The following is a 447,686-nucleotide window of genomic DNA, read 5'->3' on the forward strand; positions in this document are numbered from 1 at the left end:
ACCGTGAGTTCATAGTGCGTCACCGTTTGTTGCTGTCTGATATTACGCTCAACTTCACGGCCTGCCAAAGCGCCGCCCACCGCGCCCAGCACGGTCAGGGCCGTCTTGCCGCTGCCGCCGCCGAACTGGTTGCCCACGACGCCGCCGACCACGCCGCCGCCGATGGTGCCGATGAGGTGGTCGCTATTGTCCTTGACGGGGACCTGCACTTGTCGGACCGATTCCACCACGCCGCAGGTGGCGCAGGCTTGCGGCGCGGACGACTGGGGCGCGGGACGCTGGGCGGGAGCTGGCGCCTGCGCCTGAGCCTGCGGACGCGGCGCGGCGGACGCCTGGGCCCCTTGTTGCGCGGGCGCGGGCGGCACGGCGGCCTGCGGCGCAGGCGCCAGGTTGGCGCTTTCCGGCCCGGCCTCGGCCACCGGCTCGTCGGGATGCGGGTTGGCCGAAGGCGAGGGCAACCAGCCCATCACGGCGGCCACGCCCACCGTGCACATGACGATGACGGCGATTGCGGCCGCGGCGACCAGGGGATGGATGGCGCGGCGCGCAGATTCAATTTTGGCGGATGTATTCATGACGATGCTCCATCGTTACTAACCGGCAGTGGTATAGCACCCAGGCACGGTTTCGGCGTGTTGCGATGGTGACGCTTCTTTGCAGGACTTGCGCGGGTGGACAGCATTGCCCATTCGTGGACAATAGCCGGATGGATCCCATTACCCTGCCCCAGCTCGAACAGGCCATCAACTACTGGCGCAATGTTTCGCCGTCGGTGGGCGACGAGTCCCGCCTGTGCCCCGAGGCTGCCGCGCTGGCCACCCCTTACGCGCTGATGATCATGGCGCATCGGCGCGAGATCCCCGCCGCCGAACTGAGCGAGCCGGCCCGCGCCGCGCTGGCCGGTTGGGCCGCCGCCGGCAAGTAGGCCAGGGGCGGGCGCGCCTGCTCAACCCTTGAGCAAGGCTTTGATGTCCTGCGTCAGGGCTTCCACCCCGATGTTGTTGTTGGCCAGCACGCGCGATTCGCCCTTGCCGTCCAGCAGGTAGAACGCGGCCGTGTGGTCCATGGTGTAGCTGCCGTCCTTGGTGGGCGCCTTGGCGTAATAGGCCTTGAAGGACGCGGCGGCCTTCTTCACCTGGTCCGGCGTGCCGGTCAGCCCCAGGAAGCGCGGATCGAAGGCGGTGACATACTGCTTGAGGACTTCAGGCGTGTCGCGCTCGGGATCCACCGAAATCAGCAACACCTGGACGCGGTCGGCGTCCGGACCCAACTTCTTCATGACCTCGGTCAGCTCGGCCAGCGAGGTCGGGCACACGTCCGGACACTGCGTGAAGCCGAAGAACACGACCACCACCTTGCCGGCGAAATCGGACAACTGGCGCGTCTTGCCGTTGTAATCGACCAGCTCCATGCCACGACCCAATTGGGTGCCGCTGATGTCGCTGCCCTTGAAGACGGGCTTGCTGTCGCCGCAGGCGGCCAGAGCGGCGGTGAAAGCGGCGGCTGCGCCCAGGCGCAGGACCAGCCGGCGGCTGGTGGAAAACACGGACATCGACAACCTCCAGGGGATCAGCGCAGCAGGCCGACCCAGTGGTCCACCAGCAGGGCGCCGAACAGCAGCGCCAGGTAGAGTATGGAAAAACGGAACATGCTGCGCGCCAGCTCGTCGCTGTAGGCGCGATACAGCCGCCACGCATAGGAAACGAACATGCCGCCCAGCACCAGCGCGGACGCCAGATAGAGTTCGCCGCTCATGCGGATGGCATAGGGCAGCAGCGTGGTGGCGACCAGCGCCACGCTGTACAAGAGGATGTGCAGGCGCGTGAACTGGTTGCCATGCGTGACCGGCAGCATGGGCAGGCCGGCCTTTTTGTAGTCGTGGTTGCGGTAAAGCGCCAGCGCCCAGAAGTGCGGCGGCGTCCAGATGAAGATGATCAGCACCAGGATCCAGGCCTCGGCCGGCACCGAGTCCGCCACGGTGGCCCAACCGAGCGCGGGCGGCATGGCGCCCGACAGGCCGCCGATGACGATGTTCTGCGGCGTGCGCGGCTTCAGGATGACGGTATAGATGACGGCATAACCCACGAAGGTAGCGAAGGTCAGCCACATGGTCAGCGGATTGACCAGGTGATACAGCACGAACATGCCGGCGCCGCCCAGCAGCCCGGACATGCTCAGCACCTGGAACGCCGAAATCGTGCCGCGCGCCGTGCCGCGGCGCGCGGTGCGCAGCATGCGGGCGTCGATTTCCTGTTCGATCAGGCAATTGATGGCGAAAGCGGCCGCGGCCAGCAGCCAGATGCCCAGCGTGCCGAACAGCACGCGGCGCATGTCGGGAATGCCGGGCGCCGCCAGGAACATGCCGATCACGGCGCAAAACACCGCCAACTGCGTCACACGCGGCTTGGTGAGGACGAAATACTGGCGGAACAATCCGGGCTGGGGAGCAGCAATACTGGTCATAGTGGGCCCTATTTTAAACGCGCACCGAATTGGGGCCGTAGCCCCCGGCGGGCGCACGTCCAGCTGTGGACAAACGCACCATCAACACCACCGCGGCCAGGGTCAGGCCGGCGGCGCCTCCATTGTGCAGCACCGCGATCAACAGCGGCCACTGGAAAAAGATCGTGGTCAGGCCGGTCAGCAGCTGCGCGCCCAGCAGCGCCAGCATCAGCGTGGCCGGGCCGCGCAGGCCGGGCTCGGCGCGCAGGCGCCAGGCCAGTATGCCCAGGTACAGGAACACCACGAAGGCAAAGTTGCGGTGGACCCAGTGGATCGCGGTCAGCGCCGGCTGGGAGATCATCTCGCCCGAGGGCAATTCGCCCAGCGCCCGGATGACCGAATAGCCGCCATGGAAATCCATTTCCGGCACCCAGGCTCCGTGGCACATGGGGAAGTCCATGCAGGCCAGCGCGGCGTAGTTGGTGCTGACCCAACCGCCCAGGGTCACCTGCACCAGCAGCAGGGCAAAGCCCCCGGCCACCCAGGGCTTCCAGCGCGCGGCCGCCGCGGCCACGGCCAGATGCGGACGCTCGCGCGCCGACAGCCAGGTCATCAGCGCCAGCACCGACAGGCCGAACACCAGGTGTGCGGTCACGACGACGGGCATCAGCTTGTGGGTCACGGTCCAGGCGCCGAACGCGCCCTGCACGCAAACCGCGATCAGGGTCACGACGGCCAGCTTGGGCGAACGGCCCAGCTGGCTGCGGTAGCGCCAGGCCATGTAGACGATGCCGATGATCAGCATGCCCAGGATGGTGCCGACATAACGGTGGATCATTTCGATCCAGGCCTTGGACAAGGTGACCGGGCCGAAAGGCATGGCCTGCGACGCTTCGTGGATGTCGCCCATCGCGCCCAGCGGCGTCACGCTGCCGTAGCAGCCGGGCCAATCGGGGCAACCCAGGCCGGAGTCCGTCAACCGCACGAAAGCGCCGAACATGATGAGGTCCAGCGTCAGGAACCAGGTAAAGAAAACAAGCTTGCGATAACGCGCTTTGATGCGTTCGATTTCCATAAACATCCAATCTGCGGCGCCGCGCGCGACGCATTAAAACCATCCTGCCCCAATCCGGGCCGCCATGGAGCCGGCTTTACCGGCCCATGCGCGGCGCCCCCTCGGCGGCCCCCCCCTTGCGGGGGAAGCGCCGCAGGCGCTCCGGGGGTGGTTACCCAATTCTCGAGCTGTACACCAGCTTGCTGATGTCCTTGCGCACCTTCACGCCATCGGCCTCGGCAGGGTACTGCATCATCAGGTTGCCCAGCGGGTCGATCACCCAGATCGGCGCCTCCAGCCTGGGCTGGCCCGCCGCAGTATCGCGCGCCAGCAGGAACCGCGCCAATTGGTCCGGATTCGCGCGCACCATGACCGTGCCCTTGTAGGCTTCCAGCACCTTGTCCGGCACGGGCGCATCGTCCGTGATGAACCAGACACGCGCCAGCCGGTCGACGTTCTTGCCCTGGCTGGCATGGCTGTTGCGCGCGATGAAGAGCTTGCGGGCGCAGCTTTCCGGGCAAGCGCCGCCGTCGGCGGCCACCAGCAGCCACTTGCCCTTCAGGCTCTGCAGGTCGAAAGGCTGGCCATCCAGCGTGGTCAGGCGCAATTCCGCGGCCGCGGGCATGGGCCGCTGCGGATTCAGGAGCGCGCCGTAATTGCTGGACTCATCGGGCCACCACTGCGGATTCATGTAGACCACGACCGCCGCGACGATGGGCGCCAGCGAGCACAGGAACACCAGCAGCATCGGCATCAGGGAGCGCTTGCGTGCGGGCTTGGTAGAGGAAAGGTCGCGAGCCACTTTGTATCCTGTCGTCTTGCGGGTTAAGAATCGGCGTCCCGGTCAGGCGCCGGGCGCGTTCTGCGCGCGCCGCATGCGCCGGATGGCGCCCCCCAGCACCACCAGCCATGCGACGGCGGCAATCGAGGCAAAGGCAAACCACTGTACGGCATAGGACGTGTTCTGCTGGAAGTCCACGGACGGCTGCGGCCAATCGCGCACCAGGCCGTCTTCCGCGCCGCTTGCGGATTGCGACAGCACCGTGGGCAGCAGCGCCAGACCGGTGGACTTGGCGTATGCGTCCAGCGGCAGGTTCTGCACCTGCGGCAAAACGCCGCCAGCCGCGGGCAGCGATGCCGGCAAGGCGGATTGCTCCGTCCCGCCCAGCGACCAGATCTCGAACAGGCGCGGCACGCGCGGCGACAGTTCGCCCGTCACTGTCTGCTGCCCTTCGGGCGTGGCGGGCAGCGGTGGCTGCGCAGGACCCTGGCCCTGGATGCCCATGACGCGCGGAATCCAGCCGCGCAGCACCAGCACGGCGCGGCGCGCATCGGCGTCCAGCAGCAAGGGCGTGGCCAGCCAATAGCCGGGCTTGCCGTCGTGGTTGCGATTGTCCAGCAGTACACTGAATTGCGGCAGCCAGACCCCGCTGGCCTGGGCCGAACGCCAGGCGGTCATCTCGGCGGGATCGGTGGCCGGGGTCAAGGGCAGCGGCGCTTGCTTGCGGCCCGCTTCGATAGCGGCCAGAATGGCGCGTCGCTCATCGCCGCGGCGCAATTGCCATTGCCCCAGCGAAGCCAGGATGACCACGGCGACACCCAGCAACAGCAAGGCGGCTACCGTGTATCGGGTTGAATGCGGTCGGGCCATATTTCTACAATAACTACTCTGATTCGTCCGGAGACCACCATGCGCGTTTTCGTCGTCCTGGCCTTTATCGGGATTCTGGCCAGCCTGGCATCGGCTCTGGTCTACCTGATGCGGGACAAGGGAACCACCAGCCGCACGGTCAACGCGCTGACGGTGCGCATCGGATTGTCGGTGGCTCTGTTCCTGTTTGTGCTGTTCGCCCATTACATGGGCTGGATCGAAAGCACAGGCCTTAGATAGGCATCCGGGCCGCGGGTTCCCGCAAGTGCATCACGATCGCAGATGAGTAAAACGCGCCAGTTCTCACACAAGAACTGGCGCGCTTCATAGTTTCCGCGTAACGCTCAGAACCAGTACACGAACAGGTACAGGCCCAGCCACACCACGTCCACGAAGTGCCAGTACCAGGCGGCGCCTTCGAAACCGAAGTGATGGTCGGCCGTGAAATGCCCGCGGATCAGGCGGATCAGGATGACCGTCAACATGGTGGCGCCCAGCAGCACGTGGAAGCCGTGGAAGCCCGTCAGCATGTAGAACAGCGAACCGTAGGCGCCCGAATTGAACTTCAGGTTCAGCTCGGTATAGGCGTGGTGGTATTCGTAAGCCTGACAGGCCACGAAGACGAAGCCCAGGACCACGGTGGCCAGCAGCCAGAAGATGGTCTTGCCGCGATGGTTTTCGCGCAGCGCATGGTGGGCGATGGTCAACGTGACGCCGGAGCTCAGCAGCAGCGCCGTGTTGATGGTGGGCAGCCAGAAAGGTCCGACGGTCTGGAAGTGCTCGACCACGCCGGCGGGACCGAAGTTCGGCCACACGGCCTGGAAGTCGGGCCACAGCATCAGGCGGTGGTCCATGTCGCCCAGCCACGGCGTGGTGATGGTGCGCGTGTACCAGAGGGCGCCGAAGAACGCCGCGAAGAACATGACTTCCGAGAAGATGAACCAGCTCATGCCCCAACGGTAGGAACCGTCGATGCGCTTGCTGTTCAGGCCGATCTCGGATTCGTGGATGGCGTCGCCGAACCAGTAGTACAGCACCACGATCAAACCGATGAAGCCCGCCAGCAGGGTCCACTTGGCCCAGCTGACGCCGTTGATCCAGGCCGCGGCGCTCAGGCCCATGAACAGCAGCGCCACAGCCGTACGCACGGGATGACCCGAGTCGGCGGGCACGAAGTAGTACGGTGCCTCTTTACCTTGAACCGAGTGGCTTGCACTCATGGCTTTCTCCCTGGTACAGATTTATAGAATTAAGTGATTCAAGTCAGGCTGGAAACGGCCCAACGCACAATTAATACCAGCACAGTAACGAAGATAGCCGCTGCCAGCAGCCCCGCCACGATCACATGGACCGGGTTGAGCTTGGCGACGTCTTCCCGATGGCCCGCCCCCTTGCGCACGCCGAAGAACCCCCACGCCACCGCCTTCATGGTCTGAAGGAAACTCAGCTTGCGCTGGGAGGTTTCACGCAGGTCGTCGCTCATGGCCCGCGCCTAACTGACCGCGACGCCAGACAGCAGGGCCGAGCCGCGCAGCACGGTCCAGGCAAACACGGCAATGACGAAAGCCAGCAGGACCAGACCTGCGATCTTGTTGCGGCGGCGCTGCTCGGGTGTCATTGCTGTGCTACCTGAAACATGAAAGGCTGCCTTACTTCACTTCGGGCGGGGTTTCGAACGTATGGAAGGGAGCAGGCGACGGCACGGTCCATTCCAGGCCTTCGGCGCCTTCCCACGGCTTGGCCGCGGCGGGTTCGCCCTTGCCCATGTAGCAACGCACCATCGCCCACAGGAAGATCAGCTGCGACAGGCCGAACCAGAACGCGCCGATGGTGGCCATCTGGTGGAACGTCGTGAACTGGCCCGCATAGTCGGCGTAGCGGCGCGGCATACCTGCCAGGCCCAGGAAGTGCATCGGGAAGAAGGTGACGTTGAACGAGATCAGCGTCGACCAGAAGTGCAGCTTGCCCAGCTTTTCGCTGTACATGCGGCCGGTCCACTTGGGCACCCAGTAGTAGGCGCCGGCGAACAGGGCGAACAGCGAGCCCGCCACCAGCACGTAGTGGAAGTGCGCAACCACGTAGTAGGTGTCGTGGACCTGGATATCGATCGGCGCCACCGACAGGATCAAGCCGGTGAAGCCGCCCATGGTGAACACGAAGATGAAGCCGATCGAGAACAACATCGGGGTCTCGAACGTCATGGAGCCGCGCCACATGGTGGCGACCCAGTTGAACACCTTCACCCCGGTGGGGATGGAGATGAGCATGGTGGCATACATGAAGTAGAGCTGGCCCGTCACCGGCATGCCGGTGGTGAACATGTGGTGCGCCCACACGATGAAGGACAGCACGGCGATGGAAGCCGTCGCGTAAACCATGGAGGCGTAGCCGAACAGCTTCTTGCGGGCGAACGCGGGCACGATGGCCGACACGATGCCGAACGCCGGCAAGATCATGATGTAGACCTCGGGATGCCCGAAGAACCAGAACACGTGCTGATACAGGACCGGGTCGCCGCCTGCGGCGGCGTTGAAGAAGCCCGTGCCGAAATGGCGGTCGGTCAGCACCATGGTGATGGCGGCGGCCAGCACCGGCATCACGGCCAGCAGCAGGAAGGCGGTGATCAGCCAGGTCCAGCAGAACAGCGGCATCTTCATCAGCGTCAGGCCGGGCGCGCGCATGTTCAGGATGGTGACGATGATGTTGATCGCGCCCATGATGGACGAGGCGCCCATGATGTGCAGCGCGAAGATCGCCAGGTCCATGCCCGGGCCCATCTGCAGTGACAGCGGCGCGTACAGCGTCCAGCCGGCCGCGGTGGCGCCGCCGGGCACGAAGAACGACGCGGTCAGCATGATCGCGGCCACCGGCAGCAGCCAGAAGCTGAAGTTGTTCATGCGGGCGAACGCCATGTCGGAGGCGCCGATCTGCATCGGGATCATCCAGTTGGCGAAACCCACGAAGGCCGGCATGACCGCGCCGAACACCATGACGAGGCCGTGCATGGTGGTGAACTGGTTGAAGAGTTCGGGGCGGAAGAACTGCAGGCCCGGCTCGAAGAGCTCGGTGCGCAGCAATAGCGCCAGCGTGCCGCCTTCCAGCAGCATGACGAACGAGAAGATGAGGTACATCGTCCCGATGTCTTTGTGGTTCGTGGCGAAAAGCCAGCGGCGCCAGCCGGTGGGGATGGCGTGGTGGTGGTCATCGTGACCGTGGCCGTGGCCCGGCGACACGTGGTCTACAGTGACGCTGCTCATGATGGACTCCTTCCTGCTGAGTGCCGGGCCCGATCGACGGGGCCGGCAGGGTATCTCTAACTAAACGGAACCGGTTCTGCGAGGGTGTGGCGAGGCGCGCGCAATCAGCGCGCAGCCTGCACGTCCTTCGGTAGAACCGTCGGGTCCTGCCCCTTGCCTGCATTGCTCCAGGCATGGCGCGTATAGCTGATGACCGCTGCGATTTCGACATCGTTGAGCTGCCCGCCGAATGCCGCCATCGCGGTGCCGGGCTTGCCCTTCAGCACGGTGTTGATCTGTTCGGCCTTCGGGCCCAGAACAACCTTGTCTCCGTCGAGCGGGGGGAAACTGCCCGGGATGCCCTTGCCGTTGGCCTGGTGACAGGCAACGCAATTCGCCGCGAAAACCTTTTCGCCGCGGGCAACCAGTTCGGCTTCCGTCCACTCTTTATTGGGATCGTCGGCGTTTGCCGCCATCTTCTTCTTTTGGTCTTCAACCCACTTATCGTAGTCGGCTTGCGCCATGACTTCCACGACGATGGGCATGAATGCGTGATCCTTGCCGCACAGTTCCGCGCACTGGCCACGGTAGATACCAGGCTTGTCGGCGTTGAACCAGGTGTCGCGCAGGAAGCCGGGTATGGCGTCCTGCTTGACGCCGAAGTCCGGAATCATCCACGAGTGGATGACGTCGGCCGCGGTCAGCACGATGCGGATCTTCTTGTTCACCGGGACGACCAGATGGTTGTCCACTTCCATCAGGTAGAACTCGCCCTTGGGTTCGCGGTTCTCGATCTGAGCGCGCGGGGTCGAGAGCGTGGAAAGGAACTTGATGCCGGTGGCCGAGCCGTCGAGGTACTCGTAGCCCCACTTCCATTGGTAGCCGGTGACCTTCACGGTGAGGTCGGCGCTGGAAGTGTCTTTCATCGCAACCACCGTCTTGGTGGCGGGCAGCGCCATGGCGATGACGATGATGAACGGAATGACGGTCCAGGCGACTTCCACGCCCAGATGCTCATGGAAGGTCGCGGCTTTATGACCACGGGATTTTCGATGCGCCCAGATGGAGTAGAACATCACTCCGAAGACGCCGATGAAGATCACGATACAGATCGTGAGCAGCATCCAATGCAACCACATGATGTCGCGCGAGATTGCCGTCACGCCTTCATGCAGATTGAGCTGATTGACCTTCGGGCCGCCGGGCATATCTTGCACCTGAGCACCTGCCACGCTGCCAATCAGCATCGCACAAGCCCCCAGTATCCCTCTCCACTTCTTCATGCTTACCTCGAAACACGGCGCGAAGGTCCGTTCGCTAGTGGCGGAAGTCACCGGAACCGGGCAACGCGCAATTATTAGATGGTAGGGCGTGACGGGGAGATAGAGCGGCCCCTGTCGTTCCCACTCGAAATCACAAAGAAACTGGCGGATTATAGCGGACGCGCAAATAGATGTAAGTTAGTGCCCTTGAATTCGTCAGGCCCGCCCCCATCTCCGCGCGCCCCTTGACCGCGCGCGATAAACAGGGTGGCATAAAATCGTCGGCAACATCATCACCACGGTTCCACGATGCCCAAGCAGTTGTCCGACTTGTACGCCGACCTGCGCGCCCGCGCGCAAGAGCCCGCCCCGGAAGGCGCGCGCGCTTTATATATAGCGGGGCGTCGCTGCGGCTGGGCCACGCATGCGGCGTGCGACGCATTGCGCGATGCGCCCGGCATCGCAACGGACGGCGCAAGCCTGCGCATCGGCGCGGACCTGCAGCCCGGCGCAGACCTGAACGGCGTGCTCGAACAGGCCGCGCAACTGTTGCGCCAAGCCAACTGCCTACGTGGCTGGCGCGACGAATTGCTGGATGTTCTGGACGGCGACGAGCCGCTGGGCGTGATCGAACGCGCGGCGGTGCGGCCGCTGGGCCTGCTCACCAAGGCCGTGCATCTGAACGCATGGACGCCGGATGGCCGCCTGTGGGTCGCGCGGCGCGCGCTCAGCAAATCGACCGATCCCGGTATGTGGGACACCTTGGTCGGCGGCCTGGCCGGCAGCCGCGAAGACCTGGAACTGGCGCTGGTGCGCGAATGCGGCGAAGAGGCGGGCCTGGACGCGCCCGACCTGACGCGGCGCTCGCCCCTGCGCACCATCCTGCGCATCCACCGCCGACTGCCCGAGGGCTATCAGGTCGAGGATGTCCTGACCAGCACCTGCGTGCTGGCAGCCGATGCCCGTCCTGCCAACCGGGACGGCGAGGTGATGGAGATCGCCACCATCGACGCGACCACGGCCGTGCGCCAGGTTGCGGAAGGCGAATTCACGCTGGAAGCGGCGTTGGTGATCATCGAAGACATCATGCAACGCCGCGCGGCCGGCGAAATCCCGGCCTGAGCCTCGCGGCCCGCGGCTGCGCGGGCAGCCACGACTCCTGAATCAACGCGGAACGATGCCCGGCTCGCCCAGCGCCGGGGTATCGGTGACGTTGCCGGCGAGATTCCCTGGCAGGCCGCTTGCAGGCGGCGCATCCGCCCCCGCGGCTTCGCGCGCCGCTTGGGTATCGGTGCCCGACGCAGCGCCCGCCGCTTCCGCGGCCTCGGCGGCCTGGGCCGGGCTCGGCGCCGAGGCCGGCGCGGGGACCGGGGCGGGCGCGGCATTGGCCTGCGAAAACTGCTTCCACACCTCGATTGCGCGCAGGCGTTGCTTGGCCACGACCTGGATACGTTCACGCAGATGCTCGTCGCGCGCCAGCAGGGCGTGGAAATCGCGCGAGGACAGCATCAGCAGCTTGCTGTAACCCAGCGACGTCACCTCCGGCATCAGCTGCTGTTCGCCCAGCAGGCCGAGTTCGCCGAAGAATTCACCGCTGCCCAGCTCGATCATGGTGTTGTCCGGCAGATGCACGGCCACGGCGCCCGAGGCCACGAAACACATTTCTTCGCCATGGCGGCCCTTGTTCAGCACGCGCTGGTCTGGCAGCGCCAGGCGCGGCTTGAGCAGCTTGCTGATGGCCCGCAGGGAATCGGCGGACAGGCCTTCGAACAGCGGCACGCGCTTGATCAGGTCCGCCGCGCTCATTTCGATGTCCAGCGGCGGGTGCTTGTCGATGTGGGCCCAGCGGCTCTTCAACTGCGCCATCAGGTCGGCGTAGACCTCGCCGCTGATCAGGAACTGCTCAAGCATGTCGCGGTAGCGGATACGCTCCATTTCGCGGGCCACGCGGCCCAGGTAGCTTTCCTGCAACCACTGGGCATAAGACGGATATTGCAGGTTGAGGGCCTGCATGGCGTTTTCGATCAGGTCCAGGCGGCGCTGATGCAGGGACACGATGCGCTGCGTGGCGTCCTCGCCCAGCAGGGGCGTGATCTGTTCGCGCGCGAAGGCGATCAGGCGCTGCGCGACCGACCGCTTGCTCATCAGGTTGGCGAAGCGCTGGCCCAGTTCACGCGCCAGCCAGCCCTGGAAGCCGAACAGATAATGCAGCCGCAAGGCCAGCCGGAAACCGGTGGAATAGCGCACGTCGGCAACGATGGCGCGCTCAAAACCCGGAATGCCGCCCAGCCGGATCGCGTCCTCCAGCCGTTCGGCCCGCGCCAGCAGCGTTTCGGCCATGCGCCAGTCCACGATCTGCGCCTTCAGGATGTCGAAGAACATTTCCTCTTCGCGCTGGGCCACGATGGCCAGCCCCACCGCCACGCGCTGCTCGTCCGTCATCTGGCTGACCTGGCCGTCATGCACGCTGGTCAGGCTGGCGTCGAACACGGCGCGAATGCGGTCGCGGACCTCGGTGCCGATATGCTCGGTCTTGGCGACCTCTTCGGTCTTGCCCTGCAGGTCTTCCAGCGCCACGGCCAGCGCCTGGTTGCGGATGGTGCGCTCCACCGGCGACAACTGGTTAAGGCCCAGCATGCGAATCAGCGGCCGCAGGCTGATGCCGTTGATGAACAAGGTCAGCAGCACATAGCTGGTGGTGGCCACCGCGATGAACTGGCGCGCCTCTTCGGCCACCCCGGTCTGCTCCGTCACGGCCAGCGCCAGCGCCAGCGACACCGCGCCGCGCAGGCCGCCCCACAGCATGACAACCTTGTAGGGCCTGCTGACCTTGGTCCCCAGCCGAGTCAGGCCCAGCAGCGGCAACAGGCCGAAGACGACGATGGCGCGCGCAACCAGCGTCGCCACGAACACCACGGCAACCAGCGCCAGTTCCTGCCAGTCGGCGGCCGCCATCAGCTTGGGGATCAGCATGGCCGCGAACAGGAAGATCAGCGAGTTGGCCCAGAAGCCGAACTGCTCCCAGGCGCTGGACAGGTATTCGAAGGTGGTCGGCGACATGCGCGTGCGGCCGGTGGATCCCACCACCAGGCCCGCGATCACGGTGGCGACCACGCCCGACACGTTCAGGTAGTGCTCGGAAATGAAGAAGGACAGATACGCCAGCGTCAGGGTCAGCGTGATTTCCGCGGTGGGAAAGCCGCGCAGCCAGGCGAACAGGAAGCAGGCCAGCCGGCCCATGGCGAAGCCCGCCAGGCCGCCGCCGATGAAGTGCACGATGAAGTCGTTGAAGATGCCGCTGGCGGTGAGTTCGCCATGGCCGCCCAGCACCGCCAACAGCACGGAGTACAGGGCAATGGAGGCCGCGTCGTTGAACAGGCTTTCGCCTTCGACCAGAGTGGTCAGGCGCTTGGGCGCGCCCACTTCGCGGAAGATGCCCACCACCGCCACGGGGTCGGTGGTGGCGACGATGGCGCCCAGCAGCAGGCAGACCACCAAGCCGTAGGGCGAAATGGCGTCCAGCGTGACGCCGACCACCACGGTACAGACCACCACGGCCACGATGGCCATCATGAGGATGGGTCCGATATCGTCCATCAAGCGCCGCACGTTCATGGACAGCGCGGTCTCGAACAAGAGCACCGGCAGGAACACCATCAGGAAGGTTTCGGACGAAATCTCGAAGCGTTCCAGCGAATCCAGGAAGTCGCCGATCCAGCTGGGCGCCCAGCCGTGGACGTGCACGATGATGCCCAGCAGACAGCCGACGATGGCCAGCAGCACCGAATAGGGCAGCTTGAGGCGGCCGGCCAGGGGCGGCATGAAGCAGACCAGCGTCAACAGACCCGCCAGGCCGAATACGAGAAAACCTACATCCATGTTCTGTGGGTGGAGCTTGTGTGAAGTTCCACAAGAATAGCGGCTTTTTCCTCCCGGACCGGAGCAGGAACTACCAGGAATCGTGGAGAATGCACGTTTCGTTACCCCAATGCGGACAAGCGATACGCGTCGCGCCGTGTTTTTTGGGTAATGTGGAATCGCACAAACTTTGCAGGAGCGGCACTTGGCCCGGATTCATTCCCTGACCCGGCGCGACGACGCGCCCGCCATGCTGGTCCAGCTGACCGACAGCCATCTGTTCGGCGAACCTGAAACCTCGATGCTGGGCGTCAACACGGACGCCAGCCTGCGCGCGGTGCTGCGCCAGATCGAGGCGGACGGCAAGCATCCCGAGCTGCTGCTGGCGACCGGCGACATGTCCCAGGACGGCGAGGCCGCGGCCTATCGCCGGCTGGCGCGCGTCCTGTCCGAGGCGCCGGCGCTGGCGCAGGCCTGCATTCGCTGTCTGCCCGGCAACCATGATCTGCCGGCCGTGATGCGCCAGGAACTGCCGCAATGGTCGGTCCCGGTGACGGACGTGGGCGCCTGGCGCGTGGTCACGCTGGACACCACCGTGCCCGGTTCCAACGCCGGCCATCTGCCCGCGAGCCAGCTCGACCTGCTGGAGGCCGCGCTGGCCGAGGCTCCGGGCCGCCACACGCTGGTCGCCATGCATCACAACCCCATGCAGATCGACAGCCATTGGCACGATTCGATGATGATCGACAACCCGCAGGCCCTGTTCAAGCTGCTGGCGCGCTGGCCGCAGGTCCGCGTGCTGCTGTGGGGCCATGTGCACCATGAGTTCGACCGCCGTCGCCACAACCTGCGCCTGCTGGCCACGCCGTCGACCTGCTTCCAGTTCAGCATCCGCGACGGCAAGCACGTGGTGGACAACATGGCGCCCGGCTACCGCTGGATCAAGCTGTACCAGGACGGTTCGATGGCGACCGGCGTACGGCGCGTGCAGGACGCGCTGTGGCATGGCGCCATGACGGCCTCCGACAACGCCCAGGCGGCCTAGACAAGCCGCGCTTCTTGCTCCGGCTGCGCACGGCGTTGGCCGCTTGAGTCCGGTGCAGGCGCGAACCGGACGCGCATAAAAAACGGGGCACCAGGTATACATGGTGCCCCGCAAGCATCCGTCTCATAGGGGAGGGGAAAGAGGAGAAGCCGAGACGGATGACAAGACTGCTAACCGAAGTTCGCGGTCTACATGAAGTTAGGCGGTGCGATCCTCATTAAGTTTCTCGCGCCGCGCAAAATTTCCGCCCGAATTTGTATCAATATATTCATGCGCGGCCGCGGCGCGCCGGAAAAGCAAAAGGGCCGCTGATCGCGGCCCTTCGCATGGTTCGACAAGCGCCTCAAGAGGCCAGGTTGCCGCGCATCTTCTTCAGGGCGGCCGCTTCGATCTGGCGGATGCGCTCGGCCGAAACGCCGAACTCCTGCGCCAGTTCGTGCAGCGTGGCGCCGCCGTCGTCCTGCAGCCAGCGGGCCTCGACGATGCGGCGCGAACGCGGATCCAGCGCTTGCAGCGCGTCGGTCAGGCCGGCGCTTTGCAGCTGGTCGCGGGCGGCGCGTTCCAGCACCCGGGTGGGTTCCTGGCGGCCCTCGTCGGACAGGTAGGCGATGGGCGCGTAGCTGTCATCGTCATCGTCCTGGTTTTCCAGCGACATGTCGCGGCCGGACAGGCGCACTTCCATTTCGCTCACGTCTTCGCGGCGCACGTTCAGTTCGCGCGCGATGTGGTCGACCTGTTCCGGATCCAGCGTCTGGCCGTCGGGGCGCATGCTGCGCAGGTTGAAGAACAGCTTGCGCTGGGCCTTGGTGGTCGCGACCTTCACCAGCCGCCAGTTGCGGATGATGTACTCGTGGATTTCGGCCTTGATCCAGTGCACGGCGAACGACACCAGGCGCACGCCGCGCTCGGGGTCGAAGCGCTTGACGGCCTTCATCAGACCCACGTTGCCTTCCTGGATGAGGTCGGCATGCGGCAATCCATAGCCCAGGTACTGACGCGCCACCGACACCACCAGGCGCAGGTGCGACAGAATCAGTTCACGCGCGGCGCCCAGGTCTTCCTGGTCGCGCAGGCGGCGGCCTAGCTCGGTTTCACGTTCCGCGGACAAGACCGGCAGGCGGTTGACCGAGGAGATATAAGCGTCGATCGTGCCAAGTGCGCCCGGATTGGCAATGGCCAACGCCAGGGCGTTGCCGGTAGCGGCCAACGAGGTACTGGGTTGCTTCATAGCGGGGGTCTCCGGATGGCGAAGGGATAACGACATGGATTCGATGTTAGCACTCTAGTATTGGGAGTGCTAATTCGACTATTGCGGCGCGTCAAAGTTTCATTCGTCGCATTGCGTCCCCGTTTATTTTTTCGGGGTGGTTTGCCGCCATGGGACAAACGAGCGCTGCCGGCGGATGGCCAGCCCCTGAATCCGGACGCGGTTGCGGCTTGCCCTACCAGCCCAGCCGCTTCAAGCCCTCGGCCGTAGCTTCGCCGTCGGGCCGCACGAACAGCGCCCCGCGCGGATCCATCAACACCTGGTAGCGGGCGCCATCGAACAGCGGCATATACGCAGCGCTGCCAAATTGGACATCGACGAACGGGAACCAGTTCGGGAAATTCTTCTTCAGCGATGCCAGATCCGGCGCCGGCCAGTCGTCCAGCGCGTGGACCGAGCGCGTGGCCGAGGCTTCCCGCGCCGCATCGCTATAGCGGCCGGACAGGCGCTCCAGCCGGTACAGCGGCGGCACGCCGGCCATCAGCGCCGGCAGGCGCCAGCGCACGACCCGCGCATCGATCTGCCACTGATCCCCGTAGAGGACGTACTGCTTGGTGCCGGTGCCAGGCGCGCTGGCGCTGAGCTGGAACTGGCCGTCGGCCACCTGCCGAACTTCAATATGCGCCACCGGCTCATCGGTCGTCAGGCGGAAGAATTGCACCAGCGAAAGGGCCAGCAGGCCCGATACGCATCCCAGCAGCACCAGCATCAGGCCGAACAGGCGGCGCACCGGCCGGAACTGGAACATCCTGCGGCCGCGCTCGTCTCGCGGGCCGCCGCGGCCCAGCAGCATGACGATGCCCGGCAACAGGACGACGACGGCGCCCAGCAGTATCCAGACGAAGGGAGCGATTCCGTTGATCAAATCAGGCGTTCCTATTGAGCACAGACCGCAGGCGGCGCGCCGGGGCGCGCAAGCAGCCTGCCGCGGCAGGCCCGCCAGTATAGAAGCGCGCCCTCAGGGCGCCGGTTTTCCAAGCCGCTCGACGTGAAACCGGATGTGATCCTCGATGAACGTCGAGATGAAGTAGTAGCCATGGTCGTAGCCCGGATGGCGCCGCAGGTCCAGCGGCTGGCCAGCGGCGGCGCAGGCTGCCTCGAATACCTCGGGATACAACTGTTCGGCCAGGAATTGATCCGATTCGCCTTGATCGATCAGGATGCCAGCGGGAAACGGGTTGGTGGCGCCGCGCATCAGCGCGGATGCGTCGTACGCGGCCCAATCCTCGGTCCTGTCGCCCAGGTAGGCGCCGAACGCCTTCTTGCCCCAGGGGCACTGGCTGGGCGCGGCGATGGGCGCAAACGCCGACACCGAGCGGAACTTGCCGGGGTTGCGCAGCGCCAGCACCAGCGCGCCGTGGCCGCCCATGGAATGGCCGAAGATGCCGGTGCGCGACGCGTCGCCGGGCAGGGCCTCGCCCGTGACGATGCCGTGCAGTTCCTGCGTCACGTAGCTGTACATGCGGTAGCGTTCGCGCCAGGCGGGGGTGGTGGCGTCCACGTAGAAGCCCGCGCCGGTGCCCAGGTCCCAGCTTTCGTCCTCGCCGGCCACGTTGGCGCCGCGCGGGCTGGTGTCCGGGGCGACCAGCATGACGCCAAGCTCGGCGGCCAGGCGCTGGGCGCCCGCCTTGATCATGAAGGTCTCTTCCGTGCAGGTCAGGCCCGCCAGGTAGAAGAGCACCGGAACCGGGCCTTGCTCGGCCTGCGGCGGCAGGTAGACGGAGAAGCGCATGGGCAGGCCGATCTCCGCGGACTCGTGGCGGTAATAGCGCTGCCAGCCGCCGAAGCAGCGATGCTGCGAAATGAGTTCCAGGGCGACTGCCATTGCTTTCCTCCGGTCGGAATGATGGGAAAGAACGTCTCGCGGATTAGGGGATATCCACGGTACGACGTTCCGTCGCCGAATGTTAACCTGGGCTTTATGGGGTACGAACGACAGAAAAAAAGCGATTTCCTGCCCTGACCATGATCACGGGACTTGACCAGCGCCCACCGTGGCACTATTTATATACCGTGAGCGAAGACAACCCGTTCTTCCAAATACGCAAGTCCTGACACTATGGCCCGTCTGCCCCGTCTGTACGCCCCTGGGCTGCCCCAACTGGTGCAGGCCAACTTCATCCAGCCGCTGGCGGCGCCGTCGCAGCCCGCGCCGGCCGACATATTGAACCAACTGGCCACGTGGCTGGGCGAATCCGCCCAACGCCACCGAGTCTCGGTTCACGGCTGGCTGCTTGCCAACGACCGCATCCTGCTGCTGGCCACGCCCGCGGACGAGGAAGGCCTGCCGCGCCTGATGCAGACGCTGGGCCGCAACCTTGCGGCGCGCCTGCGCGGCGGCCGGGTCTTCGCCGGCCGCTACCGCTCTGCCTTGCTGGAACCGGGCGCCTGGGTGCTGCCGTCGCTGGTCTGGCTCGAAACCTACCCGGTGCGCAGCGGCGCCTCGCAGGATCCCGATTCCTGGCCCTGGTCGTCCGCTTCCAGCCATACCGGCAACACCACCGCTGCGCCCGCGCAATGGCAGTCGGACCACGCAGACTACTGGGCCTGTGGCAATACCCCGTTCGACCGCCAGGCCAATTACCGCAAGCGCTTGCAGGACGGCCTGTCGCGCGAGGAAACGCAGCGCATCGACCAGGCTGTCTCCGGACAATGGGCGCTGGGCGGTCCCGCCTTCATCGCCAGCCTGGCCCATACCGCCAGCCGCCGGGTCGCACCTGGCCAGCGCGGACGTCCGCGCAAGAAGCCGGCGGCGGCGTCTACCGACGCGGAACCGAGTTCCTCGCCGCCCACCACGACGCCCACGTCGACATCCTCCTGATTACGGACCCGCCTGAACGGCGGGTTCTTTCATTGTGGCGTACCACTACGGCGCAGACCGCCGTGCGCATTGGCGTTTCCGCAACGCCGACGCTAGCCGCAGCTATCAAAACCCCCCTAATAAATGGGGACATATAACAAGAAAAACGGCGCTTTGTCGCATGAGCGAGCACCTTACTGGTGCATACCCTCCTGGCGAGGTCCATTTGGCGCGGCTCTTGATGCGTCACCGAATTAACTATCAATGACAGTCCATATTAAAAATAGGGGACATACCCTATTTATTCCTATTGCACCCTACTCCTGTCGGGGGTATTGTCCGTCTCCTGCACTGCAACATTACGACGCAGGCCCACTGCGGAGCGCGCCATGCCCCAAATTACCCCGATCGACTCCTGTCCCCCGCCCAAGGCGACCCCCATCGATGCCAGCCGCATCGGGCTGCCTTCCGCCCAGGGCCTGTACAACCCCAAGAACGAGCATGACGCCTGCGGCGTCGGTTTCGTCGCCCACATCAAGGGCAAGAAAAGCCACGCCATCATCCAGCAGGGTCTGAAGATCCTGGAAAACCTGGACCACCGCGGCGCGGTCGGCGCTGACAAGCTGATGGGCGACGGCGCCGGCATCCTGATCCAGATTCCCGACGCGCTCTATCGCGACGAGCTCGGCCATCAAGGCATCACGCTGCCGCCTCCCGGCGAGTACGGCGTGGCCATGGTGTTCCTGCCCAAGGAAACGGCCTCGCGCCTGGCCTGCGAACAGGAGCTGGAACGCTCCGTGCGCGCCGAAGGCCAGGTCGTCCTGGGCTGGCGCGACGTGCCGGTGGACGTCGACATGCCCATGTCGCCCGCCGTGCGCGCCTGCGAACCCGTGATCCGCCAGCTGTTCATCGGCCGCGGCGCCGACGTGATGGTGCCGGACGCGCTGGAGCGCAAGCTGTACGTGATCCGCAAGACCGCCAGCCACGCCATCCAGAACATGCATCTGGCGCACGGCAAGGAATACTTCGTGCCCTCGGCCTCGGTGCGCACCGTGGTCTACAAGGGCCTGCTGCTGGCCGACCAGGTCGGCCGCTACTACCGCGACCTGGCCGACCCGCGCACGGTGTCGGCCCTGGCGCTGGTGCACCAGCGCTTCTCGACCAACACGTTCCCCGCCTGGCCGCTGGCCCACCCGTACCGCATGATTGCCCACAACGGCGAAATCAACACGGTCAAGGGCAACTTCAACTGGCTGCGCGCGCGCGAAGGCATGATGCAGTCGGCCGTGCTGGGCGACGACCTGAAGAAGCTGTACCCCATCGTCTACGAAGGCCAGTCGGACACCGCCACGTTCGACAACTGCCTGGAACTGCTGGTGAATTCGGGCTACTCGCTGGCCCACGCCATGATGATGATGATCCCGGAAGCCTGGGAGCAGCACACGCAGATGGATGAAAGCCGCCGCGCTTTCTACGAGTACCACGCCGCCATGATGGAACCGTGGGACGGCCCCGCCGCGGTTGCGTTCACCGATGGCCGCCAGATCGGCGCCACGCTGGATCGCAACGGCCTGCGCCCGGCCCGCTACCTGGTCACCGATGACGACATGGTCATCCTGGCTTCCGAAGCCGGCACCCTGTCCATCCCCGAGAACCGCATCGTCAAGAAGTGGCGCCTGCAACCGGGCAAGATGTTCCTGATCGACCTGGAACAGGGCCGCATCATCGACGACGCCGAGATCAAGCTGCAGCTGGCCAACAGCCGGCCGTACCGCCAGTGGATCGAACGTCTGCAGATCAAGCTGGAATCGCTGCCGGCCCCGCGCCAGGCCGCCGTCGCCACGCAGTCGCAGGTGTCGCTGCTGGACCGCCAGCAGGCCTTCGGCTGGACCCAGGAAGACTACAAGTTCATCCTGGAACCGATGGCCACGACGGGCGAGGAAGTCATCGGATCGATGGGCAACGACGCGCCGCTGGCCGTGCTGTCCGATCGCGCCAAGCCGTTCTACAACTACTTCCGCCAATTGTTCGCGCAGGTCACGAACCCGCCGATCGACCCCATCCGCGAACAGCTGGTGATGTCGCTGGTGTCCTTCATCGGCCCCAAGCCGAACCTGCTGGACATCAACAACGTCAACCCGCCGCTGCGCCTGGAAGTGTCGCAACCGGTGCTGGACTTCGCCGCCATGGCGCAGATCCGCGACATCGAGCAGGTCACGGGCAAGAAGTTCCGCAGCTTCGAGCTGGACATCACCTATCCCGCCGCCTGGGGCCCCGAGGGCATCGAAGCCCGCGTGGCCGCGCTGTGCGCGCGCGCCGTGGACGCGGTGCGCAGCGGCTACAACATCCTGATCGTGTCCGACCGCCTGGTCGACAGCGAGCGCGTGGCCATCCCCGCGCTGCTGGCGACGTCCGCGGTCCACCAGCACCTGATCCGCGCCGGCCTGCGCACCAATACCGGCCTGGTCGTGGAAACCGGCTCGGCGCGCGAAGTGCACCATTTCGCGCTGCTGGGCGGCTACGGCGCGGAAGCCATCCACCCCTACCTGGCGCTGGAATCGCTGGGCAAGATGAACGACCCCGAAAAGGCGGTCAAGAACTTCATCAAGGCCATCGGCAAGGGCCTGAACAAGGTCATGTCCAAGATGGGCATTTCCACCTACATGTCCTATACCGGCGCGCAGATCTTCGAAGCCGTGGGCCTGCAGACCGCGCTGGTGAACAAGTACTTCACCGGCACCGCCTCCAACATCGAAGGCATCGGCATTTTCCAGGTGGCCGAGGAAGCGCTGCGCCAGCACCGCGCCGCCTTCAGCACCGATCCGGTACTGGCCAACGACCTGGACGCGGGCGGCGAATACGCCTATCGCGTACGCGGCGAAGAGCACATGTGGACGCCGGATTCCATCGCCAAGCTGCAGCACGCTTCGCGCGCCAACAACTACCGCACGTACAAGGAGTACGCGCAGATCATCAACGACCAGAGCCGCCGCCACATGACGCTGCGCGGCCTGTTCGAGTTCCGCTTCGATCCGTCGCGCGCGATTCCGCTGGACGACGTCGAATCCGCCAAGGACATCGTCAAGCGTTTCGCCACCGGCGCCATGTCGCTGGGCTCGATCTCCACCGAAGCGCACTCGGTGCTGGCCGTGGCCATGAACCGCATCGGCGGCAAGTCCAACACCGGCGAAGGCGGCGAGGACGAACTGCGCTACCGCGCCGAAATGCGCGAAGGCAAGAGCACCATCAAGGACGGCGACACGCTGGCCTCGGTGCTGGGCTCGGACCGCATCGAAGCGGACGTCGAACTGAAGAAGGGCGATTCGCTGCGTTCGAAGATCAAGCAGGTGGCCTCGGGCCGTTTCGGCGTGACCGCCGAATACCTGTCGTCGGCCGACCAGATCCAGATCAAGATGGCGCAAGGCGCCAAGCCCGGCGAAGGCGGCCAGCTGCCCGGCCACAAGGTGTCGGAATACATCGCCAAGCTGCGCTACTCGGTGCCGGGCGTGGGCCTGATCTCGCCCCCTCCGCACCATGACATCTATTCCATCGAAGACCTGGCCCAGCTGATCCACGACCTGAAGAACGTGAATTCCAAGGCCTCGGTATCGGTCAAGCTGGTGTCGGAAGTCGGCGTGGGCACGGTGGCCGCGGGCGTGGCCAAGGCCAAGGCCGACCATGTCGTGATCGCCGGCCATGACGGCGGCACGGGCGCCTCCCCGGTGTCGTCCATCAAGCACGTGGGCACGCCCTGGGAACTGGGCCTGGCCGAGACGCAGCAGACGCTGGTGCTCAACCGCCTGCGCAGCCGCATCCGCGTGCAGGCCGACGGCCAGATGAAGACCGGCCGCGACGTCGTCATCGGCGCGCTCCTGGGCGCCGACGAGTTCGGCTTCGCGACCGCGCCGCTGGTCGTGGAAGGCTGCATCATGATGCGCAAGTGCCACCTGAACACCTGCCCGGTGGGCGTGGCCACGCAAGACCCGGTCTTGCGCAAGAAATTCCAGGGCAAGCCCGAGCACGTCGTGAACTTCTTCTTCTTCATCGCCGAGGAAGTCCGCGAAATCATGGCCCAGCTGGGCATCCGCAAGTTCGACGACCTGATCGGCCGCGCCGATCTGCTGGACATGCGTTCGGGCGTGGAGCACTGGAAGGCCCAGGGCCTGGACTTCGCCCGCGTGTTCCATCAAACGCAATCCGACGCCGACGTGCGCCAGACCGAAGAGCAGGACCACGGCCTGGCCGGCGCGCTGGACCACCAGTTGATCGAGCGCAGCAAGCCCGCGCTGGAACGCGGCGAGAAGGTCTCGTTCATCGTCCCCGTGCGCAACCGCAACCGCACCATCGGCGCCATGCTGTCGGGCGCGGTGGCCGCGCGCTATGGCCATGACGGCCTGCCGGACGACACCATCCACATCCAGTGCAACGGCACGGCCGGCCAAAGCTTCGGCGCGTTCCTGGCCCACGGCATCACGATGGACCTGGTGGGCGAAGGCAACGACTACGTCGGCAAGGGCCTGTCGGGCGGCCGCATCATCGTGCGCTCGCCCAACGACTTCCGCGGCTTCGGCCCCGACCACATCATCGCCGGCAACACCGTGCTGTACGGCGCGCTGGCGGGCGAGGCGTTCTTCAACGGCGTGGCCGGCGAGCGTTTCGCGGTGCGCAACTCGGGCGCGGCCACCGTCGTGGAAGGCACCGGCGACCACGGCTGCGAATACATGACCGGCGGCACCGTCGTCGTACTGGGTGCCACGGGCCGCAACTTCGCGGCAGGCATGTCGGGCGGCGTGGCCTACGTGTGGGATCCGGAACGCACGCTCAAGCAGCGCGCCAACCTGTCCATGGTCGAACTGGAAAGCATCGTGCCGCACGCGGAACAGCTTGCCCAGAACAACATCGACGTCTGGCACAGCGCGCAGCGCGGCGGTGAACGCGAAACGGACGAAACCATCCTGCGCCGCCTGGTGGAAGACCACTTCCGCTACACCGGCAGCTTCCGCGCCCGCGAAATCCTGGGCGACTGGGAAGCCTCGCGCGGCAAATTCGTGAAAATCATGCCGACGGACTACCGCCGCGCATTGGGTGAAATGTGGCGTGCAGCCAACCCGCAACAACTGGCTGCGTGAGGGATACCATGGGAAAGATTACCGGCTTTATGGAATTTCAGCGTCTGCAGGAGGCCTCCGAGGCCCCGCAGAAGCGGCTGAAGAACTGGCGCGAATTCGTGCTGCACCTGAGCGACGACCAGGCCAAGCAGCAGGCGGCGCGCTGCATGGACTGCGGCATCCCGTTCTGCAACAACGGCTGCCCCGTCAACAACATCATCCCGGACTGGAATGACCTGGTGTACCGGCAGGACTGGAAGCGCGCGCTGGACGTCCTGCACTCCACCAACAACTTCCCCGAGTTCACCGGCCGCATCTGCCCGGCGCCGTGCGAAGCTGCCTGTACCTTGAACATCAACAGCGACGCTGTCGGCATCAAGTCCATCGAGCACGCCATCATCGACAAGGGCTGGGCCGAAGGCTGGGTGTCGCCGCAGGTGCCGGCGCGCAAGACCGGCAAGAAGGTTGCCGTGGTGGGCTCCGGCCCCGCCGGCATGGCGTGCGCGCAGCAACTGGCCCGCGCCGGCCATTCGGTGACGCTGTTCGAAAAGAGCGACCGCATCGGCGGCCTGCTGCGCTACGGCATCCCCGACTTCAAGCTTGAAAAGCACCAGATCGACCGCCGCATCTCGCAGATGGAAGCCGAGGGTGTGGAATTCGCGCCGTCGACCTACATCGGCAATCCCAGCGACCCCGTGGCCGACGGCCTGACGGTGCGCACGCCGGAATCGCTGCTGGCCGAGTTCGACGCGGTAGTGATGAGCGGCGGTTCGGAAACCCCGCGCGACCTGCCGGTGCCCGGCCGCGAGCTGTCGGGCGTGTACTTCGCCATGGACTTCCTGCGCCAGCAGAACAAGGCGGTGGCGGGCGACCGGCTCACCAACCAGACGCTGGCCAAGGGCAAGCACGTGGTGGTGATCGGCGGCGGCGACACGGGTTCCGACTGCGTCGGCACCAGCAACCGCCACGGCGCAGCCTCGGTCACGCAATTCGAGCTGATGCCCCAGCCGCCGGAAAGCGAAAACAAGACCATGACCTGGCCGTACTGGCCGTTGAAAATGCGCACCTCCTCTTCGCACGAAGAGGGCTGCGAGCGCGACTGGTCCGTGACCACCAAGCTGCTCCAGGGCAGCAACGGCAAGGTCGAAAAGCTGATCGGCGCGCGCGTCGAATGGTTCAAGGACGAAGCCACCGGCCAAATGAAGATGCGCGAAGTCGAAGGCTCTGAATTCGAGATCAAGGCCGACCTGGTGCTGCTGGCCATGGGCTTCGTGTCGCCCGTGCAGACGGTGCTGGACGCCTTCGGCGTGGACCGCGATGCGCGCGGCAACGTGCGCGCCAATACCGACGACTACCGCACCAACGTCGAGAAGGTCTTCACCGCCGGCGACATGCGCCGCGGCCAGTCCCTGGTGGTCTGGGCCATCCGCGAAGGCCGCCAGTGCGCGCGCTCGGTGGACGCCTACCTCATGGGCAGCAGCGAACTGCCGCGCTGATCGCCACGATCAGGCTCAACCGGATCGCCGCCGAGCGCATTGCGCCGGCGGCGATTTTTTTTGCCTGCCCTCCGGCCTGTTGCAACATAACCACTTTCCGATTGCGGTCTTTTCACGATTTGACACACATCAAGCGGGCCGGACGCCAGGTTTGAGAACCTGTCGTCTCACCCAATGGAAAGATCGGAGAAGAGAATGTTTTCGCTGAACGGCCGTATCCGCGCCACCGCCATCGCCGGCCTGCTCGCCGCTGGCACGCTCGCCGCCCCCGCGCACGCCCACGAAGCGGGCGACGTGCTGTTCAAGGTCGGCGTGACGCAGGTCCGCCCCTCGTCCAACAACGGCACCGTACTCAATGGCAGCGTCGGACTCGACGTGAGCAACAACGTGCGCCCGAGCTTCACGCTGACCTACATGGCCACGCGCAACATCGGTATCGAACTGCTGGGCGCCTGGCCCTTCCAGCATGACGTCAGCGGCAGCGGCCTGGGCAAGATCGGCTCGACCAAGCAATTGCCGCCGACGCTGAGCCTGCAATGGCACATCCTGCCCGACAGCATGATCCAGCCCTACATCGGCGTGGGCATCAACTACACCCACTTCTTCGACACCCAGGCCGAAGGCGCGCTGAAGGGCTCGGACCTGAAGCTGGGCGACTCCTGGGGCGTGGCCGCGCAGCTGGGCGCGGACTTCAAGATCAACGAGCGCTGGTTCATGAACGCGGACATCCGCTACATCGACATCCGCTCCAAGGTGAAGCTGGACGGCCAGCACATCGGTACCGCGCGCATCGATCCGTGGGTCGCGACGCTGGGCGTCGGCTACCGCTTCTAAGCGCAAAAGGGCCGCGCATCACGCGCGGCATGCCTCAGCCTTGCGGCGAATCGAGCTTGTGCCGCAGGGCCTGCAAGGCCGGCGTGTCGTCATCGGCGCGCCAGACCAGCTGAGTCAGGGCCCTGCCATGCGAGCCGGACAGGGCGCCGATGCGCACTGTGTGCTCCGCCCCCAGCACCGCCAGCACCGAACGCGGCACGATGGCCACGCCCGAACCCGCCGCCACACAGGCGACGATGGCGTGGTACGAGGCGAACTCCATCACCTTGCCCGGCGCGACGCCTTCCTGGTTCAGCCAGGACTCCAGGATGCGCCGATATGAGCATCCCGCCGCGAAGGCGATCACGCTGCGCTCTCCCAGATCCTTGGGGCTGTCGATCGGGTCCCAGGCCAAGGGCGAAATCAGCGCCAGTTCTTCCTTGAACGCATCCATCACCGCCAAGGCCTCGGCGGGAAAGGGCTGCGCCACGAACGCGGCCTCGATCTCGTAGTTGCGCACCTTGGCTGCCAACGCCCCCGACGTGCCGGTCACCAGTTCGATCCGCACTTGCGGCCAGGCCGCGTGATAGGCCGCCAGAATGGGCGGCAGGCGCGCGGCGGCCGTACTTTCCATGGTGCCGATGCGCAGCACGCCCTGCGGGGAACCGTCGCGTACCGCGGCCTGGGCTTCGTCAGCCAGGCGCAGCAGGCGGTCGGCATAGGACAACAACACCCGCCCCTGGTCCGACAGCACCAGCCGGCGATTCTGGCGCCGGAACAGCGGCGCCTCCAGCGAGGCCTCCAGCTGCTTCAGGCGCGTCGACACATTGGACTGCACGCGGTTCAGGTGGGCAGCGGCGCGCGCCACGCCGCCCTGATCGGCAACCGCCTTGAAGATCTGCAGCGCATCGAGGTCCAAGTTTCTCATTTTGAGAACTCGCTATCTTAATAATTCACTATTAATGATATTAGTACAGCCGTAGAGTAAGGGCCATGTCAACGCCCATTTACCCTTCCGCCTCGCGCGGCGCCGCCGCCCTGGCATGGCCCGCAGCGCTGGCCCTGGCCGCCGCCATGGGCATAGGCCGGTTCGCCTTCACGCCGGTCTGGCCCCTGATGGCGCAGGAGGCCGGGCTGTCGCTGGCGCAGGGCGGCTGGCTGGCCTCCGCCAATTACGTGGGCTATCTGCTGGGTGCGCTGGCGGCGGTCGCCTGGCCCATCCGCCGGTTGCGCGGCACGCTGGCGGCCAGCCTGCTTGCGGTGGCGCTGCTGACGCTGGCCATGCCGCTCTGGCACGGCATGGCAATGTGGTGCGCGCTGCGGCTGGCCGCAGGCTACGCCAGCGCCAGCGCCTTCATCTGCGTGGCGGCATGGCGGGCGGTGCCTGCGGGCGATCCGCGCGAAGCGGACGCGTCCGCCGTGACCTACGCAGGCGTGGGCGCGGGCATTGCGCTGACGGGGCTGGCCTGTCTGGCGCTGGCGGCCTGGGGCGCGCGCGCCGACACGGTCTGGATCGCGCTGGGCGGGCTGGCGCTGGCGCTGTCCGCAATCGCCTGGTCAGGGCTGCGCCGCCAAGCCACGCCAATGCCGGCGCGATCGGCCAGCGCGGCTCACGCCGCCCGGCTGCCGCGCGACATCCCTGCGCTGGCGCTGCACTATGGCGCGTTCGGCGTGGGCTACATCGTCCCAGCCACCTTCCTTCCGGCGATGGCCAAGGAAATCATTCCCGACCCGGCCATCTTCGGCTGGGCCTGGCCCCTGTTCGGCCTGGCCGCGGCGGTGTCCTGCCTGCTGGTGCCTCGCCTGGCGCGGGGCCGCGACAGCGTGCAAATCTGGCGCGCCGCCCAGGCTCTCATGGCGCTGGGCATGCTGGCCGTGGCCGTCTGGCACCACATCGCCGCCGTGATCGTGGCCGCTGTGCTGGTGGGCGGCACCTTCATGGTGATCACGCAGGCGGGCATGCTGGCCGCCAGGCGCTCGGCGGGTGCCTCCGCGCCGCGCGCGGCAGCCCTCATGACCGCGGCGTTCGCCGCCGGGCAGATCCTGGGACCGTTGCTGGCGTCCTGGGCCGCGCAGTGGAGCGTCGGCCTGCCGCAGGTGCTGGCGGCCAGCGCCGCGCTGCTGATGCTATCCGCGTGGCGCTTGGGAAAGATCACGACAGATGACAATGCCGCTGGGCATAATGCGATCGGCCCGCGGGCCCGTTCACACTAAAAAAACCAGGAGTCATCTGCATGAAATCGTTGCGTCCCCTTATTGTCGCCCTGGCAGCCGCCACCGCCTTCAGCGGCGCCGCCCAGGCCCAGACCACCGACTGGCCGGCCAAGCCCATCACCATGATCGTGCCCTACGCGCCGGGCGGCTTCGCCGACACCCGCGTGCGCCTCCTGGCCCGCAAGCTGGGCGACTCGCTGGGCCAGCCTATCGTGGTCGAGAACAAGGCGGGCGCGGGCGGCGTGGTCGGCACCAACCTGATCGCGCGCGCCGCGCCCGACGGCTACACCATCGGCACGGGCAACCTGGCACCCATGGCGGTCAATCCGACGCTGATGAAGGACATGCCCTACGATCCGCAGAAGGATCTGGCCCCGATCATCCTGATCGAGAACAGCCCGCTGGTGCTGAGCGTGAACAACGAGCTGCCCGTGAAGACGCTGGCGGACCTGATCGCGCTGGCCAAGAAGCAGCCCGGCAAGCTGTCGTTCGGCTCGTCTGGCGTGGGCGGCGCGCACCACCTGTCCGGCGAAATGTTCCGCGAGCAGGCCAAGATCGACATCGTCCACGTCCCGTACAAGGGCGGCAGCCTGGCGGCGACCGACCTCATGGGCGGGCATATCTCGATGATGTTCGAAATGGGCTATTCCGCGCTGCCCGCGATCCAGGGCGCCAAGATCCACCCCATCGCGGTCACCTCCGCCAAGCGCCTGGCCGTGCTGCCCGACGTGCCGACCATGGCCGAATCCGGTCTGCCGGGCTTCGAGTCCTATAACTGGCAGGGCATCGTCGCCCCCGCCGGCACGCCCGCGCCCATCATCGCCAAGCTCAATGCCGAGTTCAACCGCATCCTGAAGGAACCGGACGTGCAAAAGGCCATCGCCGACACCGGCAGCCAGGCCGGCGGCGGCACGCCCGAGGAATTCGGCGCCTTCATCAAGAGCGAAACCGAGAAGTGGGCCCACGTCATCAAGGCTGGGAACATCCAGCTTCAGTAACCTTCCAGGAGAAATTCCATGGCTACCCGTCTGATTGATCTGCTCAAGCTGCACCATCCCATCGTCCAGGCCCCCATGGCCGGCGGCGCCACGACGGTAGAGCTGGTTTCCGAGGCATCGAAGGCGGGAGTCCTGGGGTCGCTCGGGGCGGCCTACATGAGTCCCGAGCAGATCGAGGCGGCGGCGCGCGACATCCGCGCGCGCACGCCGCTGCCGTTCGCCATCAATCTGTTCGCATCGGTGCCGGAAGAACCCATGCGCGGCGACGCCGACCGCATGCTGGCGCTGATGGCGCGCTACCACCAGCAGCTGGGCCTTCCGGCTCCCGCCGAGCCCGGCCCGCAGGCCGACCCGCTGCCGCAACAGATCGAGGCCATCCTGCGGGTACGGCCGGCCGTCTTCAGCTTCACCTTCGGCCGCATGCCGGCCGCGGCCATCGCGCGCTGCCGCGAGCTGGGCATCCTGACCGTGGGTACCGCCACCACCGTGCGCGAGGCGGTCGCGCTGGAACAGGACGGCGTGGACGCCATCGTGGCGCAGGGCGCCGAGGCCGGCGGCCACCGCGGCACCTTCCTGGGCGGCTTCGAGGAATCGTTGATCGGCACCATGGCGCTGGTGCCACAGGTCGCCGACGCAGTATCCGTCCCTGTTATTGCGTCCGGCGGCATCATGGACGGCCGCGGCATCGCCGCCGCGCTGGCCCTGGGCGCCGATCTGGCACAAATGGGGACGGCCTTTCTGACCACCACGGAATCCGGCATCAATGAAGCCTACAAGGCGCTGCTGCCTGCCTCCCGCGCGGAGCAATCGCGCGTGACCCGGGCGTTCTCGGGACGGCCCGCCCGCGGCATCGAAAACGCCTTCATGCGCGAGGCCGACGCCATCGCGGCCGACATCCTGCCGTACCCCCTGCAGAACGCGCTGACGCGCCCCATGCGCACGGCGGGAGGCAAGGCCGGCAACACCGATGTGCTGTCCCTGTGGGCCGGCCAGGGCGCGCCGCTCGCGCGGCGCGAGAGCACCGCCGACCTGGTCGCGCGGCTGGTCCGGGAGACCGCGGCGGCACAGGCGCGGCGCTAAGCATATTGTTCCCTGAACCGAAAACACTGTTCCACGCGCGGGCTATCGCGTTGTGATTACAAAGCGTCGGGCTACAATGGCGCCTCGCCGCCGGGAGCCCAGGCCTAGTCTCGCCCCCGGCATATGAGTAACAGGGCGCTTCCCGACGCCGCCTGTCTTCGCCGCGCCGGCTATGAATTTTGCCGGTTGCATCGACCGGACAGCAGGGCAAGCTCCGCCGCCGAAACACCCTTTCGTTGCCCATGCCCGCTCAAACCAGCAAGACCCCGGACTTCGCCCTGCGCCTGGAAGGTGTGGCGCTAGGCTATGGTGATTTCACCGTCTTGCGCGACATTTCCATGGACGTACGCGCCGGCCAGGTCGTCGCCATCATGGGCGGCTCCGGTTCGGGCAAGACCACGCTGTTGCGCGCGGCCACCGGCCAGCTCACCGCGCAGCGGGGCCGGGTGCTGGCCTTCGGCCAGGACATGGCCCATGTCAGCCGCACCGAACTGCAATCGCTGCGCAAGCGCATGGGCGTCCTATTTCAGCAGGGCGCGCTTTTCACCGACCTGAACGTGTTCGAGAACGTGGCCTTCCCGCTGCGCGAACACACCAAACTAACGGAACCCGAAGTCACCGAGCGCGTGCTGGATAAGCTCGACGCCGTCGGCCTGCGCGCAGCCGCGCACCTGAAAGTGGCGGAAATCTCCGGCGGCATGGCCCGGCGCGTGGCGCTGGCCCGCGCCGTGGTGCTGGAGCCCGAACTCATTTTGTACGACGAACCGTTTGCGGGGCTGGACCCGATCTCGCTGGGCATCACCGCCCGCCTGATCCGCAACCTGGCCGACCGGCTCGGCTGCGCCTCGGTGCTGATCACGCACGACGTGCATGAATCGTTCGCCATCGCGGACCAGGTGTACCTGGTCGGGCAGGGCAAGCTTGCCGCCGCCGGCACGCCGGAAATGCTGTCGGCCTCGCAAGACCCCTACGTGCAGCAGTTCCTCAAAGGGGAGCCCGACGGCCCCGTCGCGTTCCAGTATCCCGAAACGCCCGCTTTCAAGAAGTGGCTTTCGCAACAGGAGGGCCGCCGCGCATGAGCGGATCCAACAACGCCATCGGCGCGCTGGGCGGCTGGGTACGCACCCGCGTTTCCGGCATCGGCTACTTCACCCGGTTCTTCGGCGCCATGCTGGCGCGCAGCGGCATTGCGCTGTCGCGTCCGCGGCTGGTGTCGCAGCAGGTCCATTTCATCGGCAACTACTCGCTGCTCATCATTGCCGTCTCCGGCATGTTCGTGGGCTTCGTGCTGGGGCTGCAGGGTTATTACACGCTGAACCGCTACGGTTCGGAAGAAGCGCTGGGCCTGCTGGTGGCCCTGTCGCTGGTGCGGGAACTGGGGCCCGTGGTCACGGCGCTGCTGTTCGCCGGCCGCGCGGGCACCTCGCTCACCGCGGAAATCGGCCTGATGAAAGCCGGCGAGCAACTCGCGGCCATGGAAGTCATGGCCGTCGACCCCATACGCCGCGTGCTGGTGCCGCGCCTGTGGGGCGGCATCATCGCCATGCCCATCCTGGCGGCGGTGTTCTCCATGGTGGGCATCCTGGGCGGCTGGGTCGTGGGCGTGCTTCTGATCGGCGTGGACGCCGGCGCGTTCTGGTCGCAGATGCAAAACGGCGTCGACGTCTGGAAAGACGTGGCCAACGGCGTCATCAAGAGCCTGGTCTTCGGCGTCACGGTGACGCTGGTCGCGCTCTACGAGGGTTGGCAGGCCAAGCCCACCCCGGAAGGCGTTGCCCGCGCGACCACTCGCACCGTGGTGGTGGGCTCCCTGGCGGTACTTGGGCTGGACTTCCTGCTCACCGCCTTGATGTTTGGAAATTGATACGGATCGATCATGTCTCGCGAAAAAACCGACTTCTGGGTAGGCCTGTTTGTATTGCTGGGCGCGGTCGCGCTGGCGTTCCTGGCGTTGCGCGCCGGCAACTTGAGCACCTTTTCTTTCGCCCCGACCTATACGCTGACGGCCAACTTCGATAACGTAGGCGGCCTCAAGGTGCGCGCGCCCGTCAAGAGCGCGGGGGTCGTCGTGGGCCGGGTTGCCGGCATCTCGTTCGATGACAAGACCTTCCAGGCGATCGTCTCGGTCAACCTGGAAACGGCCTATCAGTTCCCCAAGGACACTTCGGCGTCCATCCTGACGTCGGGCCTGCTGGGTGAACAATACCTGGGCCTGACCGCGGGCAGCGAAGAGGAAAACTTTGTCGACGGCGGCAAGATCCGCTACACGCAAAGCGCCGTGGTGCTTGAACAACTGATCAGCCAGTTCCTGTACGGGTCGGCCGAGAAGCAAGGCTCGAGCGCGTCGGAACCCGCCGCGAAAACGCCAAATTAAAGACAATGCGACAGACGCGGTAACAGCAGCGCGTCCAAGGTACGCAATATCATAAGAATCGTTGATAGGGATGCCCTGATCATGAACAAGAAAGCTATTTGCAGGATTGCCACCGTCGCCGCCGCGGGCGCGCTGATGGCAGGCTGCGCCGCGCCGCAGAACCCGGATCCCCGCGACCCCTGGGAAGGCTTCAACCGGGGCGTGTACAAATTCAACGACACCGTCGACCGCGCCGTCTTCAAGCCGGTGGCGCAGGCGTATACCTTCGTCACGCCGCAGCCGGTGCGCAGCTGCGTGCACAACATCTTCAGCAACGTCGGCGACCTTTGGTCCGGCGCCAACAGCTTCCTGCAGGGCCGCGGCCACGACTTCGTCAACACGCTGGGCCGCTTCCTGTTCAACACCACCATGGGCGTGGGCGGCTGCTTCGACGTCGCCTCGGCCAATGGCGCGCGCCGCATCCCGAACGACTTCGGCACCACGCTGGGCGTGTGGGGCTTCAGCCAGGGTCCGTACCTGGTGCTGCCGTTCTTCGGCTCGTCGTCGGTACGCGACGGCGCTGGCCTGATCGGCGATTACGCCGGCACCACCTACGGCTACATGGGCGTCGATTCCATCGACAACGTCCGCCTGCGCAACTCGCTGTGGGGCCTGCGCGTGGTCGACACGCGCGCCAGCCTGCTGAGCGCCACCGACACCATCGACCGCGTCGCGCTCGATCCCTACAGCTTCGTGCGCGATGCCTATCTGCAGCGCCGCGCCGCCATGGTGCTGGGCCAGAAGGTGGACGACGAGTCCTCGCTGCCCAACTACGAAGACGACGAGGACGCCGCCGCCCCCGCCGCGCAGCCGGCGGCTCAACCCGCGGCGCAACCTGCGGCCAAGTAAGCCGCGGGGTTGCGCCCCAGTACAAGTAAGGAGTTTTGATGCGAGTTTCTTTTGTTTCCCTGCAGCGTCTGGTTTTCACGGGCCTGCTGGCCCTGGGCCTGACCGCCGGCGCGCAGGCCAAACCCGACCCCAACGGTTCTCCCGACCAGTTCGTGCTCGCCACGGCCAATGAGGCCCTGGACGTGCTGAAGGCCGACGGCTCCGTCAAGGCCGGCAACCCCGCCCGCATCAACCAGGTCGTCAACGAGCACATCCTGCCCTACGTCAACTTCCAGAAGACCACGCGCCTGGCCGCTGGCCGCTACTGGCGCCAGGCCAACGACGTGCAGAAAAAGGAACTGGCCGACGCCTTCCGCGGCACGCTGGTACGCACCTACAGCGGCGCGCTGACCCGCGTCACGTCCAGCACCACGGTGCGCGCGCTGCCGTTCCGCGGCGATCCCAAAGCCGACGACGTGGTCGTACGCACCCTGATCTCCCAGGGCAACGATCAGCCGGTGGGCGTCGACTACCGCCTGGAAAAGACGGCCCAGGGCTGGAAGATCTACGACATGAACGTCGAAGGCATCTGGCTCATCGAAAACTACCGCAACCAGTTCGCCCAGCAGATCAACCGCGACGGCATCGACGGCCTCATCAAGGCGTTGAACCAACGCAACCAATGACCGGCCTTGCGGCTGTCGCGGCCCGGCGCGCCCTAGTGGCCCGCCGGGCCGATTATTTTAGGGACAGACCAGCCGGATACCCAGGGGAATGCCAGGGCTACCGGCCAGGGCAGCGGCGGCGCGCTTATATAATGATCAATTCGCTCTTTCCGGGCCATTTCCCGCCGTCATGTCCGCCGTCAGTCTAGAAAACGTCTCCAAGGTCTATACCCCGCGCCAGCGCGGCTGGCAGAAGCTGCTCGGGCGCGCGCCCGCCGCCGGCTTCCAGGCGCTGGACAATGTCAGCCTGAACATCGAGCACGGCGAGTTCTTCGGCCTGCTCGGGCCCAATGGCGCCGGCAAGACCACGCTGATCTCGATCCTCGCCGGTCTGGCGCACGCCAGTTCGGGCCGCGCCACGGTCTGTGGATACGACGTCGTGGCCGACTACAAGTCGGCGCGGCGGGCGTTGGGCGTGGTGCCGCAAGAGCTCGTCTACGACCCGTTCTTCACGGTGCGCGAGACCCTGCGCATCCAATCCGGCTATTTCGGCCTGCGCAAGAACGACGACTGGATCGACGAAATCCTGTTCAACCTGGGGCTGGCCGACAAGGCCAACTCCAATATGCGGGCGCTGTCCGGCGGCATGAAGCGCCGCGTGCTGGTGGCCCAGGCGCTGGTGCACCGTCCGCCCGTGATCGTGCTGGACGAACCCACCGCCGGCGTGGACGTGGACCTGCGGCGCACGCTGTGGGAATTCATTTCGCGCCTGAACAGGGCCGGCCACACCATCATGCTGACCACCCACTACCTGGAAGAAGCGGAAGCCCTGTGCGGCCGCATCGCCATGCTCAAGCGCGGCCGCATCGTGGCGCTGGACACCACCCAGGCCCTGATGGCCCGCGTCGGCGGGGTCGACCTGGAAGACGCTTTCGTGCGCATCATGCACGAAGGCGACGAGCAACCCGCGACCGCCCTGCAACCCGAAGAGATCTCGTCATGACCCAGCCCGCCGCGACCGCCAGCCAGCCGCTGGTGCAGCCCCGCCTGGATGCGGGCTCCGGCTTCCCGACCTTGCTGCGCAAGGAATTGCTGCGCTTCTGGAAGGTCAGCTTCCAGACCATCGCCGCGCCCGTCATCACCGCGCTGCTATACCTGCTGGTGTTCGCCCACGTGCTGGAAGGGCGCGTCATGGTGTACGGCAGCGTGCCCTACACGGCGTTCCTGATCCCCGGGCTCATGATGATGAGCATGCTGCAGAACGCCTTCGCCAATCCCTCGTCATCGCTGATCCAGAGCCGCATCACCGGCAACCTGGTCTTCATGCTGCTGCCGCCGCTGTCGCACCGCGACATCTTCGCCGCCTACGTGCTGGCGGCCATCGTGCGCGGCCTCGCGGTCGGGCTGTGCGTGTGGGTGGTGGCGCTGTTCTTTGTCTCGCTGGTCCCCGCCCACCCGCTGTGGCTGGCCATCTTCGCCGTGCTGGCCTGCGGCATCATGGGCGTGCTGGGCCTGATCGCGGGCCTCTGGTCCGAGAAATTCGACCAGCTCGCGGCCTTCCAGAACTTCCTCATCATGCCGGCCACATTCCTGTCCGGCGTGTTCTATTCCATCCACACGCTCCCCGCCTTCTGGCAGGGCGTGTCCCACTGGAACCCCATCTTCTACACCATCGACGGCTTCCGCTACGGATTCTTCTCGGTGTCGGACGTCTCCCCCTGGCGCAGCCTGGCGGTGGTGACGGGGGTGTTCCTCGCGCTATCGCTCTATGCGCTGCGGCTACTGGCCAGCGGCTACAAACTCAGGAACTGACGTCCATGCTTCCCACTCCCGCGCAAGTCCGCCAATACATCGCGGACGGCCTGCCCTGTGAACATCTCGACGTGCAAGGCGACGGCTCGCATTTCGACGCGGTCATCGTCAGCGCCGCCTTCGAAGGCAAGCGCCTGATCCAGCGCCATCAGCTGGTCTATGCCGCGCTCGGCGACCGCATGAAGGCCGAGATCCATGCGCTGTCCATGCGCACCCTGACTCCCGCCGAATACCAGCAAGCAGGCAAGTAATGGACAAGCTACGCATCACCGGGGGTTCGCGCCTGCAAGGCGAAATCTCCATCTCCGGCGCCAAGAACTCGGCCTTGCCCATCCTGTGCGCGGGCCTGCTGACCGCCGACGCGCTGACCCTCAGCAACGTGCCGCACCTCAACGACACGGCCACCATGCTGCGCCTGCTGGGCCGCATGGGCGTGCGCGCCGAGCGTGACGCGGACGGCACGGTCACGCTGCAGGCCAACCAGGTCGACAAGCTGGAAGCTCCCTACGACCTGGTCAAGACCATGCGGGCCTCCATCCTGGTGCTGGGCCCGCTGTTGGCGCGCTTCGGCGAAGCCCGCGTCAGCCTGCCCGGCGGCTGCAGCATCGGCCAGCGTCCGGTGGACCAGCACATCAAGGGCCTGGCCGCGCTGGGCGCCGAAATCAGCATCGAACACGGCTTCGTGGTGGCGCGCGCCAAACGCCTGAAGGGCGCCTCGGTGCGCACCGACATGGTCACCGTCACCGGCACCGAAAACCTGCTGATGGCCGCCGTGCTGGCCGAAGGCCGGACCGTGCTGGAAAACGCCGCCTGCGAACCCGAAGTGGTGGACCTGGCGGAACTGCTCATCAAGATGGGCGCGCGCATCCAGGGCCACGGCACCAGCCGCATCGTGATCGACGGCGTGGAGCGCCTGCACGGCGCCGAACACCGCGTCATCTCCGACCGCATCGAGGCCGGCACCTTCCTGTGCGCGGTAGGCGCTGCGGGCGGCGACATCGTCCTGCGCAATACCGATGCGGACATCCTCGGCGCCACTCTGGGCAAGCTGACCGAGGCCGGCCTCACCATCGAGACCGGCCCCGACTGGATCCGCTGCGCCATGTCCTCGCGCCCCCGCGCCGTGGGCTTTCGCACGCTGGAATATCCCGGCTTCGCCACCGACATGCAGGCTCAGGTCATGGCGTTGAACGCCGTGGCCGAAGGCACCTCGGTCGTCGTCGAAACCATCTTCGAAAACCGCTACATGCACGTGCAGGAACTGCGCCGCATGGGCGCGGACATCGACATCGACGGCCACACCGCCGTCGTGCGCGGCGTGCCGCGCCTGTCTGGCGCCACCGTCATGGCCACCGACCTGCGCGCCTCGGCCAGCCTGGTCATCGCCGGCCTTGCGGCCGAAGGCGAAACCCTGGTCGACCGCATCTACCACCTGGATCGCGGCTACGACCAGATGGAAGTCAAACTGCGCGCGCTCGGCGCGAACATCCAACGCGTTACCGGCAAGGAACAGGCATGAACGATGCCCCCACCACCGTCGCCCCCCTGACCCTGGCACTGTCCAAAGGGCGCATCTTCGAAGAGACCATGCCGCTGCTGGCCGAGGCCGGCATCGAAGTCCCCGAGAATCCCGAAAGTTCGCGCAAGCTGATCCTGCCCACCAGCGATCCCGGCCTGCGCCTGATCATCGTGCGCGCCTCGGACGTGCCCACCTACGTGCAGTACGGCGCGGCCGACCTCGGCATCGCGGGCAAGGACGTGCTCATCGAGCACGCCAAGGAACAACCCGGCGGCCTGTACCAGCCGATCGACCTGAACATCGCCAAGTGCCGCCTGGCCGTGGCCGTGCGCAAGGGCTTCGACTACGAAGGCGCGGTCCACCAGGGCGCGCGCCTGCGCGTGGCCACCAAGTACGTGCAGTCAGCCCGTGAACACTTCGCGGCCAAGGGTGTGTACGTGGACATCATCAAGCTGTATGGTTCGATGGAACTGGCGCCGCTGGTGGGCCTGGCCGACTGCATCGTGGACCTCGTGTCCACCGGCGGCACCCTGCGCGCCAACGACCTGGTCGCGGTGGAAGACATCATGCCGATTTCCTCGCGCCTGATCGTCAACCAGGCCGCGCTGAAGACCCGCGGCGCCCGCCTGCAACCGCTGCTGGATGCCTTCGAAAGAGCCGCTGCCCGCAACGCCTGACCCTCGCCCGCCGCGACGCCGCGGCGGCCGTTACCTGCTTGCTCCATGACGCCATGGCCCTGATCAATCGTCTCGACTCCCGCGATCCCGGATTCAAATCCGCCCTGTCCACGCTGCTGGCCTTCGAAGCCACCGAGGACGAATCCATCGACCGCGCCGCGGCCGGCATCCTGGCCGACGTGCGCGTCCGCGGCGACGCCGCGCTGGTGGAATACACGCAGCGCTTTGACCGCATGCCCGGCGCATCGGCCCAGACGCTGGAGATCCCCAAAGCGGACTGGCATGCGGCCCTGGCCGCGCTGCCCGCGGCCCAGCGCAACGCGCTGGAAGCCGCCGCCGACCGCGTGCGCAGCTACCACGAACGCCAGCGCGCCGAGACCTGGACCTATACCGACGCCGACGGCACCATGCTGGGCCAGCAGGTGACCCCGCTGGACCGCGTGGGCCTGTATGTGCCCGGCGGCAAGGCCGCCTATCCGTCCTCGGTGCTGATGAACGCCATCCCGGCCAAGGTCGCGGGCGTGCAGGAACTGGTCATGGTCACGCCCACGCCGGACGGCGTGCGCAATCCCATCGTGCTGGCCGCCGCGGCCATCGCCGGCGTGGACCGCGTCTTCGCCATCGGCGGCGCGCAGGCCGTGGGCGCGCTGGCCTATGGCACCGCCACCGTGCCGGCCGTGGACAAGATCGTCGGCCCGGGCAACGCCTACGTCGCCGCCGCCAAGCGCCGCGTGTTCGGCGTGGTCGGCATCGACATGATCGCCGGCCCCAGCGAAATCCTGGTCATCTGCGACGGCAAGACGCCCGCCGACTGGATCGCCATGGACCTGTTCTCGCAGGCCGAGCACGACGAGCTCGCGCAGTCCATCCTGCTGTGCCCCGACGCCGCCTTCATCGAAGAAGTGCAGGCCTCGATCGAGCGCCTGCTGCCCACCATGCCGCGCGCCGACATCCTGCGCGTCAGCCTGGCCAACCGCGGCGCGCTGATCCTGGTCCAGGATCTCGAAGAAGCCTGCCGGATCGCCAACGACATCGCGCCCGAGCATCTCGAGATCTCCACCGAGCAGCCCGAAAAATGGACCGCGCAGATCCGCCATGCCGGCGCCATCTTCATGGGCCGCTTCAGCTCCGAATCGCTGGGCGACTACTGCGCCGGCCCCAACCACGTGCTGCCGACCTCGCGCACGGCGCGCTTTTCCTCGCCGCTGGGCGTCTATGACTTCCAGAAGCGCTCCAGCCTGATCCAGGTTTCGCACCAAGGCGCCCAGAAACTGGGCCGCATCGCCGCCGAACTGGCGCTGGGCGAGGGCCTGCAGGCGCATGCCGCCAGCGCCCAATACCGGATCGACCAGCCATGAGCGTGCCGGGCCGCATCGCCGGCACCGTCCGGGCGGACATCCGCGAACTGGCCGCCTATCCCGTGGCCCACGCCGAGGGCTGCATCAAGCTCGACGCCATGGAATGTCCCTACGAACTGCCCGAGGCGGTGCGCGAGGACATCGCCCGCGCCGTGCGCGACACGCCGCTCAACCGTTACCCGGCGGCCGACCTGTCGGCGCTGCAAGCGGCCGTGAAAACGGCCTTCGGCGTGCCGGATGCGGCGGACGTGCTGTTCGGCAACGGCTCGGACGAACTCATCCACATTGTGGTGCAGGCCTGCTGCAACCCGGGCGACGCGGTGCTGTCGCCCTGGCCGTCGTTTGTCTATTTCGACATGGCCGCGCGCTTCGACCACGCCCGCTTCGTCGGCGTGCCGCTGACCGCCGACCTGACCCTGGACTTGCCGGCCATGCTGGCCGCCATTCAGGAACACCAGCCCAAGGTGGTGTTCCTGGCCGTGCCCAACAACCCCACCGGCGGCCTCTGGTCCGATGAGGACGTAGCGGCCATCATCGCCGCCGCGCCCGGCCTGGTGGTGCTGGACGAGGCCTACCAGCCCTTCGCCGACCGTACCTGGATGCCGCAGGTGCTGGACGCGCCCAATGTGGTCGTCATGCGCACGGTGTCCAAGATCGGCCTGGCCGGCCTGCGCTTCGGCTACCTGGCCGGCCATCCGGCCTGGATCGCGGAACTGAACAAGGTCCGCCCGCCCTACAACCTGGACGTGCTGACCCAGGCCACGCTGTCGGCCGTGCTGCGCCACAAGCCGGTGCTGGACGAACAGGCCGCCCGCCTGCGCGCGGACCGCGAACCGCTGGCCGCCGCCCTGGCCCAGTTGCCCGGGGTGCGGGTATTCCCTTCCGCCGGCAACTTCGTTCTTGCCCGCTTTTCCGGCAAGCTGGACGGCAACGCCGTGCATCTTGCCCTGAAAACGCGCAAAATATTGATTCGCAACTTCTCCAACGCCCATCCGCTGCTGGCCGACTGCCTGCGCATCTCGGTGGGCGCCCCGGCCGAAAACGCCGCCTTGCTATCCGCCCTGCAAGAGATTTTGAGTGCTTAACATGCGTACCGCTGAGATCACCCGCAACACCAACGAAACCCGCATCCGCGTGGCCGTCAATATCGACGGCACCGGCAAGCAGACGATCGACACCGGCGTGCCGTTCCTGGACCACATGCTGGACCAGATCGCGCGCCACGGCCTGATCGACCTCGACATCAAGGCGGAAGGCGACCTGCACATCGACGCGCACCATACGGTTGAAGACGTGGGCATCACGCTGGGCATGGCCATTGCCAAGGCGGTCGGCACCAAGGCCGGCCTGCGCCGCTACGGCCACGCCTACGTGCCGCTGGACGAAGCGCTGTCGCGCGTGGTGGTGGACTTCTCCGGCCGCCCGGGCCTGGAATACCACATCCCCTTCACGCGCGCCCGCATCGGCGACTTCGACGTGGACCTGACGCGCGAATTCTTCCAGGGCCTGGTCAACCACGCCCTGATCACGCTGCACATCGACAACCTGCGTGGCGTCAATGCCCACCACCAGGCGGAAACGGTCTTCAAGGCCTGTGGCCGCGCCCTGCGCATGGCCATGGAAGTCGATCCCCGCATGGGCGACGTCGTGCCCTCCACCAAGGGCGTGCTGTAACACCTCCGCCATCCACCCGCAGCAGGCAGAAAGAAGTGACCACTATCGCCATCGTCGACTACGGAATGGGCAATTTCCATTCCGTCGCCCGCGCCCTGAAATACGCCGCCCCCGATGCCGACATCCGCATCTGCAGCCAACCCCAGGAAATCGCCGCGGCCGACCGCGTCGTGTTTCCCGGCCAGGGCGCCATGGCGGACTGCATGCGCACCCTGAACGAATCCGGCCTGCGCGAGGCCGTCGTGCGCGCCGCGCGCGAGAAGCCCCTGCTGGGCGTCTGCGTGGGCGAACAGATGCTGTTCGATTCCAGCGAGGAAGGCGGCACCTCCTGCCTGGGGCTGTTCCCCGGCGTGGTGCGCCGCTTCTCGGGCCCCAGCTTTGCCGACCCCGTCAGCGATGACGCGGCCTGCCTGACCGACGCCGGCGCCGCCGGACTGGCCGACACCCGCCCCGAGCGCCTCAAGGTCCCGCACATGGGATGGAACAAAGTGCGCCAGACGCGCTCTCATCCTATCTGGGCCGGCATTCCGGACGAAACGCACTTCTATTTCGTCCATAGTTACTACGCCGACCCGGAAGATCCGGACCTGACTGTTGGTGAAACCGAGTATGGCCTTGCCTTTACCTGCGCGGTGGCGGCAGCTAACATTTTCGCGGTGCAGTTTCACCCCGAAAAGAGCGCCGAGCACGGTTTGCGCCTGTATCGCAATTTTGTAGACTGGCAGCCGTAGGCTCCGAGCCCACGCCCGCCAGCCCTTTCAACCCATATATTTTTTCGCTGCCCACCATGCTGCTGATCCCCGCCATCGATCTCAAAGACGGGCGCTGCGTGCGCCTGCGCCAGGGAGACCTGGACGATGCAACGGTGTTCTCTGAAGACCCCGCCGCCATGGCCACACGTTGGCTCGACCAAGGCGCGCGCCGCCTGCATCTGGTCGACCTGAACGGCGCCGTCGCCGGCAAACCCAAGAACGAAGCCCCCATCAAGGCGATCCTGGACGCTGTCGGCGACGACATCCCCGTGCAGATCGGCGGCGGCATCCGCGACCTCGACACCATCGAACGCTACCTCGACGCCGGCATTTCCTACGTGATCATCGGCACGGCCGCGGTCAAGAACCCCGGCTTCCTGCAGGACGCCTGCGGCGCCTTCCCGGGCCAGATCATCGTCGGCCTGGATGCCCGCGACGGCAAGATCGCCACCGACGGCTGGAGCAAGCTGACCCGCCACGACGTGCTCGACCTGGCCAAGAAGTTCGAGGACTACGGCTGCGAAGCCATCATCTACACCGACATCGGCCGCGACGGCATGCTGTCCGGCGTCAACGTCGAAGCCACGGTCCGCCTGGCCCAGCACGTGCGCATCCCGGTCTACGCATCGGGCGGCATCGCCGGCATCCAGGACATCGAAGCCCTCTGCGCCGTCGAGGAAGACGGCGTCGAAGGCGCCATCCTGGGCCGCAGCATCTACGAAGGCACGCTCGACTTCCAAGCGGCGCAGGCACGCGCCGACGAACTGGCAAAATGACCACCTCCAGCAGCACCCCCGCGGCCGGCGCGCCCGTGCAAAGCGCGCTGACCCGCCGCATCATTCCCTGCCTTGACGTCACCGCGGGCCGAGTCGTCAAGGGCGTGAACTTCGTCAACCTGCTCGACGCGGGCGACCCCGTCGAGATCGCCCGCCGCTACAACGAGCAGGGCGCCGACGAACTCACCTTCCTCGACATCACCGCCACCAGCGACGGCCGCGACCTGATCCTGCCCATCATCGAGCAGGTGGCCTCGCAGGTCTTCATTCCGCTGACCGTGGGCGGCGGCGTGCGCCAGGTGTCCGACATCCAGCGCCTGCTGAATGCCGGCGCCGACAAGATCAGCATCAACAGCGCCGCCGTGGCCAATCCGGAACTGGTCCGCGCCGCTTCGGACTACCACGGCTCGCAATGCGTGGTGGTGGCGATCGATGCGCGCCGCGTCTCGGCCCAGGGCGAGCCCGCCCGCTGGGAAGTCTTCACCCATGGCGGCCGCAAGGCCACCGGGCTGGACGCCGTGGCCTGGGCGCGCCGCATGGCCGCCTACGGCGCGGGTGAAATCCTGCTGACCAGCATGGACCGCGACGGCACCAAGTCCGGATTCGACCTGGAACTCACGCGCGCCGTCTCGGACGCCGTGCCCGTGCCCGTCATCGCCTCCGGCGGCGTGGGCAATCTGCAGCATCTGGCAGATGGCGTCACCACCGGCCGCGCCAGCGCGGTCCTGGCCGCCAGCATCTTCCACTTCGGCCAGCACACCGTGGGCGAGTGCAAGCGCTTCATGGCTGGCCTCGGCATCCCAGTACGGATGTAGCCCCCCGAAGCGCCTGCGGCGCTCCCCCCCAGGGGGGTGCCGCAGCGGACCGGCGGAGCCCGGCTCCGCGCGGCCTCGCTTGAGTGGCGCCTCGAGTTGCATAGGCCGGATTGCTTGGCACGCATTGAAAAACCCAGCTCGCCTGGCCTGAATTGGGGATAGTCTGGATCAGTTTGGGAAGCCCCTCTCAGGCGTGCAACAAGGTATTGCCGTAAGATGATGAGTCCCCACGCGCCAGTGGCGGCCTGCAAGGCGCCGCGCGAGGACAACGGATGAATGAGATGAGCAACGAACCCGCCTGGATGGCCGACGTCGTCTTCGACGAAAACGGCCTGATACCCGCCATCGCGCAGGACGCCGAAAACGGCCAGATCCTGATGGTGGCCTGGATGAACCGCGAATCGCTCGCCGAAACGGCCGCCACCGGGCGCGCCGTTTACTGGTCGCGTTCCCGCCAGCGCCTGTGGCGCAAGGGCGAAGAGTCCGGCCATGCCCAGGAAGTGCACGAACTGCGCCTGGACTGCGACGGCGACGTGATCCTGCTCAAGATCCACCAGCAAGGCGGCATCGCCTGCCATACCGGGCGCGCCAGCTGCTTCTACCGCCGCCTGGAAGGCCAGACCGACCAGGCTTCCTGGATCACGGTGGACCCCGTGCTGAAAGACCCCGAACTGATCTACAAATGACCGCTCAAGCCGCAAGCGCCGCCGAAATCCTCGCGCGCATCGCCGATACCCTGGAAACCCGCCGTCCCGAAAATGGCGGCGATCCCCAAGCCTCCTATTCCGCCAAGCTGCTGGCCAAAGGCCCCGACGCCTTCCTCAAGAAGATCGGCGAAGAAGCCACCGAACTGGTCATGGCCGCCAAGGACGGCGTGCCCGACCGCATCGTCAGCGAAACCGCCGACCTGTGGTTCCATTGCCTGGTGGCCTTGACACATTTCAAGCTTCGGCCCGAAGACGTACTGGCCGAACTGGCTCGCCGCGAGGGCCTGTCCGGCCTAGCGGAAAAGGCGAGCCGCCCGCAAGACTGAACACGGAACCCGGAAAAATGAGCGACAACTGTATTTTCTGCAAGATCGCCGCTGGCGACATCCCGTCCAAGAAAATCTACGAGGACGAGGACTTTGTTGCGTTCCACGACATTAATCCGGCCGCGCCGGTACATTTATTGCTGATCCCTCGACGTCATGTCACATCCATGCAGGATATTAAGGGGGAGGACGCAGAATGGTTGGGTAGAATGATGTCGTTAGCGCCGCGGTTAGCCGCTGAAAACGGTTGCAATCCGGGCCCTGATGGCGGATTTCGCATCATGATCAATTCTGGCGTCGAAGGCGGCCAGGAAGTCCCGCATCTGCATTTCCACATCATCGGCGGCTCGCGACCCTGGAAAGGGCGCGTGGCCCCCAACGCGTAATTCGGAGAAACATCATGGGTAGTTTCAGCATCTGGCATTGGTTGGTTGTCCTGGTCATCGTGGCGCTGATTTTCGGCACCAAGAAGCTGCGCAACATCGGCTCGGACCTGGGCGGCGCGGTCAAGGGCTTCAAGGAAGGCATGAAGGACGCCAACGGCGGCGACAAGCCGGCCGAGCCGATCGCGCAGCAACGCGTCTCCGGCGACACCATCGACGTGCAGGCCAAGGAAAAATCCAACTCCTGAGCGCCTGCTCGGCTCCCGGGCCGTCCTGAACAGGCCGGCCCTTATTGCATCCACTCCCGAGCGGCCGTCGAATGTTTGATGTCAGCTTCACTGAACTGATGGTGATCGGCGTCATCGCCCTGATCGTCATCGGCCCCGAACGCCTGCCCAAGGTTGCCCGCACCGTCGGCCACCTGCTCGGGCGCGCGCAGCGTTACGTCAATGACGTGAAATCCGATATCCAGCGCGAAATCGAGCTCGACGAACTGCGCAAGTTCAAGAGCGAAATGGAAGATGCCGCCCAGGGCGTGCAGAAGTCGCTGAACGAAACCCAGGCCTCGCTGCAGGAACCCGTCCAGCAGTTCCGCGCTGAACTCGACGAGGTCGCGCGCGAAGCCAACATCAAGGCCGAACCGTCCGTGGCCAGCGAAACGCCTGCCGAACCCGAACGCAGCATCGCGCCGCCGCCCAGCCAGAACCACAGCCTGAACCTGGACCTGGATCTGCCGCCGGTGGCTGCGCCCGCGCCCGCCGCGACCCAACAACCCGCGCCCAGCGCGCCCAAGGCCGACGACGCCGCGCCCGCCGCCAAGCCCGTCGCGCCCTCCGGAACCCCGACGTGACCCAGGACGCCTCCCAAGAAGAAGGCCAGCAGGAGACCTTCATCTCCCACCTGGTCGAACTGCGCACCCGCCTGCTGCGCGCCGCCGCCGCCGTGATCGGCATATTCATCGTGCTGTTCATCTACCCCGGCGCGTCGGCCATTTACGACGTGCTGGCCCAGCCCATGCTGGCTTCGCTGCCCGAAGGCACGCGCATGATCGCCACCGGCGTCATCACGCCGTTCATGGTGCCGGTCAAGGTCACGATGATGGCCGCGTTCATCCTGGCGCTGCCCGTGGTGCTGTACCAGGCCTGGGCCTTCGTGGCGCCCGGCCTGTACCGGCACGAGAAGCGCCTGGCGCTGCCGCTTATCGTTTCCAGCACCTTTCTGTTCATCGCGGGCATGGCGTTCTGCTATTTCGTGGTGTTCCGCACGGTGTTCCACTTCATCGCCACGTTCGCGCCGCAGTCCATCACGCCAGCGCCGGACATCGAGGCCTACCTGAGCTTCGTCATGACGATGTTCATGGCCTTCGGCATCACCTTCGAAGTGCCCGTGGCCGTGGTGCTGCTGGTGAAGATGGGCGTGGTCGAACTCTCCAAATTGAAGGCCGCGCGCGGCTACGTGGTGGTGGGCGCCTTCATCATCGCCGCCGTGGTCACGCCGCCCGACGTGGTCAGCCAGTTCATGCTGGCGGTGCCTCTGTGCCTGCTGTATGAGGTCGGGCTGATCTGCGCCCGGCTGGTCACGCCCAAACCAGAAGCAGAGAGCGAGACCGATTCGGACTCGCTGACAGAGCGCCACTGATCCCTTCGAACGGTCCTGCCCACAAAGCAGGACCGTTTCACCTTGTGGGCGGCCCACGGCAACTCTACATTGCCCTCATGTCACTCGCCCAAAGACTGCACACCCTGATGCGCTGGCGCGGCATCAAAAGCCAGAACCAGCTGGCTCGCATTTCTGGCGTGCCGCAATCGTGCATCCATCGGATCCTCATGCGCGAAGACTGCTACTCGCCGTCTCGCGCTACCTTGCTGCGCCTGGCGCGGGCGCTGGACACCAGCGTGCCGTGGCTGACCGACGGCGTGGGGCCGGGCGGGGATGCGCCGCACAACGGCGCGTCCCCGCCGGACGACGGCCCGGACGGCTATTGCACGGAAATATGGGCGCTGCTGCGCAATCAATCCGAAAGCACCAAGAAAGCCATCTTGTCGGCGGTGCGCCTGATGGCCAAGGACCCCGCCGCAACCTGATCGCCCACCCGCGGACCCGGCGCTGTCCTAGCGCGGCTTGCCCGGGCGCGTGCCCACCACCACCGCCAGCTCGGCTGGCTTGCCGCTGCGCAATATGCCCAGCTTGGCGCTCTGGCCCGGAGGCAGCTGCGCGATCTCCGACAGCAGGCTGGCGGTGTCCATCATGCGCTTGCCGTTGACCGACTGCACGATGTCCCCCACCCGCAGGCCGCCGCGCGCCGCCGGCCCGTCGCGCATCACGCCGGCGATGATCACGCCCGCGGTATCGCGATCCAGCCCGAACGCACGCGCCAGCTCCGGCGTTACGTCCTGCGGCTCCACGCCCAGCCAACCGCGCTTGACCGCGCCGGTCTTGACGATCTCGTCCATGACCTTGCGCGCGATCTCGATGGGGGTGGCAAAGCCTATGCCCATCGACCCGCCCGATTCGGAATAGATGGCGGTATTGATGCCCACCAGATTGCCGGCGGCGTCGACCAGCGCGCCCCCGGAATTGCCGGGGTTGATCGCCGCGTCGGTCTGGATGAAGTTCTCGTAGGTGTTCAGTCCCAGCCCGTTGCGGCCCAGCGCCGATACGATGCCCAGCGTGGTGGTCTGCCCCACCCCGAACGGATTGCCGATGGCCAGCACCACGTCGCCCACCCGCAAGCCCCGGTCCGGCGCCAGCGTGGCCGCGGGCAGGGACCGCAAGGTGGCCAGCTTCAGCACGGCCAGATCGGTGTCCGGATCCGCGCCCACCACTTTCGCGGTATCGCGACGGCCGTCGGACAGCGCAACCTCGATCGCTTCCGCGGCCTGCACCACGTGGTAGTTGGTCAGCACGTAGCCGTCCTGGTTCACGATCACGCCGGACCCCAGGCTGGTCGAGGCCTGGCGCCGCGTCACGCCCGGCACCTGGCCAAAGAACTGGCGCAGCACCGGATCGTCGGGCAGCGGAATCAGCGGCACGTTAACGTGCTTGGTGGTGTATACGTTGACCACGGAAGGCGCGGCGCGGGCCACGCCGTCCGCATAGGACGCCGTGGCCTGGGCGCGCGCAACGGGCGGTCTTGCGGCGGCCGCCGCGGACTGAGGTCCCGCCGCCGGCCCCGCCAGCCGCAGCAGGTCGGGCCGCAAGGTCGTCACGACGAATAGAATACCCAGGCAGACCGTGACGGCCTGAGCAAAGATCAGCCAATATCGGCGCATGATTCTGATAGGACTAGCTATGAGTAAAGTGGACTCCCACGTCCTGGCCAACTGGCTGGACGACACCCTGCAAACGGCACGTTTCAAGGACTATTGCCCCAACGGGCTGCAGGTGGAAGGCCGATCCGAAATCGCACACATTATCGCCGGAGTCACGGCCAGCGAAGCCCTGCTGCGCGTGGCGGTCGAACGCGGCGCGGATGCGGTGCTGGTGCATCACGGCTGGCTCTGGCGCAACGAAGACCGCCGCGTCATCGGCACGCGCCGCGCGCGCATGGCCCTGGCCCTGAAAAACGACCTGAACCTGTACGCCTACCATCTGCCGCTGGACGCGCATCCCACGCTGGGCAACAACGCGCAGCTGGCGCGCGTGCTGGGCCTGACGCCCGCGCTGCGCGATGACGGCGCGCCGCAAACCTGCGGCCCAGACAACCTGGTCTGGCTGGGTACGGCGACGGGCGTGGCAACGCTGGGCCAGTTGGGCGAGCGCGTGGCCGAACGCCTGGGCCGCCAGCCGTTGGTGGTGGGCGACCCGGACATGCCCCTGGCGCGCGTGGCCTGGTGCACGGGCGGCGCGCAAGGCATGCTGGGCGATGCGGCGGACGCGGGCGCCAGCGCCTACATCACGGGCGAGGTTTCCGAATCCACCGTGCACCTGGCGCGCGAAACCGGCGTGGGCTTCATCGCCGCGGGCCACCATGCCACCGAGCGCTACGGCGCGCAGGCGCTGGGCCAGGCGGTCGCGGAACGCTTCGGCATCAAGGTCGAATTCGTCGACATCGACAACCCGGCATAACCGGCTCCGCCTCCTCAAGATCGCCCCCGCAAGGGGGCGTTTTCATTGCACGGCTCCCAGCGCGACCGTGCGCGCCGTCCGTGCCGAATCCGCAGGACTCGGCTAGGGGAAAACCAGAGGGCGCGATCAAGGCGGCGCCTGTGCGTCGCATCTGGTCAATCGCGGTTCTCTCCCTGTCAATTCCGCGCGCAGTCCAGCGCCCTAGCATTCCATGCAGCCGCCCGCTGCCGGCCCTTTCCGGCCGGGCCTCCTACACACGGAGCCATTGAATGCTGACCCTCTACGACCACCCGCGCTCCGGCAACTGCTACAAGGTGCGCCTGTTTCTCGCGCTCATCGGCCGGGACTACCAAAGCAGGTTCGTCGACGTGCTGGCCCGCAAGAACCAGACCGCGGAGTTCGAGCGCGTCAGCGCCTTCCAGCAGATCCCCGCGCTGACCGATGGCGACGCGGCCATCTGGGACAGCCACGCCATCCTGCTGCATCTGGCGCATCACTACGCCCCCGAATGGCTGGCGCCGCTGCCTCGCATCGGCGCCATGCACGCCTGGATATCGGTGTCCGCCAACGAGATCGCCAACAGCCTGCAGCCGCTGCGCCTGACGCGCGTGGTCAGCAACGCCGAGGCCGCGCACCACCTGGGCGTGAGCGAGGCCTTGCTCGACGTGCCCGGCATGCAGGCCCGCACCGACCGCGTGCTGCAGCGCCTGGAAAAGCGCCTTGCGGACCACGCCTGGCTGGCGGGCGGCGAAGCGCCGACCGTGGCCGACATCGCCTGCTACGGCTACCTGGCGCTGGCCGAGGAAGCCGCCATCGACATCGCCGCCTATCCCGCCATCGCGGCGTGGCGCAAGCGCATCCAGCAGTTGCCAGGGTACGTGCCGCCAGGACCCTGAGTCCCGCGCACAACGACAAGAACCATTACTACAAGACAAGAGGGAACCACATGGACGCCATCCAGGCCGCGCAGCCTATTGCCCAATCACACAAGAAACCGAACCTGTTCCGGGTCGCCGTTGCCACAGTCATCGGCACCGCCGTGGAAGCCTTCGACTTCCTCGCCTACGGCACCGCCGCGGCGCTGGTGTTCAACAAGATTTTCTTCCCGCAGTTCGACCCCGTCACCGGCACGCTGGCAGCCTTCGGCGCCTTCGCCAGCGGCATGCTGGCGCGGCCCATCGGCGGCATCCTGTTCGGCCATTTCGGCGACCGCATCGGCCGCAAATCCATGCTGACGCTCAGCCTGCTGCTGATGGGGATCTGCACGGTGCTCATCGGGCTGCTGCCGACCTATGAACAGATCGGCATCTCGGCTGCGGTGCTGCTGGTGGTGCTGCGCATCGGCCAGGGGCTGTCGTTCGGCGGCGAGATGGGCGGCGCCATGCTGATGGCGGTAGAACACGCGCCGCCCAAATGGAAGGCGTTCTTCGGCAGCCTGCCGCTGGTGGGCGCGCCCCTGGGCATCCTGCTGTCGGTGGGTTCCTTCGCGCTGGTGACGCGGTTGCCGGAAGCGGACTTCCTGTCCTGGGGCTGGCGCCTGCCGTTCCTGGCCAGCGCAGTGCTGATCGTCGTCGGCCTGTTCATCCGCCACGGCATCGACGAATCGCCTGAATTCGAAGAGGTCAAGCGCGAGAAGGCGCGCAACAGACAGTCCGTGCAAGACAAGATGCCCTTGGGCGAATTGCTGCGCGCGCACGGCAAATCGTTGCTGCTGTGCATAGGCTGCAAGATTGCCGAGGTCACGCTGATCTACACCTTTCTGGTGTTCTCGGTTTCCTACGCGGTGTCCAAGCTCGGCTTCAGCCGCGCCGACGCGCTGCATGCCTTGCTTTACGGCGCTGGCGTGCTGATGTTCACCATTCCGCTGTTCGGCGTGCTGGCCGACCGCATCGGCGCGCGCCGCGTCTGTGGCTGGGGCGGCATGCTGCTTGGACTCATGGCCATTCCGATCTTTCTCGCGGTGGGCAGCGGTTCGCTGATGGCGTACAGCCTGGCCGTCTTCGTCGCCATGGCCTTCAACTACGCGATCATGATCGCGCCGCAATCCAGCCTCTACAGCGCGCAGTTTCCCGCGGAGCTGCGCTATTCCGGATTGTCCATCGGGGTCCAGTTCTCGGCCGCCATCGGCGGCGGGCTGGCGCCGCTGATCTCGGCCACGCTGGTGCAGAAGTTCGACAGCATTCTTCCCGTCGGCGTCTATCTGGCCTTCCTCGGCATCGTGGCGGGTAGCTCCGCGTTTCTCATGAAGCCCACCCCGCAGGACCTGCGCCGGGGCTGACGCGCAGGAACGGCATGAGCAGGCGGCGCGGCGCTAGGCGCCGCCGTTGCCGCTTCTGGCGGTCTTGCGATACAGGGCCGGCGACATGCCGAAGCGTTCATGAAAGCGGCGAATGAAATGGCTCGCGTGCTGAAAGCCGCAAGACGCCGCGATGTCCTTGACCTCGACGTGCGCGCGCCGCGGATCCTCCAGCGCCTCCCGGGCCAGCTGCAGGCGGCGTTCACGCACATAGCTGGTGTATTGCAGCGAGCGCATCTTGAACAGCCGGTGCACCCAGCGCGTGGTCACGCGCAGCACATCCGCCACCGCCTGCACCGACAGTTCCGGATCGGTGATGTGGGCATCGATATAGCTGGCCAGCACCTGCCAGTTGTCGGCGGGCGCGCGCGCATCGCCCGGTATCTTCTCCAACGCCTGGCTGGTGTAGATCGAGGCCAGCAGCGCCAACAGCGCCTGCTCGGCAAATAGCGACGACGTCGGATTCGATTCCGCCTTGTCGAAGAACACATGATGCAGGCAGCGATGGGCGGTCTGCACCATGGGCAGGACCGCCACGCCGCGTTGCGCGGTGAACTGCGACATCGCCAGGCTATGCGCGCCCAGCAGGCGCGACAGCGGCCCCTTGACCACCACGATGCGCGAATCGGTGTACATCCGGATTTCCGATGGCAGGGCGGTCGTGCGGAAGATGATGTCGCCGGGTTCCAGCGGCAGCGTCGCGTCGTTCTGCACGATGACGCCATGGCCCGCAATCACAAAGCTCGCCAGGAACTCCGCATGCTCCAGATCGGCCGCATGCTCCGCGCGGTGGTGCACGCTGATCGGCGTGGACTCCAGGCTCACCACCAGCCCGCCCGCGCGCAGCCTGCAGGCCTGCAATAGCAGCCTGGGCGGTTCCGTCAGCGCCCTGAATTCGCCCGGCAGCACCAGCTTGTCCAGCTCGCGCTCGTAGCCCGCGATCTCCTGCGCATAGAAAGGGCGGAACTGCGGCGCAAAGTTCAGATCCGCCTCGGAACAGGCGGGCCGGGCGGATGGATTCACTGTCTGGCGGGCGCGTGGCATGCTCGGAACACTCTGTCGGGTCGGCCAACACTGGCCGAAAGGCGCCGGTCTTCCTGTCGCATTGAGTCAACCCTCGTTCGTGATCGGTCAATCGCGGGCGGCGGAGGCGGGCGTGTAATGGAGCCATTATCCCAAGGAGACCCCATGCTGGAAAAACAAGCCCATGCCGACGCCTTCTTTGCGCGCTCCGCGAACAAGCTCGACTTCGGGAACTGGAGCGAAGAAGAAAAGGTGGCGCTGAGCTGCCGCATTCTCGCCAGCGAAGGCCATTCGGAAACCCTGGCGGGCCAGATCACCGTGCGCAAGGAAGACGGCACGTTCCTGACGACGCCCTTGGCCCAGGCCTTCGACGAGATCATCCCGGCCTCGGTCATCCGCATCAACGACAACATGGAGGTGCTCGACGGCCCCGGCACGCCCAACCCCGCCGTGCGCTTTCACTTCTGGGTCTATCGCCAGCGTCCCGACGTGCAGTGCATCATCCACACGCACCCGCCCCATGTCTCGACGCTGTCCATGACGGGGCAGCCGCTGGTGGTCGCGCACATGGACGCGACGCCGTTCCACAACGACTGTGCCCATCTGAAGGAATGGCCCGGCCTGCCCATCGCCGACCAGGAAGGCGAGATCATCTCGGCGGCGCTGGGCGGCAAGCGCAGCATCCTGCTGGCCAACCACGGCTTTCTGGCAGCGGGCTCGTGCATCGAGGAAGCGCTGTACCTGTCGGTGCTGATCGAACGCGCCGCCCGCAATCAACTGCAGGCAGCCGCCGCCTATGGCGAGGTGAAACCGGTGAATGACGCGCTGGCCGCCGAATCGCACGATTTCCTGTTGAAACCCAGCATCGTGCGCGCAAGCTTCGCCATGTTCGCGCGGCGCGTCGAACGGCAAATGGCAGCAGAACGGGACTAGGGGAAGGGAACAGGCAGCGGATCGTTCAGCGGGGGCCGGCATGCGCCGGCGGGAACGTCCGCCAGCCGCGGCCCGGATCCGCGTCCATGCGGATCCCGGGCCGGCGGCGGCATCGGATCAGGGCTTCTTGAGCAGATCGCGGATTTCACGCAGCAGCGCCACGTCTTCGGGCGTCGCGGCGGGCGCCGGCGCTTCCTCGGCCTTGGTGCGGGCCTTGTAGATGGCCTTGACCATCCAGAAGATCACGAAGGCCAGCAACACGAAGTTGATGATGATCGTGACGAAGTTGCCCCACGCAAATACGTTGGCACCGGCCTTGGTGAGGTCGGCGTAGGTCATGGGGCCGTTGTAGCCGGCCGGCATCGACAGAACCAGGAACTTGTTCGAAAAATCGACCGAGCCTCCGAGGATGAAGTTGACCAACGGCATGACGATGTCCTTGACCAGCGAATCGACGATCTTGCCGAACGCCGCGCCGATGATGACACCGACCGCCAGGTCCACTGCGTTGCCTTTGACAGCGAAATCTCGGAATTCTTTGACGAAACCAGTCGCTTTGCTCATAAAAGCACTCCCTTCGTGATACGCCCGTGAGTGGGCTGGCGCTATAATACGCGGTTGCTATGTTGTTACAAATTCCCGCGAACCCGATGCCGCAGAAGTGATGCTACTCGTAGAGCGGGCGCATCAACAAGGATAGGAAGATGAGTCAGGATACGCTGGTGCACGATGATGACGGTGCGGTTGATCCCAACCTGCCACCTGATCCTTCGCGACGTTTCTGGGTTACCACCGCCTGTGCTGTGGGTGGCGTAGCAGGTGTCGCAACGGCAGTGCCGCTTGTGAGCACGTTTTCTCCCTCCGAAAAGGCCCGCGCTGCCGGGGCTCCCGTTGAAGTGGACGTCGGCGACATTCCCGTCGGCACCATGAAGACGGTTGAATGGCGCGGAAAACCGGTCTGGATCATCCACCGGTCGCCTGAACAACTCGCTGGTCTCAAGACCCAGGACGCGCTGCTGGCCGATCCTGATTCCAAGCGCCCCGGCTTCACGCCCAAATACGCCGAAAACGAAGGCCGCTCGCGCAAGCCCGAGCTCTTCGTCTGCGTCGGCATCTGTACCCACCTCGGCTGCTCGCCCACGTCCCACTTCGAAAAGGGCGGCAGTCTGGGCGCCGACTGGCAGGGCGGCTTCCTCTGTCCTTGCCACGGCTCCACGTTCGATCTGGCCGGCCGTGTCTACAAGAACAAGCCCGCTCCCGACAACCTCGAAGTCCCGCCGTACCAATATCTCACCGACACCCGCATCATCGTGGGCGTCGATGAAGACAACAAGGCCTGACGCGCGCGTCGCGCTTTTTTCCCGAATTACGTAAGTAAATCCGCATTACGCCACGTGAGAGAAGGAGCCGTTACATGGCTGGCGAGAAAACCGTCGAGACGACAGGCCTGTTGGGCTGGCTGGACCGGCGCTTCCCGGTGACCTCTACCTGGAAAGCCCATCTGTCCGAGTACTACGCACCGAAGAACTTCAACTTCTGGTACTTCTTTGGCTCACTGGCCCTACTGGTGCTGGTGCTGCAGATCGTGACCGGCATCTTCCTGGTCATGCACTACAAGCCGGACGCGGAACGCGCGTTCCAGTCCGTCGAATACATCATGCGCGAAGTCCCGTGGGGCTGGCTGGTGCGCTACATGCACTCCACCGGCGCGTCGATGTTCTTCGTCGTCGTGTACCTGCACATGCTGCGCGGACTGCTTTACGGTTCCTACCGCAAGCCGCGCGAGCTCGTGTGGATCTTCGGCGTCGCGATCTTCCTCTGTCTGATGGCGGAAGCCTTCTTCGGCTACCTGCTGCCCTGGGGCCAGATGTCCTACTGGGGCGCACAGGTGATCGTGAACCTGTTCGCGGCCATTCCCTTCATCGGTCCTGAGCTGTCGATCTGGATCCGCGGCGACTACGTCGTGTCGGACGCCACGCTGAACCGCTTCTTTGCCTTCCACGTCATCGCCATCCCGCTGGTGCTGGTGGGCCTGGTCGCGGCCCACCTGGTGGCGCTGCACGAAGTCGGTTCGAACAACCCGGACGGCATCGAGATCAAGCAAGGCCCGAAGGACAAGTACGGCCGCCCGAAGGACGGCATCCCGTTCCACCCGTTCTACTCGGTGCACGACCTGATGGGCGTCGCCGGCTTCCTGCTCGTGTTCGCGTTCATCGTGTTCTTCGCGCCGGAAATGGGCGGCTACTTCCTCGAGTTCAACAACTTCATCCCCGCTGACTCGCTGAAGACGCCCCCGCACATCGCGCCGGTCTGGTACTTCACGCCGTTCTACTCGATGCTGCGCGCCACCACCGACGAGTTCACCTGGGTGCTGGCGGGCGCTTCCGTGCTGGGCGCCATCGCGCTGCTCGTCAAGAGCAACCTGAAGGGCTTCATGCGCATCGCCGTCCCCGGCATCCTGATCGTCGTGGCCGTGCTGCTGCGCGTGATCGACGCCAAGTTCTGGGGCGTGGTCGCCATGGGCGGCACGGTCGTCATCCTGTTCTTCCTGCCGTGGCTGGACCATTCCCCGGTCAAGTCGATCCGCTACCGCCCGACCTGGCACAAGTGGATCTACGGCATCTTCATGGTCAACTTCCTGGTGCTCGGCTACATCGGTACGCAGCCGCCCAGTCCGCCGTTGAACGTCACCTCGCAGATCGGCACGCTGCTGTACCTGGCATTCTTCTTCCTGATGCCGGTATGGAGCCGCCTGGGCACTTTCAAGAAGGTGCCCGACCGCGTCACGTTCCACGCCCACTGAGCCCACCAGATAACGGATTAACCATGATCAAGAAGCTGATTGGTGCCGTGGCCTTGATGCTCACGTGTACCGCCACCCTCGCCGCCGGAGGCGGCTACCCCCTGGACAAGGCCCCGTACCGCGTCAACGACATGGCGTCGCTGCAGAACGGAGCCAAGCTGTTCGTCAACTACTGCCTGAACTGCCATAGCGCGTCCTCGATGCGCTACAACAAGCTCAAGGACATCGGGCTGACCGACCAGCAGATCAAGGAAAGCCTGCTGTTCACCGGCGAAAAGGTCGGCGACATGATGAACGTCGCCATGACCCCGAAGGACGCCAAGCAGTGGTTCGGCACGACGCCCCCGGACTTGTCCGTGATCGCGCGCGCCAAATCCGTGAACGCCGGCCCCTCGGGCGCCGACTACATCTACACCTACCTGCGCACCTTCTACCGCGACACCGCGCGTCCCACGGGCTGGAACAACCTGGTCTTCCCGTCGGTGGGCATGCCCCACGCGCTCTGGGAAGTGCAGGGTCCGCGCGAACTCACGACGGTCGCCATGCACGAGGTCGAAGGCAAGGAAGGCGCCCCCAAGACCTGGGAACGCGTCACCACGGTGTACGATGCACAGGGTTTTTCCACGGTCAAGGCCGAACCGGTAGCCAACTACCACGGCCATGCCACCTTCGATGCCAAATTCAAGGCCGCTAACCCGGCCCAAGTCGCAACATACGACAACGACGTCGCCGACCTGACTGCGTTCATGTCCTGGATGGCCGAACCCGTCCAGACATTCCGCGTCCGTCTCGGCGTCGGTGTCATGTTGTTCCTGCTGCTGTTCTTCCTGGTTACCTGGCGCCTCAACGCCTCGTACTGGAAACACGTGCGCTAACCGCAACGCCCCGCCAGGTTCTTATCCGTCCCCGATTGCAAATGGGGACGGCATCAGCGGATAGGGCTGTACGCCTATCCCGCCTGGCAATTGGGGCCAGCGCCTGCTAGATTAAGGCGCTGGCCTTTCGTTTTTCAATAAAGGACTTACCGCCATGATGGTGCTCTATTCCGGAACCACGTGTCCGTTTTCGCAACGCTGCCGCTTCGTGTTGTTCGAAAAAGGCATGGATTTCGAGATCCGCGACATCGACCTGTACAACAAGCCCGAAGACATCTCGGTGATGAACCCGTACGGTCAAGTGCCCATTCTGGTCGAACGCGACCTGGTCCTGTACGAGTCGAACATCATCAACGAGTACATCGACGAGCGCTTCCCGCATCCCCAGCTCATGCCCGCCGACCCGGTCATGCGCGCCCGCACCCGCCTGTTCCTCTACAACTTCGAGAAGGAACTGTTCGTCCACGTCTCGACGCTGGAAGACCGCAGCGCCAAGCCCGACGAAAAGAAGCTGGCCAACGCCCGCCAGAACATCCGCGACCGCCTGGCCCAGCTGGCCCCCATGCTGCTGAAGAACAAGTACATGCTGGGCGAGGAATTCTCCATGCTCGACGTGGCCGTGGCTCCGCTGCTGTGGCGCCTGGACCACTACGGCATCGAACTGCCCAAGAACGCGGCTCCGCTGCAAAAGTACGCCGAACGCATCTTCTCGCGTCCGGCCTACATCGAAGCGCTGACGCCTTCGGAAAAAGTGATGCGTCGCTAAGGCTGTTGCGTGATGGGTGAAACTTCGACCAAACCGTACCTGATCCGCGCGCTGCACGAATGGTGCACCGATAACGGCTATACGCCCTACATCACCGTGCAGGTCGACGAGCACACCATGGTGCCCGTCGCCCATGTGCGCGACGGCCAGATCACGTTGAACGTGGGCACGCTGGCCACCAACCGCCTGGTGCTGGGCAACGAATTCATCGAATTCCAGGCCCGCTTCAGCGGCGTGACCGAAAACGTCTACGTTCCCGTGGGTGCCGTCAGCGCCATCTACGCGCGCGAAACCGGCGCCGGCATGGGCTTCGAAGTGCAGCCCTACGAACCGCCGGAAGCGGGCGCCCAGGGCGCGACGGCCGCCGCCGCGCCCGAAGGCTCCGACGCCGACGCCGCCCCCGGCGACGACGGCGGAGACGACGACGAACCCAAACGTCCGCGCCTGACCATCGTCAAATAAGGCATCCCCGCAGGGCCGGCATTTTTTTCATTACAATGCAGCCCTTCGCGTGCCCCCGGGTACGCAGCGCCGGTGTAGCTCAGTTGGTAGAGCAGCTCACTTGTAATGAGAAGGTCGAGGGTTCGATTCCTTTCACCGGCACCAAGAACGAATGAAAAAGGCCGACTCCAGGAGTCGGCCTTTTTTTCTGCGCAGCCGGGATTCAATCCGGCTTGATCCCCGCAGCCTTGATGATCGCCACATTGCGCTCCAGTTCGGTTTCCACCTTGCGGCGGAACGCGGCCGGATCGGCGTACGTGGCGTCGAACCCCAGTTGCTCCAGCTTGGCGCGCGTATCGGGTTCAGCCATGACCGCTTCGATCTCCTTGGACAAGCGGGCGACGATGGGCGCGGGCGTGCCCTTCGGCATCACCACGCCGAACCAGGTTTCAAAGTCGTAGTTCGCCACGCCGCCTTCCGCGACGGTGGGCACGTCAGGCACCAGGGCCGAGCGCGCGTTGCCGGTCAGGGCCACGGCGCGCGCCTTGCCCGCCTTGATCTGCGGCAAGCCCGCGACCAGCGTGTCGATCGACAGCGGGATCTGATTGCCCAGCAGGTCGGCCATGGCGGGCGCGCTGCCGCGATAGGGCACATGCAGCAATTTGGCGCCGGTACGCTGCGCCAGCGATTCACCCGCGATGTGCGGCGTGGAACCGTTGCCGAAGGAACCGAAGCTCAGCGGCTGGGCGGCCGACTTGCTCTTGATGTCGGCAACGGTGGTGATGCCCGTCTGCGGATTCGTGAGGATCACGAAGGGCGTGCTGCCGGCAATCGCGACATACTCGTAGCTCTTGATCGGGTCGTAGTTCAGATTCGGATAGAGCAGCGGGTTGAGCGTGAAAGTGGGCGCTCCGGTGATCATGAACGTATAGCCGTCCGGAGCAGCGCGCGCGACGGCCGCTGCGCCGATGCCGGTATTGGCGCCCGGCTTGTTCTCGACCACGACGGTCTGCCGCAGGCGATCGCCCAGCTTGGCGGCGAACAGGCGGCCAATGACGTCCGTCGAACCGCCCGGCGGGAATGGCACGACCATCGTGATCGGCTTGCTTGGATAGTCCTGCGCCGCCGCCAGAGCCGGCCCGACAGCCAGAGCGCACAAGAATGCGCTCTTGGCGATGTGCTTGATCATGCGTAATTCCCCTTGTGTTGGTTGTGTGGTTCAGTCGGCCAGAGCCGGCGTCCGGCGCCAGCATTGCGTGGCTTGCTCAAACGCGTGGGCAAGCTGCAGCAGGGCGCGCTCCTGGCGGTAGCGCCCGACGATCTGGATGCCTACCGGCAGCCCCTCGGCCGTAAAGCCACAGGGCACCGAAATGGCTGGATGTCCTGTCAGGGACAGGTAATAGCCCGAACGCATCCAGTCGATGTAATTGAGCATCGGCGTACCCTCGATGCTGCCGACGGTTTCCTGCTCGACCGGAAACGGCAGCACCTGGCTGACCGGGCCGATCATGAATTCGTATGTCTGCATGAAGGCGTGCATGCGCGCGAACAGCGCGGCGCGGTCCCGCTCCGCCTGCACGACGGCGGCGGCGGATTGCCGCAGGCCGAGCTCGATGTTCCAGATCACCGTGTCCTTGAGCAGATGCCGGTGCTCAAGCAACGCGGCCTCATAGCCCACGGCAAAGGTCTGTCCGCGCAGGGCCTGGAACGCGGCATCCGCGCCGGAAAAGTCGGGGCAGGCCGGCTCCACGCGCGCGCCCAGATCCGCAAACACAGGCAGCCGCTGCTCCAGGGCCTGCACCACCGCGGGTTCGACGGGCAAATCCCCCCAGGTCGGCGCATAGGCGATGCGCACGCCTTTGAAATCGCGCTCCAGGGCGCCAAGAAAGCAGGCCGGATCCTGTTCAATGGCCAAGGGATCGCGCGAATCGGGACCGGCAGTGGCGGCCAGCAGCAAGGCCACATCGGCCACGGTGCGAGCCATGGGTCCGGCCACGGTCAACGTGTTGTAGGGACTGGCCGCGGGCCATTGCGGCACGCGGCCCGGAGAAGGACGCAGGCCCACGACATTGCAGAACGAGGCCGGATTGCGCAACGAACCGCCCATATCCGTGCCGTCGGCCAGCGGCGCCATGCCGGTAGCCAGCGCGGCGGCGGCGCCGCCGCTGCTTCCGCCGGCGGTCATGCGCGGGTCATAGGGATTACGGGTGGCGCCGAATACGGTATTGAAGGTTTGCGAGCCCGCGCCGAATTCGGGCAGATTGGTCTTGCCCAGGGTGATGGCGCCAGCGGCGCGTTCGCGGCTGACGATCAGGCTGTCCCGCTCCGGCACAAAGTCGCGGTATAGCGGTGAACCATAGGTAGTGCGCATGCCCGCCGTCAGGAACGAGTCCTTGTGCACGATGGGCAGGCCGTGCAACAGACCCAGAACCTGCCCGCCTGCCTGACGCTCGTCGGCCCGGGCCGCGCCGGCCATTGCGGCTTCGGCGTCCAGCGTGACGATGGCATTGATCCGCGGATTCCAGGCCTCGATGCGCCGCAGATGCGCCGCCATGAGTTCCCGGGCGCTCAGATGCCCGGCTGCGATTTCCCCGCGCAGCGCAACGGCGGTCATGTCGCATAGGGTCGATTCGATAGTCATTTGCTGCCTAAAAGTATTGCTATGCAATACAAAGTATTGAATACTTAACTTTATAGTGGGTATTGCCAAGCCGGACAATCCGGGGAAACTAGCGCCTGCCCAGCCCCCGGCTGCCATCGCCGCCTGTCCCGCACTCGAGAAACCTCCATGAAAAAGCGCCAGCCATCCCCTCTCGATATCGCACCGGCAACGTTGCCGCCGGAGCCGGCGGCCGCCGACGATCCGCTGTACGTCGCATCGCTGGAAAAAGGCGTCCGGGTGCTGGAAGCATTCCGCGATGCCGGCGACTCGCTGGGCCTGACCGACATCGCCACGGTGACCGGCCTGGGCAAGAGCGCCGCGCAACGCTTCGTGCATACCTGGGAACGCTTGGGCTATCTGGTCAAGGAAGCCGCCTCGCGACGCTACCGCCTAGGGCCGCGCGTGGTGGAGCTCGGCTACTTTTTCCTGCGCAGCGACCGGCTTGTGTCCATGGCCGCGCCGCACCTGGTCGCGCTGCGGGATCGTTGCGGGTTGGCGGTGCATATGAGCGTGCTGGCGGGCAGCGACATGATCTATCTGTTGCGCCTGCCCAGCCGCCAAATGACCCTGGCGGAAATGCTGCCGGGACGCCGCATGCCGGCATGGTGCAATAGCGCGGGACGCATGCTGCTAGCGCAGCTGGACGACGAAGCCGTGCGACAGGCGCTTCTGCGTTCGCCCCCGCGCGCCTTCACCCCTCGCACCGTGATCGATCCCGAAGCGTTGCTGGCGCTGGTCCGGCAAGCCCGGGATGAGGGCTACGCCCTGACCGAAGACCAGGTCCTGCAGAATCAGGTGGGCGCGGCCGTGCTGCTGCGCGATGCCCGCGCCATGCCGCTGGCCGCCATCAGCGTCAGCGCGCCGCGCCACGACTATTCCACCGACCGCCTGGTGCGCGACATCGTGCCCCAGCTGTTCCGCACGGCGCAGGCGATCCAGAGCGCCTGAACCCGCGCGCGGGGCCGTTTTGCATTCTTCCGTTTTTTTGTGCATAATTCGCCCCCTCTACCTGTTCCCCGATAGCTCAGTCGGTAGAGCGACGGACTGTTAATCCGCAGGTCGCTGGTTCGAGCCCAGCTCGGGGAGCCAAAGAATGCAGTACTGAAGGGCCCGCAACTTGTTGCGGGCCTTTTGCATTTGGACGCGGCGCAAGCGGCCTGTTTGCCGGGCCGCGCGCGGCGTACGATGATGCGCATTCCCCATCACCACATCGCCTGCCTCCATGCGTTCCGCGCGATCCCTGCCTGCCCTGGTTTCCCTGCGCGCCTTTGAAGCGGCCGCGCGGCGCATGAGCTTTTCGCTGGCCGCGCAGGAACTCTTCGTGACGCAAAGCGCCATCAGCCACCATATCCAACGGTTGGAAGCCGAGCTGGGCGTGGCGCTGTTCGAGCGGCTCACCCGCGCCGTGGCGCTGACCGCGGCGGGTCAGGCCTATTACGAGCGCGTGCACGCGGCCTTCGAACTGCTGCGCCAGGGTACCGACGAGATCCGTGCGCCCGAGACTGTGCGGCAGACGCTGCGCGTCGGGCTGCTGGCCTCGTTCGCCACGCGCTGGCTGGCGCCGCGCCTGGCGGCGTTTGCCGCCGCTCATCCCGACATCGATCTCCAATTGCAGCCCGACATCGGTTTGGCGGACGTCGCGGGCGGCGAGGTCGACGTCGCCATCCGCTACGGGCGCGGCGTGTGGCCCGGCGTGCGGGCGCGGTTGATCATGGCGGAGCGGCTGTCGGTGGTCTGCGCGCCCGCGCTGATCGCGGGCAGGAAACGCCCGCGCACGCCGCAGGATCTGCTGCGATTTCCGTTGCTGGCCTCGCATGCCCGCCATCCCTTCGAATGGGACGCCTGGGCCCGGCATCATGGCGTGGACCTGGGCGGCGTGCGGCCCGTGCGTCTGCATGACTACAACATCGTTGTGGAAGCGGCGCTGGCGGGGCAAGGCATGGCGATGGGCCGCCACCGCCTTATCGCCGCCCAGCTCGCCAGCGGCGCGCTGGTGGAGGCCCTGCCTGACGCCGCGCTCGAAGCTCCCCGTATCGGCTGGTGGTTCGTGACGCCGCGCGGCGCGCTTGGCGACGCGGCGCAGCGCTTCCACGCGTGGCTGGCGCAGGTAGCCGCGGAGCAAGACGATACACATTAGTTTTACTCATGTGTACTGCGCGAAAATTGATTGGTCAGGGTTCGCAGCGGCCGATAGCATGAGGCTTGCCCTTAGTTTCCCTATTCAGGAGTCCCTCATGACCCGCTCGATCTCCGGCCGCGTGGCCGAACTTGGCCTGACCCTCGAAGCCGCCGCCGCTCCCGCCGCCAACTACGTGCCCTTCGTGCAGGAAGGCAACCTGCTGTATATCTCGGGCCAGATCTCCCGCAAGGACGGCAAGGCCGCCTATCTGGGCCGCCTGGGCGACCAGGTTTCTGACGCCGATGGCGTGGCAGCGGCGCGCCTGTCGGCGCTGGGCCTGTTGTCGCAGATCTCCGTGGCCACCGACGACAAGCTGGACCGCGTGGCGCGCGTCGTGCGCCTGGGCGTGTTCGTGGCCAGCACGCCGGATTTCAACCGCCAGAGCGCCATCGCCAACGGCGCCTCCGACCTGATGGTCGAAGTGTTCGGCGACGCCGGCCGCCATGCGCGCAGCGCCGTCGGCGTAGCGTCCCTGCCGCAGGGCGTGGCGGTGGAAATCGAAGCCGTTATCGCGCTCACGCAAGCCTGATCCCCGCCGGAGCCGCCATGTCCGCCCCCTTGACTCCCAGCGCCGTGGAGGCGTTGCGCGCCCAGACCCCAGGCGCGCACACCACCGTCCATTTCAATCACGCCGGCGCGTCGCTGCCCTCGGCCGCCACGCTGCACGCCATCCACGCCCACCTGCACCGCGAAGCCACGCAAGGGCCTATGGAAGCGGGTGTGCGGTCGCGGGAGCTGATCGAGCAGGCTCGCACGCTGGCGGCCCGGCTGCTCAACGCGGACGCGGCCGAGATCGCGCTGACCGGCGGCAATTCGCCCGGCTGGGGCGCGGCCTTCGCGGCGATGGCGCCGTGGCGCGCCGGCGACCGCGTCCTGGTGGGCCGCCACGAATGGGGCGGCAACCTGGCCGCCATGCGGCTCAAGGCGCAGCGTGCTGGCGCCACGCTGGAAACCATCCCCTCGGACGACAGCGGCTGCGTCGATCCGCAGGCGCTGGAGGCCATGCTCGATGAGCGGGTGCGCTTGATCGCGCTGACCTGGCTGCCCGCCAACGGTGGCCTGATCAATCCGGCCGCCGCCATCGGCAGCGTGGCGCGCCGTCACGGCATCCCGTACTTCGTGGACGCGGCGCAAGCCGTCGGCCAGTTGCCCGTGGACGTGGCGCAGATCGGCTGCGATGTGTTGAGCGGGGCGGGACGCAAGGCATTGCGCGGCCCGCGCGGCACCGGCCTGCTATATGTGCGGCGCGACTTCCTGGACCAGCTCACGCCCGCCTTCGTCGACACCCATTCCGCGCCCCTGGGCGCCGATGGCGAACCCGTACTGCGCCAGGACGCCGCGCGCCTGGAATCGGCGGAGGCCTCGCTAGCGCTGCGCTGCGGCCTGGCCAACGCCTTGCAGGAAGCCCTGGACATCGGCCTGCCAGCCATCCGCGCGCGCATCGCCGCCACGGCCCAGGCCTTGCGGACCGAACTGGCGGCCATCCCCGGCATCACGGTGCTGGACCAGGGCCGCGAACGCTCGGGCCTGGTGTCCTTCGACCTGGCCGGCCAGGACGCGGTATCCGTGCAGCGCGCCATGGCCGCGCAGGGCATCACCATCGGCAGCAACGGCGTGTCCTACACGCCGCTGGACATGCAGGCGCGCGGCCTGACCCAGATCGCGCGGGCCTCGGTCAGCTATCTGACCAACGACGCGGAAATCGATCGCCTGCTGGAAGGGCTGCGCGCGCTGACCCGCTAGGGCTTGCCCGGCCCTGGGCCAAGCTCAAGCCGCCGCGCCCCGCGCGAACGGCGTCCACTTGGTGAAGACCAGCAGGTTGCCCAGCATCACCAGCGCCAGGCCCAGCAGGGCCGGCGCCGTCCATTGATACCCTTCGGCAAAGGTGGACACGCTCAGGGCCACAACCGGGAACAGCACCGTGCAGTAGGCGGCCCGCGCCGGGCCCATGCGGCCCACCAGCGTCAGATAGGCGGTGAAGCCGATCACGGAGCCCGGGATCGCCAGATAGAGCAGGGCGCCGACGTAGGAAGGCGAGGTATCGAAGTCGAATGGCAGACCCGCCGCCAGGCACCCCGCCAGCAGGATGGCTGCGCCATAAAGCATGCTGTAGGCATTGCCGGTCAAGGGCCGGATGCCGGCGCGCTGCTGCAGCGACGACAGCATGTTGCCCGTCGAAAAGCAGAACGTGCCCAACAGGGCAAAGCCCAGGCCCAGCAAGGTTTCATGGCTGGCCTCCTGCCCCGCCAATTCGGGCCAGAACAACAGCACCAGGCCGGAAAAGCCCAGCGCGCCGGCCACCATCACGCGCGGCGCGACGCGGGTGCCGAACCACAGGCGGGCATTCAGCGCGTTCCACAGCGTCGCCGCCGAAAACACCACCGACACCAGGCCGCTGGGAATCCACTGGGTCGCCGTGTAGAAGCACAGGAAGTTCAGGCAGAACAGGCACAGCCCCTGGCCCACGCAAAGCCAGTGGCCGCGCCGGTCCATTTTCTGCAGCTTGCGGGTCAGGGCCAGGGCCGCGAACAGCACCAGGCCCGCCAGCGCAAACCGGTAGAAGATGGAGACCGGAATGGCCACCACGCCCAACTGCAGCTTGATGGCGATCCAGGTGGTGCCCCAGATGACGACAGTGAGGAAATACAGGAAGAGGTTCACGATGCGATGCTGAAACAGGGACGCGGAAGGGTGGTCCGCAAGACCGTCGGGAAACCAAGTTTGCGCCTCCCCGGCCCGCAAGAATTGCCGGTTCTTGCGGTTTTCTTCCGCGCGCGCACGCGTCGCGCGCGGGATCGCAGTAGCATTCCACCCATATGGCTACCGTCGCCTCGGCCCCGGCCGATTTCTCCGTCTTCCGCACCCTGGCGGGTTCCACCGCAACGCTGGGGCGCGCCGCCGCGCTGGGCGATGGCATCGCCATTTCGCAATGGTCGCGCAGCGCCCACGAAACCATGGGCTACGACAACCCGGGCCATCACACCCTGTCGCTCTATCTGCGCGGAGGCGACAAGTCGTTCCGCCTGGGCCCGGACCGGCTGCACGGCGGCGCCGGCAAGTTCTGCGTGCTGCCCTCGGAGCACTATTCGCGCTGGTGCATGAACGACAGCGTGCAGTTCCTGCACCTGTACATCGCGCCGGAACGCCTGGCCCGCGAAGCCGTCATGCGGCTGGACTGCGAGCCCCGCACACTGGAACTGCGCGACCGCACCTACATCCACGACGACTCGCTGATCGACGTCTGCCGGCAGCTGCTGGAAACCGACTGGAACCAGCCAGCCGACCGGCTGGCCGCCAGCAGCGCCGCCGAAACAGTCCTGCACCATCTGCTGAACCAGGGTGTGGCGCGCAGGCCCGCGGCAACGCTGCGCGGCGGCCTCGCGCCCGTCGTGCGCCGGCGCATCATGGACTACGTGGACGCGCACCTGGCCGAGCCGCTGACGCTGGACGAACTCGCGGGCGTGGCGGCGCTCTCCACCTACCACTTCGCCCGCATGTTCCACACCTCTTTCGGCGAGCCGCCGCACGCCTGGGTGCGGGCGCGGCGGCTGGCGCATGCACGCAAGCTGCTGGCGGCCGGCAAGGGCGACCTGGCCGGCATTGCCCAGGCCTGCGGCTTCGGCAACGCCAGCCATCTGGCGCGGGTCTTCCGCGACACCGTCGGCGTCACGCCCGGACAGTACCGCAGCGCCCGCGCCAGCCACTGACGCGTGGGGGCTGCGGCCCCGTTTCCCGTCCCGCCCGGTCTACAATGGTCCACCGCCCCCAGGGCCTGACCGTACCGCCGCCCGACGCGATGCCGTCTACGACCTCTCGCGATTCCACTTCCACGCCTGCCCCCCTTGGCGCCGGCCCCGTGCGCGCGCACTGGCTGGCGGAGCTGATACGCCTGCGCGAAGCGCATTGGGGGCCCTTGGAAGACGCTGCCGCGGTGCGCCGCGTACGGCAGCAGGACGCCGATCTGCCCACGCGCATCCTCGCCCGCGCCGCGTTGCTGGCGCAGCGCGAGAATCTCATCCCCCTGGTCGACAAATGGCGCCGTAGCGCGCTCGCCATGTTGGCCGCGTTGTTCCTGCTGGCCGCGATGTCCGGGGCCGGCGCCGCGCTGGGCGCGCTGGGAGACGGCTCCCGGCCGGTCAACGTGCTGTGGGCGCTGGGCGCCTTGCTGGGCCTGCATGCGCTCACCTTCCTGCTGTGGCTGGCCAGCTTCCTGCTGCGGGCGTCCTCCGTCACGGGACTGGGACGTCTCTGGCTCTGGGCCACGCGCAAGCTGGCCCGCGGCCCCGACAGCGCGCTGGTACCCCAGGCTTTCCTCAACCTGCTGGCCCGCGCGGGCGCCTTGCGCTGGCTCTTCGGCAGCGTCAGCCACCTGCTGTGGCTGACGGCTCTGTGCGCAGCGCTGGCGGTGCTGCTGGCCGTGTTGTCCACCGCCAGCTACCGCTTCATCTGGGCCACCACCTTGCTGGCGCCCGACACCTTCGTAAGCCTGACGCAGGCGATCGGGTGGCTGCCAGCCCAGCTGGGATTTCCCATGCCGGATGCGGCCATGATCCGCGCCAGCGATGGCGCACAGGCCTTGCCCGCCGAGGCGCAGGCGCAGTGGTCGCTCTGGCTGATCGGCGTGCTGGTGGTCTACGGCATCCTGCCCCGCCTGCTGGCCGGCGTCCTGTGCGTGGCGGGATCGCTACGCACCTTGCGCCGCCTGCGCATCGATCCCTCACTGCCCGGCTTCTCCGCCCTGCGCGACCGCCTGGAGCCGCCCGCCCTGTCCACCGGCATAGACCGCCCCGTCGATCCCCTGCACGAGCCGCGCGTCGGCGCGCCGCCGCTCGCGGGCCTGGGCGGTCAGCCCGTGCTGCTGGGACTGGAGCTGCCGCCGGACCTGGCCTGGCCGCCCGCCGACATGCCCGCGGGCGTCCAGCAGGCCGGCAACCTGGATACCCGCGAAGAGCGCAACCGCGTGCTGGACGCGCTCGCCGGCCAGGCCGCCACGCGCATGCTGATCGCCTGCGATGCGCGCCAGACGCCGGACCGAGGCACGCTGTCGCTGATCGCCGAACTGGCCGCGCACGCGGAACAGACGCGCGTATGGCTGGTCACGCCGCGCGCGGACGCCGAAGCTCCCGCCACCCGCGCCTCTCTATGGCGCGAACGCCTGCTGGCGCTGGGCCTGCCCGCCGACGCCGTGCTGCAGGCGCCCCTGGCCCCGCTTGCGTGGCTGGAGTCCGGCCATGGCTGAGGATCTCATCAAGATCGCGCTGGTCGGCCATACCAACACCGGCAAGACCTCGCTGCTGCGCACGCTGACGCGCGACACCACCTTCGGCGAAGTCGCCGACAGCCCCGGCACCACGCGCCACGTCGAAGGCGCGCGCCTGCGGCTGGAAGGGCGGGCCGTATTGGAATGGTTCGACACGCCGGGCATGGAAGACAGCATCTCGCTGTTGGAATACCTGGAAACGCTCGACGGCCCGCAAGAACGCCTGGACGGGCCGGCGCGCATCCGCCGCTTCCTCGACACGCCCGAGGCGCATGGCCGCTACGAGCAGGAAGCCCGCGTACTGGCCAAGATGCTGGACTGCGACGCCGCGCTGTACGTCATCGACGCGCGCGATCCGGTGCTGGGCAAGCACCGCGACGAACTCGCCATCCTGGCCGCTTGCGGCCGTCCTCTGCTGCCGGTGCTGAACTTCGTCAAGGCGCCCGCGCATCGCGCCGACGAATGGCGCGCCGCCATGGCCCGGCTGGGTCTGCACGCGGTCGTGGAATTCGACACCGTCGCGCCGCCGCTGGATGGCGAACAGCAGCTCTACGCCAAGCTCGGCGTGCTGCTGGACCGCCACGCTGCGGCACTGGCCCGGCTGTCCGCCAACCTGGCCGAGCAGCGCCGCGCGCGCCGCGGCGCCGCCTACGAACTGCTGGCCGACCTGCTGATCGACGTAGCGGCCTTGCACGTCTCCAGCGCCAGCGACGAGGCAGCGCTCGCGGCCGCCTCGGGCAAGCTGCGCGATCTGGTGCGCCAGCGCGAGCAGACCTGCGTCAACGCCCTGCTGGCGCTCTACAACTTCCGCGCGGCCGACTTCACCGATGATGCGCTGCCCTTGCAAGGCGAGCGCTGGGGCATGGACCTGTTCCATCCCCAGGCCTTGAAGGACATGGGCGTGCAGGTGGGCATGGGCGCCGCCGCGGGCGCCATGGCCGGCGCGGCGGTGGATCTGTTCAGCGCGGGCTTGAGCCTGGGCACCGGCATGCTGATCGGCGCCGCCGCCGGCGGCCTGTGGCAAGGCGTCGAGAAGCTGGGCAAGCGCGTGGCGGGCAAGCTGCGCGGCTGGCGCGAGATCAGCGTCGACGACGCGGTGCTGCGTCTTTTGGCCCTGCGGCAGCGACAACTGATCGAAGCGCTGGAGCGCCGCGGCCATGCCGCGCGCGAGCCATTGAGACTAGACCATCCGGAGGACGAAGCCTGGCGCAAAGGGCCCTTGCCCGAAGCGCTGAAAGAGGCCCGCAGCCGACCCGAATGGTCGGCCCTGGGCGAGCACTACGAAGACAGCGACCGCCGCAAGCGCGTGGTGCGCGAATTGGCGAAAACCCTTGCCGACGCGCCGCCGCCCGGCGCCTGAGCCCACAGCCGCCAGCCTTGCCGAACGCACCATTCCACGCCGCCGGCAAGCAAGTACTAACCCCAATCCAAACCGATTGACGCTTAAACGAATGCGTCTATAAGATTCGTCCTACATCGATGCGGGTCCGTCCCCGTCATGATAATCACAAGGGGTTGGGTCTATCGTGAAGTCGAAGTCCTACGCAGTGATACCCGGCAGCGCCATCACCGGCGCGCACGCAGTTCGCGCTGCGTCCCGCCAGACCCCAATCCGTTTTTCGTCGTAAGCAGCAACGCCATGCCCCGGATCCCCATGGGGCCGGGGCCCTGTCACTTCTGTCGCGCTATCCGCGCACCACACGGAGCATGAGGGCTATGCGTACTTTTCCCCACCTGAAGCAAGCTGCGCTCGCCGCTGCCATCGCCGCATCGCTGGCATTCAGCGCCGGCGCGGCCGCCAAGACCTTTCACTGGTCCTACCAAGGCGATGCGACGTCCATGGATCCGATGGCCCTGAACGAAACGTTCACGCTGGGCTTCCAGGGCAACATCTACGAAACGCTTGCCGGCTACGACGGCAATCTGAAACTGACTCCGCTGCTGGCGGAAAGCTGGGAAAACCCCGAACCCACGAAGTGGGTGTTCAAGCTGCGCAAGGGCGTGAAATTCCATGACGGTTCACCGTTCACGGCGGACGACGTCATCTTCTCCTGGAAGCGCAGCCTGACCCCGGGTTCCGACATGAAGGGCTACGGCGCCAAGGCCTCCGACATCAAGAAGGTGGATGACTACACCATCGAAGTCACCACGCCCACGCCCAACCCGATCCTGCCGCGCGAATGGGTGTTCCTGTACATCATGAGCAAGTCGTGGTCGGAAAAGAACAAGACCACCGAAGCCACCAACGTCAAGGGCGACAACCAGGGCAACTACGCCAACCTCAACGCCAACGGCACCGGCCCCTTCATGCTGGCCTCGCGCCAGCCCGACGTGAAGACCGTGCTCAAGCGCTACGACGGCTACTGGAACAAGAACATCAAGACCAACGTCGACGAAGTCATCTTCCAGCCCATCACGCAGGAAGCGACGCGCGTGGCCGCGCTGATCTCCGGGGAAATGGACCTGGTGCAGCCGGTGCCCGTGCAGGACTGGAAACGCCTCGAAGACGCCAAGGGCGTCAAGCCGCTGACCGCGCCCGAAGCGCGCGCCATCTTCATCGGCATGGACCAGGACCGCGACGAGCTGCTGTTCTCGGACGTGAAGGGCAAGAACCCCTTCAAGGATCCGAAGGTACGCGAAGCCGTGGTGCTGGCCGTGGACACCAAGGCCATCAACGAGAAGATCATGCGCGGCGCGGCCAAGCCGCTGGGCTCGCTCATCGCCACCGCCATCAACGGCTATGACGATTCCTTCGGCGCGCCGTACAAGCCGGATCCCGAACGCGCCAAGAAGCTGCTGGCCGAGGCCGGCTATCCCAAGGGCTTCACGGTCACCATGGACTGCCCGAACGACCGCTACGTCAACGACGAGAAGGTCTGCCAGGCCGTCGCCGGCATGCTGGCGCGCGTGGGCATCAAGATCAACCTGCTGGCGCAGACCAAGTCGAAGTACTTCGGCAAGATCCTGCTGCAGGCCGGCAATCAGACCAGCATGTACATGCTGGGCTGGACGCCCAGCTCCACCGACGCGCACAACACGCTGCTGAACCTGACCTCGTGCCGCAATGCCAAGACCGCGGCGGGCCAGTTCAACCTGGGCGGCTATTGCAACAAGAAGGTCGACGAACTCACCGACAAGATCGGCGTCGAAACCGACCAGGCCAAGCGCAACGCCATGATCAAGGAAGCCTTCGAGATCGTGCGCAACGACTATGGCTACCTGCCGCTGCACCAGCAGCCCATGTCCTGGGGCGTGAAGGACAACATCAAGGTCATTCAGCGCGCCGACGACGTGCTCGACCTGCGCGACGTCGTCCTGCCGTAAACCGGCAACGCGAACCCCGGGCGGCGCATGCCGCCCGGGCGCGCCCGGCCCAGCCCCGGCTCCCACTATCCGAGGGAAACGCGGCCCGGCGTCATCTGAATCCGAGGGCTCCCGATAATGCTTTCCTTTATTGCGCAACGGCTTATCCAGTCGGTGCTGGTGATGTTGACGGTGGCGCTGATCGCGTTCGCCATGTTCCGCTATGTGGGCGACCCGATAGCCAGCATGGTGGGCCAGGACACCACCTCTGAACAACGCGCGGAACTGCGTGAACAGCTGGGCCTGGACGATCCCTTCGTGGTGCAGTACGCGCACTTCGTGGCCAACGCCGTGCGCGGCGACTTCGGCATGTCGTACCGCCATCGCCGACCCGTCAGCGAACTGCTCGAAGAGCGCATGCCGGCCACGCTGGAACTGTCCTTCGTATCTGCCGTAATGGCGCTGGCCCTGGGCATACCCATGGGCATCTACACCGCGCTCAAGCGCCACGGCGTGCTGTCCAAGGCCTTCATGGCGATCTCGCTGGCCGGCATCTCGCTGCCCACCTTCCTCATCGGCATCCTGCTCATCCTGTTCTTCGGCGTGCAGCTGCGATGGCTGCCCAGCTTCGGGCGCGGCGACGTGGTCAGCCTGGGATGGTGGACCACCGGTTTTCTGACCAAATCAGGCTGGCTGGCGCTGATCATGCCGGCCATCACGCTGGCGCTGTTCCAGATGACCCTGATCATGCGGCTGGTGCGCGCCGAGATGCTGGAAGTGCTGCGCGCCGACTTCATCAAGTTCGCGCGCGCCCGCGGCCTGCCGGAACGGCTGATCAATTTCCGCCATGCGTTGAAGAACACCATGGTGCCCGTCATCACCATCACGGGCCTGCAGCTCGGCTCCATCATCGCCTTCGCCATCATCACGGAAACCGTGTTCCAGTGGCCGGGCATGGGCCTGCTGTTCATCCAGGCCATCAGCATGGTGGACATCCCCGTCATGGCGGCCTATCTGGTGCTGATCGCCTTCATGTTCGTGGTCATCAACCTGGTCGTGGACCTGCTGTACTTCGCCGTGGACCCGCGTCTGCGCGTGCAGAGCAAGTAAAGGACTCATCATGATTGCTCGCATCGCTCCCTTCTTCGCCCGCGCCGCCGACAGCGACCTCTGGCACAGCTTCAAGCGTTCGCCCGGCGCCATCATCGCCGCGATCGTCACGCTGGCCATCCTGCTGGGCGCGCTGTTCGCCCCCGTGGTCGCGCCGCACAACCCCTTTGACCTGGCGTCCCTGAGCATCATGGACGCCAATACGCCGCCGGCCTGGGAAGAGGGCGGCAGTCCCGACTTCCTGCTGGGCACCGACGACCAGGGCCGCGACATCCTGTCGGCGGTGCTGTATGGCTCGCGCGTGTCGCTGCTGGTGGGCTTCGCCTCGGTGCTGTTCTCGATGGTGCTGGGCGTGACGCTGGGCCTTATCAGCGGCTACGCCGGCGGCCGCATCGACAGCTTCATCATGCGCATCGCCGACGTGCAGCTCTCGTTTCCCGCCATCCTGGTGGCGCTGCTGATCGACGGCGTGGCGCGCGGCCTCCTGCCGCGCGACATGCACGACCAGCTCGCGCTCTACGTGCTGATCTTCGCCATCGGCATCTCCGGCTGGGTGCAATACGCGCGCACCGTGCGCGGCTCCACGCTCGTGGAACGCAACAAGGAATACGTGCAGGCGGCGCGCCTCATCGGCATCGGCCCCTTCACCATCCTGCGCCGCCACATCCTGCCCAACGTGATGGGACCGGTGCTGGTCATCGCCACCATCCACCTGGCCATCGCCATCATCACCGAAGCCACGCTGTCCTTCCTGGGCGTGGGCGTGCCACCCACGGCGCCATCGCTGGGTACGCTGATCCGCATCGGCAACAGCTACCTGTTCTCGGGCATGTGGTGGATCTCCATCTTCCCCGGCATCGCGCTGGTGGCGCTGGTGCTGTCGGTCAACCTGCTGGGCGACTGGCTGCGCGACGCGCTCAACCCCAAGCTGCGCTGAGGACGCCATGGCCCTGTTGAACATCGAAGATATCCGCATCGAATTCCCCAGCCGCCGCGGCACGCTGGTAGCCGTGGACGGCGTCTCGCTGTCCCTGGAGAAAGGCGAAATCCTGGGCGTGGTGGGTGAATCCGGCGCCGGCAAGTCCACCATCGGCAACGCCGTGATCGGCCTGCTGGAGGCTCCTGGCCGCCTGGCGGGCGGCTCCGTGCTGCTGAACGGCGAACGCATCGACACGCTGAACCCGGCGCAACAGCGCAAGGTGCGCGGCCGCCGCATCGGCATGATCTTCCAGGATCCGCTGACCTCGCTGGATCCCCTGCAGACAGTCGAGAGCCAGCTGGTCGAAACCATGCAGGTGCACCTGAACCTGTCGCACGCCGAAGCGCAGAAGCGCGCGGTGCAGTTGTTGGCGCAGGTCGGCATCGACAAGCCGGAACTGCGCGTCAAGCAATACCCGCACCAGTTCTCCGGCGGCATGCGGCAACGCGTGGTGATCGCGCTGGCGCTGTGCTGCGAGCCCGAAGTCATCATCGCCGACGAACCCACCACCGCGCTCGACGTGTCGATCCAGGCGCAGATCCTGGAACTGCTCAAGAAGCTGTGCCGTGAAGAGCAGGTGGGCATGATCATCATCACGCACGACATGGGCGTGATCGCGGACGTGACGGACCGCGTGGCGGTGCTGTACCACGGCAAGCTGGTGGAACAAGGCCCCACATCCAAGATCCTGGGCGACCCCGACCATCCCTACACGCGCAGCCTGATCTCGGCCGTGCCGCGTCCCGACATCAAGCTGCGGCGCTTCCCGCTGGTAACTTACATCGAGGACGTAAAGAAGCCGGCGCAACCGCTGGACCTGGCCACGCACTGGCTGGGCCAGCGCCGCGACTTCGGCGCGCGCACCGGCGGACCGCTGGTGCAGGTCAACGACCTGAGCATGCGTTTCGTATTGAAGAACGCCCTGCTCAAGCGCAACCAGCGCACGCTGGACGCCGTCAAACGCGTCAATTTCTCCATCGGCGAGGGCGAGGTCTTCGGCCTGGTGGGCGAGTCCGGTTCGGGCAAGTCCACGGTGGCGCGGCTGATCTCCGGCCTCTACACGCCGAGCGAAGGCTCGGTCAATTTCGGCGGCACGGACCTGACCGCGCTCAAGGGCGAGAAACAGCTGAACCCATTCCGGCGGCAGATCCAGATGATCTTCCAGGATCCGTTCTCTTCGCTCAATCCGCGCATGCGGGTACTGGACATCGTGGCCGAGCCGATCCGCTTCCACAAGCTGGCGGCCAGCGAAGCGGAAACGCGCCGCATCGTGGCCGACCTGCTGGACGTGGTGGGCCTGGCCGATCGCGCCGCCGAGCGCTTTCCGCACGAGTTCTCGGGCGGCCAACGCCAGCGCATCTGCATCGCGCGCGCGTTGGCCACGCGACCGCGTTTCCTGATCTGCGACGAACCGACCTCGGCATTGGACGTGTCCATCCAGGCGCAGATCCTGAACCTGCTGAAGGACCTGCAGGAAGAACTCGGGCTGACCATGCTGTTCATCAGCCACGACCTGCCGGTGATCCGCCAGATGTGCGACCGCGTGGGCGTGATGCGCTATGGCGAACTGCTGGAAGTGGCCAACACCGAAGACCTCTTCGAACGTCCGCAGCATCCCTACAGCCAACACCTGCTTGGCCTCATGCCCCGCCTGCAATCCATGTCCCGCGAGGGGCTGGACGTGGCGGGGTAGCGCCAGGCGCAACCCGGAGCGAGACATGACGGCGACACGACAGACCCTGTTCATAGGCGGCCAGGTTTTCGACGGCAAGGGCACGCTGCTGCCCAACCACGGCGTGCTGGTCGACGGCCGGCACGTGGCGCGCGTGGCGCCGGCCGGCGAGTTTTCCGGCTATGCCGGCGCGACCGTGCGCACGGACGGCATGACGCTGATGCCCAGCCTGGCCGACTGTCACGTCCATCTGGTCTACACCGGCGGCGCGGATCCCAATGCGCAACTGAGCAAGCAAGGCCCCGCGCAGATCACGCTGACGGCGCTGGAGAACGCCCAGGCCAGCCTGCGCGGCGGCGTCACCGCGCTGCGCGATTGCGGCGGCAAGGACTACCTGGAATTCGGCGTGCGCGACGCCATCGCGCGCGGCGTGTTCCCCGGCCCCACGATCAGGGCTTCGGGCCGCATCATCTGCATGACGGGCGGCCACGGCAACCGCATCGGCCGCGTGGCCGACGGCTGTGAGGACGTGATCAAGGCGGTGCGCGAACAGGTCCACGCCGGCAGCGACCTGGTGAAGATCATGGCCACGGGCGGTGTCATGACGCCAGGCGTCAGCCCCATGGACGCGCACTACAGCTTCGACGAAATGAAGGCCGGCGTGCATGAGGCCAAGCGCTTTCGCAAGAGCACCGCCAGCCATGCGCAGGGCACGCTGGGCATCCTGAATGCGGTGCGCGCCGGCATCGATTCCATCGAGCACGGCATATTCATGGACGACGAATGCCTGCGCGAGATGCTGGACGCCCAGACCTATCTGGTGCCCACCATCGCCGCGGTGCGCAACATCATCGCCAACGCCGACAACGGCATCCCCGCCTACGCGGTCGAGAAGGCGCGCGCGGTGGAGCAACGCCACCGCGAGTCGTTCCAGATGTACTACAAGGCAGGCGGGCGCATCGCGCTGGGCACCGACGCCGGCACCCCGTTCAACCTGCACGGCGAGAACGCCATGGAACTCGCCTACATGGTCGAGTTCGGCATGACGCCCGTGGACGCGCTGATCGCCGGCACCTCGCGCGGACATGACCTGATGGGCATGGACCAGCATGGCGCCATCGCCGAGGGCAACGTGGCCGATCTGCTGCTGGTGCAGGGCGATCCCACCGAGGACATCATGAAGGCGGCCGACAAGCGCTTCCACGTCGCGGTGCTGCGCAACGGCGAAGTGGCTGCCGGCGCCTTGCCGCGCTGAAACGCAACAGCCTCGGCCCGCAATAAAAAAAGGCCGCCGCGCCCTGGGCGCGGCGGCCTTTGTACAGCTCGATGCGAGAGACTGGCCGGCTTAGCGGGCGCCGCCCATCGCGCCGCTCATGACCATCATCAGGAACTGTTCGACCGGCATCTTCTTGCCGTTGAAGTCGACCTGGCCGTCAGCGTAGTTCAGGTAGGTCACGATGTTGTTGTTTTCGACCTTGGCCATGCCCATGGCGGTGGCCATGGTGCCAACCATTTCAGCCTGGCCCTTGGCGGTCTGCTGAGCCTGCTCGGCCGGCACGCCGCGCACCTGGGGTTCGATGGCCATCAGGTCGCTCAGGTTGCCCTTGGACAGCACCAGCTTGGCGTTGAGCTTGCGGATCACCTGCTTCAGCGTGTCGGCGAACTCACCGTCCAGCGAGGCCGGCTTGGCCATGTCCAGGTCCAGGTTGAAGGTCGACGTACCGTTGGCCGTGCGCACTTCCAGCGGCGACACCGCCAGCGTCGGGTTGCCGGCCAGCAGCAGTTCGACGTTGGTCTTGATGACCTGCTTTTCTTCGTCCGTGAACTGGGGCGACTGCTCTTCGCCCTTGCTTTGCATCATGCGGCGCGAAGCGGCTTCATAGACGTCGTTCAACGCCTTGAAGGCCTTCGAATCCAGCTTCTGCGCGTCCAGCACCAGCTTCAGGCCGGCCATGTCCTTTTCTTGCACGTTGATCATGCCGAAATCCATGGCCATCTTCACGCCCATGAGCGAGTTGGCTTCGGTCATGTCGACGGTGATCGCGGTGTCCTTGAGCTGGACCGGCGGCTTTTCCTTGGACGTGATGGTCCAGTTCTTGAGCGCGACCTTCTGGCTGCCGACATACATGTCGTTCGACGCCGGCGTCATGTCGCTGGTCAAGGTCAGGCCGGTCATGGCCATGCTGACGATGTCGCTTTCTTCGGATTCGCCCGCCAGCGTCAGGCTGTCGGCCTTCAGCGCGACCGTGCCGTGCTTGCTGCCGGTGGCGTAGGTCACGTCGCCCTTCATGCCCGAGAACTTCAGGCTGTTGGCATCCTTGGCGAACTCGACCGGAGCCATGTCGAAGTTGCCGCTGATGTTCTTGGCGTAGCTGACGCTATAGGCGCCGGACAGCGGCACCGCGCCCTTGGCGGCGGCGAACCATTCCTTGACCAGGGGCGTTTCTTCCAGCTGGAAGCGGCTGGCCACCATGGCGGGCGCGAAGGAACCCGACTTCAGGTTGGACAGCGGGAAAGGTCCATGGTCCAGGTGCTCGACGAACAGCAGCTCGTGCTCCGTGACCGGCTGGCCCTCGGCGGGCGCCTCGGTGAACTTGATGCGGTAGCGCTCGGTGGACGAGAACACGCCACGGTCGAAGGACACCAGCTCAACCACGGGGGTCACGCCCCACTTTTCGCCGACCTTCTTCAGTTCAAGGTTGGCCTGCTCGATCGATTGCTTGACGAAAGCCTCGGCCTTCTGGCCCGTATACCAAGCCGTGCCGGTCCATACTGCGCCCAGCGCGACGACTACGCCCACAATTGCCGATTTTTTCATTGCGATCCTTTATTCTTCAAATGGATGAAAGCGGACGGATTATAGGGATTGCAGCCTAGGGAAAACACTTATTTCGTGCAAAGGCGCAGCAATGTGTTGCTTATTGATACAGAACTGGCCCGCCCGGGCGGTGCTGCAACGCCACATCAGCTACAATCCGTCGGTGCGTTTTGCCAATCTGCGCACGTCCGCTAGGCCCTTCGCTGCCGAGCTTCGCCCATCAGGGCGCTTCCCTTTTCTCCTTTATTCGTCCGCCTGGATTGGAGTCTCTCAACTTGAGCGACGGGCTGCCGCTGGAGTTGTTTTGACTACCTCTTCCCCTTTTGCCGACCTCGGGCTGGCTGATTCCCTGTTGCGCGCCATTGCCGAAACCGGCTACACCGCGCCCACCCCCATTCAGGCCCAGGCCATTCCCCAGGTCCTCAAGGGTGGCGACCTGCTCGCCGCCGCACAGACGGGCACCGGCAAGACCGCCGGCTTCACGCTGCCCATCCTGCACCTGCTGATGCAGAAAAAACCCGAGCTGCGCAAGCCCGGCCGTCCGCGCTGCCTGATCCTGACCCCGACGCGTGAGTTGACCGCGCAGGTCGAGGAATCGGTGCAGACCTATGGCAAGTACACCCCGCTGTCCTCCATGGTGATGTTCGGCGGCGTCAATATCAACCCCCAGATCTCCGCGCTGAGAAAGCCGCTGGACATCCTGGTCGCCACCCCCGGCCGCCTGCTGGACCACTGCGGCCAGAAGACCGTGGACCTGTCCGGCGTCGAGATCCTGGTGCTGGACGAAGCCGACCGCATGCTGGACATGGGCTTCATCCGCGACATCCGCAAGGTCCTCGCGCTGCTGCCCAAGCAGCGTCAGAACCTGCTGTTCTCGGCCACCTTCTCCGACGAGATCCGCACCCTGGCGCGCGGCGTGCTGAACAATCCGGGCGAAGTCTCCGTCACCCCGCGCAACACCGCCACCGAGCTGGTCACCCAGACGGTGCACATGGTGGAACAGCACCACAAGCGCGACCTCATCAGCCACATCATCCGCGAAAGCGGCTGGCACCAGGTGCTGGTGTTCACCCGCACCAAGCACGGCGCCAACCGCCTGGCCGAAAAGCTGGTCAAGGACGGCCTGACCGCCGCCGCCATCCACGGCAACAAGAGCCAATCGGCCCGTACCCGCGCCCTGGCCGGCTTCAAGGACAGCACCGTGACGGTGCTGGTCGCGACCGACATCGCCGCCCGCGGCCTGGACATCGACCAACTGCCCCAGGTGGTGAACTTCGAACTGCCCAACGTGCCTGAAGACTACGTGCACCGCATTGGCCGCACCGGCCGCGCCGGCGCCACCGGCGCCGCGGTCTCGCTGGTCGACAACAGCGAAATCAAGCTGTTGAAGGACATCGAGCGCCTGATCAAGAAGACCATCGAGCGCAAGCCCGTGGAAGGCTGGACGCCGCCGGCCACGACCGCCGCGGCTTTCGACCGCCAGGAACGCGACGAAGACAACCGCAGCCCGCGCGGCGGCGGCGGCCGCAATGGCGGCCGTAGCGGCAACGGCAATGGCAACGGCGGCCGCTCGCGGCCGGCCCAAGGCCAGGGCCAGTCCCGCGCCGCGGCTGGCGGCCGCGCCCCCGCCCCGGCCCGTGCCGGCGGCGAAGGCCGCGCCAACCATGGCTCGCGCGACGGCAAGCCCGCCGACCGTCCGGCCCACGCTGGCCGCAACGAAGGCCGTCCGCAGCAGAACCACCGCCGTCCGGAAGGCTCCGGCCGTGCCGCAGGCAATGGCGGTTCCGGACGCCCCGCGGGCGCGCCGCGCGCCGCGCTGCTGAGCAAGTAATATCACCGCAACCGCCCCCCACGGACCCGCGCCATGCCCTTATCTACCTGGTTGACGTTCTTCCTGGCCTCCTGGGCCATTTCGTTCTCGCCTGGCGCGGGCGCGATCTCGGCGATGTCCTCCGGCCTGAAATACGGCTTTGCGCGCGGCTACTGGAACACGGCCGGCCTGATCATGGGCATCCTGTTCCAGTTCGTGGTGGTGGCCGTGGGCCTGGGCGCGGTGCTGGCCACGTCCGAGATGGCCTTCAACGTGGTCAAGTACCTGGGTGTGGCCTACCTGATCTACCTGGGCGTGCGCCAGATCCGCACGGATGCGGCGCCTGTCACGGTGGATTCCGGCGACCCCAAGCGCGCCACGATCCGTGAACTGGTGCTGCGCGGTTTCCTGATCAACACCATGAACCCCAAGGGCACGGTGTTCCTGCTGGCCGTGGTGCCGCAGTTCGTGGACACCGCGCTGCCGCTGACGCAGCAATACGCGGCCATCGCCGCCACGCTGGCGTTCACCGACCTGGTGGCCATGGGCGTGTACACGCTGCTGGCGGCGCGCGTGCTGCGCCTGCTGCGCAGCGCCAAGCATATCCGCTGGATGAACCGGACCTTCGGCTCGCTCTTCATCCTGGCCGGCGTGTTCCTGGCTTCGTTCCGCCGCCATTCCTGAACCTCATGCGCGGGGCATGCGCCGGCGACGGTGCATGCCCCGCGCGTTTTCATGCCCGATACCGGACCGCGCCGGGCCCAAAAGCGGCGCCAAGTAAAATCCTTCCGATCATGAACATCCCTCACGAAGTAGCGCGGCGCCGTACGTTCGCCATCATTTCCCACCCCGACGCGGGCAAGACGACACTGACCGAAAAGCTGTTGCTGTTCGCAGGCGCGATCCAGATCGCCGGCAGCGTCAAGGCGCGCAAGGCTTCGCGCCATGCCTCGTCCGACTGGATGGAAATCGAAAAGCAGCGCGGCATTTCCGTGGCGTCCTCGGTGATGCAGATGGAATACCGCGATTGCGTCATCAACCTGCTCGACACCCCGGGCCACGCGGACTTCTCCGAAGACACGTACCGGGTGCTGACGGCGGTGGACGCCGCGCTCATGGTGATCGACGCCGCCAACGGCGTGGAACCGCAAACCATCCGCCTCTTGCAGGTCTGCCGCGCGCGCAACACGCCCATCATCACGTTCATCAACAAGATGGACCGCGAAGTGCGCGAACCTTTGGAACTGCTGTCCGAGATCGAAGGCCACCTGGGCATGGACGCGGTGCCGTTCTCCTGGCCGGTCGGCATGGGCAAGGCTTTCGGCGGCGTGTTCGACATCCGCCAGGACCGCATGCGCGTGTTCCGTCCTGGCCAGGAGCGCCGCTCGGACAAGGACGACTTCATCGAAGGCCTGAGCAATCCCGAAATCGCCCGGCGCTTCGGCTCGGCGTTCGAGCAGGCCAGCGGCGAGATCGAACTCATCAACGAAGCCGCGCCCGCCTTCGACCGCGAGCAGTTCCTGGCCGGCAAGCAGACACCCGTGTTCTTCGGCTCCGCCATCAACAACTTCGGCGTGCAGGAAGTGCTGGACGCGCTGGTCGAACAGGCGCCGCCCCCGGGCCCGCGCGAGTCCATGCAGCGCCTGGTGCAGCCCGTGGAACCCAAGTTCACCGGCGTGGTGTTCAAGGTGCAGGCCAACATGGATCCCGCCCACCGCGACCGCGTCGCGTTCGTGCGCGTGAGCTCCGGCCGCTTCGAGCGCGGCATGCGCCTGAAGGTCGCGCGCACCAACAAGGAAATGCGCCCCAACAACGTGGTGTCCTTCCTATCGCAGCGGCGCGAGCTGCTGGACGAGGCCTATGCCGGCGACGTGATCGGCATTCCCAACCACGGCGTGCTGCAACTGGGCGACGTGCTGACCGAAGGCGAGACGCTGCAGTTCACCGGTCTGCCGTTCTTCGCCCCCGAGCTGTTCCAGGCCGTGGAAGTGAAAGACCCGCTGCGCACCAAACAGTTGCGTACCGGCCTCACCCAGTTGGGCGAGGAAGGGGCCATCCAGGTGTTCCGTCCCGAGGCCGCCGGCGGCTCGCTGCTGCTGGGCGCAGTCGGACAACTGCAGTTCGAAGTGGTCGCGCACCGCCTGAAGACCGAGTACGGCGTGGACGCGCGGATGCTGCCTTCCCGCTACACAATGGCACGTTGGATTACGTCTGAAAACCCCAAGGCGCTGCGCAAGTTCATGGATGCCAATGCCGCCCATATCGCCTATGATGTTGTGGATGCGGCGGCGTTTTTGATCGGTTCTCCCGCGCAGTTGCGCGTGGCCGAGGAACTGTATCCCGATGTGAAATTCCATGCCATGCGGGAGCACGGCGGCAAGGTTTTCGGAGACAAAGCGTAGACCCGTTGGGGTCCCGCACGGCAGATGAGGGTAGCAATGTCTTGGCGTTTCTTATTCGCAACGCTCCTGATCGCGCTTGGCGCGTCGGCCTGGGGCGGTATTCAACTGGGTGATTGGCTGGTGGCGCATGCGCCGGTGGCCGCGCCCGCTCCTGGCCAGGATGCCGCGGCATCCCAGCAACCCGTGCTGGATGCCAACGGCCGTCCTTACGTGGCCCAGCCTCCGCAGCCGCGCATCGACGGCACCTTGGGCGTGCCCGACAAGCCGTCCGACCGCGAGTGGCAGGTCAACACCGTGTCCCTGTTCGACAGCGTCAGCGATCCCGCGGTGAAGATCTCGCGCGAACGCATCAGTCCGGATCAGGCCCGCGAAATCGCGGCGGCTTCGCAAGTGCCGCTACCCTCGGGCGCGTCTGACGTCAGCACACTGGATCTGCAGGCTCCCGGCACGTCCACCGCCATCAATGGCGGCCAGGTCCAGGCCGGTGGCTACGGCACGCCGCAAATGGTCCAGGCGCCCCCGCCGCCCCCGAACACCGCTCAGGCGCCCGGCGCCCTGGGCTGGCAGGACGCGCTCAAGCGCGAACTCGCGCATTGCGCCACGCAAGGCTTCTTCGAGCGCCCCTCGTGCTCCTGGGCCGCGCGCAACAAGTACTGCGGGCCCAACCGCGCCTGGGGCACCATGGCCGAGTGCCCGGCTCGCCCGAATTGACGTATCGGCGCGCGGCATGCGCCGCGTGGCACCGACAAAAAAAATGGAGCCCCACGGGGCTCCATTTTTATGTCCGGAACATTACTCCGGCACGGACATCTGGCTTTGCAGATAGTTCTGGATGCCGACCTTGTCGATCAGGTCGATCTGCGTCTCCAGATAGTCGATGTGCTCTTCGGTGTCGTCCAGGATGTCCTGGAACAGATCGCGCGAGACATAGTCGCGGACCGATTCGCAATGCGCGATCGCTTCCTTCACGGTCGCCTGCGCGCCTTGCTCCAGCTTCAGGTCACAGGCCAACAATTCCGGCACGTCCTCGCCGATCAGCAGCTTGTGCAGGTCCTGCAGGTTGGGCAGGCCGTCCAGCATGAAGATGCGCGCGATCAAGCGATCCGCATGCTTCATTTCGCCGATGGACTCTTCGTACTCGTGCTTGCCCAGCTTGTCGAAGCCCCAATGGTTCAGCATGCGGGCATGCAGGAAATACTGGTTGATGGCCGTCAGTTCGTTGGTCAGTTGCTTGTTCAGGAACTGGATGACGGTTTTGTCGCCTTTCATGATGGACTCCTTGCAGTCAGGCGCGACGCAGATGCATCGCGACAAAGGAGCGCACGATGCCGCGCGTACGCAACCCCGGCAGACTACCATCTGGCGCGGGGCCGCGCCTAGCCTTGCGCTGTATTTGGTAAACCGCTTTAGGACCGCTACAAGAAAGCGACAAGCTAATGAGAATGAGTATGCGTGCCTGATGCCTTGCATACGCGCATCAATGCCTGCGCGGCCTGACGCTGCGCGATGCGGCGGAATCCGTCGTCCGATCGGCACAACCGCATGCGCCGATATGCCATCTGCCTGCACGAAACGCGCCAGCTTGCGGCCGGCGGCGTTTCGTTGCGGATCGGCAACCCCGGCTGCGGCGGCGCGTTACTCGGCGCGCCGCGTCGCCAACCAGATGCCCAACGCGATCGGAACGATGCCCATCAAATCCAGCCACGACACGTGCTCACCCAGCACCAGCCACCCGAACAGCAGGCCCAGCGGCGGCATCAGGAAATGCAGCGCGCTCGCCGCCGTGGCGCTGGCACGGCCCAGGATCATGAACCACAGGTAGTAGCCGCCCATCGACACCGCGACGATCATGTAGGCCATGCTCCAGAACAGGCTGGCGGTCATGCGCGCGTCACCGATGTTCTCGTGCATCAACGCGAAGGGCAGCAAGGCTGCGGCGCCGGCCAGGGACTGTATGCCCGTGGACGTCCACAGGCCCGAGGACGGCTTCAAACGCTTGTAGAGCAGCGTGCCCGCCACCAGCGCCACCAGGCCACCCGTGACCAGCAGCGTGCCATGCAGGTCCTCCTGCATGCCCGACAAGCGCGAACGCAGCACCAAGGCCACGCCCGCCAATCCCAGGCACAGGCCCAGCAGCTTGCGCCAACCCAGCCGCTCGCCCAGCACCGGACCGGCCAGCACGCCGATAAGCAGCGGGTTGGTGCTGATCAGCACCGCAGTGAACGCCGACGACACCGTCGTCATGCCCGACCAGCTCAGGCCCAGGTACAGCGCGTTGTTCAGCGCCCCCAACAGGATCAGCGCGGCCAGGTCACGCGCGCCCGGCATCTTCCAACGGCCGCTCGCTGCCGCCAGGCCCAGCATCAACGCTCCCGCGATCAGGAAGCGGATGGTCAGCAAGGTCAGCGGCGGACAGTCCCGCACGGCGATCTTGGCCGCGGCGAACGCCGAGCTCCACAGAAAGCAAAACGCTGCGATGGGCGCCCAACTGATGCCCGGCGAGGCTTGAGCGGGAAGGGCGGCGGCAGAAAGGGTCGAGGTGGCCTTCATGATGAGTCCGGAAGGTGGCGCTGAGCCGCGGTGGCGGCGGATGGACGAATTCTGCGCGGCCGCCAATCCATTGACAAACTCTTTATTCGGATCGAAAGTATTTAAAAAATGAATGCATGGAGCGGCCGATGCCAGACCTCGATCTTTTGCACAGTTTCGTGTCCGTCGTGGATGCCGGCGGCTTCACGGCGGCGGGCGAACGCGTGCACCGCAGCCAATCCACCGTCAGCCAGCAGATCCGCAAGCTGGAGGAATCCTTGGAATGCGCACTGTTCGTGCGCGAAGGCCGCCAGGTCTCGCTGACCGAGGACGGCGAACGGCTTCTGGGTTACGCGCGGCGGATGCTGGCCCTGTCCACGGAGGTCCGGGAAGCCGTCAGCGGACGCAAGCGCGTGGACGTGATCCGGCTGGGTATCCCGGACGACTTCGCGGCCGACACGCTGACCATCCTGGTATCGGAATTTGCGCGGTCCCGTCCGGGCGTGCGGCTATCGGTCCGCTGCGACCTGACCTCGGCGCTCACCCGCGCACTGGAACGCGGCGACCTGGACGTGGCGCTGCTCAAGCGCGAGCCCGGCGCGGGCGCCGCGTTGGCCGCCTGGCCCGAACAATTGCATTGGATCGGCGCCCCGGGGCTGGACGTCCCGGCAACCGAGCCGGTACCGCTGGTCGCGTTTCCGCAGGGCTGCATCTACCGCAACCGCGCCATCCATGCCCTGGAAGCTGCGGGCCGGCACTGGCGCATCGCCTACGAAAGCCCGAACCTGATGGGCTTGCAAGCGGCATTGACTGGGGGGTTGGGGGTGGCGCTGCTGGAGCGGCGCTGCCTCTTGCCGGACCATCGGATCATCGATGCGGGCCTGCCTGCGGTGCCCTCGACCGAACTGGCGCTATGCCTGGCCGACACGGTGCGCGAGCCTGCGCGTCAGCTGGCAATGGCTATCCGGGAATTCTGCGAGAAAGAAGCGACGCGGCCCGCTGCGTGACGGCAGCGAGCCGGAAAGAAACGACTATCCTCAGGCGATCGCGACCAGGGGAATCGGGAAGCTGCTGTTGGCAGCAGGCGCGCCCGACTCGACCAAAGCGGCCGGAGGATTGACCGGAACGGCAATGGAACGCACGTCGCACACGCTGGAGCAGCGGCCGCCTGGCAGGTATTCGGTGGCGGTAGCCGCGCAGCAGCCGCAGCACGTAGCCACGCCCAGCTCGAATTGCAGGTCGGAAAGCGTCGTCGCGCCCGCGTCCACGCTGGCGCGGACTTGGCGTTCGGTGATGGCATTACATACGCAAATGTACATGAGAATAATTATCGAAAATTATTCTGCTACTGACAAGCCCCGCGTGCAAATAAATTTGCAACCAAAGTGTCACGCAAGTCTTTGAAATTAGGGACGAATTTTCCCAACCCCGTCCCTCATTTCAAGAACCCGCTCAGCGGGCTGCCGCCTGCGCCTTGCGCAACGCCGCCGGGGCGATCCGCAGCGCTTCCCGGTACTTTGCCACCGTCCTTCGGGCGATGACTATCCCCTGATCAGCCAGCTTTTGCATGATCTGGCTGTCGGACAAAGGCTTGGCCCGGTTCTCTTCGGCCACCATCTGGCGGATGAAGGTCTGCACCGCCGTGGCCGAGGTGGCATCCCCGCCATCCGTCGAAACCCCCGTACCAAAGAAGCGCTTGAGCTCCAGCGTGCCAAACGGAGTGAGCATGTACTTCTGTGTTGTGGCCCGTGAAATGGTGGATTCGTGCAAACCGAGCTCACCGGCGATGTCCTTCAGGATGAGAGGCCGCATGGCGGCCGGCCCCTGGCTGAAGAAGGCCGTCTGGTGCTGCACGATGGCTTGGGCCACGCGCAGGATGGTGTCGAAGCGCTGCTCCACGTTGCGGATCATCCAACGGGCCTGCTGCAGCTGCGATTGCAGCCCCGCATGCGCGGATTCCTTCTGGTTGCCCAGCATCTGGGCGTACAGCCCGTTGATCTGCAGCTTGGGCACGGCGGCGCTGTTGAGGGTGACCTGCCAGCCGCCGCGCGTCTTGCGCACGATGACGTCCGGCACCGCGTAGTCGGCCGCGGGCACGGTCCAGGCACGCCCGGGGCGGGGCTCCAGGCGCAGGATGAGGGCGTGGGCCGAGCGGAACGTGGCCTCATCGCAGCCCACGGCCGCGCACAGGCGCGCGGCGTTGCCCGTCGCCAGCAGCGCGAGGTGCTGCGCGCAGATCTGGCGGGCACAAGCCAGGACCGCGGCGTCCGCCGCTTCGGGCAGCCGATCCAGATCCGGGTTGCGTAGCTGCAACAACAGGCATTCCGCCATGTCGCGCGCGCCTATGCCGGGCGGATCGAACGACTGCAACAGCGACAGGGCCGCCTTCAGCTCGTCGATGTCCGGTTCCAGTTCGGGCGGCAACCAGTCCAGGATTTCCTCCAGCGGCGATCCCAGGTAGCCGTTTTCGTCCAGTTCGTCGATCAGGAGGCCGGCCAGCGCAGCGTCGCGCGGCGCGGCGCGCGTCAGCATCAGCTGGCCCAGCAGATGTTCGCGCAGCGTATCCGGCCGGGCGGCCTCGGGGCGGCTGGAATCTTCGTCGGGGTAGACCCCGCCCGAGCCCGGCATTTCGTCCACCGGCGTCTCGCGTTCGACGGCGGGCTCGTCATCCTGCACCGAGGATTCGCGGTCGGACTCGGCCGGCGCCTCGGCCGACGGCGCTTCGTCCTGCCGCTCCAGCAGCGGGTTCTCCGCCAGCACCTGCGAAATCTCGGCTTCGAGGTCGAGTGTGGACAGCTGCAACAATCGGATCGATTGCTGTAGTTGTGGCGTCAGCGTCAAATGCTGACCTGGTCGCAGTTCTAAAATTGGACGGGTCATAGGTACAATATTTTGCATGATGAATCTGACTTCGCCCGCAAGCGTCCGCCAGGACTGCCGCCTCATAGGCCAGACCCTGCTCAAACTGGCGCTTCCCCGACTCATACTGCGTGCGATCGTCATCGCCGTCGCTGTGGTCATCTGGTATCTGGCCGCCAACTGGATACTGAATTTCGGCCGCACCGTGAACTACGAGTTCCTGCACTCCCTGGGGCAACCGACCATGGACATGGTGCAGAAGGTCAACCCCTACATCTGGTGGGTGGTGGCCGGCATCTGGACCCTGATCGTGTTCTTCACGATGCGCGCCTGGCTGTCCGCCAGCCTGGCTTCCGGCAGCGCCACGCCGGTCGAAACCAGCGTGCTGGCCGACCTGGCGCCCAACCTGTCCGACGAGACCCTGGGCGTGCTGCGCTGGACCTGGGGCGATCGCCAGGAGCCCTTCACGGTGGGCGATCTGCGCCGCTCCCTGTCTGAAATTCGCCACAATCGCGCCGGCAAGATCGCCATGGTCGCGGAACAGGCCCGCATTCTGGAGTCGTCCGACCGCCAGCCGCGCGATCCGCGCGACGAAGTCCGCCGCGAAGCGCGCAGCGAACGCTACGTGGAGCCGCGTATCGGCCCGGCCCGCTAAGCCCGTCCTTCCTTCCCTCCAATGCCATAGCAGGCCGCCGACAGGCGGCCTGTTTTTGTTTCGGCCGTACGCTTGGCCAGCCACATAGCGCGCCCATCAGCCCCATCCAACGCATTTTGCTGAATATTCTTCAGCAAAATGCGTTGTCATGCGCCCGTATTCCACCCCATCACAAAAGAGTATTCAGTTGCACTTCTGGCGAAAATATGTTCGACTAGCAACTTATGGCCGCTAACCGCACCCCCTTCGCGATTGCCACCGGACGCTACGACGCTCCGGTTGCCGGCCTGCGCGCTCGTTTCTCCTCCTACGCGCTATCGCTATACCTACCGATCGGTTGCCGGGCCTAGTGTCCCCGTGGTAGCTCGGCAACCACGTTTGCCACACGCGATTTCCCCCTTTTATCTCTGAATCCTGCCGGTCAATCACGGCAACTCCTGGCACAAGACCGCAATCCGGTCGCGTAGCCGCCTAGGGAAGCATTCCCGGGATTCAAAAGAAACCGATCGAGGTGTAGTAATGATGCTTGCCAACCCCGCCACCAAATACGTCCCCTTCGCGCCCTTTACCCGCGACTTTTCCGAACGCACCTGGCCCAGCCGCCGCATCACCAAGGCGCCGATCTGGATGAGCACCGACCTGCGTGACGGCAACCAGGCCCTGATCGAGCCGATGAGCGTCGAGCGCAAGCTCCGCTTCTTCGAACAGCTGGTGAAGATCGGCTTCAAGGAAATCGAAGTAGGCTTCCCGTCCGCTTCGCAGACCGACTTCGATTTCGTGCGCAAGCTCATCGACGAGAAGCGCATTCCCGACGACGTCACCATCATCGTGCTGACCCAGTCGCGCGAAGACCTGATCAGCCGCACGGTGGAATCCGCCGCTGGCGCCAAGCAAGCCATCGTCCACCTGTACAACGCCTGCGCCCCGGCGTTCCGCAAGGTCGTGTTCAACATGAGCAAGGACGAGATCAAGAACATCGCCACCACCGGCACGCGCCTGGTGAAGCAGTACATGGCGCAGCACCCGGAAACGCAATGGCGTTACCAGTACTCGCCCGAAGTCTTCAGCACGACCGAACCCGAGTTCGCATTGGAAGTCTCCAACGCCGTGGCCGACGTATGGCAGCCCACGCCCGAGTGCAAGATGGTGCTGAACCTGCCCGCCACCATCGAGGCCACCAGCCCCAATCTGTACGCCGACCAGATCGAATGGATGCACAAGAACCTGGCGCGCCGCGACAGCATCGTGCTCAGCGTGCACCCGCACAATGACCGCGGCACCGCCGTGGCCGCCGCCGAATTCGCCGTGATGGCCGGCGCCGACCGCATCGAAGGCTGCCTCTTCGGCAGCGGCGAGCGCACCGGCAACGTCGACCTCGTCACGCTCGCATTGAACCTCTACACGCAGGGCGTGCATCCGGGCCTGGACTTCTCGGACATCGACGAAGTGCGCCGCTGCGCCGAGTACTGCAACCAGTTGCCGGTCCACCCGCGCCACCCGTACGCGGGCGACCTGGTCTTCACCGCGTTCTCCGGCTCGCACCAGGACGCCATCAAGAAGGGCTTTGCCCAGCAGCAGGCCGACGCCGTCTGGGAAGTGCCTTACTTGCCGATCGACCCGGCCGACCTCGGCCGCAGCTACGACGCCGTCATCCGCGTGAACAGCCAATCGGGCAAGGGCGGCGTGTCCTACCTGCTCGAACAGGAACACGGCCTGGTGTTGCCGCGCCGCCTGCAGATCGAATTCAGCCGCGCCATCCAGCGCGTCACCGACGAGACCGGCCGCGAAGTCACGGCCGACGATGTGCACACGATCTTCAACCGCGAGTACCTCGAGCAGAAGTCGCCGTGGAAGCTGGTGCGCCACCGCATCGACGGCAATCCATCGGCCGGCGAAGGCCAGCATTTCAGCATCGAAGCCGAATTGGAATACAACGGCGAACGCCGCATCGTGACGGGCAAGGGCGACGGCGCCATCTCGGCCTTCGTGGCCGCGCTGGACGTGCCCGTTCGCATCATGGACTACCACGAGCACGCCATCGGCACCGGCACCGACACGCGCGCCGCTTCGTATGTCGAACTGCGCGTCGGCGAATCCAGCACGGGCTTCGGCGTGGGTATCGACCGCGACATCGTGACGGCTTCGTTCCAGGCCGTGCTGAGCGCCGTCAACCGCCACATCAATGCCGGCGCCGTGACCGCAACCGAGCAAGAAACCGCCGAAACCGCGTGATCCGCAATCCGGCGTAAAAAAAGCCAGCCTTATCGGGCTGGCTTTTTCTTTGCGCGCGCCGCGCTTATCCGCGCGGCCAGATGTCGGCCGCGCCGATATCCGGCGCAGTGGCGGCCAACAGCCGCTGATGAACCCACTGCGCCATCGCCAGCGTGCGATGGTCGCTATAGCGCGCACCGACCAGCTGCAGCCCCACGGGCAAGCCCTGCGGGCCGGTAGCGAAGGGCAGGCTGAGGGTAGGATGGCCGAATACCGTCCACGCGCGCGAGAACTGCGGATCCCCCGTCCCCAGGTCCGCGAACGGCGCCTCGCCGCTGGCGCTGGGCGCGAGCAGCACATCGTATTTGTCGAACCACGCGTCCACGCGCGCGCGCGACTCGGCGACGCGCATCAGGTTCTTCTGATGTTCTTCAGCGGTAATGCGCGAGCCCGCTTCCAGGATGGCCTGGATCTTGGGGCTGAGCTGCGCCGCATGCTCCAGGCGCTCGTAGGCCAACGCCTGCGAAGCTTCAAACGCCATGATGTCCGAATGCAGCTGCACCAGCACGCAATGCTCTGGCGGCAGCGGCAATTCTTCGACCACGGCGCCTGCGCGCGACAGAATGGCCGCGGCCTGCGCGTAGGCTTCTTTGGTTTCGGGCAGCGCATGCCGCCATTGCAGGCTGCGGTACATGCCGATACGCGGCTTGCCGTCATAGGCCAGATCGAGCATGCGCGGATCGCGCATCAGCACGGAAGCAAACAGCGCCACGTCCGGCACCGAGCGCGCGAAACCGCCGATGGTGTCCAGGGACTCCGCCAGGCTTTTGACGCCCGCGCGGGAAATGCTGCCAAAGGTGGGTTTGAAGCCCACGATGCCGCAATAGGAAGCGGGGCGGATGATGGAAGCCGCGGTCTGCGTGCCCAAGGCGAAGGGCACCATGTCGTCGGCCACCGCCGCAGCCGAGCCGCTGGACGAGCCGCCCGGCGAGTAGGCTTCGTTGCGAGGATTGCGCGTGGGGCCTGCCAGATAAGTGGCGAATTCCGTCGTCACGGTCTTGCCGACGACGATCGCGCCCGCGCCCCGGCACAGCGCCACCGAGGCCGCGTCCAGGCCCGGAAGGTGGCGTTCGTAGATGGGCGAGCCGTAGCGCGTGGGCAGGTCGACCGTGTCGAACAGGTCCTTCACGCCCATGGGCAGGCCGTGCAGCACGCCGCGCAGCGCGCCGCGGTCCAGCTCCTGCGCACGCTCCAGCGCAGCCTGCTTTTGCAACGCGGTCCAGGCATGGATGGTGCTTTCGCGTTGTTCAATGCGCGCGAAGCAGGCGCGCACCAATTGCTCTGCGGTCAATTCGCGCCGTTGCAGCTTGCGCGCGGCTTCCAGCGCGCCAAGTCTGTTCAAGGCAGTAGACATGGTCCTTTCCTCTTTACCGGCGCCGCGCTACGCGCGGCGGCTCAACTACGCACCCGGTCCCCTTGACCGAGGATCCGCCATGCCGCGCGGTTTTCTGCCGCGACGTTCAAGTGGACCAATCCCAACCATTGTGCGCCTTGCGTCAATTAGGAAATACCCAAGAAAGTCTGATTTTTCCCTGGAAATTGCGCGCCGCGCCTTGGCTTTGTGTTGTTGCGTCGGCATCAGCATAGCGCAAACCCGTGCAACACAAAGGTCATATTTGTCGAGTAAGATGAAATCGTTTTCACGAATCCCGGCAGCAATCCCGCCATGGCCTCGCGCTCGTCGCCCCGCTTTTCCATCATTGAAGTGGCCCGCAAGGCCGGGGTGTCCCCGGCGACGGTTTCGCGCGCGTTCAACCAGCCCGAGATCGTGCATCCGGACACGCTCGCGCATATCCGCAATGTCGCCAAGCGGGCCGGCTTCCGGCCTAACCGCGTGGGCCGCAGCCTGCGTTCCGGCAGCACGCGCACCATCGGCCTGATACTGCCCACGCTGTCCAACCCAGTCTTCGCCGAATGCTTCGAAGGCGCGGAGCGGCGCGCGCGGGAATCGGGCTACAGCGTCATGCTGACCGCCACCGGCTACGATCCCGCGGTGGAATCCGCCGCGGTCCAGGGCCTGATGGACCATCAGGTCGACGGCCTGATCCTGACGGTCGCCGACGCCGCCAAGAGCGCCACGCTGGACGACCTGGACCATGCCGGCATTCCTTACGTGCTCGTCTACAACGAATCTGGCGCCCATCCCTTCGCATCGGTCGACAATCGCGCCGCCGCCAGCGACATGGTGGCGCATCTGGCCGCGCTGGGCCATCGGCGCATTGCGCTGGTCACGGGCCCCTTGACCGCATCGGACCGCGCCCGCCGCCGGCTGACGGGCGCGCGCGCCTGCGCCAAACGCCTGGGCCTGGACGCCATCCAGCACATCTCCATGAGCTCGCACACGGGCAGCGACCTCGACGCCCTGAAAGCGGCGCTGCGCGGCAAGCAGGCGCCCACCGCCTTGTTCTGTTCCAACGATCTGCTGGCCACCGCCGTGATCGCGGACCTGGTGGGCCTGGGCCTGTCGGTGCCCGCCGACATCTCGGTATGCGGCTTCGACGGCATGCGCTTTGGCGCCTTGCTGACGCCGCCCCTGACCACCGTGGCCCAGCCCAGCGACGGCATCGGCGAAACGGCCTGCTCGAACCTGCTGGCGCAGATCCAGGGCCAAGCGCCGCATTCGGACCGCCTGCCGCATTGCATCGTCGTCGGCGGCACCGCCGCGCCAGTGCGCCGCTGAGGCCTCTCTCTACAACAACCATTCTTCTGCATACGCGTCATGCTCATCGCACAAATCACCGACCTGCACATGCGCACTCCGGGCGACAAGGCCTACGGCATCATCGATCCGGCGGCGTTCCTGGCGCCCGCGGTGCGCGCGCTCAATGCCCTGACCCCGCGCCCCGATTGCGTGCTGATCACGGGCGACCTGACCGACCTGGGCCGCCCGCACGAATATCAAGTGCTGCGCGAACACCTGCAGGCGTTGGAAATTCCGTACTTCCTGCTGCCCGGCAACCACGACGACCGCGCCCAGCTGCGCGCGGCCTTCCCGGACCACGCCTATCTGCAAGGCGAGAGCCCCTTCATCCAGTACGCCATCGAGACCTATCCGCTGCGCATGCTGGCGCTGGACACGGTGGTACCCATGAAAAGCCATGGCGAACTCTGCCAGGACCGCCTGGACTGGCTGGCCACGCGCCTGGCCGAACAGCCCGAGCGGCCCACGCTGGTCCTGATGCACCATCCGCCTTTCCTGACGGGTATCGAGCACATGGACGCCATCGGCCTGCTGGCTGGCGCCCCCGAACTCGAACGCATCGTGGCGCGCTTTCCCAATGTGGAGCGCGTGCTTTGCGGCCACCTGCACCGCACGATCTTCCAGCGTTTCGGCGGCACCATCGCGTCCACCTGTCCGGGCACCGCGCACCAGCTCGCAATGGAGTTGGGGCCGCGGCCAACGCTGCAATACATCATGGAACCGCCGGGCTACCAGCTGCACTGGTGGCAAGGGAAGAACCTGGTCACGCATCACGCAGTCATTGGGGAATACCCCGGCCCATACCCCTTCGGCTGAGGCCGACGCTAGACTACGAAAGTTTGTCCTGCCATACATCCGTCATGTTTGCGCTGCACAATGAAAAGGTTTTCATAACAGGCAACAATGCGGATCTAACTATTAGATCTTCGAGACAGCATGTCATCCATCGTCCTGGATAACCTCACCAAACAGTACGGCAACGCTGCCGCAATCCATGGCGTGAGCTTCACGGTTCCCGCCGGCAGTTTCACGGTCCTGCTGGGGCCGTCCGGCTGCGGCAAGTCCACCACGCTGCGCATGATTGCCGGGCTGGACACGCCGACCTCCGGCACCATCCACATCGGCGACCGCGACGTCACCCAGCTGCCGCCCGCCAAGCGCCGCATCTCGATGGTGTTCCAGTCGTATGCCCTGTTTCCGCACCTGTCCGTGCGCGAGAACATCCTGTTCGGCCTCAAGGTGCGCAAGGAGCCCGCGCGCGACTATGACCGCCGCCTGCAACGCGTGGCGGGCCTGCTGGGCCTGAACCATCTGCTGGACCGCAAGCCCTCGCAATTGTCGGGCGGCCAGCAACAGCGCGTGGCGCTGGGCCGCGCCGTGATTTCCGAAGCGCCGGTGTGCCTGATGGACGAACCGCTGTCCAACCTGGACGCGCAGCTGCGCCATGAAATGCGCCGCGAGATCCGCGCCTTGCAGCAGGACCTGGGCATCACCATGGTCTACGTGACGCACGACCAGACCGAGGCCATGAGCATGGCCGACCAGGTGGTGCTGCTGCGCGGCGGCAAGATTGAACAGCACGACACGCCCGACGGCCTGTACGCGCGTCCCGCCACCGAATTCGCGGCGCGCTTCATCGGCACGCCGCCCATGAACCTGATCGGCCTGACCTCCGCGCAGGGCGCCACCGTCATCGCCGGCACGCAGAGCCGCGCCATCGCCGGCGCCCCCGCGGGCGCCGTGAAGCTGGGCGTGCGTCCCGAACACATCCGCATCGACGCCGACGGCGTTCCCGCCACCGTGGAAAGCGTGGAGTACTTCGGCGCGGATTCCATCGTGGTCTGCCGCGTGGGCGACACCAGCGGCGTGGCCGTGCGCGTGGGCGGCCATCTGCGCGCTGGCGCAGGCGAAACACTGGGCCTGTCCTGGGAGGACGGCCTGCAGCACTTCTTTGCCGCCGATTCGGCGGTCATCAACTCCGCTGGCCGCTAGGGCCCGTACACAGGAAAGGAAAACAACATGCGTCGCATCGTACTGAAAACCCTGGCCGCCAGCCTGGCCGCCGCCTGCCTGTCGCTGCCTGCGCAAGCGCAGAACAAGCCCGTCGAGGTGGAGTTCTATTACCCCGTCGCGGTCGGCGGCCCCATCACCAAGATCGTCGACGACATGGTGGCGGATTTCCAGAAGGAAAATCCCGACATCAAGATCAAGCCGATCTACGCGGGCTCCTACCAGGACTCCATCGCCAAGGCGCTGACCGCGCTCAAGGGCGGCACCCCGCCGCAGCTGGCGGTGTTGCTGTCCACCGACATGTTCACGCTGATCGACGAAGACGCCATTGTGCCGATCGACAGCCTGGCCAAGAGCGACGCCGACAAGAAGTGGCTGGGCGGCTTCTATGACGCCTTCATGCAGAACAGCCGCACCGGCGGCCATACCTGGGGCGTGCCGTTCCAGCGTTCGACCATCGTCATGTACTACAACAAGGACCTGTTCAAGGCCGCGGGCCTGGATCCCGAGCGCGCGCCGGCGACCTGGGCCGAACTGGTCGAGTACGGCAAGAAGCTGACCAAGCAGGACGCCTCCGGCAACACCACGCAGTGGGGCATCGAGATTCCCTCGGGCGGCGCGTTCGCCTACTGGCTGTTCCAGGCGCTGACCACGCCCAATGGCGCGATCCTGATGAACGAGGCCGGCAACGAGGTCTATCTGGACAAGCCTGCGGTGGTGGAAGCCGCGCAGTTCTGGCACGACCTGTCGGCCAAGCACAAGATCATGCCGACCGGCACCATCGACTGGGGCACCACGCCCAAGGACTTCCTGGAAAAGAAGGCCGCCATGGTCTGGACCACGACCGGCAACCTGACCAACATCCGCAAGAACGCCGACTTCCCGTTCGGCGTGGCCATGATGCCGCAGCAAAAGCGCGGCGGCAGCCCGACCGGCGGCGGCAACTTCTACATCTTCAAGAGCGGCACGCCGGCGCAGCAGCAGGCCGCGCTGAAGTTCGCGCAATGGGTCACCACGCCCGAGCGCGCCGCCGACTGGAGCATCGCCACGGGCTACGTGGCCGTGACCCCGGCCGCCTGGCAGACCGAAAAGATGAAGAAGTACGCGCAGGAAGTGCCGGCCGCCGCGGTCGCGCGCGACCAGCTGGAAGTCAGCGTGGCCGAGTTCTCCACGCATGAGAACCAGCGTGTCACCAAGACCCTGAACGACGCCCTGCAAGCCGCCCTGACGGGCTCCAAGACGCCGCAGCAGGCCCTGACCGACGCGCAACGCGAGGCCGACCGCATACTGCGTCCGTACAAGTAAACCGACAAGCACGATGAGCCGCTCTTTAAACGCGCTGTACGGCTGGCTGCTGTTGCTGCCAGCCCTCGTGCTGCTCGCCGCCTTCACGCACTACCCGGCGGTGGCGACGCTATGGCACAGCTTTTTCTCCACCCCCAAGGGCGCGCGCCCCGCGCGCTTCGTGGGGCTGGACAACTACGCCGTCATGCGCGACGACCCGGTGTTCTGGCAGTCGCTGTGGAACAACCTGTGGTTTGCGCTGGGGACCATTCCCACGTCCATCGGCATCGCGCTGGTCATGGCGCTGTGGGTCAACCGCAACCTGAGCGGGCGCGGCTTCCTGCGCATGGCCTACTTCACGCCGACGGTGCTGCCCATGGTGGCGGTGGCCAACATCTGGCTGTTCTTCTACACGCCGCAGTACGGCCTGATCGCCCAGGTGATGCAGCTGTTCGGCGCTACGGGCCCCAACTGGCTGGGCAACCGCGAGACCGCGCTGCCCGCGCTGATGCTGGTGACGGTCTGGAAGGAAGCCGGCTTCTTCATGATCTTCTACCTGGCCGCCCTGCAGACGGTATCGCCGTCGCTGCGCGAGGCCGCGATGCTGGAAGGCGCATCGCGCTGGCAGTACTTCCGCCGCATCCTGTGGCCGCTGCTCATGCCCACCACGCTCTTCGTGCTGATCAATGCCCTGATCAACGCGTTCCGGCTGGTGGACCACGTAGTGGTCATGACGCGCGGCGGGCCGGATAACGCCAGCACGCTGTTGCTGTACTACATCTACCAGGTGGGTTTCAGTTTCTGGGACACGGCTTACGCCGCCACGCTGACCGTCGTGTTGCTGGTGGTGCTGGCGCTGACCGCGCTGGTCAAGTTCCGCTGGCTGGACCGCAGGACGCACTATCAATGAAAGACAAGCTCGATACCTTGGGCGCCTGGGCGCTCGGCCTGCTGTGGATCCTGCCCCTGGCCTATGCCATGTGGGCGGCGTTCCACCCGCCCGCCTACGCGACCCGCTTCGACCTGTTCGCGCCGCTGACGCTGGACAACTTCGTGCACGCCTGGCACGCGGCGCCGTTCCCGCGTTATTTCCTCAACACCTTCCTGCTGGTCACCATGGTGCTGGCGGCGCAACTGGTGCTGTCGACCCTGGCCGGCTACGCCTTCGCGCGCTTCGAGTTCCGCGGCCGCGATTTCGTCTTCATGCTGGTGCTGCTGCAGCTGATGATCATGCCGGACGTGCTGCTGGTGGAGAACTACCGCTCCATGAGCCAGCTGGGCATCCGCGACACGGTGTTCGCCATCGGCCTGCCTTACTTTGCATCCGCATTCGGCATCTTCCTCTTGCGCCAGACCTTCAAGACGGTGCCGCGGGAACTGGAAGAAGCCGCGCGCATGGAAGGCGCCAACGCGCTTCAGGTGCTATGGAAGGTGTATGTGCCGCTGGCCAAGCCGATCTACGTGGCCTACGGGCTGGTGTCGGTCAGCCACCACTGGAACAACTTCCTGTGGCCGCTGATCATCACCAACTCGGTCGAATCCCGGCCGCTGACGGTGGGCCTGCAGGTGTTCTCGTCGACCGACCAGGGCATCGACTGGTCGGTCATCACGGCCGCCACGCTGATGTCGGCGGCGCCGCTCCTGATCGCCTTCCTGCTGTTCCAGCGGCAATTCGTGCAATCGTTCATGCGGGCTGGCATCCGCTAGACCCGCCTGCGGGACCGGCCCAAATGAAAACTGCCCCTATGGGGGCAGTTTTTTCTTGGGGATGAGGCCGGATCGCTCAGTAACCTACCGTCAGCCCCGGTAAGTCCACGGTGATGCGCGGACGCTCCAGCGCCAGCGCCAGGTGCTCCGCGAACTCGCGCGCCTCTTTTTCGTCGGAGGACAGGGTGTCGTAGCCCAGCGCATCGGCCACGCCCAGCACCTTGTCCAGCAGCAGGACCTTGCCGCTGGGACGCAGCGGTTCGCAGCCCAGCGTTTCCCAGGCGCTGTCGAACCAGTCGCGCGCATCGCTCTGGCGCTGCGGCGAGGGCTCGACGCTGGCCGAGAGGTCAAGCGAACGGCGGGAATCGAAAACGATGGTGATGTCGCTGCGCATGTCGGGGTTCCTTGGGGTGGCGTCAGGCGAGTAGGGTAGGCAAAAAACGCCGGGCAGATTGTCCGCCCGGCGACATTGGGCTCGCCAGCTTACCAGCCGCGCGACACCTCCCAGGTGACTTCGGCGTTTGCCGCCAAGGACTGGCGCATCATGTCGAGCAGGGGGAAGGCGCGCTCCTTCAGGCCCACCATGCGGGCCATGGGCGAGGCCGGGGCCTTGTCCTCGTCCTCTTCCTCGGAGCCGTCATGGGCGCTCTGGTATTCCTCGATCGCGCGTTCGATGCCGCTGATGGCCGGCCCCAGCTGCTCGACGGTGAAAACGCCGCGCTCCGGGATCTTGTCCTTGAAGGACTTGCCCGCCGCCAGCAGCAGCGCGCCGGCATGGTCGGTCAGCATCAGAACCTCGGCCACGACCTTGGAATGAAAGGTGATCAGCATATTCCAGTCTCCCACATTGATTACTTACATACACTACCGCAACACCAGGGCACTGCCAACTGGCCTGGGGAAGCAGGTCCGACGACCGGCGCCATGTGTCCCCCCGGACCCTTCCTTGCGGCGTTCCCGCCCAGGGCGCAGGCCGGTTCCATGGCCAAATCAAGCTATGATTCAGGAGATTCCCGTGACAGCGGGACCTGACGCGGCCATGAAGCCGGCGCGCGCGGTCCGCCCGGCTACGCCGCCCCTGTCCGCTCCGCCCGACAGGCCCGGCCTGTGCGGGCGCGTCCGTCACTAACTCAGAACTTCTCCAGACGCCCATGCTCCTCGAGCAACAAAAACAGCTTATCTCCCTGATCCAGGCCGCCGTCGCGCAAAGCCTGCCCGACGCCGTGGCAAATGTGCTGCTGGAGCGCCCCAAGGTCGCCGCCCACGGCGACGTCGCCACCAACGTGGCCATGCAGCTGGCCAAGCCGGCCCGCCGCAACCCGCGCGAACTGGCCCAGGCCATCGTCGACGCCCTGATGGCCCAGCCCGGCGCCGCCAGCCTGATCGAGTCCGCTGAAATCGCCGGCCCCGGCTTCATCAACCTGCGCATCACCGCCGCCGCGCGCCAGGCCGTCATCGCCGCCGTGGCCGAGCAAGGCGCAGCCTTCGGCCGTGCGCCGCGCAACGGCGAGAAGATCCTGGTCGAATTCGTGTCGGCCAACCCCACCGGCCCGCTGCACGTGGGCCATGCCCGCCAGGCCGCGCTGGGCGATGCCATCTGCCGCCTGTACGACGCCATCGGCTGGGACGTCACCCGCGAGTTCTATTACAACGACGCCGGCAACCAGATCCAGAACCTGGCCATCAGCGTGCAGGCGCGCGCCCGCGGCCTGACGACCGATTCCCCCGAGTGGCCCGCCGACGGCTACAAGGGCGACTACATCGCCGACATCGCGCGCGACTTCCAGGCCGGCGCGACCGTTCACTCCGATGGCGTGGACGTCACCGCCACGGGCAACGTCGACAACCTGGACGACATCCGCGTCTTCGCCGTGGCCTACCTGCGCCGCGAACAGGACCTGGACCTGCAGGCCTTCGGCCTGGCGTTCGACAACTACTACCTGGAAAGCTCGCTCTACACCTCCGGCCGGGTCGAAGCGACCGTCAAGGCGCTGATCGCCGGCGGCCACACCTACGAGGAAGGCGGCGCGCTGTGGCTGCGCACCACCGAACTGGGCACGGGCGACGACAAAGACCGCGTCATGCGGAAAAGCGAAGGCGGCTACACCTACTTCGTGCCGGACGTGGCCTACCACAAGGCCAAATGGGAGCGGGGCTTCCATCGCGCCGTGAACATCCAGGGCAGCGACCACCACGGCACCGTGGCGCGCGTGCGCGCCGGCCTGCAGGCGCTGGAAGAGGGCATTCCCAAGGAATACCCGGCCTACGTGCTGCACAAGATGGTCAAGGTCATGCGCGGCGGCGAAGAGGTCAAGATCTCCAAGCGCGCCGGCAGCTACGTGACCATGCGCGACCTGATCGACTGGGTGGGCCGCGACGCGGTGCGCTACTTCCTGATCCAGCGCCGCGCCGACACGGAATTCGTGTTCGACGTGGACCTGGCGCTGTCCAAGAGCGACGAGAACCCGGTCTATTACATCCAGTACGCGCACGCCCGCATCTGCTCGGTCATCAACAACGCCGCCATGCCAGCCGCCGACGTGGCCCAGGCCGACGCGGCGCTGCTGACCGCCCCGACCGAATTCGCGCTGATGCAGCGCCTGGCCGAATTCCCCAACGTGGTGGCGCTGGCGGCCCAGGAACTGTCGCCGCACCATATCGCCTTCTGGCTGCGCGACTGCGCCTCGGATTTCCACGCCTGGTACAACGCCGAGCGCGTGCTGGTCGACGACACGGCCCTGAAGCTGGCCCGCCTGCGCCTGGCCTCGACCACGCGCCAGGTGCTGGCCAACGGGCTGGAGCTGATGGGCGTATCGGCGCCCGAGCGGATGTAACATCGGTTCATGGCAACCAAGCGCAAAACCACCCGCCGTTCCTCCGGCGAAAGCGGCAGCACCCTGTACGGCGCGCTGGCCGGCTTGCTCATCGGCCTGATCGTGGCCGCCGTCGTCGCCTTCTACGTCACCAAGGCGCCAGTGCCCTTCGTCGACCGGGCCAGCCGCCAGGGCGACAACGGCAAGCTGCCGGACCCGCGCCAGGCGCCAGACCCCAACGCCGGCCTGTACGGCCGCGACGGCGGCGCCGGCACTCCGTCCACCGGCCCGACCGCCACGGCGCCCGCGCCGCTGCCCGGGGCCGGTACCGGCCAGGCCACCGGACCCGCCGCCTCCAAGGGCGACGATACCCCCGCCAAGCTGGACGACCTGGGCGCGCTGATTGCCACCCTGCCTACGTCCAAGGCGCCCGCCGTGGCTTCGGCCGCGCCGTCCGCCGCCCCCAGCCAGGCGCCCACGCCTATCTCCAAGGCCGCCCCCGCCGCCGCGCCCGCGCCGGCTCCCAAGCCGGCCGCCACCGCGTCCGCGGCCAACGGCACGTATTACCTGCAGGCTGGCGCCTTCCGGGGCGAGAACGACGCGGAATCCCTCAAGGCCCGCATCATCCTGCTGGGTCTGCCGGTGGCGGTGCAAAAGGCCGAAGTGAACGGCAAGCCCATCAACCGGGTCAGGGTGGGCCCGTTTGCCCGCCTGGACGACATGAACCGGGCGCGCGGCCGCCTGGGCGAAAACAAGATCGAAACCGCGGTGGTGCGCCAGTAATGTGGGCCGCCGCGCGCGCAAGCATTGAACTTATCCGGCCCCGGGCCTGTCTGTAACTTTTTACTCAGGAACCTCTCATCCATGCTGTCCCCCAAGATAATCCGCATCCTGGCCGCGGCCGCGCTGACCGCCACGGCATTCTTCAGCCCGGCTAGCCACGCGCAAGGCACGCAGCAGTCCATCGCCATCAACCCGCCGCTGCCGTCGGACACCCCGGGCAAGATCGAGGTCCTGGAATTCTTCGCCTATACCTGCCCGCACTGCGCCGCCATGGAACCCATGGTTGAGGACTGGGCCAAGACCGCGCCGCCGGACGTGGTGCTCAAGCAGGTTCCGATCGCGTTCAACGCCGGCATGAAGCCGCTGCAGCAGCTCTACTACACGCTGCTGGCGCTGGACCGCCCGGACCTGCACCCCAAGGTCTTTGCCGCCATCCACGGCGAGCACAAGCGCCTGTTCGACAAGAAGGCGATGGGCGAATGGATCGCCACGCAGGGCGTAGACCGCGAGAAGTTCGACTCGGTCTTCGACTCGTTCAGCGTGCAGACGCAGGTGCAGCGCGCCACCCAGTTGGCCGACGCCTACCGCATCGACGGCACCCCGTCGTTCGCCGTCGGCGGCAAGTTCATGACCTCGCCGGTCATGGCGGGCAACAGCTACGAAGGCGCGCTGAAGGAAGTGACCCGCCTGATCCCGCTGGTGCGCAACTGATACGTTCCAGCCGGAATCCACAACGCCCCGAGCCTGCCGGCCGGGGCGTTTTTCTTTGCAGTTCCCGCCTGGGCCCGCGCTACACTTTCCGCACAACAAATCGCCGCAACAGCGGCACACAATGGGTGGAAGACAAATGAAGCAGCGATTCCCGCGCAAACGCGCGATGCTGGGCCTGTGCCTGGCGCTGGCCGCCGGCCTGGCGCAAGCCAACGAAACCGACGGCGTGAAGATCGGCGTACTCACGGACATGGCGGGCGTCACCGCCGACGCCACCGGCCGCGGCTCGGTCGAAGCCGCCCGCCTGGCCATCGAGGAAATGGGCGGCACCCTGCTGGGCAAGCCGATTTCGCTGGTCTCGGGCGACCACCAGCACCGGCCCGACATCGGCAGCGGCATGGCGCGCAAGTGGTACGACACCGACGGCGTGGACGTGATCGTGGACGTGCCCAACTCGTCGGTCGCGCTGGCGGTGCAGGGCATCGCGCGCGACAAGAAGAAGCTGGTGCTGTTCTCCAGTCCTGGCACCACCGCGCTGACCCAGGCGCAGTGCTCGCCCTACGGCGTGCAATGGACCTACACCACGTATGCGCTGTCGCGCGGCACGGCGACCGCGGTGGTCAACGAGGGCAACAAACGCTGGTTCATCCTGGCGTCCGACTATGCTTTCGGCAAGCAGCTGGCGGCGGACACCGAGGCCGTGGTCAAGGCCAACGGCGGCGAGGTCGTCGGCACCGTCTACCACCCGCTGAACGCCTCGGATTTCGCGTCCTTCCTGCTGCAGGCGCAGGCATCCAAGGCGCAGATCATCGCCATCGCCAACGCCGGCGGCGACACCATTTCGGCCATCAAGCAGGCCGCGGAATTCGGCATCGGCGGCGCGCAGCAGCTGGCGGCCATGCTGTTGCTGATCACCGACGTGCACAGCCTGGGCCTGCAAGCCGCGCAGAAAACCTATCTGACCGTGCCGTCCTACTGGGACATGAACGACGGCACGCGCGCTTTCGCCAAGAAGTTCGAGGCCCGCGTGGGGCGTCCCCCCACCTTCCTGCAAGCCGGCGTCTACGGCTCGGTGCGCCATTACCTGCAGGCCGTGAAGGCGGCAGGCACGGTGGACGCCGACGCCGTCATGGCCAAGATGAAATCGCTGCCCATCGACGACCCGTTCAGCCTCAACGCGCGCATCCGCGAAGACGGCCTGGTGGTGCGCGACATGATGCTGGCGCAGGTCAAGACGCCGGCGCAGTCGAAGGCGCCCTGGGACTACTACAACATCGTGCGCAACATCCCCGGCGCGGCGCTGGCCTGGCCCTTGTCGGAAAGCCAATGCCCGCTGGTCAAGCCATGACGCAGGCGGTTCCCCAGGCAGTGGCCCTGGCCGACTTCGGCAGCTTCTACGCGGGCGGGCGGCAGGTGCGCATCGACGGCCTGCCTCGGCGCGATATCGCGTTCACGCAAAGCGCGTCGCTGGCGTATGACCCCAACGGGCTGTATCACTTCGAGCAGGCCTACGTGCAGTACTTCATCCCGGCGCGGCTGGCGCATCCGCTGCCCATCGTGCTGCTGCATGGCGGCGGCATGACGGGCGCGATGTGGGAACAGACGCCGGATGGCAGGCCAGGCTGGATGCAGCATTTCCTGCGGCAGGGACATGCGGTGTACGTCGTGGACAACGTCGAGCGCGGCCGCGCGGGCTGGGCGCCGTTCACGCAGGTCTGGCCCGAGCCGCCCATCATCCGCAATGCCGAGGAAAGCTGGACGCTGTTCCGCTTCGGCCGCGCCGAGGACTATCCGGCACGGCGTGCGTTCGACGGGCAGCGCTTTCCGGTCGCCGCGTTCGACGACTTCATCCGCCATGCGGTGCCGCGCTGGCTGGGCAATAACGATGCGGCATTGCAGGGGTTCTGCGCGGTGCTCGACCGCGTCGGACCGTGCCTGGTGATGGCGCACAGCCACGGCGGCGAAGTCGCCTACCGCGCGCTGCACGCGCGGCCGGACCTGGTGCGCGGGGTCATCGGCATCGAGCCCTCGGGCTACTCGTCCGAGGTGACGGCCCAAGCCGTGGCGGACAAGCCCTTTCTGTTCGTCTATGGCGACTACCTGGACGCGACGCCGCTATGGGAAAAGCTTTGCGCCACCGGCCAGGCCTATGCCGATGAGCTGACGCGCCAAGGCGCCCGCGTGCAAACCTGGCGCCTGGCCGACATGGGCATTGCCGGCAATTCGCACATGCCCATGATGGACGACAACAGCGACGACATCGCCGCGCGCATCGGCGCGTGGATACGCGGCGCGGCCGCCTGAGGCCGCCGCGCCTTGCGCCGCTCAGCCCTGGACGGCGGCGGCCTTTTCCAGCGCCTGGGTCAGGTCGGCAATGATGTCGTCCGGCGACTCCAGGCCGATGTGCAGGCGCACCAGGGCGTTGTCGCCTTCGCCCCAATAGCGGTGCTTGGCCAGGTCCTTGCTCGACACCAGCTGCACCAGGCTTTCATAGCCGCCCCAGGAAAAGCCGATGCCAAAGAGCGTCAGTGAATCCACGAACACGCGCGCGGCCGCCGGCGACAGGCGCAGCTCGACGGAAAGCATGCCATTGGAGCCGGTGCAATCGCGCTGCCACAGGGCGTGGCCGGGATCCTGCGGCCAGGCCGGGTGGAACAGGCGCACGGTCTCGGGACGGCTCTTGAAGAATTCGCATACCTGCAAGGCATGGCGCGCGTGCTGGGCCATGCGGATGGGCATGGTGCGTACGCCGCGCAAAGCCAGCCAGGCGTCGTCCGCGCTGATCGAATAGCCCATGGCGTACTGCGTGCGGTTGAGCTTGCGGGCAATCTGCTCGTCATTGGTGACGACGGCGCCCAGCATCAGGTCGGAGTGTCCGCCCACGTACTTGGTGCCGGCGATGACGGATACCTGCGCGCCCAACGTCAGGGGACGGTAGATGTAGCCCGAACCCCAGGTATTGTCGGTGGCCAGCACCAGCCCGTGGCTCTGCGCGAAAGCGGCCATGGCGCCCATGTCCAGCATCTCGAACAGCAGCGATCCCGGAGATTCGACGTACAGCAGCTTGGTGTTGGGACGCACCAGCGCTTCGAGGTCCTCGCCGGCCGCGAAGTAGGTGATCTCGATGTTCATGCGCTTGAGCACCGCGTCGTCGAGTTCGCGCATTGGACCATAGACGCAGTCCGAGATCAGGGCGTGGTCGCCGGCTGAGCACAGGGCCATCATGACCATGGTCATCGCCGACAGGCCCGAGGACGCCAGGTAGCAATGCGTGCCGCCTTCGAGCTGGGTGAAGACTTCTTCCAGCGCCGCATGCGTGTCCATGCCCATGCGCCCGTAGGTGGAGGCGCGGCCGCCTGCCGCCTTGCTGCGCTGGGCCTTTTCGAGCGCTGCGAGGTTCTCGAAGCGCACCGTGCTGGCCCGCATCGGCGGCAGGGGTACCGGCGCGGTGCCGGTTTCCGGGTTGAACGGGGCGGTGCCTGCGTGCTGCAGAAGCGTATCGATGTGTTTGGTGGGCATCTTCAGTGGACTGCTTGCGTATGGACAGGGACGGAATAAAAGCGATCAGGAAGAACCATATCAGGCCAGGCGCGGCCTGTCCCTATTCGCCGATCCAGGTAACGGTTTCGGATTGCGGCGCGCGGCTGGTGCGATAGCTGTTGGCGGGGTGCTCCGTGTCGGCATAACCGAAGGAAATGCCGCAGACCACGCGGCGATCCGCGGCGATGCCGAGTTCATCGCGCAGCACTTCCGGATACATGGCCAAGGATGCCTGGGCGACGGTCGCCACGCCGTTGGCCTGGGCCGCCAGCAGGAAATTGGCCACATAGCCGCCGCAATCCATCGCGCCGTATTCGCCCAGCGCCTCGTCGGTGGTGACGATGGCCACGTGCGGCGCATCGAACAGCTGGAAATTGCGCATTTCCTGGCGGCGGTATGCCTCGCGGTCGCCACGCGCCACGCCGACCGCGCCATACAGCTGGAAGCCTGATTCGCGCCGGCGGGCCAGGTACTCGCCCTGGTACTCGCGCGGAAACGGAAAATCCGGCGTGAAGCCAGACTGTTCCGCGCGGCGTTGCAGCGCGTCGCGCAGGCGTTCCGTACCCGCGCCTTCGGTGATCGTCACCTGCCAGGGCTGGCAGTTGCACCAGGACGCGGCGCGCTGCGCCAGATCCAGGATGCGTTCGATGGTGCCGCGCGCGACGGGCTGGGGCAGAAAGGCGCGGCAGCTGTGGCGCGCATGCAGCCACGCTTCGAGTGCGGCATCGGGGCGCGCGTCTGCGTCCTGCATGGGTTGCGGGGAATGCGGCATGGCGGTGAAGGGCATGGCGGTCGTCTCTCCTGATCGGGTCGCACACGCCCGCCAGGGACGCATGCGGCATGCATGATGAGCACGTCTTTCCCTTTATGATGCCACTTCCGGCCTTCCAGAGCCGGCCGAACCGTTCCAGGCGACCCCCATGCTGCCCATCGACACCCTGATCGCATTCTTCGGCATTGCCGTCCTGCTGGCCCTGACCCCAGGGCCCGACAACCTGTTCGTGCTGATGCAATCCGCCATCTGGGGCCGCAAGGCCGGCATGTTCGTGGTGCTGGGCCTGTGCACGGGACTGCTGGGACATACGGCCGCCGTGGCCGTCGGGCTGGCGGCCGTGTTCGCGGCCTCGCCCATGGCCTTCACCGTGCTCAAGCTGGCGGGCGCCGCGTACCTGGCCTATCTGGCGTGGCAGATCCTGCGCGCACCGGTCGAAGCCGAGGACGGCAAGCGCCCCGAACCCATGAAGCCCGGCGCGCTCTATCGCCGCGGCATCGTGATGAACCTGACCAATCCCAAGGTGTTGCTGTTCTTCTTCGCCTTCCTGCCGCAGTTCACCTCGCCGGCGCTGGGCCGGGTGGGCCTGCAGACCATGCAGCTGGGCGCGGTGTTCATGGTGTCGACGCTGCTGGTGTTCGGCGCCATCGCCTTCTTCTCGGGCGCGTTCGGGGAATTGCTGCAGCGTTCGGTGACGGCCAAGCGCTGGCTGAACCGGATCGCCGCGCTGGTGTTCGTCGGGCTGGCCGTGCGGCTGGCGACGGCCTCGCGTTGAACGGGCGGGGCAGGCCCTCGCAAATGCGCCCGCTCTGAGAGAGCCACGCGCATTCTTCATGAGCATATGTGGAATTTGACGTTTGCGGACCTGGGCCGGCGGTTCAAGATTGCCGCATCGCCCCAGGAAAGGCATAGGCACGGACACCGATAGCCCCCCTTGCGGCGCAAGGAGCGTGGCCATGAATCTAAGCAAACACTTGCGCAGGAAAGCCCCCACCCAAGCGCTGGCCACGGTTGCCAGGCGGGCCGGATGGGCTGCCGTTGCGCTGGCATGCCTGTCCTTGCGTGCGCACGCCCAAACCGACTATCCGTCCAAGCCCTTGCGCCTGGTCGTGCCTTACCAGGCTGGCGGACAGGTCGACGTCATTGCACGATCGGTAGCCGAAGGCCTGGGCAAGCGGCTCGGCCAGCCCGTGCTCGTGGAGAACAAGCCTGGCGCAGGCGGCATCATCGCCACCAATCACGTCGCCAAATCGGCCCCGGACGGTTACACCCTGCTATTGACCCTTGCCACGCCGATCACCGCCAACCTCGTGCTCTACAAGAAGCTCCCCTACGATCCGCGCACCGAGTTGCGGCCGATCTCCGATATCTCCAAGAGTTCGGGCGTGATCGTGGTCCACGGTTCGTTGCCCGTAAGGAACATGGACGAGCTGATCGCGCACGCAAGAAAAGAACCTGGCGCGCTTCGAATGGGTTCGTGGGGACCGGGCTCCCCGCCGCACGTCATTCAGCGCTACATGAACAAGACTTATGGCATCGACATCCTGAACGTGCCCTATAAGGGTGAACTGCCGATCGTGACGGCATTGCTTGCCGGCCAGATCGACGTGGCCCTGGCTTCCGCGTACACCCTCAGGCAGCACCTCGCCGCCGGCAAGATACGCGCCCTCGCGGTGCTCGGCGGAAAGCGGATCAGCAGCCTGCCAGACGTACCGAGCATTGCCGAGGCAGGCTACGACGATGAGGCGTATCGAACCGTGACGCCGACGACGCTGCTTGCCCCTGCCCAAACGCCCGCCGACATCGTCGAACGCCTGGGTCGCGAGATCAGCGCCACGGTGCAGAGTCCTGAGGTCCGCGAGCGGCTGCTCGCGATGGATCTGGAGCCGATCGGAAACCTGCCCCACGAAGCCGAGGCCGAGTACCAGACCTATCTTCCGATCGTTCTAAAGCTGACCACCGACGCAGGGGTGACGCTGGACTGAGGCCGGATTCAGGCGGCCGAGAACCGCACGATGCCGTCCGCGCCCAGCGCGCGCTTGAGCTTGCCTTCGAAATACAGCGCGTGCAGGTGCGCCAGCGCCTCGCCCATGGCGAAGGTCAGCTGGTGCAGGTCGAGCTTGCGCTTGAACAGCACCGGCACGATGTCCGTGGTCGATTGCGGCTGAACGGCACAAGCTTCCAGCACTTCCGCCAGGCGGTCGCGATGGTGTTCGTGCTGTTGCGCGATGCGCTCGTGCAGGCCCTTGAAAGGCCGGCCATGCGATGGCAGCACCAGCGTGTCTTCGGGCAGGTCGGCGTAGCCATCCAGCGAACGCAAGTACAGGGGCAGGGGATTCGCGTCGGGCTCGTAATCGAACACGCTGACGTTGGTGGAAATGCGCGGCAGCACCATGTCGCCGGAAATCAGCACGCGCAGGTCCGGGGAATACAGCGAGGCATGTTCCGGCGCGTGGCCGTAACCCACGATGACGCGCCAGTCGCGCCCGCCGATGCGCACCTCATCGCCGTGCATGATGCGGGTGTAGCGCGCGGGCACGGCCGGCACCAGGTTGGGGTAGTAGTTGGCGCGCTGGCGGATCTGCTCTTGCGCGTCCGGGTCGGTCAGGCCATGGCGCGCGAAGTGATCCACCGCCGATTGGCCGCCCGGACCGCCGCCGGCCTCGCCGCGGCGCGAGGACCACAGCGACGCCACCATGAAGTCCGTCATCGTCATCCACAGCGGGGCGTTCCAGCGTTCGCACAGCCAGTGCGCCAGGCCGATGTGGTCGGGGTGCATGTGGGTGACGATCACGCGCAGCACCGGCAGGCCTTCGAGCTCGGTCTCGAACACGCGTTCCCACAGCGTCTTCACTTCATCGCGCGTGATGCCACAGTCGACGATGGTCCAGCCGTCGCGCCCGTCGATGTTGTCGCGCAGCAGCCAGAGGTTGATATGATCCAGCGCGAACGGCAGAGGCATCCTGATCCACTTGACCCCATCCGCCACCCCGTGCGAACGGCCGGCTTCGGGCTGGAAATCGGCCCAGGGGTACTGCAGTTTCTGTTCGTTCGGATTCATTGCCTCTCCTCCACGCTTGACGATTGGGTCAAGTCATCATAATTTACGTTTACGTAAACTGCCACAAGCCGCATGTCCCCGTCAACCTGGACTATCTCAGAGCTCTCCCGCGAGTTCGACGTCACGCCCCGCACGATCCGCTTCTACGAAGACCAGGGGATCGTCAGCCCGGCGCGTGAAGGACGCAACCGGGTCTTCGGGCCACGCGACCGCACGCGCCTGAAACTGGCCCTGCGCGGCAAGCGCCTGGGCCTGCAATTGTCCGAGATCCTGACCCTGATCGACATGTACGACGGGCCGGGCGACACCGAGGTCCAGCTGCGCCAGTACCTGAGCGTGCTGGAACAGCACCGCGCCACGCTGGAACAGCAGCGCCGCGACATCGAGGATACCCTGCGCGAGATCGCGCAGCAGGAACAGCAATGCCGCGAGTTGCTCGCGCAAAAGCCCTAGGGGCGCACGCATGGCCGCCCTGCAAACCCTCGCGCTGTTCGTCCTGACGGCGCTGGCCGAGATCATCGGCTGCTATCTGCCTTACCTGTGGCTGCGCAAGGGCCATTCGATCTGGCTGCTGGCGCCTGCCGCGGCCAGCCTGGCGCTGTTCGCCTGGCTGCTCACGCTGCACCCCACGGCCTCGGGCCGCGTGTACGCGGCGTATGGCGGCATCTATATCGGCATGGCGCTGCTATGGCTGTGGGCCGTGGACGGCGTGCGTCCCAGCATGAGCGACTGGCTGGGCGTGGGCCTGTGCCTGGCTGGCATGCTGGTGATCATGTTCGGGCCGCGCAGCGCGTAGGCTGCGACAAACCGCCACAAGAAAGACCCCACTGGGCGCCCGCTGTCTTGGGGCAGGCCGAAAAAAAGCGCGCGTACCCACAGGGTCGCGCGCTTTTTGTTGGGGCAAGGCTTACTCAGCCTTGATGTTGCCTTCCTTGATGACCCGCGCGTTGTTCGCGAATTCCGCCTGCACCTGCTTGGCGAAGGCCTCGCCCGTGGCGGTGCCTGGCTGCAAGTACGACTTGGCCAGCAGATCCTGGAATTCAGCGCTGGCGACTGCCTTGGCCAAAGCCGCCTGCAAGGGCTGGGCGACCGTCGCCGGCAGCTTGGCCGGCGCAAACACGCCGAAGTTCGAGTAGTACTGCGCCTGCGGCATCTTCAGTTCCGCCATGGTGGGCACGTCCGGCCAGGCGGCCAGGCGCTCGGGCGCCATCACGGCCAGCGGCTTGAGCGCGCCGCTGGCGACGTGCGGCAGCACCACGTCGCTATTGACCACCAGCAACTCGACCACGCCGCCCAGGCCGTCGGTCAACGCCTGGCTGTTGCCGCGATAAGGCACGTGCAGCATCTTGGTGCCGGTCTGCGCCGTGACGGCCGACATGCCGATGTGGGCCACGGTGCCCTGGCCCGGCGTGCCGTAGCGCACGCCGTCGGGATGCGACTTGGCGTAGTCGATCAGGCCGGCGAAGTCCTTCACCGGCAGCGCCTTGGTGGCGACGATGGCGACGGGCGCGACCGCCACGCTGGCCACCGGCGTCAGGTCCTTCATCGGGTCGTAGTTGGTCTTGGCCAGATGCGGGAAGATCGTCAGCGGGCTGGTGGAGGCCAGCAGCAAGGTGGTGCCGTCCGGCTGCGCGCGCGCCACGAAGTCGGTGCCGACGGACGCGCCCGCGCCCGGCTTGTTCTCGACGATGACGGTTATGTTGCTTTCCTTGCGCAGGACGTCGCCCAGGCGGCGTCCGATCGCGTCGGCGCTGCCGCCCGCGGTGTAGGGCACGACCAGCGTCACCGGCTTGGCCGGCCAGTTCTGCGCCATCGCGCCGCTGGCCATGATCGCCAAGGCCGCCCCCGCGGCCTTGATCAGCAATGTCTTCTTTTTCATATCGTCCTGGTAATGTTGCGTGGCACTGCGTCAGATAAAACGAAAAGCGTGAAGCACATCAGGCCAGATAGCGTTGCGCCAGGCGTACCCAGTACGACGCGCCAGCCGGAATCAGGGAATCGTTGAAGTCGTAGCTGGCGTTGTGCAGCATGCAGGGACCCAGGCCGTGGCCTGCCATGCGGTGCTCGCCGTCGCCGTTGCCCAGGAACACGTAGCAGCCGGGTTTTTCCTGCAGCAGAAAGGCGAAGTCCTCCGAGGCCATGGCCGGTTCGATCACCATTGCCTTGTCCTCGCCCACGACCTCGCGCATGACTTCCATGCAGAACTCGGTTTCGGCGACGGTGTTCACCAGCGCCGGGTAGCGGCGCTCGAAGAATACGTCGGCTTCGCAGCCGTGCGCGGCGGCGATGTTGCCTGCAATCTCGTTCATGCGGCGTTCGATCAGATCGACCACGTCCGTGCTGTAGGCCCGCACCGAGCCACCCAGCCAGGCGCTATTCGGAATGACGTTAATGACGCTGCCGCCGGCCTGCACCTGCGTGATCGACAGCACGGCCGCATCCAGCGGGCGCTTGCTGCGCGTGAGAATGGTCTGCAGCGACTGGCCGATGGCGAACAGCGCAGGCACCGGATCGCTGCAGTCCTGCGGCGCGGCCGCGTGGCCGCCCTTGCCGCGCACGGTGATCTTGAAGCCGTTGGCGGCCGCCATCATCGGGCCGGAGCAGACGCCGATGGATCCGGCGGGCAGCCCCGGCCAGTTGTGCAGGCCGAACACGGCTTCGCAGGGAAAACGTTCGAACAGACCGTCCTGGATCATGGCGCGGCCGCCCGCGCCGCCTTCCTCGGCCGGCTGGAAGCACAGGTACACGGTGCCGTCGAAGCCGCCTTCGGCCTGCAGGTGGCGCGCGGCGGCCAGCAGCATGGCGGTGTGGCCGTCATGGCCGCAACCGTGCATCTTGCCGTCGTGGCGCGAGCGGTGCTCGAACTGGTTCTCTTCCTGCATGGGCAGGGCGTCCATGTCGGCGCGCAACATGATGGCGCGATCCGACGTGCCGCGCTTGATCACGCCGACCACCCCGGTCTTGGCGATGCCGGTGTGAACCTCGATGCCCCAGCCGCGCAGCGTGTCCGCCACCACCTTGGCCGTGCGGTGCTCTTCGTAGCAGAGCTCCGGATGCATGTGGATGTCGCGCCGCAGCGCCACAATTTCGTCCAGGTTGGATAGTTCGAGCACGGCAGACTCCATCGCAATGATTCAGGATTCAAGGATCGGCTGGCATCTTACTCAGCGCAACTCCCTGGGCAGGCCGGAATTACCTAGGGATAACCCGACTCCAATTTACGTTTACGTAAACGTAATATTTGCGGTGCATCATTGCGCAGCGATGGCCGATCGGCGCATCATGAGCCACGCGCGGCAAGCTGGCGCCGGACACAGGCGCCCACAAAATAGTAAGTACCTACTATCACGGAGACAGCGATGAACCTTCCCGGCCTGAACTTCGACCTGGGCGAAGATCTGGACATGCTGCGCGACGCGGTGCGCAATTTCGCACTGGCCGAGATCGCGCCGCGCGCCGCAGAAGTCGACCGCAGCGACCAGTTCCCCATGGATCTCTGGCGCAAATTCGGCGACCTCGGCGTGCTGGGCATGACGGCCGACGAGGAATACGGCGGTGCAAAAATGGGCTATCTGGCCCACATGGTCGTGATGGAGGAAATCTCCCGTGCCAGCGCCTCCATCGGTCTGTCCTACGGCGCGCACTCCAACCTGTGCGTGAACCAGATCAACCGCAACGGCACCCCCGCCCAGAAAGCCAAATACCTGCCCAAGCTGATTTCGGGCGAACACGTGGGCGCCCTGGCCATGAGCGAGCCGGGCGCGGGTTCCGATGTGGTCAGCATGAAGCTGCGCGCCGACAAAAAGGGCGACCGCTACGTACTGAACGGCACCAAGATGTGGATCACCAACGGCCCCGACGCCGACACCCTGGTGGTCTACGCCAAGACCGACCCCGAAGCTCACCAACGTGGCATCACCGCCTTCCTGGTGGAAAAGGGCTTCAAGGGCTTTTCCGTGGCGCAGAAGCTGGACAAGCTGGGCATGCGCGGCAGCCACACCGGCGAACTGGTGTTCCAGGACTGCGAAATCCCCGAAGAAAACGTGCTGGGCCAGGTCAACGGCGGCGTCAAGGTGCTGATGAGCGGCCTGGACTACGAACGCGCCGTGCTGTCCGGCGGCCCGGTAGGCATCATGCAGGCCGTGATGGACGTGGTCGTCCCCTATATCCATGACCGCAAGCAGTTCGGCCAGGCCATCGGCGAATTCCAGCTGATCCAGGGCAAGGTCGCTGACTTGTACACCACGCTGCAAGCCAGCCGCGCCTTCTGCTACCAGGTCGGCAAGAACCTGGACCGCCTGGGCGCCGAGCACGTGCGCCAGGTGCGCAAGGACTGCGCCGCGCTGATCCTCTACACCGCCGAAAAGGCCACCTGGATGGCGGGCGAGGGCGTGCAGATCCTGGGCGGCAACGGCTACATCAACGAGTACCCGGTGGGCCGCCTGTGGCGCGACGCCAAGCTGTACGAAATCGGCGCCGGCACCAGCGAAATCCGCCGCATGCTGATCGGCCGCGAACTGTTCAACGAAACCGCCTGAGCCACGCCGCCATGATCCGCATGTCCGACGTCCAGCACATCGAGCAGGCGCCCGCTCCGGGCCCATCGCCGCTGGACGTCGCGCGGCTGATCCTGGCGGGCTTCGACCGCCACTACGCACTGTTCCGCTACAGCGCCCAGCGCGCCAAGGCGCTGTTCGAATCCGGCGACTGGCACGGCATCCAGCGCCTGTCGCGCGAGCGCATCGAGTACTACGACATGCGGGTGCGCGAATGCGCCACCCAACTGGAAGGCGTGCTGCGCGGCCGCCCCGAAGGCGCGGTCGGCGCCAACGGCAGCGCGGCGCCCGCCCTGAGCGATGCGCAGACCGCGTTCTGGCAACAGATCAAGCAGGAATTCGTGGGTCTGCTGGGCGACCACCGCCAGCCCGAATGCGCCGAGACGTTCTTCAACTCGGTGTCCTGCCGCATCCTGCATCGCGACTACTTCCACAACGCCTTCCTGTTCGTCCGCCCGGCCATCGCCACCGACTACCTGGACAGCAGCATCCCGTCGTACCGCGTGTATTACCCCGCCACCGACGGGCTGGAAAAAAGCCTGATCCGCATGGTGGCGGATTTCGGCCTGGCGCTGCCCTTCGAAGACCTGCCGCGCGACACCCGGCTGCTGGCGCGCGCCGCGGTCAAGCAGCTGCGCGCGATCCTGCCGCGCCACGTCGGCCGGCGCATCGCCAGCGATTGCCAGATCCACGCGCTGGGCTCGCTGTTCTTCCGCAACAAGGGCGCCTACATCGTCGGCCGCCTGATCAACCAGGGCACGGTGTATCCCTTCGCGGTGGCGCTGATGCGCAACCCGGCGGGTCAGGTCGTGCTGGACGCGCTGCTCCTGGGCGCTGACGACCTGAGCACGCTGTTCAGCTTCACGCGCGCCTATTTCCTGGTGGACATGGAAACGCCGGCCGCGGTGGTGAACTTCCTGTCCAGCCTGCTGCCGCGCAAGCCCAAGGCCGAGCTCTACACCATGATCGGCCTGCAGAAGCAGGGCAAGACGCTGTTCTACCGCGACTTCCTGCACCATCTGGCCCATTCGCGCGACGCTTTCGACATCGCCCCCGGCATCAAGGGCATGGTGATGTGCGTGTTTACGCTGCCGTCCTATCCCTACGTGTTCAAGCTCATCAAGGACCGCATCGACAAGGACGGCATGGACCATGCCACCGTGCGCCGCAAATACCAGATGGTGAAGCTGCACGACCGCGTCGGCCGCATGGCCGACACCTGGGAATATTCACAGGTGGCGCTGCCGCGCGCCCGTTTCGCGCCGGCGCTGCTGGAAGAGTTGCGCCGCCTGGTGCCCAGCCTGATAGAGGAAACCGGCGACACGGTGGTCATCCGCCATGTCTACATCGAACGGCGCATGACCCCGCTGAACATCTATCTGCGCCAGGCGTCGGACGCGCTGCTGGACCCGGCCGTGCGCGAATACGGGGACGCCATCCGCCAACTGGCGGCGGCCAATATCTTCCCCGGGGACATGCTCTACAAGAACTTCGGCGTCACGCGCCTGGGCCGGGTCGTTTTCTACGATTACGACGAAATCCAGCGCATGACCGAAATGAATTTCCGGCGCATTCCGCCCGCCCCCAACGAAGAGGCGGAGCTGGCGTCCGAACCCTGGTATGCCATCGGTCCGAATGATGTCTTCCCCGAAGAATTCGGACGCTTTCTGCTAGGCGACCCGCGCGTGCGCGGCGCCTTCATGCGTCACCATTCCGACCTGCTGGAACCGGAGTGGTGGCAGGCCTGCCGCGCCCATGTGGCGCAGGGCCGGATTGAAGAATTTTTCCCTTACGATACGGACAGACGCCTGCGTCCGGAACGCCCTACGGGCGAACCCGCGGCCTCGTAACCCCAGAGCTGTCCCGACCCTCACAGGAGCTAGCCATGTCAGATCCCATCGTCATCGTTTCCGTCGCCCGCACGCCCATGGGCGGCATGCTGGGCGCCTTGTCCGGCCTGGCCGCGCACGAGCTGGGCTCGATCGCCATCAAGGCCGCCGTCGAACGCGCCGGCATCAAGCCCGAGCAAGTCGAAGAAGTCATCATGGGCAACGTGCTGCAGGCCGGCCAGGGCCAGGCCCCGGCGCGCCAGGCAGCACTGGGCGCCGGCCTGCCGCTGGGCGTGGCTTGCACCACCATCCACAAGGTCTGCGGTTCGGGCCTGAAGGCCGCCATGTTCGGCCATGACCTGCTGGCCGCGGGCAGCGCCAACATCGTCGTCGCTGGCGGCCAGGAAAGCATGAGCAACGCGCCCTACCTGCTGCTCAAGGGCCGCCAGGGCTACCGCTACGGCCACAACACCGTGTATGACCACATGGCGCTGGACGGCCTGGAAGACGCCTACGACAAGGGCAAGGCCATGGGCGTGTTCGCCGAAGATTGCGCCGCCAAGTATTCCTTCACGCGCGAACAGCAGGACGCGTTCTCGCTGGAATCGCTGCGCCGCGCCCGCGCCGCGTCGGAAGACGGCAGCTTCAAGTGGGAAATCGCCCCCGTGACCGTGGCCGGCCGCAAGGGCGACACCGTGATCGACACCGACGAAGCCCCCACCAAGGCCATGCCGGAAAAGATCCCCACCCTCAAGCCCGCCTTCAAGAAGGACGGCACCGTCACCGCCGCCAACTCCTCGTCGATCTCCGACGGCGCCGCCGCCATGGTGCTGATGCGCGCCTCCACCGCCGAGAAGCTCGGCGTGAAGCCGCTGGCCCGCATCGTCGCCCACAGCCAGCATTCGCAAGAGCCGAACTGGTTCACCACCGCCCCCGTGGGCGCGCTGAAGAACCTGTTCGCCAAGACCGGCTGGAAGGCCGAGGACGTGGACCTCTACGAAATCAACGAAGCCTTCGCGGTGGTCACCATGGCTGCCATGGCCGACTTCAAGCTGCCGCATGACAAGGTCAACGTCCACGGCGGCGCCACCGCCCTGGGCCACCCGATCGGCGCGTCCGGCGCCCGCCTGATGGCCACCCTGGTCGGCGCGCTGCGCAAGACCGGCGGCAAGCGCGGCGTGGCCACGCTGTGCATCGGCGGCGGCGAAGCCGTTGCCATGGCGATTGAAATGATCTGACGCAACGCCGGGGGGCTTCGGCCTCCCGGCTTTCGATGGATTCCGCTGCGCCTTTCTTGCATGGCGTCATAGCGCGACGGGTCGGTCGCGCGCCATGCAGGAAAGGCGCAACGAAATCCCTCTTCGGTACCCCTGACCGACAAGAATGCCCGGCCCACCGGGCAGCGAGACAAACCGCTCCACGAGCGCCTTCAAATTTCCAACAAGCAGGACGGGTGGAACCCCATGCCCATCATCGAATCCCGCATCAATCCGCGGTCGCAGGACTACACCGACAATGCGCAGGCCATGCAGGCGCAGCTGGACGATCTGGACCAGCAACTGGCCCATACCGCGCTGGGCGGCAGCGAAGCCGCGCGCGCCAAGCACGTGGCGCGCGGCAAGCTGCTGCCGCGCGACCGCGTTGAACACCTGATCGATCCGGGCACGCCATTCCTGGAACTGTCGCCGATGGCGGCGCACGGCATGTACGGCGGCGAAGCCCCCGGCGCCGGCGTCATCACCGGCATCGGCCGCGTGGCCGGCACCGAATGCGTGATCGTCTGCAACGACGCCACGGTCAAGGGCGGCACCTACTACCCGATGACGGTCAAGAAGCACCTGCGCGCGCAGGAAATCGCCGCGCAGAACCATCTGCCCTGCGTCTACCTGGTGGATTCGGGCGGCGCCAACCTGCCGCAGCAAGACGAGGTCTTCCCCGACCGCGAACACTTTGGCCGCATCTTCTACAACCAGGCGCAGATGTCCTCGCAGGGCATTTCGCAGATCGCCGTGGTGATGGGCTCCTGCACCGCCGGCGGCGCCTACGTGCCCGCCATGAGCGACGAGTCCATCATCGTCAAGAACCAGGGCACCATCTTCCTGGGCGGTCCGCCGCTGGTGAAGGCCGCTACCGGCGAGGAAGTCAGCGCCGAGGACCTGGGCGGCGGCGACGTGCACACGCGCCTGTCCGGCGTGGTCGACCACCTGGCCGCCAACGACATGCACGCGCTGCAACTGGCGCGCAACGCCGTCGCGCGCCTGAACCGCAAGAAGCCGCAGCCGCTGGCCACCATCCCGGTGCGCGAGCCGCGCTACGATCCGAACGAACTCAACGGCATCATCCCGGCCGACACCCGCAAGCCCTACGACGTGCGCGAAGTCATCGCGCGCATCGTGGACGGCTCCGAGTTCGACGAGTTCAAGGCGCGCTTCGGTCCCACGCTGGTCACTGGCTTCGCCCACATCCATGGCATGCCCGTGGGTATCGTGGCCAACAACGGCATCCTGTTCTCGGAGTCCGCGCAGAAGGGCGCGCACTTCATCGAACTGTGCGCACAGCGCAAGATCCCGCTGGTGTTCCTGCAGAACATCACCGGCTTCATGGTCGGACGCAAATACGAAAACGAAGGCATCGCCCGCCACGGCGCCAAGATGGTGACGGCCGTGGCCACCGCCAACGTGCCCAAGTTCACCGTGCTGATCGGCGGCTCGTTCGGCGCCGGCAACTACGGCATGTGCGGCCGCGCCTATTCGCCGCGCATGCTGTTCATGTGGCCCAACGCCCGCATCTCGGTCATGGGCGGCGAACAGGCCGCAAGCGTCCTGGCCACGGTCAAGCGCGACGGCATCGAGGCCCGCGGCGGCCAGTGGTCGGCCGATGAGGAAACCGCCTTCAAGGCGCCGATCCGCGAACAGTACGAACGCGAAGGCCATCCCTATTACGCCACCGCGCGGCTGTGGGACGACGGCATCATCGCGCCGGCCGACACGCGGCGCGTGCTGGGGCTGGCCCTGTCGGCGGCCTTGAACGCGCCCATCGAGGACACCAAGTTCGGCGTGTTCCGCATGTAGGGCGGCTTGGCCGTCCCCATTGCAGCCCAAGAATAATTTCAGCCTGGATGACATCCATGTTCGACACTTTGCTGATTGCCAACCGCGGTGAAATCGCCTGCCGCGTGGCCGCCACCGCCCGCCGCATGGGCATCCGCACCGTCGCGGTGTATTCCGACGCCGACGCCAACGCCCGCCACGTCGCCGCCTGCGACCAGGCCGTGTACATCGGCGGCTCCGAGCCGCGCGCCAGCTACCTGCGCGCCGACGCCATCCTGCAAGCCGCGCGCGATACCGGCGCGGGCGCCATCCACCCCGGCTACGGTTTCCTGTCTGAGAACGAAGCCTTCGCCGAGGCCGCCGAGAAGGCCGGCATCGCCTTCGTCGGGCCGCCGGCCTCCGCCATCGCCGCCATGGGCAGCAAGTCCGCCGCCAAATCGCTGATGGAAAAAGCCGGCGTGCCGCTGGTGCCCGGCTACCACGGCGACAACCAGGACCCGCAATTCCTCAAGACCCAGGCCGACGCCATCGGCTACCCCGTGCTGATCAAGGCCAGCGCCGGCGGCGGCGGCAAGGGCATGCGCGTGGTCGAATCGTCCGGCGCGTTCCTCGATGCGCTGGCCTCATGCCAGCGCGAGGCCGCCTCCAGCTTCGGCGACGACCGCGTGCTGATCGAACGCTATCTGCAGAAGCCGCGCCACATCGAAATCCAGGTATTCGCGGACACGCACGGCAACTGCGTCTACCTGTTCGAACGCGATTGCTCGGTACAGCGCCGCCACCAGAAGGTGATCGAAGAGGCTCCCGCGCCCGGCATGACCGAAGAGCGCCGCCGCGCCATGGGCGAGGCCGCCGTGGCCGCCGCGCGCGCCGTGGGCTACGTGGGCGCAGGCACGGTGGAGTTCATCGCAGAACCCGACGGCCGGTTCTACTTCATGGAAATGAACACGCGCCTGCAGGTCGAGCACCCGGTCACCGAAATGATCACGGGCCACGACCTGGTCGAATGGCAGCTGCGCGTGGCCGCCGGCCAGCCGCTGCCGGCGCGCCAGGAAGACCTGCGCATCCAGGGCCACGCCATCGAGGCCCGCATCTACGCCGAGAACCCCGAGAAGGGCTTCCTGCCGTCCATCGGCACGCTGGCCTACCTGGGCCTGCCGGCGCACACCGCATTCGCCAACGGCGACATCCGGGTCGACGGCGGCGTGCGCATGGGCGACACCATCACGCCGTTCTACGACCCCATGATCGCCAAGCTGATCGTGCACGGCGCCGACCGCGACCAGGCCCGCGCCCGCATGCTGCAGGCCCTGGCCCAGACGCAGGCCGTGGGCGTGCAGACCAACGTGGCTTTCCTGTCGCGCCTGATGCAGGACAGCGCCTTCGCCGCGGCGGACCTGGACACCGGCCTGATCGAACGCCAGCGTGCCACGCTGCTGCCCGAACCCCAGGCGGCCAACGCCGCCACGCTGGCGCTGGCCTGCGCCGCGGTGCTGGTGCGCCAAGGCCTGGCGCAGCCGCAGGCTACGGGTGGCAAGCAGCCCGCCGACCCCTGGGACGCGCGCGACGGCTGGCGCCTGGGCGGCCGCTACCAACGCCAACTGCAATGGGTGGACAACGGCGAGACCCGCCACGTCACCGTCGCCCGCCAGGGCGGCGTCTGGACCCTGGACAGCGGCGCAGGCCCGCAGGCCTTCCTGTGGCGCGCCCACGCCAGCGCCAACCCCAATCTGGCCTACGGCCTGCGCATCACGCTGGACGGCCATGAAAGCGCCGGCACGGTCGTGCTGCACGCCGAAAAGGCCCACGTCTTCGGCGAAGCCGGCGTGCACGTGCTGGACCTGTACGATCCGCTGGCGCATTCGCAGGACACCCAGGGCGAACACGGCGGCGGCCTCACGGCCCCCATGCCCGGCAAGATCATCTCGATCTCGGTCAAGGCCGGCGACACCGTGGAAAAGGGCCAGCCGCTGCTGGTGATGGAAGCCATGAAGATGGAGCACACCATTTCCGCGCCCGCCGACGGCAAGGTCTCGGAAGTGTTCTACGGCGTGGGCGATCAGGTAACGGAAGGCGCCGAGCTGGTCGCCATCGGCGAGTAGCCAGGCGCGCAGTAACAAAATCGTCATCCTCCCCGCCGCCCGCGGGTGCATCATGGGCGCTCCTGCATTTTCACAGGAGTACCCATGATGAGTGCTATGCCCTCCGAATCCGCGGCGCCCCGGCTGTTCCCAACCCTGCGTTGCCGCGATGCGGACGCCATGCTGCGCTGGCTTACTGGCGTACTGGGTTTCACCGAACACGCCGTCTATCGCGACGACGGCGCGGTGCAACATGCGGAACTGGCTTATGGCAGCTCCCTTTTGATGCTGGGTCCTGACCGCGACGACGCCCATGGCAAGCTGGTAGGCGACCTGCAAGGACGCCGCACCGACGCGCTGTATTTGGCGGTGGATGATCCCGACGCCCTGCACGCGCAGGTCCAGGCGTCCGGCGCCACCATCGAAACCCCGCCCTACGACACCGCCTACGGCAGCCGTGAGTTCGCCTGCCGCGATCCGGAGGGCAACCTGTGGAGCTTCGGGACGTATTGGCCGAAGGCATAACGGCAGGCGCGGCCGGGGGCACATGAGCCGCTCTTAGTTTCCCGTCAGCGACTTCTCCCTAGAATGCGGGGGTCCGGCGCCCGTCGCGCGCCCAAAGCGCCATCCCCCAATGCCCGCCCCCGATTCCCCCAGTCCGCTTCAACGTCCCGCCTTCCTGCATTACCTGTTCGCGCGCATCGGCGCGTCGCTCGCCTTCCAGATCGTCTCCGTCGCGGTGGGCTGGCAGATCTATGCATTGAGCGGCAGCGCCCTGGACCTGGGCCTGATCGGCCTGGCGCAATTCCTGCCCATGGCGGCGCTGACCCTGGTGGTGGGCCACGTAGCCGATCGCTACGACCGCCGCAAGATCGTGGCGGTATGCATGGCGCTGGAGGCGCTGGCCACGCTGGTGCTGGCGATCGCGGCCCTGCACGGCGTGGGCGGCAAGACGCTGATCTACGCCACCATCATCATCATGAGTTCGGCCCGCGCCTTTGAAGCGCCGACCCTGGCCACGCTGATCCCGGCGGTGGTGCCGCGCGAATGGCTGCCGCGCGCGACCGCGCTGGCCTCGTCCGGCGGACAGATCGCGCAGATCGCGGGTCCTGCGCTGGGCGGCGTCGGCTACGGGCTGGGAGCAGGGTGGATCTATTGCGTGGCGGCGGCCCTGTACCTGTCCGCCTTCGCCTCCATCGCCACGCTGGTCATCGAACGCGCCCCGCCGCGCAAAGAACCGACCACCTGGCGCACGCTGTTCGCCGGCATCACCTTCATCTTCCAGCGCCGCCTGCTGCTGGGCACCTTGTCGCTGGACCTGTTCGCCGTGCTGCTGGGCGGCGCCACGGCGCTACTGCCGATCTTTGCCAAGGACATCCTGAACGCGGGCCCCTGGGCGCTGGGCGCGCTGCGCGCCGCTCCCGCTTGCGGCGCCGCGCTCATGTCCTTGACGCTGGCCCGCCTGAGCCTGGGCGAACACGTCGGCCGGCTGCTGTTCGGCGCGTTGATCGTGTTCGGGCTGGCGACCACGGTATTTGGCCTGTCGACCTCGATCCCGCTGTCCATCGGCGCGCTGGTGGTGCTGGGCGCGGCGGACGCGGTCAGCGTGGTGGTGCGCTCGTCGCTGGTGCAGCTGAACACGCCCGACCATATGCTGGGACGAGTGAGCGCGGTGAACACGCTATTCATCGGCACCTCAAATCAGCTGGGCGAATTCGAGTCCGGCGTCATGGCTGCGGCCTTCGGCGCGGTGCCCGCGGTGGTGATCGGCGGGGTCGGCACGATTGCCGTGGCGGGGTTGTGGATGCGGTGGTTTCCCGAGCTGAGGAAGCTCAGGAGCTTGCACACGCCCTGAAGCGATAAGGCGCGGCTCCTCCTGGCAGTGCCTGATAATTTTGATACAATAAGAATCATTATCATTTGATCAAGCCATGCCTACGCGCCCAGGTCACAGAACCCGGCGCCGGACATCGACAGGGGCATCATGGGGGAGCGGTTCTTCGGCGTGATCGCCGAGGCGTACAAGGCGTGGAACGTGGAGCTGGTCGGTTTCCTGAACCGCCAGCTCAAGCGTTCGCCCGAGGCTGCCCAGGACCTGGCGCAGGAGACCTTCGCCAAGTGGTTGGCGGCGCATGACGGCGCCACGCCGCCGGAGAAGCCGCGCGCCTATCTGTACGAGATCGCGCGCAACCTGCTGCGCGACCACTGGCGCCGCGAGAGCGTGCGCGACGAGCACGTGGTGGCCAGCCTGGACGACCAGGGCTTCGAACCCACGGCCGTGGGCCTGGCCGCCCCCGCCGGCCAGCAGCCCGAGGCGCGCGCCGACGCCAGCCAACGCCTGCGATTGCTGCAGGCCGCCATCGACGAGATGCCGCCGCGCCAGCGCGAGGCCTTTCTGCTTTATCGGTATGATGAGCTGCGTTGCGAGGACATCGCCGACCACATGGGAATCTCTGTGCGCGCGGTCGAAAAGCATCTGCAACTGGCGCTGGCGCACTGCAAGCGCCGTGTCCACGGCGAAACGCCATGACCCGATCCCTACCTTTGTCCGCTGTCGAAGAGGCCGCGAGCGCATGGTTCATGCGCCGCCGGGAGCGCGCGTCCGATGCCAGCGCCGAACAGGCCTTCCAGTCCTGGTTGCAAGCTTCGGCCGAGCACCGGCGAGAATACGAGCGGCTGGAGCTGGTGTGGGAAGACATGGCGGCGCTGCCGCGGCCGGACTCCGCGCGCACACATTCGCAACCCACCAGCCACGCTCAGATCCCGCCGCGCAGCCGGCCGCAGTCCCGGCCCCGCGCGTGGTCGGCACCGGCCCGCCGCCCGGCCTTCCTGCGCTGGGGCGGCGCCCTGGCCGCGACTCTGCTGATGGCGGCGGCCGCCTACCAATACGTGCCCATCAGCTACGAGACCGTCGCCAACGCATCCACCCAGACCCGCAGCCTGGACCTGCCTGACGGCACCCACCTGCATGCCAACGTCGGCACGCGCGTGAGCGTGCGCTACACGCTCGCCGAGCGCCACATCCGTGTCGACGGCGGCGAGGTCTACATCGACGCCGCGCCCGACCGCCGGCCGCTGATCGTGGCCGCGGGCGATGCGGAGCTGCGCGACATCGGCACCGAGTTCAACGTGCTGCTGCTGCCCGACGTGCTGCAGGTCGGCGTGCGCAGCGGCGAAGTCAGGCTGGACGCCCAAGGCGCCAACGCCCCCGCCGCGCAGACGCTTCAGGCCGGCGACACGGTGCTGCTGTCGCGCGCAGACGCGCGGCTCTTGCGCCGCCAGCAGGTACCCGCCAGCGAGATCGGCGCCTGGCAGGGTGGCGTGGCGGTGATGCACGACACCACCTTGCAGCAGCTGGCCGGCTATCTGGCCCTGTACCGCGACACGCCGCTGCGCTTTGCCGACGAGCGCGCCCGGGGGTTGCGCCTGTCCGGCACGCTGGATCTGCGCCAGCCCGACGCGGTCCTGGACATGCTGCCCGGCCTGCTGCCGGTGACGGTAAGCCGGCGGCCGGATGGCGTCGCGGTGATCGGCAGCCGCTGAAGACAAGAATTAAGAATTATTTTTAATTAGACAGGTTCGGGTTTTGACGGTTGGCGCGTCTTCCCCAGTTGAAGATCCACTTCCAGACTGGGGAAAGTCCATGGCGCAACGCCATTTTCATCGTCGGCTGAGCGCCGGCCGTTACGCGCTGCTGTGCGCGCTGTCCATGACTGCCGCGCTGGCAGTCCAGGCGCTGGCGCCGTCCGCGGCCCATGCGCAGAGCGCCGCCGCGCAAACCTTCGACCTGCCCGCCGGCAGCCTGGCCGACGCACTGGTGGCGCTGGGCCGCCAGGCGCAGCTGCAGGTGCTGTTCAGCCCCGACGTGGTGGCCGGCCTGAGCGCCCCCGCCGTATCCGGCTCCATGACGCCGCAGGCCGCGTTGAACCGCCTGCTGGCGCGCAGCGGTCTGGTGGCCGTGCAGAGCGGCTCCGGTTTCGTGGTGCGGCGGCCGGCCGACGCATCGTCCGCCGATGCCACCACGTTGGCGCCCGTGACGGTCACCGGCCGCGACCTCACCGTCACCGAAGGCACGGGGTCCTACACCGCCCTCGCCGTCACCATCGGCAAGAACGCGCAAAGCCTGCGCGAGATCCCGCAATCGGTCTCGGTGGTGACGCGCCAGCTGCTGGACGACCAGAACCTGACCACGCTGGACGATGCCATGCGCACCGTCACCGGCATCACGGTGGAAGCGGGCAGCATCGGCGGCAACCATGGCAACTTCTACTCGCGCGGCTATGCGCTGGACACGATCCAGGTCGACGGCGTGAACACGCCGGCCAGCACCGGCAACGACCTGTCCTCGGGCTTCGGACTGGCCATCTACGATCACATCGAAGTGCTGCGCGGACCTTCGGGCCTGTACCAGGGCGCGGGCGATCCCGGCGGCACGGTGAACCTGGTGCGCAAGCGCGCGCAGAAGGAATTCGCCTTCAGCGGCCAGGTCATGACGGGATCGTGGGACCGCTATTACACCGAGGCCGACATCACCGGTCCCTTGGACAGCGATGGGCGCCTGCGCGGCCGCCTGGTGGCGTCCTATGACGACCGCAAATCCTTCGTCGACGGCGTGTACACCGAGAAGCCGCTGTTCTACGGCACCCTGAGCTTCGACCTGACGCCCGACACCGTCCTGACCGCCGGCGCCACGTACCAGCAATACAAGGGCCGCCCGTTCTTCGGCCTGCCCGGCTATACCGACGGCCGCTTGCTGGACGTGCGCCGCTCCACCAACCTGGATCCCAGCTGGAACCACATCACCGAGGAAGTCACCGAGTACTTCGCCGACGTGGACCACCGCCTGGCCAACGGCGGCCGCATCAAGGTGAGCGGCATCTACCGCGAACAGGATGAGCCCAGCCGCGAATTCGGCTGGTCCGATTGCGCGGTGGACCCGATCACCGGCGACACCTGCCTCATCAGCTGGAAGTACCGCAGCCACTGGAAGACCTACGGCCTGGACGCCTTCGTGGCCACGCCCTTCGAAGCCTTCGGCCGCCAGCACGAGCTGACCGTGGGCGCCGACTACCGCAACGTCCACAAGAACTTCCGCTACGGCGGCGGCGACAACGCCGACACCAACCTCTACCACCCCAACAACAACATCCCCAAGCCGGACTACCAGTACACCAACGGCAACGACAGCAAGACCGACCAGTACGGCCTGTATGCGCGCACCAATCTGCGCGTGACCGACGCGGCCACCCTCATCGCCGGCGGACGCTTCACCTGGTGGGAAAACCGCACGCAGAACCGCAACGCCTACTTCAACCAGTTCACCAACACCAGCGACAAGATCAACGGCAAGTTCACGCCCTATCTGGGCTTGGTGGTGGACCTGAACGAACAGTTGTCGGCCTACGCCAGCTACACCAGCATCTTCACGCCGCAGACCGTCACCGACGTCAACGGCCAACTGCTGGACCCGCGCACCGGCAAGCAATTCGAGATCGGCCTGAAGGGCGAATTCCTGGACAAGCGCCTGAACGGCCACGCCGCGCTGTTCCGCATGGAAGACGAGAACCGCTCGATGACCGACCCGGACAATCCGCTGTTCTCCATGGCCGCGGGCAAGATGCGCAGCCAGGGCTTCGAGGCGGAAATCAGCGGCAGCCCCGCGCCGGGCTGGGACATCACCGCCGGCTACGCCTACACCACCACCAAGACCCTGAAGGGCACGGAAGAGCAGAAGTCGCAGCAATACGCCTTCATCACGCCGCGCCACACCTTCAACCTGTGGAGCAAGTACACCTTCGCCACCGGCACGCTGGAAGGCCTGTCGCTGGGCGCGGGCGTACGCAGCGTCAGCAGCATGTACCGCCTGAACGGTCCGGTGAAATTCGAGCAGCGCCCGTACACCACCGTCTCCGCGCAAGCCGGCTACCGCTTCAACAAGCACCTGGAAGGCACGCTGACGGTGAACAACCTGTTCGACAAGGTCTATTACCAGCGCGTGTGGGCGGCGTATGGATCGAACTACTACGGCGAGCCGCGCAGCGTGATGCTGAATCTGCGGGCGACGTACTGAGAGAACGCGCCGCGCGAAACCCATCCCCGTGCTGCAACGGGCGATGAGTTTCGCGCGTTGCAGGACAGTTCTGTCCGCCACGTCTTTCTTGCGCCACACCCATCCTCCAATCCCCGAGCAAAACGCCGATTCCGTGGCAGACTAGCCACAGGCGCTCCATGCATTGCAGTCCGACACAATTGGCAAATTGTTGTCCGACGCGGATTGCGACGGGCGATTAGGATGGCGCCGCACAGACAGAGACAGGCGATCACAAGGCTTTCCCGCCTGAGGCCGACAAGAAGATGTCCGACACATGAAAACCATTCAGAAAACCCGCCCCCGTAGCCGTTTGCTCCGCACCGCCATGGCCGGCCTGCTGACGTCCACCTTGGCCGCGCTGTTCAGCCCCGCAGCAACCGCCGCCGAATCCGCCGGCGCCGCCGCGCTGCCGCCCACCGCCCAGGCCGCCGCCATCGCGCCGCCCGATGTGGCTACGGTGATGTATTCCATCTACCAGATCGACGGCAAGGGCGCCGACTCCTACGAAGTCGCCAACGGCAGCATCGCCACCTTCTGGTTCGGCCACGCCTTCGAACTGGGCGGCACGCGCTACTACACCGGCTTCACCTGGGACACACGCGAACGCTACGGCAAGCCCGGCGAAGACGAAGTCGGCCCCGGCGTCCAGGTCAACCTGGCCGAAGCCACGTTCACGCAAACCGGCTCCACACCCGACCGCCCCTGGCAATTCCGCGGCATGAAGCATTCCGTCGGCGAATTCGGCGCCTATGAAAAGCCGGAAGACGTGGACACCCGCCGCAAGCCGGTGGAATACCGCACGCCCTCCGGCAAGCTGCTGCTGGCCGTACCCACCGAAGGCTTCGACAACGGCATCAGCTTCAGCGGCTATGCGCTGCTGGTCTTCAATCCGGCGGGCCCGGACGAAGGCGCGGGTTGGACCTACGTAGGCAGCATCAATACCGGCGAAGACAACAGCGCGGCCTGCGCCGAAGGCGACGTCATGCCCTGCGTGGCCAACTCGGGCGAACTGGTCTTCTCGGCGCACGGCGGCAGCGACATGCCGCGCGTGACCGTCAAGCGCAGCGGCACGGAAATCTCCGGACCGGACAAGACCCGCCAGCTGGGCGCGGGCGATGCCGTCATCTACGCCTACGACACGGCCAGCAAGAAGTACGCGGAGAAGTAAGGCCGGCGTCGATGGCGGCTGGGCACGCAAGCCGGCTTGCCAACGGCTGCGATGCCCGCGCGGTTTGTGCTGCTACGTAAGATTCAAACCGCCATCGGAGAGCAGGATCTCGCCGGTCAGATAGTCCGACGCGGCCAGCATGGCGACCGCCTGCGCGATATCCTCCGGACTGGCCGCGCGGCGCATCGGCGCCTTGTCGCGCCACAATGCCTGGGCCTGCGTCCAATCGGCCGTCATCGGCGTATCCACCAGACCGGGCGCAACCGCATTCACCCTGATATGCGGCGCCAGCGAAAGCGCGAGCAAGCGCGTCACATGATTGAGCGCCGCCTTGGTTGCCGCATAAGGAATGGACGCGCCTTTGGGCCGCACGCCCGCGTGCGAACTCACGTTGACCACGCAAGCAGGCCGGCCATGCGCCGCCGCCGCTTGCAGCGCGGCCTGCGCCTCGGCCACCAGGCGAAACGGCGCCACCACGTTGACCTCATGCAATTCATGCCAGATGTCCGGCGTGGCCGCGGCCAGGTCCGCATGAGGAATGACACAGCTGATTCCGGCGTTGTTGACCAGCAAGTCCAGCCGCCCCCATGCCGCGACGGCCTCCCGAACCAATCGGACCCGGTCGGCATCGTTCGCCAGATCCGCCTGCACGTAGACAGCGTCGCCCAGCTCGCGCGCCAGGGCATGGCCGGCTTCGGCGGAACGGCGTGAATGCACGACCACCGCATAGCCGTCCCGCGACAGGCGGCGGGCAATGGCCTCGCCTATGCCGGAGGTAGAACCCGTAATCAGGGCGACGGGACGCGTGGATTGCAGATTGGACATCGATGAATCTCTTGCTCTGGAATGTGCCGCATGCGGCGGCGAGGCTACAACTTAACACCGTGATGAAAGCCCCAACCTGAGAGGCAAGATTCAGGCTGCCGCGCCGCCGTCCTCGCGCGACGCTTCCAACTCTTCGGACACCCACTCGCAGAACGCGCGCGTCAGCGGATCGTCCTGGCTGTCCCGATGCACCAGCCAGGCCCACTTCGGGCCGCGCACGGTCTGCTCCGTCAACGCCGCCAACGCGCCGTCGCGGCGCGAGCGCTCGGCCAGCAGGCTACTGACCAGCGCCATGCCCAGGCCTTCGCGCGCCGCATCCAGCAACAGGCCGGGGTCGGAAAAATTCATGCCCTGGCCATGCTGGCCCACGTCGGTTCCGCCCTGCGTTTCCCAATGGCTCCAATCCATCTCGCGCTCGCCATGCAGCGTGGCGCGCGTGTCCGCCGCCAGCAGGCGCGGATGGCAGGCTGGGTACATACGGTCCTCGACCAGCACGCGGAACGCGCAATCGGCTTGCGGACCCAGATCGTCGCGCAGCGCGATATCGATGGTCTGCTTGGCCATGTCCGGCGCGGCATCGCTGGTGTACAGCCACAGATCCGCCTCGGGATGCAGGGTGCGGAAGGCTTCCAGCCTGGGCAGCAGCCAGTGCCGCGAAAACGCCGGGCTGGTGTTCACGATCAACTGATTCGGCTTGCGGTACTGGTCCAGCCTGCGTATGCCGGCCGCCAACTGCTGCAACATCGCCTGCGTCGTGCCCAGCAGATCCCAGCCCGCATCGGTCAGCGACACCGCGCGCCCCTGACGGAAGAACAGCGGCTGGCCCAGATAGTCCTCCAGGCTGCGCACCTGCTGGCTGATCGCCGACTGGGTCAGGTGCAGCTCGTCGGCCGCCTTGTGGAAACTGCCGAGGCGGGCGGCCGCCTCGAAGCCGCGCAGCACGTTCAGGGGAGGCCATTGCTTGAGCATATCGATAAGCCCTGCTAATCATAATTCCGCTAAATATATCGCTAGTCCACGCGACCAGGCGGGAAATACACTGCAATTCAAGCGGTGCGCACCGTAGCCTCCAACATAACCGTTTTTTATCGATCATCCCGAATTCCAGGAGCCCGACGTGCCCACCCGCCGCCAACTCATCCAACACACCGCCACGCTCATGGGCGTCCACGCCGCCGCCTCGCTGGGCCTGGGTCTGCTCGCCTCCGGCGCGCGGGCGGCGCAAGCGCCCCGGTGGCACATGCCTGACGAGGGCGCCCCCCAGGCCCGCGCCTTCATCGCCTTCGGCGCCCAGGACGCCATCTGGGAAGACTTCACCGCCGACGTCCAGGCCGCGCTTGGCCGCATCGCCCGCGCCATCGCCGCGCACCAGCCCGTCACCGTGTTCTGCCGCAGCCGCGAACGCAGCCTGGCCGAACGCCATTGCGGCGCGGACAACGTGAGCTTCGTCGAAACCCGCCTGGACGACATCTGGATGCGCGACATCGGCGCCAACTTCGTGCTCGACGGGCGGGGCGCGGTCACCGGCGTGGACTTCAACTTCAACGGTTGGGGCAACAAGCAGCGCCATGCAGCCGACGCCAAGATCGCCGCTGAAACCACCGAGATCACTGACACGGAATACCTGCAAAGCGAACTGGTCGGCGAAGGCGGCGGCATCGAAGTCGACGGCCGCGGCACCGGCATCATGACCGAAAGCAGCTGGATCAACGCCAACCGCAATCCCGGCTGGAGCAAGGCAGAGGTCGAGGAGGAGCTGAAGCGCTGCCTGGGCCTGCGCAAGATCATCTGGCTGCCCGGCATCAAGGGTAAGGACATCACCGATGCCCACGTCGATTTCTACGCCCGCTTCGCGCGGCCAGGCGTCGTCGTCGCCAACCTCGACATGGATCCCGACTCCTACGACTACGCGCTGACCCGCAAGCACCTGGAGATCCTGCGGCGCGCAACGGATGCCGACGGCAAGCCGCTGGAAATCCACACCGTGAGTCCGCCGCTCAATCCGCGGGATAGCAAGTTCCTGCGCGACAACCCCGACTTCGCGGCCGGCTATATCAACTATTTCGTCATCAACAGCGCGGTCATCGCGCCGGAATTCGGCGATGCGGAGGCGGACGCGAAGGCGCGCGATCTTTTGGCCCGGCTGTATCCGGGCCGCAAGGTCGTGCAGTTGGATATCGACGCCATTGCGTCAGGCGGCGGCGGGATTCATTGCGTGACGAATCAGTTGCCGATGGTGTAATTCCCGGGCTCGCGCAAGGGATCGCGCGGCGCCAGAACCTCCACCCGCTTTCCATGCGCAGTTATGCCATGGCCGCCGTGGTAGAGTCGTTCGTCCTTCCTGTCGCACCCCATCACCTCGCCAAGCGTCACACCATTGCGGGCCGCCCAGGCAGCAGGCCGACCCGCAAGGCGCGCATGGCAAACCCTTTGCGGAGCGGAGCATGAACACCCAGACCCTGGCCATCATTCCGGCGCGTACCGCCTTGCTGGTCATGCACTACCAGACCGACATCATGGAACTGTTCCCATCGGTCGCCCCCGCCTTGCTCGGCGACACGCGGCAACTGTGCGACGCCGCGCGGCGCGCCGGCGTCAGCGTCTATTTCGCCAAGATCCATTTCAGCCCTGGCTATCCTGAAGTCAGCCCCTTGAACAAGAACGGGCAGGGCATCAAGCAACTGGGACTTTTCGTCCACGATCGCATCTCGCCAGAGCTCGACCGCCGCGAAGACGAGCCCATCATCCTCGCCCACCGCGCCAGCGTGTTCTTCGGCACCGACCTGCAAGTGCGGCTTTCCGCGCAAGGCATAGACACGCTGATCATGGTCGGCGTCGCCTCCACCGGCGTGATGCTGTCATCGATTGCGCATGCCAGCGATGCGGACTATCGCCTGCTGACGGTCAAGGACTGCTGCTACGACCCGGACCCGATCGTGCATGAACATCTGTTCGCAACCGCCTTTGCATCGCGCACCACCGTGCTGTCGCTGGACGATGCCTTGTCCTTGCTGGCCTAGCGGCCTGCCGGAAGAATGCCTGCCTCCATGATCCCGAAGAGGTCACCCTCGCTGCCCATCATGTCTTTTCGAACGATTCCTGCAGAACCTTACGCGCCGCGCCGCATGGCGTTCATCGAGCAATGGCGCGAAGACGGTCTGGCCATCAAGGCCTACGCGATACAACGCAATCCCGATCCCACGGTTGCGCTGCTCTCCGCTGAAGTAGCCGCAGCCGCCCGCAAGACCGCAATGGCCACGTTGCAAGACGCCGCCCGCGACCCGCGCGCTACGGGCCTGGGCTTCTGCATCGTGCACGTGGGCGAGGAAGCCGTCTGGCTGCTGGCGGACTGGTGGATATCCGGCGGCATCCTGTGCCAGCAGATGTACTCGGCGCCGTTGGAGCGACCTGAGCAATTCGAGCCCGTGCAAGGGCCGTTCATTGCCTGCGTGTGGGAGCTGGAAGTGACCGCGCATGAGCGCGGCGCGTGGATGCGGCATGTATTGCGCAATGAACCAGATACCGTCGCCTATTTGGCAGATGTGCTGCCCACCGGAAGTTATTGAGATAGCCGTCAACGGCGGTAGTCTACGGCCCTCAATGTCCGGCAGCGCGCGACACGCCATGCAGGCGCCGGCGCGAGCGCTTTAGCGCCTCGGCGACGAACACATGACAGCCCGATGCTTGTCGATGTACGCCTGCGCCTGCTTCGACATCCAGTTGTGCGCGTCTACCGACACTTGCGCGATCTCGTCGGACGCCAGATCGCCAAAGTAGTAGGCGATCTTCCGCCCCAACTTCTGCTCATCGTTCAGCGTATGCACGTCGGAATCCTCGACCGGTCCCTTGCGTTGATACGCCTGCAATGCCTGTAGCCCCTGATTCACCCGTTCTTCGAACACATCCTCTGCCATCGCGTCGATTGACTCTTGCGGCACGGCAAACCAGTAGGCCAGCTGCACAGTATTGCCCGCCTTATCCAGCCAGGTAGCCACCTCGTACCATTGCTGGATCTGCTCGTCCTTCAACGGCAACTCCGTCGGCAGTGACTCGAACAATGCCGCCTTGGCAGCATCAACCTGCGCGAAAGCCTTGACCACCGGACCCAGCTGACCAGCCTTGGCCAGCGTCTCCTTCATCGCCAGCAACACCGCCAGATTCAACTGGCCGCTGCTCACGTCCACGGAATTCTCCAGGTACTGACTCAGGATCGTGCCCACATCCCTCACATTGCGTAGCGGCAGCGTATTGGCGCTGGTCAGCCAGCGCAGGGAGCGCTGATATTCCGCCTCGGTCAACTGGTCTGCTGCCCACAGCTTCGTCGTGCTGGCCATCGCGCTGGCTGGGCCCGAATCCTGGAGATAGCGGCGATAAGCCCCGCCCACGGTCTCGGCGTAAGCCCGATAGTTGGGATCCAGCAACCGTTCCCCGCCAGGCTTCGCGCAGCGTGTGTACAAAACCGCACGCTGCAACTTCGGTTCAACGGCAATCAGAACCGCGTACCGTTCGCGCCAGGCGGCGTAGACGGGGCTCGAACTCTCAGCCGCGGCCAGAAGCTGCTGCTGCCGCGGTGTCATGGCGGGTGTCGCGGCTTGTGCCAGCATGGGCCACGCCAACGCCATCACGGTCCCCAAACACCATCTACCGACCCGGAGCTTCATCAGATTCCTCGCGCATTCTGTTTGATCGAAGCGTGAGTTTAGGTGCTGGATGCCCGAACCAATTGGAGGAATTACGGCCATACACATCGACACGGAGCCCGGATGGAGCAAGGCCAGACGGCAATCCCTGCGACTGCATCCAGCTCGTGCACGTGAGCGAAGAAGCCGTCTGGCGGCTGGCAGACTAGTGGATATCCGGCGGCGTCCTGCGCCAACAGATGTACTCCGCGCCGTTGGATCAGCCCGAACAGTTTCAGCCCGTGCAGGGGCCGTTCATTGCATTATTGAGACGGCCTCGAACAGCGCAGCGCTTATTTCCTGAGATAGGACTTCTTGCCGCTATCGGTGTAGCAAAACGTTCCGCCCCGCGGCCCGGTGCAGTATTGGCCATCACGGCAGCTACATGCGCCATTCGAGCCGGAAGCCGAGGGCTTGGAAACAAGGGGCTGTGCGCTGGAATCCGGACTTGAGCACACGCGTTTCGATGCGCTGATCGAACCGTCGCGGCACAGAAACTGTTCTCCGACGCAACGCTCCACGCCGCCCTTCTTTCCTGAGCAGGGATAGTTCGCCGCATGGGCCGTCGCGGCAAACAGCAGGGCCGCCAACAACAGACCAAGACGCATCGTTGTTCCCATTGCAAGTAGGCAAGAACAGCGGCGGGAGCGGACTGCGATCAGCCCGTGCAACGGCCTTCGGCCGCCAGGTTCACTTCGGACTTGGAGATCACCCGCTGACCTTCCTCTTCCGTCACCTGCTCCACGCCGGCGCCGCCCACGAATACGCCCATCTTGATGAATTGGCGCACGAAGTAATTCTTGCCCGCCTCCATCATTACCATGAGGTCGTTCGGCGAAAACTCCGACTCGGTGGAAACTTTGTGCTGCTCGTTGCCGGCGACCTGCGTGTAGAAGAACACGCGGTCGGCGGTTTCACCCAGGCACTTGCCGTTGACGTACACGTCCTTCTTCAACGCCTTACCCACGAAGCTATCCCGGTAGACATACAGGCCGGACTTTCCTTCGTCCGGCGCCGGGAACGATTTGGCCTGCTTGTTTTGTTCCGCTGGCGCCATCGGCACATTGGCGCAACCCGCGATCGTCATCACGCAAGCGGCAGCGGCCGCCAACTTCAACATCTTTTTATTCATGTGATTCATCTTCTTCAGCTTAGTTATCTGCCGCTTCCTGCCCTCCGCAGGGGAACGGGTAAATGTATCCAAGAGATTCTAATAATGTCACATGAATACCAAATAAGCTATCTCGCAGTAGGAAATGCTGCTATTCCGGGATTAGAACTGGCAGACTACGAGTCCCCGGCGACATCGCAGCCTGACATCTCCCTCGCCCATGAATAGAACCGAAGGCGCAACCTTCCTGATGGCCTACGACAAGGGCAGCTCGCACTTCAGCGATCTGCACTTCCACGACTGCACCTTCGACAACTGCGCGCTGTCCATGGTCAAGATCCCACAGCGCATGTCGCGCGTGCAGAACGTGCGCCTCTCGAAATGCCGCGCCGTCAACTCGATGATCCAGCCCTGCATGTTTGAAGACGTGCTGATCGAGGACTTATCCACCAATCCCATCCTGCTGGTGTGGGCCTCGTTCTTTCGCCGGGTCAAACTGGTGAGCAAGATCGGCAAGCTCAATCTCAACCTGACGCCCACCGCGTTCTGCAAGGACGAGCGCCTCCTCGATCAGTTCGCATCCGCGCGCGCCGCCTTCTATGCAGAGACGGATTGGGCCTTGGACATCAGCGAAGCCAAGCTGCTGGGCCTGCGTTGCGAAGGCGTGCCGCTGCACCTGATCCGGCGCGATCCGCAGACGCAGGTCATCGTGGACAAACAGGGGCGCTATCCGGGGTATGAGGCGCTGGGAGCAGATTTCATTCAAGCCTTCCCGGGCATCGCCAGCGTGCTGCAGAGCTTTGACGAATCACCCGACCATTCCAAGCTGCTGACCGCCTCGCTGGCCGCGCCCAAGGCGCGGCGGGAGGAGGAGAAGGGCGCGATCGCGGAACTCAGGACCTTGGGGTTCGTGGAAGAAGGTTCAGCGTAGTTCTGCGCGCAAGCCGGTCAGGGCGTTACCGGAAATACGGCGCAAGCCAAAACCACGCCACAACACTTATCCCCAGCCATAGCGTCACGACCATCACCACGCCTGCCACACTGCGCGGCTTCTTGCCCTGCGACTGCATCCAGCCATCCGCCTGAACCCTGCATTCCTGCAGCACATCGGGCGGCAACAGCTTGATGGCCAGCCAGATCAGGCCGGGCAATAACAGCACGTCATCGACGTAACCCAGCACGGGAATGAAGTCGGGAATCAGGTCGATGGGGCTGAGCGCATAGGCCACCACGAACAGACCCAGCGCCTTGGCGTACCAGGGCGTGCGGGCATGCCTGCCGGCAAACCAGAGCGTCAGGCCGTCGCGTTTGATGCGCTTGGCCCAGGCTTTCAGGCGATCACTGAGGTTCATGCTTGTAGTCTGACATGCCGTGAAGCCGTCAGGGGCCAACCGGAAACAGAAGCCGCGGCATGGGCAGCTATTCCGTCCCCACCGCCCGGATCAGGCTCGGCGCGGCCGCGGATTCCGGCTTGTAGTACCGCGTGGGCGCACGGTACGCCAGGTCGCGCAGCGCCTCATTCAGCTTGGGCAGCTTGAAACTGCCTGCGTCCGGCGCCTGGCGAAAGTCCCCCAGGCTCGCCGGCAGGCGCGTCAACGTGATCGAGTCCATCGTGCGGACCGGATCGAGAACCAAGAAGTCAGACTACACTTCCCCGGGGCGAATCCGCAGCCTGACGCCTTGCTTCGGACGGCTCTGCCTGCCCGGGCTCGGCCCGCGGGACGCACGCCCTCCGGATTGAAGAACACGACAACTGCGAGACGACACATGCGTGCTTTGAAACTGGTTTTCCTGCTGGCAATGCTGCATCTCGGCATCCCAGGCCTGGCGCAGGCCGAACAAGGCTGCCCCGACGGCTTCATGCCCAACGCCGCCGGCACGCCGGGCCAGCAATGCGTGCCGATTCCCGGCCAGACCCGCCCACAGGGCGGCACCGGCGCGCAAACCGCGCCCGACCAGCCACGCTGGACCACCCGCTGGGGCGCAATCGCCTACGACCCGCCGTCCGGCTCCGTCGGCATCGCTGCCGACAAGACCAGCAAGGCCAAGGCCGAACGAGCCGCGCTGGAACATTGCGCGTCCAAAGGCGGCAAAGGTTGCGAGACCAACATCACGTACTACAACCAATGCGTAGCGGTGGTGTATGGCCCTTCGCCCAAAGGCGAGGGCGTGTTGATGAATTCCGCCAGCGCCGAAACCAAGGAACTGGCGCAATCCCTGGCCATCGAGACTTGCGAGAAGGGCACCGGCACGAGCTGCAAGACCTTCTATACCGGCTGCAGCTATCCGGTACGGATTCAGTAACGCACCGGCTGCGAATTCCGAACCATGACGTGACACGGAATATTCGCCACGTCACGCAGCACGACAAGCGGCAGTCATGGCTGACTGCATACGCAATGCCGGAACGCATCGCGCAGGGTAGACTGGCCCCCTGTCCATCCCTATCGAGTCCTACTCCATGCTAGTCAAAGCCCTGCGTGTCGGCCTGGGTCAAATCATCGTGTTGGGCGACGCCCTCACGCGCCCACGCCCGCAACAGCGCTCCGCGCAAGGCCAGGCCGCGGTCAACGCCGAAGCGGCCCAGCTGTCGCTCTACCAATTCCACGCCTGCCCGTTCTGCGTCAAGACGCGGCGCGCCATTCACAAACTGAACGCGCCCATCGCGCTGCGCGACGCCAAAGGCGATCCCGAAGCGCGCGCGCAACTGCAGGCAGGCGGCGGCAAAGTGAAGGTGCCGTGCCTGCGCATCGACGATGCAGCAGGCACGCGCTGGATGTATGAGTCCAGCGACATCATCGCCTACCTCGAACAACGCTTCGCCAACGTGGCCTGACGGGAGCACATAGGCATGACCCGCCTAGCTCGCCTGTTTTTCATCACCATGGCCGCCATGGGTGCGCTGGCCGGCTGCGATTCCTCGTCCTTGAAGCCCGCGCCGCCCGGATCAAAACTCAACGCCGAAACCATCGCCACGCGCGACACGCCGCCGGAGCTGCAGTTCAAGGGCGAGCTGGCAGGGCAGCCCGTGCATCTGCTGGTGCATGAATGCAAGGTGTACAAGGTCGAGCCGGCCGAAGGCGAGAACGTGAAGTGGACGCTGGTGCTTGAAGGCGACTTCTCTCTGCTGCCGACTATCTGCGTCCAGCAGCGGTTGACCGAGAGCAAGGGGGGTGGTGACTGCGTTCTTGGGGCGGCAAGCGTTTGGCGCGGGTGGGTGTTGCACGGGGACGCCGGAGTATCGGTCCAAGGATGGGGTGAATTGGAAGCCGCGTTGAGTGCGGGCTTTGTGCTCGCCAGCGCTGACTACGCCGTACCTCAAAGGAAAGCCGCAGATGGCAAATGACGACCGCAGCCTGATCATTCCCAGAAGAACGCCCGAATCAGCCGCCATGACGGCCAACATCAAACGCGCGATGACGATCACCGCCGCCCTCAACCGCCTGACCTTCAACGACGCCGCCGAAGTCCGCGCCTTGTTCAGCGAACTGATCGGCAAGACGGTCGATGAGAGCTTCCTGTTGATTCCGCCGTTCTATACGACCGGTGGCCCCGATATCAGCGTCGGGCGCAATGTCTTCGTCAATCAGAACTGCACCTTCTATGACTTGGGCGGGTTGAGCATTGCCGATGACGTGATGATCGGGCCGAACGTCAGCCTCATCACGTCTGGCCATCCGATCGAACCTTCACGCCGTCGCGACTTCGTCACCGCGAAACCCATTGTGATCGAGAGGAATGTCTGGATTGCGGCGGGTGCGACCGTTATTGGTGGCGTGACTGTGGGCGAGAACTCGGTGGTTGCGGCGGGTTCGGTCGTCACCAAGGATGTGCCGGCGAATACGCTGGTGGGCGGGAATCCGGCGAGGGTGATTCGGTCGATTGCTGAGTAGGGCGGGCGCTCGAGCGCCGCGCCTCTAGCTGCTAAGTTGGGCTACTGGATCGACGACGGCGCGCCGTACGTGACGTCGCCGAGATCCGCATCAACTCCGCAAAAACGCGCCTGCACCAGCATGGCATCGGTCAAGGTGCCCAGGTGGTCGCACAAGCCTTCTACTCCACCCATCAACGCCGCCACCGTCCAGGCGTCCAATGGCTGCCCGCCGGTTGCGTCAGGTTCGGATGCGCTGTTGCCAACCATGCGGGCTATGGCCTCGATGGCGTGGCGGGCTCGGTCTATGTGGTGGAGATGGGCGAGGGGGACTGGGCCGAGTTCGGGGTCGGATTCGACGGACCAGGGGCTTTGGGTGAGGGGATGGGATTGCATGACAGGCTCCAAAGACAAGTTAGGCCTGCTCCCCACTTCCAAATGGGGTGGGCGGGCACATGGCAAGGTTGGAAGACCGGCATCTTTGGAAACCGGCGTGCGCGAACGCACCCTCGCCAAGGCCCGCCCATAGGGACGTGCAAAGGCGTTCGGACGTGAAAATGCCGCCTGCGCGGCGGCGGTCCGCCAAAGACTTTGCCGGCTTCCAAACCGGGCTACCGGTGGTGCGGTAGTGGGGCGAGTATACGGTAAGGGGGAACGCGAATTGGCCTGGGGGACAAATTCGCTACAGGAACGCGATGCCCATATCACGGTTGAATGCACAACCCATAGCGGTCATTGCTGAGAAGAGCCACGTCGATCACTCTTGTCTCCTGCACGGGTCCCGAGCAGGATAGTGTTCACGAGGTGGGTCAGAATTAGATGCAAATCAAACGTAAAAGTGGGTCAACTCTGCCTGCAAATCAACAATGCTATCGCTGCGTTGAAAAGGCTCTATTTCTAGATCGATAAATGGCTGGACGACGAGTTTTCGAAGGTTTGGTGTGAAAATTATCGATTCAGTCTTAACGTCGGAAATTGGAGGAGCAATAATTCTGGGTGTATATTAATGTCACAAAAATATTGCTAATTAAAACATCGTTAAAAAAAGGTTTCTTAGCCAGAGTGACATAAGGAGGTGCCAGCCGTGCCGAAGTGGATCTATCTTCCTATATTGAAGTGGAAGCAGGGGGAGCGAATTGCGCTTAGCAAATTAACACCAGCTCAGCGGTCAGGATTGCTTCCAGTCCTAGAATTGCCTGCAATAAATTCCGCTCATGATGGAGCGGCTTTGCGCAGCGCACTCCCCGCGTATCTTGCGAAGGTCATCAAGGAGATGAACAACACCTTCACCGGTGAGCAGGTTGTAGGCGTCGATAGTCGATGGCTGGCACCAGGGTACTCTAAGCAGATTGCGTTGCTTGCGATGGTCTGCAAAAGCCTGAGCGGTAAGGTGGCGTGCGGGATTGTTCCTGTTATCAGCGAAACGGCCTTGATGAGCAATGCGGCTGATATTTCAAAATTTGATGATCATGGTGCCTACGTCCTCAGGCTGCAAACCACGTCCATCGAGCCCCTTCAAATTGTCCCGCTGGTCAAGCTTGCTACGGATAATGGATTGAAGAAGAGGAATCTGCATTTAGTGATCGATCAGTTTGCGATCGTAAAGGAGGATTCGGCCGCAAAGCACGCAGCTGTTGTGCCCTACATAGACGCAGCTCTAGCGGCGCAGTGCAGTAGCGTGACTGTTGCCGGCGGGTCATTCCCCATCAACCTGATGGGATACAAGCAAGGAGAATTCGATATCCCGCGGGTCGAATGGAGGGTGTGGGAGCGTCTCAAAGCGGATCCGGCATACAAGAATCTCCGCTTCGGCGACTATACCGTCACGCATCCTGGGCCAATCCCCGATGATGTGGATCCGACGAAGATGAATCCGTCGGTAGCGATTCGCTACGCACGTGATAGGGATTGGAAGCTCTACAAAGCGGGCGGGTTCAAAAAAGGAGCTCCTAATCAGTACAGGGGGCTTTGCAATTTGCTGATTTCAGACCCTACCGCGTATAGTGGACCGGCTTTCAGCGACGGAGATGATCGCTATGAAAAGGCAGCGGTCGGCACAATTGGCAATGGCAACCCCAGCAGCTGGCGTCGAGACGCGACAAGCCACCACTTGGTGTTTACTGCAGATCAATTGCGTTAGCGTGCCGATGTAGAAGGTGCTGAACCACCGAGGCGCGGAGGTCGCGCAAGTTCAAACCTGCGGCCAAGTGCCCTTGGAGTTCAGCACGACTGGCCCTGCTGGCACTTGGTGGCAAACAATTGTTCGCCGCTAGAGTGGCCACCGCCTCTTCTTTCCAGAGCAGCGTTGCCAAGCTTTGAAGCTCTTGCAGAGGATTGGGCGCTGCCCTTCGGATATTGCGGTATGTGAGACGCTTGCGCTGGCTGCGGGCAACGCAAGCGATGCCCCACCAACTGGGCATCAATGTGTGAGCGGCTTCAACGTGCGACGGTCCAAGTACAAGCGTGATTGAGTCAAAAACGCGGTTGTAGGCATGGATTTGATTGCGCAAGCGAAGGAAGCTATCAAGGTCACTCTTGATCTCGAAGGCATCCAAAGTCTTGCTGACTACGACCATGTCGACTCGAGAGGAACCGCCTTCAATGCCGAATTCTTCGATCGCCAATGTTCCGGGCATGTTGATCCGACGAGCGAGCTGTTGTCGCAATCGTTGTCTGATTTCTTGTTCGGTTAAAGGCGACATCGTTGGCAACTCCTTATGCGTATTATACTATGCACATATGCCAAGAATAGCCAGGCCAATCTCTGTCGAAGTTATCGATGTTCGACAGCGTCTCAAGGCGTTCCTAGACCGCGAGGGCCTCGCGGTGAATGCGTTTGCACTTCGAGCCGGGATCGCCCAACCCGTTCTGCACCGGTTCATGTCAGGTCGCACGAAATCTGTTACGCCTTTGATCGAACGCGCACTGAACTATGCTGGTATTGCTCCGATAATTGGCATAACCGAGCAGTATGATGTGGCTGACCACCCAAAGCTCCGGCAGGCATTGCGTTCAGCCTGCGATGGCAGAGCAGAGTCGGTGGAGCTTCTTGCAAGCCTGATCAAAGCTCTAACCCCTGTACTGGCTGCACACCGAAACACTAAGTAGTGCGGGAGAGCCCACATGTCCACGATCACCGCAAAATCTCTTTACTCCACAGTGGCTGAGCTCGGCCTGACCCGCGCTCAGGCCCGCAAGCTGCTGCCCGCTTGGTGGGCCCCCGAAGTCGAGAAGCACGCAGATGGAATTTCTGAGCTCGCCTTGCACCTTAGCCGGCGACTGAGTATCGACTTGCGGGCACTATTGGCGGGAAAAATCCAGCCGAAAGGTGCGGTATCGAGTCTTGCTTTCAAGCACCGAGTCAATGTTCGCGATGATCAATTGTCGGCCGCGACATTCGTCGCGTCATCGTTAGCACAGGCCATTCTGGCCGCGATGACAGACAAGTACGTGCCTCTCCCCGCAGACCCGAACGAGATGCAAGCGGCAGCCCGTGAGTTGGGCTCGGGTGTCCTAGGGTTTGAATCTTTGCTAGCTCTATGTTGGAAGCATGGTATCCCCGTAATTCCTCTGCCGAATTTGCCTGTCGGCATGAGAAAAATGGATGGGGCCGTTCTTCAAGTACAAGATCGGCCAGTCATCGTTATCGCCAAAAAGAAGTCTTCCAAAGCATGGTTGAGCTTCATCTTGGCGCACGAAATGGCTCATACAGCCCTGGGCCATGTGAAGCCTGGTTCAACGATCATAGACGTGTCTCTCCAAGAGACAACTACATACGCCACTGAGTCTTCGTCAGACCGTCAGGAAGCGGAGGCAGATGTCTTTGCACTCGCAGCCATGGGTGGTCAGGTCGTTGCCAACGAGATTAAGTCCTGGCCGACACACCTTGCTCCAGTTGAGATCGCAGTACGCGCCCGTCAAGCGAGTCAACGCAACAAGATCGAAGCTGGGCACTTTGCTCTGAGATACGCGTTTGACACGAAGCGATGGGGTGATGTGCTAACCGCATTCGGGTTTCTTAGAGAAGACTTGGATCCGGAGTCATTGCTTCTGGCTCATTTCAAGAAACACCTGGATCTCGATCTTGTTGCGGACGATCTGCAAGACCTGGTCGAGCAAGTGACCGGTTGGAATCGGACAGCTGCTTAGGTTTTCCATGAAGCTACTGGTGGATGTGGATGCGGTGGCAAAACTTGCTAACTGGCAAGTCCTCCTTGAAAGTCCGAGTGTGTTGGGATGTTCTGTCTCTGACTGCGCAACCGTGACCTCGTTGAGGTTTCGTGCCATGAGCAGTACCAAGAAGGCCGACGGAAAGCTCTTCCAGAACACAGAGGCTGCGACGCTTGCTCTACAAGCGATTGAGAAGATGGGCGCGCTGGCAGAAATTGATGATTCTGCGCTGGTGGAGTTTGAAAACATCAATGGAATCGATCCAGGTGAGGCGCTCCTCTTTTCTGAGGTGATATCACACCCTCACGTATACGTGCTTACCGGTGATAAGCGTGCCTTGCGTTCGTTGTCAGCTCTGCCGGAAAGCACGCGAGTCCAGCTCGCCGGACGTGTGATCTTAATTGAGCAGGTGCTGTTGCGGTTGTTGGACGTTCACGGGCTAGCGTGGCTTCGGGAGCGGGTCTGTCCCGCCAAGCAGCTAGACAAAGCAGTGAACGCAATCATGGGAAGTCGATGTGATGCGGGTGAGCAGTCGGTTCGCGATGGAATGGCATCATACATCCGGGAGATCGCTGTGCTATACGATCCTTCACTTTTGGCACAATTTTCATCTAGTTGACGTCTCGGCGGCTTAGTGAGAATTCTGCGTCGATCTCCGTTCCGGCCAGTACCGACATCAAAAGAAGGTAGCTATCTCAATGCAGGACCATCAGTTGACCGCTTTTGGGCCCAATGAAAAGTGGTTCAAGTTCGCCATCTCCTTTGCTGATTCGGGGGATCGTCTTAAAGTTAGCGTTCTGTACTTGGGGGGGAGCGTCTCCTTAGCATCTGGAACTGAAGTCGCGTCGTGGGCTGCTTCATATGAACCTTCGAGTCATCCTCACGGCAATGATCCCGGCCATGCAGATATTGGCGAAGGGCGACGCGACGTTCTCGAGGAGTTCCGTGGCATAGGCATTGGTTCCTACTTGATGCACTTCCTAATAGGCTGGGTCAAGAATAGGCCAGAGGTGCCTGTTGTCGAGATAGATTTGATACAGCCAGATGCGACCTCAGATAACCGTGATAGGCGGAACCGGTTTTGGGAAAAGCTGGGGTTCACTTTCGACTATAACGATGGCAAGAGTTGGGGGCGTTCGCACGGCTTGATGACCGGCAGTCTTATTCAGCCACCGCGTCAACTGGCCGCTGAATGGCGCCTGCAGGAAGAGTGAACAATGGTCGAAACGTGGAAAGCGGTCGCATGTATATGTCGGAACTCGACCGTAGGCCATCGGCCGTTATCGAACCCCAGCGGACGATAGTCTGGTTGCGGCGCCCCAGGCTGGGCGCACGGGTCTGGTCGTTCGACAGGCAAAACAACGATGAAATAATGGTGCCAGACTATAATTTCGCCACATATAAGCCGGCAAAATTGTAGTCTGACACCATTGTTGATAACTCATAAAATGCGTCAGATTAAAATTTCGCCAGCGTTGTACTGAAAAATGTCGACTGACACCTTTATCTCGTACGCTGCACCCGCGGAGCTGGAAACGCAGGCACAGTCTCCCTACCCACTCCGAGCCAGTCGCCGCATGAGGACTGGCTCGGGTTTTGGAAGACCTTCGGCAAGATATGGATCCTTGCCGTAAAGCGCTATATACAAGAAAGGTTCGATGAAATAGAGGTACTTTTCAGCGACTTCTTGGGGGCTCATTTTTATTGCTTCTGCCCAACGAAAAAGCTCGCCAGGAGGAAGGGCGGAGGCTCCGCGTTCAATCTGACTGACAGTTGTCGGATACGCATAGTCAAGTGCGGCCGCAACGTCCAATTGCGTGAGACCTGCAGTGACACGAACTTCCTTGAGCCACCTGCCGAATCTCTTTCGCATAATCTTGGCCGTGGATGCAATAGGTACAGACATCGTGAAATCTCGAACGGCTTTTGCGCCAACGGTGCATAGTGACAGAGTTTCACCACCAACGCCTCCCCGTCACGTGCCGTACACCATACTAGACTGCTCATTTGCCTTGCTCAACGTGAAATAGTATCTACTGTAAGTGCCGTCTAGCGCTGATCGCGCTCGTCGAACGGAAAAATAATGGTGTCAGACTACAATTTTCCGCCGGCTCTCTGAATACTTGACGCATCGGCGGAGCGATGCGCGCATAGCACTCGCTTGCCCGCATCCAACGTGCTCCGCCGCGGCTACAACCGTTGGGATGCCGTGGTGGCGTATCGGACCAGCCTCACCTCTGATAACAAGCATGTCGGAATGCCGCAATCATCTCTGTTGGCGGCAAAGTACTCGTTTTGGCGTTGATGCGTGAGTGACGAAATCGTGGCAATCGATTTCCTCGAGCGGACGCATTGAGAATCAGCTCAAAATCAGACCAAATCAGCTCATTTCTTGAGCTGATTACTGCTAAATTGAGCTGATTCAACATCTTCAGCTCTTGCCATGACCGTCCGCGAAGACATTCTTCAGTTTCTGCGCGCCCAGCAGCGCGAGAATCTGCCCTGGGTGAGCTCCAGCGAACTGGCCTACCGAACCGGCGTCAGTTGGTCCACGGTGAAGCGCCAATTGGAAAACCTGCGCAAGGCCGGATTGGTGCTGCGCGAGGGACAGGGCCGGGCAACCCGTTACCGGATTACGGACGAAACACCCGCATCGACGCTCCCGACGACCATTGCCACGCGGCTGGCGGAGCCGGCGTCCGAGGCCGTTGGGATGATCTGGTCTGAGCGTGGTCAAGCCCCGCTGGCCCGGCTTCGGCAGCCGTTGTCGGCGCGTGCGCCTGTGGGATACGAACGCGCCTTCGTGGAAAGCTATGTGCCAAACCAGAGCTCCCTGTTGCCGCCTTCGTTAGCTCAAGACTTGGCCGACGAAGGCCGCATGCCAGGTCAGTCTCCAGCCGGGACTTACGCGCGTCGCGTACTGGAGCCGCTGCTGCTCGACCTGTCCTGGTCATCCTCTCGACTGGAAGGCAACCGGTATTCCTTGTTGGCCGCGCAGGAACTCTTCAAGCACGGAATGGCCGGGGAAGATCTGGATGCAGTGATGCTGCTCAACCATAAGAGGGCCATCGAGTTCCTGGTCGATGCGGTCCCCGCATATGGCCTGACGTCCGCCGTGATCGGCAACCTTCACGCGATCCTGCTGGAGGAACTATTGGCCAATACCGACGGCCTGGGCCGCATCCGCCAGATCGTGGTCAACATCGGGGACACGACTTACGTGCCGCTCCAGGCGCCCTTGTTGCTGCAGGAAATGTTCGACCAGATTGTGGAGAAAGCTCGGCTTATCAAGAACCCGGTCGAAGCGGCATTCTTTCTGTGGGTGAACCTTGCATATCTACAGCCTTTCGAGGACGGCAACAAGCGGACCAGCCGCCTGGCGGCCAACATTCCGCTGATGCTTTACAACTGCGCGCCGCTGTCCTTCCTGGACGTAGAGGTACAGGACTACGTCCACGCCATGTTGGGAGTCTATGAATACGGCGACGTGACGCTGGCGGCGGAGTTGTTCGCCTGGGCCTATCGGCGTTCGATCCGCAAGTACGCCGTGCAACTGAACGCTGCGGGCGTGCCGAATCCGGTGCGATTCCGATTCCGGGAAAAGCTGAACGAAGCGATTGGCCGGGTACTACGTGAGCAGCAAACCGCCGACGCCGCAACAGCGGCGCTGGGCTTGTCCGAAGACGATATTCAATTATTCCGCCCGATACTGGCGCAAGAACTGCGCATACTGGATGTGTACAACTGCGCGCGCTATCGCTTGTCGATGGATCTGGTGCAACAATGGGTCGAGGCCGGGCGGCCGCATTGATGCAAACCAGCGGAACAAGAGCCGCAAACATTGCGGCTCTCTAGTCCCGACACCGATGGATGCGCATAAGGGCTTGCACCCCAACCACTCAGGTATTGTCTTTCACTACAGTGCTTGGCCCATTAGCCTTCACAGACGCAATCCCGGCGTCCCGAGCCGCTGCACTCGAGTACATTTCACTGCGTCCAATGGACTGCCCATTCGCCGCGCTCAACGAGAAATAAGGCGAACCGTTGGTAGCCGTCTTGCGCTGATAGCGCTCATCGATCGGTGAATTCTGGCGGACAGACGCGATGCCATCCTGAGCACTAGCTTTAGTGGTGTAGCGCTCGCTCGTAAGAATGACTTCATGATTCCCGGCTTTCAGATTGAACATGTACTGATCGCCGCTGCGCTTCAACTCGTAGTAACCGCTCATGGAAACCTCCAATATCTGGCTAGTTCAACAATGGGTCGATACTGCGATGCACACACATGAATGCCGCTTGATGATAGTCCATGCATTACGTACAGGACATACCAAAGAAAAGGGCCGCTAATCGCGGCCCTCATCGTCACTGCTCAACGTATCGCGTCAATTACGCCTTACGCACCTGAGCAATCAGCCCATCCAACTGCGCCAGCATCGTATCGATTTCCTCAGCCGTCACATTCAACGCAGGCATGAAGCGCAGCAGGTTTCCGCGCGGCGCATTCAGCAGCAGGCCATTAGGCGCCAGATTACGCGCAGCCTCAACGATGGCAGGACCATCATCACGATCCATCACCAGCGCACGCAGCAGACCCATCCCACGCTCGCCCTTCATGCCCCACTTAGCCGACAGAGCCAGCAGGCCTTCGGACAATTGCTTGGCGCGAGCGTTGACCGACTCCATGAAGCCCGGCGCAGCCAACGCATCAAACACTGCAACGCCAACAGCAGCCATCAGCGGATTGCCGTTGTACGTGCCGCCCTGGTCACCATGCGAGAACACGCAAACTTCCTGACGAGCCAACAGCGCAGCCAGCGGCACGCCGCCGCCAATACCCTTGGCCAGCGTCATGATGTCCGGCACAACGTCCGATTGCTGGTAGGCAAACATGGTGCCCGTACGCCCCATGCCCGTCTGCACTTCATCAACGATGAACAGCAGCTTGTGCTCGTCGGCCAGCTTGCGCAGGCCTTGCATGAATTCCTTGGTGGCGGGGATGACGCCGGCTTCGCCTTGCACGGGTTCGAGCATGATGGCGACGGTCTGGTCGTCGATCAGCTTGCGCACGGATTCCAGGTCGTTGATTTCGGCCTTGGGGAAGCCTTCGACCTGCGGGGCGAACATCTTGTCCCAGCCCGGCTTGCCGGACGCGGACATGGTGGCCAGCGTGCGGCCGTGGAAGCCGTGGTTCATGGTGATGATCTTGTAGGCGCCGTTCTTATTGACCTGGCCCCATTTGCGCGCCAGCTTGATGGCGCCTTCGTTGGCTTCGCCGCCGCTGTTGGCGAAGAAGACGCGGTCGAAGACCGAGGCGCCGGTGAGGCGCTCGGCCAGTTCGATGGAGGGCAGGTTGTAGAACGCCGGCGAGGGGTTCATCAGCAGCTTGGACTGGTCCAGCAGGGCCTTTTGCATTTCCGGGGCGCAGTGGCCCAGGGTGTTGACGGCCCAGCCCTGGACGAAGTCCAGGTATCGCTTGCCCGCGTGATCCTCCAGCCAGGATCCCTGGCCGCGCACGAACACGAGGTCCGGGCGGGAGGTGATCTCCATGAGGGCGTTGGTCTTGAACTGGCTGAATTCCATGGCGGTTCCTGCGGAATGAGAGAACAGGGATTAAAAGTAATTGGACGATGCCAATAGGCGAATTTAGCACCGACGGGGGGATGCTATCGTGACGCACCCCCAGCCGATCCGCCCCGGGCCGCCTCAAAAGGGCAGACAACGCGGGCGCTCTATTTTATGCAACAGGCGCGACCCCGCGCGCAGCCCTTTTGTCGCTTTTTACTGACCAATCATGAAACGTATTCTTTCCAGTCTTGCCGCCGGCCTGGCGCTGGCGACGGCCGCGGCGACCGCGCATGCCGATTATCCCGAGCGCCCCATCCGCCTGATCGTGCCGTTCCCGCCCGGGCAGGCGACCGATATCTTTGCGCGCGCGCTGGCCGAAAAGCTGGGCGCGGCCGTCAAGCAGCCCATCGTGGTGGAGAACCGCGCGGGCGCGGGCAGCAACATTGGGATGGAGCAGGCGGCGCGCGCGACGCCGGACGGCTATACGCTGGTGATCGCGGGCTCTGCCGCGGCGGTGAACCAGACGCTGTACAAGACCATCAATTACAGCCTGACCAAGGACTTCGCGCCGGTGTCGGGGGTGTTCTCGGTGCCGCTGATGTTCCTGGCGACGCCGGCTTCGGGGATTACCTCGCTCAAGCAGCTGGTGACGCAGGCGCGCGCCAATCCGGGCGAGCTGGCCTATGCCAGCGCGGGCATCGGCGGCACGCAGCATTTGTCGGCCGAGATGTTCAAGGCGGCGGCGAACATCGACATCCGCCACATTCCGTACAAGGGCAGCGGCCCGGCGCAGGCGGATTTCCTGGGGCACCAGGTGCCGTTGATGGTGGACTCGGTGACCGCCGGCCTGCCGCATGTGCAGAGCAAGAAGGCGGTGGCGCTGGCGGTGACGACGGCCAAGCGGCTGCCGCAGCTGCCTGATGTGCCGACCGTGGCGGAATCGGGTTATCCGGGTTTCGAAGCGATCGGCTGGGCAGCAGTGCTGGCGCCGCGCGATACGCCGGCCGAGGTTACGGGCTATCTGAGCAAGCAGATCGGCCAGGTGCTGAATTCGCCGGACATGCAGAAGTTTTTCCGCGACCGCGGCGCGGAGCCGATGCCGCTGACGCCTGATGCGACCGGCACTTTCATTGCCGGCGAAGTGAAGAAGTGGGGCGAGGCGGTGAAGCAGTCAGGCGCTCAGGTCGACTGACGGACGCGCAAGACGCCATGCCAGCAGCAAACCGCCCCGCATCGCCGGGGCGGTTTGCATGATGGGCTGAGGTAAAGCGATGACGGCTTAAGCCGGATCACCCGGCTGGCCCGGCCGTCCGGGCTCACCCGGTTGCCTGGGTTCTTCCGCAGGTTGCCCCGGATTGCCGGGCACTTCCGGCGGCATGCGGCCCGGATCAATATCATCCGGGCCAGGCTTGCCCGGCACCTGGCCGGGTGCCTGCTTTTCCGGCGTGTCGCCGGGTTCCTGTCCGGGGCGCTGGGACGGGTCGATGCCGGGTTGGTAGGCGGGATCGCCGGGCTTCTGGTTCGTGTTCATGGATGTCTCCTGAAGATTCACGTGTAGCGCTCACGCGCAGCGGCACGCGTATCGTGCAAGCCCACGATAGAAGCCATGTTCGCGCTCGCCCAGATCACGCGGGACGACTTTATCTAGTACTTTCTTCTTATCTCTTGCTCAACCAGGAGCCGGAATGAAGAAGACTGCCACGGCGTTCACCACGGAACGCCGCCATCTGCTGGAAATCATCGACGGCCTGATCGAGGGCATCATCCTGCTGGACCAGGACCGCCGTATCGTCTGGGCCAACGACACGGCGCTGGCCATGCACGGCGTGACGGATCTTGCCGCGCTGGGCGGCACCGCCGTCGGCTACCGCAAGGCATTTGCGCTGCGTTACCGCAACCGTCGCGCCTTGCGCGCGGCGCAGTATCCGCTGGACCGCGCGCTGGCGGGCGAGGCTTTCAAGGACGTGGTGGTGGAAGTGACCAGCCGCCGCGATCCGGATTTAAGCCGCATGCACCAGGTGCGCAACCTGGTGCTGCGCGATGCGCAGGGCGCGGCTGAAGGCATGGTGCTGGTGCTGCTGGATGTGACCGAGCAATACAGCGCGGAAGAGCGCTTTGAACGCACCTTCAACGCCAATCCCGCGCCGGCCGTGATCTGCTCGCTGGCGGATCTGCGGCACATCAAGGTCAATGACGGTTTTCTGGCCATGACGGGCTACACGCGCGAACAAGTGCTGGGCAAGACGCTGCGCCAGCTGGACGTGCTGGGCGACACGCCGCAGCGCGAGGATGCGCTGCACCGGCTGGCCGAAGGGACGACGATTCCGCAGACGGAAACCATCATCGCGGTGCAGGGCGGCAGCGACAAGCTAGTGATCGTGGCGGGCCAGCCCATCGAGGTCGCGGAGCAGCCCTGCATGCTGTTCACCTTCAACGACCTGGAGCCGCGCCGCAAGGCCGAGACGGCGCTGCGCGATAGCGAACAGCGCTTCGCCACGGCGTTCCGTCTTGCGCCCGTGCCCATGACGCTGAGCACCACGGCAGGCAAGCTGCTGGAGGTCAACGATGCCTTCGTCGCGACCACCGGCTACGACGCCAAGACCTTGGCGCGCGATGAAGATGCGCTGGCGCAGCTATGGACGGACCCGCAAGCCTATGACCGCGCCATGGCCTCGCTGGAGCAGGGCGCCAGCGTACGCAGCCAGGAGATGGCGCTGCGCACACGCGACGGCGCATTGCTGGACTGCCTGGTGTCGGCCGCACCGGTGTCGATCCAGGACCAGCCCTGCGTGCTGGCGGCGATCCAGGACATTACCGAACGCAAGCGCAACGAGGTCGAGCTGATGGAGGCGATCGAGACGGTGATGCAGGACACCTCGTGGTTCAGCCGCACCGTCATCGAGAAGCTGGCGCAGATCCGCACGCCCCAGGGCGCCCCGCAGGGGCAGAGCGAATTGGCCGACCTGACGCCGCGCGAGCGCGAGATCCTGGGCCTGATGTGCCAGGGTCACACGGATCCCGAGATTGCGGCCAGCCTGCATCTGTCGCGCAACACGGTGCGCAATCATGTGGCGGCGCTATACAGCAAGCTGGACGTGCACCGGCGCAGCGCCGCCATCATCTGGGCGCGGCAGCGCGGCATCGTGGGATATGAAAAGCCGGCACGCAAACAGGCACAGAAACAGCCCGGCAAGCAGACTACAAGGCAGGTCCACAGGATTCGGTAGAAAAGTACCAGTCGATCTGATGCGCGCGCTTCTTACACGCGCGCCATGCGCTTCCTATAGTGGGTTCGTCCGCAGCCGGAGCCAGGCTTCGCAGGCCTCTCCCGCGCGGTTTCACGCAACCTGGAATTAGGAGCGACAACATGGATAACGACCGCATCAAGGGCGCAGCCAAGGAAGTCAAAGGCTCGATCAAGGAAACGGCAGGCAAGTTGACCGGCAACCGCGAGACCGAGCTTGAAGGGAAGGCGGAAAAAACCGTGGGCAAGGTGCAGCGCAACGTCGGCGAGGCCAAGGATCAGGCACGGGACTTGCTGAACAAGAAATAGCGCGGCTGCCTGTCGGCATGACCCGCTACGCCCATGAACGCCGAAAGGAGAAAAAAATGACGCATCGAATCTGGCTTGCGCTGCTGCTGGCAATCACCGCCATCACGGCCGGTTGCAACACGATGGAAGGCGCCGGCAAGGACATCGAACGTGGCGGGGAGAAGATCCAGCAGAAAGCCCAGTAAGTCCTGAACCGGTAGCCTGCTTTATCGGCCGGCGCGCTAACCGCGCGCCAGCCTTTTTGCGTTTGGGCGCCGCAATTCAGCGCGAGAAGCCGCGCGCCGAAATCTCCCAGATGTCCTGCACCACGCCGTCTTTGAACACGACCAGTCCGTCGTGCAGGTTGAAGGTCGGGTCCACGTGCGCAGGCACCAGGCGCAGCACGCTGCCCAATGCGGGCGCCGTGGCACCGGGTTCGACGCGCACCACGCTGTGCTCGTCGTTGATGGCGGTGCAGGTCAGGCCGGACTCGCCGTAGACGGCGGGCGGGCCGCACTCGGCGGAGGCCGATTTGAGGCCGGCGTCCAGCACTACGCGGTCGGGCGTGGGCGTGCTCATCACGGTGGACAACAGGAACAGGCTGTTCTGGAAATTGAGCGGGCCGCCCCATTCGTTGGCGCCGTAGTCGCCATCCATGAAGGCATAGGACCCGGCCTGCAATTCGGTGTAGACGCCGCTGGCCGCGTCGAACTCCACGCTGCCGGTGCCGCCGCCGGTAATGGTGTCGCAGGCGATGCCGCTTTCACGCAGTAGCTGCGCATAGGACGCGGCGATGCGCGCGGCCTGGCGGGAGACGGTGGCGCGTTCTTCGCGCGTGCGGTAGTGCTGCACCGACCCGTGATAGGCCTGCAGGCCCGCGAAGTTCAAACCGGGCAGCGCGCGCGCCTGCTGCGCCAGCGCCAGGACGGTGGCGTCGTCGGACACGCCGCAGCGGCCCTGGCCCACGTCCACTTCCACCAGCACGTCGATCTCGGCGCCAGCCTGCACCATGGCGGCCGACAACTGCGCCAGGTTCTGGGCGTTGTCCACGCAGACGCTGATCTTGGCGGCGCGCGCCAACTGGCCCAACAGCGTCATCTTGGCCGCGCCGACGACTTCGTTGCTGATGTGGATGTCGCGGATGCCGGCGGCCACGAAGGGCAGGGCTTCGCTCACCTTCTGGCAGCAGATGCCGCGCGCCCCCAATGCCACCTGCCGCAATGCAATCTGCGGGCACTTGTGGGCCTTGGCATGCGGCCGCAGCGCCACTTCGTGGCGATCAGCCCAGGCCTGCATGGCGCGCAGGTTGGCTTCGAAGGCGGTCAGGTCCAGCGCCAGGCTGGGCGTGTCGACGCGGGCTAGGGGATCGCCCGGTTGGGCGGCGGGGGGCAGCGCAATGCCGCGTATGACTTCCTGGGACATCTTGGAAACTCCGTTATCAGCACTGCAGGGATGTAACCGCACACCATAACCAAAGCGGGACCACCCATAACCTTGGGCGATGCGACCCCCTGGAAAACCATAGCCCTGTAATCATTGGCTACAGGGGGTGGGCATGACAGAATTTCATCATAAAGAAAGCCCCCGAGGGGAGGCAGATTTTTGCCGGGGGAATTCGCCCATCGGCAGAAATCACATTACTGATACCCGTCAGCAAGAATTCGGAGAAGCTCGCATGAAACTCAAGACCTGGATCACCGCCCTGACCATCGCGGCAGCCGCCGTCGGCGCCGCCGGTTCGGCGCAGGCCCAACAGTTCTTCCGCATCGGCACCGGCGGCACCGCCGGCACCTACTATCCCGTGGGCGGCATCATCGGCAACGCCGTGTCGCAACCGGGCAAGCTCATCGCCACCGCGGTGGCCTCCAACGGCTCGGTCGCCAACATCAACGGCGTCATGGGCGGCTCGTTCGAAGCGGGCTTCACGCAATCCGACGTGGCCTTCTGGGCCTATAGCGGCACCGGCACCTTCGAAGGCAAGCCCAAGGCCCAGGACCTGCGCCTGATCGCCACGCTGTACCCGGAAAGCATCCACCTGGTGACGCGCAAGGGCTCGGGCATCAAGGGCGTGGCCGACCTGAAGGGCAAGCGCGTGTCCATGGACGAGCCGGGCTCCGGCACGCTGGTGGACGTGCGCCTGATCCTGGGCGCCTATGGCCTGACCGACAAGGACATCAAGGCCGAATACCTCAAGCCCAACCAGGCTGGTGACAAGCTCAAGGACGGCGGCCTGGACGCGTTCTTCTTCGTGGGTGGCGCCCCCGCCGGCGCGATCGCCGAACTGGCCTCCACCGGCAATATCGAACTGGTGTCGCTGGTCGGCCCGGAAATCGACGCGCTGCGCGGCAAGCAGGAATTCTTCACGCCTGACGTGATCGCCGCCAACACGTACCAGAACCTGCCGGAAGTGAAGACCATCTCGGTCAACGCGCAGATGGTCACCTCGGCCAAGATCCCCGACCAGGTGGTGTACGACGTGACCAAGGCGCTGTACAGCGACGCCACGCGCAAGACGCTGGACGCCGGCCACGCCAAGGGCAAGCTGATCACCAAGGAAAACGCCGTCAAGGGCGCGGGCATCCCGTTCCACCCGGGCGCGGAGAAGTTCTACAAGGAAGTCGGCCTGCTCAAGTAAGCGAGCCGGGACTTCTTTCACGGATAGATCACGGCGCAGTCTGACCCGCCGTGTTTGAGCAGGGCCGCCACGAGCGGCCCTGCTTGCTGCATCACCAGAGACTCACCGCGATGGAAATTGACCACGAGAAAACCCAGCAGCTGGCGGAAAAGTACGATTCGGAAATCCGCTTCCGGCCGCTGGACAAGACGGCCACCTGGATCGTGTCGGGCCTGCTCGTCACCTTGTCCCTCTTTCATTACTACACGGCCGGCTTCGGCCTGTTGCGCGAAGCCACGCACCGCGGCGTGCACCTGGCCTTTGTACTCAGCCTGATCTTCCTGGTGTTCGGTTTTTCCAAGTCGCACTACCAGCGCCAGCCCAAGTCCACCTGGTACTCGCCAGGCGGCATTCCGCTGTACGACTGGATCATCGCCATCGCGCTGGCGCTGTCGGTGCTGTACATCCCCTACATCTTCGAGGACCTGGCGTTCCGCGTGGGCAATCCCATGCCGATGGACGTGCTGATGGGGTCCATCCTGCTGATCGGCCTGTTGGAAGCCACGCGCCGCGCCATGGGCTGGCCGCTGCCCATCATCGCCATCGTGTTCATGGCGTATGCCATGTTCGGGCCGTATTTCCCGGGCCTGCTCAAGCATGCCGGCAACACGTGGTCGCAGGTCGTCAACCACATGTACCTGACCAGCCAGGGCGTGTACGGGGTGGCGGTCGGCGTGGTCGCGACCTACGTCTTCCACTTCGTGCTGTTCGGCGTGCTGGCCACCCGCATCGGCCTGGGCCAGCTGTTCCTGGACGTGGCCTCGACGGTCGCCGGACGCTATGCCGGCGGGCCGGCCAAGGTGTCGGTGTTCGGTTCGGCCATGTTCGGCATGCTGTCGGGGTCGTCGGTGGCCAACGCGGTCACGGTCGGCTCGCTGACCATTCCGGCGATGATCCGCATCGGCTATCCGCGGCACTTCGCCGCGGGCGTGGAAGCGGCCAGCAGCACGGGCGGGCAGATCACGCCGCCCATCATGGGCGCGGCCGCCTTCCTGATGATCGAATTCCTGGGCATTCCGTACCAGCAGATCGCCATCGCGGGCATCTTCCCGGCCTTCCTGTACTTCTTCGGCATGTTCATGCAGGTGCACTTCGAGGCCAAGCGCGAAGGGCTGCGCGGCCTGACCGAAGAAGAAATGCCCAAGCTCAAGCAGTCGTTCAAGATGCGCTGGCCGACGCTGATCCCGCTGGTCCTGCTGATCGGCGTGCTGGCCAGCGGCCGCACGCCCTACCTGGCGGCGTTCGCCGGCATCACGGGCTGCATCGTGGTGGGCCTGCTGAATCCGTTCCAGCGGCTGCGCCTGCGCGACCTGTATGAAGCCTTCGAGACCGGCGCCAAGTACGCGCTGGCAGTGGGCGCGGCCGCGGGCACCGTGGGCATCGTGATCGGGGTGGTGACGCTGACCGGCGTGGGCTTCAAGATCTCGTACATCGTGATCTCGGCCTCTCAGGCGCTCGCCGGCGGCGCGGCCATGATCATTCCGGACGCGCTGGCCAACATGCAGACGCTGACGCTGATCGCGGCGCTCATCATGACCGGCATCGTCTGCATCCTGATGGGCTGCGGCGTACCCACCACGGCGAACTACCTGATCATGGTGGCGGTGGCCGCCCCGACGCTGGTGCAGCTGGGCGTGCAGCCGATCGCGGCGCACTTCTTCGTCTTCTATTTCGGCATCCTGGCGGACATTACGCCGCCCGTGGCGCTGGCGGCGTATGCGGCAGCCGGGATGGCGGGCAGCGATCCATTCAAGACCGGCAACACGGCCTTCAGGCTGGGCATCACCAAGCTGATCGTGCCGTTTGTGTTCGTGTTCTCGCCATCCCTGCTGATTTCGGTGCAGGGTTTCACCTGGTACGACTTCTTCGTGACGCTGTTCGGCTGCATGGTCGGCCTGGTGCTGCTGTCGGCGGCGTTCTCGCGGTTCATGCTGGTGGGCATGAAGAGTTGGGAGCGCTGGCTGTGCACCATCGGCGCCTTGCTGACCATCCTGCCGGGCCTGACCAGCGGCCTGATCGGGCTGGCGATCTGCATCCCGGTATTCATGCGCCAGCTGGCGCAGTTGAAGCTGGAAAGCGCCCCCAAGGCCGCCTGACCAGCGGCCCGGATACAAAAAGGGGCGGATCTGCAGGGTCCGCCCCTTTTTGCTCCGAATCATGAATATTGGCAGCTTTTAAGGTGAAAATGTGTGCACATTAGCGCAGGGTGACTCCATACAACATTCCACCCTCCGGCCGGTTGCCCACCCCTATAAATCAGCGTAAAGTAAAATTCATGTTTGCTGGTCTGCCGATATGCGGGCCGACTGTGCAAACAGGCACAAAACTGCGCCATATGTTCGATATCCTGGTTTATCTGTACGAGAATTACTACACGCCGCAAGCCTGTCCTGCGGCCGACGTGCTCGCAAAGCGGCTTGCCGCCGCCGGTTTCGAGCACGAAGACATCGACGACGCCCTCGGCTGGCTCTACGGCCTGGCCGAAACCACCGAACGCTGCGTCGATCTCGCCCAGGCCCCCGCCACCGGCACCCGGATCTACACCGACAACGAATACCAGCAGCTCGGCACCGAATCCATCGGCTTCATCGCCTTCCTGGAATCGGCCGGCGTGCTGCCCGCGCCCTTGCGCGAGATCGTCATCGACCGGGGTCTGGCGTCGCCGGAAACGCCCGTGCCGCTGTCCAAGATCAAGATCATCGCCCTCATGGTTCTCTGGAGCCAGGAAGCCGAGATCGACAATCTGGTCCTGGAAGAGCTGCTGGACGAAGACGGCACGCGCTTGCTGCATTGAACGGTATCCGCGTCGCTTGATGCCGTTACTCCTTACCCGCGCGCCGCACCGCGCGGGCGTCCCATCGTGAATTACGTCGGCCGCTTCGCCCCCAGTCCCAGCGGCCCGCTGCATGCGGGCTCGCTGGTTGCCGCGCTAGCCAGCTGGCTGGACGCGCGCGCCCATGGCGGACGCTGGCTGCTGCGCATCGAAGACGTGGACACGCCGCGCACGGTGCCGGGCGCGGCCGAGGTCATCATGGGCCAGTTAAAGGCGCTGGGCCTGGACTGGGACGGCGACATCATGTGGCAGTCGCGCCGTAATGACGCCTACCAGGCCGCCTTCGACTCGCTGGCCGCGCGCGGCCTGATCTACGGCTGCGGCTGCACCCGGCGCGAAATCGCGGATTCGGCGCTGCGCGGCCAGACCGCGCCCGGGGCCGACGGCGAACGGCCGTATCCCGGCACCTGCCGCCACGGCTTGCCACCAGGCCGCGAGGCCCGCGCCTGGCGCGTGATCATGCCGGATGGCGTGGAACATTTCGTCGACCGCTGGCTGGGGCCGCAGGAACAGGACGTGGCGCAGGCGGTGGGCGACATCGCGCTAAGGCGGGCTGACGGCCTGTGGGCGTACCAACTCGCTGTAGTGGTGGACGACGCCGCGCAAGGCGTGACCGACGTGGTGCGCGGCGCGGACCTGCTCAGTTCCACCGCGCGCCAGCGCGTGCTGGGCCGGCTGCTGGGCCTGCCGCCGGTGCGCTACCTGCACGTGCCGCTGATCCTGAACGCTTCCAGCGGCCTGAAACTGTCCAAGCAGAACGGCGCCCCGCCCATCGACACCGGCGCGCCCCTGGCGGCGCTGATGGCCGCCTGGCGCGCCTTGGGCTTCGACCCCATCGATGCCGCGGACCGCGGTCATTTCCTGCGGGAAGCCACCGCGCGGTGGGCGCGGCGCTTCCCGCTGCCCGCCGCTACAGCGGCTTGAGGTCCTGGTCCAGCATCCGGACGAGCAGGGCCTCGCCGTTTTCCGCCACGCGCAACTCGCCGTACTTGGCGACCTGATAGCGCTCGGCCTGGCCTTCCGGGAAGAAATAGGCGTTGGTCACGATGCGCACGCTGTTGTCGCGGATGCGGTAACGCAGCGGCACTTCGGCATCGGTATGCGGGTGCGTATCGGGCTGGATGCGTAGCGGCTGCCCGACGCCGCGTGCGTCCGTCTGCAGCATGACATAGCCGTCCGGCTCGTAACCCATGACGGAGTCCTCGGCTTCGGGACGCTCGCCGCCTAGCCGCAGGCGCGTGACTTCCCGGCTGGCCGCGAAGTTCAGCGCCATGTAGTCGCCTTGCATCAGCGAACGGGGATCCACCGGAGCCAGTTCCAGGATGACCACCTTGCCCGACGCCAGCAGTTTTTCACGCTGCCAGATGCCGCCGTTGGCGACCGCCAGCACCAGCACCAGGCCGCCCAGGATGGCCAGCGTGCGCCAGCGCAAGGGCGCCGACACCGGCGGCAGGGCCCCGCGTCGGCTGGGCGCGATGGTGCGCATCAGGCGCGGCACCAGCCACACCAGGGCGCGCAACACGAACAGCAGCACCGCGGCGCCGCCCAGCCACAAGGCCTTTTGCAGTAGCGGCACGTCCAATTGGTAGTAATAGACACCCAGATAAGCCAGCAGGCTGATCACCGCGAACACGACCAGGCGGAACTGGTTCAAGCCGAAGCCCAGCAGCAGCCAGGCCAGCGCGAAACCCACGCCTGGACTGGGCAGCCAGAACAGGGACAGGATCAGCAGAGCTATCGGGACACCCCAGGTGACGCCGGCAGTCAGTACATGGCGGCGGGGCCAGAGCACCGCGAAGGCGGCCGCGACGGGCAACAGCGCTCCCGCAATGACCAGCACGGCCGTGTGCGGATTCAGCTGCCACATGGCGGGCAGTTGCTGGGCGGAGATGCCCCCGGCCAGCCATACCATCCCTTGCACCGACAGCAGGAAGGCCCAGGCCAGCGGTTGCAGCGCATGGGCGCGCTTGCCGCCCAGGCGGTGGCTCAGGCTGAAGATGACGGCGGTGGCCCAGGCGCCGGTCACGGCAATGGGCAGCCACACAAAGGTCGCGCGCATGGCGTCGAAGCCCAGCCATGCGTCCAGCAGGTCTTCGCCGCTCAGGTCGGGCGACAGGCCGCGCCAGATCAAGCCCGCCCCCGCCGCGGCAATCAGCAAGCCGCTCAGGAAGCGCAGGATGACGTCGGGTCCGACGGCATAGACCGTAGCCGCCATCAGCAGCACGAACACGCAGGCGCTGGCGAACGAGGTCGAGCTGGATAGCCCGAAGATGATCAGGATTTGCCCTGCGAAGGCCATGGCCGTGCCGCACTGGCGCCAGAACGGGCCAGCATCGCTGCGCAGCACCGCCACACCGGCCGCGCAAAGCACCAGCCCGGCCACCAGCGCGCCGCTTTCAGAGGTAATAAAGCCCGAGAACGCGATGAACACCAGCAGCAGCACAGTCGACAGCCAGGCGCTCAGGCCCAGCAGGCACTGCACGTACCAGGGCGGATCCGCCTGCGGCGCCGGAGCGGGCGCCAGCTGCGCGACCGGCGCGCTGGCGTCGGCCGGGTCCACCGAGTTGCCGGCCGAAGCCGCAGCCGGTTCGGAATCGGCGGCCGCGGCCACCGCCGTCTGCGGGTCGCCGGCAAGCCGGCGCAGCCAGCGCGCGGCCAAGACGGCCTCGGCCATGAGCAGCGCCGCCAGCGGCAGGGCCGCCCAGACGCCGGGTTCCAGGCGCAGCAGCCATTCGCCCGCCACCCGCAGCGACACGCAGATGACGCCGGCGGCCAGCATGGCCAGGATGATCAGGTCGCGCCGGCCCTTCTGATAATAGAAGCCCAGGCCCAGGGTCACCGCGACCCAGGCGATGCCGTTATAGAGGCCCAGGCCGCGGCCCAGGAAGTCGCCAAGCATCTGGGTCAGCACCAGCACGCTGATTGCCAGGGCGGCCAGGACCCGCGGACCGACCAGGGTGCTGGCGCGCCAGCGGCGGGCAGCCAGCTCCCAGCCCAGCAGCAGCACCAGGTTCAGGCCGGCCATCATCAGGCCGGGCACGCCCGGGCCGCCGAATATCAGCACCCAGGAGAACACCCGCTCGCCCAGCCACAAGGCCACCGCCACGTTCAACACCAGTGCCCATAGCAGCCAGACGGCCTGGCTGCCGGCGGCCAGCGCCCAGGGCAGCAGCAGCAGCGCCCACCAGGCGAACAGTTCCCAGGTATCGGCGCCAGTCTGGTAAGTTTGGCCTAGTAATGCGAGCAGCGCGCCCAGGAGGATGCCGGCCAGGGCGAGCAGGGCGCCTGGTATGGTGCGGCGCACGCCAGGACTCGCCCGCAGGCGCAGTCCGGTCCAGGCAGCGGCCAGCGCGCAAACCGCCAGGAGGCCCTGGATACCGGCGAAACGCTGGATTTTGGTCATGTCCTGCCAGTTGGCCGCGACCCAGCAAACCGCCGCGCTGCCCAGCAGCAAAACACCTAGCCAGAGGGTGCTGCGCGCCAGAAATTGACGCCAGGCGTGTAGTTCGGATCCCGCTTGTCTTTCAGTGCCGACTTGCATCTGGCGAATCTCCGATCTTATTATCCGCGCTACTACGGCGGGACTGCCGCCACTGGATACACATGAATAAAACGCTGATTATTGCCGAGAAGCCCTCGGTAGCCCTCGATATATCACGCGCCTTGGGAGGCTTTGCGCGCGAGGGCGACTATTTTGAAAGCGAACGTTACGTCCTCGCGTCCAGCATAGGCCACTTGCTGAGCTTGGTCGCGCCCAACGATCCGGTCAAGGGAAAATGGAGCTTCACGCACCTGCCCGTGATTCCGCCCGAGTTCGAACTGGGCCCCACCGACAAGAAATCGGCCGAACGGCTCAAGCTGCTGGTTCGCCTGGCCAAGCGCAAGGACGTCGACGCCATCATTAACGCCTGTGACGCCGGGCGCGAAGGCGAACTGATCTTCCGCTACATCATTCAGTACGCGGGCGTAAAGAAGCCGATCCAGCGCCTCTGGCTGCAGTCGATGACCCAGGCCGCCATCCGCGAAGCCTTCGCCAACCTGCGCGACGACGTCCAGCTCAAGCCGCTGGAAGCGGCCGCCCGCTCGCGCGCCGAAGCCGACTGGCTGGTGGGCATCAACGGCACCCGCGCAATGACCGCCTTCAACAGCAAGGACGGCGGCTTCTTCAAGACCCCGGTCGGCCGGGTGCAGACGCCCACGCTGGCCATCGTGGCCGAGCGCGAGGAGCGCATCCGCCGCTTCGTGCCGCGCGACTACTGGGAAGTGCGCGCCACCTTCGTGGCGGCCGCCGGCCTGTACGAAGGCCGCTGGATCGACCCGGAATTCAAGAAAGACGACCGCGACCCCGAAAAGCGCGAATCGCGCCTGTGGTCGCAGGCTGCCGCCCAGAGCGTGGTGGCTGCCTGCCGCGAACAGCCCGGCAGCGTCACGGAAGAATCCAAGCCGTCGACCCAGATGTCGCCGGCCCTCTACGACCTGACTTCGCTGCAGCGCGAGGCCAACGGCCGTTTCGGCTTTTCGGCCAAGACCACGCTGGCGCTGGCGCAGACCCTGTACGAACGGCACAAGGCGCTGACCTACCCGCGTACCGATTCGCGCTACCTGCCCGAGGACTACATCAACACCGTCAAGGAGACCATGCGCGCATTGGCGCAGGGCGGCTCCAATGCGGTGGGCGGCCTGGCCCGCCACGCCGGCACGGTGGTCAGCGAAAACTGGGTCAAGCCCAACCGCCGCATCTTCGACAACAAGAAGGTGTCGGACCACTTTGCCATCATCCCCACGCTGCAGATCCCGCACGATCTGAGCGAAGCCGAGGCCAAGCTGTACGACCTGGTGCTCAAGCGCTTCCTGGCCGTGTTCTTCCCCGCCGCGGAATACCGCGTCACCACCCGCATGACCGAAGTGCAGGGGCACCGCTTCCGCACCGACGGCAAGGTGCTGGTCAGCCCGGGATGGCTGGCCGTCTACGGCAAGGAAGCCCAAGGCGAAGACGCCAACCTGGTGCCTGTGGCGGACGGCGAGACCGTGCGCACCGAGGACGTGGAAGCCGTCGGCCTGACCACCAAGCCGCCGGCGCGCTTTAACGAAGGCACGCTGCTGTCGGCCATGGAAGGCGCGGGCAAGCTGGTGGACGACGAGGAACTGCGCGAGGCCATGTCCGAGCGCGGCCTGGGCACGCCGGCCACGCGCGCCGCCATCATCGAAGGCCTGCTCAACGAAAGCTACCTGCGCCGCGAAGGCCGCGACCTGGTGCCCACCGCCAAGGCGCGTCAGCTGATGACGCTCTTGTCCGGCCTGGACGTGACCGAACTGACTTCGCCGGAACTCACCGGCGAATGGGAACACAAGCTCAAGCAGATCGAGCAGGGCGGGCTGGGCCGCGAGGCCTTCATGCGCGAGATCGCGCAGATGACCCAGGTCATCGTCAAGCGCGCCAAGGAATACGAGCGCGACACGGTGCCGGGCGATTACGCCACGCTGCAGACGCCGTGCCCCAAGTGCGGCGCCGTGGTGAAGGAAAACTATCGCCGCTTTGCCTGCACCGCCTGCGACTTCTCCATCGGCAAGCACCCGGGCGGCCGCACCTTCGAGCTGCCCGAAGTGGAAGAGCTGCTGGCCAAGCGCGAGATCGGTCCGCTGCAAGGCTTCATCAGCAAGATGGGCCGTCCGTTCGCCGCCATCCTGCGCATCAGCGACGAGTACAAACTGGAATTCGACTTCGGCCAGAACGACGAGGACGACAGCGAGGCCGTGGACTTCTCCGGCCATACGCCGGTGGGCTCCTGCCCCAAGTGCCAGTCGCGCGTCTTTGAGCATGGCATGAGCTACGTCTGCGAGAAATCCGTCGGCCCCGAAAAGAGCTGCGATTTCCGTTCGGGCAAGGTCATCCTGCAGCAGGAGATCTCGCGCGAACAAATGGAAAAGCTGCTGATCAACGGCCGCACCGACCTGCTCGACGGCTTCGTCTCCAGCCGCACCAATCGCAAGTTCAAGGCCTTCCTCGTCCGCCAGCCGGACGGCAAGATCGGCTTCGAGTTCGAGCCGCGTCCTGAAAAGCCGGGCCGCGCGCCGGCCAAGACGGCTGCCAAGACCGCGACCAAGACTGCCGCGAAAAAGGCGCCGGCCAAGAAGGCCGCGGTGAAGAAGACCGCAACCAAGACGGCCACGAAAACGGCGGTCAAGAAGGCGGTGAAGAAGGCGGCGCCGAAAAAAACCGCCGCGTAAAACGGGCGCGGCGCCTGGCGCGCCGCCTCCCGACCATCGCGCACAACGCCCGGGCAACCGGGCGTTTTCCATTGTTGGACGCCAGTGGCTGGGGTATTGTCTACGCCAAACCGCTGCAACCAGACCTATACCGAGGACGACATGAGCAACAGCCCCGACTTCACCACCCGCCGCCGCGTGCTGGCCGCCGCTGGCGCGCTGGCCGGCATCAGCCTGGTCAATGGCCGCGTCGCATTCGCGCAGCCCAAGCTGGGCCGCGTCGTCTACGGCCAGGGCAGCATCGACCCGTTCTTTGCCGCGGGTTATGTCGCGCTGAAGAAAGGCTACTTCGGCGAGGGCGGGCTGGAAGTCGAATACCTGAACTCGCAGAGCGGTCCGCGCACCAACCAGCTGCTGGCCGCGGGCCAGATCGCGTTCGGCGCCACCGCCGCCACGGCCGCCCCCGCGCTGACGCTGGCCGGCAAGCCCGCCACGCTGGTGTTCGGCTTTGACCGCAAGCTCACCTACGCCAACGTCATCGTGCGCCGCGAAGACTTCGAAAGCGGCAAGATCAAATCGTTAAAGGACCTGGCCGGCAAGCGCGTGGGCGCGACCCAGCCGCAGTCCAGCACCTGGCTGATGGCGCTGTACCTGATGCAGAAGGCCGGCGTGGCCGACAAGGTGGACATCCGCCCGCTGGGCGACCTGGCCACCATGCTGGGCGCGCTCAAGACCGGCTCCGTGTCGGCCAGCATGGCCACCATGTCCATGATGGAACAGGCGCAGCAGGAAGGCTGGGGCGTGCCCATCTTCGACGCCACGACTGAAAGCTCGTGGAACGAATTCATGGGCGGCGACGTGCCCGGCATCGCGGCCCTGACCTTGCAGGACACCATCCAGAAGCGCCCCGAAGTGGTGCAGGCCTTCGTCACGGCGCTGGTCCGCGCGCAGGACTTCATCAGCGCCAACAGCGCCGCGGCCGTCACCGACGCGATCTACGACGATTACCTGAACGCCTTCCCGCGCGCCGCCATCGAGAAGACGCTGGGCGTCTACAAGGAAACGGTGTTCCTGAAGGACAACATCATCACCCAGGACGCCTATGACCGCATGACGGCCATCATGGGCGACGGCCGCCAGTTCTCCAATGACGAGATCAAGACCGTGCCCTACGACCGTTGCGTGAACATGAGCTTCGTGCGCCGCGCGCGGGGCCTCTGATGATCACGCTGGACAAGGTAGGCAAGGCCTACCAGACCCGCCAGGCGACCACGCACGCAGTGGGCGAGGTCAGCCTGACGATCCCGGAAGGCGAGTTCGTCTCCATCGTCGGGCCGTCCGGCTGCGGCAAGAGCACGCTGCTGAACATGATCGCGGGGTTTCTGCGCCCGACCACCGGCACGATCCGCGTGGACGGCCGCGTCGTGGACGGGCAGGTGCCGCCAGCCCTGGGCTACATCTTCCAGAAGGACACGCTGCTGCCCTGGTTCAACGTGAGGAAGAACGTGGCGCTGGGCCTGAAGTTCCAGGGCGTGGCCGCCGACAAGATCGAGCGCCGCGTGGCCGAGCTGCTGGAAATGGGCCACTTGAGCCAGTTCGCCGACGCCTTTCCGCACCAGCTATCGGGCGGCATGCGGCGGCGCGTGGCGCTCTTGATGAGCCTGGCGGTCGAGCCGCGCATCCTGCTCCTGGACGAGCCCTTCGGCGCGCTGGACACGCACACCAAGACCCACCTGCACCGCGAGCTGATCGAGATCTGGCGCAAGCTGGGCCAGACCATCGTCATGGTCACGCACGACCTGGACGAGGCCATCCTGCTGTCGGACCGTGTGGTGGTGCTGTCCGGGCCGCCCAGCCGCGTGCTGCTGGACGAGCGCATCGAGATCCCGCATCCGCGCGATGTGTTCACGCTGCGCGAAACGCCGCAGTTCGTGACCCACGTGCAAAGCCTCTGGAGCGTGCTGGGACAGCAGTTCCGCGCCGCCGCCTGAATCCCTACGCGTCATGACCACCTCTTACTCCGCCGATTCCCTGCAGGACCAGCTGCGGCTGGACCGCCGCGCCAGCATCGCGCGCCGGCTGCGCATCACCATGTGGCAGGTGCTGATCCTTGCCATCATCCTGGGTTCCTGGGAAATACTCACGCGCATCCCCTGGTTCGCCCAGAACACGCTGTTCGATCCCTTCTTCATCAGCCAACCCTCGCGCGTGGCCGTGCGCCTGTGGGAATGGCTGCAGCCCGGCCCGCGTTCGGTCTGGCCGCACCTGTGGCTGACCTTGCAGGCCACCATGGTGGGACTGCTGGTGGGCGTGGGCAGCGGCTTCGTGGTGGGCATGACGCTCAGCCGCAGCCGCTTCCTGGCCGACGTGCTCAACCCCTTCATCGTGGCCTTCAACTCGATGCCGCGCATCGCGTTCGTGCCGCTCATCACCATGTTCTTCGGACTGGGCCTGGCTTCCAAGGTGGTGACGTCCTGGTTCGTGGTGTTCTTCCTGGTGTTCTTCAACACCTACAAGGGCGGACGCAGCGTGGAACGCGAGCTGGTGGACTTCTGCCGCACGCTGGGCGGTTCGCCGCGCCAGATCCTGTGGCGGGTGCGCATCCCGACCGCGGCCGCGTGGACCTTCGCCGCCTTGCCGAATGCCATCAGCTTCGCGCTGATCGGCGTGGTGCTGGCGGAGTTCGTGGGGTCCACGACGGGCATGGGCTATCTGATGATCACCGCGCTGGCGACGCTGAACGCCACCGACATGTTCGCGGCGGTGACGCTGCTGTCCATCGTCGGCATTGCGCTGGTTTATTGTGTGACCTGGCTGGAACGCCGGCTGCTGCATTGGGCGCCGGAGTTCCGGGAATAGGTAGATCCCCCGCAGCGCTGCGCGCTTCCCCCGGGGAGCGCCGCTGCGGACCGGCGGAGCCGGATCCGCGCGGCCCTGATTGAGACCAAGCACTTTGGACGACTGACATGAACACGCTGCCGTATCTGCGCAACTTCGACCTGACGGGACAAGTCGCCCTGGTGACCGGCTCGGCCCGCGGGCTGGGCTTCTGTATCGCACGCGCGCTGGCCGGCTGTGGCGCACGCGTGCTGATCAACGGCCGCAACGCCGAAGCCGTCGCGGCCGCGGCGGCTGAATTGACCGCCGCCGGCCTGGACGCGCATCCGCTGCCGTTCGACATCAGCGACGACGCCGCGATGGAACGCGCTTTCCAGGACATAGACCGCGACCACCGCCGCCTGGACATCCTGGTGAACAACGTCGGCGCGCGCAATCGCAAGACGCTGCGCGATACCAGCCCCGCCGAAATCCGCGAGCTTATCGACACCGACATGGTCGCCGGCATGCTGCTGGCCAAGTTCGCCGCCGAACGCATGGTGCGCCAGGGCAGCGGCCGCATGATCGCGATCACTTCGGTGGTAGGCGAACTGGCGCGCTCGGGCGATGCGGTCTATCCCGCGGCCAAGCAAGGTTTGACGGGCATGGTGCGCGCGCTGGCGGCGGAATTTGGCGGTCACGGCATCACCAGCAACGCCATCGCGCCTGGCACCTTCGCCACCGAGACCAATGCCGCCATGGTGGCCGACCCCGACGTGGGACCGCGCATCGCCACACGCAACCCCATGGGACGTTGGGGCGAACCGGAGGAAATCGCGGGCGCCGCCGTGTTCCTGGCGTCGCCCGCGGCGTCATACGTGAATGGACACGTGCTGGTGGTGGACGGAGGCTTGTCGATCCAGTTCTGATGCAGGGTGCTGGGCTGCGCCGGCAGCCCAGCGGCGGTCAGGTCAGGTCGTCTCGTCCTGATACCAGACGCCTTCGGCCAGCATCATCTTCTGATGCCCGTGCCCCGCAGGCATCATCGGGAAGCAGTTCTCCTGCGCCGTCACGGCCACGTCCAGGAAGTAGGGGCCGTCGTGCGCCAGGCACTCGGCCAGCGCGGCATCCAGCTTTGCCGGATCGTCCACGCGGGCCGCGCCCCAGCCGAAGGCGCGCGCCAGCGCCACAAAGTCGGGCAGCGAGGCGTTGTAGCTGTGGCTGTAGCGCCCGCCGTGGATCAGCTCCTGCCACTGCCGCACCATGCCCATGTAGCCGTTATTGCACAGCACGACCTTGACGGGCGTCTGGTGCTGCATGGCGGTGGACAGTTCCTGGATGTTCATCAGCACCGACGCGTCGCCGCTGACACAGACCACGGTCTTGTCCGGATGGGCGACCTGCGCGCCGATGGCGGCAGGCACGCCGTAGCCCATGGTGCCGGCGCCGCCCGAGGTCAGCCAGCGGTTGGGCCTGTCGAAGCGCAGATACTGCGCGGCCCACATCTGGTGCTGGCCCACGTCGGTGGAGACAATGGCGTCGCGGTCCGCCAGCGCCGCATTCAGGCGCGACATCAGGTGCTGCGGCAGGATCGCGTCGGCGGCCGGGGTATAGCCCAGGCAGTCCTGGGCGCGCCAGGCGTCGATGCGCTTGTACCAGGGCGCCAGCCGCGCTGCGTCCATGGGATCGTCGCCGAGTTCGGCGCGCAGGGCGCGCACCAGCGGCAGGCAATCGCCCACCAGCGCCACGTCCACGCGCACCACCTTGTTGATGGAAGCCGGATCGATGTCGATGTGGATCTTGCGCGCATGCGGGCAGAACTCCGACAGCTTGCCGGTAATGCGGTCGTCGAAGCGGGCGCCGATGCAGACCACCAGGTCCGCGTTATGCATGGCGAGGTTGGCCTCGACCGTGCCGTGCATGCCCAGCATGCCGACGAACTGCGGGTCGGACGCGGGGAATGCGCCCAGGCCCATCAAGGTCAGGGTGCAGGGCGCGCCGGTATGGCGCACCAGATCCGTAAAGGCCTCGCAAGCCTCGGGACCGGCGTTCACCAGCCCGCCGCCGCCGTAGAAGATGGGGCGCTTGGCCTGGGCGATCAAGGCGGCGGCGCGGCGCACGGCCGACTGCGGCAGCTTGGGAGCCAGCTTGCCCGCCTGGCGGCGCGCGCGCAGCGCGGCCAGCTTCTGCTGCGAGGGCACGGCATCGTCGTCCGCGTCGCGCGGCACGGCCAGCTGCACGTCCTTGGGGAAATCCAGCAGCACCGGGCCGGGGCGGCCCTGGCGGGTCAGCTCGAAGGCGCGGGCCGTCACCGCGGCCACGTCGTCCACCGAACGGACCTGCGTATTCCACTTGGTCACGGAGCGCGAGATGCCGATGGCGTCGCATTCCTGGAAGGCGTCCGTGCCGATGGCGGCCGTGGCGACCTGGCCGCTGATGCAGAGCACCGGGATCGAGTCGCACATGGCATCCAGCAGGCCGGACGTGGTGTTGGCCATGCCCGGGCCGGACGTGACGAAGACCACGCCGGTGCGGCCCGTGCTGCGGGCGTAGCCCTCGGCGGCGTGCACGGCAGCCTGCTCGTGGCGCACCAGCACGTGACGCAGGCGCGGCTCGGCGTACAGGGCGTCGTACAACGGCAGCACCGCGCCGCCGGGGTACCCGAAAATGGTATCCACGCCGCACGCGATCAGCGTATCGAGCAGAATTTTCGCCCCGTTATCGGCGGGGCGTTCAGTGGCGGCAAGCGCGGCGGCGGCGGTGGGGTGCAGGCGATCGTTCATGCTATCTATCTTATTCGTAGATCGGAAGAATATTTATCTTCTTTTCCACGGATAACCGATGAACGGAGTAAATTTATCTTTGATTTTAAGGAATCAAAGAAAATGAACCTGGACAAGTTTGATCTCGCCATACTCAAGGTGCTGCAGGACAACGCGCGCGCCAGCCTGAACGACATCGGCGCGGCCGTGGGCCTGTCGTCCACACCGTGCTGGAACCGCATCAAACGCATGGAAAGCGCCGGCGTGATCCGCGGCTATACCGTCGACATCGATCCGGCCAGCCTGGGCTTCATGGACACGGTGATCGTGCACGTCACCCTGGAAAGCCACAGCGAGGAAACGCTGTACGAGTTCGGCCGGGCGCTGGCGCAGATCCCCGAGGTGCTGGAGGCCTTCCTGGTCTCGGGCGACTACGACTATTACATCCGCATCGCGGTGCGCGACACCCGCGACTACGAGCGGCTGCTGCGCGAACAGCTCTACCGCATCCCGGGCATCCGGCACAGCAAATCCTGCTTCGTGCTGCGCCGGCTGAAGGAAACCAAACTGCCGCTGACCGGATTGGCGGAATAGGCGCGCGTTAGCGCAGCACGAAGTCCACCGGCACGGCAGGCTCGGGCAGGGGCCGCACGCCCAGTCCTTCCAAGAGGTCGATCTCGATCACGCGGGCCAGCGCCGACAGCGGCAGGTCGTTTTCGTCGGAGCCGAAAGGATCTTCCAGTTCGTCGCCCACCGCGTCCAGGCCGAAGAAGGTATAGGCCACGATGGTGACGGCCGCCGGCATCATGTATTCCAGCGTCCCCACCAGGCCGAAAGGCAGCAGCAGGCAGAACAACCAGGCCGTGCGATGCAGCAGCAGCGAATAGGCGAAGGGCGACGGCGTGAACTTGATGCGCTCGCAGGCCGCCTGGATGGCGGCGCAGGCAGCCACGCGCTGGGTCAGGGCCTGGTACAGGATGTCGCTCAGCTCGCCGCGCCGCAGACAGGCCGCCAGGTCGCGGTTGATGGCCATGAGCAGGGCGTCGGGCACGTTGCGGCAGCCGTTGAGGGTCTCGGCCTCGTCCTGCTGCACCCAGGGGCGCGCGGCAGAAGCCATGTCTTCCTGCCGCAGCCGCGCCGCCAGCGCGTAGCCGAAGCCGATGCAACGGCGCACGATGCGTTCCTGCACCGGGTTGGCGGTGCTGGCCGCCAGCAGCACCGCGCTTTCGCGCGCCAGGCTGCGCGCCTGCACGATCAGCTCGCCCCATTGCTTGCGCGCTTCCCACCAGCGGTCGTAGCAGACGTTGTTGCGAAAGCCCATGAACACGGACAGGGCCAGTCCGAACAGCGAAAACGGCACCGCCGACAGATGCGCGGGCGAGAACCATTCCTGGTGGTACATCCACACCACGAAGCAGGACAGCGCCGTGATGACGAGGATGCGGCTGAGGATCCGCGGGATGATGGACCCGCGCAAGACAAAGAACAAGGCCAGCGCGGAAGGACGCGGACGGACAATCATGGTGCTAACCGAAGGAACGAGGCGGCGCACACTATACGCCTGTCGAGCTGTCAAAAACGCGCCGATATAATTCTGTTTCGTCTCACCGCCACTTCCACCGAGCAATGACCACCGAAGACACCCCGATCAAGCCCTGGCATGTCGTCCGCCGCTCCAAGCTGCACGGCAACGGCGTCTTCGCCGCGCGCAAAATTCCCGCGGGCACGCGCATCATCGAGTACGGCGGCGAGCGCATCAGCGCCAAGGAAGCCGACCGCCGTCATCCGACCAATCCGGACGATCCCTTCCACACCTTTTTCTTCGCGCTCAGCTCCGGCCGCGTGATCGACGGCGGCGACCAGGGCAACGACGCGCGCTGGATCAACCATTCCTGCCAGCCCAACTGCGAGGCCCAGGAAGGCAAGCACGGCAAGCGCGTCTACATCGTCGCGCTGCAGGACATCCCGCGCGGCACCGAACTCTCGTACGACTACGGCCTGGTGCTGGACGGCCGCATCACCAAGAAGCTGAAGGAAGGCTACCGCTGCCTCTGCGGCACGCCGCCGTGCCGCGGCACCATGCTGGCGCTGCCGGCCAAGAAGAAAAAGAAAGCGGACGCGCCCGAGGCCGCCGAAACCGTCGCCTGAGCATCGGCGGGGTCCGACCCCGCTCACGCCGAAGACCCCAGACGCGGCAAGCGTATTCCAGGCCCCGCTCCGGACAGGCGTACAATCCGTCAGGTCGTTAACACGACATGCAGTACGTCTTCAGGGCGGGGTGCAATTCCCCACCGGCGGTATGCCATGCAATGTGGCGAGCCCGCGAGCGCCCGGCGTCCTTTGTGGACACCGGGGTCAGCAGATCTGGTGAGATGCCAGGGCCGACGGTCATAGTCCGGATGAGAGAAGATGTGCCGGCACAACGGTAGCACCGGGCGCACCCGCGCCCGGACTGCCGTATTGCGTTCGGCTGTCGAGTAGCCCTGAAACGTTTTTCGCCCCTTTCAACTTGCGAGAGCGTTTCAAATGTCCAACGTTACCCTTACCCCGCAGTCCCCCATCCCCAGCCTGGCTTCTCAGCCTTTCGCCGCTCGCCTGCAGCGCGCCCTGCATCATCTGCGCCTGGGCCGACCCGTCATTCTCATGGACGACTTCGACCGCGAGAACGAGGCCGACCTGATCGTGGCCGCCGACAAGCTGACCGTGCCGGTCATGGCGCAGCTGATCCGCGATGGCAGCGGCATCGTTTGCCTGTGCCTGCCCGGCGAAACCCTGGACCGGCTGGAACTGCCGCCCATGGTCCAGCGCAACCAGAGCCGCTTTGCCACCGCCTTCACCGTTTCCATCGAAGCGCGCGAAGGGGTCAGCACCGGCGTATCGGCCGTGGATCGCGTCACCACCATCCGCGCCGCCATCTCGCCGTCGGCGCAGAGCGAAGACATCGTCAGCCCGGGCCATGTGTTCCCGCTGCGCGCCCAGCCGGGCGGCGTGCTGACCCGCCGCGGCCACACCGAAGGCTCGGTGGACCTGGCCGTGCTGGCCGGCCTGCGTCCGGCCGGCGTACTGTGCGAACTGATGAATGCCGACGGCACGATGATGCGCGGCGCCGCGCTTGAGCGCTATGCCGCGCAGCACGGACTGGTGGCGCTGACCATCGCCGAACTGGCAGACCATCTGCAACAACTGAAGGACGGCCAGGCCGAAGCGATCGACGACGAAGTGCTGGAGATGGCCGCGACGGTCTGATCGCTGCACAGGCGGCGCCGGAACCGGCGCCGCCATTTTTTTAGCGCCGCGTCCTGAGCGCCATGGCGACGACCATCGCCGCCAGCGCGCACGCGCCGCCCATCGCATACACCGCGCCATAGCCTTGCTCGCCGGCCAGCCAGCCGGCCGCCGGACTGCTCAGCCCCAAGGCCACGTCCAGGAAGGCCACGTACGCCCCCATGGCAGCGCCCCGGCTGGCCGCCGGCACGCGGCGCACGGCTTCCACGCCGAAGGCGGGGAATGCCAGCGAGTAGCCCGCGCCCGTCAGCAGCGCACCCGCATAGGCCCAGGCCGGCGTGGTGCCGGTCCAGATCAGCCACTGTCCCGCCGCTTCAATCAGCACGCACACCAGCGCCACGCGCGCGCCGCCCAGCTTGTCCGGCAGGCCGGCGAAGAACACGCGCGCCAGAATGAAGCCCGCGCCGAACGCGGTGAACATCCACGCCGCGCCGTCCCAACCGCGCTGCGAAAACAGCAGGCTCACGAACGCGGTGATCACGCCGAATCCAACGCTGGCCAGGGCCAGGCCTGCGCCGGGCAGCAGCACCAGGCCCAGCACTTTGTAGAAAGGCGTGCGCACGCCCCCCGCCGCGCGTACCCCGCGCAGCGGCAGCACCAGCGCCAGGGCCGCCAGCGGAATCAGCGCCGTGGCCCAGGCAATGCCCGCAAAGCCCGTGACGCCGTAGAGCCGCATGCCGGCGGGCGCGCCCAGCGCATAGGCGGCGTAGATCGCCACGCCGACCCAGGCCATCACGCGGCCCGCGTTCTGCGGCCCCACGCGGCCCACGCCCCAGCTCAGCGCGCCAGTGACGATAAGACTTTCGGCGCAGCCCATGAGCGCGCGTCCGGCCAGCAGCGCGGCCAGCGCCGCCTGCGGCCGCGCCGACAGGTCGTCGGCCAACAGATAGAACAGGCCCGCGATGGAGCCCAGCACAAAACCGCCCACCACCGCGCGCTTGGCGCCGCGGCGGTCAGCGAGCGAGCCCGCGTAGGCGCGCGACAGCAAGGCGGCGGCGAACTGCAGGCCGGCCACCACGCCAACCACCAGCGCGCCCAACGCCAGCGTGCCGTCTACATACAGAGGCAGCACCGGCATGGGCAGGCCGATCATGAAGAACCCGACGAATACCGCCAGCGCCAGCGGCAGCACTTGCGCGAAAACGGAGCGCACGGGCCCCTGGGCCGCGGGCATGGCCCCGGCCGTCGATGAATGCGACATTGAATTTCCTTAAGTGAGAGATGCGCAATCCGGAACCAGTTTGAAAACCGCCGATGGCATAATCGCCGTGTGCGGGCGATGAACCGGATTGCCTGCTGGAAATTTTATGAGCCGTTGCTCATATTCGATACTCGCCTTTCACAGTACCCATGACTGCCATCCCACAGCCCCGGAAATCGCCGCGCCAGCTCAGATCCCAGCACACCGTAGAGACAATTTTGCAAGCCACGGCTCGCGTTCTGGCGACCCATGGCTATGCGGGCACCAATACCAATCTGATCGCGGAAACGGCCGGCGTCAGCGTCGGTTCGCTGTATCAGTACTTCCCCAACAAGAACGCCCTGATCGCGGCGCTGCATAACCGCCACGACAACCAGATGCTGGACGTGATAGACGCGGTCCTGGACAGCAATCCCGCGGCCACGCTGCGCGAACGCGTCGCGGCCATTGTCGAAGCGATGCTGCACGCCCACATGCTGGAGCCCGCGCTGCATCGCGTGCTGGAAAGGGAGTTTCCGCTGTTCGACCAGCCGCACGAGCACAGCCGCGCGGATCAGGATATCCACAGGCGCATGCGTCATCTGCTGGAACTGCATCGTGCCGAAATCGCGCAGCAGGACCGGGATCTGGCGACCTATGTGGTGTTGCGCATCATGGAGTCGCTGGTGCATGCCGCAGCGCTGGAGCCGCCCGCGGGATTCTCGACGCGGCAGCTGGAACAGGCGGTGGTCGACGCGGTGATGGGGTATCTGGGCGAGCCGGCCGCGCGTCCCGCGCCGCGCAAGACGGCGAAGACCGCGCGCCGCTAGCCGCGCAATGGTTCGGGGCCGTCAGCGCCCCGGTTCGCGGGCCATCTGCGCCAGGCAGTCGGCCGCGCTGCCCGTGACGATGCGGGCGCTGCACGCCAGCATCAGATTCAGGTTCAGGCCAAAGTCTTCCACGGTGTAGCCGTGCGCATCGACCATGCGCGATGCGCCGTCGTCTGCCGCCGCGCCCACCGCCACCTGATCGATCAGCGAACCGGCCTGGCTGGTATAGCCCCATACCGGCTTGCCGCAGGCGATGGCGTAGCCGACTTCGAAGGCCGTGCCGGAATCGGGTTCGGCGCCGCGGAACGCATTCAGGTTGGCCATCACCATGTCGGCGCGCCGTATCAGCGCGACGTTCTCGCGGTAGATCCATTGCGCCAGCGACGGACCCGATAGATCCTGCGGCGCCTCGTTGTCCAGCGGGAACAGGCCGTCGAACCCATAGGTGGCGCAGAGCGCCTTCAAGCGTTTTCCGTGCGCCGCCGCATCGGGCAGGAACACGTCGAAACCCGCCAGATATACGCTGCGCATGTTGGTTACTCCGGATCGGAAACGTTGAAGGCTTCGCCAGTGGCGAAGAAGGAGCCGCCGGCCACGTAATGCACCGAACGGCGCTCGTCGTCAGGGAAATGCCAGCGGTTGCCGGAAAACACTTCCGGCGCGGCCCACGCGGCCACGACTTCGCCGATGAAGAGGTCGTAGGCCTGCTGATTGTGCGGCTCGGGCACGACGCGGCATTCCAGCCAGCCCAGGCAACCGCTGATGAGCGGCGCGCCGATCTTGCTGGCGGGGAACGTCGTCAGGCCGCTAGCCTGGAACTTGTCCTCGTCGCGCCCGGAATCGGTGCCCACCCGCAGCGTGGCGCGCGCCTGCGCACGCGACGGGATGCACAGCGCGAACTCGCCCGATGCTTCGATCAATCCGCGCGTGTAGGTGTTCTTGTCCACCACCACCAGCATCTTGGGCGGACTGAAATCCAGGGGCATGGCCCAGGCGGCCGCCATGACGTTGCGCGCATCGCCATGAGCGCTGGTCACCAGCACCGTGGGGCCGTGGTTCAGCAGCAGATAGGCGCGGGACAGGTCAACGGGTTCGATGCTGGACATGCGGCGCTTCCTAGAACATGCCGTTCTTGTTGGCGGGGTTCTCGGGGATTTCCTGGCTAACGTCCCAGTGTTCCACGATCTTGCCGTCTTCCACACGGAAGATATCCATCACGGCCTGGCCGCGGTCTTCCGGCGAATCGCGCCACAGGTTGTGGATAAGCACCAGGTCGCCCTCGGCGATCACGCGCTTGATCTCGACGATGGACTGCGGATGCTGCTCGAAATAGGCGGGAAAGAAATCCACCAGGGGACCGACGCCGTCCTGCATATAGGGGTTGTGCTGGACGTAGTTCGGGCTGACGTACAGGCGCACCGCCTCGTCGACGTCGCGGTCCTGGAACATCATGCGGAAGAACGCCACCACAAGGTCCTTGTTGGACTGAGGCGCTGCCGCGCTTGCCGGCGCGGCAGCCACACAGGTTGCGGCGACCAGCAAGCAAACGGCCAACGATTTCAACTTCATACGCATACGGGGCAAACTCAGGTATCGGAACGCCGGCTGGCGGTGCGCCAGTTTACAAACAAAAACATGGATCCCGGGCCTTGGCCCCCAATGAAAAAGGGCCTCTTGCCGAGGCCCTTCGTGGTCCCGCCGACGACCGGGCTCAGTAGCCGACGGTGTAGCGGCGGCGCGAATGCTTGGGCGTCTCGAGTTCATCGACCAGCGCAATGGCATAGTCTTCCATCGAAATCCAGCTCTTGCCTTCGTCGTCGGCCAGCAGGGTGTCGTCGCCCAAACGGAACGTGCCGGTGCGCTCGCCCGGCTCGAACAGCGCCGAAGGCGACAGGAAGGTCCAGTTCAGCACTTTTTCATGGCGCAACGTGTCCAGGAACACCACGCCGGCGCGCGCTTCGGGCTTGTAGGCGTCGGGGAATTCGGGGGTGTCGATCAGCATCTTGCCGGGGGCGACCAGCAGGCTGCCCGCGCCGCCGACCACCAGCAGACGCGGCACGCCCGCGTCCTTCACGGCGCTCAGGAGCGGCTTGGCGTCCGACGACACGAAGCGCGACGCGCTGATCACGGCGTCGTGGCCCTTCAGCAACGAGGTCAGCGCTTCGGGATCGGTGGCGTCGCCCTGCTTGATGGTCAGGCCGAGCTGCGGATTCACGTCGGACAGGTTGCGGGCGATGCCCGTGACCTGGTGGCCGCGCTTGAGCAATTCGTCCGCCACGCGCGAACCCACGCGGCCGGTGATTCCGATCAATGCAACTTTCATGGTCTTGCTCCTTGGGTAGGGGGAGCCAGGGCCGCCGCGACTTGCGGCGCAACACGTTTTGGCTCAGGCAAAGCCATACTATTCGTACAAATCCGATCGAAAAACCCGCAAAACCGGATGAGTTTTTTGCAATTTATGCACCAATACTTGGCAAACCCGCCCGCAACGGACCGAAGAGGCAGCCCTGCCGGCGTTTTCGCCGCCGTCAGACCAGTGTGCTCCCGACGGCCCCGCTTGAACAGGGGGCCGCCGGAGAGCCCGGCGATCAGGCCGCGGCGCGCTGCGCCTGATAGACCTGCAGATGCGCGTAAGCCGTGCGCAGGTAGGTCGCGTCCACGCCCAGGGTGCGGGCGCGCCGCACCATGTCGCCGACGATATGATCGGCCTCGACCGGCAGGCCCTGGCTCAGGTCGCGGAACATCGACGCGGTCACGGGCTGGGTGCGGTCCCCGATCACCTTGCGCGCCGAGGCGTCGGCCTCAGGCCGCACCGCATGGCCCGAGGCGGCGGCAACGGCTTGCGATTCCTGCAGCAGCCCGGTCATGATGTCGATGCCGTCATCAGAAGAGGCAATCTGCCCGATCGTGCCGCGCATCAGGCAGGTGGCGGCGGCCATCGTGGTCAGGAACACGTATTTCTCCCAGATGTCCTGGTAGATGTCGGTGCTCAGGCGGCTGACGTACTCGCCGCCGGCCAGGGCCTGTTCCAGCGCGACGCAGCGTTCGCTGCGGGCGGGGCCGGCGCGCTCGCCGAAGACGATGTTGGCGTACTTGCCCAGATGCACCACTTCGCCCTCGGGACCCAGGGTAGCGTTGATCTGGCACAGTCCGCCCAGCACCCGGTGCGGCTCGAACTCGCGGTCCAGCACGTCGTACTGCAGCACGCCGTTCATGATGGGCAGCACGGCGGTATCGGGTCCGACCGCGGGGCGGATGGCCTCGATGGCGCTGGCCAGGTCATAGGCCTTGCAGCTCAGCACCACCACGTCGTAGCTGCCTTGCAGCGTCTGTTGCGTGACCAGCTGCGGCTGCAGCGTGGCGTCGCCCAACGGGCTCTTGATGCGCAGGCCCTGTTCGCGGATCCGCGCGGCGCGCGGCTCGCGCACCAGGAAGGTCACGTCCGCGCCCGCCTGAGCCGCCCGTCCGCCGAAGTATCCGCCGGTGCCGCCGGCGCCCAAGAACAACATCCGCATGCCTGTCTCTCCTTGTAGGCTGCCCGCCGTCTGCGCGGGCTCATGGCGGCATTATGCGCCTTGCGGGGGGAGCGGGTGCTCGTGCTCCTGCCAGGCTTGATATCCGCCGCGCAGCGCCCAGGTCTTGGGATAACCGGCAGCGCGCAGCCGCGACGCAAGCAATGCCGCCGACACCTCGTTGGGGCAAGCGCAGTACACCACGATGTCGGACTCCAGCGCCTGGGCGTCCAGCCGAGGCAAGGGCGCTTTCAGGTCCACGGCGATGGCGCCGGGGATGCGCTGCTCTTCGCGCAGCGCTTCGGGGCGCACGTCGAACACCAGCGCGTTGCGGCCGTCCTGGCGCCACTGCATCAGCTCATCCACCGACAGCCGCGGAATCACGCGCAGGCTGCGCAGCAGGATCCGGCGCCGCAGGAAACGCGCCAGGATGTACAACGCCAGCACCGCCGCCAGCACGCCCAGCCCCATGGCGCCGTAGGTGCCCAGGATCTCCAGCACGTCGTTGATCACGTTGTGGAACAGGCCGCCCAACAGCAGGGCCGAACCCGACCAGATCAGCGAGCCCACGATGTCGTAGCCCAGGAAACGGCGGTAGGGCGTGCCCGTCAATCCCGCCATAACGGTGGACAGCGCCCCCGCGCCCGGCAGGAACTTGCACACCAGCAACGCACGCACGCCTATGCGCAGGTACAGGCGCTGCGTCTGCCGGATGCAGGAATCCTGCGACAGCGACATCTTGCAGATCACGCCCAAAAGACGCGAGCCGTAGCGCTGGCCAGCGGCATACCAAAGGCTGTCGGCCAGCAGGCAGGCGACCGTAGCCGCCATCCAGGGCACGAGCCACCCGCCCGCGCCGGCCAGCGCGCCGGCGGCGATCAGCATGGGATAGGCGGGTACCGGCAAGCCGGCCTGCTCGACCAGCACGTTGGCAAACACCAGCCACCCGCCGTACTGTTCCAGCAGCAGTTGTATATCTTGCATGGGGTCTTCCAGCTTGCCACGCCACGCGCGCGGCTCATGCCTGGGATTTTAGGCGCGCAGACCGGAGATCGGCGCATCGGCGGCCGCAACGGCCCGTTCCATACGGCCGCTCTGTCCACCCCTTGAAACGCCGCGCACCGTCCTGGTGCCACCAATCCCCGCCAGGGTGCCTATAATCCTGCCCGGCCATCAGGTTTCCCCGACTTGTCGCGGGAATGCCCCATGGCATACAACTTGCTTCGCCAGGGCTGGCAGCGAACCCGACCATTCGGATGGGGCGCGTCGCCTGGCGCTCCCCATCCGATGACCGATCCCACGCCCTCGTTTCCGTACGCTAGTCCCGGCACGTCTGCCGGCGGCCGCCATATGGAATCGGGCCGCGGCCGCGCGCGCTCCAGCAGCGCGCGGATCGGTGCCCAGCGCGCATCGCCACCAATCCCCATCCCTTTCCCTCCCTTCGCAGGAGTCACCCGCATGAAAGCCTTTTCCACCCCGTCCGTCGCCGGCATCGCCCGCCGCGGCCTGCTCAAGCTGGCCGCCGCCGCCGCCGGCGCGCTGCTGTTCTCGGGCGCCGCCCAGGCCCAGGCGCCCGCCAAGACCAAGGTCGCCGCCATCTACACGGTGCCGGTCGAACAGCAATGGGTGTCGCGCATCCACAAGGCGCTGGTCGCGGCCCGCGATCGCGGCGAGATCGAATACACGTTCTCGGAAAACGTCACCAACGCCGATTACGAGCGCGTGATGCGTCAGTACGCGGAACAAGGCAACAAGCTGGTGGTGGGCGAGGCCTTCGCGGTGGAAGCCGCCGCCCGCAAGGTGGCCAAGGACTATCCGCAGACCGCTTTCCTGATGGGTTCTTCGGGCAAGCCGCAGCAACCCAACTTCTCGGTGTTCGACAACCACATCCAGGAACCCGCCTACCTGACCGGCATGATCGCCGGCGGCATGAGCAAGACGGGCAAGATCGGCCTGGTGGGCGGCTACCCCATTCCCGAAGTGAACCGCCTGATGCACGCCTTCATCGAAGGCGCCAAGGAAGTGAACCCGCAGACCGAATTCACCGTGACCTTCATCGGCTCCTGGTTCGATCCCCCGAAGGCCAAGGAAGCCGCCTTCGCCATGATCGACAAGGGCGCGGACGTGCTCTATGCCGAGCGCTTCGGCGTATCGGACGCCGCCAAGGAGCGCGGCAAGCTGGCTATCGGCAACGTGATCGACACGCAGCAGCAGTATCCGGAGACCGTGGTCGCCTCGGCGCTGTGGAGCATGGAACCCACCATCGACGAAGCGCTCAAGCAGGTGCGCGCCGGCACGTTCAAGGCCGATGACTACGGCCAGTATTCGCTGATGAAGCACAAGGGCTCGTCGCTGGCGCCGCTGGGCACCTTCGAAAGCAAGATTCCCGCCGACCTGATGGCCAAGGTCCAGGCCAAGCAGAAGGCCATCCTGGACGGCAGCTTCAGCGTCAAGGTCAACGACAAAGAACCCAAGTCCTCGGCACGATGAACCACGCGCCTCTCGCCCTGCAACTGTCGGGGATCACCAAACGCTTTGGCAGCCTCACGGCCAACGACGACATATCGCTCACGCTGCGCCAGGGCGAAGTGTTGGCCTTGCTGGGCGAGAACGGCGCCGGCAAATCGACCTTGGTGTCGATCCTGTTCGGCCATTACGTGGCCGACGCCGGCAACATCGAAGTCTTCGGCCAGGCCTTGCCCGCCGGCCGGCCCGACGCCGCATTGGCGGCCGGGGTCGGCATGGTGCATCAGCACTTCACGCTGGCCGACAACCTGACCGTGCTGGACAACATCATGGTCGGCACGGAATCGCTGTGGAAGCTGGCGTCCGGCCGCGGCAAGGCCCGCCAGCGCCTGGTCGAACTCGGCCAGCGCTTCGGCCTGGGCGTGGATCCGGACGCGCGCGTCGGCACGCTGTCGGTCGGCGAGAAGCAGCGGGTCGAGATCCTGAAGGCGCTGTATCGCGGCGCGCGCGTCCTGATCCTGGACGAGCCCACCGCCGTGCTCACGCCGCAGGAAGTGCAGGACCTCTTTGCCACCTTGCGCGGCTTCGTCGACGAAGGCCTCGCGGTGATCTTCATTTCGCACAAGCTCGACGAAGTCATGGCGGTATCGGGCCGCGTGGCGGTGCTGCGCCAGGGCAAGCTGGTGGCCGAGCGCGAAACCGCCAGCACCAGTCCGGCCGAATTGGCCGAGCTGATGGTGGGCCGCAAGGTCGTCATGCCGCACGCCGAAGCCGTGGCTGCGGCCGAGCAGGCCGCGCCCGTGGTGACCTTGTCGCAAGTGACGGTGCGCGACGGCCGTGACGGCGCGACGCGCCTGGACAGCCTGGACCTGGTTGTCCACAAGCACGAGATCGTGGCGATCGCGGGCGTGGCCGGCAACGGCCAGCAGGCGCTGGTGTCGGTGCTGACCGGTTTGCGCCAGCCCAGCGACGGCACCATCCGCCTGGGTCCCGAGCATGCGGCGGCGCCCACCACGCCGGCCGGCTGGACCGCGGCCCACGTCGGCCGCATCCCGGAAGACCGCCACGGCGAAGGCGTGATCGGCGACAGTCCCTTGTGGGAAAACGCCATCGTCGAAGACCTGAAGGACCCGCGCTTCGCGCGCTGGGGCCTGGTCCGGGCACGAGCGGGCAAAGCCTATGCCCAGGCCCTGGCCAAGCAGTTCGACGTGCGCGCCGCATCGCTCGACGTGCGCACCCGCAGCCTGTCCGGTGGCAATATGCAGAAGCTGATCTTGGGCCGCACGCTGGCCCGCGAACCGCGCTTCATCGTGGCCGACCAGCCCACCTGGGGCCTGGACATCGGCGCGGTCGCCTATGTGCGTGAGCAGCTGCTGGCGGCGCGCACGCGCGGCGCGGGCGTGCTGCTGGTGTCCGAAGACCTGGAAGAGATCTTCGCCCTGGCCGACCGCATCGCCGTGCTGTGCGGCGGCAAGCTGATCGCCGTGAAGCCGGTGTCCGAATGGACGCCCGCCACGGTGGGCCTGGCCATGACGGGCACGCAGGGGTGAAAGCCCGCCACGTCCCGCGCGTCTCCACTACCTACCGAGCATTACTCGCATGAAACTGATCCTGGAACGCCGCCCGGAGCCCAGCCGCCTGGCGCTGGCCGTGGCGCCCTTCGCGGCCATCGCCTTCACGCTGGCGGTCTGCACCCTGCTGGTGGCCTGGGCCGGCGCCCCCGTGGGCCGCACCTATGCCTTGCTGTTCGAAGGCGCATTCGGCTCGCGCTTCGCGCTATCCGAAACCCTGACCCGCGCGACCCCGTTGATGCTGACCGGCCTGGCCTGTGCGGTGGCATTCCGCGCGCGCTTCTACAACATCGGCGCCGAGGGCCAGCTATACCTGGGCGCTCTGGCCGCGGTGGCAGTCGGCGGCCTGCATGACGGCACCGGCTTCGACCTGCCCGTGCCTGCGCTGTTTGCCGGCATGATGCTGGCGGCGGCGCTGGCTGGCGCCTTGCTGCTGTTGATCCCCGCCATCCTCAAGACCCGGCTGGGCGTGGATGAAGTGGTGACCACGCTGCTGGGCAACTTCATCGTGCTGCTGTTCGTGTCGATGATGCTGGACGGCCCCATGAAGGACCCCATGGCCATGGGCTGGCCGCAGTCCGTGGCGCTCAACGGCGACCTGGAGCTCGGCAAGCTGATCGAGCGCACCCGCGCCCATACCGGCCTCTTGTGGGCTGCCGGCCTGGCGCTGGGGCTGTGGCTGCTGAACCGCTACACCGTATTCGGCTTCCAGATGCGCGCGGTCGGCGCCAACGCGCACGCCTCGCGCTTCCTGGGCTTGCCGGTGAACCGTGTGATGCTGGGCACCGCCATGCTGTCGGGCGCGCTGGCCGGCCTGGCGGGCGCGATCGAAGTGGCGGGCCGCACCGGCTACGTCACGCTCGACATGTCGCCGGGCTATGGCTACACCGGCGTGGTGGTGGCTATGCTGGCCGGCCTGCATCCGCTGGGCGTGATCCTGGCCAGCCTGTTCGTGGCTGGCATGCTGGTGGGCGCGGACAGCATGAGCCGCGCCATCGCGGTGCCGAACTACATCGCCGACGTCATCGTCGCCACTTCGTTGCTCGCCATGCTGGTCGCGACGCTATTTGCGCAGTACCGCCTGCGCCGCAACCGGGCCTGAGGAGCGCGCCATGGAATGGATGGATCTGATGAGCTCGTCGGCGTTCTGGGTGGCGGTGCTGCGCCTGGCGACGCCGCTGATACTCGGCACGCTGGGCGTGCTGCTGTGCGAGCGCGCGGGCGTGTTGAACCTGGGCATCGAAGGCATCATGGCCGCCGGCGCCTTCACCGGCTGGCTGGTGGTGTATCTGGGCGCGCCGCTGTATGTGGGCGTGCTGGCGGCCGCTTTTGCGGGCGCGGTATTCGGCCTGCTGCACGCGGTGCTGACCGTGCCGCTGGGCCTGTCGCAGCACGTGTCCGGCCTGGGCGTGACGCTGCTGGCCACCAGCCTGAGTTACTTCGCCTATCGCGTCACGTTCCCCAGCGTGAACACGCCGCCCACGATCACGCCTTTTGCAGAAATGAAGTTCCTGGACGGCATTCCGCTCATCGGCCCGGTGCTGGCCGGGCAGACGCCCATGACCCTGCTGGCCCTGGCCGCGGTGCCGATACTGGCCTGGGTGCTGAACCGCACGCCGGTCGGCCTGGCGATCCGCATGGTGGGCGAGAACCCGGCCGCGGCCGAAGGGCAAGGCCTGTCGGTCACGCGCCTGCGCATGGGCGCCATCGTGGCCGGCTCCGCGCTGATGGGCGTGGCAGGAAGCTTCCTGACGCTGGCGGCGTTCAATGCCTTCTTCTTCAACATGGTCAACGGCCGCGGCTGGGTCTGCGTGGCGCTGGTCGTGTTCGCGTCGTGGCGGCCCGGCAAGGCGCTGCTGGGCGCACTGATCTTCGCCTTCTTCGACGCGCTGCAATTGCGCATGCAGCAAGGCGGCGCAGCGCTGCCCGGCCTGCCGGAGTTGCCGTACCAGGTCTATCTGATGCTGCCCTACGTCCTGTCCATCCTCGCCCTGGTGGTGATGGCGCGTCGCGCCGCCTACCCGCAGGCGTTGATGAAGCCCTACCGCAAAGGAGAGAGGTAGCGGAGGGGCCCACCCCCGAAGCGCTGCGCGCTTCCCCCTCAAGGGGGCGACGCTACGGACCGGCAAAGCCGGCTCCGTGCGCCCCGGATGGGATGCGCCAGCTCAACGCGAAGAACGGGGGCCGCAGTACCATGAACAACAGAAACCTTCCGCAAGGAATTCCATGCTCGATCTGATTCTTAGACACTGCACGCTGCCCGATGGCCGCCAGAACATCGACATCGGCATCGCCGGCGGCCGCATCGCGGCCTTGGAGCCGGCGCTGAAGACCGAGGCCGCGCAGATCGTGGACGCGGCCGGCCAGCTGGTGGCGCCGCCTTTCGTCGACGCGCACTTCCATATGGACTCCACGCTGTCCTTCGGACTGCCGCGCGTGAACCAATCCGGCACGCTGCTGGAAGGCATCGCGCTGTGGGGCGAGCTCAAGCCGCTGCTGACGCAGGAAGCGCTGGTCGAACGCGCGCTGGCCTATTGCGACTGGGCCGTGGCGCGCGGCCTGCTGGCGATTCGCTCGCATGTGGACGTGTGCGATCCGCGCCTCCTGGCCACGGAAGCGCTGCTGCATGTGCGCGAGAAGGTCAAACCCTACCTGGACCTGCAGCTGGTGGCCTTCCCGCAGGACGGCGTGCTGCGCGCCCCCGGCGCCCTGGACAACCTCAAGCGCGCGCTGGACATGGGCGTGGACGTGGTGGGCGGCATTCCGCACTTCGAACGCACCATGCAGGACGGCGCGGAATCGGTGCGCATCCTGTGCGAACTGGCCGCCGAACGCGGCCTGCGCGTGGACATGCACTGCGACGAAAGCGACGACCCGCTGTCGCGCCACATCGAGACGCTGGCGTACCACACGCAGCGCCTGGGCCTGCAAGGCCGCGTGACGGGTTCGCACCTGACGTCCATGCACTCCATGGATAACTACTACGTCTCCAAGCTGATTCCGCTGATGCGCGAAGCGGGCGTGTCCGCCATCGCCAACCCGCTGATCAACATCACGCTGCAAGGCCGCCACGACACCTATCCGAAGCGCCGCGGCATGACGCGCGTGCCCGAGCTACTGGCCGCCGGCGTGCCGGTGGCTTTCGGCCATGACTGCGTGATGGACCCCTGGTACAGCCTGGGTTCGGGCGACATGCTGGAAGTGGCGCACATGGGCCTGCACGTGGCCCAGATGACGGGCCAGGACGCCATGCGCGCCTGTTTCGAAGCCGTCACCACCACGCCGGCCAAGATCCTGGGCCTGGATGAGACCGGCCTGGCTGTCGGCAAGCGCGCCGACCTGGTGCTGCTGCAGGCGCGCGACGCGGTCGAAGCGCTGCGCCTGCGCGCCACCCGCCTGATGGTGCTGCGCGCGGGCCAGGTGGTGGCGACCACGCCGCCCGCCACCGCCACCCTGAACCTGCCGGGCCGTCCGGCCCAGGTCAGCTTCCAGACGCCGGCGCGCTGAGCACGTCTGGCGCGGCGCACACGCCGCCGCGCCTTACTTCAGCGGCATGCAGATGCGCGTCTGCAATTGCGCCGGCGGCGTGGTGCGCGGATCGTTCAGATACTGCTCGAACATGGGAAAGTCCGCCGGCACCTCGCCGCTGGCCGGCAGCCATTGCGAGAACATCCAGTTGTAGGCCTTGTCCATCTCGTTGTAGGGCCCGGTGTACGTCAGGATGGCGCAACGGCCTTCCGGAATCTCGAAGCGCTCCAGCTCGCCCCCCAGGTCCGCATCCGGCGCCACCGACATGCCGGCCATGGAACGCAGCTGGCTGGCCGGTACCTGCTCCGGGTCGTCGAGGTACACGCCGTAGCCGATGGAATCCGGCTGTGCGATGCCGCGGCTGACGGCCAGCATGAAGGCGCGCGTGAACAGCGGGCCGATTTCCTGATAGCTGCCGCGATGCGGCAGGACCGCCAGCGTCGCGCCCGGAAAGGTTTCGATCTTGATGGGATACATGCCTAGCTCCTGTGGGTCGAAAGGACGGGAGCGGACAGCCCGGTAACGCCCCGGCGATATGCCGAAGGTCGCGCCGAATGCCCGGTTGAACGCCGCGTCCGACTCATAGCCGGCGCGCTGCGCCACCTCGCGCAAGGAAGCCTCGGAATTCCCCAGCGCCACCGCCGCGCGGTGCATGCGGATGCGCTGCACGGTGGCGTTCACCGTCTCTCCCATCATGGCGCGGTAGACGCGATGGAAGTGGTACGGCGACAGGCAGGCCAGCTCGGCCAGCCGGTACAGGTCCGGGTCGGCGTCGGGGTGGCTTGCCAGCCAGCGCAGGACGGGTTCCAGGCGCTGGCCATAGAGGTTCAGGGTTGCGGGCTTCATGCGGTCTCCTTGGAGAGCAATGTAGCGGGCCGGCCTTTGCAGATTTTGCGCTTTTTGGCCGGCCGCGGGCAGGGGGCCGTCAGCGCCCGATCTCCCGGTTCCAGCGCGCGTTGAACGCGGGCCGGGTCTCGTTGATCTGATCCCAGTTCGGTATCTTGGCGTTCGACATATAGCCCTGGAAGCGCTGCAACGCATCCGCGTGGCCCGCTGGCGCCAGCACGTTGCGGTTGGACGGGAAGTGTCCGCCCATCTCCAGCGCCTTCGTCTGCGCCTGCTCGGACAACAGGTACAGCGCCAGCTTCTGCGACAGCTCCGGCTCGCTATTGCCGGCGACCACGCACTCACCCACCATCAGGATCATCGAACCCTCCTTGGGCTGCGCGTATTCCACGTGCACGCCCCGCATCTTCAGGCGGGAGATGGCCGTGGGCGTCCAGGGAAACAGCACCGCCTCGTCGGCCTGCACCATATCGGCCAGGCGCGCGGAATCCGGCAGGTATGCACGCACATTCGGGCCGACCACGGCCGGCCAGTGCGCGAAGCCCGGTCCGTAGTTCCGGTCGTCTCCGCCCAGGATGCGGTTGATCATCAGGAATGCGTGCAGGCCGAAGGTGCTGCTGGAAGCCGACTGCACCACGACCTGGCCCCGGTACTTCGGATCGGCGAGGTCCATCCACGACGTCGGCGGCGCCCAGCCCCGCTCGGCGAACACCTTGGTGTTGTAGCCCAGGCCCGTCATGCCGATGTCGATGCCCGCGGCCATGCGGTCCTTCTTCAGCGCGGTGGGATACAGCTCCTTCAGCACCGGATCGTCGTTGAGCTGCGTGCACAAGCCCATGGAGATCGCGCGCGCCATGATGCCGTCGTCCAGGAACATGAGGTGCAGCCGCGGCTTGCCCTTGTCGGCCTGGGCGCGCGCCAGCACCTCGGTCGACATGCCCGGCACCACCACGATCCTGACGTCGTGGGCGCGTTCGAAATCCGGAAACACATACTGCGAGAACGCGCGTGCCATGTCGCCGCCGTTCATGCCTACGTACAGTGTGGTCTGCTGCGCTGCGGCTCCGGCCGACAACAGCGCCGCCAGGGCCGCGCCGAGCACCGCCCCCACGCGGCGGCGCCCGTTTTGTTTGTTACGCGTCATATTGGTTCCTGCATGGGCTCATGCGACCTCCCGAATCGGCGTGCCAACGAAAAAAGCCTGGCACGCTACCGTATCCAGGCTTTTTCCCATGGGCTGCCGAACCGTTCAGTTCGGGTAGGTTCCGGGCAGCAGGATGCTGCGGTCGCCGGGCTCGATCGAGCGACGGCCGCACAGCGCCATCGTCGTATCCATTTCCTTGTACAGGATCTCCAGCACGCGGGTCACGCCGGCCTGGCCATAGGCGCCCAGGCCGTACAGGAATGCGCGGCCGATCATGGCGCCGCGCGCGCCCAGCGCCACGGCCTTCAGGATGTCCTGGCCGGAACGCACGCCGCCGTCCATCCACACTTCGATCTTCGAGCCCACGGCGTCGGCGATGGAGGGCAGGGCGGCGATGGACGACATGGCGCCGTCCAGCTGGCGCCCGCCGTGGTTGCTGACGATGAGCGCGTCGGCGCCGCTATTGGCGGCCGATTGCGCGTCCTCGACATCCAGGATGCCCTTGATGATGAGCTTGCCGCCCCAGCGCTGCTTGATCCATTCGACGTCGTTCCAGCTCAGGCTCGGGTCGAACTGTTCGGCCGTCCATGCCCCCAGCGAGGACAGGTCGCTCACGCCCTTGGCGTGGCCGACGATGTTGCCGAAGGTGCGGCGCTTGGTGCCCAGCATGCCCATGCACCAGCGCGGCTTGGTGGCCAGGTTGATGAGATTGCGCAGGGTGGGCTTGGGCGGGGTGGACAGGCCGTTCTTGATGTCCTTGTGGCGCTGGCCCAAAATCTGCAGGTCCAGCGTCAGCACCAGCGCCGAACAGCCGGCGGCCTTGGCGCGGTCGATCAGGTTGGCGACGAACTCGCGGTCGCGCATCACGTAGAGCTGGAACCAGAACGGCTTCCTGGTGGCCGCGGCCACATCTTCCAGCGAGCAGATGCTCATGGTGGACAGGGTAAAGGGCACGCCGAAGTCCGCCGCTGCCTTGGCCGCCAGGATTTCGCCGTCCGCGTGCTGCATGCCGGTCAGGCCCGTGGGCGAGATCGCCAGCGGCATGATCACGTCGTGGCCCACCATGGTGGTGCGCAGCGACCGGCCTTCCATATTGACCGCCACGCGCTGGCGCAGCTTGATCTTCTGAAAATCGCTTTCGTTGGCGCGGTAGGTGCCTTCGGTCCAGGCGCCGGAATCCGCGTAGTCGTAGAACATGCGCGGCACGCGCTTCTGCGCAATGGCGCGCAGATCTTCGATGCAGGTGATCGTAGAAAGGTTAGCGGTCATGGAGTGGTCTATGGAGTGTTGGGGCGCCAGCTGCGGCTCGTTATTCTTGGACGCCGGGCCGCCAGCTGCGGGCAGCTCCAGCGATTGCGCGGCCCTCCCAGGCCCCACAACGCCGCCCAGTATACGCGCCGAGGCCGGCAAGCGTCGCTTGCCGGCCTCGTTCGCGCCCCCCCTTTTATCGCAGGGACTCTTGCGGCCCCTGCGCCCCCGTTATCGCGGCCAGACCTTGGACACCGCCCGAATCGTGGCCCAGGCCACCCAGCGCGGGCTGGTCAGCCGCGCGGCGGGCAGACGGCGCATCACGTCCACGGCCAGTCCGCCGCGCTTGTGCCACTGTTTCTTGCGGGTCTGGCTGTCGGTCCAGCGGCCTTCCAGCCACGGGAATTCGCGGCGGCCCGGCTTGTAGACCGGCGGCGTGTTGTAGATCAGGATGTAAGCCAGCCGCGGCGCCTGCGAGGTATTCGGCCCGGTGAAGTGCAGCGTGCGGGCGTCATGCACCGTGATGCCGCCCGGGTCCAGCGGCTCCGGCACCGCCTGGTCGCGCGGAAAATCGCCGCAGCATTCAAGCGGATGCAGGGTCTTGTCGCCGCCCGGCGAACGGTGCTCCAGCACGTCCCATTTGTTGGAACCCGGAATGAACTGCATGCAGCCGTTTTCCGTGGTGGCCGGCTGCAGCGCCAGCCAGATGCTGAGTTCGTTGTAGATGAAGTCCGGCGAGCGGAAAGCCTCGTCCTGATGCCACGGCGTTTCCGGTCCGTGCGGCCCTGGCTTGAGCAGGGCGTGTTCGCCGTACAGGGCCGCCTCGGGGCCCAGCAACTGGCGCGCCAGCTCCAGGGTGCGCTCGTGGTACTCGGTCTTCAAGAGGCCCGGGGCATAATGGCGAGGATCGTGCAAGCTGGGAAACTTGGCAGGTTTGGACGGGTCGTCGCGGCTCACAAAGTCATACTGCGCCCCCTCGTTGTAGCCGGTCTTGTTCGCGAACAGGTCGAGCAGCGTCCTGCGGATGTAACCCACCTCGTCCTGCGGGCACATGTCCTTCAGGGCCAGGTAGCCCTGTTCCCTGTAGCGCGCTGTCTCGGCTTCCGACAACAAACTGGTCTCTTCCATAATGGCTTCTCCAAGCTCTGGTAACGGGTGTTCCCGCTGGCACGTTTTGACATGAGCTCTAACGTATCGCCAGGCGCCCCCCCGGCCTATAGACCATCCGCCGTAGTCACTACCGTCTACGTACATCGCCGAGCGCGGCGCCTCATCCAAGAGAGAATCGATGCAAGACCCTAAAGCCGATACCCATATCGAGACCGTGCACGTCACGGTCACTGGCACCGTGCAAGGCGTGGGCTACCGCCACGCCACGGTCCGGCGCGCCCACATGCTGGGCGCCAAGGGCTGGGTGCAGAACCTGCCGAACGGCACGGTCGAAGCCATGGTGCAGGGCACCGCCGACCAGGTCGACCACATGCTGGAATGGCTGCGGCGCGGCCCCCCGGGCGCCAGCGTGCAGGAGATCACCACCCGCCGGGAGTACACCGATAAGCGTTACATCCGTTTCGAGCAGCTGTGAGGCCGTCGCCTCTGCTCGCCGTTATGGGCTAGTCTGGTCGGCCGATACGGACGCGAAAGGAAAAAAGGCGCCTGCCGAAAGACTCAGCGCGTGCGCAGCCAGCGCCCGCCCAGCTGGTTGAAAAGCAGGCCGGCCAGCACGCAGGCCACGCCCACCCATTGCAGCGTCTCCAGGCGTTCGCCGAAGGCAACGGAAGCGGCCCATAGCCCCACCACGGGCACCAGCAGCGAGAACGGCGCGATCTTGGCGGCGGCGTGGCGCGTGAGCAACTGCGTCCACAGCGTGTAGGCCACCAAGGTGGCCAGCACCGCCAGGTACAACACCGACAGGATCTCTCCCCAGCCTATGTTCATGATCATGCCGACCACCGGCTGCCAGCCGTCGACCAGCACGGCCAGCAGCAGGAAAGGCAGCACCGGCGCGGCGCTGCTCCAGGCGATGAAGGCAAACGGGTCGTAGCCCGGCGACTTGCGGCTGGCCAGGCGCACGATGATGTTGGACACGGCCCACATGAACGCGCCGCCCAGCGTCAGCACGAACCCCGCCATGGTCATCTGGCCCGGCCCTTCGCCGCGGCCGCCGGCGATGACCGCCAGCCCCAGCGCCGCCACGCCCAGCCCGATCCAGTGATGGCGCTGCGCGCGCTCATGCAGGATGGGCGCGGCCAGCAGCAACGTGAAGAACGCCTGCGTCTGGATCACCAGCGACGCCATGCCGGCCGGCATGCCGAACTTCAAGGCGGTAAAGAGCAGCCCGAACTGGCCCAGGCCCTGCACCAGTCCATAGGCCGCGACCCAGCGCCACGGCAGCCTGGGCGCACGCACGAAGAGAATCAGGGGGAAGGCCGCCAGCGCGAATCTCAGGGCGCCCAGCAGCATGGGAGAGAGGCCCCGCATGCCGACCTTCATGGCGACGAAGTTGGTGCCCCAGATGACCACGACCGCCAGTGCGCAGAAATAGTCTTTTCGGGAAAGATGGGTCGTGGTCATGCGGCATTATCGCATCGCGCCACCGCCGCCGAACGGAGCAGATCAGCCTGCGTTCAGCACCGTTTCGAAGGCTTGCACAGCCGCGTCGATGTCGGCATCGCCGATGTGGCGGTGGGTCACGCAGCGCAGCCGCGTGCGGCCCCAGGGGCGCACCAGCAGGCCCGCCGCCTGCAGGGCCGCCACCCACTCCGTGTTGCTCATGCCCGTGCCGGCGGTCTCCACCTGCACGATATTGGTCTGCGGTTCGGTGGCCGAGATGGCCGGTCCCAGGCGGTTGACGCCCGCGCTCAGGCGGCGCGCGCGGACGTGATCCTCCGCCAGCCGCCCGGTCATGGTCTGCACGCCTTCCAGGCCGGCTGCGGCCATGATGCCCGACTGGCGCTGGGTGCCGCCCAGCATGCGGCGCAGCACGCGCGCCCGCGCCATGACGGGCTGGCTGCCGGCCAGCACCGCGCCCACCGGCGCGCTCAGGCCCTTGGACAGGCACAGCGACACGGTGTCGGCATGGCGGGCGATCTCGCCCGCCGCCACGCCCAGGGCCACGGCCGCGTTGTAGAGGCGCGCGCCATCCAGGTGCACCGGCACGCCCGCGACACGCGCCAAGCCATGGACCGCCTGCATGTGATCCAGCGGCAGCACCGCGCCGGCGGCGTTATTGTGCGAGGTCTCCATCGTCACCAGCGCCGTCTTCAACCGGTGGCCGCCGGCCAGCAAGGCGTCCTCCAGGCGGTTCAGGTCCATGGCGCCGTCAGTACCGGGCAGGCCCAGGTAGAACGAGCCGGTGAACGTGGCCGCCCCGCGTTCGGACGTGTACATGTGGGCGGCCGATTCCAACACCACCTGCTCATTGCGCTGCGTCTGCGCCAGCACCGCCAGCAGGTTGGCCATGGTGCAGCTGGGCACGAACAGCCCGGCTTCCTTGCCCAGCTGGCCGGCCACATACGCCTCGAGCTCGCGCACGGTAGGATCGCCGTCCAGGCCGTCATCGCCGATGGGCGCGGTGCGCATGCGTTCGTACATGGCCGCGGTGGGATGGGTGACCGTGTCGCTGCGCAGGTCGACGGGTGCGCGGGCGGCGGCGGGGGAGGTCTGGGTCATGGCTGTCAGTGCTGCAGGATTTTGGAAAGAAACTGGCGCGTGCGCGGCGCACGCTCCTCTACATCGCCGAAGAACTGCTCCTTGTCGCAGTCTTCCACGATCTTGCCGCCGTCCATGAAGATCACACGGTCGGCGACGCGGCGCGCGAATCCCATTTCATGGGTCACCACCATCATCGTCATGCCCTCGGCGGCCAGGTCGGTCATCACGTCCAGCACTTCGTTGACCATCTCAGGGTCCAGCGCCGAGGTCGGCTCGTCGAACAGCATCACCACCGGATCCATCGACAGCGCGCGCGCGATCGCCACGCGCTGCTGCTGACCGCCCGACAGTTCGCCGGGGTGCTTGTCCTTGTGCGCCGACAGGCCCACGCGCTCCAGCAGGGCCAGCGCGCGCTGGCGGGCTTCGTCCTTGCCGCGCTTGAGCACCTTGAGCTGGCCCAGGCACAGGTTCTCCGTCACCGACAGGTGCGGGAACAGCTCGAAATGCTGGAACACCATGCCGGCCACCGCGCGCAGCTTGGGCAGGTTGGTGCGCGGATCGCCCACCGAAATGCCGTTGACCTGGATCTCGCCTTTCTGGAAGGGCTCCAGCGCGTTCACGGTCTTGATCAGCGTGGACTTGCCCGAACCCGACGGTCCGCACACCACCACGACCTCGCCGCGGCCCACGGTGGTGGAGCAATCGTCCAGCACCTGGAAGTCGCCATACCACTTGCTGACCTGCTTGATCGCTATCATGGGGGGCTTGGAAGAGAGTTGCATTGTTGAAACCTGTGGATAACTGGAAGCGCTGCGCTAGCGCAGCACCCGCGTGCGCTTTTCCAGCAGCTTGACCAGGCGGGACGCCGTGAAGCAGATCACGAAATACACCACCGCCACGAACAGATAGAGCTCCACCAGACGGCCGTCGCGCTGGCCGATCTTGGCGGCCGCGCCGAGGAAATCGGTCAGGGACAGCACATACACCAGCGAGGTGTCCTGGAACAGGATGATGATGCGCGTGAAGAGCGCCGGCAGCATGTTGCGGAACGCCTGCGGCAACACCACATAGCGCATGCCCTGCCAGTGGTTCAGCCCCAGCGCCATGCTGGCCGACACCTGGCCGCGCGCGATCGACTGGATGCCCGCGCGCATGATTTCGCAGAAGTACGCGGCCTCGAAAAGGGTGAAGGTGATCACCGCCGAATTGAACGCCCCCACGCGCAACGGCGTGGGCGACCCAACCACCCAGGCGGCGATGTAGGGCATCAGGAAGTAGAACCAGAAGATCACCAGCAAGAGCGGGATCGAGCGCATCACGTTCACGTAGATGCCCGCCGGCACCGACAGGATCTTGAAGCGCGACAGCCGCATCATGGCCAGCAGCGTGCCCAGCGCCAGGCCCATCACGCCGGCCAGCGCGGTCAGGGTCAGCGTGAAGGTCATGCCCGTCTTGAACAGATAGGGCAGCGCCGCCCAGATCACGTCGAAATCGAATTTGCCCATGGCTTCGTCCTAGGGCCTTTTCGCCGAACCGATCAGTCCGGGAACCGCGACATGGCGTTCGAGCAGCCGCATGCCCAGCACCACCATGCCGTTGATGATCAGGTAGATCACCGTGGCCGCGGAAAACGCCTCGAAGATGTGGAAGCTGAATTCCGCCATCGAACGCGCCTGGCCGGTCAGTTCCAACAGCCCGATCGTCAGCGCCACCGACGAATACTTGATGGTGCCCATGAACTCGGAGGTCAGGGGCGGCAGCACGATGCGGAACGCTTCCGGCAGGATGATGTAGCGGTACACCTGCGCCTCGGTCAGGCCCAGCGCGGTGCCCGCCTGGAACTGGCCGCGCGGCAGCGACTGTATGCCCGCGCGCAGCTGCTCGGCCACCCGCGCCGATCCATAGAACCCCAGGCACAGCACCGCGGGTACGAACTGGCCCCAGGGTTGCGGCATCTGCTTCATGGCCAGACCCCAGGCATGCGGCAGCAGTTCGGGCAGCACGAAGTACCAGAGGAACATCTGCACCAGCAGCGGGATGTTGCGGAAGACCTCCACATAGGTCGCGCCCAGCGCGTTCATCAGGCGCGAGCTGGCGGTGCGCATCACGCCCAGCACTGACCCCAGCAACAGCGAGAACACCCACGCGGTCAGGGCCAGCGCCAAGGTCCAGCCCACGCCGATGAAGATCGTCTCCAGAAAGGTATGCACGCCGTCCGGCGACATATCCAGGAAGATGCTCCAGCTCCAGTTGTAATTCATGCCCCGTCCCTTGATGGCGATGCCAACCGCGCCTGGCAGCCGGCTTCCTTGCACGCAAGCCGCGGGACGCCAGGCGTCCCGCGCGCAGCCTGCTTACTCGTACGCCTTGGGATCGCCGGAATCGGTCGGATTGGCCAGCGCGCGCTTGAGCGCATCGCTCATCGGGTACTTCAGGTTGATCTGCTTGGGCGGGATCGGTGCATTGAAGTACTTGTCGTAGATCGCGGCCACCTTGCCCGTCTTGATCAGATCGCGCACGGCATCGTCCACCACCTTCTTGAAGGCCGGATCGTCCTTGGGTTCCATGATGCCGTAGGGCGCCATTTCCAGGCCCTTGGTGCCAATCACGAAGGCGTCGGGATTCTTCGACGACGCCACCGCGCCATAGGCGATGCCGTCATCGTTGGCCGAACCCGCGGCGCGGCCCGATTCCACCATCAGGATGGTTTCGGCGGTGTCCTTGGTGGGCGCCATGGTGATGCCCAGGTTGCCCTTGGCGTTCAGCTGCGAGATCAGCCGGAAGGTCTGGCCGCCGGCCTGCGCCGCGATCGACTTGCCGCGGAAGGACTCCAGGTTGTTGGGATCCACGCCGCCGTCCTTGCGCGCCACCAGCACCACCTGCGCCACAAAGGTCGTGGGCGCGAACGACACCAGCTTGTGGCGTTCGAGGTTGTTGGTGGTGTTGCCGCATTCCAGGTCGATGGTGCCGTTGGCCAGCAGCGGAATGCGCGTGGCGGAAGTCGTCGGGTTGTAGCGCACCTCCAGCTTGGGCAGCTTCAGGGCGGCCTTCACGTATTGGGCGACTTCCTGGCAGATCTCCACCGTGTAGCCGATCGGCTTCTGGTTGCCGTCCAGATAGGCAAACGGGACCGAGGTCTCCGGATGGCCCAGCGTGATCACGCCGGTTTCCTTGATCTTGTCCAGGCGGCTGGGGCCTTCGGCCTGGGCGGTTGCGGCGCTGCCCAGGAAGGCCGCGGCGACGGAGATCGCAGCAAGTGCTTTCATCTGATTCCCTTGGCGCCGTTCGAGCGGCGCATGTTTATGTTCACGATCGACGGCGCCAGCCAGGCTGACAGCCGCCTCGTCCCGCGATGAGCCCCGCGGCTGGCGAAAAGTATCAACTAGCGGTATGGTTTTATCCAGTTCCAATCGAGTATTCCTCTATACGGATTTGACATGGCCATTCCACGGATGGGCTTGAGACACATCGAGGCGTTCCGCGCCGTGATGATGACCGGCTCCATGACCGCCGCCGCACGGCGCGTGCACACCTCGCAGCCGCACGTTAGCCGCTTAATTGCGCAATTGGAAGCCATTACCCAGTTCGCCTTGTTCGACCGCAATGGCAGCCGCCTGACCCCGACGCAGGACGGGTCGCGCTTCTTCCAGGAAGTGGAAAAGACCTTCATCGGCCTGGCCGGCCTGGAATCGGCGGCGGCCAGCATCCGCTCGTTCAGCGCCAGCCGCCTGAGCGTGGCCGCCATGCCGCGGCTGGCAGGCGGCCTGCTGGCGCGCATCGTCGCGGCCTTCAAGACGGAATACCCGGACGTGATGGTGTCCATCCATTCCGGCAACGCCAGCACGGTGCACAACTGGATCAGTTCGGGGTTCTGCGACACGGGCCTGGCCATGCTGTCGGGAGATTCCCCCGGCATCCAGGTCGAGCCGGTGCTGACCATGAGCTGCGTCGCGGTAGTGCCCAAGGGCCATCGCCTGGCCAAGCTGAAGAAACTCAAGCCCGCCGACTTCGCCGGCGAACCGTTCGTGGCCTTCACCAGCGGCACGCCGCTGCGCGAAAAGATCGACACGATATTCAAGACAGCCAAGGTCGAACGCCAGACCGTGGCCGAGGCCGGCCTGGGGTCGTCGATCTGCGCCCTGGTCGGCGCGGGCTTGGGCGTGGCGCTCATCAACCCGCTGGCCGCGCGCGAGGAATACGCGGCCCACAATGTCGAGATCCGCCCCTTCAGCCCCGCCGTGCCGGTGACGGTGGCGCTGCTGTATCCGCCGTACCACACGCGCACGCGACTGGTCAGCGTGTTTTCACGTTATGCGCACCAGCTCATGCAGGAAGAGATGGGGGATCTGAAGGCGCGGCCGGGGCGGTGACGCCGCGCTGGTGCCATCAGCGCTCTGCGGCGCCTTGCTCCAGATACCGCTCGGCCTCGCCCGATTGCTTCATCGCATCCCACTGCGCCAGCGGCAGTTGAGGCATCTGAAAGGCCGCCTGCGGCCGGCAATACCAGCCTGGATTGTGCAGGCGCGCCAGCAGGTCCATCGCCGGACCATCCAGATAGAGATGCTCCCGGTCCGCCACCACGTCGTCACGCACATGCATGGCCGCCACCTGCGCCACGATCAGGCTGCGGCGGTCGATGCGCAGCAGTTCATGCACGCGGCACTCGAACGCCACGGGCGACTGCGCCACCCAGGGCACCTCGATGCGCCGCGACGGCGACAGCTCCAGGCCAGCCTCCAGGGACTCGTCCACGCCCGCCGGAAAATCCACCGCCGTCACGTTCATCCGGCCGGCCTGCGGGGCGGACACCAGGCTCACGGTGAACTCGCCGCGTTCGGCGATGTTGCGCGCGGTGTCCTTGGGCGCATCGCCGCGCACGCCGATGCCGACGCAGATCAGCGGCGGATCGCCCGACATCAGGTTGAAGAACGAGAACGGCGCCACGTTCGTCGTCCCTGCGGCGTCGCGCGACACGATCCAGGCGATGGGCCGCGGCACGATCGCCGCGGTCAGCAGCTTGTAGCGCGCCGGGCCCGCCAGGTCATTCAGATCGATGAACATGGCTTATCCCCAACCCCTCAGTCCCGACCCTGCGACGGCGCGGCGCCTTGCGCGGCCTTCGCATCGGCGAAGGCGCGGTCGCTGCGCTTGCAACGGCAGCGGCCGATCTGGTGCAGCTCGATCAGGTTGCCCACCGGGTCGCGCAGGAACAGCTGCATAAGCTCGGGCGCGGCCACGTTGTCCAGCTTCCAGTAGTCCACCGCCAGACGCTGCAGTTCCGTCTCGGCCGCCGCGATATCGCGCACGGCCAGCGCCACGTGGTTTTCCACAGGATCACAGCCCGGGCCTTGAGAATAGGGCGAGGGGCCGTCGCTGCCCAGCAGGTGGATCTGGCAGTCGTTGCCCATGTCCAGGAAGTACCCGGCGATGCCCGGAATCTCCCAACGGCCGCGGTCCGTGTCCAAACCCAGCACGTCTCCATAGAACGCGCCCATGGCCGCGACCTTGTCCAGCGACATGCGCACCGCGTGATGATGCAACTCCAGAACTTCCAGCGCCATTTGTCTCTCCTCGGTTCTCATACGGCCTGCGCCCACGCGCGGCCACGGCTCGAATGTTGGTCCCGGACGGGACGCCGGGGAATGCCGTCTGGCGCAATCCAGAAGTGCATCAGACACAACCCTGAAACGCCCGCCCGGTTTGCCGGCCGCGCTATGCTTGGTCACATGAAACCGCTAGACCTGAATCTGCTATTGACCCTGGACGTGCTGATCCAGGAAGGCAGCGTCGTCGGCGCGGCGCGCCGGCTGAACCTGAGCACCCCCGCCATGAGCCGCGGCCTGGCGCGCATCCGGGAGGCCGTCGGCGACCCCGTGCTGGTGCGCTCCGGCCGCGGCCTGGCGCCCACGCCCCGGGCGCTGGCCCTGCACGCGCAGGTGCGCCACGTCATCGAACAGGCGCAGGCCGTCTTCACGGCCTTCGGCGAGGACATCAACCTGGCAACCCTGACGCGCGTCTTCACCCTGCGCGCCAACGACGTGTTCGTGGGCGGTTACGGCGGCCGGCTGCGCGAGCACCTGCGCCGTTATGCGCCCCGCGCCGTGCTGCGCTTCGTCTCCGAAGGCAACCACGACGCCGACGCGCTCAGCGGCGATGCCGATCTCTATATCGGTTCTTCCCAGAAGTTCGGCGCCGACATCAAGGTGCAGACCCTGTTCACCACCGCGTTCTGCGGACTGGCGCGCAAGGAACACCCGATCTTCAAGGCGCCCATCACCCCGCAGCGCTTCTGCGCCTACGACCACGTCAGCGTGTCGCGCCGCGGCCGCGCGCAAGGCCCGATCGACGACACCCTGGAAGAACTCGGGCTGGCGCGCCACGTCACGCTGATCACGCCCACCTTCCACGCCGCGATCTTCGCGCTGGCCGATTCCGACCTGGTGCTGCCGTCCATGCCGCAGAACCTGATGTCCGGCGTCGAACGCCTGGGCCTGAAGCTGAGCGCCTTCGAGGTGCCGGTGCCCATGCGTCCGGTCACCGTGGTGCAGGCCTGGCCGCCGCGGCTGGACAGCGACCCCGCGCACCGCTGGCTAAGGCAAACGATCAAGCAGGTTTGCGGCACGCCGCCGGATGCGGCGGCGGGGTTGTAGATAGTTCGCCGTCAACGTAGCAGCTTGCGCGGGAAAACACCCTGAATTCGATCACAAGGCGCTTAAGGATCGATTCAAGGTGCCTTCTCGATCTCCCGCAGATCCAACCACGCCACAAGCAGAAACCCGCCGGCCAACCCCAGATGTTCAAAGAACGAGTTGGCCGCCATGAAGCGTTCCTGCCCCACGGGCATCTCCCAAAAGCGCAACGCAATACCGGTCGCCACCAACGTGAATGCAGCTAGCGCCAGCGCGCCCAGCCATCGCAGCCGGCCCGTCAGGATCATCAGGGAAGCAACCAGTTCCAGCGCAATCACCAGCACCGCGAACAACGGCCCGGGCGACAGCCCGAAATGCGCCATTTCGCGCAGCGCACCGGGAAAATCGAAGAGCTTCACCAGCCCGCCCTGCAGGTAGGCGGCGCACAGCCCCAGATAGGCCAGGAACCGCAGCGCCGAGGCGCCGAACAGCGGGCGGGCCAGGTCGGCCAGGCGACGTTCCCATTGGAAAGCAGCGTTCATGGCCAGCCTCCTCAGACGGCCCAGCAGGAGCAGCCCAGCGCGCCGAAGAAGCCCTGCGGATCCGAGCTGGGCGCATTCGACGTCCATGCGCGGGCATGGTCGTGTCCATGCAGGCCGCAGGAGCTGGCGCACGCGCAGGCCGCCATGTTGCGGTAGCCCAGCGAATTGCGGCCGGCGCCGTCAGGATCGCCCCAGGCGCCATAGCCGCCGAACAGCCGGGTAGGCGACCAGTCGGGCATGGCGGGCGGCAGCGGGTTGTCGTCCAGCGGCGCGAATTCGCCCGCGCCGTAGACCACCCGCCCGCCCACCACGGTCAGGTCCGAGGTCAGGAAGGAGATCTCGTCCTCGGTGCAGCTGAAGTAGTCCTTGTCCGGCACGATGAAGTCGGCCAGCTGGCCGGGTTCGATGCGGCCGCGCTTGCCTTCCTCGTTGGAGAACCAGGCCACATTCTCGGTCCACATGCGCAGCGCCGTCTCGCGGTCCAGGCAGTTGCGCGCAGGGTAGAGGCGGGTGCCGCCCACGGTCTTGCCGGTAACCATCCAGGACAAGGACACCCAGGGGTTGTAGGACGCGACACGGGTCGCATCGGTGCCGGCCGAGACCTTCACGCCGCGCTGCAGGATCTTGGCGACGGGCGGCGTGGCTTCGGCGGCCTTCGCGCCGTAGCGTTCGATGAAGTACTCGCCCTGGTAGGCCATGCGGTGCTGTACGGCAATGCCGCCACCCAGCGCGGCAATGCGGTCGATCGATTTGTCGGAGATGGTCTCGGCGTGGTCGAAGAACCAGTTCAGCCCCGTCAGCGGCGTATCGCGATGCACTTTCTCGAACACGTCCAGCGCGCGCGAGATGGTCTCGTCGTAGGTCGCGTGCAAACGCCACGGCCACTTGTTCTGCACCAGCACGCGCACGACCTCTTCCAGTTCGCCTTCCATTTCGGGCGGCATGTCCGGACGCTCGACGCGGAAGTCCTCGAAGTCGGCCGCCGAGAACACCAGCATTTCGCCCGCGCCGTTGTGGCGGAAGTAGTCGCTGCCCTGCTTGTACTTCACGCTCGACGTCCAGTTGAGGAAATCTTCCTTTTCCTGCTTGGGCTTTTGCGTGAAGAGGTTGTAGGCCAGGCGCACCGTCATCTGGTTCTCGTCGGCGAGCTTCTGGATCACGGCGTAGTCGTCCGGATAGTTCTGGAAGCCGCCGCCCGCATCGATCACGCCGGTCACGCCCAGCCGGTTCAGCTCGCGCATGAAGTGGCGCGTGGAATTGACCTGGTAGTCGAAGGGCAGCTTGGGGCCCTTGGCCAGGGTGGCGTACAGAATGGTCGCGTTAGGTTTGGCCAGCAGCAGCCCCGTGGGATTGCCCTGACCATCGCGCATGATCTCGCCGCCCGGCGGATTGGGCGTGGTCTTGGTATAGCCCACCGCGCGCAGCGCTGCGCCGTTGAGCAGCGCGCGGTCATACAGGTGCAGGATGAACACCGGCGTGTCGGGCGCGATGGCGTTGATCTCCTCGATCGTGGGCAGGCGTTTCTCGGCGAACTGATGCTCGGTAAAGCCGCCCACCACGCGCACCCATTGCGGCGCGGGCGTGATGGCGACCTGGCGTTTCAGCATGGCCATGGCGTCGGCCAGCGAGCGCACGCCGTCCCAGCGCAGCTCCATGTTGTAGTTCAGGCCGCCGCGGACCACGTGGGTGTGGTTGTCGTACAGGCCCGGCAAGGCCGCGCGGCGCTTCAGGTCGACGACCCGCGTGCCGGCGCCGGCCAGCGGCATGACTTCGGCGTCCGAACCGACCGCCACAAAGCGGCCGTTCTTGATCGCGACAGCGCTGGCCTGCGGCTTGCCACGGTCCAGCGTGGTGATGCGGCCATTGTGGAAAATGACGTCCGGCGTGGCGTTGGACATGTTGGAATCTCCTTTTGAACTGGCGATGGCGGGGCGTCCCAACATACCGTTGAGCGCCAGGGCGGAAGCTACACCGATGAGATCGCGGCGGGTAGGCATGCAATATCTCCTTGGATGCGGGAACCGGCTCAGCCGTGTTCCTTGTCTTGAGCCTGGTGGCGGCCAGGCAATTGCCCGAGCACGTGGCTCACGGCCTTTTCCTTGTCACAGGCCGCGACGAAGGCGGTGCCCTTGAGCAGTTGCTTGCCCACGGGAATGACCTGCTCGCCGACCAATATGCCCAGCAGGCCGATCAACGCCACCAGCGGCGGAGCGGGCGAGCGGACCTGCAGAAGGCTGTAGACCACGCCGACCAGCAGTCCGGCGCCCAGGGAAAGTAGATAGATCTTCATGTGCGTCCTCGCGTTGTGTAGGGGTTATGAGCGCGCGCCGCTCATGCGTGCGTATCGGCCAGGAGCACTTCGGCATCGTCCAAGGCCATGAGGCGCACATCGGTTTCGTCGCGGATGGCGGCGCCATCGCCCGAGCCAATCTCCACGCCGTTGACTTGCAATCTGCCCTTGGAGGCGACCAGATAGCCGCGGCGGCGGCCGCGCGCGAAGCGGTAAACGACGGCTTCGCCTGCTTTGAGCGCCACCGCAAGCACGCGCGCGTCGCTGCGGATGGGCAGCGCATCATCGTCGCCGTCGATGCCGCTGGCCAGCGTGATGAAGCGTCCCTTGCAGGCTTCGCGGGTAAAGGACTTCCGGCCCCAACTGGGCGGCGCGCCGCGGCGGTCCGGCTCTATCCAAATCTGGAAGACGTGCGCGGGTCCGCCTTCCATATTGAATTCGGCATGCGTCACCCCACTGCCCGCGCTCACGACCTGCACTTCGCCTGCGCGGGTGCGGCCGCGATTGCCCAGATCGTCTTCATGGGTGAGCGCGCCTTCCCGCACGCAGGTGATGATTTCCACGTCCGAGTGCAACAAGGGCGGAAACCCTGCGCCCGGCGCGATGGTTTCATCGTTCCATGCGCGCAGCGCGCCCCAGTTCATGCGCTCGGGGTCCTGGTAGGCCGCGAAGGAAAAGTGATGCTTGGCATCCAGCCAGCCGCGGCGTTCGTGGCCCAGGCTCGCAAGCGGACGGCGCTCAATCATGATGCGCCTCCGTGGCCGGACTGTCGCCGATCACGGCGGCATGCTTCATGTGGTTCATGGACGTGCTCCCGACGCTGCCCGTCAGCGCTTCAAGGCCAGGAAGTGATGCACTTCGGGCTTTTCCGGCCCCATGTGAAAGCGCAGCGCTTCCGCCTGCAGATCGGCATCGGCGTGCGACACCCGGTGATGCTGGCGCAGGTGTTCGGCCCAGGATTCGACGAAGAACCACTCGACCACCCGCTGCGGGTCACTGGTGTGCTCGACCACGCCCCAGGCATAGGCGCCATCGCGCAGTCGCTCTTGCGACAGGCGCTGCATCGCATCCAGAAAGGCAGGGCGGTCTTCCTGGCGGATGCGGTACTCGACCTGCACCAGCACCGGACCGCGGTCGTGGGCCACCGGTTCAGCGACCAGCGGCTCCGGCCAGTGATTCGACGCCTGCAGATCCGCCTCGCCGACCGGCAGGCTGGCGCGATGAAACAGCAGCGCAACCGCGACCAGTCCGGCGGCGCTGACCGCCAGAGCGTAGGGCACGCCGATCTCGCGCGCCACCAGGCCCCAGCCCAAACTGCCGGCGGCCATCGCGCCGTTGAAGACCATCAGGTACACCGCCAGTCCGCGGCCGCGCACCCAGTTGGGCAGCACGGCCTGGGCCACGCCATTGAACGTGGTGAGCGCGGTAATCCAGCCCATGCCCAGCACCACCAGCATCAGCACGGCCAGCCATTGCGGCGGCGCGAACACCAGCACGGCCATGACCGCCGCGCTGGCCACCGATGCCAGCAGCACCAACCCGTCGGCATTCAGGCGGGCGCCCAGCCTGGGCAGCAGCAGGGCGCCGATGATGGCTCCTGCGCCCACCGCGCCCAGCAGCACGCCGTAAAAGCCCGAGGAGCCGCCCAGCATCTGCCGCGCCACCAGCGGCAGCAAGGCCCAGACCGCGCTGGCGAACAGGAAGAAGACGGCGGCGCGCAGCAACACGCGGTGCAACTCCTTGCTGGCCCGCGTGTAGCGCAGGCCGGCGCGGAACGCGCCGAAGAAGTTCTCCGACAGCGCGCTATCGACGGCCGCGGGACGCTTCCACCACAGCAGTGCGGCAATGACGAACACGTAGCTCAGCACGTCCAGCCCATAGGTGACGGCCGCGCCGAAGCTGGCCAGGATCAGGCCGCCCGCCGCCGGACCGATGGCGCGGGCGATGTTGATGCCCAGCGAATTGAGCGCCACCGCGCCCTTGAGTTCTTCGCGCGGTACGAGTTCGGGGACGATGGATTGCCAGGTCGGTCCCATCAAGGCCGCGCCGATGCCGCCGACGAAGGTCAGGGCGATCAGGTAATCGACCGTCAGCGCGCCGAAATGCGACAGCAGCAGCAGCGTGCCGCTGACCGAGGCAAGCAGCAGCTGCACGAAGATCAGGAAGCGGCGCCGGTCCAGGATGTCGGACAGCACGCCAGCGGGAATCGCCAGCAAAAAGATGGGCAGGGTCGCCGCCGTCTGGATCAGCGCCACCGCGGCCGGGCTGGCCGACAGGTCGGTCACCAGCCACGAACTGGCCACGTCCCGCATGAAGCTGCCCACGTTGCCCAGCACGGTCGCGGCCCACAGCACGGCGAACACGGACTGGCGCAAGGGCGCGAAGGTGCCGCGCGCGGCGGGATTCTTCTGGTCTGGCATGGGACTCTCCTGGATCGCGCCAGGCGGCATTCGGACCCGCAAGTCCCGCCGCCCGCCGTGTTCAAAACGCCGTGTTCAAAAACAAGGCGCCGGACCGGCCAGACGCTGTCTGGACGATCCGGCTTGCGGTTTACTTGGCGGGGTTGGGGCCGATGCGTTCACCGTGCTGCACGCGCTCTGCCAGCTTGTGCACGTGGGTGACGGCGTAGTCGATGCCCATGCCGTAGGCGCCGGAGTGTTCCTTCACGATGCCCGTGACGGCGTCATAGGTCTCCTTGCGGGCCCAGTCGCGCTGCCATTCCAGCATCACCTGCAACCAGGTCATCGGCACGGCGCCAGCCTGCACCATGCGGTCCATGGCGTACTTGTGCGCGTCCACCGAGGTGCCGCCCGAAGCATCAGCCACCATGTAGATTTCGTACTCGCCTTCCAGCATGGCGCACAGCGCGAAGGTGGTGTTGCAGACCTCGGTCCACAGGCCGGCGACGATCACTTTCTTGCGGCCATTGGCGGCCAGCGCGTCGCGCACGTTCTGGTCGTCCCAGGAGTTCATGGAGGTGCGTTCCAGGATCTTGTTCTCGGGGAACACAGCCAGCAGTTCGGGGTAGGTATTGCCGGAGAAGCTGTCGGTTTCGACGGTGGTGATGGTGGTCGGGATATTGAAGGCGCGTGCGGCCTTGGCCAAGCCCACCACATTGTTCTTCAGCGTCTGGCGGTCGATGGACTGCACGCCGAAGGCCATCTGCGGCTGCTGGTCGATGAAGATGATCTGGCTGTTCTGCGGGGTCAGGACTTCGAGGTATTTGTTGGCGGACATGGCGGATCTCTCTTTAAGGAAAACTATCAAGGAAGGCGGCAGCGAAGAATTCGGTGTAGCTGGCAAACCATCCCGGTCTGCACCGTTGCGACGATGGCGGGGTGCCGCTGGAAGGGCCCGTACATCTCGTCTGTCGGTGTATGCATAGTAGGGAGCGGCCGCGTTCCTGAGAACCCGCAGCATGGAATTCCATCCTTTCCATTTCTTGCATGATGACCATGGCGTGACAGTCCTTTGCTGCGCTGCGTTCAACACCATTCTTGTCCATGCCATAGGCAGGGGCTATCATCGGCGCGGGCATTTCCCAGGAACACGAGATGAGCAAGCTGCCGGATTTAGAAGGTTGGGCGATCTTCGCCAAGGTCGCCGAGACCGGATCATTCGCCAAGGCGGCGGCCGAGTTCGCCTTGTCGCAGGCCACGGTTTCCAAGACCATCAGCCGTCTGGAAGCCCGCATGAAGACGACGCTGTTTCATCGGACGTCCCGCAGCATGACCTTGACCGAATCCGGCTACGCGGCGCTGGAACGCGCAGCGCGCATATTGGAAGAGGGCGAGGCGGTCGAATCAGAGGTGACGGAAAAGTCGAGCAGCCTGCGCGGCAAGATCAGGCTGTCCGCGCCCATGTCCTTCGGCGTCACGCATCTGGCGCCGATGCTGCCTCCCTTCATGCAGGCCAATCCCGACGTGGCCCTGGAGATCGAATTCAGCGACAAGCAGGCCGACCTGGTCTCCGAACGCTTCGACCTGGCGCTGCGCATCTCCAACCTCGTGGACTCGACGCTGCTGGCACGCCGCCTGTGCTCGGTGCGCATCCTGCTGGTAGGCGCACCCAGCTACTTCAAGCGCGCGGGACGGCCCAAACATCCAAAGGACCTGGCGCAGCACACGGCGCTGCAATACATGTATGCGCGCAACGGCACGAGCTGGCGTTTCCGTCATGAAAAGCACGGCGAGTTTTCACAGTCGCTGCCCGTGCACCTGAACGTGAACAACGCCGAAGCCCTGACGCCGGCGCTGCAGGCGGGCATGGGGCTGGCACTGCAGCCGGAGTTCCTGGCGTGGAAGGACCTGCAGTCGGGCGCGCTGGAAACCGCGATGGACGACTGGCAGGTGGATCCCATCGCCTTGCATATCGTCACGCCGCCCGGACGCCGCCGCCCGGCCCGGGTGCAGGCCTTCATCGAGTATCTGGCGGAACGGTTGACGGCCGAGCCCTGGGCTAACGACGTACAGGTGTAGACGACGATCCGTCCTGGCGCACCGGGCTCGCGCATGAAATGGCAGGGAGGACGATAAACAACGACTTGTTCGCCGGAGACAAGGTCACCAGAAGCTAGAACCCGAAGGCCTACGGAGCCATCGTTACTGTCCCACCACGGCCAGGAGCTCTGCTTCCAACAACTGAACTATCTCTGAGAAATTGGCTTTTACGCGGTCACGAACCGCGGCTCTCGCTGCGATCGCCTCGTCAGAAAAATACTTCTGTATGACCGATTCTCCGTCTTCGTCATCAGTAGCGATCAACCGGAATGGATCCCCATCAAAAAAGGGTATTGATTGAGCGCTACCGACCTTGAAAGCACATGCTTTAAGCGGGTAAAGGTCCATGATTTCAACAAGTTTTTGGTCAAACGTTAGCAATGCCGGAAAGAAGTACCTCGCTTGCCTTTCCCGGTCGAACGTAATCGACAGCTCTAGCTGCCTAACATGCCACATGTCCCAAGCCATGTTGCTTAGCTGGTTCAAGATGTCCTTCTTTCGCTTTTGGATCTTCCCAAAAAAAGCGAGATTGTGTCCCCGCGTGAAATATTCTCGTGCAACCGCAGCTTCCCGCCCGCTCATCGTGGCTAGCGTCGAATGGCAAAACTCCAGGAAAGCCGCCATCTTCTTGCCAGGGTCTGCGCTCGGTGACTTCAGTTGGATCGTCGCCATCTTGACTAGTGTGGTGTCTCAAAAATAGATAGAACTATTTTGACCGGTGTTGGTCGAATCAGCTTCCTTATAGGAGACTACGCTGATGGCCCACCCTGGACGCCCCGCCACGAAGCTGCAGATCACCGATGCCGAGCGCGCAGAGCTGCATGCGCGACTGCGCGTACGCAAAGCGCCCGAGGACGAGAAGCTGCGCATGCGAATCGTGCTGGGCTGCGCAGATGGGGAGTCGGGCACCATGATTGCCCAACGCTTGGGCACGACGGTGCAAACTGTCTCCAAGTGGCGGCGGCGCTACCGGGCGTATCGTCTGGCGGGTTTGACCGATGCCCCGCGCGCTGGCCGCCCGCGCAGTGTGGGCGACGAGCAGGTTCAGCTCATTGTGGACAAGGTTCGCCAGAGCAAGCCTGACAACGCCACGCACTGGAGCGTGCGCCAGATGAGTCGGCACGCTGGCGTATCGCCCGCGACGGTGCAGCGCATCTGGCATGCCTTTGGGCTGAAGCCGCACCTGCAAGAAACCTTCAAGCTATCGACGGATCCCCATTTCGTGGACAAGGTACGGGATGTGGTGGGGCTGTATATGGCACCACCCGATCGCGCCTTGGTGCTGTGCGTGGACGAGAAGAGCCAGATCCAGGCTCTGGATCGCACCCAACCAGGGTTACCACTGACGTTTGGCAAACCCAGCACGCGCACGCACGATTACAAGCGCCATGGCACAACGTCGCTGTTTGCAGCGCTGGATGTGGCCACTGGCAAAGTCATAGGACAGCTCAAGCGCCGTCACCGCAGTGTGGAATTCCTGCAGTTCCTCAAAGCCATCGATGCAGCGGTGCCTGGCGAACAAGACATCCACCTGATCATGGACAACTACGGCACGCACAAGACGCAGGCAGTGCGGGCCTGGCTAGCAGCCCATCCTCGCTACCACGTTCACTTCACGCCCACCTCAGCGTCCTGGCTCAATCTGGTCGAGCGTTTCTTTAGCCAGATCAGCGAGCAGTGGATCAAGCGCAGCGCCCACACCAGCGTTGCTCAGCTGGAGCAATCCATACGGGAATACATTGATCGTCACAACGAGGATCCCAAGCCGTTCGTGTGGCATAAAAGTGCGGACACCATCTTGGCATCTGTGGCGCGGGCAGCGAGTACCATTATTTGATGATTACTTTTGAGACACCACACTAGAAAGGCATACATGTACCGATGATTGAACAGGAGTTTCCCCATCATCACGGTGTTCCCGACATCAACGTACATTTCGGAAACTTGGCGCTGCGCGCTAATAGCGAGTTCCTGGTCGGAGAGCGTCGAGCGCACTTCACCATTTGACTTCAGCCAGGCAACATCGAGGGTACGAAGAATTTCGTAAGCCTTGAAATTTTCAAAGATTTTTTCAGCCGGCTCACCATTCGCCAGCCGTGGCAGATTTTCAGTGAGATAGGGAAGCGGATCGACGAAAACATCAGGCCGCGCAATGAATTCGAAGACTTCCTGAAAGTCGGCTGGAATGCGTCCGCCACGTTTACCTGCCATATGCGGTACGAGGTAACTCATGGCATTCGTGTCGAGTGAGATAGAGTAATCAATCGGATATGTGCTTGGTCCGGACTCCATCTCCTTGGCGGTCATTGCATCCAACACGAAAACCCGCTCGGTTCGAAACAGACTGCGGACGGCGGCTCCCGCTGAAAAATTGCGGTTGACCGCAAATCCAGGTGATCCGCCCTTATCGGCAGCAAAAACAAACTTGTAATCCCTCAGCAGCGGAGCTGCGAATCGATACAACGCAAATGCCTCGGCAGTACTGTCCGAGTTGCAGATGCGCGCAACAATCCGTTCGATCCCGAACTCACTATGGTTCATAGCGTTTCCTCTTCAGCCTTTAGGCAGGCGGGGCTCCCGTCACTCCCGGGAGGATCGTCGGGAGGCATCGGCCAGCGTCCCATAGCGGTTATGGTGCACGGCGTTGCAAGCTCCAGAAAAAATGGGCCGCGATTGCGGCCCATTTTTCTCTGTCTAGACTTCTTGAAAAAAATCTAATCCAACACCGTCAAGCGTCGATATTCCCCGCCGACAGTGCATGCGTCTCGATGAAGTTGCGGCGCGGTTCCACGTCGTCGCCCATCAGCGTGGTGAAGACTTCGTCGGCCGCGATGGCGTCCTCGATCTGCACGCGCAACAGGCGGCGCACCTTCGGGTCCATGGTGGTTTCCCACAGCTGTTCCGGGTTCATTTCGCCCAGACCCTTGTAGCGCTGCTTGGAGATGCTGCGGTCGGCTTCGCTGCGCAGCCACTGCATGGCTTCGCGGAAGTCGGACACAGTCTGTTCCTTGCGCTTGTCGCCTTCGCCGCGGGCGGCCAGCGAACGCGAGCCGACCTTGCCCAGGAAGCTCTTGGCGGCCTTGGACAGGACCGCGTAGTCCGAACCGTTGACGAAGTCCGCGTCGATGATGCTCACGCGCACGTTGCCGTGGTGCATGCGCTGCACCGACAGGCGATGGCGCTCAGTGGCCTCGTCGAACTCCGGCACGACTTCCACGCCGTTGCCGCTGACCGGGTCGCGCATGGCGTCGGCCAGGCGGCGGGCGGAGTCGGCGGTGGACTCGGCCGACTCCAGGTTGATCTCCACGCCTTCAGCCATGGCCGACAGCGCGCCCACGTCGAACACGCGCGACAGGCGCGCGATCACGGCGTCGGCCGCGACGTACTGGCGGGCCAGGTCGTTGAGTTCGTCGCCGCGGATGATGTTGCCACCCGAGATGATTTCGGCATCCTTCAGCGCCAGTTGCAGCATGAACTGCGCTTCTTCCTGGTCATCCTTCAGATACCGTTCTTCACGGCCGACCTTGACCTTGTACAGCGGCGGCTGGGCGATATACACGTAGCCGCGCTGCACCAGCTCAGGCATCTGGCGATACAGCAGCGTCAGCAGCAGGGTGCGGATGTGCGCGCCGTCCACGTCCGCGTCGGTCATGATGATGAGGCGGTGGTAGCGCAGCTTGTCGACGTTGAAATCAGGACCGATGCTGGTGCCCAGCGCGGTGATCAGCGTGGCGATCTGTTCGCTGGCGATCAGGCGGTCAAAACGCGCCTTCTCGACGTTCAGCACCTTGCCGCGCAGCGGCAGGATGGCCTGGAACTTGCGGTCGCGGCCTTGCTTGGCCGAGCCGCCTGCGGAGTCACCCTCGACGATGTACAGCTCGCACAGCGCGGGATCCTTTTCCTGGCAGTCGGCCAGCTTGCCGGGCAGGCCTGCGCCTTCCAGCACGCTCTTGCGGCGGGTCATTTCGCGCGCCTTGCGCGCGGCTTCGCGGGCGCGGGCGGCTTCGACGATCTTGGCGCACAGCGCCTTGGCGTCGTTCGGGTGTTCCAGCAGCCAGGTTTCCAGCGTACGCGCCACGGCTTCTTCAACGGCCGGACGCACTTCGCTGGAGACCAGCTTGTCCTTGGTCTGGCTGCTGAACTTGGGCTCGGGCACCTTCACCGACAGCACGCAGGCCAGGCCTTCGCGCATGTCGTCGCCGGACGTTTCGACCTTGGCCTTCTTGGCCAGTTCGTTGTCGGTGATGTACTTGTTGATGATGCGGGTCATCGCCGCGCGCAGGCCAGTCAGGTGCGAACCGCCGTCGCGCTGCGGGATGTTGTTGGTGAAGCACAGCACGCTTTCGCTGTAGCTGTCGTTCCACTGCATCGCCACTTCGACGCCGACCGGCACGCCGCCCGCCGAGGACTCGGTCGTGACCGAGAACACGTTCGGGTGCAGCACGGTCTTGCTGCGGTTGATGTATTCGACGAAGCCCTTCACGCCGCCGGAGAAGGCGAAGTTCTCTTCCTTGCCCTGGCGCTGGTCGATCAGGCGGATCTTCACGCCATTGTTCAGGAACGACAGCTCGCGCAGGCGCTTCGAGAGGATCTCGTAGTGGTACTCGATGTTGTTGAAGATGATCGGGTCGGCCAGGAAGCGCACTTCGGTGCCGCGCTTGTCGGTCGTGCCGGTCACCGCCAGGGGCGCGACGCGCTCGCCCTGGCGGAACTCCATCTGGTGCACTTCGCCGTTGCGGCGAATGGTCAGCCGCAGCCATTCGGACAGCGCGTTCACGCAAGACACGCCCACGCCGTGCAGGCCGCCAGACACCTTGTAGGAGTTCTGGTCGAACTTGCCGCCGGCATGCAGCTCGGTCATGACGATTTCGGCCGCGCTGCGGTGGAATTCGTCATCCTTGTGGATGTCGGTGGGAATGCCGCGGCCGTTGTCGGTGACCGAGATCGAGTTGTCGGTGTGGATCGTGACGACGATGTCGTCGCAGTAGCCGGCCAGGGCTTCGTCGATGGCGTTGTCGACGACTTCGAACACCATGTGGTGCAAGCCGGTGCCGTCGGATGTGTCGCCGATGTACATGCCGGGGCGCTTGCGCACGGCCTCCAGCCCCTTGAGCATCTTGATCGAGTCAGCGCCGTAGCCGCTGTTCTCGGGAGTGGTGTTCTGCTGATCTGACATGTCTGTATCGATAACGCTTTAAAGAACGGCCTGGCGGCCGGACCGCCCACGGGCCCTCAGGCCCGCAAGCGGCACAAACCCACGATGGGCGCGGATCAAATCCGCATGGGCATGACGACGTACTTGAACTGGTCGTCTTCGGGCAGGGTGATGAGCGCAGACGCGTTGGCGTCGGGCATGACCGACCACTGGATGTTGTCTACCTTGACGTTGGACAGCACGTCGAGCAGGTAGCCGACGTTGAAGCCCACATCGAGGGCTTCATGGCCGTAGTCGATGTCGATTTCTTCCTGCGCCTCTTCCTGCTCGGCGTTGGAGGACGAGATCTTCATCTGGTTCTGCGCCAGTTGCAGGCGCACGCCCTTGAACTTGTCGGTGGTCAGGATGGCGGCGCGCTGCAGGCTGCCCTGGAGCGCTTCGCGGCCGACCAGGAAATGGCGCGTGTAGTTGGTCGGGATCACGCGCGTGAAGTCCGGGAACTTGCCTTCCACCAGCTTGGAGACGAGTTCCACGTCGCCGAAACGGAAGCGGATCTGGCCCGGCGCCACGTCGATGGAAACGGGCTCGTCGGAGTCTTCCAGCAGGCGCTGCATTTCCAGCACGGTCTTGCGCGGCACGATCACTTCATGGCGTTCGCTGATGCCGTCGGCTTCGGTCGAGCAGTGCGCCAGGCGGTGGCCGTCGGTGGCGACCGCGCGCACGCGGCCCGGCTCAAACACCAGCAGCATGCCGTTCAGGTAGTAGCGGATGTCCTGTTGCGCCATGGCGAAGTGCACCATGTTGAACAGGTGGCGCAGCGTGCGCTGCGGCATGGTCAGCGACACGTCCCACTGCTCGGGCTGGGCCACGGTGGGGAATTCGCTGGCGGCCAGCGTCTGCAGGGCGAAGCGGCTCTTGGCCGACTGCACCGACAGCTTGTTGCTGGCCAGCGCCAGGCGCACGTCGCCGGTGTCCGGCAGAGCCTTCAGGATATCCAGCAGCTTGCGCGCCGCGACCGTGGTGGATTCGTTGTCTTGACCCACGCCGAAGTCGGCATGGGTGGTGATCTGTACTTCCAGGTCGGTCGCAATGAAGGCAACCTTGTTGCCTTCCTTGCGCATCAGGATGTTCGCGAGGATGGGCAGGGTATGGCGTCTTTCGACGATGCCCGCCACAGTCGACAGCGGTTTCAGCAATGCATCGCGTGTGGTTTGTACGAGTTGCATGTTCATCCTTTTAGAGTTTGTTCCAACACGTGCAGGGTATGGTTGAGCTCCGCTTGCTTGGCGCGGGCGTCGGAAATCTTGCGTACGGCATGCAGCACGGTGGTGTGATCACGGCCACCGAACAGATCGCCGATTTCCGGCAGGCTTTTCTGGGTCAGCTCCTTCGCCAGGTACATCGCGACCTGGCGCGGCAAAGCGATATTGGCGGGCCGGCGTTTCGAGTACATGTCGGCCACTTTGATCTTGTAGAAATCCGCCACCGTCTTCTGGATGTTCTCCACGGTGATCTGGCCGTTGGACACGGACAGCAGGTCCTTCAGGGCTTCCTTGCAGACATCCACCGTGAGCACGTCGCGGCCGTGGAAGCGCGCATAGGCCAGCACCTTGCGCAGCGCGCCTTCCAGCTCGCGCACGTTGCTGCGCAGATGCTTGGCGATGAAGAACGCCACTTCCTCGGGCATGGGCACGCCTTCGGATTCCGCCTTGCGCAGCAGGATCGCCACGCGCATTTCCAGTTCCGGCGGCTCGATGGCCACCGTCAGGCCGGAGTCGAAGCGCGAGATCAGGCGGCTGTCGATGCCCGACAGTTCCTTCGGATAGGTATCGCTGGTGATGATGATCTGCTTGCGCTGGGCCACCATCGCTTCGAACGCGTAGAAGAATTCTTCCTGCGTGCGGTTCTTGCCGGAGAAGAACTGGATATCGTCGATCAGCAGCAGGTCGAGCGAATGGTAGTAACGCTTGAAGTCGTCGAACGCCTTGCGCTGGTAGGCCTTCACCACGTCGGACACGTACTGGTCGGCATGCACGTAGCGCACGCGCACGCCGGTGCCCGCCGCCACCATCGCATTGCCGATGGCGTGGATCAGGTGGGTCTTGCCCAGGCCCACGCCGCCGTACAGGAACAGCGGGTTGTAGGACGTGCCAGGGTTCTCTGCCACCTGCAACGCAGCGGCGCGCGCCAGCTGGTTCGCCTTACCCGTCACGAAGTTCTCGAACGTCAGGTCGGTGTTCAGGCGCGAACGCTCGTACACGATGCTTGCCGCGTCCGCGTTCACCGCTTGCGCGGCTTGCGCGGCCGCCGTGGTCGCCGGGGCTGCGGGGGCAGGCGCTACCGGGGCCATCGGTGGCGGCGCGCCGCCTGAAGGGGAAGCAGCGGACGGATACGCGGGCGCCGCGGGTGCGGCGCGTACGGGCGCGACCGGCATGCGCGGCGTGGCGCCTTGCGTCGGCAACTCGAACAGCACCTGCACCGGACGCTCGAACCACTCCGCGGCCAACGCTTCGATCTGGTGGGAAAAGTTCTTCCGTACCCAATCCAGTTTGAACCGGTTGGGAGCGGCAACGCGCAGCACCGCCTGCGTTTCGTCGTACGCAAGCGGGACCAGCGGTCGTATCCACGCGCTGATTTGTTGGGGGGGGAGTTCCTGCTCAAGACGACTGACGCAGGTCTGCCAGAATTCTTTCATGTCGCTCTTATTCAAACCTCGATTCTACCTTGCCTGGGCTGGGGTTATCCACAGGGTAGGGCATAAGCGTCCACGCAGCGCTGCCTTAACTGTTTGACAAGACAGGGAAAACTTGCTGAAATGGTGGGCTTTTCCGAATTCTGTCTGTCAGAAGGTTCCACAGGGAGCTTAGCCGCGCTTGTGGGCAATGGTGTCTAACGATGCCTGCCGCCCACGTAACTGCCTGGTTTTGCTTCTAATGCGTCGCCCGGGGTTTCCCGGTCAGAGCCCCGTCTACGAGCTGTTTTTTTGCACCTGTTGCAAAAATGCTCATTAGATACCCGCTTCCTGAATACGCGACCAGGAACCCTTCCGGGCAGGTCCCTTCTGACTTTTGTTCTTTTTGTGGATCGTCCATGAAACGTACCTACCAACCTTCCGTTACCCGTCGCAAGCGCACCCATGGTTTCCGCGTGCGCATGAAAACCCGCGCTGGCCGCGCCATCCTGAACGCCCGCCGCGCCAAGGGCCGCAAGCGTCTGGCCGTCTAAGTCCTGTTTTTCCGGCTTGTCCGGAAAAGCCTGACGCCTGATTTTGCAGTCCATGCCGCGCTCCACGCTTCCGCCGGAGGCGCGGCTGCATCGCCCCTCCGAGTTCGCCGCCGCCCTCAAAGGCCGGCGTCTTGCCCGAGGGGCGTTCTTCATTGTGAGCGCGGCTCCCAATGATCTGCCTCCCGGCCAGGACGCCTGCGCGCGTCTGGGCCTGGTGATCGCCAAGCGGTTCGCCGCCCACGCCAGTACGCGCAACGCCATCAAGCGGGTCATCCGCGAAGCGTTCCGCCACCGGCGCCTGGGATTGCCGGCCAAAGATTACGTCGTGCGCCTGCATAGCAAGGTTGCGCCCGCCACGCTTACCGCGCTGAAACGCGCGGCCAGAGCCGAAGTGGACGCTCACTTTGAGCGGATAGCGCGATGATCAAGGCTTTACTCATTGCCCCGATCCGGTTCTACAGGTTTTTCCTGAGCCCCTGGATCGGCCGGCAGTGCCGCTTTACCCCGACCTGCTCGGCGTATGCGATCGAAGCGATCGAGCGCCACGGCGCCTGGCGCGGCTTCTGGCTGGCAGTCCGGCGCATCGGCCGCTGCCACCCTTGGTCGCCGGGCGGATTGGACCCGGTTCCGCCGTCCAAGGGAACCAATGGCCCCTCGTGCTGTTCCCACAGCCACCGCACCGAGCACGATTGACGCTAAACTGGCGGGCTTTGCTGGCCCGTATTCACCTCAGTAGGCACCATGGATATCCGACGAACCGTCCTCTGGATGATTTTTTCCTTCTCGCTGTTGCTCCTATGGAACAACTGGCAGATCCATAACGGCAAGCCGTCGCTGTTCGGCCCCACGCCTGCCGCCACCACGAGCGAGCCGCAGGCCGCCGCGAACAACGCAACGCCTTCGGTGCCCAGCACGCCCGCCCCGGCGGCTGCCGCCGCGTCCGCCGTGCCTGGCGCCGCCGCACCTGCCGCCGCGCGCTCGGAAGAGGTCGTCATCACGACCGACGTGCTGCGCCTGACGTTCGACACCATGGGCGCCCAGCTGGTGCGCGCCGAACTGCTGAAGTACCCGGCCACCGGCCAGCCCGACAAGCCCACGGTGCTGCTGGACCGCGCCGCCGGCCTGAACTACGTGGTGCAGACCGGCGTGGTCGGCGCCCCCAACGGCCAGAGCTTCCCCACGCACCAGACGCCTTTCCGCGTCGTGTCCTCGGAGCGCCAGCTGACCGGCGACAACCTGGTGGTCGCCTTCGAAGGCGAATCGGGCGGCGTGAAGGTCACCAAGACGTTTACCCTGCACCGCGGCCGCTATGACATCGACGTGCGCCACGACCTGGCCAACGTCAGCGCCGGCCCCGTGTCGCCCGCCCTGTACCTGCAGCTCGAACGCGACGGCAACGACCCCGCCGACACGTCCAGCTTCTATCACACCTTCACCGGTTTCGCCGTCTACTCGGAACAGGACAAGTTCCAGAAGATCACCTTCAGCGACATCGAAAAGAAGAAGGCCAGCTACATCAAGCAATCGGACAACGGCTGGATCGCCGTGGTCCAGCACTACTTCGCCACCGCCTGGGTGCCCCCGCAGGGCAAGCCGCGCACCAACGAACTGCTGGAAGTGCAGAAGAACCTGTACGCCGCGCGCAGCATCGAGGCCGTGGGCGAGATCGCCCCTGGCGCCGCCACGCGCGTGGATTCGCACCTGTGGGTCGGTCCCCAGGACCAGAAGGCCATGGCCGCCCTGGCCCCCGGCCTGGAACTGGTGGTCGACTATGGCTGGCTGACCATCATCGCCAAGCCGCTGTTCAAGCTGATGACCTGGCTGCATTCCATCCTGGGCAACTGGGGCTGGACGATCGTTGCGCTGACCGTGCTGATCAAGGCCGTGTTCTATCCCCTGGCCGCCGCCAGCTACCGCTCCATGGCCCGCATGAAGCAGGTGGCTCCGCGCCTGCAGGCCCTGAAGGAAAAGTACGGCGACGACAAGCAGAAGCTCAACGCGGCCATGATGGAGATGTACCGCACCGAGAAGATCAACCCGCTGGGCGGCTGCCTGCCCATGGTGGTGCAGATCCCGGTGTTCATCTCGCTGTACTGGGTGCTGTTGGCCAGCGTGGAAATGCGCGGCGCGCCGTGGATCCTGTGGGTGCACGACCTGTCGATCCGCGATCCGTACTTCATTCTGCCCGCCATCATGATGGCCACCATGTTCCTGCAGATCAAACTGAACCCGACGCCCCCGGACCCCGTCCAGGCCAAGGTCATGATGATCATGCCGCTGGTGTTCGGCGGGATGATGTTCTTCTTCCCGGCCGGCCTGGTGCTCTACTGGTGCGTCAACAATACCCTGTCGATCGCCCAGCAGTGGTCCATCACCCGCGCCATGCAGCGCAAGACGGAAGCCGCAGCCAACCGCTGATATCTGCTCCCGCACCAGAAACCGGTCCCTTGCGGACCGGTTTTTTTTCGCCCCACGGCCGCCTTCCGATGCCGATCCCTGGTTTTCTTGATAGTTATTCTTTATCAAGTTTTATAGATCAATCAACTTCACACAGTAAGGCAAGACCCCTATGATGTGTCGGAGATGGCCCCAGGCCGGCAATGCCGGGCTATCCCAGACACGGCGCGGGCCCTTCTGCGGCCCCGCATTCCAGGCATTTCATAGGGAGTGTGCTATGACCGACAAGAAGACGCATCTGACCACCGCCGCTGGCGCGCCGGTGGCCGACAACAACAACACGCTGACGGCCGGCCCGCGCGGCCCGGCGCTGTTGGAAGACTTCTGGCTGATTGAAAAGCTCGCCCACTTCGACCGCGAACGCATCCCCGAACGCGTGGTGCACGCCAAGGGTTCGGGCGCCTACGGCACCTTTACCGTCACCCACGACATCTCGCGCTACACCCGCGCCAACATCTTTTCCCAAGTCGGCAAGCAGACCCCGCTGTTCCTGCGTTTCTCGACCGTGGCCGGCGAGCGCGGCGCGGCCGACGCCGAGCGCGACGTGCGCGGCTTCGCCATCAAGTTCTACACCGAGGAAGGCAACTGGGATCTGGTCGGCAACAACACGCCCGTCTTCTTCATCCGTGATCCGCTGAAATTCCCGGACTTCATCCACACGCAGAAGCGCGACCCCAAGACCAATCTGCGCAGCGCCACCGCCGCCTGGGACTTCTGGTCGCTCAATCCCGAATCGCTGCACCAGGTCACCACCCTGATGAGCGACCGCGGCATTCCGGCCAACCTGCGCCAGCAGCACGGCTTCGGTTCGCACACGTTCAGTTTCATCAACAAGGACGGCGAGCGCTTCTACGTGAAGTTCCATTTCAAGTCGCAGCAAGGCATCGCCTGTCTGAGCGACGAGGAAGCGGCGCAAGTGGTCGCCCATGACCGCGAAAGCTCGCAGCGCGACCTGTTCGAGAACATCGAAAAGGGCAACTTCCCGAAGTGGACGCTGAAGGTGCAGATCATGCCCGAGGCCGAAGCCGCGACGTACCACATCAACCCCTTCGACCTCACCAAGGTCTGGCCGCACGGCGACTATCCGTTGATCGAAGTCGGCGTGCTGGAGCTGAACAAGAACCCCGAGAACTACTTCGCCGAGGTGGAGCAGGCCGCCTTCACGCCGGCCAACGTGGTCCCCGGCATCGGCTTTTCGCCGGACAAGATGCTGCAAGGCCGCCTCTTCTCCTACGGCGACACGCACCGCTACCGCCTCGGCATCAACCACCACCAGATCCCGGTGAACGCGCCGCGCTGCCCGTTCCACAGCTTCCATCGCGACGGCGCCGGCCGTGTCGACGGCAACGTCGGTGCAACGCTGAACTACGAACCCAACAGCGCGGGCGAGTGGAAGGAAACCCCATCGGCAGGCGAGCCGCCGCTGGCGCTGGACGGCCAGGCCGCAGCGCGCTGGAACCACCGCGTGGACGATGACTACTACTCCCAGCCGGGCGCCTTGTTCCGCCTGATGACGCCCGCACAGCAGGAGCTGCTGTTCGGCAACATCGGCCGCCACATGGCTGGCGTGCCGGAAGAAATCCAGCGCCGCCAGCTGGAACACTTCCGCAAGGCCGATCCCGCCTACGCCGCCGGCGTGGCCAAGGCGCTGGGACTGAAGCTGTAATCCGCGACGTACGCAAGTGCAAGGCGGCCCCCTCGGGGCCGCCTTTTTTTGACTGCTGCGCGGCTCTGCGCCAAGGCTATCAGCGCTGCATGCCCCAGCGCCTGACCGTGAAACGCTCCACGGTATCGAACACCAGGTTTTCCACAAGCAGTCCGATGATCACCACCGCCGCCAGCCCCGCGAACACGCGATCTGTGTATAACTCGTTGCGGTTCTGGAAGATGTACCAGCCCAGCCCGCCCTTGCCGCTGGAAGCTCCAAATACCAGTTCCGCGGCGATCAATGTGCGCCACGCAAAGGCCCAGCCTATCCTCAGTCCGGCCAGAATGGCGGGCAAGGCGGCAGGCACCAGAATCTGCAACACGTAGCGCAGGCCGCTCAACCCATAGTTGCGGCCCGCCATGCGCAAGGTATCCGATACCCCCAGAAAACCCGCGTACATGTTCAGCGCCAGCGCCCACAGCACCGAGTGGATCAGCACGAACACCAGGCTGCCTTCGCCCAGGCCGAACCACAGCAACGCCAGTGGCAGCAGCGCGATCGCGGGCAGGGGATTGAACATGGCGGTCAAAGTGGACAGCAGATCGCGCCCGAAACGCGTCGACACCGCCAGCGTGGTCAGCACGAAGGCCAGCAACACACCCGCCGCATATCCCTGCGCCAGCACGCGCAGCGATTGCCCGGCGCGCGCCAACAGCTCGCCGCCGGCGATGCCCTGCACAAAGGCGACCGCCGTTTGCGATGCGCTGGGCAGCAGCAGGTCGTTATCGGTATAGCGCGCCGCCAGCTCCCAGATGCAGGCCAACAGCGCCAGGATCGCCAGCTTGCGCAGGCTGGCGTGCTGCCACAGGCGTTCATGCCAGGGCAGGGGCGCTTCGGCCGCCTGTGCAGGCAAGGGCGGCAGCTCGTACTCCACTTCGGGACGGATGGGCACGGCGCCTGCATATGCGTTGTTCATACGGGAGTCCTTCAGGCCGCGGCCCGTTCAGCGGCAAGTTCAGCGGGCGGTTCCGCCGCCGCCACGTCGAACAGCAGATCATGGACGCGCCGGGCCGCGGACTGGAACGCAGCCGAGCCCTGGCTGTGCAGTCCGAAGGCATGAGCGTTCAGCTCCGCGCGCACGCGGCCCGGATGTGGCGACAGCAGCAGCACGCGGCTGCCCAGCACCAATGCCTCTTCGATCGAATGGGTGACGAACAGCAGCGTAAAGCGCACCTCTTCCCACAATGCCAGCAGCTCTTCCTGCATGCGCCGCCGCGTCAATGCGTCCAGCGCCGCGAAAGGCTCGTCCATCAACAGCACGCGCGGCTGCATCGCCAGGGCGCGCGCGATCGCCACGCGCTGCTTCATACCGCCGGACAGCGTATGCGGATAGGCATCGGCAAACGCGGACAGCCCGACCTTGTCCAGGTAGTGCATGGCCCGCTCGTCGGCCTCGCGTCGGCCGAGCTTGCGCGAAGCCACCAGCGGAAACGCCACGTTCTGCCGCAGCGTCTTCCATGGCGGCAGCTGGTCGAATTCCTGGAACACCACGATACGGTCAGGCCCGGGGCCGCGTACGGCGTTGCCATCGACCGCGATGCGGCCTTCGGTCGGTTCAATGAAGCCCGCGATCGCCTTGAGCAGCGTGGACTTGCCGCAACCGGACGCGCCCAGCAGGATGAAACGCTCGGCATCGTGCACGTCGAAACTGACCTGATGCGTGGCGCGCACGCGCCGTTCGCGCGTCTTGTATTCGATCGACACCTTATCCACAGCCAGCAAAGGCGTGGTCTTTTCGGCGTTATCCACAGGGGACGCAGCGCTCAAGCCCATTTCAGCTGCCTTGGGCCGTGAGGGGATCGTCAAAGAAGTAGTCGCGCCAGCTGGCCGGCGCATTCTTGATCGCGCCCACCTTGTGCATGAACTCGGCCAGCGCGTAGGTGTTCTGCGGTTCCAGCTTGAACTGCACGTCGGGGTTCTTGATCACCTTGATCAGGAAATCGCGGTCCAGCTTGGCGCCCGTGACGCGCAGATAGGTATCCGCGGCCTGTTCCGGATTGGCGGCGGCGAACTGCGCCGCTTCCTTCAACGCGGCCTGGAACGCCTTGTAGGTCTTGGGATTTTCCTTGCGGAACTTCTCGGTGGCAAACAGCACCGTGGACGAACTGGGCCCGCCCAGCACGTCATAGGAATTGAGCACGATGCGCGCCTTGGGATTCTCGGCCAGCTCCTGCTCCTGGAACGGCGGGTTGCCGAAATGCCCTGTGATTTCGGTGCCGCCCGCGATGATGGCGGCGGCCGCGTCGGGATGCGGCAGAGCGACCGAAATCTTGTCCAGCTTGTTGAACTGCGCGTCCCCCCACAGCTTGGCCGACGCCAGCTGCAGCACGCGCGATTGCACCGACACGCCCACCGCTGGCACCGCGATGCGGTCCTTGTCGGTGAAGTCCGCAATCGTCTTCACGTTGGGATTGTTGCTGACCAGGTAATAGGGAAAATTGCCCAGCGAGGCCACGCCCTTCACATTCTGCTTGCCGCGCGTGCGGTCCCAGATCGTCAACAACGGTCCGACGCCCGCCCCCGCGATATCCACAGCCCCGGACAGCAACGCGTCGTTCACGGCGGCGCCTCCGGACAGCTTGGCCCACTCGACCGAGATATCCACACCGTCGGCCTTGCCGTGCTTCTCGATCAGCTGCTGATCGCGCGCCACGTTCAACAGCAGGTACACGATGCCGTACTGTTCGGCGATGCGGATGCGGCCTTCCGCCATGGCCGGCGTGGGCGAAGCCAGCGCCAGCACGGCAAGTATCAGCGCCAGGCCCGCGCCGGTGGCGGCCTGGACCAAACGATCACGTACAGCGGAGGAAAAACCCATGGCGGACCCTGTGGATAAATGGTTTTGCGCGAAATTTAGGAGAGCAGGACGTCAGAACGGCACGTCGCCTTCAATCGTCGTGCGGTACAGCTTGCGGCGCAGGTGGTCCGGCGTACCGCCGGCCAGATGGATCAACGAACGGTTGTCCCAGAACACCAGATCATGCGGCTGCCATTGGTGGCGGTAGATGTGTTCGGGCCGGATGCTGTGGGCAAACAGCTCGTCCAGGATCTGGCGGCTTTCGTCTTCGGGCAGACCCTCGATGTGGGTGGTGAAGCCTTCGCTGACGAACAGCGCGCGCCGACCCGTCTCCGGATGCGTGCGCACGACCGGATGCACCACTTCCTGCACCTGCGCCACCTGTTGCGCGCTGAGGTTGGGACGCCACGAGCCTTCCTTCTGCAGCTGGCCGTACTTGGCCAGGTAGGAATGCACGGCGCGCTTGCCTTCGATGGCGTCGCGCAACGCGGCAGGCAGGGTGTCGTACGCCACATGCATGTCGGCGAACAGCGTGTCGCCACCTTGCGCGGGCAGCTCCTGCGCGTGCAGCAGCGAACCCAGGCTGGGCAGTTCCTTGTACGAGATATCCGAATGCCAGTATTTGCCGGCATCGCCCAGCCCTATAGGCTTGCCGTCTTCAACGATGTTGGAAACGATGAGGATCTCGGGATGCCCAGGCAGATGGAATTGATGCAGCACGTGGATCATCAGGCGTCCAAAACGGCGGCTGAAATCAACGTGCTGCTGCGGCGTGATGCGCTGATCGCGGAACACCAGCAGGTGATGGTCCAGATGGGCGCGATGCACCTGCGTGAAATCGGCCGGGGTCAGCTCGCGCGACAGGTCGATGCCGATGATTTCGGCGCCGGTCACGGCTGCCAGCGGGCGGATCGAAAAGGCTTGCGCCGCGGGTTCGGCATACGCCTCGGACCGGCGCAGCGCGTTGCTCTGGGACATGGATCGCTCCTTGCGCGAATGCCGGCCAGGCCGGCTCAGGAACGATCCATTATGAAAACGCGCGACCCCTACGCAAACGATTTATTCGGCCTTTGTTCAAGCCTGCGCGTCATATGGGGGACGGCTGCCATCGCATTCAAGCCTGTGGATAAGTCTTGGGATAAGCCTGGTGGCAAGCTAGGGAAAAGCGGTGGATTGTCGGGGGATATCCCGGTGGATAGGCGGTGAATAGCAGGTGGACAGCCTGTGTACAACTGGGCCTCGCCACGAAAAAAGGCGCGGGCTGTTAAGAGCCCGCGCCTTTTAAAATCAAAGACTTGCGTGGATCAGGACTTCGGCAGAAACGCCTGAACCAGTTTTACCCAATACGTTGCACCCACCGGCAGCAGGGCGTCGTTGAAGTCGTAATTCGGGTTGTGCAACTGGCACGGCCCCATGCCGTGATAGGTCTCCATGCGGTGGTCGCCATCGCCGTTGCCCAGGAACAGGTAGGTCCCGGGCACCGCCTCCAGGAAGAAGGAAAAGTCCTCCGCCCCCATGAAGGGCGGCATCTCGCGCTGCACGTTTTCGGCGCCGAACGCGTCTTCGGCGACCTGGGCGGCAAAGGCGGTTTCGTTTTCCCAGTTCACCAGAGGGGGATACGCGCGCACGAAATCCAGTTCACCCGTACCGCCGTAGACCTGCGGCAAGGTCGTCGCGATGCGGCGCATGTCGGCCTCGATCTTGTCCAGGGTCTCCACCGAATACGTGCGCACGGTGCCGCGCAACACGGCTTCACCCGGGATCACGTTGTAGGCGTCGCCCGCATGGATCTGCGTGATCGACAGCACAGCCTGTTCCAGCGGGTTCTTGCTGCGCGAGATCACCGTCTGCAGGGCATGCACCATGTCGGCCGCGACTATGATGGGGTCCACCGATGCGTGCGGCTGCGCCGCGTGGCCGCCCACGCCCTTGATGACGATATCCCAGCGGTTGCTGGATGCCATGGTCGGCCCCGCCCGGAAACCGAACTGGTTGACGGGCATGCCAGGCATGTTGTGGATGCCGAACGCCGCGTCGCAAGGGAATTTATCGAACAGGCCGTCCTGCATCATGGCGCGCGCGCCAGCGTTGCCGCCTTCCTCGGCCGGTTGGAAGATGAACACCACCGTGCCATCGAAATCGCGATGTGTGGACAAGTATTGCGCCGCCCCCAGCAGCATCGTGGTGTGTCCGTCGTGGCCACAGCCATGCATGCGTCCGCTGATGGTGGACTTGTGCGCAAAGCGATTGTGCTCGGGCATGGGCAGCGCATCCATGTCGGCGCGCAGGCCGATGGTCTTCTTGCCGCTGCCGCCGCGCAAAACACCCACCACGCCGGTTTTCCCCAGCCCGGTGTGGACTTCCAGGCCCCAGCCGCGCAGACGCTCCGCGACCAGCGCGGACGTGCGCGTTTCCTGGAAGGCGAGCTCAGGATGGGCGTGGATATCCCGTCGCAATGCGGTAAGGTCGCCGTGGGCGCGTTCGATTTCGTCTATGGTTTTCATGGCTGTGGATAAGGCGTAAGGGTTGAATTCACATATCGTTCAGATGACAGGCGCTGAACTGGCCCGGGGCAATTTCGCGCAGCAGCGGCCGCTCGGCCTTGCAGCGCGGCATCGCATGCGGGCAACGCGGGTGGAAGGCGCAGCCCGTCGGCGGGTCCAGCGGCGACGGCAGTTCGCCCTTGATGGGCTGGTACGTGCGTCGCCCCGGCTGCAGCGTCGGCAGTTCCTTCAGCAAGGCCTGCGTGTACGGATGGTTGGCGCGCTGGAAGACCGTGTCGGTAGGCGCCAGCTCCACCACACGGCCCAGGTACATGATGGCCACGCGGTCCGAGATGTGACTGACCACGCTGAGATTGTGGCTGATGAAAAGATAGGTCAGGTCCAGGTCCGCGCGCAACCGTTCGAACAGATTAAGCACCTGCGCCTGGATCGAAACGTCCAGCGCGGCGACCGCCTCGTCGCAGACGATGACCGAGGGTTTAAGCGCGAGCGCCCGCGCAATGCCTACGCGCTGCCTCTGGCCGCCGGAGAATTGATGGGGATAACGCTGTGCAAAAGCCGGATCCAGCCCCACCTGGCGCATCAGCCCGGCCACGTACTCGGCCTTGTCGCGCGCGCGAACCAGGCCGTGTGCCACGGGCGCCTCGCCGATGATCTCGCGTACGCGCATGCGCGGGTTCAGCGAGGCATACGGGTCCTGGAAGATCATCTGCACGCCCAGCTCATAGGCGCGCCGCTCCGGACCCGCCATGGCCTTCACGGCGCGGCCCTTGTAGCTGACTTCGCCCGCGGTCGGCGGCAGAATGCCGGACACGATGCGGCCCAGCGTGGATTTTCCACAGCCGGATTCGCCCACGATACCTATCACTTCGCCCGGCCGCACATCCAGGTCCACGCCCGCCACTGCATGCACGACCTGCGTCTTCAAGCCCGCGCCCAGCAGGTTGGCGATACGGCCGGCCAGGTCCACGGGCTGCACGAAGCGCAACTCGACCTCGCGCAACGACAGGATAGGGACGGCGGGATCTCGTTCTGCGGCATTCATTTGGTATCTGGTCCTCCGGCATGCCAGCAACGCACCCATTGCGCCGGGCGCACCTCCACGGGTTGCGGTTCGACCAGACAGGCGTCGGTGGCGCGCGGGCAGCGCCCGCGAAACGCACAGCCTTGCGGCAGGTTGAGCAGCGACGGCGTCATGCCGGGAATCGGGACCAGCGGCTTGCCGCGGGATTCGGGCGTGGGAATGGAAGCGATCAGGCCATGCGTGTAGGGATGCATGGGATGGCTGATGACGGCCTGCGTGGTACCGGTTTCCACCACTCGTCCCGCATACATGACCGAAACGCGGTCCGCCAGCCCCGCCACCACCGCCAGGTCGTGCGTGATCCAGATCAGGGCGGTGCCGGTCTCGCGGCACAGCTTCTGCACTTCGAACAGGATCTGGCCTTGTATGGTCACATCCAGCGCCGTGGTGGGCTCGTCGGCGATGATCAGGCGCGGCGAATTCAAAAGCGCAATCGCGATCGCCACGCGCTGCCGCATGCCGCCTGACAATTGATGCGGATAGGTGCGCAGGCGCTCCTCGGGCGAGGGAATACCCACCATGGCGAGCGTCTGCAGCGCGCGCTGGCGGGCCTGCTCGCGCGATACCTTGCTGTGCGCCTGCACCGCCTCGATCATCTGCGTATCGACACGCAGCACCGGGTTCAGGGTCATCATCGGATCCTGGAAGATCATCGCGATCTCCTGGCCCCTGAGCTCGCGCCAGCGCGCAGGCGTCGCGCCGCGCAGGTCCTCGCCGTTGAGCCGCAAGGTGCCGTCGACGATGCGGCCCGGCTCGTCCAGCAAACCCATCAGCGAAAAGCCGGTGATGCTCTTGCCCGATCCCGATTCGCCCACCAGCCCCAGGATCTCGCCTTCGGCGAGCATCAGGTCCACGCCATCCACCGCCTTCACCACGCCATTACGCGTGTAGAAGTGCGTCTTCAGGCCATGCACCTCGAGTATGGGCGTCGCCAGGGACTTTTCCACAGGTGTCTGCATTGCGCCCGCCCTCAATTCGCGTGGCGCGGGTTGAGCACATCGCGCAGATGGTCACCCACCAGATTGATGGCGATGATGGCCAGCGCCAACGCGATGCCGGGAAAGAAGGAGATCCAATACTGACCGGACAGCAGGTACTCGAAACCGTTATAGATCAGCATGCCCAGCGACGGCTCCGTCACCGGCACGCCCACGCCCAGGAACGACAGCGTGGCCTCCAGCGCAATCGCATGCGCCAGGTCGATGGTGGCGATCACGATCAAGGGCGGCATGCAGTTGGGCAACACGTGGCGAAACAGCACGCGCCCCCAGGACAGCGACATGCAGCGCGCCGCTTCGACGTATTCCTTGCCGCGCTCGACCAGCGCGGCACCGCGAGCGGCGCGCGCGAAATACGCCCACTGCACCACGATCAGCGCGATGATCACCTTATCCACACCCTTGCCCAGAATCGCCAGCAACATCAGCGCAACCAGGATGGCGGGGAACGACAACTGGATATCCACAACCCGCATCAGCAAAGCATCGATGCGGCCGCCGAAATAGGCCGCGATCAGGCCCACCGTAGCGCCGATGCCGAAGGCAGCGAGCACCGACACGCTGGCCACCAGCAGGCTGGTGCGCATGCCATATAGAATGGCCGAGAACAGGTCGCGCGCCAGGCCATCGGTACCCAGCCAATAGCGCATGCTGCCGTCGCCGCTTTCGCTGCCTGGCTTGAGCTTGGAATCCATGATGTCCAACGTCGCCAGGTCGTAGGGATTCTGCGGCGCGATCCATGGCGCAAGCAGCGCGGCGCCCACGATCAGGACCAGCATGATCAAGCCCAGCGTGGCCAGCTTGCTGGCGAAGAAGTCCGACAGGAAGCGGCGCCACGGTGTTTGCTCCTTGGCCTGAACCGGGGGCGCGGCGGCGGTGGCGGGTGTGTTCATCGGCGGCTATCCAAACGTACGCGGGGGTCCAGCACCGTGTAGATGATGTCCACCACCAGATTCAACATGACCAGGAAGAACACGATCAAGAGCAGATACGCCACCACCACCGGACGGTCCAGATTGATGATGGAATCGATCAGCAGCTTGCCCATGCCCGGCCACGAAAACACGGTTTCCGTGACGACCGCGAAGGCCATCACCTGGCCGAATTCCAGGCCTGCCACCGTCACCACGGGAATCAGGATGTTCTTGAGCAGATGCACGCCCAGCACGCGCTTTTCGGACAGGCCCTTGGCGCGCGCGAACTTGATGTAGTCCATGGGCAGGGCTTCACGCGTGGCGGCGCGCGTCACGCGGATGATCATCGCGCACTTGGCGAAGGCAATCGTGGCCGCGGGCAGCGCCAAACTCAGCCAGCCGTCCAAGGTCAGCACGCTCAACTGCAGCGAGCCAATACTGACGGTCTGGCCGCGTCCGCCCGCCGGCACCCAGCCCAGCATCACCGCGAACACCATGATCAGCATCAGGCCGACCCAGAAGTTGGGCAGCGAGAAACCCAGCACCGAGCCCGTCATGATGGCGCGCGAACCCACGGCCTTGGGCTTGAGCCCCGCCAAGATGCCCAGCGGCACGCCGATCAGCACCGACAGCAGCATGGCCACGCAGGCCAGTTCCACCGTGGCCGGCATGCGCTCGAGGATCAGCCTCATGGCCGGTTCGCCCGTCAGGAAGCTGTTGCCGAAATCGCCGCGCACCGCCTGGCCCATGAAGATCAGGTACTGCCGCCACAGCGGCAGATCCAGGCCCAGCGATGCGCGCACCGCGGCGCGCTGCGCTTCGGTCGCTTCCGGGCTGGCCAGCATCGACACCGGGTCGCCCACCATGTAGATGCCGGCAAAGACCAGCGCCGACATGACCAGCATGACGACGATGGTCTGCAGCAGCCTTCTTACGATCGTTGCAAGCACTAGCGCCTTACTTCTTCAGCGTTGCAAACTGTGCGAGCGTGACTTGGTCTGGGCGGCCTTGATAGCGGATGTCGCTCTTCATTGCCCATACCGACAACTCGAAATGCACAGGGAGCATGGCGTAGTCATCCATGGCGATGTTGCTGGCCTTGGACAAGAGGTCCGCACGCTTGGCATCGTCCATGGTCGACGACGCTTCCTTCACCAGCGCGTCCATCTTGGGATTGGAGTAACGGCTGCGGTTGGTGGTGCCCAGGCCCGCTTCGGGATTGCGCGTCACCAGCAGCGAGGTCAGCGCGTTGGACATTTCGCCACTGGTCACGGACCAGCCCGCCAGATAGGCAGAGAACGCATAGCTGTCGCGGTTCTTGAAGAACACCGGGGGCGCCATCGCATCCACGCTGGTCTTCACGCCGATGCGGGTCCACATCGACGCGATCGCTTGCGCCACCTTCGAATCATTGACGTAGCGGCCCGACGGCGAACCCAGCGTGATGGAGAACCCGTTGGGATAGCCGGCTTCCTTCAGCAAGGCCTTGGCCTTTTCCACGTCGGCCTTGGGAGCCTTGGAATGCTCCTTGCTGGAACCGAACATGGGGTAGGGCAACAGATTGCCCGCGGGCAACGCCACCCCGCCCATCACGCGCTCGACCAGCGCATCGCGGTTGATGGCGAGCGACAACGCTTCGCGCACGCGCTTGTCCTTCATGGGGTTCTTTTCGGTGCCTTGCACGCCTGGCGAGGGCTCGGCGAACTGGTCCAGCGCCACGTAGACGACACGCACCGACGGCGTTTCCTCTACATAGAGTTTCTTGTCGCCCTTGAGCTTGGGCAGGTCGTCGGTCGGGGGATCCTCGATCATGTCGACGTCGCCGGCAAGCAGCGCCGCCACGCGTGCGGCCGCGTTGCTGATGGGACGGTAGACCACGCGGTCCCATTCTGGCTTCTTGCCCCAATAGTTGTCGTTGCGCGCCAGCACGAATTCGGCGCCGCGCTTCCAGGACACGAACTTGTAGGGACCGGTGCCGATCAGGCCGTCGCCGCTATTGAGTTCCGTCGTCGTCTTGCCTTCTGCCGCAGGACCGGACGCCGCCTTCTTTGACATGATGGGCAACTGCGCCAGGTTGACCAGCAGGTTCGGCGCCACGTCCTTGGTGGTGATGCGCACGGTGCTGGCATCGACCGCTTCGGTCTTCTCGACCGAACCCAGATACAGCGTGAACGGGGAAGGGCTGTTGGGCACCTTGGGTACCCGCGCATACGTAAAGACCACATCTTCCGCGGTGAACGGCGTGCCGTCGGAGAACTTCACATTGGGGCGCAGCTTGAAGGTCCACACCTTGCCGTCCACGGTCCAGGACTCGGCCAGCGCGGGCTGCGGCTTGAGCTGCGCGTCGGTGGCAACCAAGGTATCGAATATGGTCTGGGAGATCTGCGTATTGGGCGTGAGCGCGTGATACTGCGGATCCATCGAGGAAGGTTCGGTCTTCAAGGCGATCACCAGATCGCGGGCCATAGCCGAACTGAAGGTGCCGAAGGCCAACATCACCGCGGCTGAGCCGCAGGCCAAGACACGCGAAAACCGAGATGCCATTGTGATCTCCCTGGATTGTTTCGGGTTTTGAACCTCCGGGCCACATTAACCAGCAAACAAGGGACGGCGCAACAGTTATATTCCCTTATTGTTCTCGCCTTGCCTTGCCCGAAATATGTCCGCCTACGCCCCCATCGCCGCCATCGCAACCGCCCCCGGAAGAGGCGGTATCGGCGTCGTCCGCATCTCCGGCACGGACCTGTCCGAACTCGTGCGCCGCCTGTTCCAGCGCGAACTCACACCGCGCCATGCGCACTACCTGCCGTTCAAATCCGGTACGGGCGAATTGCTGGACGAAGGCATCGCCATCTATTTCCGCGCGCCGCATTCCTATACCGGCGAAGACGTGCTGGAACTGCAAGGGCACGGTGGCCCCGCCGTGCTGCGCCGCGTGCTGGAAAGCTGTCTGGCCGCCGGCCGCGACCTCGGCATCCGGCTGGCCGAGCCGGGCGAGTTCACGCGCCGCGCCTTCCTCAACGACCGCATGGACCTGGCTCAGGCCGAAGCCGTAGCCGATTTGATCGAGGCCTCGTCGGTGGCCGCCGCGCGCGGCGCCATGGCGTCGCTGTCGGGCGACTTTTCCGCGCGCGTGAACGACCTGTCGGACCGCATCATCCATTTGCGCATGCTGGTCGAAGCGACGCTGGATTTCCCCGAAGAGGAAATCGACTTCCTCGAAAAGTATCAAGCCCGCCCGACCCTGGAGGCGCTGACCGCGGACCTCGCCAAGCTGATTGCGCAGGCGCGCCAGGGCGTGATTCTGCGCGAAGGCCTGCACGTGGTGCTGGCCGGCCAGCCCAACGTCGGCAAGTCCAGCCTGCTCAATGCGCTGGCCGGCGACGACATCGCCATCGTCACCCCGATCGCAGGCACCACCCGCGACAAGGTGGTGCAGGAAATCCACATCGACGGCGTGCCGCTGCACATCGTCGATACCGCCGGGCTCAGGGAAACCGAGGACACGGTGGAAAGCATAGGCATTGCGCGCACCTGGCAGGAAATCGAGCGTGCCGACGTCATCCTGCATCTGCAGGATGCCACCCAGCCTGGCGACGAGCTGGACGCCCAGATCACGGCGCGCCTGCCGCCGCGCACGCCTGTGCTGAAGGTCTTCAACAAGGTGGATCTGCTAGCCACGCCCTTCGCCGCCGCTCCTCAGGAACTTGGCATCTCGGCCAAGCGCGGCGCGGGCCTCGACGAATTGCGCGCCGAATTGCTGCGCATCGCGGGCTGGAATCCCGGGGGAGAATCTCCGTGGCTCGCGCGCGAACGGCACCTGCACGCCTTGCAAGACGCGGCGGAACACCTGGAGCTTGCCGCTGCGCATGCGGAACAGGACGACCGGGTGCTGGACCTGTTTGCGGAAGAACTGCGGCTGGCGCATGACAGCCTGTCCAGCATCACGGGCAAGTTCACCAGCGACGATCTGCTGGGCGAGATCTTTTCGAGCTTCTGTATCGGAAAATAAGCCTGAGCGGCGGCGTTTTGCAGCGCTGCAGCTCAGGGCTTGCGCGCCGCTTCCACCAGGCATTCCGACAAGCGGTCGAAATGCGACAACGCCGCCTGGCTGAGTTCGACCTGCTTGCGGCGCGCGTCCTCGGTATCGACGAGCAGTACCCAGCCTTTCTCGCGCATCGATTTCAAGCGTGCGTGCAAGGTCGCGGGCGACCCTATGCTGTCCACCGCCATCACATCGCGCACAGACAAGCGGCGTTGTTCCTGCGACGCGCGCGCGATCAGTGTGAGTATGCGTTCTTCCAGGGGATCGAGCGATGGCAGCGCGGGCAGGCCGCGCAGCGCATCGGTCAGGCGCAGAAAGCGCATGTAGATGTCGGCGGGTCTCTTTTTTTCTTTCATGGATAATGGACGCAGCGACTGACAAGCGGCGGAATTCCAAATATGGAGAACATTCTAGATCAGGGTAAGTGGGCTCTGGTGACGATGGCGCTGTTCCTGGGCAGTCTGGTAGTCAATGAATGGGTGTTCACCAACCTTGAGTTTGTGCGGGGCATCAATTGGATCTATCTGCCGGCGGGCGTGCGCCTGATATGCACCTTGCTGTTTGGCCTGCCCGCGGCGCTCGGACTGTTGGCTGGATCGTGGATCGCCTGCTTCTGCTACTACTTTCCGGACGACATGCTCCGCTCTGTCGCGGGGGGCATCATGGCCGCTGCCGCTCCCTACCTGGCGTACCGCTGGGCCCGTTCGGCACTGCGATTGCAGCCCGACCTGGGCAACCTTACCGCCTGGCGCCTACTGATCTGCGCAGTGGTCTATGCGGTAATGAATACGACCATTCACCATCTCTGGTTCTTTCTCCAGGGAGAGAGAGCCGTGCTCGCCGACGGCTTCATCGCGATGCTGACCGGAGACATTGCGGGATCCTTGATCGTGTTGTACACGCTCAAGGTAGTCAGTGCCTTGGGACGCTCGTTGTTGCGCCGACGCGCGGCCTGACTGCCCTAAGGGACCAGCCTCAGGTTTAGCCCGCCACCGCGGCCGGGTTGCCTTCGGATTCGCTGTTTTCCTGTACCGGCGCAGGCGGCGAGGCCGCTTCGGCATTGCCCAAGGCCCGCTGGGCGCGCTCGGCCAGCAGGCGCATTTCCCGCGCTCTTTTGCCATGCAGCACCCGGCCGAATGTGTTGAGGTTGAGCGCCATGGTTCTCAGCTCCGACAACTCACTATCCGACAAGGCGATGCCGCTATCCCTGTGTTGCTCGACCCGGTCCAGCACGCCTGAACAAGCCTCGTGGAACGTTGCATACTCGTTCCACAGATTGTCGGACGCGCTGTTCCCCGGGAAAGACGTACTAGGTGCCATTGACACTCCTTTGCGGGATCACTGAGCCAATTTCTTCAGTGATCGCACATCATCTTCGGGGTATACACGCGAACTATTAGTTATAAATTTTATAACTAATTGGAAAAACAATCTTGCGACCTTGCCGCACGTCCTATATTTCTGGAAAATCCGCCCACACCGGGCGGCGCTCTATCCGGAACTCGCATGCACCCCGACATACGCCTCGCCAGCCTTGACGACCTGCCCGACATCGAGCGGATCGTCGCGCAAGCCTACGGCCACTATGTTGCGCGCATCCGCGCAACACCTGGACCGATGCTCGACGATTACGCCATCCGCGTCGCACAAGGCGTGGTCCATGTGCTGCGGGTGCACGGTACCGTGCAAGCTGTGCTGGTCCTGATTCCGGAACCCGACTGCCTGCTGCTGGACAACATCGCGGTGGATCCGCAAGCGCAGGGAAAAGGCTATGGCCGCGACCTGATGCAATTCGCAGAAAATGCAGCGCGCCAGGCCGGGTATACCTGCATCCGGTTGTACACGCAGGAGAAGATGACCGAGAACATCGCGATCTACACGCGGTACGGATACATGGAAACCCATCGCGCGGAAGAAATCGGGCTGAAGCGCGTTTTCATGAAAAAATCCCTTATATAAGGGCTATTCTTACTTTTTTTATTAACACGAGCATTTGCTCATATTAATAAAAATCCATTCACTCATCGCGGTCCTGGGCAACGACGTGCTGCGCGCGCCGATTGCTGGCCAACGATTTCGCATATACCGAATCCGGCCGTATGCGATGCGCAATCACGTAACCCGTGATGCAGGCCAGCATGAGCGGCAGCATGACTTCATAGCTGAGCGTCATCTCGAAAATCATCAGAATGGACATCAATGGCGCATAGGTGGTGGCAGCCAGCAACGCCCCCATGCCCACCACCGCATAGCTCGATACCGCCGACAGATCCCCCGCGGGAAACAAAGCCTGCAGGCCGGTCCCATACAAGGCGCCCAGCGCCGCCCCCACGAACAACGTCGGCGTGAACACGCCGCCTACCGCGCCCGATCCCACGCTGGCCGCGGTGGCCAGCGTTTTCAAAAGCAGGATGGCGGCCACCGCCTGCCAGGCCCACTGCGTATGCAACATGCTGTTGACCACGCTGTAGCCATTGCCCCAGACCTCGGGATTCACCACCGACAAAGCGCCGACGATCAGTCCGCCCAATGCCATGCGCGCCCACAGCGGCGCGGGCACGCGGCCGAACGCGGCGCGCGCCGTGTCCAGGAAACGCAGGAATTGCGGTGCTGCGAGGCCGGCGATCACCCCCAATCCCAGATAGTTGATGACCTCCCAGCCAGACACGAAAGTGAAGGGCGGCATATGGAAAACCGCGTCGTAATGCAGGATCTGGCGCGTCACGATGTTCGCCACGACCGACGATACGACCAGCGGCACCAAGGTGGCCGAAGCGATCGCGCCGTAAACAATCTCGGATATGAACAAGGCGCCGGCGATGGGCGCGTTGTAGGCGGAAGTAATCCCCGCCGTGGCGCCGCAGGCGACCAGAAGGCGCAGATGCCTGGGCGGAAGCACCAGATAGCGGCCGGTCAGGGATGACAACATCGCCGCCAGCTGCACCATGGGACCTTCGCGGCCGATGGAGGCGCCGGAACCGATGGAAAAAATCGACGACAGGCTGCGCGCGACCGTCTGGCGAAAGCCGATGACCCCGCGGCCGATGGAAATCGCCTCCATATAGTCCGCCGCGCCGCGCCTGGGCAGCCATCTGGCCGCCATTTGCAGTATGGCGCCCGCGATGGCGCCACCTATGGCCGGCATCAGGAAGCGTTGCCAGGAACTCAGCCCGCGCGCCAGGGACACCATGCCATGAGGAGTGTCCTCCCCACCCAGCAACATTTGCGTCCAGGCCAGCATTTCCCGGAAGACCACGGTGGCCAGCGCCCCCAATAGGCCCATCAACGCCGCCGCGCAGAGCGTGGCCGGCAAGTTGTCCGCCAACAAACGGCTACGCAGCCAGATTGCCCAGCCCGCTTTCTTGATTCTGATTTCTGTCGCCATGGCGGAATTCTACGGCGGAACCTGCTCACTTTTTGTTCAGTTCCCAGTCAAGAAGAGCTGCACGTCTCCCCTCGAATGCCTCTTTCCGCGAACGCCTTGGAGAGCCTCTAAACGCCGCCAGAAGGCCGAAAAAGCTGGGTGGCAACCCGACGTTTTTCGGGGTAAAAGTGCCGTTTTTGGAACCCGTCCGGCAGAAACGCCCTGTGGATAACTCCTAAGTAGCCGCCTTGTGCACATTTTGTGGAGGCAAGTTGAACAAGCGGGGGTTTCGGACAGGGTCCAAAATCTTGTCCAACTTCAGCTTTTTTCCCACACAGAGTTCTTGCACAGCCAAAAACGGCTGCAAGCTGATGAAAAAAAAGAGGTTTTCAAGGTTAAGGTAGTTATCCACAGGCCTTATTAATCATTAGTCTTTATATAAAGAGAAATAAAGGAAAAGCCAAACATGCTCTCCCATTCCGCCCAGCCATCTCCCCCCGGACTCCGTCCATGCGCATCCTTCTGATAGAAGACGAAGCCGAACTTGCACGCTGGCTTTCAAGAAGCCTGGCCAGGCACGCTGGTTTCGTCGTTGAGTGGGCTGATGACGGGCTGGTCGCCGAAAGAAGGCTGGCGATGGAAGAATTCGACGCGGTCATCCTCGATCTGGGACTACCGGGCATGGATGGCCATGCTTTGCTCGCGAAGATTCGCGCGCGGGACGACCGTACGCCGGTCCTGGTCTTGACCGCGCGCGATTCGTTGGCCGAAAAAATCGGGACACTCCACCAGGGAGCAGACGATTTCCTGCCAAAACCGTTTGTTGTGGAAGAGTTGGAAGCGCGGTTGATCGCACTCATCCGACGCAGCCGTGGGAGAGAACACCCGCGCCTTACACTGGGAAACCTGGTTTTCGAGACTTCCGCTCAAAAATTCACGGTCAACGGACAGCCCTTGCAGTTATCCCCACGTGAACACTCGGTTCTGCGGGTACTGATCCAAAAAAGCGGCGAACCCATCAACAAGCAGCAAATCCTGGACCGCATCCTGACCGACGATGCGGACATCAACCTGGAAGCCATCGAGGTGGTGGTGCACCGTTTGCGCAAGAAATTGGCCGACACCGGCGTGCAGATCGTGACCATGCGAGGCATGGGCTACTGCCTGGAGAACCTTGTTGACAACTAGAAGTGCGCAAAAAAAAGGGTTTTTCAGTGCAAAAAAGCGCAACCGTACACTGAAGACCCAGCTCCTCTGGTGGCTGATCCCGACCCTGGTCTTCGTGATGATGGGTGCCCTGTGGCTGTCGAACCACCAGCTGCGCAACCAGGTCGACATTGCCTATGACCGTTCGCTTTCTGGCGCGCTGCGCGCGATCGACCACAACATATCCACAGCCAGCGGTGGATTAGCCATGGAGCAGCCATACCTGATGCTGGAATTTTTCGAGCTGACGGCCAATGGCAGCGTGTTCTACCGGGTCGCCACCGAGGACGGGCTGGCCGAAATCGGCAGTCCGGGACTGCCCATGCCTGCCGAACCGCTGATTTCGGGCGAACCGCGCTTTTTCTACGCCGATTACCAGGGCACGCCAGTGCGGGTTGCGGCGCTGGCACGGCCCATGGATCCACCTCTGTACGCAAATAAAGGGGGACGGGTTATCGTGCAGGTAGCCGAAGGCCTGGATACCCGCCAGGCCTTCCTGCACCAGGTGCTGGTACGCTCGGTGGAGCGGGACCTGGCCGTGATCCTGATCAGCGTTCTGGTGATCATCCTGGGGGTTTTCATGGCCCTGCGCCCCCTGGTCAGGCTGCGTCAGGAGGTAGAAGGGCGTTCCGCGGACGATTTAAGCCCCGTGAGCGCGTCGGACATGCCAGGTGAGGTCCTACCCCTAGTCGCGGCCGTAAACCTCCACATGGCCCGTTTTGCGGCCCAGGCGAGGGTCCAGAGCCAGTTCCTGGACGACGCCTCGCACCAGTTGCGCACTCCATTGTCGGTTTTGCGGACCCAGACCGCCTACGCCCTGCGCGAAACAGACCCCCAGGAGGTCCGTACAGCCCTTCTGGCGATGCAGGAGGGCCTGGACAGGGCCGTACGCACCACCAACCAAATGCTCGCCCTGGCGCGCGCTAAAGACGCCTCCCTGGCCGAAGGCGGCTTCAGCCCCGAACCGGTGGATCTGGTGGAGCTGGCTGACGGGGTCATCCGTAGCCTGCTTCCGACCGCCCGAGCCCGCCAGCTCGACATCGGCCTGGAGGCCGAGATCCGCCCGGTGGCGGTCCAGGGGGCGGACTGGCTGCTGAGGGAAGCGGTCAGCAACCTGGTGGACAACGCCATCCGTTACACCTCGCCTGCGGGGGAGGTCACGGTAAGGGTGCAGATCGACGCCGGGCAGGCCCGGCTGGTGGTCGAGGACAGCGGCCCGGGCATGTCGGCGGAGGACATCGCCCGCGCCGGCATCCGCTTTCGCCGGGGAGCTGCTGGCAAGAACAAGCCCGGAGCCGGCTTGGGGCTGGCCATCGTCGGGACGATTGCCGAGATCCTGGGGGCGCGGCTGGTCCTGGAGAACCGGGTGCCCTTGCCAGGCCTTAGGGCGGCATTGGTGTTTACCCTGGAAAAACAGGAAGATGCTGCGGCGCACCAGGAAAACGCCGGAATTTGAAAGCTTTTGGAAAGCTTCGTTTTTGTACGGTTGCGTCCACTGGGGCCGTTATCACGGAAAGAACCGTCTGAGCAGAGCTTCCAGCCATACCTAGACCTATAAATCTCGGAGACGCAAAAAATGCAGACTAGTTTGAAACTGCGCCTGGCCGCCGTCGCGGCGCTGGGCACGATTACCTTGTCCCTGGGCGCCGCCCACGCGGCCGACGAGCCGCGCCGCCCGGAATGCATCGCGCCCGCCCAGCCTGGCGGCGGTTTCGACCTGACCTGCCGCCTGGCCACCGAAGGCTTGAAGCAAAGCGGCGCGCTCAAGAGCACCATGCGCATCGTCTACATGCCTGGCGGCATCGGCGCCGTGGCCTACAACAACATCGTGGCCCAGCACCCGAACGAACCGGGCACCATCGTGGCCTTTTCCGGCGGTTCGCTCCTGAACCTGGCCCAGGGCAAGTTCGGCAAGTACAACGTCGACGACGTGCGCTGGCTGGCCGCCATCGGCACCGACTATGGCGTGGCCGTGGTCCGCAACGATTCTCCATACACCGACCTGAAGAGCCTGATGGACGCCTTCAAGCAGGATCCGACCAAGATCGTGCTGGGCGCCGGCGGCACCGTGGGCAGCCAGGACTGGATGAAGGCCGCGCTGACCGCCAAGGCGGCGGGCGTGGATTTCAAGAAGATGCGCTTCGTGGCGTTTGAAGGCGGCGGCGAAGCCGTGACGGCCTTGCGCGGCGGCCATATCCAGGCCTACATGGGCGATGCGGCGGAAGCCTTCACCATGTTGGAAGGCGGTGCTCCCATCCGCGTGCTGGCGGTGTTCAACGACCAGCGCCTGCCGGGCAAGCTGGGCACCGTGCCCACTGCCAAGGAGCAAGGCTACGACATCGTCTGGCCGATCATCCGCGGCTTCTACGTCGGCCCGAAGGTATCGGACAGCGACTACCAATTCTGGGTCAACGCCTTCAACAAGGCCACGGCCTCGCCCGAGTTCGACAAGCTGCGCCAGCAGCAGGGCCTGTTCCCCTTCAACAAGACGGGTCCCGAGCTGGACGCCTACGTGAAGAACCAGGTCAAGGTCTACGGCGAACTGGCCGACTCGTTCGGCCTGGTCAAGAAGTAAGCCGCAAGGCTCTCCTCCCTATCGCGTTGTTCTAGCTTCCCCGCCGCCGGCATAGCCGCGGCGGCAGGGGAGCGCTGCGCCGCGCGATGCGACTACAACGGAAAAGTGATCATGAACGATCGAATACTGGGTGTGGCGGCGCTGGCGCTGGCCGCCTTCATGACCGCGGCGGGTTGGGGAATCGAAGCCCCCTTCGCCTATGAACCGGTGGGCCCGCGCGCCTTTCCCTTGCTGCTGGCGCTGATCATCGGCGTGTGCGGCCTGTGGCTGGTCTACAAGGGCGGTCATCAGGTCGAGGCCAATCCGCCCGGCGCCAATGCCCGCATCGCGCTGATGATGGCATTCGCGGTGGCGTATGCCTTCCTGTTCCAGTGGCTGGGTTTCGTGATCGCGACCACTTTGATGACGATATTCGTCGGCCGCCTGTTCGGAGGCGGCTGGATCAAGTGCGCCATCGGCGGCGCCGTCATGAGCGTGCTGTTTTTCTTGCTGTTCGACAAGGTGCTGGACGTGGTCCTGCCTACCGGTTTGCTGGAGACCCTGATATGAGCGGCATTCTTGATCACTTGGCGATAGGCTTCGGCGTCGCCTTTTCGCTGACCAACGTGCTGGTGGCCATGATCGGTTCGTTCATCGGGACCATGGTGGGCGTATTGCCCGGCCTGGGACCGGTCAACGGCGTGGCGATGCTGATCCCGATCGCGTTTGCCATGAACTTGCCGCCCGAGACCGCGCTGATTCTGTTGGCTGCCGTCTATGTGGGCGCCGAGTACGGTGGCCGCATCACCGCCATCCTGTTGAACGTGCCGGGCGAGGCCAGCGCCATCATGACGACGCTGGATGGCTATCCGCTGGCGCGGCAGGGCATGGCCAGCGTTGCGCTGTCGCTCTCCGCCTGGTCCGCGTTCTTCGGCGCCATCGTGTCGGTCGTGGGCATCATCCTGCTCGCGCCGTTGCTGGCCAAGTGGGCGTTGGCCTTCGGCCCCGCCGAGTACTTCGTGTTGATGATTTTCGCGTTCTGCTGCCTGACCAGCCTGCTGGGCAAACAGCCCGTCAAGGGCGTGCTGGCGGCGATGATAGGTCTGTCGATTTCGGTGGTCGGCGTGGACGCGAACTCCGGCGTCTATCGCTACACCTTTGAATCGGTGCATCTGGCCGACGGCATCGAGTTCGTGGTGGTGGTGATTGCGCTGTTCGCGGTCAGCGAGATGCTGGAAATGCTGGAAAAGGTCATGTCCGGCCATAGCGTCGAGGTCAAGCCCAGCGGCCGCAAGCTCTTCAACCTGAAGGAAATGGCGCTCACCTGGTGGAGCGTGGTGCGCAGCTCGCTGGTGGGCTTTGGCGTGGGCGTGTTGCCCGGCGCCGGCGCCAGCGTGGCCGCGGCCGTGGCGTACTCGCAGGAAAAGCGCATCATCGAAGCCAAGGATCCGGACGCAAAGTTCGGCAAGGGCGACATGCGCGGCCTGGTCGCGCCGGAAGCCGCCGCCACGGCATCGGCCATCGGCTCGTTCGTGCCGATGCTGACGCTGGGCGTGCCCGGTTCGGGTACCACTGCCGTGATGATGGGTGCGCTGACGCTCTACAACATCACCCCGGGTCCGGTGCTGTTCGACACCAAGCCCGAGCTGGTGTGGGGCTTGATCGCGTCGCTGTTCGTGGCCAACGTGCTGCTGTTCGTCATGAACGTGCCGCTGGTGCGCTTCTTCGCCAAGGTGCTGTCGGTGCCGGGATGGTTGATGGTGCCTGGCATCTTGTGCATCAGCTATATCGGCGTCTACGCCATCAACGCGGGCACCTTCGATTTGCTGCTGGTGGCGGGCATAGGCGCGCTGGGCTACTTCTTGCGCAAGTTCGGTGTGCCGATGGCCCCGCTGGTACTGGGCGTGGTGTTGGGCAACATGATGGAACAGAACCTGCGCCGCGCCCTGTCGATGACCGATGGCGATGTCGGCGTGCTGTTCGCCAGCCCGGTGTCGATTGCGATGTGGGTGGGGGCGGCCGCCGTCGTGGTCGTGCCGCAAATCATGCGCCGCATGCGCAAAGCGAAAGAGCTTGCCGCTGGTCCGGCCTGATTCCATGGCGGCGCGGCTGTTGTAAAGGGCAACAGCCGCGCTGCGGAATCTGGGTCGGGAATTGCATAGGGCGCCTTATGGGCGCCCTTTTTTTTCGTGAATCCGCTTTGAATCGGCTCTATCTTTAATGCGAGCTTTTATTCATGTTTTTCAGTCTGGAACGCTTGTATATAGAGCCAGCGAGAAAATTCAATCCACTGTGGAGTGTTGAGTAGAGGGCGTCAAACCTGCGCCAGACGCTCCAGGGCTGCATCGAGCGTCGCGTCTTTTTTTGCGAAGCAGAAACGCACGATGCGGTGGTTCGATTCGGCGGCATCGGGCTGGCGATAGAACGCCGATACCGGTATCACCGTGACGCCATGGTTTACCGTCAGATCGCGCGCGAAGTCGGCCTCGTTCTGTTTGGAAATCTGGCTGTAGTCCGCCAGCAGGAAAAATGTGCCCGGGCTGGGCAGGGGGCGGAATCGGGTCTTGGCCAGCCCTTGAGCGAGGCGGTCGCGCTTGGCCTGATAGAAGGCGGGCAGGTCGAGGTAAGGCTTGGGATCGCGCATGAACTCGGCCAGCGCGAACTGCATGGGCGAGGGTACGGTGAACACCATGAATTGATGCACCTTGCGCAATTCGGCGCTGAGCTGACGCGGCGCGCAGCAATAGCCGATCTTCCAGCCGGTGGTGTGATAGGTTTTGCCGAAGGACGAGATCACGAAGGCATGCTCGGCCAGCAAAGGGCGGCGCGCCACGCTGGCATGCGGCTTGCCATCGAACACAATGTGCTCGTAGACCTCGTCGGACACCAGCAGCACGCCCGTGTCGCGCACGATGGCTTCCAGCGCGTCCAGGTCGCTGTCATCCAACACCGCGCCGGTCGGGTTGTGCGGAAAGTTCAGCATCAACAGGCGGGTCTTGGACGTGATGGCATCGCGCACACGCTGCCAATCGATGCGGTAGTAGGGATCAGCCTCGGTGGGCGCGCGCAGCGGCACCGGCACGGCAGTGCCGCCTGCCAGCCGGATCGCCGGCAGATAGGAATCGTAGCAAGGTTCGATGACGACGACTTCGTCGCCGCTACCTACGGCGGCCAGCACGGTTGCCATCAACGCTTCGGTCGCGCCGCTGGTGACGGTGATCTCGGTTTCCGGATCGTAGGCATGGCCATAGAGTTCGCGCGTCTTGGCAGCGATGGCTTCGCGCAAGGGCGCCACGCCTGGCATGTAGGGATACTGGTTGTGGCCGTCGGCCATGGCCTTGGACACGAGGGCGCACAAGGCGGGATCGGGGTCGAAGTCGGGAAAGCCCTGGCCCAGGTTGATGGCTTTGTGGTCGATGGCCAGGCGGCTCATCACGGTGAAGATGGTGGTGCCAACGTCGGGAAGTTTGGATCGGATCATGGTGGACGCGAGAGTGAACGTTGCTAGCAGAGAGAGTTTTCGTAAGTATCCCACTAACTCATAATTCGGTTTTCACATGAGCTTAAGGTGCGGCGGTATCGTGGGTCAGAACATATTGTGGAGGGTGTTGGGCGGTTTGGCGCTGGCATTGGCTGGCGCATTATTGGCGTTATGGGCGCACATCCCGCTGCCGTGGATGCTGGGCGCGTTGCTGGTGACCGCAGCTACGCGCATTGCGGGTTTGGGCACCGCGTGTCCGAGGCCGGCGCGCAATGCGGGCCAGTGGGTCATCGGTACTTCCTTGGGCCTTTACTTCACGCCGCAGGTGATTGGCCACATAGGCAGCAACGCCGGACCTATCATCGTCGGGATGTTGTTCGCGTTGGGCCTGGCCTTCATGGGCACGGCGATCCTGCGCCGCTACACCGATGTAGATTTCAAGACGGCCTGGTTTTCTTCCGCCATCGGCGGAGCGAGCGAAATGGCGAACCTGGCCGAGCGCCACGGAGCGCGCATAGATCGGGTGGCGACGGCGCATAGCGTGCGCGTGCTGATGGTGGTGGTCGCCGTGCCCTTCATCTTCCAGTGGTGGGGCGTGGCAGGGCTGGATCCCACGATTCCTGGACCCAAAGTGGTCCATGCTTGGGGGCTGGCGGCACTGGTTACGCTGACCTGCGTCGGCGGCGCTGCCTTCATGAAGCTGCGGCTGCCGAATCCCTGGGTGCTGGGCCCGATGTCGGTCGCAATGATCCTGACGGCTAATGGCATCGAGCTGTCGGCCTTGCCAGACTACGTGCCGAAGATTGGCCAGTTGCTGATAGGCTGGTCGTTGGGCGATCGCTATCGGCCGGATTTCTTTCGGGCCGCGCCGCGTTTCATTGGGGCTGTGGCCGGCTTTACGGTGGCTGCGCTGGCGCTTGCGTTTGGTCTGGGTGCCTTGCTGTCGCTATGGTCCGCCGCTCCCATTCCCACGTTGATTCTCGGTACTACGCCGGGTGGCATTGCCGAGATGGCGATCACGGCCAAAGTGCTGCAGCTAGGGGTTCCTGTGGTCACCGCCTTCCACGTTACGCGCATGGTTTTTGTGGTGATTGTGACTGGTCCGATCTACGCATTCATGGCGCGCCGGCAGAGTCGTAAACCCTAGCGGAACGAGACCCAGTATTAAAAATACGACATTGGGGTAAACAACTATATGAGTCTGTAATGCGTGCTGAGTATGCTGATTACGCAGTTGATTCAAGCAGCGCGCGGACTCGTTCTGCAGCTAGGCGGCAAGCGGGAACGCAGCAGCAACGCAGGTACTACTACCGGTCGTTCAGTTCTCACGGCGTCCTTGATTCATTGCATTTCGAGTTAATTACAGGACGCTAGAAAAAATGGCTCAGAAGGGCAAAGTTAAGTGGTTCAACGCTGACAAGGGTTACGGTTTCATCACGCCGGACGTTGGTGGTACCGATGTTTTCGCACACTTTTCCGCCATCCAGGGCCGCGGCTATCGCAGCCTGAACGAAGGCCAGGAAGTCGAATTCGAAGTCAAGGATGGTCCGAAAGGACCTCAAGCGGCCGAAATTCGCCCGCTCTAAATCGGGAAATCCCAATTTCCCGTCCGCCAGGCTCGGCCTGGCTACAACGCCCCAAGACCGGAAGGTCTGGGGCGTTGTTTCATTTGGGGCCTGCGCCTGCTCTGCTTGCTCCACTCGGGTAGTTAGTATTCACTAACATATTCTCTGCCCGTGGATAAGTTTGTGGATAATTATTTTCGGGTATGAGTATTTTCTTGCTCAGCAATGAAGCAATTGCATCTCGGTACCCGGGTTTTGCACAGTTATCCCGTCTTTCTTGGAACGCTGTCGCGGAGTGGCTGCGCTGCTTTGGTTTAGTTGGCTTAGCCGTGATAGCTACGCTTCAACATGGCCTTTCCCTAGGAAATACAGGCATTTAAGGCGATATTGAAGTGAATCTCAGGCGGCATCGGGGCGGCGGCGCCATATTGTTCTGAGGCCGCTCTGGCCCGTTTTTGCTCGGATGGTGGGCGGTTGTTCACAAAGATATCCCCATCCCGGTTATGCACAGAATTACACCCTTTGGTGCCCTGAGGCGGCTTAAGTGCCTGTGGATAGAAATGGGGATAGGGTCCGAAAGATAGGGCGGGGTGAAGATATCCAGAGCTCTGTGCGCGACTTGGGACTGCGTGGGCGGAACCGGATCGAGGGCACTGCGGTCAATACATGGGTGAGTCTGAATTCCCGCTCGGCGAGTTTTCCACAGGGTTTCACATGAAAGGCCGGGTCTCACCCATAAGGATGATGGCGCGGGTTACCGCGGACGGGCAAGATGGTTGTCCGGTCAATGAATCCGTGCGGCGTGGTCGACGGTGTACGCGTAGTGGGAGGCCGCAGGGTTCAAATCTGTGGATAGCTTTGTGAATAATCCGCTTCCACCATTTTGTGCGGTATTTGGACCTGAATACGGCGGTAGAGTTCCTGGCCACATTCAAGGGCGAATGTCGTCATGGTGGGTTTTCGAAAATTCGTTGTGGCAGTGACGACGATCTTATCCACATAGTTTTCCACGGTTTTTTGCGCCACTATTGCACTGGTTTGATCGTCACTTTTCCCAAGCTTGGCAAGCATCCAAAATAGAAATAATCGATTGCTGCCATAGAGAAGACAGTTGGGCATTTGTGCTTTTTCATGCTTCTTGGCACTTTGCCGAGCTCGTCAGCCATAGCCGTTTTGCGGCCCGCGACGCACTGGCCTGCAATGACTTATCCCCAGAGTTGTTCCACGTGAAACCGCGAATGTCGGTAGCTATCGGATCTGCTAGCTGTTGATAACACTGTGCAGTATCCGAGGGACTCTGCCGCGAGTTTTTTCCACCCGATTTGTGGCTTCCGAGTTATCCCGAGCTGTCGCCTTGAGCGAAAGATATCGCCTCAGGCTGAGATAGGACGTGTACAACCCGCGCTTTGCCAATGGGCGGAGCCGGGCATTTCAGGTACTAGCCAGTTTTGATGCTGGGATGGATAAGCGCAAATCCGACAGGACGATTTCTTATCAAGGGACTGACGTCGTAGTAGAAGTCGTGCGCATGGATTCCACTACCGATAAGTGGCGCGCTTTCGATACCTGTCAGCGCTTTAGTTTCACGTGAAACACGAAAAAGTGTCTTTGATTTGGGTAAGGGGTAGGGTAGGGGTTGGAAAATTGCTTTCTTTTGAATGAACCTTTGGAAGATTGAAATTTGAGGATTTCGTGAGCCGAATGATTGGTAGGAAGTTGGGTTAGGTTCGTATGACGAGGTTCGAACGTCTGCCTGTATTTCTATCCACGCGGGTCCTGCCCTTGTGTTTCACGTGGAACATTCTCGAGTGTGGAACAGACCTCTTGCCGCTATTCGCCCACTTAACGATGAACGTTTCACGTGAAACGTTCATCGCCAGCGGTGCAGAGAAGCAATGTTTCACGTGAAACATCGGAGGTGTAGGGAATAGGAATGTACGTGTGAGATGCTCAAAAAGCAGGCATGACTCATCCAACCGATGAGCTGTACGATGCCCGGCCGTCGCTGGCCTGTGATGGGAAAGCATGAACTCTTTGTTTGAAGGAGAGGGCGACTGCGGTACCTGGCGCGGCACCGCGCAAAGGGTATCTGTTTCACGTGGAACATTCGCCGGTCCAGCACTTTGATAAGAAATGACCAAGTACTCGAGGCAGTGGGCAGGGTGCATTCATACAGGAACCATGCTGGGAGTTCTGACATGTTTCACGTGGAACATGTCCGCTCATCCTCTATCCCCTTATGGCGAATTTCATCCAATACAGAGGTACATGGATGGGAGAGATTCTGATGCCGACGATTTGGTGGCACGCCCGGGTAGGAGGTGATCAGCTTCGAAAAGTACGACGTTTCACGTGAAACACAATGGGCAAAGCAGTGGCAAATGCCGACATATTCACCCCTCACGGGCTTCTGAAGTTGCCTTTTGCCGACGGCGCCTCGGCCCTAACCAGGTTCAAGCTGCGCCGAAGCATGTTTCACGTGAAACATGCAATCCCTGCCTCTATAATGAGCACCGAACGCTCTCTTACCTTCCCCCCATCATGGACTATCCCCGCGAATTCGATGTCATCGTCGTCGGTGGCGGCCACGCCGGCACCGAAGCTGCGCTGGCTGCCGCCCGTGCCGGCGCCCAGACGCTGCTGCTGACGCACAACATCGAAACCCTAGGCCAAATGTCTTGCAATCCCTCCATTGGCGGGATCGGCAAGGGCCACCTTGTCAAAGAAGTCGACGCCCTGGGTGGCGCGATGGCCTTGGCGACGGATGAATCGGGGATTCAATTCCGCATCCTCAATGGATCGAAGGGGCCAGCAGTTCGCGCTACGCGCGCTCAGGCTGATCGGGTGCTGTACCGCAAGGCTATCCGTGGCCGCCTGGAAAACCAGCCAAACCTCTGGTTGTTCCAACAGGCGGTCGAAGACCTGATGGTGGAGGGCGATCGCGTGGTCGGTGCCGTTACCCAGATCGGTCTGAAGTTCCGCGCCAAGTCCGTGGTGCTGACTGCGGGTACGTTCCTGAATGGCCTGATTCACGTGGGCCTGCAGAACTATTCGGGCGGCCGTGCCGGCGATCCTCCCGCTATCTCCCTGGGGCAGCGCCTGAAGGAACTGGCCTTGCCGCAAGGGCGCTTGAAGACCGGCACGCCGCCGCGCATCGATGGCCGCTCGATCAACTACAGCATCCTGGAAGAGCAGCCTGGCGATCTGAATCCGATTCCCGTGTTTTCCTACATGGGCAGCGTGGCCATGCACCCGCGCCAGCTGCCTTGCTGGATCACGCATACCAACGCCCGTACCCATGACATCATCCGCGGCGGCCTGGACCGCTCGCCGATGTACAGCGGAGTGATCGAGGGGGTGGGGCCGCGTTACTGCCCGTCCATCGAAGACAAGATCCATCGCTTTGCCGACAAGGAGTCGCACCAGGTCTTTCTGGAGCCCGAAGGGTTGGATACGCACGAGGTCTATCCGAACGGCGTGTCGACCAGCCTGCCGTTCGACGTGCAGTTGGCCCTGATCCATTCTTTGCCTGGCCTGGAAAATGCGCACATCCTGCGCCCCGGCTACGCCATCGAGTACGACTACTTCGATCCACGTGGATTGAAGAGCACCCTGGAAACCAAGGCGATCACGGGCCTGTACTTCGCAGGACAGATCAACGGCACGACCGGCTACGAAGAAGCGGCCGCCCAAGGGCTGCTCGCTGGCGTCAACGCCGCGCTGTACGCGCTGGAGCGGGAGCAATGGACTCCGCGCCGCGATGAGGCTTATCTGGGCGTGTTGGTCGACGACCTGGTCACGCGCGGCGTGACTGAGCCGTACCGCATGTTTACGTCCCGGGCCGAATACCGGTTGAGCCTGCGCGAAGACAACGCCGATCTGCGTCTGACCGAAATCGGCCGTCGCCTCGGGATTGTGGATGACGCGCGCTGGGATGCCTTCAATCGCAAGCGCGACGCCGTGTCCGCGGAAGTCGAACGTTTGAAATCCTCTTGGGTGAATCCGCGTATACTTCCCGCCGAAGTTGCGGAACCTCTGCTGGGCAAGGCGATTGAACGTGAGTACTCACTTTCAGACCTGCTGAAACGGCCCAATGTTTCCTATGAAGCGTTGATGGCGGCCCGCAATACCGACGGCTCGCTCCTGGCCGGCCCCGGCGTGGTGGAAGACGAAGTGCTGGCCGAGCAAGTCGAGATCCAGGTCAAGTACGCCGGCTACATCGATCGCCAGCAGGTCGAAGTCCAGAAACAGATCGCGCATGAACAACAGGCCATCCCCGTTGATGTCGACTACGATGCCGTGACCAGCCTGTCGTTCGAAGTGCGCCAGAAGCTCAAGTCGCATCGCCCGGAGACCATCGGCCAGGCCGCGCGTATCTCCGGCGTCACTCCCGCTGCAATTTCTTTGCTGCTGATCCATCTGAAGCGCCTGCATTACGGCTCGCGCAAGCAAGCGGCATGAGCGCGTACGCCGATACGGCCGGCGCGGACATGGCCGGCCGCCTGTCTCGCGCATGCGAGCAACTGGGGCTGGACGCCGACGCCGCCACGATGGCCAAGCTGCTGAACTATCTGTCGCAGATGCAGCGCTGGAACCGGACCTATAACCTCACCGCCATCCGCGATCCGCAGCAGATGCTGATCCAGCACCTGTTCGACAGCCTGGCCGCCGTGGGACCGTTCAGCGAGGCGCTGGGCGCTTCGGACACGCCGGCCAAGGTCTACGACGTCGGATCGGGCGGCGGCTTGCCAGGCGTCGTTCTGGCGATCATGCGACCCCATTGGTCTGTGACCTGCGTGGACGCAGTCGAAAAGAAGACGGCATTCGTGCGCCAGATGAGCGGCGTGCTGGCCTTGCCCAATCTGCAGGCCAGCCACGCGCGTATCGAAACCTTGCCGCCCGCCGAGTGCAATGTGGTGACGTCACGCGCCTTTGCTTCCTTGGACGATTTTGCGCAACTCGCAGGTCGCCATGTACGCAACGATGGTACCCTCGTCGCCATGAAGGGCAAGGTCCCCGAGGACGAAATACAGGCGCTGCATGCGCGCGGAGAATGGCAAGTCGATCACATCCAGCCGTTGCGCGTGCCTGAGTTGCAGGCCGAACGCTGCCTGATCTGGATGCGCCGTAGTCAAGGAACCCTATGAAGAACATACCCCCCAGCACCTCCGCCCGCATTTTCTGCATTGCCAACCAGAAGGGCGGTGTGGGCAAGACGACGACCGCCATCAATCTGGCGGCGGGCCTTGCCACGCACAACCAACGTGTGCTGCTGGTGGACCTGGACCCGCAAGGCAATGCCACGATGGGCAGCGGCATCGACAAGAACTCGCTCGAGTCGAACCTGTACCAGGTGCTCATCGGCGAATCCAACATCGAGCAGGCCCGCGTGAAGTCCGAGTCGGGCGGCTACGACGTGCTGCCCGCCAACCGCGAACTATCTGGCGCCGAGATCGACCTGGTGCAGATGGAACAACGCGAGCGCCAGTTGAAGGCCGCGATCGACACGGTCGCCACGCAGTACGACTTCGTGCTGATCGATTGCCCGCCCACGCTGTCGCTGTTGACCTTGAACGGCCTGGCCGCCGCCCATGGCGTCATCATTCCGATGCAGTGCGAGTACTTCGCGCTGGAAGGCCTGTCCGACCTGGTCAACACGATCAAGCGCGTGCACCGGAATATCAACGACGACCTGCGCGTCATCGGATTGCTGCGCGTCATGTTCGATCCGCGCATGACCCTGCAACAGCAGGTCTCCGCGCAGCTCGAGGCGCATTTCGGCGACAAGGTTTTCAAGACTGTGGTGCCGCGCAACGTGCGCCTGGCCGAAGCCCCCAGCTACGGCATGCCCGGCGTGGTGTACGACCGCGGCTCGCGTGGTGCGCAAGCCTATATCTCGTTTGGCGCTGAAATGATCGAGCGCGTGAAGAAGGATCTGAAGTAGACCGCAACCATGTCCGCCGTTCCGCTCTTTTCCCAGACCGAAATGTCAGTCTCCAGTACGCCGCGCATCGACGCGCGCGACGGCCTGCGCACGCGTCTGGAAGAGGCCGCGCTGAACGCGACGGCGGTCGGTGCGCAGGTGCTTTTCGATGGCTGGCTGGTGCGGTTCGCGCCTTCGTCGGCCAAGCGCGCACGCAGTATCAATGTGCTGGGGTTATCCACACGTCCGTTGGACGAGCGGCTGGCGTATTGTTCATCGTTGTATGCGCGCCATGGCTTGCCCATGGTGCTGCGCATTACCTCCATCGGTCCCGATTTTTCCCTCGACGCCGAACTGGAGTCCCGCGGTTATACCTTTACCGACGAGACCCGAGTCATGTGCATGCCGCTCGCTCCCAGGCCCAGCGTCCGGGGCGATCTGCTTTTCAATATTGTCGATACCGGACGCTTCGCGGCGGCGGTCGGGGCAATGCGCAACTCGGAATCCGCGCACATCGCCGAACATCGGACGCGCTTGCAAGGACTGGCTGTGGATATCTCGCCGGTGCTGGCAACCGACGCGGCGGGGCAGTGCGTTGCCGCGGGCCTGGCCGTCCGCGACGGCGACTTGCTGGGCCTGTTCGATATCGTCACCGACCCGGGGCAGCGGCGCAAAGGCTACGCCGCCGCCCTGATTGAACACTTGTTGGCAACAGGCGCCGCCGGCGGCGCCACGACAGCCTATTTGCAGGTTGAGCCGGAGAATACAGCCGCGCGCGCCTTGTATGGCCGCTACGGTTTCAAAGACTGTTACGCGTATTGGTACCGCCTGCCCGCCGAGCAGACGGACGCCTGAGCCACGCTCGGGATACAAAAACAGAAGGAAAGAGGATTTAATTATGGCCACCAAGAAACCCAAGGGATTGGGCCGCGGACTGGACGCCTTGCTCGGCGCCGACGCGCCTGCCATCGAGAACATCGGCAAGGCTGCTGCCGCCGCCAAGCCCGAGGGTCCGCCGTCCACCTTGCCCGTCTCGAAGATGCGCGCCGGCAAGTATCAGCCGCGCACGCGCATGGACGAGGGCGCGTTGGGCGAACTGGCCGAATCGATCCGCACACAAGGCATCATGCAACCCATTCTTGTGCGCGCACTGGGCGAAGCTGCGCCCGGCCACTATGAAATCATTGCCGGCGAACGGCGCTTCCGCGCTGCGCAGATTGCCGGCCTGAAGGAAGTGCCGGTGCTGGTGCGTGAAGTGGCCGACGAGAACGCGGCCGTCATGGCGCTGATCGAAAACATCCAGCGCGAAGACCTGAATCCGCTGGAAGAAGCGCAGGGCGTGCGTCGGTTGCTCGACGAATTCGGCCTGACGCATGAACAGGCCGCGCAAGCGATCGGCCGTTCGCGTTCGGCCACCAGCAACCTGCTGCGCCTCCTGAACCTGGCGGCGGCCGTGCAGACCATGCTGCTGGCGGGCGACGTGGACATGGGCCATGCGCGCGCGCTGCTCGCCGTGGACGCGGCTACGCAGATCCAGCTGGCCAACCAGATCATCGCGCGCCGCCTGTCGGTGCGTGAAGCCGAAAAGCTGGTCGCCAAGACCGCCAAGGAAGCCGAGTCGTCCACCGCGCCCAAGAAGAAGGCCAACGGCGCATCGCGCGACCTGACCCGCCTGGAAGAGGCGCTATCCGACCATCTGGGTACGCGCGTCGCGCTGAAAGTGGGCGCCAAGGAAAAGGGCCAGATCGTCATCGACTTCCATGGCTGGGAACACCTGAATTCCCTGCTTGAGCGCCAAGGCCTGTCCGGAGTGGTGGATGCCTGAGCGCGCGCTGCCTGTCATCGCAGTACTGGCGACGGGCGGCACGATCGCTGGCGCCCAGGCTGACGCGACCGCCGCCGGCTACAAGGCCGGCTCGTTCTCCGTCAACGATCTGTTGGCTGCCGTGCCGCAACTGGCGGGCATCGCCGAGATCCGTGCCGAGCAGGTTGCCAACGTCGGCAGCCAGAACATGACGCACGCCGTCTGGCGCGCGCTGGCCGAACGCGTGGATGCGCTGAGCCGCGATGCCTCGGTGGCGGGCATCGTCATCACGCACGGTACCGACACGCTGGAAGAAACGGCGTACTTCCTGAGCCTGGTGATACGCCACGACAAGCCCGTGGTGCTGGTGGGCGCCATGCGTCCGGCCACCGCCCTGGGCGCCGAAGGCCCGGCCAATCTGTACAACGCGGTGGCGCTCGCGCGCCATCCCGAGGCGCGCGCCCGCGGGCCGCTCGTCGTCATGAACGAAGACGTGCACTACGCCCGCGAGATCCAGAAGATCGCCAGCGCCGGCCTCTGCGCGTTCGCTTCGCCTAATCGCGGCCGCGCCGGCGTCATGCACGGCGGGGTTCCATTCTTCTATTCGCGCAACACCACGACGCACACCGTAGAAAGCGAGTTTTCACTCGCATTGCTGGAAAAGGCCGGTTGGCCCCGCGTGGATGTTGTCTATGCCCATGCCGACCTGCAGGGCGATCTGATCGATTTCCTGGCCGATGCCGCCGACGGCATCGTGCTGGCCGGCGTTGGCGATGGTAACGCCACCGATATGGCCATTGAAGGCCTGAGCCGCGCCGCGGCCAACGGCGTGGCGGTCGTGCGCTCCAGCCGCACGGGCAGCGGCTTCGTGGCGCGCGACGTCGAACTCGATGACGCGCGCCTGGGGTTTGTTGCCGCGCGCGACCTGAATCCACAGAAAGCCCGCATCCTGCTGATGCTGGGTCTTTCCGTCACGCGCGATCCGGCAGCCCTGCAGGATCTGTTCGACCGCTATTGAGGCGCGGCGGCTGGGCCGCCGCATCGTCCTGCTGCGCCAGCCGCAGGCTGGTCTTGAGCATCTCGTAGACCTGCCGCGTCAGCGGATTGATCAGGTCAGGCCTTATCCACAGGAAGTACGTCACGTCGGGCAAGGGCGGCAATCCTTCCTTTTCGCCCAATACGCGCATTTCGGGCCCCAGCAGTTCCACGCTGCGCGCGGTGACGCCTAAACCGGCGCGCAGCGCCGCCTTGATCCCCACCAGCGTCGGCGCCACGTAGTTGGTGTGCCAGCGCACGCGCGCCTGTTCCAGAGCCGTGAGCGCCAGCCGGCGGAAGATGCTGGGTTCATCGGCCAGTACCAGCGGCACCGGCGCATGCATGTCATGCACGTAGTCGGCCGAGGCCAGCCACACCGTGGGCGAAGTGCGCAGCGCCACGCCCTCGAAGTCCTGGTCGAAGCGCGTGGATATCGTCAGGTCGAGTTCGCCCGCGCGCAGGGCATCCATCAGGAAGGGGCTGCGGTCCGTGCGGATTTCCAGTTTCACGCGCGGCGCCGAACGCGCGATGTGCGTCAACAGCGTGGGCAGGATCGAATCCGCCACGTCCAGCGGCGCGCCCAGCTTCAGGTCGCCTTCCAGCGGTCCGTCTTGCAGGGCGCGCAGCGCCTCATCGTTGATGGCCAGCATATGGCGGGCGTATTCCACCAGGCGGCGTCCATGCGAAGAGAGCACCTTGTTGCGGCCTTGTTTCTCGAACAAGGGCTGGCCGATGAGAGATTCCAGCCGCTGCATCTGCTGCGTCACGGCAGACTGCGTCTTGTGCAGCCGGTTGGCGGCTTCCGAGAAAGTGTCGTGCCGGGCGATGGCGGTCAGCGTGCGGAGCAGGTCCAGATCCAGATTGCGCATGGTGCTCTACGAAGTATTAGGGATGCTAATGGAATCTTAAGGCAATTTAAATTGTTCCGCGTGAGGAGGGGGGATACATTCAATGCCATAACTCATGAAAATAGGGAAAACACAAAGTGAGCAACGCACACCCTCATCAGGCCGGCATCACCAGTGCCATCGAAAATATTAAAAAAACTGTAGGAAATAAGGGGCTGAACCGCGACAGCCTGCAAACCGTGCTGGATGAATTGATCGGCCTGGCCGGCCACTCCGACTGGTGGGCCACCGATCGCTATCCCGCTCCGGAAGACGGCGAACGCCAGGCCCGCTACCTGATCGCCGAAGACGCCGACAAGAGCTACGCGCTTTATCTGAACGTCATGCGTCCCGGCAAGCAGATCGTTCCGCACAACCACACGACCTGGGCCTGTATCGCGGCCGTGGAAGGCGTGGAATACAACTACGTCTACGATCGCAGCGACGACGGCTCCGTGCCCGGCGTGGGCCGGCTAGAAAAGACCGGCACCGTGGTGGTCGGTCCCGGCACGGGCATTGCGCTGATGCCGGACGATATCCACGCCGTGGAAATCCAGGGCGACAGCGTCATCCGCCATCTGCACATGTATGGCCGCGCACTGGAAACGCTGACCGAGCGCCTGGCGTTCGATCTGGCTGCCGGTACCTGCAAAGTCATGCCGATCGGCGTGCAGACGCGCCGCTGATCATGGACAAGCCCTATCGGTCCGCCACGCGCCTGTTGCGCGCCGGCCGCCCTCATCGCGGCTGGGTCAATACGCCCGTCACGCGCGCCAGCACTTACGTCTTCGACAGCGTGCAGGCGTGGCGTGACACGCGCAGCCGCCGCGACCAGGAGCGCCTGCCGTCCTACGGCGCGCGCGGCACCGATAGCACGCATGCGCTTGAAGACGCGTTGGTGGAGCTGGAAGAGGGCTATCGCGCCAAGCTATATCCCACCGGACAGGCCGCCATCGCCACCGTGCTGCTGGCCTACCTGCGCGCCGAGGACCACGTGCTGATCACGGATGCGGTGTACGAGCCCGTGCGCCGCTTCTGCGCGGAACATCTGGCGCGGCTGGGCATCGCGTACACGTACTACCGGCCTGACGGCGCTGGCATTGAAGCGCTCATCCGTCCTGAAACCCGCATGATCTATGCGGAATCGCCGGGCTCGTTGACTTATGAGATGCCGGATCTGCCGGCGCTGGCCGCGTTGGCCCGTGCCCATGATTGCTGGCTGGCTGTGGATAACACCTGGGCCTCCGGATTGCTGCACAAACCCCTTACGCTGGGCGCCGACATCTCCATCCTGGCGGCCACCAAGTATCTGGGCGGGCACGCCGACGTGATGATGGGCGCTGCGATCACCAACGCGCGCGCCTGGAATGCGCTGGAGCGCGCCACCGTGGACCTGGGGCAGACCGTTGGTGCCGATGACGCGTATCTGGTGCTGCGCGGCATGCGCACGCTGCCCTTGCGCATGGCGCAGCACGCCCGCAGCGCCATGCGCGTGGCGGATTTCCTGTTGGGCCGCCCCGAGGTGGCGCGCGTTCTATGTCCGGCCCTGCCCGGCGATCCTTCCCATGCGTTGTGGTTGCGCGATTGCAGCGGCGCGAATGGCCTCTTGACGGTGGAGTTCGCCGCCGCGGCCGGCATCGACGCTGTCGAGCGACTTATCAACAGCCTGCGGCTGTTCGGCATCGGCGCATCGTGGGGCGGCTTCGAAAGCCTGGTGATACCCGTCAATCTGGGCGCGGCGCGGTCCCTGCCGGATCCCGAGCCGCGCGGCGCCATGCTGCGCCTGCATGTGGGCCTGGAGGATCCCGACGACCTCATCGCCGACCTCGATCAAGCGCTATCCCAACTTTCTCCGTCTTCCCTGAATACCATGATGCACCCCACCCAAGACCAGCCCGTCATCGACATTGATCCGCACATGCTCAAGCAATGGCTCCATGATGACGCGGAAATCGCGCTGCTGGACGTGCGTGAGCACGGCCAATATGGCGAGGGACATCTGTTCTACGCCGCACCCGTGCCCTACAGCCGGCTGGAAGTCGATATCGTGCGCCTGGCGCCGCGGCGCGATGTGCGCATCGCGCTCTACGACGACGGCGGCGCTGATGACACGGCGACGCGTGCCGCACAGGCCCTGGCCGCGCTCGGATACCGCAACGTGCATCGTCTGAGCGGTGGCATTGCGCAATGGCAGCGCGACGGCTATGCCATCTTCGCAGGCGTGAACGTGCCCAGCAAAACCTTCGGTGAACTGGCCGAAGAAGTTTTCCACACCCCCCGCATCGGCGCGCGCGACCTGGCCGAACGCCAGCGCCGCGGCGACGACCTGATCGTGCTGGACGGCAGGCCTTACGCGGAATACCAGAAGATGAGCATCCCGGGCGGCATCTGCTGCCCCAATGGCGAACTGGCGCTGCGCGCCCATACGCTGGCGAGCAATCCGCAGACCACCATTGTGGTGAACTGCGCCGGCCGCACGCGCAGCATCATCGGGGCGCAGACGCTGATCAATCTGGGCGTGCCCAACCCTGTCTACGCGTTGGAGAACGGCACGCAAGGCTGGTACCTCGAGGATCTGCAGCTCGAACACGGCGCACGGCGCCGCTACGACGATGGCGTTGCACCGCAGGACCTGCCCGCGCTGGCACAGCGTTCCTTGCGATTGGCAGAAAGTCATGGCGTGCCGGTGGTCGGAGCGGAAGAGGTGCAAGCCTGGTTGCGCGACCAGACCCGCAGCACCTTCCTGTGCGATGTGCGCAGCGCCGAAGAGTACGCGCAAGGCTCGCTGCCCGGTGCGCAGCACACGCCGGGCGGCCAGTTGATCCAGGCCACCGACCAGTACCTGGCCGTGCGCGGCGCGCGTATCGTCGTGTTCGACGCCGAAGGCGTGCGCGCGCCAGTGGTCGCCAGCTGGCTGCGGCAGATGGGCTGGGACGCCAGCGTGTTGCGCGAAGGCTTGCAGGCGCAGTTGGAGAACCCTGTGGAAAAGGCGCTGGCGCCGCAATTGCCCCTGCTGGACGATGCGCAACTTGCAGCCGCGCTTGCGCAAGGCGCGCAGCTGGTCGATCTTCGTCCCAGCATGCGCTATCGCGCCGGCCATATCGCAGGCGCACGCTGGTCCATCCGCCCGCGCCTGGCTAGGCTGCACCTGGATGCCGCGCGTCCCGTGGTGTTGCTGGCCGAGGACGCGGCCCTGGCCGCCTGGGCAGCACAGGACTTGCGGGCGCTGGGCGTGCAAGACATCCAGGGCAACACCGGCGACCCCTCCAGCTGGGCCGCGCAGGGCATCGCATTGGCGGCCACGCCGGCTGAGCCTGCGAACGCCGACTGCATCGACTATCTGTTTTTCGTGCATGACCGCCACGACGGCAACAAGGCCGCCGCGCGCCAGTACCTGGCCTGGGAGACCAATCTGGTCAAGCAGATCGACGAACGTGAATTGGCGGGCTACCGCTTTCCGGCCCGCTGATCCCGGACCCGCCGCGCCCGCCGGACCCGGCGCCCGCGGCACAGCAGACGCTTCAATCCGAAAAGTACGCCCCGGCCCTTGCGGCCGGGGTGCGGACGGTTCATGCCGAACCGGAAGGCAAAGGACGGCCGAGTATGCGGCCGCCAATCACAAGGGGAACTCAGATGAAGCATCATGCATCGCACGTACGCAAGGCCGCAGCCGCGGCGCTTGCCGGTCTGCTGTGGGGGACCGTTGCCCACGCCGAGGCGCCCGCGCCGTTACCCGACTATCCCAAGCAGGCCATCACGGTCGTGTCGCCGTTTCCTCCGGGAGGCGGCAACGATGGTGTCGCGCGCCTGATCGCGCAGGAACTGGGCGCCATCACGGGCCAGAGCGTGGTGGTGGAAAACCGTTCGGGCGCGGGCGGCAACGTCGGCACGGCGCAAGTGGCGCGCGCCAAGCCCGACGGCTATACCCTGGTGATGTCGCAGACCAGCGTCATGGCCGTCAATCCGCGCCTGTACAAGAACGTGGGCTTTGACCCGGTCAAGGACTTCACGCCCATCTCGCAGATCACTTCGGCGCCGCTGGTGCTGGTGGCGCGCAGCGAGAGCCCGTACCGCACGCTGAACGATTATCTGGAAGCCGCGCGCAAGCAGCCCGGCGCGATAACCTACGCGACGCCCGGCAATGGCACCATGAGCCATCTGATGGGGGCGCTGCTATCGCAGAAGGCCGACGTGAAGCTGGTGCACGTGCCTTATCGCGGCGCCGCGCCCGCCATCACCGACCTCATGGGCGGCACGGTGGACATGTTGATAACTTCACCGGCGTCGGCCGAACCCATGGTCGCCGCCGGCAAGCTGCGCATCCTGGCGCTCAGCCACGAGAACAGCATCGGCATCTTCAAGGGGGCGCCCACGCTCAAGCAGGCAGGCATGGAAGGCATTACCGCCGATGATTGGTATGGACTGTTCGCGCCCGCCGGCACGCCGCCCGAGCGCATTGCCTACCTGGCGCAAGCGGTGGGGCAGGCGATGAAATCGCCCGCGGTGATCGCCAAGATCAACAGCGGCGGCAGCTGGGCGGTGGGCAGCCAGCCCGCCGCGTTCAAGACGCGACTGCAGGAAGACACTGTGTATTGGGCCGACATGGTGAAGACTGCGGGCGTGTCGCTGGACTGATGCGCAAGTCGATGATTGCGCTACACCGCCACGATCTTGCCTACGGCGGATTTCAGGGCGGCGTAGGCGGGTGACTTCTGCGCGCTGGTGTTGGTGACCAGATGGTCGATGCGGTCCGCGCTGCAGTACGACACGCGGCTGCACAGGCCGATCTTGCTGAAGTCGGCCAGCAGTACCAGCTGCTTGGCGCTGGCCGCCATCGCGCGCGCCACTTCGGCCTCGCGCAGGTCATAGTTGGTGGCGCCGAATTCGGCGTCCACGCCCACCGGCGACAGCAGCGCCAGATCCGCGCGATAGCGGTGGATCTCGGCGATCGTGATGTCGCCGGCCGTGGCGCACACCGGGCCGCCCACGGAGCCGCCCAGCATGATCAGCTGGTTTGCGCCGTTGCCGGCCGCGCCCACCTTCAAGGCGACGTCAAACGAGTTGGTGATGACGGTCAGGCCCGACAGCTTGGCCAGTTCGTCGGCCAGCACGCTGGTGGTGCTGCCAGCGTCCAGGAACAGGGTCTGTCCGCTGGATACCAGCCCCGCGGCCGCGCGCGCGATGGCGCGCTTGTACTTGACGCGGGTATGCACGCGTTCCGCGATGGGCGGTTCGCTGTGCACCGGCACGGCGCCGCCGTGCACCCGGCGCAATTCGCCCATGGCCTCCAATTCCAGCAGGTCACGCCTGACTGTCTCCCTTGAAACCCCTAGTTCGCCGACGATACGGTCGGTCGATACCTGCTGCAATGAAGACAGCAGGGCGCGGATTCTCTGATACCGCTCTTCTTGCCACATGTCCGATGTTTCCTAATCTATGTCCGGCGCCGCGCGGCTGCGGCGATCAGCGCGCGCAATGCCAGCAGGGAGCCTCCCACGACCAGCATGATAAGGGTTGAATAGGCGGCAGCCTGCGAGACGAACCCCGCTTCGTCCAGGCGCAGGACGGAAACGGGCGCCACGCTCACGGATGGCGTGACCAGGAAGATCACCGCCGACAGCGTCACCATGGACCGCATGAACAGGAAGAAGAACACGCCCAGCACGGTCGGGCCGATCAGCGGCAGCACGGCGTCGCGCAGCACCCGCAGCGTGCCGCCGCCCAGGCAGCTGACAGCCTCCTCCAGCGCTTGCGGCACGGCGCGCATGCCGGTCATCATCGTCAGGAAACCCTGCGTGTGGTAGTGGTAGAAGTTGCACAAGGCAATCAGCGCGGCGCTGCCGTACAGCGCATACAGCGGCGTGCCGGGGGCGTTGAAGGCGAAGATGTACGACAAGCCCAGCACCAGGCCGGGAACGCCCACCGGCAGCACCGAGATCAGGTACACCAGCTTGGCCCACGCGCGCGGAATGCGGCACACCCCGAAGCTCAGGAAGAACAGCAGCAGCACGCCGCCGCCTGCCGCCGCCAGCGACAGGTACAGCGACGTCCAGAGCGGCGTGTAGCCGCCGCTGACTGTGATGTCGTAATGCTTCAGCGTCCATTCCATGCGATAGGGCCACAGCCGCATGAAGCTGGCGAAGATTACCGTGGCCACGGTCAGGATGATGGTACCGCTGGCCAGCAACACGCCGGCGGTGAACGCCGCATCGCGCCCGCGAGCCGGTTGCGGCGTGACCCGCAATCCGCTGGGCGAGGCCGAGCCGAACTGACGCTGCGAGGCGACGCGTTCGATCTGCACCGAAATCAGCGATGGCAGCAGCAGCAGGATGCCGACCACCGAGCCCATGCCGAAGTTCATCTGCCCGGATACCTGGCTGTAGATCTCGGTGGCCAGCACCCGGTAGTTGCCGCCGATCACGGCGGCGTTGCCGAAGTCGGTAATGGTGATGACGAACACCACGAAGGCCGCGCTCAGCAAGCCGAACTTGCTGTTGGGCAGGGTGATGTCGAGGAACTGGCGCGAGCCGGACGCGCCCATCACTTCGGCCGCGTCGTAGTAGCGCGCATCCATGTTGCGCAAGGCCGCCTGCAGGATCAGCACGGCCTGGGGCAGGGCGTAGAACACGTTGGAGATCAACAGGCCCCAGAAGCCGTAGATATCTATTTCCCAGCCTGTCCAGCGGTGTACCAGCCCGTTTCGACCCAGCAGGAAGATGAGCCCCAGGCCCTGCACCAGCGAAGGCGCCAGCAGCGGCAGCACCAGCGCCAGCCGCACGGCGGCCTTGCCGCGCATGCAGCTGCGATCCAGGCCGTAGGCGATGGCAAAGCCCAGCGCGACGCTGACCACCGTGGTGGCGGTGCTCATGACCAGGCTGTTGAGCGTGGCGGTGAGCACGCCGCGCGTGGCGAAGACCTCGGCATAGTTGCCCAGGCCGACCGAGCCGTCCTTCTCGACCAGGCTGCGCCACGCTACAGTCGCCAGCGGATAGAGGAAGAACAGCGCCAGGCCCGCCAGGGGGATGCCGACGCAGCTCCATAGCAGCACACGGTCGGCGGACCAGGGGGCGCGGCCGGTTGGCGCCGCGATGGCCGGGCTGGCGTGGGCGGCGCTCAAGCGGCGGCCCCGGTTTGCGTGGTGCGATCCGTCATACGCTGACCCAGGCGCACTGGCCCGGCTCCATGTCCAGCCGCACGGGGGCGCCGCGCGACAGGCCCGCGGCGCCATGTTGTTCCACCAGCAGTTCGCGTCCCTGCCAGGCGATGCGCAGGCGGGTGAGGTTGCCCATGAACGTCATGTCCTGCACGCGGCCCGGGCCGCGTTCGTCCGCGGCGATGCGCAGGTTCTCGGGCCGCAGGCAGGCCTCGTAGCGCTCGCTGGCGCCCTCGGGCCGCGTCGCCAGCAGTTGGGGCATGGCCTCGCGCACCCAGTCGGTGGGCAGCAGATTGCTCAGGCCCACGAAGTTCGCCACGAAGCGGGTGCGCGGGCGCAGGTACAGATCGGAAGGCGAGCCCACCTGCTCGATGCGGCCGTCGTTCATGCACACGATCTTGTCGGCCAGAGTCAGCGCTTCCTCCTGATCGTGCGTGACCATGACCGTGGGAATTTTCAGGCGCCGCTGCACGTCGTGGATCTCGGCGCGCATGTCGGTGCGTACGCGCGCGTCCAGCGCGGACAGGGGTTCGTCGAGCAGGATCAGCGCCGGATCCACCGCCAGCGCGCGCGCCAGCGCCACGCGCTGCTGCTGGCCGCCGGACAACTGGTGCGGATAGCGCTCCGCATGTTCGGGCAGTTTGATCAGCGTCAGCAGTTCCTTTACGCGCGCGCCGATGCGTTCGCGCGATTCGCCGCGGATGCGCAGGCCGTAACCCACGTTTTGCGCCACGGTCATGTTGGGGAACAGGGAATACGACTGGAACACGATGCCGAAGCCGCGCTTGCGCGCCGGCAGCGCGCTCAGGTCGCGCCCGCCCAGCGTGATGGTGCCGCGGTCAAAGGGCAGCAAGCCCGCCACGATGCGCAGCAGGGTGGTCTTGCCGCAGCCGCTGGGGCCCAGCAGGCAGACGAATTCATGTTCGCCCACGGACAGGTCGATGTCTTGCAGCGCTACCGACGCATCGAACGTCTTGCGGATTCCGCGCAATTCCAGATACATGGCGTCTCCAGGACAGGCTGCGGCCGGCTTTGCGCCGGCCGCGGCACCGTCAACGCTTGATGGTTTCCTGCCAGGTCTTGATGGTGGCGTCCCGCTCCGCGGCCGACTTGGGGAAGTCCACGGGATACAGCACGGCGGTCAGGTCCTTGGGCAGGCCGGCGGCTTCGGCGGCCTTGTTGGGTGTGGCGCCGGGGATGGTCACCAGTTCCTTGTACTTGCTGTACAGGCCGCCGGCCTGCGCCGACAGCGTCCAATCGAGGAAGCGTTTGGCGTCGGTGGGATTCTTGGCCGTTTTCATCAGCCCCGAGGCTTCCAGTTCGTAGCCCACCCATTTGGATGGAATCACCATCTTGATGGGGAATCCTTCCTCGATGGACTGCATGGCGGGGAAGGCGAAGGACACGCCGATGGCGTACTCGCCGGCGCGCGCCATCTTGCAGGGGCGCGAACCGGACGGCGTGTACTGGGCCACATTCTTGTCCAGGTCCTTGAGCAGCGCCCAGCCTTTCTCCTTGCCCATACCCTGCAGCAGCGCGACGATCTGCAGATAGCCGGTACCCGAGGCGGCAGGGCTGGGGATAACTATCTCGCCCTTGTAGACCGGCTTGGTCAGGTCTTCCCAGGAGGTCGGCATGGGCAGATTCTTGGACTTGAGCCTGTCCGTGTTTACACAGAATGCGGCTACGTAGCCGGTGGCGGCGAACCACTTCTGGTCGGCGCCCTTGTACTGCGCGGGCAGGGCGTCCATGCCCTTGGCCGCATACGGCTCCAGCAGGTTTTGCAGGCGCGGATCCAGCATGTTGCTGACGGCGAAGCCCCAGATCACGTCCTGCTGCGGGTTGGAGGCCTCGGCGATCAGGCGCGCGCCCAGATCTCCGGTGGACAGCCGCAGCACGTTGACCTTCACGTCCGGCATGGCGGCGTTGGCGGCTTTCAGATAGGCCGCGATTTCATCTTCTTCGAGGGCGGTGTAGACGGTGATGGCGCCGGCGTGGGCCTGCGTCCAACCTAGGGAAATTACTGCAACCACAAGGCTAAGCTTCTTCATACATTGCATGATGGAACTCCGGTTGGAATACACGGCAACGGTGGCGAGCTACGTAGTTGGACAGCCTTCTGCAACAAATCCGGCAAGTTGCAGTTTTATGTATGTTTGCAAATTTGTGGCAACGTGTCTAGACTGGAAAAACCAGTATTCAAGGGTTTTTTTGGCGTAGGCGCATCCTCCCGCGCCACGCCTGGAGCTCATCGATGCAAACTTCACCGCCGTTATCCGCGCAGCAGCTGGCCGCGTACTCCTCGTTCGCCCAAACGCTGGCGGACCGCGTCCGTCCCTTGTCGCGCAAGTGGTTCCGGCATCCGCTGGACGTGGACACCAAGGCGGACGAAAGCCCGGTCACGCAGGCCGACCGTGAGGTCGAGGCCGCCTTGCGCGAGGCCATCGCCCAGCATTATCCCGAGCACGGCATCTTTGGAGAAGAGTTCGGTGCGTCGCATGCCGAAGCCGAATTCGTGTGGTCGCTGGACCCCATCGACGGCACGCGCGCGTTCATTTCCGGTAACCCGTTGTGGGGCACGCTGCTGGCGCTGCTGCATCGGGGCAAGCCTGTGCTCGGCGTAATCGACATACCCATGCTGGACGAGCGCTGGGTCGGCGCGGCCGGCGTGGCCGCGCAACTGAACGGTGCCGCCTGCCGCACCAGCGCTTGCGCCGAACTGCGCCAGGCCGTGCTGTACGCCACCTCGCCCGACATCTTTGCCGGCGCCGAGCTGGCCGCCTTCGAGGCGCTGACGCAGGCCGCGCGCATGCGCCGCTACGGCGGCGATTGCTACAGCTACGGCCTCCTGGCCAGCGGACACGTCGACCTGGTGGTCGAGTCCGGCCTGCAGCCGTATGACTATCTGGCGCTGATGCCCGTGATCGAAGGGGCGGGCGGCGTCATTACCGATTGGTCGGGGCAGCCGCTCAGTCTCGAATCGCAGGGCCGCGTCGTCGCGGCCGCCACGCCGCAGCTGCATCGCCAGGCGATGCGGGTGCTGGGGGCGGCCATGACCTGAACGCCGCGCCGCCCGCCCGCAGTCCAACGCAACGCTTCAGTCACAAGGTGAAAGAGCATGCATGCACTAGGGGTAGCAACGGTGGAAGACGCGGAGCGGCTGGTGCAAGCCAGCCAGCTCTCGCACATCAAGGTAGGTTTGTCCGACGTCGATGGCGTCATGCTGGGAAAGTACTTGCGGCGCGACAAATTCCTGGGCGCGCTGCGCTCGGGGCTGGCGTTCTGCGACGTGGTGTTCGGCTGGGACCTGGACGACCAGCTGTACGACAACACCAAGTACACGGGTTGGCACACGGCCTATCCGGATGCCAAGCTCAGGATCATCCCGCAAAGCGGCCGCCGGCTGCCGCTGGAGCAGGGACCGGGCGGCGAAGACATGCTGCTGTTCCTGGCGGAATTCGAAGGCGACGCGGGCGCCATCTGTCCGCGGCGGTTGTTGCACCGGACGCTGGACCGGGCCGCGGGCATGGGCTATGACGTCTATGCCGCGCTGGAGTACGAGTTCTTCATGTTCCGCGAAACGCCGCACTCGGTGCGCGCCAAGAACTACCGCAACATGGAGAACTGGACGCCGGGAAATTTCGGCTACTCGGTGCTGCGCAGCACGGTCGAAGGCGACTTCTACCGCAAGCTCCTGGACATGTGCGAACGCATGGACATGCCCATCGAAGGCCTGCACACCGAGACCGGGCCGGGCGTGCTGGAAGCGGCCCTGGCAGTGGACCTGGCCGCGGCCGCGGGCGACAAGGCCTTTCTCTTCAAGACTTTCACCAAGGCGCTGGCGCAGCAGAACGGGCTGATGGCGACCTTCATGGCGAAATGGTCGCATGATCATCCCGGCCAGAGCGGACACATCCATCTGTCGCTACGCGACCACAAGACCAACCGTTCGGCCTTTTACGACGAATCCCGGCCGCACGGCATGAGCGCGACGCAAGCTTCCTTCATGGCCGGTGTGCAGCGCTACCTGCCGGAATTCATGGCCATGTATGCGCAGACCATCAACAGCTATTCGCGCCTGGTACCCGGGTACTGGGCGCCGCTGGATGCGACCTGGGGCATGGAAAACCGCACCACTGCGCTGCGGCTGATTCCAGGCAGCGACAAATCGCAGCGCGTCGAGGTGCGCATCGGATCGGCCGACGCCAATCCCTATCTGGCCTTGTCCGCCGCCCTGGCTTCGGGCCTGTATGGCATTGAGCAGGGCCTGGAACCCGAGCCGATGGTGCAGGGCAACGCCTATACGCAGCAGTTCCCGGCACATCTGCGCTTGCCCACCACGCTCTGGGAGGCCGCGCAGCGGCTGCGCGAATCCGAGGCCGCGCGCCATCTGTTTGGCGACGCCTTCGTCGAACATTACGCGGCGACGCGTGAATGGGAAGAACGGCAGTTCCGCCGCCACGTGACCGACTGGGAACTGGCGCGCTACTTCGAAATCATCTGAATCCAAACCACACCGCTTGCGCAGGGCAGACATGACCCAGGAACTCATCACCATCAGTCCCATCGACGGGCGCGAGGTCGTGCGCCGTCCCTACGCCAGCGAGGCGCAGATCGCTCAGGCGCTCGCCGACGCCCAAGCCGCGCAGGGCGCGTGGCAGGCACTGGGCGTGCAGGAGCGGGGGCGCATCGTGTCCGAGGCCGTCGACCGCTTCGTCGCCGCGAAGGACGAGATCGCACGCGCCATTACCATCCAGATGGGCCGGCCGCTGCGCTATACGCCCGGAGAGGTGGCGGGCTTCGAGGCCCGCGCGCGCCACATGATCGCGATCGCGGGTGAGGCGCTGGCGCCCATCCAGGTTGCGGAAATGGCGGGATTCACGCGCTTCATCAGCCGTGAACCCATAGGCGTGGCGCTGACCATTGCGCCGTGGAACTATCCCTTGCTGACGGCGGTGAACAGCATCGTGCCCGCGCTGATGGCCGGCAATACCGTCATTCTCAAGCATTCCGACCAGACGCCCCTGTGCGCGGAACTGATCGAACGCGCATTCCGGGAAGCCGGCGCGCCCAAGGGCGTGTTCCAGTACCTGCATGCCAACCATGACATCGTGCGCAGGCTGATCCGCGCGCCGGAGATCGGCTACGTCTCGTTTACCGGTTCGGTGCGCGGCGGGCATGTCGTGGAGGAAAGCGCGGCGGGGCGGTTCATCGGCGTCGGCCTGGAGCTGGGTGGCAATGATCCAGCCTATGTGCGCGAGGACGCGAAGATCGACCATGCGGTCGAGACGTTGGTGGACGGCGCCTTTTTTAATTCAGGCCAATCCTGCTGCGGCATCCAGCGCATCTATGTGGCGCGTGCGCGGTACGACGAGTTCGTCGAGCGCGCGATCGAATTGACCCGCAGCTACGTGCTGGGGAATCCGCTGCACGCCGAAACAACGCTGGGGCCGGTGGTGCGCGCAAAAGCCGCCGCCGAGATCCGCGACATCATCGGGGCTGCGGTTTCCGCCGGCGCCAGAAATATGATTGATAGCTCGTATTTCAAGGAAGCGAGCATAGGCTCGCCTTACGTCGCGCCGGCGCTGCTGACGCAGGTCGATCATCGCATGCGCATCATGAGTGATGAATGCTTCGGTCCCGCTGTCGGCATCATGGCGGTGGACAGCGACGAGGAGGCGATCGGCCTGATGAACGACAGTCCCTACGGCCTGACGGCGGCGGCTTTTACGCAGGACCAGGATGCGGCCCTGCATATAGGCCGCCAGGTGCAGGCGGGTACGTTCTTCATGAACCGTTGCGATTACCTGGATCCCGCGCTGGCTTGGACCGGCGTGAAGAACTCCGGCCGCGGCGTCTCCTTGTCTGTCGTGGGCTACGAGCAGCTCACCCAAGCCAAATCCTTCCATCTGCGCAGCGTCTGACACGACGCCATCAGGAAACCCGCCATGACCGTGCCCAGTGTTAATTGGAACTATCCCACCGCCATCAAGGCCGGCCCCGGCCGCATCAAGGAACTGCCCGAGCTATGCCGCGGCCTGGGCATGAAGCGACCTCTGCTTGTGACGGATCCCGGGCTTGCTGCCTTGCCGATGGTGACGCAGGCCGTGCGAGCGTGCCGCCAGGAAGGGCTGGAATGCGGCCTGTTCCACGAGATCAAAGGCAATCCCACGGGCCGTAATGTGGACGATGGCGTGCAAGCCTATCGGCAAGGCCGCCATGATGGCGTGATCGCATTCGGCGGCGGCTCCGCGCTGGATGCCGCCAAGGCCATCGCGCTGATGGCCGGGCAGCGGCGGCCATTATGGGATTTCGAGGATGTCGGCGACAACTACCTGCGCGTCGACGTCGCGGGCATGGCCCCGGTGGTGGCCGTGCCGACCACCGCAGGCACGGGTTCCGAAGTAGGGCGCGCTTCCGTCATCACCGACGAGGCCGCCGAGGTCAAGCGCATCATCTTCCACGCGCGCATGCTGCCTGCCGTGGTGATCCTGGACCCCGAGCTCACTGTCGGCCTGCCGCCCAAGATAACGGCGGCGACCGGCATGGACGCGCTGTCGCATAATCTCGAAGCCTACTGTTCGCCTTTCTTCCATCCCATGGCGGCGGGCATCGCGATCGAAGGCATGCGCCTGGTCAAGGAATACTTGCCGCAGGCCGTCGCCAACGGCAGCGATTTGCAGGCGCGGCTGCAGATGCTGGTGGCGTCCAGCATGGGCGCGACGGCGTTCCAGCGCGGGCTGGGCGCCATGCATGCGCTGGCGCATCCGTTGGGCGCGCTGTACGACGCGCATCACGGCATGCTCAACGCAATCCTCATGCCGTACGTGCTGAAAGCCAACGAACACGCGGTGGCGCCGCGGCTGCAGGCCTTGGCGCGCTACCTGGATCTGCCGGATTCCGGCTCGGGGGCGGTGCTGGACTGGGTGCTGCGTTTGCGCGAGACCGTGGGCATTCCCCACACCCTGGCAGAAATCGGCATCGACGAGACCCAGGCCGAGCGGGTGGGGCGCATGGCGGCCGAGGATCCATCGGCCGGCACCAACCCCGTCAACTACACCCCTGAGCAGTATTCCGATCTTTTTCGTGCAGCAATTCGCGGAAACCTGTAAGCTTCGCCCCCTCTGCGCGGAAACGCTGCGGTGGTTGAAGAAGAATTTTGAATATTTCGTCCCAAGCGTTTGACAGCGGGTTTGAAAGTGTTCATAATCTCGAATTCTCCTGTGGAGGAGTGCCCGAGTGGTTAAAGGGGGCAGACTGTAAATCTGTTGGCCTTGCGCCTACGTTGGTTCGAATCCAACCTCCTCCACCAGAGACCCACACCTAAATCCAGGCGCGGTTTGCCTGGATTTACAATGTGAAGCTCAGAAAGCTGAGCAGCCTTCGCAAAGAAGGTTGTAAAGCTCTCCCGGGCTTCGGATTGAAAAAGGTTTGGGAAAGAGAAGGTGAAAGGGTATGCCGCGGGTGTAGCTCAATGGTAGAGCAGAAGCCTTCCAAGCTTACGACGAGGGTTCGATTCCCTTCACCCGCTCCAAGATTTATTTGCCCATGTGGCTCAGTGGTAGAGCACTCCCTTGGTAAGGGAGAGGTCGCGCGTTCGATCCGCGCCATGGGCACCACTAATTTCTCTCTTCTTCAGTCAGAAGCGCAATCCAGGTCAGGAGTCAGCCATGGCAAAAGGCAAGTTTGAACGTACCAAGCCGCACGTGAACGTGGGTACGATTGGTCACGTTGACCACGGCAAAACGACGTTGACGGCGGCCATCACGACCGTTCTGTCGAACAAGTTCGGCGGCGAAGCCAAGGGCTACGACCAGATCGACGCGACTCCTGAAGAAAAGGCTCGCGGCATCACGATCAACACGGCTCACGTCGAGTACGAAACGGAAGCGCGTCACTACGCGCACGTTGACTGCCCGGGCCACGCTGACTATGTGAAGAACATGATCACGGGCGCCGCGCAAATGGACGGCGCGATCCTGGTCGTGTCGGCCGCTGACGGCCCGATGCCGCAAACCCGCGAACACATCCTGCTGTCGCGCCAGGTTGGCGTGCCGTACATCATCGTCTTCCTGAACAAGGCTGACATGGTTGACGACGCCGAGCTGCTCGAGCTGGTGGAAATGGAAGTCCGCGAACTGCTGTCGAAGTACGACTTCCCGGGCGACGACACCCCGATCGTGAAGGGTTCGGCCAAGCTGGCGCTGGAAGGCGACAAGGGCGAACTGGGCGAGCAAGCCATCATGGCTCTGGCCGCTGCGCTGGATTCGTACATCCCGACGCCTGAGCGCGCCGTGGACGGCACGTTCCTGATGCCGGTTGAAGACGTGTTCTCGATCTCGGGTCGCGGCACCGTGGTGACCGGCCGTATCGAACGCGGCGTGATCAAGGTCGGCGAAGAACTCGAAATCGTCGGTATCGTTCCGACGGTCAAGACGACCTGCACGGGCGTGGAAATGTTCCGCAAGCTGCTGGACCAAGGTCAAGCCGGCGACAACGTGGGCATCCTGCTGCGCGGCACCAAGCGTGAAGACGTCCAGCGCGGCCAAGTTCTGGCCAAGCCGGGCTCGATCACCCCGCACACGGACTTCACGTCCGAGGTGTACATCCTGTCCAAGGAAGAAGGCGGCCGTCACACCCCGTTCTTCCAAGGCTATCGTCCCCAGTTCTACTTCCGCACGACGGACGTGACGGGCACGATCGAACTGCCGGCCGACAAGGAAATGGTTCTGCCGGGCGACAACGTGGCCATGACGGTCAAGCTGTTGGCTCCGATCGCCATGGAAGAAGGTCTGCGTTTCGCCATCCGTGAAGGCGGTCGTACCGTCGGCGCCGGCGTCGTCGCCAAGATCCTGAAGTAAGCAATACCCGGATGGGTAGAGTGGACTCTCAAGTCCCTCTATCCATCTTTGCTGTAAAAGTAGTATGATGTATGGTTCCGCAAGTTGTTGCATGTAAGGCGGAAGCAGCTGTGTAGTGCAAGTGTAGTGTTTTAGGGGCATAGCTCAATTGGCAGAGCGTCGGTCTCCAAAACCGAAGGTTGTAGGTTCGATTCCTACTGCCCCTGCCACCGCCAGGATAAACCCGCGGGAGATCATCGCGAGTTACGCATTCACGGCGGCTCGCGTCGCAATATGTCTAATACCAGCGTAGAAACCGTAACCAGTACCGCCGACCGGGTGAAGCTCGGGCTGGCGGTTCTTGTCGTTATTGCTGGCATCGTCGGGTTTTCCGTGCTCAGCGCGCAACCGATGCCTGCACGTATCGGCGTATTCGTCGGCGGCCTTGTGATCGCAGCCGTGATCGCCTGGTTCAGCGAACCCGGCCGCCGCACCCTGAGCTTCGCCAGCGAGTCCTACAACGAAGTCAAGCGTGTCTCGTGGCCCACGCGCAAGGAAACGACCCAGATGACGGGTATCGTTTTCGCGTTTGTGGCGGTCATGGGCCTTTTCATGTGGGTGCTCGACAAGGGCATCGAATGGATTCTTTACGGCCTGTTGTTGGGCTGGAAATAAGGACGGCGAATGAGTAAGCGTTGGTATGTCGTCCATGTGTACTCCGGCATGGAAAAAAGCGTACACAAGGCCCTGAACGAGCGCATCGAGCGCGCGGGTCTGCAAACGTCTTTTGGCCGCATTCTTGTGCCCTCCGAGGAAGTCGTCGAGGTCAAGGGTGGCCAGAAGTCGATCACCGAGCGCCGCATTTTCCCCGGTTATGTCCTGGTTGAAATGGACTTGACCGACGAAACGTGGCACCTGGTCAAGAACACCAACCGCGTCACCGGCTTTTTGGGTGGCTCGGGCAACCGTCCGACCCCGATTTCCGAAAAGGAAGTCGAGAAGATCCTCTCCCAGATGGAAGAGGGCGTCGAGAAGCCCCGCCCCAAGATCCTGTTCGAAGTGGGCGAGATGGTTCGGGTCAAGGAAGGTCCGTTTGCAGACTTCAACGGCAACGTCGAAGAAGTCAATTACGAAAAGAGCAAGGTTCGCGTGTCTGTCACCATTTTTGGTCGCGCCACGCCCGTCGAACTCGATTTCAGTCAGGTCGAAAAGACCTAATTTCAACCCCCGGGGAGCTCCCAGGCCTGAACGCCCAGGAGCGATATAACCCGCAAGGAGCAAAGCATGGCGAAGAAGATCGTCGGCTTTATCAAGCTGCAAGTGCCGGCTGGTAAGGCTAACCCCTCCCCCCCGATTGGCCCGGCCCTGGGTCAGCGTGGCCTGAACATCATGGAATTCTGCAAGGCGTTCAACGCCAAGACCCAAGGCATGGAGCCTGGTCTGCCGATTCCGGTGGTGATCACCGCCTTCGCCGACAAGAGCTTTACCTTCATCATGAAGACCCCGCCCGCGACGGTCCTCATCAAGAAGGCCGCCGGCGTGCAAAAGGGTTCGTCCAAGCCGCATACCGACAAGGTCGGCACGCTGACCCGCGCTCAAGCTGAAGAGATCGCCAAGGCCAAGGGCCCCGATCTGACCGCCGCTGATCTGGACGCCGCCGTGCGTACGATCGCTGGCAGCGCCCGCAGCATGGGCATCACGGTTGAGGGGATCTAATCATGGCAAAACTGTCCAAGCGCGCCGCCGCCATTGCGCAGAAGATCGACCGCACCAAGCTGTACCCGGTCGCTGAAGCCCTGACCCTGGTCAAGGAAACCGCCGTCGCCAAGTTCAATGAATCCATTGACGTGGCCGTGCAACTCGGCATCGACCCGAAGAAGTCGGACCAACTGGTTCGCGGCTCGGTCGTTCTGCCCGCCGGCACCGGCAAGTCGGTCCGTGTGGCCGTGTTCGCCCAAGGCGACAAGGCTGAAGCCGCCAAGGCCGCTGGCGCCGACATCGTCGGTCTGGACGACCTGGCTGACCAGATCAAGGCCGGTCAAATGGACTTCGACGTGGTCATCGCCTCGCCCGACACGATGCGTGTCGTGGGTGCCCTGGGTCAGATCCTGGGTCCCCGTGGCCTGATGCCGAACCCGAAGGTCGGCACCGTGACCCCGGACGTCGCTACCGCTGTCAAGAACGCCAAGGCCGGTCAGGTTCAGTACCGCACCGACAAGGCTGGCATCATCCACGCAACGATCGGCCGCGCGTCGTTCGGCGTGGAACAGCTGCAAACCAACCTGGCCGCTCTGGTCGACGCCCTGCAAAAGGCTCGTCCCGCAGCTGCCAAGGGCATTTACCTGCGCAAGCTGGCCGTTTCGTCCACGATGGGCGGCGGTGCGCGCGTGGAAATTGCCTCGCTGTCGGCCAACTAAGCCGATAGCTGTAAACGTACTTTGGGCTGCATCCGGATTCCTCCGGATGTTGCTGTCAAAGACCGCTGGAGCAGGGTGGTTCAAGCAGTACCGGACCCCTCCGCTTAATACCGAAGCCCGTAAGGTTCGGATCCAGCGTAGACGGCGTCCCCAGGAAGATTTCTTTACACGAAGAACTCGACCAGGCGCCGCATTCGGTTGACGCGCAAGGCTCAGGCCCCAGGCGTCTTTTGATGGAGTGTTCAAACCGTGAGTCTCAATCGTCAAGAGAAAGCGGTGGTAATCGAGGAAGTCTCGGCGGAAGTCGCCAAGGCCCAATCGATTGTTATCGCTGAGTACCGTGGTCTGGACGTCGCCTCTGTCACCGTACTGCGCAAAACTGCGCGTGAATCGGGCGTGTATCTGCGTGTTCTGAAGAACTCGCTGGCCCGTCGTGCTGTTGCCGGCACGGCTTTCGAGCCGTTGGCTGAGCAACTGACCGGTCCGCTGATCTATGGCATCAGCGCTGATCCGGTTTCGGCGGCCAAGGTCCTCGCAGGTTTCGCGAAAAGCAACGACAAGCTGGTCATCAAGGCGGGCGCTCTGCCCAACAGCCTGCTGAACCAAGACGGCGTGAAGGCCCTGGCCACCATGCCCTCGCGCGAAGAGTTGCTGTCGAAGCTGCTGGGCACCATGCAAGCCCCCATCGCGCAATTCGTGCGTACGCTCAACGAAGTTCCGACCAAGTTCGCCCGTGGCCTCGCCGCCGTGCGCGACCAGAAGGCTGCGGCTTAATCGCCTGCCTTCACGGAATTCGCTGAACGACCGAGCGACACCCAAACCCTGGCATTACCAAAATATTTGGAGTTCTGAAAAATGGCACTTAACAAAGCTGAAATCCTTGACGCCATCGCTGGCATGACCGTGCTCGAGCTGTCCGAGCTGATCAAGGAAATGGAAGAGAAGTTCGGCGTGTCGGCTGCTGCCGCCGCTGTCGCTGTCGCTGCTCCCGCCGCTGGTGGCGCTGCCGCCGCCGCTGAAGAGCAAACCGAGTTCACCGTCGTCCTGACCGACGCCGGCGCCAACAAGGTCAGCGTCATCAAGGCCGTGCGCGAGCTGACCGGTCTGGGTCTGAAGGAAGCCAAGGACCTGGTCGACGGCGCTCCGAAGCCCGTCAAGGAAGCTGTGGCCAAGGCTGACGCCGAAGCCGCCAAGAAGAAGCTGGAAGAAGCTGGCGCCAAGGTCGAAGTCAAGTAAGACCTGCGTCAATTTGCCCGGGGACAGCGCAGTTTGCAGTCCCCGGGCTTTTGCGTTTCCAGGAAACCCCTACTGGGGGTATGCCCTTTACAGGGGGGTTTCCTGGAGTCGTATCACCTGGGGCCGTGGTTGACGGCCCATGCAACCTCGAGTCGGAGTGCTCATGCCTTACTCGTACACCGAAAAAAAGCGCATCCGCAAAAGCTTCGCCAAGCGTGAAGACGTTCAAAACGTTCCCTTCCTGTTGGCGACACAGCTTCAATCCTACCTAACTTTCCTGCAGGCGGATACCGCCCCGTCCGATCGCGTAGCCGACGGTTTGCAGGCGGCGTTCTCGTCGATTTTCCCGATCGTTAGTCACAACGGTATGGCGCGCTTGGAGTTCGTGAGCTATGTGCTCGGCGAACCGGTGTTCGATGTCAAGGAATGTCAGCAACGTGGCCTGACCTATGCCTCGCCCCTGCGAGCCAAGGTCCGCCTGGTGCTGCTTGACCGCGAAGTCAGCAAGCCCACCGTGAAGGAAGTGAAGGAACAGGAAGTCTACATGGGCGAAATTCCGCTCATGACGGGCACGGGTTCCTTCGTCATCAACGGCACCGAGCGTGTCATCGTTTCGCAGCTGCACCGCTCGCCTGGCGTGTTCTTCGAGCACGACCGCGGCAAGACCCACAGCTCCGGCAAGCTCCTGTTCTCGGCCCGCGTGATTCCTTACCGCGGCTCGTGGCTGGACTTCGAATTCGATCCGAAGGACGTCCTGTTCTTCCGCGTCGACCGTCGCCGCAAGATGCCCGTCACGATTCTGTGCAAGGCCATCGGCATGACGCCGGAATCGATCCTGGCCAACTTCTTCGACTTCGACAACTTCGAATTGAAGAGCGAAGGCGCGATGATGGAATTCGTGCCTGAGCGTTGGAAGGGCGAAATGGCCCGTTTCGACATCAGCGACCGCAGCGGCAAGGTCATCGTCGAAAAAGACAAGCGCATCAACGCCAAGCATCTGCGCGACCTGGCTGCCGGCGGCATCCAGCGCATCTCCGTGCCGGAAGACTTCCTGTACGGCCGCGTGCTGGCCAAGAACATCGTCGACCCGGACACGGGTGAAGTCATCGCCAACGCCAACGACGAGATCACGGAAAGCGTGCTGGGCGCCCTGCGCGCCGCCAACGTGCACGACATCCAGGCCCTCTACACGAACGACCTGGACCGCGGCCCGTACATCTCGCAAACGCTGCGCACCGATGAAACCGCCGACCAGATGGCCGCGCGCGTTGCCATCTACCGCATGATGCGTCCTGGCGAACCGCCCACCGAAGAAGCGGTGGAAGCGCTGTTCCAGCGTCTGTTCTACAGCGAAGAAACGTACGATCTGTCGCGCGTCGGCCGCATGAAGGTCAACAGCCGTCTGGGCCGTGGTGAAGACATCACGGGTCCGATGACGCTGACCAACGAAGATATCCTTGAAACCATCAAGGTGCTGGTCGAGCTGCGTAACGGCCGTGGCCAGATCGACGACATCGATCACCTGGGCAACCGTCGCGTGCGTTGCGTCGGCGAACTGGCCGAGAACCAGTTCCGCGCCGGCCTGGTGCGCGTCGAGCGCGCCGTCAAGGAACGTCTGGGCCAGGCCGAGACGGAAAACCTGATGCCGCACGACCTGATCAACTCCAAGCCGATCTCGGCTGCCATCAAGGAGTTCTTCGGTTCGAGCCAGCTGTCGCAGTTCATGGACCAGACCAACCCGCTGTCGGAAATCACGCACAAGCGCCGCGTTTCCGCACTGGGCCCGGGCGGTCTGACCCGCGAGCGCGCCGGCTTCGAAGTCCGCGACGTGCACCCGACCCACTACGGCCGCGTCTGCCCGATCGAAACGCCGGAAGGCCCGAACATCGGTCTGATCAACTCCATGGCGCTGTACGCTCGCCTGAACGAGTACGGCTTCCTGGAAACGCCTTACCGCAAGATCATTGACGGCAAGGTCAGCGAGCAGATCGACTATCTGTCGGCCATCGAAGAAAGCCACTACGTCATCGCGCAGGCCAACGCCGCGCTGGACGAGGAAGGCCGTTTCGTGGACGACCTGGTGGCTTGCCGCGAAGCTGGCGAAACCATGCTGACCGCCCCGGCCAACGTGCACTACATGGACGTTGCCCCGTCGCAGATCGTGTCGGTCGCCGCCTCGCTGATTCCGTTCCTGGAACACGACGACGCGAACCGCGCGCTGATGGGCGCCAACATGCAACGCCAGGCCGTGCCTTGCCTGCGTCCGGAAAAGCCGGTCGTGGGTACGGGCATCGAGCGCACCGTGGCCGTTGACTCGGGTACGACCGTGCAAGCCCTGCGTGGCGGCCTGGTCGACCACGTCGACGCCGAGCGCGTCGTGATCCGCGTGAACGATGAAGAAAACGTCGCTGGCGAAGTCGGCGTCGACATCTACAACCTGATCAAGTACACCCGTTCCAACCAGAACACGAACATCAACCAGCGTCCCATCGTCAAGCGTGGCGACAAGGTCGCCAAGGGTGACGTGCTGGCTGACGGCGCATCGACCGACCTGGGCGAACTCGCCCTGGGTCAGAACATGCTGATCGCGTTCATGCCCTGGAACGGCTACAACTTCGAAGACTCGATCCTGATCTCCGAAAAGGTTGTTGCCGATGACCGCTACACCTCGGTCCACATCGAGGAACTGACGGTTGTCGCCCGCGACACCAAGCTGGGTCCGGAAGAAATCACGCGCGACATCAGCAACCTGGCCGAGACGCAACTGAACCGTCTGGACGATTCGGGCATCACGTACATCGGCGCCGAAGTCAGCGCCGACGACGTGCTGGTCGGCAAGGTCACGCCCAAGGGCGAAACCCAGCTGACGCCGGAAGAAAAGCTGCTGCGCGCCATCTTCGGTGAAAAGGCGTCCGACGTTAAGGACACCTCGCTGCGCGTGCCCTCGGGCATGACCGGCACCGTGATCGACGTGCAAGTGTTCACGCGCGAAGGCATCGTGCGCGACAAGCGCGCCCAGTCCATCATCGACGATGAACTGCGCCGCTATCGCCAGGACCTGAACGACCAGTTGCGCATCGTTGAAAACGACCAGTTCGACCGTATCGAAAAGATGCTGGTCAACAAGACCGTCAACGGCGGCCCGCGCAAGCTGGCCAAGGGCGCCACGATCACCAAGGCTTACCTGGCTGATCTGGACCGCTGGCAGTGGTTCGACATCCGTCTGGCCGACGAGCCGCATGCCGTCGTGCTGGAGCAGGCCAAGGAATCGCTGGAGCAGAAGCGCCACCAGTTCGACCTGGCTTTCGAAGAAAAGCGCAAGAAGCTGACGCAAGGCGACGAGCTGCCCCCGGGCGTGCTGAAGATGATCAAGGTCTACCTGGCCGTGAAGCGTCGTCTGCAGCCTGGCGACAAGATGGCAGGCCGTCACGGCAACAAGGGCGTGGTCTCGCGCATCACCCCGGTGGAAGACATGCCGCACATGGCTGACGGCACGCCGGCCGACATCGTTCTGAACCCGTTGGGCGTGCCCTCGCGGATGAACGTCGGCCAGGTGCTGGAAGTGCACTTGGGCTGGGCTGCCAAGGGCGTGGGCCACCGCATCGCCGACATGCTGCGCGACGAGCGCACTGCGCAGGTCAAGAACGTCCGCGCCTATCTGGACAAGGTCTACAACACGACCGGCACCGGCGCGCGCATCGACGAGCTGACCGACGAAGAAGTCATGGAAATGGCCCAGAACCTCAAGAACGGCGTGCCGTTCGCGACGCCCGTCTTCGACGGCGCGACCGAAGAGGAAATCACCACGATGCTGGAACTGGCCTATCCGGACGACGTCGCCAAGCGCATGGCGCTGACGCCTTCGCGCACGCAGGCGTGGCTGTACGACGGCCGCACCGGCGAGCAGTTCGAGCGTCCGGTCACGGTTGGCTACATGCACTACCTGAAGCTGCACCACTTGGTCGACGACAAGATGCACGCGCGTTCGACCGGCCCGTACTCGCTGGTTACCCAGCAGCCTCTGGGCGGCAAGGCGCAGTTCGGCGGTCAGCGTTTCGGGGAAATGGAAGTGTGGGCGCTGGAAGCATACGGCGCCGCCTACACCCTGCAGGAAATGCTGACGGTGAAGTCCGACGACATCACCGGCCGTACCAAGGTATACGAAAACATCGTCAAGGGCGATCACGTCATCGACGCCGGCATGCCGGAATCGTTCAACGTGCTGGTCAAGGAAATCCGCTCGTTGGCCCTGGACATGGATTTGGAGCGTAACTAATGAAAGCGCTACTCGACCTCTTTAAGCAAGTCTCGCAAGACGAGCAGTTCGATGCCATCAAGATCGGCATCGCCTCGCCCGAGAAGATCCGTTCGTGGTCCTACGGCGAAGTTCGCAAGCCCGAGACCATCAACTACCGTACGTTCAAGCCCGAGCGCGACGGCCTGTTCTGCTCCAAGATCTTTGGCCCGATCAAAGACTACGAGTGCTTGTGCGGCAAGTACAAGCGCCTGAAGCATCGTGGCGTGATCTGCGAAAAGTGCGGCGTGGAAGTCACCGTCGCCAAGGTTCGCCGTGAACGCATGGGCCACATCGAGCTGGCCAGCCCCGTCGCGCACATCTGGTTCCTGAAGAGCCTGCCGTCGCGTCTGGGCATGGTGCTCGACATGACCCTGCGCGACATCGAACGCGTGCTGTACTTCGAAGCCTGGTGCGTGATCGAACCTGGCATGACGCCGCTCAAGCGCGGCCAGATCATGTCGGATGACGATTTCCTCGCCAAGACCGAAGAGTACGGCGACGACTTCCGTGCCCTGATGGGCGCGGAAGCCGTGCGCGAACTGCTGCGCACCATCGACATCGACCGCGAAGTGGAAACGCTGCGCGGCGAACTGAAGGCCACCAGCTCGGAAGCCAAGATCAAGAAAATCTCCAAGCGCCTGAAGGTGCTGGAAGGCTTCCAGAAGTCCGGCATCAAGGCCGAGTGGATGGTCATGGAAGTGCTGCCCGTGCTGCCGCCGGACCTGCGTCCGCTGGTGCCGCTGGACGGCGGCCGCTTCGCGACCTCCGACCTGAACGACCTGTACCGCCGCGTCATCAACCGCAACAACCGCTTGAAGCGCCTGCTGGAGCTGAAGGCTCCGGAAATCATCCTGCGCAACGAAAAGCGGATGCTGCAGGAAGCCGTCGACTCGCTGCTGGACAACGGTCGCCGCGGCAAGGCCATGACGGGCGCCAACAAGCGCCAGCTCAAGTCCCTGGCCGACATGATCAAGGGCAAGAGCGGTCGTTTCCGTCAGAACCTGCTGGGCAAGCGCGTCGACTACTCGGGCCGTTCGGTCATCGTGGTGGGTCCGCAGCTCAAGCTGCATCAGTGCGGCCTGCCCAAGCTGATGGCCCTGGAACTGTTCAAGCCGTTCATCTTCAATCGTCTGGAGATGATGGGCCTGGCCACGACCATCAAGGCTGCCAAGAAGCTGGTGGAAAGCCAGGAACCGGTGGTCTGGGACATCCTGGAAGAAGTCATCCGCGAACACCCGGTCATGCTGAACCGTGCGCCCACGCTGCACCGTTTGGGCATCCAGGCGTTCGAGCCGGTCCTGATCGAAGGCAAGGCCATCCAGCTGCACCCGCTGGTTTGCGCGGCGTTCAACGCCGACTTCGACGGTGACCAGATGGCCGTGCACGTGCCGCTGTCGCTGGAAGCCCAGCTGGAAGCGCGCACGCTGATGCTGGCCTCCAACAACGTGCTGTTCCCGGCCAACGGCGAACCGTCGATCGTGCCGTCCCAGGACATCGTGCTGGGTCTGTACTACACGACGCGCGAGCGCATCAACGGCCGCGGCGAAGGCATCTTCTTCACCGACGTCGCTGAAGTGCAGCGCGCCTACGACAACGGCGAAGTCGAACTGCAGTCGCGCATCACCGTGCGCCTGAAGGAACACGAGCGCGACGAGAACGGCGAATGGCAGCCGGTGATCCGCCGTCACGAGACGACGGTCGGCCGCGCGCTGCTGTCCGAAATCCTGCCCAAGGGCCTGCCCTTCACGGTGCTGAACAAGGCGCTGAAGAAGAAGGAAATCTCGCGCCTGATCAACCAGTCGTTCCGCCGCTGCGGCCTGCGCGACACGGTGATCTTCGCTGACAAGCTGATGCAGTCGGGCTTCCGCCTGGCCACGCGCGGCGGTATCTCCATCGCCATGGGCGACATGCTGATCCCGACCGCCAAGGAAGGCATCCTGGCCGAAGCCAGCCGCGAAGTGAAGGAAATCGACAAGCAGTACTCGTCGGGTCTGGTCACGTCCCAGGAACGCTACAACAACGTGGTGGACATCTGGGGCAAGGCCGGCGACAAGGTCGGCAAGGCGATGATGGAACAACTGGCCACCGAGCCCGTGATCAACCGTCACGGCGAAGAAGTGCGCCAGGAATCGTTCAACTCCATCTACATGATGGCTGACTCGGGCGCCCGCGGTTCGGCCGCCCAGATCCGCCAGCTGGCCGGTATGCGCGGCCTGATGGCCAAGCCGGACGGCTCGATTATCGAAACGCCGATTACCGCGAACTTCCGTGAAGGCCTGAACGTACTCCAGTACTTCATCTCGACTCACGGCGCGCGTAAGGGTCTGGCCGATACGGCACTGAAGACCGCCAACTCGGGTTACCTGACCCGTCGTCTGGTCGACGTGACGCAAGACTTGGTGATTACCGAGGACGATTGCGGCACCTCGCAGGGCTACAACATGAAGGCCCTGGTCGAAGGCGGTGAAGTCATTGAACCGTTGCGCGATCGCATCCTGGGTCGTGTGGCTGCCGTTGATATCGTCAACCCGGACACGCAGGAAACGGCCATCGTCGCCGGCACCCTGCTGGACGAAGACATGGTCGACACCATCGACCGCATCGGCGTGGACGAAGTCAAGGTCCGCACGCCGCTGACTTGCGAAACGCGCCACGGTCTGTGCGCGCACTGCTACGGCCGCGACCTCGGCCGCGGCTCGCCGGTCAACCAGGGCGAAGCGGTTGGCGTCATCGCCGCTCAGTCCATCGGTGAACCGGGCACGCAGCTGACGATGCGTACGTTCCACATCGGTGGCGCGGCGTCGCGTTCGGCCCTGGCCAGCGCGGTGGAAACCAAGTCCAGCGGTACCGTCGGCTTTGCCAGCACGATGCGCTACGTCACCAACGCCAAGGGCGAACGCGTGGCGATCTCGCGCTCCGGCGAACTGGCGATCTTCGACGACAACGGCCGCGAACGCGAACGCCACAAGATCCCGTACGGCGCGACCGTGCTGGTTGGCGATGGCGAAGCCGTGAAGGCTGGCGCGCGTCTGGCGACGTGGGATCCGCTGACCCGTCCGATCGTGTCGGAATACGGCGGCGCCGTCCGCTTCGAGAACATCGAAGAAGGCGTGACCGTTGCCAAGCAGGTGGACGAAGTCACCGGCCTGTCGACGCTCGTCGTCATCACGCCGAAGACCCGTGGCGGCAAGATCGTCATGCGTCCGCAGATCAAGCTGGTCAACGAGAACGGCGAAGACGTCAAGATCGCCGGCACCGATCACTCGGTGAACATCTCGTTCCCGGTGGGCGCGCTGATCACGGTGCGTGACGGCCAGCAGGTTGCCGTGGGTGAAGTTCTGGCGCGTATTCCGCAAGAATCGCAAAAGACCCGCGACATTACCGGCGGTCTGCCGCGCGTGGCCGAGCTGTTCGAAGCCCGTTCGCCGAAGGATGCCGGCATGCTCGCCGACGTCACCGGCACGGTCTCGTTCGGCAAGGACACCAAGGGCAAGCAGCGTCTGGTCATCACCGACCTGGAAGGCGTGAGCCACGAGTTCCTGATTCCGAAGGAAAAGCAGGTTCTGGTGCACGACGGCCAAGTGGTGAACAAGGGCGAAATGATCGTGGACGGCCCGGCCGATCCCCACGACATCCTGCGCCTGCAAGGCATCGAGAAGCTGGCGACGTACATCGTCGACGAAGTGCAGGACGTGTACCGTCTGCAGGGCGTGAAGATCAACGACAAGCATATTGAAGTGATCGTCCGCCAGATGCTGCGCCGCGTGAACATCGTCGACGCCGGCGATACCGAGTTCATCCCGGGCGAGCAGGTCGAGCGCTCCGAGCTGTTGAACGAGAACGACCGCGTCACGGCTGAAGACCGCCGTCCGGCCAGCTACGACAACGTGCTGCTGGGTATCACCAAGGCCTCGCTGTCGACCGACTCGTTCATCTCGGCCGCTTCGTTCCAGGAAACCACCCGGGTCCTGACCGAAGCCGCCATCATGGGCAAGCGCGACGACCTGCGCGGCTTGAAGGAAAACGTCATCGTCGGCCGCCTGATCCCGGCCGGTACCGGCCTGGCTTACCACCATGCCCGCAGGGACAAGGAAGCGCTGGAGGCTGCGGAACGCGAAGCCGCCCGCCAGCTGGCCAACCCGTTCGAAGACTCGCCGGTCACGGTGGGCTCGGATGCGGAAACGCCGGCTTCCGACCTGGGCGCCGAGGATTCCGCCGAATAAGCGGAAACACCCGGCAGGGATGCCGCGCGCAGTCCGGCGCGGCATGCCCGGAATCAAAAAGGCCGCTGATGCAAATCAGCGGCCTTTTTTTTGTCTGGCGCAGGGGAAGTTACTTTGGAACCTGTGCCTGCGCGTGCCGGAAGACGGGTCCCCAGACCGGATGGCCGGCTTCGTTGGGCGCCAGTTCAAAGGCGGGGTCCAGGGCCAGAATGCGGGCGAAACTGTCTTCGCACAGCCGCGGATACTTGCTCACGCAGTAGCTGAACGCCTGCAGCTTGTAGGCCTCGATGCGTACGGCCTTGGTGGAAGTGGCCAGGGCGTCGGAGGTGGCGACGCCGCGGATGACTTCTCCGTAGCGGCCGGCGCTATATTTGTCGCGTACCTGCTGCAGCTGGTCCAGGGCTTCCGCGGTGGGAGGCGCTTCCGGCTTTTGGGATGAGACGCCGGCGCAGCCCGCCAGCAGGGCCGATAAGCCGAGCAGACTACTCAGAACGCGAATTTTCATGGCTTCCAAAGGTGTAGAGAGGTTTAGCGGTACGCTATCGTGCCACAGCCTGATGCGCTCGGACATTTTCGGCAATGTCCTTGCGGTGCGGATTGGATAATATTCGCCTTATTCCATAGTTAATTCAGCTGTCGCGCGACAGCGCAGTCCCGATCATGTCTTCTTCCGCCGGCCTCCTGACGCCGCGTGGCCCTTTTTCCGGCGCCGCGCCGCTTGCACTGCGTCCGCTGAGCGCCATCGCCGCCAGCACGGCGGGGGGCGTGCCGGAAACCCGCATCAAGCGGCTTTTGTCCGATCTGCTGCCGTCCTTGATGGCGCTGCATGCCCAAGGTGAAATCTGCGGCGATATTTCGCTGGACACGGTGGGCATGGACGAAAACGCCCGTGCCCATCTGGTGCCCGAACTGGTCGTGGCGCGTTCGCGCCGCGCTACCCGCACGCCGACCCCGGGGTTTGCGCCGTTCGAGCTCTACACGGATTCGATGGAATGGCCGCGCGGCCCTTGGAGCGATATCTACGCCTTGTGCGCGGTGATGCACGCCCTGATCATTGGCAGCAAGCCCGTCCCGGCGCCCGAACGCCGGGCTGAAGATACCTACGAACCGCTCGCGTCCCTGGGTTTGCCGAAATACAGCCCGCACTTCCTGTCAGTGATCGACGCCGGCCTGGCCATGGCGCCCGCCGACCGTCCGCAGACGCTGGCCGACCTGGCCGGCATGCTGGGCATCGCCGCGCAGGTCGAAACGGCGCCGGATCCGGTGATTCCGGCGCCGGCTTCGCGCGCGGCGCCGGCGGCTGCTGCCGCAGTGCATCAACCCGCCCGCGGGCGCCATCCGCTGCTGGTGCTGCTGCTCATCGTGGCGTTGATCGGCGCGGGCGTATATGCCTGGTTCGAGTCTGGCATGGGCGCGCCCAATGCGCTGATCACCCGGTCCGAAGTGGTCCAGCCGAACCCGCCGGCGGTGCATCCCCTGCCGCCGCCATCGGCGCCGGCGCCGGGCGCCACGTCTGCGGCGCCGCCATCGCTGCCCGAGGTTCGAACCCCGCAGGAATCCGCGCCTCAACCCCCAGTCGCGGGAAGCGCGCCAGCTCAGGGTGACACTCCGGCTCAGCCGGCGCTGCCTGCCGAGGCGTCTGGGACTGCGTCAACTCCACCCGCGGCCGCGCCGGCCGAGACTCCCGCCGTGGCCGAAGAGGCTCCCAAGCCCAAACCGGTTCCCGTGCAGGTGCGATTGGACATCCGCCCATGGGGCGAGGTCTGGATCAATGGCGTGGCGCGTGGCATCAGTCCGCCGGTCAAGGAACTGCGGCTGATTCCCGGCAAGTACCAGGTGGTGCTGCGCAACGCCGATCTGCCGCCCTACCGCATGACGCTGGAGGTCAAGGCGGGCAAGCCCGCCGTGATCTCGCACGTCTTCCAATAGGGAGCGCCGCGGCTACGCCGCGGGCATTTCCTCCGGCGCCATCGGCAGGCGCAGCGTGAAGACCGAACCCACGCCCAGCTCGCTGCTGACCTCGACCGATCCGCCGTGGCGTTCGGCCACCGTGCGCACGAATGCCAGGCCCAGGCCCGCGCCGCCGACATCGCCGCGGGTTTCCACACCCACACGCGAGAAGGGCTCGAACAAGCGGGCCAGGTCCTGCGCTGCGATACCCTGTCCCTGATCGCGGATGTTGACGCGCCAGAAGCCAGGTTCCTCGTCGATGCCGCATTCGATCCGCGTGTCCGCCGGGCTGTATTTGATGGCGTTGTCGATCAGATTGCACAGCGTGCGCATGAGCAGGGTCTGATCGCCGCGGACGTAGGCGCCGGGCAGCGGTAGCGCGAGGGTGAGTTCGATGCCGCGTTTCTGTGCCGAGGCCCAGAATTCGTCCACGGCGTCCTGCAGCAGGCTACCCAGATCCAGCTCCACCGCGCTGATCGTCATCGACTCGGCGCGCGTGAGGTGCACGAAATCGTCGACCAGGCGCAGCGTGCGGTTGGCCAGCGCGGCGATGCGGCCCAGGGTTTCACCCTGGCCTTCGGTCGAACCGCTTTCCTGTTTCATTTCGACCAGCGCGAGGATCGAGCTTTGGGGCGCGCGCATGTCGTGCGAGATGAAGCGCAGGGTTTCCTCGCGTTGGCGTTCCGCCTGGCGGATGCGCGAGATGTCCGTCAGCGTGGTGACGGTGCCGGCGAAGTTGCCTTCGGCGGTATGGATGGGTGCGCATTTCAGGATCAGGTCGCGCCCCGCGTGGTCGCGTATTTCCAGGTCGGCGCTCCAGGGCGATGACGCGGCGACCGGGCCTTGGCCGCTGAGCGCTTCGGCGACGCGTTGGCGGGTGGCGGGATCGGAGATGGTCTTCTCGAGCAGGTGCGCGGCCGGACGGCCGACGCGGGGAGGGCGCATGCCCAGCCGCTGGAAATACATGACAGCAGCCTGGTTGCGGAATTGCATGCGGCCGTCCTGATCGAAAACCAGCGTGGCGTCCGGCATGCCGTCCAGGCCGTCAGCGAGGAAGCGGCGCAGGTTGCGCACGCGGGCCAGCGCCCGGCGCAGCTCCCCGACGCGGCTCTCCAGCGACACGCTGGGTCCCGCGCCCTGGGCGCCGGCCTCGTTCAGCACCGGCGGGTACTCGCGCTGCAGGCGGCGCAGTTCGTTGTCCATGTAGCGCAGCGCGGCCTCCTGGCTGCGCCAGCTCCAGAGCGGATAGCACAGCGTCACGCCCAGCAGCGCCGCAGCGGGCGCGAACCACACATAGGCGTAGGCCAGCAGCAGCAGCGCGGTCAGCAGGATGAGGGCGAACAGCGCCAGGCTGACCAGCAGGGCCCGCTTGGGCGACAGCCGCCACAGGGCCAGGCAGGCCAGCAGCACGGGCAGCGCCGCAAACAGCGCGTTGCACCAGGCGGGCGGCAGCCTATAGGCGATGTCGTCGCGCGCGGCGTGCAGCAGGTTGGCGATGATCTCCACCCCCGACATGCCGCTGACGTCATGCGAAACCGGTGTCGGGTAGGCGTCGCCCAGGCCGGTGGCCCAGGCGCCGACCAGCACGTACTTGTCGCGCAGTTCCTCCGGCGACAGATCGCCGCGCAACACGGACAGGTAGGACACGGTCCGCGTATGCGCGGTGGGGCCGGCGTAGGGAATCAGGATGCTGCCGTCAGGCGCGGCACGTTGCAACAGCTTTTGCGCGGAATCCGGTTCGCCGCCGACGTCGAGCATCGCCAAGGCCAGATGGTTCCAGCGGCGGTCTCCAAGCCGCGCGGTCAGGGTGGCTTCGCGCACCACGCCATCGGGATCGATGCGCGCGTTGATGAAGCCTTTCGCGGCGGCGGCCTGCGACACGCCGGGGATGGGTTCGTTGACGGCGGCAGGGCGGTCGAGCCGGTCCAGCACGACCGGCAGGACGGTACGGCCGTGGCGCCGGATGCTGTCGGCCAGAATGCGGTCGTCGTTCGGATTGGCCATGTCCGGCTCGGCGAAGATCAGGTCCAGCGCGACGGCGCGAGCGCCCTGGAGCCGGTCCAGCAGCGCCGCGTGGACCGCGCGCCGCCAGGGCCAGTGGCCCAGCGCCTTGACGCTGTCATCGTCTATCGCGACGATCAGGATATCGGGATCGGCACCGCGTCCGGTCATCGACAAGGCGCGGTCATAAAGAATCTGGTCGAAACGGCCCAGGCCGTTGAAAGCGCCCAGGAGGGCGGCAAGCGCCGCCAAAGCCACAGTCAGCCACAGCCCTGAGCGCGAGGTCCGGTCCTGCGGATCGGCATCGGCCATGGGGCGGGCTCTAGTAATCGGTCAGCGTGATCAGGCCGCCCGTGCCGCTGGCCACGCCAGAGCCGTCGGAGGTCAGGAGCATGTTCGCGCCCTCGAAGGTGGCGATCGCGTCGCGCCCGTTCAGGCCCAGGTCATCCACTGCGCGCACCGACACGTAGTAGGTGCCGGGACCGGGCGCCGTAAAGCGGATGTCGTTGCTGGGGAAGCTCGTCGACGATACCGGCAACGCGCCTTCGGCATCGCGCGAAACGCGCACCAGATAGCTCTGTGCGCCGGACACGGGCGAGACGTCGGCGGTCCAGGCGCCGCCGCCCGCCCGCGTGGGCGTGCCCAGCTGCGGCGCATCCAGCAGCGCACGCATGCCCGAGACCACGCCGTCCGAGCCGACCGCCGCGCCGTAGCCCGTGGCCACCGCCACGGGCTTGGCCGGAGCCGATCCGGGGGCGTGGGGCTGCAGCCGCACGCTGCCTTCCAGCACTTCGCTGTGCACGCCTTGTGCGCCGCTTTGCACGCGGAAGCGCGTGCCGCGTACGCCGGTGACTGCGACCGGCGTGCGGATTTCGAAACGGCCCACGCCTTGTCCCGCAGGTGCCACGGACGATTCCACGCCGCCCTTTTGCACCTGGACGACGGAATCCGTCAGCGCGGTGCCTTCGAACTGGCGCAGGCGCGTCAGCTCGACCGAACCGCCAGCCGGCAGCGTCAGCTTGGAACCATCGGCCAGCTCCAGCGTCACGAAGCCGTTGGCGGCGGTGCCGACCGTACTGCCTTCGGCCACGGTGTCGCCAGCCCGCAGGGCCTTGCCGTCAACGTTCGCCTGGCCGCTGACGTGCACTACACGGGCATCGGCGGGCCGCACGGGAATCATGGACAGGGGAATGCGCAACTCCAGCCCGATGGGCAGGGCTTCGGGCGTGACGACCTTGTTCAGGGTCTGCAACTGGTTCCAGTTGGCCGGCTTGTGCGTATAGCGGGTCGCCAGGTCGATCAGCGTATCGCCTTGGCGGATGCGGTAGATGAAATCATCCCCCAGCGCGCCGGCGGGCTGGCTGTGCGCCGGCGCCATCAGCGTGAGGCAGGAAATCAGGCCAAGCAAAGAAAGCGCGCGGCAGCGGCTCATGACTCTCGTTTCTCCAGGGATGCGCGCAGGCGCTTACTGCGGATTGACTGCGATGTCTTCCGGCGAGCTGATCAGCTCGAGCCGGTAGCCCAGCGCATAGGAAGACGTGAGGCGCACGCCATTTTCCGGACGCAGCTGGAGCTTTTGCCGGATGTTCGACAAATGGGTGTCCAGGGTGCGCGAGGTGGCCGGAATTTCCCGGTTCCATACGCATTCGGCCAGCACGTCGCGGGACATGAGGCGGCCGACATTGCGGAAAAACAGCAGCGCCAGTTCGAATTCCTTGGGGGCGAGCGGCACAACCGCGGAATCCAGTGTGATGCTGCGGGCGGCGGGCTCGATGCGATAACGCGCCACGTCGAAGGCATCGTCCGCAGGTTCGGCGATCTGGCTGCGGCGCAGCAAGGCCGCCACCCGCGCCAGCAGCTCCAGGGGGCGCAACGGTTTGACGATGTAGTCGTCCGCGCCGGCGCGCAGGCCTTCCACCAGATCGTCCTCGCTGGACCGATTGGTCAGGAAGATGACTGGGATGCGCGGACCGATATTGGCACGCAGCCACCGCACCACATCATCACCGTCGATGTCGGGCAGATGCCAGTCCAGCAGCACCAGGTCGAAATGCTCAGTGCGCAGCGCGGCCAGCAGATCGCGGCTTTGCTGATAACTGGTGCAGTCGTATCCGGCAGTGGTCAGAACTTGCTGGATGCGGCGTGCTTGATCCAGGTCGTCTTCCAGCGACGCGATTTTCATCAGACGTGTTCTCGCGAAGGTTTGCTACGCAAGCGCGCGCTATGGCGCCCTACTGCAAGATGAGAAAGGAATATATAGGTGTAAACGAATGATAACTCGGGAGAGGCCCCGGCTGGCTACGTTATGGCAAGAACTGTCAAACATTGCAAAGTTGACGAATCTTGACTGGAGTTGTTGCGTAACAACGCGCCACACTGTCTCAATCGTTCTCCCCCTCCCTCAGTATGGCGAGGGCGGAGCCGGTCGAGGTTGTTGGTCGGATGGAACAGATATGAATCAATTGCGCATACTTATGATGTCACCGGACGAGGCCGCTCGCGGCATTGCCGTGTCCGCATTGTTGCAAGCTGGTATTTCTGCACGCGGTTGCTCGACGTCTCTCGAATTGTTTGGATTGCTCAACGGCGGCGGCTATGACGTCGTGGTCCTGGATGTCGGGACCTTGGGCGAAATCGGCTACGCCCTGGTGGCGCGTCTGCACGGCTCGTCGTCGATGGGCATCGTGGTCACGGGGCGCGGCATGTCGGTGGATAGCCGCCTGCGCTGCCTGCAAAGCGGCGCGGACGCCTGTCTGCCAGATCCGCAGGATCCGCGCGAACTGGCCTGCATCCTGTTGTCCCTGGCCCGTCGCCTGCCCGCGGGGCAGGAAGCGGCGTCCGTGGGCGAGGCCGCCCAGAACGGACAGTGGGAACTGCGCGACCAGGGCTGGACTCTGGCGGCGCCCTCGGGGGCGACCATCTCCCTGTCCGCCAATGAACGCCTGATCGTGCGCTCGTTGCTGGAAGTCGCGGGCAAGGCCGTGGGCCGCACCGAGCTGGGTGACGAGCTGCAGGTCGAGGGCGGCTCGGTGCGCGCCAGCGGTTCGCGCAGCATCGACGTGATCGTCAGCCGCTTGCGCCGCAAGGCCGAGCTGGCCGGAGTGATGTTGCCGATACGCACGGTCTACGGCAGCGGCTACCTGTTCGCCGACCAGTAGCGCGGGCGGGTACACTGGCCGCCGCGCCAGGCGCCGGCCGCCGCCGGAAAGTCTGCTATCGTTTTCCCGCAGTCGGCCGCGCTCAGTGGCCCCGGTTTTCGGTTCCGCTTTTTGGTGTATGTGGCCCTAATTTCCGCGAGCGCCGCCGAACTGGCGTTCTTCTGCCGGCAATATGCCACGTCGCCTGACTTACAATTTTCTTTGACAGCAAGCCTTTATCTCAGTTATGCTAAAGGGCTTACTGCTTTATTTCGCGCGCAAAAACTGGCCGCGGTAGGGCTCAGAAGTACGGTGTCTGGGAACGGGGTGCGTCACGAGCCTTTCGTCTTCCAAACCACACGGCTTCGCGGCATCGGGTCTTTCCGGCGTCGTCGCTCCACGGCATCCAGCTTTGTGCGTTTTGTCATAGTTTGTTGGCAAGCCCGCTCTTTTACGTATACGAACGTTTGAGGCGGTTTTGCGCGAACTGCCTTCTCCGAAAGTTCACTGCTTGAGGAGACGAGTACGTAAGTACTTACCCAGTGGTACGTAAAAGGGATTTCAAAGGTCATGCCTACCATTAGCCAACTCGTGCGCAAGCCGCGCGAAGTCAGCATCATCAAAAGCAAGAGCCCCGCGCTCGAAAACTGCCCGCAACGCCGCGGCGTGTGCACTCGCGTGTACACCACCACCCCCAAGAAGCCGAACTCCGCTCTGCGTAAGGTTGCCAAAGTGCGTCTGACCAACGGTTACGAAGTCATTTCGTACATCGGCGGTGAAGGCCACAACCTGCAAGAGCACTCGGTGGTTCTGGTGCGTGGCGGTCGTGTGAAGGACTTGCCCGGTGTGCGTTATCACATCGTGCGCGGTTCCCTCGACCTGCAAGGCGTCAAGGATCGTAAGCAAGCCCGCTCGAAGTACGGCGCCAAGCGCCCGAAGAAGGCTTAATAACGAGTCAGCAGTACCCCCGCGTGGCGGAAGTCCGTCACTAGGGAAGTGCGACCGCGCCATCCAGATGATGGGAATGTGCGCGGCACGTAAGGGGTCGTCTCCATGGACGGCCATGGCCGTGTAATGAAACACGGTTCAACTGAACAGACACAAGGAAGCAACAATGCCCCGTCGTCGCGAAGTACCCAAGCGCGAGATTCTGCCCGATCCCAAGTTCGGCAGCGTCGAACTCGCCAAGTTCATGAACGTCGTCATGCTGGACGGCAAGAAGGCCGTCGCCGAGCGCATCGTCTACGGTGCCCTCGAGCAAGTGCAAACCAAGACCGGCAAGGAGCCGATCGAAGTTTTCAGCCTGGCGATCAACAACATCAAGCCGATCGTCGAAGTGAAGAGCCGCCGCGTTGGCGGTGCCAACTACCAAGTGCCGGTTGAAGTGCGCCCCGTGCGCCGCCTGGCCCTGGCTATGCGTTGGCTCCGTGAAGCCGCCAAGAAGCGTGGCGAGAAGTCGATGGATCTGCGTCTTGCTGGCGAACTGATCGACGCCTCCGAAGGTCGTGGCGCCGCGATGAAGAAGCGCGAAGACACGCACAAGATGGCAGAGGCCAACAAGGCCTTCAGCCATTTCCGCTGGTAATTTAAGGACTAACCCACCATGGCCCGCAAAACCCCGATCGAGCGCTATCGCAACATTGGTATCTCTGCGCACATCGATGCAGGGAAAACCACCACGACCGAACGTATCCTGTTCTACACCGGCGTCAATCACAAGATTGGCGAAGTGCATGATGGCGCAGCCACCATGGACTGGATGGAACAAGAGCAAGAGCGTGGCATCACCATTACGTCGGCTGCTACGACGGCGTTTTGGCGTGGCATGGCCAAGAACTATCCCGAACACCGCATCAACATCATCGACACCCCGGGACACGTGGACTTCACCATTGAGGTGGAACGTTCCATGCGCGTCCTGGACGGTGCTTGCATGGTCTACTGCGCGGTGGGCGGTGTTCAGCCCCAGTCCGAAACCGTGTGGCGCCAAGCCAACAAGTACGGCGTGCCGCGTCTGGCCTTCGTCAACAAGATGGACCGCACCGGCGCCAACTTCTTCAAGGTCTATGACCAGCTGAAGAACCGCCTGCGCGCGAACCCCGTCCCCGTCGTGATCCCCATCGGCGCCGAAGACACGTTCAAGGGCGTGATCGACCTGGTCAAGATGAAGGCGATCATCTGGGACGAAGCCAGCCAAGGCATCAAGTTCGACTACGAAGACATTCCGGCCGAACTGCAAGGCGCGGCTGAAGAATGGCGCGAAAAGCTGGTCGAAGCTGCCGCCGAGTCGTCCGAGGAACTGATGAACAAGTACCTCGAGACCGGTTCGCTGGAAGAAGCCGAGATCAACCTGGCCATCCGTCAGCGCACCATCGCCGGCGAAATCCAGCCGATGCTGTGCGGCACCGCCTTCAAGAACAAGGGCGTGCAGCGCATGCTCGACGCCGTCATCGACTACCTGCCGTCGCCTGTGGATATTCCGCCGGTCGAAGGCACCGATGACAACGGCAACGAAGTCCTGCGTCAAGCCGACGACGGCGAGAAGTTCTCGTCGCTGGCGTTCAAGCTGATGACCGACCCGTTCGTCGGCCAATTGACCTTTGTCCGCGTGTACTCGGGCGTCCTGAAGTCGGGCGACACCGTGTTCAACCCGATCAAGGGCAAGAAGGAGCGTATCGGCCGCATTCTGCAGATGCACGCGAACAACCGCGAGGAAATCAAGGAAGTTCTGGCTGGCGACATCGCCGCCGTCGTGGGCCTGAAGGACGTGACCACCGGCGAAACGCTGTGCGATGTCGATTCGCACGTGACGCTGGAGCGCATGGAGTTCCCCGAGCCCGTGATTTCGCAGGCCGTGGAACCCAAGTCCAAGGCTGACCAGGAAAAGATGGGCCTGGCGCTGTCGCGCCTGGCGCAGGAAGATCCGTCGTTCCGCGTGCGCAGCGACGAAGAATCCGGCCAGACCATCATTTCCGGCATGGGCGAACTGCACCTGGAAATTCTGGTTGACCGCATGAAGCGCGAATTCGGCGTGGAAGCGAACGTCGGCAAGCCGCAAGTGGCTTACCGCGAAACCATCCGCAAGACCTGCGACGAAGTTGAAGGCAAGTTCGTCAAGCAGTCGGGCGGTCGCGGCCAGTACGGTCACGTGGTTCTGAAGGTCGAGCCGTTGGCTCCTGGCGGTGGCTACGAATTCGTGGACGCCATCAAGGGCGGCGTGGTTCCTCGCGAGTACATCCCCGCGGTGGACAAGGGCATCCAGGAAACGCTGCCTTCGGGCGTGTTGGCTGGCTACCCGATCGTCGACGTCAAGGTCACGCTGTTCTTCGGTTCGTACCACGACGTGGACTCGAACGAAAACGCGTTCAAGATGGCCGGCTCCATGGCATTCAAGGAAGGTCTGCGCAAGGCCAGCCCCGTGCTGCTGGAACCGATGATGGCCGTTGAAGTCGAAACGCCTGAAGACTACGCTGGCACCGTGATGGGCGATCTGTCCTCGCGTCGCGGCATGGTTCAGGGCATGGACGACATGGTTGGCGGCGGCAAGACCATCAAGGCCGAAGTTCCGCTGGCCGAGATGTTCGGTTACGCCACGAACCTGCGTTCGCTGACGCAAGGTCGTGCCACGTACACGATGGAATTCAAGCATTACTCCGAAGCTCCCAAGAACGTCGCTGACGAAGTCATCGCCGCTCGGGCCAAGTAAATAACCCTCGCCGCGTCCGCCCAAAAGGCGGCGCGGCAAATATCGAAATTTCCTTGAAAGTCAAAGGATAGAGATCATGGCAAAAGGCAAGTTTGAACGCACCAAGCCGCACGTGAACGTCGGCACCATCGGCCACGTTGACCACGGCAAGACCACCCTGACGGCGGCCATCACGACCGTTCTGTCGAACAAGTTCGGCGGCGAAGCCAAGGGCTACGACCAGATCGACGCGACTCCTGAAGAAAAGGCTCGCGGCATCACGATCAACACGGCTCACGTCGAGTACGAAACGGAAGCGCGTCACTACGCGCACGTTGACTGCCCGGGCCACGCTGACTATGTGAAGAACATGATCACGGGCGCCGCGCAAATGGACGGCGCGATCCTGGTCGTGTCGGCCGCTGACGGCCCGATGCCGCAAACCCGCGAACACATCCTGCTGTCGCGCCAGGTTGGCGTGCCGTACATCATCGTCTTCCTGAACAAGGCCGACATGGTTGACGACGCCGAGCTGCTCGAGCTGGTGGAAATGGAAGTTCGCGAACTGCTGTCGAAGTACGACTTCCCGGGCGACGACACCCCGATCGTGAAGGGTTCGGCCAAGCTGGCGCTGGAAGGCGACAAGGGCGAACTGGGCGAACAGGCCATCATGGCTCTGGCCGCTGCGCTGGACTCGTACATCCCGACGCCCGAGCGCGCCGTGGACGGCACGTTCCTGATGCCGGTTGAAGACGTGTTCTCGATCTCGGGTCGCGGCACCGTGGTGACCGGCCGTATCGAACGCGGCGTGATCAAGGTCGGCGAAGAACTCGAAATCGTCGGTATCGTTCCGACGGTCAAGACGACCTGCACGGGCGTGGAAATGTTCCGCAAGCTGCTGGACCAAGGTCAAGCCGGCGACAACGTGGGCATCCTGCTGCGCGGCACCAAGCGTGAAGACGTCCAGCGCGGCCAAGTTCTGGCCAAGCCGGGCTCGATCACCCCGCACACGGACTTCACGTCCGAGGTGTACATCCTGTCCAAGGAAGAAGGCGGCCGTCACACCCCGTTCTTCCAAGGCTATCGTCCCCAGTTCTACTTCCGCACGACGGACGTGACGGGCACGATCGAACTGCCGGCCGACAAGGAAATGGTTCTGCCGGGCGACAACGTGGCCATGACGGTCAAGCTGTTGGCTCCGATCGCCATGGAAGAAGGTCTGCGTTTCGCCATCCGTGAAGGCGGTCGTACCGTCGGCGCCGGCGTCGTCGCCAAGATCCTGAAGTAATTCGGATCACTTAAGCAGCACACAACCAGCGAGGGCGGCCTCGTCGCCTTCGCCTCTCGTTCTTTAGGAAACGCCATGAAAAACCAGAAGATCCGTATCCGCTTGAAAGCCTTCGATTACAAGCTGATCGATCAATCGGCCGCTGAAATCGTCGATACCGCCAAGCGTACCGGCGCTGTTGTCCGCGGTCCGGTGCCGCTGCCCACGCGTATCCGTCGCTACGACGTTCTGCGTTCGCCGCACGTCAACAAGACCTCGCGCGACCAGTTCGAAATCCGTACGCACCAGCGTCTGATGGACATCGTTGATCCCACCGACAAGACCGTTGACGCCCTGATGCGTCTGGACCTGCCGGCCGGCGTCGACGTCGAAATCGCGCTGCAGTAAAGCGCTTCGGGCCTGCTACCTTCGCCGGCAGGCACGAAAGAAAGATGGCCGCATTCCTTGGGAGTGCGGCCATTTTGTTTTGGTCGCGCTTCTGGCGCGACACCTGCCCCCTGAGCGGGCAGGGTAGTCAAACCCTTTTCCAGATTTAGTTAGCAGGCGCTCACTACCGCATTCAGCCCCGGCCAGTGCCGCCAATATCACCAAGCTACACAAGCTGTGGTGGATTTACCCTCTACGGTGGCGCCGAAGCGCGCTAAGTGCTTGTGTCCACTGGAAAAAACGTGCTAATATGCGAAGCTTGCCATTTTGTGGCAAGAGCAACTATGGGAAAAAGAAAGGCGGCCCCCGCCGGAATTCGTACCAGGTTGAACATAGTCGTAGGGCAAAGGCCGTTACCTTTTGCCTGATTAGCCCCGACCAATCGCAGTCGGGAATGGAGAAAACGATGTCGAATTCGACACCCACGCCCGCCGCTCACCGGCTGGGGCTGGTGGGTCGCAAGGTCGGCATGACCCGCATTTTTACCGAGGAAGGTGAATCCATCCCGGTGACCGTGCTGGACGTGTCGAACAACCGCGTGACCCAAGTTAAGTCGCTGGAAACCGACGGCTACGCCGCGATCCAGGTGGCTTATGGCACTCGTCGTGCCTCGCGTGTGGCTCAGCCGCAAACGGGCCACTACGCCAAAGCCGGCGCTGAAGCCGGTAGCATCCTCAAAGAATTCCGCCTTGATCCCGCTCGCGCCGCTGAATTTGCGGCCGGTTCCGTGATCGCCGTGGAATCGGTGTTCGAAGCCGGCCAACAGGTCGACGTCACGGGCACCACCATTGGTAAAGGCTTCGCCGGTACCATCAAGCGTCACAACTTCGGTTCGCAACGCGCGTCGCACGGTAACTCCCGTTCGCACCGCGTCCCGGGCTCGATTGGTCAAGCTCAAGATCCGGGCCGTATTTTCCCGGGTAAGCGCATGGCCGGTCACCTGGGTGATGTCACCCGCACCGTTCAAAACCTCGACGTCGTTCGCGTTGACGTTGAGCGCGGCCTGCTGCTGGTCAAGGGCGCTGTCCCCGGCCACGCTGGCGCCGACATCGTCGTGCGCCCGGCCATCAAGGCCCCGGCCAAGAAGGGAGCGTAAGTAAATGGATCTCAAGCTCCTGAACGACCAAGGTCAGGCCGCTGCTACGTTCAGCGCACCCGACACCATCTTCGGCCGTGACTTCAACGAAGCGCTGATTCATCAGATCGTGGTGGCTTTCCAAGCCAACGCCCGTTCGGGTAACCGCGCTCAGAAGGATCGCACTGAAGTCAAGCACTCGACCAAGAAGCCCTGGCGCCAGAAGGGTACCGGCCGCGCACGCGCTGGTATGACTTCGTCGCCGCTGTGGCGTGGCGGTGGTCGGATTTTCCCGAACTCGCCCGAAGAGAACTTCAGCCAGAAGGTCAACAAGAAGATGTACCGCGCCGGGATCCGTTCGATCCTGTCGCAGCTCGCTCGCGAAGACCGCATCGCCGTCGTCGAATCGTTTGATCTGGCATCGCCCAAGACCAAGGACGCAGCTGCCAAGCTGAAGAGCCTGGGCCTGGACTCGGTCCTGATCATCACCGACAGCGTTGATGAAAATGTTTACCTCGCCACCCGCAACCTGCCGCACGTTGCTGTTGTCGAGCCCCGTTATGCCGATCCGTTGTCGCTGGTCCACTACAAGAAAGTGCTGATCACCAAGCCGGCCATCGCTCAACTCGAGGAGATGCTGGGATGAACGCTGAACGCTTGATGCAAGTCATTCTGGCCCCGATCGTGACCGAAAAGGCCACCTTCGTTGCCGAGAAGAATCAGCAAGTCGCTTTCCGTGTCGTGGCTGACGCTACCAAGCCGGAAATCAAGGCTGCCGTCGAACTGCTCTTCAAGGTGCAGGTCGAGTCCGTGCAGGTCCTCAACCGTAAGGGCAAAGTCAAGCGCTTTGGCCGATTCGTTGGCCGTCGTCGCAATGAGCGCAAGGCTTACGTGTCGCTCAAGGACGGCCAGGAAATCGACTTTGCGGAGGTGAAGTAAATGGCCCTCGTAAAAGTTAAGCCGACTTCGGCTGGCCGCCGTGGCATGGTGAAGGTTGTCAGCCCGAACCTGCACAAGGGTGAGCCCTACGCGCCGCTGCTGGAAAAGAAGACCCGTGGTTCTGGCCGTAACAACAACGGTCACATCACGATCCGTCATCGTGGCGGTGGCCACAAGCAGCACTACCGCGTCGTCGACTTCCGTCGCGACAAGGATGGCATCCCGGCAAAGGTCGAGCGTCTGGAATATGACCCCAACCGTACGGCGCACATCGCTCTGCTGTGCTACGCCGACGGCGAACGTCGTTACATCATCGCTCCGCGCGGTCTGGAAGTTGGCGCCACGCTGCTGTCGGGCGTCGAAGCCCCGATCCGCGCTGGCAACACGCTGCCGATCCGCAACATCCCGGTGGGTACGACGATTCACTGCGTCGAAATGCTGCCTGGCAAGGGTGCTCAGATGGTCCGTTCGGCCGGCGCTTCCGCCGTCCTGCTGGCTCGCGAAGGCATCTACGCTCAAGTGCGTCTGCGCTCGGGTGAAGTCCGCCGTGTGCACATCGAATGCCGCGCCACCATCGGTGAAGTCGGTAACGAAGAACACAGCCTGCGCCAAATCGGCAAGGCCGGTGCAATGCGTTGGCGCGGTGTCCGCCCGACGGTTCGTGGCGTTGCCATGAACCCGGTGGATCACCCGCACGGTGGCGGCGAAGGCCGTACCGGCGAAGCACGCGAACCGGTCAGCCCGTGGGGCACTCCGGCGAAGGGTTTCAAGACCCGTCGCAACAAGCGGACGAACAATATGATCGTCCAACGGCGCAAGCGCAAGTAAGAGGCGAACACTATGTCACGTTCGATCAAGAAAGGCCCGTTTGTCGATGCTCACCTGATCAAAAAGGTGGACACGGCCGTCGCGGGCAAAGACAAGAAGCCGATCAAGACCTGGTCGCGTCGCTCCACGATCCTGCCCGAGTTCATCGGTCTGACGATCGCTGTGCACAACGGCAAGCAGCACGTTCCCGTTTACATCAACGAGAACATGGTCGGTCACAAGCTGGGCGAGTTCGCGCTGACCCGTACGTTCAAGGGTCACGCCGCGGACAAGAAGGCGAAGAGGTAAGCGATGGAAACTACTGCCATTATCCGTGGGGTTCACATCTCCGCTCAAAAGACCCGACTGGTTGCGGACCTGATCCGCGGCAAGTCCGTCTCGCAAGCGCTGAACATCCTCACCTTCTCGCCGAAGAAGGCGGCCGCCATCCTGAAGAAGGCTGTCGAATCCGCCATCGCCAACGCCGAGCACAATGACGGCGCCGACATCGACGAACTGAAAGTCACCACGATCTTCGTGGACAAGGCTCAGTCGATGAAGCGCTTCTCCGCTCGCGCCAAGGGCCGCGGCAACCGTATCGAGAAGCAGACCTGCCACATCACGGTCAAGGTCGGAGCTTAAGGAGTCACGATGGGTCAGAAAATTCACCCCACTGGGTTCCGTCTCGCGGTCACCCGTAATTGGTCCTCGCGTTGGTTCGCCGACGACAAGGCCTTCGGCTCGATGCTGGCCGAAGACATTCGCGTTCGCGAGTACCTGAAGAAGAAGCTCAAGAGCGCCTCCGTCGGTCGCGTGATCATCGAGCGTCCCGCCAAGAATGCCCGCATCACCGTCTACTCGGCTCGTCCGGGCGTGGTGATCGGCAAGCGCGGCGAAGACATCGAAAGCCTGAAGGCTGATCTGCAGCGTCTGATGGGCGTGCCCGTGCACGTCAACATCGAAGAAATCCGCAAGCCGGAAACCGATGCTCAACTGATCGCCGACTCGATCTCGCAACAGCTCGAGAAGCGCATCATGTTCCGTCGCGCCATGAAGCGCGCGATGCAGAACGCCATGCGTCTGGGTGCCCAAGGCATCAAGATCATGAGCTCGGGCCGTCTGAACGGTATCGAAATTGCTCGCACCGAGTGGTATCGCGAAGGCCGTGTGCCGCTGCACACCCTGAAGGCCAACATCGACTACGGCACCTCCGAAGCCCACACGACCTATGGCGTGATCGGCATCAAGGTCTGGGTCTACAAGGGCGACATGCTGGCCAACGGCGAATTGCCGCCGGAAACCGCTGCCCCGCGCGAAGAAGAACGTCGTCCGCGCCGCGCTCCGCGTGGTGATCGTCCGGACGGTGCTCGCACCGGTCGTCCGGGTGGTCGTGGTCGTGGTGGTCCCCGCAAGGCGGACGCTGCTCCGGCGCCTGAAGGAGAATAACCATGCTGCAACCCTCTCGCAGAAAGTATCGCAAAGAGCAGAAGGGCCGCAACACCGGTCTGGCGACCCGTGGTACCCACGTGTCGTTCGGCGAATTCGGTCTGAAGGCCACCGGCCGTGGCCGTCTGACCGCTCGCCAGATCGAAGCTGCTCGTCGTGCCATCAATCGTCACATCAAGCGTGGCGGCCGCATCTGGATTCGCATTTTCCCGGATAAGCCCATCTCGCAGAAGCCTGCCGAAGTCCGTATGGGTAACGGTAAGGGCAACCCGGAGTACTGGGTCGCTGAAATTCAGCCCGGCAAGGTGCTCTACGAAATGGAAGGGGTTAGCGAAGAGCTCGCGCGTGAAGCTTTCCGCCTGGCCGCTGCCAAGCTGCCGATTTCGACCACGTTCGTCGCGCGTCATATCGGTGCTTAAGGAGTACTAACATGAAAGCTAGCGAACTCCGTTCGAAAGATGCCGCCGAGCTCGGCAAAGAGCTCGAAAGCCTGCTGAAGGCACAATTCGGTCTGCGTATGCAGAAGGCCACGCAGCAACTGGCCAACACCAGCCAGCTGCGCAACGTGCGTCGCGACATCGCGCGCGTTCGTACCTTGCTGACCGAGAAGGCAGGGAAATAAAGATGAGCGAAACTCAAAACACCCAAGTGGCCAAGCGCCAGCGCACGCTGGTTGGCAAGGTCGTCAGCAACAAGATGGACAAGACTGTCGTCGTGCTCGTTGAGCGCCGCGTCAAGCACCCCATCTTCGGCAAGATCATCATGCGTTCCGCGAAGTACAAGGCGCACGATGAATCGAACCAGTACAACGAAGGCGATACGGTTGAAATCGCTGAAGGCCGTCCCATCTCGCGCTCGAAGTCGTGGCGCGTGGTGCGTCTGGTTGAAGCCGCACGTATCATCTAAGTAAAGCAGTACATCGGAACGGCGCGCCGTTCTGATATAAGACGGCAAGGGATCAAACCCTTGCCGTTTTTTTTCGTCCGAACTTTCGGCTTTTGAATTCAGGGATCAGGACACCATGCGCGGTTTCATGAACGCGGCCCGGCTTGGCTTGTTGATGGCTTGCGCCTGGACGTTACCGGCTGCGGCGCAGACGCGGCCGGATCCGGCGCCGTCGCAGGACCCGGCTGTCCTGGGGCGGGCCTTGCTCGATGCCGGTCCCGACGCCCGGGTGCGCCTGGATGGCCAGTCGCTCGATCACGCGGCCATGTTCGGGACCGAGGACGCAAACGAGCAGGCGTTGCTGGACCAGGAACGCGCCATCGCGCAACGCAGGGAGCAGATGCGGGTGCTGGAAAAGCTGCTCAGCGAGAAGCCGGCGGCCGACCCGCATCCGCCGGCGATGATTCCTTTGAAGCCTGGCGTCGACATGACCATGCCCAGCCTGGCGCCGGCGCCATCCGGTTCGCAACTGAACCGGGGAACCCTGGACACGCGCCGAAGTCTGGACGACATGCAGCGCCGTGTCGACGCCCTGCGGCGCGAGGCCGATACGCTGAGTCAGCGCGGCCGCTGATCGGACCCCGCCTTAGCGGCGCGCCGCGAGCTCGCGCAACCGTCCCGCGATGCCCGTGGGGAAGTAGTACACCGACACCACGAACAGGATCCCCAGCCACAACAGCCAGCGGTCCGGCTCGAACAGCAGCGCCAACGGCGCCACGCCCGACACCGCGTCGTGGATCACGTGCAGGCCGTCCTGCAGATAGCTCTGCGCGAACACGAAGAGGCTGGCGCCCACCACGGCGCCGTACATGGTGCCCATGCCGCCGATCACCAGCATCAGCAGGATGTTGAGCATGATCTCGAACGACAGCGAGGTATCCGGTCCGTTGTAGCGCAGCCAGAGCGCGTACATGGCGCCCGCCAGCGTGGCGAAGGCTGCGGCCAGCAGATTGGACAGGCTGCGATACAGCACCGTACGGTAGCCGATGGCTTCGGCGCGGAACGGGTTCTCGCGTATGGCCTGCAGCACCCGGCCGAACGGCGAATTGACGATGCGCAGCAACAGCAGGAACAGCACCACGCAGACCACGGCGATCAGGTAATAGGTGATGACGCGGCCGTCCACCGTCACGCCGAAGATCTGCTCCGAGAAAGGCCGGAAGGCCGGCCGCAGCATCTGCGGCACCTTGAAGTTCAGGCCATCCTCGCCACCCGTCAGATCGGACAATTGCGACACCAGCGTCTGGAACGCCGCGGCGACGGCCAGCGTGATCATGGCGTAGAAGATCGCGCGCACGCGCAGGCTGGCCAGGCCGATCAGCAGGGCGAAGGCCAGTGAAACCACCAGGCCGCCGCCCAGGCCCGCGAACACCGCGGTCCAACCCGGTTCCATGCGGATGCTGGCGATCGCCACGCCATACGCGCCGATGCCGAAGAACATGGTGTGCGCGAAGCTGACGATGCCGGTGTATCCCAGCAGCAGGTCATAGCTGGCGACCAGGATCACGAACACCAGGATCTTCGCGGCCACCGCCAGCGATTTGGGGCCGGGAAACAGAAAGGGTGCGGCGGCCAGCAGGGCCACGATGGCGATTAGCGCCATGGCCAGCAGCGTGCTGCGCGGAGGGTCGCCGGAAAGCAGGCGTACGGACATGTCGGCAGTTCCTAGCGATTCGTGACCGGATACACGCCCTGCGGCCGCCACAACAGGATGGCGACCATCAGCGCAATGTTCGAGAACAGGGCGGCCTTGGGCAAGAGGAAGCCGGTGTAGTTGGCCATCAGCCCAACCAGCAAGGCGCCGATCAGGCAGCCCACGGTCGACCCCAGGCCGCCGATCATGATGACGATGAAGATCAGCACGTTCACCTGCGCGCCCAGCTGCGGCACGACGGATTGCTGGTACATGCCCCACAGCACACCGCCCAGTCCCGCCAGCATCGAGCCGGCCACGAACACGCCGACGAACAGATGACGGATGCGGTAGCCCAGGCTTTCCACCATCTCGCGGTCCTCGACGCCAGCGCGGATCAGAAGGCCCAGCTTGGTGCGGTTGAGCAACCACAGCATGCCGCCCAGCACCAGCAGGCCGGTCAGCAGGGCGACGATGCGGAACTTCTCGATGGCGGCATCGCCCAGCAGGAACGCGCCGCGCAGCGCCTCGGGCAGCGGCAGGGAAATCGTCTGCGGACCCCACAGCATCTTGATGATCTCTTCGCCGATGATCATGCCGCCCATGGTGATGAGGATCTGCTTCAGATGCTGGCCGTAGACGGGGCGCACGATGACGCGTTCGAACGCCAGGCCCACGGCGCCCGCGACCAGCATGCCTACGATCATGGCGGGCAGCACCGCGCCCAGGTTGATCCACAGGCTGCCCGACTGCGTCCAGTCGGCCATGGAGCCCAGCACGGTCGCGGCCATGTATGCGCCGATGGCGATGAAGAGGCCGTGGCCGAAGTTCAGCACGTCCATCAGGCCGAACACCAGCGTCATGCCCGAGGCCACGATGAAGATGATCATGCCCATGGCCAGCCCCGCCAGGGTCAGGGTGACCCAGGTGGAGAAGGATCCGACCAGGGGCAGGGCCAGCGCGGCCAGGGCCAGCACCAGGAGGACAGGACGCAGGTCCGCGCGTACGCGCGGCAGCGGGGTATCGAGTTCGAGCGTGCTCATTGGTGGCTTCCCAGCGACAGGCCCAAGAGGCGCGTCTGTAGTTCGTCGTCCGCGGCCAGTTCGGCCATGCCGCCCGCGTGGACGACGCGGCCGTTGTCCATCACGGCGACGTGATCGCCGACCAGGCGCGCGAAGTTGAAGTTCTGCTCGACCAGCAGGATGGTGGTGGACGCCTGCTTCAGTTCGATGAAGGCGTCGATCATGTTCTGGATGATGGCGGGCGCCAGGCCTTTGCTCGGCTCATCCACCAGCAGCAGCCGGCGCGGCTCGATGATGGCGCGCGCCACGGCCAGCATCTGCTTCTGCCCGCCCGACAACTTGCCGGCGGGATGCAGCCAGAACTTCTTCAATGCAGGAAAGAAACCGAAGATCCATTCCAGCCGCGCCGTATCCAACTGGTTGGCATTCCTGGCCTGGCGCGCCGCCAGCAGGATGTTCTCCTTCACGGACAGGTCGGCGAAGATGCCCATGTTCTCCGGCACGTAAGCCATGCCCATGCGCGCCATGTCGGGCGGCGAGGTGCGCGTGCCGGGGCCGCCGACGGGCGCGCCGTCAAAGCTCACCTGGCCTTGCGACGCCCGCCACAACCCCATGATGGTGCGCAGCGTGGTGGTCTTGCCGGCGCCGTTGCGGCCCAGCAGCATGGTCACGGCCGCGGGCGCGACGGCCAGATCCACGCCGTGCAGGATGTGGTACGCGCCGATATGCGTATGCACGTTCTTCAGTTCCAGCAGCGCTTGCGTCATGCCGCCTTCTCCACTGGACTCACGCCCAGATAGGCCTGCTGCACGATGGGCGAGGCGATCACCGTCGCCGGGTCGCCGTCGGCCATCAGCTGGCCGTTGTGCAGCACCACGATGCGGTCCGCCAGTTCCCGCACCACGTCCATCTTGTGCTCCACGAGCAAGATCGTCTTCGACGGATCATTCTTGAGTTCGCGGATCAGTTCCAGCACGACGGGCACGTCGTCCACGCTCATGCCTGCCGTGGGTTCATCGAACATGAAGACCTGCGGTTCCAGCGCGATCAGCATGGCGATCTCCAGCTTGCGCTGGTCGCCGTGCGGCAAGTCGGCGGCAGACTGGTCACGGCGCGCAGACAGGCGGGTGCGTTCCAGCAGCGCGTCGGCGCGTTCGATCAGGCCGCGGTCGTCGCTCCAGGTGCGCCAGAACCGGATCTGGCGCCAGCCCATGCCTTGCTGGCGCGATTGCAGGGCCAGGCGTACGTTCTCATGCACGCTCAGGCGCGGAAACAGCTGGGTCAGCTGGAAGGCTCGGCCCAGCCCCGCATGCATGCGCGCGGGCGCGGCCAGCGGCGTCAGGTCGCGCCCGTTCAGGCGCACCGTGCCGGCGCTGGCGCGCAGCTGGCCGGAGATCAGGTTGAAGTAGGTGGTCTTGCCCGCGCCGTTCGGGCCGACGATGGCGGTCAAGGTGCCAGGCGCAAAGCTGCAGCTGACTTCATTGACCGCCACGTGTCCGCCGAAACGGATCGTGAGCGATTGGGTTTCCAGCATGGATGGGCAGCGCGCTCAGCGTTTGTTCTGAATCGGCACCGACATCTGGTCCGGCGTGATTTCCTTGACCAGGTCCTGCACGGCCCACGGCACCGACGGATCATTCTTGATGCGGAAGTGGTACATGGACTGCATGGCCTGGTGGTCTTCGGGACGGAAGGTCATCTTGCCCTTGGGCGTCTCGAAGCTCATGCCTTCCATGGCCTTGATCATCGTGTCGGTATCGGAATTGCCGTTGGTCTTGGCCAGCGCGGTGGCGATCGCGATGCCCGAGGCCATGCCGCCCGCGGTGAAGAAGTCCGGCGGCTGGCCGTAACGCTTCTGGTGTTCGGCCACCAGCCAGTCGTTGATCGGATTCTTGGGAATGCCATAGTAGTAATAGGTGGCGCCTTCCATGCCGGCCAGCGATTTCAGCGGCGTCATCGCGGCCAGCGTGTTGCCGCCGGTGGCGATCTCGATGCCGAAGCGCTTGGGATCCAGATCGGCGATCTTGAACGGATTGCCCGCGCCCGCCCACAGGATGAAGATGATCTTGCGGCCCGGCTTGTCCTTGAGCGCATCGAACAGGCGCTGCGCGCCAGCCGTGAAGTCGGTGGCGTTGGCCGGCAGGTATTCCTCGTGCACGATCTTGGCGTTCTTCAAGGCGCCCTTGAACGCCTTTACGCCGTCGCGGCCGAAGGCATAGTCCTGCGCCAGCATGGCGATCGACGTGCCGGCCTGGTCGAAGGCGACCGCATTGGCGATGGCGTCCTGCGACGAGTTGCGGCCGGTGCGGAAGATGTACTTGTTCCACTTGTCGCCGGTGATCGAATCCGCCACGGCAGGCTCGACCAGCAGGATCTTTTCGTATTCCTCGGCGATGGGCAGCATGGCCAGCGCGACGCCGGACGAGGTGGGGCCGACGGCGATGTCGGCGTTGTCGTCCGCATAGGCCGAGGCCAGCTGGGCGCGCGCCACGTCGGGCTTGCCCTGGTTGTCCTTTTCGATCACGCGGATCTTGCGCCCGGCGACCGTCATGGTGCCTTGCGTCGCATATTCCAGCCCCAGCATCAGGCCGTTCTGAGTTTGCTTGGCGTAGGCCTCCAGCGGACCGGTCTTGTCGTAGACGTGGGCCACGACGAAGTCTTTCGCCGCGATGGCGGAATTCATGCAGAGGCCGGCGAGCGCGGCGAGCAGGACGCGTTTCATGGGAGTCTCCTGTTATTGGGGGCGGTCAGCCGCCGTGTGATCCGGCGTGGCAAGGAATAGGCGGATGGCGTCGATCTGGGGAGCGACGTTCAGGGCGGGGGCGTGGCCGCAATCGGGGAAGTCGATGCGTTGCGCGCGCGGCCCGCGGCGGGTCATGGCGTCGGCGACCTCGGGCAGCAGCAGGTCCGAATCGGCGCCGCGCAGCAGCAGCAGCGGCATGCGCAGCGAGTCGTAGCCGCTCCAGCGGTCGTAGTCGGCGGGATGGTCGTTGAACTGGCCGACGATGGCCGGGTCATAGTGCAGTGTGATCCGGCCGTCCGGCAGCCGGCGTACGGATGTTTCGGCCATCCGGCGCCATTGTTCGTCGCTTTGCCAGCCGTAGGGCTTGTAGGCGACGCGCAGCCAGGCTTCCAGCTCCGTGACCGTATCGAAGGCCGGCGGCGCGCCGACATAGGCCACGATGCGGTCGATCGCGGCCTGCGGCAGTTCGGGCCCGATGTCGTTGACGACCAGGTGCGAGATCCGGTCGCGCAAAGTGGTGGCGGCAGCATGCATGCCGGTGGCGCCGCCCATGGACGTCCCCACCCAGCGCACGCGGTCCAGCGACAGCCCGTCCGCCAGGGCGCGGGCCAGCGTTGCATAGAAGTCCAGCTGGTACTCGGCGACCGGGTCGGGGCTCCATTGCGACAGGCCCCGGCCGATCGCGTCCGGACAGATGATGCGGTAGTCGCCGGCGAGCGCTTGCGCCAGATCGTCGAAGTCGCGGCCGGTGCGTGCCAGCCCATGCCACATGATGATGGGGGGCGCGTCCGCCGCGCCCCATTCGGTGTAATGCAGCTCGCGGCCTGCGCAGCGCAAATAGCGCGAAGCCGGCGCGTGGCGGCCGGCTGGTGCGGGCGCTGGTGCCATGAGTCTCCTCCCGGGTTGTCCAGGTTGTGTGCTTATCGGGCTGAATATAGACTTGCGCCAAGCGCGCCTTCAAGGCGCCAGACGCCCCGCAGCAGGGTGAGTCAAGAATATGTAGACGCAGGATCACGAGCGCCCGGCCGCGGCGCAGGCGTCCAAGGAGACCGAACCATGTCCGATACGGAATTCGCCATTTCGGCCAGCGCTGGCGCTGACCGGCGCGACGAATGGCGCGCGGCGTTGTCGCACGCGTTCGGTCCCTTCGAGGTGCATGGCGGCGGGCCCGACAGCTTCGCCGGACATGTGCGCTATGCGCGGCGGGGCAGCCTGCAGTTCAACGATCTCCATTACCAGGGGCAGAAGCTGGAGCGCACCGCCGGCAACGTGTCGCGCCTGGATCAGGAGTTCTATACCTTTGGTCTGCCGCTGGCGGGACCCCTGGCCGTGCAGCAGCAGGGGCGAGAGTTCCAGGTCGAACCCGGCTGCGTCTATCTGATGAACCAGAGCCTGCCCTACCAGGCCACGGCGCAGGGCGCGGCGGGCTACCGCAGCCTGAGCGTGTCCTTTCCGCGCAGTGCGCTGTTGCAGCGCGATTCCCGCGTCGGCGCTTTCTACAAGCTGCGCGTCGATGACGGTTCGCCGCGAGGCGCCTTGCTGGCCAGCTACATGGACCACTTGTTCAAAGGGGTGGACGGCTGGTCGGATGTCGAAGCGGCGGAACTGGGCGAACGCCTGATCGACCTGATCGTGCTGTTCCTGGTGCAGTCAGGCCAGGGGCAGGTGTCGGAGTCGGACAGCAGCGTCACGCTGGCGCACCGGCAGCGCGCGCTGGCCTACATTCGCCAGCATCTGGCGGATCCGGCCCTGTCGCCGCAGCAGGTGGCGCAGGGCTGCGGCTTGTCGGTGGCCTATCTGCACCGCATCGCGCGTGCGGGCGGCCTGTCGGTGGAATCCTTCATCTTCGACCAGCGGCTCGACAAGTGCCGCGAACTGTTGTTGAACCCGCAGCACAGCCACCGCAGCATTGCCGAACTGGCCTATCAGGTGGGCTTCTCGCACCCCTCGCATTTCAGCCGCCTGTTCAAGCGCCGCTTCGGCATGACGCCGCGCGACTTGCGGGCAAGTTCCTGAGCGGCCTTCTGCCGCGAACTGGCCGGCCCGGTTCCCCCGGCGTGAGGCATAAAAAAAGCCCCGCAGAAAATCCTGCGGGGCTTTTTTGTCACTGCCAGGTCAGATGTGCGTAATGAATTTCGTGACCAGGTAGCCGTCGAACGTTTCCAGGCCGCCTTCGCTGCCGATGCCGCTGTCCTTGATGCCGCCGAAGGGCGTCTCGGCCAGGGCGCTGCCGAAGTGGTTGATGTTGACCATGCCGGCTTCCAGGCCGTTGGAGACCTTGGTGGCCGTCTGCAGCGAGTTCGTGAACACGTAGGACGACAGGCCGAAGGGCAGGCTGTTGGCGCGGCGCAGCACTTTATCGGTATCCGTGAAGCGGACCACCGGCGCGACCGGGCCGAAGGGCTCCTCGGTCATCAGCATGGAGTTGTCGGGCACTTCGGTCACGACCGTGGGGGCGAAGAAGAAGCCCTTGCGGTCCAGCGGGCCGCCGCCGACCACCACCTTGCCGCCGTGCTTCTTGGCGTCGTCGATGAAGGCGCTCATGGCGGGGACGCGGCGCTCGTGCGCCAGCGGACCCATGTCGGTACCGGCTTCCAGGCCGTCGCCGACCTTGATGTTCTTCAGCACTTCCGAGAAGCGCGCGAGGAACTGCTCGTAGGCGCCGTTCTGGACATAGAAGCGGGTCGGCGACACGCACACCTGGCCGGCGTTGCGGATCTTGAACTTGGCCAGCATGGTGGCGGCGCGGTCGATGTCGGCGTCGTCGAACACCAGCACGGGCGAGTGGCCGCCCAGTTCCATGGTGACGCGCTTCATGTGGGCGCCGGCCAGCGCGGCCAGCTGCTTGCCCACCGGCACGGAGCCGGTGAACGACACCTTGCGCACGATGGGCGAGCGGATCAGGTAGTCGGAGATCTTGGCGGGTTCGCCCCAGACGATGTTCAGGCAGCCCTTGGGCAGGCCGGCGTCGTGGAACATGCGGGCAATGGCCATGACGGCGCTGGGCGAGTCCTCGGGGCCCTTCAGCACCACCGTGCAGCCGGCGCCGATGGCGGCGGCGATCTTGCGGATGGCCTGGTTGTACGGGAAGTTCCAGGGCGTGAAGGCAGCGCAGACGCCTATCGGTTCGCGCACCACGATCTGGCGCACGTCAGGATTGCGCGGCGGGACCACGCGGCCGTAGATGCGGCGGCATTCCTCGGCGTGCCAGTCGGCGTGTTCGGCGCAGGAGGTGACTTCGCCCACGGCTTCCGCCAGCGGCTTGCCCTGGTCCAGCGTCATGTTGCGGCCGATTTCCTGGGCGCGTTCGCGCGACAGCGTCGCGACCTTGCGCAGGATGGCCGAGCGGTCCATGGGAGAGGATTTCTTCCACGACTCGAACGCGCGCTGGGCGGCGGCTAGCGCCCGATCCAGATCCGCTTCGGTGGCGTGGGGCAGCTGGCCGAGAACTTCCAGCGTGGCCGGGTTGATGACGTCCTGGGTGCGCCTGCCCTCTCCGGCGACGAATTCGCCGTCGATATACAGCGCCAACTGTTCATACATGCCTGTCTTCCCTTGCGAAATAGGAGTGGATAGCGATCACTGTCGCCCACGCCAGTCTAAACCAGCTTGTCGGCGGCGGGGAGGGCCAATGCCCGGCCGCGCATTGGAGCCAATATGTCGGCGCAAGTCTTGCGTGCGCGCGCCGGCATGGACAAAATGGTGCATCTTTGGCTGTCTATCGGGCTAATTATTGTGCAACCCGTCGATGCGCGTCCGCCCAGCAAGCCCAGTTTCTACTCGCGCGTCTTTTTCCGCTTCATAGACTGGTTGCGCAACCGCATCGCCCAGGCCTCGCTGGTCGGCGACCGTCCCATTTTCGACAACAGCCAGTTCCCCTGGGTCGCCGCGCTCGAGGCAGAGGCGCCCGCCATCCGCGCCGAGCTGGCCGGCCTGCTCTCCGAGCGCCAGCATCTGCCCGCCTTCCATGAGATCTCCCCCGACGTGGGCCAGATCACCTCGGACGATCAATGGAAGACCTTCGTCTTCATGGGCTACGGCTTGCGCTCCGAGCGCAATCTGGCGCGCTGCCCGGCGACCGCCCGGGCGCTGCAGGGAATCCCTGGTATCCGTACGGCGTTCTTCTCCATCCTGGAGGCCGGCAAGCGCATCCCCCTGCACACGGGTCCGTACAACGGCGTCCTGCGCCTGCACCTGGGACTGGTGGTGCCGGAACCGGCCGAGCAATGCTGGATCGAGGTCGGAGGTGAGCGTTACAGTTGGCGGGAAGGGCGGGCGGTGGTGTTCGACGACCTCTACCCGCATCAGGTCCACAACGACACCGCCGGACTGCGCGCCGTGCTCTTCGTGGACTTCGAGCGCCCCTGCCGCGTTCCGGTAAAATGGCTCAACCGCCTGGTGCTCATGGCCGCTCCGTTCACGGACGAGATCCGTCGCGGCAAGGCCAACCACGATGCCTGGGAAAAGGGCTACTACCGCCAGAAATAGGGGGCAGATAGCCTCGGTCCACCCCGGTCACGGGGAAAGCGTGGCTTTTGTGGGTTATCCACACAAAGTGCTTGCGCTCAAAAATTAACCACGTTAGAATTATCAGCTTTCCCAGATTGTCGATCGAGTTGGCCCGCGCCTATGCAGGTTAGCCCGACGTGTTGGGGGAATACCCGCAGGATTTCAACCCAGGGTCGTTGCGTTGCCAACCAGTTGCGTGAGTAGGGCGAAAGCTCCAGACATGCCAACACTAAAGCAGGGCGGCAGACCTGACGGGACCAAAACTGGCAGGAATTGCAGTGTTCCCTTGTTGGGAAAACCGTATTTCCAGTTAAGTTGGAACAGGAAAAATCATGATCCAAATGCAGACCACGCTGGATGTGGCCGATAACACTGGTGCGCGTCATGTCATGTGCATTAAGGTGCTCGGTGGCTCCAAGCGCCGTTATGCCGGTATCGGCGACATCATCAAGGTGAGCGTCAAAGATGCGGCTCCGCGCGGACGCGTCAAGAAAGGCGAAATTTACAATGCCGTGGTGGTTCGTACCGCCAAGGGCGTGCGCCGTAAAGACGGTTCGCTGATTCGTTTCGGTGGCAATGCCGCCGTGTTGCTCAACGCCAAGCTGGAGCCCATCGGCACCCGCATCTTCGGACCCGTTACGCGTGAACTGCGTACCGAGAAGTTCATGAAGATCGTGTCGTTGGCCCCGGAAGTGCTGTAAGGAGCCCTACGATGAACAACATTCGTAAAGGCGACGAAGTCATCGTCCTGACCGGCCGCGACAAGAAGCGTCGCGGTACCGTGCTGGCGCGCGTCGATGCCGACCACGTTCTGGTCGAAGGCGTCAACGTCGTCAAGAAGCACGTGAAAGCCAACCCGATGGCTAACAACCCGGGCGGGATTGTCGAAAAGACCATGCCGATTCACATCTCGAACGTCGCGCTGTTCAACCCGGCCACCGGCCGCGGCGACCGCGTGGGCGTGCAAGAAGTCGAAGGCCGCAAGGTTCGCGTGTTCCGTTCCAATGGTGCCGTTGTCGGCGCCAAGGCGTAAGGGGCGATAGACATGTCTCGTTTGCAAGATCTCTACAAGAGCAAGGTCGCTGCCGACCTGCAAGCCAAGTTTGGCTACAAGAGCACGATGGAAGTGCCGCGCATCACCAAGATCACCCTGAACATGGGTGTGTCGGAAGCGGTGTCGGACAAGAAAGTCATTGAGCACGCTGTTGGCGACCTGACCAAGATCGCCGGCCAGAAGCCCGTCGTGACGAAGACCAAGAAGGCTATCGCCGGGTTCAAGATCCGCGAAAACTACCCGATCGGTTGCATGGTCACGCTGCGCGGTCAACGCATGTACGAATTCCTGGATCGCCTGGTGGCGGTTGCGCTGCCTCGCGTGCGCGACTTCCGCGGCATCTCGGGTCGTGCGTTCGACGGCCGTGGCAACTACAACATCGGGGTGAAAGAGCAGATCATTTTCCCCGAAATCGAGTACGACAAGATCGACGCGCTGCGTGGGCTGAACATCAGCATCACCACCACCGCGAAGACCGACGAAGAAGCCAAGGCGCTGTTGACGGCCTTCAGCTTCCCGTTCCGTAACTAAGGGGCTGATGACGTGGCTAAACTTTCCCTCATCAATCGCGACATCAAGCGCGCCAAGCTGGCTGACAAGTTCGCCGCCAAGCGCGCTGAGTTGAAGGCGATCATCGACGACCAGTCGAAGACCGACGAAGAACGTTACCAAGCTCGGCTCAAGCTGCAACAGCTGCCGCGCAATGCCAACCCGACGCGTCAACGTAACCGTTGCGTGGTCACCGGTCGTCCGCGCGGCGTGTTCCGCAAGTTCGGCCTGACGCGCCACAAACTGCGTGAAATGGCGATGAAGGGTGAAATCCCCGGCATCACCAAGGCCAGCTGGTAGGAGAAACAATATGAGCATGAGCGATCCCATCGCCGATATGCTGACCCGCATTCGCAATGCGCAGCAAGTGGACAAAGTTACGGTGAGCATGCCCTCCTCGAAGCTGAAGGCGGCCATTGCCGCTGTGCTGAAGGACGAAGGCTACATCGACAGCTTTGAAATCAAGGGCACCCAGGCCAAGCCTGAGCTCGAGATCACCCTGAAGTACTACGCTGGCCGTCCGGTCATCGAGCGCATCGAACGCGTTTCGCGCCCCGGTCTGCGTATCTACAAGGGCCGTACCAGCATTCCTCAGGTCATGAACGGCCTGGGCGTGGCTATCGTTTCGACCTCGCGCGGCGTCATGACCGACCGTAAGGCTCGCGCCAACGGCGTCGGCGGCGAAGTGCTGTGCTACGTGGCCTAAGGAGAAATTCGAATGTCACGTATCGCTAAGTATCCGGTCGAACTGCCCAAGGGTGTTGAAGCCAACATCCAGCAGGATCAGATCACCGTCAAGGGCCCGCTGGGCTCCCTGACCCAAGCCCTGACCGGCGACGTCACGATTGCGTTGGACAATGGCAAGCTCACGTTTGCCGCCGCCAACGACAGCCGTCACGCCAACGCCATGTCGGGTACCGTGCGCGCTCTGGTGGCCAACATGGTCACGGGCGTGAGCAAGGGCTTCGAGCGCAAGCTGACCCTGGTCGGCGTGGGTTACCGCGCATCGATCCAAGGCGACGCCGTTAAGCTGCAGCTCGGTTTCTCGCACGACGTTTTGCACCAGTTGCCGGCCGGTATCAAGGCCGAGTGCCCGACCCAGACGGAAATCGTCATCAAGGGCGCCAACAAGCAAGTCGTCGGTCAGATGGCCGCTGAAATCCGCGCGTACCGCGAACCCGAACCCTACAAGGGCAAGGGCGTGCGTTACTCGGACGAACGCGTCGTCATCAAAGAAACCAAGAAGAAATAACGGCGCACGCAAGGACGAATCATGGACAAAAAAGTTTCCCGTTTGCGTCGTGCGGTTCCGACCCGCCGGAAGATCAACGAGCTGCGCGTTCATCGCCTCTCGATTTTCCGCTCGAACCAGCACATCTACGCCAACATCATTTCGCCGGAAGGCGATCGCGTTCTGGTCAGCGCCTCGACGGTCGAAGCCGAAGTGCGCGCGCAACTGGCCGGCCAAACCGGCCAGGGCGGCAACAAAGCCGCTGCGTCGCTGGTTGGCAAGCGCGTGGCCGAAAAGGCCAAGGCTGCCGGTATCGAACTGGTCGCTTTCGATCGCTCGGGCTTTCGTTACCATGGCCGCGTGAAAGCGCTGGCCGATGCCGCGCGTGAAGCCGGCCTGAAGTTCTAAGCGAGGATCTGTCAAATGGCTAAAGTACAAGGCAAGAACGCCGCGGAAAAAGAGAACGATGACGGCCTCCGCGAAAAGATGATCGCGGTCAACCGCGTGAGCAAAGTGGTCAAGGGTGGTCGCACCATGAGCTTTGCCGCGCTGACCGTGGTTGGCGATGGCGATGGCCGCATCGGCATGGGTAAGGGCAAGGCGCGTGAAGTGCCGGTGTCCGTTCAGAAGGCTATGGAACAGGCCCGTCGCGGCATGTTCAAGGTCGCTCTGAAGAACGGCACGCTGCACCACACCGTGGTTGGCAAGCATGGCGCCGCTACCGTGCTGATCTCGCCCGCTGCTGAAGGTACCGGCGTTATCGCCGGCGGCCCGATGCGCGCTATTTTTGATGTGATGGGTGTGCGTAACGTGGTTGCCAAGAGCCTGGGCTCGAGCAACCCCTACAACATGGTTCGCGCCACGTTGAACGGCCTGCGCGCCTCCATGACCCCGGCTGATGTTGCTGCCAAGCGCGGCAAGTCGGTCGAAGAAATCCTGGGGTAAATCATGGCTCAGAAGCAGATCAAAGTGACCCTCGTGCGCTCGGTGATCGGTACCAAGCAATCGCACCGTGACACGGTTCGCGGTTTGGGCTTGGGCCGTATCAACAGCAGCCGCGTGCTGGTCGATACGCCCGAGGTGCGTGGGATGATCCGTAAGGTGGATTATCTCGTTTCCGTCTCGGAAGCCTAAGGAATCACCATGTCGGATATGCAACTTAATTCGCTGAAGCCCGCCGAGGGCAGCAAGCACGCCAAGCGCCGCGTCGGCCGTGGCATCGGTTCGGGTCTGGGTAAGACCGCCGGCCGTGGTCACAAGGGTCAGAAGTCGCGTTCGGGCGGTTTCCATAAGGTTGGCTTCGAAGGCGGTCAAATGCCGCTGCAGCGTCGTCTGCCCAAGCGTGGTTTCACCCCGCTCGGCCAGCACCTGTACGCCGAAGTCCGTCTGTCGGACCTGCAAGCCCTGCCCATCGACGAAGTCGACGTGCAAGTGCTGAAGGCCGCTGGCGTGATTGGCCAGGCGGTTCGTTTCGCCAAGGTCATCAAGTCGGGTGAACTCTCGCGCAAGGTCGTGCTCAAGGGCATTACCGCGACGGCCGGCGCTCGCGCCGCCATCGAAGCCGCGGGCGGCTCGCTTGCTTGATCACGAGGTGACGAGTGGCTAACGCGCAGGCATTGGGCAAAACCGGAGCACGGTACGGCGATCTGAAGCGCCGCCTCGTGTTCCTGGTGCTCGCCCTGGTGGTTTACCGTTTGGGTACACACATCCCCGTGCCGGGCATCAACCCGGATGCGCTGGCGGACTTGTTCCGTCAGAACCAGGGCGGGATCCTGGGCCTGTTCAACATGTTCTCGGGCGGGGCGCTCTCGCGCTTCTCGATTTTTGCCCTGGGGATCATGCCGTACATTTCGGCATCCATCATCATGCAGCTGATGTCTGTGGTGGTGCCGTCGCTGGAATCGCTCAAGAAAGAGGGCGAAGCCGGCCGTCGGAAGATCACCCAATACACCCGCTACGGCACGGTCGTGCTGGCGCTGGTGCAGGCTGTGGGCATTTCGGTAGCGTTGGAGTCCCAGCAGGGACTGGTGATCGATCCGGGCATGCTGTTCCGCTTTACGACCGTCGTGACCTTGGTCACCGGCACCATGTTCGTCATGTGGCTGGGTGAGCAAATCACGGAACGTGGTCTGGGCAACGGGATTTCCATCCTGATCTTCGCAGGTATCGTTGCGGGTCTGCCCGCGGCGCTGGCTGCACTGTTGGACCTGGTCCGCACCAACTCGATGTCCGTGCTTTCGGCACTGTTCATCGTGGCTCTGGTGGTGCTGGTTACCGCTTTTGTGGTGTTCGTGGAACGCGGACAGCGCAAGATCACGGTGAACTACGCCAAGCGTCAGGTCGGCAACAAGGTCTACGGTGGTCAAAGCTCGCATTTGCCGCTGAAGCTGAACATGGCAGGGGTGATTCCGCCGATCTTCGCATCGTCGATCATTCTGTTCCCGGCCACGATCACGAGCTGGTTCTCCAGCAGTGAGAACATGCGCTGGCTTAGCGACCTGGCTGCGGCCCTGTCGCCTCGTCAACCGCTCTACATCACGCTGTACTCGGTCGCGATTATTTTCTTCTGCTTTTTCTACACGGCTCTGGTGTTCAACAGCCGCGAAACGGCGGACAACCTGAAGAAGAGTGGTGCGTTTGTTCCGGGCATCCGTCCGGGCGAACAAACAGCGCGCTACATCGACAAGATCCTGATGCGTCTGACGCTCGCAGGTGCCATCTACATCACGTTGGTGTGCCTGTTGCCGGAATTCTTGGTGATGCGCTGGAACGTTCCCTTCTACTTCGGTGGTACGTCCCTGTTGATTATTGTGGTGGTGACGATGGATTTCATGGCGCAGGTTCAGGCCTACATGATGTCTCACCAGTACGACTCGTTGCTCAAGAAGGCTAACTTCAAGGGCGCGGGTTTGCCGATGCGGTAAGCAAAAGAATGTCCAAGGACGACGTCATTCAGATGCAAGGCGAGGTTCTTGAGAACCTCCCGAACGCGACATTTCGCGTCAAGCTCGAAAACGGCCACGTGGTGTTGGGCCATATTTCCGGCAAGATGCGTATGCATTACATCCGGATCCTGCCGGGTGACAAGGTCACAGTGGAGCTCACGCCCTATGATCTGACGCGAGCCAGGATAGTTTTCCGCTCCAAATGAGCGGAACCGGATTACGGAAAATTAGGAGTCAACCATGAAAGTAATGGCATCGGTTAAGCGGATCTGCCGCAACTGCAAAGTTATCAAACGTCACGGCGTGGTGCGCGTTATCTGCACCGACCCGCGTCACAAGCAGCGTCAAGGCTAACTCGGGTTAGCGACTACGCAACAGATTTATTCAAGGAATAGTCATGGCCCGTATTGCTGGCATTAACATCCCGCCGCAACAGCACGCCGAGATCGGACTGACCGCCATTTTTGGCATCGGTCGTACGCGCGCTCGCAAGATTTGCGAAGCGGCAAACGTACCCTTTGACAAGAAGGTCAAGGATCTGAACGACGCTGAATTGGAACGCGTCCGCGAACATGTTGGTCTGTTCACGGTTGAAGGCGACCTGCGTCGTGAAGTACAGCTCTCGATCAAGCGTTTGATCGACCTGGGAACCTACCGCGGTATGCGTCACAAGCGCGGTTTGCCCGTGCGCGGCCAGCGCACTCGCACCAACGCCCGGACCCGCAAGGGCCCGCGTCGTGCTGCTGCGTCCCTGAAGAAATAATCGAGGAACTGGATTATGGCGAAAGCTTCCACCAGCGGCGCTTCGCGCGTGCGCAAAAAGGTCAAGAAGAACGTCTCGGACGGCATCGCGCACGTTCACGCTTCGTTCAACAACACCATCATCACCATCACCGATCGTCAGGGCAACGCGCTGTCGTGGGCCACGTCGGGCGGTGCTGGTTTCAAGGGCTCGCGCAAGTCGACCCCGTTCGCCGCGCAGGTCGCTGCTGAAACGGCTGGCCGCGTCGCGCTGGAGTACGGCATCAAGACGCTGGAAGTGCGTATCAAGGGCCCCGGTCCTGGTCGCGAATCGTCGGTCCGCGCTCTGAACGCGCTGGGCATCAAGATTTCGTCCATCGCCGACATCACGCCCGTTCCGCACAACGGCTGCCGTCCGCCGAAGCGTCGTCGTATCTAAAGGGAATCCACATGGCTCGTTATACTGGACCCAAATGCAAGCTCTCGCGTCGCGAGGGTACTGATCTGTTCCTGAAGAGCGCCCGCCGCTCGCTGGATTCCAAGTGCAAGCTGGATTCCAAGCCTGGCCAACACGGCCGCACTTCGGGTGCCCGCACTTCCGACTACGGTCTGCAACTGCGCGAAAAGCAAAAGCTCAAGCGCATGTACGGCGTGCTGGAAAAGCAATTCCGCAAGTACTTCGCTGAAGCCGAGCGTCGCCGTGGCAACACCGGCGAAACGCTGATCCAGCTGCTGGAATCGCGCCTGGACAACGTCGTCTACCGCATGGGCTTCGGCTCGACCCGCGCCGAAGCTCGCCAGCTGGTGAGCCACCGCGCCATCGAACTGAACGGCCACACGGCTGACATCGCTTCGATGCTGGTCAAGGCTGGCGACGTCGTGTCGGTCCGCGAAAAGGCCAAGAAGCAAGGCCGCATCAAGGAATCGCTCGACCTGGCCACCAGCATCGGCATCCCCCAGTGGGTGGAAGTCGATACGACCAAGTTGACCGGTACGTTCAAGTCGGCCCCCGATCGCGCTGACGTCGCTCGCGACATCAACGAATCGATGGTCGTCGAACTGTACTCGCGTTAATCAGGCCTGCCGGCGCTACCTTCGCAAGGCGCCGGCGAGCTGGTCTCGCGACCCGTTTGCACGTCCCGCAGCAGCCCGCTTTTCGCCTTCAGGCGGAGCGGGCTTTGCGGTAAGTATCGGCCGGTGTTTTTCGCATCGTCCGCGTTTCAAGTTTCACCCTGTCCATCAGCCTTATCGGTGTAACGAGCCGAGGGTATTGAAAAGGAACACAGTAAATGTCCACTCAAGGTTTCCTGAAGCCGCGCTCCATTGAAGTCGAACCGGTCGGCACGCACCATGCCAAGATCGTGATGGAGCCGTTCGAGCGTGGCTACGGTCACACGCTGGGCAACGCCCTGCGCCGCATCCTGCTGTCTTCGATGACCGGCTACGCGCCGACCGAAGTCCAGATGACGGGCGTGGTGCACGAATACTCGACCATCCCGGGCGTTCGCGAAGATGTCGTCGACATCCTGCTGAACCTGAAGGGCGTGGTCTTCAAGCTGCACAATCGCGACGAAGTGACCCTGGTTCTGCGCAAGACCGGCGCGGGCACCGTGCTGGCCAGCGACATCGAGCTGCCGCACGACGTCGAGATCATCAACCCCGGCCATGCCATCTGCAATCTGACGGACGCAGGCAAGCTGGAAATGCAGATCAAGGTTGAAAAGGGCCGCGGCTACGTGCCGGGCAACGTGCGCGCGCTGTCGGAAGACCGCACCCACACCATCGGCCGCATCGTTCTGGACGCTTCGTTCAGCCCGGTCCGCCGCGTGAGCTACGCGGTCGAAAGCGCCCGTGTGGAACAGCGTACCGACCTGGACAAGCTGGTCCTGGACATCGAAACCAACGGCGTGATCTCGCCCGAGGAAGCGGTGCGCCAGTCGGCCCGCATCCTGATGGACCAGATCTCGGTCTTCGCCGCCCTGGAAGGCGCTGGCGACTCGTACGAAGCCCCGGTCCGCGGCACGCCGCAGATCGATCCGGTGCTGCTGCGCCCGGTCGACGACCTGGAACTGACCGTGCGTTCGGCCAACTGCCTGAAGGCCGAAAACATCTACTACATCGGCGACCTGATCCAGCGTACCGAAAACGAGCTGCTCAAGACCCCGAACCTTGGTCGCAAGTCGCTCAACGAGATCAAGGAAGTCCTGGCCGCACGCGGCCTGACGCTGGGCATGAAGCTCGAAAACTGGCCCCCCCTGGGCCTGGAGCGTCCCTGAGTCTTGAAAGGGTGCCGCCTCTGGAAAGAGGCGGTTCCCGCAGGCAGCCGGCCTTGCGCCGGCCAGTTTGCGAAACCGTCGTAAAATGCACCGTTTTCTACCGGACCGCGGCCTGATTGCAGGTTGATAGAAGAGCCGGCAACCCGATGGCTGACGCCATCTTTAGATTCAAAGGAAACTTATCATGCGTCACGGTAATGGCTTGCGTAAGCTCAACCGCACCAGCAGTCACCGTCTTGCCATGTTCCGCAACATGGCCGTTTCGTTGATCACCCACGAAGCCATCAAGACCACGCTGCCGAAGGCGAAAGAATTGCGCCGCGTCATCGAACCCCTGATCACGCTGGGCAAGGAGCCCACGCTCGCGAACAAGCGTCTGGCTTTTGCCCGTCTGCGCGATCGCGATGCGGTGGTGAAGCTGTTCGCCGAAATCGGCCCGCGCTACGCGGCTCGTAACGGCGGCTACACCCGCGTGCTGAAGATGGGCTTCCGTCAAGGCGACAACGCTCCCATGGCTTTCATGGAACTGGTTGACCGTCCGGAAGTCGATGAAGCCGCTGAGGACAGCGCCGAATAATTTCGGTAGCTCGATAAGCGACAAGGGCGGGTCTTCGGACCCGCCCTTGTTTTTTGTGCGGCCGCCGCGCGTTACGAGGCGTGCAGCTCGCCGCGCAGTTGCGCGGCAGTCGCGGCCAGCGCCTCGGCTGCGGGCTGGGGCGGCATCTTGAAGGTCAGGTCCTGCTGCTCGATGTACTGGGTGGACGTGACGTCCTGCGGATGATGCATGGGGATGACGTGGGCGTGCGCATGTGCCACGTGGATGCCGGTGAAGGCGAAGCCCACGCGCTCGACGTCATACAGGCGCTTCATGTGGCGTCCGAGCTTCTGGCCCAGGTTGAGGATGCTGCCCGCCAAGTCGGCCGGCATGTCCTCGTAATAGGGATAGTGCTGCTTGGGGATGATGAGCACGTGCCCGGGGCGCACCGGGTGGATATCGAGAAAGGCCAGCAGGCGTTCGTCTTCGTGGATCACGTGCGCGGGGATTTCGTGACGGGCAATGCGGCAGAACAGGCAGTTATCGGACATGCGTGCCTCGGTGGGTGCGGGTGGCATGGCGGCGCGTTCTGGCCCGGCGGATCCGGACGATGGCCGCAATACCGATAAAATACCCCGAGTTACATCCCATACGGGTATTCCGAGGAGCCTCCATGTTGCGAGATGACGACGTTGTGCTGGTCATCAGCAATGCGCCCGACCTGCTGCTGGCCAAGCGGATCGCGCATGTCCTGGTCGAAGACGGATTGGCCGCCTGCGTGAACCTTGGCGCGCCGGGCCTGTCCATCTACATGTGGAAAGGAGAGGTCGAAGGGGCGGAAGAAATCCCCATCCACATCAAGACCACATACGCGCGCCACGAGGCTGTAGTGCAGGCCCTGGCGCAGATGCATCCCTACGATGTGCCCGAGATCATCGTGCTGCCCGTCATCGGCGGCGCGGCGCCCTATCTGGATTGGGTGCGTGAACAGACGGCCGTCACGCAGAACAAGAGAGACTGATGTTGCAACTAGTCGGTATCGGCGCGCTCCGGCGCGAGTCCCGCGCGTCGCGCGCCTTCTTCAGGCAGTGGTTGGCCCTGTTGGCCATGATGCTGCTGTTGTTGGGCTGGCAGGCTGCCGCGCGCGCCGAGGCCGAGTTCCTGGAGCCCGAGAAGGCGTTCGTATTCAGCGCCGAGATGGTGGCGCCTGAAATGCTGGAACTGCGCTACCGCGTCGCGCCCGGCTACTACATGTACCGCGAGCGCTTTGGCATCACCATCAGTCCCATCGGCGCGGCCAAGCTGGGCGAGGCCGTCTATCCCAAGGGCGAGGTCAAGTACGACCCGACCTTCGAGAAGGACATGGAGGTCTTCCACCAGGACGTGGCGATCCGCGTGCCGGTGGCCGCGGGCGGACAGCCCTTCACCCTGACCCTGACCGCACAAGGCTGCGCCGATGCGGGGCTGTGCTATCCGCCCATGGATAGCAGCGTGAAGCTCACGCCAGTGGCTGGCGGCTATGCGCTGGCCGGACCGGGAGGTATTTCCGCAGCCGCATCCGGCGCATCCAGCGGCCTTGGCGCGCTGGTCAATGCCGGCGACACCGGCCTGGCCGACGCCTTGGGCGGCCTGGGTTGGGTGAAGACCGCCGGCGTGTTCCTGGTGCTCGGGTTGCTGCTGGCTTTCACGCCCTGCGTGTTGCCCATGATCCCCATCCTGTCCTCCATCGTGTTGGGCGGCGCCGCGCAGGCCAGGCCGTCGCGCGGTCGGGGTCTGGCCCTGGCCGCGACCTACGTGCTGGGCATGTCCGTGGTCTATACCGCGCTGGGCGTGGCGGCCGGACTGAGCGGAGCGGGACTCGCCGCCTGGCTGCAGACGCCTTGGATCTTGACGCTGTTTGCCATTCTGTTGGCCGTGTTGGCGCTGGCCATGTTCGATGCCTTTACGTTCCAGATGCCTGCAGGCATCCAGGGCTGGCTGTCGCAACGCTCTGCGCGCATTCCGGGCGGGCGCTACACCGGCGCGCTGGTGATGGGCGCGCTGTCGGCGCTGATCGTCGGCCCTTGCGTGGCCGCGCCGTTGGCGGGCGCACTGCTGTACATCTCGCAGACCGGGGACGTGGTGCTGGGCGGGTCGGCGCTCTTTGCAATGGCCTGGGGCATGGGCGTGCCGCTCTTGATCGTGGGCGCGTCCTCGGGCGCCTTGCTGCCCAAGGCGGGTCCCTGGATGGACGGCGTGAAGCGATTGTTCGGCATGCTCTTGCTGGGGACCGCCTGGTGGATGCTGATCCCTGTGGTGCCGACCTGGGTGCAGATGACGGGCTGGGCTTTCCTGGCTGTGGTTGCCGCGGTGATGCTGCGGGCGTTCGATGCCTTGCCCGATGGCGCGGGCGCCGCGCGCATGTTCGGCAAGGGCGTAGGCCTGTTGCTGGCGCTGGCGGCCGCGGCCTGGCTGATCGGCGCGGCCAGCGGCGGACGCGACGTGCTGCAGCCGCTGTCGCACCTTGCGGCGCGCGCCGATGCGCCCGCAGGCGTGGCGGCCAGCAGCGGCGAAGTGCATTTCCAGCGCGTGCGCAACAACGCCGAACTGGATGCCTTGCTGGCGCAAAGCCGTCAGCCGGTGATGCTGGATTTCTACGCCGACTGGTGCGTGTCGTGCCGCGAGATGGAGCGCTTCACCTTTACCGATCCGGGCGTCGCGCAGCGCATGTCGGGCATGCTGCTGGTGCAGGCCGACGTGACCGCGAACAACGCCGATGACCGTGCGCTGCTCAAGCGCTTCCGCCTGTTCGGTCCACCCGGCATCATGTTCTTCGAGCCGGGCGGCAAGGAGCTGCCCGAGGCGCGCGTGGTGGGCTTCCAGGATGCCAAGCGCTTCACCGAATCGTTGGACAAGGTGTTGCTGCGTTGAGCATCGCAGCCTTGCCGCAAGGCTGACTCGAAATACACAAAGGCCGCTGCGCGGATGCATCCATGCAGCGGCCTTTTGCCGCGTGGCGATATTGGGTTGCCGGTCCTAGCTCTGGCGCGTCGCGCGCACGTCGCGGTTCTGCCAGCCCAGTTCAGCCGAGATCGCGTCGGCACAGCGTTTGATGTCATCGATCAGCGGACTGGTCCAGCGTACGTCGAACACGCCGGCGGCGCCGATGGCGGTGATCACCAGCACCACGTTGCCGTTCGAGTCGAACACCGGCGCGCTCAGGCCGTTGATGCCGGGGATGGGATCGCCCATGGCGCGCGCGACGCCGCGCTGGCGGACTTCGCGCAGGGTCCGTTCGAACTTCTCCGTCTTGCCCAATGAAGGCACTGCGCCCAGGCGCAGATGGTCTTCGTGCAGCAGGCTTTCTATCTTCTTGGGTGGCAGCAACGCCGCGAACACCTTGCCCGTTGCCGTGTTGGTCAGCGACATGACCGTGCCGGTGCGCATGTTGACGTGAATGGGGTAGTTGGATTCGTGCAGATGCACGATGACTGGCCCCAGGTTGCCCAGCACTGCGATGGCGATGGTCTGTCCGGTTCTTTCGGCGAACTCGCGCGTCATCGGGATGGCGATCTTGATGGGATCGAGCCGGTGCAACGCCGCCAGCCCCAGCTGCAGCGCGAGCGGCCCCAACTCGTATTCGCCGGTGTTTGGGTCCTGCCTGACCAGGCCCAGATTGCCGTAGCTGACGAGATAGGCGTGGGCGTTGGCGCCCGACATGCCAGCGGCCTTCGCCAGCGCGCCCAGTGGTAGCGAAGACGAGTGTTCCAGCAGCGCCAGCAGGATCTTGCCGCCGACTTCGATGGACTGGATGCCGCGTCTGCGCGGCGGCGAGGCGGGAGCGTGATCGGCATTGCGCTTGCCGGAGCTGGGTCTGGTGGCCATTTTCTTTTATCGAATGAGGTTGCCTATGTTAGTACTTTCGCTAATCGTGAACCATATTGACATTATCAAATGCGTTCTCTACAGTCCAAAGAATAAGAAGGCTGCCCTGGTTTCGCGATCGGGAGCAAGCCGCCCCAAGGGTATGGAGACAACGTGGAAGATTCTCGTCAATACGACTGCGACGTGTTGGTGGTCGGGTCGGGCGCGTCGGGCATGGCAGCTGCAATCACCGCGGCAACGTCAGGCCTGAAGGTCCTTATCGTTGAAAAAGAGCCGCGCTTTGGCGGCTCCACCGCGCGTTCCGGCGGCTGGCTGTGGATACCGGGCACCTCGTTGGCCAAGGTGCAGGGCATCCATGAAACACCGGACGAAGGCCGCGCCTATCTGCGTCACGAAGCCGGCGACAGCTACAACGCCGAACGCGTGGATGCCTTTCTGGAGCAGGGGCCGCGCGCTGTCGACTTCTTCACGTCGAACACCGAAGTGCAGTTCGACATGCCGCTGGTGTTCCCCGACTATCACGCGGAAGCCCCCGGCGGAAAGCAGGGCGGACGTTCAATGGTGGCGCGGCCCTACGATGGCCGCAAGCTCGGCGCCCACGTCAGGGACCTGGCGCCCGCGCTGCCCGAGTTGACCGTGTTCGGCATGATGCTGGGCTCGGGCAAGGAGATCGTGCATTTCATGCGGGTCACGCGCTCGCTGGCCTCGGCCTGGTACGTGGCCAAGCGCCTGAGCCGGCATTTCCTGGATGTGGCCAAGCATGGCCGCGGCATGACGCTGACCAACGGCAATGCGTTGGCCGGCCGGCTGGCCGCCTCCGCGTTCAAGCTGGGCGTGCCTCTGTGGCTGAACGCGCCGGCCAGGTCGCTCATCATCGAAGATGGCGCCGTGCGCGGCGCGGTGGTGCAGCGCGATGGCGCGACCGTGCGCGTGCGCGCCGCGCGCGCCGTGGTGCTGGCTTCCGGCGGCTTTCCCTATGACATCGAACGCCGCAAGCAGCTGTATGCGCACGCACCCAACGGCACGGAACACTATTCGCCATCGCCCACGGGCAACAGCGGCGACGGGCTGCGCCTGGCCGAGAGCGCGGGCGGGCAGGTCAATACCGCCCTGCCCAATGCCGCGGCATGGGTGCCGGTGTCCGTGGTGACACGCAAGGACGGCAGCCCGGGCTACATGCCGCACTTCATCGACCGCGCCAAGCCGGGCGTCATCGCCGTCACGCGCAATGGCCGCCGCTTCACCAACGAAGGCAGTTCGTACCATGACTTCGTGCAGGAGATGGTGCGCGCATGCGAGGGACAGGGCGAGACCTGCGCCTGGCTGATCTGCGATCACAAGACCCTGCGCAAATATGGCCTGGGCAGCGTGGCGCCGTTCCCGTTGCCCATCAAGCGCTACCTGGACACAGGCTATCTGACTCGCGGTGCGTCGGTGGCGGAGCTGGCGCAGAAGACCGGCATCGATGCCGGCAGCCTGCGCCAGACGGTCGAAGCGTACAACCGCGAGGCCGCGCTGGGCCGTGATCCGCAATTCGGCAAGGGCAGCAAGGCCTACAACCGCTATCAAGGCGATGCGCTGCATGGCCCGAATCCCTGCGTGGCGCCCATCGTGAAAGGGCCGTATTACGCGATCAAGGTCATGATCGGCGATATCGGCACCTTCGCCGGCCTGAAGGTCGATGGCCAGGGCCGCGCATTGAACGAGCTGGGCGCGGTCATACCCGGCCTGTACGCCGTGGGCAACGACGCCTGCAGCATCATGGGAGGCAACTACCCTGGCGCGGGCATCACCTTGGGTCCGGCGCTGACCTTCGGTTACGTCGCGGGCCAGAGCATTGCAGCCGCCGGCAAGGCCGCTGCGCGCGAGCAAGCTGCGGACGCTTCCGCGCAGGCGGCCGCATGAGCGCCGCGACGGCGGGGCTGCTGCAGGGCAAGCTTGCCCTGGTGACGGGAGCGGGGCAGGGCAACGGACGGGCATTGGCGCTGGGCCTGGCGGCTGCGGGCGCGCGCGTGGTGGCGACCGACGTGCAGGCCGATAACGCCATGCAGACGGCAAGCGCCATCATCGCCGCGGGCGGAGAGGCCTGGAGCCACGCGCTCGACGTGACGGACCCCGAGGCATGCACGGCGATCGCGGCGCAGGTGCAGCTGGAAGTGGGGCCGATCGACGTGCTGGTTAACAACGCCGGCATCCTGATCCGCGAAGGCATAGACAGTCCGCGCGCCGCCGAGAACTGGCGTCGCGTGCTGGACGTGAACCTGAACGGCAGCTTCAACATGATCCACGCCTTCCTGGGGGCGTTGCGCGCCACGCGCGGCGTCATCATCAACGTGGGCTCCATCGCGTCGTTTGCCGGGGTGGGCGCGACCCTGGGCTATTCGCCGTCCAAGGGTGGCGTAAAGATGATGACGCAGGCCATGGCGCGCGACCTCGCGCCGGACGGCATACGGGTCAACGCCATTGCGCCGGGTGTCATCGAAACGCCGATGACGCAGTACACGCGGGACGATCCCGCCCGGCTGGCGAACTTCATGCAGCGCATTCCGCTGGGACGGGTGGGACAGCCCGAAGACCTGGTGGGCCCCGCCGTGTTCCTGGCTTCGCCGATGGCGCAGTACGTGACAGGCGTGTCCCTGCCGGTGGATGGCGGCTACCTCGCGGTATAGCGCCAGGCTCCACGGGCGAGGGACAGAAAAAAGAATCATCGACGTGCAGCACATCTGAAAAACACTGGAGACAACGATGAAAGCAGCGGGGATTTTTTCCACCTTGTCCAAGGCGGCCGCCTTGTGCGCGCTGGCCGTGGGCGCGCAGGCCTATGCCCAGGACATCAAGATCGGCTTCAACGGCGACCTGTCGGCTTCGCCGTCCGCGCAAAGCGGGCAGGCCGCGGTGCTGGGCCTGCGCACGGCCATCGACGACATCAATGCCAATGGCGGCTTGCTCGGACGCAAGCTGGTGCTGGTGGTTCGCGATGACTTGTCCCAGCCGCCCAAGTCGATCCAGAACATGACGGACCTGATCGACAACGAAAAGGTCGTGGCCATCGTCGGCCCCACCAACTCGGGCAACGCGCTCGCCTGGAAGCACATCCCGAACCAGAAGAAGATCCCCGTCATGGGCGCCATCGGTTCCGGCACCGACATCACCAAGCCCATGCGCGCAGGCGCCGACAACTACATGTTCCGCGTCGGCATGGTGGACCGCGAACAGGTCGATGGCGTGATCGGCTACCTGAAGAAGAATCCCAAGGTCAAGAACGTGGGCTTCATGATCGAGACGACCGGCTACGGCCAGAGCGCGCTCAAGGACCTGGAGGAAGTGGGCGCGGCGCAGGGCGTCAAGGCCGTCGCGGTCGAGAAGTTCGGCGTGGCCGATACCGACATGACCTCGCAGTTGAACAAGCTGAAGGCGGCGGGCGTGGACACGGTGGTGATCTGGGCGCAGAGCACGCCGATCGCGCACGTGTTCCGCAGCATGGAGAAGATCAACTGGTTCCCGCTGACGCTGACCTCGTGGGCGGCGGACAACATCGCGTTCTACGACACGGCGGGCAAGACGCTGTCGGAAAAGCCTTTTTTCCTGCGCACCATCACCGACAACCGCACGGCCGCGCAGCAGAAGCTGTATGACCGCGTATCGGCCAAGATGACCTCGCCCACCGCGTTCGGCTTTCTGGCGCATGCCTATGACGGCATGAATCTGCTGGGCATGGCGATCAAGCAGGCGAACTCCACCGATGGCGACAAGGTGCGCCTGGCGCTGGAGAACCTGGATGGCACCTACGAAGGCGCGATGAAGACCTACACCAAGCCGTTCTCGGCCACGGTGCATGACGCGCTGCTGGTAAGCGACTACAAGTGGGCGCACTGGCAGGACGGCAAGCTGGTGCCTTACGCGGATGACGTGACCGTCGCCGTCGCCAAGTAGCAGCAGGACAGCGACAGGCATAAGGGGCCATCATGTTGGCGACATTGTTGCAGGCGCTCGTCAGCGGGCTAGCCGTAGGGGGCGCGTATGCGTTGGTGGCGCTGGGCTTCAGCATCACGTTCACGACCACGCGCACGCTCAACTTCGGACACGGGGAATTCGTGTCCGTGGGGGCGTTCATCGGGGTAGGCGCCTTGTTCCTGTTTGCCGGCAAGCCGATCACTACCGCGGCCTTCACAGGCCTGGAACTGAGTGGTTGGGAGTACTTGCTGGCCGGGCTGGCGGCGGTGCTGGTGATGGGCTTGCTGGGCGTGCTGCTGTACGTGTTCGGCGTGCGGCCGTTCGCCTCGCGCCCGGGCATGGCCTGGGTCATGAGCACGCTAGGCTTCGGCATCCTGCTGCAGAGCGCCGCGTTCGCGGTCTGGGGACCCGCGCCGGTCACGGTGCCGGCGCCCTTCGGCGACGAGGTGATCCGCGTGTTCGGCGCGGGCGTGCGCAGCCAGGAACTGCTGCTGCTCGCCGTGGCGGTGGTGGTGATGGTGCTGTTCGACCGCGTCATGAACCGCACGGTGCTGGGCAAGGCGATGCGGGCCGTGGCCGCCAATCCCGCGGTCGCCAACCTGATGGGCATCAATGTGAACGCAGTGATGACCGGAGCCTTCTTCGCCAGTTCGGCGCTGGCCGGCCTGGCGGGTTTTCTGGTCGCGCCGATCACGTCGGCTTCGATATTCATGGGCCTGGCCATCGGGCTGAAGGGCTTTTCCGGCGCGATGATAGGCGGCCTGTCGAATCCGCGCGGCTGCGTGCTGGGCGGCTTCGTGCTGGGGCTGCTGGAGTCCTATGTGAACCTCTGGCAGTCGCAATGGCGTGAAGTGGCGATCTTCGGGTTGGTGATCCTGGTGCTGGCAGTCAAGCCCACCGGCCTGTTCGGCAAGCGTCTGGTGGAGAAGGTATGAAGCGGCACGGCCAGACCCTGATCGCCGTGGCGCTGGCGGCGGCGCTCGCCGTATTCGCCGCCCTGGTGGACAACGATTACTACCTGCGCATCGTATTCATGGCTTGCGTGTACTACCTGTGCGCGGCGGGCGTGAACGTGCTGGTGGGGTATGCGGGACAGAAGTCGCTGGGCCAGGCAGGCTTGTTTGCGGCCGGCGCCTATACGGCGGCCTTGCTGACCTCGCGTTGGCAAGTCGATCCGTGGCTGGCCCTGGCCGCGGCGCCGGTGGTGGCCGGCGTGTTCGGCGTGCTGATCGCCCTGCCGTCGCTGCGCGTTAAGGGGCCGTACCTGGCCATGGTGACGCTGGCTTTCGGCATCGTCATGGAGAAGATCGTCACAGAATGGGTGGACGTGTTCGGCGGCCCTTCGGGCCTGTTCGGCATCATGCCGTTGACCTGGGGCGGCAACCCGTTCACCAACCAACAGTGGGTGTGGTTCGCGCTGGTGCTGTGCGTGGCGACGCAGCTGCTGCTGCGCAACGTGCTGGACGGACGCTTCGGACGCGCATTGCTGTCGGTGCAGGCCGATGAGATCGCCTCGTCTTCCGTCGGGGTGCGCGTGTATCGCGCCAAGGTCATCGCCTTCGTGGTGGCGGCCGTGACCTGCGGCATCGCGGGCGCGCTGGTGGCGCAGCAGAACCAGTACATCAACTCGGATTTCATCGGCTTCAATCTGTCTATCTTCATTCTGCTGCTGGTGCTGTTCGGCGGGGCGGGCTCGAAGGCGGGGCCGGCCGTGGGAGCGATAGCGCTGACCATCATCGATGCGATGCTGGCGCGCTGGCCGTCGGTGCAGCATTTCTTCTACGGCGCGTTGCTGCTGTTCGCGCTGTACTTCATGCCGGGCGGCGTGATGGGTCTGTTCTCGCGCCGCGCGCGCCGGGTCGCGGATGCGCGGCCGCAAGGCGGCGGCAGCGAGGCGGCGGCGCCGGCCATGGCCAAGCCGGCGGTTGCGGCGCAGGAAGAGCTGCTGTTGGTGGTCGAGAGCCTGTCCAAGGCCTATGGCGGGGTGAAGCCGGCGCAGGACATTTCCTTCTGCTTGCGGCGCGGCCACGTGCACGCCCTGATCGGACCGAACGGCGCGGGCAAGAGCACGCTTATCAACATGCTCAGCGGCGTGGTGCTGCCGGACGCGGGCGTGGTCCGCTTCCAGGGCACGGACATTGCGGGCGAGCGGCCGCACGTCATCTGCAAGCTGGGCATAGGCCGCAGCTTCCAGAACCTGCGCCTGTTCGGCGAGCTGTCGGTGCTGGACAACGTGCTGCTGGGCCGCCACAGCCGCATGAAGAACGGTTTCTGGGCATCGCTGCTGGGTCTGCCGAGCGCACGCGCCGAGGAGCGCCGCGCGCGCGAGCACGCCTATCGGCTGGTGCGCATGGTGGGCCTGGAGCATCTGGCCGACACGCCGGCGGGCAGCCTGCCGTATGGCCTGCAGCGGCGCGTGGAACTGGCGCGCGCATTGGCGACGGAGCCGACCCTGCTGCTGCTGGACGAACCGGCGGCTGGGCTGAACCCGCAGGAGACCGCGGAGCTGGGCGAGCTGCTGGTGCGCATCGGCGCATCCTGCGGCATCACGCTGTTGATGGTCGAGCACCACATGGATCTGGTGATGGCGATTTCCGATCACGTGATCGTGCTGGACTACGGCATCAAGATCGCCGAGGGCAAGCCCGCCCAGGTGCAGGCGGACAAGCGCGTGATCGAGGCGTATCTGGGAACCGGCATGGCCTGAGGCCAGGCCATAGGCATAGGAACAGGCCGCAAGACGATGCTGAAACTAGAATCCGTGCAGATTTCGTATGGCGCCATCCAGGCGGTGCGCGATGTGTCGCTGGAGATCCGCGCGGGCGAGATCGTGACCATCATCGGCGCCAACGGCGCGGGCAAGAGCACCTTGCTGAAGGGCGTGGCGGGCCTGGAGCCCTTGCAGGGCGGACGCGTGACCTTCGACGGGCGCGACATCACGCAGGTCGCGGCGCATCAGCGCGTGGGCCTGGGCCTGGCGCTGTCGCCGGAAGGGCGCGGCGTGTTCGCGGACCAGACCGTCTACGACAACCTGGTGCTGGGCGCCTACATCCGGCGCAGGGACCCCGCGGCAGTGGCCGAAGGCGTGGAGCGCGGCTACCGGCTGTTCCCGCGGCTGCGCGAACGGCGCGAGCAGCTGGCCGGCACCTTGTCGGGCGGCGAGCAGCAGATGCTGGCGATGGCGCGCGCCCTGATGAGCGAGCCGCGCCTGCTGTGCCTGGACGAACCCTCGCTGGGGCTGGCGCCTTTGATCGTGCAGGACATCTTCGCGGCGATCTGCAAGCTGCGCGACGACGGGCTGACCATCGTGCTGGTGGAGCAGATGGCCAACCAGGCGTTGGGCGTGGCGGACCGGGCCTATGTGCTGGAGACCGGACGCATCACGTTGAGCGGCTCGGGCGCGGAACTGCTGCGCGACCCCAACGTACGGGCGGCGTATCTCGGCGCGCATTGAGTCCAGGCCCCAGGCGCGATACCATGTCCGCGGCGCCGCGTGGGCGGCGCGTCCCATTTTCCTTCCAGGCCGGCGCCCGTGACGTCCCCGACAGTTGATGCAAGCCAGGACCGCACCGGTCTTATCTATCTTCAATTGATGTTCGTCATGGCCACTTGGGGCCTGAACATCGTCTCGGTCAAGTACCTGACGCTGCACATGGATGTGCAGGCCCTGGCGGCCGTGCGCATCGTCATCGCGTTCATCACCGTCACCCTCATCATCAAGGCCCGCCGGGGCCGCATTCCGCGGCTGGGTCGCGCGGAGTTGGGCTGGGTCGCGCTGGCGGGCTTCCTGGTGGTGTATGCGCACCAGATGGCGCTGGTGACGGGACTGCGGGTGTCCTCGGCCGCGAACGGCACGCTCATCATGGCGACCAGCCCTTTGCTGTCGGCGCTGCTGGCAGCCATCTTCTATCGCGAGAGGCTGACGCTGGTGCGCATTTCCGGCGCCTTGCTGGGCCTCTTGGGCGTGGGCATGGTGGTGGTCGGCAGCGGCGCGCGGATCGGCCTGACGGGCTGGGGCGATGCCATCGTGTTCGTGGCGGTGCTGGTGTTCGTCTGCGGCGGGCTGGTGATCCAGCGCATGTCGCGCAGCATGGATCCGCTGGGCATGCTCTGGTACATGTACCTGGCCGGTGGCCTGATGCTGGTGGTGCACGCGGCGCTGACGCCCGCGACCTATCAGGGCGATACCTGGCAGATGACGTGGTGGCCGTGGCTGGTGCTGCTGTTTTCGGCGGTGATCGCCTCGGGCGTCAGCAACATCGTCTGGAATGCCGGCATTGCGCGGCTGGGCATCAGCCGCGCCGCCTTGTTCGTGAACTGGCTGCCGATCTTCGGCCTGCTGTTCGCGGCCCTGTTCCTGGATGAGCACGTCACGCCCACGCACGTCGCGGGGCTGGCCTGCGTGCTGGGGGGAACCTGGCTGGGATTGCGGCGCGGGGCGCCGGCGGCGGGCCGCAATGCGGCCGCCAAGACCTGATCCGCGGCAAGCGTCGCGGCCGGCCGGTACAGGCCCGGCCGGCGATGCCGCAAGCGCTTAACGCTGGCTCTTCAGCAGCTTCGCGGCTTCGATCGCGAAGTACGTCAGGATGCCGTCGGCGCCGGCGCGCTTGAACGCCAGGAGCGCTTCCATCATGACCTTGTCGTGGTCCAGCCAGCCGTTGGCGGCGGCGGCCTTGATCATGGCGTACTCGCCGCTGACCTGGTAGGCGAAGGTAGGCACGCGGAACGTGTCCTTGACCCGGCGCAGCACGTCCAGGTAAGGCATGCCGGGCTTGACCATGACCATGTCGGCGCCTTCCTGCAGGTCGGCCGCGACTTCGCGCAGGGCTTCGTCGAGGTTGCCCGGATCCATCTGGTAAGCCATCTTGTTGGACTTGCCCAGGTTGGTGGCCGAGCCCACGGCGTCGCGGAACGGGCCGTAGAAGGCGCTGGCGTACTTGGCGGAGTAGGCCATGATCTGCGTGTGGATGTGGCCGTTGGCTTCCAGCGCGCGACGCACGGCGCCGATGCGGCCGTCCATCATGTCGCTGGGGGCGACCATGTCGACGCCGGCCTCGGCTTGCGTGAGCGCCTGCTTGACCAGGATTTCGACGGTGGCTTCGTTGATGACGTAGCCGTTGTCGTCGATGACGCCGTCCTGGCCGTGGCTGGTGTAGGGGTCCAGCGCCACGTCGCACAGAATGCCGAGTTCGGGGACCTGCTTCTTCAGTTCACGCACCACGCGCGGGATCAGGCCGTTCGGGTTGGTGGCTTCGATGCCGTCGGGCGTCTTGAGCGAGGGGTCGATGGCGGGGAACAGCGCCAGCACGGGAATGCCGAGTTCCACGCATTCGCGGGCCACCGGCAGCAGCGTGTCCAGCGAATAGCGGACCACGCCCGGCAGCGACGGCACGGCCTGTTGCAGGCCGGTGCCTTCCGCCACGAACACGGGGTAGATCAGATCGTTGACCGTCAGGGCGTTCTCGCGCACCAGGCGGCGGGTGAAGTCGTCGCGGCGCAGGCGGCGCGGGCGGGATACCGGGAATTCAGGGGAGATGATCTGCGGGTTCATGGTACGACCTTGGGTGAAATCCAGTTTTCTATATGCGCGCCGGCCTCTTCCAGGCCGATGCGTTCGGGCGCCGAGAAGGGGATGGTGTGCAAGGCGCCGATGTCGGCCAGGTCCTTGCGCACGGAGAACACGGTGCGCATGCGCTGGCCGTAGGGCAGCTTGTCGGCCTTGGTCAGCAGCGCCAGCACCGGGCGTCCGGTGGGGGCGATGAAGTTGGCGAGGCGGCGGTCCAGTTCGGTGACGCCGCGGCGGATGTCGATGAGCAGTACGATGCCGACCAGCGATTCGCGGTCACGCAGGTAGCCGCCCAGGATGTCGGCCCACTTTTCCTTTTCGTTGCGGGCCACGGAGGCGTAGCCGTAGCCGGGCAGGTCGACGAGATAACCGATGTGGCCTTCCGGATCCAGGGGGTCGGGCAAGCCGAACATGTTGATCAAGCGCGTGCGGCCCGGCGTCTTGCTGGAGAAGGCAAGACGACGCTGGTTGCACAGCACGTTGATGGCCGTGGATTTGCCGGCGTTGGAGCGGCCGACAAAGCAGACCTCGGGAGCGCCGGCGGCCGGCAACTGGTCGAGGCGAGCCGCGGAAGTGAGGAAAGAGGCGCGATGTAGGAGGGACACGGGTGGCTTTGGATACGGTTGGTTTCGAGCCCTATTGTATAATCCGGCGTTTGCAACAGTGGTCCCCGTGCGCGGAGCCGTCTTTTTTGCTTACTGTTTGGCTTGCTGATCGCTTTATCCGGCAAGCTCGCAGCAACATCGCAGGCAGGAAGGCAAAACAGGTTCGATACGGTATTCCAGGGTGTGCGGGCAGGCGTGGGCGCCTTTTTGCGCCTTGATCGATGCGATCGTCGAGGTCTTCATGAAGCGTGTGCTGTCCCGGATGTTGGTTGCGAGCGGGCTGTTGCTCGGCGCCTCCGCCTTATCTACTACGAGTTTCGCCGCCGAAGGCGCCGCGGGCCCGGTAAAACCAGATGCCGCCAAGGGCGGACAGCTGTTTGACCAGGGTGATGCGGCCAGGGGCATCATCGCCTGTGCGTCCTGTCATGGCGCGGCGGGCAATAGCACCATCCCGGTGAACCCCAATCTGGCCGCGCAGTCCCACGAGTACCTGGCCAAGCAATTGGCGGACTTCCAGATCAAGCCTGGCGCCAAGCTGCCAGTGCGCAATGGCGCGGGCGGCAATCCCACCCCGATGACGGCCATGGCGCAGAACCTGACGCCCGCCGACATGCAGAACATCGCGCTGTACCTGGCGCAGCAGCCGCTCAAGGAGCCCGCCACGGCCGGCCAGGAGAAGCTGGTTGATCTGGGTCAAAAGATCTGGCGCGGCGGTTTGCCGGATCGCAAGGTTCCGGCCTGCGCCTCGTGCCATTCTGCCAATGGCGCGGGCATTCCCAGCCAGTACCCCCGGTTGTCGGGCCAGTTCCCCATGTACATTGAAGAGCAGCTGAAGCTGTTCCGCAGCGGCGACCGCAAGAACGACGTCATGTTCGCGATCGCGGACCGCATGTCGGACGCCGACATCAAGGCCGTGTCGGACTACGCCGCCGGTCTGCGGTAGGCGCCAGCCAGCCACGCGCGCGGCTGGTCCGCGTTCTGCAAACTCAGCGCAGCGGAACCTGGTTCCGCCGCGCGTTGTCTATGAGGGGGGTAGCCGATAGCGCGGCCCCCCTTTTTTCATGAATTCGACCCGTACACACTCCCGTCCTTCCCTGCGCAGCCTGCCCGGCGATTTCTTCGAATTGCTGGGCTCGATGCGTTTCGCCGTCAGCCTGCTGATGTTCATCTGCGTGGCGAGCCTGGTGGGAACGGTCTTGCAGCAGAACCGCTCGTCCAACAATTACATCGACCAGTTCGGGCCGTTCTGGTTCGAAGTGTTCGACAAGTTCTCCATCTGGCACGTCTACAACAGCTGGTGGTTCCTGCTGATCATGGGGTTCCTGGTCGTGTCGACCTCGGTCTGCCTGATCCGCAACGCGCCCAAGATGCTGCGCGATGCCCGTTCGTTCCGCGAGCACGTGCGCGCCAGCAGCCTGCGCGCCTTCCCGCACCGGGTGGAAACCGAAGAGCCCACCGACGTGCCGCAGACGGCCGCGGGCCTCAAATCCCTGCTGGGCCGGCTGGGCTATGCCGTACGCGAACGCCAGGACGCGGACGGCGTGCTGCTGGCGGCCAAGAAGGGCAGCGCCAACCGCCTGGGCTATGTGTTCGCCCACGCGGCCATGGTCATCATCTGTATCGGCGGCTTGCTGGACAGCGAGTTGCCGGTGCGCCTGCAGGTCATGTTCGGCGGCAAGAAGCCCATCGTCGAGAACATGCTGATCTCGGAAGTGCCGGAAAGCGGCCGCCTGTCGGTCGACAACCCGAGTTTCCGCGCCAGCGTGCTGGTGCCGGAGGGCGGTCAGGCCAGCACGGCAGTCGTGATGGTAGGCGACGGCGCCCTGTTGCAGCCCATGCCCTTCACGCTGAAGCTCAAGAAGTTCGTGGTCGACTATTACTCCACCGGCATGCCCAGCCGCTTCGCCAGCGAGGTCGAGGTCACCGACCCGGACACCGGCAAGAGTTTCGACTCCACCATCGAGGTCAACGAGCCGCTGCGCTTCAAGGGCATGACGGTCTACCAGTCCAGTTTTGACGACGGCGGCAGCGCGGTGACGCTGAAAGGCTACCCGCTAGTAGGATCTGACGCCGCTACCTTCGCGGTTGACGGCACGGTGGGCAAGACCAGCGAAGTAACCGCTCACACTGCCCGCGGCGCGCGCAGCATGGGCATCGAGATTACGGCCCTGCGGCCCATCAACGTCGAGGATCTGACCGGGGGCGCGCCCAAGGGCGGCAACCAGAGCTTCGCCGACCATGTCGCGTCGGTATCCGGCAGCGCCGCGGGCAAAAAGAACGAAAACCTGCGCAACGTCGGCCCCAGCGTCGAGTACAAGCTGATCGATGACGCCGGCCAGGCCCACGAATTCCAGAATTACATGTTGCCCGTCGAGCTGGACGGCGCCGCCGTGTTCCTGGCCGGGGTGCGCAACAACGCCTCCGAGCCGTTCCGCTACCTGCGCATTCCGGCCGACGACGACAGCTCGATCGCCGAATTCATGCGCCTGCGCGCGACGCTGGCCGACCCCGCGGCGCGCCAGGAAGCCGCGCGCCGCTTCGCGGAACGCAACAGCCCTGCGGGGACGGATCGTCAGCCGCTACAGACGGCCGCCGAGCGCGCCCTGGAAACCTTCTCCTCCGGCGGCTTGCAAGCCGTGGCGGCGTTCCTGCAGGCCAATACGCCGCCGCAGGACCTGGAACGGGCAGCCGACGTGGTGATCCGCCTGATCGGCGCCAGCATGAACGAACTGCGCGCCATCGAGCGCGAGCGCGCCGGCCTGCCACCCGTGGCCACCGAGGGCCCGGAGGCCGAACGCGCCGCCGTCTGGTCGCGCCTGTCCGTGGCCGCGCTGTCGGACCTGACCGTCTACCCGGCGCCGGTGTTCCTGTCGCTGGCGGACTTCAAGCACGTGCAGGCCAGCGTGTTCCAGGTCAGCCGTACGCCCGGCAAGAACACCGTCTACCTGGGCAGCCTGCTGCTGGTCCTGGGCGTGTTCTCGATGTTCTATATTCGAGACCGCCGCATCTGGATCTGGATCAAGCCGCAAGGCGGCGGCAGCAGCGTCCTGGCGGCCATGACGTCCCAGAAGCGTACACTCGACTTCAACCAGGAGTTTGAACGCTTCAAGCAGGCGCTGCTGCGCCAGAAGAGGTCTTAAGGTTTCCTATGTCCACTACGACCACCACGCATCCCTCCTCGCCGCAGTCGCTGGCAGCCTCGCCGGACCAGCTCTGGCAGGACGCCTTGTCCGAAACCGGCGATGGCCGCGCCCAGCGCGGCAGGCCTGACTGGACCGACATCGTCTTCTTTTTGTTGCTGGCAGTGGGTGCGGGCTTCGCGCTGACCCGCTACAGCAACGCGATGGACTATTACGAGAAGATCATCCTGTGCGGCACCGTGCCGGTGCTGGCCTGGATGGGCTGGTTGTGGCGTCCGCTGCGCCACCTGATGGTCGCCTGTGCCATCGCGGCCGGACTGGCGCTGATGCTGTACGGCAACGACCTGGCCCGCGCCGAGCAGGTGTTCTTCCTGAAGTACCTGTTCTCCTCGCAATCCGCCATCCTGTGGATGTGCGCGCTGTTCGCGCTGGCCATGGTCTGCTACTGGATCGGCTTCTTCAGCCCCACGGCCGCCTGGCTGGGCACGGCGTTGAGCTGGGGCGCGGTGTTCGCCGGCGTCACGGGCCTTTTGGTGCGCTGGCGCGAAGGACACCTGATGGGCCCGGACCTGGGCCACATCCCGGTCAGCAACCTGTATGAAGTGTTCGTGCTGTTTGCGCTGATCACGGCGCTGTTCTACCTCTACTACGAACGCAAGTACGCCACGCGCGCGCTGGGCGGCTTCGTGATGCTGGTGGTGACGTCGGCCGTGGTGTTCCTGCTGTGGTATTCGTTCACGCGCGATGCCGGGCAGATCCAGCCGCTGGTGCCGGCGCTCAAGAGCTGGTGGATGAAACTGCACGTGCCCGCCAACTTCATCGGCTACGGCACCTTCTCGCTGGCCGCCATGGTGGGCTTTGCCTACCTGGTCAAGCAGCACGGCCAGACCACGTCCTGGGCCAAGCTGGCCCCGCTGTTCGTGCTGGGCGTGCTGTTGTGCGCCGAGCCCATGGTGTTCCGCACCGACGGCCTGTCGGCCACCTGGATGCTGTATTTCGGCGTGGGCGCGGTGATCGTGGGCGCCATCCTGCTGGGACGCCGCCGCATCGCAGCGGCGCTGCCCTCGCTGGAAGTGCTGGACGACATCATGTATCGCGCCATCGCGATCGGCTTCGCGTTCTTCACGGTCGCCACCATCCTGGGCGCGCTGTGGGCGGCCGACGCCTGGGGCGCGTACTGGCAGTGGGACCCCAAGGAAACCTGGGCGCTGATCGTCTGGCTCAACTATGCGGCCTGGCTGCACATGCGCCTGATCAAGGGCCTGCGCGGCACCATGGCGGCCTACTGGGCGCTGATGGGCCTGCTGATCACCGGCTTCGCCTTCCTGGGCGTGAACATGTTCCTGTCCGGGCTGCACTCCTACGGCGAGCTGTAGTCGCTGACGGCCTGTTCAGGCCTTCAGCACGACCATCACGGGCTGGGGCGAGTACACCTTGACGCCGGGCGCATTGATGGTGTTCTGCAGGGTCAGGCTGGTCATGCGGACGATGGGCGCGCCGCGCACCAGCATGGTGAACGCGCCCGTCATGTAGCGCGACTGTCCCATGAAGGTCTGCGAGATCAGGCCACCGCCCACGCCGGCGGTATCGCCCAGCGTGACGGGTATCAGCGTGGCCATGTTGTGCACGGGCGCGGCCATCAACCATACATTCCAGACCACGGGGATACCCATGGACGACGTCGCCGTGTCGATGTGCGGCACCGGCGGCACCGGGGTCTTGCAGACGTCGGGTACGCCCACGGCCAGGCTGGGCAATTGGCAGACTGCGAGCATATTGATCTCCTTGTGCGGCGAGGGGGCGGCGATGCCGCGTGGGGTCAAAGGGGGGCGCGTCCGGCTGACCAGAGTTCGGCTTCAAGCAGGGGCGCGTCGTTTTCGATGATGCCGCGGCGCTGCGTCCAACGCGCGCCGTGCGTCAACGCGCGATGCATGCGCGTGCGCAGGAACGTGGCGTCGCGCAGGTCGGCCCCGCCCAGGTCGGCCAGCGAGAAATCGGCGTCGGTCAGGTTGGCGCCGCGGAAATCGGTGTCGGCGCAGCGCGCGCGCTGGAAGACGCACAGCGACAGGCTGGCGCCGCGCAAGGACGCGCCGTCCAGCGTCGCCTCGGCCCAGATGGCGCCGTCGAAACGGCCGCCCTGCAGGTCGGCGCCGCTCAGGTCGGCCTGAGGGAACAAGCACTGTGGGGCCGACGCGCCAGCGAAGCGCGCGCCGCGCAGCGTTGCGCCCTTGAAGCCGGCCTGGCGCAGGTCGGCATTGCGGAAGTCCGCGCCGTCCAGCTGGCTGTCGGTGAAATGGCAGAGCGGGTAGGCTTGCGAGGAGAAGTCCTGCGCCGTCAGATCGCATTCGATGAACATGGTGCTTTCCGCGCTGGCGCCCGCCAGCACGACGCTGCGCAGGTCCAGCTGGTGGAGCAGGGTGTAGCTCATCCGGGCCTGAGACAGGTCGGCACGCGCAAGCGCGCCGCGCGAGAACACCGAGCGCTCCACGCGGGCGGAACGGAAGGAGGCCGCTTCGAGCGAGGTGGAGTTGAAAGCCGCTTCCCGCAGCTCGGCCCCTTCCAGGCTGGCCTGTCCCAGATCGCATTCGGTGAAGCTGACGCCATGGGCGTGGCTGCGGTCCAGCACCGCGCCGCGGGCCTGGCAGCGAAACAGCCGGGCCATATCCAGATTGGCGTCCGCGGCGTCCACGCCAGCCAGCACGCAGTTGAGGAATTGGCTGTCCTGCAACTGGCAACCGCTCATCCTGGCGCCGCTCAAATCCACCTGATCGAAGAACGCGCCCGCCAGGTCCAGGCCGCGCAGGTCCTGGCCCGCCAGGCTGAGGTGCGCTATCGGCTCGCCGTGGCGCACCTGGTCCAGCAACTGGTCCAGATTCATGCGGCGTTCTCCGGCTGCCGGGCCGGCCAGAGCTTGGCGCCCTGGGTATGGGCGTCGTCCAGCCCGGTGCTGCCGTCCATCTGCGCCTGCGCGACATCGGCGCGAAAGAGGTTGGCGCCGGTCAGGTCGGCGCGCAGCAGGATGGCCTTGCCGAGCAGGCTGTTGATCAGGTTGGCGTTGCGCAGCCGCGCGCCGGTGAAATCGGCGCGCACGAAGTGGGTGTCGGGGACGGCCACGCCGCTGAGGTCTGCTTCCCGCAGGCTGCAGTTCGAAAAGTCACTGGCGGCAAGTTGCGCGCCACGCAAGTCGGCGCGATCGAGCATCGCGCCACGCATGCTGCCCACCTTGAACTGCATGCCGCGCAGGCATGCGCCGGCAAGCGCTACGCGTCCCGCGTAGGCGCAGCCATCGAGCGTGGCGTTCTCCAGGCTATGGCGGCCCGAAAACTCCACGTCCATGAAGCTGACGCGCAGCAGGTCCGCGCGGGAGAAATCGGCGTTCGCCATCGTTCCCTGCATGAACACGCACTGATTCAAGCGCGCTTCGTGAAAGCGGCAATCCTCGAAGGCGGCCATCATTGCGGCCCATTGTTCGAATGACGCGCCGCTCAGGTCGCAACCGCGCAAGCGCGCCTGATGCAGGCGTCCCAGCAGCCAGACGCTGCCGGCAAAGCTGCAATCCTCGCAGCTGGCATGGTCCCAGATGGTCTCCGTGATGCGGCTTTCGGTGAAGTCCGTCTGCACGCATTGCGTGCGGCCCAGGTTCGCGCGCGACATGTCGGCGCCGCGCACGCTGGCGCGCGTCAGGTCGGCGCCGGCCAGCACGGCGTCGGCGAGGTTGCAGCCGTCCAGCCGCGCGCCGGCGAGCCGGGCGCCGGCCAGGATGGCGCGCTGGAAGTCGACCCCGGAAAGATCCATGCCGCTCAGGTCCGCGCCGGTCAGGTTCATGTCCCGGCAATCGCGATCGCCTTTCAGGCGCGCTTCCAGCTTCATGCGCGTGCGCCGTGCGCGCAACGGCGGCATGGGCGGGGGCGGCGCGAACTGATGCGCCGATTGCTGATAGGCCTGATGCACCTGCGGGCCCAGGGTTTGGCTGAGCGATGGCGGCGAATCTGCGGCTTGCTGTACGCCGCGCTCGGCCTGCGCGTGAGGGTTGGCATCGAAGTCGGCGATGTGCCGCTTCACCACGCGCGGGTCGAAGCCGGCGGGAAGCTTGCCGTCATCTTCCAGCTTGCGCAGCGCGTCCACGTCGACGCCCGAGACCGCGGCCATGGACGGCAGGTTGGGATCGGCCAGCGCGCGCGCGGCGGGTCCGCCGGACAGGCGTTTGGCCTCTTCCAGCTCCTGCTGCATGCGCAGGATGGTCTGAGGCAGGTCGGCCAGGTCCGGCGCCTTTGACGCCGGCTCCAGGGGAACCATGTACAGGTCGGGATCCAGGCCCTGGGCGAGCAGCGATTCGCGCTCGCGGGCATGCCGCCGTGCCGCGCCGGCATGGAGGTTGCGGTTCGACGGCCGCTGGACCGTGGCTTCCATGGCCGCCTGCGGCAGCTCGCCGCAAATGTCTTCCGGCACGAGCTGGGCATCCAGCAGGGCATGGACCGCGCCGAGCTCGGTCTCGAGGCGCTGTCCCATCACCGTCTGGTAATGCGCCATGTCGCGCGCCTGGCCGGCGTGTTCCAGCGCGGGCATGATGTGCAGGATATCGGCGGCGTCATCTTCGCGCACCGGCAGCGCGCCGTGCCAGATCAGCGCCAGCTGCGCGCGGTCGGGGAAGAACCAGGCCGTGGTCAGGCGCAGCGCGACTTCTTCAAGCGCGTTGCCGTCGGTCTGGCGGCTGACGAAGCAGCGGGCGCGCCAGTCGGGCAGGCGGCCCCGCAGTACCTCGTGTTCAGGGTGCATGTTCCACAGCTCAAAGTCGGCGCCGCCAGCAAGCGCCGAATTGGCGGGGCCCCATTGGTCGGGCGGCGCGGCATTGAAGAAGCGCCAATCCATGTCGGACGCGAAACCCGGGAAGTCATGCTCCAGCCACTGCTGGCCATACTGGCGGCCCAGCAGCGCGGCCCGTTGCGGCCAGTCCATGGGCATGGCCGTAAAACCGGCGGGGGCGACGCGCTGGGAGGGCGACGCGACGCGCTCCTGCGGGTGCTCGATGTTGGGCAGCCGGCGCACGCGCACGCCGTTGACGTCTTCTTCCTGCGCGCCGATGCCCAGCGGGTTCTCCGCGCAGCCGGGGCCGCCGTAGGCGCGGCTCCAGTCCAGACGCATGCGCTCGAAGGGCTGGGGGGCGGTGGCCTTGCCATCAAGCCAGTAGCGGTCGCCGAAGACCAGCAATGATTTGTCGATCGCGCCCACCTTCAGGCGCACGGCGCAGGCGCCGGGACTCGCGGGATCATGCGGGTAGGCGTGGCCCGCGACCAGCACCTCCGGACATAGCTTGGGCGTGGCCAGGTCCAGCAGGCCGCCGGCTTCGGCGCCGGCCAGCTTCCACAGTTCCTGGTCCATGAGCAACGTGGGCGCCTGCGCGATATCGACCAGCGCGAAAACCGCCACGCCCAGCACGTCGCGGCGCTGCCAGCGGTAGGGGCGGGTAAGCAGGCCCAGGCGGAACGGCTTGATGGTCTTCATGGCTATCCGGTGGCCTGGTCCACGACAACCTCCCGGGTCGCGGGATCGACCCGCACCTGTATGGTCTTGCCGGCGCTGAAATCGGCCAGGTGCAGGGGCGACAGCGGCACGCTGAGCGTGCGCGACAGGGCGGGCGTGGCGCTGGTGGCGGCGACCTCCAGGTCCAGTTCGATGATGAAGTACACGGTGTCGCCGATGCGGCGCCGCGTGTCGCGCGCCGCAGTCACCCGCGCGGTGCCGGGCAGTCCGCTGGCGCGCAAGCCGTCCTGCCGCCGCACTTGCTTGCGTCCCGCCGCGCGGCGTTGGCGCTCGCGCCACAGCATGTACGCCGCTTGCGCCAGGGACAGCAAGAGGCCCAGCCACACCCACTTGGCCCAGCCGGGCCATGCATCGATGAAGTCGGACATGGCGGCCTTAGATGATGCTCCAGAGGCCGGCCATCGACGCGCGCAGCGGGACCTGTTCAGCCTTGACACCATCGTAGGCGTAACTCGAGCCGGTGGTGCGGTAGGACACTACCTGTCCGATACTGCTGACGATGGCATAGTTGGTGAACGACGTATTCAGCATGACCGTCGTGCGGAACAGCGCCATGCGATGCATGCCGAATTCCGCCTTGGCCACCGCCAGGCCGATGGAGAAGGGCGTGGCCTGCAGCCAGCTCTTCTTGGAAAGATCCTTGACGTTGGCGGCGTCCATGACGACGTCGGCGGGCGTCTTTAAAGTGATGTTGCCATCGGCCTTGACCAGCACGGTGGATCCTGTCGACTCCATGTCTATCTTGCCCTTGGCTTTGAGATCCATGGTGGACGTTTCGGACTCCACGTGCATCGCGGTCTTGGCCTTGACGTCCATGTTCGCGTCGGTGGAAAGCACCTCGACCTTGCCCTTGGCCTTCTCGGTGAGCGCGCCGGTCTTGACGTGATGGAGCGAGTCGCCTTCGTTCACGTAGACCTGCTCGCCATTCTTCAAGGTTTCCTTGAAGAGTCCCGTGATCTCGCGTTCCTCGCCCTTGGCCGCGACCGTCGTCTTCAGGCCGTTGTCGAATTTCTCGTCCATCAGGCCGTCTTTCACGTTGACCGTGCGCGATGCCTTGACGGTGTATTCCTCGTGTCCCTTCACGAACACGTCGCGCGTCTTTTCGACGTGCAGCTTGTCGGTGCCGGTGACCTTGATGTCGCGGTTGCCGCCGATCTTGGTGGTGTCGTTGTCGCCGATGGTGGTGGTGCGGTTCTCGTCGGTCGAGTGGAACTCGTTGGCCTCCACTTCGGTGCACAGTTCGCGTTCCGCGTGCAGCCAGATGCGTTCGCTGCCGCTCTTGTCCTCGAACATGAGCGCGTTCGCCGTCGCCGGCGTGCCGCTCTTGGAGCGGCTGAGAAAACCGCTTTGCGTGGCATTGTCCGGCAGGTCCCAGGGCGGCAGATTGTTGGCGTTGAAGACGCGGCCGATCACGATGGGGCGGTCGGGCTGGCCGCCGATGAAGTCGACGATCACTTCATCGCGCACGCGCGGCAGCTGGATCCCGCCAAAGCCGCCGCCGGCCCAGGGGCTGGACACGCGCACCCAGCACGAGCTGTTCTCGTCCTTCTTGCCGTAGCGGTCCCAATGGAACTGCACCTTGATGCGGCCCATCTTGTCCGTCCAGATTTCCTCTCCTTCCTTGCCCACTACCGTGGCGGTCTGTGGGCCATGGGTGCGAGGGACGGGAGTCACGCGCGGCGCGCGGAACTGGGTGCTGGACGGCAGCACGACGAATTCCAGGTCGAAGTCGCCGGGATCGGGCTGGCCGCTGGCATAGCCTGTTTCACGGATCCGGTAGTAGGTGCTGACGACGAGGTACTCGCGGTTCTCGGCCTGGCGCGGATGATTGCGCAGCGTGAAGAGATGGCCCGTGGCCAGCCCGCGGGCGTTGGAGCCGCCTGCGCTCTGCTCCTTTCGGCATTGCAGGTCTTCAAGCCGCACGCGGGTGTAGTGCTCCGCGTCATCGGGGTTGGTGTAGCCGCCTTGCCATTCGTACATTTCCAGGTCGCCGTGATCGTGGGCGCCGGGGTTGTTGCGGCGCGCTTCCAGGCTGGCGGCGGGCGTGAGCGGGTGATAGTCCGTGGTGGCAAAGGCGCCGGGCGTGATCTGTTCGGCCACTTCCCATTTGTAGACATGGTCTTCGCGCGGGATGGTGATGCGGTCCGGCCCGTAATAGGGAATCTGCTCGTAGCCGGAGACGGGCTCGTGCTGCGTGATGTCGTCGGTGAGGACCAGGGTGTGCTTGCCCTTGTCGTGCTTGAACCAGAAGTAGATGCCCTCGTGCTCCATCAGGCGGCTGATGAAGGCGTAGTCGGTTTCCTGGTACTGGACGCAGTATTCCCAATTGCGGTAGCTGTCCACCAGCTTGAACTCGATGGGATAGTCGTAGTCCTTCAGCACTTCCCGGATGACGTCGGGCACGCTCTTGTTCTGGAATATCTTGTTGTCCGAGGTCTGGGTCAGGTACCAGAGCCACGGCCGCACCGTGGCGCGGTAGATGGTGTAGCGCGAGGTGTTGTTCTCGCGGCCTACCAACGCGCAACGCGTGATGTGTCCGCTGAGATAGCGCGGCGCGGCGGACCCGGTTTCGATCTCCAGCGTCAGCGGCTTGCCCAGCAGCGACTTCATGTCCAGCGAATAGGATTCCGAGACCAGTTCGATCTCCAGCTCGTACAGCTGCGAAAGGCTCTCGGCGCCGTGCATGGCGCGGAACTTCAGTTGTTCCGGCGGCAGGGGCGTATGCGCCTTGACGACACGTTCGCTGGGCACGTTGCGGTCCATCTCACCGTCTCCTTATGAGAATGCTTCGCCTGTTGCTGCGTGTGCTGCTTTCGATTTCTTCGCGGCCGCGCGTGAAGCGCGTCGCGATGACTGCAATGGGATGTCCGGCCACGCGATGGGGCCGCTTGCAAAGGGCGGGCAGGGCTCGTCACGAACGGGTCTGCGCCGGGGAAATCTGTCTCTGGATCTGATGCGCGCCGGTCTTGCCGCCAGCGTGAGCGCCGATTGTAGGCAGGGGCGAAAGCGCCCGAGAAGCGCTCTCACATGCTTTTGTGTTTTTTACGCTTCGGTAACAGTCCTTCCGCGCCGGGCTGGATTCCGTAAGGTCTGTGTCTAAAAATCAATGCAGCAGGGAGAGAAGTGTTCAATTATTTACTCGGGTGTTAGTTATCTGTAAGAAAAATCTGTAGTTGTTAGGTTGCCGTTGCATGCGGAAAGAGATGCCTAGAATTCACCCTTCCGTGAAGCAGCGCGGAGCGTAGTGGTTGTATCCAGGCAGCATCCCAGCAGGCATTTAACTGATGACTATGGAATTCGCCGACATCCTCAATACACTCGATTCACGTCTGCCCTGCGGGGAAGACCTCGAATACGACGCCGACTTCCTGCAACTGCAGCAAGCCGCGGCGGGTCGCGACGAACAGCAGTTCGGCTCGACCATCATTGCTGCGCAGCCGCCCGACTGGCGCGAGGTCGAACGCCTGGCGCGCGCACTGCTGGAGCGCACCCGCGACCTGCGCATCATCGGCCTGTTGACCTCTGCCTGGACCGAGATCCGCGGCCTGCCCGGCTATAGCGACGGCCTGGCGCTGGCCGTCGATACGCTGGAACGCTATTGGGAGCCGGTGCATCCGCGGCTCGACAGCGTCGGCGAAAACGATCCCATGCCCCGCATGAATGCGCTGGCGGCCTTTGGTGACATGCAAGGCTGTGCGCGCAGCGTGCGCTCGGCCAGCCTGGTCAGCGGCGTGCACGGGCAACTGAGCTTGCGTGATACCGAGGCGCTGCTCGATGGCAGCCGCCAGGACGCGGACGCCTATCCTGGCGGACGGCCGCGCCTGGTTGAGCGCTTGCGCCAGGCCTGGGCGCAGGGCAATGCCGAGGCGCACGCGCTGCAGTCGGCCGCCCAGGCGCTGCGGTGCATGCAGAAACTCGTGGCGGACAAGCTGGGCGCCGCCTGGGCGCCCGATTACGCCGCCATTCTCCGCACCCTGGACCTGGTGCTGGACGCAATGCGGGACGTTCAACCCGCGCCGCCGGCCGCGATGCCCGCGGACGATGCGCCGGCCGCCGGCGACATCGCCGCCATGCCGCTTGCCGCCGCCGCCGAGGGCGCGCCGCGCTGGCGGGACATGCCCATCCAATCGCGCGACGAGGCCGTGGCGATGCTGTCCAAGGTCTGCGCCTACTTCGAGGCCAACGAGCCCGGCCATCCCGCGCCCTACCTCATCCGCCGGGCCCAGCAGCTCATCCCGATGAGCTTTCACGACATCATCAGGAATCTGGCGCCCCAGGGGCTGGAGCAGTTCGAGGCATGGCTGCCGCGGTCCGAAGCAAACCGGCAGGAACCGTAAGGCGGGCCAGCCGCCGCACCAACAAGAGGAGACGACATCATGGCGACCAGCCTGAAGGGAAGCGGCCAGAAGTTCATTGCAAGAAACCGCGCGCCGCGGGTGCAGATCGAGTACGACGTGGAGATCTACGGCGCGGAACGCAAGATCCAGTTGCCGTTCGTGATGGGCGTGCTGGCGGACCTGGCCGGCAAGTCCGAAACGCCGCAGCCGGAAGTGGGCGAGCGCAAGTTCCTCGACATCGACATCGACAACTTCGATGAACGCATGCGCTCCATCCAGCCGCGCGTGGCGTTCCAGGTACCCAACACGCTGACGGGCGAAGGCAACCTGAACGTGGACGTCACGTTCGAGAGCATCGACGACTTTTCGCCGGCCACCGTAGCCCGCAAGGTTGGCGCGCTGAATGAACTGCTGAGCGCGCGCACCCAGCTGGCGAACCTGTTGACGTACATGGACGGCAAGACCGGCGCCGAGGAACTGATCGGCAGCGTGCTCAAGAATCCGGCGCTGATGAACGCGCTGGCGGCCGCGCCTAAGCCGCAGGAGGATCCGCGCGCATCCGATGCCCCCGCGCAGGATCCGGCCGCCTGATTTCCGCTTGAATCGCTTTTCGGAGAATGCCATGACCGCAGTGGCCAAACGCGCCGACGCGCGCGCTGTCGAGACCCTGCAGGCGGACGATCTTTCCGCCCTGCTGAAGAAGGAATTCAAGCCCAAGACCGAGCAGGCGCAGGAGGCGGTGGAGCATGCCGTGCGCACGCTGGCGCACCAGGCGCTGGAGAACAGCGGCGTCGGCCTGTCGTCGGACGCCTACCGCACCATCCAGGCCATCATCGCCGAGATCGACCGCAAGATGTCGGAACAGATCAACCGCGTGATGCACCACCCCGACTTCCAGCAGCTGGAGGGCGCGTGGCGCGGCCTGCATTACCTGGTCACCAACACCGAGACCGATGAACTTCTGAAGATCCGCGTGATGTGCCTGTCCAAGTCGGAGCTGGGCCGCACGCTCAAGCGGCACAAGGGCGTGGGCTGGGACCAGAGCCCCATCTTCAAGCGCGTGTACGAGGAAGAGTACGGCCAGTTCGGCGGCGAACCCATCGGCTGCCTGGTCGGCGACTACTACTTCGACCACAGCCCGCCCGACGTGGAACTGCTGGGCGAGATCGCCAAGATCTCGTCCGCCGCGCATTGCCCTTTCATTGCGGGCGCTTCGCCCAACGTAATGCAGATGGATTCGTGGCAGGAACTGGCCAACCCGCGCGACCTGACCAAGATCTTCACCAACACGGAATACGCCGCATGGCGCAGCCTGCGCGAATCCGAGGACTCGCGCTACATCGGGCTGGCGATGCCGCGCTTCCTGGCGCGGCTGCCGTACGGCGCGCGCACCAACCCCGTCGACGAATTCGACTTCGAGGAAGACACCGACGGCGCGAATCACGACCGCTACACCTGGACCAATTCCGCCTATGCGATGGCGGCCAACGTGAACCGCTCGTTCAAGCTGTACGGCTGGTGCACCTCCATCCGCGGCGTGGAGTCGGGCGGCGCGGTGGAAAACCTGCCTTGCCACAGCTTTCCCACCGATGACGGCGGCGTGGACCTGAAGTGCCCGACCGAGATCGCCATCAGCGACCGGCGCGAGGCCGAACTGGCCAAGAACGGCTTCATGCCGCTGGTGCATCGGAAGAACTCCGACTTCGCCGCCTTCATCGGCGCGCAGTCGCTGCAAAAGCCGCACGACTACTACGAGGCCGACGCCTCGGCCAATGCCAAGCTGGCCGCGCGCCTGCCGTATCTCTTCGCGTGCTGCCGCTTTGCGCATTACCTGAAGTGCATCGTGCGCGACAAGATCGGCTCGTTCCGCGAACGCGACGACATGGAGCGCTGGCTGAACGATTGGATCATGAATTACGTGGATGGCGATCCCGTGAACTCCTCGCAGGAAACCAAGGCGCGCAAGCCGCTGGCCGCCGCCGAGGTGCAGGTGCAGGAGATCGAGGACAACCCGGGCTATTACTCCGCCAAGTTTTTCCTGCGGCCGCACTATCAGCTGGAAGGGCTGACGGTGTCGCTGCGATTGGTTTCCAAGCTGCCTTCGCTCAAACAGAACGAAGGCTGAGTGGCGCTGACAAGTCGGGGCGCAACCGTGCCCCATAACTCCAGGAGACAGATGTGGCAGTGGATATGTTCATGAAGATCGATGGCGCCAACGGTGAATCCAAGGACGCCAACCACAAGGACTGGACCGATATCGTGTCCTTCTCATGGGGCGCCACCCAGCCAGGCAACCTGGCCAGCGGCGGCGGCCTGGGCGCGGGCAAGGCCAGCTTCAACGACCTGCACGTAGTGGCCCGCATCGACAAGGCCGCGCCGGCCGTGATGAAGCACTGCGCCAGCGGCAAGCACCTCAGCAAGATCGAGCTGTCCATGTGCAAGGCGGGCGGCGAGCAGATCGAATACTCCAAGATCACGCTGGAAGACGTGCTGGTGTCGTCGGTGCAGATATCCGGGGACCGCAGCGCCGAAGGCGTGGTGGTGAACTTCGCGTTCCAGGCGGCCAAGGTCAAGCAGCAGTACTGGGAGCAGACCGACAAGGGCGGCAAGGGCGCGGAAAGCCTGGTGGCCTGGGATATCAAGCAGAACAAGGAAGTGGGCTAGGGCGGAGGCACCCATGTCCATCGCCGCGGTTCCTTTCGGCGCGCTCAGCCTGGCTGGCCAATTGGACGAGCTGCAGGCGCAGGTGCGCCGGCAGCCCGCCGACGCGGACCTGCGCGCCCAGCTGTTCCAGCTGCTGGCGGTGCAGGGCGATTGGGCGCGCGCGGCCGAGCAGCTCAATGTCTGCGGGCATCTGAACGCGCAGGCGCGGCCGACGCAGGTGCTCTACGCCAGCGCCATCGCGGCGGAGCGCGAGCGCGAGGCCGTGCTTGCCGGGCAAGGCGAACCCGCGCTGCTGGGCGAGCCCGCCGATTGGCTGCGGGCCATGATATCGGCGCTGCGCCTGGACGGTACCGTGCCAGCCCAGGCGGCCGAGCTGCGCGGCAAGGCTTTCGAGGATGCCAGCGCGCGCGCCGGTCTGCTGGAACTGGCGGCGCAAGAGACTGCGCAGCCGTTCCAGTGGATCTGCGACGGCGACAGCCGCCTTGGGCCGGTGTTCGAGTTCCTGGCAGGCGGGCGCTACGTGTGGCTGCCCTTCGCCGCGCTCAAGCGCGTGCGTCTGCTTGCGCCGGAAGGCCTGTGCGATCTGGTCTGGGCGCAGGCCGAGATCGAACTGGAAGACGGCCGGGTGCGGCAGGGCCTGGTGCCGGCGCGCTATCCCGCGGCGCCCGGCGCGCGCATGGTGGAACTCTCCGACTCGGCCAAGCTGGGCAGGACGACCGACTGGCGCGCGTTGCAGGGTGATACCTACGCGGGCGTGGGGCAGAAGATGTGGCTGACGGATGCGGCGGATATTGCGCTGCTCGAGGTACGCAGCCTGGAGCTGGCGTGATGGGCCACGCCGACCGTCCGGGCGATTGGGAGCCGCTCTCGCGCGGCCAGCGCGCGGCGCGCGACCGGCTGCAGCCGTCGCTGCTGGACCGCCTGATGGACAACGAACCCGCCAAGCGCGAAGAACCGCGCGAAAACGCCATGCTGACGCATGAGGCGCTGCGCGCGGCGGTGCTGCGGGACCTGCGCTGGCTGCTCAATACCGTCAATCTTCAGGCGTCCCAGGATCTGTCGGCGCACCGCCCGGTGGCCGCCTCGGCGCTGAACTTCGGCGTGCGCGCCATGGCCGGGAAGCGCATGTCGGAGATCGACTGGATCGACGTCGAAGAGTCGATCCGCGAAGCGATCGCCGCGTTCGAGCCACGCATCCTGGATTCGTCGGTGGAAGTGCGCTGCGTGTCCGATGCCGGCACGCTGGAGCACCACAATGTGCTGAGCCTGGAGATACGCGGCATGCTGTGGTGCGTGCCGCAGCCGCTCGAGTTCCTGTTCCGCACGGACATCGACCTGGAAAGCGGCCACATGGATCTGCGCGATCTGGGCGGTGCCTGATGGACGATCGGCTGCTGGATTACTACAACCGGGAACTGGTCTATCTGCGGGAGCTGGGCGCGGAGTTTGCGCAGGCCCATCCCAAGGTGGCGGCGCGGCTGGGCATGAATGCCACGGAGGTCGCCGATCCTTATGTCGAACGCCTGCTGGAGGGCTTCAGCTTTCTGACCGCCCGCATCCATATGAAGATGGATGCCGAGTTTCCGCGCTTCTCGCAGCGGCTGCTGGAGGTGGTGTATCCCAACTACCTGGCGCCCACCCCGGCGATGGCCATCGTGCAGTTCGCGCCCAGCATGAACGAGGGCACGTTGGCGGGAGGCTTCGAATTGCCGCGCGGCACGCTGTTGCGCGGCCGTGTGGCGCGCGGCGAGCAGACGCCGTGCGATTTCACCACCGGCCACGCCCTGCGCCTGTGGCCGCTGCAGGTCACGCAGGCGGAATTCACCGCCGCGCCGCAGGATCTGCCGCTGGCGAGGCTGGGCCTGGCCGGGCGCACTGCGCGCGTGCTGAGCGCGCTGCGCATCCGGATAGAGGTTTGCGGCGGGCAACGCCTGGAGGACCTGGATCTCGATCAGCTGGTGTTCCACCTGAACGGCCAGGACCTGCAGATGCAGCGTCTGCTTGAAGTCGTCATGGGGCATACCGTGGCGGTGCTGGGGCACGACACCGCCAGGCCGGTGGCATGGATCAACAGGTTGCCGCCGGACGCGGTGCGCCACGAAGGTTTTGCCGACGAACAGGCGTTGCTGCCGGGCGACGCCCGCGTGTTCCAGGGCTATCGCCTCTTGCAGGAGTATTTCGCCTTTGCGCAACGCTATCTGTTCTTCAGCGTCAACGGATTGAAGCAGGGTCTGCGCACGCCCGCGCTGCCCCAGGGCGCGCAGCGCGAAACCCGTGCTTTCGACCTGACCCTGCTGTTCTCGATGACGGCGCCGGAACTGGAAGGGGCGATATCGGCCGCCAACCTGGCGCTGCATTGCGTGCCGGTGATCAACCTGTTCGCCAAGCGGGCGGACCGCGTGGCGGTAACGCCCAGGACTTCCGAGTACCACGTGGTCATCGACCGCAGCCGCCCGCTGGACTACGAGGTCTACGGCGTGACGCGCGTCGCGGGCCATGCTGCCGCGCAACGGCAGGAGCAGGAGTTCCGGCCGTTCTACGGTTCGCTGGGCAGCGACCCCGACGAGCATGGCGCGTACTTCTCCATGCGCCGCGAGCCGCGGCTGGTGTCCGATAGCGCGCAACGCAACGGCACGCGCAGCGGCTACATCGGCAGCGAAGTGTTCCTGTCGCTGGTGGACCGGCGTGAGGCGCCGTTCTCGGGCGACCTGCGCCACCTGACCCTGGAAACCCTGTGCACCAATCGCGATCTGGCGCTGCTGTTGCCGCTGGGCGGCGACACCGACATGACCTTGCGCGTGTCGGCGCCGGTGCGCGCGGTCAAGGTGCTGCACGGGCCCTCACGGCCGCGCGTGGCGCTGGCCGAGAACGCCGCTACCTGGCACCTGATCAGCCACCTGGGCCTGAACTACCTCAGCCTGACCGACCTGGACGCCGAGCAGGGCGCGCAGACCCTGCGCGAGATGCTGCATGTGTACGGCAACCTGGCCGAGCCGGGCATGCGCCGGCACATCGCGGGCCTGCGGCACGTCAGCGCGACGCCGGTGCATCACCGCCTGCCCGTGCCCGGCCCCATCGTCCACGGGCGCGGCGTGCGCATCGCGCTGCAGGTGGACGAGACCGCGTTTTCGGGCATCAGCCCCTATCTGTTTGGCGCCGTGCTGGAGCAGTTCTTCGCACGCCATGTATCGATCAACCTGATGTCGGAGCTGGTCCTGTCGACCCTGCAGCGCGGCGAGATCGCCCGCTACAAGCCCCGCATGGGACGCCGGCCCGTGGTCTAGGGGCTGTGCACACTAAAAGGAGCGCGTGATGAAGTCCGCCGCACATCTGAGCCGCATGGCTTACGACCCCGTCCATTTGCTGGGCGAACTGCTGCGCCGCGAAGACGACGGCAGCTATGCCGTGGCCTGCGATGGCCGCGTCTGGACCGTGCAGCGCGCCGCCAGCTGCCTGCTGGAGCCGCAGCCGGGCGACGAGGTACTGATCAGCGGCCCGGACCCCGCCCGCATTTACCTGATCGCCGTGACCGTGCAGACCGATCCCGCGCGCGCCACGTTGCAAGCCGAAGGTGATCTGGTATTGCGCTCGCGCAGCGGCGGCGTGCTGCTGGAGGGCGAGAGCGCCGTGCGCGTGCGGGCGCCCGAGTACGCGGTAGAGGCCGGAGAGGAACGCCATACCTGCGGCAGCATGCGCATGGTGGCGAAGCAGCTGCATGCCACCGTGGGTGAAGTGCGGCTGGTGGGCCGCAGTTACGAGGCGGTGATGGATCGCATGACGCTGATGGCGCGGCTGTCGCAGCGCAGCGTCAGCGAGATGGACCAGGTGCGCGCCGGCGCCATCGATTTCCAGGCCGAGCAGAGCGCGCGGCTGCACGCGGCCTACACGGTGGTGACGGGCGGCGACCTGGTCAAGGTGGACGCCAAGCAGATACACATGGGGTAGGACGGTGGATATCGCCCAGCCCGTCGCCGATCCCGTCCACCCGTCCGCCGCGCCTGTCGGCGCGCTGGCGCAATGGTGGCGCGCAGTCGAGCGTGAACCGTACGCCCATGACCTGTTCCATGCCTTGCGCTGGATCGATGCGCTCTCGGGCGCGCGCAAGCCCTTGGGACGCGATACGGTTGCGCGCCACGAACCCGTGCGGCTGCGGCAGGAGCCGTCGATGGCATTCGCGCCGTCCACCGTGGCCGCCGCGCGCGCCGCCACGGGCGGGCGGCCCGCGGAACTGTCGATCTACAGCTTCGGCCTGTTCGGTCCCAACGGACCCTTGCCCCTGCACCTGACGGAGCATGCCCGCGAGCGCCTGGCGCATCACGGCGACCGCACGCTGTCCGCATTTGCCGACGTGTTCCATCACCGGCTCATCCTGCTGTTCTACCGCGCCTGGGCGGACGCGCAGAGCACGGTCAGCCTGGACCGCAAGGACGAGCGCTTTACGCGCTACGTGGCCAGCCTGTTGCACATGGGCGAACCGTCGATGCGGCGCCGCGATGCGGTGCTGGATCACGCTAAGTACCACATGGCGGGCCACCTGACGCGGCAGACCCGCAACCCCGAAGGACTCAAGCACATCCTGCAATCGTTCTTCGGCCTGCCCGTGCGTATCCGCGAGTTCGTGCCGCAATGGATCCGCCTGGAGCCCGGGCAGCGTCTGGGCCTGGGCGGTTTTGCGGGACTGGGACGCGACACGGTGCTGGGCGTGGCGGTGCGCGATGCCCAGCACAAGTTCCGCATCGAGATCGGCCCGCTGGCGCTGGAGGACTACCAGAGCTTTCTGCCGGGAGGCGCACGCGCCCGCCAACTGACGCATTGGGTCAGGCATTACATCGGCATGGAGCTGGCCTGGGACCTGAGACCGGTGCTGCGTGCGGAAGACGCGCGCGGACTGAGCCTGGGCGCAAGTCGTCCGCTGGGCCTGTCGTCGTGGTTGGGCAGGCGCCGGCCCGAACAAGGCGAGGCGGGCGATCTCCTGCTGGACTACGAAAGCCGCGGCGCTCGGCCGCCACGTGGCCGTGCGCCGGCCTCAACCTCAACGACGACGCGCGTATGACGCGCCACCATGCCATGTCCGATATCGGCCGCATCGACCTCTTCGGAAAGCTCAATCCGCTGCTCTACCAGACGCTGGAGGGCGCCACCGCGTTCTGCAAGCTGCGCGGCAATCCCTATGTGGAGCTGGTGCATTGGGTGCATCAGATCCTGCACGCGCAAGACAGCGACCTGCACCGCATCGCGCGCCGCTTCGGGTTGGACCTGGCCATCCTGCAGGCCGACCTGACCGCGGAGCTCGACCGCCTGCCGGCCGGCGCGGGCTCGGTTTCCGACCTGTCCGAACACATCGACCATGCGGTCGAAAGAGCCTGGGTGCTGGGCTCGCTGCGCTATGGCGCGGCGCGCATCCGCAGCGGCCATCTGCTGGCGGGACTGGCGCGGACCTACGCGCTGCGTCATGTGCTGCTGGGCATGTCGGCCCAGTTCTCGCGCATCGCGCCAGACGCGCTGTTGGAACAGCTGCCGGAGATCGTGCAGGGCTCGCCGGAAGACGCGGCCGAGACGGCATCCGTCGCCGCTGCCGGGGCGCCGGACGCGGGCGGTGCCGCGCTGGCGCGGTTCGCCGTCGACCTGACTGCGCGGGCGCGCGCGGGCGAGATCGACCCGGTGTCCGGGCGCGACGAGGAAATCCGCCAGCTCATTGACGTGCTGATGCGGCGGCGGCAGAACAATCCGCTGCTGGCCGGCGAGGCCGGCGTCGGCAAGACAGCCGTGGTGGAAGGGCTGGCGCTGCGCCTGGCGGCAGGCGAGGTGCCGCCGCAACTGCGCGACGTGACGCTGTATCTGCTGGATATCGGCCTGCTGCAGGCGGGCGCGGGCGTGAAGGGCGAATTCGAGCAGCGGCTGCGCTGCGTCATCGACGAGGTGCAGGCCAGCGAGAAGCCGGTGGTGCTGTTCATCGACGAGATCCACACGCTGGTGGGCGCGGGCGGCGCGGCAGGCACCGGAGACGCGGCCAATCTGTTGAAGCCGGCGCTGGCGCGAGGCCAACTGCGCACCATAGGCGCCACCACCTGGTCGGAATACAAGAAGTACATCGAGAAAGACCCCGCATTGAGCCGCCGCTTTCAGGTCATACAGGTGCACGAGCCCGACGAGGCGCGCGCATTCGGCATGCTGCGCGGGCTGGCTGAAACGCTGCAGGCGCACCATGGCGTGCTGCTGCTGGACGAGGCGATCGAAGCGGCGGTGACGCTGTCACACCGCTACATTCCGGCGCGCCAGCTGCCCGACAAGGCCGTCGCATTGCTGGACACGGCCTGCGCGCGCGTCGCGGTCAGCCAGCATGCGGCACCGCCCAGCCTGGAGGACGCGCGCAGGCGGGTGCAGGCGCTGGAGCTGGCGCTACGCATCGCCGAACGCGAGCTGTGTCTGGGAGAAGGCGACGCGCAGCGGATCGAACGGCTGGCGGCCGAGCAGGCCGTCGCGACGGAAGAGGAGCGGGCGCTGGCGGAGCGCTGGGATTCCGAGCGCGGGCTGGCCGAGCGCGTGCTGACACTCCGCCAGACGCTGGAACTCGCGTCCTCCGACGCCCAGGAAGATCAGCGCCACGCGTTGGCGCAGGCGCGTGCAGCGCTGATGGCCAGCCAGGGCGAGACGGCGATGGTGCATTGCGCGGTCGATGCCGCCGCCGTGGCCGCGGTGGTGGCCGACTGGACCGGCATACCCGTGGGCCGCATGCTGCGGGACGAGGCGCGCGCCGTGCTGGACCTGGCGGATACGCTTTCGGCGCGGGTGATCGGCCAGCGTGAAGCGCTGGATGCGGTGGCGCGCCGCGTCCAGACTTCGCGCGCCGGCCTGACCGACCCGGACAAGCCGGTAGGCGTGTTCCTGCTCTGCGGTCCCAGCGGCGTCGGCAAGACGGAGACCGCGCTGGCGCTGGCCGAGGCGCTTTACGGCGGCGAACAGAACCTGATCACCATCAACATGAGCGAGTTCCAGGAGTCGCATACGGTGTCCACGCTCAAGGGCGCGCCGCCGGGATATGTCGGGTATGGCGAGGGCGGCGTGCTGACCGAGGCCGTGCGCCGGCGGCCCTACAGCGTGGTGTTGCTAGACGAGGTGGAGAAGGCGCATGCCGACGTGCACGAGATCTTCTTCCAGGTCTTTGACAAGGGCTGGATGGAGGACGGCGAGGGGCGCTACATCGATTTCCGCAATGCGGTGATCATCCTGACCTCCAACGTGGGCGCGGAACGGATTGCGGCTCTATGCCGTGATCCGGAGCTGCTGCCCGACGCAGCCGCGTTGGCCGCGGCATTGCGCGAGCCGCTGCTGCAAGCCTTTCCGGCCGCGCTGCTGGGGCGGCTGGTCGCGGTGCCCTACCTGCCGCTGCCGGACGCCATGCTGGCGCGCATCGTGGACCTGCAGTTCGAACGCGTGCGCCGCCGCCTGTTCGAGCAGCACGGCATCGTGCTGGAGGTGACGCCCGAGGCTACTGCGCTGGTGGTGGCGCGCTGCGCCGAAGTGGAGTCGGGGGCGCGCATGGTGGATGCCGTGCTGACCAATACGGTGCTGCCGCGGATCAGCCGGGAACTGCTGGGCGCCTCCATGCAGGACCGCAGGCTGAGCAAGGTGAGCCTGTCGGCCGCCGACGGGGAGTTCCGCTATGACTACGCCTGAGACCTCAGCGGTTCTTGTCGCCGGACTCGGGCTTGACGGGCGCGGGCCGCAGGTACCCGCCGATCTCGCGCAGATGGTTGGACGCGCTGCGGGCGTCTGCCGCGTCGCGCGGGTGGCCCAGCGTGTCGTCGACGGGATGAGTGCGGTGCTCGGCCAGCGCGTCGTGGGCTGGCAGGGCGGACGGGGTGCCGTCCGAGAAGATGCTGGGCGTGCCGTCGCCGGGCGCATCGAACAGCGCCAGCGGATCGGTGGGCGGGCGCGACACCGCGCCGTCGCCGGGCGGCAGGTGGCGCAGGGGATCCTCCGGGTTGCGCGCTTGCGCGGAGTCCAGATCGAAGGGGTGCGTGGAGACGTCCGGCGCGCTGCCCACGGGCAGGGTGCCCGGGCCGATCAGGTCGCTGAAGATGTCGTCGTCGGCCGCGGCGGCCACGCTGGTTGCCGGCGCCTCGGGCGCGGCCGCTGCGGCGCGCAGCCGGTAGTCGCCGATCTGCAGCTCGTCGCCTGGATGCAGCGGCACTTCCTGGTCGCGCGCGAGCGCCTGGCCATTGACGCTGACCGTGCTCATGTCGCTCAGGTTGAGCAGAAAGCCGGCGTCCTCGTCGTTGACGCGGATCGCCGCCTGCACGCGGCAGATGCCGCGCGTCGGGTCGGGCAGGGCCAGTTGGTTGTCGAGACTGCGGCCTACCGTGCCGCCGGGCGCCGTGAACACGGCGTGGATGGGTTCGAAGGCCGGATCGCCGGCACGCTGGAACACGGTGAGCTTCACGCCTGTCTCCTGGGCGCCGTCGGCGCGTTAACGGGTCTGGGACGCTTGCGCCGCCTGGAACGCCGGTCCCCACTGGGGGTGTCCGGCCTCATTCGGCGCGAGCTGGAACGAGGGCTGCAACTGCAGGATGCGCGCGAAGCTGTCTTCGCACAGCTGGCGATAGTTGGTCACGCAGTAGCTGAAGGCCTGCAGCTTGAGCGCTTCGACCCGCATGGCCGTGGGCGCGGTGGCAAGCGCGTCGGAAGTGGCCACCGTGCGCACGACGGCGCCGAAGCGGCTGGCGGCGTATTCGTCGCGCACCTGCTGCAAGGCTTCCACAGCCTGCGGCGATGGGGTGGAAGCACAGGCCGCAAGCAGCGCGAGTGTGGATATCAAGCAGATGCGTGCGGGCTGTTTCATGGCGCGGGCGTGTCGTTTGGAGTGTGTAGGCCTGATCATTCCGCCGATGATAGCGGCCCGCCGTGCAAGGTATGCGTCGCGGCGTAACAGACGTGTGTACTTTTATTTCCGAGGTCTTATGAGCAGTCCATGCCTACGAGTGATTCCGACGAAACGGCGGCGCATCGCGGCGATACTCGCGGCTGCGTTGACGGCGGCGATGCTCGCGGCATGTTCGTCGACGGCCAAGCGCGTGCCCGTGCCGTACGCGATCGAACTGCGCGCGGATCCGAAAGTGAACCAGAACGCCAGCGGCAGGCCGTCGCCGGTGCAGGTGACCATCTATGAACTGAAATCGGCCAGCATCTTCGAATCGCGCGACTTCTTCACGCTGCAGGGCGATGCGCACGCGGCGCTGGGCGCGGAGCTGCTCAATGTCGACCAGGTCATCCTGAAGCCTGGCGAAACCAAGGTGGTGCAGTACCCCGGCAACGCCGAGGCGCGCGTGGTGGGCGTGGTGGCGGCCTATCGCGAACTGGAGCAAAGCAAGTGGCGGCTGCTGGTGTCGTTGCCCGAGGCGCAGAACACCAACATCTACAAGGTCTGGCAGTTTTCGCCGAACGAGGAGACGGTGAAGGTCGCGGTCAAGCGCGACGGGCTGGAAGAAGTGGATCGAAGCCGTTCGTGGTGGCCCTTTTAGAAGCGAAGAGAACCGCACATGGTGAGCAGAGACAAAGTGATCTGGTCGGAGGGCATGTTCCTGCGGCCGCAGCATTTCCAGCAGTTTGAACGCCATATGCTGCACGCCGCGCAGCAGCGCGCAGCCATGCTCCAGGGATGCTTGTGGGGCTTTGGCCAGCTGTCGCTGGACCGCGACGCGCTGGCGATCGGCAAAGTGGCGGTGACCAGGGCGCAAGGCGTCATGCCCGACGGCACGCCTTTTGATTTCTCGCATCCGGACGCGGCGCCCGCGGCGTTCGAAGTGCCGGCGCAGACGCGCGGCGCGCGCGTCGTGCTGGCCCTGCCGCGCGTGCGCGCCGGCGCTAGCGACGTCATCTACGAAGGCGAGGAAGACACGTTGGCGCGCTATCTGGTGCACGAAGCCGAAGTGGAAGACAGCGGCTCCGTGGCTCTGGAACCCGTCCTGATGCAGCTTGGACGCTTGCGGCTGCGGTTGATGCTGGAAGACGAACTTACCGACGACTGGCTGGGCCTGGGGGTGGCGCGCGTGCTGGAGCGGCGTTCGGACAACCGGGTGGTGCTGGACGAAGGCTATGTGGCGCCGTGGCTGGCGGCGGGCGAGCATCCGGTCTTGCGCGGCTTCGTCGATGAACTGCAGGGGCTGCTCGACGCGCGCAGCGAGGCGCTGGCCTCGCGCCTGTCGCAGCCCGGCCGCGGCGGCGTTTCCGAGGTGTCGGACTTCATGCTGCTGGAGACCGTCAACCGCTACATGGGTTCGATCTGGCATGCGCGGCAGCTTCCGGCGCAGCATCCCGAACGCCTGTTCCACGACTGGCTGATGCTGGCCTGCGACCTGGCCACCTTCACGTCCGCCACGCGGCGGCCCGGCGTGCTGCCGGACTACGTGCACGACGATCTGCAGGGCAGCTTCACGCCGTTGATGAATGAGCTGCGCCGATCGCTGTCGGCCGTGCTGGAGCAGCGCGCCTTGCAGATACCGCTGCAGGACCGCGGCCAGGGCGTGCGCGTGGCGCAGATCCAGGACGCGGAACTGTTGCAGTCGGCCGGCTTCGTGCTGGCGGTGCATGCGGACATGGGCGTGGAGACCGTGCGGGCGCGCTTTCCGGCGCAGGTCAAGATCGGTCCGGTGGAGCGCATCCGCGACCTGGTGCACCTGCAATTGCCGGGCGTCGGCGTGCGCGCGCTGCCCGTGGCGCCGCGGCAGATTCCGTACAGCGCCGGACACGTCTATTTCGAACTGGATAAGAGCGGCGAGTTCTGGAAGCAGCTGGAGCGCACCGGCGCGCTCGCGTTGCATCTGGCGGGCGATTTTCCCGGGCTGACGATGGAGTTCTGGGCGCTGCGCGACTGAGCGCGGCCAAACCAGGCGGAGACAACTATGCATGCTTCGGATCACACGCTGGCCGGCCCCCCGGGCGGCATCGGCGAAGGCGCCGCCAATACGGCGGGCAGGCTGCGGCCTCACGACTACGTCATCAGCGGCGCCAATCCGCTGGTGGCGGCGGCGAACCCGCTGCTGGACCTGATTCCGCAGATCCGCGCCACGGCGACGCATCCCTCGCCCGCGATGCTGCGCGAGCACTTGCTGGACGAGGTGCGTCAATTCGAGCTGCGCGCGCAGCAGGCGGGCATCCCCAACGAAACCATACTGGGTGCGCGCTATTGCCTGTGCACGGCGCTGGACGAGGCGGCGGCGCTTACGCCATGGGGCGGGGGCGGCGTATGGTCCGCGCACAGCCTGCTGGTCACGTTCCACAACGAGACCTGGGGCGGAGAGAAGTTCTTCCAGCTGCTGGCCAAGCTGTCGCAGAATCCGGGGCAGCACCTGGATCTGCTGGAATTGCTGTATTACTGCCTGCTGCTGGGTTTCGAGGGACGCTATCGCGTCATCGACAACGGCCGTTCGCAGCTGGAAACGCTGCGCCAGCGCCTGTTGCGCATCCTGCGCGGCGCGCGCGGCGACTATCCGCTGGCGCTGTCTCCGCATTGGCGCGACGAGCCGGCGCAGACGCCATTGCGCCGCCTGCCGGTGCCGCTATGGGTGTTCGGCGCGTTGGCTGCCGTCCTGGCGCTGGCCTTGTATTGGGGCCTGGGTTGGCGCCTGGGCAGCGAATCCGACGCCGTGTTCGCGTCCATCGCCAAGCTGCGTCCGCCGACCGTACAGATCGCCCCGACCACCGTGAAGCGGCCCGCGCCCGCGCCGCGGCTGGCGGTGTTCCTGGCGCCCGAGATCCGCGACCAGTTGGTCACCGTGCGCGACGAGGTGGACCGCAGCGTGGTGGTGCTGCGGGGCGACGGCGTATTTGAATCCGGCGCCAGTTCCGTGCGCGACCAGTACCTGCCGGTGCTGTCGCGCGTGGCCGACGCTTTGCGCGAGACGCAGGGCAGCATCCTGGTGCGCGGCTACTCCGACAACACACCGATGCGCAGCGCGCGCTTTCCGTCCAACTGGCATCTTTCGCAGGCGCGCGCCGATGCGGTCAAGGACATGCTGGAGCAGCGCCTGGGCCAGACGGCCAGGGTGCGCGCCGAAGGCCGCGGTGACGCCGATCCGGTGGCGCCCAACGATACGGCCGCGGGCCGCGCGCTGAACCGGCGGGTGGAGATCACGGTGCTGGTGCCGCCGGTGGCGCACGAGCAGGGAGGACAGGAATGATCTACAGGCTGTTCGGATGGTTCTTCAGCCGCCGCGTGTGGAACTTCCTGGGGCTGGTGGCCCTGGCGGTGCTGATCTGGATCGCGGGGCCTCTCATCGCCATCGGCACGGTGCGCCCGCTGGAAAGCGAAACGGTGCGCATCGCTGTCATCGTGGCGATGTTCGCGATCTGGCTGCTGCGGCTGTTGTGGCGCAAATGGCGCGAAGGGCGCTTGAACGCGCAGCTGCTGAGCCAGTTGCGGCGGCCCAGACCCAAGGCGGAAAAGCCGCTGGAGGAGGCCGCCGGCAACGATGAGATACGCCAGCTGGAAGCGCGCTTTCACGAAGCCGTGGAGCTGCTGCGCAAGACCCGCTTCGAGAGCCGCGGCAGGCGCGGCGCGCTCGACCGGTTCTCCAAGCAGTACCTGTATCAGCTGCCCTGGTACGTGATCATCGGCGCGCCGGGCGCGGGCAAGACCACCGCGTTGGTGAATTCGGGGCTGAACTTTCCCTTGGCCGAACGCTACGGCAAGGTGGCCTTGCGCGGCGTGGGCGGCACCCGCAATTGCGACTGGTGGTTCACCGACGATGCGGTGCTGCTGGACACGGCGGGGCGCTACACCACGCACGAAAGCGATCCGACCGGAGACGAAGAAGAGTGGCGCGGCTTTCTCGGCCTGCTGTCCAAGTACCGCGGCCGCCAGCCCATCAACGGCGCCATGCTCACCGTCAGCGTCGAAGACCTGCTGTCGGCGTCCGACGCGGAGCGCGCGCAGCATGCGGCAGTGCTGCGGCGCCGCCTGCAGGAATTGCGTGAGCAGCTGGGCATCGCGTTCCCGGTGTACGTGCTGGTGACCAAGACGGATCTGTTGTCGGGCTTCGAAGAGTACTTCGCTTCCTTTACCCGCGACGAGCTGGCGCAGATCTGGGGCTTTACCTTGCCGTATGCGCGCGCGCAGGAGCCGGGTTTCGACCTGTATGAAGCCTTTCACGAAGAATATGCGCTGTTGCAGCGGCGCTTGGATGACGCCTTGCCTGAAGTGGTGGCGGCAGAGAGCGATCCGGCGCGGCGCGCGCTGGCCTACATGCTGCCGCAGCAGTTCGCGGGCCTGCAGGCCATCCTGGGCCATTTCCTGAGTGACGTGTTCGCGACCTCGAAGTTCGAGGCGCGCGTGATCCCGCGAGGCGTCTACTTCACCAGCGGCACGCAGGGCGGAGAGACCTTCGACCAGGTGACTGGCCATCTGAAGCGCTACCTGCGCATCGACGGCGGCGCCGCGCCCGCGGCCAGCGTGCCGGGCGAGGCGGAAGGACGCAGCTACTTCCTGAAGAACCTGCTGCAGGACGTCATCTTCCGCGAGGCGGGCCTGGCCAGCCGCAACCTGCGCTGGGAACGCCGCTATCGGCAGCTGCACTGGGCGGGGTACGGCCTGGTGACGGCGGCCTTCCTGGCCCTGGTCGCGGGCTGGGCCATGAGCTATCGCAACAACGCCGATTACGTGGAAGAAGTGGCGCGGCGGGTGCCGGCGGTGGAGAAGCTGAGCCGCGACATCAAGATCACGCGCACCGGCGACCTGTTGGGGCTGATGCCGTTCCTGGACAGCCTCTGGTACCTGCCCCAGCACGAGGGCTTCGAGATCGACAATCCGCCGCTGAGCTATCGCTATGGCCTCTACCAGGGCCAGAAGCTGCGGGCGGCGGCGCAGGGCGTGTACGGCAATACGCTGGACCAGGTGCTGCTGCCGCAGGTGGCGCGGCGTGTCGAGACGGCCCTGCGCGACGCCTCGGCCAGCGACCTGGAGTATTCCTACGAGGCGCTGCGGGCCTACCTGATGCTGTACGAGGCCGAGCGCTACGATGCGGAGTTCATGCATGCGTGGCTGCTCTCGGACATGCAGGCCACCCTGCCTGAAGGCTACACGCGGCGCCAGTACGAACAGCTGTCGCTGCACCTGCGCAACCTGACGCAGAGCCACGTGCTGGCCTCGCCGTTTCCCAAGGACGACGCGCTGGTGGCCCAGGCGCGCGAGAAGCTGGCACGCTACACGCTGGCGCAACGCGCGTACAGCCGGCTGCGCCGTACCCTGGCCAACGCCGATGCGGCGCCCGAGATCACGGTGGTGACGCTGGGCGGCGCGCAGGCCAGCGCCGTCTTCGTGCGCAAGAGCGGCAAGCCGTTGAGCCAGGGCATTCCCGCGCTCTACAGCTATCGCGGCTATTGGGACGTCTTCAACAAGCGCGTGACCGGCGTGGCCGAGGTGTTGCGTTCGGATGATGCGTGGATCCTGAACATCCCATTGCACAGCCAGCTGGACCAGACGGCGCAACGCCAGCTGGTGGTGGACATCAAGCGCTTGTACATGAACGATTACGTGGCGCAGTGGGACGGCTATCTGAACGATATGCAGCTGGCGCCCAGCAAGTCGCTGCTGCAGAACATCCAGATGGCGCGCACCTTGTCCGCGCCGGAGTCGCCGCTGGTGCAGCTGGTGCGCGGCGTTGCGCGAGAAACCTCCTTGCTGCGCGATACCGGCAAGGATGACCGCTCGCTGGTGGACCAGGCGCGCGACCGCGTCAGCAGCACGCGCGAGGCGCTGGAGCAGATGTTCGGGCCAACCGGACCCGGCGCGGCCATGCGGGCCGACGCCACGGACGAGAAGCTCGAGCGCATCGTGGACCAGCATTTCGAGCCGTACCGCCGGCTGGCCGAAGGCGAGGGCGCGGCGGCCGGCGCCACCTCGCCGATCGCCGCCACCACCGGCCTCATCAACGAGCTCTATACCTACCTGACGGCGGCGGATGCGGCCTTGCGCAGCGGCAGCCCCGCGCCCAGCTCGGATTCCGTGACCAAGCTGCGGGCCGAGGCGGGCCGCTTGCCGGGGCCGCTGCGCGACGTGCTCAATGCGCTATCGGTGAACGCGTCCGGCGAGGTGTCCGACGTGGCCCGCGCGCGCATGGGCGAGACCGTGTCCGCCACCATCGGCATGTTCTGCGGCCAGTCGGTGGCCGGACGCTATCCGTTTTCGAGCCGTTCGGCGCGCGACGTGGCGCCCAACGACATGGCGCGGCTGTTCGGACCCAACGGCCTGATGGACGACTTCTTCCAGAAGAATTTGGCGAACCAGATCGACGTTTCCGGACAGCGGTGGCGCTTCAAACCGGGCATCGACGGCAAGTCGGGGGAGAACTCCGCCACGCTGGACGCGTTCCAGCGCGCGGGCGTGATCCGCGACGTGTACTTCATGGCAGGCAACCCCATGCCCTCGTACCGGGTGGCCATCAAGCCCGTGGAAATGGACGCGGGCATTACCCAGTTCGTGATGGACGTGGACGGCCAGGCGGTGCGCTACGCGCATGGCCCGCAGGTGGCGACCACGGTGCAGTGGCCCGGCCCCCGCGGCAGCAACCAGGTGCGCATCGAGCTTACGCCACAGGTCGGGGCGGCGGGCATGACCACGTCCGGTCCCTGGGCGCTGAACCGCATGCTGGACCGCGCCCAGCTGCGGCGCGGGGCCACGCCGGAGGTCACGCTGGCCACATTCGACCTGGGCGGACGCAAGGTGGTGCTGGAGATCACCGCCAGCAGCGTCAAGAGCCCTTTCCATCTGGGCGAGATGCAGGCATTTGCCTGCCCGGGCGCGTCGTGAACAGGACAAGGACATGGAGCTAGCAGTGGAGCGTGGGCGTGTGGGCTGGTACGGCAAGATTCCGGCGGCGGGCGACTTCGTGCACCGGCGCCTGCCGCGTGAGCTGATCACCTGGTGGGACCGCTGGCTGCAGTTCGGGCTGGCGGCGCTGAAGCAGGCGCCAGACATCAATGCCGCGCGCGGCTTCGCGTCGGCGCCCATTTGGAATTTCGCGATTCCGGCCGGGCCGGGCGCGGGCGTCGCACAGCTGGGCTGCATCACGCCCAGCCGCGACCGGGTGGGCCGGGGCTATCCGCTGTGCGTGGTCATGGCCGTGCCGCCCGCGCAATACCACAGCAGCATCCTGGATGGCGCCAGCGACTACTACCGGCAGATCGGCGCCAGCATGCTGGCGGCGGTGCGCCATGGCTGCCCGGCGGAACAGTTCGACCGCAGCCTGCAGCAGGTGCGTACGCCTGCCGCGGCGCCGGGCGCCGCCGCGCCGCGCGGCGGCAGCGACATCATGGACATCCTGAGCGCCGGCCGGGAGCAGGACTCCGCGCCGCTGGCGCGCCGCGCGCTGGGCGCCTGGCCCGATCTGCCGTTCTGCTTCAACCCCAGTTCCCACACCAGCTATTGGTGGACCAACCAGGCGGACGGCGCGGCATTGCAGACCTACATCCATGGCGGCGCGTTGAACGCGACGCTGTTCGCCAGGCTGTTCTCATCCCTGCCGACCTGGCATCCCTGAAACTGCCGGAGGACCGCGCATGCTACGAACTTCAGCTGTGCCGCCTGAGCCGGGCGCGGCAGGCTTCCCGGCCGCTTCAGATGCGGCACGCCTGGACGATATCCTGCGCCTGCCGCCCGGGAGGCTGCGTGAACAGGAGATCCTGCGAGTCGTCGCCGGCTTGTCCGCGTCCCTGGCCGCCATGCACGAAGCCGGCCGGGCGCATGGCGGCATCAGCCCTGATGCCGTGGTCCGTGACGGACAGGATTTTGCCGTCCTGGCGCCGCCTTCCGATGCGGCGCCCGATGATGAAGACGCCGCACGCCATGCCGGTTACGCCGCGTTCGAACAGTACACGGACGATCCGGGCCATTCTTGCGGCCCCTGGACGGACGTGTACGGGCTGGCGGCGCTGGCGTACTTCCTGGCGACGGGCGCGGCCCCGCCAGGCGCGCTGGCGCGCCGCGTGCGCGACGATTGCCTGCCTCTGGATGCATGGCAGCCGGGCGCCTATCGCGCGGCGTTCTGCGCCGCCGTGGACGAGGGCCTGGCGATGGACGAGCAGGCGAGGCCGCGCACAGCCGCGGCGCTTGCTGCGGCGATGGGGGTGATCCCGCCGGCGGTGCCGGCGCCTGCGGCGGCTTCCGTACCCGGTCCGATGGAGGATCCGGAGCCGGACACGGCCGCGCCTTCATTGATGGCGGAGACGCCCGCCGACGAGTTTGACGATCCACCGCCGGCTGCGGCGCGCCTGACGGCGATGCGGCCCGAACACCCGGGGCCGGCGCGGCGCATGCTGCCGCTGGCCGTGGCGGGCCTTCTGCTGCTCGCGGCGGGGGGATATGCATGGCTGCGGCCGGCACAGCCGCCGGTCGAACTGGCTGGCGTGGCGCCGCCCCAACCCCAGCCGCAACCCCAGCCGCAATCGGAGCCACCGTCCCAACCGCCGCCGCAACCCCAGCCGCAGTCGGAACCACAGCCGCAACCCGCGCCCGCGCCGGCTCCACCGGCCTTGCCAGATTCCCCCGCCGCGGCCATTGGCTCTGCCATGCCGTCCGCCGGCCCAAAACCAGAAAGCGCCTCTGAGCCTGAAGCCGCGGCAGCCCCCGCCGCGCCCGTGACCCCGCCGCCTCAGGCGGCGCCCGTCACGGTGCGCGTGGCCGTGCGTCCATGGGGAGAGGTGCTGGTCAATGGCCGCTCGCGCGGCGTCAGCCCGCCGCTGCGCGAACTGTCCCTGCCGCCCGGCCGTTACCAGGTGACGGTGCGCAACGCATCAGCGGGCGACTACCGGATGACCCTGACGGTGGCGGCCGGCCGTCCGGCTTCCATTACGCATGAGTTCGAATGAACGATTGGGTATCGGGCCCGCCTGCGGCGCGCGGTCCGTGCCGCGAGTGGCGGCAGCCCCTCAGGGCAGCGTGGACTCGCCCTTGAGCAGGTCTTCCAGCGTTTCGCGCTGGCGCACGACGTAGTACTTGTCGCCATCGACCATGGCTTCGGCCGCGCGGGGGCGGGCGTTGTAATTGCTGGCCATGGCCATGCTGTAGGCGCCCGCGGACTCCACCGCCAGCAGGTCGCCCTGTTGGATGGCCAGCTTGCGCTGCCGGGCCAGCCAGTCGGCGCTTTCGCAGACCGGGCCGACGATGTCGTATAGGGTTTCGTCGCCCGCGCGCGGATGCACGGGGCGCACGCCGTGGAAGGCTTCGTACAGCGCGGGACGCAGCAGGTCGTTCATGGCGGCGTCGACGATGGCGAAGTTGCGCGCTTCCGAATGCTTCAGGTACTGGACCCGCGTGAGCAGCACGCCGGCGTTGCCCACCAGCGAGCGGCCGGGCTCCAGCACCAGGTGCAGATGGCCGAAGCCGCGCGCGTTCAGGCGTTCGAAGACACGGTCCAGCAGGGCCTGGGGCGAGGGTGGAATTTCATCCGTATAGCGGATGCCCAGGCCGCCGCCCAGGTCCAGATGGGCGATCCGGATGCCGGCCTGATCCAGCTTTTCGATCAGGTCCAGCAGTTTTTCCAGCGCGTCGAAATAGGGACTGATATCCGTGAGCTGCGAACCGATATGGCAGTCCACTCCCACGATTTCCAAGGCCGGCAGCGACTGGGCCAGGCGGTAGACGTCCAGCGCCGACTCGATGGCGATGCCGAACTTGTTCTCCTTCAGGCCGGTGGAGATGTAGGGATGCGTCTGCGCGTCCACGTCCGGGTTCACCCGCAGCGAGACGGGTGCGCGCAGGCCCATGCCATGCGCAATTGTCGATAGCAGGCGTAGCTCGGCTTCGGACTCGACGTTGAAGCACTTGACCTTGGCCGCGAGCGCGGCGCGCATTTCCCAGGCCTGCTTGCCCACGCCGGAAAACACGATCCTGGACGGGTCCGCACCCGCCGCCAGGGCGCGCTTGAGCTCGCCGCCGGAAACGATGTCGAAGCCCGCGCCCAGGCGCGCGAATTCCTTCAGGACGGCCAGGTTGGAATTGGCCTTCATGCCGTAGCAGACCAGCACCGGATGCTGGCCGACGGCGTTGCGGTAGGATTCCCAGGCAGCCTTGAGCGCGGCGCGCGAGTACACGTACAGCGGCGTGCCCAGCTTTTCGGCCAGGTGGTCCAGCGGCACGTCCTCGGCGTACAGGACATTGTTGCGGAACTGGAAGTACGGATGACCGGCCAGTTCAGGCTGCGCGGGGAATCGGGGTGTCATGGCAGCGATGGCGCCGGCGGAATGACCGTCTGCGGCGGTTGCTCCGTACGCGAGGGCGGCTTGCCGTCCGGCGTCGGCATGTACAAGGGACCTTTATACCCGCAGGCGGCAACCATGCCGGTCGCCAGCAGCGTGGCTACAATGCGAAGGACCATGCGGCGAAATGCCAAGTGGAACACTGGGAACTCCTAAATCTTGCAGGCTCGATTATGACCGAAACCGAATTTCTTGCGTTGATCGACCAGGTGCTGAACAGCATCGAAAGCCAGGCCGATGACTGGGCGGCTTCGCTCGATGTCGATGTCGAAACCAGCCGCAGCGGCAATGTGCTGACGATGGTTTTCGAAGACAACACCCACGTGGTGGTGAATAGCCAGGCTGCCATGCAGGAACTGTGGGTCGCGGCGCGCAGCGGCGGCTTCCACTACCGCTACGATGGCCAGCACTGGAACGATACCCGAGGCGGCCCGCAGTTGCCGGACGCCCTGTCGCAGATCTGTTCCGCGGCCGCGGGCGTGCCCGTGACGATACGCCTGTAAAACACCAGGTTCAGGCGAAAAAAAAAAGGCCGGCCCCATGGGGCCGGCCTTGTCATTTGCGCGTCAGAACGGAATCTTCTGGGACCAGGGCGTGTTGCCTTGCGTGCCCACGCCCGGCGCCACCTTGATCTTGGTTTCCTCGCTGGTGCTGCCGTTCAGGCCGTTGAGGAATTCACCCAGCGTGTCGGCCTCGGGCAAGCCCAGGCGCGCCACCGCCTGCCCGGGCGGGAATTCGGAGAAGTAGAACTCGCCGTTTTCGACCAGCAGGCCATCGGGACGGGGGCGCGGCTTCTCTTCGGGCACGCCCTTGAGGACCGTCTGCATGTAATCGACCCAGATCGGCATGGCGACGCCGCCGCCGGTTTCGCGCGAACCCAGGGACTTGGGCTGGTCAAAGCCCAGCCACGCGGTGGCGACCAGCGACGGGGTGTAGCCGGAGAACCAGGCGTCCACCGATTCGTTGGTGGTGCCGGTCTTGCCGGCGATGTCGTTGCGCTTGAGCAGGACGCGGGCGCGCGCCGCGGTGCCGTAGGTGGCCACGCCGCGCAGGATGTCATCCATGACCCAGGCGGTGCGCGGATCGATGGCGCGGGCGGCGGCGTCGCCGGCCACGACCGGCTTGGACTGCATGATGACCTTGCCGCTGCTGTCGGTGACGCGGTCGATCAGGTAGGGCGTGACGCGGTAGCCGCCGTTGGCGAACACCGAGAAGGCGCCGGCCAGCTGCAAGGGCGTGACCGAGCCCGCGCCCAGCGCCAGCGGCAACACGGCGGGCTGGCGGGCCTTGTCGAAGCCGAAGCGGGTCAGGTAGTCCTGCGCGTACTGCGGGCCGATGGCCTGCAGGATACGGATCGACACCATGTTCTTGGACTTGTATAGGCCCTGGCGCAGGGTCAGCATGGGTTCGTACTGGTTGCCGTAGTTCTTCGGGTTCCAGGCCTTGGAGCCGGTCTGCGCGGCCGTCAGTTCGAAGGGCTGGTCCGAGATCTGCGTGCCCGGGGTCAGGCCGCGCTCCAGCGAAGCGGCATAGATGAAGGGCTTGATGTTCGAACCGGGCTGGCGCCAGGCTTGCGTCACGCGGTTGAAGTTGCCGCGGTAGAAGTCAAAGCCGCCGACCATGGCGCGGATGGCGCCATCTTGCGGCGACAGCGCCACGAAGGCCGCCTGCACCGAAGGCAGGTTGATGATTTCCCAGTTGTCGCCGAACTTGCGGATGTAGACCACGGAGCCGCGCTTGATGCGCTGCTCGGGTTTGGCCTTGTCGTTCAGCGCGCGCGCCACGACGCCCAGCACTTTCTTGTCGGTGACCGTGATGATCTCGCGCGAGCTGCGCGCCAGCTTCACTTCGGTGGGGCTGGCCGACAGCACCAGCGCGGTCAGCAGGTCGCCGCTGTCGCTGAACTTGTCGAACACGCCGTCCAGGAATTCGTCGAGCGCCTGCGGATTGTTCTCGGTGCCCGGCGGCAGGTCGAGCTGTTCCTCGGGGCCGGGGTAGGGCGCGCGGCGCGTGTATTCCAGCACGCCTTCGCGCACGGCGCGATAGGCCGCTTCCTGGTCCTTGGACTGCACCGTGGTGTAGATGTTGATGCCGCGCGAATAGACGTTGTCCTGGTACACGTTGAACAACAGCTGGCGCGCCAGTTCCGCCACGTATTCGCCATGGACGGAATAGCCGCCGGCCGGCGTGCCTTCCGCGGACTTCATGACGATGGGCTGGGCCAGCGCCTGTTGGTATTCCGGTTCGGTCAGGTAGCCCAGCGAGTGCATGCGGCCCAGCACGTAGCGCTGGCGCAGCTCGGCGCGCGGACGGTTGGCGATGGGGTTGAAACGCGACGGCGCCTTGGGAATGCCGGCCAGCATGGCGGCTTCCGCGGGCGTGACTTCCGACAGGGGTTTGCCGAAATAGGTGCGCGAGGCGGCCGCGAAACCATAGGCGCGGTGGCCCAGGTAGATCTGGTTCATGTAGAGCTCGAGGATCTGGTCCTTGGTGAGCTCCGACTCGATCTTGAAGGTCAGCAGCAGTTCATAGAACTTGCGCGAATAGGTCTTTTCCGACGACAGGTAGAAGTTGCGCGCCACCTGCATCGTGATGGTGCTGGCGCCCTGCGACTTCGACATGTTGACCAGGTTGGTCAGGCCCGCCCGCACCACGCCCATCCAGTCGATCCCGCCGTGCTGATAGAAGCGGTCGTCCTCGGCCGCCAGCACCGCGGACTTCATGACGTCCGGGATTTCGTTGAAGCGCAGCACGTTGCGGCGCTCTTCGCCGAATTCGCCGATCAGGACGCGATCCGCCGTAAAGACGCGCAGCGGCACCCGGGGGCGGTAGTCCGTCATGGCGTTCAGGTCGGGCAGGTTGGGCCAGGCCAGCGCCAACGCCATCCCGGCCAGCAACACGCCGCACAGGAACAGGCCGGCAAAGAAAATGCCGGTTTTTACGAAGAATCGCAGTATCGGGGAACCGCTCTTGGCGGGCTTGTCTTTCTTGGAGGAATTCTGGGGCTTGCTCATCGCGGCGATTTTACGGGTATCTCCGGGTCCGTCTTGGCACGGGGCACCGGTTTCTGTAACAAAATCGTTCAGTGTGGTAGGCGGGCAACTGGCGGCTGATGTGATAATGCCGTCATGAACTTTTCCGCTAACTCATGTCCGGAGGCTGACCCGGACCCGGCGTCCTCCTGCGAGACGCCCGAAAACCAGCCTTGCGCGATCGAGTGCACAGGCAAGGCCGCCACGCTGCCGCATGACCTGCCGGTTTTCCTGGTCGGGATGATGGGCGCGGGCAAGACCACCATAGGGCGTGGCTTGGCGCGTGCCCTGGGGCGCGAGTTTATGGACTTGGATCATGAGCTCGAGGCGCGTTGCGGCGTGCGGGTGCCGGTAATCTTCGAAATCGAGGGCGAGGCCGGTTTTCGTCGCCGGGAATCCGCCGCCTTGGAAGAGTGTACCCAACGGCGCAACATAATTCTTGCCACCGGCGGCGGCGCGATCCTGGCGCCGGAAAACCGCCAGCGCCTGCGCGAACGCGGCATCGTGGTCTACCTGCGCGCCAGCGTGGACGAACTGTTCCGCCGCACCTGCCGCGACCGCAACCGTCCCCTGTTGGCCACGGCCGACCCGCGCGGCACGCTGCGTGACCTCATGACCCTGCGGGAACCCCTCTATAAGGAAGTGGCCGACCTGGTGGTGGAGACGGGCGCCATGCCCATACACACCCTGGTCAAGGCGCTGCTGCCGCAACTGCAAGCCTTCGAGAAGCGCATATGAACGTTGTACACGTGGATACCCCGGGCGGGGCCTACCCGATCCATATCGGCCCCGGCCGCCTGGACGTCCTGGACCAGAGCATTCCTGCCGACGCCACCGCGATCGCCGTGGTGACCAACCCGACCGTCGCGGCCCTGTATGGCGAACGCGCCGAAGCCGCGCTGGCCCGTACCGGCAAGCGGGTGCTGCGCATCGAACTGCCCGACGGCGAGGCCTATAAGGATTGGCAGTCGCTGAACCTGATCTTTGACGCGCTGCTGGGCAACCGCCTGGACCGCCGCTGCGTGCTGGTGGCGCTGGGCGGCGGCGTCATCGGCGACATGACCGGGTTCGCGGCCGCGGTCTACATGCGCGGCGTGCGCTTCCTGCAGGTGCCCACGACCCTGCTGTCGCAGGTCGATTCGTCCGTGGGCGGCAAGACCGCCGTCAACCATCCGCTGGGCAAGAACATGATCGGCGCGTTCTACCAGCCGGTCGCTGTCGAGATCGATACCGACGTGCTGAACACGCTGCCGGCGCGCGAGGTGTCCGCAGGCCTGGCGGAAGTGATCAAGTACGGCTTGATCCTGGACCCGGCCTTCTGGTCCTGGTGCGAGGAAAATGCGCAGAAGCTGCGCGAGCTGGATCCCGAGGCGGTCGCCTACGCCATCCGCCGCTCCTGCGAACTCAAGGCGCAAGTGGTGGGCAAGGACGAGCGCGAGTCGGGCTTGCGCGCCATACTCAACCTGGGCCACACCTTCGGCCATGCCATCGAGTCCGGCCTGGGCTATGGCGCCTGGCTACATGGCGAAGCCGTCGGCTGCGGCATGGTGCAGGCTGCCGAGCTGTCGGCCGACGTCGCGGGTTTTGACCGCGCCGACGTCGAGCGCGTGCGCGCGCTGGTGGCCGCCATCGGCTGTCCCGTCGTCGCGCCGGACCTGGGCGCCGACCGCTGGCTGGATCTGATGCAGGTGGACAAGAAGACGGAAGGCGGCTCGATCCGCTACGTGCTCATGCCCCGCATCGGCGAGGCCATGACCCGGGCTGCCCCCGACGACGCCGTGCGCGCCGTCCTGGCCCGCACCACTCAATAGACATGCTGGAGACGGTGTTGCAGATGAAAGAACTGGCTTCCTATGCATCCCACCCGTCTCAATCGCGCGGGCGGACCTATGCCGAGCCGCCGCCGGAAAACCGGACGGAGTTCCAGCGCGACCGTGATCGCATCGTCCATTCCGGCGCCTTCCGGCGCCTGGAATACAAGACCCAGGTCTTCGTGAACCACGAGGGCGACCTGTTCCGCACCCGCCTGACCCACAGCCTGGAAGTGGCCCAGATTGCGCGTACGCTGGCGCGCAGCCTGGGCCTGTCCGAAGACCTGACCGAAGCCATTTCGCTGGCGCATGACCTGGGCCACACGCCGTTCGGCCATGCCGGCCAGGACGAGCTCAACGCCTGCATGCGCGAATTGGCGCCCGAGGCGGGCGGCTTCGAGCACAACCTGCAAAGCCTGCGGGTGGTGGACGAACTCGAAGAACGCTACGCGGACTTCAACGGCCTGAACCTGTGTTTCGAAACGCGGGAAGGCATTCTCAAGCACTGCTCGGCCGCGCACGCGCGCCAGTTGGGTGAGGTCGGCCAGCGCTTTCTGGACCGCACCCAGCCCTCGCTGGAGGCGCAGTTGGCCAACCTGGCGGACGAGGTCGCTTACAACAACCACGACATCGACGACGGCCTGCGGTCGGGCCTGATCACGCTGGAACAGCTGAAGGAAGTATCGATCTTCGAGCGCCATCACGCCCATGTGCTGGAAAGCTATCCGGGGCTGGCTGCGCGCCGCGCCGTGGCCGAGACCATACGCCGCATGATCAATACGCTGATCGTCGACCTGACGCGGACCTCGCTGGCGCGCATCCGCGAGTTCGCGCCCGCCACCGCCGACGACGTGCGCCGCGCGCCGCCGCTGGCGACCTTCTCGCCCGAGATCCGTAGCGAGGCCGACGAGCTGAAGAAATTCCTGTTCGACAACCTGTACCGTCACTACCGCGTGCTGCGCATGACGGCCAAGGCGCGCCGCATCGTGCGCGAGCTGTTTGCGGCTTTCCTGGACGATCCGCGCCTATTGCCGCCCGACTATCGCCGTCCGGCTTTCAACGAGCAGGCCCGCGCCATCGCCGACTACATTGCGGGCATGACGGACCGCTACGCCATCCGCGAACACAAGCGCCTGTTCGAGATGGCCTGAGGCCCGCGGGCCTCAGGCTTGCGCCGCGGCTTCAGCCCGCCAGATAGCGCTGCGTCAGCAGCACCCAGTAGGCTGCGCCTACGGGCAGGCTATGGTCGTTGAAGTCATAGCCCGGGTTGTGCACCATGCAGGCCCCATGCCCGCTGTTGAAGCCTTCCGCCGAGCCATCGCCATTGCCCACCAGCAGGTAGGAGCCGGGCACTTCCTCCAGCATGAAGGCGAAGTCCTCGCTGCCGGTCAGCGCCCGGGTCTGGAGGTCCACTTGCCCGGCGCCCACCAGTTCCACCGCGACCTGGCGCGCGAAATCGGTTTCTTCGCGAGTGTTGACCAGCACGGGATAACCGCGACCGTAGTCGATGGTGGCGCGCACCTGATAGCTGGCCGCCTGGCTGTGGACCAGTTCCGTGATGCGGGCTTGCAGCGTGTCGCGCACGCCACGGTCCAGCGCACGCACGCTGAGTTTCAGCGTGGCGGTCTGGGGGATGACGTTGTTGGCTTTACCCGCATTGAATGCGCCGACCGTGATCACCGCCATGTGCAGGGGATCGATGTTGCGCGCGACGATGCTTTGCAGGCCCAGCACGATGGCCGCGCCGGCCACCACCGGATCGGCGGCGCAATGCGGCATCGCGCCGTGTCCGCCCACGCCTTCCAGCACGATGGTGACGTTGTCGGATGAGGCCATCGCGGCGCCGTCGCGCAGCAGCAGGCGGCCTTGCGGATGGCCCGGCATGTTGTGCATCGCGAAGATGGCGTCGCAGGGATACTTGCGGAACAGTCCGTCCTCCATCATGCGCTTGGCGCCGCCCAGGCCTTCCTCTGCGGGCTGGAAGATCAGGTTGAGCGTGCCGTCGAAGCCGCCATGCTTGGCCAGATGGTGCGCCGCCGCCAGCAGCATGGCGGTGTGGCCGTCGTGCCCGCAGGCATGCATCACGCCTTCGTTGCAGCTGGCGTGCTCCAGGCCGGTCGCTTCCTGGATGGGCAGGGCGTCCATGTCGGCGCGCAGTCCCAGGCGCTTGCCGCCGCTGCCGCGGCGCAACTGCCCCACCACGCCGGTGCCGCCCAGTCCGCGTTCCACTTCATAGCCCCATTGCGTCAGGCATTGCGCCACCAGATCGCTGGTGCGGAACTCCTGGAAGCCGAGTTCGGGGTGGCGGTGGATGTCGCGGCGGATCGAGACGAACTCATCGGCCTGGGCGGTCATGGCCTGCAGAACGGGATGCATGGCGGAGAAGTCCTGGAATCGGGTCACGGATTGCCTGCCAGTTTCATGTGGCTGGAGATTTCGCGGAAGCGCTCGGTCTCGGCGCGGTACATGGCGTCGGCCTGTTCCGCGCTCATGGGGGCGGAGACTTCGATGTTCTGATGCGCCAGGCTGTCCTTCACCGAGGGATCCTGCATGGCGGCGTTGAGCGCGGTATTCAGCCGCAAGACCACGTCCTGCGGCGTGTCGCGCTTGACGAAGTAGCCGGTCCAGGTGGTGAAGTTGAACCCCTTGAGCAATTGGCCTTCGTTGACCGACGGCACGGTCTTGAGCGCGGGCAGCTGGCTGCGCTGCGGCTCCAGGGTGGCCAGCAGCTTGATGCGGCCTTGCTCGGCCAGCGCTACCTGCTGCTGCGACAGCGGCAGAATGGCCAGGTCCACCTGACCGCCGCCGATGTCCTGCATCAGCGGCGCGCCGCCCTTGTAAGGCACGTGCATCATGTTGACGCCGATGGTGCGGGCCATGTGTTCGCCCAGCACGTGGTACAGCGAACCCACGCCCACGCTGCCGAAGCTCAGCGGCTGGGTGGCCGAGCGCGAACGCGCCAGCGTGACCAGTTCGTCGGCGTTGTTGGCGGGCAGGTCGGCGCGCGCCACGATCACCATGGGCGCCATACCTATCATTTGTACCAGGCGGAAATCCTCGCTCTTGAGCTTGATTGCGGGGTTGGCTATGGGGGACAGAATCAGTTCGTTGGGCGAGCCCTGGAACAGGTAGTAGCCGTCGGCCTTGGCTCCCAGCACCTTTTGCGCTCCCAGCGCGCCGCTGACGCCGCCCAGGTTCTCCACCAGCACGGGCTGGCCCAGTTGCTTGGACACGGGCGAGGCCACGACCCGGGCGATGGAATCGGATGCGCCGCCGGCCGGGTAGGGCACCATCATCATGACGGCACGGTCGGGATAGTCTGCGGCGCGGGCGCCCTGGCCCAGCAGCGTCGCGCCCAGCGCCAGCGCGCAGCCGGCCAGGCGCAGGCCATTGAAAAGCATGCTCACGAAATTCCCCTTGGAATGATCTAGTCGTGATTCGCATGCTAGGGACAGGCCTCGCTAGTTGTCTAACGAATTGTTATTCTGGAATCTAGAAAAAAAACTCATAGATAAACGGGGACTCGAGCATGAATCTCAAGCAGCTCGAACATCTGTTGGCCGTGGCCGAGGCGGGTTCCTTCAGCCGCGCGGCCGAACGCCTGTACCTGACCCAGTCGGCGCTCAGCCGCAGCATCCGCCTGCTGGAAGAAGACCTGGGGGCGCGCCTGCTGGACCGCATGGGCAAGCGCACCGAGCTGACTCCGCTCGGCCTGACCGTCGCCAGCCGCGCGCGGCGCATCCTGTTCGAATCGGGCGAGCTGCGCCGCAGCGCGGAACTGCTGACCCAGGGCGACCGGGGCAGCATCAGCATCGGGCTGGGTTCGGGGCCGGGCGTCATGCTCATGACGCCGCTGCTGGCGCACGTGGCGCAGCACTATCCGCAATTGCGGCTGGACGTGATGCGCGGTTCGCCGGAGGCGCATCTGGCGCTGTTGCGCCAGCGGCGCCTGGATGCGCTGGTGGTCGATACGCGCGGCATCGTGCCGGCGGCCGATCTGCGCATCGAACCCATTTCGGAAATGCGCGCCGGGTTCATCTGCCGCCGCGGCCATCCGCTGGCGCAGACGGGTCGGCCGGCGCGCTTCGCGGAGGTCGCGGCCTATCCGTTGGCGTCCACGTTTCTCGCGGCCGATACCGTACGCATCGTGGTCGACCATTTCGGTGTTGAGGCCGACCCGCAAACCGCGATGCGCCTGCGCTGCGATGAAATCGGCAGCGTGCTGGAAGCGGTGCGCGTGTCGGACGCGGTGTTCCTGGGCATCGTGGGCGCGGCGCGGGTCGGCATCGCCGCGGGCGAATTGACGGAGTTGCCCACCGATCCGCCGCTGCGCAGTCACGCGCTGTTCGCGATGGTGACGCTGACGGGCCGCACCGAAGCGCCGGCGATGGCGCTGGTGCGTGAATTCGTGGCCCAGCGCCTGCGCGATTGAACGCGTCGATTGAACGTGCTTCAGCGCTGCTTGCGGTAGGGCTCGTCTTCGGGCACGAAGGTGGCTTCCGCGAGCGCGTCGCGGGTCCATTCCTGCATGGCGGGCAGCGCCAGCACGGCGTCCATATAGTCGCGCACCGGGCCGGACGCCGCGATGCCATAGGTCGTGAAGCGCGAGACCACCGGCGCGAAGAAGGCGTCGGCAATCGAGAACTCGCCGAACAGAAACGGCCCGCCCTGGCCGAATGCCGCGCGCGTGTCGTGCCAGATCGCTTGCAGGCGCGCGATGTCCTGTAGCGCAGCCGCGGGAAAGTCGATGCCGGGCAGGTGCGCCTCGACGTTCATGGGTAGCGCCTGGCGCATTGCGCCGAAGCCGCTGTGCATCTGCGCGGCGAGCGACCGCGCGCGGGCCCGGGCCCGCGCGTCCTGGGGCCACAGGCGGGCTTCGGGATGGCGTTCGGCCAGATACTCGCAGATCGCCAGCGTGTCCCAGATCGCGAATTCGTCATCCAGCAGCACCGGCACCAGGCCCGCAGGCGATACCGCGCCCACGCGGCGCGAGAATTCCTCGGTGAAGAAACCGAGCTTTTGCTCGGTAAACGGGATGCCCGCGACGCGCAAGGCGATCCATGGCCGCAGGGACCAGGACGAGTAGTTCTTGTTGCCGATGATCAAGGTGTACATGCCGCGATCCTTCCTAGCCGTTGATGTGATGATTCAGGCGCCGGTTCAGCGGCGCAGCAGCTTGCCCAGGTATTGCCCGGTGTGACTGGCGGACGTGCCGGCCACGTCTTCGGGCGTACCCTGCGCCACTACGCGCCCACCGCCGTCGCCGCCTTCGGGACCCATGTCGACCACCCAGTCCGCAGTCTTGATGACGTCCAGGTTGTGCTCGATGATCAGCACCGTATTGCCGCTGTCGACCAACTGGTTCAGCACCTGCAGCAGCAGTTCGATGTCGCGGAAGTGCAGGCCCGTGGTGGGCTCGTCCAGGATGTAGAGCGTGCGGCCGGTGCTGCGTCGCGACAGTTCCTGCGACAGCTTCACGCGCTGCGCTTCGCCGCCCGACAGGGTGGTCGCGCTCTGGCCCAGCCGGATATAGGACAGACCCACGTCGATCAGCGTGTGCAGCTTGCGGGCGATGGCCGGCACGGACTCGAAGTACTCCAGCGCCTGCTCGACCGTCAGGTCCAGCACTTCGCTGATGTTGCGGCCGCGATAGCGGATTTCCAGCGTTTCGCGGTTGTAGCGCTTGCCGTGGCAGACGTCGCAAGGCACGTACATGTCTGGCAGGAAGTGCATCTCTACCTTGACCACGCCGTCGCCCTGGCAGGCCTCGCAGCGGCCGCCCTTGACGTTGAAGCTGAAGCGCCCGGGGTCATAGCCGCGGGTGCGCGCTTCCGGCACGCCCGCGAAGAGTTCGCGGATGGGCGTGAACAGGCCCGTGTAGGTAGCGGGGTTGCTGCGCGGTGTGCGGCCGATGGGGCTCTGGTCCACGCTGATGATCTTGTCGAAGTTCTCCAGCCCCTGCATCGACACGTAGGGTGCGGGTTCGCTTTGCGCATGGTGCAACTGGCGCGACACGGCGACCGCCAGCGTGTCGTTGACCAGCGTGGACTTGCCGGAACCGGACACGCCGGTCACGCACACCAGACGGCCCGCCGGGATGCGCAGGTCCACGTTCTTCAGGTTGTTACCGCTGGCGCCCGTCAGGGTGAGCCAGGACAGTTCGTCGTTGACGGGGCGCCGCTTGGGGATGGCGATGGCGCGCGCGCCGCTCAGGTACTGGCCGGTCAGCGACTGAGGGTCGCGCTGCACGGTTTCCGGGTCGCCCTGCGCCACCACCTGGCCGCCGTGTTCGCCCGCGCCCGGTCCCATGTCCACGACCCAGTCGGCCATGCGGATCATGTCTTCGTCGTGCTCCACGACGATAACGCTGTTGCCGAGGTCGCGCAGGTGCTGCAAGGTGCCGATCAGGCGATCGTTGTCGCGCTGGTGCAGGCCGATGGAGGGCTCGTCCAGCACGTACATCACGCCGGTCAGGCCCGATCCGATCTGGCTGGCCAGGCGGATGCGCTGCGCCTCGCCGCCCGAGATGGTGTCGGCGCTGCGGTCCAGCGACAGGTAGTTCAGGCCCACGTTATTTAGGAAGCTCAGGCGCGCCTCGATTTCGCGCACGATGCGCTGCGCGATTTCCTGCTTGGCGCCCGTCAGGCTCAGGTCGCGGAACCAGGCCAGGCAGGTCGACAGCGGCATGGCTTCGACTTCGTAAATGGCCTGGCCGTGGCGTTCGCCGCCCCGGGGATCCTGGCCGATCAGCACGTTGCGGGCCTCGGGCCGCAAGCGCGATCCGCCGCAGTCCGGGCAGGTCTTGATGTTGCGGTACTTGCCGAGCTCTTCGCGCACGGTGGCCGAATCGGTTTCGCGCCAGCGGCGTTCCAGGTTCGGGATCACGCCCTCGAAAGTATGGCGCTTGACCGTGCTGCGGCCTTTCTCGTTCAGGTAGAGGAACGAGATCTCTTCGTCGCCGGAGCCGTACAGCACCTTGTCGCGCAGCGCCTCGGGCAGTTCCTCGAAGGGCGCTTCAATGTCGAATTCATAGTGCGCCGCCAGGCTGGTCAAGAGCGAATGGGTGAAGGCGTTGCGGCGGTCCCAGCCGCGGATGGCGCCGGCCGCCAGGCTGAGCTCGGGGAAGGCGACCACGCGCTTGGGGTCGAAGAAACCGACCTGGCCGATGCCGTCGCAACTGGGGCAGGCGCCCATGGGGTTGTTGAAGCTGAACAGGCGCGGTTCCAGCTCGGGCAGGCTGTGGCTGCATACCGGGCAGGCGTAGCGGCTGGAGAAGACCTGTTCGCGGCCGTTGTCCATGTCCAATGCCAGGGCGCGGCCTTCGGCCAGCTGCAACGCGGTCTCAAAGCTCTCCGCCAGGCGCTGCTTGCTTTCGGGCTTGATGCGCAGCCGGTCGATGACGACGTCGATGTCGTGCTTCTCGGTCTTTTTCAACGGCGCCATGCCGTCGATTTCGGTCAGCTGGCCGTCCACGCGCAGGCGCACGTAGCCCTGCGCCTGCAGGCTGGCGCATTCGTCCTCGAAGCTGCCTTTCTTGCCGCGCGCGATCGGCGCCAGCACCGCCAGCCGGGTTTCGGGCGTCCAGGACAGCACCGCGTCCACCATCTGGCTGACGCTTTGCGCCTGCAGCGGCAGGCCATGGTCAGGGCAGTAGGGCGTGCCGACCCGCGCGTACAGGAGCCGCAGGTAGTCGTGGATCTCGGTAATGGTGCCGACGGTGGAGCGGGGGTTGTGGCCCGCGGCCTTCTGTTCGATGGAGATGGCCGGGGACAGGCCCTCGATCAGGTCCACGTCCGGCTTGTCCATCAGCTGCAGGAACTGGCGGGCGTAGGCGGACAGGCTTTCCACGTAGCGGCGTTGGCCCTCCGCGTACAGCGTGTCGAAGGCCAGCGACGATTTGCCCGAGCCGGACAAGCCGGTGACGACCACCAGCTTGTGGCGTGGCAGGTCGAGCGAGACGTTCTTGAGATTGTGGGTGCGCGCACCCCGAATGCGTATTGTCACGTCCATCGGGCTCTTTTAAGCGGTTTCAAAGGCCAACTTGGTACTATAGCGCGCCGAATCCCCCTGCGTTCGGGGCAGTACTCCAGCCTGGATAGACCCGGGGGGCGGCGCCGCACCGCCAGATCAGACCGTGAGCGTGTGACATCCACGCGCGCAGGCGAGCCCTAGTCATCGTTGAATTTTTCGCATGCAGGCAGATAAAAAACTGAAATTGACCCCGTCCGAGCGCCGCGCCAGCGTGGCGCTGGCCGGCCTGTTCGCCGCGCGGATGCTGGGGCTGTTCCTGTTGCTGCCCGTCTTTGCCGTGGCCGCCGCCGGCATGCCGGGCGGCGACGATCCCGCCCGCGTCGGCCTGGCGCTGGGCATGTACGGCCTGACGCAGGCCTTCATGCAGATTCCTTTCGGCCTGGCGTCCGACCGCTGGGGCCGCCGCCCCGTGGTGCTGTTCGGCCTGCTGCTGTTCGTGGCGGGCAGCATCGTCTGTGCGCAGGCCTCCGACGTGTACTGGATCACCATCGGCCGCGCCATTCAGGGCGCGGGCGCGATTTCCGCGGCGGTCACCGCCTGGTTGGCGGACTCGACCCGCGACGAGGTCCGCACCCGCGCCATGGCCATGGTGGGCGGCTCGATCGGCCTGTCCTTTGCCGTCTCGCTGGTACTGTCGCCCGTGCTGGTGGGCTGGTGGGGCCTGTCCGGCCTGTTCTGGACCATCGCCTGCCTGGGCGTGATCTGCCTGGCCGTGGCCGGCTGGGTCGTGCCCGTGGTGCCGCTGACCCAGGCCCGCACCATGCAGGCGGCCCGGCCGCGCGAAGTCCTGACCCATAGCGACCTGCTGCGCCTGAATTTCGGCGTTTTTGTCCTGCATCTGATCCAGGTGGCGCTGTTTGTCGTGGTGCCGGCCCTGCTGGCGAAGGTGGGCGGCCTGGACGCGCGCGAGCTCTGGAAGGTCTACCTGCCCGTCATCCTGGTGTCCTTCGTGCTGATGGTGCCGGTGGTGTTTGTCGCCGAAAAGCGCCGCGCCCATCGCGGCGCCCTGCGCGCCGCCGTGGCCGGATTGGTACTGGTGTGCGCCTTGCTGCCCGCGGCCAGCCATGGCTTCTACACCTTGGCCGCCGCCCTGACAGGCTTCTTCGTGGCCTTCAACGTGCTGGAAGCCCTGCAGCCCTCGCTGGTGTCGCGGGTTGCGCCGCAGGCCTACAAGGGCCTGGCGCTGGGCTTCTACAACACCGCCCAGGCCGCAGGCCTGTTCGCGGGCGGCGCGCTGGGCGGCTGGCTGGCCTCGCATTCCGGTTCCAACGCCGTTTTCATCGCCGCCGCCGGCCTGTCGGCGATCTGGCTGGCGGTGACCTGGGCGCTGCGGCCGCTGCCCGAGGCGGACCGCCCCGCGTCGGCGCGGGCCGGCTGAAACATCTCGGATCGCACCCCCAAAAGCGGTCAATAGCCACGAAAATCGGCTCGCCAGGGTGGACGGCTTTGTCACATCCTGGTTTGGCGCGGCGGGCTCTTTTCGTCGATAATACGCATCAAATCAGGGCTTCACTCAGGGTTCAACCCGGCGTCGCCGGTCATCGTTGCGGTGACCGGCGTGTTTCATGAAGCCGGTCTTCAACATCATCGCTTTTATGTTGTTGCCGGCGCGTCCGCGGCAACGCACACGCAGGCTGTCAACAACAGAGGGACAACGGCATGGCATCGGTTAACAAAGTCATACTCGTGGGCAATCTGGGACGCGACCCGGAAGTCCGCTACAGCCCCGAAGGGGCGGCAATCTGCAATATGTCCATTGCCACCACCTCCACCTGGAAAGACAAGGCTTCGGGCGAACGCCGCGAAGAAACGGAATGGCACCGTGTCGTCATGTACAACCGCCTGGCTGAAATCGCCGGCGAGTACCTGAAGAAGGGCCGCTCGGTCTACATCGAAGGCCGCCTGAAGACGCGCAAGTGGCAAGACAAGGACACCGGCGCTGATCGCTACAGCACCGAAATCGTTGCCGACCAGATGCAGATGCTGGGCGGCCGCGAAGACGGCGGCGGCGGTGGCGCAAGCTTTGGCGGCGGTGGCGGCTACGACGACGCGCCTTCGCGTCCGGCACAGCAGCGCGCCCCGGCCCAACGCCCGGCCCCGCAGCAGCGCCCGGCCCCCGCGGCGGCTCCGGCCAGCAGCGGCGCCAATCTGGCGGATATGGACGACGATATTCCGTTCTGATCCCACGTCAGCGGAATGTGGTTTGGAAGGCCTCTGCCCATTTGGGCAGGGGCTTTTTTCTTGTGTGTTGCCAACGAGACGCTTGCCGCGCCAGCACCTGGCCACGCAGGGCTTCCGAGACCCGGGCTTACGCAGTAATCTGAGTCCCGTTCAGGCGGGGGCGGCCGGCACGGCTTGGACAGCTGGCCGGCCGCTACGCTCAGCGTTGTTCTTGGATGGGAGGGCGCCATGCCCGGAGGACCCGACTACCCCTGCGACCATAGCGAGAAGTACTCGCTTGCAGCGCGCAACAGCATCCGCTACACCCCGGCCGCCAATAATGTTCAGGGCTTGTTCCTCACTCCCGAAGGCGATTTGCGGACCTGGCTGATCGCCTCTTATGTGCAGGACAGTCATCGGGATCTGATCACGGCGCTGGCCTACCTCGATGTCGCGGATCGGGCCGCCGCCGAGCGCAACGTGCGCGAGGCGCAACAGGACGCCACCCGCAAGGCCGAACTTGCGGACCTGCGCGACGAAGTCCGGCAACTCCGAGACACGGTGCAGGCCAGCGCCAAGCTGGTGCAGGCGCTGGTCAGTTCGCTAGGAGTGATCGTGCCGGCCTGGCACACCCGCAAGGAAATCGAGGAGGGTGACGACATGGGCCTGACCCTGCCGAGCGCCCAGGCCCTCGGTTTGGTCATCGAGATCATTGCCCTGCAGCGCGAACCGGGCTTTGGCCACGAGGACATCGTTTCAATGGAACCCGAGGCCGGAACGCTGGTGGCGCGGGGCAGCACGGTTCGTGTGCGGATGAACTTCATGGGCTGATCGCCGGCGCGCAAGCCCTCCTTTTTCGCAACAGAAGCATTTTGTTTCACAAATCCCCCTTGTGCTATCTACCTAGTAGTAGATAAGATTCATCCATCGACGCAGCAAACCAAACACCCGCCGACGTCGAAACCAGAAATACAGTAGGACCGCTTTTTTATTTCCTCAGTCATCTACCTATAAGTAGATAGTTTTTTGAACCGCTACGCAATCGTTATCTGGAGATCAACCATGAAGACTCTCGTATCCGCCCTGATCCTGTCCGCTTCCTTCATTGGCGCCGCCCAAGCCGGCGAACTGGACTATCCGCCCGCCCTGAATACCGAAAGCACGGTGACCCGCGCTCAGGTGCAACAAGAGCTGGCCCAGGCCCGCGCCAATGGCGAACTGGTGTCTGGCGAAGAAGGCTACGCCGCCACGATCTTTGCCGACTCCGGCAACAAGACCCGCGCTCAGGTGCAGAAAGAACTGGCCGCCGCCCGCGCCCAAGGCCTGACCGACAGTGCTGAACTGGCTTACCCGCCCGTGCAAGGCTGAGTTTTTTCTCTCGAAATCTATCTATAAGTAGATAGCTCCATCGAAACCCTGATGCAGCACCTGATCCTTACTGGAGATCAACCATGAAGACCCTCGTATCCGCCCTGATCCTGTCCGCTTCCTTCATCGGCGCCGCCCAAGCCGGCGAGCTGGACTATCCGCCTCCCCTGAACACCGAAAGCACGGTGACCCGCGCCCAGGTGCAGCAAGAGCTGGCCCAGGCCCGCGCCAATGGCGAGCTGGTGTCGGGCGAAGAAGGCTACGCCGCCACGATGTTTGCGTCGGCTGGCGACAAGAGCCGCAAGCAGGTGCAGCAGGAATTGGCCGCCGCCCGCGCGCATGGCCTGACCGACAGCGGCGAGCTGGACTACCCGCCCGTGCAAGGCTGAGTTTCATGCTGGCACATGCGGATCCCGGGGGGCGGGATGATTCCCGGCCGGGGTCCGCAAGGGTTTTGGAGCAGTGGCAACGCTGCCGGAACCGATGACGAATCAACCTATTAGTAGGTAATATTCAGCCATGGACACTCCTACTTCCAACACCACTCGCGAACAGCTTCTGGCCCACGCCGAGAAGCTGATCCGCACGCGCGGATGCAACGGTTTCAGCTACCGCGACCTGGCTGAACATGTGGGCGTGAAGACGTCCAGCATCCACTATTACTTTCCGGGCAAGGACGACTTGCTCTACGAGGCTGTCGAAGCCTACAGCGCGCGCGCGTTGGCAGCCATGCGCGGCATCGACACGTCGCTGCCTGCGCAAGCGCAGCTCGACCAATACCTGTCGATGATGGAATCGCGCGCGTGCGGGTCCGGCGAACTCTGCCTGGCTGGCATGCTGGCGGCCGAGGTCAATTCGCTGCCCGAACGCGTGCGCGGCGCATTGCAGGGATTCTTCCGCGCGCACGAGGCCTGGCTGGCCCGCGTGCTGGCCGAAGGCGCGGCGCAGGGCACGATGAAGTTCTCCGGCACGCCCGAGGCGGCCGGCCGCGCGGTGTTCGCGACGGTGCAAGGCTGCATACTGGTTGCGCGCCTGTTCCAACAGCCCGCGGCGCTGTGCGAGGCCATCGGCGCCCTGTACGTGGAGTGCGACGGCAAGCGCAGCGGCGCAGCCTGACCGTTCCCGCTCCAAACAGCCCATCAGTCACGGCCGCCATGCGCAAGCAGGCGGCCGTGGTCTTTTGCGCGGCGGGTTCAGGCCGCGAGCAGCGCCCGCGCCATGTCGACGCTGGTGCGCGCCTGGATACCCAGGTCGCGCATGCGTTGCTGGAATGTTGCCTGCGCGTCTTCGAAACCGGCGACGGGACTCATGCAGTCCGTCAGCAGCACCAGGCGCGACAGGTCGCGGCCGGGCAGGTGCTCGGCCAGGTGCTCGACGGTAGCCTTGACGCAATGGCTGCCGGCTTGGCCGGCGATCAGGATGAGTTCGGCGCGGTCCAGCGAATCCAGCAGGCTGCGGTTGAGCTGGCTGCGCGGATCGTCGGCGTCTGGAACCTCGGCCATCAGCGCGCTGTAGTGCTCGGTCCAGGGGTTCATGCCCTTGGGCACCTTGCGCACGATGAACTGGCGCTCGTCTTCCCACCGGCTGTAGGCGGCGCGCACGTCGGCATGCACGTTATGGCCCCAGGTGCCGATTTCGCAATGCAGCGGCCACACCATCAGCGTGTAGCGGCCGCGCGCTTCGAGTTCGTCCAGATACGACAGGGTGCGCGGCAGGTCGTCGTCGTGGCGCGGACGGAACTCGCCCGCGCGCAGCTGTGCCGCCGTGATCTGCGTGTACGGCCCCACGGGCTGGCCGTCGCCGGTGGACCAGAAGGTCGGATGGGCGATGTCCAGGCGATGGTGCGAATCCAGCGTCACCGTGATCGAGGTAAGCGCAGGCGCGGCGGTGTCGATAAAGTGCGCGAGCCGTTGCATGTCGGCGTGCGCGCCGGCCACGGGCAATGCGGGCGCGTGCGCGGCGCCCGTCACGGGATCCGTGGGCAGGTAGGACTCGGGCAGATCGCAGAAGTCATTCTGCGGATCGATGATCAGGAGATGATTGGAGCGCGGCATGACGACGTTCGGGACAGGCGAACTCGAAATATAGAACGGGATGGCCATGTCTTTCTAGAAAAGTACCAGATGCTCGGCGCGGTCCGGTAGCTGCTTGAGCAGCTCGCGCCACTGCAGCCAGACGCTGCCCCCCGCTGAAACGGCGATCACTGCGATAACGATCCACATGTCAGGCTCCTGGATAATTTCGCACGACCGTGCGAAATTAAGGTGAAGAATTGCCGGCACGGGCCGGCTCTGGAAATACGGCTACTCGAGGTACTTGAAACTGCGGTAGGTGGAAATCAATCGCTCATAGGCCGCCCGCACGCGTTGGGGGGCCTTCGGATCCCGCAGGAAGCGGGCATCGTGCATCAGCCCGATCATCAGGCTGTAGACCTCGAACACGAGCTGCTCGGGATCCGTGTCCGGCCTGACGTGGCCAGCTTCCAATGCCTGGTTGACCGTGCGCAGCATGGCGCCGCGCCAGCGCCGCAGATTGCCCTCCAGCACCGAGCGCAGCGGGGATTCCACGTCGTCATACTCGAAGGCGCCGGCTACATAGATGCAGCCCGTCAGCGTTTCGACATTGCTGGCGCGCTCGATCCAGAGCGAGACCAGGGCGTTCAAGCGCGGCAGGCCGCGCGGATAGGCCAGGGCCGGGGTGAACACGGCTTCGAGGAAGCGCCGGTCGTATTCGTCCAGCACCGCCTGCTGCAGGGCTTCCAGCGACCCCACGCGTGAGAACACGCCGCTTTTACTGATGCCCAGGCGCTTGGCCACCTGGCCGAGCGACAGGCTCTCCATGCCTTGCGCGGCAGCCATGTCGAGGGCCGCGTCGACAATGGCCGCGAAGGTCAGCTCGCTTTTCTCGGTTTTGGCAGTCATGCGGCAAATTTAGCACGACCGTGCGAAATTGGACGGATTATTTTCCGGAGTCGCGCCCCGAAAAAAAAACTGGACAGCCTGGCTGTCCGGTCTTGTTGCGGCAAAGCGCGCGGGGATCAGGCCTGGGCGGCCTTGAACTCCAGGCGGTACTTGTGCAGCAGCGGCTCGGTGTAGCCGTTGGGCTGGGTCAGGCCTTCGAATACCAGCGCGCAGGCGGCCTTGAACGCCAGCGAGGTGTCGAAGTTGCCGGCCATCGGACGGTAGAGCGCGTCGCCCGCGTTCTGGCCGTCGACCACCTTGGCCATGCGCTTGAAGGTTTCCATGACCTGCTCGCGGTTGGTCACGCCGTGGCGCAGCCAGTTGGCGATGTGCTGGCTGGAGATGCGCAGCGTGGCGCGGTCTTCCATCAGGCCGACGTTGTGGATGTCCGGCACCTTGGAGCAGCCCACGCCCTGGTCGATCCAGCGCACTACGTAGCCCAGGATGCCCTGCACGTTGTTGTCGAGTTCCTGCTGGATGTCCTGCGCGGACCACTTGGACGGATCGCCGACCGGCACGGTCAGCAGGCCGCCCAGCAAATCGTCGCGCACGCTGTCCAGCTTGGTGCGTTCCAGTTCCTGCTGCACGGCCTGCACGTCGACCTGGTGGTAGTGCAGCGCGTGCAGCGTGGCGGCGGTGGGCGAGGGCACCCAGGCGGTGTTGGCGCCGGCCTTGGGATGGGCGATCTTCTGTTCCAGCATCGCGGCCATCAGGTCCGGCATGGCCCACATGCCCTTGCCGATCTGGGCGCGGCCACGCAGGCCCGCGTCCAGCCCGACCAGCACGTTGTTGCGTTCGTAGGCGGTGATCCAGGCGGTGGACTTCATGTCGCCCTTGCGCAGCATCGGGCCGGCTTCCATGCTGGAATGCATTTCGTCGCCGGTGCGGTCCAGGAAGCCCGTGTTGATGAAGGCCACGCGCGCGGCGGCGGCCTCGATGCACGCCTTGAGGTTGATGCTGGTGCGGCGCTCTTCGTCCATGATGCCCATTTTCAGGGTATTGCGCGGCAGCTTGAGCAGGTCTTCGACGCGATCGAAAAGTTCGCTGGCGAAAGCGGCTTCGACGGGGCCGTGCATCTTGGGCTTCACGATGTAGACGGAGCCGGTGCGCGAATTCAGCTTGTACTTGCGGTCCTGCAACGCGGCCAGGCTGGTGACCACGGCGTCCAGGATGCCCTCGGGGATTTCGCGGCCCTCGCGGTCCAGGATGGCCGGGTTGGTCATCAGGTGGCCGACGTTGCGCACGAACATGAGCGAACGGCCGTGCAGGGTCAGCGGCGAGCCGTCGGGACGCGTGTAGTCACGGTCGGCGTTGAGCTTGCGGGTGAAGGTCTTGCCGCCCTTGGTGACTTCTTCGGTCAGGTCGCCCTTCATCAGGCCCAGCCAGTTGCGGTAGACGTGGACCTTGTCCTCGGCATCCACGGCGGCGATGGAGTCCTCGCAGTCCATGATGGTGGTGAGCGCGGCTTCCACCAGCACGTCCTTGACGCCGGCGGCATCGGTGGCGCCAATGCTGTGGCTGCGGTCGATCTGGATTTCGAAGTGCAGGCCGTTGTTCTTGAGCAGGATGGCCGTGGGCGCTGAGGCCTCGCCTTGGTAGCCGGTGAACTGCGCGGGGTTCTTCAGGCCCGTGGAGCCGTTGGCCAGCGCCACGCGCAATTGGCCGTTTTCAACGGTATAGGCGCGGGCGTCGGCGTGCGAGCCCTGGGCCAGCGGGGCGGCGGTGTCCAGGAAGGCGCGGGCGCGGGCGATGACGGCGGCGCCGCGTTCCGGGTTGTAGCCGCGGCCGGTGTCGCCGGGCGTGGCGGGAATGGCGTCGGTGCCGTAGAGCGCGTCGTACAGGCTGCCCCAGCGCGCGTTGGCGGCGTTCAGCGCGTAGCGCGAGTTGGACATGGGCACGACCAGTTGCGGGCCGGCCTGCTGCGAGATCTCGGTGTCGACGTTGTCGGTGGTGGCGCGCACGCTGGCCGGCTGCGGCAGCAGGTAGCCGATGCTTTCCAGGAATTTGCGGTAGGCGGCCGGGTCGGCGATGGGGCCGGGGTGGGCGCGGTGCCAGGCGTCGAGTTCGGCCTGAAGGCGGTCACGCTCGGCCAGCAGCGCGCGGTTCTTCGGGGCCAGGTCGTCCACCAGGGCCGCGAAGCCTTGCCAGAAGCCTTCGGCATCCAGGCCGGTGCCGGGCAGGGCTTCCTGTTCGATGAATTGATTGAGATTGGCCGCCACTTGCAGGCCGTGGTGCTGGATGCGTTGAGTCATGCGGTTCTCTAGCGGTAAGGGACTGGCCGACGCCGCGCGCCGGGCGTATCTGGTCTCGACATCATCGTTCGCGCCTGTCGCAATGTCCATATCAAAACCCACTGGTCATACCAGTTTGTGCGCTGCCGTATGGGCAAACCTGTAATTTTTGTGGTTTTATATCAGCTACTTACAGGGGTGTGATGCAAGAGATCCGATCGGGGATGCCCTTGGTCATACCACTGGTGCGGAGAGTGCATGTACGCGGAAACTGAAGAAAAGCCTCGCCAGGTGGCGGACGAGGTCGCCGAACGGATCGAACGCCTGATCCTGGACGGCGTGCTGAAGGCCGGCCAGGCGCTGCCTTCCGAACGGCGCCTGACCGAGAAGCTGGGCGTGTCGCGCACGGCCTTGCGCGAAGGGCTCAAGCTGCTGCGCGCGCGCGAAATCATCCATACCGCGCAAGGCAAGGGCTCGTATGTGGCGCACATCTCCAAGGTGGACGCGGGCCCCTTGATGCATCTGTTCAATTCGCAGCCGCGCACGCTCTATGACCTGCTGGAAGTGCGTTCGCTGCTGGAAGCCGAGTCCGCCCGGCTGGCGGCCATACGCGGCACCGAGGCGGACTTCATCATGATCCGCCGCCGCTATGACGAAATGGTGGCGGCGCAGGGCACGGCCACCGACACGGCGACGCATGCGCATCTGGACCACGCGTTTCACCTGGCGATTTGCGAGGCTTCGCACAATCCGGTGCTGGTGCATACGCTGCAGTCCTTGACGGATCTGCTGCTGGGCTCGGTCTTCGCCTGTGTCAACAACCTGTACCACCGCCAGCCGGAGAAACGCCAGATCGACCGGCAGCACACGCGGCTGTTCAACGCCGTGACCGCGCGCCAGCCGGAACAGGCGCGCAAGGCGGCCGCGGATCACGTGGACAGCGTGCGCCAGAGCCTGGCCGATATCGAGCAGGAAGAGCAGCGTCTGGTGCGCGCGACGCTGCGGCTGGAAGGCTGGAGCTAGCGTCCCGCGCTATGGCAGGGCGGGACGCCAGAGGCTGCGCGTCCTGGTTCAGCGGTCGGCCATGGCGCCGCTGCCCGCCAAGGCCAGCGGCTTGCCCGCGTAGACCCGGCCAAAACGGTTGTTGACGAACGCATCCAGATCGATGGCTTCCTGCCCGACGAACCCGCGTTGCGGCAGTGCGCCTTGCGCCACGAGGTCCAGCGCGGCGCAGATGCCCGCAGCCGTGGACAGTTGGATGGCGCTGAGACGATGGCCGTCGACGTCCGCGCCGAAGATGCGGATGGGGTAGGACTCTTCTTCCAGGCGTCCATGCCGGCGGCCTGAAGCCGAAGCCTGGATCACGATTACGTCCTGTTCGGTCGTGGGAATGGCGGCTTCGAAGATTTCCTTGAGCAGGTCGCGGCGGTCGCGCAGGCGCAGGTCATTGAGCAGCAGCTTCATGATGCTGCAGTGGCCCGGGTAGCGCACGGACTTGTAGTCCACGTTGCGGGCGCGGCCGCGCAAGGTGGCGGGCAGGGTGCCCAGTCCGCCGGAGGTGTTGAAGGCTTCGTACTCCACGCCGTCCAGCGCGAAGGTCTCGTAGCCTTCGAGCGCGGGCACGCTGGTCAGCTGGCCGTCGACGATGGCTTCGCAAGGGTTGCAGTACTCATTGATCAGTCCCTCTGTGCTCCAGGTCAGGTTGTAGCGCAGGCTGTTGGAGGGATAGCGCGGCAGGGCGCCCACGCGCATGCGCAGATCCAGCAGGGTATCGAAGCGGCGCGCCAGCGCGTTGCCGACCACGCCGATGAAACCCGGGGCCAGGCCGCATTGCGGCATCAGCACGCTGCGGGCGCTTTCCGCCAGCGCCTGGATGGCGTGCGTGCTGGCTACGTCTTCGGTCAGGTCGAAGTAGTGCACGCCCGCCTTTGCGCACAGCCCCGCCACCGCGGCGGCGCGGTGAAAAGGCAGCGCGTTGATGACCGCGTAACGCCCCTCGATGCATTGCGCCACGGAGTCGTCGCCGGAAATCTGGCGGGTTTCGCAGCCCAGTTCGGCCACGATGCGCAGCCGCTCGGGATCCTGGTCGGCGACCAGCACCGAATAGCCGCCGCTGCGTTCCAGCATCAGGGCAATGGCGAAACCGATTTTTCCGGCGCCCAGAAGTAGGACGGGCCGGGGAGAGGCGGTGGTCATGGTGCGGCTCCTGCATGGATGGGGGAGTAGGTGAGCTCATCCTATGCGCGGGCGCTGTCGATGTGTAGAGACTAAATAGTCGAATCGGCTGTAGGTAACGTCAATTCGACTTAATCAAATATCGAAACGTCAAAAACAAAGCCCTCCGGTTTGGGGCCGGAGGGCTTTGGGGCGCTGCCTGGCCGGGGAGGCCAGGGGGGGATCAGCTGCCCAGGGGCGGGTAGTCCAGGTTGCCGAAGGTGACCAGGCCTTCCGACTTGGCTTGAGCCAGTTCGGTGCGGACTTGGGCGCGGGTCAGCGAGGTGGCTTGTTCAGCCGCGGCGACGGGCGGGTAGTCCAGGTTGCCGAAGGTCACTTCACCGGCGTTCTTGGCTTGTTGCAGTTCAGCTTGCACTTGCTGCGAGGTCAGGGTCGACTTCGGGGCGATGGCGGCGGGGTAGCCTTCTTCGCCGAAGGTGTATTGGCCCGAGGCCTTGGCTTGTTGCAGTTCGGCTTGGACCTGAGCGCGGGTCGGGCCCTGATCGGCCTCGGCGGCTTGGGCGCCGGCAGCCAGAACGGACATGGACAGCATCAAAGCGGTAGCAAGGGTTTTCATAGCAGACCTCCAATGTCTTGAGCTTGGGAGCCGAACCGCTGGCCTGATTGCCTGGGGTTCGCTTGCTGTGTCCCGATGAGATGCATTCTGGGCGCAAATCATCTCCGGATAAACCCTGATTCCCTGAAAACATCTTTCCAAAAAGAAGACTAATAGGTTTCCATTTCACCAAATGGCACCATGGGTGGTGGAATTTCCATTTGATGACACCATAGGAAGTAGTCCCCCCGGGAGGGGAGAGATCTGGCGGCGGGGGAAATGGGGCGCGCAGCCCCGGGAAGGCCCCGGGGCCGGCTGGAAGGAATCAGCGGTTCAGTTCGACCAGCGCGGCGTTGTATTCGGCCTGGGCTTCGTCCAGCTTGCGCTGGGCTTTGTCGATCTTGTCCTGCTTGCCCTTGGCGCGGGCCTGCTTGAGCTCGCTTTCGCGCTCGGCGACCTTGTTCTGCTTCTCCCGCACGTCCGCTTCGCGCTGGGATTGCAGGCGGCTGTCGGTGCAATTTGCCCGGGCTTCGGCCAGGGCCTTGCGCAGCCCGGCCTCGCGGCGGGTATTGTTTTGCGCCTTGGCGGCGGCGATGTCGTTTTCGATTGCGCAGAACTTGGCTGCGCAGCCGCGCTGGGCAGAGCAATCGCTGGCGGCGGCCTGTGCTGGAATGGCCACGAACGCGGCGGCTGCGGCGGCCGTCAAGGCCAGGGATTTGAGCAATGAGGGCATGCGTGGTCTCCGTAGTGCGTTGCGGAGACTCCATCATGGCCCCAGTCGGCGCCACGGGCAATGCGCGGCGTCAACGGGGCATCGGCGCGGTCGCCAGTGCGGCGCCGATGCTGCTTTTAGCGGATCAGCGTACCCGCCAGCGCGGCGGCAACCAGCAGCGCGCCCAGCCAGAGGTTGGCGCGGAACAGCATGAAGTTGCGGTCGGGGCGCTGGATGTCGAAGACCTTCAGCTGCCACGCCAGGTGCGCCGCCACGGCCACCATGCCGACCTGGTAAGCCCACGACAGACCGATGGCGTAACCGCCCCAGGCCCACAGCGCCACGGTGGCCACGTAGAAGCCGCCGATCCAGAGCTTGCCCTGGTCGCCAAATCGCATGGCGGTGGAATGCAGGCCCAGGCTGCGGTCGTCGCGCACGTCCACGTAGGCGTAGATGCTGTCGTAGCCCACCTGCCACAGCACCGCGCCGGCCCACATGGCGACGGCGGCCAGCGGCACGTGGTTCTGCGTATCCGACCAGGCCATCAGCATGCCCCAGTTGAAGCAGATGCCCAGCACCACTTGCGGCCAGTAGGTGACGCGCTTGCACAGCGGGTAGATGAAGACGAAGGGCAGCACGGCCACGGCCAGCCAGCGGCTCATGTCGTTCAGGAAGAACAGCAGCGACCCGCAGACCAGCAACTGCCCGAGCAGAAACCAGACCGCGTTCTTCATCGTCAGCTGGCCGCTGGTCAGCGGCCGGAAGCGCGTGCGCTCGACGTGCTTGTCGAAATTGCGGTCGCACATGTCGTTGACGGTGCAGCCGATGCCGCGCATCAGCAGCGCGCCCAGCGAGAACACGATCAGCCGCTGCAGGTCGGGCAGGCCGCCCGCGGCCTGGATCAGCGCGGCAATGGCCGGCAGCAGGGTCAGCCAGGTGCCGATGGGGCGGTCCAGGCGGCACAGGCGGGCATAGGGCCGCCAGGACTTGGGTAGCCAGCGTTCGACCCAGTCGGTGAAAACGATGTCGCTGAGGTCGACGGGAGATTGTTGGGGAGCGCTCACTGTCACGGCGAAACGGAATGGGAAAACCAAGAGCATAAAACAACGGCGGCCGGGCATCGCGCCCGGCCGCCGCTCATGTTCCGCAGCGCCGCCGGCGCTTCGGGAGGATCAAACCTCTTCTTTCAACAGCTTGCCCAGGATGGCGATGCCGCGGCGGATCTTGTCTTCCGGCACGGTGGCAAAGCTCAGGCGCAGCGTGTTGGCACCGCCGCCGCCGCTGTAGAACGGCGCGCCGGGCACGAAGGCGACGTTTTGGGCGACGGCCTTTTCCAGCAGCTTGGTGGCGTCGATATGCTTGGGCAGCGTGAGCCAGATGAACATGCCGCCCTCCGGCTTGGTCCAGCTGACGGTGTCAGGGAAGTCCTGCTTGATGGCTTCGAGCATGCAGCTGCCCTGGGCGCGGTAGATCTCGCGCACGTTGGGCAGGTGTTCTTCCAGGAAGCCGTCCTTGACGATCTCGTACACGGCCATCTGGGTTAGGGTAGGCGTGTGCAGGTCGGTGGCCTGCTTGGCTTGCTGCAGCTTGTTGATGAGCGCCTGTGCGCCGACGATGTAGCCCAGGCGCAGGCCGGGGGCCAGCACCTTGGAGAACGTACCCAGGCGTACGACGTTGGCGCCGTACTCGGCGGCCAGGGCGATCAGGCCGGGCTGAGGCTCGCCCGCGTAGCGGAGTTCGCCGTAGGGATCGTCCTCAACGATGGTGAGGTTCAGTTCGGCGGCGCGCTTGAGCAGTGCGATGCGGCGCTCCAGGTTGAGCGTGCGGCCGGTGGGGTTCTGGAAGTTGGGCAGGGCGTACAGGAAGCGGGCGCCGTCGGCCAGTTCGGGCGTGATGGCTTCGGGGATCAGGCCACCGTCGTCGCTGGGTACTGGCACGAACTTGGGCTGGTACAGACCGAACGATTGCAGCGCGCCCAGATAGCTGGGGTCTTCGACCAGGACCTTGCTGTTCTTGTCGATCAGCACCTTGCCCAGCAGGTCCAACGCCTGCTGCGAGCCCGACACGATCAGGACCTGGTCCGGGTTGACGTTGACGCCCGCCTTCTTCATGTCGTCCGCGACCCATTGGCGCAGCGGTGCGTAGCCTTCCGTGGGGCCATACTGGAGTGCCGCGCGGCCGTTGGTGGCCAATACCTTGTCGAATGCCGCACGCACCACTTCTACCGGGAAACCGCCGGGCGCCGGCAGGCCGCCAGCGAACGAGATGACCTCGGGGCGTTCCGTTACCTTGAGGATTTCACGAATGGCGGAACTGGTGAGTTGCTGGGCGCGTTCCGAAAAGGAAAATGCGGGTTCGAGAGGTTTATCCATGAGTGCTCTTTGGAAGGGTAAGGAAATGCGGGCAGTTTGTCCGTTGGGGGTGGGCTAGGGCAATCTAGAAATTATTGTCCCACACGACCGTCACCCGGCCCTCTTAATGGCCGCAGCCCCTAAAATCACCTGCATCGATAACCGCCTGTACAGTTACATTTCCCATGTTCGAAGCCGCTCCCATCGTCGCCGATTCCAAGGCCGCCCTGTATGCCGGACTGGTCGCCCAGGCCCGTGCCCTGCTCGAAGGCGAGCATGACCGCATCGCCAATGCCGCCAACCTGAGCGCGCTGGCCTATCAGGCCCTGCCCGAACTGAACTGGGCGGGTTTCTATTTCTTCGACGGCACCGAACTGGTGTTGGGCCCGTTCCAGGGCAAGCCGGCCTGCGTGCGCATTCCGCTGAACCGCGGCGTGTGTGGCGCGGCCGCCAGCCAGCGCCAGACGCAGCTGGTGCCTGACGTGCACGCGTTCCCCGGCCACATCGCCTGCGATGCGGCCTCGCGTTCCGAAATCGTGGTGCCGCTGGTGCACCAAGGCCAATTGATAGGCGTGTGGGATGTGGACAGCCCCGTGCCCGACCGCTTCGACCAAGACGACCGCCAGGGCATGGAAGCCCTGTGCGCGGTGTTCCTGGCCAGCCTGGGCTGAGGTGCGGCGTTGACAGCGTTGCGGGCTCCCGGTAGATTCCCGCATCTGCGCTTGCAGACCACTGCATTCAATCCATACATGATTCATCAGGCCAACCAATCCGCTTTCCCGTTCCGCGCCCAGGGCGTGGTGCTGGTTTGCGCCGGCCTGAAATCCAAAAAACAGCCGCTCATCTGACCGGAGCATGCTGTTCCGTCAGATGGGCGACGGAACAGCGGCCTCCTGGCGGCGCTTGGCGCCGTCCGCGCATCCCCTGACATCCCGAGCACTTCTGTACGGTCCAACCACGGTCCGCTTACACCGAAGGAGTGTTCTCATGCAATCTCATCATCAATCTCCGATCCAGGGCGTCTGGGTGCCTCTGGTCACGCCGTTTTCCGGCGGCGCCGTCGATGGCGGGGCCTTGCGCCGCCTGGTGCGCCACTATGCCGCCGCGGGCGTGGACGGGCTGGTCGTGTGCGGCAGCACCGGCGAAGCCGCGTCGCTGGATGATGCCGAGCAACTGGCGGTGCTGGACGCCGTGCTGACCGAGGCGGGCAGGCTGCCCGTCATCATGGGCTTGGCGGGCAATCATCATGGACACGTGATGCAGCGCCTGGCCGCCTTCGGCACGCGTCCGCTGGCCGGCATCCTGGCGCCCGCGCCGTACTACGTGCGCCCCGGCCAGGAAGGCGCCGCCCTGTATTTCCGCTGCCTGGCCGATGCCTCGCGTTTCCCCCTGGTGCTCTACGACATTCCCTACCGCACCGGCACTACGCTGGATACAGCGACCCTGCTGGCGCTGGCCGCGCATCCCAACATCGCGGCGATCAAGGACTGCGGCGGTTCGCTGGAAAAGACCATCGCGTTGATCGCCGACGGCAACATGAACGTGCTGGCGGGCGAGGATCTGCAGGCGCTGTCCGTGATGAGCCTGGGGGGCGCGGGCATGATCGCGGCCGCCGCGCACATCCGCCCCGACCTGTTCGTGGCCATGCACCAGGCGGTGAAGGCGCAGCAACTGGACCTGGCCAGGAAGCTGTTCCACGCGCTGGTCCCCATCATCCAGCTGACCTTCGCCGAGCCGAACCCCGGCCCCTTGAAGGCGCAACTGGGCCGCCAGGGCCTGCTGAGCGACGAACTGCGGCTGCCGATGCCGGCCGCAAGCACGGGTCTGGCCGCGCGCATGGACGCCGCCGTGGCGGGGCTGAACCGGCAATATCCCTGCCAGTAGCCCGAACTTGGTGAGCAGTCCGCCAGCTTTGTGGTCTTCGGATTCATTTTGTAATAAATGTCCTACCGGGAAGCTGACGGATTGCTTATCATGCGCCCATTCTTCGGGTGAAACAGAACGTTCATGGCCCAAGCTTTTGTAGCCTTGTCCGCCTGGCAAGTCATGCTGGCGGGCCTGCTTTTCTTCGGCGGCATCTATCTGGTCTTCGGCGCGGCCACCTGGCTGCTGACGCACCATATCCTGCCCGCGCTGGGCATCGGACGTCCGCTGGATCCGCGTCCGCTGGCGCCGGGCCAGCTGCGGCGCGAGTTCGCGCAATCCGGCTTGTCCATCCTGCTGTTCGGCACGGGCATGATTTTTCCGTGGGGCCTGCTGCAGCTGGGCTGGGCGCACCTGGACCCTGACGCCAGCTGGCAAAAGATCACGCTTGAAATCCTGGTGCTGGTGGCCTGGAACGACGTGCATTTCTGGATCAACCACCGCCTGCTGCACACCAAGCTTTTGCGCCGCTTCCACCTGCCGCATCACCGCTCGGTGGTGACCACGCCATTCTCGACCTACAGCTTCCATCCCATCGAGGCGCTGATGCTGGGCAACGTGATCATGCTGCCCATGGTGCTGCATGATTTCAGCTTCTGGGCGCTGGCCTCGGTGCCGCTGTTCAGCCTGTTCTTCAACTGCATCGGCCACGCCAACTACGACTTCTTCCCCAATGTGTCCTACGCGCATTGGTTCGCCGCCAGCCGCCGGCACCACCTGCACCACGCCTGCTACAACGGCAATTACGGTTTCCAGTTCACGTTCATGGATCGCCTGTTCCGCACCCGCCTCAAGGCCGAGGCGGCGCAGTCCCAGCTGAATGCTTTCCGGCAGCGAGAATCGCTTGGCGGGCGCGCTTAAGCGGCAACGCAGGCTGCCGTCGCTGCGCAACTGGCGCGACTGGCAAAGCCTGGCCTATCTGGCCGCGCTGCCCGCCCTGGCGGCCTGGCAGTGGGTGCACGGGTTCTGGTGGCCGCTGTACGGCCTGATGCTGTTCCTGACCCTGGGCGTGGGCGTCATTCACCACAATCACACGCATATCCGCATGTGGCGGGGGCGCTGGACCAACCGCGCCACCGACTTCTGGATCACGCTGCTCCAAGGGCATCCGACCTTCGTGTTCTATCCGGCGCACGTGGCCAATCACCATCGCTACAAGCACGGCGCGCGCGACGTGGCGCGCACCTATCGGTTCGGCGGCGACACCAATCACCTGTGGGGCTACCTGATCCATCCCTTGCAGGCCGGCTGGGTGCTGTACCCGCTGTTCTTCGCGTGGCTGGGCCGCCTGCGCCGCCACTGGCCGGGCGCGTGGCGCTATTGCATGGCGCAGTACGGCGTGTGGCTGGGCCTGTGGGGCGGGCTGTTGGCGGTGAACCCCATGAAGGCGCTGGTGTTTGTCATCGTGCCGCAGCTGCACGGCCTGCACTGGCTGCTGGCCACCAACTATCTGCAGCATGCCCATGCCGATGGCGGACCCCGGTCCGTCGCAGGCCTGAACTATGCGCGCAATTTCGAAGGGCTGGTCAATCCGCTGCTCTTCAACATCGGCCTGCACACCGCGCACCATGAGCATCCGCGGGCGCACTGGTCCGAACTGGTGCGCCTGCACCGCGAGCAATACCGCAGCCGCGTGAATCCGGCCTTGAACGAGCCCGGCCTCACGCCCTACATGTTCCGCGTGTTCGTGCTGGGCGCTTTCCTGCCGCGCTTTCGCAGCCGTTCATGCATGGCGCCCGAGCACATCCGCTAGCGCCGCACCCCCTATATCCACCAGAGGCCTCTCATGCCCATCGCGTTTCATCGTGTCTATCTGGAAAGCGCCGGTTATTTCATGCCGGGCGAACCCGTGTCCAACGATGCCATGGACAGCTACATCGCGCCGCTGAATCGCATGTCCAGCCGCATCAAGAGCCGCATCCTGGCCGAGAACGGCATCAAGCAACGCTACTACGCGATCGACCCCGAAGGCGCCACGGTGTTCAGCAACGCGCAACTGGCGGCCAACGCCATCCGCGATTGCCTGCGGCGTCACGACAGCGACCTGTCCGCCGTGTCGCTGCTGGCCAGCGGCTCCTCGGGCGGGGATGCGTTGATGCCGGGCTTCTCCAACATGATCCAGGGCGAGTTGGCCGCGCATCCGATGGAAACCCTGTCGGTGCACGGCATCTGCGCGGCGGGCGTATCGGCCATCCAGACGGCCGCGCAGGGCGTGGAACTGGGCGGACATGCCAGCGCCCTGGCCGTGGCCAGCGAACTGCCGTCGCGGCTGTTCAAGCGTTCGCGTTTTGCGGCGCGCGGCTATGACGCGGACTTCGACGCGCATTTCCTGCGCTGGATGCTTTCGGACGGCGCGGGGGCGGTGCTGTTGGGCAATAGCGGCCGGCCCCTGCCGGGCGCGTCGCAAGGCGTGCGCCTGCGCCTGAAGTGGGTGCACCAGCGCTCGTTCTCGGGCGACTATCCGGTGTGCATGCAGCTGGGCCTGTCGGCCGACCGCGCCCGCGGCCATCTGGACTATCCGTCCTGGAACGAGGCCGAGGCCGACGGCGCGTTGTCGCTACGCCAGGACATCCGCCTGCTGCCGCACCTGTTCGACATCGGCATCCATGAATACGCCAAGCTGGTGCGCGACGGCTGGGTGGATCCGGACCAGGTCGATCACTTCCTGTGCCACTACTCGTCGGAGAAATTCATTCCTGTGGTGGAAGACCTGATGGAGAAGGCCGGCCTGGTGATCCCGCGCGAACGCTGGTTCAGCAATCTGGCGTGGCGCGGCAACACCGGCGCGGCGTCCATCCTGATCATGCTGGCGGAGTTCCTGGAAACGCGCGAAGTGAAGCCGGGCGAACAGATCTTCTGCTACATCCCGGAATCGGGCCGTTTCATGGCCGCCTACATGCTGCTGGAGGCCGAGGCGGTCCATGCCCCGCAGATCGCCGCGGGCGCGCCGGCGGCGGCTGCGCCGCGCGAGGACGCGAACAGCGATGACGCTGCAGCCATCGCGCCGCCGCATGACCCGGACATGGCGCCCCAAGGCCTGGGCCAGCTGCTGACCGAACTGGCCGCGATCTGGCACGACTACCGCTCGCGCGTGTGGCGCACGCCGGTGGTGCGGCGCCTGCGCAACCGCCAATTCCAGACGGCCGACTACCTGAACTGGATGGAGAACTGGATTCCGCAGGTGCGCGAAGGTAGCAAATGGATGCGCGAAGGCGCGGCCTCGCTGACGGAGCAGTACGCGCCGCTCGCGGCCTTGATCGACACGCATGCGGGCGAGGAGCAGAACGACTTCCAGATCCTGTTCCAGGACTATCGCACCGCGGGCGGCGCGGTCGCGGACATCGACGCCCTGCGCCGCAACCCCGGCGGCGAGGCGCTCAACGCCTATCTCCACGGTTTGGCCGCCACGCGCGACCCCATTGGCCTGCTGGGCGCCATCTACATCATCGAAGGCACGGGCCAGCGCATCGTGCCTGCGCTGCTGCCGCTGCTGAAGGCCAGCCTGAAGCTGCCGCCGGACGCCTTCCGCTTCCTGGAGTACCACGGCCACAACGACGAGCATCACCTGGCGCGCTGGCTGTCGGCGGTGGAGCTGGCGCTGGACTGCGACGAGGACGGCCGCGCCGAGCAGCGCATCGTCGACACGGCGCGCCGCACGGCCGCGCTGTACCTGATGCAGTTCCACCATGTGATGGAAGGCGAAGCGTAATGAGCAAAGAACCCGAATTCCTTGCCAAACCGCACGATCCCGCCGACCCCAGCCCCTGGCTTGCGCTCTACCTGGACCGCAGCACGCCCTTGCCGGACAAGGTGAAGAAGGCCTGGCTGACCGATTCCAGCTGCGCCTCGCGCCAGTACCTGCTGCCGTTCCTGCGGCCGTTGGCGCGCGCCTTCATCATCCTGATCCAGGTCATCAAGACCTTCCTGCCGCGCCGCTGGTCGCATTCGAAGCTGTTGCACCGCATCCTGGCCTGGGGCCTGAAGCGCTTCGTGTCGCCCGAGGCCAACTGGCTGATCCTGCGCCACTTCCATCTAGGCGCGCAGATCCTGTCGTTCATTGCCGCCAACTCGCCGGTGCGCGTCACCACCACGCCGCTGGAACCGCGCAACATCGATGATCTGAAGGACGAACTGTTCGTCAAGCACGACCTGAACCTGTTCAACTTCGTCATCCGCCTGAACCAGGCTCTGCGCGATGCGGGGGTGGAGATGCACGCGCCGCAACAGGTCGATTTCTCGATGATCCGCGACCCGGACCTGTTGCTAGAAGACATGCCGCAAGGCAAGCTGAATTTCCTGGACCTGCAAAGCGCCATCGAGCTCTTCACGCCGCTGTATCAACTGATGCTGACTGACAACGACTTCTGGCGCGCGGCCAATTCGCTGCAGCTGGACGAGACCATAGGCATTTACGCGGCCAAGCTGCTGGGCGCGCCGCAGCACCTGATCCTGGTCAACAACAACCATCCGCTGGTGCCGATGTCGACCCTGCGCGCGGGCTACCGGCTGGTGCTGCACGGGCTGTCCACCGAAATGCTGCACAGCCTGCTGATGGAAATGAAAGAGGCGCAGCAAGGCGGCGAGCCGCCCGCGCCGATCGCCTGAGTCCTCAGCGCTTTTCGGCGTACACGCCGAAGCGCTGCAGCTGGGCTTCGCTGTTGGCGATTTCGCGCAGGCTTTCCTCGCCGCTGTGCGCGACCAGCATCGCGGCCAGCGTCTGGGCGATGGACAGCGCAGGCACCACCGAGGGAAACAGCGAGGGCGTGTCGTTGGCCACCAGCAGCAGCGCCTTGGCGCCCGGGGCGATGGGCGACACCGCGCTGTCCGTGACCGCCACCACGCCGGCGCCGCGCTCACGCGCGAATTCCACGGCCGTGACTGCCGCCTGCGCATAAGGCGCCTGGCTGAAGGCGACCAGCGCGTCGTCCGGTCCGATGCGGCGCAACTCGTCGGCCAAGGTGCCGCCGACGCCGCTGAGCAGGGTGACCTCGTCCAGGAACATGCCGCAGGCATAGCTGAAGTGATAGGCCGCCGGATACAGGCTGCGCAGGCCGATGACATAGACGCGGCGCGCGCCCGCCAGCAGGCCGTGGGCGGCCTTCAGCGCCGGCAGTGCGGAGGGACCGAGGCTGCTGCCCAGGTTGCGCACTTCGGCGTCGAGGATGTCGGCGACCAGCCCGGCGTCGGCGTCGTGCTGCGGACGCTTGCGCAACGCGGTGGCGCGGCCCGAGAAGCTGGATCCGCCGGCGGCCAGCCAGTCGCGGTAGGGCTGGCGGAACGCTTCGTAGGTATCGAATCCCAGTTGCCGCGCCAGGCGCAGCATGACGCCGGCCTGCACGCCGGCGTGGCCGGCCGCGGCGCGCATCGACTCCAGGGCGATGTCCTTGGGATGATCGATTGCATAGCGGGCCGCCTGCCGCAGCTTGGGCGGCAGGGAGGAGAACTGGGTTTCGATCAGTTTGTCGATGGCGGCTTTATCCATCTGCGCTCCGGGTAAGGTGCCGCGTATTATGGCGTATCGTCCGCCAGCGCCAGGTCGATGGCGCGGGCCAGCGCGTCCGCCGCAAAGGCCAGCTCATCGGCCGTGCTGAGGTAAGGCGGCGCCAGCAGCACGTGGTCGCCAAGCTTGCCGTCTATGGTTCCTCCGCCCGGATAGCACAGCAGGCCCAGTTCGCGCGCCTGAGTCTTGATGCGCGCATGCAGGCGGCGCTGCGGCGCGAATGCGCGCAGGCTGCCGGGATCCTCGGCCAGCTCCACGCTCCAGAACATGCCGCGGCCGCGGATGTCGGCGACGTGCGGATGCCTTTCCAGGCGCGCCGCCAGCATGGCGCCGAACTGCGCGCCCATATCCGCCACGCGCGCCACCAGCTTGTCGCGCAGCACGATGCGCTGCACCGCCAGCGCCGCGGCGCAGGCCACCGGATGGCCGACATAGGTGTAGCCGTGCTGGAACGCGCCCGAGCCCGCGTTGATGGCGCCGATGACGCGGTCGTGCGCCAGCACGGCGCCGATGGGCACATAACCGCCGCCCAAACCCTTGGCCAGCGTCAGCAGGTCAGGCGTTACGCCTTCCTGTTCGAAGGCGTGATAGCTGCCGGTGCGGCCCAGCCCGCACATGACCTCGTCCAGGATCAGCAGCACGCCATGGCGGTCGCATACCTGGCGGATCTTGCGGAAGTAGCCCGGTACCGGCGCGACCGTCCCCGCAGTGGCGCCGACCACGGTTTCCGCGATGAATGCGGACACGGTATCCGGACCCAACCGCAAGATCTCTGCGTCCAGTTCCGCCGCCAGGCGGTCGGTGTATTGCTCGTCGCTTTCTCCGGCTTCGCGGTAGTGCAGGGCAAAGCAGGGCGAGACGTGGTGGCTTTCGATCAGTACGGGCTGATACAGCGCGCGGCGTCCAGCGTTGCCGCCTACCGACAAGGCCGCCAGCGTGTTGCCGTGATAGCTCTGACGTCGGGCGATGTAGCGATAGCGCCCGGGCTCGCCGCGCTCGACGTGGTACTGGCGCGCCATCTTCAAGGCGGTCTCGACGGCTTCCGAACCGCCCGAAACGAAGTAGGCATTGCCCAGGCCCGCCGGGCTGTTGGCCGCCAGCAGTTCGGCCAGTTCTTCGGCGGCCGGGGTGGTGAAGAAGCTGGTGTGCGCGTACTCCAGCGCATCCAGCTGCGCGGCAGCCGCGGCGCGCACTTCGGGGTGCGCGTGTCCCAGGCACGAGACCGCCGCGCCGCCGGAGGCGTCGAAGTAGCGCCGGCCTTCCTGGTCGACGATGAAGCTGCCTTCGCCCTTGATGGCGACGGGCAGGGGGCTGGAGTTGCGATGGATGATGCGGCTCATGGCGTCGTGCGTGGTGTGGTTGGCAAAATAAAACACATGGTATATTTGTTGTGAAAATAAACCAAACGGTTTTATTGTTGCGTAGGCCGTTGCATCGTCATCATTCGCTCAAGGGGGCGTCATGAAGTTTTCCCATCTGTTGCGTCGTTGGACTTTCGGGATTGCGGCGGCTGCCGCGTTGGGCGCGGCCGGGCAGGCCAGCGCCGCGTGGCCGGAGCAGCCGGTGCGTCTGGTGGTGCCGTTTGCCGCCGGCGGCACGACCGACTTGCTGGGCCGCCTGATGGCCGAGGGCCTGGGCGCCGAACTCGGCCAGTCCGTGGTGGTGGTCAACAAGGCCGGCGCGGGCGGCAGCCTGGGCGCATCCGAGGTGGCGCACGCACAGCCGGACGGCTACACCTTGCTGCTGGGCACGCCTGGCACGCAGATCATCAACGCCTACGTCTACAAGAAGATCGGCTATGACCCGGTCAAGGATTTCGCGCCGGTCGCCTACGTGGCGCAGGTGCCCAACGTGGTGTTGACGCATCCCGGCTCCGGCCTGAAGAACATGGACGATCTGCTGCGCACCGCGCGCGCCGAGCCCGGCCGCTTGAACTGGGGTTCGCCCGGCGTGGGCAGTTCTGGCCATCTGGCGCTGGAGATGATCAAGCGCATGGGCAAGGTGGACATCCGCCACGTGCCGTACAAGGGCGCGAGCCAGGCCAACAATGACCTGCTGGGTGGGCAGATCGATCTGTCGGCCGACAACCTGCCCACCGCCTTGCCGCTGATCAAGGCAGGCAAGCTGGTGGCCCTGGGCGTGACCTCGGCCCAGCCGGTTGCCGCAGCGCCGGGCGTGGCCGCCATCGCGCAGTCCGTGCCGGGCTTCGAGCTGACTTCGTGGTTCGTGCTGATGGCGCCCGCCGGCACGCCGCAGCCGGTCGTCGACAAGCTCAACGCCGCCGCCCAGCGGGTGCTGCAATCGCCCGCCACGCGCGAACGGCTCGAGGCGCTGGCCGCGCAGCCCGTGGGCGGCACGCCGCAAGCGCTGGGGCAGCATCTGCAGACGGAGCGCGAGAAGTACCGCGTCCTGATCGAAGGCACCGATATCCGTCCGGAATAAAGGGGGAAACGCATGGGCAAGGGCACGAAGAAACGGCTGGCGGTGGCGCGCTTCTGGTACGAAGGCAACGCCTTCTGCCCGGCGCCTTGCACCATGGCGGATTTCGAGCGGCGCGAGTGGCGCAAGGGCGGCGACGCCCTGGCGGCCGCCGCTGGCACGGCCACCGAACTGGGCGAAGTGGCCGAGTTCGTCCGCGCGCATCCGGACTGGGAGGTGGTTGCCTTGCGCTGCGCGTCCGCCCTGCCTGGCGGGCCGATAGACGACGCCGTGCACCGCGCCTTTACCGAAGAGGTGCTGGCCGGACTGGCCGCGGACGAGGATGGCTGGGATGCCGTCTACCTGTCGCTGCATGGCGCCGCCATCACCGACCTGCGCCAGACGCCCGATCTGGATTTCGTGCGGGCCGTGCGGGCCTTGCTGCCCGAAGTGCCTCTGGGCGCGAGCTTCGACTTGCACGCCAACCTGGCCCCTGAGCTGGGCGGCCTGCTGGATTGCGCCAGCGGCTACAAGACCTACCCCCACATAGACATGCGCGAAGCGGCTGGGCGGGTGCTCGGCATGCTGTTGCGCACGCAGGCCGGCATGCTGTCGCCGCGCGTGCTGGTGGCCAAGCCGGATTTGCTGTTGTCCAGCTTCAATATGCGCACCGATGCCGGACCCATGCGCGAATTGCAGGATCTGGCCGCAGTCCAGGTGGGCGAGGGCGTGGTGGAAGTCTCGGTGTTCGGCGGCTTTCCGTATGCCGATACCGTCGATACCGGCGCATCGGTGCTGGTGGTGGCCGACATGGCGCGCGATGCCGCAGGCGCGCGGGCGCAGGCCGTGACCGAGACCATGACGGCGGCGATGCGGCGTCTGGCGCCCGCGTTTGCGGTCAGCTTGCCGACACCGCAAGAAGGGCTGGCATTGGCCATGGAAGCGGCGCGCGCGGGCGGCTTGGTGGCTGTCACAGACCCGGGGGACAGCCCCTTGTCGGGCGGCGCATGCGACACGCCCGCGCTGTTCCGCGCCTTGCTGGATGCGTCGATCGACCTGCCTTGCGTGTTCGCCAGCTTCGCGGATCCGCAGGCGGTACGGCGCGCTTACGAAGCGGGTTTGGGCGGCGCTTGCGAACTGGACCTGGGCGGCCGCGTGAGCCGCGATTTCGGCGCGCCGGTGCGTGCGGCGTTCCGGGTCGAACGCTATACCGATGGCGAATTCCGCAATGCCGGCCCGATGGAAACGGGCGTGCGCACGAGCTGCGGACGCACCGCGCTGCTGTCGCTGCGCGACAGGCCCAACGTGCAGGTCATCATCACCGAGCTGGTGGCGCCAGCCAACGATCCGGGCTTCTTCACCTTGCATGGCATCGACCTCGGTCATGTGCGCTTGCTGTGCGTGAAGGCCAAGAACCACTTCCGCGCGGCTTTCCTGCCGCTGTGCGCCGCGATCATCGACGTCGACGCGCCCGGCCCCGCGGCGCTGGACCTGCGGCTGCTGCCGTTCCGGCATGCGCGCAGGGCGCAGTGACCCGCCCGCGAGACTTGGGGAACTAGCGGCGCGGACCCGCGCATCTTGGTGTTGACCCTGCGTTACACGGCAAGGGCCTTGCGCTATATTGCGACCCTTGTCCCGCAGGCCCGCCGGGCGGTGTCCGCGCTGTCGTATCCCTCTTCCGGAAGTCGTTTACATGCCCCAGACACTTGAAGTCATCGCCACCCTCCTGTTCGCCGTGGCGGTTCTTCATACCTTCTCGGTTCCGTTCTTCGCGCGGCTCGCGCATCGTGGCGGACCGCATGCGGGCATCTGGCATCTGTTCTCCGAAGTCGAGGCTGTGTTCGGCGTCTGGGCCTTCGTGCTGATCGTGGCGATGGCGGCGCTGGCGGGTCCCTCGCATGCCATCGAGTACATGGACACGCGCAACTTCACCGAGCCGCTGTTCGTCTTCGTGATCATGGTGGTGGCGGCCAGCCGGCCAATTCTGGAGCTGGTGGGCATGCTGGTGCGGCTGGTGGCGCGCGTGCTGCCGCTGCCGCGCGAACTCGCCACGTTTTTTGTCGTGATGTCGCTGGTGCCGCTGGGCGGCTCCTTCATCACCGAACCCGCCGCGATGACGCTGGCCGCCATCCTGTTGCGCGACGCCTATTTCCGCAGCAGCGGGCGCGCGGGCTTCAAGTACCTTACGCTGGGCGTGCTGTTCGTCAACGTCTCCATCGGCGGCGTGCTGACTTCGTATGCCGCGCCGCCCGTGCTGATGGTGGCTTCCACCTTCGGCTGGGACTCGAGCTTCATGGCGCAGCATTTCGGCTGGCGCGCCGCGATCGCCGTCTGCCTGAATGCGGCGCTGTTGACCTTCATCTGCCGCAAGGCGCTGCTGGAGCGCTCGGTGGGCACGGGCGGCGGCGTGGACGCGCCCGAAGGCGGCGATGCGCGCGGGCCGGTGCCGCTGCTGGTCATGCTGGTGCACCTGGTCTTCCTGGTCGCCGTGGTGCTCAGCGCGCATCATCCGGCCATCTTCCTGGGTCTGTTGATGATGTTCATTGGCTTTGCCGAAGCCTACAAGCGCCACCAGAGCCGCCTGATGATCAAGGAAGGCCTGATGGTCGGCTTCTTCCTGGCCGGGCTGGTGGTGCTGGGCGGCCTGCAGAAGTGGTGGCTGCAGGACCTGCTGGGCGGGCTTGAACCTTTCGTGCTGTTCTGGGGCGCGACCGCGCTCACCGCCATCACCGACAACGCCGCGCTGACCTACCTGGGTTCGCTGGTCGAAGGCACCAGCGAGGCCTGGCGCTACATGCTGGTGGCCGGCGCCGTCACGGGCGGCGGGCTGACCGTGATCGCCAATGCGCCCAACCCGGCCGGTTTCGCCATCCTGAAGAACCACTTCCCGGACGGCAGCATTTCATCGGGGCGGCTGTTCCTGTCGGCCCTGGCGCCAACCCTGGTGGCGGCGGTCATGTTCCTGCTTCCCGTATAGGGAGACGGGCCCCGGGAGGCCCCTGAGGCACCGCTCAAGGCGGGCCGCCGGGGCCGGACACCGGCCGTTCACGAAAAACCGCTAAAATTCAAGACTTTCCCGTATTTTTTCCGGCCTCGCCCACCCGCCGCTTCCGTTCGGACCAGGTCTTGCGACCCGATCCGGCCCCGGACATTGCGTCCGGCGACAGCGGCTCTTGATACGCCGGGCCCGCGCCTGGGAGCCCTAGATGCCCATTTACGCTTACAAGTGCAGCGCCTGCGGCCATGCCAAAGACGTCTTGCAGAAGATTTCCGATGCGCCGCTTTCGGTTTGCCCCGAATGCGGCGAAAGCACGTTCTCCAAGCAGGTGACCGCGGCTGGGTTCCAGCTCAAGGGCTCCGGCTGGTATGTCACGGACTTCCGCGGCAACGGCAGCGGCGGTTCGGCCTCGGCCAGCACGACGGCCCCGGCCGAAAGCGCCGCGCCTGCTGCCGCACCTGCCGCCGCGCCCGCAGCCCCGGCCGCTCCTGCGGCGCCCGCTGCCGGTAGCACCGCCTCCTAGAGCACACGCGATGCGTATGCGCGTCATCAAGAAGTACTTCATCACCGGCCTGCTGATCTGGGTTCCCCTGGTCATCACTGTGTGGGTGCTGGGCTTGCTGGTCGCGACCCTGGAAGGGTTCGTGCCTGGCTTCCTGTCGTCCGAATCGCTGTTCGGCGTCGACATTCCCGGCTTCCGCTTCGTCCTGGTCGTGGTGGTGGTGCTGCTGACGGGCATATTCGCGGCCAACCTGATCGGCCGTACCATGGTGGACCAGTGGGAAAACCTGCTGGGCCGCATACCGCTGGTGCGTTCGATCTACAACTCGGTCAAGCAGGTCAGCGATACCGTGCTTGCCCCCAACGGTCAGGCGTTCCGCCGCGCGGTGCTGGTGCAGTATCCGCGCGCCGGCAGCTGGACCATTGCTTTCGTTACCGGCACGCCCAGCGGCGAAGTGGCCGACCGGCTTCCCGGCGATCACATCAGCGTGTACGTGCCGACCACGCCGAATCCCACGTCCGGCTTCTTCCTGATGGTTCCGCGCGCTGACGCCATGGATCTTCAGATGAGCGTGGACGCGGCCCTGAAGTACATCGTTTCCATGGGCGTGGTCGCCCCGGTCCAGGCGGCGACGCCCGCGGACCGGCCGGCCGCGCCCGTCCCGGCTCCCGGCGTGCAAGACACGCCTCGCGCCGATTCGTAACCCTTACGCTATAACCAAGCACATAAACGGAGTCCCCCGCATGCGTACCTGCTACACCGGCCAGGTTTGCCGTGACCATCTCGGCCAGACCGTCACCCTGTACGGCTGGGTGAACCGCCGCCGCGACCACGGCGGGGTCATCTTCATCGACCTGCGCGACCGCGCGGGCCTGGCGCAGATCGTGTTCGATCCGGACAACGCCGCCTTCGCCACCGCGGAGCGCCTGCGCAACGAATTCTGCATCCGCGTCACCGGCCTGGTGCGCGAGCGTCCGGCGGGTACCGCCAACGCCGAGCTGGCTTCGGGTGAAATCGAAGTGCTCTGCAAGGAAGTCGAGATCCTGAACGCGTCGGTCACGCCGCCGTTCCAGCTGGACGACGACAACCTCTCGGAAACGACGCGCCTCACGCACCGCGTGCTGGACCTGCGCCGTCCGCAGATGCAGCGCAACCTGATGCTGCGCTACCGCGTGTCCATCGAAGTGCGCAAGTTCCTGGACCAGCTGGGCTTCATCGACATCGAAACCCCGATGCTGACCAAGAGCACGCCCGAAGGCGCGCGCGACTACCTGGTGCCTTCGCGCGTCAACGCCGGCCACTTCTTCGCGCTGCCGCAATCGCCGCAGCTGTTCAAGCAGATGCTGATGGTGTCCGGTTTCGACCGCTACTACCAGATCACCAAGTGCTTCCGCGACGAAGACCTGCGCGCCGACCGCCAGCCCGAATTCACCCAGATCGACTGCGAAACCTCGTTCCTGAACGAGTTCGAGATCCGTGAAATCTTCGAAAACATGATCCGCCACGTGTTCAAGGTGGTGCAGGACGTCGATCTGCCGACGCCGTTCCCGATCATGACCTGGACCGAAGCCATGCGCCGCTACGGCTCGGACAAGCCGGACCTGCGCGTGAACCTCGAATTCACCGACATGACCGACGTCATGCGCGACGTGGACTTCAAGGTGTTCGCCGCCGCCGCCACGGCGCCCGGCAGCCGCGTGGTCGCCTTGCGCGTGCCCGGCGGCGCCGAGATGTCGCGCAGCGAGATCGACGGCTACACCCAGTTCGTCGGCATCTACGGCGCCAAGGGCCTGGCCTACATCAAGGTCAACGAAGTGGCCAAGGGCCGCGACGGCCTGCAATCGCCCATCGTCAAGAACCTGCATGACGCTGCCCTGGCCGAACTGGTCAAGCGCACCGGCGCGCAGGATGGCGACATCATTTTCTTCGGCGCTGACCGTGAAAAGGTCGTCAACGACGCCATCGGCGCGCTGCGCGTGAAGATTGGCCACAGCGAATTCGGCAAGAAGACCGGCCTGTCCACCGCCGGCTGGAAGCCGCTGTGGGTCGTCGACTTCCCGATGTTCGAATACGACGAGGAAGACGGCCGCTACACCGCCGCCCATCACCCCTTCACCAGCCCGAAGGATGGCCACGAGGACTTCCTGGAATCCGATCCCAGCAAGGCTTTCGCCAAGGCCTACGACATGGTGCTGAACGGTTGGGAAATCGGCGGCGGCTCGGTCCGTATCCACCGCGAGGAAGTGCAGAGCAAGGTGTTCCGCGCACTCAAGATCGGCGCCGAGGAAGCCCGCGAGAAGTTCGGCTTCCTGCTGGACGCGCTGCAATACGGCGCGCCTCCGCACGGCGGCATCGCCTTCGGCCTGGACCGCATCGTCACGATGATGACCGGCGCCGAATCGATCCGCGACGTGATCGCTTTCCCGAAGACCCAGCGCGCCCAGTGTCTGCTGACGCAAGCGCCGTCCGAGGTCGACGAGAAGCAGCTGCGCGAACTGCACATCCGTCTGCGCAACGTAGAAGGGAAGTGACCCCCCCCGAAGCGCCGTAGGCGCTTCCCCCCCAGGGGGGGCGCCGCTACGGACCGGCGGAGCCCGGATCCGTGCGGCCCCGATTGTGGGGCGCTGTTTGCTAGCAGCGCTCCTGCCTCGAATGAGCAGGAGCCGTTGCTTGCATGGACCGGGTGCTCGCCACGACGGTGGGAACGGTCTTCTGAATTGGAGTAATCTGGCAAACGCCGCCTGATCTGGCGGTGCTGGCCGGGCTTTTTTTGCGGCCGGCGGTTTCCCAGTTTTGAAAGGCGCCATTCTCCATGTCGCTCATCCGCGTCGTCAGCTACAACATACACAAGGGCCGCTCGGCATTGGGCCGTCGCGACTCCCTGAACGAATTGCGTCTGGGCCTTTATGGCCTGCGTCCGGATCTGGTCTTCCTGCAGGAAGTCCAGGGCCGCAATGAGCAGAAATCCCTGCTCGACGCCCAGCACGAATCGCTTGCCGCCGCCTTGCGGCTGGATGTGGCCTACGGCCGCAATGCCATCCGCAGCGAGACGGACCATGGCAATGCGCTGTTGTCGCGTTTCCCCATCCTCGAGCACGAAAACCAGGACATCTCCGACCATCGGCTGGAGCAGCGCGGGCTGTTGCATGCGCGCATCGAGCTCGACGGGCGCGCGGTGCATTGTTTCGTGGTGCATCTCGGCCTGTTCGCAGGCAGCCGCAGCCGCCAGATCCTGGCGCTGACCGAGCGCATCCGCCGCATGGTGCCGGATGGCGAACCCATCCTGATCGCGGGCGATTTCAATGACTGGGGCGATCGCCTGGCGCCCCTGTTCGTGCAGCAGCTGGGCCTGTACGAAGTGTTCTCGCATGCCCCGCGCAGCCATGGCGGCGAATTGCCGCGCCTGCGCGACTCCGTGAAGCGCCTGAGCAATGCGCTGCGCGGGCTGCCCAATAGCGGCGTATCCGTCATGGAACGCACCAATCAGCTCGGCATGGATGGCAATTCACGCCTGCTGCTGCCGCCGCCGCGCACCTTCCCCGCGGTGTTTCCCTGGTTCCGCCTGGATCGCATCTACCAGCGCGGCTTTGCCGTGCGCAGCGCCCGCGTGCTGCGCGGCCGCGAATGGGCCAGGCTTTCCGATCATTCTCCCTTGCTGGCCGAGCTGGAACTGCCGTGAGGGCAGAGCAGTCCAAGCTGGACTGGACGCTGGGCAACGACATCCAGTTGCTCCAGAACGGTTCCGACTTCTTTCCCGCGCTGTGCGCGGCCATCGACGCCGCCCAGGTCAGCGTGCACCTGGAAACCTACATCTTCACGCCGGACCGCACCGGCTCCCAGGTGCTGGACTGCCTGGAGGCGGCTGTCCGGCGCGGGGTCAAGGTGCGCGTCGTGCTCGACGGCTTCGGCAGCGCCGAGTTCGTCGACCCCGTGCGCACGCGGCTGACCAATGCCGGCGCGCAATGCCGCATCTTCCGCCCCGAGCCGCGCTGGTTCGCGCGCTATATCCCGTCGCGCAGCCGCCTGCGGCGCCTGCATCGCAAGGTCACTGTGGTGGATGGACGTGTCGCCTTCATCGGCGGCATCAACATCCTGGATGACTACGACGACCGGGATCCGACAGACGGGCTCACCGGCCCCCGCTTCGATTTTGCGGTGCAGGTGCAGGGGCCGCTGGTAACCGAAGCCGCCTACGCCCAGGAACTGCTATGGGTGCGGCTGAACTGGGCGCGCCTGCGCCGCCATCCGCGCGACTGGAACCGCATGCGGCTGCTCAAGCCGCGCCACGCCTCCGTCGCGCCCTGTGGCAACCTGCGCGCGGCGCTGGTGCTGCGCGACAACCTGCGCTTTCGCCAGACCTTCGAGCGCGCCTACCTGTACGGCATCGCGCATGCGCGCCGCGACATCCTGATCGCCAACGCCTATTTCTTTCCCGGCCGCCAGTTCCGGCGCGCACTGGCCAAGGCCGCCGCGCGCGGGGTGCGCGTGCGCCTCTTGCTGCAGGGCAAGGTCGAGTACCGCATGCAATACCATGCCACGCGCTCGCTGTACGACCAGCTGCTGCGCGATGGCATCGAGATCTACGAATACATGCCGAGCTACCTGCACGCCAAGGTAGCGGTCATCGACAACGTGGCGACGGTGGGCTCGTCCAACCTGGATCCCTTCAGCCTGTTGCTGGCGCGCGAAGCCAACGTGGTGGTGGACGACCAGCCCTTCTCCTGGGACCTGCAGGAACGGCTGGAGACGGCCATCCGGGAAGGCGGGCGCTTCATCCGGCCGCTCGAGTACCAGCGCCGCGGATGGTTGCGGCGCTGGGTCGACGCGGTGTCCTATACGTTGCTGCGTATCGGGGTGGCGCTGACGGGAACCTCGGACAAGTACTGAGCGCGGGCGCTCAGGCGCGCCGCTTCAGCAGTCCCAGCGCCAGCGCGGTGCCGACCAGGATGATGGCCGCGCCTGCGGCGATCGACGGCGTGATGCTCTCGTCCAGGAGCCACGACCCCCACAGCACGCCGAAGATCGGCACCAGGAACGTGACGCTCACGGCGCCGGTGGGGCCGACATTGGCGATCAGGCGGAAGAAGATGATGTACGCCGCGCCCGTGCACACCACCGCCAGCAGGATGGTGGCGATCCAGGCCTGCATGGACGCGGGCGATTCGGGCCAGTGGGTAAGCGCCAGGGGCAGCAGCACCAGCGTCGCGCCTATCATGCTGCCGGTGGCGTTGGCCAGGGCATCCACGCCGGTCAGGAAGCGCTTGGTCCAGTTGGCGGCGATGCCGTAGAACACCGGCGCGGACACTGCCGCCAGGACCGCCGGCCCCGTGCCGCCGTCGCTGAAATTCAGCTTGTCCCACACCAGCACCACGATGCCGACTACGCCTATCATCAGCCCCAGGCAGCGGGTCCAGGGCAGCTTGTCCTTGAGCCACAGCCAGCCGATGACCGCGCCCCACACTGGCGTCACGGCATTGGCCACCGACAGGAAGCCGGCGCCCAGCGATTGGGCGGCATAGGCAAACAACAGGAAAGGCACGGCCGCGTTCAGCACGCCCACCATCAACAAGGCTTTCCAGTGCCGGGCGATGACTGGCAGCTTGCCGCGCCACAGCGCGGCGGGCAGCAGGACCAGCGCGGCCAGGCCCACGCGCAGCTCGATCAGCGCGATCGGCCCGAATTCCGGGACCGCCAGGCGCATGAACAGAAAGGAGCCGCCCCAGACTGCGGCCAGGAGCAGCAGATCCAGCAAGTTGCGTTGACGCATTTTCAGTCCCGCGTGGGGCTCATTTGCGGTTTGTAGCCAGGTTCTTCATCTTGACCCGGTAGGTCAGCAAGGCGCAGGTCAGCGACAGGACAATACACAGCACCAGGCCCGCGCGCACTCCGTTTAGTACCGTGCTGTGGGAAATGATGATGCCGACGACAGCCGTCCCCAGCGCGCTGCCTATCGCGCGCGTGGTCTGCACCAGGGCCGATGCCACGCCCACGTCGCGCCGTTCGCTCAGCATCTGCATGAACAGGGTCAGATTCGGCAGCAGAAAGCCCAGCGCGCAGCCGTTGACGAAGAAGGCGGCCAGGATCCACCAGGCCGAGGTTCCGGGCGAGATCAACAGTACCATCAGCGAACCCGCCGCCAACAGACAGCCGCCGAACACCATCAGGCGCTGCGGTTCGGTCTGCTTGGGAAACAGGCGGCCGTTGATGATGCTGCCCACCGAAATCGCGGCAACCAGCGGCGTCAGCAGCAGCCCGGCTTCGCTGGGCGTGTAGTTCAGCACCTGCTGCAACAGCAACGGGCTGTAGAAGATCAGCACGAACATGACCGCGCCCACCATCATCGCCGCCAGGTTCAGCAGGCGTGATTCGGCTCCGCCCAGCACGCGCAGCGGGAAAATGGGGGAACTCACGCGCCGTTCCGTCGGGATCAGGATGGCGATGGCCGCCACGCCCACCACGGCCAGGGCCAGTCCCAGCATGGGGTGGGCGTGGTCGCCGCTGGCAAACGCCAATTCCAGCGCGGCCAGCGGCGCGCCCACCGCCAGCACCAGCAGGATGGCGCCCAGCCAGTCGATCTTGCGGCTGCCGTCGTGGATCGGTCGGATGCGGGGGAAATAGCGGGCCAGCAGGAAGAACGCGCCCGCGGCCGCGATCGGCGCGATGAAGAAAGCCGCGCGCCAGCCCAGCGCCTGCGTCGCCGCCCCACCCAGGACCGGGCCGATGCCGCTGGCCATGGCGAACGCCGCTGACACCAGCGCCATCCAGCGCACCCGCTGCTTGGCATCGGGGAACAGGTCAGCCGGCGCGGCGAACGCGGTCGCGATCATCATCCCGCCGCCTATGCCCTGCAGCGACCGGAAAATGATCAGTTGGGTCATGGTTTGCGACAGGCCACAGGCGATGGAACCCAGCGCCACGATCAGCACCGACAGCAACATCAGGGGCTTGCGGCCGAACATGTCGCCCAGCCGCCCGAAAATCAGGATGGACGCCGCGGTGGCCAGCAAATAGCCCGTTCCCACCCAGGCGTACAGCGCCATGCCGTTCAGCGCCTCGGCCACGCGCGGCAGCGTGGTGCTGATGATGGTGGAATCCAGCGCGGCCAGCACTACCGTCGCCGAAACCCCCGCCATGCCCATCAGCAGGTCGCGTCGTGTATGGGCGGGGGTGGTGGGGGGCGGTGATTCGGGCGGCGGCGTCATGCCGCAGAGCATATCACCCGCGCGTCAGGGATTTCACTTATAGAAGGCGTGATAACCCCAGAAGACCGCGATGACCAGCACCACCATGATCCACGACCAACGCGAATTGGACAGCCCGCGCGGCTCCGGTTCGGGGGGAGGGGGCGGCGGTGCCAGGCGAGGCTGGACGGCCATGTAGTCGATGAAGGCGGCGAAGAACTTTTCGATGATCTTCTCGCCAGCCTTCAGCACCACCCCTTCGCCGTATTCGGCCAGCTTGCCCCCCGTCATCCCGGCGACCGTGTAGGCCACCCGAGTGCCCTGGTCCTTGGTGCTGAGGTTGATCTGGGCGGTGCCGATGGCCAGACAGGCCGCGCGGCCCTTGCCTTCGAACACCAGGGTGCAACTGTCAGGCGCATTGACGTCCGAGAGCAGGATCTCGCCGTCATAGTCCGTGTCCAGGCCGGCAATCTTGGCCCGAAGCGTGACCGCATATTCCGTGTCGCTGCGCTTGTCGACAGCGATGCATCCGGGGATACATCGCTGTAAAACGGCCGGATCCGTCAGAGCGTCCCAAGTCTGGTGCTGGGTTGAAGGAATCCACTGGGCATCTGCAATGCGCATGGCTGTCTCCTTGGGAGAGTCACAGCCCTATTGTGGTCCTAGTTGCGCATTTTGACTATGGTCGCGGTGGGCGCAGGCGTTCGACTTTTCTTATTGGGTGTACGAATTTCGCTTTTTGTCGCTCAAGACCAGCAGCCATGCCAGCAACGTCACATATAGCGAGATATTGTGCATCGAGCGGAACATGAGCTCCGTCAGACCAAAAATCGCGAACCCCAATGTAAGAGCGGTCCCCATGGCGGCAGCGACGCGAACCGGCTCGGGATTTGTTGCGGTCATTCTGCGCAAGAAGATGCCGGCAGGAACAAAATACAGCAGCGCCAGCGCCAAGCCGCCCAGCAGCCCATAGCTGGCCAGCATTTGCAGCATGTCATTGTGGGGCTCGCCGAAGTCTTGCGCGACAAAGGGCGAAACGACTCCCGTGGCGACTCGCGCCTCAAGTTCTGGAACGAATCTGGCGGTACCCCCCAGGCCGAAGATGGGCTCCGCTTCGATCATTTCGCTCGTGGCCCGCCACAGCTGCAGCCGGATACAGACGGAGGTGTCCGCTGTGGCGTTGGCGCCTTGGCATGCTTGAAATTCGTTGATGCCTTGCTCAACGCGGGTGCGCAGGGCTTGATTGGTAGATCCGATGGCAACGAGGATAGCCACGCCTGCGACCAACAGGCCGAACGCGCGGAAAGGATGCCGCAGATGGCCGAACAACCACATCGCAACGAACAGGAACAGGGGGATCGCCATCCAGCCGGTGCGCGTCTGGGTGAGCACGAAGCCCGCGAAAACGACGATGACGGTCAGTGCTTTGACTGACTTTTCAAGTCGCGGGTGCTTTGTCAGTTGCCATCCCATGCTGCAAAAGGTGATGAAGAGCCAGAGCAGCATCAGATTGCTGTAGGTGACCGCGTTGTACTGGGGCGTATCAGGACGATTCCAGGCGGGAAAGACCAGCCAGAAAACGATACAGGCCGAAGCCCACCCGGCAATCAATATGCCCCAGGACGCATTCCGGAGCGTCACCGGGTTGATGCTAAGCAGCGCGCCCAGGATGATGGGGAAGCCAAGGCTGATGCGCAGACCTCGTTCCAGGGAAGGGCCGTGGGTGATGCCATGCGCATATTGGCTGAGTCCAATTGCACAGAAAGAGACGAGCAGGGCCGCGATGACCCACGTGTAGTCTTTTAGGTCGCGCCAGGTCGCCTGCCATCCTCCTTCCCGGGTGAAGCACCGAACCAGGCACAGGGAAAAAATTAGGTAGAACAGCGCGCTACCGCCGCCGACCGTCATGGTGGCGATAGGCAAGACCCCAAGCAGGGTGACAAGGAGGGAAGGCAGAATGGCCATGGCTGGAGGCGAAGATAGGGGTACCAGAGGCCGAACGCCGGCGTAGGGGGGGCGTTCACCACTAATCGATTTCTATAATTACGGGTGAGGATTCGATAAATTAAATCGAACGCAAAAAAGGGATGCACAACGGGACATTGTATCGTCGTATCCCTGTCACCCGCAGTTCGTGCGCCTTGCTGTGCTGCTGGGCCCAGATCGAGGCCCTATGTCGGGTCGAAAGATCGTGGGGCGCCCGTGGGCACCTCGACGCGCGCTGTCGAAGCGGGAGGGCGGCAAGTCGATGCCGGCGTCTGGGCTGCGGGGAGGGGACGTGACCTATGCACTCAGATCGACGGTAAGGTTCGCCGTTTCCATCAGTCGGAGCTCATCGAGAACGTACGACGCATCCTGAAAGGCTGTGACGCAGGCACGCTATTCAGGAGTTTGCGACAGATTCGCCCGTACAGCAGGGTCCATAGGCAGCATGCTTGTGAGAATATGTCCAGTTGCTCGAATGAATGCCTGGATCCCTTCCAGGTCCAGGCGGCCCACGCATCAAGTCGTATCGAAGATGTGCGAGTTTGGCTACTGGCAGAATTCAGGTGGAGGTCTCTTTATATTATTTTGCAAACCCTGGTTCCATTCTTTTCCAGAACGATCCAATTCGTTTGCATGTTTTATCTCCGTCTGACGCTACAATCGCGGAAGCTCCCTTCTGGTTACCTTCTCAATGCTGTACGTCCTTGTAGCGTTCTTGGTTTCGCTTATATCAACCTTGTTGATTGTGCGCTACCGCTCTTGGCATGATGGCCTAACGGCTGATCATGATATCGAGGGTGTGCAGAAGTATCATTCGGTTCCTGTTCCCCGAATCGGCGGATTGTCGCTGTTGATGGCCAGCGGAGTTACATGCGCCGTGGTCGCAATTCGCGAGCCCGAAGTGCTTCCTGGCCTGGTGGTATTGCTGGCGGCGTCCATGCCCGCCTTCCTGGGCGGGTTTGTCGAAGATCTGACCAAACAAGTCAGGGTTTTAGTCCGGCTTGGTTTGGCGATGTTTTCCGGGGTGGTCGCCTATTATTTTTTGGGTGCGGCAATAACCCGGGTAGATATTATCGGAATTGATTGGTTGTTGCAGTTTTCCGTGGTGTCGCTTATTTTCACTGCTGTGGCTATCGGCGGTGCCGCCAACGCGATAAATATAATTGACGGATATAACGGTTTGGCGGCGGAGGTGTCGGCAATGATACTGGCCGGGTTTGCCTACGTCTCCTTTTATCTGGGCGACCGTTTCTTGTTGATCGTGGCGTTGAGCACGCTGGGAGGCATTGTGGGATTCCTGGTATGGAATTACCCGCATGGCCACATATTTCTCGGAGACGGCGGAGCCTATTTTCTGGGCTTTATCATCGGTGAATTGTCAGTGCTGATGCTGGCACGGCATCCGGAAGTTTCAGCCTGGTTTCCGCTGCTGCTGTGTATCTACCCCGTGTTTGAGACCTTGTTTTCCATCTATCGCAAGAAGTGGTTGCGTGGTCGTTCGCCGGGAGCACCGGATGGCGTCCACTTGCATATGCTGATCTACAAGCGGCTGGTGCGCTGGGCGATCGGCTCCCGGGAAATGCGCCACCAGACACAGCGCAACGCCATGACCTCTCCCTATTTGTGGCTGCTGTCGTCGCTTGCCGTGATACCCGCCGTATTGTTTTGGCAGGAGCCCTATCTGCTGATGTTCTTTACGGCGGTGTTCTCGACGACATATGTGGTGCTTTACCGTCGGCTGGTCTTGTTTCGCATGCCCAAATGGATGATCTTGAAAAAAAAGAAGGGGCACTGACTTGGCCGCAGCAAGCGTAGCTGCGCGGCTGTTTTAGCGCTGGACGCGATCCAGCGCGCGGGGCTGGGATCGATCGCGGGAATGCTCAATGTTGTTGTAAAGTTCGGGCTGCGTTGAGCGGCGTCGGCCACCATCAGGCCGAAGGTCGCGCCAAGCACGAATCTTTGCACATGCCTACAAGAATCCTCATCGTCCGCACCTCATCCCTAGGTGATCTCGTGCACATGCTGCCGGCAATATCCGACATTGCCCGCCATGTGCCCGATGCCCAGATCGACTGGATCGCGGAAGAAGCCTTTGCCGACATTCCTGCCTGGCATCCGGCGGTCAATCAGGTCATCAAGGTTGCTCATCGCCGTTGGCGCAAAGCCTGGTGGTCGGCGGAAGTGCGGGCGGAGCGCAAGGCGCTGAAGGAGCGGCTGCGCTCGGTGCAGTACGACATTGTCCTGGACATGCAGGCGCTCCTGAAATCCGCCTGGCTGGTGCGCCAGACCCGCGGCGTGCGGCATGGGCTGGACTGGCGTTCGGCGCGCGAGCCGCTGGCTTCGCTGTTCTACAACGTGCGGCATCGGGTGGAGTTCTGGCAGCCGGCGGTGATCCGCCAGCGCAAGCTGGCCGCCCTGACGTTCGGCTACCAATACGCCGGCGCGCCCGATTTCGGCTTGCAGGCTTTTGCGCGCCAGGCGACGCAGCCTGCGGCGGACCCGGTGCTGGAAGTCGGCAGCGAGGGTCTGAACGTCGGCGAACTGCCGCGCTTGCACCACCTGGATACGGACCGCGGCTATGCCGTGATCATGCCGTCGGCCAGCCGTGACGACAAGCTCTGGCCGGAAGAAGACTGGCGCGTCGTGTTCCGCCGTCTGCGGGACGCAGGCTGCACCCTGAAACTGCTGGCGGGGAATGAGCAGGAGGCCGAACGGGCCCGGTTGCTGATTGCCGGCATGGATGGTGCCGAGGTGATGCCCCGCATGGACCTGACCGCGGTGGCGCGTTTGCTGGCTGGGTCCCGCCTGATGGTGGGGCTGGACAGCGGCCTGACCCATTTGTCGGCCGCGTTGGGCCGGCCCACCATCGGCATTTACCGTGCTTCCACCCCGGTGCGCACGCCACTGGTCGGTTCCAGCTACACCGCCAGCCTGGGCGACCGCGGGGCTTCGCCGTCGCGCGAAGCCGTGATGGCGGCGGTGGAGCAGGCTTTGGCCGCACAGTGACATGAACCGCGGCGTCTACTCGCTGGCGCTCAGGGCTCTGTCACCGCTGGTCTGGCTCTGGATGGGCCACCGCGCCCGGCGCGCGGGCGGGCAATGGGAAATCTTCTCTTCTGAACGCTTCGGCCATGTCGGGCCCGCCGCTGCCGCGTCCTGGACCGCTCCGGTCTGGGTGCACGCGGTCAGCCTGGGCGAGACGCGCGCCGCGCAGCCTCTGCTGCAAGCCTTGCTGGACCGCGGCTTGCCGGTGCTGCTTACGCACATGACAGCCACCGGCCGCGCCGAGGGCGCGCGCCAGTACACGGAAGCGATTGCCCGCGGCCAGTTGCGTCAGGCCTGGCTGCCTTATGATTTTCCCGGCGCGACCCGCCGTTTCATGGCGGCGTATCGGCCGCGCTGCGGCCTGCTCATCGAACGCGAGATCTGGCCGAACCTGCTGGCGGCCGCGCGTGGCGCGGGCGTGCCCATGGCGCTGGTCAGCGCCCGCTTTTCGGCGTCGTCGCTGCGCCAGGCGGGCAGGATGGGCGGCGTGATGCGCGAAGCGCTGGGCGGACTGGACTCGGTGCTGGCGCAGACCGCCGAGGACGCGGACCGGCTGGTGCAGGCCGGGGCGCCGCAGCCCGTCGTGACGGGCAATCTGAAATTCGATCTGGTCCTGCCGGCGGCGCAGGTTGCCGCGGGGCAGGCTTGGCGCGAACAGCTGGGCCGGCATGTGGTGGCGGTGGCCAGCACGCGCGAGGGCGAGGACAGCGGCTTCATCGAGGCCATCAAACGCCATGCGGCTGCGCCTGGTGCGCCCCTGTTCTTGTTGATTCCGCGCCATCCGCAGCGCTTTGACGAGGCCGCGCGCCTATTGTCGGATGCAGGGTTGCCGTACGTCCGGCGCTCCGAAGGCGTGGCGCCGGGGCCGGGCACGGCCGTGCTGCTCGGCGACACGTTGGGCGAGATGGCGTTCCACTACGCCGCGTCGGATGTCGCGATCGTGGCGGGCAGCTTTGCGCCGCTGGGCGGGCAAAATCTGATCGAGGCCTGCGCGGCGGGCGTGCCGGTCATCGTCGGCCCGCACACCTTCAATTTCAAGCAGGCGGCGGAAGACGCCATCGCGGCGGGCGCCGTGCTGCGCGCGGCCGACGCCGGCCAGGCGGTGGAGGCGGCGATGGCGCTGCTGGCGGACGAACCGCGCCGCCAGCGCACGGCTGAGGCGGCGCTGGCATGGTTCCGCATGCATTCGGGAGCCACGGGGCGCACGCTGGACGCGCTGGCACCCTGGCTGGAGGCAGGAAAAGCGGGCTAGCGCCCGCGCTCACCGGCGCGTGCGCCGGATGGGGCTTCAGGGGGCGGCAGGCGCGGTCTTGGGAACCAGGGTCACCGCCCCCGGATTCAGTTCCTGGTTGAAGCGGCGCGGATCGCGGCCTTCGTCCTCGGGGCGCACGCCTAGCCAGCCCTGGCCCAACGCATAAACCCCCAGATTCGCCAGCAGGATGAGGATGAAGAGCACGCGCATGGCCGGGGTCTCCCGTTCAGGCTTGGTCGTCCAGGGTGGCGCGGGCGACCGCGGCCAGGCCGTCCAGGACGGGGTGATCCAGATAGATGGGTACGGGGGCCGCACCTTCGGTGCCGCCCGCGTCCGCCAGCAGGCGTTCGATTTCCTGGTGCACTTCGGGCCAGCCGCCGCCCGCCGCGTAGATCTGCGGCGTCTGGCCGTAACGCTGGCGTCCGGCCAGCCATTGGCGCACGACGGCGCCGGCCTGCGCGGCGGCGATGCCGGAGGCGATGGCCTCGTGCGTGTCCGTGGGATAGGCCACGACCTGGCCGTTGGCGATGGGTAGGTTGGCGGTGCCGTGGGCCAGCGCGCTGCGCATCATGGCCGGACCCGGCAGGATCAGGCCGCCGGCAAAGACGTTGTCGGGGCCGACGGTGTCGATGGTGGTGGCGGTGCCAAAGCTGGCCAGCACGAAGGGCGGGTGTGCCCCCGGCAGGCGCGACAGCACGCCCAGCAGCGAGGCCCAGCGGTCGGCGCCCAGCTGCGTGGGCGTCTTGTAGCTGTTGATCAGCCCCAGCGTGGTTGCCTGTGACGGCGACCAGGTCACCGCGCAGCCATGTTTTTGCAGGATGGCGGCGATGGCCGCGCCGCGCGCCTCGCCGGCAACGTTCACACCCAGCGCGCGCAGGGGACGGCGCGGCAGGGCGGCCAGCCAGCGGTCCAGGGCGTCCAGGTCCAGGCCGTCGAAGGCGACCGCCGCGGGTTCGCGCGGCGCGTCGGAGTTGCCGGCGTCCAGCCAACCCACCTTGAGACGGCTGTTGCCGGAGTCGATGAGAATAATCATGCTTGGCGTCGAATCGAGATTTCACCGACCAGGATCGGCTGAGTGCCCTCGGAGGTTTGCACCAGCAGGCGGCCTTGTTCGTCCACGCCGCAGGCGGTTCCGCCTAGAAGAATAGCGCCCTTGTCCAGCACGTTGACCTTGCGGCCGGCCAAAGCGTCCACTTGGTCGAAACGTGGCTTGAAGGCGCCAAAGCCCTCGCGCTCCAGCGTCCGCACCGCTTCCAGCCAGGCCATGGCGCTGGCGCAGACCAGGTCGGCGGCGCTGGCCTGGCGGGGCGCGCCTGCCTGTACCTGGCTCCAGTCGGCGACTTCGCGTTCCAGCGCGAGCGACAGCCGGGCGGCGTCGGTCAGGTTCACGCCCATGCCGATGACGACCGTATGGCCGGCCTCGCTGCCGCCGGGGTTGCGGGTGGTCTCCACCAGTACCCCTGCCAGCTTGGCGTCGTGCCACTGCACGTCGTTGGGCCACTTCATGCACAGCCCGGCGGCCTGCGGGCCGGCGACGGTGCGCAGAGCCTCGCAGGCAGCGATGCCGGCCAGCGGCGACAGCGCGGGCAGTTGCGCGGGCGGCAGGTGCACGTCGAAGGCACAGGAGAACATCAGCGTGGAGCCCGTGCGGTTCTGCCACGGACGGCCGGCGCGGCCGCGGCCGGTTTCCTGCAGGTGCGTGCCCAGCAGCCAGGGTTTGCCGCCGCCGCCTGCGCGAGCGCGGGCCAGGAGGTCGGCATTGGTCGATCCGGTGCTGCCGGTCCAGGAGATGTCCTGGAAGGCGGGCAGGCGCGTGCTGAGCATGCGGGCCAGGGTTTCCGGCGCGGGCAGGTCGATGGGGCTGGCTTGAGCGGACATGGCGGCGATTGTAGGGCACGCGGCCTGCGCTCGCGGCCGGACGGCGCCAGCGTTTATGATTGGCGATACATTTTGCATCGGTATTCTGTCTTCATGCCGCATTCCGCTTCGTCCACACCTGCCGCCGCCGCGCCCTTCCGTTTCGAAGGAGGCGTGTGCCATGTGGCCGGCGACTGGAGCGTGCTGGCGCTGGCCGAGCCGGGCGAGGTCCAACGTCGCCGCGAGGCGCTGGCCTGCGCCACGGATGGCGGCGCGCGCTGGGACCTGCACGGCATCGGCCGGCTGGACACCATCGGCGCGCTGCTGATCTGGGAAGCCTGGGGCCACAAGCTGCCCGAGCGCGTGCGCTGGTCCGCCGGCCAGCAGGACGTGTTCGACGCGCTGGCCATGAACAAGGGCGAGACCCCGGCCGCCGCGCCCAAGCGCGATCCGTGGGGCTGGCTGAGAGCGGTGGGCGAGGCGATATTCCAGGCTATCGACAATGGCCGCGCCTTGCTCATCATGCTGGGGCAGCTGGTCCTGGACCTGGGCGGAATGCTGCTGCGGCCGCGGCTGGGGCCATGGCGCGAGATTTCGGCGCAGGTGTACCGCACCGGCGCGCAGGCGCTGGGTATCACGGCGCTGGTCGGCTTCCTGATCGGCGTGGTGCTGTCCTACCTGTCGGCGCAGCAGCTGCAGATGTTTGGCGCCGATCGTTTCATCGTGCGCCTGCTGGGCGTGTCCATCGTGCGCGAGCTGGGTCCGGTGCTGGCCGCCATCCTGGTGGCGGGCCGTTCGGGCTCGGCCATCACGGCGCAGATCGGCGTGATGCGGGTGACGCAGGAGTTGGACGCGATGCTGGTCATGGGCATTTCGCACGGGCAGCGGCTTATCCTGCCGCGGGTGGTGGCGCTGGCCATCACCATGCCGCTGCTGGTGCTGTGGACGGACGCCATGGCGCTTTTGGGCGGGATGCTCGCCGCGCAAATGCAGTTGGGCGTGTCGGCGCAATGGTTCCTGCAGTCGCTGCCGGACGCGATTTCGCTGACGAACTACTGGATCGGCATCCTCAAGGGCGTGACGTTCGGCATGCTGATCGCGCTGATCGCCTGCCATTTCGGCCTGCGCATCCAGCCCAACACGGAAAGCCTGGGGCGCGGCACCACCACCTCGGTGGTCACCTCGATTACCGGCGTGATCCTGCTGGATGCGCTGTATGCCGTGATCTTCAGCTCGGTGGGCATCTGATGAATAGCGCCGCCCAGCACAAGCTCTTCGCCGAGGACGGCGTTACGGTAGAACCCGTCATCACGGTGCGCGGGCTGCGCACGGCGTTTGGCGATCACGTGGTGCACGACAATCTGGACCTGACCGTCTTCCCGGGCGAGATCCTGGTACTGGTGGGAGGTTCGGGCACGGGCAAAACGGTGCTGCTGCGGCAGATCATCGGGCTGGACCGGCCAGCCGCGGGCACGGTGCGGGTGCTGGGCCATTCGTTGTTTGAACTGACGGCGGCTGAACGTCGGCGGCTGTCCTATCGCTGGGGCATGCTGTTCCAGGCGGGGGCGTTGTTCTCCGCGCTGTCGGTGTTCGACAATGTGGCTCTGCCGCTGCGCGAATTGCGCACGGTGCCGGAAGACCTGGTGCGCGACGTGGTCATGTGCCGGCTGGCGATGGTGGGCCTGTCGGCGCGCGACGCCGACAAGCGGCCGTCGGACCTGTCGGGCGGCATGGTCAAGCGCGTGGCGCTGGCGCGCGCGTTGTCGCTGGATCCGGAACTGCTGTTCCTGGACGAACCCACGGCCGGCCTGGACCCGCTGCGCTCCGACGAGTTCGTGGACCTGGTGCGCAGCCTGCACCGGCAATTGGGATTCACCGTCGTCATGGTGACGCACGACCTGGACACGCTGCTGGCGTTGGCCACGCGCGTCGCCGTGCTGGCGGACAAACGGGTGATCGTGTGCGACACGGTGCCGGAAGTACTGAAGGTCGATCACCCGTTCATTCACACATTCTTCCTGGGCGAGCGCGGTTTGCGGGCGCTGGGGGATCTGGCGCCGAAGGGATTGCATCATGGAAAACCGTAGTCATGCGCTCATGGCCGGCATCTTCACGCTGGCCTTGCTGGCCGCAGCCGCCTTGGTGGCCATCTGGATCGGACGCGACCGGACTCAGCTTCAGCCATACGAAATTATCTCCGCGACCGCCGTCAGCGGCCTGAATCCGCAGTCCACGGTGCGCTACCAGGGCGTACCGGTGGGCAAGGTGCAGTCGCTGGCCCTGAACCCGGACAAGCCCGGGCAGGTGCGCATCCGCATCGGCGTGGCGCCGAACACGCCGATTACCGAGTCCACCTGGGCCGAACTGGGCGTGCAGGGCGTGACCGGCATTTCCAATGTGGAGTTGCGCGACGACGGTTCCTCGATGAAGCGGCTGGCCTCGTCGGCGGCGAATCCGGCCGCGATTCCGCTGCGTCCGGGCTTTCTGGACCGCATCGAGCAGCGTGGCGGCAAGCTGATCTCCAACGTGGAGGAGGTCACCGAGCAGTTGCGGCGCGTGCTCAGCGAGCAGAACGTGCAGGCGCTCACCGCCACGCTGCAGAACGCCACCGATATCACCCAGTCGCTCAGGGGCGCGAGCCAGGATCTGGCGCCCACGCTGGCCAAGCTCGGTCCCCTGATTGATTCGCTGGACAAGACCTCGCGCCAGGCCGACCGCGCCGCGCGGGAAGTCGGCGACCTGGCTGCGCAGGCCCGCCAGTCGCTGGCGCGCCTGAACGCGCCCGACGGCCCCCTGTCCGCCGCCACCAGCAGCCTCAATGACATCGCCCTGGCCGCCGCGCGGCTGGATGGCGAGACCTTGCCCGCCATCACCAGCATGGCCACCAACGTCAGCGCGGCCGCGCGCGGCGCCACCGTTACCCTGCGCCGTGTGGACAACACGCCGCAATCGTTCCTGTTCGGCCCGGCGCCCCGCGAGCCCGGGCCCGGCGAGGCCGGCTTTGCAGGCTTCGGGAGATCGCCCAAATGATGAAGATGCGTAGCGCCGTTCTAATCCTGACGCTGGCCCTGGCCGGTTGCGGCATCGGCCGCGTGGCTGCCCCGCCTTCGGTGTTCGACCTGGGCCTGGACTCCCGGCCCACGCCGGTCTTGCCCGCGCGGGCGCCGCTTGCGCTGGTCTTCCAGGCCGTGCCCAGCCTGTCCGACACGGGGGTGATCTGGCGCGTGGGCGACAGCGCCGCGCCCAAGGCCTATGCCAGCTACCGCTGGGCCTCGCCGCCGGCGGACCTGGTGCGTCAGCGCCTCACGGAGCGCCTGTCGCGCCAGGGGCCGGTGCTGGACGAGCGCGTCACCCTGCAGACGCCGCAACTGCAGGTGTCGTTGTCCCAGTTCGAGCAGGTATTCGCCGCCGACGGCCAGTCCAGCGAAGGCCGCGTGCTGCTGCAGGCGGTCTTGCTCAGCGGCCGCAGCGTGGTGGGCCAGACGCGCATCGAGGCGCGCGCGCCCGCACCCACGCAGGACGCGCAGGGCGGGGTCGCGGCATTGCGCCAGGCGACGGACGATGCAGCGGATCAATTGGCGCAGTGGCTTGCCACGACGCTGAAGCCCGCCTCCAGGCCGGGCGGTTAAGATCGCTGTTTTTCCCGCATCCTGAGTCACGCCATGTCCGCACGTACTGAAACCCATGCCTTCAACGGAGCCGCCGGCCGCATCGATTGCGCCGTGGACTGGCCCGCGGGTACGCCGCGAGGCTGGGCGCTGGTCCTGCATCCGCACCCGCTGCAGGGCGGCGCGCGCGAGAACAAGGTGGTCACGACCCTGTCGCGCGCCTGCGTGCAGCATGGCCTGGTGGCGGTGCGGCCCAATTTCCGCGGCGTCGGGCAGTCCGAGGGCACCTTCGACAAATCCGTCGGCGAAACCCAGGACATGCTGGCGGTCGTGGCGCAGATGCGCGAACTGCATCCGGAATTGGCCCAGGCGCCGTGGGTGCTGGCCGGCTTTTCGTTCGGCACTGCCGTCGCGGCGCAGACCTATGCCGCACTCGCCGAACAGGGCGATACGGTACTGCCCTCCGCCCTGATGCTGATGGGCCCCGCCGTGAACCGTTTCCAATCGCACGAAGTGCAGGTGCCGGACGACACGCTGATGGTGCACGGCGAGGAAGACGAAGTCGTGCCGCTGTCCGAAGCCATGGACTGGGCGCGCCCGCGTTCCATCCCCGTGGTGGTGGTGCCGGGCGCATCGCACTTCTTCCACGGCAAACTGCTGGTGCTGCGACAGCTGGTGCAGGCGCGGCTGAAGGTCGCGCTGGACTGATCCGATTTGAAGCAACGAGCCTGAATGCGGCCGCAGGTTGCATCAGGTTGCATGTTTTCGACCCACGGGAACCCCGGGCGGGCCGGACGGGTCTGATCGACTGCCTATAATTGTCAGCCACTTGCCCCGCGCCGGCGGGCGTCATTACTGGACCCACGTTGCCGATGAAGAATTTGCCTTACTCCGCTCACTCCCCCGTTGTCTTTACCCGCCGCCTGCTGTCAGGCGCGGTGCTGTCAGCCATGCTGGCGGCTTCGATGCCGGTCTGGGCGCAGCAGGCTCCCGCCGCGGCACCCGCTGCAGCTGCCGGCGCCGCGGCCCCGGCGCCGAATGCTTCGGCGGCGGTGCCCGTGGGCGATGTCTCGGCCGTGCCGGCCCCCACGATCGCAGCCAAGGCCTGGATCGTGATGGACGTGAACAGCGGCCAGACCCTGGCCGCTTCCAACCCGGACATGAAGGTGGAACCGGCCTCGCTCACCAAGATCATGACGGCCTACGTCGTGTTCAACGCGCTGGACGAAAAGCGCCTGACGCTGGAGCAGACCGTGCCGGTGTCCGAGCGCGCCTGGCGCACGGGCGGTTCGCGCATGTTCATCGAACCGCGCAAGCCGGTCACTGTCGACGAGCTGAATCAGGGCATGATCGTGCAGTCCGGCAACGATGCCTCCGTGGCCCTGGCCGAGGCCGTGGGCGGCAGCGAGGCCTCGTTCGCTTCGCTGATGAATCAGGAAGCCGAACGCCTGGGCATGCGCAACACGCACTTCATGAACGCCACGGGCCTGCCGGATCCGCAGCACATGACGTCCACGCGCGATCTGGCGATCCTGTCTTCGCACCTGATCACCGACCACCCGGATCACTTCCACTACTACAAGCAGAAGAGCTACACCTACAACAAGATCACCCAGCCCAACCGCAACCGCCTGCTGTGGGCCGACCCGTCGGTGGACGGCATGAAGACCGGCCACACCGATTCGGCCGGCTACTGCCTGGTGTCGACCGCGGTGCGCGGCGACCGCCGCATCCTGGTGGTCGTGGTGGGCACGGACAGCGAAGCCACGCGCGCCGAGGAAAGCTTGAAGCTCCTGAACTGGAGCTTCCAGAACTTCGACACCGTGAAACTGTTCGACAAGAGCCAGCCCGGCATCGACGCGCGCGTCTGGGAAGGCACGGTTGAAAACGTCAAGCTGGGCCCGCCCAACCCCGTGTCGATCGCAGTGCCGCGCGGCAAGGCTGGCGATCTGAAGCCGGTGGCGCAGCGCACGGATCCGCTGATCGCCCCGCTGGCCAAGGGCCAGCAGGTCGGCACCCTGCAGTTCACGCTGGACGGCAAGGTGCTGCGCACCGAACCGCTGGTGGTGCAGGACGCGGTCGAACGCGCCGGCTTCTTCGGCCGCATGGTCGATACCGTCAAGCGCTGGTTCGAGTAATCCTGCCGCGCCGCGGGCGCTATCGCGGGTGTAAGCTAGCAACGGGCGTTTCGCATGAAACGCCCGTGCTCTATTCACGGGACGGACCGGACGGTTCGTCCCTCTCCATTTCATATTCAGGAGTGCCTCATGATTCCGGGCGTGCCGGGCGAAAGCCAGGTGTATCTCAACGGTGAGTTTCTGCGTGTGGACGAGGCCAAGGTCTCCGTCCTGGACCGCGGCTTCATTTTCGGCGACGGCATCTACGAAGTCGTCCCCGTGTACCAAGGCAATGCATTCCGCATGGCCGAACACCTCGACCGCCTGGACCGCAGCCTGGCTGCCTTGCGGATCGCGCAGCCCTTCGACCGCGCAGGCTGGATCGACCTGATCCAGCAGTTGCTGGCGCGCACCAACCTTGAAACCTGCATCGTCTATCTGCAGGTGACGCGTGGCGTGGCCAAGCGCGACCACCAGTTCCCCTCGACGCCCGTCGCGCCGACGGTCTTCGGCATGATCTCGGCCTGGGCGCCGCCGCCTGCCGCGCAGCGCGAACGCGGCCTCGCCGCCATCAGCATCCCCGACGAACGCTGGCTGCATTGCGAGATCAAATCGGTGTCGTTGCTGGGCAACGTGCTGGCCAAGCAGCAGGCGGTCGATGCGCAGGTCGACGAAGTGGTGCAGTTCCGCGACGGCTACCTGACCGAAGGCTCGTCCACCAACATCTGGGTGGTTTCCGGCGGCAAGCTGCTGGCGCCGCCCAAGAACAACCTGATCCTGGAAGGCATCCGCTATGGCCTGATGGGCGAGCTGGCCGCCGAGGCCGGCATCCCGTTCGAGTCGCGCCCGATCTCGCGCCAAGAGGTGGAAGAGGCCGACGAGCTGATGCTGTCCTCGGCCACCAAGGAGGTGCTGGCCATCGTCTCGCTGGACGGCAAGCCGGTGGGCTCGGGCAAGCCCGGCCCCGTTTTTGCGCAATTGCGGGCGGGTTATGATGCCCGCATCGCCGCGCTCTGAGTCCGGCGTTACCGGGCGGCTCCTGCGGGGCCGCCCCGGCGGCCTTGCCGGCTGGCGGTTTGCCCCCATATAGACAGGATCTGGCCGCCTCGTGGCAGGCATCCTCGGGTGCAGTATCGAGCCGTGGCCGCGCCCTGTGGGGCAATACCTTATAGGCACATCATGCAACATATCCCGCCCGAAGACTCCCTCATCGAATATCCCAGCGACTTTCCCATCAAGGTCATGGGCAAGCAGCATCCCGAATTCGCGCAGACGCTGACCGAAGTTGTGTTGCAGTTCGATCCCGAGTTCGACGCCGCCACGGTGGAAATGCGGCCCAGCAAGGGCGGTAACTACATGGGCCTGACCTTCACGGTGCGCGCGACCTCGCGCGAGCAGCTGGACGCGCTCTACCGCGCCCTGCATGGCCATCCGATGGTGTCCATCGTCCTCTAGCGCAAGAGCGGGACAGCTGTGATCAAGTGGCTCGCGCGGCCGGCCGACTACCTGTCGGTCTGGCACGACATGCAGGCGTACACCAATCTGCGCGGCGCCGATACGCCTGACGAGATCTGGCTCTGCGAACACGCGCCGGTCTACACCTTGGGGCAGGCCGGCCTGCCCCAGCATGTGCTCAACCCCGGCAACATCCCCATCGTCCATTGCGACCGCGGCGGGCAGGTGACCTATCACGGGCCTGGCCAAGTCATGGCCTATGCGCTGTTCGATCTGCGCCGCGCCGACATCTACGTCAAGGAATACGTCAATTTGCTGGAAGGCGCGGTCATCGACACGCTGGCCCAGATGGGCGTGGCCGACGCCTGCCGCAAGCCCGGCGCGCCGGGCGTCTACGTGCCCGATCCGGACGGGGGCGAACTGGCCAAGATCGCCGCGCTGGGCATCAAGATCCGCAATGGCCGGGCCTATCACGGCGTGTCGCTGAACGTGCAGATGGACCTGGCGCCGTTCCTGGGCATCAATCCCTGCGGCTATGCGGGCCTGCGCACCGTGGACATGGCGGCCTGTGGCGTGCGCCGCGAGCCCACCGAGACCGGCGAGGCGTTGGCGCGCAACCTGGCGCAAGCCTGGGATCGCGCAAGGAACAAGACATGAAGACCTATACCGCGGCCGATGTAGCCGCAACCACGCCAGAAGAACTGGCCCGGCTGCGCGAACAGGGGCCGGCCGAGGACTACGCGGCATGGATCCGCGCGGCGGCCGAACTGGGGCTGGTCGAAGCCCAGACCATCTACGGCCAGATGCTGCTGGACGGCACGGGCGTGGAGCGCGATCCGGACCAGGGGCTGACGTGGTTCAAGCGCGCCGCCCATGCCGATCACCCCATGGCCATCAACATGGTGGGCCGTTGCTACGAGAACGGCTGGGGCGTGCCGCAGGACGACACGGTCGCCGCCTACTGGTTCCGCCTGGCCGCGGACAAGGGGCTGGACTGGGGCATGTACAACTACGCCCACATGCTGCGCAGCGGCCGCGGCAGCGTGGCGCAGAATCCCGCGGCGGCGCTGGCGCTCTATCAAAAGGCGGCAGACGCCGGCCACGTGAAGTCCATCGGCGTCGTCGGCCGCTTTTACGAGGCCGGCGAGGCGGTCGAGCAGGACATGGAGCGCGCCTTCGACTGCTACCAGCGCTGCGCCGAAGGCGGCGACTTCCGCGGCATGTTCCACCTGGGCCGGCTGCTGTTGCTGCGCGGACGGAAGCAGGATGCCGCGCAATGGCTGGTGCGCGTGCCTGAAACCGCCACGCCTGCGTTTCTGCGGGAAGCCAACATCATGCTGCAGGAAAGCGGCTTTCCGGCGCTATATGAGTAGATTCGTGTAGCGCGGCAGGTGCAGGGCAAGCGCGCTTGGCTCCCACCGCGTGCAACTCGTCCTACGTACTCAATCTTTCCTCAAAAGCCACTTCCACCGTAATCCTTTCGCCCGTGCCGCGTTCGCCGTCCAGGCGGTCCAGCAGCAACTGGCCGGCGCGCCGGCCCAGAATGGCGGCGTCGGCGCCCAGGGTGGTCAAGCCCTGCGCCCACTGCGCGGCGCTGCCGTCGTCCGAGTAGCCCAGCACCGCCAGGTCCTGCGGCACTTGCAGGTCGCGGTTGTGGGCTTCCGAGACCGAGGCCGCGGCCAGCAGGTCGGTCGTGCAGAACACCGCGTCGAAGATCGTGTTGGTGGTCAGCAGGCGCAGGAAGGCCATGCGGCCGTCGTTCATGTGCTGCACCTCAGGCTGCACGATGTCCGCCACCAGCTCCAGCCCAAGTGCGGCCGCGCTGCTGATGAAGCCTTCACGCCGGGCGCGTTCCCAGGGGGTGTCGGCGCTGACGCAGGCGACGCGCGCATGGCGCTTGGCGGCCAGGTGCCGCGCCGCCATGCGGCCGGCTTCCGCGTTGTCGACCACCACGGCGCTGTCCAGTGGCTGGGCGGATGCGATCCAGGTTTCCACCGTGGGAACCTCCAGCGCCGCCACGGCGGCGCGCAGGGCCGGGTCGTCCAGCGGACCGATGACCAGCGCTGCGACGGGGCGCAGTTCACCAAGCCGGGCCTGGGCCTCGCGCCAGGGGCCCGCTGCCAGGTAGTAGCCGGCGGACAGCAGCAATTCGGCGCAGGCCTGGATGGCGCGGGCCGCGGGCGCCCAGTCCAGTCGGGGCGCGATCAGGGCGATGGGGCGGGGCGGGGGCAGGGAAGACATGGGTAAAACCGGCGGATTCATCAGGCGTGACGATAACCCAGCCTGGCTCCGGCCGAGGAGGCCCGCCGCCTGGGGGCGGGACCCCGCCCGGCGGATCTGGTCGGCGAAGGGTAAAATGCCGTTTTTGTCTCAGACCCGGCGCGCCCACGCGCCGGTCGTGAAGGTGCTCCATGTCCACGCTCGCCGAGTCTCCTGTCCCCTCGAACGAATCCGCCGCCGCGCCCGCGGAAGCGGTCTACGATCCGACGCAAAAGCAGAAATCGCAGGCCAAGACCGCGCGCATCCCCATCAAGATCGTTCCGGCCGAGCGCCTGAAGAAGCCTGAATGGATCCGCGTGAAGGCCGCCGCGCCTGGCTCGCGCTTCTACGACATCAAGCGCATCCTGCGCGAGCACAACCTGCACACGGTGTGCGAGGAAGCGTCCTGCCCGAACATCGGCGAATGCTTCGGCAAGGGCACGGCGACGTTCATGATCATGGGCGACAAGTGCACCCGCCGCTGCCCCTTCTGTGATGTGGGCCATGGCCGTCCGGATCCGCTGGACACCAACGAGCCCCTGAACCTGGCGCGCACCATCGCCGCGATGAAACTGTCCTATGTCGTGATCACCTCGGTGGACCGCGACGACCTGCGCGACGGCGGCGCCGGCCACTTCGTCGATTGCATCACGCACATCCGCGAACTGTCGCCCACCACCCGCATCGAGGTGCTGGTGCCCGACTTCCGCGGCCGCCTGGACCGCGCGCTGACCATCCTGAACGCCGGTCCTCCGGACGTCATGAACCACAACCTGGAAACCGTGCCGCGCCTGTACAAGCAGGCGCGTCCGGGCTCGGACTACATGCATTCGCTGAAGCTGCTGGCCGAGTTCAAGAAGCTGCACCCCGAAGTCCCCACCAAGTCCGGCCTGATGCTGGGCCTGGGCGAGACCGACGAGGAAATCCTGCAGGTGATGCGCGACATGCGCGAGCACAACGTGGATATGCTGACCATTGGCCAGTATCTGCAGCCGTCGGAGCACCATCTGCCGGTGCTGCGCTATGTGCATCCGGATACCTTCGCGATGTTCGAGCGCGAGGCTTATGCGATGGGCTTCTCGCATGCGGCGGTGGGGGCGATGGTGCGGTCTTCGTACCATGCGGATGAACAGGCGCATGCGGCTGGGGTGAATTGAGACGCAGCGCCGGTTGGCGAGGCTGAGTGATTGCTAGTGACGGACTAGATCGGGGACACCCGGACTAGTCCGTTTTTCACCGCTCGGTCGCGGGTCGCGTATCGGATAGTAGTTGATCGGCCAATTGCATCGCCTGAACACGTAATTCGGGTACCGCGGTGCTCTCCCACAGGCGTCCCTTCATTGGAGGGCCGAGGGTGTAGAGGTGGTGCGAAGCCTGCCCGTGATTGTCGATCAGTTTTCCCGATGCCGTAGTGAGTAGACCCAGGCCCAACTCGTCCGCAGTTATCAGGCCTTTGTGCATGAGCCGGCTTGTGAGACAGTTCCTTAGCGATTTGAAATTGCTTTCGGCGCCGGTGCAGTTCACCACGTGGTCCACGGTAACGTTGAGTAGTGTGCCGTTGATCTGGCGCAACGAGACATGCACTCCCGACTGTGCATCGACGGTCGTGCCCTCGATTCGCGCGCGATGTTGAGTCAGCTGCCCTGAGGCAACCATGTCCAGGAAGACAGACAGCACGGGCGCTGCGGTGCGATGTCTGTGGTTTTCCCAGTACGGACGAACATGTTGTAGGAAACGCTTCTTGTCCCGTAAGGGCAGACCTTGCCAGATTCGGGGGGTTTCGGCTCGCAGCCCGTCGATCACAGACCGCCAATCGCCTCCGGCATCCTGTTCGAGCTTGATGCGCGATCGAATCCAGCGGATTAGGTCCCGCAGGCCAATCTGGGGAGGCGGGGAGAGGGAAAGCCGTGCGGATTTTGGGGCGGCATGCACCTTCGGTGTGAAGCCGCGTCGTGACACGACGTAGATACGGCCCGTATATCCTTGATCGTGCAACGCAGTCACCTGGTCGAGCATGGTGAGTCCTGACCCGATGAAAAGGCAGCTCTTGCCGCTGGCAAGAGCTGGCAGCACATCGGGAGCCCATGGACTGAAGTGATAGCGCACGCTGTCGCCGACTGAGATGTGGTACTCCGGGGGGGGCTGAGGGGGGAAGTTGCCCAGGGCCAAGACGCAAGCGTCCGACACCCATGACCCGTGTCTGCGGGATTGGACGTTTATGCCAGCAGCATCGTTGTCCAGATCGATGATTTCGTCATTGATGATCTCGACTTGGTGCATCGCAGCGCTGCGGTCCATTTCCGTCCGCAGCAGGTGGGACAGGTACTCGCCGTACAGCGCACGAGGGAGAAACGTCGAGGGCGACAATTCCGTTACCCATCGCGCGTACTTCTGCCAGTGGTCGTGAGCCCACTTCAGAAAGTCCTCCGGTACATCCGGAAAGGCGCTCATATTGCTGGCCGGCACATTGAGCAGTTGGCATGAAGCCGTCGCACTGTATGCGGTGCCTCGCCCCGTGTGCGATGACGTTTTTTCGATCAGTTTTATACGCAGTGGGGAGTTCGCCTTGCGCAGCAGATGGACGGCGGTCATCGTACCGCTGAAGCCCGCGCCGATGATGGTGATGCTGGTCATGTGTCTAGTCCTTGTGCGCGGGTGTGTCCGAGATTTGTTGGCGCGGCGAGGTCTTTTGCTGCTCGGCCCCAGGCTATGAAGGCTGGGTTGATCAGGCTGGACTTGCCGTACAGCAGGCGTGCACCGTCGACTGTGGTGACGCCTCCGCTTGCAGCTTCCAGGATCGCTTGAGCTGCGGCGACATCCCATTCGCAGGTAGGACCAAAGCGCGGATACAGATCTGCCTTGCCTTCCGCCACGCGGCAGAACTTGATTGAGCTGCCGGCCTGGACCAACGTATGGCGGCTTACCGTGCGCGAAATGAATTCACGGGTTGCATCATCCAGATGGCTGCGGCTAGCGACCACACGCAAGGCGGGAGAATCCAGTGTTTGCGAACTCTGGATTCGGGTCACAAGATTGCCGTCGTCCTTGAAGGCGGGGAGTCCTGCCTGTCCCCAGAAGAGCTCATTGAGAGCGGGTGCGAACACGATGCCCAATATGGGTACGCCGTTCTCGATCAGTGCAACATTTACGGTAAATTCGCCGGTGCGTGCAATGAATTCCTTGGTTCCATCCAGGGGGTCGATCAGCCAGAACCGCCCAGTATTGCGGCGGAGATCATGCGTGGCGGGATCCTCCTCGGACACAACGGGGATGGAACCATTGATGGTTTGCAGGCCTGAGCAAAGAATCCGATGAGCTGCCAGATCAGCGAGCGTAAGCGGACCCATGCCTCCGGATTTTTCCTCTAGCTTGCAATCGCTGCCTACCGCAGTCGCATCGTAGATCTGCAGGATTGCGGCCCCGGCTGCCCTAGTACAGTCAAGTAGTGGCGCTAGCATGAAAATTTGTCGCAATTTGCATATATTTAAATTATGAACGATTTTTTACTGAAAATCGGCATCAATTTTTATTGATTATCCTATAATTCACATTTTACGACAAGGATCCGGAGATGAGCGAGGGCTTGTTCGGCATGGAGTTGCCAGGTGTATGGGACACGGAGTTGGCATTTCAGCGCCTGCGGGAGAGCGGGCAGGCCGAGACCAAGCGTACCGCTGAGCGGCGGCTGCACGAACTGGGGGTGTTGCCCTCCGCCTTGCAGGCCTCGGACCTGCGCGACGAGACTGGCCGTCAGCCAGTGCCTGTAGTGATCGATCACGAAATGCACGCCGCGCGTAGCAAGCGTAAATTGATACTCTTCGCTCAATTGGCCGACCTCAGGCCGGATGTGCTGACCGTCAGCCTGAACGACGCCCGCGGGGCGCGCTACTGGGTCAACGTGAACAAGGACGACACGGCGAGCTCGAGCGAGCGTACGCTCGAGCAGGCGTTTCGGGTGCTGGCTGACTATTTGAGCAAGCCGGCCGCCATCTTTCCGCACGGGCAATTGGTGACGCTGTGCCGCGACCTCCCCGCTGTCGAGGGGGTCGAAGTCTGTCTGCTGGGCTATCCGCCGGTCCTGTCACCTTCACCTGCTCGTAGTGCTGCGCTGGCGACGGCGATTACGCCGCATTTGCGGCGACTGGAAGCTGAGAGTATCCACATAATCCGGGAAGCGGTCGCCGAGGCTGCCAATCCGGTGATGCTGTATTCGGTCGGGAAGGACAGTTCCGTAATGCTGCATTTGGCGCGCAAGGCGTTCTATCCGGCTCCTCCGCCCTTGCCGTTGCTGCACGTGGATACACGGTGGAAATTTCAGGAAATGTATTTGTTCCGGGATCTGATGGCCAAGGAGAGCGGCATGGACTTGATCGTGCATGTCAATCCGGATGCCATCGCGAAGAACATCAACCCGTTCGACCACGGATCAGCGTTGCATACCGATATCACCAAGACCGAGGGTCTCAAGCAAGCGCTCGATAAATTCAAGTTTGACGTGGTGTTCGGCGGCGCGCGACGCGACGAAGAAAAGTCGCGAGCCAAAGAGCGCATCTTTTCATTCCGTACCCGTAGTCACCGGTGGGATCCCAAAAGCCAGCGTCCGGAATTGTGGAATCTGTATAACGCGAGGAAAGGACCGGGAGAGAGCTTGCGGGTGTTTCCTCTATCCAACTGGACCGAAATGGACATCTGGCACTATATCTATAGCGAGCAGATACCGGTAGTGCCACTCTATTTCGCGAAAGAGCGGCCGGTGGTGCGGCGTGACGGCATGATCATCATGGTCGACGACGACCGCATGCGTCTTCTTGATGGCGAGCGTGTCGAAAAGGTCAAGATCCGATTCCGGACTCTCGGCTGCTATCCATTGACCGGCGCCGTCGAATCCGAGGCAGCGACATTGCCGGAAATCATGCTGGAGCTGCTCGGCACCCGGAACTCCGAACGCCAGGGGCGGGCTATTGACTCCGACGCCGCAGCCAGTATGGAGAAAAAAAAGCAGGAAGGATACTTCTGATGAGCACCAAGAAAAGCCTAAAGGGGCGCGAACAGGGCGTCGAGACCATCGAGTCCTTCCTGACGTCTCAGCATGGGCAGGATCTGCTGCGCTTCATTACCTGTGGCAGCGTGGACGATGGCAAGAGCACGCTGATTGGGCGCCTTCTTTGGGACGCGCAACAGCTATTCGATGATCAACTCGTGGCGTTGAAAAGGGAGTCACGCAAGTACGGCACCCAGGGCGACGAGATAGATTTTGCTTTGCTGGTCGACGGCTTGGCGGCGGAGCGTGAGCAGGGGATCACGATCGATGTCGCCTATCGCTTTTTTTCAACGGCGCGGCGCAAGTTCATTGTTGCCGATACGCCGGGGCACGAACAGTACACCCGCAATATGGTAACGGGGGCTTCAATGGCGGATGTTGCAGTCATCCTGGTGGACGCCCGCCATGGGGTGCTGACGCAGACTCGCCGCCACGCATATCTTGCTTCCTTGACCGGCATACGCAACGTGGTGCTCGCCATCAACAAGATGGACATAGTTGGGTTCGACGAGAAAATCTATAACGAGATATCGGAATCATTCGGAGCATTTTCCGCAGAGTTGAGTTTCGACGATGTATGTGCGATTCCGCTGTCGGCTTTGCGCGGTGATAACGTGACTAGCCGATCCGCGCACACTCCTTGGTATCACGGGCCGACCTTGCTCGGTTATCTCGAAACCATCCGCGTGGCCCCGCCACGCAATGCGAAATTCATCTTTCCGGTGCAGTTGGTAAACCGCCCCAATGATTCCTTCCGTGGATTCTGTGGCACGGTCGAAGAAGGCGAAGTCTCGGTTGGCGATGAGATCAGGGTCACGAGTTCTGGTCAGAAGGCCAAGGTATCCGCGATCGTGACAATGGACGGCAATCTGGAGAAGGCCGAGCGAGGAAGGGCGGTCACCTTGACTCTGGACAGGGAAATCGACGCCTCGCGTGGTGACATAGTTTCGCTCGTGGCCAATCCGCTTGAGATGACGGATCAATTCGAGGCGACAGTGATCTGGCTGAATGAGGATCCTGGCTTGGTCGGGCGCAGCTATGAAATGAAGCTGTCTACCCAATGGGCTACCGCGACCATGACGTCGATCAAGTATCACGTCAACGTGAACACAATGGCGAAAGAGCCTGGGAAGACGCTAGAACTGAACGACATCGCGGTGGCCAATATAGCGCTGAGCCGGCCGGTGGTCTTCGATATCTATCAACAATCCAAGCCGCTTGGCGGCTTTATTCTGGTGGATCGCGTGACCAACGCCACCGTGGGCGCCGGACTGATCAGGCATACGTTGCGGAGGGCTCAAAACGTACATAGGCAATCTCTAAGCGTCACTCGCACGGATCGGGAATCGATGAACGGGCATAGGGGGCGTGTCATCTGGTTGACGGGCTTGTCCGGTGCTGGAAAGTCCACCATCGCGAATGCTCTGGAGGTCTTGCTGCATCGGGCTGGACAACGCACGTATTTGCTCGATGGCGACAATGTCCGCCAGGGGTTGAATAGAGACTTGGGCTTTACCGACGCCGAGCGTGTCGAAAATATCCGACGGGTCGCCGAAGTTGCGAAGCTGATGATGGATGCGGGCCTGATCGTCATTACCGCCTTTATCTCGCCGTTCAAGCGTGAGCGCGCGATGGCGCGTGATCTTATCGGCCAAGGCAATTTCACGGAGGTGTACGTGAACACTCCGCTAGAAATTTGCGAGGCTCGAGATCCCAAGGGCCTATACAAAAAGGCCCGAAAGGGCGAGTTGCCCAACATGTCCGGGCTTGGGAGCCCCTATGAGCCTCCAGAAGACCCGGATGTTGTCGTGGACGGCTCACAGAGTGATCTGAACGCCGTGGTGGCGGGACTGATGAGCGAGTTGGAAAGGGGGGCGGTACCCTCAGGCGGCGGGTGACAGGGCGTGCTCAGCGGGCTATCATACTGAGTTAATGTTTGTAATCGCATCTGCGCTGTTTCCGGCGCGGATGTAACTTTCCTCGCGTACTCACGCAAACCCATGAATTTTACAGCGAACGTTGCGGTCGTCATCCCGAGTTACAAGGTCCGTGCGCACATCCTGGAGGTGATTTCCCTCATCGGCCCGGAGGTCTCGGCGATCTATGTGGTGGACGATTGCTGCCCGGACGGGTCGGGCCAGTTTGTTGAGAGCAACGTGCAGGACCCTCGGGTCCGGGTGGTGTACCACACGGAAAACCAGGGTGTTGGCGGTGCTGTGATGACTGGGTACAAGGCGGCGCTGGAGGGCGGCGCTGACGTCATCGTCAAGATTGACGGCGATGGCCAGATGGATCCGCGCTTAGTGCCTCAGTTCATCAATCCGATTCTTTCAGGCGAAGCTGATTACACAAAGGGTAATCGGTTTTTCGATCTTGAGGCCATCCGTGCCATGCCCAAAGTTCGCCTCTTGGGTAACGCTGCGCTGTCCTTCATGACAAAGCTGTCTTCCGGGTATTGGGATTTATTTGACCCGACAAACGGATACACAGCAATACATCGTGATGTTGCAAGTCATCTGCCGTTCAGTAAGATCAGTCGGCGCTATTTTTTCGAAACGGATATTCTATTCCGTCTGAATACGCTGCGAGCGGTTGTAATCGATATTCCCATGGATGCGCATTACGGCGATGAAGTTAGTAATTTAAAAATATCCAAGATAGTTGGGGAGTTTTTCTTCAAGCATGTGCGCAATTTTTCCAAGCGCATATTTTATAACTATTATTTACGTGATATGTCACTGGCATCCATAGAGTTGCCATTGGGACTCTTGCTTATGACGGTGGGGGGAGCGTTCGGCATAACTCAGTGGATTCAATCCATGAGTGCGGGAGTATCCACTCCGTCGGGAACGGTCATGTTGTCCGCGTTGCCCGTGATAATAGGTACTCAGCTAGTGCTGGCTTTTTTGGGGTACGACATCGCGTCGGTGCCAAAACGGCCATTTCAACTTCAAAGCAGATTGCGGTCCAAGTAAAATCGTATCTTAAAATATGCTCAGTTATCTAGTCGCTTTTCTTTGCGTAGTCGGAATTGCTATAGGGCAGATCTTATTCAAGTTGTCAGCAACCTCTTTGGCGCGTACGGGTAGTTTGTTTTCGCTTCAAACCATGACCATTCTTGGCTCCGCCTTTGCCTTGTACGGTCTGACCACCATAGCGTGGGTTTGGGTCTTGCAAAAAATTGAGCTGGGCCGCGCTTATCCCCTAATGGCGCTGGCATTTGTCATGGTGCCGATCGGCAGTCATTTTTTTCTTGGGGAGCGATTCAACTCCCAGTACTTCCTTGGTGTCGTGGTCATCATGATTGGTATTGTCATTGCAGTTCGGGCCTGACCGTGTGCGACTTTCCTTTTTATGGATTGTTTGCTCCAGGCAAGGCGCTGCGCGCGAAATTCGCCTATGAATAATAAAAATCGCACACTCCAGCTTTTTTGTTTTTTTTCTTCGTTATTGCTGGTAGCGCTCTGGCTTGTTTTCGAACCATATCCTAGCCATTACGTGTCTGGCTTGCGCAGTTTAGGCGATATGGTTACGCAGGCTTGGTGGGGAACTGCGAAAGAGGGGCGCGGTGACGAGTGGGCGACGTACCTGCCCATGCTGAAGCAATCAGCCTTGGAGGGTTTCCCTGATCGGAGTTCGCTAGAACCGTACAGGGAAAAGCTGAACTGGTTCATCGCTCTTCCCAAAGCAGATATTTCTTTGTTTTTTTTGCCCAACTATCTCATGTACTGGATAGTTCCGGCAGGCAAGGCTCTCTCCTTTCAAGCCTTTTTCTACTATGCATTGTTGATAGGCTCGATTATCTGGTACTTGCAGAATCTGCGAGTCAACCGGACCTTGGCTGTTGCGGTAGCGGTTAGTGTGGCGTTCAGCCAACTCTATCAAGTTTGGTGGACAAGTAATTTCCCTGCGCTTGCCGCGTGCTTCCTGCCTTTTGCCATTTTGACCAGCAACTTTCGGCCGGTCATCCGTAGCCTATTGCTTTTTTTAGCAATCGGTCATATGGCCTTCGGGCAGATGTACCCTCCGACTTATTTTGCAGTTGCCATTTCCCTGATACCGTTGACCCTGGCGGCGCGGCCCGATCTGTTGAATTGGAAGATACTGGCGCCCGCAGCCTTGGCGGTTGCGGCGGCGCTGGCTATCTATTTGATTTGGAACGCAGATTTTATTGCAGCCGTATCTGACACCAGCTATCCGGGGCGCAGATTCAGCGTTGGGGGCGATTCCACGCTTGCCGCTCTCACAGCAGCTCTGCTTCCCACGATGCCGGTGATGCCTATCCCGGGGGGGCGACGCTACCTATGAACTAAGTATGGCGGGGACTCTATTTCCGCTGATGCTGGTGCCGCTTCTTCCCTACATTAAGTGGGACCGCGAGACAGTGTGGATTACTGTTGTGGCGGGCATTCTGTTGTTGGTGTTGTGCCTGTATGCAACGATAGGTTTTCCGAGGCCGTTGGCGAAATGGACCGGCTTCTTTGTCATGCCAGGCAGGAGGGCACATCCTGGCATTTCCCTGCTTTTGGTGATTTATGCGGCGCTAATCATCTCCCGCAATTGGAAGCAGTGGCGATTTGGGGCCATCGCGACCGTACTGCTGAGCTACACCGCTATTTCCACCTTCCTTGGCGTTCGTCCTGAAGCAAAAACGGAGTTCTGGGGAATTGGTGCTTATGCCTATATGCCGCTCATCTTCTTGGCTCTGGCATGGGTGGTCACACGGAACAAGCGCATCAAACTCAACTCGGGTCCTACCGCTGGATATCTCGTCTTGGGCGGTATGGCAGTTGTTCATGTGCTGATCTACGGTTCTTTTAATCCTGTCATGCGTGGCAGCGATATCATGATGCCGGTGCAATCGCAGTTCATTTCGGACTGGAAAGCGCTATACGAAAAGAATGGGCAGAAGCCACTTGCGGTCGATGGCAATTTCGGTCACCTATTGAGAGGGGAAGGATTGCCGGCCTTGGAGGCGATTCATTTGGTGAATGTAGATCGGGAGGTCTACAGCCGAATATTTCCATATCTTTCGGGCGAGGAAATCACCACGTATTTCAACCGCTTTGTTGGAATCGCTTTCGATAATATTGAGAGAGTGGAACCACGCTGGGCCACGGTCGCGTTTGCGTTAAAGCCGCAGGCGGTACCATTCTCCCATCAAGTGTTTTCGGGGCATAAGCCAAGTCAGAGCATCCTGGCGCAGCACCCGAATGTTGTCGTGACGGAAGTGCCGGAAGGGGCGGGGTATGTCGTCCGTTGGAAGGGACTGTTGAGCCAACCCTTGCCTATTGCCAGGGAATTGAAATTGGTCCTGCCGTGCGAAGTTCGGGATTCTTGGATGACCAGGTCACCGGTGCCAAGTTTGGCTGATGTTGCCGCCGACGGTATCTCCCTGCGTGGGCTGATCGGAGAGGTGCGAGTCATGGCGCAGAGTCCGACCGAAGCTGGCGAATGCGTTAAGGCGATGTCGGTGGAGTAAGTTTCGGCATGACCAGCCATTCGATTGGATGCGGCAACAGCGTGGCACCTTGCAGGTCATGAGGCGCCTTTGGCAGGAAAAAGAAGCTCGCCTTTGAACTGACCCCCAGAAGTTGGACGGTCAGAAGCTAGAGCCCGAAGGCCTGAGCTCGGTATTGCACCGGGCTCAGGCCTTTTAGCTTGAGCTTGATGCGGTCATGATTGTAGTAATGGATGTACTGGCGTATGCCGGTCAGCAACTGGTCGGCGCTCTCGAAGCGGTTCAGGTGGAAGAACTCGGCCTTCAACGTGCCGAAGGAGCTTTCCATGGCGGCATTGTCCAGACAGTTCCCCTTGCGTGACATGCTCTGCGTCACCGACCGGGCTGACAGCATGTGCCGGTAGTTCAGTTGCTGGTATTGCCAGCCTTGATCAGAGTGCAGGACGGGCCGATCGGTGGGCCTGAGCCGAGCCAACGCTTTCACATGCTGGCCACGAGTTTGAACACTGGCCGGCGGCTGGTCTCGTAGGCCACGATCTCGCCGTTGTACAGGTCCATGACCGGCGACAGGTACAACTTCTCGCCACGCACGTTGAACTCGGTTACGTCGGTGACCCACTTCTCATTCGGACGTTCGGCTTCGAAGTCACGCGCCAACACATTGGCGGCCACTTGATGCGGCTGGCCTCGGTATGAGCGGTACTTCTTGGCACGCACGAGCGACTTTAAGCCCAATATCTGCATTACCTTCTGTACCTTCTTGTGGTTCACCAGTTCGCCGGCCTGGCGCAAGGCCGCGGTGATCCGACGGTAGCCATAGCGGCCCTTGTGACGAGCGTAGACCGCTCCGGTAGTTGCTTAAGCTCGGCGTACGGGTCGACTGCGTCCAACGCCTTCAGGTGGTAATAGAACGTGCTGCGCGACAACTCGGCCACCCGCAGCAGTCGTTCCAGCGGATGCTTATGCCTCAATCCTTGGACCACTTGCGCTTTCCAACGAGCGCTTTGGTCTTTTCCGCTTCGATCAAGGCATCGAGCTTTTTTAGGTAGTCCAGCTCCGCTCGTAGGTTCGCAACTTCCTCGAGAAGCTCTTCCTTGGTCATGTCCTTGGACACAGGCTCCGGTGGGTACTTATGGGGCATGCTTGCTCCTGGGCGCTTGCGCGCCAACGCCTCTATACCCCCCCGCATCATACTGGGCACGCCACTTCGCAATATGGCCTGAACTGCGGATTCCCAGCAGCGTCGCGGCCTGGATATCGGACAGCCCTTCGCGACTGATCCTGAGCAACACTGATCGCTTGAAGGATGCGCTGTACGAGCCTGACTGCCGGCTCAGACCCGCCGGGCCATGCTCACGATAGCTCTCGACCCACCGTCGGACCAGCGCACGATCCAGCCCATGTCGCACAGCCACTGAACGAAGGCTCTCCGTACCCTTCAAACACTGCCGCACCACCTTTAACTTGAACTGCTCGGCGTACTTCGCCATGTAAAAATCCCCGAAGGTTGGATCAACATCCAACTTTCGGGGGGCAGTTCACTTTCGGCGAGTTTTTTTGCCGATCGTCAAATCCAGCTGGCGACGATAACGAACCAAAGTAAAGTTGGTCATGGTGGGTATTGCGCCAAGCAATCGGGGGGGCGCTTGCCCTAAGGTAAAGTCCCTAAGGGCGAGCGGCGCCAACTCATCCGCCTTGAAGCACCTGCCGGCGCATTTCATGGATGCGCCGTTCCGCAGTTTGATACTCGCCATTCATTAGCAACGCCTGCCTTTCGACATCGTCGGAGAATGCTAGCGTATGGTTCCGATCAACACTGTGTATGTAATCGCCGAGGTACATGTTCTCAGCGAGACTTGCCCAATCCGCGTTGAATTCGCGGAAAAGCTGCAGGGTCAGATAGTAGTCTTCCATGTACTTCTGGTCGTCGTGGTAAACCACCTTGCTGAAGTCCAACTGAGCCACGTCGAGCATGAAGCTGTGCAGCGGGGCATGGTTGACGCTGATGAAATCGGCGTATGTGTAGCCATATTCGAATGCACGCTCGCGCTTGAGGAAACCGCCCGTCTTGCTATTGAAAGCCGTGGAGTAGACCCGGCCGAATGAGATGGCCTTGCCCGTCGTCGCCAGTCGACGGATGAGCCATTCATACGCGTGCGGCATCAGGAGATCGTCGTAATCCAGGAGCGCGGCATAGCGCGTCTGGACCATCTTCAACGATTCATTGAGCATCTTCGAACGTAGGTCGCGGTGGCCTGTGTCGGACGTGTAGGCCACGGTGACTGCTGGGGACAGCAGCACTGCGTTCATCTCCGCCAGCAAAGCGTCGAGGCGCGACTGCTGTCCCTCGTCTAGGTCTTGTGCCGCGATCATCGGCGTCACGACACAGTTGCGCATGGCCGCTAGGCAATACAGTGCGTTGCGCAACTCCTCGAAATCAGCGTGTGCGTGAAAGCGAATGATCGTGGTTACCTGGGGATGGCCATGTACCGCCTCGCCGGAAGGATAGACCCTGAAACAATGGGCTCCCTGGGCCATACGGACATTCTTGTAGCCGTCCTCCGGGTAGTTCGCTGGCACGAGCAACATGGGTGCGATGTGGGCGGCCAGGGGATCGACAGCACCGTTCCCGTTGACGGCAAAAATTGGCTGCTTGCGGTCGTAGGTGTTGGGGATAACCGCCGAGTCCGGGTTCGCCGAAGCAAGTTCGATCATCTGGCTGATCGTCGTGGCATCGAACAGCGAGGCGCCATTGATGTGGAGCGTGAAGTCGGCGTCTTGGGGGGCGATGTCATGCTTGAACTCATAGGGGGTATCGACCGTAGCCTGGGTGAGGCAGTGGTTGAAGCGCCTGGCCAGATCCGCAGAGGAGTCCAGTTGGCTCGCCAACTTAGGCGCCAACGCGATGCGCACGCGAAGTGTGGCGGGCGTGACTCTGGCGGGGGGCGAATCATAAGATATGTTGGAAAGCGCACGGCCCACACTATTGAGATAGCTATATCCGTAGCGGCTGTCCGGTTCCAGATGTGCCCCCTCGGCCCATTCGTTCCATGCGTTGACTACGATGAAACGACGGTCTTCCGGTAAGGTCCGCTGCGAGTAGTCCACCAAGTTCTCGAGCCATGCCTGGAACTTGCGCGGAGTACTGTCGTGCACTACCAGTGCTTCGGATCCATATCGCGCGGTGTTATCCCACTGGGGTACAAGGCCGCGGAAATACGTGAAATCCGGGACGTGGGTCTGGTCTATGTAGAAATCAGCCACGCCGTTGTATGGCAGAACGCTACCGTTGACCGGACGATAGGGCGTGAGGGAGCCTTTCATCTCCTCCACCGCGCCGCCGGTCCAATCGTGCAGCACGCGCTCCGTACCCGCATCCATTCCGAAGTCCTTGGGGTCGGTGGCGCCACGAGTCAGGACCGCGACGACATAGGGAGCTGCCAAACCGTGTTTGCCGCATTCTTCGGCCCACATGTCCAGATAGAGTTTGCAGTCCGGTATCGAGGACGGTCGATAGACCATCAGAACCGGCCTGTCGTCGATACGGATGTACCGCGAGTCTTTGAAGAACGGGATCAGATAGTTGATGAAATCGCGCGCATCTTGTGCAGAGTAGGTCTGACCGAGCAGGATCTCCTTTTCATTTCCGTCCCACCGGCGAGTCCAATTTTCGTTCGCCCAGCAGAAGCAATATGGCATCTGCACGTCGGGATTGGCCAGCAGCATCTTCGCCGGGTTTTCCAGGATCATCTG

The 447,686-nt window shown here is 65.0% G+C and carries 429 protein-coding genes, 6 tRNA genes, 2 pseudogenes and 1 riboswitch (2 of these 438 only partly in view); of the genes and pseudogenes, 284 read left to right on the forward strand and 153 right to left on the reverse strand.

The genetic code is table 11. From position 1 onward, the window contains the following. Positions 1–575, reverse strand: partial view of a glycine zipper 2TM domain-containing protein gene (locus ACZ5YA_RS21360; protein ID WP_464091207.1) — the 5' portion only. The gene continues 106 nt to the left of window position 1, outside the view; the window shows 575 of its 681 coding nt (coding positions 1–575); the start codon lies at positions 573–575; the stop codon falls past the left edge of the window. A gap of 131 nt (positions 576–706) precedes the next feature. Here ACZ5YA_RS21360 and ACZ5YA_RS21365 point away from each other — a divergent pair, with 131 nt between their 5' ends. Then, the gene (locus ACZ5YA_RS21365; RefSeq protein ID WP_059376882.1) at positions 707–925 is read left to right on the forward strand and encodes a DUF3717 domain-containing protein; all 219 of its coding nucleotides are present in this window, start codon (positions 707–709) and stop codon (positions 923–925) included. A gap of 21 nt (positions 926–946) precedes the next feature. Here the strand turns inward: ACZ5YA_RS21365 and ACZ5YA_RS21370 are convergent, their stop codons facing one another. The 5 genes from ACZ5YA_RS21370 to ACZ5YA_RS21390 form a co-directional block, all read right to left on the reverse strand. Continuing rightward, positions 947–1,552 (reverse strand): SCO family protein, encoded by a 606-nt coding sequence (locus tag ACZ5YA_RS21370; protein WP_059376881.1) that lies wholly within the window; start codon positions 1,550–1,552, stop codon positions 947–949. A 17-nt stretch (positions 1,553–1,569) separates the two neighbouring features. After that, positions 1,570–2,463 carry a heme o synthase gene (gene cyoE, locus ACZ5YA_RS21375; protein WP_059376878.1) on the reverse strand — a complete coding sequence of 298 codons (894 nt, stop codon included), beginning with the start codon at positions 2,461–2,463 and terminating at the stop codon, positions 1,570–1,572. Positions 2,464–2,476: 13 nt separating this feature from the next. Next, entirely contained in the window at positions 2,477–3,511 is a 1,035-nt protein-coding gene (locus ACZ5YA_RS21380) for a COX15/CtaA family protein (RefSeq protein ID WP_306637389.1), read from the reverse strand. 157 nt (positions 3,512–3,668) lie between these two features. Next, positions 3,669–4,250, reverse strand: coding sequence for an SCO family protein (locus ACZ5YA_RS21385; RefSeq protein WP_464092866.1), 582 nt, complete (start codon positions 4,248–4,250; stop codon positions 3,669–3,671). A 90-nt stretch (positions 4,251–4,340) separates the two neighbouring features. After that, positions 4,341–5,147 carry an SURF1 family protein gene (locus tag ACZ5YA_RS21390; RefSeq protein ID WP_059376876.1) on the reverse strand — a complete coding sequence of 269 codons (807 nt, stop codon included), beginning with the start codon at positions 5,145–5,147 and terminating at the stop codon, positions 4,341–4,343. Between the two features lie 39 nt (positions 5,148–5,186). Between ACZ5YA_RS21390 and ACZ5YA_RS21395 the strand changes: the two genes are divergently transcribed. Beyond that, on the forward strand, positions 5,187–5,387 hold the full coding sequence (locus tag ACZ5YA_RS21395) for a twin transmembrane helix small protein (RefSeq protein ID WP_059376874.1): 201 nt from the start codon (positions 5,187–5,189) through the stop codon (positions 5,385–5,387). A gap of 104 nt (positions 5,388–5,491) precedes the next feature. Here the strand turns inward: ACZ5YA_RS21395 and ACZ5YA_RS21400 are convergent, their stop codons facing one another. The 5 genes from ACZ5YA_RS21400 to coxB form a co-directional block, all read right to left on the reverse strand. Beyond that, positions 5,492–6,367 (reverse strand): cytochrome c oxidase subunit 3, encoded by an 876-nt coding sequence (locus ACZ5YA_RS21400; RefSeq protein WP_042795688.1) that lies wholly within the window; start codon positions 6,365–6,367, stop codon positions 5,492–5,494. A gap of 38 nt (positions 6,368–6,405) precedes the next feature. Then, positions 6,406–6,630, reverse strand: coding sequence for a DUF2970 domain-containing protein (locus ACZ5YA_RS21405; protein ID WP_013390978.1), 225 nt, complete (start codon positions 6,628–6,630; stop codon positions 6,406–6,408). Between the two features lie 9 nt (positions 6,631–6,639). Next, complete coding sequence (locus ACZ5YA_RS21410) at positions 6,640–6,765, reverse strand: cytochrome oxidase small assembly protein (RefSeq protein ID WP_013390977.1); 126 nt, start codon at positions 6,763–6,765, stop codon at positions 6,640–6,642. A gap of 31 nt (positions 6,766–6,796) precedes the next feature. Continuing rightward, positions 6,797–8,404, reverse strand: coding sequence for a cytochrome c oxidase subunit I (ctaD, locus tag ACZ5YA_RS21415; protein ID WP_054455447.1), 1,608 nt, complete (start codon positions 8,402–8,404; stop codon positions 6,797–6,799). A 104-nt stretch (positions 8,405–8,508) separates the two neighbouring features. After that, positions 8,509–9,666: a cytochrome c oxidase subunit II gene (gene coxB, locus ACZ5YA_RS21420; RefSeq protein WP_059376871.1), complete on the reverse strand. Its 1,158-nt coding sequence runs from the start codon at positions 9,664–9,666 to the stop codon at positions 8,509–8,511. Between the two features lie 288 nt (positions 9,667–9,954). Here coxB and ACZ5YA_RS21425 point away from each other — a divergent pair, with 288 nt between their 5' ends. Continuing rightward, positions 9,955–10,767, forward strand: a complete 813-nt coding sequence (locus ACZ5YA_RS21425; protein WP_118935105.1) for an NUDIX hydrolase — start codon at positions 9,955–9,957, stop codon at positions 10,765–10,767. 42 nt (positions 10,768–10,809) lie between these two features. On the opposite strand, the gene ACZ5YA_RS21430 is transcribed toward ACZ5YA_RS21425, so the two are convergent. Then, on the reverse strand, positions 10,810–13,524 hold the full coding sequence (locus ACZ5YA_RS21430; RefSeq protein WP_464091208.1) for a cation:proton antiporter: 2,715 nt from the start codon (positions 13,522–13,524) through the stop codon (positions 10,810–10,812). Positions 13,525–13,708: 184 nt separating this feature from the next. On the opposite strand from ACZ5YA_RS21430, the gene cpdA reads away from it, so the two are divergent. Then, entirely contained in the window at positions 13,709–14,548 is an 840-nt protein-coding gene (gene cpdA / locus ACZ5YA_RS21435) for a 3',5'-cyclic-AMP phosphodiesterase (RefSeq protein WP_464091209.1), read from the forward strand. A 343-nt stretch (positions 14,549–14,891) separates the two neighbouring features. Here cpdA and rpoH read toward each other — a convergent pair whose 3' ends face one another. From rpoH to fghA, 3 genes are all read right to left on the reverse strand, one after another. Further along, positions 14,892–15,776 (reverse strand): RNA polymerase sigma factor RpoH, encoded by an 885-nt coding sequence (rpoH, locus tag ACZ5YA_RS21440; protein ID WP_373429037.1) that lies wholly within the window; start codon positions 15,774–15,776, stop codon positions 14,892–14,894. A gap of 214 nt (positions 15,777–15,990) precedes the next feature. Then, the gene (locus ACZ5YA_RS21445; RefSeq protein ID WP_251878521.1) at positions 15,991–16,680 is read right to left on the reverse strand and encodes a hypothetical protein; all 690 of its coding nucleotides are present in this window, start codon (positions 16,678–16,680) and stop codon (positions 15,991–15,993) included. Between the two features lie 93 nt (positions 16,681–16,773). Continuing rightward, the gene (gene fghA / locus ACZ5YA_RS21450; RefSeq protein WP_464091210.1) at positions 16,774–17,640 is read right to left on the reverse strand and encodes an S-formylglutathione hydrolase; all 867 of its coding nucleotides are present in this window, start codon (positions 17,638–17,640) and stop codon (positions 16,774–16,776) included. A gap of 234 nt (positions 17,641–17,874) precedes the next feature. On the opposite strand from fghA, the gene ACZ5YA_RS21455 reads away from it, so the two are divergent. The 4 genes from ACZ5YA_RS21455 to ACZ5YA_RS21470 all read left to right on the forward strand — a co-directional run bounded on the left by ACZ5YA_RS21455 (position 17,875) and on the right by ACZ5YA_RS21470 (position 26,053). Continuing rightward, positions 17,875–18,636: a hypothetical protein gene (locus ACZ5YA_RS21455; RefSeq protein WP_059376848.1), complete on the forward strand. Its 762-nt coding sequence runs from the start codon at positions 17,875–17,877 to the stop codon at positions 18,634–18,636. 368 nt (positions 18,637–19,004) lie between these two features. After that, entirely contained in the window at positions 19,005–23,744 is a 4,740-nt protein-coding gene (locus ACZ5YA_RS21460; RefSeq protein ID WP_059376846.1) for a glutamate synthase-related protein, read from the forward strand. Between the two features lie 8 nt (positions 23,745–23,752). Beyond that, the gene (locus tag ACZ5YA_RS21465; protein ID WP_054455468.1) at positions 23,753–25,219 is read left to right on the forward strand and encodes a glutamate synthase subunit beta; all 1,467 of its coding nucleotides are present in this window, start codon (positions 23,753–23,755) and stop codon (positions 25,217–25,219) included. 195 nt (positions 25,220–25,414) lie between these two features. Then, positions 25,415–26,053, forward strand: coding sequence for an OmpW/AlkL family protein (locus ACZ5YA_RS21470; protein WP_059376841.1), 639 nt, complete (start codon positions 25,415–25,417; stop codon positions 26,051–26,053). Positions 26,054–26,087: 34 nt separating this feature from the next. Here ACZ5YA_RS21470 and ACZ5YA_RS21475 read toward each other — a convergent pair whose 3' ends face one another. After that, a complete protein-coding gene (locus ACZ5YA_RS21475; RefSeq protein ID WP_464091211.1) occupies positions 26,088–26,960 on the reverse strand; it encodes a LysR family transcriptional regulator in 873 nt (290 codons plus the stop codon). Between the two features lie 65 nt (positions 26,961–27,025). Between ACZ5YA_RS21475 and ACZ5YA_RS21480 the strand changes: the two genes are divergently transcribed. The 26 genes from ACZ5YA_RS21480 to ACZ5YA_RS21605 all read left to right on the forward strand — a co-directional run bounded on the left by ACZ5YA_RS21480 (position 27,026) and on the right by ACZ5YA_RS21605 (position 47,113). Further along, on the forward strand, positions 27,026–28,246 hold the full coding sequence (locus ACZ5YA_RS21480) for a YbfB/YjiJ family MFS transporter (protein ID WP_464091212.1): 1,221 nt from the start codon (positions 27,026–27,028) through the stop codon (positions 28,244–28,246). 20 nt (positions 28,247–28,266) lie between these two features. Beyond that, positions 28,267–29,244: a Bug family tripartite tricarboxylate transporter substrate binding protein gene (locus tag ACZ5YA_RS21485; RefSeq protein ID WP_059376832.1), complete on the forward strand. Its 978-nt coding sequence runs from the start codon at positions 28,267–28,269 to the stop codon at positions 29,242–29,244. Positions 29,245–29,262: 18 nt separating this feature from the next. Continuing rightward, positions 29,263–30,324 carry an NAD(P)H-dependent flavin oxidoreductase gene (locus tag ACZ5YA_RS21490; RefSeq protein ID WP_464091213.1) on the forward strand — a complete coding sequence of 354 codons (1,062 nt, stop codon included), beginning with the start codon at positions 29,263–29,265 and terminating at the stop codon, positions 30,322–30,324. Between the two features lie 242 nt (positions 30,325–30,566). Beyond that, positions 30,567–31,403: an ABC transporter ATP-binding protein gene (locus tag ACZ5YA_RS21495; protein WP_059376827.1), complete on the forward strand. Its 837-nt coding sequence runs from the start codon at positions 30,567–30,569 to the stop codon at positions 31,401–31,403. Then, on the forward strand, positions 31,400–32,188 hold the full coding sequence (gene mlaE, locus ACZ5YA_RS21500; protein ID WP_013390959.1) for a lipid asymmetry maintenance ABC transporter permease subunit MlaE: 789 nt from the start codon (positions 31,400–31,402) through the stop codon (positions 32,186–32,188). The genes ACZ5YA_RS21495 and mlaE overlap by 4 nt, the downstream gene beginning before the upstream one ends. A 12-nt stretch (positions 32,189–32,200) precedes the next feature. Further along, positions 32,201–32,698 carry an outer membrane lipid asymmetry maintenance protein MlaD gene (gene mlaD / locus ACZ5YA_RS21505; RefSeq protein WP_059376825.1) on the forward strand — a complete coding sequence of 166 codons (498 nt, stop codon included), beginning with the start codon at positions 32,201–32,203 and terminating at the stop codon, positions 32,696–32,698. Positions 32,699–32,779: 81 nt separating this feature from the next. Further along, entirely contained in the window at positions 32,780–33,586 is an 807-nt protein-coding gene (locus ACZ5YA_RS21510; protein WP_059376823.1) for an MlaA family lipoprotein, read from the forward strand. A gap of 38 nt (positions 33,587–33,624) precedes the next feature. Then, entirely contained in the window at positions 33,625–34,251 is a 627-nt protein-coding gene (locus ACZ5YA_RS21515; protein WP_059376820.1) for an MlaC/ttg2D family ABC transporter substrate-binding protein, read from the forward strand. Between the two features lie 169 nt (positions 34,252–34,420). Further along, positions 34,421–35,233, forward strand: a complete 813-nt coding sequence (locus ACZ5YA_RS21520; RefSeq protein WP_059376817.1) for an ABC transporter ATP-binding protein — start codon at positions 34,421–34,423, stop codon at positions 35,231–35,233. Further along, complete coding sequence (locus ACZ5YA_RS21525) at positions 35,230–36,042, forward strand: ABC transporter permease (RefSeq protein ID WP_464091214.1); 813 nt, start codon at positions 35,230–35,232, stop codon at positions 36,040–36,042. Before ACZ5YA_RS21520 ends, ACZ5YA_RS21525 begins: the two co-directional genes overlap by 4 nt. Before the next feature lie 5 nt (positions 36,043–36,047). Then, positions 36,048–36,293 carry a BolA family protein gene (locus tag ACZ5YA_RS21530; RefSeq protein ID WP_059376809.1) on the forward strand — a complete coding sequence of 82 codons (246 nt, stop codon included), beginning with the start codon at positions 36,048–36,050 and terminating at the stop codon, positions 36,291–36,293. Further along, on the forward strand, positions 36,293–37,561 hold the full coding sequence (gene murA / locus ACZ5YA_RS21535) for a UDP-N-acetylglucosamine 1-carboxyvinyltransferase (protein WP_118933485.1): 1,269 nt from the start codon (positions 36,293–36,295) through the stop codon (positions 37,559–37,561). The genes ACZ5YA_RS21530 and murA overlap by 1 nt, the downstream gene beginning before the upstream one ends. Beyond that, positions 37,558–38,238, forward strand: a complete 681-nt coding sequence (gene hisG / locus ACZ5YA_RS21540) for an ATP phosphoribosyltransferase (protein WP_059376797.1) — start codon at positions 37,558–37,560, stop codon at positions 38,236–38,238. The genes murA and hisG overlap by 4 nt, the downstream gene beginning before the upstream one ends. Before the next feature lie 53 nt (positions 38,239–38,291). Further along, entirely contained in the window at positions 38,292–39,596 is a 1,305-nt protein-coding gene (hisD, locus tag ACZ5YA_RS21545) for a histidinol dehydrogenase (RefSeq protein ID WP_118933484.1), read from the forward strand. Continuing rightward, the gene (hisC, locus tag ACZ5YA_RS21550; RefSeq protein ID WP_280014494.1) at positions 39,593–40,681 is read left to right on the forward strand and encodes a histidinol-phosphate transaminase; all 1,089 of its coding nucleotides are present in this window, start codon (positions 39,593–39,595) and stop codon (positions 40,679–40,681) included. Before hisD ends, hisC begins: the two co-directional genes overlap by 4 nt. Position 40,682: 1 nt before the next feature. Further along, entirely contained in the window at positions 40,683–41,270 is a 588-nt protein-coding gene (hisB, locus tag ACZ5YA_RS21555) for an imidazoleglycerol-phosphate dehydratase HisB (protein ID WP_013390948.1), read from the forward strand. A gap of 35 nt (positions 41,271–41,305) precedes the next feature. Next, entirely contained in the window at positions 41,306–42,001 is a 696-nt protein-coding gene (hisH, locus tag ACZ5YA_RS21560; protein WP_464091215.1) for an imidazole glycerol phosphate synthase subunit HisH, read from the forward strand. A 56-nt stretch (positions 42,002–42,057) separates the two neighbouring features. Continuing rightward, positions 42,058–42,798, forward strand: a complete 741-nt coding sequence (gene hisA / locus ACZ5YA_RS21565) for a 1-(5-phosphoribosyl)-5-[(5-phosphoribosylamino)methylideneamino]imidazole-4-carboxamide isomerase (RefSeq protein ID WP_054455505.1) — start codon at positions 42,058–42,060, stop codon at positions 42,796–42,798. Continuing rightward, positions 42,795–43,613 (forward strand): imidazole glycerol phosphate synthase subunit HisF, encoded by an 819-nt coding sequence (hisF, locus tag ACZ5YA_RS21570; protein WP_059376785.1) that lies wholly within the window; start codon positions 42,795–42,797, stop codon positions 43,611–43,613. Before hisA ends, hisF begins: the two co-directional genes overlap by 4 nt. Positions 43,614–43,894: 281 nt before the next feature. Next, positions 43,895–44,299, forward strand: coding sequence for a phosphoribosyl-AMP cyclohydrolase (gene hisI / locus ACZ5YA_RS21575; RefSeq protein WP_054455509.1), 405 nt, complete (start codon positions 43,895–43,897; stop codon positions 44,297–44,299). After that, positions 44,296–44,646, forward strand: coding sequence for a phosphoribosyl-ATP diphosphatase (locus ACZ5YA_RS21580; protein WP_013390944.1), 351 nt, complete (start codon positions 44,296–44,298; stop codon positions 44,644–44,646). The genes hisI and ACZ5YA_RS21580 overlap by 4 nt, the downstream gene beginning before the upstream one ends. Positions 44,647–44,663: 17 nt before the next feature. Continuing rightward, positions 44,664–45,032: a histidine triad nucleotide-binding protein gene (locus tag ACZ5YA_RS21585; RefSeq protein WP_054455512.1), complete on the forward strand. Its 369-nt coding sequence runs from the start codon at positions 44,664–44,666 to the stop codon at positions 45,030–45,032. A 14-nt stretch (positions 45,033–45,046) separates the two neighbouring features. Beyond that, positions 45,047–45,277, forward strand: a complete 231-nt coding sequence (gene tatA / locus ACZ5YA_RS21590) for a Sec-independent protein translocase subunit TatA (RefSeq protein WP_054455514.1) — start codon at positions 45,047–45,049, stop codon at positions 45,275–45,277. A gap of 71 nt (positions 45,278–45,348) precedes the next feature. Continuing rightward, entirely contained in the window at positions 45,349–45,879 is a 531-nt protein-coding gene (gene tatB / locus ACZ5YA_RS21595; protein WP_059376782.1) for a Sec-independent protein translocase protein TatB, read from the forward strand. Further along, positions 45,876–46,667, forward strand: a complete 792-nt coding sequence (tatC, locus tag ACZ5YA_RS21600) for a twin-arginine translocase subunit TatC (protein ID WP_251878507.1) — start codon at positions 45,876–45,878, stop codon at positions 46,665–46,667. The genes tatB and tatC overlap by 4 nt, the downstream gene beginning before the upstream one ends. Positions 46,668–46,744: 77 nt before the next feature. Continuing rightward, the gene (locus ACZ5YA_RS21605) at positions 46,745–47,113 is read left to right on the forward strand and encodes a helix-turn-helix domain-containing protein (RefSeq protein WP_059376775.1); all 369 of its coding nucleotides are present in this window, start codon (positions 46,745–46,747) and stop codon (positions 47,111–47,113) included. A 27-nt stretch (positions 47,114–47,140) separates the two neighbouring features. Here ACZ5YA_RS21605 and ACZ5YA_RS21610 read toward each other — a convergent pair whose 3' ends face one another. Further along, complete coding sequence (locus ACZ5YA_RS21610; RefSeq protein ID WP_059376772.1) at positions 47,141–48,301, reverse strand: trypsin-like peptidase domain-containing protein; 1,161 nt, start codon at positions 48,299–48,301, stop codon at positions 47,141–47,143. Between the two features lie 19 nt (positions 48,302–48,320). Here ACZ5YA_RS21610 and ACZ5YA_RS21615 point away from each other — a divergent pair, with 19 nt between their 5' ends. The 3 genes from ACZ5YA_RS21615 to ACZ5YA_RS21625 all read left to right on the forward strand — a co-directional run bounded on the left by ACZ5YA_RS21615 (position 48,321) and on the right by ACZ5YA_RS21625 (position 51,375). Next, entirely contained in the window at positions 48,321–49,097 is a 777-nt protein-coding gene (locus tag ACZ5YA_RS21615; protein ID WP_118933481.1) for a Nif3-like dinuclear metal center hexameric protein, read from the forward strand. A 269-nt stretch (positions 49,098–49,366) separates the two neighbouring features. After that, positions 49,367–49,993: a glutathione S-transferase family protein gene (locus ACZ5YA_RS21620; RefSeq protein WP_464091216.1), complete on the forward strand. Its 627-nt coding sequence runs from the start codon at positions 49,367–49,369 to the stop codon at positions 49,991–49,993. A 50-nt stretch (positions 49,994–50,043) separates the two neighbouring features. Further along, positions 50,044–51,375, forward strand: coding sequence for an MFS transporter (locus ACZ5YA_RS21625; RefSeq protein WP_059376763.1), 1,332 nt, complete (start codon positions 50,044–50,046; stop codon positions 51,373–51,375). Between the two features lie 33 nt (positions 51,376–51,408). Here the strand turns inward: ACZ5YA_RS21625 and ACZ5YA_RS21630 are convergent, their stop codons facing one another. Further along, positions 51,409–52,437 (reverse strand): AraC family transcriptional regulator, encoded by a 1,029-nt coding sequence (locus ACZ5YA_RS21630; RefSeq protein WP_059376761.1) that lies wholly within the window; start codon positions 52,435–52,437, stop codon positions 51,409–51,411. Positions 52,438–52,581: 144 nt separating this feature from the next. Between ACZ5YA_RS21630 and ACZ5YA_RS21635 the strand changes: the two genes are divergently transcribed. After that, positions 52,582–53,349, forward strand: coding sequence for an aldolase (locus ACZ5YA_RS21635; protein WP_118933479.1), 768 nt, complete (start codon positions 52,582–52,584; stop codon positions 53,347–53,349). A gap of 117 nt (positions 53,350–53,466) precedes the next feature. Here ACZ5YA_RS21635 and mscL read toward each other — a convergent pair whose 3' ends face one another. Continuing rightward, positions 53,467–53,913 carry a large conductance mechanosensitive channel protein MscL gene (gene mscL / locus ACZ5YA_RS21640; protein WP_042795720.1) on the reverse strand — a complete coding sequence of 149 codons (447 nt, stop codon included), beginning with the start codon at positions 53,911–53,913 and terminating at the stop codon, positions 53,467–53,469. Between the two features lie 140 nt (positions 53,914–54,053). Between mscL and petA the strand changes: the two genes are divergently transcribed. The 6 genes from petA to ACZ5YA_RS21670 all read left to right on the forward strand — a co-directional run bounded on the left by petA (position 54,054) and on the right by ACZ5YA_RS21670 (position 58,399). Then, positions 54,054–54,689: a ubiquinol-cytochrome c reductase iron-sulfur subunit gene (petA, locus tag ACZ5YA_RS21645; RefSeq protein ID WP_054455534.1), complete on the forward strand. Its 636-nt coding sequence runs from the start codon at positions 54,054–54,056 to the stop codon at positions 54,687–54,689. A gap of 74 nt (positions 54,690–54,763) precedes the next feature. Then, on the forward strand, positions 54,764–56,152 hold the full coding sequence (locus ACZ5YA_RS21650; protein WP_059376757.1) for a cytochrome b: 1,389 nt from the start codon (positions 54,764–54,766) through the stop codon (positions 56,150–56,152). 23 nt (positions 56,153–56,175) lie between these two features. Then, positions 56,176–57,027 carry a cytochrome c1 gene (locus ACZ5YA_RS21655; protein WP_059376756.1) on the forward strand — a complete coding sequence of 284 codons (852 nt, stop codon included), beginning with the start codon at positions 56,176–56,178 and terminating at the stop codon, positions 57,025–57,027. Positions 57,028–57,181: 154 nt separating this feature from the next. Beyond that, positions 57,182–57,793 carry a glutathione S-transferase N-terminal domain-containing protein gene (locus tag ACZ5YA_RS21660; protein WP_006388039.1) on the forward strand — a complete coding sequence of 204 codons (612 nt, stop codon included), beginning with the start codon at positions 57,182–57,184 and terminating at the stop codon, positions 57,791–57,793. 12 nt (positions 57,794–57,805) lie between these two features. Further along, positions 57,806–58,255 carry a ClpXP protease specificity-enhancing factor gene (locus tag ACZ5YA_RS21665; RefSeq protein ID WP_118933478.1) on the forward strand — a complete coding sequence of 150 codons (450 nt, stop codon included), beginning with the start codon at positions 57,806–57,808 and terminating at the stop codon, positions 58,253–58,255. A 68-nt stretch (positions 58,256–58,323) separates the two neighbouring features. Then, positions 58,324–58,399 (forward strand) — tRNA-Thr (locus ACZ5YA_RS21670). Between the two features lie 58 nt (positions 58,400–58,457). Here the strand turns inward: ACZ5YA_RS21670 and ACZ5YA_RS21675 are convergent. Next, positions 58,458–59,423 carry a Bug family tripartite tricarboxylate transporter substrate binding protein gene (locus ACZ5YA_RS21675; RefSeq protein WP_280014490.1) on the reverse strand — a complete coding sequence of 322 codons (966 nt, stop codon included), beginning with the start codon at positions 59,421–59,423 and terminating at the stop codon, positions 58,458–58,460. Between the two features lie 30 nt (positions 59,424–59,453). Beyond that, positions 59,454–60,875, reverse strand: a complete 1,422-nt coding sequence (locus tag ACZ5YA_RS21680) for an amidase (protein ID WP_118933476.1) — start codon at positions 60,873–60,875, stop codon at positions 59,454–59,456. Between the two features lie 147 nt (positions 60,876–61,022). Here ACZ5YA_RS21680 and ACZ5YA_RS21685 point away from each other — a divergent pair, with 147 nt between their 5' ends. The 5 genes from ACZ5YA_RS21685 (at position 61,023) to ACZ5YA_RS21705 (ending at position 64,818) form a co-directional block, all read left to right on the forward strand. Beyond that, positions 61,023–61,844, forward strand: coding sequence for an IclR family transcriptional regulator (locus ACZ5YA_RS21685; protein ID WP_280014488.1), 822 nt, complete (start codon positions 61,023–61,025; stop codon positions 61,842–61,844). Between the two features lie 65 nt (positions 61,845–61,909). Further along, positions 61,910–61,985: transfer RNA gene (locus tag ACZ5YA_RS21690), tRNA-Asn, on the forward strand. 133 nt (positions 61,986–62,118) lie between these two features. Then, positions 62,119–63,033, forward strand: coding sequence for a transcriptional regulator GcvA (gene gcvA, locus ACZ5YA_RS21695; protein WP_280014487.1), 915 nt, complete (start codon positions 62,119–62,121; stop codon positions 63,031–63,033). 97 nt (positions 63,034–63,130) lie between these two features. Beyond that, positions 63,131–63,604, forward strand: a complete 474-nt coding sequence (locus ACZ5YA_RS21700; protein WP_464091217.1) for a RidA family protein — start codon at positions 63,131–63,133, stop codon at positions 63,602–63,604. Positions 63,605–63,621: 17 nt separating this feature from the next. Beyond that, on the forward strand, positions 63,622–64,818 hold the full coding sequence (locus ACZ5YA_RS21705) for an aminotransferase class V-fold PLP-dependent enzyme (protein ID WP_464091218.1): 1,197 nt from the start codon (positions 63,622–63,624) through the stop codon (positions 64,816–64,818). 24 nt (positions 64,819–64,842) lie between these two features. Here ACZ5YA_RS21705 and ACZ5YA_RS21710 read toward each other — a convergent pair whose 3' ends face one another. Further along, the gene (locus ACZ5YA_RS21710; RefSeq protein WP_118933472.1) at positions 64,843–65,736 is read right to left on the reverse strand and encodes a DMT family transporter; all 894 of its coding nucleotides are present in this window, start codon (positions 65,734–65,736) and stop codon (positions 64,843–64,845) included. A 155-nt stretch (positions 65,737–65,891) separates the two neighbouring features. Here ACZ5YA_RS21710 and ACZ5YA_RS21715 point away from each other — a divergent pair, with 155 nt between their 5' ends. The 8 genes from ACZ5YA_RS21715 to ACZ5YA_RS21750 all read left to right on the forward strand — a co-directional run bounded on the left by ACZ5YA_RS21715 (position 65,892) and on the right by ACZ5YA_RS21750 (position 76,654). Further along, complete coding sequence (locus ACZ5YA_RS21715) at positions 65,892–66,782, forward strand: helix-turn-helix domain-containing protein (RefSeq protein WP_464091219.1); 891 nt, start codon at positions 65,892–65,894, stop codon at positions 66,780–66,782. Between the two features lie 89 nt (positions 66,783–66,871). Continuing rightward, on the forward strand, positions 66,872–68,314 hold the full coding sequence (locus ACZ5YA_RS21720; protein WP_464092867.1) for a DUF2868 domain-containing protein: 1,443 nt from the start codon (positions 66,872–66,874) through the stop codon (positions 68,312–68,314). Continuing rightward, on the forward strand, positions 68,307–69,695 hold the full coding sequence (locus ACZ5YA_RS21725) for a GTPase/DUF3482 domain-containing protein (protein WP_464091220.1): 1,389 nt from the start codon (positions 68,307–68,309) through the stop codon (positions 69,693–69,695). Before ACZ5YA_RS21720 ends, ACZ5YA_RS21725 begins: the two co-directional genes overlap by 8 nt. Before the next feature lie 356 nt (positions 69,696–70,051). Continuing rightward, positions 70,052–71,659 carry an ABC transporter substrate-binding protein gene (locus ACZ5YA_RS21730; protein WP_059376729.1) on the forward strand — a complete coding sequence of 536 codons (1,608 nt, stop codon included), beginning with the start codon at positions 70,052–70,054 and terminating at the stop codon, positions 71,657–71,659. A 117-nt stretch (positions 71,660–71,776) separates the two neighbouring features. After that, a complete protein-coding gene (locus tag ACZ5YA_RS21735) occupies positions 71,777–72,748 on the forward strand; it encodes an ABC transporter permease (protein WP_464091221.1) in 972 nt (323 codons plus the stop codon). A 10-nt stretch (positions 72,749–72,758) separates the two neighbouring features. Next, complete coding sequence (locus ACZ5YA_RS21740; RefSeq protein WP_059376724.1) at positions 72,759–73,685, forward strand: ABC transporter permease; 927 nt, start codon at positions 72,759–72,761, stop codon at positions 73,683–73,685. 7 nt (positions 73,686–73,692) lie between these two features. Then, positions 73,693–75,420, forward strand: coding sequence for an ABC transporter ATP-binding protein (locus ACZ5YA_RS21745; RefSeq protein WP_118933470.1), 1,728 nt, complete (start codon positions 73,693–73,695; stop codon positions 75,418–75,420). 25 nt (positions 75,421–75,445) lie between these two features. Then, positions 75,446–76,654: a metal-dependent hydrolase family protein gene (locus tag ACZ5YA_RS21750; protein WP_464091222.1), complete on the forward strand. Its 1,209-nt coding sequence runs from the start codon at positions 75,446–75,448 to the stop codon at positions 76,652–76,654. A gap of 90 nt (positions 76,655–76,744) precedes the next feature. Here ACZ5YA_RS21750 and ACZ5YA_RS21755 read toward each other — a convergent pair whose 3' ends face one another. Further along, complete coding sequence (locus tag ACZ5YA_RS21755) at positions 76,745–78,217, reverse strand: YdgA family protein (protein WP_280014482.1); 1,473 nt, start codon at positions 78,215–78,217, stop codon at positions 76,745–76,747. Between the two features lie 304 nt (positions 78,218–78,521). Here ACZ5YA_RS21755 and ACZ5YA_RS21760 point away from each other — a divergent pair, with 304 nt between their 5' ends. From ACZ5YA_RS21760 to ACZ5YA_RS21775, 4 genes are all read left to right on the forward strand, one after another. After that, positions 78,522–80,048, forward strand: coding sequence for a DEAD/DEAH box helicase (locus tag ACZ5YA_RS21760; protein ID WP_187774072.1), 1,527 nt, complete (start codon positions 78,522–78,524; stop codon positions 80,046–80,048). A gap of 33 nt (positions 80,049–80,081) precedes the next feature. Further along, positions 80,082–80,711, forward strand: coding sequence for a LysE family translocator (locus ACZ5YA_RS21765; protein WP_059376713.1), 630 nt, complete (start codon positions 80,082–80,084; stop codon positions 80,709–80,711). Between the two features lie 110 nt (positions 80,712–80,821). Continuing rightward, positions 80,822–82,429: a peptide chain release factor 3 gene (locus ACZ5YA_RS21770; RefSeq protein WP_054455568.1), complete on the forward strand. Its 1,608-nt coding sequence runs from the start codon at positions 80,822–80,824 to the stop codon at positions 82,427–82,429. Between the two features lie 24 nt (positions 82,430–82,453). Continuing rightward, the gene (locus ACZ5YA_RS21775) at positions 82,454–83,140 is read left to right on the forward strand and encodes a hypothetical protein (RefSeq protein WP_187524009.1); all 687 of its coding nucleotides are present in this window, start codon (positions 82,454–82,456) and stop codon (positions 83,138–83,140) included. Between the two features lie 81 nt (positions 83,141–83,221). Here ACZ5YA_RS21775 and bfr read toward each other — a convergent pair whose 3' ends face one another. Continuing rightward, positions 83,222–83,698, reverse strand: a complete 477-nt coding sequence (gene bfr, locus ACZ5YA_RS21780; RefSeq protein WP_013390908.1) for a bacterioferritin — start codon at positions 83,696–83,698, stop codon at positions 83,222–83,224. A 366-nt stretch (positions 83,699–84,064) separates the two neighbouring features. Further along, the gene (locus tag ACZ5YA_RS21785; RefSeq protein ID WP_059376710.1) at positions 84,065–84,979 is read right to left on the reverse strand and encodes a DMT family transporter; all 915 of its coding nucleotides are present in this window, start codon (positions 84,977–84,979) and stop codon (positions 84,065–84,067) included. A 128-nt stretch (positions 84,980–85,107) separates the two neighbouring features. On the opposite strand from ACZ5YA_RS21785, the gene ACZ5YA_RS21790 reads away from it, so the two are divergent. Then, positions 85,108–85,965 (forward strand): LysR substrate-binding domain-containing protein, encoded by an 858-nt coding sequence (locus ACZ5YA_RS21790; RefSeq protein WP_059376701.1) that lies wholly within the window; start codon positions 85,108–85,110, stop codon positions 85,963–85,965. 30 nt (positions 85,966–85,995) lie between these two features. On the opposite strand, the gene ACZ5YA_RS21795 is transcribed toward ACZ5YA_RS21790, so the two are convergent. Beyond that, positions 85,996–86,277 (reverse strand): (2Fe-2S)-binding protein, encoded by a 282-nt coding sequence (locus ACZ5YA_RS21795; RefSeq protein ID WP_054455575.1) that lies wholly within the window; start codon positions 86,275–86,277, stop codon positions 85,996–85,998. A gap of 133 nt (positions 86,278–86,410) precedes the next feature. Next, positions 86,411–87,838, reverse strand: coding sequence for an RNA polymerase factor sigma-54 (gene rpoN, locus ACZ5YA_RS21800; RefSeq protein WP_464091223.1), 1,428 nt, complete (start codon positions 87,836–87,838; stop codon positions 86,411–86,413). A 16-nt stretch (positions 87,839–87,854) separates the two neighbouring features. Here rpoN and ACZ5YA_RS21805 point away from each other — a divergent pair, with 16 nt between their 5' ends. Both ACZ5YA_RS21805 and leuA read left to right on the forward strand, forming a co-directional pair. Beyond that, the gene (locus ACZ5YA_RS21805; RefSeq protein WP_118934763.1) at positions 87,855–88,472 is read left to right on the forward strand and encodes a hypothetical protein; all 618 of its coding nucleotides are present in this window, start codon (positions 87,855–87,857) and stop codon (positions 88,470–88,472) included. Positions 88,473–88,991: 519 nt separating this feature from the next. Then, positions 88,992–90,704 carry a 2-isopropylmalate synthase gene (gene leuA / locus ACZ5YA_RS21810; protein ID WP_054455581.1) on the forward strand — a complete coding sequence of 571 codons (1,713 nt, stop codon included), beginning with the start codon at positions 88,992–88,994 and terminating at the stop codon, positions 90,702–90,704. A gap of 64 nt (positions 90,705–90,768) precedes the next feature. Here the strand turns inward: leuA and ACZ5YA_RS21815 are convergent, their stop codons facing one another. Then, a complete protein-coding gene (locus ACZ5YA_RS21815; RefSeq protein ID WP_059376696.1) occupies positions 90,769–92,097 on the reverse strand; it encodes an amidase in 1,329 nt (442 codons plus the stop codon). 312 nt (positions 92,098–92,409) lie between these two features. On the opposite strand from ACZ5YA_RS21815, the gene ACZ5YA_RS21820 reads away from it, so the two are divergent. The 6 genes from ACZ5YA_RS21820 to ACZ5YA_RS21845 all read left to right on the forward strand — a co-directional run bounded on the left by ACZ5YA_RS21820 (position 92,410) and on the right by ACZ5YA_RS21845 (position 98,445). Beyond that, entirely contained in the window at positions 92,410–93,423 is a 1,014-nt protein-coding gene (locus ACZ5YA_RS21820) for a LacI family DNA-binding transcriptional regulator (RefSeq protein ID WP_059376693.1), read from the forward strand. 39 nt (positions 93,424–93,462) lie between these two features. Further along, positions 93,463–94,260, forward strand: coding sequence for a phosphodiesterase (locus ACZ5YA_RS21825; protein ID WP_118934769.1), 798 nt, complete (start codon positions 93,463–93,465; stop codon positions 94,258–94,260). 120 nt (positions 94,261–94,380) lie between these two features. Next, a complete protein-coding gene (locus ACZ5YA_RS21830) occupies positions 94,381–95,436 on the forward strand; it encodes an ABC transporter ATP-binding protein (RefSeq protein WP_464091224.1) in 1,056 nt (351 codons plus the stop codon). Between the two features lie 27 nt (positions 95,437–95,463). Then, positions 95,464–96,759 carry an ABC transporter substrate-binding protein gene (locus tag ACZ5YA_RS21835; protein WP_059376680.1) on the forward strand — a complete coding sequence of 432 codons (1,296 nt, stop codon included), beginning with the start codon at positions 95,464–95,466 and terminating at the stop codon, positions 96,757–96,759. A gap of 13 nt (positions 96,760–96,772) precedes the next feature. Beyond that, the gene (locus tag ACZ5YA_RS21840) at positions 96,773–97,648 is read left to right on the forward strand and encodes a carbohydrate ABC transporter permease (RefSeq protein ID WP_059376674.1); all 876 of its coding nucleotides are present in this window, start codon (positions 96,773–96,775) and stop codon (positions 97,646–97,648) included. Then, complete coding sequence (locus tag ACZ5YA_RS21845; RefSeq protein ID WP_464091225.1) at positions 97,645–98,445, forward strand: carbohydrate ABC transporter permease; 801 nt, start codon at positions 97,645–97,647, stop codon at positions 98,443–98,445. Before ACZ5YA_RS21840 ends, ACZ5YA_RS21845 begins: the two co-directional genes overlap by 4 nt. Positions 98,446–98,521: 76 nt before the next feature. Here the strand turns inward: ACZ5YA_RS21845 and ACZ5YA_RS21850 are convergent, their stop codons facing one another. Beyond that, on the reverse strand, positions 98,522–98,839 hold the full coding sequence (locus tag ACZ5YA_RS21850) for a hypothetical protein (protein WP_059376671.1): 318 nt from the start codon (positions 98,837–98,839) through the stop codon (positions 98,522–98,524). Between the two features lie 89 nt (positions 98,840–98,928). Next, complete coding sequence (locus tag ACZ5YA_RS21855) at positions 98,929–99,276, reverse strand: DUF1840 domain-containing protein (RefSeq protein ID WP_059376669.1); 348 nt, start codon at positions 99,274–99,276, stop codon at positions 98,929–98,931. Between the two features lie 320 nt (positions 99,277–99,596). Here ACZ5YA_RS21855 and argS point away from each other — a divergent pair, with 320 nt between their 5' ends. The 5 genes from argS (at position 99,597) to ACZ5YA_RS21880 (ending at position 105,056) form a co-directional block, all read left to right on the forward strand. After that, a complete protein-coding gene (gene argS, locus ACZ5YA_RS21860) occupies positions 99,597–101,279 on the forward strand; it encodes an arginine--tRNA ligase (protein ID WP_175181657.1) in 1,683 nt (560 codons plus the stop codon). Positions 101,280–101,288: 9 nt separating this feature from the next. After that, the gene (locus ACZ5YA_RS21865) at positions 101,289–102,041 is read left to right on the forward strand and encodes an SPOR domain-containing protein (RefSeq protein WP_251878486.1); all 753 of its coding nucleotides are present in this window, start codon (positions 101,289–101,291) and stop codon (positions 102,039–102,041) included. An 81-nt stretch (positions 102,042–102,122) separates the two neighbouring features. Then, positions 102,123–102,752, forward strand: a complete 630-nt coding sequence (locus ACZ5YA_RS21870) for a thiol:disulfide interchange protein DsbA/DsbL (RefSeq protein ID WP_464091226.1) — start codon at positions 102,123–102,125, stop codon at positions 102,750–102,752. A 136-nt stretch (positions 102,753–102,888) separates the two neighbouring features. Next, the gene (locus tag ACZ5YA_RS21875; protein ID WP_119449842.1) at positions 102,889–104,100 is read left to right on the forward strand and encodes an ABC transporter substrate-binding protein; all 1,212 of its coding nucleotides are present in this window, start codon (positions 102,889–102,891) and stop codon (positions 104,098–104,100) included. Then, positions 104,079–105,056, forward strand: a complete 978-nt coding sequence (locus ACZ5YA_RS21880) for an alpha/beta hydrolase (RefSeq protein ID WP_187524007.1) — start codon at positions 104,079–104,081, stop codon at positions 105,054–105,056. The genes ACZ5YA_RS21875 and ACZ5YA_RS21880 overlap by 22 nt, the downstream gene beginning before the upstream one ends. A gap of 21 nt (positions 105,057–105,077) precedes the next feature. Here the strand turns inward: ACZ5YA_RS21880 and metC (ACZ5YA_RS21885) are convergent, their stop codons facing one another. Together metC (ACZ5YA_RS21885) and ACZ5YA_RS21890 are read right to left on the reverse strand one after the other, a co-directional pair. After that, positions 105,078–106,271 carry a cystathionine beta-lyase gene (metC, locus tag ACZ5YA_RS21885; RefSeq protein WP_059376655.1) on the reverse strand — a complete coding sequence of 398 codons (1,194 nt, stop codon included), beginning with the start codon at positions 106,269–106,271 and terminating at the stop codon, positions 105,078–105,080. 82 nt (positions 106,272–106,353) lie between these two features. Further along, positions 106,354–107,079: a nitroreductase gene (locus ACZ5YA_RS21890; RefSeq protein WP_118934056.1), complete on the reverse strand. Its 726-nt coding sequence runs from the start codon at positions 107,077–107,079 to the stop codon at positions 106,354–106,356. Between the two features lie 133 nt (positions 107,080–107,212). Here ACZ5YA_RS21890 and ACZ5YA_RS21895 point away from each other — a divergent pair, with 133 nt between their 5' ends. Next, on the forward strand, positions 107,213–107,839 hold the full coding sequence (locus ACZ5YA_RS21895; RefSeq protein ID WP_059376646.1) for a LysE family translocator: 627 nt from the start codon (positions 107,213–107,215) through the stop codon (positions 107,837–107,839). Between the two features lie 181 nt (positions 107,840–108,020). Beyond that, complete coding sequence (locus tag ACZ5YA_RS21900) at positions 108,021–109,049, forward strand: Bug family tripartite tricarboxylate transporter substrate binding protein (protein ID WP_464091227.1); 1,029 nt, start codon at positions 108,021–108,023, stop codon at positions 109,047–109,049. An 8-nt stretch (positions 109,050–109,057) separates the two neighbouring features. On the opposite strand, the gene ACZ5YA_RS21905 is transcribed toward ACZ5YA_RS21900, so the two are convergent. Beyond that, a complete protein-coding gene (locus ACZ5YA_RS21905) occupies positions 109,058–110,125 on the reverse strand; it encodes an MBL fold metallo-hydrolase (protein ID WP_280014476.1) in 1,068 nt (355 codons plus the stop codon). Positions 110,126–110,197: 72 nt separating this feature from the next. Here ACZ5YA_RS21905 and ACZ5YA_RS21910 point away from each other — a divergent pair, with 72 nt between their 5' ends. Together ACZ5YA_RS21910 and ACZ5YA_RS21915 are read left to right on the forward strand one after the other, a co-directional pair. After that, the gene (locus tag ACZ5YA_RS21910; RefSeq protein WP_059376638.1) at positions 110,198–110,578 is read left to right on the forward strand and encodes a MerR family transcriptional regulator; all 381 of its coding nucleotides are present in this window, start codon (positions 110,198–110,200) and stop codon (positions 110,576–110,578) included. 10 nt (positions 110,579–110,588) lie between these two features. After that, a complete protein-coding gene (locus tag ACZ5YA_RS21915) occupies positions 110,589–110,921 on the forward strand; it encodes a YnfA family protein (RefSeq protein WP_118934054.1) in 333 nt (110 codons plus the stop codon). 111 nt (positions 110,922–111,032) lie between these two features. Here the strand turns inward: ACZ5YA_RS21915 and ACZ5YA_RS21920 are convergent, their stop codons facing one another. Next, on the reverse strand, positions 111,033–112,004 hold the full coding sequence (locus ACZ5YA_RS21920; RefSeq protein WP_059376634.1) for a Bug family tripartite tricarboxylate transporter substrate binding protein: 972 nt from the start codon (positions 112,002–112,004) through the stop codon (positions 111,033–111,035). 58 nt (positions 112,005–112,062) lie between these two features. Then, on the reverse strand, positions 112,063–113,238 hold the full coding sequence (locus ACZ5YA_RS21925; protein ID WP_118934069.1) for a M20 aminoacylase family protein: 1,176 nt from the start codon (positions 113,236–113,238) through the stop codon (positions 112,063–112,065). 246 nt (positions 113,239–113,484) lie between these two features. Between ACZ5YA_RS21925 and ACZ5YA_RS21930 the strand changes: the two genes are divergently transcribed. The 11 genes from ACZ5YA_RS21930 (at position 113,485) to ACZ5YA_RS21980 (ending at position 128,900) form a co-directional block, all read left to right on the forward strand. Beyond that, positions 113,485–114,663 (forward strand): isovaleryl-CoA dehydrogenase, encoded by a 1,179-nt coding sequence (locus ACZ5YA_RS21930; RefSeq protein ID WP_059376629.1) that lies wholly within the window; start codon positions 113,485–113,487, stop codon positions 114,661–114,663. An 11-nt stretch (positions 114,664–114,674) separates the two neighbouring features. Then, a complete protein-coding gene (gene aceK, locus ACZ5YA_RS21935) occupies positions 114,675–116,531 on the forward strand; it encodes a bifunctional isocitrate dehydrogenase kinase/phosphatase (protein ID WP_059376627.1) in 1,857 nt (618 codons plus the stop codon). A gap of 35 nt (positions 116,532–116,566) precedes the next feature. Next, complete coding sequence (locus ACZ5YA_RS21940; protein ID WP_059376625.1) at positions 116,567–117,748, forward strand: acetyl-CoA C-acetyltransferase; 1,182 nt, start codon at positions 116,567–116,569, stop codon at positions 117,746–117,748. Between the two features lie 225 nt (positions 117,749–117,973). Next, positions 117,974–119,581, forward strand: coding sequence for a carboxyl transferase domain-containing protein (locus tag ACZ5YA_RS21945; protein ID WP_059376622.1), 1,608 nt, complete (start codon positions 117,974–117,976; stop codon positions 119,579–119,581). Positions 119,582–119,637: 56 nt separating this feature from the next. Further along, positions 119,638–121,662 (forward strand): acetyl/propionyl/methylcrotonyl-CoA carboxylase subunit alpha, encoded by a 2,025-nt coding sequence (locus ACZ5YA_RS21950; RefSeq protein WP_118934051.1) that lies wholly within the window; start codon positions 119,638–119,640, stop codon positions 121,660–121,662. 84 nt (positions 121,663–121,746) lie between these two features. Next, the gene (locus ACZ5YA_RS21955) at positions 121,747–122,166 is read left to right on the forward strand and encodes a VOC family protein (protein ID WP_118934050.1); all 420 of its coding nucleotides are present in this window, start codon (positions 121,747–121,749) and stop codon (positions 122,164–122,166) included. A 109-nt stretch (positions 122,167–122,275) separates the two neighbouring features. Beyond that, entirely contained in the window at positions 122,276–123,496 is a 1,221-nt protein-coding gene (locus tag ACZ5YA_RS21960; RefSeq protein ID WP_306634827.1) for an MFS transporter, read from the forward strand. Positions 123,497–123,625: 129 nt separating this feature from the next. Next, complete coding sequence (locus ACZ5YA_RS21965; protein WP_118934048.1) at positions 123,626–124,171, forward strand: RNA polymerase sigma factor; 546 nt, start codon at positions 123,626–123,628, stop codon at positions 124,169–124,171. Then, positions 124,168–125,184 (forward strand): FecR family protein, encoded by a 1,017-nt coding sequence (locus ACZ5YA_RS21970; protein ID WP_306634825.1) that lies wholly within the window; start codon positions 124,168–124,170, stop codon positions 125,182–125,184. The genes ACZ5YA_RS21965 and ACZ5YA_RS21970 overlap by 4 nt, the downstream gene beginning before the upstream one ends. Before the next feature lie 100 nt (positions 125,185–125,284). After that, complete coding sequence (locus ACZ5YA_RS21975; protein WP_464091228.1) at positions 125,285–127,711, forward strand: TonB-dependent siderophore receptor; 2,427 nt, start codon at positions 125,285–125,287, stop codon at positions 127,709–127,711. Positions 127,712–128,006: 295 nt separating this feature from the next. Next, positions 128,007–128,900, forward strand: a complete 894-nt coding sequence (locus ACZ5YA_RS21980) for a hypothetical protein (RefSeq protein ID WP_464091229.1) — start codon at positions 128,007–128,009, stop codon at positions 128,898–128,900. A gap of 72 nt (positions 128,901–128,972) precedes the next feature. Here ACZ5YA_RS21980 and ACZ5YA_RS21985 read toward each other — a convergent pair whose 3' ends face one another. After that, positions 128,973–129,725: an SDR family NAD(P)-dependent oxidoreductase gene (locus ACZ5YA_RS21985; RefSeq protein WP_464091230.1), complete on the reverse strand. Its 753-nt coding sequence runs from the start codon at positions 129,723–129,725 to the stop codon at positions 128,973–128,975. Positions 129,726–129,815: 90 nt separating this feature from the next. Further along, positions 129,816–130,694 carry a LysR family transcriptional regulator gene (locus ACZ5YA_RS21990; RefSeq protein WP_059376583.1) on the reverse strand — a complete coding sequence of 293 codons (879 nt, stop codon included), beginning with the start codon at positions 130,692–130,694 and terminating at the stop codon, positions 129,816–129,818. 148 nt (positions 130,695–130,842) lie between these two features. Between ACZ5YA_RS21990 and ACZ5YA_RS21995 the strand changes: the two genes are divergently transcribed. The 3 genes from ACZ5YA_RS21995 to ACZ5YA_RS22005 all read left to right on the forward strand — a co-directional run bounded on the left by ACZ5YA_RS21995 (position 130,843) and on the right by ACZ5YA_RS22005 (position 133,291). Beyond that, positions 130,843–131,967, forward strand: coding sequence for an agmatine deiminase family protein (locus tag ACZ5YA_RS21995; RefSeq protein WP_464091231.1), 1,125 nt, complete (start codon positions 130,843–130,845; stop codon positions 131,965–131,967). A gap of 202 nt (positions 131,968–132,169) precedes the next feature. Beyond that, positions 132,170–132,745 carry a cysteine hydrolase family protein gene (locus ACZ5YA_RS22000; protein ID WP_118934042.1) on the forward strand — a complete coding sequence of 192 codons (576 nt, stop codon included), beginning with the start codon at positions 132,170–132,172 and terminating at the stop codon, positions 132,743–132,745. Positions 132,746–132,805: 60 nt separating this feature from the next. Then, positions 132,806–133,291 (forward strand): hypothetical protein, encoded by a 486-nt coding sequence (locus ACZ5YA_RS22005; protein WP_223283441.1) that lies wholly within the window; start codon positions 132,806–132,808, stop codon positions 133,289–133,291. Positions 133,292–133,372: 81 nt separating this feature from the next. Here the strand turns inward: ACZ5YA_RS22005 and ACZ5YA_RS22010 are convergent, their stop codons facing one another. Both ACZ5YA_RS22010 and ACZ5YA_RS22015 read right to left on the reverse strand, forming a co-directional pair. After that, positions 133,373–134,329 (reverse strand): hypothetical protein, encoded by a 957-nt coding sequence (locus ACZ5YA_RS22010; RefSeq protein ID WP_124260399.1) that lies wholly within the window; start codon positions 134,327–134,329, stop codon positions 133,373–133,375. A 733-nt stretch (positions 134,330–135,062) separates the two neighbouring features. Continuing rightward, a complete protein-coding gene (locus ACZ5YA_RS22015) occupies positions 135,063–135,536 on the reverse strand; it encodes a DUF2846 domain-containing protein (protein WP_251878450.1) in 474 nt (157 codons plus the stop codon). Between the two features lie 199 nt (positions 135,537–135,735). Here ACZ5YA_RS22015 and ACZ5YA_RS22020 point away from each other — a divergent pair, with 199 nt between their 5' ends. Beyond that, entirely contained in the window at positions 135,736–136,446 is a 711-nt protein-coding gene (locus tag ACZ5YA_RS22020) for a hypothetical protein (protein ID WP_464091232.1), read from the forward strand. Between the two features lie 25 nt (positions 136,447–136,471). Here the strand turns inward: ACZ5YA_RS22020 and ACZ5YA_RS22025 are convergent, their stop codons facing one another. Together ACZ5YA_RS22025 and ACZ5YA_RS22030 are read right to left on the reverse strand one after the other, a co-directional pair. After that, positions 136,472–136,867 carry a YkvA family protein gene (locus ACZ5YA_RS22025; RefSeq protein WP_464091233.1) on the reverse strand — a complete coding sequence of 132 codons (396 nt, stop codon included), beginning with the start codon at positions 136,865–136,867 and terminating at the stop codon, positions 136,472–136,474. Between the two features lie 67 nt (positions 136,868–136,934). Next, positions 136,935–137,150 carry a hypothetical protein gene (locus ACZ5YA_RS22030; RefSeq protein ID WP_464091234.1) on the reverse strand — a complete coding sequence of 72 codons (216 nt, stop codon included), beginning with the start codon at positions 137,148–137,150 and terminating at the stop codon, positions 136,935–136,937. A 132-nt stretch (positions 137,151–137,282) separates the two neighbouring features. Here ACZ5YA_RS22030 and ACZ5YA_RS22035 point away from each other — a divergent pair, with 132 nt between their 5' ends. From ACZ5YA_RS22035 to ACZ5YA_RS22050, 4 genes are all read left to right on the forward strand, one after another. Continuing rightward, positions 137,283–137,819 carry a DUF4189 domain-containing protein gene (locus tag ACZ5YA_RS22035; RefSeq protein ID WP_118934036.1) on the forward strand — a complete coding sequence of 179 codons (537 nt, stop codon included), beginning with the start codon at positions 137,283–137,285 and terminating at the stop codon, positions 137,817–137,819. A gap of 157 nt (positions 137,820–137,976) precedes the next feature. Beyond that, the gene (locus ACZ5YA_RS22040) at positions 137,977–138,351 is read left to right on the forward strand and encodes a glutaredoxin family protein (RefSeq protein WP_118934035.1); all 375 of its coding nucleotides are present in this window, start codon (positions 137,977–137,979) and stop codon (positions 138,349–138,351) included. A 15-nt stretch (positions 138,352–138,366) separates the two neighbouring features. Then, positions 138,367–138,861: a hypothetical protein gene (locus ACZ5YA_RS22045; protein ID WP_464091235.1), complete on the forward strand. Its 495-nt coding sequence runs from the start codon at positions 138,367–138,369 to the stop codon at positions 138,859–138,861. Continuing rightward, positions 138,851–139,408: a sugar O-acetyltransferase gene (locus ACZ5YA_RS22050; protein WP_059376551.1), complete on the forward strand. Its 558-nt coding sequence runs from the start codon at positions 138,851–138,853 to the stop codon at positions 139,406–139,408. Before ACZ5YA_RS22045 ends, ACZ5YA_RS22050 begins: the two co-directional genes overlap by 11 nt. Positions 139,409–139,449: 41 nt before the next feature. Here the strand turns inward: ACZ5YA_RS22050 and ACZ5YA_RS22055 are convergent, their stop codons facing one another. Continuing rightward, entirely contained in the window at positions 139,450–139,782 is a 333-nt protein-coding gene (locus ACZ5YA_RS22055) for a hypothetical protein (RefSeq protein WP_464091236.1), read from the reverse strand. Positions 139,783–140,470: 688 nt separating this feature from the next. Here ACZ5YA_RS22055 and ACZ5YA_RS22060 point away from each other — a divergent pair. Further along, positions 140,471–141,526: a beta family protein gene (locus tag ACZ5YA_RS22060; RefSeq protein ID WP_464091237.1), complete on the forward strand. Its 1,056-nt coding sequence runs from the start codon at positions 140,471–140,473 to the stop codon at positions 141,524–141,526. Here ACZ5YA_RS22060 and ACZ5YA_RS22065 read toward each other — a convergent pair. Continuing rightward, positions 141,504–142,088 (reverse strand): sce7726 family protein, encoded by a 585-nt coding sequence (locus tag ACZ5YA_RS22065; protein WP_464091238.1) that lies wholly within the window; start codon positions 142,086–142,088, stop codon positions 141,504–141,506. The genes ACZ5YA_RS22060 and ACZ5YA_RS22065 overlap by 23 nt on opposite strands. 421 nt (positions 142,089–142,509) lie before the next feature. Between ACZ5YA_RS22065 and ACZ5YA_RS22070 the strand changes: the two genes are divergently transcribed. The 3 genes from ACZ5YA_RS22070 to ACZ5YA_RS22080 all read left to right on the forward strand — a co-directional run bounded on the left by ACZ5YA_RS22070 (position 142,510) and on the right by ACZ5YA_RS22080 (position 144,770). Continuing rightward, positions 142,510–143,535, forward strand: a complete 1,026-nt coding sequence (locus tag ACZ5YA_RS22070) for a hypothetical protein (protein WP_464091239.1) — start codon at positions 142,510–142,512, stop codon at positions 143,533–143,535. A gap of 7 nt (positions 143,536–143,542) precedes the next feature. Next, the gene (locus tag ACZ5YA_RS22075) at positions 143,543–144,175 is read left to right on the forward strand and encodes a hypothetical protein (protein ID WP_464091240.1); all 633 of its coding nucleotides are present in this window, start codon (positions 143,543–143,545) and stop codon (positions 144,173–144,175) included. 79 nt (positions 144,176–144,254) lie between these two features. Beyond that, entirely contained in the window at positions 144,255–144,770 is a 516-nt protein-coding gene (locus ACZ5YA_RS22080; protein WP_464091241.1) for a GNAT family N-acetyltransferase, read from the forward strand. 338 nt (positions 144,771–145,108) lie between these two features. Here the strand turns inward: ACZ5YA_RS22080 and ACZ5YA_RS22085 are convergent, their stop codons facing one another. Then, on the reverse strand, positions 145,109–145,462 hold the full coding sequence (locus ACZ5YA_RS22085; RefSeq protein ID WP_464091242.1) for a helix-turn-helix domain-containing protein: 354 nt from the start codon (positions 145,460–145,462) through the stop codon (positions 145,109–145,111). A gap of 537 nt (positions 145,463–145,999) precedes the next feature. Between ACZ5YA_RS22085 and ACZ5YA_RS22090 the strand changes: the two genes are divergently transcribed. After that, complete coding sequence (locus ACZ5YA_RS22090; protein ID WP_464091243.1) at positions 146,000–147,367, forward strand: Fic family protein; 1,368 nt, start codon at positions 146,000–146,002, stop codon at positions 147,365–147,367. An 88-nt stretch (positions 147,368–147,455) separates the two neighbouring features. On the opposite strand, the gene ACZ5YA_RS22095 is transcribed toward ACZ5YA_RS22090, so the two are convergent. Both ACZ5YA_RS22095 and ACZ5YA_RS22100 read right to left on the reverse strand, forming a co-directional pair. Then, positions 147,456–147,785: a YegP family protein gene (locus ACZ5YA_RS22095; protein ID WP_118934964.1), complete on the reverse strand. Its 330-nt coding sequence runs from the start codon at positions 147,783–147,785 to the stop codon at positions 147,456–147,458. Between the two features lie 160 nt (positions 147,786–147,945). Then, positions 147,946–149,139: an acetylornithine transaminase gene (locus ACZ5YA_RS22100; RefSeq protein WP_175163036.1), complete on the reverse strand. Its 1,194-nt coding sequence runs from the start codon at positions 149,137–149,139 to the stop codon at positions 147,946–147,948. 211 nt (positions 149,140–149,350) lie between these two features. Here ACZ5YA_RS22100 and ACZ5YA_RS22105 point away from each other — a divergent pair, with 211 nt between their 5' ends. Then, positions 149,351–150,316, forward strand: a complete 966-nt coding sequence (locus ACZ5YA_RS22105) for a Bug family tripartite tricarboxylate transporter substrate binding protein (RefSeq protein ID WP_119449803.1) — start codon at positions 149,351–149,353, stop codon at positions 150,314–150,316. An 87-nt stretch (positions 150,317–150,403) separates the two neighbouring features. Here the strand turns inward: ACZ5YA_RS22105 and ACZ5YA_RS22110 are convergent, their stop codons facing one another. After that, positions 150,404–150,655: a hypothetical protein gene (locus tag ACZ5YA_RS22110; protein WP_419341769.1), complete on the reverse strand. Its 252-nt coding sequence runs from the start codon at positions 150,653–150,655 to the stop codon at positions 150,404–150,406. Positions 150,656–150,809: 154 nt separating this feature from the next. Here ACZ5YA_RS22110 and ACZ5YA_RS22115 point away from each other — a divergent pair, with 154 nt between their 5' ends. The 3 genes from ACZ5YA_RS22115 (at position 150,810) to ACZ5YA_RS22125 (ending at position 152,862) form a co-directional block, all read left to right on the forward strand. Next, positions 150,810–152,351 carry a helix-turn-helix transcriptional regulator gene (locus ACZ5YA_RS22115; RefSeq protein ID WP_464091244.1) on the forward strand — a complete coding sequence of 514 codons (1,542 nt, stop codon included), beginning with the start codon at positions 150,810–150,812 and terminating at the stop codon, positions 152,349–152,351. A gap of 140 nt (positions 152,352–152,491) precedes the next feature. After that, positions 152,492–152,677, forward strand: a complete 186-nt coding sequence (locus tag ACZ5YA_RS22120) for a CsbD family protein (protein ID WP_059376519.1) — start codon at positions 152,492–152,494, stop codon at positions 152,675–152,677. A gap of 56 nt (positions 152,678–152,733) precedes the next feature. Continuing rightward, on the forward strand, positions 152,734–152,862 hold the full coding sequence (locus tag ACZ5YA_RS22125) for an entericidin A/B family lipoprotein (RefSeq protein ID WP_013390837.1): 129 nt from the start codon (positions 152,734–152,736) through the stop codon (positions 152,860–152,862). A 76-nt stretch (positions 152,863–152,938) separates the two neighbouring features. Here ACZ5YA_RS22125 and ACZ5YA_RS22130 read toward each other — a convergent pair whose 3' ends face one another. Beyond that, a complete protein-coding gene (locus ACZ5YA_RS22130; RefSeq protein ID WP_306634784.1) occupies positions 152,939–154,078 on the reverse strand; it encodes a DSD1 family PLP-dependent enzyme in 1,140 nt (379 codons plus the stop codon). A gap of 253 nt (positions 154,079–154,331) precedes the next feature. Here ACZ5YA_RS22130 and ACZ5YA_RS22135 point away from each other — a divergent pair, with 253 nt between their 5' ends. The 4 genes from ACZ5YA_RS22135 to gluQRS all read left to right on the forward strand — a co-directional run bounded on the left by ACZ5YA_RS22135 (position 154,332) and on the right by gluQRS (position 159,087). After that, positions 154,332–155,291, forward strand: a complete 960-nt coding sequence (locus tag ACZ5YA_RS22135; protein ID WP_118934973.1) for a TAXI family TRAP transporter solute-binding subunit — start codon at positions 154,332–154,334, stop codon at positions 155,289–155,291. Between the two features lie 110 nt (positions 155,292–155,401). Next, entirely contained in the window at positions 155,402–157,426 is a 2,025-nt protein-coding gene (locus tag ACZ5YA_RS22140; protein WP_059376509.1) for a TRAP transporter permease, read from the forward strand. 239 nt (positions 157,427–157,665) lie between these two features. After that, a complete protein-coding gene (locus ACZ5YA_RS22145) occupies positions 157,666–158,124 on the forward strand; it encodes a Smg family protein (protein ID WP_042795808.1) in 459 nt (152 codons plus the stop codon). Between the two features lie 66 nt (positions 158,125–158,190). Further along, positions 158,191–159,087 carry a tRNA glutamyl-Q(34) synthetase GluQRS gene (gene gluQRS / locus ACZ5YA_RS22150; protein ID WP_464091245.1) on the forward strand — a complete coding sequence of 299 codons (897 nt, stop codon included), beginning with the start codon at positions 158,191–158,193 and terminating at the stop codon, positions 159,085–159,087. On the opposite strand, the gene ACZ5YA_RS22155 is transcribed toward gluQRS, so the two are convergent. Continuing rightward, on the reverse strand, positions 159,074–161,704 hold the full coding sequence (locus ACZ5YA_RS22155; RefSeq protein ID WP_059376505.1) for a GDYXXLXY domain-containing protein: 2,631 nt from the start codon (positions 161,702–161,704) through the stop codon (positions 159,074–159,076). The genes gluQRS and ACZ5YA_RS22155 overlap by 14 nt on opposite strands. Positions 161,705–161,766: 62 nt before the next feature. Between ACZ5YA_RS22155 and ACZ5YA_RS22160 the strand changes: the two genes are divergently transcribed. The 5 genes from ACZ5YA_RS22160 (at position 161,767) to ACZ5YA_RS22180 (ending at position 168,116) form a co-directional block, all read left to right on the forward strand. Beyond that, the gene (locus ACZ5YA_RS22160) at positions 161,767–164,391 is read left to right on the forward strand and encodes a DNA topoisomerase III (RefSeq protein WP_464091246.1); all 2,625 of its coding nucleotides are present in this window, start codon (positions 161,767–161,769) and stop codon (positions 164,389–164,391) included. Positions 164,392–164,532: 141 nt separating this feature from the next. Further along, a complete protein-coding gene (locus ACZ5YA_RS22165) occupies positions 164,533–165,591 on the forward strand; it encodes an ABC transporter substrate-binding protein (RefSeq protein ID WP_118932757.1) in 1,059 nt (352 codons plus the stop codon). Then, positions 165,591–166,361, forward strand: a complete 771-nt coding sequence (locus ACZ5YA_RS22170; protein WP_165867844.1) for an ABC transporter ATP-binding protein — start codon at positions 165,591–165,593, stop codon at positions 166,359–166,361. The genes ACZ5YA_RS22165 and ACZ5YA_RS22170 overlap by 1 nt, the downstream gene beginning before the upstream one ends. Before the next feature lie 13 nt (positions 166,362–166,374). Then, complete coding sequence (locus tag ACZ5YA_RS22175; RefSeq protein WP_464091247.1) at positions 166,375–167,229, forward strand: ABC transporter permease; 855 nt, start codon at positions 166,375–166,377, stop codon at positions 167,227–167,229. Between the two features lie 107 nt (positions 167,230–167,336). After that, positions 167,337–168,116, forward strand: a complete 780-nt coding sequence (locus ACZ5YA_RS22180) for an SDR family oxidoreductase (RefSeq protein WP_059376484.1) — start codon at positions 167,337–167,339, stop codon at positions 168,114–168,116. A gap of 42 nt (positions 168,117–168,158) precedes the next feature. Here ACZ5YA_RS22180 and ilvB read toward each other — a convergent pair whose 3' ends face one another. Then, positions 168,159–169,979 carry a biosynthetic-type acetolactate synthase large subunit gene (gene ilvB / locus ACZ5YA_RS22185; RefSeq protein ID WP_118932756.1) on the reverse strand — a complete coding sequence of 607 codons (1,821 nt, stop codon included), beginning with the start codon at positions 169,977–169,979 and terminating at the stop codon, positions 168,159–168,161. Between the two features lie 93 nt (positions 169,980–170,072). On the opposite strand from ilvB, the gene ACZ5YA_RS22190 reads away from it, so the two are divergent. Next, a complete protein-coding gene (locus tag ACZ5YA_RS22190) occupies positions 170,073–170,543 on the forward strand; it encodes an Lrp/AsnC family transcriptional regulator (RefSeq protein WP_013390823.1) in 471 nt (156 codons plus the stop codon). A gap of 7 nt (positions 170,544–170,550) precedes the next feature. On the opposite strand, the gene ACZ5YA_RS22195 is transcribed toward ACZ5YA_RS22190, so the two are convergent. Further along, positions 170,551–171,471 carry a bestrophin family protein gene (locus ACZ5YA_RS22195; protein WP_059376476.1) on the reverse strand — a complete coding sequence of 307 codons (921 nt, stop codon included), beginning with the start codon at positions 171,469–171,471 and terminating at the stop codon, positions 170,551–170,553. Between the two features lie 104 nt (positions 171,472–171,575). Here ACZ5YA_RS22195 and ACZ5YA_RS22200 point away from each other — a divergent pair, with 104 nt between their 5' ends. After that, positions 171,576–172,097 (forward strand): SET domain-containing protein, encoded by a 522-nt coding sequence (locus ACZ5YA_RS22200; protein WP_118932755.1) that lies wholly within the window; start codon positions 171,576–171,578, stop codon positions 172,095–172,097. 112 nt (positions 172,098–172,209) lie between these two features. Next, positions 172,210–172,364, forward strand: a riboswitch (FMN riboswitch). A gap of 111 nt (positions 172,365–172,475) precedes the next feature. Beyond that, positions 172,476–173,195: a 3,4-dihydroxy-2-butanone-4-phosphate synthase gene (gene ribB, locus ACZ5YA_RS22205; RefSeq protein WP_088143601.1), complete on the forward strand. Its 720-nt coding sequence runs from the start codon at positions 172,476–172,478 to the stop codon at positions 173,193–173,195. A 40-nt stretch (positions 173,196–173,235) separates the two neighbouring features. Here the strand turns inward: ribB and ACZ5YA_RS22210 are convergent, their stop codons facing one another. Then, on the reverse strand, positions 173,236–174,435 hold the full coding sequence (locus ACZ5YA_RS22210) for an arabinose transporter (RefSeq protein ID WP_118932753.1): 1,200 nt from the start codon (positions 174,433–174,435) through the stop codon (positions 173,236–173,238). A gap of 149 nt (positions 174,436–174,584) precedes the next feature. On the opposite strand from ACZ5YA_RS22210, the gene ACZ5YA_RS22215 reads away from it, so the two are divergent. Continuing rightward, positions 174,585–175,244 carry a TetR/AcrR family transcriptional regulator gene (locus ACZ5YA_RS22215; RefSeq protein ID WP_059376463.1) on the forward strand — a complete coding sequence of 220 codons (660 nt, stop codon included), beginning with the start codon at positions 174,585–174,587 and terminating at the stop codon, positions 175,242–175,244. 21 nt (positions 175,245–175,265) lie between these two features. Here ACZ5YA_RS22215 and ACZ5YA_RS22220 read toward each other — a convergent pair whose 3' ends face one another. The 6 genes from ACZ5YA_RS22220 to ACZ5YA_RS22245 all read right to left on the reverse strand — a co-directional run bounded on the left by ACZ5YA_RS22220 (position 175,266) and on the right by ACZ5YA_RS22245 (position 179,740). Then, on the reverse strand, positions 175,266–175,775 hold the full coding sequence (locus ACZ5YA_RS22220; RefSeq protein WP_306634767.1) for a nucleoside 2-deoxyribosyltransferase: 510 nt from the start codon (positions 175,773–175,775) through the stop codon (positions 175,266–175,268). Between the two features lie 5 nt (positions 175,776–175,780). Beyond that, on the reverse strand, positions 175,781–176,350 hold the full coding sequence (locus ACZ5YA_RS22225) for a flavin reductase family protein (RefSeq protein WP_054455727.1): 570 nt from the start codon (positions 176,348–176,350) through the stop codon (positions 175,781–175,783). 10 nt (positions 176,351–176,360) lie between these two features. After that, complete coding sequence (locus ACZ5YA_RS22230) at positions 176,361–176,819, reverse strand: nuclear transport factor 2 family protein (protein WP_118932751.1); 459 nt, start codon at positions 176,817–176,819, stop codon at positions 176,361–176,363. 136 nt (positions 176,820–176,955) lie between these two features. Beyond that, positions 176,956–177,567 carry an NAD(P)-dependent oxidoreductase gene (locus tag ACZ5YA_RS22235; RefSeq protein ID WP_059376457.1) on the reverse strand — a complete coding sequence of 204 codons (612 nt, stop codon included), beginning with the start codon at positions 177,565–177,567 and terminating at the stop codon, positions 176,956–176,958. Between the two features lie 265 nt (positions 177,568–177,832). Next, a complete protein-coding gene (gene panE, locus ACZ5YA_RS22240; RefSeq protein ID WP_059376456.1) occupies positions 177,833–178,759 on the reverse strand; it encodes a 2-dehydropantoate 2-reductase in 927 nt (308 codons plus the stop codon). A gap of 51 nt (positions 178,760–178,810) precedes the next feature. Beyond that, positions 178,811–179,740 carry a DedA family protein/thiosulfate sulfurtransferase GlpE gene (locus ACZ5YA_RS22245; protein WP_059376452.1) on the reverse strand — a complete coding sequence of 310 codons (930 nt, stop codon included), beginning with the start codon at positions 179,738–179,740 and terminating at the stop codon, positions 178,811–178,813. 474 nt (positions 179,741–180,214) lie between these two features. Here ACZ5YA_RS22245 and ACZ5YA_RS22250 point away from each other — a divergent pair, with 474 nt between their 5' ends. The 5 genes from ACZ5YA_RS22250 to ACZ5YA_RS22270 all read left to right on the forward strand — a co-directional run bounded on the left by ACZ5YA_RS22250 (position 180,215) and on the right by ACZ5YA_RS22270 (position 186,300). Next, positions 180,215–181,246, forward strand: coding sequence for a BMP family protein (locus ACZ5YA_RS22250; protein ID WP_464091248.1), 1,032 nt, complete (start codon positions 180,215–180,217; stop codon positions 181,244–181,246). Continuing rightward, the gene (locus tag ACZ5YA_RS22255; RefSeq protein WP_118932750.1) at positions 181,243–182,772 is read left to right on the forward strand and encodes an ABC transporter ATP-binding protein; all 1,530 of its coding nucleotides are present in this window, start codon (positions 181,243–181,245) and stop codon (positions 182,770–182,772) included. The genes ACZ5YA_RS22250 and ACZ5YA_RS22255 overlap by 4 nt, the downstream gene beginning before the upstream one ends. Positions 182,773–182,821: 49 nt before the next feature. Further along, entirely contained in the window at positions 182,822–183,895 is a 1,074-nt protein-coding gene (locus ACZ5YA_RS22260) for an ABC transporter permease (protein WP_059376442.1), read from the forward strand. Between the two features lie 10 nt (positions 183,896–183,905). Further along, positions 183,906–184,856 carry an ABC transporter permease gene (locus ACZ5YA_RS22265; RefSeq protein ID WP_054455740.1) on the forward strand — a complete coding sequence of 317 codons (951 nt, stop codon included), beginning with the start codon at positions 183,906–183,908 and terminating at the stop codon, positions 184,854–184,856. A 163-nt stretch (positions 184,857–185,019) separates the two neighbouring features. Continuing rightward, positions 185,020–186,300 carry an amidohydrolase family protein gene (locus tag ACZ5YA_RS22270; protein WP_464091249.1) on the forward strand — a complete coding sequence of 427 codons (1,281 nt, stop codon included), beginning with the start codon at positions 185,020–185,022 and terminating at the stop codon, positions 186,298–186,300. Positions 186,301–186,333: 33 nt separating this feature from the next. On the opposite strand, the gene ACZ5YA_RS22275 is transcribed toward ACZ5YA_RS22270, so the two are convergent. The 4 genes from ACZ5YA_RS22275 to ACZ5YA_RS22290 form a co-directional block, all read right to left on the reverse strand. Further along, positions 186,334–187,167 carry an AraC family transcriptional regulator gene (locus ACZ5YA_RS22275; RefSeq protein ID WP_118932748.1) on the reverse strand — a complete coding sequence of 278 codons (834 nt, stop codon included), beginning with the start codon at positions 187,165–187,167 and terminating at the stop codon, positions 186,334–186,336. Between the two features lie 79 nt (positions 187,168–187,246). Next, entirely contained in the window at positions 187,247–188,311 is a 1,065-nt protein-coding gene (locus tag ACZ5YA_RS22280) for an extracellular solute-binding protein (protein WP_059376429.1), read from the reverse strand. Between the two features lie 105 nt (positions 188,312–188,416). Further along, positions 188,417–189,580 (reverse strand): alpha-hydroxy acid oxidase, encoded by a 1,164-nt coding sequence (locus ACZ5YA_RS22285; RefSeq protein ID WP_280014444.1) that lies wholly within the window; start codon positions 189,578–189,580, stop codon positions 188,417–188,419. A gap of 210 nt (positions 189,581–189,790) precedes the next feature. Beyond that, positions 189,791–190,687, reverse strand: coding sequence for a phytanoyl-CoA dioxygenase family protein (locus tag ACZ5YA_RS22290; RefSeq protein WP_059376419.1), 897 nt, complete (start codon positions 190,685–190,687; stop codon positions 189,791–189,793). A gap of 160 nt (positions 190,688–190,847) precedes the next feature. On the opposite strand from ACZ5YA_RS22290, the gene ACZ5YA_RS22295 reads away from it, so the two are divergent. Next, positions 190,848–191,144 carry an acylphosphatase gene (locus ACZ5YA_RS22295; protein ID WP_059376413.1) on the forward strand — a complete coding sequence of 99 codons (297 nt, stop codon included), beginning with the start codon at positions 190,848–190,850 and terminating at the stop codon, positions 191,142–191,144. 83 nt (positions 191,145–191,227) lie between these two features. On the opposite strand, the gene ACZ5YA_RS22300 is transcribed toward ACZ5YA_RS22295, so the two are convergent. The 6 genes from ACZ5YA_RS22300 to ACZ5YA_RS22325 all read right to left on the reverse strand — a co-directional run bounded on the left by ACZ5YA_RS22300 (position 191,228) and on the right by ACZ5YA_RS22325 (position 196,479). Continuing rightward, positions 191,228–192,133: an EamA family transporter gene (locus ACZ5YA_RS22300; protein WP_059376407.1), complete on the reverse strand. Its 906-nt coding sequence runs from the start codon at positions 192,131–192,133 to the stop codon at positions 191,228–191,230. A 42-nt stretch (positions 192,134–192,175) separates the two neighbouring features. After that, on the reverse strand, positions 192,176–193,231 hold the full coding sequence (locus tag ACZ5YA_RS22305; protein WP_464091250.1) for a threonine aldolase family protein: 1,056 nt from the start codon (positions 193,229–193,231) through the stop codon (positions 192,176–192,178). Positions 193,232–193,236: 5 nt separating this feature from the next. After that, positions 193,237–193,971, reverse strand: a complete 735-nt coding sequence (locus tag ACZ5YA_RS22310; RefSeq protein WP_041652034.1) for an amino acid ABC transporter ATP-binding protein — start codon at positions 193,969–193,971, stop codon at positions 193,237–193,239. A 57-nt stretch (positions 193,972–194,028) separates the two neighbouring features. Continuing rightward, positions 194,029–194,718, reverse strand: coding sequence for an amino acid ABC transporter permease (locus ACZ5YA_RS22315; RefSeq protein WP_118932745.1), 690 nt, complete (start codon positions 194,716–194,718; stop codon positions 194,029–194,031). Positions 194,719–194,727: 9 nt separating this feature from the next. Next, a complete protein-coding gene (locus ACZ5YA_RS22320; RefSeq protein WP_059376401.1) occupies positions 194,728–195,474 on the reverse strand; it encodes an amino acid ABC transporter permease in 747 nt (248 codons plus the stop codon). Positions 195,475–195,567: 93 nt separating this feature from the next. Next, entirely contained in the window at positions 195,568–196,479 is a 912-nt protein-coding gene (locus ACZ5YA_RS22325; RefSeq protein ID WP_059376395.1) for an amino acid ABC transporter substrate-binding protein, read from the reverse strand. A 171-nt stretch (positions 196,480–196,650) separates the two neighbouring features. On the opposite strand from ACZ5YA_RS22325, the gene ACZ5YA_RS22330 reads away from it, so the two are divergent. Then, a complete protein-coding gene (locus tag ACZ5YA_RS22330) occupies positions 196,651–197,583 on the forward strand; it encodes a LysR substrate-binding domain-containing protein (protein WP_088143578.1) in 933 nt (310 codons plus the stop codon). Positions 197,584–197,599: 16 nt separating this feature from the next. Here ACZ5YA_RS22330 and ACZ5YA_RS22335 read toward each other — a convergent pair whose 3' ends face one another. Further along, entirely contained in the window at positions 197,600–198,274 is a 675-nt protein-coding gene (locus tag ACZ5YA_RS22335) for a flavin reductase family protein (RefSeq protein ID WP_464091251.1), read from the reverse strand. A gap of 17 nt (positions 198,275–198,291) precedes the next feature. Further along, a complete protein-coding gene (locus ACZ5YA_RS22340) occupies positions 198,292–198,774 on the reverse strand; it encodes a VOC family protein (RefSeq protein WP_054455770.1) in 483 nt (160 codons plus the stop codon). Between the two features lie 165 nt (positions 198,775–198,939). On the opposite strand from ACZ5YA_RS22340, the gene ACZ5YA_RS22345 reads away from it, so the two are divergent. Continuing rightward, positions 198,940–199,863 (forward strand): LysR family transcriptional regulator, encoded by a 924-nt coding sequence (locus tag ACZ5YA_RS22345; protein ID WP_059376372.1) that lies wholly within the window; start codon positions 198,940–198,942, stop codon positions 199,861–199,863. Between the two features lie 74 nt (positions 199,864–199,937). Here ACZ5YA_RS22345 and ACZ5YA_RS22350 read toward each other — a convergent pair whose 3' ends face one another. The 6 genes from ACZ5YA_RS22350 to ACZ5YA_RS22375 form a co-directional block, all read right to left on the reverse strand. Further along, positions 199,938–200,384 (reverse strand): DoxX family protein, encoded by a 447-nt coding sequence (locus tag ACZ5YA_RS22350; protein WP_059376370.1) that lies wholly within the window; start codon positions 200,382–200,384, stop codon positions 199,938–199,940. An 11-nt stretch (positions 200,385–200,395) separates the two neighbouring features. Continuing rightward, positions 200,396–202,282 (reverse strand): amidohydrolase, encoded by a 1,887-nt coding sequence (locus ACZ5YA_RS22355; protein WP_251879578.1) that lies wholly within the window; start codon positions 202,280–202,282, stop codon positions 200,396–200,398. 128 nt (positions 202,283–202,410) lie between these two features. After that, complete coding sequence (locus ACZ5YA_RS22360; RefSeq protein WP_059376366.1) at positions 202,411–202,674, reverse strand: XapX domain-containing protein; 264 nt, start codon at positions 202,672–202,674, stop codon at positions 202,411–202,413. A 41-nt stretch (positions 202,675–202,715) separates the two neighbouring features. Next, complete coding sequence (locus tag ACZ5YA_RS22365) at positions 202,716–203,420, reverse strand: pirin family protein (RefSeq protein WP_464091252.1); 705 nt, start codon at positions 203,418–203,420, stop codon at positions 202,716–202,718. Between the two features lie 81 nt (positions 203,421–203,501). Then, positions 203,502–205,094 carry an MFS transporter gene (locus tag ACZ5YA_RS22370; RefSeq protein WP_059376359.1) on the reverse strand — a complete coding sequence of 531 codons (1,593 nt, stop codon included), beginning with the start codon at positions 205,092–205,094 and terminating at the stop codon, positions 203,502–203,504. Between the two features lie 130 nt (positions 205,095–205,224). After that, complete coding sequence (locus ACZ5YA_RS22375) at positions 205,225–205,911, reverse strand: hydrolase (protein ID WP_054455784.1); 687 nt, start codon at positions 205,909–205,911, stop codon at positions 205,225–205,227. 317 nt (positions 205,912–206,228) lie between these two features. Here ACZ5YA_RS22375 and ACZ5YA_RS22380 point away from each other — a divergent pair, with 317 nt between their 5' ends. Further along, positions 206,229–207,152 carry a LysR family transcriptional regulator gene (locus ACZ5YA_RS22380; RefSeq protein ID WP_306634746.1) on the forward strand — a complete coding sequence of 308 codons (924 nt, stop codon included), beginning with the start codon at positions 206,229–206,231 and terminating at the stop codon, positions 207,150–207,152. A gap of 123 nt (positions 207,153–207,275) precedes the next feature. On the opposite strand, the gene ACZ5YA_RS22385 is transcribed toward ACZ5YA_RS22380, so the two are convergent. Further along, positions 207,276–207,845 carry a hypothetical protein gene (locus ACZ5YA_RS22385; RefSeq protein ID WP_464091253.1) on the reverse strand — a complete coding sequence of 190 codons (570 nt, stop codon included), beginning with the start codon at positions 207,843–207,845 and terminating at the stop codon, positions 207,276–207,278. 85 nt (positions 207,846–207,930) lie between these two features. On the opposite strand from ACZ5YA_RS22385, the gene ACZ5YA_RS22390 reads away from it, so the two are divergent. Beyond that, positions 207,931–209,010 carry an IS630 family transposase gene (locus ACZ5YA_RS22390; protein WP_005801445.1) on the forward strand — a complete coding sequence of 360 codons (1,080 nt, stop codon included), beginning with the start codon at positions 207,931–207,933 and terminating at the stop codon, positions 209,008–209,010. On the opposite strand, the gene ACZ5YA_RS22395 is transcribed toward ACZ5YA_RS22390, so the two are convergent. The 4 genes from ACZ5YA_RS22395 to dnaA all read right to left on the reverse strand — a co-directional run bounded on the left by ACZ5YA_RS22395 (position 208,920) and on the right by dnaA (position 215,023). Next, positions 208,920–209,714 (reverse strand): hypothetical protein, encoded by a 795-nt coding sequence (locus ACZ5YA_RS22395; RefSeq protein WP_464091254.1) that lies wholly within the window; start codon positions 209,712–209,714, stop codon positions 208,920–208,922. The two genes, ACZ5YA_RS22390 and ACZ5YA_RS22395, sit on opposite strands and share 91 nt — an antisense overlap. Before the next feature lie 187 nt (positions 209,715–209,901). Next, a complete protein-coding gene (gene gyrB, locus ACZ5YA_RS22400; protein WP_059376348.1) occupies positions 209,902–212,349 on the reverse strand; it encodes a DNA topoisomerase (ATP-hydrolyzing) subunit B in 2,448 nt (815 codons plus the stop codon). Positions 212,350–212,444: 95 nt separating this feature from the next. Then, positions 212,445–213,554: a DNA polymerase III subunit beta gene (gene dnaN, locus ACZ5YA_RS22405; RefSeq protein ID WP_054455945.1), complete on the reverse strand. Its 1,110-nt coding sequence runs from the start codon at positions 213,552–213,554 to the stop codon at positions 212,445–212,447. A 2-nt stretch (positions 213,555–213,556) separates the two neighbouring features. Beyond that, the gene (gene dnaA / locus ACZ5YA_RS22410; protein WP_059376347.1) at positions 213,557–215,023 is read right to left on the reverse strand and encodes a chromosomal replication initiator protein DnaA; all 1,467 of its coding nucleotides are present in this window, start codon (positions 215,021–215,023) and stop codon (positions 213,557–213,559) included. A 395-nt stretch (positions 215,024–215,418) separates the two neighbouring features. On the opposite strand from dnaA, the gene rpmH reads away from it, so the two are divergent. The 5 genes from rpmH to ACZ5YA_RS22435 all read left to right on the forward strand — a co-directional run bounded on the left by rpmH (position 215,419) and on the right by ACZ5YA_RS22435 (position 219,676). Next, positions 215,419–215,553 carry a 50S ribosomal protein L34 gene (gene rpmH / locus ACZ5YA_RS22415; protein WP_003816025.1) on the forward strand — a complete coding sequence of 45 codons (135 nt, stop codon included), beginning with the start codon at positions 215,419–215,421 and terminating at the stop codon, positions 215,551–215,553. A gap of 52 nt (positions 215,554–215,605) precedes the next feature. Then, positions 215,606–215,977: a ribonuclease P protein component gene (locus ACZ5YA_RS22420; RefSeq protein WP_013397083.1), complete on the forward strand. Its 372-nt coding sequence runs from the start codon at positions 215,606–215,608 to the stop codon at positions 215,975–215,977. Further along, on the forward strand, positions 215,974–216,246 hold the full coding sequence (gene yidD, locus ACZ5YA_RS22425) for a membrane protein insertion efficiency factor YidD (protein ID WP_059376344.1): 273 nt from the start codon (positions 215,974–215,976) through the stop codon (positions 216,244–216,246). Before ACZ5YA_RS22420 ends, yidD begins: the two co-directional genes overlap by 4 nt. A 48-nt stretch (positions 216,247–216,294) precedes the next feature. Next, on the forward strand, positions 216,295–217,971 hold the full coding sequence (gene yidC / locus ACZ5YA_RS22430) for a membrane protein insertase YidC (RefSeq protein WP_059376335.1): 1,677 nt from the start codon (positions 216,295–216,297) through the stop codon (positions 217,969–217,971). Between the two features lie 256 nt (positions 217,972–218,227). Further along, the gene (locus ACZ5YA_RS22435) at positions 218,228–219,676 is read left to right on the forward strand and encodes a catalase (RefSeq protein ID WP_059376332.1); all 1,449 of its coding nucleotides are present in this window, start codon (positions 218,228–218,230) and stop codon (positions 219,674–219,676) included. 79 nt (positions 219,677–219,755) lie between these two features. Here ACZ5YA_RS22435 and ACZ5YA_RS22440 read toward each other — a convergent pair whose 3' ends face one another. The 10 genes from ACZ5YA_RS22440 to ACZ5YA_RS22485 all read right to left on the reverse strand — a co-directional run bounded on the left by ACZ5YA_RS22440 (position 219,756) and on the right by ACZ5YA_RS22485 (position 230,559). Then, positions 219,756–220,634, reverse strand: a complete 879-nt coding sequence (locus ACZ5YA_RS22440; protein WP_280014437.1) for an ABC transporter permease — start codon at positions 220,632–220,634, stop codon at positions 219,756–219,758. 11 nt (positions 220,635–220,645) lie between these two features. After that, positions 220,646–221,491 carry an ABC transporter ATP-binding protein gene (locus ACZ5YA_RS22445; protein ID WP_280014436.1) on the reverse strand — a complete coding sequence of 282 codons (846 nt, stop codon included), beginning with the start codon at positions 221,489–221,491 and terminating at the stop codon, positions 220,646–220,648. Between the two features lies 1 nt (position 221,492). Next, positions 221,493–222,536, reverse strand: coding sequence for an ABC transporter substrate-binding protein (locus ACZ5YA_RS22450; protein WP_118932734.1), 1,044 nt, complete (start codon positions 222,534–222,536; stop codon positions 221,493–221,495). Between the two features lie 51 nt (positions 222,537–222,587). Continuing rightward, entirely contained in the window at positions 222,588–223,493 is a 906-nt protein-coding gene (locus ACZ5YA_RS22455) for a TauD/TfdA dioxygenase family protein (RefSeq protein WP_464091255.1), read from the reverse strand. A gap of 326 nt (positions 223,494–223,819) precedes the next feature. Next, positions 223,820–225,019: a M20 aminoacylase family protein gene (locus ACZ5YA_RS22460; RefSeq protein WP_464091256.1), complete on the reverse strand. Its 1,200-nt coding sequence runs from the start codon at positions 225,017–225,019 to the stop codon at positions 223,820–223,822. A 28-nt stretch (positions 225,020–225,047) separates the two neighbouring features. After that, entirely contained in the window at positions 225,048–226,064 is a 1,017-nt protein-coding gene (locus tag ACZ5YA_RS22465; protein WP_059376313.1) for an ABC transporter ATP-binding protein, read from the reverse strand. Further along, a complete protein-coding gene (locus ACZ5YA_RS22470) occupies positions 226,061–227,062 on the reverse strand; it encodes an ABC transporter ATP-binding protein (RefSeq protein WP_059376308.1) in 1,002 nt (333 codons plus the stop codon). The genes ACZ5YA_RS22465 and ACZ5YA_RS22470 overlap by 4 nt, the downstream gene beginning before the upstream one ends. An 11-nt stretch (positions 227,063–227,073) precedes the next feature. Continuing rightward, the gene (locus ACZ5YA_RS22475; protein WP_059376306.1) at positions 227,074–227,994 is read right to left on the reverse strand and encodes an ABC transporter permease; all 921 of its coding nucleotides are present in this window, start codon (positions 227,992–227,994) and stop codon (positions 227,074–227,076) included. After that, positions 227,991–228,965 carry an ABC transporter permease gene (locus ACZ5YA_RS22480; RefSeq protein WP_059376304.1) on the reverse strand — a complete coding sequence of 325 codons (975 nt, stop codon included), beginning with the start codon at positions 228,963–228,965 and terminating at the stop codon, positions 227,991–227,993. Before ACZ5YA_RS22480 ends, ACZ5YA_RS22475 begins: the two co-directional genes overlap by 4 nt. Positions 228,966–228,972: 7 nt before the next feature. After that, positions 228,973–230,559: an ABC transporter substrate-binding protein gene (locus ACZ5YA_RS22485; RefSeq protein WP_059376302.1), complete on the reverse strand. Its 1,587-nt coding sequence runs from the start codon at positions 230,557–230,559 to the stop codon at positions 228,973–228,975. A gap of 115 nt (positions 230,560–230,674) precedes the next feature. Here ACZ5YA_RS22485 and mnmE point away from each other — a divergent pair, with 115 nt between their 5' ends. After that, positions 230,675–232,027, forward strand: coding sequence for a tRNA uridine-5-carboxymethylaminomethyl(34) synthesis GTPase MnmE (gene mnmE / locus ACZ5YA_RS22490; RefSeq protein ID WP_059376299.1), 1,353 nt, complete (start codon positions 230,675–230,677; stop codon positions 232,025–232,027). Between the two features lie 32 nt (positions 232,028–232,059). Here mnmE and ACZ5YA_RS22495 read toward each other — a convergent pair whose 3' ends face one another. After that, a complete protein-coding gene (locus ACZ5YA_RS22495) occupies positions 232,060–232,416 on the reverse strand; it encodes a transcriptional regulator (RefSeq protein WP_054455821.1) in 357 nt (118 codons plus the stop codon). 42 nt (positions 232,417–232,458) lie between these two features. On the opposite strand from ACZ5YA_RS22495, the gene ACZ5YA_RS22500 reads away from it, so the two are divergent. After that, positions 232,459–233,016, forward strand: coding sequence for a hypothetical protein (locus tag ACZ5YA_RS22500; RefSeq protein ID WP_118932730.1), 558 nt, complete (start codon positions 232,459–232,461; stop codon positions 233,014–233,016). A gap of 25 nt (positions 233,017–233,041) precedes the next feature. Here the strand turns inward: ACZ5YA_RS22500 and ACZ5YA_RS22505 are convergent, their stop codons facing one another. Beyond that, positions 233,042–233,380, reverse strand: a complete 339-nt coding sequence (locus ACZ5YA_RS22505) for a hypothetical protein (protein ID WP_464091257.1) — start codon at positions 233,378–233,380, stop codon at positions 233,042–233,044. Positions 233,381–233,566: 186 nt separating this feature from the next. On the opposite strand from ACZ5YA_RS22505, the gene ACZ5YA_RS22510 reads away from it, so the two are divergent. Beyond that, on the forward strand, positions 233,567–234,019 hold the full coding sequence (locus ACZ5YA_RS22510; protein WP_464091258.1) for a GNAT family N-acetyltransferase: 453 nt from the start codon (positions 233,567–233,569) through the stop codon (positions 234,017–234,019). 58 nt (positions 234,020–234,077) lie between these two features. Here ACZ5YA_RS22510 and ACZ5YA_RS22515 read toward each other — a convergent pair whose 3' ends face one another. Next, on the reverse strand, positions 234,078–235,445 hold the full coding sequence (locus ACZ5YA_RS22515) for a ClcB-like voltage-gated chloride channel protein (protein ID WP_464091259.1): 1,368 nt from the start codon (positions 235,443–235,445) through the stop codon (positions 234,078–234,080). 489 nt (positions 235,446–235,934) lie between these two features. On the opposite strand from ACZ5YA_RS22515, the gene ACZ5YA_RS22520 reads away from it, so the two are divergent. From ACZ5YA_RS22520 to ACZ5YA_RS22540, 5 genes are all read left to right on the forward strand, one after another. Next, complete coding sequence (locus tag ACZ5YA_RS22520; protein WP_013397059.1) at positions 235,935–236,612, forward strand: response regulator; 678 nt, start codon at positions 235,935–235,937, stop codon at positions 236,610–236,612. Positions 236,613–236,709: 97 nt separating this feature from the next. Then, positions 236,710–238,086 (forward strand): sensor histidine kinase, encoded by a 1,377-nt coding sequence (locus ACZ5YA_RS22525; RefSeq protein ID WP_419343866.1) that lies wholly within the window; start codon positions 236,710–236,712, stop codon positions 238,084–238,086. A 120-nt stretch (positions 238,087–238,206) separates the two neighbouring features. Then, positions 238,207–239,205, forward strand: a complete 999-nt coding sequence (locus ACZ5YA_RS22530) for a Bug family tripartite tricarboxylate transporter substrate binding protein (protein WP_059376284.1) — start codon at positions 238,207–238,209, stop codon at positions 239,203–239,205. Positions 239,206–239,316: 111 nt separating this feature from the next. Then, the gene (locus ACZ5YA_RS22535) at positions 239,317–239,754 is read left to right on the forward strand and encodes a tripartite tricarboxylate transporter TctB family protein (protein ID WP_059376281.1); all 438 of its coding nucleotides are present in this window, start codon (positions 239,317–239,319) and stop codon (positions 239,752–239,754) included. Continuing rightward, positions 239,751–241,277, forward strand: coding sequence for a tripartite tricarboxylate transporter permease (locus ACZ5YA_RS22540; RefSeq protein WP_059376280.1), 1,527 nt, complete (start codon positions 239,751–239,753; stop codon positions 241,275–241,277). Before ACZ5YA_RS22535 ends, ACZ5YA_RS22540 begins: the two co-directional genes overlap by 4 nt. Before the next feature lie 221 nt (positions 241,278–241,498). On the opposite strand, the gene ACZ5YA_RS22545 is transcribed toward ACZ5YA_RS22540, so the two are convergent. Beyond that, a complete protein-coding gene (locus tag ACZ5YA_RS22545; RefSeq protein ID WP_059376277.1) occupies positions 241,499–242,665 on the reverse strand; it encodes a pyridoxal phosphate-dependent aminotransferase in 1,167 nt (388 codons plus the stop codon). Between the two features lie 76 nt (positions 242,666–242,741). Between ACZ5YA_RS22545 and ACZ5YA_RS22550 the strand changes: the two genes are divergently transcribed. Further along, positions 242,742–243,812 (forward strand): AbrB family transcriptional regulator, encoded by a 1,071-nt coding sequence (locus tag ACZ5YA_RS22550; protein ID WP_464091260.1) that lies wholly within the window; start codon positions 242,742–242,744, stop codon positions 243,810–243,812. Between the two features lie 232 nt (positions 243,813–244,044). Next, on the forward strand, positions 244,045–244,251 hold the full coding sequence (locus tag ACZ5YA_RS22555) for a cold-shock protein (protein ID WP_006216596.1): 207 nt from the start codon (positions 244,045–244,047) through the stop codon (positions 244,249–244,251). Positions 244,252–245,070: 819 nt separating this feature from the next. Here ACZ5YA_RS22555 and ACZ5YA_RS22560 read toward each other — a convergent pair. Next, a complete protein-coding gene (locus ACZ5YA_RS22560; RefSeq protein WP_464091261.1) occupies positions 245,071–245,349 on the reverse strand; it encodes a hypothetical protein in 279 nt (92 codons plus the stop codon). Positions 245,350–246,771: 1,422 nt separating this feature from the next. On the opposite strand from ACZ5YA_RS22560, the gene mnmG reads away from it, so the two are divergent. From mnmG to ACZ5YA_RS22590, 6 genes are read left to right on the forward strand one after another with little or no spacing between them, the layout of a single operon-like run. Beyond that, entirely contained in the window at positions 246,772–248,691 is a 1,920-nt protein-coding gene (mnmG, locus tag ACZ5YA_RS22565) for a tRNA uridine-5-carboxymethylaminomethyl(34) synthesis enzyme MnmG (protein WP_059376269.1), read from the forward strand. After that, positions 248,688–249,377: a 16S rRNA (guanine(527)-N(7))-methyltransferase RsmG gene (rsmG, locus tag ACZ5YA_RS22570; protein ID WP_059376266.1), complete on the forward strand. Its 690-nt coding sequence runs from the start codon at positions 248,688–248,690 to the stop codon at positions 249,375–249,377. Before mnmG ends, rsmG begins: the two co-directional genes overlap by 4 nt. Continuing rightward, complete coding sequence (locus ACZ5YA_RS22575; protein WP_059376264.1) at positions 249,374–250,174, forward strand: ParA family protein; 801 nt, start codon at positions 249,374–249,376, stop codon at positions 250,172–250,174. Before rsmG ends, ACZ5YA_RS22575 begins: the two co-directional genes overlap by 4 nt. Before the next feature lie 9 nt (positions 250,175–250,183). Then, positions 250,184–251,008, forward strand: coding sequence for a GNAT family N-acetyltransferase (locus ACZ5YA_RS22580; RefSeq protein WP_464091262.1), 825 nt, complete (start codon positions 250,184–250,186; stop codon positions 251,006–251,008). A gap of 43 nt (positions 251,009–251,051) precedes the next feature. Further along, positions 251,052–251,978 carry a ParB/RepB/Spo0J family partition protein gene (locus ACZ5YA_RS22585; RefSeq protein ID WP_251878362.1) on the forward strand — a complete coding sequence of 309 codons (927 nt, stop codon included), beginning with the start codon at positions 251,052–251,054 and terminating at the stop codon, positions 251,976–251,978. Then, complete coding sequence (locus ACZ5YA_RS22590) at positions 251,971–252,975, forward strand: asparaginase (protein WP_280014426.1); 1,005 nt, start codon at positions 251,971–251,973, stop codon at positions 252,973–252,975. Before ACZ5YA_RS22585 ends, ACZ5YA_RS22590 begins: the two co-directional genes overlap by 8 nt. Here ACZ5YA_RS22590 and ACZ5YA_RS22595 read toward each other — a convergent pair. Beyond that, positions 252,929–253,861 (reverse strand): LysR substrate-binding domain-containing protein, encoded by a 933-nt coding sequence (locus tag ACZ5YA_RS22595; protein WP_059376252.1) that lies wholly within the window; start codon positions 253,859–253,861, stop codon positions 252,929–252,931. The genes ACZ5YA_RS22590 and ACZ5YA_RS22595 overlap by 47 nt on opposite strands. 116 nt (positions 253,862–253,977) lie before the next feature. Here ACZ5YA_RS22595 and ACZ5YA_RS22600 point away from each other — a divergent pair, with 116 nt between their 5' ends. From ACZ5YA_RS22600 to ACZ5YA_RS22615, 4 genes and pseudogenes are all read left to right on the forward strand, one after another. Next, entirely contained in the window at positions 253,978–254,565 is a 588-nt protein-coding gene (locus ACZ5YA_RS22600) for a cysteine dioxygenase family protein (protein WP_464091263.1), read from the forward strand. A gap of 2 nt (positions 254,566–254,567) precedes the next feature. Further along, positions 254,568–255,662 (forward strand): annotated as a pseudogene (metC, locus tag ACZ5YA_RS22605) (cystathionine beta-lyase); the annotation flags it as partial. Positions 255,663–255,749: 87 nt separating this feature from the next. Next, the gene (locus ACZ5YA_RS22610) at positions 255,750–257,348 is read left to right on the forward strand and encodes a rhodanese-like domain-containing protein (RefSeq protein ID WP_464092868.1); all 1,599 of its coding nucleotides are present in this window, start codon (positions 255,750–255,752) and stop codon (positions 257,346–257,348) included. A 164-nt stretch (positions 257,349–257,512) separates the two neighbouring features. Continuing rightward, a complete protein-coding gene (locus ACZ5YA_RS22615) occupies positions 257,513–258,514 on the forward strand; it encodes a Bug family tripartite tricarboxylate transporter substrate binding protein (RefSeq protein WP_118932719.1) in 1,002 nt (333 codons plus the stop codon). A gap of 20 nt (positions 258,515–258,534) precedes the next feature. On the opposite strand, the gene ACZ5YA_RS22620 is transcribed toward ACZ5YA_RS22615, so the two are convergent. Genes ACZ5YA_RS22620 through ACZ5YA_RS22635 form a run of 4 tightly spaced genes read right to left on the reverse strand, consistent with a single transcriptional unit; the run spans position 258,535 to position 263,092 of the window. Further along, the gene (locus ACZ5YA_RS22620) at positions 258,535–259,296 is read right to left on the reverse strand and encodes a DeoR/GlpR family DNA-binding transcription regulator (RefSeq protein WP_059376242.1); all 762 of its coding nucleotides are present in this window, start codon (positions 259,294–259,296) and stop codon (positions 258,535–258,537) included. A gap of 17 nt (positions 259,297–259,313) precedes the next feature. Beyond that, positions 259,314–260,996, reverse strand: a complete 1,683-nt coding sequence (locus tag ACZ5YA_RS22625; protein WP_464091264.1) for an ABC transporter permease subunit — start codon at positions 260,994–260,996, stop codon at positions 259,314–259,316. 31 nt (positions 260,997–261,027) lie between these two features. Next, on the reverse strand, positions 261,028–262,035 hold the full coding sequence (locus ACZ5YA_RS22630) for an ABC transporter ATP-binding protein (RefSeq protein ID WP_059376237.1): 1,008 nt from the start codon (positions 262,033–262,035) through the stop codon (positions 261,028–261,030). Between the two features lie 49 nt (positions 262,036–262,084). Further along, on the reverse strand, positions 262,085–263,092 hold the full coding sequence (locus ACZ5YA_RS22635) for an ABC transporter substrate-binding protein (RefSeq protein ID WP_119449757.1): 1,008 nt from the start codon (positions 263,090–263,092) through the stop codon (positions 262,085–262,087). Between the two features lie 194 nt (positions 263,093–263,286). On the opposite strand from ACZ5YA_RS22635, the gene hisN reads away from it, so the two are divergent. From hisN to rpoC, 17 genes are all read left to right on the forward strand, one after another. Continuing rightward, complete coding sequence (gene hisN / locus ACZ5YA_RS22640) at positions 263,287–264,093, forward strand: histidinol-phosphatase (protein WP_059376235.1); 807 nt, start codon at positions 263,287–263,289, stop codon at positions 264,091–264,093. 57 nt (positions 264,094–264,150) lie between these two features. Beyond that, a complete protein-coding gene (locus ACZ5YA_RS22645; protein WP_059376233.1) occupies positions 264,151–265,536 on the forward strand; it encodes a glutamine synthetase family protein in 1,386 nt (461 codons plus the stop codon). 31 nt (positions 265,537–265,567) lie between these two features. Next, on the forward strand, positions 265,568–266,956 hold the full coding sequence (locus ACZ5YA_RS22650) for an aldehyde dehydrogenase family protein (RefSeq protein ID WP_118932714.1): 1,389 nt from the start codon (positions 265,568–265,570) through the stop codon (positions 266,954–266,956). A gap of 24 nt (positions 266,957–266,980) precedes the next feature. After that, positions 266,981–268,144, forward strand: coding sequence for an iron-containing alcohol dehydrogenase (locus ACZ5YA_RS22655; RefSeq protein ID WP_464091265.1), 1,164 nt, complete (start codon positions 266,981–266,983; stop codon positions 268,142–268,144). A gap of 113 nt (positions 268,145–268,257) precedes the next feature. Further along, positions 268,258–268,344: transfer RNA gene (locus ACZ5YA_RS22660), tRNA-Tyr, on the forward strand. A 148-nt stretch (positions 268,345–268,492) separates the two neighbouring features. Continuing rightward, positions 268,493–268,566: transfer RNA gene (locus tag ACZ5YA_RS22665), tRNA-Gly, on the forward strand. 10 nt (positions 268,567–268,576) lie between these two features. Further along, positions 268,577–268,651 (forward strand) — tRNA-Thr (locus ACZ5YA_RS22670). 51 nt (positions 268,652–268,702) lie between these two features. Further along, entirely contained in the window at positions 268,703–269,893 is a 1,191-nt protein-coding gene (gene tuf / locus ACZ5YA_RS22675) for an elongation factor Tu (protein ID WP_119449751.1), read from the forward strand. Between the two features lie 133 nt (positions 269,894–270,026). Further along, positions 270,027–270,102, forward strand: a tRNA-Trp gene (locus tag ACZ5YA_RS22680). A gap of 64 nt (positions 270,103–270,166) precedes the next feature. Then, complete coding sequence (gene secE, locus ACZ5YA_RS22685) at positions 270,167–270,547, forward strand: preprotein translocase subunit SecE (RefSeq protein ID WP_054459362.1); 381 nt, start codon at positions 270,167–270,169, stop codon at positions 270,545–270,547. A gap of 9 nt (positions 270,548–270,556) precedes the next feature. Further along, complete coding sequence (gene nusG, locus ACZ5YA_RS22690) at positions 270,557–271,090, forward strand: transcription termination/antitermination protein NusG (RefSeq protein WP_006389586.1); 534 nt, start codon at positions 270,557–270,559, stop codon at positions 271,088–271,090. 66 nt (positions 271,091–271,156) lie between these two features. After that, positions 271,157–271,588 (forward strand): 50S ribosomal protein L11, encoded by a 432-nt coding sequence (gene rplK / locus ACZ5YA_RS22695; RefSeq protein ID WP_006389587.1) that lies wholly within the window; start codon positions 271,157–271,159, stop codon positions 271,586–271,588. Between the two features lie 2 nt (positions 271,589–271,590). Further along, entirely contained in the window at positions 271,591–272,289 is a 699-nt protein-coding gene (gene rplA / locus ACZ5YA_RS22700; RefSeq protein WP_054459364.1) for a 50S ribosomal protein L1, read from the forward strand. A gap of 249 nt (positions 272,290–272,538) precedes the next feature. Next, positions 272,539–273,063 (forward strand): 50S ribosomal protein L10, encoded by a 525-nt coding sequence (rplJ, locus tag ACZ5YA_RS22705; protein WP_013397032.1) that lies wholly within the window; start codon positions 272,539–272,541, stop codon positions 273,061–273,063. Positions 273,064–273,144: 81 nt separating this feature from the next. Further along, a complete protein-coding gene (rplL, locus tag ACZ5YA_RS22710) occupies positions 273,145–273,525 on the forward strand; it encodes a 50S ribosomal protein L7/L12 (RefSeq protein WP_042795892.1) in 381 nt (126 codons plus the stop codon). Between the two features lie 163 nt (positions 273,526–273,688). Then, a complete protein-coding gene (gene rpoB, locus ACZ5YA_RS22715; protein ID WP_059380284.1) occupies positions 273,689–277,801 on the forward strand; it encodes a DNA-directed RNA polymerase subunit beta in 4,113 nt (1,370 codons plus the stop codon). Next, a complete protein-coding gene (rpoC, locus tag ACZ5YA_RS22720; RefSeq protein ID WP_059380283.1) occupies positions 277,801–282,045 on the forward strand; it encodes a DNA-directed RNA polymerase subunit beta' in 4,245 nt (1,414 codons plus the stop codon). Before rpoB ends, rpoC begins: the two co-directional genes overlap by 1 nt. A gap of 109 nt (positions 282,046–282,154) precedes the next feature. Here the strand turns inward: rpoC and ACZ5YA_RS22725 are convergent, their stop codons facing one another. After that, entirely contained in the window at positions 282,155–282,550 is a 396-nt protein-coding gene (locus tag ACZ5YA_RS22725; protein WP_059380282.1) for a TssQ family T6SS-associated lipoprotein, read from the reverse strand. Between the two features lie 155 nt (positions 282,551–282,705). Here ACZ5YA_RS22725 and ACZ5YA_RS22730 point away from each other — a divergent pair, with 155 nt between their 5' ends. After that, positions 282,706–283,974 (forward strand): serine/threonine-protein kinase, encoded by a 1,269-nt coding sequence (locus tag ACZ5YA_RS22730; protein ID WP_464091266.1) that lies wholly within the window; start codon positions 282,706–282,708, stop codon positions 283,972–283,974. A gap of 12 nt (positions 283,975–283,986) precedes the next feature. Here the strand turns inward: ACZ5YA_RS22730 and ACZ5YA_RS22735 are convergent, their stop codons facing one another. Genes ACZ5YA_RS22735 through ACZ5YA_RS22745 form a run of 3 tightly spaced genes read right to left on the reverse strand, consistent with a single transcriptional unit; the run spans position 283,987 to position 288,178 of the window. Next, on the reverse strand, positions 283,987–286,308 hold the full coding sequence (locus ACZ5YA_RS22735; protein WP_464091267.1) for a CHASE2 domain-containing protein: 2,322 nt from the start codon (positions 286,306–286,308) through the stop codon (positions 283,987–283,989). 10 nt (positions 286,309–286,318) lie between these two features. After that, complete coding sequence (locus ACZ5YA_RS22740) at positions 286,319–287,428, reverse strand: FecR family protein (protein ID WP_059380279.1); 1,110 nt, start codon at positions 287,426–287,428, stop codon at positions 286,319–286,321. Between the two features lie 33 nt (positions 287,429–287,461). Further along, positions 287,462–288,178, reverse strand: a complete 717-nt coding sequence (locus ACZ5YA_RS22745) for a response regulator transcription factor (protein ID WP_118934697.1) — start codon at positions 288,176–288,178, stop codon at positions 287,462–287,464. Between the two features lie 385 nt (positions 288,179–288,563). Here ACZ5YA_RS22745 and ACZ5YA_RS22750 point away from each other — a divergent pair, with 385 nt between their 5' ends. From ACZ5YA_RS22750 to ACZ5YA_RS22830, 17 genes are all read left to right on the forward strand, one after another. Then, a complete protein-coding gene (locus tag ACZ5YA_RS22750; RefSeq protein WP_373429032.1) occupies positions 288,564–289,154 on the forward strand; it encodes a response regulator transcription factor in 591 nt (196 codons plus the stop codon). Between the two features lie 549 nt (positions 289,155–289,703). Then, the gene (gene rpsL, locus ACZ5YA_RS22755) at positions 289,704–290,081 is read left to right on the forward strand and encodes a 30S ribosomal protein S12 (RefSeq protein WP_005017264.1); all 378 of its coding nucleotides are present in this window, start codon (positions 289,704–289,706) and stop codon (positions 290,079–290,081) included. A 166-nt stretch (positions 290,082–290,247) separates the two neighbouring features. Continuing rightward, positions 290,248–290,718: a 30S ribosomal protein S7 gene (rpsG, locus tag ACZ5YA_RS22760; protein ID WP_006216561.1), complete on the forward strand. Its 471-nt coding sequence runs from the start codon at positions 290,248–290,250 to the stop codon at positions 290,716–290,718. A gap of 18 nt (positions 290,719–290,736) precedes the next feature. Further along, on the forward strand, positions 290,737–292,839 hold the full coding sequence (gene fusA / locus ACZ5YA_RS22765; protein ID WP_054459383.1) for an elongation factor G: 2,103 nt from the start codon (positions 290,737–290,739) through the stop codon (positions 292,837–292,839). Positions 292,840–292,915: 76 nt separating this feature from the next. Next, positions 292,916–294,106, forward strand: a complete 1,191-nt coding sequence (tuf, locus tag ACZ5YA_RS22770) for an elongation factor Tu (RefSeq protein ID WP_119449751.1) — start codon at positions 292,916–292,918, stop codon at positions 294,104–294,106. A 75-nt stretch (positions 294,107–294,181) separates the two neighbouring features. Next, complete coding sequence (gene rpsJ / locus ACZ5YA_RS22775) at positions 294,182–294,493, forward strand: 30S ribosomal protein S10 (RefSeq protein WP_003806903.1); 312 nt, start codon at positions 294,182–294,184, stop codon at positions 294,491–294,493. A gap of 445 nt (positions 294,494–294,938) precedes the next feature. Beyond that, positions 294,939–295,628: a 50S ribosomal protein L3 gene (gene rplC / locus ACZ5YA_RS22780; protein ID WP_008168945.1), complete on the forward strand. Its 690-nt coding sequence runs from the start codon at positions 294,939–294,941 to the stop codon at positions 295,626–295,628. A gap of 4 nt (positions 295,629–295,632) precedes the next feature. Further along, positions 295,633–296,253 (forward strand): 50S ribosomal protein L4, encoded by a 621-nt coding sequence (rplD, locus tag ACZ5YA_RS22785; RefSeq protein WP_013397019.1) that lies wholly within the window; start codon positions 295,633–295,635, stop codon positions 296,251–296,253. Next, entirely contained in the window at positions 296,250–296,546 is a 297-nt protein-coding gene (gene rplW, locus ACZ5YA_RS22790; RefSeq protein WP_006216557.1) for a 50S ribosomal protein L23, read from the forward strand. The genes rplD and rplW overlap by 4 nt, the downstream gene beginning before the upstream one ends. Further along, positions 296,547–297,374, forward strand: coding sequence for a 50S ribosomal protein L2 (gene rplB, locus ACZ5YA_RS22795; protein WP_025136344.1), 828 nt, complete (start codon positions 296,547–296,549; stop codon positions 297,372–297,374). 12 nt (positions 297,375–297,386) lie between these two features. After that, positions 297,387–297,662: a 30S ribosomal protein S19 gene (gene rpsS / locus ACZ5YA_RS22800; protein WP_006216555.1), complete on the forward strand. Its 276-nt coding sequence runs from the start codon at positions 297,387–297,389 to the stop codon at positions 297,660–297,662. Positions 297,663–297,665: 3 nt separating this feature from the next. Then, positions 297,666–297,995, forward strand: coding sequence for a 50S ribosomal protein L22 (gene rplV, locus ACZ5YA_RS22805; protein WP_043541551.1), 330 nt, complete (start codon positions 297,666–297,668; stop codon positions 297,993–297,995). A gap of 9 nt (positions 297,996–298,004) precedes the next feature. Next, positions 298,005–298,799 carry a 30S ribosomal protein S3 gene (rpsC, locus tag ACZ5YA_RS22810; RefSeq protein ID WP_042795906.1) on the forward strand — a complete coding sequence of 265 codons (795 nt, stop codon included), beginning with the start codon at positions 298,005–298,007 and terminating at the stop codon, positions 298,797–298,799. Between the two features lie 2 nt (positions 298,800–298,801). Beyond that, positions 298,802–299,218 (forward strand): 50S ribosomal protein L16, encoded by a 417-nt coding sequence (rplP, locus tag ACZ5YA_RS22815; RefSeq protein WP_006389610.1) that lies wholly within the window; start codon positions 298,802–298,804, stop codon positions 299,216–299,218. An 11-nt stretch (positions 299,219–299,229) separates the two neighbouring features. Beyond that, entirely contained in the window at positions 299,230–299,421 is a 192-nt protein-coding gene (gene rpmC, locus ACZ5YA_RS22820) for a 50S ribosomal protein L29 (RefSeq protein WP_003806912.1), read from the forward strand. A 2-nt stretch (positions 299,422–299,423) separates the two neighbouring features. Then, positions 299,424–299,705, forward strand: a complete 282-nt coding sequence (gene rpsQ / locus ACZ5YA_RS22825) for a 30S ribosomal protein S17 (RefSeq protein WP_006216549.1) — start codon at positions 299,424–299,426, stop codon at positions 299,703–299,705. Between the two features lie 115 nt (positions 299,706–299,820). Next, positions 299,821–300,318 carry a hypothetical protein gene (locus ACZ5YA_RS22830; RefSeq protein ID WP_464091268.1) on the forward strand — a complete coding sequence of 166 codons (498 nt, stop codon included), beginning with the start codon at positions 299,821–299,823 and terminating at the stop codon, positions 300,316–300,318. A gap of 12 nt (positions 300,319–300,330) precedes the next feature. On the opposite strand, the gene ACZ5YA_RS22835 is transcribed toward ACZ5YA_RS22830, so the two are convergent. Genes ACZ5YA_RS22835 through ACZ5YA_RS22860 form a run of 6 tightly spaced genes read right to left on the reverse strand, consistent with a single transcriptional unit; the run spans position 300,331 to position 306,030 of the window. Beyond that, positions 300,331–301,398, reverse strand: coding sequence for a branched-chain amino acid ABC transporter permease (locus tag ACZ5YA_RS22835; RefSeq protein WP_464091269.1), 1,068 nt, complete (start codon positions 301,396–301,398; stop codon positions 300,331–300,333). 11 nt (positions 301,399–301,409) lie between these two features. Beyond that, positions 301,410–302,420, reverse strand: a complete 1,011-nt coding sequence (locus tag ACZ5YA_RS22840) for a branched-chain amino acid ABC transporter permease (RefSeq protein WP_059379394.1) — start codon at positions 302,418–302,420, stop codon at positions 301,410–301,412. Then, the gene (locus ACZ5YA_RS22845) at positions 302,417–303,166 is read right to left on the reverse strand and encodes an ABC transporter ATP-binding protein (protein ID WP_464091270.1); all 750 of its coding nucleotides are present in this window, start codon (positions 303,164–303,166) and stop codon (positions 302,417–302,419) included. Before ACZ5YA_RS22845 ends, ACZ5YA_RS22840 begins: the two co-directional genes overlap by 4 nt. Further along, positions 303,163–303,933, reverse strand: a complete 771-nt coding sequence (locus tag ACZ5YA_RS22850) for an ABC transporter ATP-binding protein (protein ID WP_059379396.1) — start codon at positions 303,931–303,933, stop codon at positions 303,163–303,165. Before ACZ5YA_RS22850 ends, ACZ5YA_RS22845 begins: the two co-directional genes overlap by 4 nt. 15 nt (positions 303,934–303,948) lie before the next feature. Further along, positions 303,949–305,121 carry a substrate-binding domain-containing protein gene (locus ACZ5YA_RS22855; RefSeq protein WP_118933127.1) on the reverse strand — a complete coding sequence of 391 codons (1,173 nt, stop codon included), beginning with the start codon at positions 305,119–305,121 and terminating at the stop codon, positions 303,949–303,951. Between the two features lie 12 nt (positions 305,122–305,133). Then, a complete protein-coding gene (locus ACZ5YA_RS22860; RefSeq protein ID WP_118933126.1) occupies positions 305,134–306,030 on the reverse strand; it encodes an alpha/beta fold hydrolase in 897 nt (298 codons plus the stop codon). 168 nt (positions 306,031–306,198) lie between these two features. Between ACZ5YA_RS22860 and ACZ5YA_RS22865 the strand changes: the two genes are divergently transcribed. Continuing rightward, positions 306,199–307,158, forward strand: coding sequence for an AraC-like ligand-binding domain-containing protein (locus ACZ5YA_RS22865; protein WP_059379399.1), 960 nt, complete (start codon positions 306,199–306,201; stop codon positions 307,156–307,158). Between the two features lie 99 nt (positions 307,159–307,257). Here ACZ5YA_RS22865 and ACZ5YA_RS22870 read toward each other — a convergent pair whose 3' ends face one another. After that, positions 307,258–308,685, reverse strand: coding sequence for an NAD-dependent succinate-semialdehyde dehydrogenase (locus ACZ5YA_RS22870; RefSeq protein ID WP_464091271.1), 1,428 nt, complete (start codon positions 308,683–308,685; stop codon positions 307,258–307,260). A 147-nt stretch (positions 308,686–308,832) separates the two neighbouring features. Between ACZ5YA_RS22870 and ACZ5YA_RS22875 the strand changes: the two genes are divergently transcribed. The 19 genes from ACZ5YA_RS22875 to rplQ all read left to right on the forward strand — a co-directional run bounded on the left by ACZ5YA_RS22875 (position 308,833) and on the right by rplQ (position 319,024). Continuing rightward, on the forward strand, positions 308,833–309,630 hold the full coding sequence (locus ACZ5YA_RS22875) for an aspartyl/asparaginyl beta-hydroxylase domain-containing protein (protein WP_059379445.1): 798 nt from the start codon (positions 308,833–308,835) through the stop codon (positions 309,628–309,630). A 353-nt stretch (positions 309,631–309,983) separates the two neighbouring features. Continuing rightward, the gene (gene rplN / locus ACZ5YA_RS22880) at positions 309,984–310,352 is read left to right on the forward strand and encodes a 50S ribosomal protein L14 (protein ID WP_006216531.1); all 369 of its coding nucleotides are present in this window, start codon (positions 309,984–309,986) and stop codon (positions 310,350–310,352) included. An 11-nt stretch (positions 310,353–310,363) separates the two neighbouring features. Beyond that, a complete protein-coding gene (rplX, locus tag ACZ5YA_RS22885; RefSeq protein WP_006389623.1) occupies positions 310,364–310,684 on the forward strand; it encodes a 50S ribosomal protein L24 in 321 nt (106 codons plus the stop codon). 12 nt (positions 310,685–310,696) lie between these two features. Continuing rightward, positions 310,697–311,236 carry a 50S ribosomal protein L5 gene (rplE, locus tag ACZ5YA_RS22890; RefSeq protein ID WP_054457265.1) on the forward strand — a complete coding sequence of 180 codons (540 nt, stop codon included), beginning with the start codon at positions 310,697–310,699 and terminating at the stop codon, positions 311,234–311,236. 12 nt (positions 311,237–311,248) lie between these two features. Further along, positions 311,249–311,554 (forward strand): 30S ribosomal protein S14, encoded by a 306-nt coding sequence (gene rpsN, locus ACZ5YA_RS22895; protein ID WP_006216527.1) that lies wholly within the window; start codon positions 311,249–311,251, stop codon positions 311,552–311,554. Between the two features lie 10 nt (positions 311,555–311,564). Further along, the gene (gene rpsH / locus ACZ5YA_RS22900) at positions 311,565–311,960 is read left to right on the forward strand and encodes a 30S ribosomal protein S8 (RefSeq protein ID WP_006216525.1); all 396 of its coding nucleotides are present in this window, start codon (positions 311,565–311,567) and stop codon (positions 311,958–311,960) included. Between the two features lie 12 nt (positions 311,961–311,972). Continuing rightward, positions 311,973–312,506 carry a 50S ribosomal protein L6 gene (gene rplF, locus ACZ5YA_RS22905; RefSeq protein WP_054457262.1) on the forward strand — a complete coding sequence of 178 codons (534 nt, stop codon included), beginning with the start codon at positions 311,973–311,975 and terminating at the stop codon, positions 312,504–312,506. 21 nt (positions 312,507–312,527) lie between these two features. Continuing rightward, entirely contained in the window at positions 312,528–312,893 is a 366-nt protein-coding gene (rplR, locus tag ACZ5YA_RS22910; protein ID WP_013397004.1) for a 50S ribosomal protein L18, read from the forward strand. 15 nt (positions 312,894–312,908) lie between these two features. Next, positions 312,909–313,430 carry a 30S ribosomal protein S5 gene (rpsE, locus tag ACZ5YA_RS22915; protein WP_013397003.1) on the forward strand — a complete coding sequence of 174 codons (522 nt, stop codon included), beginning with the start codon at positions 312,909–312,911 and terminating at the stop codon, positions 313,428–313,430. A gap of 3 nt (positions 313,431–313,433) precedes the next feature. Further along, the gene (gene rpmD, locus ACZ5YA_RS22920) at positions 313,434–313,619 is read left to right on the forward strand and encodes a 50S ribosomal protein L30 (protein WP_006216520.1); all 186 of its coding nucleotides are present in this window, start codon (positions 313,434–313,436) and stop codon (positions 313,617–313,619) included. A 9-nt stretch (positions 313,620–313,628) separates the two neighbouring features. Beyond that, positions 313,629–314,069: a 50S ribosomal protein L15 gene (rplO, locus tag ACZ5YA_RS22925; protein ID WP_059379401.1), complete on the forward strand. Its 441-nt coding sequence runs from the start codon at positions 313,629–313,631 to the stop codon at positions 314,067–314,069. A 14-nt stretch (positions 314,070–314,083) separates the two neighbouring features. Further along, positions 314,084–315,409: a preprotein translocase subunit SecY gene (gene secY, locus ACZ5YA_RS22930; protein ID WP_013397001.1), complete on the forward strand. Its 1,326-nt coding sequence runs from the start codon at positions 314,084–314,086 to the stop codon at positions 315,407–315,409. Between the two features lie 8 nt (positions 315,410–315,417). Beyond that, a complete protein-coding gene (infA, locus tag ACZ5YA_RS22935) occupies positions 315,418–315,636 on the forward strand; it encodes a translation initiation factor IF-1 (protein ID WP_003806927.1) in 219 nt (72 codons plus the stop codon). Positions 315,637–315,670: 34 nt separating this feature from the next. Further along, entirely contained in the window at positions 315,671–315,784 is a 114-nt protein-coding gene (gene rpmJ, locus ACZ5YA_RS22940) for a 50S ribosomal protein L36 (protein ID WP_003806928.1), read from the forward strand. Between the two features lie 43 nt (positions 315,785–315,827). After that, on the forward strand, positions 315,828–316,193 hold the full coding sequence (gene rpsM, locus ACZ5YA_RS22945; protein ID WP_006216517.1) for a 30S ribosomal protein S13: 366 nt from the start codon (positions 315,828–315,830) through the stop codon (positions 316,191–316,193). Positions 316,194–316,208: 15 nt separating this feature from the next. Further along, the gene (gene rpsK, locus ACZ5YA_RS22950; RefSeq protein ID WP_006216516.1) at positions 316,209–316,610 is read left to right on the forward strand and encodes a 30S ribosomal protein S11; all 402 of its coding nucleotides are present in this window, start codon (positions 316,209–316,211) and stop codon (positions 316,608–316,610) included. Positions 316,611–316,621: 11 nt separating this feature from the next. After that, positions 316,622–317,245: a 30S ribosomal protein S4 gene (gene rpsD / locus ACZ5YA_RS22955; RefSeq protein WP_054457258.1), complete on the forward strand. Its 624-nt coding sequence runs from the start codon at positions 316,622–316,624 to the stop codon at positions 317,243–317,245. A 215-nt stretch (positions 317,246–317,460) separates the two neighbouring features. Further along, on the forward strand, positions 317,461–318,447 hold the full coding sequence (locus ACZ5YA_RS22960; RefSeq protein ID WP_006216514.1) for a DNA-directed RNA polymerase subunit alpha: 987 nt from the start codon (positions 317,461–317,463) through the stop codon (positions 318,445–318,447). Between the two features lie 184 nt (positions 318,448–318,631). Continuing rightward, positions 318,632–319,024: a 50S ribosomal protein L17 gene (gene rplQ / locus ACZ5YA_RS22965; RefSeq protein ID WP_006389635.1), complete on the forward strand. Its 393-nt coding sequence runs from the start codon at positions 318,632–318,634 to the stop codon at positions 319,022–319,024. A 71-nt stretch (positions 319,025–319,095) separates the two neighbouring features. On the opposite strand, the gene ACZ5YA_RS22970 is transcribed toward rplQ, so the two are convergent. Then, positions 319,096–319,533 (reverse strand): HIT family protein, encoded by a 438-nt coding sequence (locus ACZ5YA_RS22970; RefSeq protein ID WP_059379403.1) that lies wholly within the window; start codon positions 319,531–319,533, stop codon positions 319,096–319,098. A gap of 122 nt (positions 319,534–319,655) precedes the next feature. On the opposite strand from ACZ5YA_RS22970, the gene cutA reads away from it, so the two are divergent. Both cutA and dsbD read left to right on the forward strand, forming a co-directional pair. Next, a complete protein-coding gene (gene cutA, locus ACZ5YA_RS22975) occupies positions 319,656–320,003 on the forward strand; it encodes a divalent-cation tolerance protein CutA (protein WP_059379404.1) in 348 nt (115 codons plus the stop codon). Further along, on the forward strand, positions 320,003–321,892 hold the full coding sequence (gene dsbD / locus ACZ5YA_RS22980) for a protein-disulfide reductase DsbD (RefSeq protein ID WP_464091272.1): 1,890 nt from the start codon (positions 320,003–320,005) through the stop codon (positions 321,890–321,892). Before cutA ends, dsbD begins: the two co-directional genes overlap by 1 nt. Positions 321,893–321,997: 105 nt before the next feature. Here the strand turns inward: dsbD and ACZ5YA_RS22985 are convergent, their stop codons facing one another. Beyond that, entirely contained in the window at positions 321,998–322,846 is an 849-nt protein-coding gene (locus ACZ5YA_RS22985; protein ID WP_118933123.1) for an IclR family transcriptional regulator, read from the reverse strand. A 213-nt stretch (positions 322,847–323,059) separates the two neighbouring features. Between ACZ5YA_RS22985 and ACZ5YA_RS22990 the strand changes: the two genes are divergently transcribed. From ACZ5YA_RS22990 to ACZ5YA_RS23020, 7 genes are all read left to right on the forward strand, one after another. Next, positions 323,060–324,751, forward strand: coding sequence for an FAD-dependent oxidoreductase (locus ACZ5YA_RS22990; RefSeq protein WP_240633312.1), 1,692 nt, complete (start codon positions 323,060–323,062; stop codon positions 324,749–324,751). Continuing rightward, positions 324,748–325,515 (forward strand): SDR family NAD(P)-dependent oxidoreductase, encoded by a 768-nt coding sequence (locus tag ACZ5YA_RS22995; protein ID WP_059379407.1) that lies wholly within the window; start codon positions 324,748–324,750, stop codon positions 325,513–325,515. Before ACZ5YA_RS22990 ends, ACZ5YA_RS22995 begins: the two co-directional genes overlap by 4 nt. A 76-nt stretch (positions 325,516–325,591) precedes the next feature. After that, positions 325,592–326,779, forward strand: a complete 1,188-nt coding sequence (locus ACZ5YA_RS23000) for an ABC transporter substrate-binding protein (RefSeq protein WP_059379408.1) — start codon at positions 325,592–325,594, stop codon at positions 326,777–326,779. 32 nt (positions 326,780–326,811) lie between these two features. Continuing rightward, the gene (locus tag ACZ5YA_RS23005) at positions 326,812–327,735 is read left to right on the forward strand and encodes a branched-chain amino acid ABC transporter permease (protein ID WP_059379409.1); all 924 of its coding nucleotides are present in this window, start codon (positions 326,812–326,814) and stop codon (positions 327,733–327,735) included. Next, entirely contained in the window at positions 327,732–329,507 is a 1,776-nt protein-coding gene (locus tag ACZ5YA_RS23010) for a branched-chain amino acid ABC transporter ATP-binding protein/permease (protein WP_280015342.1), read from the forward strand. Before ACZ5YA_RS23005 ends, ACZ5YA_RS23010 begins: the two co-directional genes overlap by 4 nt. A gap of 36 nt (positions 329,508–329,543) precedes the next feature. Then, on the forward strand, positions 329,544–330,254 hold the full coding sequence (locus tag ACZ5YA_RS23015; protein WP_054457241.1) for an ABC transporter ATP-binding protein: 711 nt from the start codon (positions 329,544–329,546) through the stop codon (positions 330,252–330,254). Between the two features lie 138 nt (positions 330,255–330,392). Continuing rightward, the gene (locus ACZ5YA_RS23020) at positions 330,393–331,277 is read left to right on the forward strand and encodes a DMT family transporter (protein WP_059379447.1); all 885 of its coding nucleotides are present in this window, start codon (positions 330,393–330,395) and stop codon (positions 331,275–331,277) included. Positions 331,278–331,334: 57 nt separating this feature from the next. On the opposite strand, the gene hemB is transcribed toward ACZ5YA_RS23020, so the two are convergent. From hemB to ACZ5YA_RS23035, 3 genes are all read right to left on the reverse strand, one after another. Beyond that, positions 331,335–332,351: a porphobilinogen synthase gene (hemB, locus tag ACZ5YA_RS23025; protein ID WP_118933119.1), complete on the reverse strand. Its 1,017-nt coding sequence runs from the start codon at positions 332,349–332,351 to the stop codon at positions 331,335–331,337. Then, positions 332,348–332,971 (reverse strand): ribosome biogenesis GTP-binding protein YihA/YsxC, encoded by a 624-nt coding sequence (yihA, locus tag ACZ5YA_RS23030; RefSeq protein ID WP_008169015.1) that lies wholly within the window; start codon positions 332,969–332,971, stop codon positions 332,348–332,350. The genes hemB and yihA overlap by 4 nt, the downstream gene beginning before the upstream one ends. 114 nt (positions 332,972–333,085) lie before the next feature. Continuing rightward, on the reverse strand, positions 333,086–333,214 hold the full coding sequence (locus ACZ5YA_RS23035) for a hypothetical protein (RefSeq protein ID WP_255509206.1): 129 nt from the start codon (positions 333,212–333,214) through the stop codon (positions 333,086–333,088). Between ACZ5YA_RS23035 and ACZ5YA_RS23040 the strand changes: the two genes are divergently transcribed. From ACZ5YA_RS23040 to ccsB, 3 genes are all read left to right on the forward strand, one after another. Continuing rightward, positions 333,213–333,914: a c-type cytochrome gene (locus ACZ5YA_RS23040; protein WP_041656906.1), complete on the forward strand. Its 702-nt coding sequence runs from the start codon at positions 333,213–333,215 to the stop codon at positions 333,912–333,914. The two genes, ACZ5YA_RS23035 and ACZ5YA_RS23040, sit on opposite strands and share 2 nt — an antisense overlap. Before the next feature lie 118 nt (positions 333,915–334,032). Then, positions 334,033–336,111 (forward strand): cytochrome c biogenesis protein ResB, encoded by a 2,079-nt coding sequence (locus tag ACZ5YA_RS23045; RefSeq protein ID WP_464091273.1) that lies wholly within the window; start codon positions 334,033–334,035, stop codon positions 336,109–336,111. An 8-nt stretch (positions 336,112–336,119) separates the two neighbouring features. After that, on the forward strand, positions 336,120–337,487 hold the full coding sequence (gene ccsB, locus ACZ5YA_RS23050) for a c-type cytochrome biogenesis protein CcsB (RefSeq protein WP_464091274.1): 1,368 nt from the start codon (positions 336,120–336,122) through the stop codon (positions 337,485–337,487). A gap of 15 nt (positions 337,488–337,502) precedes the next feature. Here ccsB and ACZ5YA_RS23055 read toward each other — a convergent pair whose 3' ends face one another. Genes ACZ5YA_RS23055 through ACZ5YA_RS23075 form a run of 5 tightly spaced genes read right to left on the reverse strand, consistent with a single transcriptional unit; the run spans position 337,503 to position 344,415 of the window. Then, positions 337,503–337,886 (reverse strand): DUF4150 domain-containing protein, encoded by a 384-nt coding sequence (locus tag ACZ5YA_RS23055; RefSeq protein WP_059379414.1) that lies wholly within the window; start codon positions 337,884–337,886, stop codon positions 337,503–337,505. A 44-nt stretch (positions 337,887–337,930) separates the two neighbouring features. Beyond that, positions 337,931–338,989: a pentapeptide repeat-containing protein gene (locus tag ACZ5YA_RS23060; protein WP_464091275.1), complete on the reverse strand. Its 1,059-nt coding sequence runs from the start codon at positions 338,987–338,989 to the stop codon at positions 337,931–337,933. Continuing rightward, a complete protein-coding gene (locus ACZ5YA_RS23065) occupies positions 338,986–341,613 on the reverse strand; it encodes a DUF2169 family type VI secretion system accessory protein (protein WP_464091276.1) in 2,628 nt (875 codons plus the stop codon). The genes ACZ5YA_RS23060 and ACZ5YA_RS23065 overlap by 4 nt, the downstream gene beginning before the upstream one ends. Positions 341,614–341,615: 2 nt before the next feature. Further along, on the reverse strand, positions 341,616–342,020 hold the full coding sequence (locus tag ACZ5YA_RS23070; RefSeq protein ID WP_464091277.1) for a hypothetical protein: 405 nt from the start codon (positions 342,018–342,020) through the stop codon (positions 341,616–341,618). Between the two features lie 7 nt (positions 342,021–342,027). After that, positions 342,028–344,415 (reverse strand): type VI secretion system Vgr family protein, encoded by a 2,388-nt coding sequence (locus ACZ5YA_RS23075; RefSeq protein WP_306634682.1) that lies wholly within the window; start codon positions 344,413–344,415, stop codon positions 342,028–342,030. A 527-nt stretch (positions 344,416–344,942) separates the two neighbouring features. Here ACZ5YA_RS23075 and tssA point away from each other — a divergent pair. The 10 genes from tssA to tssH all read left to right on the forward strand — a co-directional run bounded on the left by tssA (position 344,943) and on the right by tssH (position 356,330). After that, positions 344,943–345,989 (forward strand): type VI secretion system protein TssA, encoded by a 1,047-nt coding sequence (gene tssA / locus ACZ5YA_RS23080; RefSeq protein ID WP_464092869.1) that lies wholly within the window; start codon positions 344,943–344,945, stop codon positions 345,987–345,989. A 39-nt stretch (positions 345,990–346,028) separates the two neighbouring features. After that, on the forward strand, positions 346,029–346,580 hold the full coding sequence (gene tssB, locus ACZ5YA_RS23085; RefSeq protein ID WP_059379420.1) for a type VI secretion system contractile sheath small subunit: 552 nt from the start codon (positions 346,029–346,031) through the stop codon (positions 346,578–346,580). 31 nt (positions 346,581–346,611) lie between these two features. Beyond that, the gene (tssC, locus tag ACZ5YA_RS23090; protein WP_059379448.1) at positions 346,612–348,114 is read left to right on the forward strand and encodes a type VI secretion system contractile sheath large subunit; all 1,503 of its coding nucleotides are present in this window, start codon (positions 346,612–346,614) and stop codon (positions 348,112–348,114) included. Positions 348,115–348,185: 71 nt separating this feature from the next. Next, positions 348,186–348,653, forward strand: coding sequence for an Hcp family type VI secretion system effector (locus ACZ5YA_RS23095; protein ID WP_088607795.1), 468 nt, complete (start codon positions 348,186–348,188; stop codon positions 348,651–348,653). A 13-nt stretch (positions 348,654–348,666) separates the two neighbouring features. After that, on the forward strand, positions 348,667–349,482 hold the full coding sequence (locus tag ACZ5YA_RS23100) for a type VI secretion system accessory protein TagJ (protein WP_419341914.1): 816 nt from the start codon (positions 348,667–348,669) through the stop codon (positions 349,480–349,482). Next, positions 349,482–350,033: a type VI secretion system baseplate subunit TssE gene (tssE, locus tag ACZ5YA_RS23105; RefSeq protein ID WP_059379422.1), complete on the forward strand. Its 552-nt coding sequence runs from the start codon at positions 349,482–349,484 to the stop codon at positions 350,031–350,033. Before ACZ5YA_RS23100 ends, tssE begins: the two co-directional genes overlap by 1 nt. Beyond that, positions 350,033–351,937 (forward strand): type VI secretion system baseplate subunit TssF, encoded by a 1,905-nt coding sequence (tssF, locus tag ACZ5YA_RS23110; RefSeq protein WP_464091278.1) that lies wholly within the window; start codon positions 350,033–350,035, stop codon positions 351,935–351,937. The genes tssE and tssF overlap by 1 nt, the downstream gene beginning before the upstream one ends. Positions 351,938–351,965: 28 nt before the next feature. Continuing rightward, positions 351,966–352,598: a DUF3540 domain-containing protein gene (locus tag ACZ5YA_RS23115; protein ID WP_464091279.1), complete on the forward strand. Its 633-nt coding sequence runs from the start codon at positions 351,966–351,968 to the stop codon at positions 352,596–352,598. A gap of 4 nt (positions 352,599–352,602) precedes the next feature. Next, positions 352,603–353,706 carry a type VI secretion system baseplate subunit TssG gene (gene tssG / locus ACZ5YA_RS23120; protein ID WP_118933113.1) on the forward strand — a complete coding sequence of 368 codons (1,104 nt, stop codon included), beginning with the start codon at positions 352,603–352,605 and terminating at the stop codon, positions 353,704–353,706. Positions 353,707–353,720: 14 nt separating this feature from the next. Beyond that, a complete protein-coding gene (gene tssH, locus ACZ5YA_RS23125) occupies positions 353,721–356,330 on the forward strand; it encodes a type VI secretion system ATPase TssH (RefSeq protein ID WP_464092870.1) in 2,610 nt (869 codons plus the stop codon). 4 nt (positions 356,331–356,334) lie between these two features. On the opposite strand, the gene ACZ5YA_RS23130 is transcribed toward tssH, so the two are convergent. Further along, positions 356,335–357,096: an FHA domain-containing protein gene (locus ACZ5YA_RS23130; RefSeq protein WP_118933112.1), complete on the reverse strand. Its 762-nt coding sequence runs from the start codon at positions 357,094–357,096 to the stop codon at positions 356,335–356,337. Positions 357,097–357,123: 27 nt separating this feature from the next. After that, complete coding sequence (locus ACZ5YA_RS23135; protein WP_059379426.1) at positions 357,124–357,495, reverse strand: TssQ family T6SS-associated lipoprotein; 372 nt, start codon at positions 357,493–357,495, stop codon at positions 357,124–357,126. Between the two features lie 118 nt (positions 357,496–357,613). Here ACZ5YA_RS23135 and tssJ point away from each other — a divergent pair, with 118 nt between their 5' ends. The 6 genes from tssJ to ACZ5YA_RS23165 are packed head-to-tail and all read left to right on the forward strand — an operon-like array spanning position 357,614 to position 366,515. After that, entirely contained in the window at positions 357,614–358,174 is a 561-nt protein-coding gene (gene tssJ / locus ACZ5YA_RS23140) for a type VI secretion system lipoprotein TssJ (protein ID WP_165867872.1), read from the forward strand. Positions 358,175–358,192: 18 nt separating this feature from the next. Then, a complete protein-coding gene (gene tssK, locus ACZ5YA_RS23145) occupies positions 358,193–359,527 on the forward strand; it encodes a type VI secretion system baseplate subunit TssK (protein ID WP_464091280.1) in 1,335 nt (444 codons plus the stop codon). Positions 359,528–359,554: 27 nt separating this feature from the next. Next, positions 359,555–360,832: a DotU family type VI secretion system protein gene (locus ACZ5YA_RS23150; RefSeq protein WP_059379429.1), complete on the forward strand. Its 1,278-nt coding sequence runs from the start codon at positions 359,555–359,557 to the stop codon at positions 360,830–360,832. Next, positions 360,829–364,458 carry a type VI secretion system membrane subunit TssM gene (gene tssM, locus ACZ5YA_RS23155; RefSeq protein ID WP_464091281.1) on the forward strand — a complete coding sequence of 1,210 codons (3,630 nt, stop codon included), beginning with the start codon at positions 360,829–360,831 and terminating at the stop codon, positions 364,456–364,458. Before ACZ5YA_RS23150 ends, tssM begins: the two co-directional genes overlap by 4 nt. A gap of 13 nt (positions 364,459–364,471) precedes the next feature. Next, entirely contained in the window at positions 364,472–365,188 is a 717-nt protein-coding gene (tagF, locus tag ACZ5YA_RS23160) for a type VI secretion system-associated protein TagF (protein WP_059379431.1), read from the forward strand. Between the two features lie 19 nt (positions 365,189–365,207). Then, positions 365,208–366,515 carry a serine/threonine-protein kinase gene (locus ACZ5YA_RS23165; protein WP_464091282.1) on the forward strand — a complete coding sequence of 436 codons (1,308 nt, stop codon included), beginning with the start codon at positions 365,208–365,210 and terminating at the stop codon, positions 366,513–366,515. Between the two features lie 60 nt (positions 366,516–366,575). On the opposite strand, the gene lysA is transcribed toward ACZ5YA_RS23165, so the two are convergent. Then, positions 366,576–367,868 (reverse strand): diaminopimelate decarboxylase, encoded by a 1,293-nt coding sequence (gene lysA / locus ACZ5YA_RS23170; RefSeq protein ID WP_059379433.1) that lies wholly within the window; start codon positions 367,866–367,868, stop codon positions 366,576–366,578. Then, positions 367,865–368,023: an LPS translocon maturation chaperone LptM gene (gene lptM, locus ACZ5YA_RS23175; RefSeq protein ID WP_191295227.1), complete on the reverse strand. Its 159-nt coding sequence runs from the start codon at positions 368,021–368,023 to the stop codon at positions 367,865–367,867. The genes lysA and lptM overlap by 4 nt, the downstream gene beginning before the upstream one ends. Positions 368,024–368,077: 54 nt before the next feature. On the opposite strand from lptM, the gene cyaY reads away from it, so the two are divergent. Further along, entirely contained in the window at positions 368,078–368,407 is a 330-nt protein-coding gene (cyaY, locus tag ACZ5YA_RS23180) for an iron donor protein CyaY (RefSeq protein WP_013396958.1), read from the forward strand. 63 nt (positions 368,408–368,470) lie between these two features. Here cyaY and ACZ5YA_RS23185 read toward each other — a convergent pair whose 3' ends face one another. Continuing rightward, a complete protein-coding gene (locus ACZ5YA_RS23185; RefSeq protein ID WP_059379435.1) occupies positions 368,471–370,918 on the reverse strand; it encodes a penicillin-binding protein 1A in 2,448 nt (815 codons plus the stop codon). Positions 370,919–371,176: 258 nt separating this feature from the next. Here ACZ5YA_RS23185 and ACZ5YA_RS23190 point away from each other — a divergent pair, with 258 nt between their 5' ends. The 3 genes from ACZ5YA_RS23190 to ACZ5YA_RS23200 are packed head-to-tail and all read left to right on the forward strand — an operon-like array spanning position 371,177 to position 373,898. Next, the gene (locus ACZ5YA_RS23190) at positions 371,177–371,674 is read left to right on the forward strand and encodes a shikimate kinase (protein ID WP_223283394.1); all 498 of its coding nucleotides are present in this window, start codon (positions 371,177–371,179) and stop codon (positions 371,672–371,674) included. Continuing rightward, entirely contained in the window at positions 371,671–372,747 is a 1,077-nt protein-coding gene (gene aroB / locus ACZ5YA_RS23195; protein ID WP_464091283.1) for a 3-dehydroquinate synthase, read from the forward strand. The genes ACZ5YA_RS23190 and aroB overlap by 4 nt, the downstream gene beginning before the upstream one ends. A 23-nt stretch (positions 372,748–372,770) precedes the next feature. Next, complete coding sequence (locus tag ACZ5YA_RS23200) at positions 372,771–373,898, forward strand: deoxyguanosinetriphosphate triphosphohydrolase (RefSeq protein WP_059379451.1); 1,128 nt, start codon at positions 372,771–372,773, stop codon at positions 373,896–373,898. Between the two features lie 31 nt (positions 373,899–373,929). Here ACZ5YA_RS23200 and ACZ5YA_RS23205 read toward each other — a convergent pair whose 3' ends face one another. Together ACZ5YA_RS23205 and ACZ5YA_RS23210 are read right to left on the reverse strand one after the other, a co-directional pair. Further along, on the reverse strand, positions 373,930–375,123 hold the full coding sequence (locus ACZ5YA_RS23205; protein ID WP_118933134.1) for a M20 aminoacylase family protein: 1,194 nt from the start codon (positions 375,121–375,123) through the stop codon (positions 373,930–373,932). 23 nt (positions 375,124–375,146) lie between these two features. Further along, positions 375,147–376,148 carry a tripartite tricarboxylate transporter substrate binding protein gene (locus tag ACZ5YA_RS23210; RefSeq protein WP_251879562.1) on the reverse strand — a complete coding sequence of 334 codons (1,002 nt, stop codon included), beginning with the start codon at positions 376,146–376,148 and terminating at the stop codon, positions 375,147–375,149. A 128-nt stretch (positions 376,149–376,276) separates the two neighbouring features. On the opposite strand from ACZ5YA_RS23210, the gene ACZ5YA_RS23215 reads away from it, so the two are divergent. After that, positions 376,277–377,179 (forward strand): LysR family transcriptional regulator, encoded by a 903-nt coding sequence (locus tag ACZ5YA_RS23215; protein ID WP_118933105.1) that lies wholly within the window; start codon positions 376,277–376,279, stop codon positions 377,177–377,179. A gap of 20 nt (positions 377,180–377,199) precedes the next feature. Here ACZ5YA_RS23215 and ACZ5YA_RS23220 read toward each other — a convergent pair whose 3' ends face one another. After that, positions 377,200–377,862, reverse strand: a complete 663-nt coding sequence (locus ACZ5YA_RS23220; RefSeq protein WP_059379440.1) for a glutathione S-transferase N-terminal domain-containing protein — start codon at positions 377,860–377,862, stop codon at positions 377,200–377,202. A 45-nt stretch (positions 377,863–377,907) separates the two neighbouring features. Beyond that, a complete protein-coding gene (gene uvrA, locus ACZ5YA_RS23225) occupies positions 377,908–380,757 on the reverse strand; it encodes an excinuclease ABC subunit UvrA (RefSeq protein ID WP_059379441.1) in 2,850 nt (949 codons plus the stop codon). Positions 380,758–380,938: 181 nt separating this feature from the next. Here uvrA and ACZ5YA_RS23230 point away from each other — a divergent pair, with 181 nt between their 5' ends. From ACZ5YA_RS23230 to ACZ5YA_RS23255, 6 genes are all read left to right on the forward strand, one after another. Next, positions 380,939–382,156: an MFS transporter gene (locus tag ACZ5YA_RS23230; protein WP_059379442.1), complete on the forward strand. Its 1,218-nt coding sequence runs from the start codon at positions 380,939–380,941 to the stop codon at positions 382,154–382,156. Between the two features lie 281 nt (positions 382,157–382,437). Then, positions 382,438–382,959: a single-stranded DNA-binding protein gene (ssb, locus tag ACZ5YA_RS23235; RefSeq protein ID WP_054457172.1), complete on the forward strand. Its 522-nt coding sequence runs from the start codon at positions 382,438–382,440 to the stop codon at positions 382,957–382,959. A gap of 228 nt (positions 382,960–383,187) precedes the next feature. Then, positions 383,188–383,769 (forward strand): PASTA domain-containing protein, encoded by a 582-nt coding sequence (locus tag ACZ5YA_RS23240; RefSeq protein ID WP_464091284.1) that lies wholly within the window; start codon positions 383,188–383,190, stop codon positions 383,767–383,769. Positions 383,770–384,000: 231 nt separating this feature from the next. Then, a complete protein-coding gene (locus ACZ5YA_RS23245; RefSeq protein ID WP_118934569.1) occupies positions 384,001–384,306 on the forward strand; it encodes a DUF4148 domain-containing protein in 306 nt (101 codons plus the stop codon). An 83-nt stretch (positions 384,307–384,389) separates the two neighbouring features. Then, positions 384,390–384,695, forward strand: a complete 306-nt coding sequence (locus tag ACZ5YA_RS23250; protein ID WP_088143445.1) for a DUF4148 domain-containing protein — start codon at positions 384,390–384,392, stop codon at positions 384,693–384,695. 130 nt (positions 384,696–384,825) lie between these two features. Further along, the gene (locus ACZ5YA_RS23255) at positions 384,826–385,422 is read left to right on the forward strand and encodes a TetR/AcrR family transcriptional regulator (protein WP_059374037.1); all 597 of its coding nucleotides are present in this window, start codon (positions 384,826–384,828) and stop codon (positions 385,420–385,422) included. A 77-nt stretch (positions 385,423–385,499) separates the two neighbouring features. On the opposite strand, the gene ACZ5YA_RS23260 is transcribed toward ACZ5YA_RS23255, so the two are convergent. The 3 genes from ACZ5YA_RS23260 to ACZ5YA_RS23270 all read right to left on the reverse strand — a co-directional run bounded on the left by ACZ5YA_RS23260 (position 385,500) and on the right by ACZ5YA_RS23270 (position 389,518). Beyond that, the gene (locus ACZ5YA_RS23260) at positions 385,500–386,360 is read right to left on the reverse strand and encodes a cysteine hydrolase family protein (protein ID WP_059374162.1); all 861 of its coding nucleotides are present in this window, start codon (positions 386,358–386,360) and stop codon (positions 385,500–385,502) included. A 249-nt stretch (positions 386,361–386,609) separates the two neighbouring features. Next, positions 386,610–387,227 carry a TetR/AcrR family transcriptional regulator gene (locus ACZ5YA_RS23265; RefSeq protein ID WP_059374038.1) on the reverse strand — a complete coding sequence of 206 codons (618 nt, stop codon included), beginning with the start codon at positions 387,225–387,227 and terminating at the stop codon, positions 386,610–386,612. A gap of 116 nt (positions 387,228–387,343) precedes the next feature. Further along, positions 387,344–389,518 carry a malate synthase G gene (locus ACZ5YA_RS23270; protein ID WP_464091285.1) on the reverse strand — a complete coding sequence of 725 codons (2,175 nt, stop codon included), beginning with the start codon at positions 389,516–389,518 and terminating at the stop codon, positions 387,344–387,346. Positions 389,519–389,755: 237 nt separating this feature from the next. Here ACZ5YA_RS23270 and glcC point away from each other — a divergent pair, with 237 nt between their 5' ends. Next, complete coding sequence (gene glcC / locus ACZ5YA_RS23275; protein ID WP_013396917.1) at positions 389,756–390,520, forward strand: transcriptional regulator GlcC; 765 nt, start codon at positions 389,756–389,758, stop codon at positions 390,518–390,520. A 48-nt stretch (positions 390,521–390,568) separates the two neighbouring features. Here the strand turns inward: glcC and ACZ5YA_RS23280 are convergent, their stop codons facing one another. The 5 genes from ACZ5YA_RS23280 to ACZ5YA_RS23300 all read right to left on the reverse strand — a co-directional run bounded on the left by ACZ5YA_RS23280 (position 390,569) and on the right by ACZ5YA_RS23300 (position 395,351). Further along, a complete protein-coding gene (locus tag ACZ5YA_RS23280) occupies positions 390,569–391,693 on the reverse strand; it encodes a saccharopine dehydrogenase family protein (RefSeq protein ID WP_059374041.1) in 1,125 nt (374 codons plus the stop codon). A gap of 202 nt (positions 391,694–391,895) precedes the next feature. Continuing rightward, on the reverse strand, positions 391,896–392,288 hold the full coding sequence (locus ACZ5YA_RS23285; RefSeq protein ID WP_118934576.1) for a DUF4148 domain-containing protein: 393 nt from the start codon (positions 392,286–392,288) through the stop codon (positions 391,896–391,898). Positions 392,289–392,592: 304 nt separating this feature from the next. Continuing rightward, positions 392,593–393,000 (reverse strand): DUF1090 domain-containing protein, encoded by a 408-nt coding sequence (locus tag ACZ5YA_RS23290; RefSeq protein ID WP_059374043.1) that lies wholly within the window; start codon positions 392,998–393,000, stop codon positions 392,593–392,595. A gap of 116 nt (positions 393,001–393,116) precedes the next feature. Continuing rightward, entirely contained in the window at positions 393,117–394,043 is a 927-nt protein-coding gene (gene ubiA, locus ACZ5YA_RS23295) for a 4-hydroxybenzoate octaprenyltransferase (protein WP_059374163.1), read from the reverse strand. 108 nt (positions 394,044–394,151) lie between these two features. Beyond that, the gene (locus tag ACZ5YA_RS23300; RefSeq protein WP_059374044.1) at positions 394,152–395,351 is read right to left on the reverse strand and encodes an aminotransferase-like domain-containing protein; all 1,200 of its coding nucleotides are present in this window, start codon (positions 395,349–395,351) and stop codon (positions 394,152–394,154) included. 164 nt (positions 395,352–395,515) lie between these two features. Here ACZ5YA_RS23300 and ACZ5YA_RS23305 point away from each other — a divergent pair, with 164 nt between their 5' ends. From ACZ5YA_RS23305 to ACZ5YA_RS23330, 6 genes are all read left to right on the forward strand, one after another. Then, a complete protein-coding gene (locus tag ACZ5YA_RS23305) occupies positions 395,516–396,001 on the forward strand; it encodes a GAF domain-containing protein (protein WP_059374045.1) in 486 nt (161 codons plus the stop codon). 316 nt (positions 396,002–396,317) lie between these two features. Next, the gene (gene dapA / locus ACZ5YA_RS23310; RefSeq protein WP_059374046.1) at positions 396,318–397,214 is read left to right on the forward strand and encodes a 4-hydroxy-tetrahydrodipicolinate synthase; all 897 of its coding nucleotides are present in this window, start codon (positions 396,318–396,320) and stop codon (positions 397,212–397,214) included. A 123-nt stretch (positions 397,215–397,337) separates the two neighbouring features. After that, positions 397,338–398,114, forward strand: coding sequence for a sterol desaturase family protein (locus tag ACZ5YA_RS23315; protein ID WP_059374047.1), 777 nt, complete (start codon positions 397,338–397,340; stop codon positions 398,112–398,114). Then, positions 398,074–399,006, forward strand: a complete 933-nt coding sequence (locus tag ACZ5YA_RS23320; RefSeq protein WP_223283407.1) for a fatty acid desaturase — start codon at positions 398,074–398,076, stop codon at positions 399,004–399,006. Before ACZ5YA_RS23315 ends, ACZ5YA_RS23320 begins: the two co-directional genes overlap by 41 nt. Before the next feature lie 33 nt (positions 399,007–399,039). Then, on the forward strand, positions 399,040–400,962 hold the full coding sequence (locus ACZ5YA_RS23325; protein ID WP_118934582.1) for a StlD/DarB family beta-ketosynthase: 1,923 nt from the start codon (positions 399,040–399,042) through the stop codon (positions 400,960–400,962). Then, the gene (locus tag ACZ5YA_RS23330) at positions 400,962–401,858 is read left to right on the forward strand and encodes a DUF6999 family protein (RefSeq protein ID WP_059374050.1); all 897 of its coding nucleotides are present in this window, start codon (positions 400,962–400,964) and stop codon (positions 401,856–401,858) included. The genes ACZ5YA_RS23325 and ACZ5YA_RS23330 overlap by 1 nt, the downstream gene beginning before the upstream one ends. A 4-nt stretch (positions 401,859–401,862) precedes the next feature. Here the strand turns inward: ACZ5YA_RS23330 and ACZ5YA_RS23335 are convergent, their stop codons facing one another. Beyond that, positions 401,863–402,735: a MurR/RpiR family transcriptional regulator gene (locus tag ACZ5YA_RS23335; RefSeq protein WP_464091286.1), complete on the reverse strand. Its 873-nt coding sequence runs from the start codon at positions 402,733–402,735 to the stop codon at positions 401,863–401,865. Positions 402,736–402,761: 26 nt separating this feature from the next. After that, positions 402,762–404,093, reverse strand: a complete 1,332-nt coding sequence (locus ACZ5YA_RS23340; protein WP_464091287.1) for an aspartate aminotransferase family protein — start codon at positions 404,091–404,093, stop codon at positions 402,762–402,764. A 121-nt stretch (positions 404,094–404,214) separates the two neighbouring features. On the opposite strand from ACZ5YA_RS23340, the gene ACZ5YA_RS23345 reads away from it, so the two are divergent. The 8 genes from ACZ5YA_RS23345 (at position 404,215) to clsB (ending at position 413,558) form a co-directional block, all read left to right on the forward strand. Then, entirely contained in the window at positions 404,215–405,195 is a 981-nt protein-coding gene (locus tag ACZ5YA_RS23345) for a Bug family tripartite tricarboxylate transporter substrate binding protein (protein WP_118934586.1), read from the forward strand. Positions 405,196–405,207: 12 nt separating this feature from the next. Continuing rightward, positions 405,208–406,704 carry a M81 family metallopeptidase gene (locus ACZ5YA_RS23350; RefSeq protein ID WP_464091288.1) on the forward strand — a complete coding sequence of 499 codons (1,497 nt, stop codon included), beginning with the start codon at positions 405,208–405,210 and terminating at the stop codon, positions 406,702–406,704. Positions 406,705–406,864: 160 nt separating this feature from the next. Further along, positions 406,865–408,148 (forward strand): putative Na+/H+ antiporter, encoded by a 1,284-nt coding sequence (locus ACZ5YA_RS23355; RefSeq protein WP_059374054.1) that lies wholly within the window; start codon positions 406,865–406,867, stop codon positions 408,146–408,148. A 229-nt stretch (positions 408,149–408,377) separates the two neighbouring features. Next, positions 408,378–408,692, forward strand: coding sequence for an FmdB family zinc ribbon protein (locus ACZ5YA_RS23360; protein ID WP_059374055.1), 315 nt, complete (start codon positions 408,378–408,380; stop codon positions 408,690–408,692). A 16-nt stretch (positions 408,693–408,708) separates the two neighbouring features. Next, on the forward strand, positions 408,709–409,374 hold the full coding sequence (locus ACZ5YA_RS23365) for a DUF502 domain-containing protein (RefSeq protein ID WP_059374056.1): 666 nt from the start codon (positions 408,709–408,711) through the stop codon (positions 409,372–409,374). Between the two features lie 40 nt (positions 409,375–409,414). Then, on the forward strand, positions 409,415–411,202 hold the full coding sequence (gene aspS, locus ACZ5YA_RS23370) for an aspartate--tRNA ligase (RefSeq protein WP_059374057.1): 1,788 nt from the start codon (positions 409,415–409,417) through the stop codon (positions 411,200–411,202). Between the two features lie 281 nt (positions 411,203–411,483). Continuing rightward, positions 411,484–412,350, forward strand: a complete 867-nt coding sequence (locus ACZ5YA_RS23375) for an endonuclease/exonuclease/phosphatase family protein (protein ID WP_059374058.1) — start codon at positions 411,484–411,486, stop codon at positions 412,348–412,350. Next, complete coding sequence (gene clsB, locus ACZ5YA_RS23380) at positions 412,347–413,558, forward strand: cardiolipin synthase ClsB (RefSeq protein WP_059374059.1); 1,212 nt, start codon at positions 412,347–412,349, stop codon at positions 413,556–413,558. The genes ACZ5YA_RS23375 and clsB overlap by 4 nt, the downstream gene beginning before the upstream one ends. Before the next feature lie 10 nt (positions 413,559–413,568). Here the strand turns inward: clsB and ACZ5YA_RS23385 are convergent, their stop codons facing one another. The 4 genes from ACZ5YA_RS23385 to ACZ5YA_RS23400 form a co-directional block, all read right to left on the reverse strand. After that, on the reverse strand, positions 413,569–414,438 hold the full coding sequence (locus tag ACZ5YA_RS23385; protein WP_059374060.1) for a DMT family transporter: 870 nt from the start codon (positions 414,436–414,438) through the stop codon (positions 413,569–413,571). 19 nt (positions 414,439–414,457) lie between these two features. Then, complete coding sequence (locus tag ACZ5YA_RS23390) at positions 414,458–415,810, reverse strand: MFS transporter (RefSeq protein WP_464092871.1); 1,353 nt, start codon at positions 415,808–415,810, stop codon at positions 414,458–414,460. Positions 415,811–415,906: 96 nt separating this feature from the next. Beyond that, a complete protein-coding gene (locus ACZ5YA_RS23395) occupies positions 415,907–416,476 on the reverse strand; it encodes an SRPBCC family protein (protein ID WP_059374061.1) in 570 nt (189 codons plus the stop codon). A gap of 90 nt (positions 416,477–416,566) precedes the next feature. After that, on the reverse strand, positions 416,567–417,817 hold the full coding sequence (locus tag ACZ5YA_RS23400) for an O-antigen ligase family protein (RefSeq protein WP_464091289.1): 1,251 nt from the start codon (positions 417,815–417,817) through the stop codon (positions 416,567–416,569). Positions 417,818–418,529: 712 nt separating this feature from the next. Here ACZ5YA_RS23400 and ACZ5YA_RS23405 point away from each other — a divergent pair. From ACZ5YA_RS23405 to ACZ5YA_RS23415, 3 genes are all read left to right on the forward strand, one after another. Then, complete coding sequence (locus ACZ5YA_RS23405) at positions 418,530–419,633, forward strand: MraY family glycosyltransferase (protein WP_464091290.1); 1,104 nt, start codon at positions 418,530–418,532, stop codon at positions 419,631–419,633. 170 nt (positions 419,634–419,803) lie between these two features. Continuing rightward, positions 419,804–420,844 (forward strand): lipopolysaccharide heptosyltransferase I, encoded by a 1,041-nt coding sequence (gene waaC, locus ACZ5YA_RS23410; protein WP_118933516.1) that lies wholly within the window; start codon positions 419,804–419,806, stop codon positions 420,842–420,844. A gap of 1 nt (position 420,845) precedes the next feature. Beyond that, entirely contained in the window at positions 420,846–422,135 is a 1,290-nt protein-coding gene (locus tag ACZ5YA_RS23415; RefSeq protein WP_464091291.1) for a 3-deoxy-D-manno-octulosonic acid transferase, read from the forward strand. A 36-nt stretch (positions 422,136–422,171) separates the two neighbouring features. Here the strand turns inward: ACZ5YA_RS23415 and ACZ5YA_RS23420 are convergent, their stop codons facing one another. Genes ACZ5YA_RS23420 through ACZ5YA_RS23430 form a run of 3 tightly spaced genes read right to left on the reverse strand, consistent with a single transcriptional unit; the run spans position 422,172 to position 424,013 of the window. Then, positions 422,172–422,345 (reverse strand): hypothetical protein, encoded by a 174-nt coding sequence (locus tag ACZ5YA_RS23420; RefSeq protein ID WP_165867898.1) that lies wholly within the window; start codon positions 422,343–422,345, stop codon positions 422,172–422,174. 16 nt (positions 422,346–422,361) lie between these two features. Beyond that, positions 422,362–423,168: a type III pantothenate kinase gene (locus ACZ5YA_RS23425; protein ID WP_118933514.1), complete on the reverse strand. Its 807-nt coding sequence runs from the start codon at positions 423,166–423,168 to the stop codon at positions 422,362–422,364. Beyond that, positions 423,165–424,013: a biotin--[acetyl-CoA-carboxylase] ligase gene (locus ACZ5YA_RS23430; RefSeq protein ID WP_464091292.1), complete on the reverse strand. Its 849-nt coding sequence runs from the start codon at positions 424,011–424,013 to the stop codon at positions 423,165–423,167. Before ACZ5YA_RS23430 ends, ACZ5YA_RS23425 begins: the two co-directional genes overlap by 4 nt. A gap of 93 nt (positions 424,014–424,106) precedes the next feature. Here ACZ5YA_RS23430 and ACZ5YA_RS23435 point away from each other — a divergent pair, with 93 nt between their 5' ends. The 10 genes from ACZ5YA_RS23435 to ACZ5YA_RS23480 all read left to right on the forward strand — a co-directional run bounded on the left by ACZ5YA_RS23435 (position 424,107) and on the right by ACZ5YA_RS23480 (position 432,545). Then, positions 424,107–425,240, forward strand: coding sequence for an MlaE family ABC transporter permease (locus ACZ5YA_RS23435; protein WP_464091293.1), 1,134 nt, complete (start codon positions 424,107–424,109; stop codon positions 425,238–425,240). After that, a complete protein-coding gene (locus ACZ5YA_RS23440) occupies positions 425,240–426,079 on the forward strand; it encodes an ABC transporter ATP-binding protein (protein ID WP_088154656.1) in 840 nt (279 codons plus the stop codon). The genes ACZ5YA_RS23435 and ACZ5YA_RS23440 overlap by 1 nt, the downstream gene beginning before the upstream one ends. Then, on the forward strand, positions 426,066–427,022 hold the full coding sequence (locus ACZ5YA_RS23445; protein ID WP_059374086.1) for an MlaD family protein: 957 nt from the start codon (positions 426,066–426,068) through the stop codon (positions 427,020–427,022). Before ACZ5YA_RS23440 ends, ACZ5YA_RS23445 begins: the two co-directional genes overlap by 14 nt. Then, complete coding sequence (locus ACZ5YA_RS23450; protein WP_251879558.1) at positions 427,022–427,621, forward strand: ABC-type transport auxiliary lipoprotein family protein; 600 nt, start codon at positions 427,022–427,024, stop codon at positions 427,619–427,621. Before ACZ5YA_RS23445 ends, ACZ5YA_RS23450 begins: the two co-directional genes overlap by 1 nt. Positions 427,622–427,654: 33 nt before the next feature. Beyond that, positions 427,655–428,308 (forward strand): alpha/beta hydrolase, encoded by a 654-nt coding sequence (locus ACZ5YA_RS23455; RefSeq protein ID WP_059374087.1) that lies wholly within the window; start codon positions 427,655–427,657, stop codon positions 428,306–428,308. A gap of 164 nt (positions 428,309–428,472) precedes the next feature. Beyond that, entirely contained in the window at positions 428,473–429,738 is a 1,266-nt protein-coding gene (locus ACZ5YA_RS23460; RefSeq protein ID WP_419341968.1) for a D-alanyl-D-alanine carboxypeptidase family protein, read from the forward strand. A gap of 129 nt (positions 429,739–429,867) precedes the next feature. Then, positions 429,868–430,734 carry a D-amino acid aminotransferase gene (locus tag ACZ5YA_RS23465; protein WP_059374090.1) on the forward strand — a complete coding sequence of 289 codons (867 nt, stop codon included), beginning with the start codon at positions 429,868–429,870 and terminating at the stop codon, positions 430,732–430,734. 162 nt (positions 430,735–430,896) lie between these two features. Further along, complete coding sequence (locus tag ACZ5YA_RS23470; RefSeq protein ID WP_054457066.1) at positions 430,897–431,172, forward strand: YbeD family protein; 276 nt, start codon at positions 430,897–430,899, stop codon at positions 431,170–431,172. A gap of 18 nt (positions 431,173–431,190) precedes the next feature. Next, positions 431,191–431,829, forward strand: a complete 639-nt coding sequence (gene lipB, locus ACZ5YA_RS23475; protein ID WP_059374092.1) for a lipoyl(octanoyl) transferase LipB — start codon at positions 431,191–431,193, stop codon at positions 431,827–431,829. Beyond that, positions 431,826–432,545 (forward strand): tetratricopeptide repeat protein, encoded by a 720-nt coding sequence (locus ACZ5YA_RS23480; protein ID WP_464091294.1) that lies wholly within the window; start codon positions 431,826–431,828, stop codon positions 432,543–432,545. The genes lipB and ACZ5YA_RS23480 overlap by 4 nt, the downstream gene beginning before the upstream one ends. A gap of 61 nt (positions 432,546–432,606) precedes the next feature. Here the strand turns inward: ACZ5YA_RS23480 and ACZ5YA_RS23485 are convergent, their stop codons facing one another. Continuing rightward, entirely contained in the window at positions 432,607–433,413 is an 807-nt protein-coding gene (locus ACZ5YA_RS23485; protein WP_118933509.1) for a LacI family DNA-binding transcriptional regulator, read from the reverse strand. A 170-nt stretch (positions 433,414–433,583) separates the two neighbouring features. Here ACZ5YA_RS23485 and lipA point away from each other — a divergent pair, with 170 nt between their 5' ends. Then, positions 433,584–434,588 carry a lipoyl synthase gene (gene lipA / locus ACZ5YA_RS23490; protein WP_118933508.1) on the forward strand — a complete coding sequence of 335 codons (1,005 nt, stop codon included), beginning with the start codon at positions 433,584–433,586 and terminating at the stop codon, positions 434,586–434,588. A 76-nt stretch (positions 434,589–434,664) separates the two neighbouring features. Here lipA and ACZ5YA_RS23495 read toward each other — a convergent pair whose 3' ends face one another. Both ACZ5YA_RS23495 and cysQ read right to left on the reverse strand, forming a co-directional pair. Beyond that, on the reverse strand, positions 434,665–436,065 hold the full coding sequence (locus tag ACZ5YA_RS23495; protein ID WP_464091295.1) for an FAD/NAD(P)-binding protein: 1,401 nt from the start codon (positions 436,063–436,065) through the stop codon (positions 434,665–434,667). Further along, the gene (gene cysQ / locus ACZ5YA_RS23500; protein WP_464091296.1) at positions 436,062–436,889 is read right to left on the reverse strand and encodes a 3'(2'),5'-bisphosphate nucleotidase CysQ; all 828 of its coding nucleotides are present in this window, start codon (positions 436,887–436,889) and stop codon (positions 436,062–436,064) included. The genes ACZ5YA_RS23495 and cysQ overlap by 4 nt, the downstream gene beginning before the upstream one ends. 662 nt (positions 436,890–437,551) lie before the next feature. Here cysQ and cysD point away from each other — a divergent pair. The 6 genes from cysD to ACZ5YA_RS23530 all read left to right on the forward strand — a co-directional run bounded on the left by cysD (position 437,552) and on the right by ACZ5YA_RS23530 (position 443,954). Beyond that, entirely contained in the window at positions 437,552–438,448 is an 897-nt protein-coding gene (gene cysD / locus ACZ5YA_RS23505; protein WP_464092872.1) for a sulfate adenylyltransferase subunit CysD, read from the forward strand. After that, positions 438,448–440,370: a sulfate adenylyltransferase subunit CysN gene (gene cysN / locus ACZ5YA_RS23510; protein ID WP_464091297.1), complete on the forward strand. Its 1,923-nt coding sequence runs from the start codon at positions 438,448–438,450 to the stop codon at positions 440,368–440,370. Before cysD ends, cysN begins: the two co-directional genes overlap by 1 nt. A gap of 102 nt (positions 440,371–440,472) precedes the next feature. Continuing rightward, positions 440,473–441,447 (forward strand): glycosyltransferase family 2 protein, encoded by a 975-nt coding sequence (locus tag ACZ5YA_RS23515; protein WP_464091298.1) that lies wholly within the window; start codon positions 440,473–440,475, stop codon positions 441,445–441,447. A gap of 16 nt (positions 441,448–441,463) precedes the next feature. Next, the gene (locus ACZ5YA_RS23520; protein ID WP_464091299.1) at positions 441,464–441,805 is read left to right on the forward strand and encodes an EamA family transporter; all 342 of its coding nucleotides are present in this window, start codon (positions 441,464–441,466) and stop codon (positions 441,803–441,805) included. A 66-nt stretch (positions 441,806–441,871) separates the two neighbouring features. Beyond that, on the forward strand, positions 441,872–442,780 hold the full coding sequence (locus tag ACZ5YA_RS23525; RefSeq protein ID WP_464091300.1) for a DUF7657 domain-containing protein: 909 nt from the start codon (positions 441,872–441,874) through the stop codon (positions 442,778–442,780). A gap of 7 nt (positions 442,781–442,787) precedes the next feature. After that, entirely contained in the window at positions 442,788–443,954 is a 1,167-nt protein-coding gene (locus tag ACZ5YA_RS23530) for a DUF7657 domain-containing protein (RefSeq protein ID WP_464091301.1), read from the forward strand. A 127-nt stretch (positions 443,955–444,081) separates the two neighbouring features. On the opposite strand, the pseudogene ACZ5YA_RS23535 reads toward ACZ5YA_RS23530, so the two are convergent. After that, positions 444,082–445,423, reverse strand: a pseudogene (locus ACZ5YA_RS23535) (IS3 family transposase). Positions 445,424–445,619: 196 nt separating this feature from the next. Beyond that, positions 445,620–447,686: the 3' portion of a glycoside hydrolase family 99-like domain-containing protein gene (locus tag ACZ5YA_RS23540; RefSeq protein ID WP_464091302.1), read on the reverse strand. The gene runs 2,631 nt beyond the window's last position; only the last 2,067 of its 4,698 coding nucleotides appear in the window; its start codon lies off the right edge, out of view; its stop codon occupies positions 445,620–445,622.

The organism is Achromobacter sp. JCM 18799, from assembly GCF_055395645.1.

Bases quoted from the DNA above. Each gene is read 5' to 3' on its own strand.
- ACZ5YA_RS22105 (WP_119449803.1), top strand. From the start codon at position 149,351: ATGAAACGTATTCTTTCCAGTCTTGCCGCCGGCCTGGCGCTGGCGACG.
- tssB (WP_059379420.1), top strand. From the start codon at position 346,029: ATGGCGACCAGCCTGAAGGGAAGCGGCCAGAAGTTCATTGCAAGAAAC.
- ACZ5YA_RS22355 (WP_251879578.1), bottom strand. From the start codon at position 202,282: ATGTCCAACGCCACGCCGGACGTCATTTTCCACAATGGCCGCATCACC.
- ACZ5YA_RS23400 (WP_464091289.1), bottom strand. From the start codon at position 417,817: ATGGCCATTCTGCCTTCCCTCCTTGTCACCCTGCTTGGGGTCTTGCCT.
- rplL (WP_042795892.1), top strand. From the start codon at position 273,145: ATGGCACTTAACAAAGCTGAAATCCTTGACGCCATCGCTGGCATGACC.
- ACZ5YA_RS22095 (WP_118934964.1), bottom strand. From the start codon at position 147,785: ATGAGCGGTTACTACGAGTTGAAGCGCAGCGGCGATCAGTACATGTTC.
- ACZ5YA_RS21790 (WP_059376701.1), top strand. From the start codon at position 85,108: ATGCCAGACCTCGATCTTTTGCACAGTTTCGTGTCCGTCGTGGATGCC.
- ACZ5YA_RS23290 (WP_059374043.1), bottom strand. From the start codon at position 393,000: ATGCCCTCATTGCTCAAATCCCTGGCCTTGACGGCCGCCGCAGCCGCC.
- ACZ5YA_RS22365 (WP_464091252.1), bottom strand. From the start codon at position 203,420: ATGATTGAGCGCCGTCCGCTTGCGAGCCTGGGCCACGAACGCCGCGGC.
- ACZ5YA_RS22525 (WP_419343866.1), top strand. From the start codon at position 236,710: ATGATGGGTGCCCTGTGGCTGTCGAACCACCAGCTGCGCAACCAGGTC.
- ACZ5YA_RS21700 (WP_464091217.1), top strand. From the start codon at position 63,131: ATGACCCGCTCGATCTCCGGCCGCGTGGCCGAACTTGGCCTGACCCTC.
- ACZ5YA_RS21890 (WP_118934056.1), bottom strand. From the start codon at position 107,079: ATGCCCTTCACCGCCATGCCGCATTCCCCGCAACCCATGCAGGACGCA.
- ACZ5YA_RS23430 (WP_464091292.1), bottom strand. From the start codon at position 424,013: ATGTCCGCTCAAGCCAGCCCCATCGACCTGCCCGCGCCGGAAACCCTG.
- ACZ5YA_RS22200 (WP_118932755.1), top strand. From the start codon at position 171,576: ATGACCACCGAAGACACCCCGATCAAGCCCTGGCATGTCGTCCGCCGC.
- cutA (WP_059379404.1), top strand. From the start codon at position 319,656: ATGTTGCGAGATGACGACGTTGTGCTGGTCATCAGCAATGCGCCCGAC.
- ACZ5YA_RS22300 (WP_059376407.1), bottom strand. From the start codon at position 192,133: ATGACCACGACCCATCTTTCCCGAAAAGACTATTTCTGCGCACTGGCG.
- ACZ5YA_RS21900 (WP_464091227.1), top strand. From the start codon at position 108,021: ATGAATCTAAGCAAACACTTGCGCAGGAAAGCCCCCACCCAAGCGCTG.
- ACZ5YA_RS22535 (WP_059376281.1), top strand. From the start codon at position 239,317: ATGAACGATCGAATACTGGGTGTGGCGGCGCTGGCGCTGGCCGCCTTC.
- ACZ5YA_RS22840 (WP_059379394.1), bottom strand. From the start codon at position 302,420: ATGAGCACGCTCGAACTCGATACCCCGCTGCCGCGCGTACGCGCGGAC.
- ACZ5YA_RS21660 (WP_006388039.1), top strand. From the start codon at position 57,182: ATGATGGTGCTCTATTCCGGAACCACGTGTCCGTTTTCGCAACGCTGC.
- ACZ5YA_RS22245 (WP_059376452.1), bottom strand. From the start codon at position 179,740: ATGCAAGATATACAACTGCTGCTGGAACAGTACGGCGGGTGGCTGGTG.
- ACZ5YA_RS23045 (WP_464091273.1), top strand. From the start codon at position 334,033: ATGAATTCGACCCGTACACACTCCCGTCCTTCCCTGCGCAGCCTGCCC.
- ACZ5YA_RS22065 (WP_464091238.1), bottom strand. From the start codon at position 142,088: ATGTCGCCTTTAACCGAACAAGAAATCAGACAACGATTGCGACAACAG.
- ACZ5YA_RS23040 (WP_041656906.1), top strand. From the start codon at position 333,213: ATGAAGCGTGTGCTGTCCCGGATGTTGGTTGCGAGCGGGCTGTTGCTC.
- ACZ5YA_RS22585 (WP_251878362.1), top strand. From the start codon at position 251,052: ATGGCCACCAAGAAACCCAAGGGATTGGGCCGCGGACTGGACGCCTTG.
- rpoB (WP_059380284.1), top strand. From the start codon at position 273,689: ATGCCTTACTCGTACACCGAAAAAAAGCGCATCCGCAAAAGCTTCGCC.
- hisD (WP_118933484.1), top strand. From the start codon at position 38,292: ATGGCCCTGATCAATCGTCTCGACTCCCGCGATCCCGGATTCAAATCC.
- ACZ5YA_RS23270 (WP_464091285.1), bottom strand. From the start codon at position 389,518: ATGACTCAACGCATCCAGCACCACGGCCTGCAAGTGGCGGCCAATCTC.
- ACZ5YA_RS21370 (WP_059376881.1), bottom strand. From the start codon at position 1,552: ATGTCCGTGTTTTCCACCAGCCGCCGGCTGGTCCTGCGCCTGGGCGCA.
- ACZ5YA_RS23425 (WP_118933514.1), bottom strand. From the start codon at position 423,168: ATGATTATTCTCATCGACTCCGGCAACAGCCGTCTCAAGGTGGGTTGG.
- ACZ5YA_RS21390 (WP_059376876.1), bottom strand. From the start codon at position 5,147: ATGGCCCGACCGCATTCAACCCGATACACGGTAGCCGCCTTGCTGTTG.
- tuf (WP_119449751.1), top strand. From the start codon at position 268,703: ATGGCAAAAGGCAAGTTTGAACGTACCAAGCCGCACGTGAACGTGGGT.
- ACZ5YA_RS22265 (WP_054455740.1), top strand. From the start codon at position 183,906: ATGGAATGGATGGATCTGATGAGCTCGTCGGCGTTCTGGGTGGCGGTG.
- ACZ5YA_RS22485 (WP_059376302.1), bottom strand. From the start codon at position 230,559: ATGGCATCTCGGTTTTCGCGTGTCTTGGCCTGCGGCTCAGCCGCGGTG.
- tatB (WP_059376782.1), top strand. From the start codon at position 45,349: ATGTTTGATGTCAGCTTCACTGAACTGATGGTGATCGGCGTCATCGCC.
- ACZ5YA_RS23320 (WP_223283407.1), top strand. From the start codon at position 398,074: ATGCTTTCCGGCAGCGAGAATCGCTTGGCGGGCGCGCTTAAGCGGCAA.
- tssJ (WP_165867872.1), top strand. From the start codon at position 357,614: ATGAGCAGTCCATGCCTACGAGTGATTCCGACGAAACGGCGGCGCATC.
- ACZ5YA_RS23260 (WP_059374162.1), bottom strand. From the start codon at position 386,360: ATGCCGCGCTCCAATCATCTCCTGATCATCGATCCGCAGAATGACTTC.
- ACZ5YA_RS22420 (WP_013397083.1), top strand. From the start codon at position 215,606: ATGCCGCGCTCCACGCTTCCGCCGGAGGCGCGGCTGCATCGCCCCTCC.
- ACZ5YA_RS23115 (WP_464091279.1), top strand. From the start codon at position 351,966: ATGAAGTCCGCCGCACATCTGAGCCGCATGGCTTACGACCCCGTCCAT.
- ACZ5YA_RS21805 (WP_118934763.1), top strand. From the start codon at position 87,855: ATGATGAATCTGACTTCGCCCGCAAGCGTCCGCCAGGACTGCCGCCTC.
- ACZ5YA_RS23385 (WP_059374060.1), bottom strand. From the start codon at position 414,438: ATGCGTCAACGCAACTTGCTGGATCTGCTGCTCCTGGCCGCAGTCTGG.
- rpsM (WP_006216517.1), top strand. From the start codon at position 315,828: ATGGCCCGTATTGCTGGCATTAACATCCCGCCGCAACAGCACGCCGAG.
- ACZ5YA_RS22455 (WP_464091255.1), bottom strand. From the start codon at position 223,493: ATGTCCCAGAGCAACGCGCTGCGCCGGTCCGAGGCGTATGCCGAACCC.
- lysA (WP_059379433.1), bottom strand. From the start codon at position 367,868: ATGACACCCCGATTCCCCGCGCAGCCTGAACTGGCCGGTCATCCGTAC.
- rpsQ (WP_006216549.1), top strand. From the start codon at position 299,424: ATGAGCGAAACTCAAAACACCCAAGTGGCCAAGCGCCAGCGCACGCTG.
- ACZ5YA_RS21465 (WP_054455468.1), top strand. From the start codon at position 23,753: ATGGGAAAGATTACCGGCTTTATGGAATTTCAGCGTCTGCAGGAGGCC.
- ACZ5YA_RS23020 (WP_059379447.1), top strand. From the start codon at position 330,393: ATGTTCGTCATGGCCACTTGGGGCCTGAACATCGTCTCGGTCAAGTAC.
- hisC (WP_280014494.1), top strand. From the start codon at position 39,593: ATGAGCGTGCCGGGCCGCATCGCCGGCACCGTCCGGGCGGACATCCGC.
- tssF (WP_464091278.1), top strand. From the start codon at position 350,033: ATGGACGATCGGCTGCTGGATTACTACAACCGGGAACTGGTCTATCTG.
- ACZ5YA_RS22005 (WP_223283441.1), top strand. From the start codon at position 132,806: ATGTCTTTTCGAACGATTCCTGCAGAACCTTACGCGCCGCGCCGCATG.
- ACZ5YA_RS21405 (WP_013390978.1), bottom strand. From the start codon at position 6,630: ATGAGCGACGACCTGCGTGAAACCTCCCAGCGCAAGCTGAGTTTCCTT.
- ACZ5YA_RS22850 (WP_059379396.1), bottom strand. From the start codon at position 303,933: ATGCTGGAAACCCAATCGCTCACGATCCGTTTCGGCGGACACGTGGCG.
- ACZ5YA_RS22635 (WP_119449757.1), bottom strand. From the start codon at position 263,092: ATGCAATGTATGAAGAAGCTTAGCCTTGTGGTTGCAGTAATTTCCCTA.
- ACZ5YA_RS22620 (WP_059376242.1), bottom strand. From the start codon at position 259,296: ATGTGGCAAGAAGAGCGGTATCAGAGAATCCGCGCCCTGCTGTCTTCA.
- rplE (WP_054457265.1), top strand. From the start codon at position 310,697: ATGTCTCGTTTGCAAGATCTCTACAAGAGCAAGGTCGCTGCCGACCTG.
- ACZ5YA_RS23265 (WP_059374038.1), bottom strand. From the start codon at position 387,227: ATGACTGCCAAAACCGAGAAAAGCGAGCTGACCTTCGCGGCCATTGTC.
- ACZ5YA_RS22865 (WP_059379399.1), top strand. From the start codon at position 306,199: ATGTCCGATACGGAATTCGCCATTTCGGCCAGCGCTGGCGCTGACCGG.
- rpsS (WP_006216555.1), top strand. From the start codon at position 297,387: ATGTCACGTTCGATCAAGAAAGGCCCGTTTGTCGATGCTCACCTGATC.
- ACZ5YA_RS21650 (WP_059376757.1), top strand. From the start codon at position 54,764: ATGGCTGGCGAGAAAACCGTCGAGACGACAGGCCTGTTGGGCTGGCTG.
- ACZ5YA_RS21980 (WP_464091229.1), top strand. From the start codon at position 128,007: ATGAAAACCATTCAGAAAACCCGCCCCCGTAGCCGTTTGCTCCGCACC.
- cyoE (WP_059376878.1), bottom strand. From the start codon at position 2,463: ATGACCAGTATTGCTGCTCCCCAGCCCGGATTGTTCCGCCAGTATTTC.
- ACZ5YA_RS21905 (WP_280014476.1), bottom strand. From the start codon at position 110,125: ATGAATCCGAACGAACAGAAACTGCAGTACCCCTGGGCCGATTTCCAG.
- ACZ5YA_RS21815 (WP_059376696.1), bottom strand. From the start codon at position 92,097: ATGTCTACTGCCTTGAACAGACTTGGCGCGCTGGAAGCCGCGCGCAAG.
- fusA (WP_054459383.1), top strand. From the start codon at position 290,737: ATGGCCCGCAAAACCCCGATCGAGCGCTATCGCAACATTGGTATCTCT.
- rpsC (WP_042795906.1), top strand. From the start codon at position 298,005: ATGGGTCAGAAAATTCACCCCACTGGGTTCCGTCTCGCGGTCACCCGT.
- ACZ5YA_RS23345 (WP_118934586.1), top strand. From the start codon at position 404,215: ATGAAGTTTTCCCATCTGTTGCGTCGTTGGACTTTCGGGATTGCGGCG.
- ACZ5YA_RS23330 (WP_059374050.1), top strand. From the start codon at position 400,962: ATGAGCAAAGAACCCGAATTCCTTGCCAAACCGCACGATCCCGCCGAC.
- ACZ5YA_RS22045 (WP_464091235.1), top strand. From the start codon at position 138,367: ATGACCCGCCTAGCTCGCCTGTTTTTCATCACCATGGCCGCCATGGGT.
- ACZ5YA_RS22035 (WP_118934036.1), top strand. From the start codon at position 137,283: ATGCGTGCTTTGAAACTGGTTTTCCTGCTGGCAATGCTGCATCTCGGC.
- rpsG (WP_006216561.1), top strand. From the start codon at position 290,248: ATGCCCCGTCGTCGCGAAGTACCCAAGCGCGAGATTCTGCCCGATCCC.
- ACZ5YA_RS22875 (WP_059379445.1), top strand. From the start codon at position 308,833: ATGGACAAAATGGTGCATCTTTGGCTGTCTATCGGGCTAATTATTGTG.
- ACZ5YA_RS21625 (WP_059376763.1), top strand. From the start codon at position 50,044: ATGGACGCCATCCAGGCCGCGCAGCCTATTGCCCAATCACACAAGAAA.
- ACZ5YA_RS23355 (WP_059374054.1), top strand. From the start codon at position 406,865: ATGCCCCAGACACTTGAAGTCATCGCCACCCTCCTGTTCGCCGTGGCG.
- ACZ5YA_RS22725 (WP_059380282.1), bottom strand. From the start codon at position 282,550: ATGAAAATTCGCGTTCTGAGTAGTCTGCTCGGCTTATCGGCCCTGCTG.
- rplD (WP_013397019.1), top strand. From the start codon at position 295,633: ATGGATCTCAAGCTCCTGAACGACCAAGGTCAGGCCGCTGCTACGTTC.
- ACZ5YA_RS21585 (WP_054455512.1), top strand. From the start codon at position 44,664: ATGAGCGACAACTGTATTTTCTGCAAGATCGCCGCTGGCGACATCCCG.
- ACZ5YA_RS21395 (WP_059376874.1), top strand. From the start codon at position 5,187: ATGCGCGTTTTCGTCGTCCTGGCCTTTATCGGGATTCTGGCCAGCCTG.
- ACZ5YA_RS22505 (WP_464091257.1), bottom strand. From the start codon at position 233,380: ATGGCACCTAGTACGTCTTTCCCGGGGAACAGCGCGTCCGACAATCTG.
- ACZ5YA_RS22375 (WP_054455784.1), bottom strand. From the start codon at position 205,911: ATGTCCGCCAACAAATACCTCGAAGTCCTGACCCCGCAGAACAGCCAG.
- ACZ5YA_RS21530 (WP_059376809.1), top strand. From the start codon at position 36,048: ATGCTTCCCACTCCCGCGCAAGTCCGCCAATACATCGCGGACGGCCTG.
- ACZ5YA_RS21675 (WP_280014490.1), bottom strand. From the start codon at position 59,423: ATGATCAAGCACATCGCCAAGAGCGCATTCTTGTGCGCTCTGGCTGTC.
- ACZ5YA_RS22250 (WP_464091248.1), top strand. From the start codon at position 180,215: ATGAAAGCCTTTTCCACCCCGTCCGTCGCCGGCATCGCCCGCCGCGGC.
- ACZ5YA_RS21520 (WP_059376817.1), top strand. From the start codon at position 34,421: ATGTCCGCCGTCAGTCTAGAAAACGTCTCCAAGGTCTATACCCCGCGC.
- ACZ5YA_RS22110 (WP_419341769.1), bottom strand. From the start codon at position 150,655: ATGAACACGAACCAGAAGCCCGGCGATCCCGCCTACCAACCCGGCATC.
- ACZ5YA_RS22440 (WP_280014437.1), bottom strand. From the start codon at position 220,634: ATGAACAACGCATATGCAGGCGCCGTGCCCATCCGTCCCGAAGTGGAG.
- ACZ5YA_RS22085 (WP_464091242.1), bottom strand. From the start codon at position 145,462: ATGTCTGTACCTATTGCATCCACGGCCAAGATTATGCGAAAGAGATTC.
- rplR (WP_013397004.1), top strand. From the start codon at position 312,528: ATGGACAAAAAAGTTTCCCGTTTGCGTCGTGCGGTTCCGACCCGCCGG.
- coxB (WP_059376871.1), bottom strand. From the start codon at position 9,666: ATGAAGAAGTGGAGAGGGATACTGGGGGCTTGTGCGATGCTGATTGGC.
- ACZ5YA_RS22390 (WP_005801445.1), top strand. From the start codon at position 207,931: ATGGCCCACCCTGGACGCCCCGCCACGAAGCTGCAGATCACCGATGCC.
- ACZ5YA_RS23210 (WP_251879562.1), bottom strand. From the start codon at position 376,148: ATGCTTTTCAATGGCCTGCGCCTGGCCGGCTGCGCGCTGGCGCTGGGC.
- ACZ5YA_RS22730 (WP_464091266.1), top strand. From the start codon at position 282,706: ATGTCTTCTTCCGCCGGCCTCCTGACGCCGCGTGGCCCTTTTTCCGGC.
- ACZ5YA_RS21385 (WP_464092866.1), bottom strand. From the start codon at position 4,250: ATGCCGATGCTGCTGGTGTTCCTGTGCTCGCTGGCGCCCATCGTCGCG.
- ACZ5YA_RS21430 (WP_464091208.1), bottom strand. From the start codon at position 13,524: ATGGATGTAGGTTTTCTCGTATTCGGCCTGGCGGGTCTGTTGACGCTG.
- ACZ5YA_RS21750 (WP_464091222.1), top strand. From the start codon at position 75,446: ATGACGGCGACACGACAGACCCTGTTCATAGGCGGCCAGGTTTTCGAC.
- rplB (WP_025136344.1), top strand. From the start codon at position 296,547: ATGGCCCTCGTAAAAGTTAAGCCGACTTCGGCTGGCCGCCGTGGCATG.
- ACZ5YA_RS22575 (WP_059376264.1), top strand. From the start codon at position 249,374: ATGAAGAACATACCCCCCAGCACCTCCGCCCGCATTTTCTGCATTGCC.
- ACZ5YA_RS22235 (WP_059376457.1), bottom strand. From the start codon at position 177,567: ATGAAAGTTGCATTGATCGGAATCACCGGCCGCGTGGGTTCGCGCGTG.
- aspS (WP_059374057.1), top strand. From the start codon at position 409,415: ATGCGTACCTGCTACACCGGCCAGGTTTGCCGTGACCATCTCGGCCAG.
- ACZ5YA_RS22270 (WP_464091249.1), top strand. From the start codon at position 185,020: ATGCTCGATCTGATTCTTAGACACTGCACGCTGCCCGATGGCCGCCAG.
- ACZ5YA_RS22195 (WP_059376476.1), bottom strand. From the start codon at position 171,471: ATGATTGTCCGTCCGCGTCCTTCCGCGCTGGCCTTGTTCTTTGTCTTG.
- hisI (WP_054455509.1), top strand. From the start codon at position 43,895: ATGAGCAACGAACCCGCCTGGATGGCCGACGTCGTCTTCGACGAAAAC.
- rplX (WP_006389623.1), top strand. From the start codon at position 310,364: ATGAACAACATTCGTAAAGGCGACGAAGTCATCGTCCTGACCGGCCGC.
- ACZ5YA_RS22025 (WP_464091233.1), bottom strand. From the start codon at position 136,867: ATGAACCTCAGTGATCGCCTGAAAGCCTGGGCCAAGCGCATCAAACGC.
- ACZ5YA_RS23250 (WP_088143445.1), top strand. From the start codon at position 384,390: ATGAAGACCCTCGTATCCGCCCTGATCCTGTCCGCTTCCTTCATCGGC.
- lipA (WP_118933508.1), top strand. From the start codon at position 433,584: ATGTCCACGCTCGCCGAGTCTCCTGTCCCCTCGAACGAATCCGCCGCC.
- ACZ5YA_RS21940 (WP_059376625.1), top strand. From the start codon at position 116,567: ATGTCAGATCCCATCGTCATCGTTTCCGTCGCCCGCACGCCCATGGGC.
- ACZ5YA_RS22075 (WP_464091240.1), top strand. From the start codon at position 143,543: ATGAAGCTACTGGTGGATGTGGATGCGGTGGCAAAACTTGCTAACTGG.
- rplK (WP_006389587.1), top strand. From the start codon at position 271,157: ATGGCGAAGAAGATCGTCGGCTTTATCAAGCTGCAAGTGCCGGCTGGT.
- ACZ5YA_RS22225 (WP_054455727.1), bottom strand. From the start codon at position 176,350: ATGTCCAGCATCGAACCCGTTGACCTGTCCCGCGCCTATCTGCTGCTG.
- ACZ5YA_RS22310 (WP_041652034.1), bottom strand. From the start codon at position 193,971: ATGATAGCGATCAAGCAGGTCAGCAAGTGGTATGGCGACTTCCAGGTG.
- ACZ5YA_RS21850 (WP_059376671.1), bottom strand. From the start codon at position 98,839: ATGCGCAGCGACATCACCATCGTTTTCGATTCCCGCCGTTCGCTTGAC.
- ACZ5YA_RS22645 (WP_059376233.1), top strand. From the start codon at position 264,151: ATGCATGCACTAGGGGTAGCAACGGTGGAAGACGCGGAGCGGCTGGTG.
- ACZ5YA_RS21740 (WP_059376724.1), top strand. From the start codon at position 72,759: ATGATTGCTCGCATCGCTCCCTTCTTCGCCCGCGCCGCCGACAGCGAC.
- ACZ5YA_RS23095 (WP_088607795.1), top strand. From the start codon at position 348,186: ATGAAGATCGATGGCGCCAACGGTGAATCCAAGGACGCCAACCACAAG.
- argS (WP_175181657.1), top strand. From the start codon at position 99,597: ATGCTCCTCGAGCAACAAAAACAGCTTATCTCCCTGATCCAGGCCGCC.
- ACZ5YA_RS23440 (WP_088154656.1), top strand. From the start codon at position 425,240: ATGAATAGCGCCGCCCAGCACAAGCTCTTCGCCGAGGACGGCGTTACG.
- ACZ5YA_RS21605 (WP_059376775.1), top strand. From the start codon at position 46,745: ATGTCACTCGCCCAAAGACTGCACACCCTGATGCGCTGGCGCGGCATC.
- ACZ5YA_RS22435 (WP_059376332.1), top strand. From the start codon at position 218,228: ATGACCGACAAGAAGACGCATCTGACCACCGCCGCTGGCGCGCCGGTG.
- mlaE (WP_013390959.1), top strand. From the start codon at position 31,400: ATGAGCGGATCCAACAACGCCATCGGCGCGCTGGGCGGCTGGGTACGC.
- rpsL (WP_005017264.1), top strand. From the start codon at position 289,704: ATGCCTACCATTAGCCAACTCGTGCGCAAGCCGCGCGAAGTCAGCATC.
- ACZ5YA_RS21835 (WP_059376680.1), top strand. From the start codon at position 95,464: ATGCGTCGCATCGTACTGAAAACCCTGGCCGCCAGCCTGGCCGCCGCC.
- ACZ5YA_RS22560 (WP_464091261.1), bottom strand. From the start codon at position 245,349: ATGCCCAACTGTCTTCTCTATGGCAGCAATCGATTATTTCTATTTTGG.
- ACZ5YA_RS23255 (WP_059374037.1), top strand. From the start codon at position 384,826: ATGGACACTCCTACTTCCAACACCACTCGCGAACAGCTTCTGGCCCAC.
- hemB (WP_118933119.1), bottom strand. From the start codon at position 332,351: ATGAACCCGCAGATCATCTCCCCTGAATTCCCGGTATCCCGCCCGCGC.
- ACZ5YA_RS21515 (WP_059376820.1), top strand. From the start codon at position 33,625: ATGCGAGTTTCTTTTGTTTCCCTGCAGCGTCTGGTTTTCACGGGCCTG.
- ACZ5YA_RS23135 (WP_059379426.1), bottom strand. From the start codon at position 357,495: ATGAAACAGCCCGCACGCATCTGCTTGATATCCACACTCGCGCTGCTT.
- rpoN (WP_464091223.1), bottom strand. From the start codon at position 87,838: ATGACCCGTCCAATTTTAGAACTGCGACCAGGTCAGCATTTGACGCTG.
- panE (WP_059376456.1), bottom strand. From the start codon at position 178,759: ATGCGGATGTTGTTCTTGGGCGCCGGCGGCACCGGCGGATACTTCGGC.
- ACZ5YA_RS22305 (WP_464091250.1), bottom strand. From the start codon at position 193,231: ATGACCCAGACCTCCCCCGCCGCCGCCCGCGCACCCGTCGACCTGCGC.
- ACZ5YA_RS22830 (WP_464091268.1), top strand. From the start codon at position 299,821: ATGCGCGGTTTCATGAACGCGGCCCGGCTTGGCTTGTTGATGGCTTGC.
- ACZ5YA_RS22010 (WP_124260399.1), bottom strand. From the start codon at position 134,329: ATGCTGGCACAAGCCGCGACACCCGCCATGACACCGCGGCAGCAGCAG.
- ACZ5YA_RS22335 (WP_464091251.1), bottom strand. From the start codon at position 198,274: ATGTTCATCGATCTGAATGACCTGGCGGGCCCGGCGCGCTACAAGCTG.
- dapA (WP_059374046.1), top strand. From the start codon at position 396,318: ATGCAATCTCATCATCAATCTCCGATCCAGGGCGTCTGGGTGCCTCTG.
- ACZ5YA_RS21985 (WP_464091230.1), bottom strand. From the start codon at position 129,725: ATGTCCAATCTGCAATCCACGCGTCCCGTCGCCCTGATTACGGGTTCT.
- ACZ5YA_RS22450 (WP_118932734.1), bottom strand. From the start codon at position 222,536: ATGGGTTTTTCCTCCGCTGTACGTGATCGTTTGGTCCAGGCCGCCACC.
- ACZ5YA_RS23455 (WP_059374087.1), top strand. From the start codon at position 427,655: ATGTCCGCACGTACTGAAACCCATGCCTTCAACGGAGCCGCCGGCCGC.
- ACZ5YA_RS22260 (WP_059376442.1), top strand. From the start codon at position 182,822: ATGAAACTGATCCTGGAACGCCGCCCGGAGCCCAGCCGCCTGGCGCTG.
- tssA (WP_464092869.1), top strand. From the start codon at position 344,943: ATGGAATTCGCCGACATCCTCAATACACTCGATTCACGTCTGCCCTGC.
- ACZ5YA_RS22040 (WP_118934035.1), top strand. From the start codon at position 137,977: ATGCTAGTCAAAGCCCTGCGTGTCGGCCTGGGTCAAATCATCGTGTTG.
- ACZ5YA_RS21915 (WP_118934054.1), top strand. From the start codon at position 110,589: ATGGCCGCCCTGCAAACCCTCGCGCTGTTCGTCCTGACGGCGCTGGCC.
- ACZ5YA_RS23070 (WP_464091277.1), bottom strand. From the start codon at position 342,020: ATGTCCGACTTCATCGATGCATGGCCCGGCTGGGCCAAGTGGGTGTGG.
- ACZ5YA_RS21895 (WP_059376646.1), top strand. From the start codon at position 107,213: ATGCTGCCCATCGACACCCTGATCGCATTCTTCGGCATTGCCGTCCTG.
- ACZ5YA_RS22655 (WP_464091265.1), top strand. From the start codon at position 266,981: ATGACCGTGCCCAGTGTTAATTGGAACTATCCCACCGCCATCAAGGCC.
- ACZ5YA_RS23285 (WP_118934576.1), bottom strand. From the start codon at position 392,288: ATGAAAACCCTTGCTACCGCTTTGATGCTGTCCATGTCCGTTCTGGCT.
- ACZ5YA_RS22735 (WP_464091267.1), bottom strand. From the start codon at position 286,308: ATGGCCGATGCCGATCCGCAGGACCGGACCTCGCGCTCAGGGCTGTGG.
- waaC (WP_118933516.1), top strand. From the start codon at position 419,804: ATGCCTACAAGAATCCTCATCGTCCGCACCTCATCCCTAGGTGATCTC.
- ACZ5YA_RS23480 (WP_464091294.1), top strand. From the start codon at position 431,826: ATGAAGACCTATACCGCGGCCGATGTAGCCGCAACCACGCCAGAAGAA.
- ACZ5YA_RS23200 (WP_059379451.1), top strand. From the start codon at position 372,771: ATGAAAGAACTGGCTTCCTATGCATCCCACCCGTCTCAATCGCGCGGG.
- rpmD (WP_006216520.1), top strand. From the start codon at position 313,434: ATGGCTCAGAAGCAGATCAAAGTGACCCTCGTGCGCTCGGTGATCGGT.
- ACZ5YA_RS23350 (WP_464091288.1), top strand. From the start codon at position 405,208: ATGGGCAAGGGCACGAAGAAACGGCTGGCGGTGGCGCGCTTCTGGTAC.
- ACZ5YA_RS22595 (WP_059376252.1), bottom strand. From the start codon at position 253,861: ATGCGCAATCTGGATCTGGACCTGCTCCGCACGCTGACCGCCATCGCC.
- ACZ5YA_RS22100 (WP_175163036.1), bottom strand. From the start codon at position 149,139: ATGGAATTCAGCCAGTTCAAGACCAACGCCCTCATGGAGATCACCTCC.
- ACZ5YA_RS22445 (WP_280014436.1), bottom strand. From the start codon at position 221,491: ATGGGCTTGAGCGCTGCGTCCCCTGTGGATAACGCCGAAAAGACCACG.
- hisF (WP_059376785.1), top strand. From the start codon at position 42,795: ATGACCACCTCCAGCAGCACCCCCGCGGCCGGCGCGCCCGTGCAAAGC.
- ACZ5YA_RS21755 (WP_280014482.1), bottom strand. From the start codon at position 78,217: ATGAAAAAATCGGCAATTGTGGGCGTAGTCGTCGCGCTGGGCGCAGTA.
- ACZ5YA_RS22555 (WP_006216596.1), top strand. From the start codon at position 244,045: ATGGCTCAGAAGGGCAAAGTTAAGTGGTTCAACGCTGACAAGGGTTAC.
- ACZ5YA_RS22295 (WP_059376413.1), top strand. From the start codon at position 190,848: ATGCAAGACCCTAAAGCCGATACCCATATCGAGACCGTGCACGTCACG.
- ACZ5YA_RS21665 (WP_118933478.1), top strand. From the start codon at position 57,806: ATGGGTGAAACTTCGACCAAACCGTACCTGATCCGCGCGCTGCACGAA.
- ACZ5YA_RS21610 (WP_059376772.1), bottom strand. From the start codon at position 48,301: ATGCGCCGATATTGGCTGATCTTTGCTCAGGCCGTCACGGTCTGCCTG.
- ACZ5YA_RS21970 (WP_306634825.1), top strand. From the start codon at position 124,168: ATGACCCGATCCCTACCTTTGTCCGCTGTCGAAGAGGCCGCGAGCGCA.
- ACZ5YA_RS23525 (WP_464091300.1), top strand. From the start codon at position 441,872: ATGAATAATAAAAATCGCACACTCCAGCTTTTTTGTTTTTTTTCTTCG.
- aceK (WP_059376627.1), top strand. From the start codon at position 114,675: ATGATCCGCATGTCCGACGTCCAGCACATCGAGCAGGCGCCCGCTCCG.
- mlaD (WP_059376825.1), top strand. From the start codon at position 32,201: ATGTCTCGCGAAAAAACCGACTTCTGGGTAGGCCTGTTTGTATTGCTG.
- ACZ5YA_RS23300 (WP_059374044.1), bottom strand. From the start codon at position 395,351: ATGGATAAACCTCTCGAACCCGCATTTTCCTTTTCGGAACGCGCCCAG.
- ACZ5YA_RS22500 (WP_118932730.1), top strand. From the start codon at position 232,459: ATGGAGAACATTCTAGATCAGGGTAAGTGGGCTCTGGTGACGATGGCG.
- hisB (WP_013390948.1), top strand. From the start codon at position 40,683: ATGCGTACCGCTGAGATCACCCGCAACACCAACGAAACCCGCATCCGC.
- ACZ5YA_RS22275 (WP_118932748.1), bottom strand. From the start codon at position 187,167: ATGAAGCCCGCAACCCTGAACCTCTATGGCCAGCGCCTGGAACCCGTC.
- ACZ5YA_RS22860 (WP_118933126.1), bottom strand. From the start codon at position 306,030: ATGGCACCAGCGCCCGCACCAGCCGGCCGCCACGCGCCGGCTTCGCGC.
- ACZ5YA_RS21785 (WP_059376710.1), bottom strand. From the start codon at position 84,979: ATGAAGGCCACCTCGACCCTTTCTGCCGCCGCCCTTCCCGCTCAAGCC.
- ACZ5YA_RS22215 (WP_059376463.1), top strand. From the start codon at position 174,585: ATGACTGCCATCCCACAGCCCCGGAAATCGCCGCGCCAGCTCAGATCC.
- rpsE (WP_013397003.1), top strand. From the start codon at position 312,909: ATGGCTAAAGTACAAGGCAAGAACGCCGCGGAAAAAGAGAACGATGAC.
- rpmH (WP_003816025.1), top strand. From the start codon at position 215,419: ATGAAACGTACCTACCAACCTTCCGTTACCCGTCGCAAGCGCACCCAT.
- ACZ5YA_RS23215 (WP_118933105.1), top strand. From the start codon at position 376,277: ATGAATCTCAAGCAGCTCGAACATCTGTTGGCCGTGGCCGAGGCGGGT.
- ACZ5YA_RS21745 (WP_118933470.1), top strand. From the start codon at position 73,693: ATGGCCCTGTTGAACATCGAAGATATCCGCATCGAATTCCCCAGCCGC.
- ACZ5YA_RS23485 (WP_118933509.1), bottom strand. From the start codon at position 433,413: ATGTCTTCCCTGCCCCCGCCCCGCCCCATCGCCCTGATCGCGCCCCGA.
- ACZ5YA_RS21725 (WP_464091220.1), top strand. From the start codon at position 68,307: ATGGCTGAGGATCTCATCAAGATCGCGCTGGTCGGCCATACCAACACC.
- ACZ5YA_RS22130 (WP_306634784.1), bottom strand. From the start codon at position 154,078: ATGTCCCAGGAAGTCATACGCGGCATTGCGCTGCCCCCCGCCGCCCAA.
- ACZ5YA_RS21825 (WP_118934769.1), top strand. From the start codon at position 93,463: ATGCTCATCGCACAAATCACCGACCTGCACATGCGCACTCCGGGCGAC.
- ACZ5YA_RS22175 (WP_464091247.1), top strand. From the start codon at position 166,375: ATGACCACCTCTTACTCCGCCGATTCCCTGCAGGACCAGCTGCGGCTG.
- mnmE (WP_059376299.1), top strand. From the start codon at position 230,675: ATGTCCGCCTACGCCCCCATCGCCGCCATCGCAACCGCCCCCGGAAGA.
- ACZ5YA_RS23220 (WP_059379440.1), bottom strand. From the start codon at position 377,862: ATGTACACCTTGATCATCGGCAACAAGAACTACTCGTCCTGGTCCCTG.
- tssM (WP_464091281.1), top strand. From the start codon at position 360,829: ATGATCTACAGGCTGTTCGGATGGTTCTTCAGCCGCCGCGTGTGGAAC.
- ACZ5YA_RS23015 (WP_054457241.1), top strand. From the start codon at position 329,544: ATGCTGAAACTAGAATCCGTGCAGATTTCGTATGGCGCCATCCAGGCG.
- ACZ5YA_RS22515 (WP_464091259.1), bottom strand. From the start codon at position 235,445: ATGGCGACAGAAATCAGAATCAAGAAAGCGGGCTGGGCAATCTGGCTG.
- uvrA (WP_059379441.1), bottom strand. From the start codon at position 380,757: ATGGACGTGACAATACGCATTCGGGGTGCGCGCACCCACAATCTCAAG.
- ACZ5YA_RS21705 (WP_464091218.1), top strand. From the start codon at position 63,622: ATGTCCGCCCCCTTGACTCCCAGCGCCGTGGAGGCGTTGCGCGCCCAG.
- rpmC (WP_003806912.1), top strand. From the start codon at position 299,230: ATGAAAGCTAGCGAACTCCGTTCGAAAGATGCCGCCGAGCTCGGCAAA.
- ACZ5YA_RS23335 (WP_464091286.1), bottom strand. From the start codon at position 402,735: ATGGATAAAGCCGCCATCGACAAACTGATCGAAACCCAGTTCTCCTCC.
- ACZ5YA_RS23365 (WP_059374056.1), top strand. From the start codon at position 408,709: ATGCGCGTCATCAAGAAGTACTTCATCACCGGCCTGCTGATCTGGGTT.
- ACZ5YA_RS22395 (WP_464091254.1), bottom strand. From the start codon at position 209,714: ATGAACCATAGTGAGTTCGGGATCGAACGGATTGTTGCGCGCATCTGC.
- secE (WP_054459362.1), top strand. From the start codon at position 270,167: ATGTCTAATACCAGCGTAGAAACCGTAACCAGTACCGCCGACCGGGTG.
- ACZ5YA_RS21425 (WP_118935105.1), top strand. From the start codon at position 9,955: ATGCCCAAGCAGTTGTCCGACTTGTACGCCGACCTGCGCGCCCGCGCG.
- rpsJ (WP_003806903.1), top strand. From the start codon at position 294,182: ATGAAAAACCAGAAGATCCGTATCCGCTTGAAAGCCTTCGATTACAAG.
- ssb (WP_054457172.1), top strand. From the start codon at position 382,438: ATGGCATCGGTTAACAAAGTCATACTCGTGGGCAATCTGGGACGCGAC.
- ACZ5YA_RS21400 (WP_042795688.1), bottom strand. From the start codon at position 6,367: ATGAGTGCAAGCCACTCGGTTCAAGGTAAAGAGGCACCGTACTACTTC.
- ACZ5YA_RS23185 (WP_059379435.1), bottom strand. From the start codon at position 370,918: ATGAGCAAGCCCCAGAATTCCTCCAAGAAAGACAAGCCCGCCAAGAGC.
- ACZ5YA_RS23280 (WP_059374041.1), bottom strand. From the start codon at position 391,693: ATGACCACCGCCTCTCCCCGGCCCGTCCTACTTCTGGGCGCCGGAAAA.
- ACZ5YA_RS21865 (WP_251878486.1), top strand. From the start codon at position 101,289: ATGGCAACCAAGCGCAAAACCACCCGCCGTTCCTCCGGCGAAAGCGGC.
- ACZ5YA_RS22050 (WP_059376551.1), top strand. From the start codon at position 138,851: ATGGCAAATGACGACCGCAGCCTGATCATTCCCAGAAGAACGCCCGAA.
- ACZ5YA_RS21945 (WP_059376622.1), top strand. From the start codon at position 117,974: ATGCCCATCATCGAATCCCGCATCAATCCGCGGTCGCAGGACTACACC.
- ACZ5YA_RS22070 (WP_464091239.1), top strand. From the start codon at position 142,510: ATGTCCACGATCACCGCAAAATCTCTTTACTCCACAGTGGCTGAGCTC.
- ACZ5YA_RS22520 (WP_013397059.1), top strand. From the start codon at position 235,935: ATGCGCATCCTTCTGATAGAAGACGAAGCCGAACTTGCACGCTGGCTT.
- tuf (WP_119449751.1), top strand. From the start codon at position 292,916: ATGGCAAAAGGCAAGTTTGAACGCACCAAGCCGCACGTGAACGTCGGC.
- ACZ5YA_RS21875 (WP_119449842.1), top strand. From the start codon at position 102,889: ATGAAGCAGCGATTCCCGCGCAAACGCGCGATGCTGGGCCTGTGCCTG.
- glcC (WP_013396917.1), top strand. From the start codon at position 389,756: ATGTACGCGGAAACTGAAGAAAAGCCTCGCCAGGTGGCGGACGAGGTC.
- rplW (WP_006216557.1), top strand. From the start codon at position 296,250: ATGAACGCTGAACGCTTGATGCAAGTCATTCTGGCCCCGATCGTGACC.
- ACZ5YA_RS21470 (WP_059376841.1), top strand. From the start codon at position 25,415: ATGTTTTCGCTGAACGGCCGTATCCGCGCCACCGCCATCGCCGGCCTG.
- ACZ5YA_RS23340 (WP_464091287.1), bottom strand. From the start codon at position 404,093: ATGAGCCGCATCATCCATCGCAACTCCAGCCCCCTGCCCGTCGCCATC.
- rplP (WP_006389610.1), top strand. From the start codon at position 298,802: ATGCTGCAACCCTCTCGCAGAAAGTATCGCAAAGAGCAGAAGGGCCGC.
- ACZ5YA_RS22220 (WP_306634767.1), bottom strand. From the start codon at position 175,775: ATGCGCAGCGTATATCTGGCGGGTTTCGACGTGTTCCTGCCCGATGCG.
- yidD (WP_059376344.1), top strand. From the start codon at position 215,974: ATGATCAAGGCTTTACTCATTGCCCCGATCCGGTTCTACAGGTTTTTC.
- cysN (WP_464091297.1), top strand. From the start codon at position 438,448: ATGAGCACCAAGAAAAGCCTAAAGGGGCGCGAACAGGGCGTCGAGACC.
- ACZ5YA_RS22340 (WP_054455770.1), bottom strand. From the start codon at position 198,774: ATGGCGCTGGAAGTTCTGGAGTTGCATCATCACGCGGTGCGCATGTCG.
- ACZ5YA_RS22180 (WP_059376484.1), top strand. From the start codon at position 167,337: ATGAACACGCTGCCGTATCTGCGCAACTTCGACCTGACGGGACAAGTC.
- ACZ5YA_RS21920 (WP_059376634.1), bottom strand. From the start codon at position 112,004: ATGAAAAAGAAGACATTGCTGATCAAGGCCGCGGGGGCGGCCTTGGCG.
- ACZ5YA_RS23165 (WP_464091282.1), top strand. From the start codon at position 365,208: ATGCTACGAACTTCAGCTGTGCCGCCTGAGCCGGGCGCGGCAGGCTTC.
- rsmG (WP_059376266.1), top strand. From the start codon at position 248,688: ATGAGCGCGTACGCCGATACGGCCGGCGCGGACATGGCCGGCCGCCTG.
- tssE (WP_059379422.1), top strand. From the start codon at position 349,482: ATGGGCCACGCCGACCGTCCGGGCGATTGGGAGCCGCTCTCGCGCGGC.
- dsbD (WP_464091272.1), top strand. From the start codon at position 320,003: ATGTTGCAACTAGTCGGTATCGGCGCGCTCCGGCGCGAGTCCCGCGCG.
- ACZ5YA_RS21455 (WP_059376848.1), top strand. From the start codon at position 17,875: ATGGCCCGTCTGCCCCGTCTGTACGCCCCTGGGCTGCCCCAACTGGTG.
- ACZ5YA_RS21655 (WP_059376756.1), top strand. From the start codon at position 56,176: ATGATCAAGAAGCTGATTGGTGCCGTGGCCTTGATGCTCACGTGTACC.
- ACZ5YA_RS21620 (WP_464091216.1), top strand. From the start codon at position 49,367: ATGCTGACCCTCTACGACCACCCGCGCTCCGGCAACTGCTACAAGGTG.
- ACZ5YA_RS22055 (WP_464091236.1), bottom strand. From the start codon at position 139,782: ATGCAATCCCATCCCCTCACCCAAAGCCCCTGGTCCGTCGAATCCGAC.
- ACZ5YA_RS23435 (WP_464091293.1), top strand. From the start codon at position 424,107: ATGCCGCATTCCGCTTCGTCCACACCTGCCGCCGCCGCGCCCTTCCGT.
- ACZ5YA_RS22460 (WP_464091256.1), bottom strand. From the start codon at position 225,019: ATGAAAACCATAGACGAAATCGAACGCGCCCACGGCGACCTTACCGCA.
- rplO (WP_059379401.1), top strand. From the start codon at position 313,629: ATGTCGGATATGCAACTTAATTCGCTGAAGCCCGCCGAGGGCAGCAAG.
- hisA (WP_054455505.1), top strand. From the start codon at position 42,058: ATGCTGCTGATCCCCGCCATCGATCTCAAAGACGGGCGCTGCGTGCGC.
- ACZ5YA_RS23465 (WP_059374090.1), top strand. From the start codon at position 429,868: ATGATTCCGGGCGTGCCGGGCGAAAGCCAGGTGTATCTCAACGGTGAG.
- mscL (WP_042795720.1), bottom strand. From the start codon at position 53,913: ATGAGCAAAGCGACTGGTTTCGTCAAAGAATTCCGAGATTTCGCTGTC.
- ACZ5YA_RS23100 (WP_419341914.1), top strand. From the start codon at position 348,667: ATGTCCATCGCCGCGGTTCCTTTCGGCGCGCTCAGCCTGGCTGGCCAA.
- ACZ5YA_RS23375 (WP_059374058.1), top strand. From the start codon at position 411,484: ATGTCGCTCATCCGCGTCGTCAGCTACAACATACACAAGGGCCGCTCG.
- ACZ5YA_RS22345 (WP_059376372.1), top strand. From the start codon at position 198,940: ATGAAACCGCTAGACCTGAATCTGCTATTGACCCTGGACGTGCTGATC.
- ACZ5YA_RS23240 (WP_464091284.1), top strand. From the start codon at position 383,188: ATGCCCGGAGGACCCGACTACCCCTGCGACCATAGCGAGAAGTACTCG.
- mnmG (WP_059376269.1), top strand. From the start codon at position 246,772: ATGGACTATCCCCGCGAATTCGATGTCATCGTCGTCGGTGGCGGCCAC.
- ACZ5YA_RS22835 (WP_464091269.1), bottom strand. From the start codon at position 301,398: ATGTCCGTACGCCTGCTTTCCGGCGACCCTCCGCGCAGCACGCTGCTG.
- ACZ5YA_RS22960 (WP_006216514.1), top strand. From the start codon at position 317,461: ATGTCCACTCAAGGTTTCCTGAAGCCGCGCTCCATTGAAGTCGAACCG.
- ACZ5YA_RS22080 (WP_464091241.1), top strand. From the start codon at position 144,255: ATGCAGGACCATCAGTTGACCGCTTTTGGGCCCAATGAAAAGTGGTTC.
- ACZ5YA_RS22630 (WP_059376237.1), bottom strand. From the start codon at position 262,035: ATGTATCTGGAATTGCGCGGAATCCGCAAGACGTTCGATGCGTCGGTA.
- infA (WP_003806927.1), top strand. From the start codon at position 315,418: ATGTCCAAGGACGACGTCATTCAGATGCAAGGCGAGGTTCTTGAGAAC.
- ACZ5YA_RS22115 (WP_464091244.1), top strand. From the start codon at position 150,810: ATGAAGAAGACTGCCACGGCGTTCACCACGGAACGCCGCCATCTGCTG.
- ACZ5YA_RS22380 (WP_306634746.1), top strand. From the start codon at position 206,229: ATGAGCAAGCTGCCGGATTTAGAAGGTTGGGCGATCTTCGCCAAGGTC.
- dnaA (WP_059376347.1), bottom strand. From the start codon at position 215,023: ATGAAAGAATTCTGGCAGACCTGCGTCAGTCGTCTTGAGCAGGAACTC.
- ACZ5YA_RS21630 (WP_059376761.1), bottom strand. From the start codon at position 52,437: ATGCCACGCGCCCGCCAGACAGTGAATCCATCCGCCCGGCCCGCCTGT.
- cyaY (WP_013396958.1), top strand. From the start codon at position 368,078: ATGACCGAAACCGAATTTCTTGCGTTGATCGACCAGGTGCTGAACAGC.
- ACZ5YA_RS22370 (WP_059376359.1), bottom strand. From the start codon at position 205,094: ATGCCAGACCAGAAGAATCCCGCCGCGCGCGGCACCTTCGCGCCCTTG.
- ACZ5YA_RS22190 (WP_013390823.1), top strand. From the start codon at position 170,073: ATGAACCTGGACAAGTTTGATCTCGCCATACTCAAGGTGCTGCAGGAC.
- ACZ5YA_RS23530 (WP_464091301.1), top strand. From the start codon at position 442,788: ATGGCGGGGACTCTATTTCCGCTGATGCTGGTGCCGCTTCTTCCCTAC.
- ACZ5YA_RS23360 (WP_059374055.1), top strand. From the start codon at position 408,378: ATGCCCATTTACGCTTACAAGTGCAGCGCCTGCGGCCATGCCAAAGAC.
- cysQ (WP_464091296.1), bottom strand. From the start codon at position 436,889: ATGCTAGCGCCACTACTTGACTGTACTAGGGCAGCCGGGGCCGCAATC.
- ACZ5YA_RS21965 (WP_118934048.1), top strand. From the start codon at position 123,626: ATGGGGGAGCGGTTCTTCGGCGTGATCGCCGAGGCGTACAAGGCGTGG.
- ACZ5YA_RS23325 (WP_118934582.1), top strand. From the start codon at position 399,040: ATGCCCATCGCGTTTCATCGTGTCTATCTGGAAAGCGCCGGTTATTTC.
- ACZ5YA_RS21845 (WP_464091225.1), top strand. From the start codon at position 97,645: ATGAAAGACAAGCTCGATACCTTGGGCGCCTGGGCGCTCGGCCTGCTG.
- ACZ5YA_RS21480 (WP_464091212.1), top strand. From the start codon at position 27,026: ATGTCAACGCCCATTTACCCTTCCGCCTCGCGCGGCGCCGCCGCCCTG.
- ACZ5YA_RS22610 (WP_464092868.1), top strand. From the start codon at position 255,750: ATGATGCACCCCACCCAAGACCAGCCCGTCATCGACATTGATCCGCAC.
- ACZ5YA_RS21990 (WP_059376583.1), bottom strand. From the start codon at position 130,694: ATGCTCAAGCAATGGCCTCCCCTGAACGTGCTGCGCGGCTTCGAGGCG.
- gcvA (WP_280014487.1), top strand. From the start codon at position 62,119: ATGCGTTCCGCGCGATCCCTGCCTGCCCTGGTTTCCCTGCGCGCCTTT.
- ACZ5YA_RS21930 (WP_059376629.1), top strand. From the start codon at position 113,485: ATGAACCTTCCCGGCCTGAACTTCGACCTGGGCGAAGATCTGGACATG.
- ACZ5YA_RS22495 (WP_054455821.1), bottom strand. From the start codon at position 232,416: ATGAAAGAAAAAAAGAGACCCGCCGACATCTACATGCGCTTTCTGCGC.
- fghA (WP_464091210.1), bottom strand. From the start codon at position 17,640: ATGGCAGTCGCCCTGGAACTCATTTCGCAGCATCGCTGCTTCGGCGGC.
- ACZ5YA_RS22330 (WP_088143578.1), top strand. From the start codon at position 196,651: ATGGCCATTCCACGGATGGGCTTGAGACACATCGAGGCGTTCCGCGCC.
- ACZ5YA_RS21975 (WP_464091228.1), top strand. From the start codon at position 125,285: ATGGCGCAACGCCATTTTCATCGTCGGCTGAGCGCCGGCCGTTACGCG.
- ACZ5YA_RS22325 (WP_059376395.1), bottom strand. From the start codon at position 196,479: ATGAAAGCACTTGCTGCGATCTCCGTCGCCGCGGCCTTCCTGGGCAGC.
- ACZ5YA_RS21765 (WP_059376713.1), top strand. From the start codon at position 80,082: ATGCCCTTATCTACCTGGTTGACGTTCTTCCTGGCCTCCTGGGCCATT.
- ACZ5YA_RS23405 (WP_464091290.1), top strand. From the start codon at position 418,530: ATGCTGTACGTCCTTGTAGCGTTCTTGGTTTCGCTTATATCAACCTTG.
- ACZ5YA_RS22020 (WP_464091232.1), top strand. From the start codon at position 135,736: ATGAATAGAACCGAAGGCGCAACCTTCCTGATGGCCTACGACAAGGGC.
- ACZ5YA_RS22870 (WP_464091271.1), bottom strand. From the start codon at position 308,685: ATGTATGAACAGTTGGCGCTGTATATCGACGGCGAATTCGTCGCCGGA.
- ACZ5YA_RS22580 (WP_464091262.1), top strand. From the start codon at position 250,184: ATGTCCGCCGTTCCGCTCTTTTCCCAGACCGAAATGTCAGTCTCCAGT.
- rpsH (WP_006216525.1), top strand. From the start codon at position 311,565: ATGAGCATGAGCGATCCCATCGCCGATATGCTGACCCGCATTCGCAAT.
- ACZ5YA_RS23470 (WP_054457066.1), top strand. From the start codon at position 430,897: ATGCAACATATCCCGCCCGAAGACTCCCTCATCGAATATCCCAGCGAC.
- ACZ5YA_RS21510 (WP_059376823.1), top strand. From the start codon at position 32,780: ATGAACAAGAAAGCTATTTGCAGGATTGCCACCGTCGCCGCCGCGGGC.
- ACZ5YA_RS21685 (WP_280014488.1), top strand. From the start codon at position 61,023: ATGAAAAAGCGCCAGCCATCCCCTCTCGATATCGCACCGGCAACGTTG.
- ACZ5YA_RS22255 (WP_118932750.1), top strand. From the start codon at position 181,243: ATGAACCACGCGCCTCTCGCCCTGCAACTGTCGGGGATCACCAAACGC.
- rplC (WP_008168945.1), top strand. From the start codon at position 294,939: ATGTCGAATTCGACACCCACGCCCGCCGCTCACCGGCTGGGGCTGGTG.
- hisG (WP_059376797.1), top strand. From the start codon at position 37,558: ATGAACGATGCCCCCACCACCGTCGCCCCCCTGACCCTGGCACTGTCC.
- ACZ5YA_RS22000 (WP_118934042.1), top strand. From the start codon at position 132,170: ATGAACACCCAGACCCTGGCCATCATTCCGGCGCGTACCGCCTTGCTG.
- ACZ5YA_RS22360 (WP_059376366.1), bottom strand. From the start codon at position 202,674: ATGAAGATCTATCTACTTTCCCTGGGCGCCGGACTGCTGGTCGGCGTG.
- ACZ5YA_RS22745 (WP_118934697.1), bottom strand. From the start codon at position 288,178: ATGAAAATCGCGTCGCTGGAAGACGACCTGGATCAAGCACGCCGCATC.
- ACZ5YA_RS21830 (WP_464091224.1), top strand. From the start codon at position 94,381: ATGTCATCCATCGTCCTGGATAACCTCACCAAACAGTACGGCAACGCT.
- ACZ5YA_RS21580 (WP_013390944.1), top strand. From the start codon at position 44,296: ATGACCGCTCAAGCCGCAAGCGCCGCCGAAATCCTCGCGCGCATCGCC.
- ACZ5YA_RS23065 (WP_464091276.1), bottom strand. From the start codon at position 341,613: ATGAAGACCATCAAGCCGTTCCGCCTGGGCCTGCTTACCCGCCCCTAC.
- ACZ5YA_RS21485 (WP_059376832.1), top strand. From the start codon at position 28,267: ATGAAATCGTTGCGTCCCCTTATTGTCGCCCTGGCAGCCGCCACCGCC.
- ACZ5YA_RS22165 (WP_118932757.1), top strand. From the start codon at position 164,533: ATGAGCAACAGCCCCGACTTCACCACCCGCCGCCGCGTGCTGGCCGCC.
- tssC (WP_059379448.1), top strand. From the start codon at position 346,612: ATGACCGCAGTGGCCAAACGCGCCGACGCGCGCGCTGTCGAGACCCTG.
- ACZ5YA_RS22650 (WP_118932714.1), top strand. From the start codon at position 265,568: ATGACCCAGGAACTCATCACCATCAGTCCCATCGACGGGCGCGAGGTC.
- ACZ5YA_RS21475 (WP_464091211.1), bottom strand. From the start codon at position 26,960: ATGAGAAACTTGGACCTCGATGCGCTGCAGATCTTCAAGGCGGTTGCC.
- ACZ5YA_RS22290 (WP_059376419.1), bottom strand. From the start codon at position 190,687: ATGGAAGAGACCAGTTTGTTGTCGGAAGCCGAGACAGCGCGCTACAGG.
- ACZ5YA_RS23075 (WP_306634682.1), bottom strand. From the start codon at position 344,415: ATGGACCGCAACGTGCCCAGCGAACGTGTCGTCAAGGCGCATACGCCC.
- gyrB (WP_059376348.1), bottom strand. From the start codon at position 212,349: ATGTCAGATCAGCAGAACACCACTCCCGAGAACAGCGGCTACGGCGCT.
- ACZ5YA_RS21775 (WP_187524009.1), top strand. From the start codon at position 82,454: ATGAGGGTAGCAATGTCTTGGCGTTTCTTATTCGCAACGCTCCTGATC.
- ACZ5YA_RS23150 (WP_059379429.1), top strand. From the start codon at position 359,555: ATGCATGCTTCGGATCACACGCTGGCCGGCCCCCCGGGCGGCATCGGC.
- petA (WP_054455534.1), top strand. From the start codon at position 54,054: ATGAGTCAGGATACGCTGGTGCACGATGATGACGGTGCGGTTGATCCC.
- ACZ5YA_RS22315 (WP_118932745.1), bottom strand. From the start codon at position 194,718: ATGGGCAAATTCGATTTCGACGTGATCTGGGCGGCGCTGCCCTATCTG.
- ACZ5YA_RS23230 (WP_059379442.1), top strand. From the start codon at position 380,939: ATGCAGGCAGATAAAAAACTGAAATTGACCCCGTCCGAGCGCCGCGCC.
- ACZ5YA_RS22280 (WP_059376429.1), bottom strand. From the start codon at position 188,311: ATGACGCGTAACAAACAAAACGGGCGCCGCCGCGTGGGGGCGGTGCTC.
- ACZ5YA_RS23315 (WP_059374047.1), top strand. From the start codon at position 397,338: ATGGCCCAAGCTTTTGTAGCCTTGTCCGCCTGGCAAGTCATGCTGGCG.
- ACZ5YA_RS21840 (WP_059376674.1), top strand. From the start codon at position 96,773: ATGAGCCGCTCTTTAAACGCGCTGTACGGCTGGCTGCTGTTGCTGCCA.
- lptM (WP_191295227.1), bottom strand. From the start codon at position 368,023: ATGGTCCTTCGCATTGTAGCCACGCTGCTGGCGACCGGCATGGTTGCC.
- tatA (WP_054455514.1), top strand. From the start codon at position 45,047: ATGGGTAGTTTCAGCATCTGGCATTGGTTGGTTGTCCTGGTCATCGTG.
- ACZ5YA_RS21635 (WP_118933479.1), top strand. From the start codon at position 52,582: ATGCTGGAAAAACAAGCCCATGCCGACGCCTTCTTTGCGCGCTCCGCG.
- tssK (WP_464091280.1), top strand. From the start codon at position 358,193: ATGGTGAGCAGAGACAAAGTGATCTGGTCGGAGGGCATGTTCCTGCGG.
- ACZ5YA_RS21910 (WP_059376638.1), top strand. From the start codon at position 110,198: ATGTCCCCGTCAACCTGGACTATCTCAGAGCTCTCCCGCGAGTTCGAC.
- ACZ5YA_RS21795 (WP_054455575.1), bottom strand. From the start codon at position 86,277: ATGTACATTTGCGTATGTAATGCCATCACCGAACGCCAAGTCCGCGCC.
- ACZ5YA_RS22545 (WP_059376277.1), bottom strand. From the start codon at position 242,665: ATGATCCGATCCAAACTTCCCGACGTTGGCACCACCATCTTCACCGTG.
- ACZ5YA_RS22145 (WP_042795808.1), top strand. From the start codon at position 157,666: ATGTTCGATATCCTGGTTTATCTGTACGAGAATTACTACACGCCGCAA.
- ACZ5YA_RS22350 (WP_059376370.1), bottom strand. From the start codon at position 200,384: ATGAACGCTGCTTTCCAATGGGAACGTCGCCTGGCCGACCTGGCCCGC.
- ACZ5YA_RS23415 (WP_464091291.1), top strand. From the start codon at position 420,846: ATGAACCGCGGCGTCTACTCGCTGGCGCTCAGGGCTCTGTCACCGCTG.
- ACZ5YA_RS23460 (WP_419341968.1), top strand. From the start codon at position 428,473: ATGAAGAATTTGCCTTACTCCGCTCACTCCCCCGTTGTCTTTACCCGC.
- ACZ5YA_RS22125 (WP_013390837.1), top strand. From the start codon at position 152,734: ATGACGCATCGAATCTGGCTTGCGCTGCTGCTGGCAATCACCGCCATC.
- ACZ5YA_RS23420 (WP_165867898.1), bottom strand. From the start codon at position 422,345: ATGCGCGTGCTCTTCATCCTCATCCTGCTGGCGAATCTGGGGGTTTAT.
- ACZ5YA_RS22985 (WP_118933123.1), bottom strand. From the start codon at position 322,846: ATGGCCACCAGACCCAGCTCCGGCAAGCGCAATGCCGATCACGCTCCC.
- ACZ5YA_RS22120 (WP_059376519.1), top strand. From the start codon at position 152,492: ATGGATAACGACCGCATCAAGGGCGCAGCCAAGGAAGTCAAAGGCTCG.
- ACZ5YA_RS22470 (WP_059376308.1), bottom strand. From the start codon at position 227,062: ATGCAGACACCTGTGGAAAAGTCCCTGGCGACGCCCATACTCGAGGTG.
- ACZ5YA_RS21410 (WP_013390977.1), bottom strand. From the start codon at position 6,765: ATGACACCCGAGCAGCGCCGCCGCAACAAGATCGCAGGTCTGGTCCTG.
- ACZ5YA_RS21490 (WP_464091213.1), top strand. From the start codon at position 29,263: ATGGCTACCCGTCTGATTGATCTGCTCAAGCTGCACCATCCCATCGTC.
- ACZ5YA_RS21960 (WP_306634827.1), top strand. From the start codon at position 122,276: ATGCCCGCCCCCGATTCCCCCAGTCCGCTTCAACGTCCCGCCTTCCTG.
- ACZ5YA_RS22160 (WP_464091246.1), top strand. From the start codon at position 161,767: ATGAATAAAACGCTGATTATTGCCGAGAAGCCCTCGGTAGCCCTCGAT.
- ACZ5YA_RS21495 (WP_059376827.1), top strand. From the start codon at position 30,567: ATGCCCGCTCAAACCAGCAAGACCCCGGACTTCGCCCTGCGCCTGGAA.
- ACZ5YA_RS22510 (WP_464091258.1), top strand. From the start codon at position 233,567: ATGCACCCCGACATACGCCTCGCCAGCCTTGACGACCTGCCCGACATC.
- ACZ5YA_RS21680 (WP_118933476.1), bottom strand. From the start codon at position 60,875: ATGACTATCGAATCGACCCTATGCGACATGACCGCCGTTGCGCTGCGC.
- ACZ5YA_RS21460 (WP_059376846.1), top strand. From the start codon at position 19,005: ATGCCCCAAATTACCCCGATCGACTCCTGTCCCCCGCCCAAGGCGACC.
- ACZ5YA_RS23190 (WP_223283394.1), top strand. From the start codon at position 371,177: ATGATGGGCGCGGGCAAGACCACCATAGGGCGTGGCTTGGCGCGTGCC.
- rpoH (WP_373429037.1), bottom strand. From the start codon at position 15,776: ATGAAGCAACCCAGTACCTCGTTGGCCGCTACCGGCAACGCCCTGGCG.
- ACZ5YA_RS21720 (WP_464092867.1), top strand. From the start codon at position 66,872: ATGCCGTCTACGACCTCTCGCGATTCCACTTCCACGCCTGCCCCCCTT.
- ACZ5YA_RS22465 (WP_059376313.1), bottom strand. From the start codon at position 226,064: ATGAATGCCGCAGAACGAGATCCCGCCGTCCCTATCCTGTCGTTGCGC.
- ACZ5YA_RS22385 (WP_464091253.1), bottom strand. From the start codon at position 207,845: ATGGCGACGATCCAACTGAAGTCACCGAGCGCAGACCCTGGCAAGAAG.
- ACZ5YA_RS23515 (WP_464091298.1), top strand. From the start codon at position 440,473: ATGAATTTTACAGCGAACGTTGCGGTCGTCATCCCGAGTTACAAGGTC.
- metC (WP_059376655.1), bottom strand. From the start codon at position 106,271: ATGCCCACCAAACACATCGATACGCTTCTGCAGCACGCAGGCACCGCC.
- rpsK (WP_006216516.1), top strand. From the start codon at position 316,209: ATGGCGAAAGCTTCCACCAGCGGCGCTTCGCGCGTGCGCAAAAAGGTC.
- ACZ5YA_RS22475 (WP_059376306.1), bottom strand. From the start codon at position 227,994: ATGAACACACCCGCCACCGCCGCCGCGCCCCCGGTTCAGGCCAAGGAG.
- ACZ5YA_RS22230 (WP_118932751.1), bottom strand. From the start codon at position 176,819: ATGCGTATGAAGTTGAAATCGTTGGCCGTTTGCTTGCTGGTCGCCGCA.
- ACZ5YA_RS23390 (WP_464092871.1), bottom strand. From the start codon at position 415,810: ATGGGCATGGCGGGGGTTTCGGCGACGGTAGTGCTGGCCGCGCTGGAT.
- ACZ5YA_RS23450 (WP_251879558.1), top strand. From the start codon at position 427,022: ATGAAGATGCGTAGCGCCGTTCTAATCCTGACGCTGGCCCTGGCCGGT.
- rplA (WP_054459364.1), top strand. From the start codon at position 271,591: ATGGCAAAACTGTCCAAGCGCGCCGCCGCCATTGCGCAGAAGATCGAC.
- ACZ5YA_RS22995 (WP_059379407.1), top strand. From the start codon at position 324,748: ATGAGCGCCGCGACGGCGGGGCTGCTGCAGGGCAAGCTTGCCCTGGTG.
- ACZ5YA_RS22015 (WP_251878450.1), bottom strand. From the start codon at position 135,536: ATGAATAAAAAGATGTTGAAGTTGGCGGCCGCTGCCGCTTGCGTGATG.
- ACZ5YA_RS22550 (WP_464091260.1), top strand. From the start codon at position 242,742: ATGAGCTTAAGGTGCGGCGGTATCGTGGGTCAGAACATATTGTGGAGG.
- ACZ5YA_RS21525 (WP_464091214.1), top strand. From the start codon at position 35,230: ATGACCCAGCCCGCCGCGACCGCCAGCCAGCCGCTGGTGCAGCCCCGC.
- ACZ5YA_RS23060 (WP_464091275.1), bottom strand. From the start codon at position 338,989: ATGAATCTGGACCAGTTGCTGGACCAGGTGCGCCACGGCGAGCCGATA.
- ACZ5YA_RS23445 (WP_059374086.1), top strand. From the start codon at position 426,066: ATGGAAAACCGTAGTCATGCGCTCATGGCCGGCATCTTCACGCTGGCC.
- rpoC (WP_059380283.1), top strand. From the start codon at position 277,801: ATGAAAGCGCTACTCGACCTCTTTAAGCAAGTCTCGCAAGACGAGCAG.
- ACZ5YA_RS22855 (WP_118933127.1), bottom strand. From the start codon at position 305,121: ATGAAACGCGTCCTGCTCGCCGCGCTCGCCGGCCTCTGCATGAATTCC.
- ACZ5YA_RS23245 (WP_118934569.1), top strand. From the start codon at position 384,001: ATGAAGACTCTCGTATCCGCCCTGATCCTGTCCGCTTCCTTCATTGGC.
- ACZ5YA_RS22970 (WP_059379403.1), bottom strand. From the start codon at position 319,533: ATGTCCGATAACTGCCTGTTCTGCCGCATTGCCCGTCACGAAATCCCC.
- ACZ5YA_RS22135 (WP_118934973.1), top strand. From the start codon at position 154,332: ATGAAACTCAAGACCTGGATCACCGCCCTGACCATCGCGGCAGCCGCC.
- ACZ5YA_RS22170 (WP_165867844.1), top strand. From the start codon at position 165,591: ATGATCACGCTGGACAAGGTAGGCAAGGCCTACCAGACCCGCCAGGCG.
- bfr (WP_013390908.1), bottom strand. From the start codon at position 83,698: ATGAAAGGCGACAAAACCGTCATCCAGTTCCTGAACAAGCAACTGACC.
- ACZ5YA_RS22285 (WP_280014444.1), bottom strand. From the start codon at position 189,580: ATGACCGCTAACCTTTCTACGATCACCTGCATCGAAGATCTGCGCGCC.
- ACZ5YA_RS23305 (WP_059374045.1), top strand. From the start codon at position 395,516: ATGTTCGAAGCCGCTCCCATCGTCGCCGATTCCAAGGCCGCCCTGTAT.
- ACZ5YA_RS23495 (WP_464091295.1), bottom strand. From the start codon at position 436,065: ATGACCAGCATCACCATCATCGGCGCGGGCTTCAGCGGTACGATGACC.
- ACZ5YA_RS21730 (WP_059376729.1), top strand. From the start codon at position 70,052: ATGCGTACTTTTCCCCACCTGAAGCAAGCTGCGCTCGCCGCTGCCATC.
- ctaD (WP_054455447.1), bottom strand. From the start codon at position 8,404: ATGAGCAGCGTCACTGTAGACCACGTGTCGCCGGGCCACGGCCACGGT.
- ACZ5YA_RS22740 (WP_059380279.1), bottom strand. From the start codon at position 287,428: ATGAGCCGCTGCCGCGCGCTTTCTTTGCTTGGCCTGATTTCCTGCCTC.
- rpmJ (WP_003806928.1), top strand. From the start codon at position 315,671: ATGAAAGTAATGGCATCGGTTAAGCGGATCTGCCGCAACTGCAAAGTT.
- rplV (WP_043541551.1), top strand. From the start codon at position 297,666: ATGGAAACTACTGCCATTATCCGTGGGGTTCACATCTCCGCTCAAAAG.
- nusG (WP_006389586.1), top strand. From the start codon at position 270,557: ATGAGTAAGCGTTGGTATGTCGTCCATGTGTACTCCGGCATGGAAAAA.
- rplN (WP_006216531.1), top strand. From the start codon at position 309,984: ATGATCCAAATGCAGACCACGCTGGATGTGGCCGATAACACTGGTGCG.
- ACZ5YA_RS21770 (WP_054455568.1), top strand. From the start codon at position 80,822: ATGAACATCCCTCACGAAGTAGCGCGGCGCCGTACGTTCGCCATCATT.
- rplQ (WP_006389635.1), top strand. From the start codon at position 318,632: ATGCGTCACGGTAATGGCTTGCGTAAGCTCAACCGCACCAGCAGTCAC.
- ACZ5YA_RS23205 (WP_118933134.1), bottom strand. From the start codon at position 375,123: ATGCATCCCGTTCTGCAGGCCATGACCGCCCAGGCCGATGAGTTCGTC.
- ACZ5YA_RS23035 (WP_255509206.1), bottom strand. From the start codon at position 333,214: ATGAAGACCTCGACGATCGCATCGATCAAGGCGCAAAAAGGCGCCCAC.
- ACZ5YA_RS22530 (WP_059376284.1), top strand. From the start codon at position 238,207: ATGCAGACTAGTTTGAAACTGCGCCTGGCCGCCGTCGCGGCGCTGGGC.
- dnaN (WP_054455945.1), bottom strand. From the start codon at position 213,554: ATGCAACTCGTACAAACCACACGCGATGCATTGCTGAAACCGCTGTCG.
- yidC (WP_059376335.1), top strand. From the start codon at position 216,295: ATGGATATCCGACGAACCGTCCTCTGGATGATTTTTTCCTTCTCGCTG.
- ACZ5YA_RS22090 (WP_464091243.1), top strand. From the start codon at position 146,000: ATGACCGTCCGCGAAGACATTCTTCAGTTTCTGCGCGCCCAGCAGCGC.
- ACZ5YA_RS21820 (WP_059376693.1), top strand. From the start codon at position 92,410: ATGGCCTCGCGCTCGTCGCCCCGCTTTTCCATCATTGAAGTGGCCCGC.
- ACZ5YA_RS23005 (WP_059379409.1), top strand. From the start codon at position 326,812: ATGTTGGCGACATTGTTGCAGGCGCTCGTCAGCGGGCTAGCCGTAGGG.
- ACZ5YA_RS21365 (WP_059376882.1), top strand. From the start codon at position 707: ATGGATCCCATTACCCTGCCCCAGCTCGAACAGGCCATCAACTACTGG.
- ACZ5YA_RS21855 (WP_059376669.1), bottom strand. From the start codon at position 99,276: ATGCTGATCACCTTTCATTCCAAGGTCGTGGCCGAGGTTCTGATGCTG.
- ACZ5YA_RS21715 (WP_464091219.1), top strand. From the start codon at position 65,892: ATGGCTACCGTCGCCTCGGCCCCGGCCGATTTCTCCGTCTTCCGCACC.
- ACZ5YA_RS21735 (WP_464091221.1), top strand. From the start codon at position 71,777: ATGCTTTCCTTTATTGCGCAACGGCTTATCCAGTCGGTGCTGGTGATG.
- leuA (WP_054455581.1), top strand. From the start codon at position 88,992: ATGATGCTTGCCAACCCCGCCACCAAATACGTCCCCTTCGCGCCCTTT.
- rplF (WP_054457262.1), top strand. From the start codon at position 311,973: ATGTCACGTATCGCTAAGTATCCGGTCGAACTGCCCAAGGGTGTTGAA.
- ACZ5YA_RS21615 (WP_118933481.1), top strand. From the start codon at position 48,321: ATGAGTAAAGTGGACTCCCACGTCCTGGCCAACTGGCTGGACGACACC.
- ACZ5YA_RS21880 (WP_187524007.1), top strand. From the start codon at position 104,079: ATGCCCGCTGGTCAAGCCATGACGCAGGCGGTTCCCCAGGCAGTGGCC.
- ccsB (WP_464091274.1), top strand. From the start codon at position 336,120: ATGTCCACTACGACCACCACGCATCCCTCCTCGCCGCAGTCGCTGGCA.
- ACZ5YA_RS22140 (WP_059376509.1), top strand. From the start codon at position 155,402: ATGGAAATTGACCACGAGAAAACCCAGCAGCTGGCGGAAAAGTACGAT.
- tagF (WP_059379431.1), top strand. From the start codon at position 364,472: ATGGAGCTAGCAGTGGAGCGTGGGCGTGTGGGCTGGTACGGCAAGATT.
- hisN (WP_059376235.1), top strand. From the start codon at position 263,287: ATGCAAACTTCACCGCCGTTATCCGCGCAGCAGCTGGCCGCGTACTCC.
- tssH (WP_464092870.1), top strand. From the start codon at position 353,721: ATGTCCGATATCGGCCGCATCGACCTCTTCGGAAAGCTCAATCCGCTG.
- ACZ5YA_RS22990 (WP_240633312.1), top strand. From the start codon at position 323,060: ATGGCAGCTGCAATCACCGCGGCAACGTCAGGCCTGAAGGTCCTTATC.
- ACZ5YA_RS22210 (WP_118932753.1), bottom strand. From the start codon at position 174,435: ATGTCGCATTCATCGACGGCCGGGGCCATGCCCGCGGCCCAGGGGCCC.
- ACZ5YA_RS23055 (WP_059379414.1), bottom strand. From the start codon at position 337,886: ATGCTCGCAGTCTGCCAATTGCCCAGCCTGGCCGTGGGCGTACCCGAC.
- aroB (WP_464091283.1), top strand. From the start codon at position 371,671: ATGAACGTTGTACACGTGGATACCCCGGGCGGGGCCTACCCGATCCAT.
- ACZ5YA_RS23010 (WP_280015342.1), top strand. From the start codon at position 327,732: ATGAAGCGGCACGGCCAGACCCTGATCGCCGTGGCGCTGGCGGCGGCG.
- ACZ5YA_RS23395 (WP_059374061.1), bottom strand. From the start codon at position 416,476: ATGCGCATTGCAGATGCCCAGTGGATTCCTTCAACCCAGCACCAGACT.
- ACZ5YA_RS22845 (WP_464091270.1), bottom strand. From the start codon at position 303,166: ATGACGCAAGCGCTGCTGGAACTGAAGAACGTGCATACGCATATCGGC.
- ACZ5YA_RS22540 (WP_059376280.1), top strand. From the start codon at position 239,751: ATGAGCGGCATTCTTGATCACTTGGCGATAGGCTTCGGCGTCGCCTTT.
- rpsD (WP_054457258.1), top strand. From the start codon at position 316,622: ATGGCTCGTTATACTGGACCCAAATGCAAGCTCTCGCGTCGCGAGGGT.
- ACZ5YA_RS22615 (WP_118932719.1), top strand. From the start codon at position 257,513: ATGAAGCATCATGCATCGCACGTACGCAAGGCCGCAGCCGCGGCGCTT.
- ACZ5YA_RS21870 (WP_464091226.1), top strand. From the start codon at position 102,123: ATGCTGTCCCCCAAGATAATCCGCATCCTGGCCGCGGCCGCGCTGACC.
- ACZ5YA_RS23520 (WP_464091299.1), top strand. From the start codon at position 441,464: ATGCTCAGTTATCTAGTCGCTTTTCTTTGCGTAGTCGGAATTGCTATA.
- ribB (WP_088143601.1), top strand. From the start codon at position 172,476: ATGTCCAACGTTACCCTTACCCCGCAGTCCCCCATCCCCAGCCTGGCT.
- ACZ5YA_RS22155 (WP_059376505.1), bottom strand. From the start codon at position 161,704: ATGCAAGTCGGCACTGAAAGACAAGCGGGATCCGAACTACACGCCTGG.
- ACZ5YA_RS21950 (WP_118934051.1), top strand. From the start codon at position 119,638: ATGTTCGACACTTTGCTGATTGCCAACCGCGGTGAAATCGCCTGCCGC.
- murA (WP_118933485.1), top strand. From the start codon at position 36,293: ATGGACAAGCTACGCATCACCGGGGGTTCGCGCCTGCAAGGCGAAATC.
- ACZ5YA_RS21955 (WP_118934050.1), top strand. From the start codon at position 121,747: ATGATGAGTGCTATGCCCTCCGAATCCGCGGCGCCCCGGCTGTTCCCA.
- ACZ5YA_RS23000 (WP_059379408.1), top strand. From the start codon at position 325,592: ATGAAAGCAGCGGGGATTTTTTCCACCTTGTCCAAGGCGGCCGCCTTG.
- ACZ5YA_RS22590 (WP_280014426.1), top strand. From the start codon at position 251,971: ATGCCTGAGCGCGCGCTGCCTGTCATCGCAGTACTGGCGACGGGCGGC.
- ACZ5YA_RS22320 (WP_059376401.1), bottom strand. From the start codon at position 195,474: ATGAATTACAACTGGAGCTGGAGCATCTTCCTGGATATGTCGCCGGAC.